The sequence below is a fragment of the Sphingobacteruim zhuxiongii genome (assembly GCF_009557615.1).
GTDB lineage: Bacteria > Bacteroidota > Bacteroidia > Sphingobacteriales > Sphingobacteriaceae > Sphingobacterium > Sphingobacterium zhuxiongii.
Map to the genome: position 1 here is coordinate 2,422,204 of NZ_CP045652.1, position 461,373 is coordinate 2,883,576.

Below are 461,373 nucleotides of genomic sequence, written 5' to 3' on the forward strand. Positions count from 1 at the left end.
TCCTTCCGGGATATCGATATTTATTAAATTTGAGCTTTATTCCTTCAGGCATTATTATTGGAACGCGCGTTTGGGCTAAAGGTAACCTGAGCTATTTAAATGGCGTGTACTACAACAGAAGCAATCCCGAGGAAACAGGATATGACTATAGCGCAACGGATTACTGGAATTATGCATCGCCAGAAATCCCACTTTTACCAGCCATGAATACCACACTATTGGCAGAGAGTCCAGCTATCGTTTTTCCGGTCAATGACCCTTGTACTAAAATTGCAGGGGGAAATTGGCGCATGCCGACACTTGCTGATTTCGAAGCATTAGGGGCTCCTGTTGTCGTCGATGCAAAAGGTGTCGAGGGTGGTGTCTTTACCGGGGTACAAGCAAATGGCGTTGGAAACACAACAAACGGAACCAAAGCAGAAGCCGGCTATTTATACTTTACCGGAAAAGATGAAGTTTCGAATACGACAATTAAGCTGAAGTTTTTCGCCGGCGGAGGCTTACGAGGTGTGGTAAGGAACAATATACCATTGAGCGAACCAGGGGTTTCTACCTTTAGAAACTTTGACGCCGTATATCATGCCATCGATAGCCAGAATCCAACGCCAGCAACGAATAGAGATGGTGTCCCTGCGGCGCTCCAAACCTATCTCTACGCTCCACCAATCTTCTTGGCATTAAACGAAAACAGCAGTAAACAGTTCAATTTCTTATCGCATCGCTTTGTACATACTGGCCCGGATCAATCTGAACAATGGGCTCGACGTGACAGCCGGTTTCCAATACGCTGCGTTAAAGATTTATAGCAGCAACGCAATCTGCTCCTTATAAAATATAACATTCTTTTAAGCGGGATGCTATCACCATAGCATCCCGCAAAAGTTAATAGCGACTTTCTTTTTGAGGGCATGTTCTATGCCCGGGTTAGCAAGTTAGGTTTCGCGGTCTTCTCAGGACCGCGCACCTACTATTTAAAGTTAACTTTTTTTATCAAAAAATTAATTCAATCCAGAGTGACACGCAAGACCTAGCGATTTACCCTACTCTACAGCCATCCTAAGAATTCTCAACTTGATTTTCCCTACATCCCCTGAGAATCCTTCAATTGCTCATATCGATAGCACCTTCTGAAAAATAGAAAAGAATAGAGGAATGCAAACAGCATTAGAAAGAAACTAAAATTATACAACACAAGGATTAATCCAATGAAATAACAGACTCCACAAACCTTTAAAACCATCAAAGGTTTGTTTCCAATATTAGAGATCAGGGTTCGGATTGCCAATATAAAAATCAAACTAGCAAGAATAAAAAACAGGCAGGAAACAATTGGGAGATTAATGCTCGAAAAGATGAATTCCGGAATCAGCAGTATACACAAGAAAGGTACTGCTGCCCAATAACGCTGACTAACAGATAAAGGAAAATTAAGCACGAATCTCATTTTAGATCGTTGAAACAAGAAATCTCGATAAACCAACATGGCATTGACCGAGGCAAGACTGAGCGCGAGGAAGCTAATAAACCGAGTATCAAATTCTTCCGGATTCAAATGACTCAACCTAAAAGCGACCAGCAAGAGCAGAATGCCAATCGATTTAACGATAAGAATAAGCCCAGAACTACCCCTACCTAAAGCAAGCAGATTTATAGTAAACATAGGCCAGTTCGGCCTTATCATCCAAGCTAATCGCGTACTGATGTTTTCATTAAGGCTATACCTAAATGCAAAACGATCAAATACTAGCATGCTTATTATAGCGATACTGATACTATATATTGCGACTAGCCAGCCTTTGAAATCGTGATATAAAATGCTGGCAACAAAAGCGGCGTAAATACTATAAAGGAGTATTGGCAGATTGATTACGAGAAAAACAATAGCCAATCGCTTCCATCGCTTCCCCTTCGTCAAGATAAAGAAGCTATGCTTTAGAAACTGATTTTTTGCCGTCCGCAGTTCTTCGCGCATAAAGTTTAGTGCAAATAAAGCGTATAGCGTTGCAAATACTACAAAACCTAGCATAAAGATCGGATCCATCGCTACCTGTATAGAGAGAAACAAACTCCAAAAGTCTCTGCTATTGAATAAGAATACTCCAGCGATTTGCATAAAAAAGAAATAACTGAAGATTAAGCAGAAGCATATGATAAAAAGTTTCGCATACTTTTTATAGAACGTCTTTCCAAACACAAGGGCTAAGGTCCTTAGCATGTACGAAGGTATTGCGAAAGGTCTACAATCTGTGTAGCAATTGGAAGTGAACCCAAATGAGCTGTTAAGGGGACCGTACATCCTGTTTTTTGAAATGTAACTAAGTGATCTTTTAGGCTATCCATAGCTTGCAAATCGAGCGTAATAAAGGGCTCGTCCAGCAGCAAGACTTTGGGTTTACCGATCATCGCTAATATGAGCGATAGCTTTTTAAGCATACCACTCGAATACTCCGCTATCCGCTGAAATTCAATATATGCTGACATTTGAAATTCATGTAACAGTGTTTCGATATTTATAGCCTGTTCCTTTTTTCTTTTTTGTAAAAATCGATAAGCTGTCGTCCGGTTAGAAAATCAGGATAGACAGGCTCTGTTGGTGCGTAGTTTACATAGCTTAGGTAGCGACGGGGATTTCGCTTCAATGAAACTTGATCGATTTCTATCTCTCCTTTGAAAGATGATAGTCCGGCAAGACATTTCAATAAGGTTGATTTACCAGCACCATTTTCCCCTCGTATCCAATAGACTTCAGGAAGGAATTCCAATGCTGGAATATCAAGAAAGGGACGCTTTGTATAGGACTTTTGGAAGTTGGAAATCTTCATCTTCAAGCAAACTTAATTCATTAGCTACAAACAAGGTAAAACATAAAATCTCTTGATTTATAATTTTAATATGTTTTAACTTTTACGGATAGTATGGCGCTAATTACGGCTAGCAAGAAATGAAATAATGAAAGGCTATTTTATCTTAGGTTTTTAGATTAGAATACCCAAAAATAAGAGCCCCACATTAATGTGAGGCTCCTTTAAACTTTAAATATATTTGAATATACAAGAGAGTTCTTCTTACGATGTTGGATTATTTATTGCTCTAATGCAACGAACATTCCTTCCTTCACTTTTGTTAGCATTCGGGTAGGTCACACTTCCCCAAGAAAAAATCCAAGCGATTTTCGACATAGAAGATTGAACTGATTTACCTTGTGATGCATTCTGCGAAGTAGAAGTCCAGTAGTGACATTGACCTGCTGCCAATGCTCCAAGAAATACTCCAGCAGGACTATCAGAAATACCGCCTGAAGTCGTTCGATATCCTCCGAAAGAGATATAAAGGCGATTATCGTCATATGCATTATTTGTAGGGTAACTAGCTGTTTTATTCCAATAAAATCCGTAATCAGCACCCACAAACAAGCCCATTCTCTCCTCTCTTCCGTCTGGCTGATTCATGGACTGCCAAGTTGGTAAATCCGGCATCTTCCATGTTCCTGCCGGGTAAAGCAACGCACATGCATCAACATTCGAGGCTGGACTCGTTGGAGTTTGCGACATAAAGTTCCAGAAATCTTGATCCTTAGTATCAACGTCAGTACCTCCAGGCATAGATTTTAATCTGTATTTATCTAATTTACTTGCATTGTAAATTAAATTCGTTCTTGCCCAATAAACCCCCTTTACTAACACCGGGGACTCAATTAATCTTAATGAAGCCACGTGCCTTGCTCCGATAGCAGGCGTTACAGCATTCGCTACGGTGTAAGATAAAGAAGTGAAAGTACGCTCACGGGCATCGTCTAATCTAATTTTTAATGGACTAAACTTAACCTTCAAGGTAGAAGCAGCGATTGCTGCCGTATTCAATGTAAAGAAATTAGCAACCTTAACAGCCGAACCCTCAGTTGTATTATCAACCTTCATAGCCGAACCCAATACAGAAGCAGTCACAGTGGTAACGTTTGAAAAATTACCGGTGCGAGCATCCAAATCTCCCATGGTCATTAAAGCATTACCCTGAGACGATGCATCTCCTAAAGAAACCGACGTTCCGTCATTAATCGTTGCAAACATTCCTCTCACGTTGACTTTCGCTTGGATATTTGCAGTTTTCCGTTTGAAAACAATACCCAGAAAATTTGAGCCTGCAACTGTAGTAATCGTCCCTGACGCATATAAAACATCCTTATTTGTAAGGCTAGCTTTCGCAACTTTTCCATACGCATCTATGTTAGGTACACCGGCGGTTTCATTTATAGAAAACGCGTACCATTTGTACGTCCATCCTTTGTAAACGTCGATGAGAGGATCCGTTCCCGTCGTTCCCACTTTATTATGAACTAAATTATTATTTTGATCATAAATCAAAATTCTGTATTTGACAGTGCTTGCCATTGGCGAGTTTGTCGCTTTGATACCTTGCGAGGTCGCGCTTGTATTGCTTGATGAAAGTTTTATATTTTCTAAGCCTCTCGCCGAGGAATTCTCTTCCAGACTTACTAAAGCATCGACAACCCCCGAAGTAGACATCACTTCCTTATTTGATAATGACGTCTTTGCGGATAACTGTGGCTTCGAAGAGCTGCTCATTTCCGTAATTTTGATTTCATCATCAATACCACTCACGTTTACTTTTAATACTGTTCCATCTTGCGGAGCATCCCCATCTTGCTTCGACTTTTCGCAACTCGTAGTAAGGAAAAAAAAGGAAGTCATAAACAATAGTTTTATGACATGTGATTCGAAATTCCCTAATAATATTTTCATTTTGGTCTGTTTAAATTTTTTAGATAATAATTGCTGGTATTAAAGGACATCAAAATCTTTACTCTGACTTCCATTGTCTGTCCAATCTTCAACCTCAGGAACAAATGGATCCGTAGATTTACCTGGCTTTAATGTTGCTGACCCCGCAGCAATACCATCCTCCATTGCCACGGTTTTACAACAAATTACCGGTGACACGTAACAGTTAATTCTTACTCTCATGTTTTAATAAAAATTTCTTTATACAAAAATATAGTGCATAGTCGCTCGAACTCGTCTCAGGAATTAAATCTAAATAATGTGAGTGCTCGTTAGTGTGTATGTGATGTTCAAGCAACTGGGACAAAATTAATCGCTATTTTGAAATATTAAAACTTTTTCAATTATCGCCAAATAGCTTGCTCAAGAGATATGCTTTCTATAACGTAAAGAAAAATCTACATAAAAGACGTTAAGAGATTTAATTTATCACATTAGAGGAAAACTTTCTTTAACAATTTAAAAATTAACGAATAGTTAGCTGTCTATTTGTAATCGATAATCTACATTGTGCGCAAAAAAATTAAGTCAAAGCGCTCAAATTTTCGTTTAATAACGATGTAAAATCATTCAATGAGATAAATTTATTAAAGAATACACTTGCATTGTGAAAGAAAATCACAGAATAAGGATATAGTATTTATTAAGTATAATAGAAGAATATTGACTAGTGACTTCGATAATATTAGCTAAAGCTCTTTATTATTGACGAAGCCAACCTTTGGCATGTTGGCTTCCACACACTATCCCTCGGATGCTAACCACCGACTGCACTTAGAAATAAGCAGATAAAGATTCAAATACAAAATCCAGTGCAAGAATTTTCAGAAATGGTATTTAGTGCGCGAGTGGAAAAGAATTCCCAATGCCATATTCGATGAATTTTAGATTTGCACTGAAATTAAATGTGTGAAAAATTTAGATAGGGCTAGTTCGGAAATTGAACAAGAGTCGTTATTCTAACGAGATTCTGAATAACAATTTGTAATTATTCTGCATCCAACGCTGTATTTAATACGTTGGGTTTCTTCCTATAGCAAACCAACAGAACTCCCCTTAATCTATTGCTCTTTGCCTTCATTAGAATATTTACGGCATTTTCTTTTGAATTGCAATCTACTATTGATAATTTTGCTATTGCATTAGTAGTGTGATGCAAAAAGTGTAAAAGCGTCTCGTTAGCCAATTAACGGGACGCTATTTTTTTGTCGTTAGATTTGAGTTTTCCAATTTACGGTTAAGTTGCTGTTCGTCTATAGAATAGAAAAAAGCCCCATATCGGGGCTCTTCATGTAATCAACCATATAAATTTCTTCGTCTCTACTAATTAATATTCGGCTGGTAAACGTAGGATCTATTTCTAACGCATCGAATATTAAAACCATATGTCTTTAAATTAGTCGCGGGATTTAGTATAGTCATTAAGCTTCCGCTATCGGAGCTATTTTGCACTCTAAAATAGTTTGCTGTGGTACTAGACGTTTCATTGGACGTCCAGTAATATAGGACGGCATCTCCAGTCGTCCCTGTATTATAGTTTGTTAATGATTCACTGCCAACATTACGATATCCTAGCATTAACATCGGTAGTCCGTTTGTATAATCATCATATGGAGGGAATGTCCCTGTTCCTAAGCGAATATCGATGTATCTCACGGGATCGCTAGATCTTGCATTTGATTTTCGAATAGCTGCCGTTGTACCGTTTGGAATATTGACAATCGTGTTAAACTCTGCCGTTGTTGGCATTCTCCACCGACCTGCTGGGTAAACTAATGTACATGGATCAACAACACCTGTTGCCTGTGCATTACCTGGCTTCGCTGCCTTCCAGTTAAAATACTCCCCACTATTGGTTGCACCGGCGGAAACACCTTTTTCATAAACGTTTGAATTGTAATGTCTAAAGCCATATACTTTTGTCGCATCATTATAGAAGAGATTATGATAGGCCCAATCAACAACACGTCCTAAGTTATTTACATTTCTAAAGGTCGTTAGGAAGTCGATAATAATCTTGTATCGTTTTCCGAGTTGTGGCGTAAAGGACTTGGTGAAATTAAAGTTTAAATTACTAGTGAATGTACGATTGGAACCACGATCTGTCGGAAAGGTCAAAGATGTCAGTGTTACACCGTAGGTGTAGATTGTCAGCAAAAAGTGGACAGCTAGTATTCTAATCTTAAGGAGGGTTTTAATTAAAAACATTAGATTTAATTATGGAAACTCCAAAGAAAAAGAGCGCTGAAAAGTTTGTCAAAGACATTCGAAAACACACCCGTAGAATTTTCACTTCAGAACAAAAGATTTTAATCGTGATGGAAGCTTTGCGTGCAGAAACTTCTGTAGCTGAACTTTGTCGCAAACATAATATTGTTCAATCTCAGTTTTATTCTTGGAACAAGGAATTTATGGAAGCTGGCAAAAAACGTCTTTCAGGCGATGTTACGCGAGAAGCAACCAGTGATGAAGTTTCCGATCTGAAGAAAGAAAATGCTCGACTGAAGGAAATAGTAGCAGATCTAGTGGTTCGCTATGATATTGTAAAAAAAAGTATAGAGATGCTGGACTAATCCATAAATACAGAAAATATATGCGATTATCAGCAGGCGAAAAATACGAAATCATACAAACAGTGACACGAAGTGAAATCGGAGTGAAACCAACTTTGGACAGCTTTGGGATTGCACGTAGCACCTTTTATAAATGGTATCAAAATTACCTTAAAAGTGGCTTTCCTGGTTTGGAAACAAACAAAAGAAGTTCTCGTAGACAATGGAATAGTATCCCCCAGGAGCAAAAGGATCTGGTTGTCGAGATTGCATTAAAGCACACCGAGTTATCTTCCAGAGAATTAGCCTATAAAATAACAGATGAACAAGGTGTTTTCATTTCTGAATCAAGCGTTTATAGAATATTAAAGCAAAGAGATTTAATCCCAGCACCCAATCATTTTCTTATTTCAGCAGCTAATGAGTTTAAGGATAAAACTGCATTTGTGCATCAAATGTGGCAAACTGACTTCACTTATTTCAAGATTATTGGTTGGGGATGGTACTATTTGAGTACAGTTTTGGATGATTTTAGTCGCTATATCATTCATTGGGAATTATGTGATTCCATGAAAGCCGAAGATGTGAAAAGAACGGTAGATACTGCGATTGCTAAAGCAAAATTGAAGTCAAAGGCAAAGCCGAAATTACTATCAGATAATGGCGCCTGTTACGTATCAAATGAATTGAAAACTTATCTTAAATGCGATCTGAAGATGAAGCAAGTACACGGAAGGCCAATGCATCCCCAAACACAAGGGAAAATCGAACGGTATCACCGAACGATGAAAAACGTTGTTAAACTTAATCATTTTTATCATCCAGAGCAACTTATCGAAACTTTAACAGAATTTGTAGACAATTATAATGAAAGACGTTATCATGAATCACTCAAAAACTTAACTCCAGCAGATGTCTATTTCGGTAGAACCGATCAAATTTTAAGAAAAAGACAACAAATTAAAATGAATTCTATTCAGAATAGAAGGCAATTATATAATCAACAAAAATTACTAAATTTATAACAACAATCTCTCCTTAACGAAATAGACCTAAGTGTCCAATTTACTTTGATGACGTACATGATTTACCCGATCCTTTAGAACCCCCATAAGCTATATCTGATACTATTGGATCATTCCATAGTACGCAGACTTCTTTTTGCTTGTCGTTTCCATTGGTATCAAAGGTTATTTGCATTACTTAATCACCATTCCCGTAATCTGTTCAATTTTAGCGCTTACATCATGTTCCTGCTTATCTGCCAAGCCTAAATCCCTAGATATGATGTTGGCATTGAAAGCCCCAACTGCAGCACCTTCAAACTTCTGTGAATAGATCGTTTCCCTCACACGTGTTATGACTTCGGAAAAATCTTTCTCCGATTCCGTTAAATTAGCTTCAAAATCACTGAAATATTTTGTGTTGCAATCTAGGTATAGACACAATCCGGTTAAGGTGTAAGGTCTTGATGTAGGTACTCTAATTATTGTCCCTGCCAATTCTCCTGACTTGACTGCTTCATTCTTTACCCATGGGTTTTCATCACACCATTGGAAGTATTCACAAGATGCATCCCATAGCATTTCAGGAGAAGTAAACAACTTATCCCTCCCATGTTTAGAACGTAACTTCCAGAATTGATTTCCCTTTGGTGCTGCCATGCTAAAATTTTGCTAAAAATAATAACAAAACTAAGCTAAAAATATTTAGCTACCAAACAAATGCTAAAAATCATAGCAAATCAGAATATTGAGTAATTATTATCTTTGTACAAACCGATAACAGATGAACCATAACATTATAACATCGATAAATGATTACTTAACATATATCGATAAAACTCAGAGCTTATTTATAGGAAATTTAAAATGGTACCGAGCTGAAAATCAAAGTTACTGTGAAACACTTTTAACTCCTGGCCTATTTAGGGAATACATTAAAGGTCCAAGTACTACGCAGCCATTTTACGTTAAAGAATTGAGTACAAGGAACCTTTTTCAATTAGAAGCATATTCCTATTTAAATAATGAGAATCTATTACAAAACGACCTAATGACTACATTCGTTATGCAACATTATGGAGCAGAAACTAGACTTTTAGATTGGTCTGACAATGCTTTGATTGCCTTATTTTTTGCAGTTGAAAATACAAGATCTGATAATGAAGCTATTATTTGGGTACTAGACCCTTTAAAATTAAATGCATCAAATATTAAAGAAATAAAAAACAAAGAAATGGATGAGCTTAAAATTTACACTTCATTAAAGAATACGGAAGAGGTAGATAATTACTTTAATATTCACTTATTAGAAGACAAAAAAATCGAAGTAAGATATCCAATCGCTATTAAGCCTCATTACTTAGATTCAAGGATGAAGAATCAAGGATCTTGTTTTACACTTTTTGGATATGATAAAAAAGGTTTAATAAACCACCCGCTTAATGATGCTTTTTTACAAAAATTAATAATTCCTAAAAATCATTTTCGAAAAATAAAGAGGGATTTATTTAAGCTAGGTATTTCTTACGACTCGATATATCCAGGCGTCGAAGGTATTTCAAAAAAAATAAATTACTCATTTGATGAATATTTTTGTTAAAACTTAAAATAAAAAGCCCCAACCAAATAAGGAAGGGGCTTGAAATGTTATGTAAGTTATTTACTCGTATGATATATTTTTCATCAACTCGTCTTTCAAAAATAAAAGATTCATAATAGGGAGCACAACAGGCTTTAACCCAGAAAGAGACGTTATACTATTTACATAAGCGCGCACATATGGAAATAATATCGCAGGCGCATTCACATAAAATAAAGCTGTTTCATTCTTTATTGATTCAGGATCATGTATACTAAAAAGTGCTACAGAATTCAATTTCATAGTGAAAGCCTCATTTTTATCCACTAAATCGATTACTAGATTCAATTGAAACTTTTTATTATTTTTTAAAAACCGACCAGCAGGAAAAATATTCATCTCAAAATCACCTTGTTTTTTAGGGCTCCTCTTAATTATTAGTTCCTCAAAAATTACTGAGTCCAAGCTGATTTTAGCCTTAGTGTCTTTTACTTTAATTTCAGTCATACCTATGCAGCTATCGCGTAATAATATTCAGAGATCAAATCCACAACTTTGCAGCCTCCATTAACCTCAATGTTTATATTAAGGTCACTTTCATAATTATTAAACGTTGTCCAATCAAATTCGCTGTATTCAGATCCAACTGCTTGATATAATAATTCCAAATACTTATTATGCTCTAAATTATCGGTAAATATTATAGATTCTTTATCGTATAAGTCTAAAATATCAAACAAGAAATCTGCTTGAAAATCTTCTAGGTCGTCGGGTTTATTAGACATATTTTCAAAAAACAGAATGTGAGATTCAGAGAGGATATTCTTATAATAAGATATTTTTAACTCGGTAAATCTATCAGTTATTTTGCAAAGATTTTCTTGTATGAATTTTTCGATTTTCATAATTTGAATATTGTAATTAAATCGTCTTTTATTTCTTGAGATTCGTTATAGGACAACCGCGCTAAATGAGCGTCTATCAACGTCTCACCGTAATCAGCTAAAACCCTATTATCTTTAAGTTCGTTTATACGGCTATTTAGCTTTAACACTTGCGGTTTTGGAATCGGGAGCTTTCTCATTAAGCCTATTGACTTATTTATAATCCATTTATGTGAAGAAGACTTGTCAAATGTCATGCCTCTATTTATTTCTTCTTCAGTCATTCCTAATTCCTCAGATATAATATGATAAAGAATTTGCAACACACTATAATACGAACAATGAATACTATTGCCGAAATGACTTGCTCTCAATAAGGTGTCCGCTGCCTCAATAGATTGTTGAGATTTTATATTCCACGCCATTCACTAAATAATATTCATTTTTTAAGTTATCTAACTTATGTAAAACATGAAACTTGTCAATTATCAAGAGAGCAATTATCCCCGTCATATTAAACAACTACATCAAACATATGAATAATTTAGCAGTTGATATAAAAATGGTGCTCCCATGAATAAAGGCTCATTAGATATAAATCAACCTTACACGCCAATTTAATAAGCTAAATGGTTAGTTCACTATCTTTATTATGCTCTTTTTAAAGCCTACAACGACTCGATCATAGCGTAGACATATCACCCTTCAATTAAGGGGGTGATATTCGATTGTAGGGCAAATTTAATCAAAATAACTTTTTTGTAATATACCTGTTGCAAATGCACTTTTTGTAACAACAATGCATTAAAATGCACAACTACTAAATATTCGTAATAAAATAACAATTAAAAATCCCTACACCTGTTCGATGTAAGGATTTCAATTAACCAATGGCTCTTCAGTCACAAGGTGAACTAACACTAACTATTGTATCGTATAGGATGCACTTCGCCCGGTTGTTGAAACTTTAATCGCAAATGGTTCATCATTTTTCGAAACCGAGATTATAATTCTAGGTGCTCCTGAAATATAGTTGCCGATATTGACATCGCAACGAAACCCAGCTTTTACCGGGCCATATGTTTGACTCCAGCTTCTTGTTTGATACCCGTTATTTTTATATAGCGATCCTGGCGTTGTGACAGTCCAATCGCTAAACCTACCGTAAGTTCCATTTCCACTAATTTGATAAAGTACATAATAGCTATCAATTCCTCCTTCGTCAATATCGTTATCGGTTTTTTCACAAGACGAAAGAGAGAGAAGCAATCCAAAGGACATCGCTAGAAATATAATTCGCATAGTTTTATTAGTTTGGTAAAACCAAGTTAATAATAATATCGTATTGCCAAAAACATCTATTCTCTTTTTGTCTACAAATCGTCGATTTAGCAAATTAAAAAATCCCCTACCGAGCGATAGAGGATTCTTACTAACCAATTATAAACCTAAATTATGAAAAGACAAATTAAATAAGGGAGATCCGCACCTATCCTGTTATCTCCCTTATATGGATATACTTAAATATGCGATAGGTCAAATTTACTAATATTTTTAGTAATTGCAAATTATCTTTTTCGTTTTGTCTCCTTAATTTTGATTATTTTATTGAAGTCGTACCGAATTACTGCACCAATTTGAATAAAAGGAATTTCTTTCCTATCTCTCCATTTTTGGAGAGTTCCATGCGTAACGCCAAATTTAGCGCACATTTCATCCCCATCAATTAAGACTGGCTCAGGTTCAACAAATTTTTCGAAACTATCTTTGACACCATCGTCAACCGCTTTTTTTATCATGTCTTGTAAATCAGATAGTTTAATCTGAACGAATATAACTTGTTCCATATTAATACTTATTGTTTATGACGTCAATTACTTGTGATTGCACTCTATCAATCTTGCTCCAATCTGGTGCTATATAGGTGTCTGTTATTCTATTTTCTTCGCTTACATGATTTAATGCTATTGCGACATCTTCTTTTGATATATTCAGATCGTTCCGAGCAATTGTCGCAAATGAGTGTCGTGCGTGAAGCATTGTTAATTCTTCGAGATTTAAGTCATTCATAAAAGAACGAAGGCCAACAGATAGAGTATTATTGAGTCGATCAATATTTTTGTACTTCATATCAATTCTTTGTATAATCTCTTTTGCAATTACTGGGATTTTAACGCTTATGAAAGCGTCATCTTCGCGCTTCCCTTCTGTCTTGCTTCTATTGTAACCTATCCTTTCTGGACATTCTTTTAAACGATCCCAGTTATTAAATATGTCAACCGCATTCATCCCGCACATGTAAAACGATAACATAAACATATCGCGAGCGAAACACCCTCTAACTGTTTTTGGAATGTGCTGTTTAATGGAAGCCATTTGTACTATTGTTAAATTCTTATGCTTCTTACGCTTCTTTGGCTGTATCTTATATGTAGAAAAGGGATTGTTCCTTATGACTATTTTACCTGTATCTTCGTCGTTAAATTCTCGTTTTGCTTCATTAAATAATGTTCTAAAAGCTGACATGTGATTGTTTAATCCCTTATCGTTTAAAAATGTCTCCTTTTTAATCACGCTTTGCCCCTGTTTCCGGGTGATTGTTTTTGGAAGACGTAAAAAGCCTTCATATTGCTTCAGGAATCTTGATGTTATCTTTGAGGTGTATAGTTGAGGGCCGTTGAAATCTGTTAACGCATTTACAACAGTGACGAATGGTTTCGCCGTTTTATCTCTACCTTGATTCTTCAATCTAGATATATGAAGCTTAGCAAATTCTATAAAATTCACTTCCTATTTATCACCGGTTAATTCCTTCAAAACATCATCGACGGAAAGCAATTCGATATCTTCAATTTCATCGATAGCTTTTCGATATTTCCTTAAGTCCGTTGCTAGAAAATCGACTATATAGTCTACGCTTATATCGTCTTCATTTATTACGTCGCGTTCTGTTACGAATCGCCGAGTCTTTATGTATCGAGAAACCCGTTTGTGAGTGAGACGATACACGACTCTCCAGGTGTCATTATTATACTTGTTTTTCTTTAAAATCTTAGGTGCAATCGTAGCCATTTATTACCAATTCATAAAACATTCATAAAACATTTACTTACAAACATACGTAAAAACTAAGCTTTTTAGTATTTTCCTAATATTTTTAGCTAGAGTCGTTACGCTGAAAACGCGATTTAAAGATAAAAGGGGCTATTTTATGCAAATAGACCCCTTTTTTATTTCGCGGAGAGAGAGGGATTCGAACCCTCGATACAGTCATCCCGTATACAGACTTTCCAGGTCTGCTCATTCGACCACTCTGACATCTCTCCTGAGATTGTGGCTGCAAATATATAATTTTTCGTAACTTCAGCAGCATTTTAATTCAAAATAATTCAAAGGCCGCACAACATATATGAAGCGTATTTTATCAATTGATGGAGGTGGTATACGGGGTATTATCCCGGGCATGTTAGTCGTCTCCTTAGAAGAACGTATCCAAAGAATAACGAAAAAACCTGAGGCTCATATTGCTGACTACTTTGAATTCTTCGCTGGCACCAGTACCGGCGGTATATTAGTCGCTCTCCTACTCTGTCCGGATCCAGAAAATAATAATCGTCCAAAATATACGGCCAAGCAAGCTGTCGATATCTATTTGCAACATGGAACTGGCATATTTACGACTAGTAGCTGGCGTCGCTTCCTTAATCAATTTGGATTATTGACCGAACTTTACGACGTCAATGTGCTGGAGAAAACCTTAAATGACTACTTCGGAGATTTAAAGCTCAGCCAACTCATTAAGCCCTGCCTGATGACCGCATACAACATCGAGCTGCGTAAGAACCATCTCTTTCGACAACAGAAGGCTATCTCACATGGACTATCACGCGACTTTCTTCTTAAGGATGTATGCCGAGCTACTACTGCTGCGCCAACCTATTTCGCGGTAGCACAAATATTTTCCCTTGCTGGAACACGTTATCCACTTCTTGATGGTGGCGTATTTGCTCATAACCCTAGTATATGTGCTCTGATTGAAGTTTTAAAAACTTTCCAAACCTTCGACATTAGCGACGTACATATCCTTTCTCTAGGAACAGGATTAGCGAAAAACGCCTACAACTACGACGACTTTAAAAAGAAAAAAGCAATATCCATCGGACCCGCCCTTGTTGATATTATGTCCAGTGGATCTTCCGAATCCAATGATTTCTTTCTACGACAATTATTCCGATCGGTACAGAAGTCAAGTAATTACATACGTTTAGAGCCTACAAATCTTTCCTCCATTGAACCTTCACTAGATGCGGCCTCAGCAACGAATATCCAGAAATTGGTGTCTTTAGCAGACAAATTAATTAGCGACAACGAAGATCTCTTGGAAGCACTTGCCAAAGATTTAGTAGCCGACAAGCTGAAAACAGAAGAAAAGCTAGAAAAAGAAGGCTATTCTGTTTGGAAATTTCTACGAGACAAACTATAATTCACTAAATTTATCGAACATTATTATTGTCTTATGAAATCTTATTTCCTACTCCCATTATTCTTAACTGGATTGACGCAGGTTGTTTATGCCCAACAGGATTATTATATCAATAATACACAAGACACTATTTACGGTAGTATTTCCAAGAATTTCATGACTAGCGCCCTTAGCTTTAAGATGGGCGACGATTCCAAGTCTGTTAGATTAAGGCCTGAAGACTTTACATATGCGAAAGATAGCGAAAAGGGAATCACCTTTATCTCCGCATTTGATGAGTACGACCGAAATAAAAGAAAGCGCAGTATTTTTGCGTCCACTTCAAGCGGCCCAATCTACATTATCGAAAAGTCTTCCGCAGCGTATATGTCATCAAATCCCTCTGGAGGATCTTTAGTTCCTATGGCTAAGTCTGCAGAATACTGGATACATAAGAAAGGTTCCGATGTTGTTCTATTCTTCAATTCAATGGGTCCTTTTGGATCAGCAAAGGACAACAGGATTTTGAAATTGAAAAACATGATCGATGATGAACCTGTAACACTAGCTTTGCTGGAAACCGATAAGAATAAAAAAATAACAGCAAAAGAGCTTTATGAGCTTGTCGAAGACTACAATATCCGCAAACAATAGCCTATTTTATTATTCCGATACCACTGCCATACTGGATTTGCAAGATTTTCACTATCTTTCAAATGTTGAATTGATCATAAAAAGAGAAGACACAACATGGCAAAAACGATTGCATTAATCGCACATGATGGTAAAAAGGCAGAAATGGTTGCCTTTGTAAAAGACCATCAAGAAGAACTATCCAAAGCCCATTTGGTAGCCACGGGAACGACAGGTTCCTATATCCAACAAACAGGTTTAGAAGTTGAGCTAAAGCTCAGCGGTCCCAAAGGTGGCGATGCGCAAATAGCAGCCATGGCAGCCGAGGGAAAAATAAACGGTATCATCTTCTTTCGAGACCCCTTAGGTAAACATCCACACGAACCCGATATACAGATGCTAATGCGCATTTGCGATCTCTGGAACGTGCCGTTAGCCACAAACCCAGCAACAGGATCATTAATTATTAAAGGATTATTAGAATAACAGCAAAATATGGCACAAGAAGTACAAGTTACTATAGAAGAAGAGAATTATACAACCAAAGTAGCCTATGGCGACCTATCCATTTTAGCCGATGAACCTTTAGACCTTGGCGGACAGAACAAGGGATTGACACCTACCCAACTCTTATTAGCATCTATTGGATCTTGCAAGGTGATTACCATGCGTATGTATGCCAATCGTAAAAATTGGGAAGTCAAAAAAATAAATATTCAGCTGAGTAGTGAGGTGGTAAATAGCGACTTACAACAAACAACCTATATCCGTTGTCATATCTCTTTCGAGGGAAATCTAGCTGAAGATCAAATCAAAAGATTATATATAATTGCCGATAAATGTCCCATCCACAAGATGTTGCACAATCCAATTGTTATAGAAAGTAATGTAATTGATACAACAAAATAGGCGGAAAATTGTTGAAGATTGTATATTTGCGCTCGAATTAAGAAGAACGTTATGCCATTAATTAGCGAACATACCTTTACCAGTCCATTTCAAAACTTCACCCGTGAAGAGTGGAAAAGGTTAAATGGTCAGCTGAGTAATATGCTTGCTGAAGAAGATTTAGGTGCATTACACGCCCTGAATGAACCATTGACCATGGAAGAGATTGAAGATATCTATGTACCTTTAGCTCATCTCCTCGATGTACACATCAATGGCTTTCGGGAACTTCACAGGCAGAGTAATGACTTCTTCCGACGCAATAACAGTCAACTCCCTTTTATTATCGGTATTGCAGGTTCCGTAGCCGTTGGAAAGAGCACTACAGCCAGAGTGCTTCGCAAAGTCCTATCCTTGCTGCCAAATAAACCAAAAGTAGAACTAGTAACAACCGATGGATTCCTATACCCGAATAAGGAATTGATTCGTCGCGACATCTTAAACAGAAAGGGGTTTCCAGAAAGCTATGACACCAAAGAATTATTACAATTCTTATCAGATGTAAAGTCTGGAAAATCATCCCTTACCGTGCCGATCTACTCCCATTTGGAGTATGATGTGCTTCCGCAAGATAAAATAACCATTGCGCAACCAGATATCTTAATTGTCGAGGGGATTAATGTCCTACAAGTGAATTCACGCAGAAATGGGGTCTTTGTATCGGATTTCTTCGATTATTCCATTTATGTGGATGCCGATGAAAAGAATATTGTCGATTGGTATATTGACCGATTCGAATCTTTACGTGCAACGGCCTTCCAAAACGAAAAATCTTATTTCCATCAATACGCAGATATGAGTGTAGAAGAGAGTACGGAAATGGCAACACGTATTTGGAACGAAATAAATAGACCTAACCTACATGAAAATATTCTCCCGACACGTTATCGCGCAGATCTTATCCTCAAAAAAGGATCACATCACTTTGTTAAACGCGTAAAAGTTAGGAAGATTTAAGGACGCTTCGCTCAAACTTAATCACTTCTTTCAAAATCTCATTCTCTAACTGCCGATGCATGCGGTTGCTATTGCTGACAGCATGAAGATCTAATTTATAGCGAACAAAATCCTTCCCTAATTCAATAACCTTCAATTGAAAGTCCTCAGGTTTATCACTTAAGTTCGGGTGGGTCGTTAAACTATCTTTCAATGCCTGCTCTAATTCTTCGATATGAAGTGATGCCAACAAAGGCAACTCAAAACGAACCGTAAACAAAGTAGACTGGTGTGCCGAGAGGTTCATAAAGGTCGCTGTAAAGACCAAGTTATTTGGAACCATAATAATATCATCTTCCTCATCTTGCAAAACCAAGTTCGCAAAAGTAATATCTACAATTCTACCCCGATGCTCCCCTACTTTAATCCGATCACCAACGGAAAGTTGCTCTGAAAACATCACGATTAAACCAGAAATCATGTTCGTAATATAATCGCGAAAAAGCACAGCTATTGCCATAGCAACAATGGTTAAGCCCGTAATAAAGTCTTTCGGATTGATTCCAAAGCTTACTAAAAGAGCAATTAAACCAAACACAACATTTAATACGGCGGTCAGGCGGTTAACACCCAATACGAAGTTTCCACGTACCGCACGATGTTTATGCCTTGCATTATATAGTACAATCACAATAAAACGAACGAAGGATAGGAAAATACTTGGAATTAGGAACGTATATAAACCCCGCATTACTTGCTTTATATCCGCTTCACGGGATAACTCTGCTTTGAAATAATAGTCAGCAGCGAGCAAACCAATAACGAACAATACTTTTAAGAAAAATACGTACGGAAACTTTGGTTTGTTGTCTTCAGCTTTTGCAATCATGCTGATGAAGATATTAAATTTTATGTATTGCACAAAAAACATTCCCGGATACGGCTCTATTTCTCTCAAAATCAGCTACAAAATAACAGAATCGAGGATTCCCGGGGAAGCCTCGAATAATTTAGTTTTCATAATTTCTTAAAAAACAATTAACTTAGCTTCGCCTATGTTGGCAGCAAATAGTTTATGATGGAAACAACATTTGATTTTGAAAAGCCTATCGCTGATTTACAAACTCAAATCGAAAAGGTAAAGCAAGTAGAAGAAAAAACCAAAGTAGATATGGGCGCGACTATCCGCGAACTGGAAGAAAAACTCGAACAAACTAAGCTTGAGGTATATAACAACATGACAGGCTGGCAAAAAGTCCAGATGTCAAGACATGCTGATCGTCCTCAAACTTTCGACTATATCGACCTTATCTGTGACGATTTTATTGAATTACATGGCGACCGTACGGTAAAAGATGACAAAGCAATCGTTGGTGGCTTTGCCTCTATCGGCGGGCAGCCCGTGATGGTAATCGGTCATCAGAAAGGTAAAAATACGAAAGAGCGTCAATTCCGTAACTTCGGTATGGCTAATCCTGAAGGCTATCGTAAAGCTTTACGCTTGATGAAAATGGCAGAGAAATTCAATAAACCTGTTGTTACATTAATCGACACCATGGGTGCTTATCCTGGACTAGAGGCGGAAGAACGCGGTCAAGGTGAAGCGATTGCTAGAAACCTTCTGGAAATGTCTGTGTTGAAAGTTCCTGTAATCTGTATTGTTATTGGTGAAGGTGCATCAGGTGGTGCGTTAGGTATTGGTATTGGCGATCGCGTATACATGCTTCAAAACACGTGGTACTCGGTTATCTCTCCAGAATCTTGTTCTTCGATCCTATGGAGAAGTTGGGATCACAAAGAACGTGCTGCAGAAGCGTTAAAATTAACCGCTGAAGACATGTTGGGTAATGGATTAATCGATGGTATTATTGCAGAGCCATTGGGTGGTGCTCATCAAGATCCGGAAACAACAGCAATCAATGTGAAAAATAGAATTCTAGAGGATTTAGCACTCTTAATTCCTAAAGATAAAGACGCACTCGTTGCAGAACGTATTGATAAGTTCAGCAAAATGGGCGTTGTTAACGAATAATAACAATAAACATAGAGAAAGCGTCTGAAAGGACGCTTTTTTTTATGATTTGAGTCTTGCGAGGATGCTTTACTAGATAAAAAGACACACTCGTCAGTTTCCTTTATAAGGAATCGGATCAACGAGCTTAAATACAAATTCCATTTTCTCCCCTTTCCGCTCGACTTCCAGTTTAATCAAGTCCCCATCTTTATGCTGAAGCTTAGACATCAGGTCTTTCAGTTTCATATTTTCGGTACGCTTGCCGTTAACACGAAGTAAAATATCATCCTTCTGTATCCCAACATGCTCAGCAGGAGAGTTTTTCCGTACCCCAGCAACAACATAGACCGGCAACAGCTTAAATTCGTATTTTAATACTTGCGACTCCCAGGCAGTCACAGCACCATTTGGATTATCCCGATCCCGACTCCCAATACTGGTCGCAACCTCACGCTGCGTCCAAACTAAACCGTCATGCTTTATCTCCATCCCACTCATATTGAACTCAAAGGGTTTGCCATAGTTCCGATTCGGACGCAGGAAGATCTCATCTGCCTGATAGTTCAGAATCACATGGAAATGTCTAAGAACCTGATTGCCGACAGAGCCAATCCGACCTTCCGCCAAACGCGCAGCATGTACAGCATTCGTATCTGGATAGGATACCACCGGTTGCTTTATATGAAAACCCGCCCAGTCGAATCCCGAAATCCGATTCCGAAAACCAAAGATTTCCCCATTAAAACCTCTACCTATAAACTCATACACACTAGGATCCTGCACTTTAAAGTCCTTCAATACAAAAGGAAAGATGAGCATACCATCCGAATTCCCCATATCAATTAACATCTTCGCATGCTCTAAACGATGATCAGCAAGACGAATATCCACTTCTGTATAAGGACGATCGCGCTCTAATACAATCGGCACACGTGTATATTTTCTGGTCAATTTCGTAGGGTAGTCGAACGGATCAAATAGCTCTATTTTGCACTTCACATAATCGATCTTCAGCATAAACTCCTGTATAAATCGAGCCCCCAGAATACCATTTACCGGCATCCCAATATGACTGGAGATATCTAACTCCTCCCCATCGATAACAAATACGTTGTGAGTAGAATCACGCAAGATAGCGCCAATTTCCAAATCATTAGCAACCGCCATAATGCCCTCTACCCCATCCTCAATACCTATACCCGAAAACTTCACCTTATGAACATTATCCAAAGGAACAGAATCGCGGGTACTCGCAAATAAAATCGTCTCCTTTACACCAGTATCCAATAGAAATGATAACGAAACCCCATTCAACTTGACTGGAATTATTATCAAATTACCAACCAACTCAAAATCAAAAGATCGCTTCTTCGAAAGAAAAGAAAAATCCGATTGCCCATGAGCCATAAAACTCATCAAGCACAACAAAAGAAGTGCAAGTATTTTCATATAGATAGGCTTATAATACGAATATACGATTTAGACATTAGATTTTAGATGTTAGACGTCTAACCAACTATATGTCGAGCAGTTTCTAATATCCAAAAAATACGTTAGCTAATATTTTCGTCAGGTTCAATTGTATTCGTCCTATTTATCTAAGCATAAATGCTTTATTTCACCTCTTTTAAATCTAATGATGAATCAATAGGAAGGCATATCGCAAACCCTAATTCAGTTAAGTATAAAATCCTTGACAACTGACTAGTCCTGAAAAATAGATACGGTTTTTCAGTGATTAAAAATACATAATTTTATGCAGTAGTAGCCGAGAGGTTTCTACTGCTTTTTGTTTTATAAGTTTTGTAATTCATATTTGATTTGAGATGCATTTGATTGGGAGTTAGCATATGATTAGACCAATGTGGTCTGTCATTGTTGTAGATATTGATTGCTTCCTCTACAATTTGCTTCATCAAAGTTAGCTCTAAATGATAGCTATCAATCATGAACTCTTGTTTCAGGATACCGTTTATACGTTCAGCAATGGCGTTTTCATAAGGATCAGAGTTTTCTGTCATACTGCACTTAATCTTGTATTTGTTTAGATAATATTGATACTCGTCTGAACAATATTGTATACCTCTGTCGGAATGATGGATTAATGATTCCTTTATTTTTCTTTGTTTTTGAGCCATTTTCAATGCTTTGACAACATGACTTGTACACATTGTGCTTGAGATTTCAAAGCCTACTATCTTCTTAGAATATACATCTGTAATCAAACTTAGATAACAAGGTTTTTCTCGTTTTCCGATGTAAGTAATGTCACTCACCCAAACTTGATTGGGACGATAAATATTCATTTCTTTAATAATATTAGGATATTTTCTAAATCGATGATGTGACATGGTCGTGGTGCGATAACTCCGTTTTGGAATAATTAATAAGTGATTGGCTCGTAAAATATCAAAAAACTTGTCTCTGCCAACTTTTAATACCTGTAGTTCTTGGACCATTAAATGATAGAGTTTCCGTGTACCAATTCTTGGCTGAACAGCGCGTAGTTCCTGGACTAAGCTCACAACTTTACTCGCTATATTTTGACTTCTTTTAGTTCGTTTGATTCTTCGATAATACACTTGCCTGCTTAACCCGAACAACCCACAAGTAAAACTTAGGCTTTCTTGTTTTTCTTGTCGGAAACGATCGATTGTGCGGGTTTGAAGTTTTTTCTTACGTCTATTTTATATTCTTGTTCGGCAATATCGATCATCATATCAAAGATAATCGCTTTGGAATCAGCAATGTAATTCTGTCGCTCAAGCTGCGCTTTCTGCTTCTCCAACAATTTGATTTTGGCTTCTAATTCTAAGATGCGTTGTTCTGGTGACTTTGCCATACTGGATGGTATTTGATTCTCCCAATCAAAGTTACCATATTTTTTCAACCAGTTACGAATTGTGCTATCTCCTTGGATACCATACTTTCTTTGTGCTTGTGTGCTTGTCAATTCTCCGGATTCAACTTCTCTGACAACATTCAGTTTGAAGCTTAAAGTGTAATCACGCTGCGTACGTTTTACATAATTGGATATTTCTTTCATAACGATTCTTTTTATGTATCGTTATTTCAGGACGAGACAAACATTAAATACAAAAAGAGGAACCCAGTTTCCGGTTCCTCTTTTTGTGATTTCAAATCGAATGTCTAACATCTAGAATCTAATGTCTAACATCTAATGTCTATTATCTAACATCTATTCACACTAGATCGCACTCAACACCCCTCTAAAATAGCCTACAGTCTCGGCGATTCCAGGTAATGGGTCTTTCATGTCTTTTTCGAATTCGATGCTACACGAGCCTTTGTATCCGATTTTCAGCAAGCCTTTTGTAAATGCTGGAATATCGATTACCCCTCTCCCAAGCTCGCATGTCTTTCCGTCCTTTGTTGCGGATGTAACGTTCTTAAGGTGCAGGTCAAAAATACGGTCTTTATAGCGCAGTAGATCTTTTAACGGATCTTGTCCGTCGCGCATATTGTGGCCCATATCGAAACACATACCTACATTTTTATCGAGCGCTTTGATATTATTCCAAATTACGGTTGCATTCGGATAGATTTTATCTTCCGGTCCATGGTTATGGATGGCATAGCGAATATTTGTTTCCTTACATTTCTGCGATACATAAGGTAGGTCTTTAATTTCTGGAATTCCGACTATTAAGTCGACACCTACACGTTTTGCATAGTCGAATGCTTTGTCGATATCGGCTGTTGTTTTCGTATAGATTGGACCTACAGCATATCCTTTAACATTCGCATCAGCCAATTTCTTGTGGAATGCCGCAATCTGCTCTGCCGAGCTGGTCAATGGTAAGTGAAAATCTTTAATACATAAGTAGCGAACTTCAATACGCTTCATCATCGCTAGCGATTGATCAAGATCAAAATGAACGAAGCTATACCCGGCCATACCAAGTTTCAAGCGATCTTGTTTATTGACAGTGGATTGTTTCTCAAAGGCGTTTGCAGTACTGCTTAATAAAGAAGGTGCAGCAATTAATGCCGTACCCGCCATAAATGTTTGTTGTAAAAACTGGCGTCTTGATGCTGATTTATCTCTCATCGAATTAGGTTTACGTTGTGTTAACTTAAATATAAGGATATAGCCTAGCAATCCCAAATTGGATCCGTCAATTCAGCTGTTTTTCGATAAAATTATTACAGAAGAAGGTCGTTGCTGAAGCCTAGCTTAGCCCTAGCTGAAGCATACCTCATTCGAAGAATGCCAAGATTAATGGGTTAAAAGAATAGTCAATAGTGATAGATCTCTAGCGGAAAAATGAATGAAGAAAAAAGTGAGGAAGAAAAAAAAGCTGTACCATCGTTTTATGGTACAGCTTTTTATTTATTGCTTATGATATTTCGCTTAGAAAGTATCGATAGCTTGATTTAATGTTGCAGAAGGACGCATTGCTTTTGCAGCTAATTCATCATTTGGATAGTAATATCCTTCGATGTTTTGTGCTTTGCCTTGTGCGCCGATTAATTCTTCGTTGATTTTCGCTTCGTTGCTTGATAAAGCAGCTGCTAAACCTGCGAAAGCATTTGCTAATTCAGCATCTTTTGTTTGTGCTGCCAAAGCTTCTGCCCAGTATAGTGCTAAATAGAAGTGAGAACCGCGGTTGTCAATCTGACCAACTTTACGAGCTGGAGATTTATCTGTCGCTAAGAATTTAGCATTTGCCTCATCTAATGCATCAGCCAATACTTGCGCTTTCGCATTGTTTTGTGTTTGTGCTAAGTGCTCCAAAGATGCTTGTAACGCTAAAAACTCACCTAATGAATCCCAACGTAAGTATCCTTCTTCTAAGAATTGTTCAACGTGCTTAGGTGCAGAACCACCAGCACCAGTTTCGAATAAACCACCACCGTTCATTAATGGAACGATAGATAACATTTTCGCTGATGTACCTAATTCTAAAATTGGGAATAAGTCAGTTAAATAATCGCGTAACACGTTTCCTGTTACAGAGATGGTATCTAAACCTTGACGAATACGCTCTACAGAGAATTTCGTAGCTTCAATTGGAGATAGGATACGAATATCTAATCCGTTTGTATCGTAGTTCGCTAAGTATGTATTTACTTTTTTGATGATCTCTCTATCGTGTGCACGGTTTTCATCTAACCAGAAAACGGCAGGAGTATCTGATAAACGAGCGCGATTTACGGCTAGTTTAACCCAGTCTTGAATAGGAGCATCTTTTGTTTGACACATACGGAAGATATCGCCTGCTTCAACAGCTTGCTCCATATATACATTACCAGCCGCATCAACAACACGGATTGTACCATTTGAAGCTGCTTGGAATGTTTTATCGTGTGATCCGTACTCTTCAGCTTTTTGAGCCATTAATCCTACGTTTGGTACTGAACCCATTGTTTTAGGATCATAAGCACCATTCACTTTACAATCTTCGATTACTGCTTCGTAGATACCAGCGTATGAACGATCTGGAATAATCGCTAAAGTGTCTTGCTCTGCGCCATTTTTATCCCACATTTTACCACCGATACGAATCATTGCTGGCATAGATGCATCAACGATTACATCAGAAGGTACGTGTAGGTTCGTGATTCCTTTGTCAGAATTCACCATCGCTAAATCAGGACCGTTCGCAATTGCTGCTTCGATTGCTGCTTTAACCTCTGCTTCTTTTGCATTGCCTGCAATTTTAGCATAAACCTCACCTAATCCGTTGTTCTTGTTGATTCCCAATTCAGCGAATAAATCACCATACTGTGCGAATACATCTTTGAAGTAAACTTCAACAATAGCACCGAAGATAATAGGGTCAGAAACTTTCATCATCGTCGCTTTCAAGTGTGCCGACAATAAGATGCCTGCTGCTTTTGCTTCTGCAATCGCATCCGCAACGAATGATTTTAATTTTGCAATATTTAATACCGATGAGTCAATAACTTCACCTGCTTTCAGGTTACCTAAGCCTTTTAATTCTTTTACAGAACCATCAGCTGCAACAAATTCAATTTTGTATTGTGAATCATTTGCTACAGTTACAGATTTCTCTGTGCTATAGAAATCACCGTCTTGCATTGACGTTACCGCCGTTTTGCTATCGGATGCCCATGCACCCATACGGTGCGGGTTAGCCTTTGCGTAGTTCTTAACTGCTTTAGGTGCACGACGATCAGAGTTACCTTCGCGTAATACCGGATTTACAGCCGATCCTAAAACCTTCGCATACGTTGCTTTGATCTTCTCTTCTTCCGCATTTGCTGGTGCATCTGGGTAGTTAGGGATTGCGTAACCTGCTTTTTGCAGCTCTGCAATCGCTCCTTTTATCTGCGGAATAGAAGCAGAAATATTTGGAAGCTTAATAATATTAGCTTCTGGTTGAGTAGCCAATTGACCTAGTTCTGCTAATGCATCGCTTGTCTTTTGATCTGCTGTTAAATAGTCATTGAAGTTTGCAAGGATACGTCCTGCTAATGAAATGTCTCTTAATTCGATTTCAATATTCGCTGGTTTTGCGAATGCTTGAACAATGGGTAGAAATGAATACGTTGCCAATAACGGCGCTTCATCTGTTTTTGTGTAAATGATTTTAGATGACATAATTTTCTATTGAAATGATATTGTTTTGCTTTAAAAAATGGAAAACAAGCTATAAAACAACCTGTTTTTTTAAAATTCGCCTAAAGATAACAAAATGAAAATAAAATAGACATAAATACGCAAATAATACCTGAACATTGAAAATCAATGACCGATTCTAATTATTCCACCTTATTTTTTGTTATTTTTCTTGGCTTTAGCGTTGAATTCCGTGTAGTATTTCGGGCCCTTCATACAGCTTTATTCCGTCTTTCGGAAAATCAATGCCAGCAACTATTAAAGCTTTCGCCAAATCCGCCGTTTGAATAGCGCGATACTTATGAAATAAGCCAACCTGATTGAAAAATTTGATAGCGCGAACAGCGACTTTCTCACCTAAACGATCAGTGTTGGGCCGGTCAATAATTCCAGGGCGCAAAATCGTCAAGCTTGGAAATTCAAGACTTCGAATAGCCTCTTCTAAGGCGCCTTTCATTCTTGGATAATAAAACTTCGCTTGGGGATCCGCTTGCATGGATGATAAGAGCACAAAGGTATGCACGCCTTTCGCTTTAGCGAGCGCCGCAAAACTTAGGGGATAATCATGGTCAATCTTCCATTGTGCCGATTGGCTGCCAGCATCTTTAATTGTCGTACCAAGTGTACTAAACGCAATATCGCCTTCAATATGCTCGCTAAAATCAGCAAGCCTATTGAAATCGACAATAATCTCTTCTAACTTTTCTTGTGGTTCGAAATAGGGCCTGCGCAGCAAAACTCGAACTTTTTTAACGTCGCTACGCGCAATTAACTGCTTGACAAGCTCTTTACCTGTCGCTCCTGAACCACCAATAACTATGGCTTTTATACCCATTATCAACTGCTAAAATAAGACGTCACGAATATTCACATCCCGATCGAAAGATGCTTTCGCAAATGGACATAGGGGCAATATCTTGACGTTATTTTCACGCGCATATTCAACTGCTTTCATTAATAAGACATGTCCAATTCCCTTTCCCTTTTCTTCGGGATCAACTTCCGTATGATCAATAATGATCTTTCCCGGTCCTGCAGCCGAATAGGTCATCTCTCCTATTGTCTTTCCTTCTTCAATGGCATAAAATCCTCCTTTATTGCCATTAACCTCATGTTTTACTAGCATAGGCCTATTTAATTATGTTTAATTGATTGAATTAATTTATCCTCTATGGCCGATTTGGCTCCTACCACTTCCGCAGACACATCATTGGGTACCGTCATTGACAACACATAATGCTTGATAATCCAGCTACCGTTCTGTAGTTCCAATACGGCAGATCCTCGACAGATCTTCATCTGTGTATCTAACAATTCATCAAGCCATGCGGTTTTACCGTCGGCTGAAAAAATAATATGTCGTTCCAAGGCTTTCATGTTCCAAGCCCTTCCTTTATCGAAATGCGGCTTCGCATATGCCATAAACGCGGCTTTATCCCACCGTTCCGTCGCATCCGTACCGATAAAAATAGACTGCTCATCCATCATGTCAAAATAGGCTTTAAAGTCCGCACGTGCAGCGGCTAAATGCCAATCATCCATCCGTTTGGATACTACATCTGCAGGACGCTGCGCAAATAAGGACATCGATGAAATAATAAAAATGGAGAGAAACAGTAATCTTTTCATAGGAAAAATTTGAACTAAATATACTGATTCCCTAAGAAAATATGCTAATTACAGCACTGAAATGACATTCAGAAAGCATTAAGCTTTACGGAAGTGCTTCATGTTTTTGGTTACATTAACGGAAGTCCATTCGATATGTTTCTTAAATTCCTCAGAACGTATCGGACAGTCCTCTACGGCACAGTAATGACAACACTCTGGCAAACAAGGATCTGCATGAATAAAGAACTCTGTCTTGGATTCCAAATTCGCATTTAGAATTTGGTCAAAATCAGAGATACTATCGTGCACTTGGCTAAGGTCGTAGTAATTTGGAAGTGTTAAGTGGCAATCGATATGAAGCTCTTGCCCATATCGTTGAACACGTAAGTTATGTACATCAATCCACTCCGTTTTTCGTTTGTCTTTTAAGATGGCTACCACTTCGTCAATTACTTCTTGATCCGACTCATCCATAAGACCTGAGATAGATTTACGCAGTAATTTATAACCATTATATAAGATAAAAAATCCTAAGACGATTGACAAAGCTAAATCAATCCAAGGAAGCTTGGTGAGCTTCATAATGAATAAACCAACGATTAATCCAATGGAGCTGTAAGCATCAATTTGCAAATGTTTTCCGTCAGCTTCGATGGTGAGTGAGCGTAAGGCACGACCACGTTTGATTAAGTAAAATCCAACGCCAAAGTTGATGAGTGATGTAATAAAGATAAGCAACATCCCCTCTTCGACGTTTGCAACGGGTTGGGGGAAGAAAATATTGTAAATCGCCTTGACTAAAATAACACTACCGGCGATAAATATTAAGGCACCTTCGACAAAGACCGAGAAGAATTCAACTTTCCCGTGCCCATATGGATGATTTAAATCTTTGGGTTGTGCAGCAAGGTAGATACTATAATAAGCGAATCCGGAAGCTGCGATATTGACGATGCTCTCTGCGGCGTCTGAAAAAATTGCATTCGATTCTGTAATAAAATATGCAACGAATTTTATTAGCATTAATACAATCCCTGTCACTAAGGACAGTAACACCAATCTCATTTGTCTAGACATTTCCTTTTCTAGTTGAAGGCACAAAATTAATGAAATTATCAGCGAATTAAATTATTTTTTTATTACTATTTTCTATTAAATTGATTAGCATAGCGTTCTGCGATTATCGTAACAACGAAGATCTGGAACGCATGAAAGACCATTAATGGTATAATATATAGTCCCATATTTGGGTTCCCCGCAAACAGAAATTTACTGAAAACTGACCCATGGGTTAAAGATTTCTTTGATCCACAAAATAAGGCGGTAATTTGATCTTCTCGATTGAATTTAAGCACATAACGTGTGATGACATAAACCAATGCATACACGATAAAGAATAAAAAGATAACACCTATAAATAACCAAATGAGATACATTGTCCCTACTTTATGGAATACATCGGATAGAAACGACTCCGCAAAACTGCTGTAAACAATGGATAAAATAACAGCTTTATCAAATTTCGCCAGCGGCTTACTATACTTTGTTGCCCATTTTCCAAGATATGGCTGTAACATCAACCCTAAAATCACGGGTATAATAATCTCCTTAATAAGCCCCCAATACACATCTCCTAATACGTTCACCTGCTCAAACTCCAAGAAAGCTTGCATTAGTAACGGCGTCACGACGACTCCAATTAATCCCGATATACTCGCATTGAAAATCGCAGCGGGTATGTTTCCTCGGGCAATTGATACCATCACCACAGAGGACGATACGGTTGATGGCAATGCGGCTAAAAAATAGAAGGATAACCAAAATTGCTCTTGAACAATCCCTTGAATAAAAGGTCTAAATGCTAAGATAATCAGTGGAAATAATGCAAAGGTAAATAGCTGAATCGAAACGTGGAGTTTCCAGTTTTTCAAGCCCTCTTTGATCTCTCCAAAGCTTAGTTTCAAGCCATAAAAGAAAAAAATAAGGGACACGCCTATCGTGCTTATCGTATCAAATAAATGACCGCCTTGCGCACTTACTAAATCAGGATAGATATACGCCAGAATTATCATGGCGATCAGGGCTAATATAAAACCATCAAACTTGAGCTTCATCTTACGAAGGATTGTTTGGCAAAATTAGGAATTTATTTCATGGGCTTGTTGCCTTGATTTATTTAAAAAATCTCATCTTTATAAAGATTTTATTACATATTTATCAGTTTAAGTGAAAGCTATATAATATATTTGCAATATCATGAGTACAGCATCATATTTATCAGAAAGGATAAACAATCTATCCGAATCAGCAACATTAAAGATGACCAAATTAGGTCGCGAACTGGCGGCAAAAGGCATCAATGTCATTAGTTTAAGTGTAGGCGAACCAGACTTCAATACTCCAGCACATGTTAAGGATGCTGCAAAGAAGGCTTTGGATGAGAACTATACACGTTACTCGCCAGTACCAGGCTACCCAGATTTGCGCCAAGCGATCGTTAATAAGTTGAAAAACGAAAACGGCTTAGATTATGATATTTCGCAAATCGTCGTTTCTACAGGCGCGAAACAATCATTGTCCAATGTGATCTTAACTTTGGTGAATCCAGGTGACGAGGTAATTATTCCAACACCATACTGGGTTTCTTATTCCGAGATGGTTACTTTGGCAGAAGGTAAATCGGTATTTATCGACACCGATATTGAATCTGATTTCAAAATTACGCCAGCGCAATTAGAAGCAGCGATTACGCCGAAATCTAAAGTATTCATGTTTTCTTCACCTTGTAATCCTACCGGCTCCGTTTATTCGAAAAATGAATTAGAAGCTTTAGCAAAGGTTTTTGAAAAACACCCTGATATCTTCATCATCTCTGATGAAATTTATGAGCATATTAACTTTGTGGATCAACATGAGTCAATCGCTCAATTCCCAGCAATTAAAGATAGAGTAATCATTATCAATGGTTTTTCGAAAGCATTCGCAATGACTGGATGGCGTTTAGGTTATATCGCCGCAAATAAAGAGATTGCAGCAGCGAACGATAAGTTGCAAGGTCAAACAACATCTGGAACTTGTTCAATCGCTCAGCGTGCAGGAATTGTTGCTTACGAGCAAGGATTAGCAAGTGTACTGGAGATGAAAGAAGCGTTTGCTCGTCGTCGTCAATTAGTATACGATTTGTTAAATGATATCCCTGGAGTAAAAACTAATCTTCCTCAAGGTGCCTTCTATTTCTTCCCTCAAATTAGCTCTTTCTTCGGAAAGAAAGATCCAGAAGGAAATGAAATCAAGAACTCCGCAGATTTAGCGCTATACTTATTGAACTTCGGACACGTTGCTACTGTAGGTGGTGATTCATTCGGAAACAATAATTATATCCGATTGTCATATGCTGCTTCCGACGAAAATTTGAAAGAAGCTTTAAGAAGAATTAAAGAAGCGCTAGGAAAATTAGCGTAATCATAATAATATAAAGAAATCGGCCACTTCAAGAAGTGGCCGATTTGCATATGTATTATTTCGAAGTTAGTCTATGTAATTTGAAATTGTCGACCATTTATTGGCTAGCCATTCAATTTCGAGCAATTATTTGTTTAAACGATAACGTAATACAAGATTTCTGCGAGCACACAGCCTAAAGCGATTCCTGTAGTGATAGAAACTATTACTTTAACCCAAATAGGTAGTCTTCCAATCGTAGCCCTCAATTTCGTTTTTCTTTAGTATTAAATTGCGCAACAAATATCTGCAGGCATTTTTTCTTTGACAAACTTGACCGTCGATAAAACTCCATTTGTAAACTTTCAACTACACCGCGAGCCTCTTTAAAAACGCTAAATAAAATATTAACAAATAATTAGCTTTTATAGAATCTATTATCTATTTTTGCATCTCCGTAAAATAACTCGGAGTATTGATAAACAAAATTATTTAAACAATGCAACAGTACGAATCTGTAATCATTCTTACCCCGTTGCTTTCAGAAGACGCTGCGAAAGAAGCTATTGCTAAATTCAAAAGTGTTTTAACAGAAGGCGGAGCCGAAATTATCGCTGAAGATAATTGGGGTTTGAGAAAATTAGCGTATCCAATCCAGAAAAAAACAACTGGATTCTATCACTTAACTGAATTCAAGGCTCCAGGTGATTTAATTAAAAAATTAGAGGTTGAATACAAACGTGATGAGCGCGTGATGCGTTTCTTAACAATCTCTCTAGATAAGCACGCAGTTGCTTACAACGAGAAAAAACGTAGCGGTGCATTCAACAAGAAAACTGAACCAAAAACTGAGGAGGTAGCAAACTAATGGCAAACGAGAATATCCAATACGTAACTGCCCCTAAAGTAGAGGACAACCGTAAAAAATACTGTCGTTTCAAGAAGAACGGTATTAAGTACATCGACTACAAAGACGCCAACTTCTTATTGAAGTTTGTAAATGATCAAGGTAAAATTTTACCTCGTCGTTTAACTGGTACATCATTGAAATTTCAACGTAAAGTAGCTCAAGCCGTGAAACGTGCGCGTATCATCGGATTATTGCCTTACGTAACTGATTCATTAAAATAAGGAGGATACGATAATGGAAGTTATATTAAAACAAGATGTTAAACACCTTGGAGAGAAAGACGATATCGTAGTAGTAAAACCAGGTTATGGTCGTAACTACTTAATCCCTCAAGGATTTGCAGCAATGGCTACGCCGTCTGCAAAGAAAGTGTTAGCTGAGAATATCAAACAAGCTCAGTTTAAACAAGAAAAAATTAAGAAAGATGCTACAGAATTAGCAGCTAAATTAGAAGCGGTAAAATTATCTATCGGTGCTAAAGCGGGTGAGTCTGGCAAAATCTTCGGTAAAGTGAATAGCATTCAAATCGCTGACGCTTTAAAAGCTCAAGGATTTGATGTTGATCGCCGTCGTATTACTTTCGAAACAGAGCCTAAAAATGTAGGTGAGTACATTGCTAACTTAAACTTACACAAAGAAGTTAAAGTTCAAGTACCTTTCGAAGTAGTTGCTGAGTAATCTTACTTTAAAACATAAAAAAGGGTTATTTCTTACGAAATAACCCTTTTTTATTATACCACATTTAGCATTCTAGCTAGAAAGCCCCCAACTAATTCCAATAAAAATTCCATCCCTCCTACAAGTAGCCCCTCTACACGAAAACAAAAATAAAAACCGAATATCAATAAGCATCTACACACAGTACATCGTCAGCTTTCAAGGTTAATCTTCTGTTAGGCGACTCACAGCCAGAGAAGGTCGTCATGTAAAGGGATCGTGGAATAAAGCGGAGCGCAGTGAGCATTTATGCCGCGAAAGCCCTTTATTTGACGAAACCTTCGGAGGCTATCTTTGCTGAAACAGACGATTATCCGCTAATACCGATAGTAAATATACAGTAGTGCACTAAGAAATAATATCACACATCCCTACCGAAAGCTGTTAAAAATACTAACTACTATATACTACCTACCAACTACTACCTACCAACTACTACCTACCAACTACTATATACTAACTACTAAATACTAAATACTAAATACTAAAAAAAAAACGCCCTAAGGCGTCTAATATCTAATATCTAATGTCTAATGTCTAAAATCTACTATCTAAATTAACGTAAATATATCCTGCACCCCTAAAAGTCTTCTTGCTGTAAATCCTTCAGCATACTTCACTTGGATTGAACGACCAAGTTCATGCGCACGTGCGCGTGTAGACGCCATAAAATCAGGATTTGAGATATAGGTTTGTGGTTCTGTATCATCCGCTTGTACGTTAAACTGAGTCGTATACGCAAGAACGGATCGCTCTTTAATATCCCAGTAATCTGTAATATCTACAAGAATATCAGGCCTTATGTATTTGTCTTGAATTAATTGCAACTGTAATCTCGGGCGAAAAGCTTCTTGATCTACGCCATCAACAGCGGTTTCAACACGACGCAAACCGGCAATAAAAATAGCATCATTGACGAGCTTGCTGGCTCTCCCATGATCGGGATGACGATCATCTAAAGCATTCGTGATAACAATCTCTGGTTGGTACTTACGAATCGCTTTCACGACTTCCAATTGGTTGCTCTCGTCATTTTGGAAGAAACCATCACGTAGTTTTAGATTTTCACGAACAGCAACTCCGAGTATTCGGGCAGCTTTTGCGGCTTCTTGAGCGCGCGTCTCAGCAGTCCCTCGGGTTCCTAATTCCCCTTGCGTCAAATCTATGATACCTACCATTTTACCCTCAGCAACATATTTGGCAATTACACCTCCAGCACCCAATTCTGCATCATCAGGATGCACCGTCATCACAAGTAAATCTAATTTCATGAGTTTCCGTTTCTATTGTGCGAAAGTACGAAATAATAATCCTATGCAGGGCTGCTTAGCAATTCTTCGATCTTCTGATGTACCTTTTTTGACATAGGGCTGGTAATTGAGTAGAAATGATCAACAACCTCTCCTTTTCTATTGATTAAATACTTATGAAAATTCCAGAATGGGGCGGTCCCTACAGTACCATTTGCGGACTCGTCAGACAAGTACCGGTATAATGGGTCGGTATATTCGCCAACGACATGAATACGCTTGAAGACAGGGAAAGACACCTGCTGGTTGATCCGGCAAAAAGTCTCTAATGTACGACCAGTTAACGGTTCTTGATTTCTAAAATCATTGGACGGAAATGCTAATATCTCAAAACCTAACTCGCGGTATTTCTTATACAGATTTTCAAGCGATTTGAATTGCTTCGTAAAAAAGCATTTGCTCGCGGTATTGACAATTAATAAAACCTTGCCTTCAAAGTCTTTGAGGGACTTCTTTTGGCCATTAAATTCCAATGCATTAAAATCATAAACGGTAGCTTTCATACTAAATTAGGTCTAAGGGTTACGAATGGGGCGAACACGTTCATATTCACGAATGATGTTCTCTATTTCAAAATCCTCTTGCGGATCATAGGTACTTTTTAAGTTATGCCCGAATAGCTTGGCCACACCTTGATAGACAAAGGCAGATACTCCCCCCTTCATGTCTTTCACTAAATCATAGCTGGTGTTGCCGGTTTGGCGTTCGATAAGCTTTATCAGGATTTTACCCTGTGAGACGGTCAGATTCTTCACTTCGGAGGTGATCTTCTCTTTAATTTCGCGCTCACATTCTTTGATTAATCGCTTCTCTTCTCTTCCAGAATTGGCAGTTGCTAAGTCACGATCTAATTGGTCATATCGCTTTTGGGCATAAATAGCATAAGGCAATACACGAATAACATTTCGCTTAAGTCGTAAATAACGTTGTCGTTCATCTTCACTTTTCCATTGACGAACAGCAGTAATCACGACTTCTTCAATAGGAAACCAGGGAACAACTTCTCCATTGTCCAAGGTTGTAGTAGCATAATGTTCAACCACCTCGGCCTTCCCTTCTCCATACTGCGGTTTCGTCAATGTCTGTGCATGACTTAACAGCGACGTCGTAAGGAGAAAAACGCCCAACAAAACCCACTTATTAATACTCCTAAGCATCCTCAATAAATTATTTCCTCTGGCTTAATATTAATTTTTTTCGTATATTTATACAATACAAGAAACATTTTTTCTGTATTATTTGCCCAATAAATTTAGCAAATTATATTTAATTATCATAGTGATTTAGAGGAGTTATATGCAAGAATATGTGATTGATATTGAGGCTGAAAATAAGGAAATCCGAAAAAGATACCGTGCGTTATTAAGAGCTTGCAAACCGACATTACAAAAAGGCGATAAACAACAGATCCGTAAAGCATTTGATTTGGCCCTAGAAAGCCATAAAGATATGCGTCGTAAATCTGGAGAACCCTATATTTACCACCCTATTGCTGTTGCACAAATTGCGGCCGAAGAGATCGGCTTGGGAACGACTTCTATTGTCTGCGCATTACTGCATGACGTTGTCGAAGATACCAGCGTTACTTTACAAGACATCGAAGAACAATTCGGTAAAAAAGTCGTGCGTATTATCGACGGTTTAACGAAGATATCGGGCATATTTGACCCCAATAGCTCTATGCAAGCGGAGAACTTCCGCAAGATGCTCCTCACTTTAGCCGATGATGTCCGTGTGATTTTAATTAAGCTAGCCGACCGTTTGCATAATATGCGAACTATGGAATTTATGGCTCGCCATAAGCAGCTTAAAATCGCGTCAGAAACTAGTTATTTATATGCACCCCTCGCCCATCGTTTAGGATTATATGCCATCAAATCGGAATTGGAAGACCTTTCCATGAAGTATACCGATCCTGATACTTATAAATTTATCGCGAAGAAATTAAATGAGAAAAAAGCCGAACGTGAGAAATTCATTGGCGACTTTATTGGGCCAATTAATGGAATATTAAAAGAAGAAGGTATCAATGCCTCTGTTTTCGGGAGACCGAAATCCATACACTCCATCTGGAATAAGATGCGTAAAAAGTCGATCCCTTTCGAAGAAGTTTACGACTTATTTGCTATCCGTATTATCATAGACACAGAAGCCGAAAAGGAAAAAACAGAGTGTTGGAAGGTGTACTCGATTGTTACAGATCTTTATCGTCCAAATCCTGATCGACTACGAGACTGGGTATCCTCGCCGAAAGCAAATGGCTACGAATCATTACATACAACTGTAATGGGCCCTAGAGGCCAATGGGTGGAAGTTCAAATTCGAACTAGACGCATGAATGAAATTGCAGAGAAAGGATTTGCAGCACACTGGAAATACAAAGAATCGAATTCTGATAATGGTCTAGATCAATGGATACAGAAAGTTCGTGATATCTTGAGTAATCCAGAATCCAATGCAATGGATTTTGTCGACGACTTTAAGATGAACCTCTTCTCTGACGAAATCTTCATCTTTACACCGAAGGGAACACTAGTGCAACTTCCAAACGGTGCAACCACACTCGACTTTGCTTTTGAAATCCACACCGATATCGGTGCTACCTGTATTGGTGCTAAGGTAAACCATAAGCTTGTGCCTTTAAGTCATGAACTGCAGAATGGTGATCAAGTAGAGATTATTACCTCGAGCAAGCAAACGCCAAAAGAAGATTGGCTAAACTTTGTAGTTACTGCAAAAGCAAAATCTAAGATTAAATCTTCACTGAAGGAAGAAAAACGACGCGTTGCTGAGGACGGAAAAGAGATTTTAGAGCGTAAATTAAAATCTCTTAAAATCACCTACAACACCGAAAATATCAATAAAATTGCGAACTACTTTAAGTTTCCAAGCTCGCAAGAGCTGTTCTATAATGTTGCAAAAGGAACAATAGACATTAAGAATCTAAGAGAGTTTGTTGCTGCAGAACGTTCTGAAGATGCCAACCAAAATCAATTCCAGGCACATATCAGTGGTCTTGTTGAAAAAATCAACAAGAAAGATGATACCATCCTCATTGGGGATGACTATCAGAAGGTGGACTATACGTTAGCTCCTTGTTGTAACCCAATCCCTGGTGATGATATTTTCGGATTCCTAACCGTTAATGATGGCATCAAGATCCATAGAACAAGCTGTCCGAATGCTTCAAAATTAATGGCAAACTACGGGTATCGTATTCTAAAAGCTAAATGGGCATCTTTACATAACAATGTCGCTTTCTTAACTGGCTTGAGAATTGTCGGTATTGATGATGTCGGTTTGGTGAATAAGATTACCACGGTTATCTCACAAGACTTCCATGTCAATATCCGCTCACTCTCTATATCGAGTAATGATGGTATATTCGAAGGCGATATTATGGTCTTTGTCAATGATGTAGGACAATTGGATAGTCTCTTCAAACACTTAAAACAAATCCCTGGCATCACAGGAGTTACTCGATATGAGTCAGAGAACTAAAGACTTACAGCGCTTTGACAATCGAGCTATATAATACCATTCTATTTTGGTAATTTTGAACCTTAAAACTTGCTGAATAATATGAAACAGGGCGAAAACTACGAAACTGTTAAAAAGATTTTCGAAGCTTACTTGGAAAACAAAAATCTTAGAAAGACTCCAGAGCGTTATGCTATATTGGAGGAAATATATTCACGCTCCGATCACTTCGACGTCGAGTCTTTATATATCCATATGAAGAACAAGAAATATCGTGTGAGTCGCGCGACCGTTTACAATACCTTAGAACTTCTCGTTTCCTGTGATTTGGTAACCAAGCATCAATTTGGCCGTAACATGGCGCAATTTGAAAAATCTTATGGCTACAAACAACATGATCACGTGATCTGTATCGAGTGTAATAAGGTTGTAGAATTCTGTGACCCTCGCGTTTATCAGATTCAAACGATGATCGGCGAATTGTTGAATTTCGAGATCAAACACCACTCCTTAAACCTATACGGTATCTGCGCAGATTGTCGTAAATCTAAAACTGCAAAAGACCCAGTAAAAGAAGAAGCAGTAATTTCAAATTAATTTAACATTCGACAAATTAATATATACCTTTGTTCGGAAAAAGGCAAATACATTCCCTTTTTCCGAACATTTTTTTTAAGTAATCAAACAATAATTTTAACATATAAATTTCAATAAATACTATGCAAGTTGATGTGCTTTTGGGTTTGCAGTGGGGTGATGAAGGAAAAGGAAAAATCGTAGATGTATTTTGTCCGAAATATGATTTGATCGCTCGTTTTCAAGGCGGTCCAAACGCTGGACATACCTTAGAATTCGATAACAAGAAATTCGTACTTAACACCATCCCTTCCGGAATCTTTAACGAAGATACCTTAAACCTAATCGGTAATGGCGTTGTTATCGACCCTATTATCCTGAAAAGAGAACTAGACAACCTTAAAGCTGCTGGATTCGATCCGGTAGGAAAAGGCAAATTGGTATTAGCTCGTAAAGCACACCTTATTTTACCTACTCACCAATTGTTAGACGCTGCTTCAGAAAGCAATATGGGTGCTGGTAAAATTGGCTCTACTTTAAAAGGTATTGGCCCAACTTACATGGACAAAACTGGTCGTAACGGATTACGCGTTGGTGATACTACCCTTTCCGACTTTAACGAACGTTACGAAAAGCTGAAACAAAAACACCTTTCTATGTTATCTCACTACGGTGAGATTCCTGATTTCGCTGAAAAAGAACAAGCTTTCTTAGCTGCGATTGAATTCTTGAAAACCATTCCTCACGTAGATTCTGAACACTTAGTAAACGAGTACTTAAAAGAAGGTAAACGTGTATTAGCAGAAGGTGCTCAAGGAACATTGTTAGATGTTGACTTCGGATCTTATCCATTCGTTACCTCTTCTAACACAACTACAGCAGGTGCTTGTACAGGATTAGGTATCGCCCCTAACAAGATTGGTGAAGTATTTGGTATTTTCAAAGCGTATGCGACTCGTGTAGGTGGAGGTCCATTCCCAACAGAATTAGATAATGAAACAGGTGAACAATTACGTCAATTAGGACATGAGTTCGGCGCTACTACAGGTCGTGCTCGTCGTACTGGATGGATTGATCTTCCTGCATTAAAATATGCAATCATGATCAACGGTGTAACTGAGTTGATTATGATGAAAGCAGACGTATTAGATACTTTTGAAAAGATCTACGTTTGTACGCACTATAACTACCAAGGTGAGCAGATAGATTATATGCCATATGAGATTATTACCAACAAACCAGAGCCTGTATTAAAGGAAATCGAAGGTTGGAATCAAGATCTTACAGGAATTCGTTCGAAAGATGAAATCCCTGCAGCATTACAAAACTACATTGATTACTTAGAGCAGGAATTAAATGTTCCAATCAAGTATTTATCTGTAGGTCCTGATCGTACGCAAACTATCGAATTATAAGACAGACATGGCCGAAGCCATTTTTGAAGTGAATACCGATTTGTTTTTGTCTAAGGCCCTACAGTGGTCGAAAGGCTTTGATCAAGTTTGCTTATTTCAATCTAATGGATTTAGCGATCAATATTCACAAGTAGACTGTCTATTGGCTGTTGCTGCGAAAGAGGTATTTACATCTACAGCAGGTCAATCAACATTCGAACGTTTAGAACAATTTAAATCCCGGTTTCCAGATACATGGATCCCGGGATTTCTTAGTTATGACCTAAAGAACGAACTGGAAGATCTACATACCCAATTCCCTAATCGGACAGGATTTCCAGACGCTTACTTCTTTGTTCCTCAATATATCCTGCGCTTCAAATCAGGCAGCGTACAGATCATAGCGGATTTCCCAAATGAGATTTATCAAGCAATCCAAAAGGAGGAAACCTTAGACCCTTCCTATCAAGTACGCGGGCAAGTGAGATCCAGGATGTCGAAAGATGACTATTTTCAGGCCTTTCATCATATTCTGGACCATATCAAGCGAGGTGATATCTATGAGGCGAATCTGTGTCAGGAATTCTATGCAGAATCCGCACATATCGATCAGCCGGAAAGCTTATTTCAGAAACTGAATGAGCTATCTCCTACCCCGTTTGCTTGTTTCTTTCGCGTCAATCAATCTTATATCTTGAGTGCGTCTCCGGAGCGTTTCCTAGCGAAGCGAGGAAATACCTTAATCTCTCAGCCAATCAAGGGTACTGCGCCACGTGGGAAGAATGAGGCTGAGGATATAGCTCTCAAGCAAAACTTAGCGAGCAACCCGAAAGAGATTGCAGAGAACGTCATGATAGTCGATTTAGTAAGAAATGATTTAACACGTAGTGCTATCCCCGGCACCGTGCAGGTTACAGAGAAGCTAGGGCTATATAGCTTTAAGCATGTTCATCAGTTGATTTCAACAATCTCCTGTGAAAAGAATCCCGAATTAACGGATGCGGAAGTCCTTGAAAATACGTTCCCTGCTGGATCAATGACTGGTGCTCCAAAAATATCAGCCATGCAGCTTTGCGACCTTTACGAAACCGCTCGTAGAGGTGTTTATTCTGGCGCCATTGGTTACTTCGCCCCAGAAGGAGATTTCGACTTTAACGTCGTTATTCGCACGATCATCTACCATGCTGAAAATCAATACCTATCCTTCCATACGGGTGGAGCGATCACAATCGATGCAGAAGCAGAAAAGGAATATGCCGAATGTTTAACGAAGGCATCTGCGATTCTTTCGGCATTAGGGCAATCTCTTTAAATAAATTAAACAGAAACTCAAGTTGTTGTGATTATTTCTTCAATAAACTATCAATATCATTAACATTTTTGTATTTTTGAAGTTAATTATAAGGCTGTGGTTTTCGCTAATAGATCACAGTAACTATGTTTATTTTGTTTTAAAAATTAATGGGACGTCATATCTTAAAAAGAGAACAAGCAATTACGTTTGTTAAGGAGACTTTTGCGACTAAACTCAAGCATGCATTAAACCTAATTCCAGTATCGTCACCTATTGTGGTATTGGATGGAACAGGCATCAATGATGATTTAAATGGCATTGAGCGACCAGTATCCTTTCCGATAAAATCACTACAAGACCAAAGAGCCGTTGTAGTACATTCTTTGGCGAAATGGAAAAGAATTCGTTTAAAAGAATTGGAATTAGAACCGGAAGAAGGAATTCTTACCGACATGCGCGCCTTGCGTCCCGATGAGGACTACTCCCCGATTCACTCTATCTATGTAGATCAATGGGATTGGGAAAAATGTATCCTTCCAAAAGATAGAAGCTTAGCCTATTTAAAACTAACGGTAGAGAAAATCTATCAGGTTATCTATGAAACTGAACAGGCTGTCGCTGCACAGTATCCACATATCGCTGCTGTATTACCTTCAGAGATTCACTTTGTATCGGCTGAGGAGCTCTTGCAAAAATACCCAAACAGTACGGGTAAGGAACGTGAGAATGCTATTGCTAAAGAATACGGTGCAGTTTTCATTTACGGAATTGGCGGTTCATTAACCAATGGCGAGCCACATGACGGGCGTGCAGCTGATTACGATGATTGGAGCACAGGAAATGAGCGTGGATATCATGGCTTAAATGGAGATATTCTCGTTTGGAATCCAATCCTAAATACTGCCTTTGAATTATCTTCAATGGGTATCCGCGTCGATAAGAAAGCTTTGTTAACGCAATTAGAGATCCGAAACAGTCTAGATCGTCAAAAATTAACGTTCCATCAAATGTTATTGAATGATCAACTTCCAGAATCAATTGGTGGTGGTATTGGTCAATCACGTATTTGCATGTTTATGTTGAAGCTTCAACACATCGGGGAAGTACAAGTAAGCATCTGGGATCAATTGAAAAAGACAGAACTACTCGATAAAGGTGTCGAACTTTTATAATAAAAGTTTAAAAAGACAAAAAATAATACTAATAATTTTAGTATATAAGATTATTAGTATTATTTTTGTTTTTAATGAAGAAACCACGCTACGCTATTGTCGATATTGAGACGACGGGAGGTTCCGCCTCGGCAAGTAGAATCACAGAAATTGCGATCTATATCTTTGATGGCAAGAAAGTAGTCGAAGAATATTCGAGCTTGGTGAATCCTCAACAAGCTATCCCCTTCCATATTCAGGCATTGACAGGAATCTCCGATGAGATGGTCGAAAATGCACCCGTATTTGAAGATATTGCCGAAGACATCTATCACCTTTTAGGAAGCTGCATCTTCGTAGCCCACAATGTACATTTTGATTATTCTTTCGTTCAAGCTGAGCTTAAATCGGCAGGATACGAATGGAAAGCACAAAGACTATGTACCGTGCGCTTATCACGCAAAATATTCAAAGGCTTACCAAGTTATAGCCTTGGTAAACTATGTCAAAGTTTAGGTATTATTATCGAAGATAGGCACCGCGCGGCTGGGGATGCCAAAGCAACTGTTACTTTATTTCAAAAACTATACGAAGCTGATAGCGATCATTTTATAAAAATGGTCGAACAGACGAATGCCAAAGAACAAAGGCTTCCTACAAATATACCGGGTGAAGTTTTTAATCGACTTCCACATAGCACCGGAATCTACCTATTTAAGAATAATCAAGGTAAGGTAATCTACGTTGGAAAAGCCGTCAACATTAAAAAAAGGGTCATCAGCCATTTCACGGGCAACAACCCCGGAGAGCGAAGACAGCATTTCATCAATGAGATAAGTGATATCGATTTTAAAGAATCTGGAACCGAACTTATGGCGTTCCTAATGGAATGCGATATGATCAAGAAGATTTGGCCAATTTACAATCGCGCGTTAAAAAAATATGATCCCAAATACGGCCTCATTAGCTATGAAGATCAAAATGGTTATCTGCGTCTATCTGTATGCCAAATAAGGAAGCATATCACACCCCTATACGCCTTCAATACGGTCCTTGAGTCCACACAATTCTTATTGCAATTGATTAACAGTTTCGCATTGGAACTACGATTATGCGCGTTCTTCAATAGCCAGAAGGGGGAAAAGGATGGCGCCGAGCCAAGCTTAAGCAAAGAACCAGTGGATGTAGCAAACTATAATGAAAAGGTCTTAGCGGCGATAGAAAGCCTTCAGAATAACAAGCGTAGCTTTGTTATTGTTGATCGTGGTCGACATGAAGAAGAGAAGAGTTACATCTATTTTAAAGAAAACAAGGTTTTTGCCTTAGGGTTTGTTCAAAATGACCTGGAAATCAATGATATTGAAGAAGTCGTTGTGAATGAAAGTTTAGTACACAGCAATTTCTACATGAACAATTTAGCAATTAACTACGCAAAAGAGCATCCGTCGCGCGTGCAACAATTAACAGGAATCCCTTTAGAAGAGGCTTAGCTGAACATACTCTACCTTATCGGAAGATTCACCTTGAAAGTTTGAAACCGTAACGCCGAGTAAACGAACGCGTTTCTCCTGCATGTCTACCTTAGCCAACAGCTCATAGGCATACTCTTGAATTTCTTCGAGCTTACTTAAGTAGTGTAAACCGGTTTTACTCCGAGTAATCTGCGTAAAATCAGCATATTTAATCTTTAGCGTAACCGTCTTACCAAACTTCTCCCCCCGTTCTAAGCGCGAAAAAACACGCTCCGCCAATCGCGTAATCTCAACCTTCATTAACTCCGGATCTGTTAAATCAGATTCAAATGTATCTTCGGAACCAACCGACTTGGATATTCGATTCGGACGAACCGGACGCTCATCCAATCCGCGCACCATGTTATAAAAAAACTTACCCGACTTACCAAAGTGCTGTTGAATTTCAATCTCATTAAATCGCTTCAAATCAGCACCAATATGAATCCCCATTTGATTCATTTTCTTCGCTGTAACCTTACCTACTCCGAAGAATTTATGAATCGGCAAAGCCTCCAAGAACTTTGTTACTTTTGATGGACCAATAAACGTGAGTCCATCCGGTTTCTGATAATCTGAGGCAATTTTCGCTACAAACTTATTCACCGAAACCCCGGCAGAAGCAGTCAATTGCAACTCCTCCTTTATCGCTAGTTTTATTTGCCGAGCAATTTCAATAGCCGAACCGATATCTAACTTATCCGCTGTTACATCCAAATATGCCTCATCCAGTGAAAGCGGCTCTATCAAATCTGTATAACGCTGAAAGATCGATCGAATATGATTGGAAACCTCCTTATAAACATCGAACCGTGGGCGGGTAAACAATAAATTGGGGCATAATTGCAATGCCATATGTGAAGACATCGCAGACTTTACGCCAAACTTACGCGCTTCATAACTCGCCGTTGCGACCACTCCTCGCCCACTGGGAGAGCCGCCAACGGCCAATGCCTTACCCCGAAACTCCGGAAAGTCTCGCTGTTCGACTGAAGCATAAAAAGCATCCATATCAATATGAATAATCTTGCGCATATACAAAAATAAGAAAAGCCTGTGTTAACCCAATATTTCCACAAATGCTTTACGCCAGAACCCAAAAAAATTACAATATATCTACCTATTCTTAAGCCGAAATATGTACCCATTTCAACTAAGCTCATTATTTTATTCTATCTTTGCCAAAACCTTATATGTAATTGTAAAATGAGTAAAGTAAAAGTTGGTTTAGTTCAAATGTCCTGTGTAAAGGATAAACAAGAGAATTTGAATAAAGCGATCGAAAAAGTTCGCGAAGCAGCAGCAAAAGGTGCCCAAATCGTTTGCTTGCAAGAGCTTTTTACCTCCTTATATTTCTGTGATGTAGAGGATTACGATAATTTTGACCTGGCCGAAGCAATCCCTGGCCCTTCAACCGATGCCCTATCTATTGTGGCAAAAGAGTTGGGCGTTGTTATTATCGCTTCCCTATTCGAAAAACGTGCTCAAGGACTATATCATAATACAACTGCAATACTAGATGCGGATGGATCTTATTTAGGTAAGTACCGTAAGATGCATATCCCTGATGATCCAGCATTCTACGAAAAATTCTACTTCACCCCAGGTGATTTAGGCTATAAAGTATTCCAAACGAAATTCGGAAAGATTGGTGTGTTAATTTGTTGGGATCAATGGTATCCAGAGGCAAGTCGTATCACCGCCCTTATGGGTGCTGAAATCATGTTCTACCCAACCGCTATTGGCTGGGCAACAGACCAAGACGAAGAAACCAATCAAGATCAATACAATGCATGGCAAACGATTCAACGTTCTCATGCAGTAGCTAATGGCGTTCCCGTGGTATCAGTAAACCGCGTCGGATTTGAGCAAGATGGTGCTATGAAGTTCTGGGGCGGAAGCTTCGTCGCAAACGCACAAGGTAAGCTGTTATACTTAGCATCCCATGATCAAGAGGAAGTTCAAGTTGTGGATTTAGACCTCAATCAAACAGATTATTTCCGCAAGCATTGGCCATTCCTACGCGATCGTCGTATTGAAACATATGCACCTATTACAAAACGATTTATAGACGAGGATTAAATCAAACGTTTAAGAAATACAAACTATGCTCTACACGAGCATAGTTTTTTTACGTCATCAAATTATGAGTTCAGAAAATACTTCCCCTTTATATAAAAAAGAAGATACACCCAAGGCGCAGGGCTTTTCATTTCCTGCAGAATGGGCATTACAAGAAGCACTTTGGCTAAGTTGGCCACATAAAGAAGAGTCTTGGCCTGGAAAGCTAGATACCATCTACGCACCGTATTCGCAATTCATTAAACTCGTTGCTGAAGAACAGAACGTACGTATCAATGTTGCCGACGAAGCAATGAAGGTATTTGCGCTAACACATATCGAAGCGGCCGGTGCTAATCTTGACAATATCAGCTTCCATTTTAATCCAACTAATGATGCTTGGTGCCGTGATCATGGCCCCGCATTTCTTTTAAACAAAGAAACAGGCGAAAAAGCAATCGTAGATTGGGGATACAATGCATGGGGTGGTAAATATCCGCCTTTTGATTTAGACGATGTCGTTCCTACACGAATCGCTAATGAATTCAAACTCAAACTATTTACACCTCCTATTGTGATGGAAGGTGGATCGGTAGAATTCAATGGTGCTGGAACAATTATGACAACAACAGCATGCTTGTTAAATGAAAATCGCAATCCACACTTGACCAAAGAGCAAATAGAAGGCTATTTATTAGACTACTACGGCCAGGAGCAAGTATTATGGTTAGGCGACGGAATTATTGGCGATGACACAGACGGTCATATCGATGATATTACGCGTTTTGTCAATGAAGATACTGTACTGACGGTCGTTGAAGAAGATTCAAACGACGAGAACTACCCTATTCTTCAAGAGAATCTAGAGAAATTAAAGGAAATGCGCCTTTTGGATGGTCGCCCATTAAATATTGTGGAGCTGCCGATGCCACGTCCTGTAGTCTATGAAGATCAACAATTACCAGCTTCCTATGCGAATTTCTACATCGCTAACAAGGTCGTAGTCGTTCCAATTTTCAACGATAAGAACGATCAAAAAGCGTTGTCAATCATTCAATCCGTATTCCCTGACCGCAAGGTGGTCGGCATTGACTCTGTCGATATTATATGGGGATTAGGAAGCTTTCACTGTTTAAGTCAACAAGAACCAAAAAGTTAATATATATACTTATCAATGAATACACTAACTAAATTCACCTTAACTATCATTGTAGCATTTTTCGCTTGCAACAACCTCTATGGTCAAGGACATCCGCAAGAGCGTGATGACCGCGCTACAATCCTAAACTTCAAGGGAATACAGTTTAAATCTAAAGATTCCTTATTCTACACTAACTTTCGATTCCGTATGCAAAACCGTTTAGGGTTTAGCAATACCATCGATGGTGAAGATAACGGAAAATTTGATGCCCGTATTCGTCGCTTAAGAATGCGTATGGATGGCTATATCTATACCCCTAAAATCTCCTATACCGTACAGTTGGCATTCACGCGCAGTGATCAAGATTTCGATGATACCGGAATCCCTAATATCGTCCGTGATGCCGTGATGTTCTATAACTTTTCTGACGATTTCTATGTATCCTTTGGTCAGAATAAGCTTCCCGGTAACCGTCAGCGTGTAAACTCTTCGGGATCATTGCAGTTTGCAGATCGTTCGTTGGTCAATGGGAATTTCACTTTAGACCGCGACTTTGGTATATCACTGAACTTGAGCAAGAAAATTGGCGATATGCCTTTCAACGCAAAAGCTGCTATCTCTACGGGTGAAGGACGCCCCGCAAGCGCAACGGATAAAGGTCTAGCTTATACAGGAAGAATTGAATTCTTGCCTTTAGGTAAGTTCACAAACGACAATGATTACTCAGAAGGCGATTTAGAACGCGAAGAAACGCCTAAATTATCAATTGGTGGTGGATATAGCTATAATGATAAAACGATTCGTGAAGGCGGACAATTAGGCCGCTATGTACAGAATCCGTTTACCCTAAAAACCTCATTCGCTGACGCTGTATTCAAGTATATGGGTTTTGCCTATGCTGCCGAATATATGCGTAGAGATGTGGACAATCCTTTAAATTTAACTGATGAAGTAGATCCAGAACAAACCTACGCTTATAAAGGATGGGGGGTGAATCAACAGACTTCTTATCTCTTAAATAAAGGATATGAAATTGCTGCGCGCTACACCTATGTGATGCCACACAATGATATTCGACCATATGAAGATCAAACAGAAATTATTGAACTTGGCTTAACAAAATACATGAAAGCGCATCGTTTAAAGTTCCAATTAAATGCAAATTATACGTTTAAAGATGGTTATCTTAACAATGCAAACAATAAAGCGGCTTGGGGAGGAATGTTCCAAGTCGAGTTAGGAATCTAAGGATTAAGCCTTTCAACAAAATATTAAAAGAACCCATGTGATGGGTTCTTTTTTTTTGTGCGTATAACACCCCTCAAGGAGCGAACAAAAAATAAACTTGGAAAAGCTTCAGGTCAGTAACATAACAGGTTTTAATTAAAGCCCTATCCTAGCCGTTCAGCGACGTCTATGCAAGGGCTTTGAAAGGGATATGAAAGGGAAGTGAAAGGGATCTAGAAAGAACTAGACACAAAAAAATACCTTATTTATTTTTATGCAAAATCGATGAAATTGCATCATCATTTAAAGATTCCGTATATTTAAAGGGTTAACAGAAAACATGAGATATTATATTATAGCAGGAGAAACCTCGGGCGATCTCCATGGTGCAAATTTGATAAAGGCATTAAAAAAAGAAGACCCTGAGGCTAGTTTTAATATTGTCGGTGGCGATCAAATGGCCGCTGCGGCGGGCGAACCCGTACTTATCCATACCTCGGAAATGGCCTTTATGGGCTTTATTGAGGTATTGAAAAACTTAAGCAGTATCGCTAGGAACCTCAAGAAAGTAAAAGAAGATATCCTGAAGCAACAACCAGACACTTTAATTTTAATTGATTTCCCAGGTTTCAATTTGAAAGTTGCTGCTTACGCTAAAAAATTGGGGATCAAGGTTTGTTACTATATTTCTCCAAAAATATGGGCTTGGAACCAAAAACGCGTTCATAAAATCAAAAGGTTGGTTGACCATATGTTTTGTATCCTTCCCTTTGAAGTCAAATTCTACAAGCAGTTTCATTACCCTGTAAATTATGTGGGTAACCCACTCTTGGATGCTATTGCCGCCTATCAATTCAATCCCAATTTCAAAGAGGACAATGGATTGGGGATTCGTCCGATTATCGCCTTATTACCGGGAAGCCGAAAAATGGAGATCCAAAACCTGCTACCGGTTATGGTTGAATTACACAATATGTTTCCGGCGCATCAATTGGTTATTGCAGGAGCTCCAAATTTCGATAAAACTTTTTATCAAGACTATATCGGCGATTATGATATTCCGGTTGTCTTCGATCAGACTTATGACTTGTTAAAAAATGCGGAAGCGGCCGTTGTTGCGAGTGGTACGGCAACATTAGAAACTGCCCTATTGCGTGTTCCACAAGTCGTGGTGTATCGTGCCAATCCAATTAGCGTTATGATTGCGCGAAAACTTATCAAAGTCCGTTTTATATCCTTGGTTAACTTAATCAATGACTATTTATCGGTTCGCGAACTGATTCAAGATGATTGCGACACCATGAGTATTGCATCAGAGGTGAAAGAGCTGATCTTAAATCCAACGCATCGCGCCAGTGTTATGGAAAACTATGATATATTGATCGAGAAAATGGGAACGCCTGGCGCTTCGGAGAAAACAGCAGCGCTCATCGTCAAATATATGAAGGGCGAGGAATAAACCTTCTCACGCTTTGATTGTCTAAAGAACAGGAGGTTATGATATGAAGTATTTATTATTGAGTTTAAGTATGTTGTTTTGCGGTTTAAGTTCTTATGCGCAATCGACAGAACATATTGGGAAATTGGAATTAGGCAAAAAGAAGACAAAAAACTTCGGGAGCCGCGATTCGTCCCTTGTGATTCGTATTGATACGCTCATTATGGGCGATAAATCAAAGTTGGAATTTTTCGGTAAGAAGGATGTTAAATTGGACATCGGTTATGCGGTGATTGGAAAGAATGTCGTGATTTCGGGTTCTGATGGCAAAAACAATGCAACAGACTTTGATATCAAGGCGAACATTCAGGAATTGGGTTCGCTATATGTCATTGCTCGCGGATGGGATGCTATGAATGGCACAAAAACTAATCCCAATGGAAATGGCGGTCAAGTAAACTTTCGCTATGCCAGTACGGGCGTGAAACCCCAATCAACGGATAAGAAAGGAAAAAACTATCTATTGATTGATGTGCAAGCAGGTGGTTTACGTGTTAATCCGACTTCCGATTTACAACGTGTATATTCACAGATTTCTATGTCAGGTCCTGGCTTACGCGGAGTCCCTCAAGGACAAGTTTATTCCGGTTCGCCTGGAAAGGAAGGAAAAGCAGAAATAACAGCCTATGATTAATCATAGGCTTTTTTTATGGCTAATAATTCCGTAAATTTAAGTCATGAAAATATTGGCTTACGCTGGCAGTAGCAGCAAGAATTCTATCAATAAGAAGTTCATCACTTCGGTATCCAAATATTACAAAGAAGCTGAAGATATTATTGAGGTGTTAGATTTAAACGACTTTGAAATGCCTTTGTTTTCAGTAGATTGTGAACACGATCAAGGGATTCCGGCGGCGGCACATGCATTTGCTGAGAAGATTGATTGGGCAGATTTAATATTAATTTCCCTGGCCGAACACAATGGCAACTACCCTACTGTCTACAAGAATATCTACGATTGGGTATCCCGTATCAAAGGAAGGAAACTATTTAACGGAACCGCTGTTTTCTTATTGTCAACGAGCAATGGGCAGAACGGCGCACAATCTGTTTTAAATATTGCGTTGAATCGTATGCCACGCGATGGCGCTGATATTCTAGAGAGTTTTTCACTACCCGAGTTTAGTCAGCATTTTCAGGAAGGATCCGGAATTATTACGCCTCTATATCGCAGTCAATTGGAGGCGAAAGTTCGTAAGACCAAGCGCATGATGGCGACCAAATTAGCAGAGAACAATAATTAAAAATTAAATATTATGGCAAAGAAAGTATTATTATTAGTTGGCGATTATGTGGAGGATTATGAAGCAATGGTTCCATTTCAAGCGATGGGTGCCATCGGTATTGAGGTTGATGCGATTGCTCCAGACCGAAAAAAAGGCGATGTTGTTCCGACAGCAGTTCACGATTTTACAGGCGATCAAACCTATAAAGAACTTCGCGGGCATAACTTCGCAATAAATAAAGATTTTGACGCTGTGAATCCGGAGGACTATGATGGTCTTTATATTGCCGGTGGTCGTTCTGCAGAATATATCCGATTGAACAAACGCGTTATTGAGATTACGAAGCATTTTTTCGAAAAAGATAAGCCTGTAGCAGCGATCTGCCATGGGATTCAAGTATTGACCACAGCTCAGGTATTAAAAGGCCGTACATTAACTGCATATGTTGCTGTAGGTCCAGATATTGAACTGGCTGGTGGTACATGGAAGAATATTCCTGCCGACCAAGCCGTAGTCGATGGCCAACTCGTAACTTCACCAGCTTGGCCTGGGCATCAAGCCATCTTAAAAGAGTTCTACAAATTATTAGGCATTCAAATTAGTTTATAATACATTCATGGCAGAGAAAAAGAATAGGAAGGTTTGGATTTTCGCGATCCCATTAATCGCTTTATTGGCATATTTTATTTGGGATTCGTATTCACAGCCTTCTATAAAGGATTTACCAGGAGATTTTGAGGAAGTAGCGTTTGTTCGTAACGAACAAAATAAAGGTGGGATAATCCGAGTTTATGCCGTAACCGTTGGGGATGCGATGAATGCACAATACGATAAGTGTGCTGACTTATTTCCGACGAATGATTATGGATCGGTAACCAAGGTGTTCTTTTTTGATAAAACAAAGCCCTTTCCAACGAAATTGGATATCGAGGAACCTCACTATGATCTCAAACAGTATGAGGCAATCAATATTCAAAAGCGTTACGGCTCGCAGAAGTGAATTAACAATTTGATTTCTTAGTATTAACAAATAATTAACCTAGCTCCGATAATTTCGGGCTATCATGAGAGAACTAGAAATGGCAAAGAAATTTATCCCTCGGGATATTAGTTGGTTGAGCTTTAATGCGCGGGTTTTACAGGAAGCTGCGGACGCGGAAGTCCCTTTAGAACAACGTATTAAGTTTCTAGGAATCTTTTCGAATAATTTAGATGAATTCTTTCGCGTTCGCGTTGCAGCATTAAAGCGCGCCGCGGAATTGAATACCAAAGAAGTATTGGGATCTTTTTATGAAGATCCCAATATTATTTTAGAACAGATAACCCATATTGTTATTAAGCAACAGAAAAAGTTTGATAAGATTTGGTTAGATGTTCAGAAAGAGATGGCCAAGCAGCGTGTTTTCATAAAAACTGCGGAGGAGCTCTCTGAAGAGCAATTGGAATTTGTGAAAGAGTACTTCGACCGCGAGGTCGAGAGTAGCATTATTCCGCTCATATTAGACGAGGTTCACCCTATGCCTTATTTAAGAGACAAGAGTTTGTACCTTGGGGTTGCCATGTTTAAAAAAGACTGGCAGTACCAAACGAAGTTCGCTATTATTGAACTTCCGTCAAGTCAACTGGGACGCTTCGTTATCCTACCTGCCCCTAAGAATCAGAAACATATTATCTTAATTGAAGATGTCGTTAAAGTAAACTCACCGTATATCTTCTCATACTTTGGTTTTGATGAGTTCCTAGCCAATACGTTTAAGATTACCAAAGATGCGGAGTTTGACTTAGACAATGATGTAAATACGACATTTGTCGAGAAGATTACTAAGGGGGTAAAAAACAGACGGAAGGGTAAGCCCACTCGCTTTGTGTATGATAAGGATATGAATCACATGTTATTGGAATTCTTAATTCGCAAATTGAATCTATCCAAGCGCGACAGTATTATTCCAGGACAGAAGATTCATAATTTCAAGCATTTCATGGATTTTCCGGACGTATTCAGGTCTTATAAAAAACCTTTTGAACGGAGTTCATTTGAGCACCCTGATATACGTGGTGTAGATCGTGTAACGGATATTATCTTGAAGAAAGATGTGCTCCTCTCCTTTCCTTACCATCAGTTTCGTCCGATGATCGACTTGCTTCGTGAAGCAGCCATGGACCCTCATGTGAAGACGATCAAGATTACCATCTATCGAATGGCGACCAATTCTAAGATTGCAAATGCTTTAGTGAATGCGGCTCGAAATGGTAAAGAGGTGACCGTCATGTTGGAACTTCGCGCACGATTCGATGAAGAGCATAACCTAGATTGGAAAGAGCGCTTTGAAATGGAAGGGGTCAAAGTATTAGTTGGAATTCCAAACAAGAAAGTACATGCGAAGCTTTGTATTATCAAAAAGCGTGTAGATAACAAAACGATCCAATACGGTTTTGTGAGTACAGGAAACATCAATGAGAAGACCGCTCGTGTGTACGGCGACCACTGCCTGATGACCAGTAACAAGAGCGTTATGGCGGACATCAATAAGGTTTTCAATGCATTACAGAAACCTAAACTCCCATTAGAAAACATCATTAAGAATTGTAAAAGCTTGCTGACTTGTCCATTGGATATGCGTCAACAGATTTTACATTTTATCGATAAGGAAATTATGGAGGCAAAGGCGGGTCGGAAAGCACATATCATCATAAAAATAAACTCCCTTAGTGATAAGGAATGTATCAAGAAATTGTATGATGCAGCAACTGTTGGAGTTAAAGTCGAGTTGATTGTTCGTGGTGTGTATTGTGCTATCAATCAGAAAAAATTCAAAGAGCCACTCTATGGAATTAGTATTGTTGACGAATACCTAGAACATGCTCGTGTATTTTATTTCTACGCGGCCAGCAAAGAGCTGACTTACATCTCCTCAGCCGACTTAATGACGCGTAACTTAGATTATCGTATAGAAGCCGCTGTGAAGATCAACAGCAAAAAGCTCAAAACGGAATTGCGAGATTTGTTACAAATACAGTTGAAAGACAATGTTAAAGCAAGGATCTTAAACAACTTGCAAAACAATGAGTATGTATCGAATAAAAAGCCTGCCTTCCGCTCACAGATCGAAATATTCAATTATTTATACGCGAAGACTGTACAGCAAAGCGAATAAATAATTTAAACAGCTTGATTGCTTTGCTAATATTTTTAGTATTTTAGGGAAATATTAGGAGGAATTATGGCTACTGAATTTATTCAAGGTCGTGGAGCGCAAGCCAATGTATCTAACATTTTTTTCAAACAACATTACAGCCGTGACATCGTTGAGGGTATAGATGAATGGGAAGAGGATAAACCGCAAACTCAGTTTACGATTGTCCATCCTAAGAGTTTTGTCAACAAGGTTGATAGTCCCGACGTGGGCATGGAGTATTCTGCAAATCCATATCAGGGATGTGAACATGGTTGTATTTATTGTTATGCTCGAAATTCACATCAATATTGGGGTTACAGTGCTGGATTAGACTTCGAAACGAAGATTATGGTTAAAGCAAATAGCGTCAAGCTTTTCCGTGAGTTTATTACCCGTAAATCTTGGACAGGAACCCCTATTTCACTTTCTGGAAATACCGATTGCTATCAACCTCTAGAACGCAAGTTTGAATTGACTCGTGGTATATTAAAGACCGCTAGTCAATATGGTCAACCGATTAGCATTATCACCAAGAATAGCCTGATACTCCGTGATGCAGACATTATCAGCGAAATGTCTAATCGAAATTTATGTATGGTGTTTATTTCGATCAACTCGTTGACTGAAGATACTCGTTTAAAGTTAGAACCACGTACCGTAACGGCCAAACAAAGACTACATGTGATTGAATCCCTCTCTAAACTCGGTGTACCTGTTGGCATCATGTGTGCTCCGGTGATTCCCGGATTAACGGATCATGAAATCCCTAAGGTCTTGAAGGCGGCAGCCAATGCGGGTGCTAAATGGGCTGGCTATACTACGGTACGATTAAATGGAGAAATAGGTCAAATATTCGAAGATTGGCTCCATAAAGCCTATCCGGATCGCGCAAACAAGATTTGGCACAGCATACAAAGCTGTCATCATGGAAAAGTCAATGATAGTGAATTTGGAAACCGCATGAAAGGTACGGGAAAGCAAGCCCAAATGATTAAAGATAGTTTCCGTATGCACTGCAAACGCAATAAATTAAATGTAGAAGACTTTGAATTCGACTGTTCGCATTTCTTAAAAAATGGCGACCAACAGCTAAAATTGTTCTAATTAATAAGCGTTAATAAATGTTAAAAAGAAATGTAACAAGTATGTTGCAGTCATAATGGCACCGTGTTTGGTTCATCTAGTACAGAAATTATTAGAAAACATAAATATTGTACTATGAAAAACACATTGAAATTATTAAGTCTTTTGTTCGTTGTCTTGTTTACAGTATCGGCTTGTTCTAAGGATGATGATCCGGTAGATAACGATTTGTTTACTGGTAATTACACCGGTGATGTTGGTTATGATAACTTCGGCGAAGATGGTAAAGACGTTACCTATGGAGCTGGTTCAGTACGTGTATATAAAATTGGTGATAAATATTCATTCGACTTTAAAAGTGATGCAGGGAATATCCCTTCATTAACAGGCATTGTGATGCAAAAAGGAGAAAACAACACAATATTCTTTAACTCCGAAGCGATTGGTAGTATCACCATTTCGGAAAGTACCTTAGAATTGTCTTATACCAATCTAGATACAAAAGAGTCGTTTAGAGCGAGCTGTGATCGCTAAATCACTTAACATAGATTATAGATGTTAGAACCCTAGTGGTTCAAACTTTAAATTTTGATATATGATGAAGATAGCCGTAGTAATTACTACGGCTATTTTTGTTGGTCCTTGTAAGACGTGATTTGCTTTTCTAAAGCATCAATCTTATGATTGAGCGACTTAATTAATTTGTACTGATCCTCCTGCGATTGAAATAGATCTTTCACCTGCTCTTCCAAGAGCATATCCATCTTTTGGTGTAGACTTCGAATCTCTAACTCCGCTTTGAGATTAACTAAATAATCATTCTCTGCACGCATTCTATCTTTCTCTTCCTGTCTATTTTGACTCATCATGATAATTGGCGCTTGCATGGCGGCAACGCAAGACAACACCAAATTCATTAAAATAAATGGGTAAGGATCAAATTGATCTTTCGTTGGCAATGTTGAATTGTATAAAATCCAGATGATTAGTACAACAGCAAAGAGAATGATAAACGTCCAACTCCCACCGAACCGAGCTACCTTGTCGGATATTCTCTGCCCTTGAGATAACACTTCCTTTGGCGGGTTCACCAATCGGTCGACCATTAGGGACTCTTCGTCCATCGTCTGCTTAACAATTTCATGGAGCTTAGCGATATTTTCGCTGTTCTGCTCCATAATGGCTTTGATATTCTTCTTCTCCATGGCTAAGGTTGTATTGAATGGATATTATACTTCATTGGTAGAACAATAAAATGTTGGTTTTGTCTGTTTCTGATAAAGGAAAATCTGAAAAGAAAATTAATAAGTACTAGTAAACTAATAAAAGTTAGTTGTTGATCAGCAATACAGCTTTAAATAGGTTGCTATTGCTGTTCAGAAATAAGTTATGCGTTGGATATTGTAATTTAAGTCGATCTTGAAAATGCTGAATGTAATCGTTCTCCGCTTGGCTACTTAGGTAGTGATTAACCCGATTACTAACTTCCAATTTTATTGATCCTCCAATCGCTGAAATCTTGATTTTAACCGGATGCTCCGACATACTGTTATAACCATTATGCAAGGCATTCTGAATTAAAGGTAGGAATACAAAGGGATGTACTTTACTGTCAGAATCTGCTATCTGAAAGTCGATTTTAACATGAACATCTTCTGAACTAAATATAGACCATAGCTTCAAGTAGGTTAAGACATTCTCTTGCTCATCAGCAATTTGAATAGTATCACCAATTGAATATTGCAAAGCACGCTCTTGCCAATTCAAAAAGCTCTCCGTAGCATCTTGATCGTTTCGCTTATGCTCAAAATAGAGTTTGGCTAATTTTGAATCCTGCTGACATTGCTTAAAGGAGAGCGCGGCAGCTAGTTCGATTCGTGCAGATTCAGCCTCTTGTGCTGTCTTACTTGCCTTGTTCCAGAACATTACTTTTCTTTGATGGTTCGACCCCACTTACCCCTCCAGATACCGCTAGTTTCATCGCATCAGTTCCCGACATATTCAACTTATGAACCTTATCAGCACTAATGATAGATACCTGACCAGCAACAGAGTAAGAGAATGGAAAGTAAACCACAACTTCACCTGGAAGACCTATACTTGACAAGTCTTTCTGTGTTAAGAAACCCACCTTCTTAAGCCCGAAGTTGTTAACCTCGACCAATACCGGCTCGTTAAATTTCTTTGCATCACCAACAAAAGCTTCCGTAAAATCCTTAATTGATGAGTATAAGGTATTGAACAAAGGAATTTTATTAATCGTCCGTGTCATCCAGCTCCGAATTGGTGCGGTCACTAAAGTGGTGAAGATTAAGCCTACCAATGCCAACAATAGGATAACGGAAAGGATACCAATACCGGGGATATACAAGGGATGCCCTGTTTCATCTTCTAGAAAATGTTCTGTAATATTCAGCGCACCGTCTAAGGTTGCAACTAACCAAATGATTACAAATACCGCTCCTGCAACAGGAACAACAACCAAAGTACCTTTGATTAAATAATAGAAGAATTTTTGAAAGAATTTACGCAACATGTTTATTCAAAATAATAGACTCTTTTCACTCGACTTGAGATATTTACCAATAATTCATAAGGAATTGTACCGATATCTTGAGAAGCTTGCATGATATCTGGAAAAACTTCCACAATATCTCCTTCTTTCACTTCGATATCTGTTACATCCAACATACACATATCCATACAGATCGTGCCAACTGTAGGAACAAGCTGGTTATTAATCTTCATTTTTCCTACACCGTATCCAAATTTACGATTATATCCGTCAGCATACCCAATTTTAACTGTAGCAATTCGACTATCTCTAGTCAAAATACCTTTTCGATCATATCCAACCGTCTCAGTCTTCGGTAATTCCTTCAACTGCGTGACTGTCGTTTGCAATGTACTCACTTTCTCTAATTGGCTACCGTCAGAATCCATATCGACACCATAGAGGCCAATTCCAAGGCGTACCATATCGAAATGTGCTTGCGGCCAGCGTACAATCGCTGACGTATTTGCTACATGTTTGATAAAAGAATAGCCGATACCCTGCTCTAGCTTGGCTACAGCGGTAGCATATGTATCAATTTGATATTGGGTATACTCATCTTGTTTCGAGTCGCCAGAAGCCACCAAATGCGTAAAACAAGACTGCACCCTAACTTCTTCCTGCTGATTCAATCGATCAATTAGTCCTTCAACCTCTGTCGGTAAAAACCCTAATCTATGCATGCCTGTATCTAACTTCACATGAATCTTGTAAGCCTTTCTATTATTATCTTTTAAGAAGTCAATAAATTGATTCAAGAAACGCATAGAATACACTTCCGGCTCTAGGTCATATTGCAATAAAGTTTGAAATGTATCGCTATCCGGACTTAAAACCATAATCGGCAGTGTAATCCCTCCCATCCTTAATTCTACGCCTTCATCAGCGAATGCAACCGTTAGATAATCAACTTTACTGAACTGTAAGAGATTGGCAACTTCAAAACTACCACTCCCATAAGAAAATGCCTTAACCATGGCCATCAACTTAACGTCATTGGGGATCATGGATCGATAATGCATCAAATTATGAGACAGCGCATTGAGATTGATCTCCAATACCGTTCCATGCGAACGCAAGGTCAGCCTCTGTACGATTTGTTCGAAAAGATATGTTCTTCCCCCCTTAATTAATACAGTCTCATCTTTGATTGCTAAAACATCCAAATTCGCCAGTAAATCATCTGTAGAGTGATACAAGGTGACATCTAAGCCATTTAAATCCGACAGCCATGGATATGCAGTACCTACCCATATCATACGACTAATTGAAGTGCGCGATAAGATGGCTCTCAGTTTTTCCTGCAGCTTCTCACTACTCGCCAATCCATCCATATCGGAGAGGATAAGCGTCTTTTTGCTATGTTGATTCTGCTGTGCAAGAAAATCTAGTGAAATCTGTAGGGAAGCTAAATCATTGGAATATGAATCATCGATTAAAGAACTATTGCCTATACCTTTTTTCAGCTGCAGACGCATTTCTAATTGTCTCAGCTGTTTTAATCGCTCGATAATTACAGCGGGCGCATAAGCCATATAGCTCATAAAAGTGAAACAGGTCAATATGTTTTCGATGGAAGCTTTATCTGTAAAAGGAATTTCGAAAGTATAAGAAACTTGATCAATTGATATTTGAAGCACACTGCTATTGCTAAGCAGTTCAACCCGCTCTAAGCATACATAATCACTTTGCTGATCGCCCCATTGGTATAATTCCATATGTTCTGGAATCATTCCTGGAGAGATATATTTCGAGGCTGCGATTAGGGCTTTCGACTCTCTAAATAGCTTAAGTTTCTCTTGAAGTTTTGCCGATTTGGATTCAAAGTTTTGAGCATGTGCTAGTCCGATATTGGTAAACACACCTATTTCCGGTTGAATCAGTGCCTGTAGTCGTTCCATTTCTCCGGGTTCGGAAATGCCGGCTTCAATTAATGCAATATCATAATGATTTGAGAGATTCCACAAAGACAAAGCGACACCTAATTGCGAATTATAACTCTTTGGACTCTGATAAACCTTCTTATCGATCGATAATAGTTGAAACAGCCATTCTTTAACTACAGACTTGCCATTACTCCCTGCAATTCCAACCAGTTGTCCCTGGAATGTTAATCGATGATAAACTGCCAGGCTTTGTAATGCCTGCAATACATCATCTACGAATAACACATTCACGTCAGAAACGGACTCCAAGAAAGTCACACTTCTAGAAACAACAAAACTTCGAACTCCCCGTTGGTAAGCATCATTTACAAAGTCATGACCATCACGGGCGGCAGTAAGCGCAAAAAATAAGCTTTGTTCAGGTTGGTTAACCTTTCTACTGTCGTATACTAGTTCTGTGATTTGTTGACTATAATTCGCTACCTCACAACTCTTTAACTCTAAAATATCGCGTATTAAATCAATAGTATACATCTGCATCTAAATATGAAACGAATTTCATCATTTTTTTTATAAGTTCATCATTTTTTGAACATTTGTATCATGGAATACGAATCGGAGAAAGGGAAGGTTTATACACCCTTGCAAGCTAAACGCAAGGCAGAGAGTTATTGTGCTTACCAAGAGCGTGCACAGCAAGAAGTTCGCGACAAACTTTATAGTTGGGGATTGCATTCCGCCGATGTGGAACAAGTGATATCTGAATTAATATCCGACAACTTCCTCAACGAAGAGAGATTTGCGAAAGCCTTCGTCTCCGGGAAATTTAGAATCAAGGCCTGGGGTAAAATAAAGATCATCCAGCACCTTAAAGCGAAAAGAGTATCCAAACCATTGATACAAATTGCGCTTCGTGAGATAGATTTAGATGAATATAAAGATAAATTAGAAGAATTGATCAAAAAAAAGATCGACAAACCAATATCCTCTCTAAATCTTAATGAAAAAGCGAAATTAATTCGATACTTACAATCAAAAGGCTATGAAAGTGATTTGATTTTCTCAAAATTCAAAGAATAATTTCAACAAAATAGAGTTTTTAAAAACAATTGTGACAATAAATAACAGGTAAAACAATATAAATAACAACATTTCATCCTATTTATTGAATATTTAATAACATATTAGCGTGTTTTATGAATTATTTGATTTATTTTTAAACAATTAATCAAATAAAATTCACTAAACCTCTAATTTTATGAGAAAATTCAACCAGATTAAACGAATTACAACAGTATTAGGCATTTCTCTTTATTCATTATCAGCTTTTTCACAAGAAAACAACACTACTTTTTCTTTAGGGCTTACATCAGATCAATTTTTTGGTGTTGCACCGAGTGTTTCTGTAGATTATCAGCTCAATGACAAGCTTGCTTTTACCGCATATGGTATTTTTTGGGGTACAGGCACAGCGGCAGCATGGGGAAACTGGACAGAATTTGGCGTTGGTATCAATTATGCACTGGCAGAAGGCGTAACAATCAATCCAAATCTAGGGTTCACATTCGGCAACTTGCTTTCCAAAGGAGCTGCTGACGGTCAAATGGGTGGTATTGCTGGTGATGGTATTGTCCCCAACGTATTTTTTAATGTCAACAAGCCGAAATTTGAGAGTGAAGTTTATGTTGGCTATTACGCCCCATTGCGCGATGAAGCCCCTGATGATGGATCCACACTGGCTTACTTACATTATTGGGCAAATGCAGGATATCGCGTAAGCTCTGTATTCTCTGTCGGCGGACATTTTGAACACCTACGCAGAACAAAAGACGATGTCAATGGGAAATTAGACTATTACCAATGGTTAGGTCCCTATGTACAGTTCTCCGTTCCAAAATTTAATAGCTTCCTACGATTAGCAGCAGGTCCTGAACTAAAGAATGGTCTTCAAAAAAAGGATAGTTTCTATAAATTATCTACCGGATTCTCCTTTTAGCAACTCTATGGACATATAATTCAAAACGATTTAGACGGAATCTGAGTCGCCACTCCTGCTTAGATTTCGTCTATTAAATGTTTTTTGAAATTTATTTCAACTGAAAAACAGCATTTTGAGAGTTTAAATGAAACTTTTTTCAAAAATAATTTTAGGAATTAATTTTTCTCTCTATATTTGCACCACGTTAAGCGAAAGTAGCTCAGTTGGTAGAGCACAACCTTGCCAAGGTTGGGGTCGCGAGTTCGAATCTCGTCTTTCGCTCAGTTGCCTAGGTGGTGGAACTGGTAGACACGCAGGACTTAAAATCCTGTTCCCGTTAAGGGAGTGCGGGTTCGATTCCCGCCCTAGGTACTTGGATAAAAAGCTCATCGAAAGATGAGCTTTTTTAGTATATGGTGTTTAGTAGTGAGTATGAAAACCTATACTGGACTTATTGATTTCTAGATTTAAGATAGATTAGAGGATCATACCGAAAGTTTGGGGGGTAAAGATTTTTAAGCATACAATTTCATCACTCTGTACAGGAAGAATGTTGTGTCCCTTACGCCACGGAAGACGCTTCTGAAAGCTTTGAGTTTTGCATTGAAGGATTCTGCGGAAGCATTGGTACTTCTATTGTCGAAGTAGTGTAGGATGTATTGATGATGCGCTGCAATGGATTTTGCCACGCTCTCAAAGGAAGCAATACCCGCATTCTCAACCTGATTGTTCCATAGGCCTAGTTTGGTAAATGCTACCTTTTTGTCCTTGCATTTGTTGAAGATGTCCCCTAAGGCAATTCCAAGATCATAAGCCTGTTTTAGCTTGGGGAACCGCAGGAATAATAATTCAGCACGATGTTTCTGGCTTTCCGACCATCGGCTTGGATGCTTGAACAATAGGTGTTGGATCTAGCCAACAGCTGTTTGAGCGTATCACCATTTGGCAACAATTCCGGTTCATACGGGATCCCTCGCTTTCGTGATTCCATTATTTTCTTGCTTTCTGCATCCAAGACTTCCCAACGATACTTGATACGGAGTTCCTGCACGGCATCGTAAGCTAACTTTTGGACATGGAACCGATCGACCACACGTCTGGCATTTCTGAAACATCTACGGATTGCCTTGGCCATGTTGGGAGCCATATCCATGGTCACCTCCTTTACCTTATTCCTCGAGCGCAAGGGTATTCGCTCGAGAACAGCCATGATATCCTCAGCCTTGGTACCCTTTATAGTTGCTAAAATCGTTCCTTTACGCCCTTTTGCCGATTTACTGCTAACAATGGTATATAATTCACCGTTGCTGAAGCTGGTCTCATCAATGCTCAGGTGTTCCGATATGTTTTCAGGGAACAATGTCCAGCTCTCGGCATGAGGCTTTTGGTCCCAATCATGGAAATCACTGAGGTGGTTCTTGTATTGATCCTGTAGTTGTTTGCCGTCCATCTGGAAGAACAGACCTACCAATTGGGCGCTTACAGGGTAGCTATCCAAATATCTTCTTTAAAAAAAGCCCGAATTCCGTAGTCATTCGAGCGCCCTCACGCACTAGGTTCCAATCTCTTGTGATGATATCTCCGGTATCCAGTACCGTCCATCGACGACGGCGGATATGTAGCGTAACTTTCTGGCCTCGAATGGGAAAGTCTGAAATTTCAGTAGAAGGCATAAAACCCTTTGACTCCAACTTGCTGTGCTCATAGCCTGTCGGAGCAATATTAAGTTCATCTAAATAAATATGGAGTTGATTGTCGACCTGATCGACTTCTAAAATCTGGAAGTATTCCAAAAGCCCTTCGGGCATCAATAAGGATAGTAATTTACGTTCGGCTTCTTGCAAGGGATATTTGTATTAAAGACGCTAAACTAAGAAATTTTTAACACTCCCCCCAAGAATTCAGCTTGATCCAGATTAGACGAGTTCTTACGGATCATGTACAAAAGTTGTGGAGGGGATAAAAAATAATTAGATATTTGTGCTTTGATATTTATACAGATGCACGAATCTTTCAACGCGTTAATGCCCTTAATTATTCCCGAAGGAGTTTCCGATTATTTTGAGATGACCCACTATTCCAAAGAAGAAAAAAGACTGGATATCTTTCTGGAGGAACTCAATACTACACCTGAAGAATATCAAGGCCAGAAGTTGATTTCCAAGGGGTTTTTCGAACCCGTTACCCTTCAAGATTTTCCTATCCGTGGCATGCAGGTCTATCTTCATGTCAAGCGCCGCAGGTGGCTCAACCAGGATACCGATAAAGTAGTCTACAGAAATTGGGAACTAGTAGCCAAAGGGACGCGCATCACACAGGATTTCGCAGCTTTTTTAAAAGGTATCAGCGGACAACCAGGCTCATAGCATTCAGACCATCAGTTCATTCTATGGGATATCAGCCAGTAAACTAAGGAGATACTACCGCAATAAACTGAGCGGTTTCCAGGATTGGGAGCATCGCGAAAATGCGCGAGATGGATTGATCTTCCCACAGAATGTCAGCGGCCATCTTTCTATTGACGAGACCTGCCTATCCCATGGCGAGCTCTATACCGTTGTCACCAATAAAGAAGCACGGGGCAAAAAAGGGACCATTGTAGCCATACTGAACGGGACAAAATCAGAGAACATTATCCCGATCCTTCAAAAGATCCCACAGAGATTACGAAATAAAGTTCAAGAGATAACGCTTGATTTAGCCGGTAATATGGGATTGATAGCCAAAAGATGCTTTCCCAATGCTGTTCAGGTAATAGACCGTTTCCATGTTCAGCAACTTGCTACCGAAGCGCTTCAGGAAATAAGGATAAAGCACCGCTGGCAGGCCATTGACGATGAAAATCAGGCAATTGACCAAGCACGAAAGAATAAGGAAACCTATTTTCCGGAAGTCCTATCCAACAGTGACACCATCAAACAGTTACTTGCAAGAAGCCGATACCTGCTTTATAAAAGTGAACATAAATGGACTTACGAGCAAAGAGAAAGGGCTGCTGTACTCTTTGAGCGATATCCTGATATTGAAAAGGCGTACAGGCTATCCCAAGAACTCTCTTGGATATTCAACACCACCATAGATAAGATCTACGCCTTTACAAGGTTGGCAAAATGGGCGGATAAAGTGGAACAGGCCGGCTTCAAGTCATTCAACACCGTCTCCAGAACCATAAATATCCATCACAAAAAAATATTGAACTACTTCGACAACAAGAGTACAAATGCTTCAGCAGAATCTTTCAATGCAAAGATAAAAGCTTTCAGAAGTCAGTTTAGAGGTGTAGGTGACATCAATTTCTTCCTGTTCAGATTGACCAAATTATTTGCGTAGTCCACAGGTTTTGAAACTGATCCGTTCTTACTCTCTTATTATTTATATCTCCTTTCGATAGAAAATATATTATTTACTGAGTGTTGACACCTATACAGACGTTATTGCTTATTAACGTTCAAGCTATTTTAAAATTAAGAAACCATTCCCATCATTTTTTTTACTGCAATTCATCCTGATAAAAAGCTGTGCTTTAACCTTTAAGTTTCCTAATGTTTTATATTCGCCAATCACTCTCCTATCCTAATCCACTTGAACTTCATCAATTGCACTTGTAAACTTCCTTGAGGTTAGCTAACTTACGCCAAAACCTAAAAAGAGTATGTTAAAGAAAGGATTTGGAATCAAGAATATTGCAGAAATGTTAGGGATTTCAGTCTCTACCGTTTCCCGAGCCTTACGCGATGCACATGATATCAATCCTGAGACCAAGGAGAAAGTTCTCAAGCTTGCCAAAGAACTAAATTTTAAGCCCAATAAGAATGCTGCCGCACTGGCTTCTGGAAGCACAAAGAATATTGGCGTTTTGATCCCATTTATCACCAACTATTATTTCGGAACGGTAATCTCAGGTATCCAGGAGGAAGCATACCGCTTAGGCTATAACATCATCCTATTCGTGACCAATGATGAAGTCGATAGAGAGAAACAATTAATCGATAATTTAGATACCGCGAGCTTAGATGGACTTCTGATTTCGCTATCCTCCAATTCGACTGATATCACTCACTTTGAAAACTTAATTCAAGCAGGTCTTCCACTGGTATTTTTTGATCGTGTACCAAACGAAATAAATGCTTCAAAAGTAATGCAGAGTGATTATGAAGGTGCCTTTCTCGCTACGAGTCATTTAATCAAGAAGGGCTATAAGCGCATTGCGCACCTAGCTGGCCCTGAAAGCTTGAAGTTTACCCAAGAACGCCTACGAGGCTACTTAAATGCTCTTAAACAAGCACAGTTGCCAGTTCAAAAGGAATATATTATACATTCTGGATTCTCTACGCAGCACGGCTTTGCAGATACCCAACAGTTAATCGCCTTACACGACCGCCCTGATGCGATCTTTGCAGCCAATGACCGGAAGGCTATCGGAGCAATACAAGCGCTTAAATCGGCTAACATCAATGTAGGTGTTGACTTCGGTGTAATCGGCTTTACCAACGACCCGATTTGTACCGTGATAGAACCCAACTTAACTACTGTTGAAGAACCAGCTTTTGAAATCGGTTTACAAAGTTGCCAATTATTGATTAAACATATCAAGAACAAAGAATTCGAACCCCGTTCAGTAGTAATTCCTTGTCGATTAATAAATAGGGATTCTGCATAAAAAAAAGCCACTCCCTAAAGAAGTGGCCTCGAACCTATTTTACTATTATATCAATTGATTGAACTTATTTCTCGTAAATAAAACAACCTTCTACCATCGTTTTCTGTATTTGAATATTTTCATCAAAAAGAATCAGATCTGCTTGCAGTCCTTTACTAATCGTACCAATCTGATGCTGTAATCCTAATATACGTGCCGGATTAACAGTCAGCATATGTACTGCATCTTTTAATTCTAAACCTGCAATATCGCGCATAGTACGAATCAAACGATCGGCAGTTGCTACACTACCCGCAAAAGATTTACGATCAGGGAGCTTTGCAACCCCATCTTCAACGACTACAGGAAGCCCATTTGCTCGTCCACCAAGAATACTTTCCGTCACATCTGTTCCAGCAGCACGCATCGCATCGGTAATTAAAATAATTTGATTCTTCGCTTTAACTTTGCTAATCAGCTTTAAGAAGGGTTCAGGAAGATGAGTTCCGTCTGCGATAATCTCTACATCGATATCATCAATCAACAAACAAGATTCAATTGCTCCAGCATAGCGATATGCATTGCGTCTCGTCATGCCTGACATCCCCGAATAAAGATGTGTCGCCAATTTATAACCTGCTTCTACCCCTTTCAATACCTCATCATAAACCGCATCGGTATGCGCTAATGCCAAAAGGATACCCTCTTCACATACACGTTGTCCAAAGGCTAATGCGCCTGGCAATTCAGGAGCAGCACTCCAACGCGCTATCAAATGTTTATACTTCGAAAGGATAGGCTCATACTCCGCAGGCTCCGGATTGCGGATATAACGTGGATCTTGTGCCCCACGTTGCTCCATCGCGAAATAAGGCCCCTCAAGATGCAGACCATAAAATTTAGCACCCTTTTCATTCTTATCCAAGGACTTCGCATAGACTTCAAAAGTCTCCAATAGAAGATCTTGCTCACTCGTCAGCGTTGTAGGAAGCATAGCTGTCGTGCCATAACGTGCGTGCGTCTCTGCGATATTTAAATACGCATCAACTTCATTATCCATGAAATCAGAACCACCACCACCATGAATATGAATATCGATAAAACCTGGCGAAAGATATAAGCCCTGCGCGTCCACGATTTGATGATTCGCATCGCCTTTAGGCCATTTATCCGAGTCTTGAACATTGACAATTCGTCCATTTTCAATACTGACATATCCGTTTTCAATAACGCGAAATGGCGTAATTATTTTTGCATTAATTATACTGATCATCCTTAGGTTAATTTTTTCCAAGATTTAAAACGATGCCCGATAAAGGCATAGAACACAATATACAAAAAACAAGGTACTAATACCCAATAAGCCGTTTTTACATCATGTGAATCGGCAACTAAACCATAAATCATTGGCAATACCGCATTTCCACAAAGACCCATAATCAATAAGGCAGACCCTTGTTTCGCGTATTTACCTAAACCGTCTAAGGCTAAAGGCCAAATACCCGCCCAAATCAAAGCATTCGGTACACCAATCATGGCTAGGAACCATATCGAAATATCTAAATGATGGCCTAACCAGTCAACCTGATAAGTTACCAAGCATACTAAAAGTGATAGTGTTAATCCTACAAGTGAGCAGATTTGCAACATACGCTTTTGAGAAATAAGCGCAGGAATTAATGTGATTCCAAGTAGGTATCCGCAAATAGTCGCCGTCAATACATAGGAAGGTAGTGCCTTTGCTTCAAGCAAAGAAAGCCCCATAGAACCCGCGTAATTGATGATCGTATCAATTGCAATTACTTGTGTCCCCACATGCAGAAAGATCGCGACAGCGCCTAAAACCAAGTTAGGGAATTGAAATACACCTGACTTACTCTCATTAGCCTTGTCATCCTCTTCACTTTCAATTTCCGGAAGCGGTGAGTATTTTACAAACAGTCCAATTAAGAACAACACGCTTGCAACAACAATATACGGCACAACAACACGAAGAATTAATTCATCGAGTGTCTGTGCACGTGTTACCTCATCCATCAAAGGGATCTGCTTAAACAGCTCATTATCCGAGGGGCGTAAAATCGCCCAAGAGAATGCAAGTGGCGCTAATATTCCAGCACCCTTATTACAAATCCCCATGATACTTATACGCTGGGCTGCTCGCTCTTTCTCACCAATCATGGTGATATATAAGTTCGCTACGGTTTGTAATACCGCCAATCCTGAACCTAATGTAAATAATCCTAAAAGGAAGATCAGGTAGGTTCTACCATAGGCAGCCGGTACAAATAACAAGGCTCCAACAGCCATAATCCAGAAACCAATCGTAATTCCCCGTTTATATCCCACACGTTTTAATAGATAAGACGACGGCAAAGACATGACCAAATAGGAAATATAGAAAGCAAAGGCAACTAAATAAGATTGAAAATTCGTCAACTCACAGGCGATCTTAAAATATGGGATTAAGATGGCATTGACCCAGGAAATAAACCCGAAGACAAAGAACATCGTCCCGATGATGCCTATGGAAATATAGGTACTACGTCTATCTAAAACTTGTGAATTCATAATTTAGGTTAAAGGTTGAAAATTATAGCAAAGAAGCGGATCCTTGATCTAAATAGCAATAACAATCTGCATGATTTTGCAAAATACTTGCTGGATAGATATTCGACACTTCTTTTGTTAGACAGTTTTTCACCGCAAGCGCTTTACGCTCATCTGGAACCGCACAGATTATCTTTTTAGACTTCATGATTTGCTTAATCGACATGGAGATCGCTTGTTTAGGCACATCGTCAATTGTATTAAACCAACCCTCACCCATTTGCTGTTGTCTACACGCCGCGTCTAAATCCACAACTATATAAGGATCTTCAATATCGTAATTTGCTGGTGGGTCATTAAATGCTAAGTGACCATTTTCGCCGATACCAACAAAAGCAACGTCAATTGGGTAATTTTTGATGATGTTACCTAGACGGTTACATTCTTCCTGAGCATCCCCTTCACCATTGATCAATACCACCTCATTCAAAACGCTAACCTTATCAACAAAGCGTTCTGTTAAGTATTTTCTAAAGCTAGCCTTATGCGTAATTGGCATCCCGATGTATTCATCCAAGTGAAACATACGAACTTTAGACCAGTCGATGTCTTTATCATGTATCAATGTTTCTAAGGTCTCAAACTGACTTTGACCTGTTGCTAAAATAATATTAGCTTCACCTTTTTCACGGATTACGGCCTTAATAAATTCCGCTCCTTTTGCTCCAGCTTGAGCCCCTAAAGTTTCCCGATCTGGGAAAATTTCTACATTCATATTCCTATGGTTTGTGTTTTATTATAGTTAATTACTTGTTTGCTTTTAATACTTTGGTTGTACCGCCGGTCTCCAAATGAATATTATGAACTTTATTCTTGTTCCAACGACCCATCGTGAAGTCAGGAACCGCAATTGGTTTTGAACCATTGGCAACAGACCATTCAGACAATGGACCAATAGCCGACCAAGATGCTGCATCGTAAACGTCCATATCTACCGGTAACCCATTACGTAAACAGTCTATCAGACGCCAATCCATGATAAAGTCCATACCACCGTGTCCGCCGACTTCTTTTGCCATCTCACCAATATGACTGATGATTTTTGGCGTGTTCTCCACTTCGATCTTCTTAAATTCATCCTCGTCTAAGAACTTCTCATGACCAATCGCTAGCTTCGCCGGAAGTGGATACTTCTGTGCGAAAGCTTTTGTGCCTGAAATCATATGAATTCTAGAGTAAGGTCTTGGTGTACTAACATCATGCTGTAGCATAATGGTACTACCATCATTGTTCTTAATTGTCGAAGTATTCATGTTACCACGGAATGGATATTTTAAGTACTTCTCAAATTCCTTATTCGTTTTTGCCAGCTCCTCTGCTTTTGGACGTAGGGAGAAGTCTTTGGAAGCCATTGAAGTCAAGAACTCCATCTTATTTCCTCTATTGATTTTCAATACTTGAGCAATAGGCCCTAATCCGTGCGTCGGATAAAGGTTACCGTTACGCTTTGCATTTTCTAATAAACGCCATTTGTGATAACGTGCTTCCTCATTAAATAAACTCTCCAGGATATCGTGGATATAAGCACCCTCACAGTGAACAATATCACCAAAGAAACCTTGACGTGCTAGGTTCAACGTTAGCATTTCAAAGAAGTCATAACAGCAGTTTTCAAGAATTACACAATGTTTCTTGGTACGCTCTGAAGTAGTCACTAATCGCCAACATTCGTCGATCGTTACTGCAGCAGGAATTTCAACCGCAACATGTTTTCCATGCTCCATAGCATAGATTGCCATCTCCGCGTGCATAGACCAGTGCGTAGCGATATACACAAAGTCGATATCATCTCTTCGACACATTTCTTTCCAAACTTCCTCATTACCACTGTAAATTTTCGCCTCATGACCTGCCGTCACAATACGTTTTTTTGCGGCTTGAGCTTTCTCATCGCGAACATCACATACGCCTTTAATGGAAACACCATCAATCATACTCAAACGGTATACTGCCGCCGAGCCACGATTTCCAACACCAATAAATCCAGTACGAACGGTTGATAAGGCTGGAGCCGCATAACCAGACATATTGAATACAGGCTTATGCGTTTGCTGTGTTTCTCTTAAAATCTGATGAAAATTGCTTTGCTCTTCCAATGGATTGGCAGAAACTTGATTAGAAAGTAGACCTAGACCGGCGAGTCCAGATAACTTAAGAAATGATCTTCTATCTGTTGACATAATATTTAGTATTAGGTTTTATGGATATTTAGCTAAAGAAACAGGAATTGTAGATGATATCCAAGGTTCTTTTATGCTAAACTACGGCACCGTTATCGGTGCATTCATGTTTTAATCATTACCTAGCCTATGAAAAAAGCTAGGTAATGATTGGTAGATTTTTCTCTTTATTGCTGTATTTAAACACTATACTCCGGCTTCCACACTTGTTCTTGTCGTGTTTCCATCGCAATATTTGCCATATGACTGGCGATAGCCACATCACGTGCCGTATAAACATCAGCAGCTGGCTTTTTCCCCGTACGTATACATTCGAAGAAATCAACCAATGCATAGTAGGTAGGATCTTTCTTCAATGGATCTAAATCTGAATAATCAACCTTCTCCCCTTCGCCATAATGCACAGCTTTTGTCGCTCCTGTGACGCCGTCGACTGTACCAATTTCCTTCTTCACATTCTCCGAAAAGATTAACGCATCTTCACGCTCCACGATTATAGAGCCCTTATCTCCCAGAATACGGATTCCATAGCCTTTATAACCATTGGAAAGAATCGACGATACACTAGACTTCACTCCATTTGGATATTCGTAGACGACCCGCACATTATCAAAGTTCTCACGCCCATCTTTCCAATAATCAACCCCGCCAATTCCTGTAACTCGTAATGGAGCCGCGCCAACCATCCAATTGACCACATCAATCGGATGACCACAAAGCTCAGTCATCAAGCCTCCGCTGGAAGCCTTATACATACGCCAATTCACAAATCGCTCATCCATACCCGCAGGAACAGGGAATCGCCAATCTGAATTCCGATGATATTGACACTCATAGTGCTGTACTTTACCGATCCAGCCTTTATCAATAATTTCTTTAATACGCTTGTACAAACCGAAGTAGCGATACTGATGGCCTACTTGAAAAACCAATCCTGATTTCTCAACTTGCTTAACCAGATCTATCGCTTGCGGGATATCATAGGAAATCGCTTTCTCCAAGTACACATGCTTGCCTTTTTGCAATGCTGCAACCGCCATAGGATGGTGTAAATAAAGTGGCGTCGCAATAATTACCGCATTGATCTTCTTGTCATTAATCAGCTCTTTATAGTTTTTGTAGACTTTACAAGCTGGAGGCACAAGTTTTTTCGCCAATGCAATATTATCATCGCGAAGATCACAAATAGCAGTTACTTCCGCATCTTTAACATCGCGAAGTAGACTCAGTAATCCTTTTCCGCGGCTCCCCACTCCAATAACACCGACGCGTAATGGTTTTGCCGATCCAGACAATTGGAATAAATCCAGGTTGCCCGGCAATACCGCGATACTGGATAAGGCTATCCCGCTATTCTCGATAAATTTCCTTCTTGATATCTGTTTGTCTTTCATAGTTTATAATCTTTTAATGCGAATGTTCCGAAAGCTAGAGGCGTCTTGATGATCGGTCAACAAGATATGTCCAGACTCTGCCTCTCCATAACGAGAGGTATACATCTCAAACTTTGTTCCCGCAACCAATGCTCTAAACTCTTCCGTGCCGCGCTCATAACTCAAAATCTTCTTCCCATTCAACCAGTGCTCGACATGCTTTCCTTGCACAACGATCCTTGCCTTATTCCATTGACCATAAGGATGCAATTGTTTGTTTTTATTTGGTGCATAAAGTAGATAAGCAGCACCTGTCTCGGTCTTAGGACTTATCCTTCCTTTCACAGCCTCATGATTCTCATCATCAATCATTTGGTATTCCGGACCATTCCATTCTACTTTACCGTCCTTCGTATGCAATGGACTCACCAAGTATTTGACCCCCGAGTTACTGTTCTTCGCTAATTTATACTCAATCTCTAAGATGAAATCGCCATAAACTTTCTTACTCATTATATCACCAGCTTTCTGTCCTGGGATCAAACGCAGCTCCCCCTTCACAGCCTTCCAGCCATGACTAGGAAATGCACCGCCTTTAACACTCGTCCAATGCTTTGAAGGATTATTCCCATCAAATAAGGATTCCCATTGCCCTTTACTTTGCGAAGCCACTTCTACCGCAGTAGGCAAACCCTTGTCCGGAGCGGGAGAAGCCAATAAATGAATACCTAATAAGATTGCACTGATAGTTTTCATATGATCTATTGTTAAGGAATGGTTTCAATTGGTGGAACATTGCGCTCAGCACCATCGTAACCTTTATTTTGATTAATAACACCTTTTGTATTCGCGGTAATAACTGTTGAAGGAATTGGCCAAAGTACATGGAATGGCGCAATCGCCGCCACATTACCTAGCATGGTCACCTTCTGATCGTAGGTCGGGTTCTTACGCTTCACACGATCATAGTAATAGTTCTTCTCGCTAAAATTCGCTAAAGTATAGCCTTGCAAATTCTTAGCTGCCATAATATACGAAATACGAACCATTTCTGAATGTCGAGGCTCCTCTGTAAACAACTCTCTAGCGCGCTCATCCATGATGAAATCAACCGTCACTTCAGACGAAGTCATCGGTAATGCTTTGGCACGAGCACGAACCTTATTGATATCCGCAGCTGCTAAATCCAACTGCCCCTTCCAATAATAAGCTTCGGCACGCAATAAATAGGTCTCCGCTAATCTAAATACATAGAAATCGCCATTTCCACCTTGCGGGGTCGCTGCTTTATTCTGCTCAGGAACATACAGTTTGTAATGCGGAATTGCATAGATGCTACGGAACGTATCCAATTTATCAGCGAAATAGGCAATATTAACAGGCTTTCCAAAATCTTTTGAACTAGGGTTATTGTATTTGTACTCATGATTATCTACCCAGTTTGCATCTGCCCTTCTTAAATCCGTTGTTGTTTTCCAAGTTGCTCCTTTGTATGACCAAACATCATACTGATAAAAACCAGTTAAGCGTACATTCGCATTTCCACGGCCTAATGAATCATACATAGGACCAGATGCCACCATTCCCGCTTTACCTTCACTATCTCTAACTGGCGCTTGAAACCATGAACAACCATAATATCGCATGGTGAACAATCCTAGAGAACGTGCATCTGCTGGTGCTTCAAAACGGTCAATTGTTGCTAAGATGGTCTCTTTATTATTTGCTAGGGAAACGTTCTCTGGTCTATGTAAATCCCACATAACATTTCTGTAGGTATTTGCCGCATCTTTACCAAAACGCTCTGTCATCAATGCATAAGGACCATTAATCACCGCAGTTGCTGCAGTAATAGCCTTATCGAATTCCAAGTTTGCTAAATAGACCTTGCTTAAAAGATGATTTGCCGCGCCTTTTGTCAATTCACCTGCGCCCGCTGATGCAGGTAGCCATTGTGCCGCGAATTCTAAGTCAACCTGAATCTTCTTTAAGATTGCGGCTCTACTATGTGATTGAAAATCCAATTTCGCACCTTCGATTTCCTCGGCAATAAATGGCACATCACCATAGCTATTCACTAAGCGATAGTACCAGTATGAACGATAGAATAATCCTTGCGCAAGCATTGCATTTTTCTCCTGCTCGGATTTAAACTCAACAGTTTGCACTCTTGAAATTAACACATTACAATTCTTTACGTTGGTAAACATGAAGTTGAACATCTTCAAGAAATTGTAATACACATCGTTATTTGGTGTTAACTTATAAAAGTCGAGTTGCGACCATGGAGATCCTAAATCAGATGCTGCAAAGTCCATAATCAGATTATGTAAGCCTTTGCCCATATTGTGGGTTTCTTGTTTCAAGTCGGTCTTCAGGGTCACCGCAAGCGATGCTAAACCTTGAGGGTCCTTATAAACATTCTCAGGCGTATAGAAGGAAAGTGGCTCAGGATCTAACCAAGATTTGCTACACGATAGCGTCACTAGCGTTAGAAAAAAGCCCGCGATTATTATATTAATTTTTTTCATGATAATTTCGTTTTTAGATTATAGTGAGAAATTAACACCTGCAGAGTAACTACGTGGCATTGGCATAGAATTCTGAGAATTATATGCTGTTTCTGGATCCCATCCTGGCCATTTATCAATCGTAAAGACGTTACGTGCTGCTAAGAAAACACGAAGGTTCTTAACTTTAATACGTTCCAAAGCAGATTCAGGTACGGTATACGAGAATGATAAATCTTGTAAACGTAGGAATGAAGCTGGTTTATAAGTGCGAATACCACCACCAAAAACAGTAGTCAACGCATTCAAACGTGGATAGTCGTTGTTTCGGTTTTCTGCAGTCCAATATGGAAGATCATAGGTGCTACGCTTATCATATGTATCTGTACCTCCTGCGCGTTGTGCTTCCATAAAATAACCTAAATGACCTAACTCTGCTCTTAGGAAGAACGTCACATTGAAGTTCTTTAAGAAATCAATAGAGTTTCTTAATCCCAGACGATGACGAGGACGCTCATAGCCAATGAACTGCTTATCCATTAATGCATCGTACTTGTAATTACCATCTAAATCGACAGCTTTGAAATCGCCCGGTTTCAAACCATACTTCGCCGCTTCTTCTGCTTCTTCAACTTGCCAAATACCTGTGATTTTATAATTCCAGATTTGATCAATTGCTTGACCTGGGAACCATTCGTTCGTATAATCTGGAAGTTCTTGGTATCCTGTAACACCACTAATTGTTGTTTCACCAAAATCACCAAATAGCTCTTCAATCTTATTTCTGTTAGCCGAATAAACGAGACCACTATTCCACTTAAAGTTCTCTCGATCGATGTTGACGGTGTTAACAGAAACTTCCCAACCTTTATTACTTAGTTTACCTAAGTTGGTCACCACACTCGTATAACCGGTAATTTCTGGAAGCTTTCTGTTCATTAATAAATCAACTGTCGTCATACTATATACATCGGCAGTCAAGTTTACTCTATTTTTGAACATCGCTAAATCAATACCCAAGTTGTACGACTCTGTCTGCTCCCATTTTAAATCATAATTAGACAGAGTATTGTTAAATACGCCGATTTGAGTTGAAACGCCATTATAGTAACGTGCTGATTCAACCGTTGCTAAAGCCGCATATTGTCCAATTGAACGGTTACCATTTCTACCCCAAGAAGCACGAATCTTTAGATCATCGATTTTATCTACGTTAAAAAAGGACTCATTGGAAAGTCTCCAAGCAAAAGCAAAAGCTGGGAATACTGCTCTAGGATTTTTCTTGCCAAATGCCGAATAGCCATCACGTCTTACCGAAGCTGTAAATAGGTATTTATCATTCAACGTATAGTTTAAACGAGCCATCGCAGCATCACCTGTAGCACGGGTATCGTTGGAACCTACCTTATGATCCGATCCATACTCAATACCATGGTAACCTAGCGATTGATTTGGACTGAAGGATTGATTACTTAATCTTGATTCCCAAGTATCTATTTTTTCTGCACTATAAAGTAAGGTTACATCAAATTGATGCATACCAAATTTCTTATTCCAGTGGACCAAATGATCAAGCATCCATTCAAAAGTCGACCCTTCTACACGTGTCGCATAGCCATCCTTGTAGGTCGAACCGCCTGTCAAAGTCGTCGAAGGATAGAAATTATAGAGTTTACTAAACTCATAGCGAGGTTGGAATGATGCTTTATAAGAGATGTTGTACGGCAACTTCACATTCATATAAATGGAAGAGAACAAGCTATTAATCTTGTTTTTCTGATCCTGGCCACCAAGTGTATTAATTAACGGCGTCGCAACAGCAAAGGTATTTGGATACCAAAGTAAGTTATTGTTATCATCGTACATACTACCGTATGGACTCATCAAAAACATCGAGTTAATACTCGGAATAATTTGTGTTTGATTTTTATCCGAAAACTGCGCATTGACACCTGCTGACAACCAATTAGTAATGGTAAAATCGGTATTAATTCGGCTACGAATGGTATTGAAGTCATCCCCAATCGAAATACCTTCATTATCTTGATAGCCCAAAGACCAATAGTATTTCACCTTATCGGCTCCGCCGGAAATATTTAAATCATAGTTTTGTTTTAAACCCTTTCTGAATACTTCATCAAGCCAATAAATCTCGTTACCTGCGACATAATTATCCACCTCAATATCGTAAAAGTTTAAGCGACTTAACCATTCCCGCGTATTATCCGCTTGTGGGTTATTACTTGCTGTTCTCCATTGATCAAGCGTTACCCCATCTGGTAAATTGCTTGGGTTGTTGTAATAGAAGGCAGGCTTTGTTGGGTTATAGCCACGCATTACATCGGTTCTAAACTGTATGTAGCCAGGGCCATCATACGTTTTAAATGGATGCATCAAACTCGCTACTCCGAAGTTAGCCTCTAGATTAATCCTTGGCGTTCCAGAAAGACCTTTTTTCGTTGTTACTTGGATAACTCCCGCTGCAGCACGAGCACCATAAACTGCTGTCGAGCTCGCGTCTTTCAAGATATCCATCGTCTCGATATCCGAAGGATTGATATCGGCGATACTACCGTTGAAGATAACTCCATCCAATACAATCATTGGGCTAGTGGAAGCATTTAAAGATTTTGGACCACGAATCTCCATGCTACTGGAGCCAGACGCACTCGTGCTTTGATTCGAAATAAAACCAGCAACCGTACCATTTAACATCTCTGTTAATTGCGTCGTTGGTTGATTTTTAAATTGATTGGCATCAACTCGAGTAATTGATCCGGTCAAATCACTTTTCTTTGCTGTACCATAACCAATCACGACTACTTCATCCAAGTCGGCTGTGGTACTTTGAAGTTTAATGATTAAATTGCTTTCAGATTGGCTGACCGTATACTCCTGGGTTGTGAAGTTCAGCATATTAAAGGATAGCTTATCCCCTTGCTTTACTTCAATCGTAAAATTACCCTGATCGTCAGTTGCGGTTTTCTTGCTTGTACCTTTGACGGAAATTGTCACACCAGCAAGTGGTTCATTACTTTCCGATGAGAGAACCTGTCCACGAATCGTCAAGGTTTGCGCCTGAACGAAGTTAAATTCGTGCACTGTCCGAATCGGAATTTTTGCATGCAGAATCGTAGGGCTGAGTGCTGCCGACACTGCTAAGAAAAACAAGTAGTCTTTTCTCATAATTCAGTTGTTTAAGTAGTGGTTATGGGGATCGATATAGCTACCGTGTCCGTACACAATGATACTTATAAACAATTTTTAATCCCGAAAATTGACATAATTTATTTCCGATAGCGTTTCCGATGATTTTTAGAATAAAAAATATAAAAATGAACTAACTTGGGATAAAACTGCCTTCTCCATGAAAAAAATATATACCAATTTTCTTTGCCGACTGTTCAGTCTAGTCCTACTTTATTTATTTTGTATTAACAACATGTTAAGTGCTCAAAACCAAGTCAATTGGGATGACAAATCCAGTGTAACATGGCCAAAAGAAACCCGACTAATTGAAATAAAGTCAACCAAAGATGCAACCGTACAGAAATCTTACCTTTATAGTAGCACACGTAAAACAAAAAGCCCTCTAATCATTAGTTTACATACCTGGGGTGGAAATTATGCGCAAAGAGATCCACTATTAAAATATTGCATAGCAGCGGATGTAAATTATTTACATCCCGATTTTCGCGGTCCGAATAACAAACCGGAAGCGGCAGGCAGCGAACTAGTCAGCCAGGATATCGACGATGCGATCCAGTGGGCACTTGACTCCCTCCAAGTGGATATGGATCAGATTCATGTGGTCGGTGTTAGTGGAGGCGGATTTGCGACGGCACTCAGCTATATGAAGAGTAAGCACCCAATTAAATCTTTTCATGCCTTTGTCGGCATCTACAATTTGGAGGACTGGTATTATGAATCGCTAGGACGTAAGAACGCATATGCAAAAGATATTATCGCGATTACTGGAGGCACAGCGAATCAACCGAATTTTGCAGAAGCAAAAAAGCGCTCAGTCCTATTGATGTCTACACCGACGAAACAAAGAAAGCAGGCAAGTCTACATTTATATGTTGGTTTGCATGACGGGTATACCGGTTCTGTTCCTATCTCCCACAGCTTAGAACTATATAATAAAGTCGTACTGGACTTTGATAAGCACGCAAATAAAGCACTTATTTCACTGGAGGATCGCTATACACTTTTGAAACGTCGAAGCAGCCCAAATTTTAGCATCATCTCCCAAGGATTTATGGGGAGAGACATCATCTATCAGAAACAGTATCAAGATAAAGTCAAGATTATCGTATTTGATGGTGGTCATGAAATGCCTGAGGCCAACCTCCTACCCTATATATTTTAAAGACTTTAGCGAGATTTTCTTTAAATTGCAATAACATTTATTAAACCACAAATCACTAAACCATGTACAAGAATTCAGGAATCAGATTTCTACTGTCCTTATTAACGCTTGTGGCCTTATGGAACTTTTCCTATGCCCAATCTAGAAGCAACCAGCTTATCCAAGTTATTGTAAGCCCAAACAAAGCTGACTGGACCTATGGAAGCAATGAAGAAATAAGTTTTACCGTATCTGTTGTAAAGCATCAAGTGCCCATTCAGGATGCCGAAGTTAGCTACAGCATTGGCTGGGAGAAAATGGATCCCTTGCAATCTGGCAACCTCAAAGTAAATGGTGCAGCGACCAAGGTTGGTAAGCCTTTAAAAGGCGACAAACCCGGTTTTATACGTTGTGAAGTAAAATACAAATACGATGGGCAAGAATACCGTGGGATTGCGACAGCGGCCATCAATCCTGAAAAAATTCAACCTACACAAACACTTCCCTCCGACTTTATGGACTTCTGGAACAAAGAGATCAGTGCTTTAAAAAATATTCCATTAGATCCGAAAATGACACTTTTGCCTGAGCTATCCACTGCTACCGTTGATGTATTTCATATCAACTTTCAAAACATCAATGGAAGCCGGATGTATGGGATTCTGTCAAAGCCTAAGAAAGCCGGAAAACACCCTGCGGTATTACAAGTTCCGGGTGCTGGTATTCGTCCCTATGCAGGAGCGGTCAGTGTTGCGGAGAAAGGAATAGTAACGCTTCAAATTGGAATACATGGCATTCCTGTACGTGAAGACGTCGAATTATATAACAATTTATCCGCCGGCGCATTACGCAGCTACCCTTTCTTCAATTTAGATGATAAAAATCAATACTACTATAAACGTGTATATTTAGGATGTATCCGTGCGGTCGACTTCCTTACACAATTGGACGATGTTGATCAGAACAACCTAATGGTATGGGGCGGAAGCCAAGGTGGTGCACTTTCGATTGTTGTAGCCGGATTAGACAAACGAATTAAACATTTGGTGGCGATTTATCCTGCCCTAAGTGATGTTACAGGCTATTTACACAACCGCGCTGGTGGCTGGCCACATATGTTTAACAAAGAAAATGCAGCCTTTATGGCGACCGATGCAAAGATCAAAAACTCCGCATATTACGACGTTGTGAACTTTGCAAAGCAAGTTAAGGTTCCTGGATTCTACACGTGGGGATACAACGATGAAACATGCCCTCCGACCTCTTATTACGCTGCATACAATGTAATCAATGCGCCGAAAGATCTTTACCTCGTTCAAGAAACAGGACATTGGACTTTCCAAGAACAACAAGACAAAATATTAGACTGGGTTTTAACGAAAGCTAAAGTCAAATAATTAAACAGCTTTCTTTGCCGTTTCATCTAGGCAAGAGAGATAAATGATTCACATACAGCCCTAGAAGAGCCCCAGGTACCGAACCGAAAGCTTTTCTAGGGCTGATCTTTTTTTTATAACCAATTCCCTCCCAAAAAAGCTTAGTTTGCCTAAGATTTTAACCCACTTGAAACTATTAATCTGCACTTTCATGGGCTAAGCTAAGTCAAAAGTAGGCTTGAGCTAGGCCTCAGCTCGTTGATTGATCTCCGACTCTAAGAAGTCAATTCCTACTCATAACTTATACGCTAAAAATTCAAGCGGTTCCGTTCTATACCTAGAAATCTGTATATTTAGAATCCTATTGGATGAATAAATAATGGAAGAGACAAAACAATTAGCACAGTTAACAGCAGAAGAGATACGCGTTTTAGGGTCCTTAATGGAGAAATCGAAAACGACGCCAGAATATTACCCGATGACTTTAAATGGATTACAGACAGCCTGTAATCAAAAGACTTCTAGAAAACCGGTTGTACAATACGATGAAAATACGGTTATTGCTGCTTTAGATAGCTTAAAGCGCAAAGGTTTGATTTCTACCGTTGTTGGCGGAGGTAGTCGAGTTACCAAGTACAAACATAACCTGGCGATACAATATCCGCTATTGCCGCAGGAAGTCGCTGTCCTCTGTTTATTGTTCCTTCGCGGCCCATTGACGGGTGGCGAAATCAACAGTAACTCGGGCAGGCTCTACGAGTTTGAATCTCTAGATGAGGTTCAAGAACTACTCAACAAATTGGCGGAAGATGAACCTGCCTATATACAACAATTAGCAAAGCGCCCGGGACAAAAAGAAGCACGCTATGTACATTTATTTAGTCCTTTTGACGAGTCCAGTTTTGAAGATAGCAGTGTGGCTAATGATTCACCTGCCGCTTCCAGTCGTATTGCTCAATTGGAAGAACGCGTAGAAAGTTTGGAAGAACAATTAAGTAAGCTTCAAGCAGCGTTTGATAAACTAATGGAAGAATTATCTTAAGATTCGCACATGAAAAAACTTCTCCTATCCGCATTTTTATCGGCAGGGATTTTTGCTGTTTCGGCACAGCATTTTAATAACCTAGTCAGCAATATCCAATCGAGCTTTCGAGGATTGGAAACCTATAAAGAAAATGTCGTTTGGGTAAGCGGCAGCAATGGCACCGTGGGGCGATCCATTGATGCCGGGAAGAGCTGGACTTGGGTAAATCCGAAGGGTTACGAGCAGTTTGATTTTCGAGATATAGAAGTATTCTCAGCGAAAGACGCCGTTATTGTTAGTGCGGGAAGTCCGGCAGTCGTGTTGCGTACAAAAGATGGAGGAAAATCATGGAAAGAGGTTTATCGTAATGAACGTGCAGAAATCTTCCTCGACGGCATGGACTTCCATGGGAAAACAGGATTTATCTTCGGTGATCCAATCGATGGTTCCTTCCAGTTATTGAAATCAAACGACAAAGGCAAAACCTGGACTGATGTGAGTAATCATATTTTCCTATTAGCGGAAGAAGGTGAAGCTGGATTTGCAGCAAGCGGTTCAGGCATTCAGGTTTTTCCAGATATTGTGTATATCGCCTCTGGCGGACGCTATAGTTCCTTTTATAAACGTAGTGAGAAAGAACATAGCCTAGATGTTTTGGATGTTCCTATTTGGTCCGGCGAAGCTTCTACGGGAATTTTTTCATTGGATTTCTGGGATAAGCAGACAGGGGTGCTTGTTGGCGGAAACTATACCGCCGATCAAGACAATCGAAATAACATTCTCTTAACGACGAATGCGGGAAAGTCTTGGGTAAAGCCACAGTCACCCGTTGGAGGTTATCGCTCGAGCGTTAAGTATATTTCGAAATCTGTCTTGCTTGCTACAGGTACCTCCGGTACGGATTTATCGACCGATGGCGGACAAAATTGGAAAACAATTTCTAAAGCTAGCTTTAATGTGATTTCTAAATCTAAATCAGGAAAGCATATTTACTTAGCCGGTAGCAACGGCAACGTGGAAAGCTTGAGTCTTACGGACATGTAGTGAGGAATTGAGGGGAATGTTAGCTAGATTTATACGGATGCTTCCATGGCCCTCTATACGCTCTCTTGAGCAATTGTGTAGCTTCGGGATCGTTTAAACAAATTTTACGCTTTGGATCATATTCCACTGGTCGGCCAAGCTTCATGGATATATTCGCAAGAATACAAGAAGCAGTAGATATGTGCCCTTGTTCAATATCCGCAACGGGCAGTTCATCGTTCTCAATAGCCTTCAATAAATTCTGCATATGCTTTCGAGTTGCGGGTGCAGCATTGATCTCGATGCGCGCCTCTTTTAAATCCTCCGGATAGGCTTCTTTTTCTAAGACCACGTCCTTTTTAATACGTTCACCTTTTAAGGGAATAAACTCATATTTCATAGTACTACCTTTTAAGGTTCCCTTATCTCCATAGAGAATAAACGCCCAAGGAAACTCGGGATCTGCAGCGGTTCCCCAAGTACGGTGTTGCCATACACAATTTAGGTGTTCATACTGAAAAACTGCGGTCTGCGTATCTGCTATATTCGACTTACCTTCCTTCTGCACATAGATACCGCCATAAGCATCAATCTTTGTCGGCCAACCGAGGTTCAACATCCAACGAACTGTATCAAACATATGCACACACATATCGCCAGTGATACCATTTCCATATTCCATGAAGGAGCGCCACCATCCTCCATGTGGAAGATGATCATAGGGACGCATCGGTGCTGGTCCCGTCCACATCTCGTAATCTAGAAAATCGGGAATAGGTTTTAAGTCGGGATTTTCATTGTTGCGCATATGGTAGTAGCAACACATCTCAACATGGGATATATTGCCCAGCAATCCTTTATCGACGATATTTTCCTTAGCGTCGATCATGTGCGGTGTACTCCTTCTTTGAGTACCAATTTGTACTTTTCGATTTAACTTTCGTGCTGTTGCCAACAGGGCCTCTCCTTCCATGACATCGACAGAAATCGGTTTTTGCAGATATACATGTGCGCCAGCCTCCATCGCGGCGATTGCTGTTAAAGCATGCCAATGGTCAGGTGTTCCGATTAAAATCAGGTCAAACTGATGAGCCGATAGCATTTTCCGATAATCCGCATAGGTTTTCGGAGTGTTCTTTGATTTTTGACGCTCCGCTATCAATTGTGCTGCCTCTTTTAAATGTCTTTTATCAACATCGCATACCGCAAGAACCTCAACATCTGCTACCTGTAAAAGTCTAAATAAATCGCTCTTTCCGTACCATCCAGCACCAATTAGGCCGACATTTTTTATACTCTTCGGCAGTTCTCCTTTTAAAAGTTGTGGCAGGGAGCTCAGCCCTAATAATGCGGTACTTCCAAGAATAAATTCGCGGCGGTTAAGACTCCAGTCGTTCATAGGAATAGGTTTATCGATTAGTCTAATATAATTAAAAATAACTACATTAGCGTGGAGTTTACCAAACCGAATTATGTTTATTAACAAGAATTTTGACTCTCGAGAGTTTGAAGTTCTATTCACTCGATGGAATAGAAAGGTCTATCACTATGCCTTATCCAAAACATCCAATAGTTATATTGCTGAAGAAACAGTACAACGTGTTTTTATTAAACTCTGGAATAACCTTAGCAAAAAAAACATAGACTGTGCGATTGAATCGCAGATATTCACGATTACGCGTACAGTATTATTAGATATTGTAAAAGAAGAGTATCGCCGCAAACAAGCAATTGATCAAATTCCAATGTTTATGGAAGATGCGCAAGTCTCCATGCCGATCGAAATCAAAGAAACGGAGTCTGCACTGCAACAGATTATTGGGAAAATGCCTCCGATGCGTAAATTGGTATTTCAACTCAGTCGATTTGAACAGTTAAACTATCAGGAAATTGCCGAAAAACTTAAAATATCGCCGCGTACAGTTGAAAATCATATCTCACTCGCTTTGAAAATGATTCGTAAATCATTTTCCAATTTCCTCTTTTTACTTCTAGCGCTACTAAGCTCCCTCTTTCTATAGTCTTCTTCATTTAATCCACCGAGCTGACCTTGCTAACGGTATTAATTTATCTATGTCCATATTTTGAATTATTTTTTCGATTCTATTAGGGGTATCGTTATTTCTCGTCGTAATAAGTATAATGATAAGCAGAGACCAGTTAGCAAGATACCTACAGGGTTCGTGTAGCCCCGAAGAAGCGGAAGAAATTAGACAATTTATTGAACAGCATTCCATTCAGGTCGAGGAATTACTATCGGCGGAGGATTGGGATAACACTGCTGATTTACCTTATGCGGAAGAAACTCAGTTAAAAGAACTTATCGAAGAACGCCTTATAAAGAAACGGCGGTCGATCTCCTGGACGCGTTTAGGGCAAGTAGCTGCAGCGATTCTAATTATTTGTGCTGTGTTCCTATACCAACAGCGTTCAGAACGAGCCCCAGTGCATGGCGGAGAACAGCAAAAGCGTATTGTAGAAAAGAAGCCAGCAGCAAAGGTTGGCAATTTATTCTTCATCAACTCCAGCAATGAAGACATGAATATCTATTGCAGCGACGGTTCTCGAATCAAATTATCCACGGGTTCGGAAGTTCGGTTTGCGGAGAATTTCACATCGCTATCGGAGCGTAGAATTGAACTAAAAGGAAAGGCGACATTCTTCGTCAAGAAGGATCGCTCGCGGCCATTTCGAGTATATTCCAATAAGATCGTGACAACAGCCTTAGGCACCGCCTTTATCGTGGAAGAAAAAATCGGAAAAACGACTCGAGTGGAGCTTATTGAAGGAAAGATCGACGTCAAAGAACGGGTTGTGAAGACCAAAATGCCTATTCATCGTCAGTTTGAGACAAGAGGTGAAATCCTTGTTGATCATGTTCATAAACGAATTCTATCAGAGGCTAAATTGACCCAAAATAGCAATGATCGAAATGGTTTTTATAGACAACAAAACAAACAGATTGTCATTAAAAATCTCCCAGTAATTGATATTTTAAACATATTGCAACATAATTTTAACATTAAATTAAAAAACGCGTCTTACCTTGCGGCGAATAGTTTTTTCAGTGGCACCTTTCGGGAGAAGCCGGACGCCTACAAGGATATCATCAAGGAAATCAACTATTTACATAAAACAAACATTGAAACATTAAACAATTAAGCGAACAAACAAACATCAATGAATTATGAGTAACTATCTACAAAAGAAAAAAGGAATGCTGACCGCATTCTTACTCAACTTTTCGCGTCCAAAGAGTAGTTGGCCATTGCATATGGCACTTTGCGGCGCATTAAGCATGGGGGTACAAGTGGCATCGGCACAAAGCAGCGCAAGCGTTAATGGTGTCGTTCGGGATGCCAATGGCAATCCATTACCTGGGGTAACGGTTGTTGTAGAAAATAGCGCGACTTCGTTTCGGCAATCTACTGTAACCAATGATGCTGGTAATTTCAGCTTCAATCAAATTCCGCAAGGACAAGGTTACAGCTTTCGTTTAAACTCCTTGGGTTTTGCGAGCAAAACATTGAGCAATTATAACATCAATGCGAACGATAAAGTTTCCCTATCTGTGACGTTAGAGTCAAATGCGGAGAACTTAGAAGAAGTCGTAGTAACGGCCTTAGGTATCAAGCGTGATAAGAAAGCGTTAGGTTACACGGTTGCGGAGTTAAAAGGCAATGAGCTGACGAACGGTAAAGAGGCAAACGTTGCTAATGCACTTTCGGGGAAAGTAGCAGGAGTTCAAGTGAGCCGTGCGGCGTCGGGAGCTGGCGGTTCTGCGAAAGTCGTTATTCGTGGTAACAACTCCTTAATAGGAAATAGTCAACCTCTATATGTTGTTGATGGGGTACCTATCGACAACCAAAATATGTCTGCACCTTCACAATGGGGTGGAACAGATTATGGAGACGGTATTGGAAATATCAACCCTGATGACATCGAGAGTATGTCGGTTTTAAAAGGTCCCAATGCGGCAGCCTTATATGGCCAACGTGGTAGCAATGGAGTAATCTTAATTACAACAAAATCAGGGAAAGCTGGAAAGACAAACTTCAGCTTCAATTCCGATTACTCGGTAGGGACAGGTCTTGTACTCCCAGACTTTCAAAATGAATATGGTCAGGGCTTAAATGGTAATTTCACGCATTTTAGAAAAGATGATGGCACAATTGTATCGATGGCACAAGCCTTAGCCAACAACTTCTCAGGTATGCCGAAGATGTCAGGAGGTCGCGATCGTACCACTCGCGCCAGCTGGGGTCCGCGCATGGAAGGCCAACAATATGAGGACATGTATGGCAATATCCTGAGCTTGAATCCTGCGTCTGACACGTATAGCAGCTTTTTTCAAACAGAGAAACAATGGGTTAACAACCTAAGTGTTGACGGTGGCAACGAGCGTGTTAACTATCGCTTCTCGTATGCAAACACCAATGTTGACGGCTATATTCCAAACAATACCTTAAACAGGAATAACTTTGGTTTACGCTCGCAAGCAAAGATTACGGAGAAACTACATATCGACGTCAAAGCAAACTATATTATCCAGGAAGCAGAGAACCGTCCGACTGTATCCGATGCTGCTGACAACCCTGCCTACCTGTTCATCAGTCAACCTAGAAGCTTGAGTAATAGCATTGCTTCCAACTATAAGTGGACAGCGGATGAAGTGAAAAAACAGTTAGGATTTTCTGGTGTATACGAAGGCTTAGAAAAAACATATGCGACCAACAGTTCGACTGCGAATCCATTCTGGACAGTCAACGAGAATCATAATGAGGATCGTCGTGATCGTTTGATTGGTATGTTGCGCCTATCTTATGACGTGATGCCATGGTTAAAGCTATCCGCAACAGGAGGAACGGACTTCTACACCGATCAACGCTTTAGATACCGTCCGATTAATACCTATCAAAGTTTAAATAAGAAAGGTGATATCCGTGAAGAGGTAATTCGTAGTCGTGAGGATAATTATGATTTCTTAGCGAGCTCTAATTTTGCTGCCAATAAGGATATTAATTTAAGTTTCAACTTAGGTGCGAGTCATCAAAGTCGTTATATGCGCTTAACGGGTAACTCTGGAAATCAATTTATTGTACCAAATTTATTTGTAATCAATAACACGACGACTAACTCTTACCTTTTCGATTTAGTTGAATCGCAAATCAACTCGGCATATTTCTCGGGTCAGTTTGCATTCCGCGATTATTGGTTTGTAGATTTCTCTGCACGTAATGACTGGTCTTCTACCCTTTCGAAAAAGAATAACTCTTTCTTCTATCCTTCGGTTAGTAGCAGTTTGGTATTGACGGATGCCTTCAATTGGAAATCATCGACAATGCCTTATGCTAAGATCCGTGGATCATGGGCACAGGCTGGTAGTTCTGGTAATCCATATCAGTTAACTGGTGCTTATAGCTTGAATCAGTATACACATGGTGGTATTCCAATGGCATCGTATACGGAGATTATCCCTGATCCAGACTTGAAAAACGAGTTGACGACTTCAATTGAGGCGGGTGCTGACTTTAGATTTTTATCAAGTCGTTTATCCCTATCATTTACGTACTATCAAGCACGTACAAAAAATCAAATCTTAGATGTGCCAATCTCTCCTTCTAGCTTATATGTGAAGAACAGAATCAATGCTGGTGAGATTTCTAACAAGGGTTTTGAGTTTGTGATCTCTGGTACGCCTGTTAAATCTGAGAATTTTGAGTGGACGAGTCAATTTAACTTCAATAGAAACCGTAACAAGGTTGAATCGCTATACCCTGGTGTAGAAACCTTCCTTCTTGCGACAGACCGAGGCATTAATGTGGTTGCGGAAGTTGGTAAGCCATTTGGACAATTGATCGGTACGCAATTCGCATGGGTAAAAGATGAAGCTGGGAATCGCTTAATTGACCCGAATACGGGATTGCCAATTCGTACGTCAGGACGTGTAGAAACTGATTTAGGAAATGCACAACCGGACTGGATTGGTGGATTTTCAAATACCTTACGCTACAAAGGCGTTAGTTTGTATGCATTAGTAGATATTCGCCAAGGCGGTATTATCTTTTCACAATCGAATCGTGAGCAAATCATCTATGGTACTTCTAAGAAAACATTAGAAGGCCGTGATGGAACTTATCTTGCTCAAGGTATGGTTGCTTCTCAAAATGGAAATGGCGAATGGGTAAGTACTGGTGTAGAAAACAGTAAACAAGTCAATGCGCAAGATTACTGGAATTTAGTCGCTAGTGACAAGGAAGTTATGGTATCTGAAGAGATGATCAACGACATGAGTTATATCGCAATGCGTGAAATTAGTTTATCCTATCAGTTGCCTAAATCTTTTATGCCACACAAGGCTGTTAAGAATTTAAAATTGGGAATCTATGGTAGAAACTTATTCTATTTCCAACGCAATACGGATGGATTCTCTCCAGAGTCGGCATCTTTCAACGTGCATAACTCATCGATCGGTATCGAATCAACATCTCTACCGATGATGCGTAATTTTGGAATTAATTTAACTATGGGCCTATAAACTGATCAATAAAATGAAAGCTTTAAAATATTTTACATACTTAGGTATAGGTGCCGTAATGTTATCGACAGCATCTTGTACGAAAGACTTTGAACGCATAAACACACCTCCGACTTCAGTAACTGAGGTTGATCCGGCCTTATTATTTGCCCGTGTGTTACGTGATGGTACGTTTCAAGAGTCTGGCGAGTTGCCAAACAATAAATTTGGATCTTGGGTTCAACATTGGGCTGGTGGCCCTGTCGTTCCTGTATCCCGTTATTTTGAAGGGCCAGAGAATCTCATTTGGTCGCAGCACTATCAATTATTTAGAAATATCTCTCAAATTCGGGAAGAGTTAGCGGGACTAGAAAATGATCCTTCAGGACGTAGCAAGCTTGCTATCGCTGAGATTTATGAGGTCTTCTTATACCAACGTTTAACAGATTTATTTGGCGATGTACCATTCTCTGAGGTAACAACCTCGAGTACGGCAATTAACAGAACGCCTAAATTTGATAAGCAAGAGGATATTTATCCGGCATTAATTCAAAAGCTAAATGCGGCATTAACTAAATTGACTACTGGCGATGCTAGCTATGGTACTTCGGATTTCTTTTATTCGGGTAATATCGATAAGTGGAAGAAGTTTGGAAACTCCTTAAAACTTAGATTGGGCATGCGCCTACGCTATGCTAATGCTAGTTTGGCACAGAAGACTGTTACGGAAGCTTTGAGCTCGAGCGACGGTCTATTGAGTAGCAACAGTGATAATGCAGCTGTGAAGACGTTTAATGATGCACAGGCAGAGAATCAAAATCCGATTCTCCGCCAACTGACAACTGGTAGTGCGGATTTAAGATATCTTGCGAATACCTTAGTTGATAAGTTAAAGGAGTATAATGATCCACGTCTACCCTTACTTGCGGAGCCTGTAACGATTAGTGGTTCTACAACCTATCAAGGTATTGGTGTCGCATTAACCGACAATCAATTATCGCAATTAATTCGTTCGAATTACTCTACGCCAAATAAGACTACATATTTCAGTCAGACCTTTGCCCCTATTCCTGTTTATGCTTTGACTTACGCTGATGTTTGTTTTTACAAAGCTGAAGCAGCCTTATTAGGCTGGGGATTAACGGCAGCTGACGCAGAGAGCAATCTCCTAAATGGTGTAAGAGCTGCAGTAGCGTTACCTCCATTTAACCTATCTTCACTTCCATCGAGCTACGAGCAAAATATCCTTTCTTTGACGGGATTGTCAGCGGATCAAAAGATGGAGATAATAGCAACTCAAAAATGGATTCAACTATTTGGACGCGACTTTGAAGCATTTGCAGAATGGAGACGTACAGGTTACCCACGATTAACAGCGGGTCCTAATCCAGGTTCTACTAATGGACAAATTCCACGTCGCGCAATCTATTCGAGTGAAGAGTCTGAGCTTAATCAGGCAAATTACGATGAAGCGGTTGGACGCATGAGCAACGGAGATTCCTTCCTTTCGAAAGTTTGGTGGGATAAGCGATAAATATAGAAGCGCCACGATCAAAAGATAGTGGCGCTTTTTTTTGATTTGATTTATTAAACAAAGTAGCTTATCTAACCAGATAAGTTTTCAAGGCCGCATTACTTTCTGTCGAATTCCAACGGATTTGATCAGCTTTTGCATCCGCATTTATATCTTCAAAGTAGAATATAGTTTTACTATCCATAGAACTTCCTCTTAGGGAATAAACGGGAGCTTCAAAGCTAGTTGCATTCGCCAAGTAGATCTTTGGTTCCCCTAAGTAATTTTTAGGATTCCAATATATTTTATCTGCCTTTCCATCGCCATTTATATCCGCGAAATAGAATTTTGCATTTTCCGAACCACTTGTTGCTCCTGTGTTCGAGTGCTCGGTTGACTCCGTAAATGTACCATCTCCATTAGACAAGAAAACCATTGGTTTTCCGTCATCTAGGTTTATATTCCAACGTATTAAATCTACTTTTCCGTCGCCATTAATATCGGCGAAATAATAATTTGTCTTCGCTGTTGAACTGCCTACATTGCTTGAACTTTTTGCTGTGCCGGAGAAATTACCGTCTGCCGTTGCTAGATAGACACGAATATTCCCCCCGTCATGAGTTGAGTTCCAATAGATTTTATCGGCTTTGCCATCCCCATTTAGGTCGGCGAAGTAAAATTTAGTAGATGTCGCTGCTGATGTACCCTCTGGGTTATCGATTGCTGTATTGGAGAAGTTACCATTTGCTGTCGCCAAGTAAACGCGTGTCTTTCCGGAGTGCTCTCCTTTATTCCAAACAATAAGATCTGATTTCTTATCGCCATTGACATCAGCGAAGTGGTAATAAGAATCTGTAGAGGTACTTGCAGAAGCATCATGCGTTACTGCTGCACTTTGAAAGCCTCCGTTTCCATTTGCTAAATAAACAGCAACCTTGCCCGCATTTGCAGTCGGATTCCAAACGACTTTATCTTTTTTGCCGTCGGCATTGATATCTGCGAAATAATACTGGGTTTTGGTATCATTTGATATCGGATCTGCTACGACATTTTCAGCGCCAAAGATAGCAGGGATATAACGAACGAATACCGGGAAATGATCCGAAGGCCACATAGTCTTGCCATCGACGGTATATTTATCTTTAACGACTTTAAATCCTTTAAATGCTAAATCGCGTGTACTCATGATATAGTCAAGCTTCTTTGTCGCGATACCTGTCCAATTGTGGAATGTAGGATCCGCCTGCGTATCCATTAACCCATCAATCATATCAAGATCTTCGATATTTTTCATTACTTGAATTTCTTCTGTTCCGGGAATGGCATTGAAGTCACCCATACAAATTACCGGACGGCCAGCATGATTGGCCTTGATGCAATCAAGTAAGATTTGAGCAAATTCCTTGCGGTACTGCACCGCATCTGCCGTATGATACCAATGCGAATTAATAATAAAATACTCTTTATTGCTTAAAACATCTTTCAGTATGACCCATTTTGCACTGGAGATGACTGTTCCCGCCACAAACTCTTTCAACAAATGCCCAGCATTTACCAAAGTGAATCTTGTCTTCTTGTAAAAAATAGATTTGGGCGAACCATTTGCGGCTCCAGTCTTATAAACTGCATATCCTGCCTGATCCAATGCCGCATTTACATATTCTTCGACGCTATTGTCAGCAAGCTCTTGCACCCCTAAAATATCCACCTGATTATCGTTCAACAAGGTGCTTAGCTTACTCATCCGTTGCAGTTGAGTAAAGGGATCAGCGTTCGTCGGGTTGCGCAAATTGAAGGACATCACGGTAAATGGCTGTTCGAGTAATAAGGGTTTCGGAATCACACCAATTGGTTCTTCGGGAGTGCTAGGCGTTTCAGAACCCTCTTCTTTTTTTGATACAGTGTTTTTTTCACAAGCTAATGTACAAAGTAAGACAGCGCTCGCTAGCACTTGACATAACCCCTTGGTCCCAAAGCCTTTTAATGGAGATTTTAGCATAAACTAGATTTATTTATTTTTGGTTAGCAAATAATATTTAAGTTTATTAAACATTACAACAACTAAAATAAAAATATAATTCAACAAAATAAATAGTTTTTATAAACTTTTTAAAGAATTTTAGAATTAAAGTGACTTCATTTAACAAAACAAATTGGAAAATATGACGTTAAGAAAATAACGACATCACATTTAATATTAGTGTTTATGACTTTACAGGAACGCCTTGCCTATTTGGACAAGCAATTTGATTTTATCGATCATCCTGGGGATTTCGATTTTAACTTATCTCCGGAACGGATTGCTTATCGAAATGAAGCATTACGGACGAAGAATCGTGATCTCTATACAGCGTATTTAGCAGATCACTTTCCAGATGAAATGGCCGCTGAATTACAGCGCTTCGATGAGACTGCGAGTAAACTACGTCAAGTTAGTCCAGAGGAGGCTGAGGATATCTTTCGTAGTAAAGGAATCAATTTGCTTCAATCGGATTTGAGTTATCACGAAGCGGATGCAATCTACAAGCTATTGAAAGTTGCTGATGAAGACTTAAGTTGGCATCTTGAGGGAAGTGCTACCGACTTGTTAAACAGCAAAGTGAGACCGTCGACAGTATTACAACAGAAGCGAAATATTTGGCTAATAGCTGATTAACTATCAATATAAGAAATTTATAACATATAAATTAATCATATTTTACTTGTTAAATAATAACAATAACTAAAATTAATTGCTTATATGGATAAAATAATATACTTTTACAGCATAATCAGTTGCATGCTGCACAATTGATTATGTTCCCATTTTTTATTAATGAATTATCATATGTATGAATCTCCAGGAAAAAGCAATCGATTACTCGACTGTTTAAGGAGACGCATTCATATTAACTAACACATGCAGATGACCGCTTTAATTGTCGCTCTCGGAATTATTCTTATTGTATTCGTACTTTACCAAGCAAAAATTATATGTTTCCATACGTGGACCAGTCGTATTGATAGCAAGGGACATTCCATCCGTTACTGTTCACGATGTGGTAGAAAGAAAGATAATTAAAACCCTATGAATTAAGTACAGCTTAGCATTCAAGAGTTCGCATCTATAAAAAAGGCCCTCTATATCTAGTGGGCCCTATTTTGTATTTAGCTGTATTTTCTAAATCTTATTGAATTCCTTTAAACCAATTTTGAAACATATCCCCAAGTACCGGAACTGCTGTTGTCTTTCCTCCAATTGCACCAATCAGGCCAATAATCCAGAAGATGAAAAGTAATGTGAACACGATATATAGTGCAATCCCTCCTACGGCAGGAATAAATCTTAGAAGTCCGGCCAAAATACCAACAATAAATAGTCCTAGATTCTGACGGATATGAAAGTTTACGAAAGGACTTTTTACATCTCTATTCTTGATAAATGCGATCAATAACCCAATCCAGGTTAAATAAGAAATAATTCCTAACGTTTTACCGTCTTGTAGGCTAGCGTTGTTGATGTTTAGCTCGTTTTTTTCCATGATTTCCTTAGTTTTTTTAGTGCTTTCAAAATTGTGATGTACATTCATCACCTTCTTGATAGTACAAACTTACGGCTAATCAGGCGGCTATCTTATCCCTGAAATCAGGGCTTTTTCGACTTATTCTACTTCCCCTCCAACAACAATCTTAATCATATCATCAAATCGAAGGTACTGTCCCGCAATTTGTTGTACATCCAACGGACTCATCTGTTGAATGATTTTAGTATAGTAATCATAGTAGTCCAACGTTAATCCGGAGAAGTAAACCGACTTAAACTTGTCGACATGCGAAAACACCGACTCTAAGCTTCCGAGCATACTTCCAAGCATGTAATTTCTTACGAGCTCCATCTCTTGATCAGATACCAATTCATCCTGTAATCTATTCATTTCCTTTTGGATCTCTACGAGCGTATCGTTGGTATACTCCACGCCAACTTCAGTCGCAATCGTTAAAAAACCCGCATGATTTAAGTTCGCAACAGCCGAACCTATGCTATAGGTATAGCCTTTCTCTTCGCGGATATTGCTCATCAGTCGAGAACCAAAGTATCCCCCAAATAAGGTATTGGTAAATTGCAAGGCTGGATAATCCACATGAGAACGTTGAATGCTGCGCTTTCCAAGCCGTATAGCAGACTGTAATGCTGCTGGCTTATCAATCTTACTATAACTTGGTAAAAGTGGTTCTAGAGCAGGAAAAGCTGTCGTATCAAGCAGCGCTTGATTAGTCCATTGTAGCTCGAAATATTCCTTAAATTTAGCGATAACTTCATTCGTAATATTCCCCGATAAAAATAGCGTCGCATTACTCGGTTGAATCTGCTTTTTATACAGATTTAATACCTGTTCACGGGTTAGCGATCCCAAGGATTCTTTCGTTAATGATATACCATATCGAGTGTCTGAGAACAGTTCATGATAAAAACGACGTCTAGCTAAGAAATCAGACTTCTCCATGGATATCTGCAAGTTCTGTTGGTTATTGCGTACGTATGTATTGAGTTCTTTTTCGGGAAAAATAGCATCAGTTAATACATCATGAACAATGGGTAACACAGAGTCGACATGCTTTCTCAACGTATAAAGCGTGAGCGCATTATGATCAAAACTATATTCAGGCACTAAATAAGCACCATAATAATCAATTTCTTCAGCGATTCTAGCACTGGATAAGTTCGATGTTCCTTCTTTCAGCAAGTTCCCTAATGCAACATTTGCAACAGGGTTTTCATTCCCTTCAAATACATTTCTAAAAACAAATTCTGCTTTTATTAACTCTTGTTCTGCGGCTGGAAAGACAAAGACTTTCAGTCCATTCGCAAAGACTAACTCTTCCGGCTTTTGTAAGGTTATCTCATCTATGGCATGCAATGTCGGTGCAATTTCACGATTAATCATATTAGGCCGACTTTTGAGCATGATAAAATAAGACAGAAGCGTTTTCTTTTCGAAAAATATCTCGAGCAACACGTTGAATATCGGCTGCCGTTATTTTGTTGTACTTCTGCACTTCACTATTGTAATTATTTGCGTCCCCAAGCAATTCATAGAAAGCTAGGTTCATTGCTTTATCTAAAATAGAGAGCTCCGAAAAAACGAGTGTAGACTCTATCTTATTCTTGACTTTGTTTAACTCGTAATCCGTAACCAACTCATCTTTAATACCATTCAATTCATTCCAAACGGCTAACTCTGCCACTTCAAGACTTACCCCTTCCGATGGCTTCCCTTCAACCAATAACAAATTCGAATCAATACTTCCTAGGATATAACAGTTGATCTCGGAAAACACATGCTTATCTTTGACTAAACTGCGATAAAGACGAGATGAACTTCCTCTAGATAAGATATCTGACAGCAAGTCTGCAGTCTGATAATCGTTATCCATTCGATCCACTGTATGGAAGGCCATGTAAAGACTATCTACAGGTACGTCACCAAATACATCCTCTTTCCTAGCCTCCTGCTGTAAAGGTTCTACAGGCAGATTGCGTACAGGTTTCTCTCCCGATGGAATATCGGCAAACCATTTTTCCACAAGCGCCTTCACATCAGCTGTGTTTACATCCCCAGTAACAACCATAATCGCGTTGTTAGGTAAGTAGTGCTTGGCAAAAAAGCTTTTTACATCTGCTAAAGTGGCTTCCTCAATATGCTTAATTTCCTTACCAATGGTTGCCCAACGATAGGGATGTTCTTTGTAAGCCATCGGACGAAGTTTTAGCCAAACATCGCCATAAGGCTGATTCAGATAGCGTTGTTTGAACTCTTCAATAACAACAGAACGTTGTACTTCTAGCCCTTGCTCGTTAAAAGCTAAACTTAGCATACGATCGCTTTCTAACCAGAAAGCCGTTTCTAAGTTTTTCGCAGGAAGCGTGATGTAATAATTTGTGATATCGTTAGACGTGAAAGCGTTATTCTCGCCGCCAACACGCTGTAGAGCCTGATCAAAACTAGGGATATGAACAGATCCGCTAAACATTAAATGCTCAAATAAATGCGCAAAGCCCGTTTTATCGGGCTGTTCGTCTCTTGCGCCTACGTCATATAAAATATTAACGCAAGCCATTGGACTATGTGGGTCTTCATGTACGAGTACACGCAAGCCATTATCTAAAATGAATCTCTCGAAAGATACCATGTAAATTGTTTTAAGTATTATTTTACCCAGGAAATATCTTTCTTCAACAAGGAAAGTGTTTTCTCTTCTAATGACCCGGTCTCTGGTTTAAAGTTATAGAACCAATTTGCCTGCTCTGGCAAGCTCATTAAAATAGATTCTATCCGACCATTGGTATCTAAGCCAAATTTTGTTCCCGCGTCATATACCAAGTTGAATTCTACATAACGACCTCGACGTAATAACTGCCAGTTTTTCTCGCGTTCTGTATAAGCTTGATGACGATGTCTATTGACTAATTCTGTATAAACTTTTGGAAATAAACGTCCTAATTCACATGAGAATGCAAAAATATCTTCCTCAGGAATACCGGCCTTCTCGGCGGTAAGCTTATCGTAGAAGATACCGCCAATACCGCGTGTCTCTTCTCTATGCTTGATGAAGAAATAGTTATCTGCCCAGGTTTTAAATTCAGAATAGAATTTCGGGCTGTAACGATCACAAACGGATTTTAGTGCCTCATGAAAGTATTGCGCATCCTTTTCATCAACATAGTGTGGTGTTAAGTCAATACCTCCACCAAACCATCGTATTTGGTCGTTCAGCTCGAAATAACGAATGTTCATATGAATAATAGGAACCCAAGGATTGTTTGGGTGAATTACAATCGACACTCCAGTCGCGAAGAACTGATCTTCTTCTACACCGAAAGCCTTTTTAATTGCTGGAGGCAATTCTCCATGCACAGCAGAAAAGTTAACTCCACCCTTTTCTAGAATATCCCCATGCTGAATAACGCGGGTTCTTCCGCCACCGCCACCATCTCTTTCCCAAATCTCTTCAACAAATACTGAAACACCGTCTAGCTGTTCTAAAGCTTCCGTGATTTCGTTTTGGATTACTTTATATTGTTCCGCTATTTGTTCTTTACTAATCATCTATGATAATTTATCTGCTAATTCTTTAACGGCCAGCACAGCTGACTTATTCTTATATAATATATCGTAAACGGTATTGCAAATAGGCATTTGCAAATGATGTCTATTGATAATCTCTTGTATACAATCGGACGCAAAGTATCCTTCTGCCACCATATTCATCTCTAACTGTGCGGACTTCACACTATAGCCTTTTCCTATCATTGTTCCGAACGTACGGTTGCGACTAAATTGTGAATATGCCGTCACTAATAAATCTCCCAAATAGCCAGAATTATTAATTTCTCGATCCTGTGGTTCAATGGCATCCACAAAATATTCCATCTCGCGAATAGCATTAGAAATTAATACTGCTTGAAAATTATCGCCGTAACCAATCCCATGGCAAATGCCTCCAGCTAAAGCATAAATATTTTTCAATACAGCACCATACTCAACGCCAATGGCATCATTCGATATTACGGTCTTGATATAATGCGTTTGGAAAAACTGCGCGACAAAGGCGGCATTCGCGGTATTCTTTGAAGCGAATGTGAGGTAAGATAATTTCTCTAAGGATACCTCCTCAGCATGACATGGGCCACCAACGACAATAATATCATCTGTTGAAACCGCATATTTATCGACTAAGTATTCACCGACAATTTCTTTCAAGGAAGGAATAATCCCTTTAATCGCCGAAACAATAATCTTTCCCTGCATATCTTCGAGAGTCAGCCCCTCTAAGGCGTCCTCCAAATAAGCCGCTGGGGTATTTAGAATTACAATATCAGATTGTTGAATAACCGCTTTTGCATCTATAAACAAGCTACTCTCAGCAAGTTTAATTTCCACGGCACTTAGATAGGAAGGATTATGTTGATAGGATTTTATATAATCGATGTCTTCTTGCTTACGAACCCACCAGTTAATTACTTTATCCTTGTGGTTATCGGTTAGCATCTTGATCATGGCGGTTGCCCAACTTCCACTACCAATTACACCAATTTTCGTCTTTTGTTCACTCATTTCCTCTAAATAAACTACAAAGATAGGCAATATATGCCTTTAGCACTAATGAAATACGAAATGTACAAGCTCGGGTTATCTAGTATTTCCCCGACTTTGCATTGATAATATGTGCCAAGTGATGATTACAATGCCAAGCATAAATACCAATATTCGTTCTCAAGTCAATAGACTCCCCTGTCTCCGGATGGATAAAACTACGATCTAGATCGGCATCACTTAAGCTTTCTAAAAGAAAACTCCAACGCACATGTATACCATCCATTATTTTCAAGGCGCTTTCAATTGGAAAATCTTTAGAATCGGCTAAGTTCGCCCATAGATCTTCGCGGTAAGGTGTAATCGTCGGAGTATCCTCCGTCAACGTTAATTTAAAACGGATAAAACTATGAATATGGCTATCTGCGCAGTGGTTAATAAGCTGTGTGATCGACCAGCCATTCGGTCTATACGATTTATTGAAGTCCTTCTTCGGCAAGGTAGCAATCTCATTTCGCAGGCGTTCTGGAAACTTCCGGATGCTTTCAATCCAAAGAGCAAGCGTTTTTTGATCAATGTGTGCGGGACGAATAAATTTACCGATGGGATAGCGTAGTTTATCAATTTCTATACTCATATGGACGAAGCGTTGCCAAACAAAGAAATTTCTGTAAGGCAAGTCAATTTATTAAATATTCACTAAATACACGAATGCTTCTTCAGGATTACTTGAATCTGTAGATGAATGTTAACGATGATATGTGAGTGAGAAAATACGCTTATTCATTAGGAAATTGACCAAAGAAAATGGACGTAAAAAGTCCCTCTTATACAATGAGATTTTGAATGTGCACTCTGGCTAAACTAACGAGCTAGACGCATTCCTAAATAGGCCATCGGAATATACGCCAGTAGTAAATCGACTAGTGTAAACCAAAGCGGTGAAGGCAACATAAAAATCATCGAAATACCACCAATTAAGAAGAAAAAACCGATAATCAAGGCGTACTTTAATTTTGGTCCAGCACATATTTTTGCTGCCACAAAGGCTCCGACAAGCGTCCCTAGAGCATGCGCAAGAAAAGGGAATAAGAAATGCTTGGGTTCGAACAAGTGTATTCCTGCTTTCAATCCCTCTTCAGTCATTACATCCACCCCATCCGGAGGTGCAATAATCGAAGAACTTATTTGTATAAGTCCGCCATTCACCAAACTTCCCGCAACAAGACCCAAAACAACTGCTAATATATTTCGAATAACCGGATTCATAATTTCAATACATAGGATGTGGAGTTAAAAATAAGGATTTCCAGTCAGCTTGTAATCGTCCGCTAGGAATAAAATCTCTTCTTTAACCAAAGGCTAGTTTTGACTAATAAAATCAATACGGGTACTTCAACTAAAGGGCCAATAACACCAACAAATGCTTGTTTTGAATGAATACCAAATACAGCTATGGATACGGCGATGGCCAACTCGAAATTATTGCCCGTCGCAGTAAATGCAATGGATGCATTTTTGTCGTAGTCGATATTCATGGGCTTAGCTACGAAGAAGCTTAGAAAGAACATAATAACAAAGTAGATGACAAGTGGTATTGCAATCTTAATAACATCCAATGGAAGTTCCAATATCTTCTCCCCTTTTAGGCTAAACATTAAGACGATAGTAAACAATAGCGCATATAGCGTTATCGGTGATATGGCAGGAATATATTTCCGATGATACCATTCCGTTCCTTTCGCTTTGATAAGCAAATAACGACTCACAAAACCAGCGATGAATGGAATGCCAAGATAGATAAAAACACTTTTCATGACTTCAGCCATCGAGACCTTGACGTTGAAATTGGCAATCCCCAATTTGCTGGGTAATACGTTAATGAATAACCAAACTAAAAAGCTATAACTTATGATTTGGAAGATACTATTTAATGCCACTAGGAGCGCTGTATATTCTCGATTTGCTTTTGCTAGATCGCTCCAAACTATAACCATAGCAATGCAACGTGCAAGTCCTATGAGAATTAATCCCGCCATATAATCCGGATCATCCCTAAGAAATAAAACCGCTAATCCAAACATGAGAGAAGTTCCTAATATCCAGTTTAGGAATAGCGAAATCCCAATCACCTTTTTGTCTTTGAACGCTTTTGGTAATATGGAGTAATCCACTTTGGCTAACGGTGGATACATCATTAAGATTAACCCTATTGCTAATGGTATATTTGTTGTTCCGACCGACAACTGATCTGTTAAACTGCTGATATTTGGGAATAGATAACCTAAACTGACACCCACGGCCATTGCCAAGAATATCCACAACGTTAAATATCGATCTAGAAATTTGAGTTTTACTTGCATCTTTTATTTTTTGATCATAGAAAAGACGTAGTACATTTCTTCTGCAATCTGCAAACTTCGTTCTTCATATATGTTGGATTGCGCTGCAGTCCCATCTGCGACTTTCGGATCTTCATAGGTAATCGGAATTCTCTTCTCCGCTCCTGCAATAAAAGGGCATCCATTATCGGCTTGCGAGCATGTGAGAATCGCTGCAAAATGGGACACTGGATTAAATGGGTTGTCGTATTTTTTTGAAAATGCAATTACCGGAGCTTCATTATCGTCATATTTTACAGCATAAATCGGATTGCTATTTTCTGCGATTTTGAAAATGTGAAAGCCTTGCGTTGCTAGGGTTTCGGCGACCTTTGGATATAAGGCCGTTTCTTCAGTGCCTCCAGAATAGCAGTTAACATTGGGGGTTTGAAAATAGGCGCTTGCCGCTTGCGCCCATATTTGGGACAGATGACTCCTCCTTGAATTATGGGTACAGATAAAGTTAAGATTGACAGGTTTGTTCATCATAACTTTATCCTGCACATAACAAATTAACGGCTCGAGGAGCTTTTGACGTTCAAGGCTAATCGTCTGAATTTTTGACAGCGCTTGAAATTGTTCTGTTAACTTTGTATACATCTCGATTTCTATTACTATCGACTAACAGCATCCAGACTCTGGTGTGCAACAACCTTTGTTCAATGATGACAATTGAATTTTCGGTTTTTCTGCCGGAATCCCACAAGCATCCGTTGCCAAACAGGCGGTTTGTTTATTCTTAAGAACAAAATGCTGACCGTCGAATTCCAAGTCATACTTTCCTATGGTTTCACTTTGGTATTCCACTTCTATTTCAGCGTCTTGCATACCAAGTTTCTCTTCCGACAACTGAATAATGTTTAATAATTTTCCTGGTTTTAAACGGTGTTCAAAGTCATTTGCGTTCCACAACTGAAAATTTACGACTTGCTCCGTCCTAATGGTTCCGCCGCAATCAATAAAGTGCTTGTTAATCACCCCTACCTCTGTCACGTGAAAATGCTCCGGCACAAACGTGCCATTCTCCAACTTAAACTCAACATTACTCAATGTTGGTAAGATTTCTTTAATTTTTGAAAGTTTCATTTGATGTTATATTTAACAATTATATATTGCGATATTACGATGATAGTTTGAAAAAAAATGCGTTTAACAGCATTTGTTTATCTTTAATTCCTGATTGAAGAAGGCATTGAAATCTTCTTGTATTATTTTCCACATCCGCTCATCAATACAATAACAAACCGATTTCCCCTCAATTGTTCCTTGAATAATACCTGAGCTTTTAAGCTCCTTTAAATGCTGTGAAATGGTGGCTTGCGCTAAGCCTAGCTCCTCAACTAGATCGTTGCATATGCAGGCGTTCTGACGTATAATATGTTGTAGGATGGCAACACGAGCAGGATGTCCTAATACTTTAAATAATGAAGCAAGCCTGTTTTGTTCTTCCGTAAATATTTCTGATTTAGTAAGTCCCATATGCGTTAATATTACATCGCAATATTACGATATTAATTTAAATGATTAAAATATTTTTTTGAAAAAGAGTGTTATGAGGAACTGTGAGTAGATAATGAACATACTAATCTTTCCGATCGACGAGTGACGCTATTTGATCTTACAGGAGCAACTGCTTTAGCAAGAATTCCAAAGCCTCTCCTTGAATGTTTTGTGCGATGATAACGCCAGTTTGATCTAACAAATAATTCTGCGGCAAGCCACTTATCTGGTATTGCTTATACAAAGGTGACCCATAACCTTTCAAGTCAGATAAGTGTGTCCATTCAGCAATTTGGTCTTCATGTATAGCTTTCAACCAGGACTGTCTTTCATCTTCTTTATTGAAAGAAATGGCTACAATTTTAAAGTTCTTATCTTTAAACTTCTCAGAAATTTCCCTATACTTTGGATTTTCTTGACGACAAGGAATACACCAAGAAGCCCAGAATTCAAGAAGTACGAATTTACCTCGAAAAGATGTCAAGGAATTTTCAACCCCGGCCGTATCTTTTAGAGTAAAGTCGGGCGCTATAGATCCAATAGCTAACCTTTTAAAACCTTCGATTTTTGTTGCTATACGGTCCTTTTGCTCTGGATCGAACATACGGTTGGGAATCTTGGCAAATATTTTATTTAAGGTTAATACATTGAACTGATCTATATGCTGTTCGATTAAATCTATTGTTAGTTTAGAGGGCGGACTAGTTTCGAGAAAACCTAAGTCAAATACTTTCAATTCTTTCTTTAAGTTATGAAGCACTTCATCACGCGCTACTGCGTCAGCATTCGACAATGTGTCATTTGTCCCTCTTCTAGAATACATCGAAATTTTATTTTGAGCTTCGGAACGTATTGAATCAGTGGCTAACCAATATTTTGTAAAAGTACTATTCAATTCATCATCTTCAATTCGAACCGTTGACAGCTCATTTCCCTTGACATGTATTTGAGGATTAGAAAGATAAAACTCTCGATATTTGGATATTGGAGGTGGATGTCCAGATTCAGTCTTGAGAGTATCGTAAGTTGCCAAAGCCGCTCTCTTTGCGTACTTGTTCGCAACTTGGAACCTGAACTTACCGTCACTTATTTCTGATGAATCGGCTTTAGCCCAGTCGATCAACAAGTAGATCTTTTTGAATCCACTTAAATCTTTGACATCACCCTCAATCGTATGTTGGAATTGTGCGAAACAAAAACATGGAACGAGCAAAAGAAACAAAGTTAACACTCTCATATATTGAAACTTGTATACTCTAATATACAATTTAACTTGTTTATTTTAAACCGCCTAGCAAGCCAATAATACTTTGAGTAAGAGTTTTCATCGCTTTTCGAATTGGGTTTCACTTCGATCATTGAGCAATTTTCAACTGGTACTAATTATTCAAAACCCTGTAGTATAATAGAATTGATCCGTTTTCAAATTGTCTCGTTTTCCATAGGTCAAGCTTTATTTCCCTTGAGAGTTTATCAAAGAATGTTTGTCCAGAAGCGGCAATCATGGGTATCATACAAAGCTGCAACTCATCAATTAATCCTAGATTCAGTAGTTGAATAATCAAACTTCGACTTCCGATAAGTATGTCTCCGTTGTTTTTCGATTTAAGCTCAAGCACTGTATCCGCTAATGATTTGTCCGCAATTTGGGCAGAATCCCAGCCCGTCGTCTTGTCTTTATTAGAGAACACTATTTTCGCAATCTTATCTATGGCTTGTGCAAAGGAATTCATGGTCGCTGCTTCTGCAGGAGATTGTAACAATCCTTGCCAGTATCTCATCAGTTTATAGGTCGTACTCCCCCATAGTATATAACTCGAATGATCCAAAAGATTGGTATAATAGTTATGAATCTCGGCGCTTGGCGTAGATACATTATGGTCTATGACTCCATCAAGCGTTAAATTGTATGCTGCGATTATCTTACCCATGGTCCTATGTATATTTTATTGAAAATTAGCGATTAATATGGGATAATGAGATTGCCTTATGACAAGAAATTGGGTAATTTTATTATCTTTAGGGAAATAAAATGACACTAACGATGCGTAAACTTTTGAGCTTTTTTCTACTACTTTTCAGTTGCACCTTACTTTACAGCCAAATAAACGTTGATTTAAAAGGCCTTTCAGGACAGAAAGTCGTCATCTGGAAATATGCACTTTCAAACCCAAATGATATTAAGAAAGATACCCTCTTAGTGGATAACGATCAATTTTCTTATCCCATCTCAGATACGCCTACAGCCTACGCTATCATTCCAAGTGCGGCAGTATATAATCGCGCTGGGGGTGGTTTTTATGTTGCTCAGTCGAAGTTCATTGAGCTGTTTAGTTTGCCAAATGAAACCATTTCTATTAAAGGAGAATTACATCCATTTTATACAGAATATGCTATCGATGGGAATGAACTCAGCAGTCAGTTTGCAAAGCTTCGCCTGGAATACTTAGATGCTAGCATTGCTGCTGTAAAGGCAGACCTTTCAATCGATTCTCTACAGGTTGCTAAAGCAGCTAAAGAGGAAATCAATTCCGTTTTCAAGCAAAGAAACGCTTATTTCACAAAAATCATGGAGGTTAAGGAGCACTATGTCCAGAATAATTTAGATAAGGAGCTTTCGGCATATTTATTATTGCGGTATCCTCTTGAATCATTTGCTTCAATTCATCAGAAGCTTGATCCCAAGATACGATCAGGAATTTTCAAACATAGCTTAGCGGATAAATACGCTAGCTACGAGAAACTTCAATCGGTAAACCAAGCAGAAAAGAATATTGTCAAGGGAAACATCGCCCCTAGCTTCGAGCTAACGGACATCGCAGGTAAAGCGTTCCATATTTCTAAATTCAAAGGAAAATACATCATCTTAGATTTTTGGGGTTCCTGGTGCGGCCCTTGTATTCAAGAGATACCCCAATTAAAATCCTTTTATGACAAGTATAAAAATGAAATCGTACTTGTTGGTATCGCCTGTAATGAGCGTGATGATGCATGGAAACGTATTGTCAATAAAGAGAACATGAATTGGCATCAATTGCTAAACTCTACTAATCAAGATGTTTCTGTATTATATGGGATTAAAGCTTTTCCGACCAAGGTTGTTATTGATAAAGATTATAAAATCCTTAAGACGTATGTTGGCTCCGGAGAAACTTTTTTCAATGAAATGGCGGCTTTATTGAATTAGCGTTTTTTTTCTTTCCGTTTATAAAGCGAACTGAATTTGTTCAGCCCCACAATCCCCAGATACAGCCATGAACGCCCTTCGGGTCGAACCCAGGCCCGCGCAAGGTTCGAGCCTTCACTATCGCGCAAAAAAAAGCCTTTCAAGGAATGAAAGACTTTTTTAAGCGGAGAGTGAGGGATTTGTTCAGCCCCACAATCCCCAGACACAGCCATGAACGCCCTTCGGGTCGAACCCCGGCCCGCGCAAGGTTCGAGCCTTCGCTATCGCGCAAAAAAAAAGCCTTTCAAGGAATGAAAGACTTTTTTTAAGCGGAGAGTGAGGGATTCGAACCCCCGGACCTGTGACAGTCAACAGTTTTCAAGACTGCCGCATTCGACCACTCTGCCAACTCTCCGCGACAAAAGTACAAATTCTGATCTGTTCTCCAAATAAAAAATGAAAATAATATCATTAAAAACGCGCTCAGGACGCTAATAACACTGATATTGAACTTGTTATTGCTCAAAAAAAAATTAATCTTTTTCGATTATTGGCTTTAAAAAAGTTTAGATTAAGTAAGAAAGCCTATCCTCGCTGTTTGGTCGTTTAAACCTATTTTTCTTATTTTCTGAACATCCTCAAATTATTTGATTGGATAGCAATCACTTATTGATAAAAGGATAAAAATTATTACAAAAATTTTGCATTTCACCCTCAAATAGCTACTTTTGCTTCACAAAATAAAAGCGCCAATAGCTCAGCTGGATAGAGCAACGGTTTTCTAAACCGTAGGTCTCAGGTTCGAACCCTGATTGGCGTACTTCTTATTTAAAGCCTCTCCTTAAACGGAGAGGCTTTTTTATTTTACTATATTTTCCCAAATTGGGAATCCCAATAAAGACTCTATTAATAAAATGCTTACCATATCAATTTAGTTGAAATGCAAATATTTAATTGCTTTTAAGCAAAATAGCGGGAAATAACCCGCTATTAAATGTTTTCGATGTAGTATGATGAAAAGAAATTATTAGAATCTAGACAGCAACATGTACTGATTTTATATCCTAATAACGTTATTTCTTACTCAACTTCAATCAAACGTTGAATATCTTCTCGAATATCATTAGGAAGCATCATATAGATCTCCTTCTTTACGATCAATGGCGAATAATCTGGATCGGAATGACTCGCGTCAATAGTGACTAACGTTTCAAATCCGCCATCTAACCATTTTCCTTCTTCCTCTAGATATATGCTATACTTATCATTTAACAAACGTAATCCCTGTAAAATACGTTCGTTGTCTAATGTTTGATTGTTTATCATATGTAAATGTTTTTCCACACTTATAAAACGTTCAAGAATCCAGAATTGATATACTTGCTTCGTAACAATTGCTCATCCCCTTTTGAATCTATTGAGAATCAACAAAATGACTAAAAATATAAATGTTGCAACTAGTCTATAGACTCATTTATAGTATGACATGAGGTATTACTGATCATTTGAAAACATATTTAATTGTATTAACTTATCATAAATAAAGAAAATAGTTAGTTTTGATAGACATTAACGAAACACATACAATTAAGAAAAAGTCCATTTATAGATCGGTATGAAAACATTAAAAAATGATCCCCCTGGTTGTAGCCAAAGTTTGCTTGCGATGCGTGATACACTTGAAGTGCTCGGTGGTAAATGGAAGTTATTGATTTTGCATTACCTCATCACCAGAGATCATCAGGTAAACACATTCAAGAAAATGCAACGAGAGATTTCAGGTATCTCCGCCAAGATGCTTACTAAAGAGTTGAAAGACCTCGAAGAAAATCACCTTGTACATCGAGAACAACAAAATACCAAACCTATAACGGTTCGTTATACGATCACAGATTACGGACGCTCTTCTGAACAATTAATTCAGCAGCTAGTGGATTGGGGCAAAATTCATAGAGCAAAACTGCTATCCGTTGATGAATAACAGATAAAAACTGTAGCCACTTTATGGAATTCATTGCCATGAAGCATAAAAATAGCCTTCTCAAGAACAGAGAGGGCTATTTTTATTTTTAATAGACCCTCGGTAAACTATCTCTGGCATTTTCACCGAATCCTTTCTTGCTTTTACCGAATAATCCCCCTTTTCGACCTAATCAGCATAGGTCTGCATCCCTTATCCCCCTACCTTTGAAGTATCAAATAAGAAATAACAAACAGAACAATTAAACATTATAACATATTAAAGACATGAAAAATCTAACTAAAACCTTCGCAATCGCAGCATTATTATTCGTTTCATCTGTAAACGTATTTGCAACAGAAATTAAAGACGACAAGAAAATTTTAAACAAAGCCGTAGCTGAAAACGTAGTCGATGAATACATCAACAGTACTGTAAAAGGTAATACCTTATTTATCGATGAGATCTTCGACAATGACTTCACACATAAAGTAAATGCTGGTAATAGACAACAAGCAGTTAAAAAATCAGCTTACCTTAAATTCTTAAAAGAGAATAAAGGAAGCGAGTACAACTGCGATGTTAACTATGAATTCGTAGAGAAGAATGCAAACTACAGCTTAGCGCGCGTAACGCTAGACTTCGGGAAATTTAAAAGAGTTGACTATGTATCCATGCATATGGATCAAGGACAATGGAAAATTGACGAGGTTAACTCCGTTTACCCTAGATAATTAAAAAAAGACCATAACAGAAAAGGCCAAGCATTATTGCTTGGCCTTTTTTAATTAATATCTATCTGTAGAAATGCAAGCTTGTATGGAGGTCCTTCATCTGCTAAGCTAGCCTGTCAAGGTCAAGTCCGAAGGAAAGAAACCGGCCTCCTACTCTCGGTAAACTACCTCTGGCATTTTCACCGAATCCTTTCTTGCTTTTACCGAATAATCCCCCTTTTCGACCTAATCAGCATAGGTCTTCATGCCATATCCCCCTACCTTTGAAGTATCAAATAAGAAATAACAAACAGAACAATTAAACATTATAACATATTAAAGACATGAAAAATCTAACTAAAACCTTCGCAATCGCAGCATTATTATTCGTTTCATCTGTAAACGTATTTGCAACAGAAATTAAAGACGACAAGAAAATTTTAAACAAAGCCGTAGCTGAAAACGTAGTCGATGAATACATCAACAGTACCGTAAAAGGTAATACCTTATTTATCGATGAGATCTTCGACAATGACTTCACACATAAAGTAAATGCTGGTAATAGACAACAAGCAGTTAAAAAAGCAGCTTACCTTAAATTCTTAAAAGAGAATAAAGGAAGCGAGTACAACTGCGATGTTAACTATGAATTCGTAGAGAAGAATGCAAACTACAGCTTAGCGCGCGTAACGCTAGACTTCGGGAAATTTAAAAGAGTTGACTATGTATCCATGCATATGGATCAAGGACAATGGAAAATTGACGAGGTTAACTCCGTTTACCCTAGATAATTAAAAAAAGACCATAACAGAAAAGGCCAAGCATTATTGCTTGGCCTTTTTTAATTAATATCTATCCCAAAAGAAAGGTGGCTCCACGCCTAACGCGCGAAGATAAACAAAGCCTTGCGCACGATGATGAATCTCGTTATCGACAAAATAAAGTAAATTCTGATAGACTGGAAATTCATATTCCCCAAAAAGATTAAAGGTTTCATGAAACTGCTCATCAGGAATGCGATTAAAAAGCTCGTTGATTTGAACAGTCTGCCTGTCCCATTCTGCAAGCAAATCTGCCTTAGTCTTCAAGTCAGGTAATTCATGTGAATAACCTTCTATTTTTTTATGTACGATACCATCAAGTCCCGGTGCTGCAATACTTAATAGCTCTTTTATTAAATCACCGAAAACGCGCATTCCACCAATAGAGAATGTAAAGATTTCATTTTCGGGAAAAGCCTCGATTGTCTTCCTTGTCAATGTACGATGTTCTTGCCAATGATTCAAAAACTCGTCTCTGCTGATAATTACATTTGTGCTCATAGTATATAGTATTGATTAATGATATACCAAAATTACAAGCATCGATGACAACCTTATGTCAACAGATTTTGGCGACTATAATATTCTTCCTATCGGATATAGTTTAAAACTATTTTCATAAAATGGACTTCGTTCATACAACCATTCCAATTGCTTCTGTGCGCTATCATTTAATTGTTTATCCTTTTGCTTTGCTGCAATAAAATCCTTCTTCAAGGCTTGATCCTTTTCTAGCATTTCGGATGCATAGTCCTCAAAAATATAAGCAGAGAAGTACTCCTTCTGCGAAAGAATCGCATCAAAGAAATTCCAATTAAAGAATGAATCGGAAGCTTGCGGCTCCAAAGTTTCAATCAAATAACGAACGGCAGTTTGATTGGTGGATACTAACCAATCACCCTCAAAATATGCTTGTTTCATTTTAATCGTTTCAACTTGAACGTCTGCGTGCGGATAATGTCCTTCATAGGGCTTATTTGAAGTCTTGTAATCAACGATACGATACATTTGAACATCCAATACTGTATCGCTCTTTAAGGGCGTCATTTCAACGCGATTTGCCCGCAACAACTGTACAACCTTATCATAAGCCTGCGGAATAATATAGGCCTTCGGCTTTTGGATTTTCAAAGTGGGTATATAACTGCTATAATACGGTATTGTCTTCGCATACGGTTTCGAGCGATCGTAATATAGTCGATTCTCCGCGGTAATTTTACTTGTTTTATGACCAGCTTCATAACCTAGGAAAGGAATCTGCTCGACTTTATTTGTATCAAGTGTCCATCCGATGGTAAAGGACTGTTGATGAAGAAGCTCCTGCTTGATCTCATTTCGCAGCTTTACAAGCTTCCCAGCCTCGACAATAGTATTTTCATACAACAGTTCCATCAATGCATAAGTTGAAGCTACGCGCTCCTTATAAGGCTTCCACATATGCGTTTCCGGCATATATCCAATACTATGGTGCAAAGCCGCATATCCTGTTGAATATCTGGGGCCATCGAGAAAGGAAACTAATCCAGTTTCGGGAGTCTCCCCTTTTGAGTCAACGTAGGGAATCATGGGAAAGCCGCGTTTTTCCATTTTCTGATAAAGCCGCTCTGTAAAGTTATGCTGCATATATTTACTCAGTTTCGGATGGAGTTTATCAGGATGCGTGGCAATTAGTGTCATAATATGTTGATAGTCGGCACCATTACTCGTATGGGTATCAAAGAAGACATCCGGATCCCAAGTGCTAAAGACCTCGTTAAAGAGCATCGCATTTCTAGTATCCGCTTTTATAAAATCGCGATTAAGATCATAATGTTGTCGACTTCCACGAAAACCATAAGCTTCAGGGCCATTTTGATTAGCGCGAGTTGTTCCTCGATTGAGCATGCCGGCAATATTATAAACTGGAATAATGCAAATGACGACATCGTCAGACAACTTATTGCCATTCAAAATATCTCTCACAAACATCATCGACGCGTCTATCCCCTCCGGCTCCCCTGGATGAATGCCATTATTCATAAATAGAACAGCCTTTCCTTTCGCTTTAATGCTATTGGGATCGAAATCACCATCCTTCGATAACACAATTAACTGCAGCGGCTTCCCTACGTCTGTCTTTCCAAGATCGATCAACTTTGCAGACTTCTGATCTTTCAAAAGCTCAGTATAAAAATGCTGAAGCTCGTCATAAGTTACTGTGCGATTACTATTTGGATCAGATTCAAAAGGAATCTGCTGCCCATATAAATTACTGAATACCATGATACTGCAAATGCTAATTAAACAAAATACTTTCTTCATTTCACTAATAAAAAACAGAGTGAGATAATTTATCTCCATCAAATCTACAGAAATAAGCACAAAAAAAGCCGCTCTAGAAGAGCGGCTTTAATATCTAAAATCTTTTAAAAAGATTATTCTTTAGAATTATTTAGCTTGGTTTGCACGAATAATATTCAATGCACCACCTGCTTTAAACCAACCAATTTGTTGTTCGTTATAAGTATGGTTTGCTATAATTTCTTCCGAAGTACCATCAGCATGGTGTAATACTAAAGTTAATGGTTTGTTTGGAGCGAACTCAGTTAAGCCATTGATATCGATAGTATCATCTTCTTTGATTTTATCGTAATCTTCCTTATTAGCGAACGTTAATCCCAACATACCTTGTTTCTTCAAGTTTGTTTCGTGAATACGAGCGAAAGATTTCACTAATACTGCACGAACACCTAAGTGACGTGGCTCCATTGCTGCGTGCTCACGTGAAGAGCCTTCACCGTAGTTTTCATCACCAACAACGATTGATCCAATGTTAGCCGCTTTATAAGCACGTTGTGTTGCAGGAACTGCACCGTAAGTACCTGTTAATTGGTTTTTAACATTATCAGTTTTATCGTTGAAGTAGTTAACTGCACCGATTAACATATTGTTAGAGATATTATCTAAGTGACCACGGTATTTCAACCAAGGACCAGCCATAGAAATATGGTCAGTAGTACATTTACCTTTAGCTTTGATTAATAATTTCAAACCTTTAAGATCTGTACCTTCCCATGCTGCAAATGGCTCTAACAATTGCAAACGATCAGAAGTAGGAGAAACATTTACATTCACTGATGAACCATCAGCTGCAGGTGCTTGGTATCCTGGATCATCAACCGCAAATCCTTTTTCTGGTAATTCATCACCAGTAGGAGGATCTAACTTCACTTGTTCACCGTTTTTATTTGTTAACGTATCTGTAAGCGGGTTGAAACCTAAATCACCAGAGATAGCGATTGCTGCTACCATTTCTGGAGAAGTTACAAATGCAAATGTATTCGGGTTACCGTCAGCGCGTTTTGCGAAGTTACGGTTGAACGAGTGTACGATTGTGTTTTTCTCTTGTTTGTCTGCACCTGCACGATCCCACATACCAATACATGGACCGCATGCATTTGTAAAGATCGTCGCATTTAAATCTTCGAAAGTTTTCAATAAACCATCGCGATCAGCAGTAAAACGTACTTGCTCAGAACCTGGGTTGATACCAAAGTCCGCTTTCGTTACTAATCCTTTTTCGATCGCTTGTTTAGCAATTGACGCCGCGCGAGAAAGATCTTCGTAAGAAGAGTTAGTACATGAACCGATTAATCCCCACTCTACTTTTGTAGGCCAGCCGTTTTTACCAGCTTCCTCACGCATACGAGAGATTGGAGTATATAAATCTGGAGTGAAAGGACCATTCAATGAAGGCTCTAACTCAGAAAGGTTAATTTCAATTAATTGATCGAAGTATTGCTCAGGGTTAGCATAAACTTCCGCATCAGCAGTTAAATGTTGTTTAATCACATTTGCTGCATCAGCAACTTCTTCACGACCTGTAGCACGTAAGTAACGCTCCATAGAAGCATCATATCCGAAAGTTGATGTAGTTGCACCAATTTCAGCACCCATGTTACAAATTGTTCCTTTACCCGTACAAGATAAAGATTCAGCACCTTCACCGAAGTATTCGACGATTGCACCAGTACCACCTTTTACAGTTAAGATACCTGCAACTTTCAAGATTACATCTTTAGGAGCTGCCCAGCCTGATAGTTTACCCGTTAATTTAATACCGATTAATTTAGGGAATTTAAGTTCCCAAGGTAATCCAGCCATTACATCACAAGCATCAGCACCACCAACACCAATAGCAACCATACCTAATCCACCTGCATTTACAGTGTGAGAGTCAGTACCGATCATCATACCACCTGGGAAAGCATAGTTTTCCAATACTACTTGGTGGATAATACCTGCTCCTGGTTTCCAGAAACCAATACCATATTTGTTAGACACAGAGCTTAAGAAGTTAAATACTTCAGAGCTTTCTTGCTTCGCACGGGTTAAATCTTGATCAGCACCATCACGAGCTTGAATTAAGTGGTCACAGTGAACTGTTGAAGGAACAGCAGCTTGTGGACGACCTGCTTGCATAAATTGCAATAATGCCATCTGTGCTGTAGCATCCTGCATCGCTACGCGATCTGGAGCGAAATCAACATAAGACTTACCTCTTTCGTAAGCTTCCGTAGCGTTACCATCCCAAAGGTGCGCGTACAAAATTTTCTCTGCTAATGTCAAAGGCTTATTCACGATTTGACGAGCAGCAGTAATGCGCTCATCGTATTGTGAGTAAACTTTTTTGATCATGTCTATATCAAAAGCCATGTATTATTTGTTTAAATATGATTTTACTTTTAACTAAATCTATTGGAATAAATAATCAATTACGCCAACAAGAACAAAAATACAAAAAAAACCAAGCTAAAGTTGTATTTGTGCCACTCGAGGCTAATTTGGAAATATTCTAAACAACAGCTAAACAAGCTGTATTGTAGGGTCTACCTCCTTCAATTCCTTCACCGTTTCGATCGGATTCTCCGAATTGAAAACAAAACTTCCTGCAACAAGCACATCAGCACCTGCAGCCAATAACTTACTCGCGTTTCCAAGACCTACTCCGCCGTCAATCTCAATCATAACATCCGTTCCTTCTTGAAGAGCTAAGGCACGTAATTCTTTAATCTTCGAATAGGTACGCTCGATAAATTTCTGTCCACCAAATCCCGGGTTTACTGACATTAAACAAACTAAATCAATGTCCTGAATCACATCCTTTAATAAAGAAACTGGCGTATGCGGATTCAAAGCAACACCGGCCTTACATCCTAATTCTTTAATTCCTGCTAACGTACGATGTAAATGTGTACATGCTTCATAGTGAACGGTAATAATTGCCGCGCCATTATCCTTACATGTTTTTAAATAGCGATCTGGATCGACGATCATTAAATGTACATCCAATGGTTTCTTTGCGTGTTTAGCAATCGCTTGCATGACAGGGAACCCAAAAGAAATATTCGGTACAAATACGCCATCCATTATATCGATATGGAACCAATCAGCTTCACTGTTGTTTACCATTTGAATATCATCATAAAGCTTCGCGAAGTCAGCTGCTAAGATAGATGGGGCGATTAAATGTTGTTTTGCAGACATGGGGTGTTTTTTTTTGCAAAGATAATAAGTAAAAATCGCTAATCAGAAACATCCGCTTACTTTTCAGAAATAAGAGTCATTTACTTGAAATTAATTACATTTGTTTGATCAGGAAGAATTTAAGAACGTGGCGAAACTAAAGATTAACTATCCGAAAGATAAATTACAGCAAAATTCCACCCTTTGGAAATACGGGATGGTAGTATTAACGATCATCTTGATCTGTATATTCCTACCAAAGCAACCCCGTTTTCAATATGAGTACGAAAAAGGCAAGCCTTGGAATCATGAAAACCTAACGTCTCCATACAATTTTGCGATTTTAAAAACGCCAGAAGAGCTAGCGCGTGATAAGCAGTATATTCTACGTACCGTTCAACCGATCTACAACCTGAACGACGTCGCTAGCAAGGAGCAAATCGATCAATTTAATACAGACTTAAACGAAAAGTGGCAATCCAGCCAGCTAGATTCCACCGGCACTGACATCACCAAATACAGAGAAGTAGGAACTGCTTTACTCAGTTATATTTATGAACGTGGCATTATTTCCTTAAATAATCGTTTTCAAATTAAAGGAAATGACTCGGTGAAAAACGATGCAACGGCAATGGAGTATAACTTTGTTTTAGTCCATGATAATGTCGCGCAACAAAAGAATACTGCAGACTGTTATACCATTGAATCGGCAAATAAATATTTAAAGGAAACTTTAGAAAAGAATAACCTCATCGAACATAAAGCTTGGTTTGCGGAAGTGCTGAAAAGTTACGTCACCATCAATTATGTTTTCAACGAAAGCCAAACGAATAAAGTAGAGCAAAATGCCCTAGCCAATATCTCGACGACTCGAGGAATGGTGCAAAAGGATGAGCTAATCGCTGAGCAAGGCAAAATCATCAACAATGAAAGTTACCAAAAGTTAGAGTCGCTACGAAAAGTATTTGAGGACGAATCCCGCATATCGGGTGAGCAAAACCTCGTTATGTTTGGTCACTTTCTGTTGATCTCTTTAGCGATGTCTCTCCTAATGGTATTTTTATACTATTTCCGAAGAGATATCTTTAATAACAACCGTCTACTTTTCATCATCTTTATTGTTATCCTGGTGATGCTTGGCGTACTCAGTTGGGCCATTAAAATGAAAATCCCAAGCCTCTACTATATTCCTTATTGTAGTGTGCCAATTATCTTCCGCCTACTCTTTGATACCCGGATCGCTTTAAATATTCACATTCTGATGGTTTTAGTAGCTGGACTCTTTGTGCCCAATAGCTTCGACTTTGTGTTTCTACAATTTACCTCCGGAATGGTGGCCATCTATAGCATCAAGACCCTTGTAAAAAGAGAGCAATTCCTGGTCTCTAGCGTTGTTATTTTAGCGACCTATATACTTGCCTATATTGGATTAGTATTGACGCGTAACGGGTCGTTCACGACTATCTACTGGCAAGATATCCTGCCTTTCGCAGTCAGTGTCGGACTTACCCTACTCGCCTATCCATTAATCTATGCGTTCGAGAAGTTATTCGGTATTGTATCTGACTTAACATTAATGGAACTAACCAATAGTAATTCTCGTCTACTACGTGAGTTATCGCTGAAAGCGCCAGGTACATTCCAACATTCGTTGCAAGTGGCTAATCTTGCCGAAGCAGCAATTTATAAAATTGGTGGCAATCCCCTTTTGGTTCGTGCTGGTGCTTTATACCATGATATCGGTAAAATGATCAACCCGCTCTACTTTATCGAAAACCAAAAAACGAATGACAATCCACACGAGGAACTGACCGCAGAACAAAGTGCGCAGATCATTATCTCCCACGTTCTGAAAGGCATTGAGATGGCGAGAAAACATCAAATGCCGGAAGTTGTAATCGACTTTATTCGCACCCACCATGGTACTACGAAAGTGGACTACTTTTATAATCTTGCCGTTAAAGATAACCCCGATAAAGTTATCGATGAATCCATCTTTAGATACCCAGGTCCAGTACCTTTCTCCAAAGAGACTGCGGTGCTTATGATGGCCGACTCGGTGGAAGCTTCTTCGCGGGCATTGAAAGAACCAACAGAAGAATCTATTAATACACTTGTCGATAAAATTATCGACCATAAGTTAATGCAGAGACAATTTGCTAACGCAGATATTACCATGCGGGATATCACAGAAGTATCTAAGATTTTTAAAGCAATGCTTAAGAGTATTTACCATGTTCGTATTGATTACGATCTAAGTAAGAAAAAAGATAATTAAAAAAATGGTTTGACATTCAGCAGGTTGCCATTCAGTAGCTGAAAAATTGTTAAAAATTAGCATTATCAGCTTTGTAGAGTGAAAATTTTGCTTTATGTTTGCACTGTCAAAACCCGGAGAGGTGCCTGAGTGGCCGAAAGGAACAGTTTGCTAAACTGTCGTACTGGAAACGGTACCGCGGGTTCGAATCCCGCCCTCTCCGCAAAGACTTTGAAAAGCTCAACATTAGTTGGGCTTTTTTTATTTTATGGCACTTTTTCTTCATTTCTTGTAAATTTCAACTAATTAAACGGCCTTTCGAGGAGTTTTGACAGACTTCTTTTTATCGACGTAATAGATAATTAAAAAGCTAAACCATCATTTTTTTTCTAAGTACTTTTTACCACGCAGTTCTTATAAAGATTACATATAGAAACAAATTCTTTATAACAAATATGAAACATACCAAACATCACGTAGGTTGCTGTATATAAACTATCTAATTACACACGATTCACTTAAAAGAAAATTACTTAGATTCGCTTATAATAATGTTAGCGGTAATTGCACAACAGTGCCCTATCAAATTAAGAGCAGATGAAAGAAATAACAAATAAATCAAAGATTGCTCAAAATATAAAAGTTCGATCAAATGATAGTCCTTTTCCTTCTGCTGAAATTCAGCAAAAACTGCTTCTACCTCGTAGATTGACTTCATATTTTATCGTGTTAATTGAGAGTGGATCTATCACTTACAAATTAGATCTACAAGAAATTACCCTTACTACGGGAGACTTGCTTTTTGCGATGCCCAATCAATATTTTATCCCTCCCACCAAAACAGAAAATCTAAAATATTTTAAAATACTATTTGATGAAAATACGTTGGCTTTGCTGCCACAACGCTTTTCATTTTTGATTAATCCATTAAATTCTCAAATCATCACGTTAGAAAATCATGCAAGGGAACGTGTAAGAAAAGTTATTGAAATTATAAATCAAATATTGTATACAGAGAGCCTCTCTACTGACTCAGAGATAATATTAGCCTATTTGAATTTATTACTTTCGGAACTAAACAATGCTTATTTTAAAAACGAAACAAATAACATTATAAACTCTAACTTTTCAAAGTTTGTTGAGTTTAAATTAATGGTAGAAACTCATCTTACGGAACAACCTTCTATCAATGCTATTGCCCAAAAAATGGCTTTAACAACCAATAGTCTTTATCGATTAGTAAAAGAGTATTCAGGTTCCTCTCCAAAGGATTTTTTAACAAATCGTTTGAAGATGGAAGCTCAATGGAAACTACGCAATTCTAAGCTTTCTGTCAAGGAATTAGCATATGCATTAGGATTCAATGATCCCGATTATTTTTCGAGACTTTTCAAAAAAAGCACAGGAAAAAGTGTAAGTGATTTTTTGCAACATCAAGATTTGTCAAGAGAATAAATTGATTTGTCCATCTAAAGTTTTTTTTAGTGCTCTAGCTTTGCTTCATTAATTTAAAATATAAAAAAATGAAGACAGCATTAGTAACAGGAGCAAATAAAAGTATTGGTTTTGAAGTAGCGAATCAACTTGCTCAAAAAGGGATTTATGTTTACCTCGGTAGTCGCAGTTTGGAAAACGGTGTAGACGCTGTAAATAAATTAAAAGCTGAAGGAATAAATAATGTAGAAGCCATTCAGCTTGATATAACAAACAATAAATCCATCCAAAATGCACGCTCAATAATCGGTAGGAAAACCCAATCATTAGACATTCTTGTTAACAATGCAGGAATATTCGGTGGATACCCACAATCTGCATTTGATGCTACCATAGAACAGTTCAAAGCAACATACGATGCTAATGTTTATGGAGTCGTGAGAGTTACGCAGGCCTTTATTGATTTATTGAAAAAATCTCCCGAGCCTCGCATTGTAAATGTAAGTTCCAGCCAAGGTTCAATAACTTTACACAGTGACCCAACATACAAATATTTCGACTTTAAAGGTGTTGTTTATCTGTCATCAAAAGCAGCTTTAAATATGTACACTGTTGTATTGGCTTACGAACTGAAGGATACTAACTTTAAAGTAAACGCTATTTGTCCGGGGTTTACAAAAACTGATTTTAATGGACATCGTGGAACTGGAACTGTTGAGGAAGCTGGAAAACGAATCGTAAAATACGCTCTGCTTGACAAAAATGGTCCAACAGGAAAATTTTTCAGTGAAGAAAACAATCCTGAAACTGGAGAAATCCCTTGGTAGTAACAACATCAATAAAAAACAAGTACCGCGATCATCATTCTGGCGAAATGGCGGTCTAAGGGAGAAATTGAACGATTCTCTTTTTTTGTCGCAACAGCCTTTAATATTTCCTTTTTTCATGAATTAAGAAAATAATAAAAGGCTGTTGATTACGTTAGTGCATAGGTAGCCTTACCCTTTTTCCAAACAATCAATAGTCCTAAAATAACACTCCAATAAACCAAAGTTCCAATCCATTTATAGGCATCAACACATCAAAACCATTTATTCCCCAATCAAAGAACAACATGCCAAAACCTACCCAAAACTTACGCTCACCTCAACTAACGTTGCTCCCCACTCCACTTCAACATTTCCCTATAAATTCCGTCAATTTTACTATTCCGATTTTTCCCATACAACCGATACAACTCTTTGTTAAAAATCTCGGACTTCGGAAATCCTTTTGCGACCATCTTACTATTAAGATGATCTTCAATATATCTTAAACTGTTTTTATCGGAATAGGTATCCGAGGCATAGAGTAAAAAGAGTCCCCAGGTCATATACTCATCATAAACCTTGATTGGACTTGGATAATGTGCTGTTGCTTTATTTGCAGCATTTACCCAGAAACTACGATTATCAAATATGGTATCGATGGTACTTTTATACTGATCACTCAGGGGGCCAACATAATTATGATCGATTTCCGTAAAAATCACACGCGTACTCATTGCGATATTTAACTCCTCGCTTAGCTCCTTATTTCGCTTAATCAAAGGCAGATACAGGAGCATCTCCTTAAAGTTATTGTTTTCAAAAGTCTGCGTAGCATGTATCCCACCGATTAATGGAGATGTAAGCACCCGATAACTATTGATCTTATAATCAAACTTGCGTTCCAACCAGGCCTTCTGTTTATCGATCTCACCGTATTTTTCATAATCCTGTTTAATCGTATCATAGAAAGGTTTATGCTGAGCATAAAATGTCCGAAAGTCAGATGACACCGCAAAGTCTTCCAATTCCTTTTTATAGGTAACAATTGGATCTTCTGAAATTTCAGTAGAACCTACCCCTCTTGCCGGAAATGTATAAATATTTGTTCTGACTAGTTCCTTGTCATCAAAGACAAAACCATTTGCATTGGAGGATAGAAAAATATAATAGATAATACTCTCATTCAATAAAGAGTCCGCTATTTTCACCGCGCGATGATCACGAAATCGACCAAATCGGTCAATAACCTCTTTGTAATACGCGCCGTTATGATTAATCATATTCGAGTCTTTCAGCCCAGCATCACTAACCGCCATGATAACATGAAGCATCTCCTGAACTTCCTCAATCTCAATTTTCACATGCCCATTATTCGCCTTGATATATGCTTCTGAGAAGTTTACAGAACCATCTTGTCCAAACAAAGGACTCAACAAAAAGCTCAGTAAACTGAGCAATAAAAATCTTCTCTTCATACTTTTCAATCGAATATATTAACCTTGATTACCAATCTTATTAAAAAACGCCATAAGTAAAGGAAAAACCAATAAATACACTAAAAACTTACGCGGCCACAATTCAGTATTGAAACCGTGTGCTATATATAACCCAATAAACATCAATACAGCCAGCAATAAAAAAAAGCGAAGGCAATCTCTAAAATATTTCTTCTTTTCAGTTTCAGAAAATTTAAACAGCTGTGTGAGCGAGCGTTTTTCCATAACGAAATATAGTAATATTTTGCTTATTTCTTAGAGTTATTTAACGGAAGAGCTCAATCAAATAATAGCAAAGAAAAGCATAAGCCCGTAAATAACTAACGATTAACTGTTCTTGATCTCAATTGCTAACAAGCGTGAATTTCAACTGGTCAAAAGAATACCTCGTTGCATCATGCAATTACGCATGTAGAGGAATATATTGATTGACCTGATCTTACGATAGCAGAATGGTCCTACCCTTCCGTAGATTATAATACTTGCTATTGACAATAGCGAAATCATGCCCATCCGCTTTGCATAATGACATGAAGCTAACTCGATAAACTTCCAACCTACATACAAACCCAATAAACAATGGTTTGGCTACTCTAAACCTAATCCCAAACGCCATTATCCGCCGTCAAGATCGTCGGGTTGCCAGCAGTCACGATAAGTGTATGCTCATGTTGAGCTAAGACACCTCCTTTATTACCAACCATCGTCCATCCATCCTCGAGTTCAACGGCATAAGTAGATGCTGTAGCGACAAACGTTTCAATAGCAACGACGGAATCCTTTTTAAATCGCCTTTGATCAAAGCGATTCTTAAAATTCAGCAACTCATCGGGCTGCTCATGTAGACTGCGACCAATACCATGCCCCCCGAGATTTTTAATCACCATATATCCCCTTTTCTTAGCCTCAGTTTCCATCAATTCTCCAACAGTAGCAATCTTCACCCCGCCCTTAATCGCTGCAATAGCGAGCTTGAGAATCTGCTTAGATGCATCAATCATACCCTGATGTTGATGAATATCCTCACCAACAACAAATGAACAACCATTGTCCGACCAAAATCCTGCGAGCTCTGCAGAAACATCAATATTAATCAAATCCCCTTCTTGTAGTATTTTTTGAGCAGAAGGAATCCCATGACAAAATTCATTATTCACGCTAATACAGCTGTTACCGGGGAAATTATAGGTAAGACGAGGAGCCGAATTTGCGCCAAACTTCCCGAGAAGCTGTGCGCCGTAATGGTCTATTTGCTTAGTCGACATCCCAACCTTCGTATAATTGATCATTTCCTTCAGTGTAATAGCAACAGCTTCACTGACGCGCTTCATTCCTTCAAGATCCTCTTTATTCGATATCTGCATAATGTATCTGATTTTCTAATTAATACGATCAGCAAAAATAGATTCCTTTCAATTTTTCAGAAAGTACAAATCGGACATTTACAAATCGGAAAAGCCATTTTCTTTAATACCTTTGTCCTTAAGTATGCCGATTAATTTTCTACATAGCATTAAATCTACTACATTTCAATGGCCTTCTATTGAATCACAGGGTACGCTATGTGCGAAAATCAACAAACAGCTAATATTTGACCTGCATTTCTTCCCCTGTCAAGAACTCGGAACTAGCCATGCCTTGTTTAACGATGGCGTTCCATCCATTATTCTAATGCCTCGAAAAACCGATCAGGTCAACTTGAGAAAAGGAAAAGAACTCATCAAGCTAAAATCCGCATGGATCTGCTGCGGAACCATAGAAAATACACATTGGCAAATTCCAAAGAATGTAGAAAACATCCTTGTTTTACGATTCCAGCCGGCAGATTTTTACAGCTTATTTAACATCAATCCTGCTGTATTCCTAACTAATCCAATCCGCAACTTGGAGGACCTGATGTCAGAAAAATGGGTCTCCATCTTCCAGGCAATCTACCAGCAAGAAATCGATTGGAAACAACTTAACGAACTAAATGAACGCTTAGTGGTTGAGAAATCTGAAAGTCGCTTTCCAGCGATCTTAAGTGCTGCCATTAAACATATTGAAAACCGTAAAGGAGCCGTTAATGTCGCGGATGTTCTTCAACATTTAGGTAGCGGAGTGAATTCTAAATGGCTCTATAGAAACTTTGTAAATTACATCGGCATTCCACCCAAGAAATATATTGCCTTGCAACGTTTTATTTATGGTTATCAGGAATACAAGAATAATAAAAATGCTGTTAATGCCGAACTAGCGAACCTTCAAGGCTACTATGACTACAACCATTTCCTTAAAGACTTTAAACGCTATATTGGAATCGCGCCGACACAGTATCATTTCGACTAGCACAAAAATCGATATCAGGACAAATTATCTGTCGAGAAAACTCCTTCCCCTTATTTCTTAAGCCGATTCGCCATTTCGATTGCCTCTACTTTCGTTCCACAAAAGTGAATTTGTTTACCCTGATTACTTTCGAAAATAAAATCACGTAAACTCTTACTCTGGTAGTTGGAAAAGTCACCGATGATGGAAACCGGCATTTGATACTGCGTAAATTTCTGAAGAATATCACCAGCAATTCTAGACTTTAAATCGAAAAAGACAGGAATAATATTCCGTTCATAAATAAACAGGCGATCAACTTCTTGAAAATACAAATCACCTAAGATTGCTAAAGCGTCTTCTGTTGAGCTTAACACAATATCGTCTGCAATTACCTCTGCTATTTTAAGCTTATTTACTTCGGAGAAATCAATAGTCATTCAGAAAAGGATTATTATATTTTAAATTATAAGTAAGGAAGGGGAAGCGATGAAAGTCGACCGAATCGAATGTTGTTCTTTCTAAGCAATAGCTAAACAATCATTGGAGATAGCGACTGACAAGATTACCGTTTTTTGACGACAAAGTTTATAATCAATCGTATCAGCAAATAACAGCCGTATACAAGTCCACCAAACACGGCTAATGTATAAAGCTTAAATACCGTATCAAAACTTGTCAGCGCGGCTAGTCCAACCGAAAAAACTGCAGCACCGACGAGGTATAAACTCAATTTTTTGCCCAACCAATAAGCCAAATAAAAGTAGGTGCCAATAGTCCCGACAATAGGCATAACGTATAAAGCGTTTGATTCCCTCAAGAAATCCGGATAATTCGGGATATAAAGCAACTTGTATAAGATCACGATAATAGCACCGTTTAATGCTAGTTTAAAGAACATCCACATCGCACGTGCGGAAGCTTTCTCGTCATACTCGTCATCGTAATAGCTCATAATATGTTTGGTTGAACGTTAGTGTTTACACCAAGCTTGAAAATATCTTCACCTGAAGTGTGCAATTGTTCGTGAAAATATCAATTTAAATCGATAAATCTTTAAAAACCAACACGAAACAAGAAGATTTAATGAATTATTATTTTAAGATCCTTGTAGCAAAACAAAGGCACAAAAAAAAAGCCTAAAATATTTTAGGCTTTTTAATTTTTTTTTTAAACGATTCACTCTAGAAGAAAGATACGCTAGTTTGAAGAACCTTACCTGAAGAAGCAGCACTTTCTTTTACCACTTTTCCGTCAACAATAATTTGCGCTTTCAACGTTGATGCATCAGTTGGACCAATACCATTTGCAGTAATCATTGGCGTCTTTGCAGTAATTCCTGCTTCACTTGTCCACTCTGCACCAAAATCACCGGTCTTTGAAACTGGCGTGTCGCCATCATAATAAACGATTGTACTAATGTTCACACCTGCAGATCCTATAATCTTGTACTGAACTTTTTTAGCGCCTTCACTAGGCGTACCGTCATCGTCTTTGCTACATGATGAAATCACGAACGTTAAAGATAATAGAGCTAGAATAAACAGTCTTAAGTTTTTCATATAGTTAGTATTTTAATTTGTTCTGTATTAACAAATATCAAGCCATTATCGCGAAATAGGTGTTATTTAAACCGAAAGAATAAGTCCTTTCTCCCTCTATCCCATCGATTCTTTTTCCGTATTTTCGAAAGATTAAACCTCAATATCCATTATGAAAAGCATCGCAAAAAACTCCGTTTTCATCGCCTGTAGCTTAGATGGCTATATCGCAGACAAGAATCATGGTATTGAATGGCTACTATCCTTACCAAACCCGACACAAGACGATATGGGATATAATGACTTTATTAAAGATATCGATGCTTTAGTAATGGGACGAAACACCTTTGAGATTGTTCATAGCTTCGAGGGCGAATGGCCTTATCCGAAACCGGTATTTGTAATCAGCAATAGCATGAAAGAGATTCCTGTAGAATTGCGAGAAAAAGTATTTCTAGTTCAAGGCGAAATAACGGAAATTTTGAAGACTCTACATAGCCAAGGATGTCATCGCCTGTATATTGATGGTGGTAAAACAATTCAAAGTTTTCTGAAAGAAGATTTAATCGACGATATGATTATTACAACGATCCCCTATCTATTAGGTGGCGGAATTCCACTATTTGGCGAACTCGACCAACAAATAAACTTTCAGTGCGTCGAAACAAAGTTAGAAATCAATAGTGTTGCTCAATGTCGATATATTCGCGTGAGGTAGGTTGAACGAGTTCATGTTGTTCCTTTTTAAAATTTACGGCAGCTCGTCCTCATTAAGAAAACATCCAAGTCTTTGGGAATCACAAATAAAAACAAAAAAGCTCATCGGATGATGAGCTTTTTTGTTTGCAGAGCCTCCTATCGGAATCGAACCAATGACCTACTGATTACAAGTCAGTTGCTCTACCAGCTGAGCTAAGGAGGCTTTTTTTTGCTGCTGCAAATATCTAAATTCCTTAAATATTTTGCAAGGTAAGTTTTCAAGTTTTTCCCACTATGAATTTAATTTCCTGAATTTCAATCAGTAAATTTGATACACACAGAAATAAACATGTTAAAATGACAGTGAAAAATAAAATAACATGACATTATTACATGTTATATCGCTTTAAAACCAATAGGCATTCATTTTGTTTAATCATTAGAAACAATAAAATAATCGAATAGACTATATATGAACTTTAATAATTACACCATCAAGGCTCAAGAAGCCATACAAAAAGCGTCGGAGATTGCTGTTGGAAATCAACAACAAGCGATTGAACCTGCGCATATATTAAAAGCATTACTCACCGTCGATGAAAATGTGGTTGGACATTTACTAAAGAAACTCAATGTCAATATCAATTACGTGACGACCGAGGTTGATAAGCAAATCGATGCCCTTCCGAAAGTAAGCGGCAGCAATGTTTATCTGAGTAATTCTTCAGCAGCCGTATTACAAAAAGCCCAAAGCTATTTAAAGGAATTCAACGATGAGTTCGTATCCATCGAGCACATCCTTTTAGCCTTATTGTCGGCAAACGACAAGGTATCGTCACTCTTGAAAGATCAGGGAGTTACGGAGAAGGATCTAAAACTGGCGATTAAAGAACTCCGCGGCAGTAGCCGAGTTACGGACCAAAATGCCGAAGCAACTTACAATGCCTTGGGCAAATATGCGAGAAACTTAAACGAGTTTGCCGAATCGGGAAAACTAGACCCTGTTATAGGTCGTGATGAAGAGATTCGACGCGTGATGCAAATTCTATCACGTCGTACCAAAAACAATCCTATTCTTGTCGGAGAACCTGGGGTTGGTAAAACAGCCATTGCTGAAGGTATCGCACACCGTATTATCAAAGGCGATGCGCCAGAGAACTTAAAAACAAAAACTGTATTCTCTTTGGATATGGGTTCCTTAATTGCGGGAGCAAAATACAAAGGTGAATTTGAAGAACGTTTGAAAGCAGTTGTAAAGGAAGTTTCCGATAGCGACGGCGAGATTATTCTATTCATCGACGAAATCCATACCCTAGTAGGTGCTGGAGGTGGTGAAGGCGCTATGGATGCGGCTAATATTTTAAAGCCAGCCTTAGCACGTGGTGAACTACGCGCCATTGGTGCAACAACCTTAAATGAGTATCAAAAATACTTCGAAAAGGATAAAGCATTGGAACGCCGTTTCCAAAAGGTCATGGTTGATGAACCAGATACACAGGATGCGATTTCAATCTTACGCGGGTTGAAAGAACGTTATGAAACGCACCATAAGGTTAGAATTTTAGATGAATCGATTATCGCAGCTGTAGAGTTATCACAACGCTATATTACGGATCGTTTTCTACCAGATAAAGCTATTGACTTGATCGATGAGGCTGCTTCGAAATTAAGATTAGAAATGGACTCCGTTCCAGAAGCTGTCGACGAATTAGAACGCCGCATCATGCAGTTAGAAATTGAACGAGAAGCGATTAAAAGGGAAAAAGATGAACGCAAAGTTTCCGAGTTATCGGAAACCATCGCGAATCTTTCCAATGAACGCGACTCCTTAAAAGCAGCATGGCAATCGGAGAAGACATTGGTTGATCAGGTTAACCAAGAGATTCAGAACATTGAAGATTATAAATTAGAGGCTGATCAAGCTGAGCGTGCCGGCGACTACGGAAAAGTTGCGGAATTACGTTACGGCAAGATCAAAGAGGCACAAGATAAGGTAGAAGGTTTAAAGAAAGAGCTTTCTGAAAAACAGCAAAGCAGCCGAATGCTAAAAGAGGAAGTGACATCGGAGGATATTGCCGACGTTGTTTCTCGCTGGACAGGAATTCCAGTGAATAAAATGATTCAGTCAGAACGCGAGAAACTGCTAAACCTTGAAGAGGAATTACATAAACGTGTTGCGGGTCAAGAAGAAGCAATTGAGGCGATTGCCGATGCTATTCGTCGTTCGCGTGCTGGTCTAAGCGATGCCAAACGCCCTATCGGTTCCTTTATTTTCTTAGGAACAACTGGGGTCGGAAAAACAGAATTAGCGAAAGCACTGGCAGAGTTCTTATTTGACGATGAACAGGCCTTAGTCCGTATCGATATGTCTGAATATCAAGAAAGGCATGCAGTTTCCAGATTAATTGGAGCGCCTCCAGGATATGTAGGTTATGATGAAGGCGGACAGTTAACAGAAGCCGTACGTCGTAGACCTTATTCGGTAGTCCTACTGGATGAGATTGAAAAAGCCCACCCAGATGTATTTAACATCTTGTTGCAGGTATTGGACGATGGTCACTTAACAGACAATAAAGGTCGTGTAGTTAACTTTAAAAACACGATCATTATCATGACTTCCAACACGGGATCACACATTATCCAAGAGAACTTCTCGAAGATGAACGATGATAACCGCGACGAAGTTGTCGGAAAAACAAAAGACGAGGTCTTTGAATTACTTCAAAAATCTATCCGACCGGAGTTCTTAAACCGTATTGACGAAGTGATTATGTTTACTCCGCTCAGCCGTAATGAAATTGGCGATATCGTACGTATGCAATTTGGAAGAGTCGAAAAGCAATTAGCAGAACAAAACATCTTCTTAACAGCAACCGACGATGCACTCGACTGGTTAGCGCAATTAGGATACGATCCAGTTTATGGTGCACGCCCATTGAAACGTGTTATTCAAAAACGCGTACTCAACGAGCTATCGAAGGAAATTCTTTCTGGCAAAGTGAGTAGAGACTCCATTATCCAACTGGATGTTTTTGATGGCAAGTTTGTCTTCATCAACAAAGACGCAGAAAATAAATAACGTCCTCCTTATAGGATTAAATAGAAAAGCTGTGCAGCCGAAAGGTTGCACAGCTTTTTTTTAATTCACATCTGATCTTATAAATACGAACAAAAAATATTCCGCCCGCCACTCGAAAGTATGAATCACCTATTGACCTCAGGCCTACTTCAGCCAAAGCTCCCCCATACCTCAACCCATTAATATCAGCAATAAACGCTTCATCTCCATTCCAGTCAAGGTAAATCTACGTGTTAATAAAATTTTAAACGCATGCAGATAAGCAATTCATCACCAACAACAGCTTCCAAAATCAAAACAAGCAAACGCTTAAGCAAAAAAAAGACCTCTATCGTTCTGATAGAGGTCTCCATAGCTTAATCTAAATATGTTCTAGGGATAGAAAACCCTCCCCTTCAAGCTTTCAGGAATCTTCCATTGCTCGCCCGCTGCGGCAAAAGTCTCACATTCTTCAATAAATTTCCCAACTCCGACCTGGTCAATATGACCAAATACACCGCCAGTTTGAATCGGATAGCCTAAACCATAGACCGAACCGATATCACCGTCAATTGGCTTCGCTAAAATTCCTTCCTCCAAACAACGAAAACTATCTAAAGCAACGACATTCAAGAGTCGATTTTTCAGCACTTCTGTACTTGGAATATCTTTACTAATCTCTACATCCGCATCCTGCGAATACTCCTTTTTACCACCATCACTTGGGTAATCATAAAAGCCCTTACCAGTACGTCTTCCAGAACGACCTTCAGCAATAAGTTTCTTTAAGTAGCGTAATGCACGCTGTTGCGAATCGTGCAACTTAGGTAATTGCTCATATACTTTGACCATCAAGTCTAGACTTATTTCATCAAGTACCGCGAGTGGACCGACGGCAAATCCTGCGATACGCGCAGCCCCTTCGATTTGTTCCAATGGAATCCCCTCTTGAATCATGGTAATCCCTTCAAGCAAATAATTGAAGAAAATTCGTGAGGTAAAAAAGGCCGGCCCGTCTTGAACAACAATCGGAATCTTCTTCAGCTTGGAAATAAAGTGTAATGCCTTCTCGATAGTTTCTTGACTGGTATGCTTTCCACGGATCACTTCCACCAAGGGCATACGGTCTACTGGAGAGAAGAAATGCAAACCAATAAAATTATCTGGACGCTGACTCGCGATTGCTAATTTTGATATGGGTAAAGAGGTCGTATTTGATGCAAAGATGCCATCAGCACTCAGTAATGAAGCACTTTCAGCAATTACTTGATTCTTCAAAGCAACATCTTCATAAACGGCTTCAATTATCAAATCAGCATCTTGCAGGTCGCTCAATTGATCGGTCGCATGGATTCTATTTAAGGTGGATTCCTTTTCCGTTAAATTAGATTTCCCTAGGCTGATTGATTTATCGAGCACCTTAGCGGAATAGGATTTCCCCTTTTCAGCACTCTCCAGTGAAACATCTTTTAATACAACTTGAAAACCTGCTTTTGCCGCTTCATAGGCAATCCCTGCGCCCATCATTCCAGCGCCGATTACACCTACTTTTTTAAACGGAAAGGCCGATGCATTGGCAGCCATCTGGGCGGCATCCGCAAGACCATGTTCTTGTAATCGAATCATCGCTTGGGGCTCCTTTCGAAGTAATGTTTTACTATAGGCCTCCGCCTCAATCTCATAAGCGTCCTCTAAATTCTCATTTAACGAATCTTGAAACACTTGAACAATTGCCAACTGACCTGGAAACGAACGATTTATTTTGGAGGACAAATTGACAAAATATTCTGATTCTGTATCTTTAATAGAAAGTTGCCTGTCTAAGTCGGGCTCCTGATGCGCCACTATCCAGGATTCGGCTAAGGAAATCGCTTCTGCCTCACTATTAAAGATTTGATCAGCAATACCTAAGCGCACAGCTTCTTCAGATTGGTATAATTTGCCGCTGGTTAATATGCTCAAGGCAGCTTCAGGACCCAAGCGTTGCCATATATTAATCGTACCACCAAAGCCGGGCATTAATCCAAACTTCGATTCTGGGAATCCTAACTTCACATGATCCTTCGCGATCAACAAGTAATTGGCAATACTCGCAAAAGCGAAGGCAGCGGAAGTACATGCCTGATGAACAATACAAACAATGGGTTTCTGAAATGCTTTGAGCCGGTTTATTCGTTTAGCAACATTACTTAATCGATCTTCAAAGACTTGCCATGCCTTTGCTTCCCGAAATAGGGTCTCATAATCTGTCGCTGTCGCCGCATCTTTAAATTCGAAAATAATGCCCTTTGTGTGTGCATCAGCAAGACGCTCGATCGCTTGCGGCAAAACCTCATCAAAGAAGTCTAAATCCACTATAATAGGTGATGTTGAATCGCTTAATATCTCAAACCTCCAGGTTCCAGATGTACCCTCCAGTATATTGATTCTCTTCATGTCTTTTTAAGATTAACGCTGATAATCCACTTGATCAATACACATCTTCGCTAATATCTCCTTCATGATCTCTGAAGTACCCCCAATAATAGTTCCAACTCGAACATCGCGATAGAGTCTAGCAATTTTATAATCTTCCGTAAATCCGTAACCTCCGAACATTTGCAAACACTCGTTCACGACACGAATAGCTAATTCACTGGTTTGAAGTTTAGCAATTGAGCATTCTTTAACAGAATAAACCCCTTGATTGTGCAGGTCGCAGCAGTGATAAACATAGGCGCGATTAACCTCGACGTCGGCTATCAATTGGATAATCCGATGGCGCAACACTTGAAAATCCTTTAATTTCTTTTGGAATGCTTGGCGCTCCTCCATATATTTTAAAGTATAGTCAATTGCCGATTGAGCCGTCGCCAGACTTTGAATCGAAGCAGTTAGCCTTTCCAGTTGTAAGCCATCCATCAAGTATTTAAAGCCCTCGCCTTCCTTACCCAACAAATTCTCTTTCGGCACGCGAACTTGATTAAAACCAAGTTCGGCAGTATCCGAAGCATGCCATCCCATTTTATTTAATTTATTAGCACTAACGCCTTCCGCATTTCGATCAATCAATAACAAGCTAATTCCCTTACTTCCGGCTTGAGGATCAGTTTTCACGGCAGTGATAAAGAAATCACCATAATAACCGTTTGTGATAAAGGTCTTTGAGCCATTCACGATATAATAGTCGCCATCGAGGACAGCGCTCGTTTGAATTTGCTGAACATCGGATCCTGCTCCAGGCTCGGTAATCGCAACAGCACTAACCATATCGCCTAGAATTACAGGTGCTAAGTATTTCTGCTTAAGGAATTCTGAACCGTATTTCAACAAGTAAGGTGCCGACATGTATTGGATAACCAGTGCTGATATGGTAAAACCGCCAGAATAACAATAGGAAAGCTCTTCACAGAAGATAAGCGAATAATAAAAATCTAGGTCAAGTCCATTAAGCTCCGCTGGAAAATTAAGACCGAGGTAGCCCATCTCCCCCATTTTCTTCCAAATCATTTTATCGATTTGTCCATCTTTTTCCCATTGATCGACGTTCGGAATTACTTCTTTCTGAATAAAAGAGCGGAGACTTTCGCGAAAGATGTGATGTTCTGCAGTTAATTCAAATGCATGCATAATTAATTATAATGGTTAAAGTGATTCGGGTGGAAATACAGCGATAAGCATTCAATGATTTACCCGAAACTGTACTAAAATAGCTCTAATTGATGGAAATATCCAAGCTCTTAAAAGTTAAATAATATTAATTTAACAAAACACACAAGAAGTAATTAGCAATAAATTCAATAATAACAAAATAAATAAGCAATTATTAACGAATTATCAACTATGTTTAGATACTATTACAAAGACATTAATATTTGGCTTAAATTTTGTACAAGAAGCCATGAAACAATTACCAATCATTAATTTGCGTATGATAAAACCTTTACATTATCTAATACTTCTTCTTGCCTTTTGTTTTCTTCAATCTTGTGAAAAGTTAGAATCTTCGCATGATACAGATACCGAAACTTTGTCCGACATCATGCTGGAGGGTACATATAGTATCGTAACTCCCCTATCCTTTTTTAATTTGGAGAATGGCTTCGAGTTACTCAACGATACGGATCTGGCACCTACGGTAAAGAAAATAAATGAGAATACTTATGATATTACCTGGAATCATTTACAAGTTCCAACACTCGCGAGCTATGAATTTAAATTAATTGGAAGCAATGAGAGTGGCGAACTGCAATATGTAGCAAGCAATAAGGCAGGCGACGAGGGAATTCTGATGTTCATTATTGATAAGAAAAAAAGCAATGCGCAACTTTCCATCAATTTAAAGTCTGGATTTACGAAATACGTCGGGAAAGCCGCATTGAAGAAATAATAAAAGGGCACCCTCATGAGGATGCCCTTTTCCATAAATAAAAAAGATAAGCCGATTAGGATTACCTGCTGGCTATTTGTTAAATGCGTTCAATCCCTTCGAAATAACGCGATTCAATCTCCTCCACTTTCTGTTCAAATACCTCCTCTGGGCAATTCATCAACTGTCGGATGGCGTTTATTTGATAAAAGCTCTTTTCATCTAAGATATTTAGAAATAGAAATAACTCTTTTAGGATTAATCGTTCTCGATCATCAGATCTTGAGGCTAGTATTTCCAACAGCGATAACTTAATTTCGCCAAGACTAAGGTTATAATGCGATAGTCCGCCGCCCAAGCTCCATAAGGCTTGATCTAGAATGTCCTTATATTGTATTTGTTCAAATAGATTAACTAAATAGGCTTGGTTTCTCGGAGAGAGCGCCTCAAGGTTTGTATGCCCCGAGTAACAATTTGAGAACAAGGCTTTAACCTTACCGTTTAAATCTTCTTCCACGAAAGATGTGTTTGGATTTTCCATATATTCTGTTTGATTTGTTTTCTATTGTATATCGGCAAAGCGAATAAGCATACCCCTGTTCAAGGATATCACTATGAATGCCGTCTTTATTTCATTCTAATGCACTATCAAAAAGAACTTTGCAAATGTTGAGGATGTTAGCTTTACGCGGATAGCACATCACTCATTGATATGGGAGGAAACAACTAATAATACTTCACTTATGACCCTAGGTATAAACCTGCGCAAATATAATATATTCAACACCAAATTTAATTACAAATTATTAATTTATTAACAAATTAAATATTTGTTAATATACAACATAATAAAAAATGCCACTTAATCGAAATTAAGTGGCAAAACTTATGTTTTCCCGAAGTAGTAATGTTAAAGGATTGTAAAGTAACGGTTATCGCAAATTCTACACCAAAAATTTGTAGGGGTAGCCAAAGTGCTTTTTATTTTTTTTAAAGGCTCCTTCCAATGCTATTTTAGTCAATTATATCTTGAATATTTTATTTTCAGAGATATCGTATATTTGAATATGAGTAACCTATTTATTGAAACAAATCGCCTAATTCTTCGGGAACTACAAGCCGATGACCGAGACGGGTTCTTCCTTATGGACTCCGACCCTGCGGTGCATCGTTACCTATATCAAACGCCTATCCAGACTATTGAGGAAGCGGATGAAGCGATACGTTTTATCCAATCACAATACCAACAATACGGAACAGGACGATTAGCGGTACTCGATCGAGAAACGAAGGCATTTCTAGGTTGGGCAGGAATCAAATTCATCGAGGGTCCAATGAATGGACAATCGAATTTCTACGAAATCGGCTATCGCTTTGCCCAGCGCTATTGGGGAAAAGGTTATGCAACCGAAGCGACAAAAGCTATTGTAGCATACGGTTTTCAGCAATTTCCAACAGATACTTTTTATGCAATTACGGACATTGAGAATGAAGGCTCTCGAAATGTATTGGAGAAGTCAGGCTTTCAATATCAAGGGAACTTTGATTACGACGGTTTACCCGTGACTTGGTATGTTTTATCAAAGGAAGATTGGGCTAAGCAACATAAATAATGTATGATTCAAATTGAAGCGTTTGAGGTTGAGGACTTTGACAGATTAATAGGCTGGGTTAATTCGGCCGAGCTGTTAACGCAGTTTGCTGGTAGTAAATTCACTTATCCACTCGACAGGAATCAATTACAGTCGTATATTTTAGAGCCAAATCGACATATATTTAAGGTACTCGATTCTAGTACAGATCAAGTGATTGGGCATGCAGAAATCTATGAATTATCGGATCAAGTGGCTTTAATTTGCCGAGTGCTTATTGGAGAATCGGCGCTTCGTGGTCAGGGCAAGGGAACGGAATTAATGAAAGAACTGCTCGCTTATGCTTATGATAAACTAGCCGTCCATACCATCGATCTCAATGTTTACGATTGGAACCTGGCAGCGATTAGCTGTTATCAAAAACTAGGGTTTGAATTTGTAAGCGATACGGAACAGTTGACGACGGTTAATGGAGATGTCTGGCGCTCTGTTCGTATGCGAATCCTACCTAAAAGTTAACAAACTAACGCACAGTTAAATAAGAGCATAAAATTCAATTAATTTAATAATTAGATAGATATTACTGTTAATTAATTTTGTAACTTTAAGAAAGTATCATTTGCGGATTTAATCTTCAATCATATGGCTGCTTTCAACGACAATTTCTCTAAACAGGCGTCTATATACGTCCAATTTCGCCCTTCCTATCCTCATGAGCTATTTGATTATTTACAAAGCTTGACCCCATCGCATGAACTCGCATGGGATTGTGGCACTGGAAACGGACAGTCGGCTATTCATTTAGCCGAATTCTATAAAAAGGTATTCGCAACTGACCCTAGCGAAGCACAGATCCAAAATGCTTTCTCGCATGATCAAGTGCTATATCGGGTTGAAAAAGCCGAAGAACCCTCCCTTACCAACAGCTCTGTCGACCTTATTACAGTTGCTCAAGCGATACATTGGTTCGATATTGAAAAGTTTTACGATTCTGCGCGCCGCGTGCTAAAGAAAGATGGTATTATTGCCGTTTGGGCCTATGGAATTCCAAAAGTAAACAAAGAGATCGACCTTATTACACAAGAGTTTCATGATCAAGTTGTCGGTCCTTTCTGGCAACCTCAAAATAAATTGATTGCCCAAGGTTATACGACTATCCCTTTCCCTTTTCGCGAGATTGAACCACCAGAGTTCTACATCCGTAAACGATTTAGGTTAGATGATTTATTAGGCCACCTGCGTTCCTGGTCTGCAACGCAAAAGTTTATTGATCAAGAGCAAATCGATCCTTTAGACGAACTAAAAGATCAGCTAAGCGCTTATTGGAAGGATCCTAATGAAATAAAAAACGTGTCTTGGAAAATTGCATTACGTGTTGGTAAGCTGACTAGCTAATTGCATTCGATTTCCTTCAATCATACACATTCTCATAATGAAAAAGGGGCAAAATAAATTTGCCCCTAAATCATCAAATTATTAAACAAATATTAGTCGCGTAGAAAAAACAAGCTATGGTCTTATCCTCTACGGACCATTTTACCAATCTTTCGTATAAATTTGACTTTCATCAATTAACAGCTCATCATCAAATAATATCCTCGCCAAATCCTGCAATGCAGGCTTTTGAAGCCAATCGAAATTATAGCGATGTGGATCAAGTGCAAAAATCATATGGGCACCATAGCCGCCTTTTCGTATATTTTCTAACTGTGAAGAATGAGGAATATATCCACGTGCATACTCTGCTGATGACATACCCCATCCTGATTTGGGTAATCCAGGGTAGTTATAAGAAAGATCATAACTGCCACCATAGTCATGCAATGCATAATCCACATATTGCCCTGCTTCCGCTTCAGCAATTCCATTTGATCCACCGAAATTGCCTGTACTCGAATAAACGTAAACCATCGTCAACTTATCCGGCATTGCTTTCTTTGTCTCATAAACCAAACGAGCAGCTGCACTACGAGAAGGATATACAAATCCTGGCGGCGGCGGATATTGATAAGCCGAATACTCGTCGTCAAAAAATACACCGTCTAATCCATAAGAATCAACAACGACTTTAATTTCCTGCGCAAACACTTTCGCTGCCTCATCGGATAAGTTTGCCACGCCCGAGCGATCGTGATTTCCTAAAATGCTTAAGATAACTTTCATGCCCTTTTCTTGCAAAGGCTTTAGATACTTTGCCCGATTGGCTAACAAATGCGTAACATTCGGATTGTGGGTTACTTTTACTTTCCCTGTTGCGCTATCGTAGTTGATATTAGACGAAAATAAAATAACCATATCGACGAGGTACTTATTGCTGTTTTTAAGCTTCAAGCTCAAGTTGTTTAATGGATTCGTATCATTAACTTCCATACAGCTTATAATCTTAATCCCCGTGCTTTTATTGGTATTTGGTACTTTCGACAGATCGTGAACAAATAGCAGTAGATCACTTGACTGCGATAATGCACCTCCCGCCTGAAGCGTACTGCTCAATGGAATGACGTAGGTTTCTTTGCCGTCAATTTCATTACTCGTCTTCACCGAGACCTTTACAGGATCAGAAGTCGTACCATTCGGCTTAACTTCAACCTGCCCATTTCCTGAAAGACTTACTAGAGCTTTTGGAAAGGCTTTGAAAGTCGTACCATTCTTGCTGTTATACGCATTTAAGGTTTCTTCATTATACTGAATAGTTCCCTTTACTCCTTGCGCGTTTGGCTTAGAAAGTTGAAGTACGACGTCGTAGGATCCCTCTGATTGAAATTCGATAGTCGAATTATTAACTTTCCCGTCGGTTCCCGCTAAGAATCCAATCGATTCGCCCTTAACTTCATACTTTGTTTCATCAATCTTCTTAACAGCGATAGGCTCTTCTTTACAAGACTGCAAGGCCATAATTCCTAGGACACTAAATAATCCCCAGGTTAACAGGCTATATTTCTTTATGATGTATTTCATGTTCATATATTTTAAAGTCCATTACTTTGCAGGAAGTGAAACTGCAGTCCATTTAACAGCTTTTTTAGCAGTTAGGTCATTGCCGTTCTCTGTATGGTCCTTGATGACACTGCCACTACCTTCATTACATTTCCAATAAGCTACCAATCCTGCAGCAGCTGGGCTTACTTCATAAGGATTATCTGCTATATCCTGAGCGCTTCGCTCAACATTCCATATACGACATTCTGCGATATCTCCTGCAAGAAAGCGGGAGTCTTCGTAAGAGCGTCCAATATAGAATCCATCGCGACCATTGATTCCAAAGCTCATCGACGGTAAGTTGGTATTACCTTCTGATTGCAACTTCCCATCCACGTAAACCTTGATCTTGCGATCTGCGCTATTGAAAACTACCGCAACATGAACCCATTTATTTGTTGGAAGCCATTTCGTTGCCGCATCAGCACCTGGCATATTTCCATAAGATGTTGCCACTTGGATTTGATTGGGCGGAAAGTTAGCATCGCCTAGTCGGATTAAGAACTGGCCTTCTATCCCCATAACCGAACTAATCATGCGGTCATAGTTTCGAACGCGAACAAGCGCTTCTAAAGTAAACTCCTTCAAATTATTAACTGCCGCAGGGTTTTTCCATTGATCTATGTGTAGGTAATTGTCTTCAATATCCGCTACAACATCAATCAATGCACCCCCTTTAATCACATAGAACACCGTTTTTTGACTTTCTAATATGGATAGACTACTACTCATCAGTGAAACCGGAAGAACAAATATCTTCTCGCGATCAAGGGTATTGATCTTTTCAAAGTTGATCGTAATTGGGGTAGATTCTACCGATCCTTGTTCAATTTGTACATTGCTATTAGAAATCTTGTAGTATTCCGCTGGAAGTGCTTCCACGTTCTCTTTGTAAATTTGGCTGTAGTTATCGAGCTGGGAAGGATCCGCTGCAATATTGATATTAACCGCAGCGCCTTCAGGATTTGCCATCCCTACTTTGATTTCAAATTGTGCAGTATTAACCGAAGGCTTATTGATTATACGCTCTAATTTCCCCGTTGATATATAAATCTTATTATCAAAGGTCTCATCGCTCTTACAGGAGCTAATTAGGGTCAATATGGCGACCATGAACCCTAAGGAATAAAAATGTATCTTCTTCATGGTTTCTTATTTAATTTTAACAGAAGGATTGGTAATTTGAATCGCTTCTCTATTGTATTGATAGCTCTTCAACACGTTGAAATAATCGTAGGCTAGATTTTTATAACCTACCCCTTGGATTTTTACGCCATTTTGAACCGACGCAGCCCAGCGAGCAGTCGCAATTGCTGATCTAGAACCATCGACGAAATATCCTAGCTTGGCCTCGTCTGCCTTATATGAGGTCATGCTGGCCAACACAATAAACTTATCTGTCGGCACATTGGAGACCATCGCCGAGCGTAAAGCATAATTTAAAGCTCCTGCATCTGCAACGTTATCAGTTGGCAATACGATATAGTCAACTGCTTTCAAAATTTCCTTCTGAATCAAGAACTCTGGATTTCCCTTATAGAACAAGGCCTTATCACTATTTTTATCAAGCCATGGCTTCACAAGACTGAAGAACAGATTCTCTTCGGCTTCCACCTGCAATCGCTCCTGCTCATTTAAATGTAAAAGCTCCTTCCCTTGATATGATACGATAATCCCCTGATAAGGTGTTTTATCCGTATCGCTGAAAATACCGCCGATACTATCTTTTACAAAAGTGTCAAAGACTAAGTTTGCATCTTCCTTCTTCAAAAAGGCTGTCTTAATGCTGTTAAAGTCTATCTCAAAAATTACTTTCGTCTGCTTCTTCTCCAACAAGTCCTTCATCTCCGCAAGCTCTCTATCAACTAATGCCGTTGGATATTCCAATACTAAATAATCAAGACTATCTGGGACTTTAGCGATATGATCTCCTTGACTAGCAGGGTTCTTTTTCGCGTTGTTAAACCAACCCATATTGATCTTATGTGGATTCTTTTTATACGCCCGTAGGTCTTCTAAATAGGCTGCGTAGAGTGCTGGATTTTGCTGTTCAACACTTGGATTAGAAATCTCCAAAGGTTCCGTCTCTGTCCAGTCTTTGCAAGCTATTAGCTGCGACACCATCACACCAAGTAACAGGATGATGCTGTAGTTCTGTATCTTACTTTTCATAACTTTCATAATTCAGCTGTTATTTTTTTACCCACCATAAGTCGGTACCCATATTATCTGCCCCTTTCAACAAGTTGGTTACCGCCTCATTCACATTCTTCCCATTTTCGGTATACTCTTCTTGTGGATACGGTAGGCGTCTGGCCTTTCGCTTACTATCAACACGACCAGCGCTGTTGTTCACCATTACTTCCATCAGCTTAGGAAAACCTGTTCGACGGTATTCTGACCATGCTTCAATTCCAAGTGGGAAATTCGCAATCCATTTTTGTGTTATAATACGTTCTAGTTTTTGTGAAGCACTTGCTGTTTCTTGCCATTTAATTGTGATAGCACTAGGTACCCCTGCATAAGAAAATGCGCCATTAGGATCAATATAAGCTGCTGGCTTATTGCTACTGTTTAGTAAGTAATCGTCCGCTCCAGTTACATTCCATTGTTCAAATGATAAACGTATGCCCTGATTGTATAAGGACTCTGCAGTCCCACCTGCCATATTCCATCCTTTTAGGGCGCCTTCGGCAGCTAGAAACGATACTTCAGCAGCATTGAACCAAAGCAGTTTATCCGTCTCCGTAACATTCATATTCGAATATTCCTTCGGTATATTCCCTGTTGGGATTTGAATTCCTGAGCGGAGTCCAACATAGCCGTTAGTTACCGAACCGCTAAACGCCGACATGGTAAAATATTTTGCTCTTCTTGGATCAGCATAGCCGTTCATATAAGAAGTAATATCCGCGGAAACACGCGAGTCACCGTTATTGTATTCATACATGATGATACGAAACGGATTTCTGTTAATAGGTTTTACAAAAGCGTTATCAGCATTCGAGCGTATCACACCAATTTCATGATTTATCGCTTCTTCCGCTTTCTGTTTTCCCTTTGCAGGATTGACATCGGAAATACGAATTGCCAAGCGTAGTTTTAATGAGTTAGCAAGTTTTATCCATTGGATCACATTTCCTCCGTAAACCATGTCGGCCTTACTCGAGAAGTTTTGTGTACGGCGCTCCGTAAGCACTTTGATAGCTTCATCTAATTGGCTAAACATAACGTCATATACTTGCTCTTGAGAATCATAGGGAGCCTCTAAAGCACCGTTCTCACCGACTTTAGAGTATGGGATTGGGCCGTAAATATCTGTCACACGAGAGGCTGCCATTGCCTTTACGATCTCAGCTACCGCATGTACAGATACATCTTGAGACACCTGCTTAATAGTTTTTGTCTGCACAAAGAGTTTCGGCAATATATCGTTAAACGGTACACGCGACCAGCCATTCTCCGGGTTGTAGGTCGCAAAGTTTTTCCCATTGAACCCATTGTTTGAATCAGCGAGATATCCGCCCATAGAGCCTCCTAATAAACACTCTATGAATTGATTGGCATTCACATCTAAAGGGATTACCCATGATTGTAAACCGATCATTGCCGAGGATAAGACATAAGCGTCTCGTTCTACTTCCTCAGGCGTTGCACCTGCAGGATCGGTATTGTATTCATCAAATTTTTTGGTGCAGGATTGAAAGGCTAACGTAGAGCACATAGCACCTAAAAATAATATCTTATGTAGTTTCATATATTTACAATTTTTATCAGAATTAGATTTATTCCATCGATCCTTTATCGTCGGAATCATCTTCAACTAAATACTAATACTTAAAACCTTAGGCGAACATTAAAACCTAGATTACGCGTACTCGGAGTCATAAAATAATCGATCCCCTGATAGTAGTTTCCTGTACTCGCTGTGTTTTCTGGATCAAATGGTGCTTTGTTGTAAATCATCCATAAATTCCGACCGACTAAGTTTAAACTTAAAGCTGCTTTGTCGCCAAAGAATGATTTAGGGAAGGTATAGCCTATAGTCGCTTCTTGAAGTCTCACGTTCGTCGCACTGTAAGTATAAAATTGTGGAATCCCCGAATTGATAGCGACTACATTATAGTAAGACTCTGCATCGATTCGATCAGTTTCATTCACCATAAAACCACCATTGTCACGTGCAATTGCAGATGCTTCAGACACTCCATAATAGTCTAGAAAAGCTTGCGTTGCCGAATATACTACACCACCAAATCGCGCTGCAACAGTAAAATCGGCCATCCAATTCTTGTATTGAAAGCTATTTCTCCATGCCATATTTGATTTCGGGAAAATACTACCTAAGTAGATATCGCCAACATTATTATTGCTAATTACTTTGCCATCAGCAGATACATAAACTTGACCGTTATCGTCTCTTAGTAAATCGGAAAGTGAATATAGGTCACCTAATGTACCGCCTTCTTTCAGGATAAACTTCGCTTGAGAAAGACCACCTACATCCAACCGGTTTTTATTGATGATAGCACCGGTTTCCGGATGTGCATAATCCCGAACAAGTTCTTTGATACTATTTCTATTTAGGGTGAAGGTATAATTGGAATTCCATTGGAACTCATCCCATTTCTTTTCATAACCTAAACCAATTTCAATACCCTTATTGACAACTTTACCCGTTTGTACATACAAGCGATTATAGCCTGATGACACCGACAGTTGTGGATTAAAGGTTTGATTAAAAGTTGTGGCATGATATACAGTCACATCAAGGTTAAATCCGTTTAAGAATTTTGCATTCAACCCTACTTCCGCAGAATTAGTTCTTTCTGGTTTTAATTCGCTTATAGGGTAATTAGAAAGTGCCTTGTATTGTTGAGTTGCCACATCCCATTCGTAAACTGGGTTAGCAATAAATTCAGGAAAAGGGCGCCCAACAGAAGCATAAGAAGCTCTCAGTTTTAGGTATTGAAACGCATTTGATAAATCGAATGCTTCAGATAAAACGGCACTCGCACCTATGGACGGATAGAAGAAAGAGGATTGAGTGGATTTTGATCCAGCTAATTGTGATGGCCAGTCATTACGACCTGTCGCCGTAACAAAGTAGGTGTTTTTATAGCCTATCTCGACACTAGCGAATAAAGATTGTGTTTCCTGACTGCGGTCAATCATCGGCGTTTTCTTTCTATCGTCGATCTGTGTAATATCGAATTTATTGGTTAAGCCATTTTCCATGATAGGACCACGAAGAGGAAGAGATCCTGTTTTTTCGTGAGATATTACTCCACCGACATTTGCCTGTAAAGTAAAATCATTGAATGTTTTATTGATGTTTGCCATCACATCCCCATAATATTGACTTGATGACTGTTCATCTAGTCCAAAGAATCCGTTTCTTGAACCTTCAGTAATGGTTGTATTGGTACTGGCGTATAGCTTCTCCGTAAAACGTCCTGCTGTATTATCGAGACGACCTCTCGCGGCCAAGCTTAACCAATCATTAATTTGGTAGCTAATATTCGCATTAATCATGTAGCGGTCTTTCTTTGTTTCTCGAAGATTTCGGTAGTTTATCCAATAAGGATTCTGTCCAACGACTTCATTGAGTCCCTGAGGCCAATATTGTTCATTAATTTTCCGCGATACATTATAGCGCTCGTACATCCTGATGGCATCCCAGTCATCTCCTCTTGGAAATAGATAAGCGGTAGTCAACGGATTGGAATAGATCCCTTGATTCGTCATATTCAAATCACGTTGTTTAATATAATTCAATCCGGCATCTAATGTCAATTTATCATTTAGAAATTTAGAGGTATTTCGGAAAGTAAAATTATAACGGTCATATTTGTTATTCGGAACAATTCCTGTCGCATTTACAGCACCTGCAGAAGCATAGGTTTGATTTTTCTCTGTACCGGTTGAAAATGATGCACCCTCAGAAGCGACTATCCCTGTTTTTAAATAATCACTAGAAGGAGAATAATGGTAGTTATTTGCATCGGTAAGAGGATCGCCCCAACTTTTATCATTTACACCGGATGCTAGTCCAGACCCTGTGCCATATCTATTTTGGAATGATGGCATGACGAAGGCATTGTTAAACTGTGTATTTTGCGTTAAGGTCAATGATGTATTACCGGCAACACCCTTTTTTGTATTGACTAAAATAGCACCATTTGCTGCGGCATTACCATATAAGGCAGCTGCAACAGCACCTGTTAATATGGACATCGACTCTATATCATCTGGATTTAAATCTGCAATACCCTCAGATGTTCCAGTAGATGCAAATTCGGAGCCCTCTGTAGATTTCTTATTGTACATCGGGATACCATCAATCACGTAGAGTACATTGTTATCTTGTTCAATGGTTTTGGAACCGCGCATGACTACTTTAGCAGCACCTCCCACTCCACCAGAGCTACTGTTGATTGTTGCGCCGACGATTTTTCCACTCAAGGAATTAATAAAGTTTGCATCGCGAACTTGGGTTAGATCATCCCCTTTTACTTGTTGTACATTGTAGCTCAACGCTTTTTGCGATCGCTTAATTCCTAGGGCTGTAACAACAACCTCATCAATTGCCGCATCGTCTTTCGTCATTCGGATTTGAATCGTAGCCGATAAATCTTCAATACGACGTTCCTGCGTACTGTAACCTACATATCGAATGGATAGGACGTCCCCTTATTTGACGTCGTTGATTGTAAATTGGCCTTCTTCATTAGTCTTAGTCCCCTTGCTAGTGCCTTTGACAAGTACAGTCGCACCGGAGAAAGGTTTACCATCATCATCTAACACTAAGCCCTTCACCGAAGTTTGCGCCGCTTTAGCTGACGTACTTGATGCCGTAGAAGATGCAGATGCTGGTAATGATGTAATCAGAATAGTCTTATCTTGTTGGTCATAGGATAAGTTTTGCCCTTTCAACAAGGCGCCAATGACTTTATGTAGGCTTGCATTCTTAAACTCCACTTGCAAAGAACGCTCACCATTAAGCATTTGGTTAGAGTAAAGTACACTATACCCAGTTTGTTTTTTGATTTCCTTGATGAGATCGTTCGCCTTTATCCGTTGCTTTCGCAATGTGATATTTCCCTGACCTGCAGCTGATATGGAAATCTGAAGCATAAGCATAGAAATGCCTACAGTTCGTATCATACTAAATGATTTAAACCACATAATTCTACTTTTAGTTTGTAATTGTTTGTATTCGTTTATAATGTCCTGGAGGACTATCTTGGTTATTTTTTATCGAATATTAATCTGCCTACCCGTTACATCAAATTTCACTTTCGACGTTAGTTTTAATAAATTCAATACATCATCGACTTTCGAATAACGGGAGATCTCTCCGTTAAACAAAATACCCTTCGCTTCTGTATTTGCAAATGTGTAATCAATATTGTACCATCTAGAAACGCGCTCCATAATCGATTCTAGGCTCTCATTTCTAAAGATAAACTTGTTGTTAATCCAATCTATATAATCCTCGACATCAACCTCTTTTACGAGTAACAGATGATTTCCGACTTGCGCTTGTTGACCGGGGCGTAATTTCTGCTTCTGATTTATCAATACCGAACCTTCTAATAAAGTTGTTTGGCTTTGTGTTGGCTGATAACTGTTCACATTGAAGACTGTACCGAGAACTTTAATTTCTTGATGTTGAGATTTCACAATAAAAGGACGCTTCGGATTTTTGGCAACTTTAAAATAGCCCTCTCCAGTAAGTTCCACGACCCTCTGATCTTGATGATGCATATTTACCGCGAATTTTAAGGATGATGCAGCATTTAAAGTTACTTGTGATCCATCTGGAAGGATTACTTCGTACTGACCACCACGTGGCGTCGAGATGCTATTAAATCCATTTCCTGCAGCTTGATCGGGATCGATTTGATAGCGCAGCAGACCGTCCGCTGTTTTCGTAATGGAAACACCTTGATCCTCCGTCCTATTGCTCGCCTTATCTGACAATGCAATTTGACGTCCATCACTTAACGTTAAAACTGCCTTATTTTCTCCTGGAAGGATTTCGTTAGATGGAACTTCAACGATTTGATTCGTTTCGCTTGGCCGCTGCGAAAACATATAGTATCCTAAACTACAACAGATGAGTATAGCTGCTGCAGCAACCCAACGCTTATAAGAACGCTTGAGCGGAACAATCGATGAGGCACGTCCTGTGTTCAACTCAATTTGTTGCCACATTCTGATTTTAGCATCTTCGTTGAGCTCTTGTTTATCTTGAATTGACTGCTGATCAAACCACAGCTCAAGCATTTGCCGCTCTTCAAGAGTACAGGTACCTTTTTCGAATTTATCGAGTAATTGTTGTAGTTTATCTTTGGTCATAATCGATTATTATACTGGCTAATCATATACATGTTGCACAAGTATTGCTTAGGGGGTATAAAAAAAAATCAATTATTTTTTTTCGAATAGAATTGCTGCTAGAAGAAGGCCTTCAAGAGTTCTAGGACCCAGTTTATAGCGAAAAACTTTTAATACATTTTGCACTTGCTTACGCACTGTTGCCTCTGATATTTCAAGCTTTTGCGCAATTTCCTTGTAAGTAAGGAAGTCATTTCTGCTCATTCGAAAGATCTCTTGCGCTCGGGGAGGCATTTTACTGAGTTCTTTGTCAAGGAAACTTTGCAGTTCTTTTTCTTGAATAGTACCGAGAATTGGATCAAAAAATGGCGTAACAAAGTTGATGATATTCTCCATATACTGATCTTGGTACTTTTTCTTTCGAAGCTGATAAAGCGATTGCTTTCGAACGGCCATATAAAGCCAAGCTCCTAAATTATCAATCGCCAAGTCTTCTCGGCGAATCCACAAGGAAGAAAATACCTCTTGAATCACATCTTCCCGATCTATCGCATCGAGTTGAATTTTTTGAGAATAAGAATGAAGTTTATCAATAAAGCGGTTGTAAATCTCTGTGAATGCCGCATAGTCTCCCGATTGAATTCCTAATAGCAATTCATGCTCCGTCCAACTAGAATATTTCGCAGGGATATTCTTCATCATTAAGTTCAATTGGGAAATCTATATAGATTTAATCAAAGATATAGATATTTTTATTTAAATGTAAAGGGATTAATATAAGATCGTTCCTCAACATGTTTTATATGATCTCAGGATTGCGTCCATATTGCTTCCTAGTTGTTATTGCTTAGCGATGCATAATCAACATGAACAACGTGCCCCTGTCGCTTATAGACTGAAAAAAAAGTAGGTAGAACGATGTTCATTTGTTGTTAAATATGTACTGTGTTTGAACATCAATCCTATGCGCGATGAGGATACGTATTTTTTCTTGCTGTCGAATATTGACGACAGAAAACAGGTCAATTATGATATATTTTAACTGAATAAAACAGTCCAAATACCACTTCAAAAAGCTTAAAAAGTCCTCATAATTAACATGAAGACCTTTCTTTGAAGTGAAAACTAATTCAATAAATGGTAAAATTTATTTTACAAAACTATTTAAATACTAGACTGTTAATTATGGAAAGTGGGCTAGTGACAATGTGTAGTATTTCCATAAAAGTTAGTAAGATGTCCCTTAGGGGACATCTTTTTTTATGCACTGAGGATTTTTTCATAGGCTTTTCTTGCCGCACCACGAAAGAATACTTCACCACAATATTGGTAGCCGAGTTTATCAAAGACACGTAGCATGCCTACATTATCAAAGTTGGTATCAACGCGAATACTGTGGTATCCAGATTCGACACATATGGGCTCAACAGCATGCATAATCCAAGTGGCAATTCCCTTCGTATAAGGCTCCTGATTAACTGCAAGTCGATGAATACAGGCATAGGGTTGATCACTTATCCAATTGCCTTCAATCTCCTCATACGCGGGTTCGATAGCAAATATTAATGCAACATATGCGAGAATACGATCTTCTTGATCTAAACAGATGTAGCCATAACCATTGGAAATATCATTCGCAATAACGGATGGGTTAGGGTATCCATCCTGCCATTGACTACTACCTTCTTCCTTGCGCTTCTGAATTGCTTGTTGAATGATGGTCCAGATACCGTCGAGGTCTTTGATTTCTGCTTTTCTTAATTTTCGTACGTCTGTCATTCCAGTAGATTGCATGTCTTTCTTTTTGCGTAAAAATAGAATAGAACAAATGTAATAAACAGAATACTTAAAAGGAAAAATCCCCGATTCACATCGAGGATTTATCTTGTAGGGTTAACCGAACCCTACGGAACCAATTGAATTAATAAAAACGAATAAAATCTTATTGATAATCCTTTGGATACTTCCCTTTTTCATAGGTTCCGAAGCCAAACATATGGGCTTCGAAATGACCAACAGGACTTACATTATAGTCTTCTTTAATCGCATTTTCGAGTCCAACTAAGGAATACGCTGCATTCACCACTAAGCGTCTTAAATCGGCGCTTTTTAAATCAATTGATGAACCCATTGTGGTCGCAAACACTTGTCCTTGCTTACCACCTGGCAGTTGATAGCTCTTTGTCCATGCAACAGGCATAATCGTCTTATGCCAATTTACAGGACTCTCCGCTGTCATGCCAGCAGTTGGCTGTCCAAATACTAAAACTTTAGCAGTTGCTAAATTATTTCGGATACCATAAACATCTGAGGGTACCCAAATATCTTTAACACCCAGTAAAATCGGATTCTTCCCTTCTACTTCTAAGCCATTGATCAATCCTCGGGTTCCCTCTTTTCCATGATCGCCATGGTGATTTACCCAAGTCTCTCCAAGTACCAATCCGCCAAAGCCTCCCTTCCATTCAGCACTTTTTTCACTGAAACCATAATGCTTGTATGGGCTTTTAGAGTCTTTATTAAAATTAAATGCATGGGTTGCCGTACGCAATCCGATCACCGGTTTTCCAGACTTCAAATACAAATCAATATGCTTCATTTGCGCATCCGGCAACTCTCTAAATCGCGTTGCAATGATCAATAGGTCGGCATCCTTTAAATTCTCTAAGCCCGGAATATTGTTCTGATGTTCTGGATTAATCTGCTTGGTCTTTGGATCAATAGCAAATAATACGAATGTTTCAAAACCATGATGAGTGGTTAAAATCTTCGCAAGCATAGGCATGCTTTCTTCGGATCTATATTCCTCATCACCTGAAACAAGCACAACTTTCTTGCCTTTAGCAGTCCCTGCATTGGGTTTAAAATGTAGCAAATCTTTCTGTTGAGCGCATGCGGCATTAATCCCGATTGCCAGGATAAGCAACAGAAATGCAGTCATTTTTTTAGTCAAGGAACTCAAATTTAAGAGCTGTTTGTGCGTTCGTATCATATGTATATTGTCAATCGTCTTTGTTTAATTAATATTAATTTATGCTGTTTCTACGGGTGAGTCCTCAGGATGTACTTCCGGCTTATATGTTCTTTTTTGCCAGATATAGAAAAACAAGAATACAACAATTAGAATCGCTGGAAATATTGCCAATTTCGCTAATGTCGCTTGTCCTACCGCTAAATCTATATTCTCTACCGTTTGACCTGTAGCTACTACTGTTTCTTTAGATTTATCGATCCAACGTCCAATAATAGGTTGAAAAATTGAAGTCGAGAACATACCTACCCCACCGATGATTGACATGCCTAGGGCACCACTCAATGGCACACGTTGAGCTGTTGTTGCAATCATTGTCGGCCAGAAATAGCAAACACCAACGGCGAAGAAAATAGCAGCAACATAAGCCATTCCTCCAGTTACTACAGAGAATAAGTAAACACCTATGGTTGCAAATACTGCAGAGAATAAAAGGACACCTGTTTGTCCCAATACTTTAATTACAGAACCCGCGAAGAATCGGCCAACAGCCATTACGCCGGTTACTAAGGCTAATATTAACATTGGGCTAGCACCGCTATCCGCCATAATAATCCCTACCCATTGTTGAGGTCCAAATTCTGAGATCGCCGTTAATGCCATACAACAGAATAAGAAGATAAAGATTGGCGAAAACATCGCTTTGAAGTTATTGGAAATTGATGCTGCCGCTTCTTGTTTTGCTTCTGGAAATGCTTTACCCCAAAAGATTATGGCATAAAGAATCGTTGGAACCATAATAATCCACATCTGTGTTTGCCAAGATGCACCGAAATCTGTCATGAATTTAGAGATTAAACTACCCAAAACAATTCCTCCTGGGAACCACATATGGAAGCGATTTAACATTTTATCCATTCGTTTACCGGAATACAAATCTGCAATCAGTGGATTACATGCTGCTTCCGTACATCCATTACCGAAGCCAATAAATAATGTAGAAACTAACAAGGAGGTGTAGCCTGTTGCAAAAATCGTCAGGATAATCCCCAGTGTATGTGAAACAAAAGCAATGCGCATAATATTCGCTGGTCCTATTTTATAATAGAATAACCCGCCCAATATCATGGAGATTGGGAAGCCTAGAAACCACATGGAGTTGATAAACCCCAGTTGTTCGGCACTTAAATTAAAACTTGCTCCGAGTTGCGGAAGAATTCCCGCACGGATGGAAAAAGTGAGGCCTGTTGTAATTAGGGCTAAACAGCTCCCAAGAAACAAAGCATTACTGTTAACTTGCTTACTCATAATGTTGGTTTATATTAGTTAAGAAAACAGCGAGGTAAGGATAGCACGAGTCTACCCCTACTCGCCAATTTTTAAGCTTTCGCTAGCATCGATTTAATAAAGGTATAACCTTCTTCGGCAATTTCCCAAGGATCTGAATATTCTCTCCATACATTAATTGCGTTGGCGAAGTCCGGATCGGCACGGGAGAATGACTCGATAGTATACCAACCTTCATAATTAGCCGCTTTTAAAGCCGTAAACACCTCCTGCCAATGAACTAATCCTTTTCCAGGTGTTCCTCGGTCATTTTCGCTGATGTGTACATGTGCTAAGTATGGACGAATACGATCGATCGGTTGCTTGATGCTTTTCTCTTCAATATTAGCATGATGAGTATCATACATGGCTCTCACATGCGAGTGATTTGTCAACTCTACTAACTTTGCCAACTGCTCCATGGTGTTGGCTAAGTACGTTTCAAAGCGATTTACCGCTTCTAAAGCGAGAACAATATCGGCTTGCTTAGCATATTCGCCTGCCTGTTGTAATACTTCGGCGCTCCATTGATATTCTTCTTCGGTAGGTGCTGCTCTCGAAAAGGATCCGTGAGCCGAATGAAAAGGACCACAGATTACTTTGGATCCCAAATCATGTGCACGATCAATAGCCCATTTTATTTTATCAAGACCTCGTTGTCTAATAACGGATTCTGAAGCGATTGGATTGTCGTCTGCACCGAGAACAAAAACGCCAGTTGTTTCCAAATTCAATTCGCGAGCATAATTCCCCAGGGCTTTATATTCAGTCTCATCTGGTGAGCCTATCAATAGCTCAATTCCATCGTATCCTATCGATTTCAATCGATCTAGCAATGGAAAAACAGCTGATGAAACACCAGCAGACCATGGCAATAAGTTAAATCCAATTTTGTTCATTCTCTTCCTTTTCGTTTTTATAGGTTCTAAAAAATAGCGAGGGAATTTGGTTAGCATTCCTTCCTGCTATGACGCAGATCGACAGTTAATCCTCCCCATCAGGGGGAGGCTGGGAGAAACTGTCTTGGTATAATATATGAAACTAAATAGCTATTTTAAAATCTTCAGGTCATAAAAAAATTGATGTTCAAGGGGGCGATGTTAAAGCCTATATAAAAACATTCCCCCTATTCCATCATTCATTTATTCTAACCCAAATTAATTTTTTTCTAAAGGATGTATTTTCATCAATTCTTCTGGTGAATAAAATCCTTTTTTATCCTTGACTGCTTCGCGAATGGCTTTGACCTTAGCCGTTGAAATTGCACCCGCGCTATTGCCAAATGTATTGCGGACATAAGTCAACACATCGGCTATTTCTTGATCATTTAACATCGCACCGAACGGAGTCATTGGAACTTGACCTGGGTATTTCTTCCCATTTACTTCAATAGGTCCTAATAATCCATGTAATGTTAACTTGATTAATCGATCTTCATTACCTGTCACCCAAATACTTTGATTTAATGGAGGGAAACCAGAGGTCTCTAATCCTTTACCATTCGGCTGATGACAAGTGATACAATAGCCTTCTTTTGCATAGATCACTGCACCGCGTTTGAACTGCTCTAAATCTTTTCCTTTTAAGCTTGTTCTTAAACTTCCTCCCTCTGCTCTTTGCTTCACTGATTTATTGTTTAAATGCGCGAAAGAGGTTTTGTAAGCTGGTTTATTCCATTTGTCCAATTTCGTCGTATCGATTGCATTTATCAGATCTAATCCTGTTGACGGATTTAACCAAGACACTGCCGCGATTACTTCTAATTTCACGCGACCATTTTCATCTTTGGCTGCTTTAGCAAATAGCTCCTTATAGTTTTTAATCTTATCGGTGTTATAACGTAAGGCATGTACTGCTGCCGCACGTGCATGATAATCTGTAGAGTTCAATAGCTTTTCAAGCAATCCTGCATCGATCTTATTCGCTCCCCATGTTACCCACAACGCTTCGGTCAAGTTATGAAGGTATTTAGGATCCTTAGTATCCAGTTTTTCTGCCCATGCTAGTGTTTTCTTTACCACTTCAGCATCATCGCGTAGACGTAGCTCAGAACGTGTTCTGTATCTAGAGCGATATTCTGGTAATTTTAAATTTTCTAATAATTCATCGATACTTGCACCATCAATTTTCGCTGGTTTCACCAATGGTCTAGATGGGTATGTAACACGGTAAATACGTCCATGAACATGATCGCGAAGTGGATCACGGGCATTGTGTTGCATATGACCAATTAGAATATTATGCCAGTCAACAACGTAAAGGGAACCATCAGGTGCAAATTCAGAATCTACAGGACGGAAGTTCTTATCGTCTGACCAAAATAAATCTTGTCTATGTTGTGATTTAAATCCGGTTCCATCATCTGTTAAGGTATGCTGTTTCGCGCCTAAGAAACCAATCGTATTGTTAATAAGATAATCTCCTTGTACATCATCCGGGAAATGGCGTGATGAAACGATTTCAAGTCCTGAAGTTGGGCGTACACGATGTAGGCTATCCACCAAAGTAAACGACTTATCATTGGCTTCGCCATAACGAGGTTTCATACTACCAGGAAGCATCCAACGTACATCAGGACCTGAAGTCTCTGAATAGATCATTTGTCCCCAGTCGTCGGTTGCAATACCCCATGGGTTAGGAATCGAAACCTGAGCAACACGCTCTAAACGCTTATTTTGTGGCGAATAACGGAAGAATCCTCCATTTGTAGCGCGCACCGGACCATAGGAAGTTTCGACATTGGTATGTAAGAAAACACCCTCGGCCATATAGATTGCTCCCGATGGATCCATCGTGTAAACGCTATGTGCATGATGCGTATCATGATCATCAAACCCGCTTAATATCACTTCTTTTTTATCGGCCTTACCATCTCCATCCGTATCTTTCAACAACACCATGTTTTTACCTTGAGAAACATAAACGCCCTCTTTCGTAAATTCAAAGCCAATTGGTAAATGCAATTTATCTGCAAATACAGTTTGCTTATCGGCTTTTCCGTCGCCGTTTGTATCTTCAAGGATGATAATTTTATCATTCGGTTTGCCATCTCCAGCCTTCCAGTGTGGATAGCTTGGCATAGTAGCCACCCATAATCTACCTTTCTCATCAAATGATATCTGTACTGGATTTGCCAAGTCTGGGAACTGTTCCTCTGAAGCAAATAGATCAATTTTATAGCCCGGAGCAACGTGGAATTTCGACAATGCTTCATCACCGTAAAGGTATCTCGCATCCCCTTTTTCTCCTGCCACATAATTAGTAACTACTTCAGGTAATTTGAGCGTGTTCTTATCCATTGCGGCTAAATCCACTTTCTCGCCTTTCGCTGCTTTCCAAATTGCAGTATCACGTATCTCCCCCATTTGGCGAAGCTTTTTGATTTCAAAAGGATAGTTATCTGGACCGAAAGGATTAAAACGACGACCATAAGCATGTACTCCGTTAGGGATTTTGAAATCTTGATTCCAAATCCAATCTTTTTCTAATACGGCTTCTTTTATTTGTTCCTTATGTGATGAAGGCGTGCCTTCTCCTTTTCCGAAAATACCCGTAACTAAATAGTCCGCGAATTTCGCATAAGCATCTTGCGTTAACTGCGATCCGTCAATCGTCAAAGGCTCAGAAGCGCTAGCATACCATTTTTTCGTTACGGAATAAACATCCAAGAAAGGGACATTCTTTTCTTTCGCAATACTAGCCATTGCATCTGCATATAGCTTGATATTGGCATTTGTTTCTTCCCCATCGGGAAGATCATATTTATCGGATAAATCTTCAAAAGCAATTGGCGACACCAATACAAGGGTTGTACCTTTTCCACCATTATAGTTCTGTTTTCTTGAATGATCAATGAATGCAGCTATTTCCCCTTTGAAGTTTTCCAAGCCCTCAGCTCCTTTAAAGGACTCATTATAGCCAAAAAATCCAATAATAACATCGGGTTTCAAAGTCGTTAACCATGCATCTTCAGTTGGAAAATGCCCTTCACTACCCGTGTTGATATCATATTCAGGGTTGAATGCCTCAGCACCGTCGAACGCCCAAGGCGAATTTCTCGATGGATGTGGGCGGAAACCGGCGGTATTGCCTGGATTACTGATATTGCGTATGTAAAGCATACTGTCCGGAAAACGCGTATGGAGTTCCGTATCGAAATCCCCGTATTCCATCATTCTAGAACCTAAGTTATTTCCAATCAAAACAACACGCGATCCTTTATGAATCTTTACCGGCTCCATTGATGGCTTATCCGAACAAGCATACAGGAGCATTAACACAAAAAAAACTAGAAAGGAACTTCTGAAATTCATAATATATATAGATTGTACAAGGTTTATACCCTGAGGCAATATGCCACATAGATTCAGGTTATAATCAAATATAAAGTTCCATATGGTAAATGGTATCCTGTACTATCCTGATAGGATGTTTTTTTTTATTTCGGGAGCAATAAAGGAGTTTAGGAGCGCCTAAGCCCAATTTTTCAAGTTCTCGCGCAAGTTTAAAGATTCTATAAAAGGAGATTTTAGACTGATATTGAATGCACTATAAACGAAAATGCCTTGATATCAATAAAGAATCAAGGCATTTAAACATATGAACTAGAGAAAAATGCAAGCTATGCTCCGATGGCCGTTGAAATAGAATTTGAACTGATGAATGCCACCCGATGACCAAGCTCTAATAGTTTGGTCTGAATTTCATCTTCAACGCGCCCGATTGATTTGATACGCATGATAAACTGCTTATCATCCAAATCAAATGAATGTAATTGAATATGTGGTATACTTATTTCTAAGGTCTTGATCAGTTCTTCACGAGCTAACATTGTCTTTAATGGTGCTCTGAACGTTAGTATATAGTTATCCATAATGTTTCCTGGTATGGTTGTAAAATCTGCTTATTCCTGTCCAACTCTGACACTGGAATGATTAACCAAATTTAGAAAAGCTTTCAATTAAAACAAGTATATAATTGTTTTATTATTGTCATGATTTCATTTACTCAAATTGCTGAATAGACTGCTAATCTCCAGTAAAGGCTATTTATTAAAATATTTCATTAATATTATTTTAACAAAGTCATAAAACTTTAAGGAATATCTATCTTTGTATTCTTGCTTTAAACAAGTAAATAATTGGGTAATGAAAAAGAAGAGTAGTTCAGAACAATTACTGATGTTACTGAAAATGCGCTGCGAACTGGATGCTGCGTCAGTAGCGTCGGCATTATCGATGACAAAAGAAGGTGCGCGACAACACCTCCTAAAACTGGAGGAAGAAGGTTTAGTGAAAAAGGAATGCAAGAGTGTTGGCGTTGGTCGCCCCTTTAGTTTTTATTCCCTAACCTCGGCAGGATTAGCAAAATTTCCGGACACGCATGCTGATGTGACCGTACAATTACTTGATTCTGTTCGTAATATTTTAGGCGAAAATGCGCTTGAGCTACTAATCAGTGATCGAGAAAAGCAGACCTACTCTCGCTATCAAAAAGCGCTAGAAAGTGCATCGACAGTCGAAGAGAAGTTGGAAAGACTAAGTCAAATTAGAACGGAAGAAGGATATATTGCCGAATGGTCTAAAGAGAGTAACAACTATTTCTTTATTGAGAATCATTGCCCAATCTGTGCTGCCGCAACCGCATGTCAGCGTTTCTGTCGAGCAGAGCTTCAGAACTTTCAACGTTTATTCGGGGAACAATACCTTGTCGAAAGGACACAACATATACTCGCAGACGAACATCGCTGTGTTTACCGCATCGCTAAGCAAAGCAATTCTTAGCGGTTCTTTTTAGCGCAAATCACGCGACCTTCGATACAATTCCTCGACTAATTTAGAAGAACGATAGCTAAATTCTGCGCCAAAGCTATTAATTACTAAACCCTTAATGAGATTGTCTTTCGAGGAGATCGCAAATAAGATGCTCTCATCTGCAGGATCCGTCATGCCTTCAAAGCGATAGATTCCGTCTATTACAAATTCTTCAGACGACAACTCCATTGCATTTTGTGCACAATACAAACATTCGCCATCCTCTCGAATTAGGAAGTCTTCAGTATAACCAATAGTCTGCAAATCGTTCACCGCTTCACTTAGTGTATCATAGGATCTATTATGCTGTAATGCCATAATTTATATTTTATATCTTGCAATTAAATATAAGAATTTTTACAATGGATCGTTTCATTTCGAAAACCTTTCCGTTTTAAAATGGTATTATAAACGTCGTTTTTATACATTATCCAATTTGGATAACTTTACTACATAAAATTTAAATGGAAATCACACTCTATATTTTAGGTTCACTTATTCTTATCTGCTCTCTCCTCCCCTTAATCCGACATGATTATTGGACATTTCGTGTTTTTGAGTATCCGCGAATTCAAAAATTGGCGATTGCCATTCTTTGGTTGCTACTTTACATGCTATTTGTTGTTTCTGCGAGTCTTTGGCTAAACCTTATGGCAGTGGCCATTGGAATAACAGCGATATGTTTACTTATTCAAATCATTCCTTTCACTCCCTTAGCTAAAAAGCAAGTATTCGGAACAAAGGAAACTGACAAGTCAAATAGCTTATCGATATTGATTTCCAATGTATTCGAAGACAACGACGATTATCAAGGATGTGTTGATGTGGTAAAAAAGAGCAATGCTGATCTAGTGCTTTTGTTAGAAACAAATCATCGTTGGGAAAAAGAAACTGCTGTTCTTGATCAAGATTATCCACATCAGATTAAAGTACCTATCGACAACACCTACGGTATGTTAATGTTTTCGAAACTACCATTTCGAGATAGTGAGGTCAAATATCTTGTCGAGGAGGAGATTCCTTCGATTCACACCAAGATCGAACTCCCCAGTGGACAGCTAGTCCAAGTATTTGCGGTTCATCCTACGCCGCCGGTTCCAAATGAGAACCCCCGATCTACAGAAAGAGACAAAGAGCTACTGTTGGTTGCTGATCAAGCGAAAAACTGTAAACTTCCAGTCGTTGTCATTGGGGATCTAAACGATGTCGCTTGGAGTTATACAACCGAATTATTCCTTAAGATGAGTGAGCTTCTTGACCCACGTCGTGGTCGTGGCTTTTTCAACACCTTTCATGCAAAATATCCATTGATGCAATTCCCTTTGGATCACGCCTTTATCTCGGCTCACTTCAAGTTAATTTCATTGAGGAAAATGAATAATTTTAATTCGGATCATTATCCTATTTTTGTACATCTGCAATATGCATCTCAAAACGAAAGTATCCAAGAGGACAATCAATTAGAGGCAAGCCAAGCAGATAAGGAAATCGCCGCTGAGAAAAAAACGGCCGATACGTCAGATTAGCTAACAACATGAACACAGATAACAATTACAAAGAAATTAATAAGACACTATGGAATGAGAAAGTAGCGTCGCACCTGTCTTCCGACTTCTATGATATGGAAAGTTTTCTTGCAGGAAACAGTTCTCTAAATCCAGTCGAATTGGAACTTTTAGGTCATGTTGAAGGCAAAAAGATATTGCATCTTCAATGTCATTTTGGACAAGACACGCTATCCTTAGCGCGCTTAGGCGCCGAAGCAACGGGATTAGATTTATCAGACAAAACAATCCTGGCTGCAGAGGAGCTTGCTCAGAAACTCAATTTGGACGCTAAGTTTATCTGTTCCGATGTATATAATACGCCTGAGACCCTAAATACTCAATTCGACATTGTATTCACGAGCTATGGAACGATCGGTTGGCTTCCGGATCTTGATGCCTGGGCAGCGGTCATCAAGCGTGTGTTAAAACCTGGTGGTAAATTGGTATTCGTTGAATTTCATCCAGTGGTCTGGATGTTTAATTATAATTTCGAAAAAGTAGGCTACAATTATTTCAACGACGGACCTGTAGAGGAAATGACGGAAGGTACATACGCTGATCGAGAAGCTGAAATCAGCAATAATAGTGTTTCATGGAATCATTCCTTAGGTGAAGTTTTTACAGCATTGTTAAACCAAGGATTTCATATCAATTCCTTTCAGGAATATGATTACTCGCCGTATAACTGCTTTTTAAATACCGAAGAGTTCGAGCCCAAGAAGTTTAGAATTAAACATTTAGGAAATAATATACCAATGCTGTACGCATTATCGGCTACAAAAGCATAAAATACCCCGTAATCAGGGATAAAGCATACGTAATTTACTGCGTACCTTTATCCCTAGGTTAGACGTCATAAACATGAAAAACAAATCCATTCCAGTAATAAATAAGTATCTTTTCCTTTGCTTCTCATTTTTATTTATTTTGAGTTTACAGCAAGTGCATGCGCAGGAAGAAGCTGCTGCCTATGAGGTCATTGAAGATTTCAATCTATGGCAAACGCACAAGGATAAAGAAGCGACGATATTTGCTAACATGGCTTATATACGTCAGAAGCCGTCCACTAAAAGTAGTCTTATCGACTCGATTCCGGTAGGAACGGCCATTAGATTCTTAGAAGATGAAGGACTGAATAGAACAGAGATTCGCGGCATGAATCTGCCTTGGTATAAAATTTCATATGAAATTAATAAAGAGAAAAGAAGCGGATATATCTGGTTAGGACTAGTTGCTTTAGATTGCAAGAAAGACCCTAAATCGGGCAATAGTTTCTTATACGGCATCTCCTGGACCAATAATGAGCAGTCCTATGATTGGATCGAAGCGAAAGTGATCGACAAGAACAATCAATTAATTCAAAAGCATGGCTTTGCACACTATATGGGAGAACAATCCTTCGCTCATTCGGAATTTACAGAAGACAAAAGGCTAAAAGACACCAAAGCAATTTACAGCATTATATTCGCTGGAGAGGCTTGTGGTATACCTACCGTAATTTATGGCTATGCATGGGATGGTACAAATCTGCACAGCCTGCCCAAAGTGTCCTCGGTATCAGATGCTGGGATCTACTATTATAGCGAAGAGTTAGATTTCCCTAAGCAAACTAAACAGGGAAACCAACTCATCGTTAAAAAGATTGAAGAAGGAGAAGTGATTGACGACAGCAAAGACGAGTTAGAATACAAAGTCAAAAAGTCGGAAGAGCACTATTCCTGGGATGGTAAAACTTACCAAAAGGTGAATTAATCTATTGCTCCGCGATTTTTAAAATCGCGTCATATACATCATTTAAATCCTCCTCGGATATACAGTAAGGTGGAACGATATACACTGTATTTCCTAGCGGACGCATTAGGATCCGTTCCGCTAGGAATTTTTTATACAGTTGTTCTTGCATATTGTTGAAATAAGAAGTCCCTCCTACCCGCCAATCCATTGCTAGTATAGTTCCACACTGCCGAACCTCTTCTATGATCGGTACGGTCCTCACTTTCTCTGCAAAGGCTGTATGCTGCCCTACAATCCGCTGTATAGCCTCCAAAGTCTCCACTTGAAGGAGTAAATCCAAACTAGCTAAAGACGCCGCACAAGCTATAGGACTCGCTGTGAACGAATGGCCATGAAAAAAGGCCTTCATCTTTTCGTCAGCATAAAAAGCCTGATAAATTTCTTCTCGACACGTTGTAACTCCCAAAGGCATCGTACCTCCGGTTAATCCCTTGGAGAAGCACATGACATCAGGCTGCTCGCTAAGTTGATCTGCAGCAAATAAGGTTCCTGTTCTTCCAAAGCCCACAAATACTTCATCCTGAATCAGTATAACACCTCGATTTCTACAATGACGCATGAGCTGCGATAAAGCATCCACAGTATGCATCAACATCCCGCCTGCACCTTGCACCAAGGGCTCATAGATAAAGCATGCTAGCTCACTTGCATGTTGATCAATTAAGGTATACAATTCTTCGAGATTAGATGAATTCGGCGTATCGATAAAGATGACTTCAAATAATAAGTCTTGGAATGGGGCCGTCCATACTCCTCGCTCACTGACTGACATCGCACCGAACGTATCGCCATGATAACCATCTTTAAATGCGAGTATCTTGTTTTTTTTCTTCCCGCTTTGATGCGCAAATTGGATACACATCTTTAATGCGACTTCAACGGCTGTAGACCCGTTATCCGAATAAAACACTTTCGTCTGATTTGCAGGCAACAACTCCAGTAGACGTTCCGATAGTGTGATAGCAGGTTGGTGCGTAAATCCAGCGAAGATAACTTGCTCTAAGCATTGCAATTGTTCGTATACTTTATCAGCGATATAGGGATGGGCATGGCCATGTAAAGTAACCCACCAAGATGAAACAGCATCGATATATCGATTTCCTTCTGCATCGAACAGATAGGATCCTTTTCCCGAAAGAATTGGGATATGCGTTGTTGTTTTCATTTGGCTATAAGGATGCCAATTAACCTGTCTATCGCGCGCTATTAGCTCATTGAACATGATGTATTCACCTCCTTTTTCATTGGCTTTAAACCTAAATTTTTCAACATCGTCATATCCTCATCGACACCTGGGTTCGGCGTCACCAATAAGGTTTGTCGCTCGCCCGTGAAGATGGAGTTGGCCCCCGCCATAAAGCACCAGGCCTGTTCTTCTTCGCTCATTTCAATTCTTCCAGCACTTAGACGAACCATCGAAGAAGGCAATACTATTCGAGCGGTAGCAATCATGCGAACCATTTCCCAAGTATCAATTTTCGGCAAATGTTCTAACGGCGTGCCAGCTACTCTAGCTAATGCGTTGATAGGAACAGATTCCGGATGTTTTTCCATATTTGCTAAGGTCATCAGCATAGAAATACGATCAGTTGGTTTCTCTCCCAGTCCGATGATACCGCCCGAACATACTGTAATGCCAGCTTTCCGGACATTCTTAATGGTCTCGATTCGATTATCAAACTTCCGTGTTGAGATGATTTCATCATAAAACTCTTCAGAGGTATCCAAATTATGGTTGTACGCATATAGTCCTGCTTCTTGAAGTCGAAGGGCTTGACTTTCTGTGAGCATCCCTAATGTGCAACACACTTCTAATCCGAGTTCGTTTACCCCTTTTACCATATCGATTATGCGGTCAAAATCTCGATTATCACGCACCTCTCTCCAAGCGGCAGCCATACAAAAGCGCGAAGAACCATTATCTTTTGCTTTCTGTGCATGTGCCAATACTGTTTCCGTCGGTAATAATGCCTGTACTTGAATATCAGTGTGATATCGAGCAGCTTGACCACAATACGAGCAGTCCTCAGGACAACCACCGGTCTTAACAGATAAAAGTGTGGAGATTTGTATTTCATCGGCTTTATGCCAGGCTCGATGGACAGTAGCGGCCTCATAAACAAGCTGCATTAAGGGTTTATTATATATAGCCAACAGTTCTTCTTTCGTCCAATCGTGACGTAGGTTATTATTATTTTTCATGCTTATTTAAAGGATAAACTAAATGCTCATTAAACTTCTTTATTTTGCCAAGGATTGACTAGACATTCAACTCCAGCTGGTAAATGCTTACGTATGATAGAGGATGTCGCCTCAGAAAACTCACCGTTAAATACCACAGAATCTACAGGAATTCCTTTTGACACTAGCGCTTCAATCGAGAGCATCGTATGATTGATGCATCCCAAATAATCTTGCAAAACCAATACAACAGAAAGATTTAAGTAAACAATGAGATCAATTATGAAATCCTCATCATTTATAGGTACATATAAACCTCCCGCCCCCTCCACAATAAGACTCCGATCGGTATCGGGTAAACTAAAATCCGACAACTGTATAGTCAGGCTATCCAGTGCTGCCGATGCATGTGGGGAAAGCGGCGCAGTCAATTTGTATCGTTCTGGAAATATCTTGACCTGTTGATCGACAAGCTCTGCAACTTGCATACTGTCGCTTGGTTGTAAATCGCCAGATTGAATGGGCTTCCAATAATCAGCATTCCATAACTTAACCAACATGGCTGCGACATGTGTCTTCCCAATGCCTGTCCCAATGCCCGTTACGAAAACTTTCTTTATCATAGGTATTCTTTTATTATGGTTGTCAATCGATCTATTTCATCAAAGCTATTGTGTGTATGTAAGCATATCCGAAGCCTTCCAGTGTTCACTGGAACCGTTGGCGGCATCACAGGATAGACCGATAATCCCGCCCTCTCGAGTTCTTCAGCTGTACTCTTCAACTTATTTAATTCAGGAATGATAACGGGCTGTATAGCAGAGAACAATACTTTTCTATCGGTTCTTTTTAAATGAGAATTAAAATACATGATGCGCTGCTGAAGCTGCTCTCGCAATGTGGGATTCTTGTCAATAAATTGATAAGCCGCCTGTATACTAAGCGCCATCAAGTCTGAATTCCCAGTGCTATAAATGATTGGTGAAGCGAAGTTGACCAAATAATCATTTAGCTCTTGAGAAGCTAAAACGGCAGCCCCATGAAAGCCCATTGCTTTTCCAAAGGTGATAACCGTCGCGAACACCCGACTCATTAGCCCTTGCTCATAAACCAATCCATTACCATAAACGCCGACTGCATGTGCTTCGTCAACGATCAAATTTGCACCATAAGCTTCTGTCAGATCAATTAAGTCTGCTAAAGGGGCGTAATCGCCATCCATGGAATAGATAGACTCTACAAGCACCCAAATCTGCCCTCTAGCCTTTTTTAGCAGGCTCTCAAGATGATTTAAATCCTGATGTCGAAACTTCCACTTTGTGGCGGCACTCATTTGACAGCCATCATGAACAGAGCGATGAATCAATTCATCCACAAGAATCGTATCGCCACGGAGTGCTAACGAAGAGACAAGCGATAGGTTAGCAATATATCCTGAGGACATAAGTAAGGCGCTCTCGACTCCATAACGTTGCGCTAGAAAAGTTTCGACCTCTTCTTGGGTTCTCGTATTTCCGCTAATCAATCTGGATCCCGTTGCTCCCTTCAGAGCGCTTGGATACTTGAGCACAATACTCATTAAATCTCCCTGAAACAATGGATTTCGTGCCAAGCCGAGATAATCATTGGATGAGAAGTCCACGCAGTCCCTTTGCATCTTTAGCGTGCGGACTGTGCTATCTTCTATTCGATTAACCAACTTAGCCTGCCAGCTCCCTAACATGCTCGTATGCCTTCTCTACCTCTAATGCAATTGCTGCAAACCAATGGTCAAACAATTGCTTTTCTAATAATAAGATTACAGCCGCGTGCTGCTCCCATTGCTTATCGAACTCCTGCAGCGCTTTAATCATCTCCTCTAAATGCCCCTCTTCTTCTAGGATAATCGACTTCACCATCGCTTTCGATTGCCGTTGTGTGAGAACCTCTTGATAAATCGGATATAGTTCGTCAGCACGCACCTCGATAGCGTATGTAACAAACAAATACGCTGCATACTTCAAGGCTTTCGTGTCCAATGTAAAATGCTCCTTCAAATAGCGACAGGCTTGAATATCGAGGGAATGCAAGTAAAACATGGTTTGATTTGCCGCCAAGAGGTTTTTTGGGATATAATCAGGACATGCATATAGATCAAGTTTAGCGATCTGCTTTTTCAAGTAATAAGCATGACGATGTTCTTCAGCAGCATGCTTCAATTGCATAATATTCGTTGTAAAGCGATCTTCACTTGCCGAGATCTTCCGCGCACCAGCATTCTCCATAAAGGAAAGGGTATTTAACCATTTCCCATGCAGGCTATCGTTTTTAACGATCCGATCTAGAATAGTTCTCATATTTCTCCATTTGCTGTAAAAGTACTACCTTGCCGGCACGTTAAACCCTACCAGTTTTAATATTATGAGTAGTCCGGAAAGTATTCCATATCGTAGTTTTATCCAATTTGATCGCGATCTTAATCAACCAGTATACTTACAGATAGCCCAGCAGTTCATCAATGCTATCGCACGTGGTCATTTACGCTCCGGAACGAAACTACTGGGTACTCGACAATTAGCGGAACTATTGGACGTACATCGAAATACGATTAGCGCCGTTTATGAAGAGTTGTTTTCGCAAGGCTGGGTAGAAATTATCGCCAATCGCGGTACATTTATTTCCTCAGAGCTGCCCACATTACTTCCGAGCAATGAAATGGAAAATCAGTATCCGAAAGCGGCTGGCTACCCCTTCAAAAAATCCTTTCTGCTAGATAATCCATTTGAGAAGATTGAATACGACCTTAGTTTTAACGATGGTACTCCCGATATCCGACTAACACAAATTGAAGACCTCTCGAGGATCTATGCTGCAAACTTAAAGCGCAAAGGCAATCGTAAAAAAATGGGCTACTATAATCAAGATGGTAGTGAATATTTTAAAGAGCAACTCACCCATCATCTTCAACTTACCCGTGGGCTAGCGATATCAAAAGAAAATCTTTTGATTACGAGAAGCATGGAAATGAGTTTATTTATCATCGCCGAGATTATCCTTGAACCTGATGATATTGTAGTCGTGGCAGATATAGGTTATTTTTCTTCTAACATGATTTTTCAAAAAGCAGGCAACCGTGTCTGTACAATCCCTGTCGATCAAGATGGAATAGATACAACTGCCCTGAAGCAACTGTGTGAGTCAGAGAAGATACGTATGGTATACGTCACAGCACAGCAACACTACCCAACAACCGTTTCTTTATCAGCTCAGCGCAGATTGGAACTTACTCAGCTGGCTAATCAATACGGCTTCATCATTGTTGAGGATGATTATGATTACGACTTTCATTATGAAAAGCAACCTATATTACCCCTTGCGAGCAACGATCAAAATGGTATGGTCATCTATGTGGGTTCATTTGGAAAATCACTTGCTCCAGGTTTCCGAACAGGCTTTATCGTCGCTCCAGAGAATATTATGCAAGAAATGCGAAAGCATCTTGGGATTATTGACAGGCAAGGTGATATCCTCATGGAACAAGCATTAGGCGAACTTATCGAAGAAGGTGTAATCGACCGACAGCTAAAGAAATCAATTAAAGTCTATAAGGAACGTCGTGACTATCTAGGAAAACTATTGACTGCAGAACTGAGAGATTGGGTAGAGTTCAACCTACCGAAAGGAGGACTTGCGATATGGTTAAACTGGAAGAAACCCATCAATCTCTATGAGCTAGCAAAGCGCTGCGAGCAAAGGCACTTATTTCTTCCGAAAACCTTACTGTATCAAACACATCATATACGAGGAACACGATTAGGCTTTGGTAATTTAGATTCTCAGGAAATGAGTCAGGCAATCGGCATCCTAAAAGAAGTTCTTAGTGAAATGGAGAATTAGTTTTCCATTTTCATACGAATCGAAGGCGCAATAGATGGTCGTTGAAAGTGAATATACATTCGTTTGTATTTGATTATCTCTCTAGAATCTGAAAGATTCGTCATCTTGATATCCTTAAATATCACTTCAGCAGCTTTGCGTTCCATCCGAATAGCAAAATCTAGAAATTCTTTAAACAATGCTCTTCGCTGTTGTGTGCTAAACTCGCTTTGTTCGCATAACCAAAGAATGATGTCATCATCAAAGTGAAGTGTTGTACGATGTGATTTGCTATGAAGGAAATATACAATGGGATCAGGCCCATTATTGGTAAACAAACCGAAACCAATCTGTCCATCGTGGTTATTAAAAATATAAGCATAGAAATGGATGGTACCAATCATTGCAGAATCCACCAATATATTCTTCGAAATCATACAAACTTCTTTAAGCTAATAATCTAATTCACATTGGCGTAGATGCCATACCCAAATATAATGAATTTCAACAAATATTAGTTAATAAATTAAATAGCCCGTAAGCCCTAATGATCAAAATTTAATAAATTATTCCCCTAAATATAGAATTTTACCATAAAATATAATTTTATCTCAATACAACAAACTGTATCCAGCATGTTACAGCGTAAAGAATACAGCAAGCATCTTACTATCAATATAATAACAATAAAACAATCTAAAATTAACAACAATAGAAATTCAATCAGCACTTCAGCCACTGTAGTTTTTAATTACAGCCTCACTATCGATTCATCTATAAATTCTTGATTGAATTCCCCTACATTTCCTCTCCACTGCAACTTAAATAAAAAATATCTTCTTAGAAATGAGCTTATTTGCATAAAAACGCATATTTTTAGTAGAATATATTTGGAGGATATAGAGATTAATTCTACTTTTGTATCACAAAATCACGGTAGGTATAGCTCAGTTGGTTAGAGCACTAGATTGTGGTTCTAGGGGTCGTGGGTTCGAGCCCCATTACTTACCCGAAAAGCTTCTCTGAAAAGAGAAGCTTTTTACGTTTATAGAGACCTTTCACTGACATGCTGTCCGCAAGCAAAAAACGGATCATACCGAAAGTTTGGGGGGTAAAGATTTTTAAGCATACAATTTCATCACTCTGTACAGGAAGAATGTTGTGTCCCTTACGCCACGGAAGACGCTTCTGAAGCTTTGAGTTTTGCATTGAAGGATTCTGCGGAAGCATTGGTACTTCTATTGTCGAAGTAGTGTAGGATGTATTGATGATGCGCTGCAATGGATTTTGCCACGCTCTCAAAGGAAGCAATACCCGCATTCTCAACCTGATTGTGCCATAGGCCTAGCTTGGTAAATGCTACCTTTTTGTCCTTGCATTTGTTGAAGATGTCCCCTAAGGCAATTCCAAGATCATAAGCCTGTTTTAGCTTGGGGAACCGCAGGAATAATAATTCAGCACGATGTTTCTGGCTTTCCGACCATCGGCTTGGATGCTTGAACAATAGGTGTCTGGATCTAGCCAACAGCTGTTTGAGCGTATCACCATTTGGCAACAATTCCGGTTCATACGGGATCCCTCGCTTTCGTGATTCCATTATTTTCTTGCTTTCTGCATCCAAGACTTCCCAACGATACTTGATACGGAGTTCCTGCACGGCATCGTAAGCTAACTTTTGGACATGGAACCGATCGACCACACGTCTGGCATTTCTGAAACATCTACGGATTGCCTTGGCCATGTTGGGAGCCATATCCATGGTCACCTCCTTTACCTTATTCCTCGAGCGCAAGGGTATTCGCTCGAGAACAGCCATGATATCCTCAGCCTTGGTACCCTTTATAGTTGCTAAAATCGTTCCTTTACGCCCTTTTGCCGATTTACTGCTAACAATGGTATATAATTCACCGTTGCTGAAGCTGGTCTCATCAATGCTCAGGTGTTCCGATATGTTTTCAGGGAACAATGTCCAGCTCTCGGCATGAGGCTTTTGGTCCCAATCATGGAAATCACTGAGGTGGTTCTTGTATTGATCCTGTAGTTGTTTGCCGTCCATCTGGAAGAACAGACCTACCAATTGGGCGCTTACAGGGTAGCTATCCAAATATCTTCTTTAAAAAAAGCCCGAATTCCGTAGTCATTCGAGCGCCCTCACGCACTAGGTTCCAATCTCTTGTGATGATATCTCCGGTATCCAGTACCGTCCATCGACGACGGCGGATATGTAGCGTAACTTTCTGGCCTCGAATGGGAAAGTCTGAAATTTCAGTAGAAGGCATAAAACCCTTTGACTCCAACTTGCTGTGCTCATAGCCTGTCGGAGCAATATTAAGTTCATCTAAATAAATATGGAGTTGATTGTCGACCTGATCAACTTCTAAAATCTGGAAGTATTCCAAAAGCCCTTCGGGCATCAATAAGGATAGTAATTTACGTTCGGCTTCTTGCAAGGGATATTTGTATTAAAGACGCTAAACTAAGAAATTTTTAACACTCCCCCCAAGAATTCAGCTTGATCCCAAAAAACCTTGGGAGAATAACACAACTCTTCCAATCGGCATAAATTGTAATTCAAAAAAAACACCCTAGGCAGTTTGAATGAATGTAGATTAAAAATAGCAACCCTATTATGTCTACTGTCTTCCAAATTAAATCAAATTATCAAAAGTCATAATCCATTCTTTATCTCAAAGCCAGTAACTCAATTTGAGATCGCTATAGAATTTTGTACTTCAGTTTAGAATTAAGATATTGTATCGGAAACGCCATGAGTAACGAAATAACGATAGTTAATATCCATTTATAAACAGTCGACTGAATTCCGTAAATCGTCAGAAGATTTATAATAAATAAGTGAGTAAAATAAATCGACGAAGAAATAAAGGAGATCAACTTCCCATACGATGAATCTATTTTTATTTCTTTTACAGCCATAAACAATAACGGCGTTATTAATATTAAAGAGAATTGAATGTCAAAGATTGGATTAGGATAGCGATATGAAAACTGAGCGTTCAATAAAATCTCAATGAGAAACAAGAAAACCACAAATAGAAATGCAACCTTAGAGATCTTAAAACCATGCTTTTTTATAGAATAGCCTATAATTAAAAGCGGAAGACAAACGAATGCAAAATTCCGATAGGACAGTACAATAAACCTGAAAAATGTGTCAACCTTTTCATTAAAACTATAAACAGCTGAGTATTCGATTACACATCCTACGAAAAACAATGCAAAAGCAGTCGGAAGAGGCTTAAACCACTTCTTGTCTTTCAAATAGTACAAAACTATACCCGCAAGCAACATATGAACAATATACCACAGGTGCGCGTAGCCATTTAAAACGAATATCAGCTTTATCAATACTTTTGGTTCCACATTCCAAAACGGAAAATACACAAGAGTCCAAAAAACAAAAAGAATAATCAATCGAGAACACCATTGCATAAGTCTCTCTTTGTTGTTAATGGAATCAAAATAAAATCCCGAAATTAAAATAAAGGAAGGCACAGCTATTCTGAAGATCCCTTGGTCGAAAATGAAAGCGAGCTTTCCGTCTACATCCGAAAACAAGCTACAGTGTATTCCGACAACGAAAAGCGACAAAAACAACTTGTAATAATCAAGAGATGCAATTCTTTCCATTAATTCAGATTAAAAATTTCACAAAAATAATTGGTTATTTTAAAAAAAGCCATCGATTCGGAGAGAAAAAATATAGAGTTGCCAAATATCTACTACAATTAGGAATATTGGGCAACTAAATTTTTCTCTTATAATCGAAATCTTAGACAAAACCGCTTGAAATAGGGAAAGGCAAAAAAAGTAGAAAAACCGTTAAGTACTGCAAAAGGGCAGACTTATCATAACACTAATACCGCGATTCAAAAATTATTTACTAAAATCCAACTCTGAATCTATCATTATCAAATACATTTGCAAATGTCTGTTTTTCGTGCTTTTCAAGCTAAACTTAAAGTCTTCCATTAGCTTTTTGTCAATCTTAGATAACTCTTGAACAGTTAACATAGTATTGCGAGGCAACGCATAGAACATATAATGGATTGCTCCTGTTGATTTAACCACAAACAGAATTGATAATTTTTCCTTTCGGAGATTAAGATTGTCTACTTTCTCTTTTGACAAAACACCTACAACCAATTGCTTCCACGCGTCTTTATTTATCGCGAAGACATCGACATCAAAGGTCCTCAAGCCGTCTATTATCTCTTTATTTTCTGGAAAAACGGGCTTATTCTATAATTCAATAAAAAAGCGTATACTATCGAAGCTTAAAGAAACTTTATGAATCGAGCCGATTATTCAATGCTCTCCTGCTGACATACTCTGTCCAAAACTTGTCTGCATAAAGACTACACCGAGAATAATTACAAAATATTTTTTCATAAATATTTCGTTTTAAAGCATTAATAATCGACAGAGCCTAGCGTGTGTTAAAATACTCATTAACATGATGCATTTACATGCAAAATGTTGCAAAAAAAACTAAATAAAATGTACTGTCGCAGATTGCACAAATCTTACGTTTAGATAAAAAACCAATTTAACTATGAAAAAAGCAACAACCATTGTACTGTGCAGCTTATTATGGCTCTTCGCCAGCTGTTCAAAAGACAAAAATGACGAGTACTGGCAAAAAAAAGCGGATGATAAATATCAAGAGATTGAAAACTTAGTTTACAGTGTCTCATGTGAAAATATCGATGATTTTGAAATTATGTCATACAATAGCACTTACTTCCCTGTTCATAAAAACATAAAGTCCCGTTTCGAAAATCTTATCGAAGAGCACAGATACTATCGCACTAAATGGTTTGATATAGAACCTCAAATCAATTTTAGTTTAAACGTCTGGGTAATAAACCCTCCTGTCGAGCTTATTTGTCACCAAGGACGTCCAAAATTACGGTATGCACAAGATCTGACTCTAGAAGAAACCAATAAATTTATTTTATCGAATTATAAGAAACTTAAGGAATTTTATAACGACGTACCTTGTACAGATCCGAAAGATTGGCAGGCGATAATCGTTAGTAAAGATTGTCGTTGTGAATTCGTAACTGCACATAAAACCATTAGAGTCTCGGAGTTCTACGAACTTCTAAATGTTCAGAAGGTGCTTGATTGGCAATGGCGAGTCCTTAGTGAAGTGAAATGTGATGAACCTTGCACAATAAAACTCGGACCAATAATTTGCAAGGATGGTAAACCTTACGTGCAATAAGATTTGAAATCGAAAAGCAAACTACCGTGAAGTTTGTTTATGAAACTTTAGGTCTGTATTAATATCAGATTTTAATACCACTACCCATACCGGAAGTTGCTTCATTTGGATCAAGCTGAATTCTTGGGGCGAGTGTTAAAAATTTCTTAGTTTAGCGTCTTTAATACAAATATCCCTTGCAAGAAGCCGAACGTAAATTACTATCCTTATTGATGCCCGAAGGGCTTTTGGAATACTTCCAGATTTTAGAAGTCGATCAGGTCGACAATCAACTCCATATTTACTTAGATGAACTTAATATTGCTCCGACAGGCTATGAGCACAGCAAGTTGGAGTCAAAGGGTTTTATGCCTTCTACTGAAATTTCAGACTTTCCCATTCGAGGCCAGAAAGTTACGCTACATATCCGCCGTCGTCGATGGACGGTACTGGATACCGGAGATATCATCACAAGAGATTGGAACCTAGTGCGTGAGGGCGCTCGAATGACTACGGAATTCGGGCTTTTTTTAAAGAAGATATTTGGATAGCTACCCTGTAAGCGCCCAATTGGTAGGTCTGTTCTTCCAGATGGACGGCAAACAACTACAGGATCAATACAAGAACCACCTCAGTGATTTCCATGATTGGGACCAAAAGCCTCATGCCGAGAGCTGGACATTGTTCCCTGAAAACATATCGGAACACCTGAGCATTGATGAGACCAGCTTCAGCAACGGTGAATTATATACCATTGTTAGCAGTAAATCGGCAAAAGGGCGTAAAGGAACGATTTTAGCAACTATAAAGGGTACCAAGGCTGAGGATATCATGGCTGTTCTCGAGCGAATACCCTTGCGCTCGAGGAATAAGGTAAAGGAGGTGACCATGGATATGGCTCCCAACATGGCCAAGGCAATCCGTAGATGTTTCAGAAATGCCAGACGTGTGGTCGATCGGTTCCATGTCCAAAAGTTAGCTTACGATGCCGTGCAGGAACTCCGTATCAAGTATCGTTGGGAAGTCTTGGATGCAGAAAGCAAGAAAATAATGGAATCACGAAAGCGAGGGATCCCGTATGAACCGGAATTGTTGCCAAATGGTGATACGCTCAAACAGCTGTTGGCTAGATCCAGACACCTATTGTTCAAGTATCCAAGCCGATGGTCGGAAAGCCAGAAACATCGTGCTGAATTATTATTCCTGCGGTTCCCCAAGCTAAAACAGGCTTATGATCTTGGAATTGCCTTAGGGGACATCTTCAACAAATGCAAGGACAAAAAGGTAGCATTTACCAAGCTAGGCCTATGGCACAATCAGGTTGAGAATGCGGGTATTGCTTCCTTTGAGAGCGTGGCAAAATCCATTGCAGCGCATCATCAATACATCCTACACTACTTCGACAATAGAAGTACCAATGCTTCCGCAGAATCCTTCAATGCAAAACTCAAAGCTTCAGAAGCGTCTTCCGTGGCGTAAGGGACACAACATTCTTCCTGTACAGAGTGATGAAATTGTATGCTTAAAAATCTTTACCCCCCAAACTTTCGGTATGATCCTATGATCCCTTCATTTCGGATCAGCATCAAAACCTGTGGATTAAGCAAATAATTTGGTCAATCTGAACAGGAAGAAATTGATATCACCTACTCCCCTAAACTGACTTCTGAAAGCTTTTATCTTTGCATTGAAAGACTCTGCGGATGCATTAGTACTTCTGTTGTCGAAGTAGTTCAATATTTTTTTGTGATGGATATTTATGGTTCTGGAGACGGTATTGAATGACCTGAAGCCAGCTTGTTCAACTTTATCCGCCCATTTAGCTAGTCTGGTAAAGGCATAGATCTTATCAATTGTTGTGTTGAAGATCCAAGAGAGTTCCTGAGCTAGCCTATAGGCCTTTTCAACATCCGGATATCGTTCAAATAGTACAGCAGCCCTTTCTCTTTGTTCTAAAGTCCATTTATGTTCACTCTTATAAAGCAGGTACCGGCTTCTTGCCAGCATTTGTTTTACGGTATCTCCATTGGGTAATAGTTCTGGCAGATAGGTTTCTTTCACTTTCCTAGCCGCTTCAATAGCTTGGTTTTCCTCCTCTATTGCCTGCCAGCGGTGCTTTATCCTTATTTCTTGAAGCGCTTCAGTGGCTAATTGCTGGACATGGAAACGGTCTATTACCTGAACAGCATTGGGAAAGCATCTTTTGGCTATCAGTCCCATATTACCAGCTAGATCAAGTGTTATCTCCTGAACTTTATTGCGTAATTGATGTGGAATCTTTTGAAGGATGGGGATAATGTTCTCTGATTTTGTGCCGCTTAGTATAGCGACAATAGTCCCCTTTTTACCATGTGCTTCTTTGTTGGTAACAACGGTATAGAGCTCCCCATGGGATAGGCAGGTCTCGTCAATGGAAAGATGGCCGCTGATATTTTGGGGGAAGATCAATCCATCCCTTGCATTTTCGCGATGCTCCCAATCCTGGAAACCGCTTAGTTTATTGCGGTAATATCTCCTTAATTTACTGGCTGATATTCCATAAAATGAACTGATGGTCTGGATGCTATGTGCTTGGCTGTCCGCTGATCCCTTTTAAAAAAGCCGCGAAATCCTGTGTGATCCGCGTTCCTTTAGCTACTAATTCCCAATTCCTGTAAACCACTTGATCAGTATCCTGGTTAAGCCATCTGCGTCGTTTGACATGAAGATAGACCTGCTGTCCGCGAATAGGAAAATCTTGCAGGGTTACAGGTTCATAAAAGCCTTTTGAAACTAGTTTATTGTGTTCAAATTCCTCTGGGATAATATTCATCTCTTCTAGAAAAATATCTAAGCGACCCTCGCCTTGGGAATAGTGGGTCATCTCAAAATAATCGGAAACTCCTTCAGGAATGATAAGGGGCATTAAAGCTTTAAATGAATCGTGCATCTCTCTAAAAGTTCAAAGCACAAATATCTATTTATTTTTTATCCCCTCCACAACTTTTGTACTTGATCCTTCATTTCTCCAAAAAACGACAACTTTAATCAAAAAAAAGCGAACATCTTACGATATTCGCTTTTTTTAGTACCCAGGGCCGGGATCGAACCGGCACGAATTGCTTCATTGGTGTTTGAGACCAACGCGTCTACCAATTCCGCCACCTGGGCATATTCCGTTTTGGAATGATGCAAATATAGGGCTTCTCCTCAATTCTGCAAAACTTTATTTATCACAAGTCCTAAACTAACTGATTTTGAACTTATTTATTTTCAAAACGTCATCCATAAGATCAAAAACAAGCATCTAAACATGACTATTAGCTACATATTAATGCTATCATATGCCCAATGAAGCAGTGCCTGTCGTTGTTTCTTTCGGCATTGCAGATCTCCAAAATTGCAATTTCCTTTTACTTGAGCGACATGCCTAGACATAGCCTTCCAGCGCTTTATTTGCCGAGCATCGTCTTCAGAACGTCGCCCAATATAATAACGGCAGTACCACTGAAACCAACCGCGCGGGTCTTGCGGATGAATCCAACCTTTTGCTTGCCAAACAGACAAGGGTTGCGATGCATGTACACCAAAAAAATTAAGACCTGCGTCTCCCCTTGCCTCTTCTCCATGATATAACTTGGCCGACTCAAACCAAGAACTTGGAAATTCATCGCGGCAATCGCCCAAATAGCGCCCACCAAATACACCTAGTTCAAGCATTTCTTGTGGACTCAATGCGGGTTGAAACTCCAGGTCAAAATCCTCTCCAATTGCAGCAACCAGTTCATACGAATAGTTTTGTTGCATCGAGTCGTTAACCCGAATTAGTTTAGCATCCATGGAGATAAAGATAGCGATAATTCGCTAGCGAAGCGGATTGAGACTAATCTCATCCACTTGCTTACCTTGTTGATCAACCACTTTAAATACCGCTTTTTGAGGAGTAATCTCCGCCTTTACGAGATTCACATTAGAATTCACGAGAATTGGGAAATTAACCCCTGCAGTAGGCATTTGTTTAACATGCTTATGCAAGTGTCCACTAATCATAATCTGCGCACCAGCCTTGTTTAAAATCGGCACAAATTGACGCTCAATATCAATCATACCATGCCAACCGCCCATAGGAGGCATATGACAAATCACAATCTTGTAGCGTGCGTTTTTGTATGCAGGACTTTCAACGGCTTTGGCCAACCATTCTGCCTGTTGCACACGATAGAAATCCATATCAACAATACCACTATATTCTATATCTGTATCCGGCTTATCTTCACCACCATCCAGCACAATAAAACAGGCCTCCCCTTGTGTAAACATATAGTACAATTCGCCAGAGCTCGTAGGAAAATATTGCGGATAAGCTACAGCGAATGGGCCACGCGTCTCATGATTTCCTCTGGAATAATACATAGGCTTTTCGCTTGCAAACAACTTAATTGCCGTATCCATAAATCCATTGAACATCTGATCTTCACTAATTAACGCATCAACCATATCGCCGTTGAATACCACGAAGTCCGTTTTTGCCATATCTGCCTGTCCAATCAAATTCGTTAAGACATCATTCTTCCCATGAATATCATTCAATATTGCAAACGACACTTTATCGGAAGGTTTTGGAGTCGTAAAGGTCAATGCCTCCTTGGAATACACATCCGTTGCAACAAAATTACCATACTGCACACGTGTTCCTTGATGCTTTAAAACCTCTTGATTGTAGACACGATAGCGGTATTTGGTACCGGGCTTCAAATCCTTAAGATCAACCTGATGCACTGTACCGACGGTTTTATAGCCATATTTCGCAGCATATAACTTCGGACGTTCCTTCGCATAGAAGTGACTTTGATCGTCTGGTGCAATTTCCACCCAAGCAACAGCAGGTTTATTGGTTACCCAAACTATAGACAACGAACTATCTGTCAATGCCTGAATATAAGGCTGATGACTAATCGTAATCTTATCCTGAGAAAATACATTTAAAGAAAATATCGTAAGAAATAGAGCAATGAATAAGGTTTTTGATTTCATTTTTAATAAATAGGTTTTTATTATGTTTAATATTGAGTTATATCCCTAACACGAGCAAAGCAAAAATGTAGAGCTTCCTGTATATCAGGGCGCTACATTTTTCTATAAATCTACTACAATAATTCAAATCAACCATCCTGTACTATATCCGAAAGCTGTAGTTTCCCGTTATTCTTGAGAAGCCGACACGAAATTAACGCTTCCACTATCACATTTATATAAATCAACTATGCTAGCAGGCTTTTTCTTGCGCTAGCTTTTATGAAATCTACTAATTTTATAAAAAGCTGTAGAAGATGCGAATAACACTTATAACCCTACTAATCCTAACATTTATGTCCTGTGCACCCGAAAAAACAGCGAATGCAGATGCCCTCGTCCTCCTCAACAAATTGGGGATGATTGAACAATTTGATGCAGCGATCGAAAAATTCACACCTGAGAACCTGGCAAGCCAGCTGCTGCCATCACAAACGACAGCTTTTGAAGCTTATAAAGAAAAATATTTCGCAAGCTCAACTGAAGATTTCTTGGTTAGCGAGCTAATGAAAGTTTGGAGCCCAGAAGAAATTCAACAAGCGGCATCACTAAAAGCGGAAGATCTAGACGATAAATTTGAAGACAAGATTAGAGAAACTGATAAATACATAGAAAAACGTTACGACGACATTTACTTGGCAGGGCATGCCCTCCTGTCGGGAATTGAAGTCATCGCCAGCCCAAATCAATCAACGCCATTCTCCTATCTCAAAGTAAATAGGCCAAATGGCTTTTATCCTGTTGAAGCTTATGACTTTCATATGTTGCAAAGAATGCACATTGCAGAAGACCCCATCATCGATGGATCCGAATTAAAAAACACAACAATATACGACTATAACACAGGAGATTATGGATTATCAATTCCAGAAACAGATAAATTAGATAATCTTTTTCAATTACACTTTGCTGATAGCCCCAAAACACCCATCATCCTTATTCTCGCAAATCGAATTATGACCGTATGGGATCGAATACCTACTCCCAACCAAGGCCAAATCATCCTCTATACAACCTAGAAAAAAGAGGAATTGCAAAGCTTTATTAAGACGATAAAATAATGAACAACATACTTGATAAAATCGAAATTATCTCAGCATTAATCGAATAACAATTTTAGATAGAAATAAAATATTAATGGACTTGAATAGACTTGTTGGATGCAAGTATTTTGAATAAAAGTGGGATTTAAAGAAGAGAAAATTAAATAGTTAAGTAATGAATACAACAGGAATTGGCTTACTGATATTACGCTTGTTTATAGGAATCCGTGTTATTTACGGTATAATAGACAATGTATTCAGTATGAAACACATGAAAGAATTCGCTTCCTTTCTGTCGCAATTCGGTTTTCCGATACCTATCGCCGCAGCTTTCCTGTCTGTATATACGCAATTAATTGCAGCAACGCTCATACTAATAGGTTGGAAAACTAAATATGCAGCCGGAATATTAGCATTCCACTTCCTGATTGCACTCGGCATGGTACACCTTCAAAACAACGATAGCGTCGAAGCGATGACACCTGCCCTTGCAATCTTTTGTATATCGCTCGCCCTCTGCTTTATGGGAGCGTGTAAGTATGCATTAGACCCTTTAAAAAACAGCAAAAATGAACTCCTATGATTGATATAAACATCCCCTACAGCGGTAAGAAACAAAAAAACATGGCTTATATTTTTTTAGGCTTAGGCATTGCAGGAATTCTCTTTGCTTATTAGGCTTACTTTATCAAAACAGAAGGAATTCTCTTTGGGCGCGTGACGTCAGTATTTATTACGCTCTTAGGGATTGGCGCCTTTCTAAAATTATCAATCGCACCGAAAAAAGCAACAGACATCGCTATCGCTATCAATAGACAGGGAATTACAGGCAATACAACGCCTATAGCGCGCGCTGCTGGCTTGATTGAGTGGAAAGACATCGTTGACTATCAAATTGAACAGGGGCGCTTATTAGTCGTTCTAGTCGATCCTCAAAAGTATGCCGATCGGATGAAAAACTTCTTCGTTCGGGACACTTTCATGAAAGGTCAAAAAGGTATAATTACCATCTCATTCGCAGAAACAGACAGCACATACGAGGAAATTGCAAAATATATGATCCATTATGTTGATCATAACTCAAAGGTAATTTAACAAAAAGCCCAAAAAGCATCATCTTAATGATACCGTCGGGTACTGAATATAAAAAGAAGGTGTCTAAAAAGGCACCTTCTTCTGTTTTATAGCTTTTGCGATTCCATTACTGTTTTCATTTTTGAGTTTTAAGCAGTAAGTCTATATTTTGTGGTTTTAACGCTCCTGACTCCAATTTTTATCGTATATAGTGTTTTATCGCTATAACCATTTCGAAACAAGACATCGTTTGCCCACTTTTTTGCCCATTTTCTGAGGTTATGAGCAATGGCCATCAAACCGAACTCTACAGCGACTTTCTCCAGTCCTTTCATCGTGAACCGGGTAAACTTGTTGTTGCTTTTCATCTGACCGAAAACAGCTTCCACTTCTATGGGTCGCTTGCTTCGATGGTACATTCCCTCTTCTGATAGCAGTCTTTTTCGGGCTTTAGCCTTGAGCTGATCAAGCCTGTGGTTCACTTCAATAATACGATTGCCTTTTGCTTTATGGCACCCACTGCGCATTGGGCAGCCTTCGCATCGCTGAGCCTGATAACAGCTTACCCGGGCAGTATATCCATTGGTACTAACTCTGGTTGCATGACCGATATAGCTGAGCTTCTGTCCGGCCGGACATACATAATAGTCATCTTGCTGGTTGTAATACAGATTCTGTACCGAGAAAGGATCCTGTTTATGCTTGCGCTTCTGTTCCACATGAAAGTAATTGTACTTGACAAAGGCAGTTATGCCCTGTTTTTCCATCAATTCATAGTTCTGTTCACTACCATAACCGGCGTCTGCTACAAGCTGTTCGCTTTGTTTTCCGTAATGGGACTCAAAGCCTTCCAAATGTTCCGGCAGGGTTGTGGTGTCGGCAGTTGTTTGATGGATGCTGTAATGGGTGATGAACTGATCTTCGGTGCTGATTTGGGTATTATAGGCTGGCTTAAGCTGGCCATTCTTCATGTGGTCCTCTTTCATCCGCATAAACACAGCATCGGTATCGGTCTTGCTATAACTATTGCGATCTCCCAGTACTTCCAGTTGCTCTTCATATTTCTCTAGTCGAGGCAAATAGTCCTCTTCAAGTTTCTTAAGCTGCTTATCAGTAGATTTATTGGCTCCTTTGAACTTGGCATTGATCGCTTCGATCTTTTCCTTCAACCGACTGCTATCAATGGCCTTGCTAACTTCTTGATGCCCTAATGAAGATTGGTCTTGGGCGATCTGAGCCTCGATTTCCGAAAGAACCGAAGCAATGTTTGCTTCTAGCTTTACCTTATTCTTCTCGACCGATTTCTTCCAAACGAACGTATAACGACCAGCGACCGACTCGATCTTGGTGCCATCAACATATTGAACTTTCAGGCTAACATACTCCATATCATGCAGCATACGAACGATACTTGCAAACAGCTCTTGTATCTGTCCTTTAAGACGCTTTCCTCTGAAATAATTGATCGTACGATAATCAGGTGTGCTATTGCCCGAAAGCCACATGAAATGGATATTCTCTTGTAAGGCGCGCTCAATTTTTCGGCAAGAATAGATATTGCTTAAATAGGCGTAGAACAGCACCTTAATGAGCATTCTAGGGTGAAAACTAGTGGTGCCTCCGCCTTTATACTGACGGATAATATGATCTAGATCCAACTGATCAACAACCTGACTCACCAACCGAACCGGATGGTTCATTGGAATACGATCTAAAATATTCTCAGGAAATAGACTCGGACTATTGGATGGAAGCGCTTTGAATTGTATGTTTGCCATATTGTTTTTTTGGGTGCACCTTAAGATACAAAATCTTAAGGACAAAAAAACAGAAAAACCCCGCCATTTTTTAATGACGGGGTTCTTTCTTTAAGAGACCTTTTTAGACAGCCCCTTTTTATTGAGTTTATTTTATAACTACTTCTTCTTTGGCTTGCTGCTCATTACAAACTGTAATTCGCCTCCGCTCATCAACTGCTCATGTGTAATTTTGAAATCTTTAATCTCTTGTCCATTCCAACTCACATTACTTACATAAACGTTCTTCTCGCCTTGATTTTTAGCAAAAATCTTCAATTCTTTACCATTTTCTAAAGCAATGCTTGCCGATTTTACCAAAGGGCTCCCAATCCAATAGTGCGCATCACCGGGCGCCACAGGATAAAACCCTAGGGAAGTAAAGAGATACCAAGCAGACATTTGACCGCAATCGTCATTTCCACCTAGACCATCTGCCCCATTATTGTATTGATGACGAATAATCTGACGAACCTTCTCTTGAGTTTTCCATGGACTTTTCGTGATATTGTACAAGTAGGCTACGTGATGCGAAGGTTCATTTCCATGCACATAGTTGCCGATAATTCCCTCACGAGTAATATCCTCTGTTTTTTCAAAGTATTTATCCGGCAAATGCATGCTGAACAAGGAATCTAAATAGCCTTCAAAACGCTTCTCTCCACCCATTACATCTTTTAAGCCATTTGGATCATGCGGTACATACAAAGAGTAATTCCAAGAATTCCCTTCAATAAAACCTTGCCCATGTGTATCTAACACATCGAATTCTGCTCTAAACTTACCCGATTTATCCTTCGGACGCATAAATCCTATCTGCTCATCATAAACGTTCCTCCAATAGTTCGCACGTTTATCAAACTCCGCAGCGATATCAATATGTCCTAATTTTTTAGCGATTTGAGCAATACACCAATCATCATAGGCATATTCTAAGGTATTGGAAACCGATGAAGTCGAAACCTCATCAGGTACATAACCCAAATCAATATACTCACCAATACCTTCATATCGACGCGCATTTGCCGTAGATATACAAGCTTTTAGCGCTGCCTCAGCATCCCCTTTGTACACCCCTTTTAATATGGCATCCGCAACTACCGAAACCGAATGATAACCAGACATACACCAGTTATCGTTGGCATAATGAGACCAAATTGGCAACATGCCTAATAAAGACTGATCATAATGTGCCATCATCGATGAAACGATATCCGAATTACGAGACGGATTAATAAGATTTAGCCAAGGATGGAACGCTCTAAAGGTATCCCAAAGCGAAAAGGATGTATAATTAACAAAACCATCGGCCTTATGAATCTCTTGATCTAACCCTTTATATTCCCCATTGGTATCCATGTATTCCGTCGGCATTAAGTTCGCATGATAAATTGAAGTATAGAAATTCACCAAATCGGACTCATTCAACATATCGACCTTAATTTTTCCTAATTCTTTTTCCCAGGCATCTTTACCTTGCGCTACAACCTGATCAAAATCCCAGTTTGGCACCTCTACATCCATATTGGCAAGCGCATTCCGCATGCTTACTGGACTCAAAGCAACTTTCATCATTACCTGCTCTGAAGATTCGGTATCAAAATCCAAATGTAGCTTCACATTGTGTGAGGCTAAATCTGGGAAGTTATCGCGTTGATTAAATTTTCTCCAAAAACCTTTATAAGGTGTTTCTTTATCATAATACTTCGCCCCGTAGTTCTTAAAAGGCTTCGATGTTTTAATAGCAAAGTATACGGTACGTGTTCTCGCCCAGCCGTTCGTTTGACGATATCCCGTAATGGTCGAATCATTCAGCACACGGACGACAGTCCACACATTTTTTTCATCGTAATTATAAATTCCAGAAGTCAAATCCAATATGATGTGTGAATCCTCAGATTTTGGGAATGTATAACGATGCATCCCTACTCTTGTGCTCGTTGTCAGCTCAGCGAGAATATTATGCTTATCTAGTTTTACTTTATAATAATTAGGTTCTGCCACTTCGTTATCATGGCTAAAAGGCGAGCGATAACCATCTTGTGGGCGATCCGCCGTTCCAGGGTTCAACTGCACTTTACCCTGCGTTGGCATCACTAAGATATCACCCAAATCCGAGTGTCCTGTTCCGCTGAAATGCGTATGACTAAAACCTACAATCGTCTTATCCTTATACTGATAACCTGCGCAATATTCATAAACCGTTCCAGTGTATTTACCATTAAAAGCATATGGGATCGTATCTGTATCAGGACTTAATTGCACAGCTCCGAAAGGCACCGTAGCGCCAGGGAATGTATGCCCCATTTTAGCCGTACCAATTAGCGGATTTACATAGTCAGTCAACTTTTTTTGTTGCGCAAATCCTAAACTAGGAAGTACTGCTAACAATAAAAATTTTCCAATTCGAGTATAGTTCTTATTCATTCAAATGTTTTATAGGGATGATTTATAATCTAATGATTCTTAAAATTACGTATTTATTAAACGTTTTAGCAAGATAAACTCCAATAATATCAAGAAGATTTGGGAAATCCATCTTGTTCTATCCTGCTTTTTTGCCAATACTAAGGATAAAGATTGTCGATATTATACAGGCAGAGCCTAACCAATCCATTAAGCCAAAAGGAACTTGCAACCAGATAACTGCCATGAACGCAGCAGATAAAGGTTCTGCGGACCCTAACAAACTCGCCGTCTGTCCGCCTACTATTTTCACTGCCGATAGATACGCAAAACAAGGTATCAGCGTACCAAAGATGACGATGAAAGAAGCATATGAAATTGCTTGAGAATCCCATTGTCCCTCAATTTTCCAGGGCGCATGTACAAAACTGAACAAAATACCGCCGATGAGCATCGCCCAACCGACAATAATATGCGCCGGATATTTTCTTAGCAATTTCGTAGGCTGTAAGGAGTAAATCGCTACAGCGACTGCCGATGCCAAACCTAGCGTAAGGCCAAGCGGAGAAATCGAAAGATTATCGAAGTTTGCATGTGTGACAAGCAGAAATGTTCCGATGACAGCAATAAACAATGCAATGAGCTCCTTTAAGCTGGGAACTTTTAACGCTTTAAGAGATAAATAGATAGCGATAATTACCGCTCCTAGAAATTGAAGAATGGTAGCTGTCGCAGCATTGGAATATTTAATCGCAGCAAAATAGGTGTATTGAATGGTTACCATACCAGCAATACTGAATATGATTAGCTGAATAAGGTCGGACCGATTTTTCCATATACTAAAAAGCGATTGGCGTTTATCAAACGATGAGATCAACAAAAGCAGGCTTCCAGCGACCAGCAAGCGCACGGTAATCATCCACTCGACATTGACGCCCCGTTCATGAAACAAGAACTGTCCGAAAGTACCCGATACCCCCCACAGGGTAGCGCCTATGATGGCCAATAAAATTCCCAACCAGGGCTTAGTATTCGCTGCCCCTTGCCCTTCTGTTGGAACTGAACTTGAAGAAGGTTCCGTAATCATCTTCTATTGTATAGTCTTTTAGTTCTAGTTTAGTCAGTAGCCATTCTAATTACCAGGAACGGAAACAGCGTATTAGCATTCCTTTTAGATTGGCATTGATAAATATCAGGTAATCCTCGCTAGTAACCTGATTAGTATACGCTCTTGGAAATCTTATTTAGTAAGCTCTTCGCTTGATTTAGATCCGCATTCCAATGATCTGTTCGCTCGACACTCTTGAATTTCTCAATGGCCTTATTTAGTTCGGAAAGCTCATTTGAATGCGCTTTTCTATTTAAAGCCTTTGATACAATTCGTACTTTTTCAAAATCCTGAATTCCTTCCAGCATCCGCTCGTATCGTATCGAACTACGTCCTTTTGGATAAACGATATAGGTATCCCCCGCTGGCCAAGTACGGAATCTAGAATCTTGCAGCGGATTCTCTACCCAAGAATTAAAAGCCCAACGCAACATGCCATCAAAACCAGTCGCTTGCGCATACCAACCTAAATATGTCGATTCCGCAGGGTCAGAAAACGTAAATTGATTTGGAAAACCATCCGAGCAACAAATATAGAACGTCGTATTTAATCCTCTTTGTTTTCGATCTTTTAAATCCTGTTGAGAAAAAGGATGCTGTGCCGATATGCTGATATCATCACTATCGGGATAACGTTGATAAGTCTTTTGGTTATCAGCATAAGATACGCCTAATTTTGGTGACACCTTCTTTAGAAGCGCCAATGCGGCATCCATTTGCTCGCGTTCACGCTCATCCATCGCGATATTTGTAATCTCTAACCAGCCCTTAGACTCTAAATGCTTAACGAAATCCGTTAAGAAAGGTGTCCAGAGTTCTTCAAAAATTGCTGTCCCCGGCTTAGCAACAACATTTACTAATTTGCCAGTAGCCTCATCAGTATAATGGATTTCATTGTTCCAAGGCACAATGGAATAACAGTTCAGCATATCCTTAACCCCTAATCCCATCATAAATTCAACCCAACGGTCAAAAACTTGATAATTATAATGCCAAGCACCATTCTTTTGTTTGGTCCAGCTAATCATATCTGCATAAGGATCATAAGTCTGAACGTTCCATGGATCTTTATTGATGGTCGCTGTAATAACCTTCTGCCCTGCATCGGCTAATCGTTGCATTACCGGCTTGAGCGCCTCAAAATGTGCATCAGACCACATCTCCAATCCTTCAACCCGCGCTACAGCAGAGGGATGTTGCCATTGATCCAAATGAAAACTCCATTCGCTTGCCGGCGGCAAAACTTGGTCAATCACTTCGACTTTCAAGCTACTTTCCCATGTCTTTTGCGCGTCTGCTTTGACTTTCACCTTAGCCGTATAATTTCCTTTAGCTGCTTCTCGAGGAATATTTACAGTGATCCAAACGGGGCGCGCAGTCTTTGCATCGATGTCCATAGATTTCAGATCATCGAGCATATCAGGAGACAACGATGCGGCAAAGTCTTCAGGTTTACGATGTCCACAGCCAGCAGCGAATTCATCAGTCATCACATACCGAACAAAACGTGCTTCAGCAATATTCGCAGGCAACACCGGTCCTTTATCCGATCTAAAGTCTGAAATTTCTATTTGAATATTCTTCAACGGAGTAGAAGACCAAAGTAAGATCTGTGCAGAAACACGCTCTCCTCTCCAGCCTTCAATCTGTTCTTGCTGCTTAATCGTAAGTGATGGAGCAACAGATTTTGGATACCGACGATCAATCGATCCAAAAGAAGCATGCAGACCTGGCTTTACGCGAGACCAATCGGAATTTACATCCTTCGTCGGATCCGCCAATTCAGTAAATTGAGCAGCTAAAGCCGGCTTTTGTTGTGCAGAAAGCGGATTTAAAGAAAAAACAAAAGGCAGAGCGGCAAGGATAATGGATAAAGGGAATTTTGGTCTCATAAAGCGTTAGATTTAATGCAATTTAACCTTTTGTTTGGTATTTTTAGATATAAATCAGCGACTTTTCGCGGTTTCAGACAAGAAAAATTAGGATAAGCTCGTTTCTTTCAGAATAATGTAGATACCAATGATTAAGATTAAGTAACCAAATGCGATTTTCAAAAACTTATTGGATACGCGCTCCGCAAGATAGAATCCGATGAAAATACCCATTAAAGTCGAGCCGGTATAACTCAACAATAAATTCCAATCAAACGAAGCAAACTTTTCGCTATCGCCAATTAGTCCAAAACAAGAATTGATGGTGATAATAATAAGTGAAGTTGCGACTGCCCGACGCATCGGCAAATGGTAAAAATTGACAAGGGCCGGAATAATTAAAAACCCTCCACCAGCGCCAACAAGACCAGTAACCAAACCAACTAAGGCTCCTTGCGCAATAATCAGACTAATCGGAACATGTGGGCGTTCAATTTTTGGAAGATCCTGCTTTTTCAAGCTAAAAATCATACTGAGTGAAGATGCAATCATAACTACCGAAAACAACAACATCAGTGCGGTCCGCTGCTCGATTGCATAATCCCCAATATGAATCACATCGGGAACCAGCGGCAGAATATAAGACCGCGTAAAAAACACAACAATCAAAGAAGGTAAACCGAAAGTTAATATTTTACTTAAATCAACTTCTTTACGAATTAGTCCACGCAAACCACCAACAAATGAAGTCACTCCAATTGCAAACAACGAGTAAGTCGTGGCTATTACAGGATGTACAGACATCACATATACCAAGATTGGAACGGTCAATATGGTCCCTCCACTCCCTAGCATACCTAAAGTGACTCCAACAAGTACTGCCAATATACAGCCAATAATTAACATCAATGATTCGCTTTACTTAATTCAAATATTTGAAATTAAAAGTAGGAGAAAATAAGCAAAGAAAAAACCAAGTAAGATGATAGGAATACAAGGAATTTTGAATGAGAGAGACTAATGGAATTGACTTTAATCTCCTAGTCATCATCTATTTCATTGAAACATTTCTAGACATTCCTTCTACCTCCTTCGCAGCTCAACCCATTAAGTTGGAACCATCTTCCTGAGATGTCTAAACAATCGTTGGAAAATTCGGAATACGAATCACTGCCAAAAAAAAAAGATTGGGCAGATCTAGAGAAAATCTACCCAATCTATTGACTAACAAATTATAAAGAATGAATGTTTACTTCTAATTTACGGTATCTATACGTGCTGTATCAACCGTTGTGGAATCCAATTTCAAGACGCTTTTATCAGGTTCATTAATATTATACCTCGACACATCATCCTTCTCAACAGGTGAAGGTGTGGTTTCCTCTCCTTCTTTGGGATTATTGGAATTACATGCTGCGAACAACATGCTCGAAAGCAAGAAGGTGAAACCGTATTTATTAAAATTTTTCATGCTTTTTCTTCCTTTTGTATACTTTCTAAACAAGTACAACCTAGAAAAGTTTTATTTTTTCGAAATTAAGTCCCAGATAAGTAGCTGAAAACTTTATAATTATATCAATTTAATTAAAGTTCATTTCATAAAAAATCCTGTTTCCCGAGCCGGGAAACAGGCATAATTTAGGATATATTGGAAGGGAATACTATAATTTTTCGCCGTGCTGAGAAAGATCTAATCCGACCTCTTCTTCAGCTTCTGTAACGCGTAATGGACTAATCATATTGGTTACTTTTAATAATATAAATGCCATCACTAACGTAAATACCGTTGCACCGATTAAACCAATAACATGTGCGGTAAATAAAGAGGTTTCTCCGTAGAATAAACCATTGGACTCAATTGCTGGATTGATTTGCTTGCTCGCAAAGACTCCCGTTAACAACATCCCTACCATACCGCCAACACCGTGACTCGGGAATACATCTAAAGTATCGTCGATCTTCGAGCGTGTTCTCCAGTCGATTACAAAACGACTTACAACCGCTGTTACCGCCCCAATTACTAAGGAGTGGCCAAAAGACACAAATCCAGCTGCTGGTGTTATCGCGACCAATCCTACTACTGCCCCGATACAAATGCCCATTGCGGATGGTTTAATGCCGCGTGCGGCATCTAGAAAAATGTAGGTCAATGCTGCAGCGCCTGAAGCTGTCGATGTCGTAATTAATGCGGTTGCTGCGAGCTCTGATGCAGCAAATGCTGATCCGGCATTAAAGCCAATCCACCCAAACCATAGCATACCGGTTCCTAATAAGACATAGGTAATTCGCGCTGGCGTATGCTCATGATAATTCTTACCCTGACGAAGAAAGATTGCGGAAGCAAGTGCGGTTAGTCCTGCCGACATGTGAACAACCGTTCCACCAGCAAAGTCTAACACGCCCATCTTCATTAAGATGCCATCTGGATGCCAGGTCGCATGCGCCAATGGTGCATAGATAAAGATGAAGAATAGACAAATAAATAGTACAAACGAGGTAAACTTGATTCGCTCGGCGAACGCTCCCGTAATTAGGGCTGGTGCTATAATCGCAAACTTAAGTTGATATATTGCGAACAATGCAAATGGTATGGAAGAGGCCCCTGCCCATGGTTTCTCTTCCAGTACACCATTGAACATAAAATACGATGTTGGATTTCCGATGATTCCACCAATGGATTCACCAAACACTAAACTAAAACCGAAGACTACCCAAACGACAGCAATAACTGCCATACAGATAAAACTTTGAAGCATGGTTGAAATAACATTCTTTTTTTTCACCATTCCACCATAAAAGTAAGCCAATCCCGGCGTCATAATCAAAACTAGAGCCGTAGAAGTTAACATCCAGGCGATATCAGCGTAATTATACTCGAATTCATTATTAATTGCTGGTGCTTTCGAGAAAAACAACGAAATTAACACTACAAATCCCATTAAAACAATAGGTAAATACGATTTTTTGCCTGATAGTGTCATATATTTTACAATTATTACATCAAAAATAGAATTTTTATATCGTTTTCAAAATATTTTTATGATTTTTTTGAGAATTTTAAGGATTATTTTTGATACAAATAGAAATTCCATCAATTTTTAAATCAAATAAAACAAACCCTCACCCGTATACGGCTGACTTTTTATCCTATTTCACGAATGAAACTATTAAAAAAAACAATACACTCGTTTTTTTTATTATTAAATAGCAAATAGGCTTAAAAAATGAAGTAATTTGGCAATTAAGAAGAAATAATCTCGATGGAAGAGCTATTTAAGATCTATAAAGTTGACAATAAAGAAGCATTACGCATTCAAAATGAAAAGAACGACCCTCATAATCATAATTTTGAGGAGCTGGTTATTGGCATAGCTGGAAGTATCGAGCATTTTATTGATTTTGATGCAGAAACATATGACGCTCCTTTTGTTAGCTTCGTCAGTAAAGGGAAGATACATCGCGTAGTTCCTCTGTTGAAGGATGGCCTCTGCGATTTTTGGGTCCTTCGCTTTAAAAGTGAATTTATCCCAGAAACCACATTCAATCTCTACGCTTATTATCATAAGAGCGCAACACTAGCTTTCGAGAGCGGTCGTTGTTTTAATCGAATCAATCAGATTTGCGAGATGATAGACGAAGAGATGAAACAAGAAAAGCCCGAACTATCCATCGTCCGTGAGCTATTGCAGAGTCTATTTAGTATGATTGAAGCGGAGCGCAAGAAACAGCATGCTGATAACAATCTGCTCTATCGGAATCAAGATACGACCTTTAAGAACTTTTTATCGATTCTAGAGGAGAATTTCCGTCGTGCAGAAGGGGTAAATTACTATGCAGAGAAGTTATTTATGAGCTCTAGAAATTTAAACGCTATTACCCAAAGCATACTCCAGCAATCAGTATCTGAGATTATTGAAACTAGGAAATTAATTGAGGCTAAAAATCTGTTGTTAACAACTGATAAAAGCATCTCGGAAATTGGATTTGAAATCGGTTATACGGATAAAGCATATTTCGCTAGTGTGTTTAAAAAGAAGTCCGGACAAACCGCTTCGGAGTTCAGAGATGAAATGCGCAAACTTATTTCCTAATTCCAATACTTTTTCTCCAAATTTTCATACCTATCCCCTGCATTCTATACCGATATTTGTTTAATCAATTGCAAAGGACATTTACAATGGAAGATATGAATAGAAAACAATTTTTAGCTGCTGCGGCAACCTTGCCATTGGCAGGCGCCGCAATGAAGTTAAAATCTCTAAATAAATTCATCGATGGATTGGATTCGAGTTCCACCATGCCTGTTTTATTCTTAGGTCATGGTAGCCCGATGAATGCAATCGAGGAAAACGAATTCGTACAGGGTTTTCGTCACGTTAGTACGGAGATTGAAAAGCCGAGGGCTATTCTAGTGATTTCAGCGCATTGGGAGACACGCGGAACCTTCGTAACGGCAATGGAGAATCCTTCTACTATTCATGATTTTGGAGGTTTCCCGCAAGCATTGTTCGATGTACAATATCCAGCACCGGGATCTCCCGACTTGGCAGAAGCTGTTCAACAAACAATAAAGAGTAAAGAGATTCATTTAGACGATAAATGGGGATTAGATCACGGTAGCTGGTCTGTCGTAAAGCATATGTACCCAAATGCAGACGTGCCTATTATTCAAATGAGTATTGACTATAATATGGCTCCAGCACAACACTACGCATTAGCGAGAGAATTGGCAGGATTGAGAAAAAAAGGTGTTTTAATTATTGGTAGCGGAAATAACGTTCATAATTTACGCATGGTCTCTTGGCAACATCTGAATACTGTCGGGTATGCATTTGATTGGGCGAAGGAAGCAAATGAAACGATGAAAGGATATATCCTTGATCGCAACCACCAACCTTTAATCGACTTTCACAAACAAGGTCGCGCTTTCGAATTGGCAATTCCTACACCTGAGCATTACCTCCCAATGATCTATGCTTTAGCATTGCAAGAGAAAAACGAGGAAATACAGATTTTCAATGATGCCGCTGTAGCCGGAGCACTGACGATGACCTCATTAAAAATCGGATAATAATAGAAAGGCTGTCATTTTAGACGGCCTTTTTCTTTTACAAAAGGGCTTCCCACGCTTTTAACCTCTATTTTTCGGTATTTCACCGAAAGACAATTTCACCGAGAATTTTCACCGAATTAATCCTGCGATTAACCGAATATTTTATTAGCTACGCCTATTCCCTATGGCGCCGCCTTGCCTATTGATATACCTTTGAATCAAACAATTAACAATAACTATCACTAATTTAAATGTATAACATTATGAAAACTTTAATCACTTTAATCGCAACGGCAGTATTCACATTCTTAACTTCCACTTTATCAGCTGCAAACATGCCTGATCCACTAAAATTCGCTAAAGTGGAAACCATCATCGATCATTACATCAATGCTACGGTAAAAGGTGACACGGAATTACTAAACTACCTGTTCACTGAAGATTTTACACAAACTACGCCTAACAAACAAAACAAAGAAAAGCACAATAGAAAAGAAGTAATCAATCATTTAAAAACACTAAAGAATGTAGAATTCTCTTGTGATACTGATGTCGAGTTTATTGAAAAGAATGACGATTGTAGCATCGTAAAGATCACTAAATCATTCGCTAACTTTCAACGAATTGACTACGTAACGATGTGTAATACGGAAGAGGGTTGGAAAATCAACAAAGTCTTAGTTGCTTATCCTGCTCGATAAGAACAATCCAGAGAGATTAAGCATGTCCGCTTAAAAAAAAGGTATCACCGCATGATACCTTTTTTTTATTTTACTGATATACAAGACATCCACTTGTATTCCAAAAGCTTTGACTGTCTCCCTCTTTTGGTCCTTGAGGAATATGTACTCGAATGGTATGCTCCCCCGCGGAGAGATCTCCAAGATCTATAAAAACAGGATTCGTAATCGTTCCGGGGCACCAATTGGAGCGACTTAAGTCTGAGGATGATAAACCATTTTCAAAGTTGCCGCTAACGGGATTATACAATCGATAACTGCCACAATCGAGGCGCCAAGGCGTAAACTTCATTTTTAGCTCTGTATCCAAATAGATACTATTTGCCTTAGGCACAAACTCATCACCGTTACCCCATCCCCCATGACCTGTTGTTATATATCGCAACTTCACATTCTTTAAATCTTGATCTAATTTAAATTTAACTTCCAATCCTTGTTCATAAGCATACATCGTTGGATAACCCTGTCCTCCCATCTCCATGATGTTCGTCGTATTGAACAAGGGCATTACTTTCGCGTTTTGCGCATAATTAGAAGCGCCAGGATGGATTGTAAGCGTTAAACTAATCTTATGTCCACCTTTATCATAGTTTCCGATATAAGTGCCTATATAAACGTCCTTACCTACGATGGTCTGCATAAACTCGGAGATATCTTGACGGTAACTAACACTATCTTGCCAAGTTTTCCCCTTTAGCTGCAATCGATCATTAAAATGGGAAACTCCAAATGGCGTAAAGAATCGCATTAACTCCAAGACTGGAGAAAATCCTTCCGTACGAACCATTCCCGGATATTGCACCCCTTTCTCTTCCGTGTACATCGGAAGTGTAGCCATACCGTTCTTCATTCCATCAAGAAAACTCTGCTTTTGATCTTCTGCAATTAAGAATACAGAACCGGTCCTATCATATGCATCGCCATTAGATTTCTCAATCAATTCGATAAAAGCCTGACTATCTTCGCTAACCGCTGGAATCTTGACCTTCTTCAAGATCACCGTTCCTTCTGCAAAACGTAAAATTGAGTCTGACTTAATCCCTGGTTGGAAGCAAATTTGTTCATTGCTGAAGATTGGAACCTGTATGAATTTACTTTTCCATAAGGCATCCTTATAACTTAAATCATCTAATAAGCTGGATTGTTCGGGTTGAACAAAAGCTTTCGGCCAGCTTTTTAGCTTCTCGATAGAAGCAACACGGATCCCTGAATTTCCATTTCTACGGTATTCTAAAACCAAACCCAATTCCTGTCCGATTAAATTTGGAGAGGCATGCAAACCTAAATCATTAGTATACCAAATATCTATTGCATTCGAATTAATCGAAGTACGTGCTAATTTTGTTGGATGCTTCAAAAGCTTCTTTGCACCCGTATCTTGTTGCACAAAACTTAATGTCTTGAAAATATTAGGATCTAAACTTGAAATTGAACGGTCTGCAGATAGTTGTGAGGTTCTATAGCCCTTCTTCTCTTGGATATCTACGAATATTTGTTCTGTAGGATAACGTAGCTGTCCTGACAATACGCTTTCTTTGGTTATAAGGTATTTGTCCTTATTCACGAACATTACAATCGGATCCTGCTTCAACATAGCTCCATCCCGAAAAGCATGGTAGGTAATTTTGTATGTTTCTTGTGCCTGAAGCTGTCCGAAGAAGCAAGCTAAAAAGATTGAAAGGACGAATCTATTTAACATAAGTTTTTTTATAATATCTCTATTATTGTGTTATTTTCCATTGGATGTGCTGTACAGATCAAACAACGGCCATTTTCCACCTCTCGGTCAGTCAATACTTCGTTGTAATCCATGCGTACAGATCCCTGCGTTACTTGTGAAATACATGTACTGCACATCCCCGATTTACAGGAATAAGGTAACTTCAGTTTATGTGCTAGACCTACATCCAAAACACTTCGATCATAAGGTACCGTCAGCAAATGATCTTCTCCTTTAAATCGGATGACGATATCATAGCTAGTCATATCAACTGGTTCTTCGTCTTTTTCATCCTCATCTTCTTCCTCTTCTGGAAAATGGAAAGTTTCACGTTTAATATGATCATCAGGAATCCCCATCCCTAATAGCGTAAATCGACACAAATCCATGTAGAAAAGTGGGCCACAGGTATAAAATAAATCTTCGGCTCCCCCACTGTTATACTTTTTAACAAGTTCTAAAATATAATCTCTATTTAATCGAGCCTTCAGCAAGTTCTTCGTATTCGACCATATCCATTCTATATGCAAACGATCTGGATAATTCGCCTGCCATTCTAATAGTTCGTCGTAAAAAATGGTTTTCTCCTTAGAGCTGTTACTATAAACTAATACAATCTTACTATTTGCTTCAGTAACCAATACAGTCTTTAGAATTGAATATAAGGGGGTGATGCCGACACCAGCACCAAAAAGAAAGATAGTGCGCTGTTTGTCTTCATTAGGTTCATATACGAAAAGTCCCTGTGGTTCCATCACTTCGATGATATCCCCAACTTGCATTTGATGATGCAATAACCTTGAAATCTCACCATTATCAACGCGTTTCACCGTAATTTCATACGGTTCATTGACATCAGGTGAACTGCTAAAAGAATAAGAACGACGAACCTCTCGCTCTCCAAATGTAAAGGATAAGGTTAAAAATTGTCCCGCCTTATATTTAGGAAAATCATTAGACAGATCCTCAAATCGGATAGAAATATTAGAATTTGGATGCGGAATGATCTCTGAAATCTTAAAATTATACATGTTTCAAATATAGGAATTTGATAGAATAGTAAGATATAGCAAAGTAGATATAAGCCTACGCTAGATTACTAAACAAAATTGGGATATCGCGTTCCTCTAGCCCGTTACGCTAACTGCACAACAAAAAAGGTCACAGTTGCCTGTGACCTATATATTTTATAATAACTTAAGCTAATTACAACTTACGTTTGATTTCTACTTGCTCGAATGCTTCAACGATATCTTTCTCTTGCATATCGTTAAATTTATCAATACTTAAACCACATTCGTAACCTTGAGAAACTTCTTTCACATCATCTTTGAAACGTTTCAATGAAGCAAGGCGTCCTGTGTGGATAACAACTCCGTCACGAATAACTCGGATATCATTGTTTCTATTGATTTTACCATCAAGAACCATACATCCCGCAATTGTACCAACTTTAGAAATCTTAAATACCTCACGAATTTCAACCTCAGCAACAATCTTCTCTTCTAATTTCGGAGCTAACATACCTTCCATCGCTGATCTGATCTCTTCGATCGCATCATAGATAATAGAGTACAAACGAATATCGATTTGCTCATTCTCTGCAAGCTTGCGCGCACCTTGAGTAGGTCTAACTTGGAAACCGATGATAATCGCATCAGATGCTGAAGCTAACAATACATCAGATTCAGAGATCGCACCCACTGATTTGTGGATAATATTCACTTGAATCTCATCTGTAGAAAGTTTCAATAATGAGTCAGATAATGCCTCGATAGAACCATCCACATCACCTTTAACGATGATATTAAGCTCTTTGAAGTTACCAATCGCTAAACGACGACCAATTTCATCAAGCGTAATATGTTTAGTAGCACGCATTCCTTGCTCACGTTGCAATTGAAGACGTTTATTCGCAACTTGACGCGCTTCAGATTCACTTTCTAATACATAAAGTTTATCACCCGCAGTTGGTGCACCCGACATACCTAAGATCTGTACCGGTACAGATGGTCCTGCTTCCTTAACACGTTCTCCTCTTTCATTTGTTAAAGCTTTCACTTTACCAGAGTAAGAACCCGCAAGAATTGGATCTCCAACTCGTAACGTACCACCTTGAACAAGTACTGTAGTTACAATACCGCGTCCTTTATCTAATGCAGCTTCAATTACAGAACCAACGGCACGTTTTTTAGGATCAGCAGTTAATTCTAATAATTCAGCTTCTAATAAAACTTTCTCTAATAGTAATTCTACATTTTCACCAGTCTTCGCTGAAATCTCTTGAGATTGATATTTACCACCCCAATCCTCAACTAAGATATTCATTGCCGATAATTGCTCACGAATACGATCAGGGTTTGCACCTGCCTTATCTACTTTCGTAAATGCAAATACTATTGGTGAACCCGCAGCCATCGCATGGTTGATTGCTTCTTTTGTTTGAGGCATCACCGCGTCATCCGCCGCAATAACAATGATTACAATATCCGTTACTTTAGCACCACGAGCACGCATCGCTGTAAAGGCCTCGTGACCCGGAGTATCTAAGAACGTAATACGACGTCCATCATCCAATTTCACAGCATAAGCACCAATGTGCTGAGTAATACCACCCGCTTCACCTTTGGTTACATTAGCTTTACGGATATAATCTAATAATGAAGTTTTACCGTGGTCAACGTGACCCATCACTGTTACGATTGGTGCACGAGGAACTAAATTTGCCGCTGTATCTGGCTCTTCTAATTCAGCAACTTCTTCATCTTCTGGTTTAATAAACTCAATTTGGTAACCGAATTCATCAGCTACGATAGCTAATGTTTCTGCATCTAAACGTTGGTTAATCGATACAAACATACCTAAGCTCATACAAGTTGCAATAACTTGTGTAACTGGAACGTCCATTAAATTTGCCAACTCATTCGCTGTTACGAATTCTGTAACACGCAAAACTTTAGACATCAATTCTTGTTCTAATGCCGCTTCTTCAGCTGATGTTGCTATATCATCACGCTTTTGACGACGAAGCTTCGCACGTTGAGCAAATTTACCTGATTTACCAGCACCGCTCAATCTCGCTAATGTAGCTTTGATTTGATCTTGGATTTCCTTTTCTGTAGGCTCTTCTTTAACTACATCAGGTTTTCTACGATCTTGGTGACGGTTGTTATTCCCACCTCTATTACCACTATGTGGATTCGGGCCTCTGTTACCAGGACGATTATCGCCAGCTGGTCTCGGACGGTTTCCATCAGGTCTATTTTGGTTAGGATGCTGTCCTTGGCCAGTTGTTTGGTTTTGATTATTTCTATCAGCACCATCTTGTTGTCCTACAGGTCCGTTTCCTTTATTCGTACGCTTACGCTTACGTTTATTGTCATTATTGTTTCCTGCATTCGCGGAGGAAGAAGCCACCGGCTTATGCGGTTTAGAAACTGGCAATTGAATTTTACCCACTACTTTCGGACCACTTAATGTTTCCGAACGAGCGCGAATAACCTCATCTTGAGGTTGCTCTTTTACTGGCTGCTGAGCAGGTTGTTGCTTTACAGGTTCTGGCTTTTTCTCTACCACTGGTTGTTGTTTAACTTCTTTTACGGGAGCTTCTACCTTAGGTTGTTCAACCACTTTTATTGGCTCCTTTTTTTCTTCTATTTTTGGCTGTTCTACTACGGGTTTAGCAACAGGTTCCTCTACTTTCTTCACAGGCTCTACAACCTCTTTCTTCTCTTCTACGACCTCTGGCTTCGGCTTCTCTCTTACTTCAACTTTCGGCTCCTCTTTAGGAGCTGGCTTCGCACCTCGCTTCAAACTATCCAAATCAATCTTTCCAACAACCTTTAAAGCAGAATGATGCTCGTCGGCAGTTTTTTCCTCCGCAATCTCTGCGGCTGGAGCTGCCGTCGTATTCTTAATTAAAATCTCTTTTACCTCGCTATTTTCTTCGCGCTGCTCAGCAGGCTCGTCAGATGTAGAGCCTTGCGTAGCAGTTGGACCTTCTTCACGGCGAATCTTACCAATAACAATTTGTTTAGCTTCATCTTTGACATTCTTGTCGCCCTGAAATTCCTTCAAAAGAACCCCGTATTGATCAGCACTTAATTTAGTGTTAGGTTTTGAATCTACATCAAATCCTTTTTTCACTAAAAAGTCAACTGCCGTACCAATCCCAATGTTGAGCTCTTTTGCCGCTTTAAGCAAGTTTATACTTTTACCTTCTGACATCTACTAACTATAAAATGAGTTTCTTTTACAAAAATATGTTTTTTTACACGTATTTAACAATTTTTTACAAATTGTTAAGCAAGCAAAGCTTGGGCTGAACTTTATTCAAATTCAGCCTGTAGGATCCTTACGATTTCACGAATCGTATCTTCCTCTAAATCTGTACGACGAATCAATTCGTCCTCAGTAAGTGATAACACCGATTTCGCTGTGTCTAAACCAACGCGTTTGAATTCGTCGATGATCCAGCTTTCGATTTCGTCTGCGAATTCTTCGATATCCACATCCTCCTCTTCTTCTCCGGTCTCACGGTATACGTCGATTTCGTACCCAGTTAATTTACCTGCTAATTTAATATTATGACCACCACGACCAATCGCTAACGATACTTGGTCTGGTTTTAAGTACACTGCAGCCGTCTTGTTCTCATCATCTAATTTGATAGAAGAGATACGTGCTGGACTTAGTGCACGTGTGATATACAATGAATTGTTTGTTGTGAAGTTGATAACGTCGATATTCTCATTACGTAATTCACGAACGATACCATGAATACGAGAACCTTTCATACCCACACAAGCACCTACTGGATCAATACGGTCATCGTATGATTCAACCGCTACTTTAGCACGCTCACCTGGTTCACGAACGATTTTCTTGATCGTAATTAATCCGTCAAAAATCTCAGGAACTTCTAGTTCGAACAAACGTTGTAAGAATTCAGGAGCAGTACGAGAGATAATAATTTTAGGATTACTATTCATCATATCCACTTTATGAACTACCGCACGAATGCTATCGCCTTTCTTGAAATAATCCGCAGGGATTTGCTCTGTTTTAGGAAGAATCAATTCGTTATTATCTTCATCTAATACAAGAATCTCTTTCTTCCAAATCTGATAAACCTCACCAACTACTAATTCCCCTTCACGGTCTTTATATTTTTTGAAGACTTCGTCTTTCTCTAATTCTAAGATTTTAGAAACTAAAGTTTGACGCGCTGCTAATATTGCACGACGTCCGAAACTCTCTAAGGTAATTTGCTCGATATAATCATCGCCTACTTCTAAATCCGCATCGAACTTATGAGCCTCTTCCAATTCGATTTCTAAATCGTCATCTTCTGAGAAACCATTTTCCATAACGACACGCGTACGCCAGATCTCTAAGTCACCATTATCAGGGTTTACAATAACGTCTACGTTCTCGTCTGTTCCAAAGCGCTTCCGAATCATGCTACGGAAAACCTCTTCTAACACCGTAATAACTGTAGGACGGTCAATGTTTTTAAAGTCCTTAAACTCCTGAAAAGAGTCTATCAAGTTAATATTACTACTCATTTCTATTTAAATGAAATTAACACCTTTGTTTCTTTTATTTGATTGTAGGGAATTTCTACCTCAACGGATTGAGCTTTCTTTCCTTTTTCTTTTACTATTTCTTCTAGGTTGAAAGAAGTCTCGCCTGCATCAAGTAATTTCCCTTCACGCTTCGCACCATCCAACATCAACACTTTCACATTTCTTCCAATATTCTTTTGATACTGTCTGCTCAATAATAATGGTGTATCGATACCGGGAGAAGAAACCTCTAAACGATAAGCCTTATCGATTACATTTTCTTCTTCTAAATGGAAACCAACATGTCTGCTAACTTGCACACAATCTTCAATTGCAATTCCATTATCACCATCTAGAAGAATCTCTAACACGCCACTTTTCAAAAAACGGATACTTACAATAAATAGATCTTCTCTATCAGCGATTTTCTCTAGAACTAGTTCTTTTACGCGCTCTTCAACCTGCATAATTTAATAAATGAATTAAAAAAGGGGGCATACCATGCCCCCTTCCTTTCAGATAGTACAAAGGTATAATTATTTTTTCAAAAACGCAAAACAATAATGTTAAACAGCATTTGAATTAATTTTTATCGACAACAGCGTTAATCGTTTTCTGCATCTGCGCCATCATTGACGACAAGCCTTCTAACGTAGGCTCGGGACTAGGCTCAGGCAATTCGGTACTAATAAAAGCTTTCGCTTTCCAAATTTCAATTATATCTCCAGCTTCAACCCAATATGGCTCGTAGGATTTATTATCTGACACCAATTTCAATCCTTTATCCTCTTTATATTTCTGTCCAATACGCTTATAAACAATACCATCATTGGAAGACACAACCACATAAGTCTGTCCGGTCTTGATGTCGTGCCAATTTTCCACATATTCCGCAATGATTAACGATCCGGAAGGTAATGGCAACATAGAATCTCCTTTAATCTCAAAAGCACGATAGGTACCTTGATTAAACATAGGCAATGAAAACTTCGGTAACTCCTTAACATATTCAGGATCCCCATAACCATTTAAGTACCCAGCACTCGCTTTAACAGGCACCAATTCGATATTCTCACGATCATCTGAATCAACAGTAACACTTAATACACGTAGGTTCGACGCATTACTTTTAGGATTCGGTTTCCATTTATCATCAATAACATCGTTTGCTAATTCATCCATAGACAACTCATAAAACTCTGCTATTTTTCTTAGCAACTCATATTTAGGCTCTGCCCTATCCTCTTCATACGCTCCGACAGAGGCACGCTTAATTTCCATTAAATCAGCAAATTGTTGCTGTGTAACCCCTTTCTTCTTTCTAAGATACTTTAGATTTGATGCGATGTTGGACATATAAATATTTTTAAAATAAATTTTTGAAATACTAATATTATTAGTAATATTGTGCCAATAAAATTAGTAAAACATATTTAAATAACCAAATATTTTAGCTAAAACAAGAGAATAAGATGAAAGCACACCATTTATACATCAGTACAGACGCCAACAGAAAATTTCTTCAACTAGGAATTAGCAACGACATGATCTTATTGCAACAACATATGCAGGATTCAACGAATAGTGGCCTGTTTTCAACTTCTGTATTAAATAGAATAGTATATCTAGAAAGTTTCTCGACAGCTCTAGAAGCCGAGAAAAGATACCAAGAGCTTTGTGGATTGGGTCGCATGGTGCGCGAACGGTTAATCCGCAAAAACAACCCCAACTGGTTAAGTCTAAGCCTGCCGTTGCCTGGACTTAACCCTAATAAAAAAGCCGCTGTTTTCGCTTAACGCTAAACAACGGCCTTAACAACCTTACCCACACTAAATCTATTTCTTAACAATCATAACTTTGACTACCAGCCCGGTGCAAAGTTTAATCCAAACGTTCCGAATTTAGAACGCGTCGGATTGTTTAATTGAATAGCATAGTAAGGCTCTAATATCATTGCTCCAAATAAGTTCACACGAAGCGATACACCAGCACTAAAAACAGGCATACGAACATTCTCATCATAGATCTCATAGGGTTGACCATTAACTGTCTGAGTGATCTTATCGGCATCTGTTTTCGTCCATTTAATCACACTGCCATTCTTCCAAGCAAGACCTCCGTCGATAAAGAAGTTTAGATCTGAGAACAACATCCCCGACGGCAGTACTGCAAGTTTCTCTGGCCCCGTGAAAGGCAAACGCAACTCTAAATTCCCAACAACCATCTTCGATCCCGAAAGATCATTAAAGGTCACTGTACTATTAGGGCCAAAACTATTGTTTTCAAAACCTCTTACTAAATAAGGATAACCAATATAAATATTATACAACTGATCGGCACCATCACCTACACGCATATAGGAATAAACACGAGCGGCCAATGTGAACGGCTTCATGCGATGATACTTTCTCAAATCAATATTGATTGCCGTGAAATTAAAAGTCCCGAAATATTGCTCCGCACCTAAACGATAACGATAACCTTGTAGTGGTGCCGCAATACCAAATACCGCATTATCACCAACAAATCCTGCATTAACTTGATACAAGTTAAACGGATCTAAACGAGCACCTAACAATTGACTCGCTTCATCAGTTGGCACACGCTCTTTATTCGCATAGTACGATTCATAACCTTGATAATAGCGATCTACACGATATGAGTTATATGAAGCTGCTGCTCCAGTTTCAAAACGATGATGCTTGTTAAATGGATATGCTACAAAGGCATCCGCTTGCGTTTGAAAAGAACGAATCAAGTATTGATCCAACACTAACTCCTCACGACCAAGCCCGATATCACGTTGATCATACTGATAAAATCCAAAACGATATGGAATATGCGACAAAGATCCACCCCAATTCCAACGCGAACGTTGATTGATATAGGCAACCTGTCCACCAAAATCATAAATTTCACCATTAATATTTAGCGCGGCAAAAATCTGATTGTAGCCTAGAATATCCGAAAACATCCCTTGTACACCCGAGGAGATACCAGCTCCATAACGAGAACCTACTGACATCCCGACACCACTGTTCGCCAAGTAATCAAGTTTAAACTTCGGCTGATATGCTATATTATTAATTTGTGAGTCCGAAATTCTCGAATATGCGTTAAAGTTTTGCAAATTGGTATTAACCACATTCACACCACGACTCTGCATTGGCGGCAACATCGCAGCCTCAAAATCGACGGAACCAGCGCTAACAGGTTGCGCTTCAAACTCCGTAGCTTTCGCTTTATATACACTGTAGGCGTTATTCTTAAAATAAGAATACACAATTTCATCATTCGCAGAGATACTCATCGCCGGAGAATATTCTGTAATCCCTGAAATCCCCGTAAAGAAATCAGTCATTCTTGCCACCTGATTAGATTCAAATGTATAGCGATACATATTTCGATAACCATCGCTATTCGACAAGAAATAGATGTCTTTTCCGTCTGCTGAAAAATGAGGGTTTAAATTATTCGCTCCTGGGAACACCTCTAAATTGGTAATCTTTTTTGTCGCGACTTCCACAAACGCTAAATTCATTGGAATATCCACAGTACGCGAATCCGAATTTAGGGCAACGCGATCCGTACTGAAAACAATATAGCGACCATCGCGCGAGAAGCTCGGCTGAAAATCTGAGAACTTATCGTTCATCAATTGGTTTACTACTTTTGTTTGCAGGTTATAGACATATATATCAGAGTGACCATTTGCTAAACCTGAGAAAGCAACATGCTCGCCATCTGGAGACCAGGTAATATTCGTAAACTCCGATATCTCACCCATCGCCTCCACCGACAATGTTTTTCCGGTTTCCACATCGACAACCATCAATTTATTCTTCCCTTCGCTGAATACCGAAAACGCGAATTTCTTACTATCTGGTGAGAAGGTACCGGCTGACTCTAAGAAACTAAACTCATCGATATCCTTATTGGTAAGCCGACTTCCGAGCTTTCGAATAATCTTACCACTTTCCGCATCAGCCAAAAACAGATCGATACTAAACAAATCAAGCTCAGATAAAAAGGCAACATATTTTCCATTCGGAGAAATCGCAGGCGAAACATTCATCCGCCCAGCATTCTTTGTTGTTAGTAGAGGTTGTCCAATCGGACGTGAAGTCGTATCCTTTCCGGAGTTTTTATAAGAATTCTCCATACTGTTTTTCCACAAGGTCGACATTGTCTGTGCATCATAACCAAACACGCGACGAATCCCTTGTTCATAACCATACTTCGCAGTCTCTATAAATAAAGGCATAATAACCGTATCTCCATAAGTGGAGCCCACATAGGACCAAAACGCCTGTCCAAATCGATAAGGAAAATACCGATTCATCTGTTCTGTCATTTGACCCAATGAAGGAAGATCATTACGCGCATAAGCATCTCGCATCCACATCGAGGTAAAAGCATCTTTCTTACCAATTGAGAAGTACTCTGCCATACCTTCCACCATCCAAAGTGGAATATTAGCCACATTTTCCAATCGCGTAGAATCTCCACCTTCGATCAATACACGATACTGAAAGGCATGGACCATCTCGTGACCCAATACATGTCGCGTCTGCTGATTAATCTGCATAATAGGCATGACAACACGTTGCTTGAACGCTTCCGTCACACCACCTGTCCCCACACTAATCTCCCCATTAATCGCCGTCGTTTGTTGAAATTCCGGATGATTATTATAGAAGATAATCGGGTTCTTTCTGAAAAATGTATCTTGAAAAACCTGTTGATGCAATTCATACCACACTTCACTCTCCTTGGCCAACCAATTCATCATAGAATCATTCTTCAAGTAGTAGTATAGGTTAAAGTGAGGTGTTTCATACACCTTGAAATCCAATTTCTTATAACGCATTTTGTTTTGCCCGAAATATTGCGCATTTGCCAACTGAGGTAGGAAACCTAAGGTTAGCAAAAAACCAATGGCACAAACAAAAAGCCTAGATAAGCGAATCTGGTTAAATTTCATAAAGTTAGAATTAGCACTATAAAAGTAAATATTTCAGCTAGTATTTTCTAATTACTCCTGTCCTTCTTCTTGTCCCTCTATTTCTCTTAAAATCTCTGGTAAGGTCAATGCAGGAACTTCAGCATCTCCCTCCGCGGAATCCGAACTTGTGGTATCACGCGTAGAGCGAACACGAGGTCCCGGACAATTGTATGTTTTTTTAATCTCAACCGTTGGATCAGGAAACTTCCCTGTCGTCACCCCTAATTCAGGGTGTTTGTACAACTCTTCCATATACACCGCAAAAATCGGAAGCGCTGTCTTCGAGCCCTCTCCCGTTGCGGAACTATTAAAATGAATACTCTGTTCATCACAACCAACCCAAACGCCCGTTACTAGATCCTTGGTAACACCCATGTACCAACCATCAACATAATCGGACGAAGTACCGGTTTTTCCACCAATCTGATTGTCATTTTCAAATAAATCCCACTCCCATAGCGCCTGTGAAGTACCACCAGATTCCTCAATCGTCCCACGAAGCATATAACCCATCAACCAAGCATTCTCCGGACTGATTACTTGCTTTTGCTCGGATTTAAACTCTGCTAAAACCTTACCATCCTTATCTTCAATACGCTTCACTAACAGCGGCTCCGTTTTCTTCCCAGCATTCATAAACGTGCTGTAAGCGCGAACCATCTCGAATACAGAAACTTCATTAGACCCCAAACCTACCGAAGGGACAGATTCTAACTTACTCTCAATACCACATGTATGCGCCATTTTAACCACATTATCCCATCCCACATCTTGCGTAACTTGAGCAGTAACTGAATTTAAAGAACGAGCTAAAGCATGTCTTAGCGACAGCTCACTATAAGAAAAATTCCAATCCGCATTTTTAGGCTCCCAAACCTCATTTTCTCCCTTATTATTTACAAACTCAATCTTAACCGGTTTGTCCGTATATTTATCACAAGGTGTTTTTCCCGCCTCTAAAGCAGTCACATAAGCAAAAGGCTTAAAGGTTGATCCAGGTTGACGTTTCGATTGATTAACATGATCAAACTTATAAAAATCATGGTTTATACCTCCTACCCAAACTTTAATCTCCCCGGAATAAGGGTTCATCGACATCATACCGGTATTCAGCATCGCAATGTAATGTTTCAAAGAATCCATCGTAGAATATTCTACTTTCTCCATCCCATCCCAAGTAAACACTTCCATTTCCTTCTTCTTGTTCAACTCCTCGAACACCTTGGTATCGTCTTTATACTTCTCTTTTAAATAAGCAAAAACCGGAAGCTTCTTCGCCTGATCTTCCAAGAAATTTGGAATAACATTACCTTCTTTATCGCGCCATGGCTCTTGACCAGACCAAACATTGTTTAAACGACGTTGTAGATCACGCATTTTTTCAGAAACTGCGGTCTCCGCAATTTTTTGCATCCGCGAGTCAATCGTCGTGTAAATTTTTAGTCCAGATGTGTATATATCAATTTCATTTTCAGTCGCCCATTTCTCTAACCACTTTTCAACGGCAGTACGTAAATAGGAATCATTAGAACTACGAACTTCTTTATTGTTTAAATTTAAGCCAAGGGAATCCTTCGACAGCGACTTTACTTCCTCGGCTTTCAAATATCCTTCCTTCTGCATCTGTCCTAAAACTACATTTCTACGGGTCAGCGCATTTTTAGGATTACGAATCGGGTTATAAAGCGTTGTTCCTTTCAGCATCCCAACCAAGACAGCCGCTTCGTTAACCGTAATCTCAGACGGTAATTTATCAAAATAACGTACAGAAGCCGATTTAATCCCGTAGGCATTATTGCTAAAGGAAACCGTATTCAAGTACATCGTAATAATCTCTTGCTTACTATATTTATTTTCCAGCTTAAAAGCCGTCATCCACTCCTTGTATTTCGTCACCAAAAGTCCTAATCCCGGTACTTTACCCAGTGAACCCTGCGAATCTTGATAGCGGGTACGGTATAGATTCTTTGCTAATTGCTGGGTAATCGTACTTGCACCACGATCGCTACCTCCAAAAGTTGACAACAAACCACCAAACAAGCCGATTACATCTACACCATTATGTTTGTAAAAACGAACATCTTCTGTAGCAATCAATGCGTTTATGATATTAGGAGAAATACTATCGAAAGGAACGGGATCACGATCTTGCTTGTAATAACGACCGATCAAAACGGAGTCAGCAGTATACAGCTCTGAGGAAATATTTAAGCTGGGCAACAAAATCTCTTTCTTGGTAGGCGATGCACCAAACAAGCCCAGAAAGTTGATTTGTACTGCACAAGTGAATAAAATAACAAAATAGATAGCTATCAGTGCAATACGCAAGAATTTGTTTTTGACCCGTCTAAACATGAGGTAAATATGAGCAAAACTTTGGAAAAAACTGTATTAAAACGCTTAAAAATGTACTTAGGTCTAAAAATTAACGAATTTTAACAATTCGCTTTTGGAAGCACTTTTCTCCTTGTGTATGAAGTCTTCAGGCCGCAAAAATTATACCTAAATTGAAATTTGCTAAGGAATATATTGATCTTCATTAAATAATATTCGCTATTTTTACGATGATTTATAATCGGGGACATGTTAAGACAAACACTACAGCAGAAATTACTACAAAAATTATCGCCTCAGCAGATCCAATTTATCAAGCTTCTTCAAGTGCCTACAGTATCATTAGATGCACGCATTAAAGAAGAGCTCGAAGAAAACCCTGCATTAGAAGACGGCAGTTTAGCTAATATGAACGATCCTGTTGAGGAATACCCTGACAAGGATCCCGATGACGATTTCAACTCCGATGAAAACACCTACGAAGACGAGTTCAGCGTAGATGAATATATTCAAGAAGACGACTATAAAGACTATGGATCAGGCTATGATTCAGATGATGACGATAACAAAAAGGAAATGCCTATTGCTATCCAAGATTCATTCTTTGAAAATCTTCAAAATCAACTTGACCTACTTGCCCTTTCCAATAAAGACTATTTAATAGGACAACAAATAATCGGTAGTCTAGACGACGATGGTTATCTTCGACGCCCTATCCCCTCACTAATCGATGATTTAGCCTTCTCTCAAAATATTATTGTAGAAGAGAAAGACGTCGAAGAGATGCTTAAGGTTATCCAAGAATTCGACCCCGCAGGTATTGGTGCGCGGAGCCTGCAAGAATGCTTAGCGATACAGCTTCGCAAAAAAGATCAGGAAAACTCCACGATTCAAAAGGCAATGCAAGTTGTCGAAAACTACTTGGATGAGTTTACCAAAAAGCACTACGATAAAATTGAAAAACAACTGGGCGTTAATTCGGAAGAATTGAAGGATATTGTCAATGAAATATTGAAACTAAATCCTAAGCCTGGAGATTCTGGCGCTGTTGCTGGAAAACAACTGCATATTATTCCCGATTTTCATATTAGTAACAACGACGGCGTACTCCATTTAACCTTAAATGGTAGAAATGCACCCGAACTTCGCGTATCTCGCTCCTACCAAGAAATGTTTGAGCACTATGAAAAAGCAGAGAAAAACGACAAAAAAATGCGTGAGGCTGTACAATTTGTAAAACAGAAATTAGACTCCGCAAAGTGGTTTATCGATGCCATCAAACAAAGACAACAGACTTTGTTGAAAACGATGAACGCCATTATGGAATACCAATACGAGTATTTCTTAACTGGTGACGACCGTATGCTTAAGCCTATGATTCTAAAAGACATAGCTGACCGTATTGAAATGGATATATCAACTGTTTCCCGTGTCGCAAACTCCAAATATGTACAAACAGAGTTCGGTACTTTTCTTTTAAAATCGTTCTTCTCCGAAGCTATTCAAACTGAATCAGGCGAAGAAGTATCAAACAAAGAAGTCAAGAAAATTCTTGAAGAATGTATCGCGAACGAAGACAAAAGAAAACCTCTTGCCGACGAAAAATTAACCGATATTCTAAAAGAAAAAGGATATTCAATCGCTAGACGTACCGTAGCAAAATACCGCGAAGCAATGAATATACCGGTAGCAAGGTTGAGAAAAGAACTGTAGAGAATTTAGTAGGTAGTATTTAGTAGTTAGTAGTTAGAGCTTTGAAAGACGTTCTAAAGCCTATTAGGTTGACGATTACGAGAGTAGACTACCAGATTCTGATGGTATATTGGTATATACTAATGTTTTTTACTTATTCTTTTCAAGCACCTAAGTCTAATTTTATCTCCAAAATTTATCTACTTCTTAGCATAAATTTACTTGTCTAATTTTTATTTCCATCAAACACATCCCCTATTGCAATCACTTTCATTTTTTTTAACACGCTTATTCATAATGTTTTAACATAAAAACAGAATTGATCTCAGCAAAAAAATGAAATAAAATTTGGAAATAAAAAATAAAATCTACTAACTTTGTAGAGTATTCAGAATTGCGATAGCAATACCAACCGAGTGAAGACACCGCGGTGGTAAAACAATACGGGTATTATGCCAAAATAAACGCGATACGCCTTTATTTCACCCTTTCTGAATGCAATTATGGTTCAACATTTTAAATCTTAATTGTATGTCAAACACAAAATCATTACAACAACATTTAGCCGAGCAGTTTCATCACTACTCTACACAAGAACTTGTCGTTCTAAACAATGACATTGTCGAATCGTATTGGGGACAAAGTAAATCTGCTTTCCGATCAGCTTTATTATCCGCACTATCTAGACGCGGGATAGACCTCTCCGCAATTATTTCCAAAGAAGACGGGATTACCCTTATTCAGCGAGTTGCTGTAAAATTGGAGGAAAATAGGTTAATTGTGGTCTAGATGTTAGACATTAGATTTTAGACATTAGATGTTAGATATAAGACGTTAAATATTAGAGTCCAGGTTGAAAAATTTGAAAAATGCTATAACTATTCGGCCAACATCATGGTTGTCGCAATTCTGCTTTATCGCTGGATTCTCAAAACTTTAAAGTCTAATATCTAAAATCTAATGTCTTATCTAATATCTAATGTCTAATATCTAACACTTCACTCCCCTTCACTCAAAGCGTATAAAGCGAAGGTTCCTAACCAATGGGAACCCATATAGTCATCTTTAGCAGATATATTGCCAATGGAATACGCGATATGTTTCTCTGCGAGGAGACGTAATTGTTGGAGTTCGGGAACCTGTTTTGCAATTCCATAAAAGCATGCTGCACGGCTGTAATTTAAACCATCGAGATGTATAAGCTTTCCATCCGTTCTATCTTTCACAGCTGCAGGCTCCAGCTTGAAGTTTTTATCGAATAAAACAGGCATAAAGGTTTCTAACCAAGCATTATACTCTTGCTTGTCCATGAGTTTACTCATTAAGAATGCCTCCTCCAAGCAAGGGGATAAGAAATCATTACCACTAGGTTCATAGGCAAGATTACAATTTATATCCTGCTTAAAATATCGAAGGCCATGCTCTTTAATTGCCGCTTCGAAGGACTTATCCCCCACTGTTCTCGCATAATCGAGCGAAAGTGAAAGACCAAATGCTGTGTTATCATGCTGTCCTGTCCGAATAGGATAAAGCTGCTTAGGAAGATATACTTTAAAACGAGTCACAAGAAGATCTACCAAAGGCTGTAATGCAGCTTGCCAACGCTTTGCATCGGGATCATTCCATGTGTACAATTCTTCTTGCAATTTAAATAACCATGCCCATCCATAAGTTCGCTCGAAGGCTAAATTATGTTCATTCTCGAAAAAAGCCTTTTCAATCGCAACATTTTCCGGAGTGATATGTGTATTTAAAACTTGACGGACTTCCCCATTTGCATCAAGCTCAGGAAATTGCTTCATTAACTTGACGATAGACCAATAACCATGCATTGAAGAATGCCAATCGTAGCAACCATAGAACACAGGACGTAAGGCCTTGGGTGTTTTTAGATCGGCAGCGGACCCAATCGTTTGCCCCAATTTGTTTGGATATTCAACCTGTAAACAGTGTGTTGGTAACGCAAAAATATCCTTGGCTAAAGTAGCGGTAAGGTGAGTTTGTTCGGTCTCAATTTCCTCTTTCTGTTCGCTTTTCGGTTGACATGAAATAAACAATCCAGTCAACAAGAGTGACCCTATAAGTGATTTAAGCATCCGTTTTTAATTTGGCTTTATATTTGAGTTATCAGCAGTAAATTTATAATAATTATAACAAAATAAACCAAAAGATGAATATTACAGATTTAATTTCCGGCGGTGTTGGATCACAAGCCATCAATAGCATTTCAGAAAAATTAGGCGTAGACAAGGATAAAGCTCAATATGTTGTTGCTGCTGCCGTTCCATTGATGATGTCTGCATTGAATTACAACGCGAGCAAAAGCCCTGAGCAAGCGAGTGGCATCCAAAATGCGATCGACAGCAAACATAATGGTAGTATTTTCGACAATCTTGGCGCTTTGTTTAATCAAGGTCCTACCGAAGATGAGGATAAAATCGTAAACCATATGTTTGGTAGAAATACAGACAACGTTAAAGAAACATTATCCGCAAAAACAGGTCTTGACGTCAAAAAAATTGCCGGTATCTTGGCTTTGGTAGCTCCTTTAGTAATGGGATACTTAGGTAAGAAAAAACAAGAAGGTGCTGGACAATCAGAATCCTCAGGCGGAATTGGCGATTTAATTGGTAGTGTCCTTGGTGGTGCTGGCGGCGCAGCTTCGGCTGGCGGTTTAGGTGGCATCTTAGGGAACATCCTCGGCGGATCAAACGACAATGCAGCGCAACCTAGCGCAGGTGGCGGCTTAGGAGACCTTGTAGGCGATTTCTTCAATCAAGATAAAGACAAAGAGTCTAAGGGCGGTATCTTAGACGCTCTAACAGGCATGTTTGGTAAATAAAATTAAGAAGCAATATTTCAAAATAGAAGCCGTAGTGTATGCTACGGCTTTTTTATTTAGTCCCCCTTCGTATATTTGAGTCAATGAAAGAGAAAATAAGCTTCAAAAACGATTATTCAGAAGGTGCACACCCAAGAATCTTAGAGCTATTGGCGCAAACCAATCTGCAACAAGAGCCCGGTTACGGTTATGACAGTCTTAGCGAACAAGCAAAGGCGGCTATTCTTCGATTTTTAAACGATCAGGAAACACCCATCTACTTTGTGGCTGGCGGAACCCAAGCCAATCTTCTTGTGATTAGCCATCTCTTAAAACCGTATGAATCGATCATTGCGGCAGAAAGTGGACACATCCATGTGCATGAAACTGGCGCGATCGAAGCAACAGGACATAAGATAAACACAGTACCACAAAGCAATGGTAAACTAACGCCTGACAATATTCTGAAGGTTATTTCACTCCATACCGATGAGCATATGGTGAAACCTGCTATGCTCTATATATCGCAAACCACAGAACTAGGAAGCATTTATAGCAAAGAAGAGCTACAAGAACTTTCAGACCTCTGCAAGGAGCATAATTTGAAACTATTTATTGATGGCGCGCGAATGGCTGCTGCATTGAGTAGCGACCAACATCAATTGAGATTAAACGATATCGCGCAATATGCGGACGTGTTCTATATCGGCGTAACCAAAAACGCAGGCTTACTCGGAGAAGCTATTGTATTTCCAAACGCCCAACTTGCCGAAGGATTCTCCTATTCATTAAAGCAAAAAGGCGCATTAATGGCTAAAGGAAGAATCTTAGGAGCACAATTTCTAGCCTTATTTGAAGATGACTTATACTTTGAATTAGGGAAACATGCAAATCAACAAGCTATGCGCATCGCAACAGCGCTAGAAGATGCTGGATTCCGCTTTGCGCTACAACCAGAAAGTAACCAACTATTCCCTATCCTACCACATCAAGTTATCGAAAGACTTTTGGAGGACTTTGAGTTCTATGTTTGGGAGAAACTAGACGCCGGTGAATCTATCGTCCGGATCGTCACCTCTTGGGCGACCAATCCAACTGATGTGGATCGCTTTATCGCTAAGATCAACGGACTAAAGACTAAACAGGTAAGTCAAGGATAGCAATCTATTTATATTTTAGTACCTTCAACCCTATTGATAGACGGAAAAAAGCTGATATGCCTACAGAATATGTAATTTTAGTTGACGAACAAGACAAGCCCTTGGGGGAAATGGAAAAGCAAGAAGCCCATTTGCAAAATAGAAAGCATCGTGCATTTTCCGTTTTTTTGCAGGATGCCGACGGAAAAATCATTCTACAAAAACGAGCAGCCGTTAAATATCATAGTCCCAACCTCTGGACTAATGCCTGTTGTGGACACCCACGCCCAAATGAAAGTACGATTGATGCGGCAAAACGCAGAACTTACGAAGAGCTAGGCATCGAAGTCGATATTCGCGAAATATTCACCCTATCCTATGAAGAAAAACTCGCAAATGGACTTTGGGAAAACGAATTTGATCATGTGTTTTTAGGTTCCTATACCCAGCCTATTACAAATTTCAATCTTGATGAAGTCAGCGACATTCGATCCGAATCAATCGAATCAATCGCGAAGGATGTCCAAACGAATCCCGAAGAATACACCTTCTGGTTTCAAAAAATCCTACCCAAATTAATCAGCTATCTTTAAGATTTTTAACTTCCAGCTATCTCAAAACAATGGTGACATCTCAAAATAAACCTAAACAAGCAATCAATACTTCAAAATAATATATCGACTTCGATAAATAATACCATATCATATTTTATAATCGTTATTTTATTTCTACTTTTGCAGACGTAAATTAATACCATTATAACATATTGAGGACTTCACTATTTTCGAAAATGTCGTCGTTTTTTAGGACTGAGTCGAGTCTAGACGCGTTACGAAACATATTAACCATTCTTATTCCAAGTTTAACGATATTCATCTTCTGGGATGGACATATTGCTATAGCCTTTGCTGTGGGCGTCTTATTGGCTTCGCTAACGGACTTACCCGGCAACAAATCAGATAAGTTTACTACCGCCATTTATTGTATTCCAATCTTTTTTATTACGGCACTCGCAACTTCCCTTCCACTTCACTTCGAATCCTGGACCATTGTCTTGTTACTCGGGATATTTGGCTTTGTGTATACCATTATTGCACTATTAGGATTTCGCATTAATGTAATTGGAAATCTAGGACTTATAGTCGCCAGCTTTACTATTGGATTACGACCAAGCGACCCATTTGAATTTAGTTTATCGCTGACGATGGGTGCGATATTTTTCTTTATGGTCTGTTTAGCGCAGGTTTATTTATTCCCACACCGATCATTACGCTATGCTGTGGAAGGTGGGATAAGCAATATGGCAAAGTTAATCCGTCTGAAAATCGATTGTTACGATGAAGATGTTCCGCTAAACAAATCATACAAACAGCTCAGCGCATTACATAGTCGAGTAAGCGACCAGTTAGAATCAGTAAGATCCATCCTATTACGCGACAAGCGTTTGTTGGATGATGGAAATGCATATAGTAAACGCTGGTTAGGAAAACTCTACCAATTAGTTGATCTATACGAACTCTTGATGGCTGTTGATAACGATTATGAGTCGATTAGACAGACGTTAACCGGTGGGAAGACACTGGCTACCATCAGACGTTCCCTAGCGATTCTTGCCTTTGAAACGTCAAGACTGATGCATTCTACCCGCGACAAGACTTTCCGAACCATTGGAACAGAAGAACTAAACAGACTTTTCGCGCAATTAGATGCTGATCGTATGCATGCTAACGAAGAAAAAGCCGCTTTAATATATTCAATCAGCAAGCAACTCACTCAATTGTCGGATATCTTGCAGAATATCCACATTAGCAAAATTGCAACCGACGACTCGTGGATTGAGTCTAAGAACTTCAAAGACTTTGTTGCTCCTCGGAGCAGCTTTCAAACCATCATCAAGAATCTGAATTTCAAATCGCCGATTTTCTCCTATGCCTTAAGGATGTCCGTACTATTAATTGCTGCTGGCTTAATTGGCTTCTTATTACCTGAATATCGTTACGCCTCCTGGATTCTTTTAACCATTATCTTGGTGGCTCGACCTAGTTATAATGTCACCCAAAAAAGAAACTATCAGCGTATTGTCGGCTCATTAATTGGTATTGGCGTTAGCTTACTGTTGTTAGTATTTATCGAAAACACTTATATACTTTTTGCGATTGCAGCACTCTGCTTATATCTCTTTTTGCTATTCAATAAACCCAACTATTTGGTTTGCGTTATCTTTATTACGGTGACCATTCTTTTAGGACAGAAGCTACATGAAGGAGAATTACATGATATTTTAGGAAGCCGATTTGCTTTTACCCTTTTAGGGTCGATATTAGCGGTATTAGGTTGTCTTGCGATTCCGATTAACCATTATCGAAGCGTAGAACAAACAACCGCATCCTTGTTTAAACATTTCCGAGAGTATATTTCGAAAATTCAAGAAAGTTATGATGCACAGAATCTAAATCATTATGATCTACGATTACTTCGAAAATTCGCCCAAGCCTCCCTTGCGCAAAGCTATGACTCGCTAGAACAATTTGCGAAAGAGCCTTTACGGGGAAAAGTATTTAAAGCAGATATTCAACATCTACAAACACTCGCCTACCGCATTAATGCCTTGCTGGTTGGCCTTTCGGTCAACATTACTAAACTTGGCCTCACGTGGGATTATGAAGCAATGAAGGCAAAATTAATGCATGTGGAGGAATTGATTGAAGAATCTGAACAACTAGCTGCTAAACTCGCACAAAGGAAGCGAAATAGAGAGCGCGCCAAGATTCGCTTTCAGACTTCGAAATAAGCGCATTCTGAACTTCTTCGCATAGGGCAAGTAAACTTTGCATAGTATTTGAGCTATTGTTTCATTCAAAGGAGCACGCTATGGAAATTAATCAACACATCTCAAGAGCAATTTCGGAAGTTTTCGATCAGGTTTTGAAACAACTTCAAGATCTCGATGAACACAGGTTGAATCAACAGCCAGCCGATGGCGGATGGAGTATTGGCCAAACAGTTGAACATATTCTTCGTAGCTCTTCAGGCATACCTGATCAAAAAGTTCAAGTATTTAATCGGGCTTATGATGAACAAGTCCCAGCACTAAAGCAACTTTTCCTTGATTTAAACTCCAAGTATCAATCCGACAGCTTCTTCCTACCGAAACAGGAACACTATGAAATTAACGATTTAAAAAACAGAATTATAGCAAATAAAACTAAACTAATTGTTGATATAAAAGATAAGGACTTAACCTTGCTTTGTATGGATCGAGAGTTTCCCCAGCTAGGTTATCTGACAAGATTCGAGTGGCTGATGGGCATTTGTACGCATACACAAAGACATGTGTATCAAATCGAGCGCATTAGAAAAGAGGTTGTTGCTTAATGGCAACAACCTCTTTTTTATTATTCTTATAGATCTAAAACTTGACCTCGCTGCTTCAATACGTTTTGTAAATCAGCATACTTAACCTGTTGAACAGGTATATTATTTTTTATAGCAAGAATTGCCGCTGCCGCAGCACTCTGTCCTAGGATCATAAAAACAGGTTCCATGCGGATTGACCCAAATGCAATATGACTACTGGAAAGACAGACCGGAACTAGAAGATTCTGACATTCTGCTTCCTTAGGCACTAAAGCACCGTAAGCTATTTTATAAGGCTTCTTAGGATGAACACCGATATCTCCTTCATTTTGTACAAATCCATCAGCTTTGACATAACGCTGTACATTATGTGAATCTAATGTATAAGACCCCATGCCGACAGAATTATCAACTGCGCGATCGCTAAAGGTATCATGCTCTGTCATCACATAATGCCCGACCATTCTTCTTGCTTCACGTACATAAAGTTGATGTGGCCAGTTTCCATTATCTTTAAATTCATCTTTTGCCAAACCCCATTTAGCAAATTCCTGTTGAACGTCTTTCGGAATTGCGGGATCATTCGCCATGAAATAAAGTAATCCCTGTTGATACTCTTCATGCGCTTTGATAATTTCCTGGCGGCGCTGATAACTTGCCTCCGGATAATCATAGTTCATTCCAATAAAATCCGTGCTAAAAGGACCGTGATTGTTTGTATCTGTTTTCTTGTTCGGAATGGGATCGAACTTTTCATAGGTTTCTCTCCAGCCAGATGCATACACTCGTGCTAATAGCTCATAATTCTTCGGATTATAGTTCTTTGGCTTTTTGAAAGGAACCCGATTGGCATCATGATCGGTCAAACACATACGGAAACAATAAGCTTGTAGGCGCTTATCCCCTTCGCCATAAACCCCTGGATCTTCGCCAGATACACCAAACAGTAAGCCCGAACTTTTATCTCCCGGAATAACATACGGAGAAATATCTGACTTAAACCAATGACCATGATGTAGTACACCGACTTGAATACCGTTCCACTTCTCCCCGTAAACGCTGTTTGCCTCTCTTCCCACATGATAAGAAACACCAGCAAGCGCCATCAGATCGCCTTCATAAGTCGCGTCAATAAACATTTTTCCACGAAAGGTTTTCCCTGATAGGGTTTTAATAGATTGAATACGATTACCATCCATTACAATTCCCCCCTGATCACGATTAAGATATTCTTCACGTAGAACTTGTATCTTCTTATCTTTCACCCAGTTTTCAAATACTTTCTCAGCAGCATGCGGTTCAAAAATCCACATGGTCCGATTGGTACCGTCAACTGCCGGGGTACCTTGCCCCTGATTTCCGTACTCACTTTTTTTCTGCCAATTCCAAGACTTCTCTTGATCATAATGCATATAGATTTGATGATAGAACTCTCGAGCTAATCCACCAATCACAGCTTTATTTCCGGTATCTGTGAAACCTAATCCGCCACTCGATAGTCCCCCAAGATGCTTATCAGGTGAAACGACAATTACAGAAATCCCGGAATTGACCGCTTCTACCGCTGCAGTAATAGCGGCGGAAGTACCGCCGTAGATAATCAAGTCAGCCGTGTACTCCTTCTTCGGGACCGAAAGCCCTAGAGAAATAAAGCCAATCAGACTGCATAGTAATAAATTGATTTTTCTCATAACTTAGATTTGATCAGTTTGGGGCACAAATAAGATAGCATTCGCTGCCACAACACCTTGTGCACCCTTATTTGTAATCTCTACATAAGGATTACTCTTCCCTTGGTAGAAGGTAAATTCGCCTACCTCCACCCAAGTACTACTTGTCTGTCCTTTTATTTCAACTTTCGAGTAATCTAATACTTTATTTTCGACAGACTTTCCATTGAAGATCGCTAGGTTATGTTTTGAGGCGCTCTCCGCCTTTTTTGGGAAATAAGTATAAACCTTATACTTCCCGGCTTTGAGTGGCTTAGACGCCGTGAAACGCGCCGTAGAAGCTGTGTTTCCTGTAGATTCCTTAAACGACATTCCAAATCCTCTACCCTTACCATCTGCCCAATCGCCCTGTAGTGTTACTTGTTTTGTATTGGATACGTGGATTAGCTCATCGGAAGCACGTTTGTCGGCTTTCGGATTTGACGCTAACACTTGTTTAATATCCGCAATCTTAACATCCTGAACCGGTAAGTTTTTGTCGATAGCAATACCTGCTGCAACGGCTGCCGATTGCGCTAAGACCATAAATACAGGTTCCATCCGAATGGAACCAAAGGCGATATGGCTTGAGGACAGACAGACTGGCACTAGGAGATTGTCTGCTTCTGCACGTTTGGGTGTGATAGAACGATAAGATATTGGAAAAGGTAAGAATCCACCGACTTCGACATTCCCTTCATTTTTAACGACTCCGTCTACCACTAATCGATCGCAATTATGCGAATCCATAGTGTATGCCGCGTAGCCAATATCGTCTTGAACGATTTCCTTCGCTTGGCAATGATTCTGCGTCATAACGACTTCCCCAACCATGCGTCGAGCTTCCCGAATATAGAGTTGAGGTGTCCAATGATTGTTCTGTACAAACTCATCTTTTGGATAACCCCAATTTTGGATGTCGTCTCGAATCTGCTGAGGTACAGCAGGATCATTACCTACGAAATACAATAAACCTTTGGTATAATCTTCATGTGCCTTGATAATTTCTCTTCTACGCTTCCAATCAGCTTCAGGATAATCCCAGTTCATGCCGATCATATCCGTAGAAAATCCATTTCTATTGTTAATATCTGTTTTCCCGTTCGGCATCAAACTCCAGATGAATACATCCTGAATACTTTTCCAAGGTTGCAGTTCTTTCTGGCGCTTTAAAAGCTCATAACGTTTTGCGTCATAGTTGTCTGGTTTGGTAATTGGAATTCGATTTTCAGGAACGTTCGTCAGGGTAATCCGATAGTTATAGGCTTGTACTTTCTTATCTCCAGTTCCTCTAGGGAGTAGTTTTTCATTCGAAATTCCCCATAACAATCCGCTTGAAGGATCGCCTTTCACTTGATATGGATCAACGCCATTCGGGAATTGATGTCCTTCTAAGAGTTGAACGCCGTTAATTGTTTCTCCGTATAGGCTATTGTCTTCACGACCTACATGGTAGGAAACTCCTGAAGCTGCTAATAGATCGCCCTCGTAGGTACAATCCATAAAGACTTTCGCCGTTACAGAACTCTTACCTTCAGTAGAAGACAGTTCAATATCCGTGATGCTATTTCCTTTTTTGTTCACCTTCACTAGAGGATGATTCAACAGCAATTGAACATTTGTTTTTCCGAGGTAGTCTCTGAATATTTGTTCTGCAACTTTTGGTTCGAAAATCCATTGCTCAAATGTACCATAGTGTTTTCCAATCTTTCTATAGAAGTCCAGTGCAAGGCCAGTAACGACAAATTTATTTCCAATATCTGTCATTCCTAGACCACCAGAGCTCAAGCCTCCAATGTGATTAACGGGGTCTACAATAACGACCTTCTTCCCGGCCTTTGCAGCGGTATAAGCCGCCACAACGCCCGCAGACGTCGCTCCATAAATACATAGATCGACTTCTACTTTCTTCTGCCCGAAAGCGACAGAAACACTTAAACAACAGAATATAAATACTTTAAATACTTTCTTCATGATAATTTATTAAGGTTTAGCGAATTAATAGCCTGGATTTTGTTCTAATTTCTGATTCGTTTCCATTTCAATATTTGGGATCGGCCATAAGTAATCACGATCCTTATTAAACTTGCGGATTTCAATAACGCGCATTTGGGATTTATTACTCACAAGACTGTAGTCTACCAACCCATCGTTATCAATTTTAGGGGCATTACTGATGATACCTTTTGGAATACGCCCCATAAAGGAACCGTTTATTAACTTCTCTGCTAATCCCCAGCGTCTTAGATCAACCATACGGAATCCTTCATTGGCAAGCTCGTATAAGCGTTCTTTACGGACGATTGCTCTCAACTCTCCTTGTGATTTACCAGATGGAATGGCCGGCATTTCAACAGATGGGCGCTGACGAACCTGATTGATAGCATCGTATACCGTTGCATCGATTTGATTAGCTTCGATCTTTGCCTCGGCATAATTCAATAACACTTCCGCATAGCGCGCTTGCGTAATGTTTAATTCCGACTGCATAGTGAAATCTTTGTCTTTAAAGTCTACATATTTTTTCCATAGGTATCCCGAGAATGTCGCATAAGCATTTAATGCATCTTGGTTATCGATACGTTTAGGAATGGAGCCGCTATAGCTGTAATCCCAACATTTGATACTATCCTTATGCGTTTCGAATTGAAATCCAAAAAACGTAGACCCCGGAAGAGCTACAGTGAAACCTAAGCGAGGATCTCTATTCTCAAATGGCTTTTGGGGATCGTATAGTGGTGATTTATCAATCTCTAAACCATCTTTACATAGGTAAGAATCAATTAATGCTTGAGAAGGTATTTTATTAGATGTTCCTTGTGCATTCCTTGAATTAAAATTACGTGCTGCGCTGTGTGTCTTGGTATTCTGTAAACGTAAATATTGAAACGCGAAGATAATCTCGTTGGATTTTTCACCAGCGTATTGAAATAATTCTTCGAAGTTGCTGTGTAGGCTGTAGGTCTTCGAATCCATTACTTCCTTAGCAGAAGCGATTGTTTCCGCCCAACGTTTGTCATTTAAAGCAGCGCGTGCACGAATTGCTAGTGCGGCACCTTTGGTTGCACGTCCGACATCTACCCCGCCATAACTCACGGGTAGATCGGCAGCAGCTGTTGTCAACTCAGACAGTATAAAATCAACCACATCTTTCTTAGGACTTCTTGGCACTTGCGCCTCTGACAGAGTCAAGCCTTTGTTCATAAGAGGGACAGCGCCGAAAAAGTCCACGAGCATTTGGTAGGTGAATGCACGAATAAAGCGTGCTTCAGCAGCATAGCGTTTTAACTTTGCAGCGTCCACTTGCCCATCTAGCTTACTCATATTGTCTAACACAAAGTTGCACTTACCAATCGTCTTGTAAGAGTTGGTCCATACGTTGAGGATATAAGCGTTATTACTATCGAAATCGCCACGACCAATCGATTGAAGTGGAGAGGTATTTCTGTCCCAACTAATATCAGATGCGCAGTCGAGGGTTAGATTTTGTGGTACATCATCGGTTGGATGATAGGTCATTGATGCGTAAAGGCCATTGACCACTAACATCAATTCATCCTCATTGTTAAAATAGTTTTCATCCGAAGGCCCCGAAAGTGGCTTTCTATCTAAATAATCATCGCATGAATTAAACAGGCATAACCCACCTGCAATCAATGCTATATATAAAAGTCTAAATTTAAATTTCATGGTCTTTCAGCTTAAAATGTGATATCTAATCCAAATGTATACACCTTTACTTGTGGGTAGAAAAATCCCGTACCCACAGGGGCTTCTACATCATAACCATCCCAGAACTTGTCAAAGGAGAATAAATTGGAGCCGTTCACAAACAATCGTAAACGATTAATTCCTATTCTGTCCATTGTTGTAGTTGGTAGCGTATAGCCCAACTGTACGTTCTTCACACGCAGGTAAGAAGCATTCTTCATCCAAAATTGTGATGACTGCGAATTATTGTTCTGTCCAAAAGCTAAACGAGGGTATTTTGCATTCGGATTATCAGGTGTCCATCGGTCTTTATTGTCTTCACGTATCGTACCTCCGATTGCCCCTGTCGTGGTGAATGGCTGTATACCTGCTCCGTGCAAATAACCATCAGCTTTTCCGACACCTTGTAATAAGAATCCAAAATCTATGCCCTTATACATCATATTTGCATTTAACGAATAGGTCATTCGAGGCACCGTACTACCAATAATTAACTTGTCCGCCTCATTGATTAAACCGTCGGCATTTTGATCCTTATATTTCAAGTCACCAGGTGCTAATGTTCCGAATTGCTTTGCATGGTTATCTATCTCTTCCTGTGTTTGGAAATAACCTTCTACCTCATAACCTAGTATAGAACTGATTGCATAGCCCTCACGATGAACTAACAGTCCTGTGTTTGAAATGCCACGCAGATCTAATATCTTGTTCTTAACGTCAGACAGGTTAAAGGTTAAGTCGTAACGAAATTCTCTGTTTCGATCACTTCGGTAATTTAATGCGACTTCCCATCCTCTATTTTCAACAATACCGGCATTTTGATTCGGTGCATTTAAACCCATTGTTAGAGGAATATCTAATTTCAAGAGGATATCACTTGTCTTGCGATGGAAATAATCGGCTGTCAAACTGAAGTTCTTAAAGAGTGTTAAATCAATACCAATATTTTGTTCTTCAGTAGATTCCCAAGTGATACCAGGGTTTGACATATTGTTCAAGGCTGCGGTATTAACAATGGCATTTCCCATATTAAAAGACCCTAAATCTAGTGCAGAAACTGCAGGATATGGGCCAATGTTCTGATTGCCTAGTTTACCCCAAGATGCTCTTAACTTACCTTCATTTAACCATGACTTCGATTCTTCCATAAAGGGTTCCTCAGAGAAACGCCATCCTGCGGACGCTGATGGAAAGAATCCGTATCGGTTTCCTTTCAAGAAACGTGAAGATCCATCGTATCGAGCATTTAGTTCTAATAAGTAACGATCCTTGAAATTATAGTTGATCCGACTGAAGAAGGATTGTAATGCCCATTCTTCGGCAGTTCCCTCTGCAGATTGATTTAATGCAGACCCAGTATTCAATACGGGGTAATCTGGTAGTATGTAAGTATCTCGGAACCCCCTTAACATATCTTCATGAAAATCTTCACGGGATGCCCCTAATAACCAGCTTAGGTGATGATCGGCAAATGACTTGTTGAAGGTCAGCGTTGCCCGCATGTTATTAAACAATTGCTGAGTATGTCTTTCAGTCAATGCTGAGCGTTGCGGCACGGCAAAACTCTTGCTTCCATCGGGGTGATACGATTGCACCTTCTCCCGGAAATTTTTATTGAGCGTTGTCGCGTATTTTGGAGCATAGTTTGCTTCGGCGGTCAACCAAGAAAAAGGTTTGAAAATTAAACTGGCATTTACTGCTCCCCATGGCCCTTTTTCTGTTGCAATCCCGCCATCAGCAGCCGCAGAAACAGGGTTATTACCGTTCCAGCCTAATCCCCAGGTTCCATTGGAGTTCCGAAAGGTTTGATTTGCAGGGAGACTGTTCATCCATTGGAACAGATCATCAATACTTTGAGCAGGCGATGTAATTACGGGGTTTACATATTGCAGATCGATCTTTGCTGCTAATTTCTCGGTGATTTCAATATCTAGATTATTCCGTAAAGTATAGCGTTTGAAACCGCTATTTAGCATTAAGCCTTTTTGATCATAATAACCGAACGATGCCAATGTTCTGACTTTATTAGATCCTGCATTTAACGTCACAAAATGACTTTGTTGGAATCCAGAACCTAAAAGCGATTCTTTCTGCCAATCGGTATTCGGATATTGGTCTGAACTTCCGTCGCCTTGCGCACGGTAGGCATCTAATATTGCTGCCGGATATAAAGGAGAACTACCAACATTGGTGTATGCTTCATTGGTTAAAAGCATGTGATCTAACGCGTTCACAAGCTTTGGCATATTCGTCGGGCTCTGCCATCCGAAATAATTGTTGTAAGATAACGTAACGCGGTCTCCTGTCCCTCTCTTTGTAGTTACGAGAATAACGCCATTTGCAGCTCTAGAACCATAGATTGAAGACGATGCCGCATCTTTTAAGATGGAAATTGACTCAATTAAATTTGGATCAATATTATTCACGGATCCTTCTACCCCATCAATAAGAACTAAAGGATTCGCATCACTTAGGGTTCCAATACCGCGTATACGAATGGTTGCTGCATCAGAGCCCGGCTTGCCCGAACGTTGAGTAACGGTTACCCCTGGCGCCATCCCCTGTAGGGCGGCCGATGTCTGTCCGACAGGGCGTGTTTGTATATCTTTGCCGGAAACAGCAGAAACGGCTCCAGTTAGATTAACCTTCTTTTGAACACCGTAGCCTACAACTACCACCTCGTCCAAATCGTTTACTGAAGGAATTAACGCGATACTAAATTCATTGGTTTGTCCAATTGGCTTTTCAATGGACTCATATCCTATCAAAGAAAAAACTAAACTCCCTTGTACATTGCCAATAACGAGTTCAAAATTTCCTTCTACATTCGTTATTGTGCCATTATTGGTGCCTTTTTCTGTGACTGAAACTCCAACTAACGGTTGGCCTTTCTCATCTGCAACACGACCTTTAATTGTACGTTGCAGGCGATCGAGTCTTTTTGCCTCCAATCGCTCTTCCCGTGTTGTTGGCGCCGGCTTCGCATGCTTGGCGTTGATAAAAATGGTTTTATCGTCTATTACATACGATAAAGGTTGATCTTCGAGGATCAGCTCTAAGAAACTTTTTAAGGATAGATTCTTCGCATCTAAGTTGAGTGGTTTAGTTCGCTTAACGACATTGTTATCGTATAATACCAAGAAATCACTTCGTTTTTCGATATAGTTGAAAAGGTTTTCCAATCTAACCGAGTTGGCTTTATAGGATAAGGTCTGCGAAAATGTCTCTGCACGCAGTTGAAAACAACATAGTAAGGCAAAAATATAACATGCTTTGATAGACATAAGTATAAGCCTGTGAGTTGACACATGGGGAATAGGAAGCCAGGACCAGTTGGTTTTGGCCTTTCCTAAATTATTTTTCATAATATTGTAATAAGTAAGATTTATGATTCTGTTAGTAAATGCAATAGATCATAATGAAAGCGCTGGGGAGGTGGTAACGACACTTCCCTTTTGCTTTATACTATCATGGTGGTGTACTGTTTCTTATCATAGTTATAATTTGGTTTTTATATAAATTGATTGTTTACTTAATTATAAGCTTCCGATTTGCTTGAATCTCCGCTTTCACGCCAGTGTTCTGGTTTAGAAAATCTAGAAAAGTAGACAGCTTCACTCCTCGGCTCATTTTACCTGCAAGCTCAATTTTCGGAATCGCTCCCTCGTATTGAATATCCAGATCATACCATCGACCAATAATGCGCATGCATTCGTCAAAACTTAATCCACTGAGATTTAATACGCCATCTTTCCAGGAAGACGCGAGATTAGCATCGACGTTAAAAGTCTCGATCTGTTTATTCTTCTGATTCAGTATTGCCTGCTGGTTTGGCTTCAAAATTTGATTATTGACATTTAATGAACCAGAAACAAGGGTAGTCTTGGCAAAGGGTTCATCCTCGTAGGCATTCACATTGAAGGAGGTTCCTAGAACTTTAATATCTTGTCGTTTAGAATGGATAATGAAGGGTAAGTCCTTATTCTTCTTTACTTCAAAATATGCTTCTCCTGTCAGTTGAACATTCCTATTTTTTATATTGAAGTCAGAAGCTACAATTAATCGGCTTGCAGCATTCATCCAAACTTTCGTCCCATCGCTCAGTACCATTTGGTATTGGCCTGCACGCGGTGTAATTAGTTGGATTTCTTGCGCATGTAGCTTTGTTGGATCAGAGCCATCTAGGTAAGTAAACGCAGAGTCAGAAAGTACCACACCTGACTTCTCCCCGTCCAATACAATTTCCTTTCCGTCAATAAGCATTACCGCGGCATCTCGTCCGGGAGAGACATCGATTTTCTTCATAACGACCTCTTCTACCATAGGATCCTCATTCTTCCAATAGAATTGATAGGATATGATTCCAAAGACGAAAACAATACTCGCCGCTACGGAAATCCAACGTCCCCAATTTATTTTCTTTATGCTTTGAACAGGTGTTTCCTGTTTTTCTGAATTTTCGGCTATTGTTTGCTGAATTGAGCGCTGCAGGAGTGCAACTCTTTCATTGATAAAGCTGTCCATCTCGTTTAGATTATCATCCTGCGTTGTTGGTTGAGAAAAAAGATTCGTCAACTCCTCTTCCGGCAAACCAGATAAAAGTCTAAAAAACTCCTCATAGTCCTTCAGTTCTAGATTATTTTGCAAATAAAGATGCAAAAGCTCTTCAAATCTTGAATTAAATGTATTCAATGAAAATATGTTTATAATGGTCACAGACCTACTGGCCTTTATACTATATACAAGCGAACCTTAGAAACACACTATCAGAAAAATGATTTATTTTTAAAATTGAATGAAAATGGCGATTAAAACACCGACGAGATACTCTTCTGTGTAATTTTTAACGATAAAATTTCGAATGTCATGGACTGCATTTACCAATTGATTGCTCACCGTAGAAACAGAAATCCCTAGCATATCAGCGACTTCTTTGTAACTCTTTCCCTCTACTTTACAAAACAATAAGATTTCACGACGCTTGGGGCTCAGTGTCGCAATGGCACGATCAATTATCTCTAATTTCTCCTTATTGATTAGTTTCTCTTCAGAGTGAAGATAATAGGAAATGGAACTTGCCCATATCTCAGATTGCAAGACCTTATCTCGATTGATTTTTTTGATAAGGTTGATGGCTAAATTGCTCGCAATCGTGTATATAAAAGTCTTAAATCCGCGATCAGGCTCAATCTCTTCGCGTAAATTCCAGACTTTAACAAATACCTCTTGTAACACTTCTTCCACTAACTCGGGACTTTTTAGAAACTTCAGTAAATGAGCATACAGTTGCGGGGAATAATACATATAGAGACTATTGAAGGCCGGCATACTTCCCGCTTTCAGCTCTCCTAAGAGTAATTTAACGTCAATTACAGCAGCATTACTCATTATATTGCTCAAGTTAAATTAAAGTTCTATGTGTGTATTATTTTCTAGAATTGGCTAGGGCTAGATTGTTGAACCTCATTACAACAATTACTAATCTCGGTCAAATTAGTACTAATTTCTAATAATTCCAATTAAGGGGATTTAAATCTAGAGGATATAGACATATCCAAATAGGTTTTAGGATATTCAAACGTTGCTTTTTCGTCGGAATGGAAACTTAGCGTCGTCGAGCGAAGATCTCAATCATTAATAAAAAGAGCTATACCCTTCGGTATGGCTTATTATGCTTAGTTCTTACAATGTTTATGTGCGTCAAAGTTGGGTTACCACCATTCAGCGATTGGCAGCTCGTAGAATGTCAAGTCAATTGCCGGCTGCCAAGGTGCCATTGCAAATGACCAACTCTCAGGAATATTGTCCGACCTTCGACTTATGGATTGATCTCCCCATTGATACTCTACTTTGTATTCGCGATCATTATATCTTATTGTACCAAATAAACAAGGCGTCGACCCTCCTGAAACACCATTGGTATACATGATTGCTTTTCTAAATACAACTTGCTGACCTGCGGGAATTTTTGCAATATAAGTGACGTCAGGCTTTGGTATTTTCAATCTTCCCTGGAGATTAGTAAAGTTATGTTGATACTGATCTGTCATAATATTTGGAAAGTCATCATTTGTTGAAAGTTCTTCGTCGAATAGCTCTACATCACGTAAAAGTGTCTGAGGCTTATTCAAAATGGCTTGAAACGGCTCTTCCTTTTGTAAACTGGTGGACTTTGTTTTAACGGTCATGTAAAGTAAAAAGCAGAACAAGGATATTCCTCCGAAAATTTCAAGGAGTGCAATTTTCAATACTCGAGCACCTGTTATTTCCTTCCGCTGTTTCATCATTTATTTTTTATCGGTAAAATGAAACTGCATAAGACCATCATTTGATTTTAAACGGATATTATAGCTCACCTGTTCATCAATCTTCATCTCTGTCCCCTCCTCTTCAAAATCTGTAGAGTTCATCGTTGTCGGATCCTGATGATGTGTTTTCATTTCTTTACTCATAGCAACTTTCAGATTACCATTTGTATTTTCAAGTATCTTAAACCATCCGAAGCCACCTTTTATTGCCACACGTTCACCCTCTTTATATTGTTCAAATCGCCCAAAGTAAACATCATTAGCCTCAATGGGCAGTTCTAATGGCCGAGGGGCAATTGCTTCTTGATTTACTGGCTTTAAGAACGAATCGTAAGTTAAATAAGCAAAAAAGCCGACAAAGAACAAGAGCATCACATACCCGAAAAAGTTAACCTTAAAGCGATAAGCTGCCGCAGGAACTTTAGCCTCTTTCTCGCGTGCAAAGGCTTGCATTTCATTTGTCCAATATTTCTTAGCGATTCTTTTATTCGTTAAGGTATCAATGTAAAACGCTGCTGTATCTTTCGATCCAGCGGAGAAAAATGCTGTATTGGTATAGGTTCGCATGAAAGCTAAAACCATCGGGTTACCTGGGTTTACAGGGTTGTTAAATTGTTCTGCTGAGAATGCCGCCTCTTCGTGATGTTGAATTGAAAAAAACATAGATTAATATTTAAATACTATTCATTGACCCATCCATTGGATCAAGTTTATCTAATTCAAATTTAAGGAGCATGAATTAGCAAAACTAACACAGCACTGACGGAATTATATAATTGTGATAGTCACACAAAAACATTAAAGCACTATTTACCAAAAACTTATACAGATTCGCCTTTTAAATAATCTAGAAACTGTGAAGGCGTAACACCGGTACTCTTCTTGAACGCTTTGCTAAATATACTATGTGAAGAAAACCCAGACACTTCTGCTAAATAGCTGATTTTATACTGCTCAAACTTAGGTTCATTCTTAATGCGTTCAATGATATAGCGAATGCGGAGACCATTGATATAATCATTGAAATTCATTTCTTTATACGTATTGATAATTTTAGACAGCGTAATGGTATTCGTTCCTAAATAACTAGCAAGGTATGACAAGCTCATTCGGCTATCTACAAAAAGGTCACCATGTTCAAATTGGACTAACTTATCCAATAGCTTATGGGTCTTATCATCTATTTCATCCTTGATAACAACATTGGATTCCTCAGCTTGTGGTCTTCCCTTTTTCATCGGCACAACTACAGCCTCTTCGCCCTCCTCGAGCTTATCCATATATTCCTTGATCTTAGCCTTACTTTTCTTATTCTCCGCTAATTGATAGAAAGTAAACAACAATAAACCAACGATTAATACACTGACTCCCACCAAACTATAGCGAAGGACATAGTTGGTATTACTCTTATCTTTAATATCTTCCTCAAGTTTATGAACCTCTAAATTATTGATGAAGGAGTTGACGAAGTTCGACTTCCGATTATCATTTAAAGCAGCATCTTGTTCTATAAAGAGCTTGGAATATTCCATCGCTTTATCCGTTGCCCCTAGCTCTTTACTTGATAGGTAGGCATATCGCAGTGCTTCCATTTCAAAATCTATGTAATCTGCAACAGCGATCTTCGAATGAATTGCAATCTCCGATTGCTTTAATGCCTCATGGAAATCTCCGTATTGATAGTTCGCAATCGCTAGAAATACGCGTGCTTTATATTGAAATTCTTTATAATTATGCGTGTCTCCGAGTCTTATCACCTCTTGGAGATAGGGAATTGCTAATTTGAACTCCTTTGTAAAAAGATAATACTGTCCGAATGCTAATTTAAGCATAACAGTCCCCGTATAAACATCATTTGGAAAGTTCTTCTCTATTATTTCTTTTGAAACTTTAAGGTATTTCTCCGCTTCCGCGAAATTCTCTTGCATGGTGTAACCATTGGCCATGTAGATAGAAAGTATCGCACGCGCCATCTTCACATAATTCAAATCACTTGCTTCGAGCACGTCTTTCTTTGCAGACATGAATGCAAGCAAATCAGTATAGTTCTTTAAGTTTTGTTCCGTGAATAACTCGAATTTTCCGCTTAAGTAGTAGAAGTAGCTGTATTCGACATTCGCTAGAATTTTCTCCACTCCTTCAGGTAGTTTAGCAATTAATGGCTGCGCATTTTCAAATACTTTTTGACTCTGTTTGTATTTCTTTTTTCGGTTATAAGCCTCAGCGATAGATAGCTGAGCAAGCATCTGATTCTCGGTATCATTGTTTTTTTTAGCTAAAGAGTCCAGCCGAGTATAGTATAGAATTGATGAATCCAGTTTACCTTCTGTAATCAATAGCCTTCCAATCTCTTGATAGAGCATTTTAAATTCATCGACTGATAGCTTTCGTTTCTCTAGGTATTCCAAATAAAAGGTACGGTGCGTATGGAATGCTTTATCGAAAAGTTGTTCGTTGGAGTATTTTGCTAATGTATCGACCGTAGTACCTGATGGCTGCGCAGTCGCTCGAAGCAAATAAGCATAATAGTATATATATAAAGCAATAGCATCTAATTCTCATGCACCGGGAATAAATTAAAGGTAAAAGGCCTCTTTAATGGAAATTACAAAAACTATAGCCAATATAGTGCCATGATTAGTCATCTGATCGCTGAATCATCTTATTAAAAACATGTGTTCTAACATGTAAACCTCAATATTATAAGGTTTTAAAATCCGGGCATCCATTTAGATCAATTGGCATGAGCAATTACTGAAGTGATCATCAGCACGATCGAATAAAGACTCTCGATCATCTTCCATCGCATCGTAAAATCTAACAGCCTACACAACAAGAAGCTACATCCATCGTTTTATAGAAAACACCCAAGAGATCACGTTAGCTTATTTTAATGCGCATGAATAATTTTTTCATACTCACAGGCGGTCCAGGAGTCGGTAAGACAACCTTACTACGGTCCTTAGAAAAGGAAGGCTTTTCTATTGTTGAAGAGGTTGCTCGACGTATTATTCAAGAGGAAGTTCAAAAACGAGGTGATGCACTACCTTGGGCAGATAAAACCAAGTATGCCGAACGCATGCTTAGGGGATCGATTGAAAGCTATGCACATCAACAGGTGACCTCTCCACATAATATTACATTCTTTGATCGCGGAATACCGGATACGTTGGCTTACGCTCAAATGGAAGGTTTAATACTTTCCCCTGAGCTGTTTGAGCAAAGTAATGAATATCGATACAATCCTATCGTCTTTATCCTCCCCCGATGGGAAGAGATTTATCAAATCGATCAGGAGCGAAAGCAATCTTGGGAAGAGGCGTTGAAAACGTATCATGAAATTCAAGACACCTATCTTGCACATCATTATCAGCTTATCGAGATTCCTAAAGCTAGCGTTGAAGATCGACGCGACTTTGTTATGAGAACGATTGTTGCAACGATGCGATTGAAGAATAATGCTTAGCGTTCAACGATCTTAAAACGCGAAAAGAATTCTTATGAAGTCGCGCTACAATTAGCGCCAAACGAAAACAATTATATTTTGCTATGTGTTAAATTTAACTATATTTATATGATGATACATGTAGCCTGTGCCCTGATAGAGAAAGATAATCAAGTTTTGATTTGCCAACGTTCAACGGAGATGAAATTACCCCTTAAATGGGAATTCCCTGGCGGCAAGCAAGAAGAAGATGAATCCTTGGAAGAATGTTTAGTTCGTGAAGTCGATGAAGAATTAAGTTTACAAATAAATATTCATCGCCCCCTAACGAAGGTGGAATACCATTACCCCGACTTTTCACTAACGCTATATCCCTACTTATGTAGTATTAAATCCGGAGAGCTATCGAAAAATGAGCATGAACAAGCAATATGGGTTGATCAAGTTGATTTATGGAAGTATGACTGGGCAAATGCCGATCTACCCATCATCGAAGAATATATTCGAATCGTAAGACAAACAATATAAAAAAACTGAAGCCCTTAAAAGGCACCTTCTTCTGTTTTATAGCTTTTGCGATTCCATTACTGTTTTCATTTTTGAGTTTTAAGCAGTAAGTCTATATTTTGTGGTTTTAACGCTCCTGACTCCAATTTTTATCGTATATAGTGTTTTATCGCTATAACCATTTCGAAACAAGACATCGTTTGCCCACTTTTTTGCCCATTTTCTGAGGTTATGAGCAATGGCCATCAAACCGAACTCTACAGCGACTTTCTCCAGTCCTTTCATCGTGAACCGGGTAAACTTGTTGTTGCTTTTCATCTGACCGAAAACAGCTTCCACTTCTATGGGTCGCTTGCTTCGATGGTACATTCCCTCTTCTGATAGCAGTCTTTTTCGGGCTTTAGCCTTGAGCTGATCAAGCCTGTGGTTCACTTCAATAATACGATTGCCTTTTGCTTTATGGCACCCACTGCGCATTGGGCAGCCTTCGCATCGCTGAGCCTGATAACAGCTTACCCGGGCAGTATATCCATTGGTACTAACTCTGGTTGCATGACCGATATAGCTGAGCTTCTGTCCGGCCGGACATACATAATAGTCATCTTGCTGGTTGTAATACAGATTCTGTACCGAGAAAGGATCCTGTTTATGCTTGCGCTTCTGTTCCACATGAAAGTAATTGTACTTGACAAAGGCAGTTATGCCCTGTTTTTCCATCAATTCATAGTTCTGTTCACTACCATAACCGGCGTCTGCTACAAGCTGTTCGCTTTGTTTTCCGTAATGGGACTCAAAGCCTTCCAAATGTTCCGGCAGGGTTGTGGTGTCGGCAGTTGTTTGATGGATGCTGTAATGGGTGATGAACTGATCTTCGGTGCTGATTTGGGTATTATAGGCTGGCTTAAGCTGGCCATTCTTCATGTGGTCCTCTTTCATTCGCATAAACACAGCATCGGTATCGGTCTTGCTATAACTATTGCGATCTCCCAGTACTTCCAGTTGCTCTTCATATTTCTCTAGTCGAGGCAAATAGTCCTCTTCAAGTTTCTTAAGCTGCTTATCAGTAGATTTATTGGCTCCTTTGAACTTGGCATTGATCGCTTCGATCTTTTCCTTCAACCGACTGCTATCAATGGCCTTGCTAACTTCTTGATGCCCTAATGAAGATTGGTCTTGGGCGATCTGAGCCTCGATTTCCGAAAGAACCGAAGCAATGTTTGCTTCTAGCTTTACCTTATTCTTCTCGACCGATTTCTTCCAAACGAACGTATAACGACCAGCGACCGACTCGATCTTGGTACCATCAACATATTGAACTTTCAGGCTAACATACTCCATATCATGCAGCATACGAACGATACTTGCAAACAGCTCTTGTATCTGTCCTTTAAGACGCTTTCCTCTGAAATAATTGATCGTACGATAATCAGGTGTGCTATTGCCCGAAAGCCACATGAAATGGATATTCTCTTGTAAGGCGCGCTCAATTTTTCGGCAAGAATAGATATTGCTTAAATAGGCGTAGAACAGCACCTTAATGAGCATTCTAGGGTGAAAACTAGTGGTGCCTCCGCCTTTATACTGACGGATAATATGATCTAGATCCAACTGATCAACAACCTGACTCACCAACCGAACCGGATGGTTCATTGGAATACGATCTAAAATATTCTCAGGAAATAGACTCGGACTATTGGATGGAAGCGCTTTGAATTGTATGTTTGCCATATTGTTTTTTTGGGTGCACCTTAAGATACAAAATCTTAAGGACAAAAAAACAGAAAAACCCCGCCATTTTTTAATGACGGGGTTCTTTCTTTAAGAGACCTTTTTAGACAGCCCCTTTTTTTATAGATATTAGATGTTAGATGTTAGATGTTAGACATTAGAACTAGATTGGCGAAAACATGCTGACCTATCAAATTGAAGCAATTTATATCCTTACAATGCTTGCACTAAAATGATAGACAAGAGTCTAAAATCTAATGTCTAATATCTAACTACTAACTAGACAACTAGATTGGCGAAAACATGCTGACCTATCAAATTGAAGCAATTTATAACCTAACAATGCTAGCATAAATGATCGCCAAGAGTCTAAAATCTTAAATCTAATGTCTATTATCTAACTACAAACTAGACAACTACATCGGCAAAAAGATAATGACCTATCAAATTGATCCAATTATTAATCTAACAGCGCTAGCGTTTTAATCATCGCCAAGAGTCTAAAATCTAATGTCTAAAATCTAATATCTTATATCTAATCCCTAATACCTAATCCCTAAACTCTAGTTTCCAAAAGCCTTTTCAAAGCTATCTCATAGCCTCTAGAGGAAATCTCGGTCTTCTTCTGCGGATCTGCATCATAAATTGCGCTTAGCGCCTTATAAATAATTTCTGACACATCGGAAAACAGGGCATCATCACTAATCTCAATATTAGGTTGCATGAGGTATGCAAATACTCTCGCCATTCCACAATTCGCAATAAAGTCAGGAATTACCGCAACATGTTGGTCTGCATATTCCATCACAGGTCCATAGAATATCTCTTTATCGGCGAAAGGAACGTTCGCTCCTGAAGCAATTAATTCGAGTCCATGTTGCACTAAAGTATTCACCTGATCCTTAGACACCAATCTAGAAGCCGCTGCGGGAATAAAGATATGAGCGCCCAAATTCCAGATACGATTATTAATCTCATCAAAAGGAATGAGATGTTCAGCTGTTAGTGCATTTCCCTTTCGCGAAAGGAATAGATCTGCGATTTCCTTTTCCGAAAACCCCTGTTCATTTATCAAGCCTCCAACTCGGTCAATAATTCCAACGATTTTAACCCCTAACTTGCTGAGGTAAAAAGCTGCTGCTGCTGCAACATTACCCCAACCTTGGATAATCGCCGTCTTCTCCCCTATATCACCTGCAAACAAACTGTAGAAATGCTTTACAGACTCCGCAACGCCATAACCTGTAATCATATCAGCGACTTTATACTTGCGCTTTAATTCAGGACTGTAATTGGCATCCTCGAGCACTTTCGACACACCATACCGTAGCTGTCCAATTTGATGGATACGACCATTCTCCCGCACGTCAAAATGACCACTCAACACACCTTCCTGGGGATGCCATAAGCCATATTGCTCTGTTAGCGGAATAACGTCAGTAATCTCATCGATATTTAAGTCGCCACCGGTTCCATAATAGTTCTTCAATAATGGGGTTACCACCTTAAACCAGCGATCCAATACTTCTTTCTTACGAGGATCTGTTGGATCAAAATTAATCCCTGACTTTGCGCCCCCAATAGCAGGTCCTGAAACAGTAAATTTCACCTCCATTGTTTTTGCAAGAGATTCTACCTCATTGCGGTCAAGCCCTAGACGCATACGCGTTCCTCCTCCCGCAGCACCACCGCGAAGAGAATTTATAACAACCCAGCCTTCAGCACTCGTCTCTGGATCTTTCCACTCAAACACAATCTCAGGACGCTTCTCTTCGAAAGCTTTCAATAATTCTTTCATGCTATTTCAACAAATATTATAGGTTTCCTCTTTTTTCTTGTTCACGTTCAATAGCTTCAAATAAGGCTTTGAAGTTGCCAGCACCAAAACTCTGTGCACCCTTACGTTGAATGATTTCATAAAATAAAGTCGGACGATCTTCAACAGGCTTGGTGAAAATTTGTAATAAATAACCCTCTTCATCACGATCGACCAAAATCCCTAAATCCTGAATAATCTTAATTTCCTCGTCTATTTCACCAATTCGTTCTGGCAACATTTCGTAGTATGTTTCTGGAGGTGCTCCTAGAAACTCAACGCCGCGAGCTTTCAATGCCTTCACTGTGCTGACAATATCATTTGTTGCAAGTGCAGCATGCTGTACACCTTCGCCCTCATAAAACTCCAAATACTCCTCGATTTGCGACTTCTTCTTGCCCTCCGCAGGCTCATTAATAGGAAACTTCACATAGCCATTTCCATTGCTCATCACCTTACTCATAAGGGCTGAGTACTCCGTATTAATTTGCTTATCATCGAAGGATAGGATGTTAACAAAACCCATCACTTCCTCATACCATTTGACCGTTTCATTCATCCGTTCCCAACCTACATTACCAACGCAATGATCAATATAAAGCAAGCCGGTGGCCTCTGGATTATATTCTGACTCCCAGGCTTGATAACCCGGCATAAAGACTCCTTGATAGTTCTTGCGCTCAACGAACATATGTACCGTCTCACCATAGGTGTAAATACCTGCAGTTCGAACCTCACCAAAAGCATCTTGCTTAATCTCTAATTCTTGATAAACTTTAGCCCCACGACTTACTGTTTCATTAAAAGATTTCTCAGCGTCGTCAACCCAAAGGGCTAGGATTTTCACGCCATCACCATGTTTCTTTACGTGTTCTGCGATGGGATGATCCGAATTTAAAGCCGTTGTTAAAACTAGACGTACCTTATTTTGTCGAACCACATAAGAGGCGCGATCACGAACTCCAGTTTCTGGGCCAGCATAGGCTTCCGATTGAAATCCAAATGCTGTTTTGTAATAATGTGCGGCTTGTTTTGCATTGCCGACATAGAATTCAACATAATCTGTTCCGTTGATAGGAAGAAAATCCTGCGCTAAAGCAATCTTTTCTGCAAATGTCTGTGCCATAATAATAGTTTATATAAGTGTCGTATGTGTTTAACTTAACCAGGAGATGTAATAATCAGGATCCTCAATCTCCAAAGCTTCTTTGGTAAGCTTCAGCGGTCTAAAAGGATCAATCATCACAGCCAACTCGTCTGTCTTTGTTTGCCCAATACTCTTTTCTACAGTACCAGGATGAGGCCCATGCGGGATACCCCCTGGATGTAATGTAATCTGTCCCCTTTCGACCGATTTGCGACTCATAAAATCACCATCAACGTAATAAAGTACTTCGTCGGAATCTACATTGCTGTGGTTATAAGGTGCTGGAATAGAGTCTGGGTGGTAGTCATACAATCGAGGGCAAAAGCTACATAGAACGAAGGAATTCGTCTCGAATGTCTGATGAACGGGTGGTGGCTGATGCAGCTTACCTGTTATTGGCATAAAATCATGAATTGAAAATGCCCATGGGTAATGGTATCCATCCCAGCCTATAAAATCAAAAGGGTGGCTTCCATAAACGTAAGGATATATTAATCCTTGCTTTTTGATTCTTACTTCAAAATCCCCAAACTCATCATAGGTTTTAAGATTTTGAGGACGCTTTATATCGCGTTCATAATATGGAGCATGCTCCGCAAGCTGACCAAATTCGTTTCTGTACCGCTTTGGCGTACGGATGGGTTCAAAGGACTCTACGATAAATAATCTATTGCTAGAATTATCGAAGTGCAATTGATAGATTACGCCGCGAGGAATAACAAGGTAATCTCCATATTGAAAAGGAATTTCCCCATAGCCAGTTTTCAAAACACCCGAACCCTCATGTATAAAGATCACTTCATCAGCTTGGCTATTTTTGTAGAAATAGTCGTCCATGGAATTAGTAGGTGCTGCCAAGGAAATGTGCAAGTCATCGTTGACTAATACAGGCACGCGGCTTTCTAGATAATCAGCTTTTGGTTTTACTTGAAATCCTTTAAGGCTGGTATGTTTTAGATGTTTATCTCGAGCGATTGTTGGCGACACATCATAAGGCTCACGTATCTGTTTAACTAAGGTCGGTGGATGACAATGGTATACCAGTGCATAGGTACTGGAGAATCCATGTGTTGAGACCAATTCTTCCGCATAGAGCTCTCCATTAGGCTTTCTGAATACGGTATGTCGCTTCGGGGGAACTTGCCCCAATTGATGATAAAGTGGCATAATTAAAAAGTTTTATGAATTGATTATTCTTCTGATTACAAACAGTAACAGATTTGATTTCTCTTGGAACGAAAGGAAGATAACTTAGTATTGGTCGAAAACCACATCTGCAATTAACGCCTTAGTGAAAGGCATCATCCCTTTTGGAGGAAAGACTATTATTGCTTTACTGATGTTCATAAATGGTTATTGTACTTACTCAAATATACAGCATTTTATTTTATATTTACATCGTCAAACAGAATAAATCTTTTATTTAACAAGTCATTTTCAAATACTTAAGAAATAAAGGAACCAATTGTAAATTTTAAACTATCGACAATATTCCGTTATGAAAATCATAACATATCGAGTAAAAAATCAAGACTCTTTAGGTCTTATCCATGAAGATTCTATCATCTCTGTAAAAGACATCGATGAAAATCTGCCACAGCAGATGGAAGCCTTGCTTCAATCCGGTCCTGAAGGGCTCGCAAATCTGCAGCTCGCTTTCCAGAAACATATCGAACAAAAAGATTGGGCTATAAATAGCCTTTGCTTTGACGACGTTGAAATTCTTGCTCCAGTTCCGAAGCCCAACTCATTTCGGGATGCTTATGCCTTCCGGCAGCATGTAGAAACCTCCCGTGCCAATCGCGGATTAGCCATGATTCCTGAATTTGATGAATTCCCTGTTTTCTATTTCTCGAATCATCATGCAATCAACGGCCCCGGGGCTGTATACGGAATGGACGAACATTTTGATAAAATGGATTTTGAATTGGAAGTCGCTGTTGTTATCAACAAAGCAGGAAGAAATATTAAAGCCGCGGATGCTGACGATTATATCGCCGGGTATATGATTATGAATGATCTAAGTGCGAGACGACTGCAAATGGACGAGATGAAGTTAAACTTAGGACCTGCCAAAGGCAAAGACTTTGCGACAGCAATAGGCCCCTATTTAGTTACAAAAGACGAGCTCGCGGCCTATCTTGTCACAACTCGAGAAGGACATGTCGGAGAAACCTACGACTTACAGATGACGTGCTCTGTAAATGACATTCAAGTTTCCAATGGCAGCTTAGCAAGCATGCATTGGACCTTTGCTGAAATTATAGAACGTATTTCCTACGGCGTAAACATATACCCTGGAGACCTCATTGGGTCAGGTACTGTAGGTACAGGATGCTTCTTGGAACTCAATGGAACCGGTAAACGTCAAGATCCCAATTATCGTGAGCAGTGGCTGCAGCCAGGCGACCAAGTATGCATGGAAGTAACCGCATTAGGAACTTTAACAAACACCCTACGCTTAGAGAAATATTAGATAAGAAAAGAAACTTAGCAAGCTATGCAAAACTTTGATACGAAAACATTCGAACCGGGAGTCCACGGACCTATTTTTGACAATCTAATCAAATACGCGGTAGCACCTCGTCCAATCTGCTTCGCCAGTACAGTCGATGCGCAAGGACAAGTTAACTTAAGTCCATTCAGCTATTTCAATTATATGTCGCAGAATCCGCCCATCTGTGTATTCTCCCCATTGCGAAGAGTACGTGATGGTTCTATTAAGCATACTTTAGAAAACATCGAAGAGGTTCCGGAGGTAGTGATTAACATCGTTAATTTTGATATGGTACAGCAGCAATCGCTCGCGAGTACAGAATATGCAAAGGGAGTAAACGAATTTGAAAAATCAGGTCTAAGTCCTATTCCTTCGGTTCAAGTGAAGCCGCCTCGCGTTGCGGAGTCTCCAATTCAATTGGAATGTAGGGTTCGACAAATTATCCCTCTTTCAGAAGATGGCGGAGCAGGTAACCTCGTGATTGCAGAGGTTCTGTGTATGCATGTAAAGAGTCATCTATTAGATGAAGATGATCAAGTCAATCAGGCAGAGTTAGATTTAGTCGCTCGTTTAGGAGGCAACTGGTATTGCCGAGTAACGGAAGAGAATCTTTTTGAAGTACCCAAGCCTTTACGTAAACTAGGAATTGGTGTAGATAAACTTCCTGAGCACATTCGTCTATCAAATGTATTGACGGGCAATCAATTGGGATTATTAGCAAATATCGAGCAGCTCCCAACCGAAACCGAATTAGCGGAAAACGATTCCCACGTACAACAACTCTTGGAGATGTGGAAGAATGACCAGACGCAATTAACAAATGAGCTGCATCGATATGCAGCCCAACTTCTCGATCAAGGTGAAACCGATTTCGCTTGGCAGGTATTATTACTCGCCTAACGTCAAGCTAATATGCTTATCCTTGGCCAAACGAATACCATCCTGAATTAACTTATCTAATTCAGGATGTCTTTTCCCAAACGCCGCTAAAACTTGCTCCGCCTCCTCTGCTACAGAAGTATCGTTTCGATCTAAAGCGATCTCCAATATTTCTAAAGCGGCAAGCCAATTATCCAGATAATTCGTATCCAGGACATGTAAATGTTTGTCCAACCTTACCAACTCGCCGACTTCCTCTCGTATGATCCGAAGTTCTTGATAAACTTGCTGTAATGCAATCACACGGTCAGAATAATGTACGGCCGTAAGCACCGTATTTTCAACTTCTTCAATTTCCTCATATGCATCTTTATCTGCTGCACCAGCATAGACGGAGATGATCTCTTCTCCAATTGCCATGTCGTAGGTGCCCCAGCTAGGTTGAAAATAAACAGTTCCTGCTTCATCCTGTACCGTACAATCCTCCAAGGCAATTAGCAGCAATTTGCCATTTCGATAAGTGAACGATTTCACCAATCCGGAAACACGCAATCCAGATTCAAAATATAAATCCGCAGGAGTTGAAAGGCGGATTCCATAATCTGCTAATTCACGTTCAGTCAAATTTTCTAAACTCTTGCCTAAACCTTTCAAAGCTCCAACTGGGGAACTAAAGCCATCTTGATGATAAGTCTTTCCGTGCCGTTCCAATTCTTTACCCTCAAAAGCTAAAGCAGTCGGACCTTGAGTTTTAACACCGCTGAATTTCTCCCCTTTAGAAAAATCAACAAATACGCCAGAAACTTCTAATCCCGAACTATAAACAACAGTGCAGACCGTACGACTGTCAATTGCTTTGTCTACACTTTCCTTACCTCCCACCCGAAAAGCCATTTGATTCGCAAACTCATCTAGAACAGCATAAACCTGATGGAAATTCGAAGTAACAAACAACTGTGGCTGCGGCTTAGTAATATCATAACTATAGTTAATCGCTTCTAGTGTGTACGGTAATTTAGTTACTTCTGCACGCATGCAATTCGCACTCTCGCCAATAGAAGAAAGTAACCCTGCTCCATATATTTTAGGGATTTCTAAACTACCGATTAGCCCGTACTCTACGGTCCACCAGTGTAACCTACTTAATAAGGCCATCTCAGATGGTTCCCCCATATCACTAGAAATCGCTTCAAACTTCTTTTCTGCTGCTGTAATTTCCGCTTCGGTAGCCCCTTCCTTTTCTTTTACTATCGATAACTCGCGGATAGCTTCGTATAATTCCATGTCCTTACCCGAACTCAACGCTTTGGTGCCTACGGAACCAAAGTATTGTAGATAATCGGCATATTCAGGTTCCCCAATAATTGGAGCATGTCCTGAAGATTCATGTATAATATCTGGCGCTGGTGTATAGGATATATGTTCGATGTTTCGAATATCAGCAGCAATAACAAGAACACGATGTGCTTGAAACTCCATAAAAGCAGAAGGCGGAATAAAGCCATCGACCGTCACAGCGCCCCAACCAATTTGTCGCAACGCATTATTCATTTCCTGTAAATTCGGAACTTTCTCGATGCTGAGCCCAGCTTTTGTTAAGCCAGGGATATAAGGATAATAAGCAATATCACGGAGATAAGCATAATTCTGACGCATCACATAGCGCCACACCGCTTGATCAATCGCTGTATAACGAGAATAGTCCTGCGGAACAATGTATCTTATCAGATGCTTAGGCAGTTGAGCAACCACCGGGTTATCATAATGATTCATTTATAATTGTTTTAGCAAACATAATTATTTTAACATTTAATTACAACGAATATTAATTGGTAGAGCCGATAATTTTTTAAAAATTGCCTAGAGCACGATTAGAGTGAGATAAGTTTAGTAATTTAACAATTTGATAAAATACAACCCATTATAAACCAACATTTTTTTATTTTTGCAAACTTCTTCTTTTTGTCGATGTTTAATGGAGGAAGAAGTCCGTCTGTAAAGCGACGGGTTAATTTGAATTGAAATGGATGAAAACCTTAGACTATTTGATCTAGCCTTTAGGCAGATTGAGCTCTTTCCAAACCTTGATATTTTCTCGCATAAAAAAGATGGCGAGTGGAAGCCCATCAAAACCGAGCAATTTTTAACGGAGGTTAATGCCCTCTCCAAAGGACTTATCGAATTAGGGGTAAAACCTAACGAAAAAGTAGGTCTTATTGCCGATAGCAGTGTCGAATGGCATATCGTAGATTTTGCTATACAACAAATCGGCGCCGTAACGGTGGCAATCTATCCCAATATAACCGACGCTGATTATCAGTTTATCTTCAACGATGCTGAAATCAAACTATGTATCGTCAGCACCAAATCCTTATATAATCGAATTTTATCATTCAAAGACTCCATTTATACATTGAAGTATGTATTCGCTATGGAGAAGCATGAGGATGTCAGAAATTGGGATGAGCTTAAAGTGTTAGGGAATAAGATCCCTGATGCGCAGCTGGAGACGCTTCGTAACGCCGTTAAAGCTGAAGATTTAGCGACCTTAATTTACACGTCAGGAACGACAGGAAAACCAAAAGGCGTTATGCTTACGCATAACAATATTATTTCGAATGTATTGGCCGCGCGTGAAATCACACCTTGCCAAGCATATCATCGCTCATTGACATTCTTACCTCCATGTCATGCTTATGAGCGTATGGTTATCTATACTTATCTTTATATTGGTATTACAACCCATATCGCAGAATCCCTAGATAAAATCGGACAAAATATTAAAGAGGTACAACCTCATATTATGACGGCTGTTCCGCGTATTTTGGAGAAAGTATATGAGAAGATTATGAAAGCGGGACTTGAGCTCAATGGCATGAAACGCAATATCTTCGATTGGGCTGTTAAAGTTGCTGAGGACTATGATCCTGATCCTAAAAAACGAAGTTTCACTTACAATATAAAGCTCAAACTCGCTAAAAAACTAGTCTTAGACAAGTGGTATGAAGCATTAGGTGGGCATTTGATGACTGTTGCTTCAGGCAGTGCGTCTTTACAGGCAAAATTAGCACGAGTCTTGTTAGCGGCAGGTATTCCATTATTTGAAGGCTATGGTATGACTGAAGCCTCTCCTTTGATTTCCGTAAACCATTATATTAAGGGAACGCGCGTAGGAACGGTTGGTCTTGCTGTGAAGTACGTGGATATCAAATTGGCTGAGGATGGAGAAATCCTCGTTAAAGGTCCAAATGTCATGCAGGGCTATTACAAGAATAATGAAGAAACCAGTAAAACCATTATCGACGGTTGGTTACACACCGGGGATATAGGTACTTGGGAAGAAGGACAATTCTTAAAAATTATCGACCGCAAGAAAGAGATGTTTAAGATCTCAGGTGGAAAGTACGTTATCCCTCAACCTATCGAGAAAAAACTGCTCGAGTCGAATTATATCGAGCAAGCAATGGTTATCGGCGATGGGCAGAAGTTTGCTTCGGCGTATATCGTACCGAACTATGCGCATCTTGTTGACTGGAGTAAATCCGAAGCACCTGAATTACGCGATCTTCCGAAAGACCAATTCTTGAAACAAGACAAGGTTGTTCGAAAGATTAACAAGGAAGTTCAATTGGCCAATCAGCATTTTGGAAATTGGGAGCAGATTAAACGTCCCATTATCTTGCTCAATGAATTTACAATTGAGGATGGTGAATTAACACCAACCTTAAAGATGAAACGAAAGGTAATTCTAGAAAAATACAAGAAGGAATTCGAAGATTTATACCACACCGCTGACTAATCTCAACGATATATCATCAATAAAAGCCCTAATTTACTATTAAGGCTTTTTTATTTCCTTCCAATTATTTCTTATCTTACATCAAGAATCACCAAGATAAATTTCCCGATTTTGTCGAACTATTAATAAGAAAAGGAATACATCATGAAAGAACAATTTGAACCCATTCCAGTCGTTAAGAACGAAGAACAAGGTCGATTTGAATTAAATGTAGATGGACATATCGCATTTATCGACTACAAAGAAACCAACAGCAACGTTGCATTGGTTCATACTGAAGCGCCATCGGAACTCGCAGGCACAGGTGCAGCCGCTGCATTAGTTGAAAAGACTTTGGTATATATTGAAGAAGCTGGTAAGAAAGTATTGCCATATTGTCCGTACGTTTATGCATTTATCAAAAAACATCCCGAATGGAAGCGCTTAGTAGCTCCTCATTTTCCGGGCTATGATCAACTCTAGTTTATTTATCTTTGTCGATCCGTCGAAAAGAAAAATAAGCGAAAACAAAACTTATGTCAACAAACGAACATCTATCTAGAAAATCGTTTATAAAAAATGCCGCGTTAGGAATTGCAGGTGTAGGAGCCTCTCCCCTTATCGGTGGATTTACGAGCCCTGAGCAAGTACAGAAGAAAACAAAGGAAATGAAGCTACTAAAAAACGTCAGACTAGAAACTGGTTTCGAATATGATGGCGATGAAGTTATTGCGACAAAAACTGATTTATTCTGTGTAGAGCTGGCAGATGGGAAGATAAAATCTGTTCAGAAAAACAACCCCAAAGCGGATGCATTTGACGCCAAAGGCATGCTGATGCTCCCTGCTTTTAAGGACAAGCACATCCACTTGGACAAGACCTTCTATGGCGGTCCTTGGAAAATTGTTAAACGTCGTCCTGGTGGATTAAAAGGGATGATTGCACTGGAACAAGAAGTTCTTCCAGAAATGTTGAAGACTTCGACCTTTCGTGCTGAAAAACTAATCGAGCTGCTACAATCCAAAGGTACCAACTTTGCAAGAAGCCATGTCAATATCGAACCAACGTCTAAACTGCAGTCTTTAAAAAATCTGCAGGTCGCATTGGAGAATAAAAAAGCAGGTTTTGATGCAGAATTAGTAGCCTTCCCACAACATGGTCTTTATTATACTGACACCGTTCCTCTATTAAAAGAAGCCGCGAAAATGGATATTGATTTTATCGGCGGATTAGATCCTTTTACAATCGATGGATCAATCGAAAAGCCTATTGATTTCACTGTTCAACTTGCTTTAGACCATCAAAAAGGGATTGACATACATTTACATGAATCAGGGCAATCCGGTGTAGATACCATTGAATACCTGATTAAGAAAGTCTTAGAAAATCCGAGCCTAAAAGGCAAAACTTACCTCAGTCACTGTTTCGCTTTATCGGCGATTCCTGCCAGCAAACAAGAAGAACTCGCAGAGAAACTCGCCGCAGCAGAAGTTGGAATTGTCTCAACCATTCCTTTCGGTGGTCGCGTAATGCCTATCCCTACTTTATTAAAACATGGAGTCCATGTCGCAACGGGAATTGATAGTGTAATCGATCATTGGGGCATTTATGGTACAGGCTCTGTCTTAGACAAAGCCAGCTTAATGGCACAACTTTACGGCTTCGGTAATGAATTTATGTTGTCACGAAGCTTACGCTTAGCCACAGACAATGTATCACCACTGGACGATAAAGGAAACCAACAATGGCCAAAGTCTAACGACAAAGCGGACTTTGTATTGGTCCATAGCAGTTGTTCCGCAGAGGCAGTTGCACGAGTTCCCGAAATTGAACACCTCATACATGCAGGTAAGCTAGTTTACTAACAATATTCAACTGAATATCATAAAGCTTGTTATTTACGACAAATAAGTCTTAAATAACAAGCTTTTCTTTTATCTTTGAAAAAAGGTTAATAAAAAGAATAAATTATGTTCTCAAAAGCTGCTGAGCATGGAATCAAAGCAATTATCTACATTGCCACCCAGTCGATGGAGGGTAAGCGCGTAAAAATTGGCGAAGTATCTGAACATACGGCGACACCTGAAGCGTTTACTGCAAAAGTCTTAGGCACTTTAACGAAGTATAAAATTTTGCAGTCCATCAAAGGGCCATATGGAGGTTTTCAAATGTCAGAGCGCCAAATTGAAGACGTTAAAGTAGCCGATATCGTCAAGGCACTGGATGGGGACCAAATTTTTACAGGTTGTGCTTTAGGCTTATCCGCTTGCAATCACTTAAACCCCTGCCCTATGCATGAACGTTTTGTCGCAATCCGCAGCGAGTTAAAGAGCATGATGGAGAGTACCACAATTCATGATTTAGCAACAGGGCTAATTGCTGGAGAATCTGTACTCATGCGTACTGAACAATAAGATTTTAAACGTCATCCATAGCAACCCTCATAATTAAGATCAAGGCGATGAAAAAAGATATTCAAACGATAGAAGACATCAAAATGTTGGTCGATACATTCTACGATCGGATTCGAGAGAATGAATTGTTGGGCAATATATTCAATCACATCATTCAAGATCGATGGCCCGAGCATTTAGAAAAGATGTACCGCTTTTGGCAAACCGTTCTCTTCGATGAGCACACCTATTTTGGAAGCCCTTTCCCTCCGCATATGCATATGCCCATTGAGAAGCTTCATTTTGACACTTGGATTGCCCTATTTAGCAAAACAGTTGATGAGCTTTTTGAAGGCGAAAAAGCCGAGCGCGCGAAATGGCAAGGCGGACGAATGGCTGAGATGTTTCAACATAAAATTGCATACTATCGTCAGCAAGGTGGAAAACCACTCGCCTAGTCTAAAACATCCCACCAGTTTTTTTTGTTTATTCTCCAAAAAGAATGATGCTTAAAATCCAGATCAAAAGAATCTATGATGAATATGCTGAGAGCGATGGCTATCGCATCTTAGTCGATCGCTTATGGCCGCGCGGTATCGCTAAAGACAAGGCAAAAATTGATGAATGGAATAAGACGCTCCCCCCTTCCACAGAATTGCGTAAAGCATTTAACCATCAACCTGAATTATTTGAGCAATTTAAGGAGGCCTATGTAAAGGAATTGGCAACACATATAGATGATATCATGCGTGTTGCAAAGATCGCAGAGACGCGAACTGTAACTCTCTTATATGGAAGAAAAGATCCCCAGGTCAATCATGCTATCGTATTGAAAGAGTTTATCCTCTCCAAAGCTTAGCCGATTAACCTGAAGACAATAATCCTATTTACGAACCCAAGTATTAAAAAACGCTAGGACTTTCTCTTGGTCATAACTCTTATCCTTCTCTAAATTCCCACTTTCTCGAACGTTTAGTACCTTTCCATTTGGATCCAAGACGATAAAGAATGGAAACCCTAAGGCAGGACCTTTAGGTGCATATTTTTCAAAGAATGCTTTATTTTCATTCTCTTTTGAATAGTTCGCGTGATAATACAAGAAATTATCATTTACAACTTTCGCTACTGCTTCATTTTCATGGATATATTGGTTAAACTTTAAACACCAAAAACACCAATTGCCGCCCGCTTGAACGATAATGTTTTTATTCTCCTTTTGTGATTGCGTAATCAACTTATCTAAGTCCGCTTGTGGATCCGCTTCGGGATGATAAGGCTTCTCTATCGGTGCCGTTTCCTTTGGCTTTTCTGTCTGCGCATGAGCATTTACGGAGATTAATCCTAATCCCAAGATTATGGCGCTGTAAAACAATGGTAAAATCTTCCCTTTCATTACAATTCAATTTTAAATTATAAACCTAAATTAGCGATTCTTGTGTATTTTTATGCCAATTTAATGTCAAGCTTTCTTTCAATATGAACTACGCTCATTGGCTAATCTACCACTCTTACTACCGTTGGCTTGTCATTTTCGCACTCCTCATCCAGTTTATTTGGGTTTATATCCAAAAACGTAACAATCGTATTTTTGTACGGAAGGACATACAAGTACTTGTATTTTTCTGTCTGATCTATAATATACAGCTTTTGCTTGGCTGGATGCTCTACCTCAGTAGTCCGCTCAGTATGTCCTTTTGGGCCGATCTGCCGGCGAGCTTGAAGAATAGACAAGTCCGATTCTTTGGACTCGAACATATGAGTATGATGACGGTGGGTATTATCTGGATGAATGTACTGACGCTAATAGTTCGCAAGAAGATCGGCACCCCAGCATTCACTTATCTTTGGAAACGCTATCTCTGGATTTACTTAATCATTCTAACGTCCGTTCCTTGGTCCTTTTCGCCGCTGACCAGCCGACCGAATTTTAGGTAACAGCTTTTGAGCTGAGGCCTAGCTGAACCCTACTTTAAGCCTAGCTTAACCCTTAATTCCTGCCTAAAAGCGCTTCATCTTCGAATCAAGTGGCCTTGATTATCATTGAAGATCGCATTCAATAAAAAACACAGATGCCCGCATTGCGGGCATCATGTTAATTATCTTACCCCCAATGTTTGAGGTTAAGATAGAGGAAGTGTATCGATTACGATACTGTGAAGATTCTTCTAGTTATATGTCTCTATAAAACGTAATAATTTAATTTAAATTATCTCCATCCTCCGCCTAACGCGCGATAAAGATCTACATAGGATTCTAAGTGCTCCTGGCGTAGCTCGACCAGGGCTAAATCAGAATTCAAAGCATTCCCTTGTGCAGTGATAACCTCTAAATAGGTTGCATATCCACTACGGAATAACAAATTCGCATTTCTAACTGCTTTTGATGAATTTTCAACCCGAAGTCTCGCTAAATCCAACTGCTCACGCAATTTGTCAACCGTGATAACTGCGTCAGATACTTCTGAAACGGCTTCCACCACAGATTGTTGAAGTGCTAATTCAGACTTCTCGCGTTCGATTTTTGCAATCTCCCATTTTGTCTTTAAGGTTTTGCTTTTGAAAATTGGCGCTGTTAGTTCACCAGTAATCCCTCCCAATAATGCTCCGGGAATCGAGAACCAGTTTTTCGGAAGCATAGCATTTACCCCCAAGCTCCCTCCTAGCGTAAGCGCAGGATAACGCATCGCCTGCTGAATATTAGAATTGGCATTGGCAGCGATCAATTCAAACTCCGCCGATCGGATGTCTGGACGATTACGGATAATCTCTAATGGCGATCCCAATGAAATATCTTTATTTTCAGCGAACAAATGCTCGAAGCTAGTTCCTCGCTTAATTGATTCTGGCATTTGCCCGGTAAGGACGCGTAATGCATTCTCCTGAATAATAATTTCGCGCTCTAGTTTCGGAACTAAGGAAGCCGCAATCAATCGCTGCGATTCCGTTTGTTGAATCGCTAGGGAGGTAATCTCGCCCGCTTCATATTGCAGCTTTATCATTTGAAGGGTGCTATCGTTTAACTGCACATTGCGCTTAGCCACTTCAATCTTTGCGTCAAGCATGAGCAAATTAAAATATCCCTTTGCTACATTACTTACAATCTGCGTTTGAATAGCATTCTTTGCTTCACGGGTATTTAAATACTCCGCCAACAATTGGTCTTTGGAGTTTGCAATCTTTCCCCATATATCGATCTCCCAGTTAAAGCCGAGTTCGGTTCCGTACTGAGATAAATAAGTGAACATATTCTCTGGCGCTTTCGTTCCATGACGCTCATACCAGCGTGCTGATGGTGAAGAACCAAATTCTTTGGAACGCCATTGCTTATTGGCTCCAGCGATAACCATGTCCACTTGTGGCAAATAGTCTAATTTATTACGACGAAGTTCCTTATTTGCAATTTCAATATTCAGCAATGCCGTCTTCATATCGAAGTTATTGTTCAATGCCGAATCAATCAAATCTTTCAACGTGGGATCATGGAAAAATTGTTTCCATGTCGTCTTGCTAATACTCGTTGTATCGCCAAAATAAGCAAGGGTATCTCCTCTATAACTTTCCGGTAAATTGAGCTCCGGTTGTGTATACTTCTGCCCTACTTTACAACTCTGTATAAACAGTATGGCAAGAAACAAACCGACAATACTCAGTCTTGTTATGCATTTCTTCTTCATTATTCTTCCTCTGTTTTAATTTTACTTCTAACTAGCTCATCCATGGTTTTGAAAACCACGAACAACACAGGTATGATAAAAATCCCGAATGTAACTCCAAATAACATCCCTCCTGCGGCACTAAAACTGATGGAATGGTTTCCTATCGCTGAAGGCCCGACAGACCACATTAAAGGAACCAAACCAGCAACGAACGCTAGTGACGTCATTAAGATCGGACGCAAACGTAATTTCGCACCATTGATAGCTGCGTCGACAATACTCATTCCTTTTTGCCGTTCTTGAACAGCAAACTCCACAATAAGGATGGCATTTTTCGCCAATAAACCAATCAGCATAATTAAACCGACCTGCACGTAAATATTATTCTGTAAGCCAACCAAAGCAATCGTTCCATATACTCCTATTAAACCAACGGGTACAGAAAGTAAGACCGCCCATGGCAATATATAACTCTCGTATTGAGCCGCCAATAAGAAATAGACGAACAGTATACTTAAGGCGAAGATTAGAATCGTCTGTGATCCAGATTGACTTTCTTCAAAACTCATACCTGTCCATTCATAGCCAAAGTTTCCGGGCAGCTTTTCCTCAGCGTGACGCTGAATAGCTTCCATTGCATCTCCAGTACTATAGCCTGGTGCTGGTTCTGCATTGACCGTAATGGCGTTATATAAATTATAGCGAGTTATGGTTTCGGGTCCTACTATTTTTTCCAATGTCAAGATCGTACTAATCGGCACCATCTTTCCTTGATCATTTCTGACAAAAATTGAATTAAAAGATTCTGGATCTTTACGGAAATCAAAATCTGATTGTACATAAACACGATACTGGCGGCCAAATCGACTAAAGTCAGACGCTTGCACCCGCGCAAAGTAAGAACGTATTGTTGACATCAAACTATTGATACTCACGCCCAGCGCTTTCGCTTTAACCACATCAATATTAACTTCATATTGCGGGAAGTTTGATTTGAATGAGGTATATGCACTACCTACTTCTGGTAGCTCATTTAATTCATTGATAAATGTATCTGCAATGACATTAAAGTCGCGAATATCTCCTCCTAATCGATCTTGCAAGACCAACTCTATTCCGGCAAAGTCTCCAAATCCTTGTACCGTTGGACGTGGGAATACTGTAAATTTAGCTTCATGTAATTGCGCCAAATCTTGACGAATGGTATCCATGAAGGCGACAATATTTTTTATTTTCTTACGATCGGCATGCGGTACCAGATTGATATATCCGGCAGCAAAGGCAGGACTTGAACTCGCGTCGAGCGCATTGTACCCAGAAACGGTAGTCATCCCTGCGATATCTTCATGCTTCTTCAAAATACTATCAGCTTTTTTTAACACTTCCGTTGTACGCGCTAATGAAGCGCCTGGAGGCATGGCTAAGTTGTAGGTAATAAATCCGTCATCTTCCGTAGGAATAAACGCTTTAGGGGACTTATACATAGCAAATACACCAATCGCGGTAATCAAAGCTAATCCTGCCCAAGCGACATTCTTCTTTTTGATCAGGTATTTCACCCCGATAATGTACTTGTTGGTAAAATTATCAAAGGCCGTATTGAACGCTTTAAAGAATCGACCTTTATACTTTTCAAATTTATTCTTATCCTTTTCTTCTTCCAATTCATCATGTGCAGGTTTCAATAATAAGGCACATAGCGCTGGACTTAAGGTTAAGGCATTCAATGCAGAAATTAGAATCGCTGTTGCTAAGGTATAGGCAAACTGTCTATAGAATATCCCTGCGGGACCTTCCATAAAACCAACTGGTAAGAACACCGCTGCCATCACCATTGTAATGGAAAGAATTGCAGAGGTAATCTCCGACATGGTCGACAAGGTTGCAGCTTTCGCTTTTAAGCCCGTATGATGCATCTTTTGATGTATGGCCTCGACGACGACAATGGCGTCATCGACCACAATACCAATAGCGAGTACTAAGGCGAACATCGTTAATACATTCAATGAGAAGCCGAATAGCTGCAGAAAGAAGAATGTACCAACTAAAGAGACCGGAATTGCAATCGCTGGAATCAGCGTTGAACGGAAGTCCTGCAAGAAAATAAAAACAATAATAAATACGAGGATAAATGCCTCGAATAAGGTATGTTTTACTTGCGATATGGACTCATCAATTTGATCGCGTACGGAATATGTTATTTCATAGTGAATCCCTTTCGGAAAGGTTTTTGCCTGCTCCTCCAATACTTTACGCACTTCGACATCAATATCGTGCGCATTGGAACCACTTGTCTGCGTTAAATTCAGGGTTAAGCCTGGGTGTCCATCCACCTTATTATCAGAACTTAGATTCGTTGCTCCGAATTCTACACGTGCAACGTCTTTCAGATAAAGTACAGATCCATCTTTATTCGTTTTTATGACGACATTTTGAAACTGCTCAGGTTCGGTAAAACGTCCTTTATGTTTGATGACGGTTTCAAAAGCCTCTTCCGAAGTTTCCCCGAATTTACCCGGCGCTATCTCGAAGTTTTGATCTTTAATTGCATCTGTAACATCTTTTGGAACGAGATTATATAAGGCTAATTTCTCAGGATTTAACCACAATCGCATGGCATAATCACGCGCACCAAGACGGGATACCTGCGCAACACCATCAACACGCAGTAAAGGGCGCATGAGGTTAATCTGTGCATAGGCTTGTAAGAATGTTTCGTCGTAGATACTATCTTGATGATCGGAGAATAAGTTAATGGTCATGATGACCCCACTCTGTCTCGGCATGGTAGTAATTCCGGCTTCATTAACTTCCGCTGGAATGGAGCTGATCGCCTTGGAAATACGGGTTTGCACATTGACAGAAGCAATATCTGGATTTGTTCCTGTTTTAAAGTATACGGTAACCGTTCCTGATCCGGAGTTGGATGCTGTCGAACGGATATAGGTCATGTTCTCGACGCCATTAATTGCCTCTTCAATCGGCAAGAGCACACTTTTCGCAACGGTCTCAGCCGTTGCTCCCGGATAACCTAGCGACACGACAACCGAGGGAGGCGCAATCTCGGGGAAACGCGTTACTGGCAGTAACTTCATTCCCACCAATCCGAGAATAACTAATATGATAGATACAACCGTAGCGAGGACGGGTCGATTTACGAATGTCTTAAGCATATAAAATATTTAGATAGATTGACTAGGCCCCCTCCCAGGCGGGAGGCAGCGTTAGCTTAAATTCATGAGAATTTCTATTTGTTTTGTTCAATAGGAATCACTGGCGAGCCATCTGTCAGTTTATCAAAACCACTTAACAGTACGCGATCACCTTCTTGTAATCCTTCTGAAACAATATAGTTTGCTTTACTCTTACCGGCAACTTTGATGTTACGGCGTTGAGCAGTATTATTTTTATCAACCACAAAGACAAAAGTCTTGTCTTGTAATTCGCTAGTAGCGACTTGTGGAATCTGAATAACCTGATCTTTAACTTCGGAAATCTTTAGCGTACCAGTACTACCTGAGCGTAAGATATTATCCGAATTGGCAAAGGATGCGCGTAAAGATATAGCGCCTGTCATACGGTCAACTTGACCATTCACTGCATCCACAGTACCTTTAAATTTATAGTCTTCACCATCCGCAAGGACGAGCGTAACGTCAGGGAAGGTTAGCTTTTTCTGCTTATCGTATTTTCTTCCTTCGATGCTATCTTTTTTGGCTTGCGCCTTGGAGAAGTATAAGAAATCAGACTCGTTCATAGCGAAATAAACATAGACTTCCTGCACGTCTGACAAATAAGTCAAAGGTTCCTTATCGCCTTTGGAAACAAGGTTTCCGACACGTTTAGGAATACGGCCAATATAACCGCTTACAGGTGCCGTCACAACGGTAAAGTCTTTCGACAATTGTGCCGATCGAACTTCCGCATTTGCTTGATCTAAGGTTGCTTTTGCCACTTGATAATCGGCTTGTGCAGAAGATAAACGAACTTCCGAAATAACTTCATTATCCACTAAGGGTTTCAAACGATCGACTTCTAATTGTGCATTTTTTAGTTTAGCGCGTGCAACCTGCTGGGAGGCTACAGAGTTATTTAAGTCTTCCTGATAGAATGCGGGATCGATCTTAAATAATTTCTGCCCTTTTTGTACAAAGGCACCCTCATCTACATAGATTTCTTGCAATAGACCTTCCACTTGCGGACGGACATCTACATTCACTTTACCCTCTATCGTACCTAAGTAATCTTTAATCGTTACTGCGTTATCACGTGTAACGGTGTAAACTGGTAGTGCTAATGCTTTGTTGCTTTCTTTCTCTTTTGATTTGCTCTCTGAACAGCTAGATAAAATACTGATGGAGCCGAACAATACGAATGTTGCTTTTAAAAATGATAAATTGAGTTTCTTCACAGTAATTATATGTTTTTATTCTTCCTTCGTAATATTTTTATTACACTTCCTCTTATTAACGTACTATTTAACAATTATTGTACCGTTTAACATTTGTTAACATTTTATTTTATAGTTAATTATAAACTACGGATAGAATCGATAGATGTTAAAACACTGGTTTCCAATGCATCTACGTGTAAGTACATTTAATATGATAAAAAGTTCTTGGGAGGATCCTTTTTATTCAAAAAATGCCTTTTTTGGATTAGAAATGAAGAAATTATTCCCTTACTGATTGGGGAACTAGACAATAAGGAACAACAAGATTGGTTCGGAAGGTTATTTTAAATACATGCCTTGTCGCACCAATAGCCCTCTGTATTTATTAAATACAGACGACTTGGAAACAAAGCCTAGGTATTGGTCATCTTTATTGACAACGGGTAGTATCCATACGTCGTCGCGATTCATCTTGGTCATAACGACTTCCATATTCTCCGTTTCCAAAATGATATCATTCGGCTTTTGGGCAAGCACCGCGAAGTTCTTATCCTTTCCTTCCTGCTCATCGAGCAGAATCGAGAATAAGCGTTCGCTATAGATAATACCTAATAGCTTACCGTCATCATCGACAATTGGAAAGATGTTCCGTTTCGAATGTATAATATCAGATTGTCGGTCGATAGGTCTTTCATCAGGCTTCAATACCACGAAGTTAGTTTCCATAACGTATCGAAGTTTCATCATGCTTAACACCGTTCGATCTTTATCTTCATAAGAAAGTAAATCGCCCGACTCTGCCAATACTTTTGTATAAATCGAATGCTTCATCGCCGCTCGATTGATAAAATACGATATGGAGGCCACAAGCATTAATGGAACCATCAAGGTATATCCCCCTGTAATTTCGGCAATTAAGAATATCCCCGTCAATGGCGCATGCATTACTCCCGCTAAGGCACCAGCCATACCTGCCATTACGAAGTTGGGCACATTTAATTGTACAATTCCCAATTGGTTCATACCAAACGCAAAAGCAAATCCTATTAGACCGCCCATGACAAGACTAGGCCCGAATACACCGCCGTTTCCTCCCCCATTGATCGTAAATAGAGACGCAATAGATTTGGCAAATAGCGTTAATACCGTGTAGCAGAGGACAACCCAACCAATATCTTTATAATCTGAGAATAAACTATTCTTTACGATTGCATCAAATCGGCCGTCGAGGATTTGTTGAATAGTTATATATCCTTCGCCATAGAGTGCCGGAAATATAAAGATCAATACTCCAAGCGATATTCCGCTTATCCAAACCTTGTTATAAGGGTTTTTAATCGCGGCAAACCAATTCTTCACCCATTGGGATATCTTGGAGAAATAAACCGTGTATATGCCTACCAAAACTGCTAACAGCAAGTAGAAAAATAAGGCTTCTACTTCCCATCCCATCGTCGTCGTATGGAAAAGAGGTTCGCTATAAAGAAGTTTTGAAATGACTGAAGCTAATGCTGCTGAGATTAATAAAGGGATAAAAGCGGGAATGGAGAACTCAGGTAGCAAAATCTCAATCGCGAAGATCATTCCAGCAACTGGGCTATTAAACGCCCCAGAGATACCTGCCGCAGCACCACAAGCCAATAACATGGTTATCTCTTTATAACTCAATCCAAAGAAACGTCCTATATTAGAGCCGATCGCAGATCCAGAATAGGCAATTGGTGCTTCAAGTCCGGACGAGCCTCCGAATCCGACGGTAAGCGCACTGGTTACGATTTGCGAATAGATGTTATGAAATTCGATACGGCTAGATTTCCGAGAGATGGAATATATGATTGGCGTAATTCCATGTTCAAGTTTCTTACCTCGAAGAAATTTACGAACAAACAATACACTCAAGAATATACCAATGAGCGGGAACACGAGGTAAACGGAATACTTATAATGCCAATCAACATCGTCTTGTAACGCGGAAGCTATGAAATGAGTCATTCCCTTTAAGAGTGCTGCTGCCAATCCACCGACAATACCAACAACAAAAGCTAAGATTACCAAGAAGTTCCGGTTAGAGATCTTCTTCATCCGCCATTTATTAATATACTCCAGTTTTCTTAGCAATCGCTCTCTCATATTATATGCAAATATAGGAACACTTTGCTAGTTACCTAAATGGATTCATGGCTCCGGAAAACATTTTGTATTTTTGAGACGAAACAAATTCAATGATTATGATGAATATTTTAAAGGCGGGCGTATTATTTTCCGCGCTTGCACTGGGTACATTCAACTTCTCGGCAACAATTCCTGATGAAGGAATGTTTCCGCTGAGTGAACTGAGCCGTGCAGGATTAAAAAAAGCAGGATTAAAAATTAGTGAGAAGGACATTTACAATCCTGGTCAAATAGGTTTAGTTGATGCCCTTGTCCAAGTTAGTGGATGTACAGGTTCATTTGTTTCTAGAACCGGATTAATCATTACAAACCATCACTGTGCTTTCTCAGCTGTTCAATTAGCTTCCACTCCAGAGCACAATTATTTGCAGAATGGATTTGTCGCTAATTCGCATGAACAAGAAATACAAGCAAAAGGTTTAACAATTCGTATCACAGACTCTTACGAAGATGTATCAAAAGAAGTACTCGAAGCGGTTGCTCAAGTTAGCGATCCGATTCAACGTATTGATATTATAAACAAAAAGCGCATAGAACTAGCGAAAGCTGCCGAGTCAGCCGATCCTACAATAAAAGCAGAAGTTTCGGAAATGTTTATTGGAAAGAGCTATGTGTTATTCAAATATAAGACGATCGAAGATGTTCGTTTAGTTTATATTCCACGTCGAGATATCGGAGAATTTGGCGGTGAAACGGATAACTGGGTATGGCCTCGTCATACTGGAGATTTCTCTTTCCTACGTGCCTATGTAGGTCCCGATGGGAAGTCAGCAAAATATGCGAAAGAAAATGTACCTTTTACGCCGAAAAAACATTTAAAGATCAATCCTAAAGGTGTTAATGAGAACGACTTTGTATTTATCTTAGGCTATCCTGGAAGAACATTTCGTCATCGCCCTGCTCAGTACATTGAATACCAGCAGAAATTCTTATTACCGTATACCTCAGAATTATATGATTTTCAAAATCAACAAATGCTTCTTGCAGGAAAAGACGATAAATCGACTGAATTAGCATTAGCGACACGTATCAAACGTAATGCAAATGTGATGAAAAACTATCGTGGAAAATTAAAAGGTCTCCGCAATATTGATCTCATCAACAGCAAAGAAATTGAAGACAAAGCTTTAGCGGATTTCATTCAAAGTAAACCTCAATTAAAGCAAAAGTACGGTAGCTTAATGGCCGATATCGAGAAGCATTATGCCGTTGTATTTGGAGATGCGGAGAAAGAACTATGGTACAATAACATTTATTCCGGAATTCGCATGCTTCAAGTTTCGAGTTTGGTAAACTCATTCAAAGAAGCTTTAGGAAAAGAGCTGTCTACAGCAAAACGAGAGCAGCTTTTTAAGATTAATATCGATCAATTTAAGAAACAATTACTTCCACTCTATGAGGGTTATAATGTTTCGGTCGATAAAACTATTGGTGGGCATATGCTCGAGCAAGCTTTCCAACTTCAGGGTGCGAACCGTATTTCCGCTGTCGCGAGCAAACAGTTCAAATCACAACAAGATGCCTCGAACTTTATACAATCAGCGATTGATAAATCAGCGATGAACAACGTTGATAAATTCGTAAACGATGTATTGAAAAATGCGAGCACTTTGATGTCCTACAATGACGATTTATTAACGTTTCAAGATGAGCTTTATAAGGAAACAGAGCCTTTCCGTGAGGAACAAAAACGTCGTGAGGGTAATCTAAATAAACTCATGGCTGACTATGTTGCAGTTAAAGAGCAATTCCAATCGAAGAACTTTATTCCTGATGCTAATTCTACGCTTCGCTTAACTTTTGGAAATATCAAGGGATATAGTCCAGTGGATGCGACTTATATGGAACCCTTTACAACGGTTCGCGGATTAATTGAAAAAGGCAATTCAGGTGCACCTGAATTCGCTTATCCACAAGCTATTAAACAAAACTGGTTAGATAAAAACTTCGGTAGTTACTTCAAAAAGGAAATTAATGATGTGCCTGTAAACATATTATACAATATGGATACTACAGGTGGTAATTCAGGTTCTCCAATTATGAATGCGCATGGAGAACTAATCGGTGTCAATTTTGACCGCGCTTATGATGCAACTATCAATGACTTCGCTTGGAATGAAAGCTACAGCCGCTCCATCGGCGTAGATATTCGCTATGTTTTGTGGATCGCGGATAAAGTCGATAATGCACAGTTTATTTTGAGAGAACTTGCGATTTAGAAGGGAGTAGATAGTAGTGAGTATTTAGTAATGAGTATCGAGTATTGGGATGTAAAACATCTATTTAGATTTAGCTTCGATACATACTTAAAAAGACCTATGACGTTTAATTGTCATAGGTCTTTTCTCTGATTACAAGATACTGAAATGCTAATAGTCGTCTACTTCTTTGTTCTACTAAAATTCTAATATATTGCGCCTATACGTCTACCTACTAATTACTAAATACTAAACACTTTCTAATATCTACTATTTGGTAATATTTTTAGAAAAAGGCAGATACATCGGTAGTGCTGCAGAGCCGTACCAATTATAAATTTTAAAGTTAAGCAAGTTATTTTTTATAGCGGGGTCAGTTTTTAGCAAGGTTTCTAAATCGGCTTGGCTTGCTACATTTTGGAAGATAAACAGACCGCGGAAACTATCATCATTTTTACCGAAGGGACCTGCAACAATTAGTTTATCTTCTTCAACTAATCGGTTGATATTGGCCATATGACCTTGAAAGCTTGTATTTATAAACTCTTTATCCTTCGTCTGATTTGTCCCCGTCGTTAGAACCACAAAGAAAAATGATTTCATTCCTCGTTCATCAGCACCTAATTTCTTAGCTAGAGCTTCATCATAATTACTATTTTCGGGAATATGTGCCGTATTCGGATTTGGGTTACTTTGGCGAATCATTTTATAACTGATTTCTTTTTCTCCCGCTCCAATGCTAACGCGGATGCTGTCGGCACTTATTTTTTGGTAAAGGATTTTCTTTGGGAAATCATGTTCTGGATTAAGGAATAGCATGTAGTTTTCACCAACAGATCCTTGAAATGCAATAGTTTTCCCTTGATTCTGACCAATTACACTTGCTTCAAGTTTAAGTTTCTGGTCATCAACTTTCAGATCTAGGTATTCCATCATGGTCATTCCCGTCTTGTCCGAAAGAGAATACGAAAAACCTTTTAAATGGGACTCATTCAATATGTCCCATCGTTCGAACTGACTCTTTCCTTCGACCTTCCAAGTTCCTGAGAAGAATGAGGATACCTTTTCTTGCGCCTGCGTTACTTGCAATGCAAGAAATGTAATGAAGCTGATTGCGTATTTCATCATATAAAAATCTAGAGCAAACATAAATAAAAGCCTCAATAACTTAAAAGCCCTTTTTTCTGTCTGCCCTAGAAACTACAATTAAACTAAGCTTGTCTCCACATCTGCGTATTCGTGGATATATTTTTCAACCATGTCGACCATTTTCTCACTGCCGATAATCAATGGTGTTCTTTGGTGTAATTCTTTCGGATCGATATCAAGGATCGGCATGCGCCCCGTTGTTGCTTTTCCACCAGCTTGCTCGGCGATAAATGCTAAGGGATTGCATTCATACATCAAGCGGAGTTTTCCTTTAGGATATTGCACTGTTGCAGGGTATAGAAAAATCCCTCCTTGAATCATATTCCTGTGGAAATCGGCTACTAATGACCCTATGTAACGAGACGAAAAGGGTCTATTGGTTGTTGGATCGATTTCTTTACAGTATTGTAAATAATGCTTAATTGCGGAAGAGAACTGGTTATAATTGCTCTCATTGACCGAGTATACATGTCCGTCTTTAGGTATCGTCAAGGCCGGATGAGATAGGCAAAATTCCCCGATTGAAGGATCGAGTGTAAATCCATCCACGCCTCTTCCGGTCGTATACACCAACACGGTTGAAGAACCATAGATAACATATCCCGCTGCTACTTGCTGACGCCCTGATTGTGCGAAATCCTCCTTATCGAGTTCCCCTTCTACGGTTTTACGTTTATAAATCGAAAAGATTGTACCGACGGAGACATTGGAATCAATGTTTGAAGAGCCATCCAATGGATCGAAATAAACCATGTATTTCCCGAGACGGTAATGTTTACCTTTGGTCAAATCGATACCGTCTTCATGCTCTTCGGAAGCGAGGTAACAGCATTCGCCGCCACGTTTAAGCGCATCCATAAAATGATTATCAGCAAAAACATCGAGTTTTTGTTGTTCCTCACCCTGGACGTTGCAATTACCATGTTTCCCGAGAATATCGGCTAATCCCGCCTTGTTGACTTCGCGATGAACAATCTTGGCAGCAAGAGAGATGGCCTGCAATAAGCGCGTAAATTCACCTTTTGCAGTCGGAAATTGAGCTTGTTGCTCAATAATAAATTGTTCTAATGTTTGTATACTCATTATTCTATCCGCTTTTAGCGATTAAGCTTCTAATTTGACATACTGTGCATAATTTTCTTCGAACATGCCGTTTAACTTTTCAGCCATTTCGACATAGCCTTCCTGGTTTGCCCAAACACGTTTTGGATTCAAGAGATCAGCGGGAACCCCCGGACATTCTCTAGGCATTTGAAGATTAAAGGTTGGATGCAATTCGAAGCCTGCTTCGCCAATTACATTTTCCATGGCACTGCGAATCAGCTGACGGGTATAAGCCAATTGGATTCTACGTCCAACTCCGTATGGCCCTGCGACCCAGCCTGTGTTCACTAGCCAAACTTGAATATCTTTATGGTTTTCCAATCGTTGTTTTAACATTTCGGCGTAACGCATCGGGTGTAGAGGAAGAAATGCTGCCCCAAAGCAAGCCGAGAATGTTGCTGTTGGAGTCTTTACGCCCATCTCTGTCCCAGCAACCTTCGCTGTATAACCATTGATAAAATAGAACATAGCCTGCTCTGCTGTCAACTTCGAAATTGGAGGTAATACTCCAAAAGCATCTGCGCTTAAGAAAAAGATATGTTTAGGCGCATTGCAGCAATTCTTATTACTAATATTCTCTATAAACTCCAGTGGATACGAAACCCTTAAATTCTCTGTAATGCTAATATCATTGTAATCAATCTCTCGCGTTCCAGGCTTAAATTTGGCATTTTCAATTAATGCACCGAACTTGATCGCATTGAAGATTTGTGGCTCATGTTGTTTTGTTAATCCAATTCCTTTTGCATAACAACCACCTTCGAAGTTGAAAATTTCATTCTCTGCCCAGCCATGTTCATCATCGCCAATTAGAAAACGTCCTTCGTCAGATGAAAGCGTCGTTTTCCCAGTACCTGATAGACCAAAGAACAATGCGGTATCATTATTTTTGCCCACGTTCGCAGAGCAGTGCATAGTCAATACATTGTGCTTTAACGGCAAAAGATAATTCAACGCACTAAATACGCCTTTCTTAATTTCACCAGTATATGCTGTACCAATAATCAAAATAACTTGACGGGTTAAGTCGACAGCGACACAATGTGCCGTTGGTAAGTCGAGCTCTTCATAATCTGCTATCTGTAATTCCGATGCCACCAACACTGTCCAATCGATACGTGCTTGTTTCTCGATATCGGTTTCAATAAACATATTGTCTACAAAATGGCTTTGAATGGGTGTTTCGCAAACCACGAGAACCTGTTGCGCATACGCTTTATGATTGCAGGCTTGTACAGAACGGATGTAAAGTGGAATTTCGGAAAGATAATTTGAAACACGGTTTTGGAGCTCATCAAATAGGGCGACAGTCATCCCTTTATTTACTTTACCCCAGTTTACTTGGTCTAAAGTAAATTCGTCCTTAACGATAAAACGGGACTCTGGTGAGCGCCCCGTAAATTTCCCTGTAGCGAAACTTAATGCACCACTATCGGTAAGAGATCCTTGATTTTGTTTGACAGCATGTTCAACGAGTTCTGGTACTGGCAGTTGAACATAGATGGGCTCTTTGGGTCGAATGCCTAGAGCTTCCAATTGAATACTGATTACGTTTGTCATTATATAGGCTTTATTTTGCGACAAATCTAGATATATTTTTAGCAAGGAAAAAAGAAAATTTAGCATATTGTAGGAAATACACAATTTCAATTACCTGTATATCAATTGTTTAAAATTTAAAAAAATATCAACTCGTTTTAGCTAAAAAATAGAATTATCCTTTAGCAGGATGTCTATTTTTGATTTCGAACAATATAGGTCTATACAAACGGATAAAATACGTGTAGCTATGCAGTTACAGTGCTGTTTCCATGTTGTAACATGTAATTTTTTACAAGAATTATCATAAATACGTCAAATCGATAAAATCGCTCTTTCATATTCGAATAATAAAGCTGTTATTTGCATAACTTTTTGAACAAACTAATACAAAAGTCAGAAAGTAAGAACTATGAAATCATCAATACAAGGTTTTCTGTTTTTTATAATTACACTACTCAGTATATCAACTGCTTGGGCGCAGGAAACTATTACTGTAAAGGGTAGAGTTATGAATGCAGAGACCTACGAAGCGATCCCCTATGCCTCTATCAGCATAATTGGAACAACGAAAGAATCTGGAACTTCGTCGACAGCGAATGGTACATTTACGTTGGCTGTTCCGAGTAAACTCAATAAATTACGTATTAGTTCTGTAGGGTTCGACAGCGAAGAATTTGTTATTACAACCGATAATGCTGGTAATGCTAAGGTATTTCTTTTTCCATCAAACAAAATCGAAGCGGTTGTTATTAAACGTCCACGCCGGGGGAAATACTCTAATAAAAATAATCCAGCGGTAGAATTAATCCGCCAAGTTGTAGCTCATCGGGATCAGAACCGTTTAACTGGGCAGTCCTTTGCTGAGTTTAATCAATATGAGAAAATTAGCTTAGGCCTGAGTAACCTGGATAATAAATTCAAGAATAAAAAAGTCTTTAAGAAATATCAGTTTTTGTTTCAAGACGACGATACAACAAGTGTAAATGGAAAATATGTTCTTCCGGCTTATATGGAAGAAAAATTCTCGAAGGTCTACTATAGAAAAGATCCGAATGCCAAAAAACAATACGTGATGGCAGAGAAAAAAGCGGAATTTGATCCTAAGTTTGTTGATAACGATGGTTTGAGTAAATATTTCAATAGACTTTATGATGAAGTTGAAATCTATGATAATAATATTGAGATTTTAACGAATCAATTTTTAAGTCCTATTGCGAATAGTGCTCCCACTTTTTACCGCTTCTATATCACGGATACGATTAAGACTACACAACCTAATTTAGTGGAGCTTAGTTTCTTCCCTCGGAATAAAAATGATTTATTATTTACTGGAAAGCTATATATCACATTAGATGGGAATTATGCAGTTCAGCGTGCTGCAATGACAGTAGCTGATGATATCAACTTAAATTTTGTACGCGATTTAGATATCGAGTTAGCTTTTAACAAAGATCATAACAACAAGTTTTACTTAAGCAAATCAAGTTTAGGAATTGATTTTGCGATTACTGGCAAAGGAAAGGGTATAAAAGGGAAACGTGTTGTCCTCATTAACGACTATCAACAAGGCTTAAAGCGCTCGGATAGCACCTATTTAGTTCCTGACATTTACCTTGTCAAGAAAGTGGAAGAAATTGCAAATGAACCAGAAAGCTATTGGGCTTCGATACGTCCAGAGCCTTTGAGTAAATCGGAAAACTTAATCTATCATAATATCGATAGTTTACAGCAAATGCCTTCCTTCCGTACGTTTATGGACATTAGTGCCTTAGTTTTATCGGGATATAAACAAGCTGGCCCGGTGGAAATTGGTCCAGTCAATACGTTCTATTCCTATAACCCAGTAGAGGGTTTCAGATTGCGTGTTGGAGGTCGTACAACTGATCGATTGAGTAAACGCTTTTATCTAGAAGGCTATACGGCCTATGGTTTTGATGATCAAAAATGGAAATATTTTATGGCTGGAACTTATTCGTTAAACAATAAGTCGATCTATAATTTCCCACAACACTATATTCGTGTATCAGCATCTTATGACACTAAAATTCCAGGTCAGAAGTTAGAGTTTATTCAAGAAGATAATGTTTTGTTATCGTTTAAACGCGGAGAGAACCAAAGCTACCTTTACAATGAAGAGTATCGCGTAGATTACAAGGTTGAGTTTAGCAATAACTTCTCCGTAAACGCAGGTCTTGGTCGTTGGAAACAAACACCGGCAGGGGTATTATCTTATCGACTACCGCAGGCTGATGGGGGTTTTGAGAATTTGGCAAACCTTCAGTCGACTGAATTCAATGTCGGTCTTCGATATGCACCAAAAGAGGAATATTATCAAGGTAAATTATACCGTACCCCTCTTTTTAATAAATACCCAGTCATTACAATGAATTACACAGCGGGTATTAAAGGTTTGCTGGGTGGAGACTATAACTATCATTCCTTGTCAGCGAATATATTTAAACGCTTCTACTTATCTCAACTTGGATATGCAGATGTGACTCTCGATGGAGCCTATACATTTGGTAGCAATATTCCATATCCGTTATTGAATATTCATCGCGCAAACCAAACATACGCATACCAATTGCAATCATACAACTTGATGAACTTTATGGAGTTTGTGTCTGATCACCATGCGGGAATCAATGTGCAATACTACATGAACGGTTTTATCTTCAATAAGATCCCATTGTTGAAAAAACTAAAACTTCGCGAAGTATTTAGTTTCAAAGGTGTCTATGGCGGATTAAGAGATGCTAACAATCCTTCTCTAAACAATTCGGTATTTGCATGGCAGACGAATGGCAAAGGTGAACAATCTAGCTTCACTTTCGGAAGCGAACCATACATGGAAGCTAGTGCCGGTATATCAAATATCTTTAAAATCTTACGTGTCGATTTGGTAAAACGTCTGAACTATTTGGATAACCCTGATGCTCCAGAATGGGGAATTCGAGCGAGAATAAAATTTGACTTTTAACGTATTTTTCGATCAACATAATATGTAACTCGAAAAACTCAGTAAACAATAGATTGAAACATTAAAATTAAGTTTGGCATTTTTCGGAATGTCAGACTTTTTTTTATATTCTATAGATTAGAAAGTCATGCCTTTTTATTGCTGATTAGATCATTCTTAGCATGTTCCTAGACAAAAATTACGCAACGGATTGATTCGCTTCAATATTGATACTTAATCGTTTTTAACGAATAAAAATTCAAAAAAGTTTGCATTCGAATGTCTGATGCATTACATTTGTTTTATTAATAATATGAAGATCACTCGCACATACCATTACAGTATCCATCATCGCCATTGTGGCGATAGATATTAGTATTGGCTCTACGTGAGACAACATTCCCCCCGGATCGTATTTTATTATTAATTCTTTACTTACAAAAACCGACATTTTGAAAAATCTGAAAATTGCTATCCAGAAATCGGGTAGATTAAATGAAAAATCTGTACAACTCCTAAAAAACTGCGGACTAGACTTCGAAAACTATAAAAGTTCCTTAATCACGACTGTTTCTAATTTTAACTTGGAAATCTTATTCCTTCGCGATGATGATATTCCTGGATATGTGGAGCAAGGCATTGCGGATTTGGGTATCGTCGGCGAGAATGTCATCGATGAAACACAATCGAAAGTACAATATTTACAGCGTTTAGGATTTGGGAAGTGCACGCTAAAATTAGCAATTGCAAAAGACTCCCCAATCGAACGTCTAGAAGACCTAAATGGCAAATCAATCGCAACCTCCTACCCTAACATCCTTCAACAATTTCTTAACGATTATAAAATTCAAGCAGACATTCAAGAGATTTCTGGCTCTGTTGAAATTGCACCAGGTTTAGGCTTGAGTGATGCGATTTGTGATATCGTTTCAACTGGCGGAACTTTAAAGAGTAATGGATTAAAACCATTTGCTGATGTTCGTTCTTCGGAGGCTATTCTAATCGCTAGAGATGGCATTGAAGAGAATCCGATTATTTGCGAGCTCCTACAACGCGTTCAATCCGTATTACGTGCAAAAGAGACTAAGTATGTGGTATTAAATGTCGAAAAGAATAACTTGGATCAAATTACTGATTTATTGCATGGTGTAAAGAGTCCGACAGTCGTTCCATTGGCTGAAGAAGGCTGGGTTGCTGTACACACAGTAATCTCAGAGGATGATTTCTGGGAAAAAATCAATAAGTTGAAAGCTGCCGGAGCTCAAGGTATCGTCGTGATGCCAATTGAAAAAATTATCTTGTAAAATGCTAAAAACATATTTATATCAAGATCTGGATCAGGCAAAGATTCAAGAACTGATTAATAGAAATACCGACCCGAACAATTCGATTCAAGATACTGTCTTGGGAATTGTGGAGGAAGTCAAAACACATGGCGACGCTGCTTTAAAGAATTACGCTGCCAAGTTTGACAAAGTTGAATTGGATAAACTATTTCTTGATGCTTCCGATATTGAAGAATTAGCAATGGGAATATCCCGTGATCAAATGCGAGCTTTGGAAATTGCCTTCCAAAATATTCATAAATTTCACTCCTACCAGACTAAACGTGAGCGTACAGTAGAGACAATGCCAGGCGTTACTTGCTGGCGCGAATTACGACCAATTGAAAAAGTAGGGTTATATATCCCTGGAGGATCAGCTGTTTTACCGAGTACATTATTGATGTTAGGTATTCCGGCGAGAATTGCGGGTTGTCGAGAAATTGTTGTCTGCTCACCTCCTCAAAACAATGGGAAAATAAATGGATTTGTTGCCTATTGCTTAAAGCTATTACGTATTGAACGCGTCTATCTTGTTGGTGGTGCACAAGCTGTAGCAGCTATGGCATTCGGTACCGAAAGTATTCCGAAAGTGAATAAGATCTTTGGTCCGGGAAATCAATTCGTTACCAAAGCAAAAAGCTTAATTCAAGGAATTACCGATGTGGCAATTGATATGCCCGCCGGACCTTCAGAAGTGCTTGTTATCGCCGATGAATCCGCGAATCCTGCATTTGTTGCTGCAGATTTATTAGCGCAAGCTGAGCATGGAGCTGATAGTCAAGCTGTTTTGACGACTACTTCAGCAAGTATTGCTGAGAAAGTCAACAAAGAGCTGATTAGTCAATTAGCTATTTTACCGCGTAAAGAATTAGCCGCTAAAGCTATAGAAAACTCTTACGTAGTGATTTGCGATGATTTGCAAACTTGCATGAGTTTCTCCAATGCTTATGCACCTGAGCATCTTATCATCGAATCTGATCAATGGAAATCTTTAGTGAATAAAGTAGTCAATGCTGGCTCTGTATTTTTAGGCCATTTAACACCAGAAAGCGCAGGAGATTATGCTTCTGGAACCAATCATACACTTCCTACATCAGGTTACGCACGATCCTATTCCGGGGTATCGGTGGATTCTTTTGTCAAAAAGATTACATTCCAACACATCACTGAGCAAGGTCTTGATCAAATCGGATCAACGGTAGAAATACTAGCCGAATTGGAAGGACTACAAGCACATAAGAATGCGGTAAGCATTCGTAAAAAAGCTTAATAAAAAAAGGAGTCGCAGATCACTACGACTCCTTTCTATATTTCTTAGACCTTATTTTTTCTTCTTTTTAGCACTCTTCTTATCGTCGCCAACAATCTTACTATAGATTTCTGATATTGCCTTTTTCAGCTTTACGAAAGACTTTGCCTTTTTCTTATCTTGCTTTTTAGGTTTCGCTTCCTTAGCCTTCTTATCCGATTTCTTAGAGTCGTTCTTTTTACTCTTAGCCTTATTCTCTTTTTTAGCTTTGTCCGACTTCTTGTCTTTAGATTTTTTATCATCTTTCGAAGACTTCGCAACTTTATCTGCTTTCTTCTCGTCTTTCTTGACTTTGACCTCTTTAACTGGTAGGGCCTCTTTGTAAGATGCTTCTTTCTCTAACTTAGCCGCCTGCGTTGCCGTTACTTTCTCCACGGTCTTCGTCTCTACCGGCTTTGTCGTAGCTATAGTAGCTTTTGCAGGCGTTTTTCCAACTGCTTTCACTGCACCTACTTTTTTAGCAGGATCTGCCTTTGCCTCCGGGCTTTTTGCACCCAAGCCTTCACCTTGTCCTTTCGTCGCTGTTGTCACTTTTGAAGCTCCTGCTGCTGCAACTGCCTTCGTTGAGGCAGATACTTTAGCTGATGGAGAAGTTGCCGCCTGCGGCTTCTTTGCTGCCGTTTTTGGTGCAGCAGTTTTAGCTGGCGCTGTTGGCTTTACCGTGGTTGTATTTGAACTTGCACTTGCCGGTTTCGCAGCTGTAGTAGACGCTGGCTTTGCAGCTGGTTTTGCAGCTATTGTAGTTTTTGCTTTCGCGGCTCCAGTCACTGGTTTTGAAGCTGTCGTTGTCGCTTTTGCTGTTATAGGTTTTGCACTTGCTGAAGATACTGGTTTTGCTGCTACTGGTTTAGTCGCAGCTGTTGTAGCTTTCGTTGCAGCAGGCTTCTTTGCTGTACTTACAGTTTTAGTTGCTGGCTTAGCAGCCGCATTTGTTTCTTTCTTATCATCAACAATGGGAGTTGACGAATTATTAGCATTTGTTGGTTCTGCCATATTCTTTGATTATTAGCGTTTCTGTAATCTAATGATGTATTCTTAATAGTTTTTCTCGGTCCCTCTGAATTAAGTAATCCCTAATCTCAGATTCTTCCAGAAGGTTATTAATATGACTATCCTTCTGACAACTACCTCCTTAAAAACCATAATATACCAAAAATGTTTGCAATAAGTTAAGCATTTAAACTTTTTATAGTTTCAGAGGTCAATAAGAATCATTACATTTGCATCCTATACATAATGGGGTCGACCGGAATTGACAGGGTAGCGATGGTTATGTAAGCATGCAGTGCATTGTTAGTCTAGCACTTAAATCTGAACTTTCAACTTTATAACTGGCGAAGAAAACTACGCCTTAGCTGCTTAAGTTAGACTTAACATAGCTATTTGTCCCGTTAGATCCTGTTCTTTGGTTTAACATCCGGGGCATCGAACAATAGAACTGGTCCTTGCGATGTTGCTAAGTAAGGACGAGAAACAGCAACTACGGAGAACGGTATAGGTACGCGACTCACCTTCCCTCTCCCGACAATTAAAGAGAAGCTAAGCATGTAGAAAGCGTAGATCATACTATGTTTGGACGAGGGTTCGAATCCCTCCGGCTCCACAAGTGATTGTGCTAAAGAGGTAATTATCAACTAATTACCTCTTTTTTTATTTTATATGGTCACGATTTTGGTCACGACTATTGTTATCTTTTGTTTAGTCGAAAGACAAACCCAAGATTCAACCCGCTAAAATTATTAAATGATGCTTGAGCCTTAACCCCTCTTGAAATATTGACAGCAACCCATGCGCCCAGCAAAGTGCTGTTTTCATATTCATTCGACTTTGACGCATATTCTTTTTTAACGCCTACGTTCGCTCCAACTGATAGTACGGTAAGTTTGTAACCAGGCTTAACATACAAGCCGTACTCATTACCCCCTCCATCGAACGAATATACCCCCCAACACCAGCAATAATTCTACGTAAGTAGTCGTTGGACCCTTTGAAAATACTTATTTCATACTCTGCCGATACTGGAGTTCCTTTTGACAACCCAATATGCAAACCAACTCCGTGATCAAGATACGTTTGCGATTTAGCACTGAGGTATGTAAAAGCTGATATACACAAAGGAACATCCGAAGATTTTAAGAGTGTTCTAGGTTTCGATTTGTCAAGACATAAGATAAATACCAGAAAAGACCAGATCTATAGAAACTGTGTACACCCTGAAACGGGCAAACATGTACTTGATTGCGCATTAGGAACAATGAAAAAATTTGAACAAATAGGACTCTTCGCTTCATGACCATCCAAGAAAAAGCAGATATGATAATAGCCTATCTCCAGGAGAATAGGTTATCAAATGAGCAGATGCTGGAAGTACTCTCCATAGCAAGGAAGAAACTCGAAGCCATCAAAGCCGAGGAGCAATTAAACAAACCGAATAAGCAAGCCAAACTTTTCACAATATGACCCCACTAATATACGCAGGGCTAGACAGGCCATTTAGAATGGCCTTCACCAACAGGTACCAAGACCCTATAGTCTACACTGTATACGAACTGATGAACGTCACACAGGAAGAAATAGCAAGCAAATCAAGACTTCGAAAGCTATCAGTTGCTAGGTGTCTCATCTCCTATTTTCTAAGACGTGATACTTCAATGTCATTGCTCGAGATTGGCGAGGTTTTCGGCGGTCGCGATCACAGCACAGTAATCTATCAGATTAATCAGTACAAAGACTTGTACACTACTGATAAGCATTTCAGAAGCTTAGCGGATAAGATACAATCTAGGTTAGCGAACTATGACCAAAAACGGTCAAAATCCCGAATATGACAGGTATAAGTCATAACATATATGGTTGAACAACTAAAAAAGAGGAATGAAAGAACTAAAAGTCAAAACATCTCGCTGTGAGTTCCTCTTGCTTGACGGCAAGGACAACATTACAGAGCGATTAGCTGAATTGCTTAAGGAATAGGAGCATTATGCGGTCGAAAAATGGAGGTTAAATGGAGTTAAAATGAAAGGGAGGGGACCGGCTATATAAGATTATACGTTTAAAATGAGTTACAAAAGTATATTTGACGTTAATTTGGTATGCTTATTTTTATAAATATTTGAGGCATAGAATTTTCATCTATAGCAAGCACATCAATTAATTTCAAAGATTTAATCATATTTGCGGTGGCCTTCTTGTAATGTTTGAAATGAGGTGTATTTAAATGCGCCTGGTAAGCATTTTCGTCAGCATATATCTCTAGTATTCTTATTTGATTAGGATTATCTTTAAAAAACATGGGTAGATTGAAATAACTCCAGGCTCTAATCGTACAGACGCTTCGGATTCATATTTAAGTATGGCTTTGTATTCATCAATAAAACCTGCCTCTATTTCAATTTCCGCAATTCTGACAATCATCTTTTCTGCGGTAAAACTGCTCTGCTTTTGCTGGGTCCGTCCTCACGACATACAAAGAATAACAAACGGTAGAATTATAAATACTATTCTTTTACCTCTCATTAATTTACATTTGGATTTTATACAAACTTACATAAAATGTCATATGTATTAAGGTAACTTCCCAACTTTCTACAAGCCTAACCACCCCTTTAGACTTAGTTAATAATATGATAAATGAAATCTCCAACGTTTTTACCAAAATGATATTCGAGAATTAAATATTTCGTTTCTTAGGTATCCTAGATTGATCATATATAATCAAATAAAGAAGACATCCTAGTATGTTAAGAATCACCAAAACTAAAATCCACAAGAATTTCTGGTACATGAGCAGCTTGTCATTCATTACAACTTTAAAAATTGTATAGACGATTATCGCTATAAATACAATAATTGAGTAAATAAATAAGATGTTCGAGATAATAGAAACGGTTACCACTGGCTAATTTTTAATAATACTACACAAATTTAGGTTTAAAATTATAAATGGGAATACTTTACCTTAGATATAAAATAAGTCAACTACCGCCGACAAGCCACCGCGAAAGCGATTGAAAGGGCTGTGGAAATTTATTATGCTAAGTAGTATATTTGCACGCACTAACTTTCATTTTAATGGATAAGATTTCAGATAAGGGTTATTACATTTTAAATGTTTATAATAAATTAAAAGAAAAAGACCCTAAATGGGAGCAAATAGAAGTATTGCTAGCAGTTTTAGAGGATATGATTAAAAAATGGGAGGCTGAACAATGTTTCACAAAAGAATGCTCGGATCTATGCGTAGAAATTGTAAACAAATTCCGTAACGCTATATTACAAAGGGATCAAACAATTTCCATAGATATGTCTCATATTTATAGTTTCGAAAAATTTATGTCAGTTAAATAAGATCCAAGCCTAACCACCCAGTTAGGCTTTTTCGTTTACATTACTTAACTTTAAGTATGTGCTACCATACATCACACCCCGACGAAAAAGCATTACGCAAAGAATTTAAATCTCTAGGCGTGCAATATAAGCGAGATGAAATTTTCCATGTATCAGGATTTTCACGACCATTTCTTCCTGTGACGCTAAATAGCTCCCCTAAAGTTATCCGTGAGGCTCGATGGAAGCTTATACCTTTTTGGGTAAAGACCGAAACAGACGCTGCTAAATATGCCAATACTCTGAATGCAGAAAGTGAAAGCATATTCGAAAAGGCTAGCTATAAGAACTATATCACTAAGAATCGAGGGCTGTTATACGTCAATGGATTTTATGAACCTCATAAAGTGAAGGGTGTGAAGGAAACGGAAAATTACTATATCTACCAACCTGATAAGAAAATCTTTACTCTCGGTGTAGTTTATTCGGATTTTACAGACCAAGATACAGGCGAAACCTATCCTACCTTTTCTATTATCACCACTCCAGCAAATCCATTACTGGAAGAAATCCACAACGAAAAGAAAAGAATGCCTTTAATTATTGGAGAGAAAGACAGTGACGCATGGTTATTTGCTGAAGGTAAAGACGAAATACAAAACCTTATGCAACCCTTCAATGGTGAACTAGGCTCTCACCAAGTTTACCGCGTTACTGGAGCGCGCGGCGAAGATACCAACCATCCTGATATACAGAAAGCTATTTGATTTTAACGTTTTCACTCTTGACAATTTACTAATATTTTTAGTAAACTTGCAAGAATGAAACCATTGGAGATCCATTGTCGAAATAGAGTGATGTATGCGAAGATATCGGTGCGCGACCGTGGGTCTGGCCGACGCGATTATGTGTTGACCGGAAAGGATGGAATTTCGCTGTATGTATTTACCAAAGAGAAAGGCCATTGGAAATGTACATTAGGATATCTTGACGAGGATATCAAAGAAGCCGTTGTCAACGCGCTGATTATCCGATTCGATAAAACAATCTGTGACATATTCTATTACAAAGGCGAACGCAAATTGGTTGAAGTGCGCGAGAAACAGGGCAATCTATGGCATATTTATGTTAACCTCCATTATGTAGCGACGATTTCCTACGATAAATTTACCAAGAGATTCGAATACAACCTAGAAGATGAAACCGGAGTCGTCACTGACGATCACATCCGGAAGTATATTGGGAAGATTGGAACAGGCGAGATCTCCTGGTATAAAGTGGATAGATAATAAAAAAGCCCCTGAGTTAGGGGCTAATTGATGTTAATCATGACCTTCTGTCTTTACTATTTTATTGTAAATGCCCAGAAGTAAAAAAGGCGCTGCCCATTGGCCAATAAATAGTGCGTCCTTATCGACCTTCCCCCTACTACATTTTAGAGCGGCGGATACGCCCATCGCCAACAATGCGGCGCCCAAGAATACTACAGATGGAATTTTTGCAGTTTGACTCTCAATAGTCTTACTTACTCTGTCTTCGTTTGCTGTGTCTAGTGCTATGTTCTAAAAATTTAGTGTGTTATATACATTAGAACACACTGAATAAGAATGAGTTTTAAAAAAAATGAATTAAAGCTAAACAGATTGCAAACATTTCATTATTCCGTTTGTCGTATAATTGATTCCAAACATTGCAAAACATTGATGCTCGTAACAAATAATGTTTTTAGCTCCGCGAACGTGGAGCTTTTTTTGTGTACGTTATTTAATCGAATCGCCGGAAGGGTATAGAATACGAAAAGCCCCTTTTTCCCTACAAAGGGGCTTTTCTTTGTTTTTCACACACACACTTCCTGACTTAAGTGCTCTCCTATATGTCAACGTTAGATATGCTTGATTATTATACTTGTAAAAAAATTTTCGTTTGAAAAAGAAAACCCCGTAGGTGGGGTAATTTAAACCTGATTGAGGTATATCTTTAGCTCAAATGTAACACCTGCGCACTCCGTGTCGAATTCATCACGAATATTTAAATAGAATTCAAGCTTAATTTTTTCTTGCTGGAAGCCAATATGGTTGATACTTCCTTTTGGTAGACTTCCCCGTTTTTCAGACCAATTAAAAATGTTAAATTAGTTTGTTAAACATTATGAAGAAGAGCAAATTTTCAGAGCATCAGATTGTCAGTATTCTAAAGGAATATGAATCCGGTAAATCGACACGCGACATTTGTCGGGAACATGGTATTACATCATCCACTTTCTATCAATGGAAGCAAAAGTATGGCGGTATGGATGCCCAGCATTTGAAAGAGTTGAAAGCATTACAAGAAGAAAATAGCCGTTTAAAGCGAATGTTTGCTGATTTGAGCTTGGATCATCGTATTTTAAAAGACATCATTGAAAAAAAGCTTTAAAGCTCTGTGAACGTAAAGAGCTGATTGAAGGTGTAATTGAAGCGGAAGGGATCAGTATCCATAGAGCCTGCAAAATTGTTTGCATGAGTCGTAGTATGTACTACTATGCTCATAAAAAAGATGACCAGATCATTATTGATAAACTGATGGATCTCTCAACGAAATATCCTACACGAGGATTTGAAACTTACTTTGGTAAGATCCGAATGGAGGGTCTTCTATGGAATCGAAAAAGAGTGCTTCGTGTATATCGTAATATTAATTTAAAGCTTAGAGTGAAGCGAAAACGACGCCTACCAGCTAGAATCAAAGAACGATTATTTGTTCCAGGTTCCATTAATGACACCTGGTCGATCGATTTCATGAGCGATTCTCTAGCTAATGGGAGAAGGTTTAGAGTTATCAATATTATTGATGATTATAATCGAGAAGCCTTACTTAACGAAGCATATTATTCTATTCCTGCAACAAGGTTGGTGCAAAAAATACAAGAATTACTGTTACACAGAGCAAAACCAAAGCGTATCAGAACGGATAATGGACCAGAATTTATAGCGAAAGTTTTCAAAGATTTTTGTAGCGATCATGGAATAGAAATACAATATATCCAACCTGGCAAGCCTGCTCAAAATGCTTATATTGAGCGCTTCAATCGTACATTCAGAGAAGATGTGTTAGACGCTTATTTATTTGAATCAATCAGCCACGTAAATGCACTGGCCTATGAATGGCAGATTGATTACAATAGTAATCATCCTCACAAAGCTTTAAATGGATTAAGCCCATGGTTATACGCTGAAGAACAATTGGTTTCTTAATACGGGTTTTTATATTTATTCACTGTTTGAAAAAGGGTAAGGCTACAACCCTACAGCTTCCTAAACTATTAAATCGACCAAGACTCTCCCGTTTGAAATATGCGTTTGGTAAACGAGAAACGATCAAATATAACGATCAACATTTTTAGGGATACCAGCTATGTGAACATAGTAACCAAATGCAATTAATTTTTGTACGTCGGAATTAATTATACATATTAACGCCAGCTCCATCAAAAACGTTTATGTTTGGCTCTTGATGGATTACTAATATTTTTAGTAAATTTGCGTAATGGGACCGCTAATAGTTTATTACAAAAACAAAGTTCTTACTATAGCAATCAAGAGCCTCAAGCAGGGCTTTGGACTTGATATCTACATGCTTACTGGAAAGGATCGGCGCACCTTCTACCTATTCCAAAAAGTTGGCAATAAATGGACACACACGTCCGGTGAACTCCCCTCAATTCTTATTGAAGCCATGATTGATGCGCTAATTTTAAGATATAATTTTGGCGTGGTTAAGGTATTTTGGTTTAGAGGTCAGCGACAGATCGTTGAGGTTTACCATCCTAACGGAGGTGGCGGTTGGGTGATTAAGATCAACTATTACTACATGGGATCAATAACCTACAATCCTGACGGAAATCGTTTCCGATGGTACATTCTCAACTCTAGCTGGCTTAAGGAAAAACATATGCTATATTTTATCGAGTTGATCAAGAAAGGGAAAATCGAGTCGCCCCAAGCGTATAGAATAGCAAAAAGCCTCCACGAATAGGAAATATTGCAATTAGTGAAAAAACTTTCATGTGGGATAATGCCTAAAAATTTAAATAGAATTGAAGCTTAGCTTTTTCTTGCTCAAAGCCAATATAGTTGAAACTTCCTGTTTCGTAATATGCAGATGCTCTGAAATTTCATATTGTTTAAATCCTTCCAGATGCATCGCAAATATCTCATACTCTTTTTCAGATAAGCTATTAACTGCACGCAACAATTCCTCCGCCTGACATGTTGAAAGTTTGTCCAATTCAAACTTCCTTTCTAGTATTTTAAACAATAATTTCTCCTTGTCTCAAGAGCATTTTACCCTTGCTAGTTATTAAGTATTTACACGTGGCTGTACTACTAGAGTGGGTTATTAGACCATCTTCTACCATTACCGAGATACAAATATCAAAGCCAGGGTATAATTCTATTTTTTCTAGACATTGTTCGTTGAAAATCTTGTCTAGCAAAGTCTTTTTTAGAGAAAGTGTGTGCAATCGAAAGGCGAGTTAGTGAGTGGGAAAACGATAACACCAATGCTTCACATTCGAATTGGAATGGTTAATTTAATTGGTTTAACAAATCGAAGATAGCAAATTTATAGCGTGAAATTATCGAAAACTGCCGACAAACTATTAATTTACGACAGTTGTAGTTTTTCATCTACAATCGTAAACAATGTTGCGCTAAAAAATAATGTTAACTCTTACGTGTAAGATATAGTTTTGTCGCCCTTTTTACGCCTAACGATTTTCATATCATTGAGCGATGTTTACGCCATGCGTTCTGGTTTCGATTTATTTTGACCGATAGTCTTACCGTCGCATTACAACGTTCTAGCTTGTGATTGCTAAAAACACAACGCATTTTGCATGCTTAGCGTAAACTTGATTACCAAAACATCAGACTTTTCTTTAGGTAAACTCGTGCTGCGCATTCGACACGTTCGGTATAGTTGCAACACTACCGCTACGGCAATCACTCCAATTAAACATTATTGCATGCATAGTCATAAGAATTGCTGGTGTTGACGAGTTGATACGAAGAGCACAAGCTACATCTTAGTCGTTGACAACAAAATGCGAAATAGAATCGTATGAACAGCATCGAATTCTATTTCTTCAAAAACGCTATAATATATAAATTAAACTGCCAAGATGAAACTACATTTGAAGAATGGTTATTCCGTTTAGGATGGCCTGAAAAAACGATTTTACGCACTAATTTCTCATTTAACCGCTTTAAGATTAGAATAACTTTTTAACCTTGTTTTCAAAATTTTACGCGCAGAGAAGATTCTAGTTTTGACCGTACCTTCCGGGATACCATAGTACGCTGCTATCTCTTTGTATTTATAACCTTCAAAATACATTAAAAATGGGTCTAAAAAGATGGGGTCGATCCCCTCAAATGCTTTCGACAAATCTTGTCCCAGAAAGTAATCGTCCGCCCTATTCTTCACTGAGGAATACGACAATTGTGAGTCCTGGTGACATTCATCGGTACTATCCACAAGTTTCATCTCCAACGTCCTCCTACGACAATCGTTAATGTGGATATTGCGCATAATAGTGTAAACCCAACCAATAAAATTGGTGCCGAATGTGAAGCGAGATGGATCCGCCCTAAAGACTTTCAATGCGGTCTCTTGCAATAAATCCTCCGCAGAATATACATTTTTAGTAAATCTCAATGCGTGGGAAAAAAACTTTTCCCGATTTCTGAGAAAATCATATTCAAATTTATTGTTCATGTAACCGTTGCTTGTGTGATCAGTGTGCCTATACTGGAAAACATCAATATTCGATATATGTTTTAAATAGCAAATCAAATAAATCTTTTTCGATCGAAATTGACTCATAAAATAGCCCCTGCGAACAGCTTAATACTACAAAACCGTCCCATCGGTCTTGATGTTTTTGTTGTAAAATTCTAATAAGAGATATGGTGCCACTCGTTGTGCAATAAACAATGATTCATGGTTATATCTCGATTTCTACATTTTAAAACGTCGGAAACGCAAATTGTTACGAATGCAGCTACTAGATTATTACTGAAGGGATTTTTGCTCTTTGAAACTCAATGGTTGGGATAGCTCGAGCGTCATCTGACGATTAGAATGTAATGATATTAAGTTAAAATGTTAATTCATCCGCCTACCAATTTAAGCCACGAGGAGTTTAAGTTGTTTTCAACAAACATAAGAAACTAAAAAAAGCGGCTCCAAATTCGGAGCCACTAGAGTAAATCAATTTTAAATATTAATGCCTGTATTGTTAAAACATTTACACGTCCAAATAGTTTTTATTGATTTGGAACTAGTTGTAAAAAGCGATTATAAATTCCATTTTCAGAATGCGAACGATGAGAAAAATTTCGATAAGGTGCGCAGTTTACATGAGTAAACTGCAATTTTAGAGGACTCAAAAAATGAATTTCGGTATTGACACAAATTTCGATTAATAGTAAATTTGAGTGGACGACCCATTATTTATTAAATATCCCCTGTTGAATGCTATTTCGTCAGGGGGTATCTTAAATTGATATTCAGTTTCTAGCTTTCCTATAATGACTTTCTTAACAATTTCCCTGACGATTACAAAACATTGTTGGAGGGATTTTAACGACGAAAGCCCCGATTAGGGGGCTTTAGAAAATTAACACTTAAACTACGAATTGTTTTTAGCACCTTAAAATTAATAAGTTGAACCAAACAAATAGTCAATTTATTGTCAAATAAGGAGACTAAGCATTTTAGATAGAATTTCTCGGAGTATACTAACAGTAGACAAAAAAAGCGATTATAACTTTACATTATAATCGCGATCTCATTAATAACAAATGGAGTATGGTTATGCTATACGTACGTTCGTTGCGTTAAGACCTTTTTGGCCTCTTTCAACATTGTAGGTAACGTGGTCATTTTCTCTGATATCGTCTCTTAATCCTGTACTGTGTACAAATAAATCATCTCCACCATCATTTGGTGTAATAAATCCAAATCCTTTTGTGTTGTTAAAGAATTTAACTTTTCCTTCTTGCATTGTGTTGTGTATTAAATAAAATATCTTGTTAGTGAGCAAACGCTCATATTTCGGGACAATTGAGTCCAAATAATCATTTATAAAATCAAAAGTTGAGGATAAGAGAAGGTTGCTATGACATGTCACAAAACATTTCTCGTCAAACATCATCTAGATGAAAACAAATTAGCAACTGAAAATGCGGAAACTAAAAAAGATGAGTGAACTGATCGGTTTCAGAAAGCGTCGGCAGGGCCTGATTATAACACAAAGATAATAAAATTTAATTAAAAACAAAATTATTTTTATTTCGACATAGCTTTTATCACTTTTATATGCGATTGGAAAGCAGCATAGAATGTGGGATATTCATTATATTTCACATTATATTCTAGGCAAGTCGCTTTAACAATTTCGTTAATTTTCGGATAGTGAATGTGACTGACCTTTGGAAACAAATGGTGCTCAACTTGAAAATTCAATCCCCCAAGCAACCAAGTTAACACCCGGCTATCGGTAGCAAAATTCGCCGTAGATTGCAATTGATGTATCATCCATTGTGCCTCAACACGTTCGTCAACCAGGGTTTTAAACTCAGTTTCGTCAACGACATGCGCTAGTTGAAATACGGTGGCCAAACAAATTCCGCAGACGATACTAGTTAAACATAAGCCTACAAGGGTTGGAATCCAGCCAACAAAGATGATGGGGATCACGACGAACAACGTGAAGTGAATAATTTTGCTAATCCAAAAAATTATTCTTTCATTGATTGGAAAGTTAAATTTTTCTGATGATATGCTCAACCTCTGTCTAAAATATTTTTCATAATCTTGATAAAAGATCCACGCCAAATATGAAATCGAATAAAGAAATATAAAATACAGATGTTGATATCTGTGATGTTCTTTTAGCGGTTGGTCATGGTGAATTCTCATGAATTTTATCTCAATATCGTGATCCTCACCATCGATATTGGTGTATGTATGGTGCGCTATATTATGCTTCAACTTCCACAAAAAGATATTCCCGCCTAGCAAATTTAAAGAATAGGAAAGGATCGTATTTATTGCCTTATTCTCTGAAAACGAATTATGTCCAGCATCATGCATAATATTGAATCCAATAGCGGCTAAATTAACCCCCAATAGAAGGCATAACACAACACTGACTATCCAATGTGGCTGAACGAATATAAGAATTGAATAGATTAGGAATAAAGAAGAAAGAAGGATGATTGCTTTTACTATTAATAGCCGATTACCTGTTTTATTGATCGATTCTTCTTGGAAATAATGGTTGACTTTTTGTTTCAATGATTTCGAAAACAATGCATTGACATTGTTAAACTTTACTACGGTACTCATGTTTTACTATACTACTTTTATGCGTTAAGCGATTCACAATTAAATGAATGGCTTTAATGTTACTAATTTAAAAAATTGTTCTCGGATATAAAAATCGGTACATAACATTTAGAGTTAATATCTCCTAACATGTCACTATATTAAATACTAAGCAGGTGCAGCTAAAAGATATATCAATCCAGTGTGTGATGAAAAGGTATGTTTGCCCTTAATTTATTACACGACTTTACGCGTGAGTAAAAATTCATAGCGCTGCTTTTATCGTTAACTTTCAATGCTATGCCCTTCTAACCTAAGTGTCAGACTTCGATTTAGGGTGATTTTTTTGCTTGATGAGGATACAAAGATGCTGGAAAATACGAACCAATCGAGCAGCAATATCCAGAACGTGATCGTGCCAATAATCCCTGAGATTGGCTTGGATACGATGGCCTATCAGAATCGATTCTAAGTTTTACAAAGTTTTATGTAAATAATTCCAACGAATTTGCATACCAACTGTTCAATACATAGACTGAATGATCTTTTTACGAATAGCGTATTCATGTTTCACAACGGAGCGAAACAAATAGCTTGCGCAAAAGATGATATTTGCTCTAACTGCCTAAGGCAGATAGAGCACACCCGCTAGGCATGACGGTGGCAAGTGAGAACCCTACTTTTTCACAACACGAGTTCTTGGCGTTGGATCAAGTATTTAAAGAATAGCGGTCATGGATTTATCGCAGCGATCCTAGAAGTTCACCGTAGGCAAAAGAAATTCGACGACTAAGGTTTATACGCAAGTGATAAGGCGTCCTTCGATCTATGAAACCTTTTGCGCTTTCCTCTGAACTTTCTCGACAGTTAATTAGAACAACAGCGGAAGCACAAACAGTAAAATTCTTACTTGTTTTCAAAAATATGATGCAGACAAAACGAACAATTATTATTTCAAATAGATTACCAATCCGAATAGAAAGACAACATGGCGAATTACATGTAATCCCTAGCGAAGGCGGATTAGCAACTGGCTTAGGATCAATCTACCAAGACGAAGGTAATGTATGGATAGGTTGGCCGGGCTTTGTCCCAGAGAACGAACAAGAAAAAGAAAGCGTTACGGCGCAACTCGCCTCTTTAAATCTTATTCCCGTATTTCTTACGGCCAGTGAATTGGAAGGGTATTATGAGGGCTTTTCCAACGAGGTGCTTTGGCCAATATGCCATTACCACCCCTCCTACACGGTCTACGACCCCGCTAATTGGGAAATCTATCAGTCGGTGAATGAAAAATTTGCCCAGAAGGTGAAAGACCAAGATTTACTGGACAGCGATGATGTGTGGATTCATGATTACCAACTCATGTTATTACCTAAACTAATTAGAGCCCACAACATCAACTTAGCCATTGGCTATTTTCAACATATACCTTTCCCACCTGATGAGCTATTTCGAGCCATACCTTGGCGTGACGAGTTGCTAGAAGGGCTTTTAGGAGCCGACTTGATTGCTTTTCACACCTACCATGACACACAGCATTTCTTAAATGCCTGCAGTCATATTCTTGGTATTGCTATTCAAAACAATAGCTTACGGAAAGCGGGGCGCAGTATATATGTGGAAGTTTTTCCAATGGGAATTGACTACGAGAAATTTAGCGGGCTTGCGCAGTCGGCCGCCGTTCAGCAGCGTGCAGACGAGATTCGCACATTTTATAACCACAGGAAATTTATTTTAAGCATCGATAGACTAGATTACAGCAAAGGTATTTTAGAACGCTTAAAAGCGTTCGAGAGTCTTTTGCAACACTATCCTGAATTATACAGTCAGGTCGTACTCTACATGCTCGTCGTGCCATCCCGTGACACTGTACCTAAGTATAGCGAACTACGCGATGAGATAAACAGGGTTGTTGGACACATAAACGCCGTGTATGGCACCAATGAATGGACACCCATATCTTATTTTTATAATACGTACTGCGTCGAGGAGTTGTCTGCCCTTTATGTCGCAGCGGATATTTGTCTGGTCACCTCGCTACGCGACGGAATGAATCTAGTCTGTAAAGAATTCATAGCAAGCAAAGAAAACAACGATGGTGTACTCATTTTGAGCGAGATGGCGGGTGCAAGTCGAGAGCTGATTGGTCCGATACTGGTCAATCCTAATGCGATTGAGCAAATTCGTGAGGCCATACGCACAGCGATCGTCATGCCGGTGGAGGAACAACGAAAGCGCTTAAATGACAGCTTGGAGATCGTCAAAAAATTCAATGTTCGCCATTGGGTTCATATTTTCTTCAAACGATTAAAAGAGATTAAAGCCTTGCAAAAGCAAGAATTAGCAAGACGCATCAGCCCAGCCATTATACAGGACATGCTCAGCCAACATGATGCTTCAAAACGTAACCTATTCTTACTGGACTATGACGGTACGCTCATGGGATTCAATAAAGATGCCGACGCTGTAACACCCACCAATAACTTGTATGAGACGTTGGAAGACCTACAATCCAACCCGAACAATCAAGTGGTCATCATTAGTGGGCGTCCGCAGGACACCTTAGCGAATTGGTTTGCCGATAAAGACTATTTCCTCGTTGCAGAGCACGGTGCATGGAGCAATTATCCCTATCACCAATGGCATAGCAAAAATCACATTTCGACGCGTTGGAAATATCCGATTAAACAAATCATGTCCGATTTTGCCAATCGCACTGCAGGTGCCTTTGTCGAAGAAAAGAACTATTCGCTTGCCTGGCATTACCGAAAGGTACAGCATGGATTGGGAAACCTGCGTTCCCAAGAACTCGTCGATAACCTACGCTATTTATTGCCGCATTACGGTTTACAACTGCTAATGGGGAACAAGGTAATTGAAGTAAAAAACAGCGAACTGAATAAGGGCAAAGCGGCTATGGAGATTGTCCATGATTTTCAGCCAGACTTCATATTCGCCATTGGTGATGACGCCACGGATGAAGACATGTTTTTGGAGCTTCCAGCAAACGCACTTACGGTGAAGGTGGGAAGCAGAAAATCTGCCGCACGATATTATATCGAAACACAGGAAGAAGTATTAAACCTAATCAAAAACTTTACGAACACATCTAAGCACTCGCAAAATGAATTCCAACATATCGAGAAAAACTAGCAAAATACCCCATACAAAACATACTTACAACAGTGGTATTATTGGAAACTGTGCTTACATCGCACATGTCAATATCGATACCAATATCAGCTGGCTTTGTTGGCCGACCTTCCAAGATTCGTTTGTCTTTGGAGGTCTTTTAGACGACTCCTACGGCGGTGAATATTCGATACGACCTATAGGTGATATTTTCTCCGCCAAGCAAACTTATCTGGAGAACACGAACGTTCTGTGTACAACCATTGAATGCAAAGAAGGGTCCTATCGGGTAACAGATTTCGCGCCACGATTTGAACAATATGAGCGCTATTTTAAACCCTTGATCATGATTCGCAAAATTGAACCTATTCAGGGACGTCCACGGATAAAAGCAACATGCGAACCGGTATACCAATATGGCAAAACGAAACTGAACAAGCATCGCGGAAGCAATCATATTCAATTTGAGAACGGAGACGTCAGCTTACGCTTAGCAACTGATATTCCAATTAGTCATTTCTTTGATGAAACAGCGCATGTACTAAGCAAACCGGTTTATTTAGTGTTAACGTTCGGCAGCCCCTTCGAAGCCCCAATAGAGCGTACCTGTGAAGAATTCCTAAGTCGAACAATTGCCTATTGGCAAAAGTGGGTAAAGAACGCGTCGATTCCTTCGTTCTATCAGAAAGAAGTCATTCGTTCTGCTTTAGCCTTAAAGCTCCACCAATATGAAGATACCGGTGCCATTATTGCCGCCAGTACCACCAGTTTGCCGGAATTTCCTGGTTCAGGACGTAATTGGGACTACCGTTTTTGTTGGTTACGCGACAGCTTCTACGTGCTTACCGCCTTGAGCCATATTGGTCATTTTGAAGAAATGGAAAAATACGCCTCCTTTATCGCCAATATTACGCAGACCGACAGCGGAAGGCTTCAGCCACTTTATGGTATTTTAGGGAAATCAGACTTAGTCGAAAGCCAGGTAGACCATCTTCATGGTTATTTAGGGAATACTCCCATTCGCATCGGCAACCAGGCCCATGAGCACATTCAGAACGACGTTTACGGACAAGCTTTGATCGCTTTGCTCCCCCTATTTACCGACCAACGATTTATGTATCAAAATAAAGGAATCTCTAAAGAGTGGACGAATTACATTTTGACGAAAATTGAAGCGACGATCGATGAAAAGGATGCGGGAATTTGGGAATTTAGAAATTTCCAGCAACGACACTGTTATTCCAATTTATTTCAATGGGCAGGCGCAACAGCTGCAATAAAAATAGCTAGACAAAACGGTTTTGAAGAAATGGAGCAAAAAGCGCTTTTACTGCAAAAGAAAGCTTCCGCCTATATAGAATCTTGTTATGACCAAGGCAGAGGCGTTTATACAAACTCCACTGAATCAACACATTTGGATGCCTCCACCCTACAGCTTATCCTGATGGGGTACTTAGATCCAGCATCCGAACGTGCCCGCCAACATTTGAGTCAGCTAGAAAGCGAGCTCAAGGGCCGACAGGGGTTATTTTATCGTTATTTGCACAAAGATGATTTCGGAAAGCCAAAGTCTACATTTTTGGTCTGCGCATTTTGGTATGTTGAAGCATTAGCCTGTGTGGGAAGGCTGGAGGAAGCTCAGGAGGTGTTCCAACAGTTGATGTCTTTCGGCAATCATTTGATGCTATTCAGTGAGGATGTCAATGAAGAAGATGGAAGCCAATGGGGAAATTTCCCTCAAGCATACAGTCATGTGGGTTTGATGAATGCCGCCTATCGTATCGCGATTAAATTAGACCAGCCAACCTTTTTTGAGAATGCAGGGATGCACGCTTATACCAAAGAATAAACGGGGTTTCAATCACACAAAATAATTAGGCCGGCGGAGCAAGTTTTATTTTTACGGGGCATGTGGATGATCGGCCGCCTTTCGAATGTACAGCGGAAAGGCTTATGAGCTGCCTTTCACTAGCTCACGAATGCTATTTCGCATGAACTTTCTTCTTACCTCATAAGGTGTATAGCCCTCTGAATAAAGGCAAAATTCGATAGACTTCGAACATATGCGTGATTGTTGGAGCTATTCTTTATTAATCGGACGCATAAAATTTTACTTCATCTTGGGTTTCTAGATGTCGATAACTTAGCGATAGATGATTTTCTAATCCATGTAATTTTTCAAATGATGGATTAGCCTCAAAGATTGTTTGAAGCTCTTCCAGTCGATACAACACCTCTTCACTAGTACAGCACTCGAAGTAGACCGTTTCTTCAAACTTGCTACTATTCTTTTTCTGTACACTTTTAATAATTTTTAGCTTTTCTATAACATCCAGTTCCATAATTGTGAGATAAACCATTCAACCTTACTTAGTTTGAGCGCGGCATCAACGAAGTGCCACTAGCCCTGTCAAAGTTTCGCATCCCATGTATTCCTTTCGGCATCAACGTCCTATGCATTTAGAAATGTAGTAGAACTTATGTATGGGTTCTATCTGTCTTTGTTTCCACCCCGCGTATGAGCGGATGCTAAGCTTGAAAAATCTTAGATTCAACGTACAGAGCTTTCATAAATCCGCTCATTCATAACGCCTCAGCATACTATGCCAACCTTTAGATTGACCGCGAGAAATAGATGTTTTTAGCATCTATATCTACCTGAACACATACCGCACAGAGATAGTTCAGCGAAATTGTACGAATATGAATTAAATCACTTTGAGCCTGGAATAATACCTGTTTAAGTGCAACGAATCTAGCGAAATACGACAGCCTTCCACAAGCTATAATTCTCAATAGCGATTGCGTCTATACGAACATTAGGTACTAGGATCTAAATGCCTTGCATTGGGTATCAAGAACTTGCTCTTGTTCTGCCCTTTTCTCCTAACCCATCAAAAGAGATGCTTGATATAAAATAAACATCACAATCTACCCCGTTTCCTCTCTGATAACATTTTGTTGTCTTGAATTTTGCTTTTTTACTTTGTTCGTTTTTCTTGATTTTCGTTAAATTTATAAACGAAGTAAACTCAAAATTCATCTTTTAGGTACATGTCACAATTTCAATCGTTAAAAATGTTGATCGATGTTTTGCAGCATTCCCCATTAGCGACTGCTATTTACGACAGCAGCGACCTGAACATCGCTTTCGCTAATGATGCGATGCTTCGGATGTGGTGCAGCGATTCATCCATTATTGGAACTAGCTTCAGCGAGGCTTTTCCTAATTTCAAAGAGGAAGGATTTTCAAGTATTCTAGAGAATGTGTGGCGAACAGGGATTAGTTACCAAGCGACCGCCACGCCTGCGGATATACTAGATGGAGATATTAAGCATAAGCGGTTTTTCGACTTTGAGTATAAAGCCCTCGTTAACGACCGCGAGGAAACCTTCGCGATTTTACATACATCCGTTGATGTTACCTCAAAAAACAAAGCCTTGCAATTGCTAAAAAAACAAGAGCAGCATTTATCCATCAATAGCGATCTGGAGGAAATTACACACAGTTTAGCACATGATGCTAAAAATCCGATTGCTATCGCTAGACTCGGAATTGATTCGCTGCGGCGCAATATTTCCGAGGTGGAAGATAGTAAGGATAAATGGTATGAAATCATCGATCAGGCGATGGTTAGTTTAAATAATATTATCGATAAGACCGTTCAGCTGAGCGAAGCACGGGTGTACTCACCGAATAAAAGCATGGTTTTCATCGCCGACAAGATGAAGTTCTGGTGTGACGAGGCCATCCTTCTCTATGCTGCAAATCGTACTAGAATAGATTTAGGGGTTTTGCTTCCCGTCCTAGGTGATCCTGGAGGTATTTTCCAAATCTTTAGCAACGTCATTGGAAATGCAATAAAATACTCTTCAACGATGCAGGAGCCAATTATCCAAATCTATTCCGAGGAAACGAGTAAGGGTGTGGTGTATTACATCAAAGATAATGGCATAGGAATTCCAGAAAAGGAGATTACCAAAATTTATGATAGGCTACAACGAGGTTCCAACTCAACCAGCCATAGCGGGCGTGGAATAGGGTTATTTATCGTGAAGCGCGTGATTGAGCGATTGGATGGGCAGATTAATATCTCCAGCAAAATCAACATGGGAACGGAAGTACGTTTGTTTTTTCCTAATAATTCCGAAATTTCTTCGAACGATTGTTAGCGCAAGCTGTTCTTTCCATACATCAAAACGATACTTTATGGAAACGACAAAAGAAGGAAATAGCAAAGATTTGTACCCTAGCCCCCCATTTAAAAAACAGGCACAATCCCCTCCTGGCCTAACCGACAAGATGGTTCCTCGTCCAGACCATGGAGAGCTGACATATCAAGGGTCGAGCCTGCTTGAAGGCAAGGTGGTGATCATCACTGGTGCGGATTCTGGAATCGGAAAAGCAGTAGCCATCGCGATGGCGCGCGAGGGTGCGGATATCGTAATATGTTATAAAGACAGTATCGAAGATCAAGATGCTGAAGATACCGCCGACTATGTAAGAAAGGCTGGTAGAAAAGCGATTCTTTATAAAGGCGATATTCGCGATGAGCAAGTTTGCAAGGACATTATAGAGACGACAGTAGCAAAGTTTAAGAAATTTGATATTCTAGTCAACAATGCCGCCTACCAAATGTCTTACAAAAACCTACAAGAGATTAGCGCCGACGAGTGGAACATGACTTTTGAAATTAACTTAAGTGCGATGTTTTATTTAGTCAAGCATGGTCAACAGCATATGCGCGAAGGCGGTAGCGTGATTAACACCACTTCGGTCAACGCCTATGATCCCAACCCGACTTTGATACCCTATGCCGCTAGCAAAGCAGCGATACAAAATTTCACCGCCAATCTAGCGCAAAAGTTTCTGAACGAAGGCAATGGCATCCGTGTTAATGCAGTGGCTCCTGGGCCAGTATGGACGCCATTAATTCCGAGCACCATTCCTGATCATGAACATTTTGGCGACAATACGCCTTTAGGTAGACCTGCCCAACCTGCTGAATTAGCTGCCGTCTATGTGTTTTTAGCATCCAACGCGGCATCCTATATTGCGGGCGCCACCATTCCTGTTACTGGCGGACGTATTACGATTTAACCTGATCCAACAGCGAAGCGAGCATCTCTAAAGAGCAATTGAGGGTTTTGATATAAGTATCAGCAGCATGCGCACTTGGCAAGGCATAAGATCGGGCGAGATAAGCATCCTTAACCGCAACAGCGATAAAGACGTCGCCTACTTTAGCGCTAGGATGTTTATCTGTCCCTTCATAGGCGAGTCCGGTAACAGCGATGCGTACCTCAGCAGGAAGAACTTGCTTTAATCCCTGCAGAAGTGCTAGGCTTACTTCGATGGATTCGGCGGTATAGGTCGACAGCAGCTCCTCAGGCACCAGGAGAAGCGAGGTTTTTACGGATTCCTCAAAACAGACGATTCCGCCTAGAAGATAATTACCTGAGTCTATTTGCAAACTCCACACACTTGTTATAAAGCCCGAGGTCATACTCTCGGCAAAGGACAAGTGCCAGCCTCTTCTGCTGATCTCGTCGCCGAGGCGATTTAAAAGTTTATGATTTATCGCAGTCATGAATGGATATCTTTTTTGTTTTTTTTCTAGTGAACAGTTTACGGTAAAAATAGTTAGTGGTATTCTGTTTTGGGAAGACAGAACCATCGGGGAATTTAATTGTTAGAATAACAAAAGCATTTATTATGAGAGCAATTTGGACAGGAGCAATAGGTTTCGGATTAGTCAATATTCCGATTAAAATTTACAGTGCAACGCAATCGAGCAGCTTGGACCTCGATATGTTAGACCGAAAAGATCATTCGAACATCAAATATAAACGTGTGAATGAAAAAACAGGAAAAGAGGTTCCATGGGACAACATTGTTAAAGGATACCTACTTAAAGATAAATACGTTGTGTTGGAAGATGCCGATTTTGAGGACGCTATGCCCGAAAAAAATAAGATGATTAATTTGCAGACCTTTGTCCAAGGGAAGGAAGTAGACAGCATTTATTTCGATACTCCCTATTACTTGGAACCTCAAAAGTCAGGAGAGAAGGCATATCAATTATTGCGTAAAGCATTGCAAAAATCAAAGACCGTCGGTTTGGGAACCTTTGTTATGCGCAATGTTGAAAATTTAGTGATTGTAAGACCTTATGAAGATGTTTTACTCCTTAATACTTTGCGTTTTCAGGAGGAAATCCAACCGCTATCCGCGATAAAAGATACCGCCAACATATCTATAAAGAAGCAAGAAATGGATATGGCCTTGCAATTAATTAAGGCAAACAGTAAACCCTTCGATATAGCCGCATACAAAAACGAACACAGCGAAGCACTTTTGAAAATTATTAAGCAGAAAAGCAAGGGCAAGCGTGCTACGATCCGTAAAATCAATGTAGAAAACACCAAAGCTTCCGATTTATTGGAAAAGCTAAAGGCCAGTTTAGCCTAAAATTTTGTTATAGCTCTTTTAATGTCAACTCTGGTCTTAAAAATCGCTTCCCAGGGGTCTGCCTTCGTACGAAGGCGCTCGACAAGCGAATCGATTGTGAAGTTAGTGATTTGGATATCCTCATTGAGTTCCTCCCAAAAAATAGGTGTGCTAACACTAGCGCCTGGCTTAGGACGCACAGAATAAGGCGCTGCGATCGTTTGTCCTTGTCTATTCTGAAGAAAATCCAGATAGATCAGTCCCTGCCGTTGTTTGACTGCACGTTCCAGGCTTGTAGTTTCAGGATGTTGGTCGTGAACCATCTGGGCAAGGAATTGTATAAAGTTCCGCACTAAACTATAGTCGTATTGTTCATTTACATGGAGGTAAATGTGAAAGCCTGAGGATCCGGAAGTTTTTATGAATCCAGGGATCTCCGCCTTATCCAAAAGCTTTTTACAAGTCTTTGCGACTGCTTTCAGTTCTTGGAAATCCATCCCATTCGGATCCAAGTCCAATACCCCGAATTTTGGCATCTGCGGTTTCTTGAAGGTGGAAAGCCAGGAATTTATTTCAATGGAGCCCAAATTGGCAATATACAGTAAACTCGCCAAATCATTGCATATCAAGTAGTCGATCGTTTCCTTATTCGATGCCGTTTCCATAGGAACAGTTTTCATCCAGGAGGGCAACTGTTTAGGCTCTACGTCTTTTTGAAAGAAACTCTTCCCTTTAATCCCGTCGGGAAATCTGTTCATAGCGATAGGCTTATCTTTCAGATACGGCAACAGATAGTTGCCCATTTGTTCGTAATAAGCTAACATGTCCCCTTTGCGGAGGCCCTCATGAGGCCAATAAATTTTATCTTGATTGGTTAACGTTACTTTTTTTCTACCCAATTGAACCACACGACTTTGTTCCATCTCATTAACGGCAACTATCTCCATGCTAGCATCCTCAGCTGCCTTATCAGCACGTAAACCCTTAAATACTGGATGTCGTAAATGCTTGTCGCCCGTCCATTCGGCAAAGTATACTTCGCAAACCAGCTCGGGTTCCACCCAACTCACTTGGCTCTCCTTGGCAACTTTCACCGCATGATCAAAAGGTTTTGTTTTCCTTCGATGCGGCGCTAAGATTTCGAGAATTTCCTTTCGTTCACGCTCTTTAAATCCCGAACCACAGTTGCCTATATAAATGAGTTTCCCCTGCACATAGGCGCCCAATACGAGAGCGCCAAAACCCGATTGCTGGCCCTGCGCCTCCGTGAAACCGCAAATGACGGCCTGTTGACTGTTTCGCAGTTTATATTTCAACCAAGCACTGCTTCGCTGCCCCTCGAGGTATTGTGGAATTGCAACTTAAAAGTGGAGACTTTTTATGCCACTAATAAACTAGTTGATTTATAAAATTTTTCCATTTCATTTGGTGTTTTATTACCTAATCCAGAATGGATTCTTTTTTGATGGTAAAATCCTTCGATGTATCTAAAGATTTCTAATCTCGCAGCTTCCCTGTTTGCAAATTTTCTGTGATAAACTAATTCACATTTTAGTGTTTTGAAGAAGCTTTCCGCGACTGCGTTATCCCAACAATTACCTTTCCTGCTCATACTTTGGATAATTTCATTTTTTCCTAATAAAGACTTAAACTCGTTGCATGCATATTGAGCACCTCTATCTGAGTGGAAAATCAGACCCTGTTTTACATTCCTTTGTGCAATAGCCATTTTAAGTGCTTTTAAAGTTGTATGCTCTGCCGTCATGTCATTACTGAACGACCAACCTATGATTTTTCTATCGGCAAGGTCGATAACAGTAGTAAGATACAGCCATCCTGATCCAGTCTTGATGTAGGTAATATCACCAACCCATTTTTGCGATAGGCCATCTGTAAAGAAATTTCTTCCAAGGAGATTCTCAGCAAGTTGAAAACTGTGTTTGGAATCTGTCGTTATCTTAAATTTCTTCCGAATCTTGCTTCTTAGATTCAATTTTCTCATCAATCTGGCGACATAAGAACGTGATATTTTATGATTTTTCTTATTCAGTTCTAAAGTAATTCGAGGACTGCCGTATATTTGGTCACTGTCCTGATGTTCTTGTTTTACCAGTATAGATAATTCCTCTGTTCTCTTATCTCTGTTGCTTTTTGGTCTAGAAATCCATTTGTAAAACGAACTACTGCTTGTATTTATAATCTTGCACATCTTTTCAACTGCGAATAGGTTCATATGCGATTTTATGAACTCATATTTTCTCAGTCGCCCTTGGAAAAGATGGCTACCGCCTTTTTTAAGATTACGTTTTCTAATTCTGCTTCCTTTAAACGCTTTTTTAACTCCCTAATCTCTTGCTCCTCTGGAGTTAATTTATCATTCTTTGGTAATAGTGTACCTCCATTATATCTAGGATCTACACGCCATTTACTTAATCTACTTGCATCTAGATCCAACTCTTTTGCTGCTTCCAAAACCGAGCCCTTTAGAGAGGACAACTCTACTGCCATTTTTTTAAATGACTCATCAAATATTCTTGCCATGTCTTAACAAATTTAATTCTATTTTATTTTAAATCTGTCTCCACTTAAAGGTAGCAACTCCATTGACTATCTGCCCGCTTAGCTATAATACCCTCCCACTGATGTGCTGCTGCTTCTTCGATACCTCCTCCATTAGTCAGATCGACTGGCTTAACGTGGAAAATGTGCTTTAACTTCGCTCTTCTCAACAGGAGTTCGAGTAGTTCCTTCCTCTCGATTAAAGTATAAGTTCGTAGGTTTATCTCATCAAGTTCCAGGATGTCGAATATATAATACCGCAGTTGCAAAGCCTTTGCAATAGGTTCTCCGGCTTGCAAGCCCTGAAAATGCTCTTTCCCATGCTGATCCGCTAGCACGATTTCGCCATCGAGTATACTGGAATTGCAACTTAAAAGTGGAGACTTTTTATGCCACTAATAAACTAGTTGATTTATAAAATTTTTCCATTTCATTTGGTGTTTTATTACCTAATCCAGAATGGATTCTTTTTTGATGGTAAAATCCTTCGATGTATCTAAAGATTTCTAATCTCGCAGCTTCCCTGTTTGCAAATTTTCTGTGATAAACTAATTCACATTTTAGTGTTTTGAAGAAGCTTTCCGCGACTGCGTTATCCCAACAATTACCTTTCCTGCTCATACTTTGGATAATTTCATTTTTTCCTAAGAAAGACTTAAACTCGTTGCATGCATATTGAGCACCTCTATCTGAGTGGAAAATCAGACCCTGTTTTACATTCCTTTGTGCAATAGCCATTTTAAGTGCTTTTAAAGTTGTATGCTCTGCCGTCATGTCATTACTGAACGACCAACCTATGATTTTTCTATCGGCAAGGTCGATAACAGTAGTAAGATACAGCCATCCTGATCCAGTCTTGATGTAGGTAATATCACCAACCCATTTTTGCGATAGGCCATCTGTAAAGAAATTTCTTCCAAGGAGATTCTCAGCAAGTTGAAAACTGTGTTTGGAATCTGTCGTTATCTTAAATTTCTTCCGAATCTTGCTTCTTAGATTCAATTTTCTCATCAATCTGGCGACATAAGAACGTGATATTTTATGATTTTTCTTATTCAGTTCTAAAGTAATTCGAGGACTGCCGTATATTTGGTCACTGTCCTGATGTGCTTGTTTTACCAGTATAGATAATTCCTCTGTTCTCTTATCTCTGTTGCTTTTTGGTCTAGAAATCCATTTGTAAAACGAACTACTGCTTGTATTTATAATCTTGCACATCTTTTCAACTGCGAATAGGTTCATATGCGATTTTATGAACTCATATTTTCTCAGTCGCCCTTGGAAAAGATGGCTACCGCCTTTTTTAAGATTACGTTTTCTAATTCTGCTTCCTTTAAACGCTTTTTTAACTCCCTAATCTCTTGCTCCTCTGGAGTTAATTTATCATTCTTTGGTAATAGTGTACCTCCATTATATCTAGGATCTACACGCCATTTACTTAATCTACTTGCATCTAGATCCAACTCTTTTGCTGCTTCCAAAACCGAGCCCTTTAGAGAGGACAACTCTACTGCCATTTTTTTAAATGACTCATCAAATATTCTTGCCATGTCTTAACAAATTTAATTCTATTTTATTTTAAATCTGTCTCCACTTAAAGGTAGCAACTCCATACAACGGCGCGAAAGCCTTTTCAACTCTTGAATCAACGATGGAAACTTTTGATCAAGTCGATTTCCGTTGCGCGAAACCAAGCTGGGACGACCAACTCCACAAATAGCTATAGCCCGGAATCCATCGTATTTTTTTTCATAGAGCCAGTCATCTCCGTCGGGAAGTTCCTTGCTGAGTTTGGCGAGCATGGGTTCGACTTTTACCGTTGATACTTCAATAGGAGACTCCCTTTTTTTAAACCTTTTTCCTTGTTCGACGACTTCTTTCTCGACGAGCTGCTCAATATCGTAGGGCTGATAGGTCGCAAAATCATCGGAATGTTTAATTAGCAACCATTGATCTTCTGCCGCTTGTCTCATCTTAACCAAAGCAAATTCGCCTTTCAATTGATTCCCGTTCAGGCGAAATTTGATACTACCCTCCTTGAGACTCTTGAGAAATCCCTTCTCAGTTTTATCTGCAACAAATTCATAGTATCCAGAGTCAAAAATGGAGACCGTTCCAGCGCCATAATTCCCTCTGGGAATGGTACCTTCAAAATGCGCATATTCTAGTGGGTGATCTTCGACGCGGACGGCCAGTCGTTTGTCGATTGGGTTCATCGAGGGCCCTTTGGGAATGGCCCAACTTTTTAAGACGCCATCTAATTCCAGCCGGAAATCATAATGCAGCCGGCTCGCATGATGCCGCTGTACCACGAAACGCAGACCTTGTTTGCGGGACTTTTTTGAGGTTCCGCGCGGCTCATTGGTTTTTTCGAAATCACGTTTCTGCTGATAAGGTTGTAGACTTGCCATACTTACTTGTAGAACAAGACGATGAACTAAATGTTTGCGAATCGCCTCCTTTTTGCCTAACGAATAAGCCCCATTAACACAGCAAACTTGATTAAAGCAGGCGTGTTTTTAGCCTTCGTCTTTTCAATTAAATTTTGGCGGTGCCCCTCTACCGTTCGCTTACTTATGAACAGCATTTTTGCAATTTCTTGATTCGTATAGCCCTCCCCCAATAGATTCAACACTTCCTGCTCTCTTTCTGAGAGATCGAAATCGACGGGATTACTAACAATAGGCTGAACATTATTTTTAACAATCGCTTTTTCAACAAAGCTCATGGATAATTCTTCACATAGATAACGTCCACCATTGCTCACGTGTTTAATACAGAAAATCATTTCCTCGGCACCAACGTTCTTAATCAAGTAACCTTTGGCACCCGATTCAAACGCCCGCGTTACGTATTGTTCGCAATCTAACATTGTTAATACAATTACTTTGATTTGCGGATATCGCTCTGCTAATTCTTGGATAAGCTGCATTCCGTCCATCTCCAGCATTCCGATGTCCGTTAGCACAATATCCGTTTCTACTCCCGAATCTAATAAGTCTAAAACCTGTTTTCCGTTATTCACATCAGCAATCACTTGAAATGTTTGCTGTGTATCGAGCAACAGCTTAATTCCATTTCTTACCACCAAATGATCTTCTGCCAATAGTATCTTCACCTTTTCCATCATTGAGCTATTTAATTTCTAAAGTTATCTGCATTATTGAACTGTTTCCAAATTTTCCGTTAGGCATGCCATTCAAGGCCACATGCTTAATAACCTATCCTTTCATGCTTTGCCAATACCTATGTTTTCATCGGACAGTTGAACGTCCATTATAGTTCAGAAAAATTTCATTCTTCCATTAATTGCTTCCTTGAACCAAAAATTTTACGCGGCGTTTACCGAATAAAAATCTTAAGCAGAAAATTAGTAGACATCATTCAACGTACCATGCTTTCTAAAAATAGGACTTGATAATCGTAAACCTGTCAGGCAGCTCTGTTTTATTTAGCAATGGGGATCTATTCAGCAATGATAACGCTTAAAAATACAGATAATTCTCCGTTAGGAGCGTCAAACCAAGCCCCAAATGGCACAAATAGGTATGAGAAAATCGACTAACAGGTATTTAACGCATTCACAAAATTACACCAATTCAAGAAGGTTATACTAACACGAAAACAAGTGTATTAGATTTATAAACCAAGTAAAAATTTAGAGTCGAAGTAAAAGTAGTTGAGCAAAAAAGCATCTAATTTTCTTTGCATTTGCTTAGACTTTCACAACCGTGTTTCATACGTACAACAGGTATTAATACGTGTTTTGACAAATCAGCACAAACAACACAAAACATCCTTATAATCAACGCGTTATATAGGTACAATATTTTAACGCATTAATCGACTCTACATGAAAACGAATCTAAACACGACCATCCTTGAAAGTTCACCAGTTCTTATGCGACTTGCGAATAATTTCACAAACGATCCTGTTGAGAAGGACGATTTAGTACAAGAGACATTCATTCGATCGTTAAATTCTTTAGAGAAATTTACTAAGCATCCCAAATTGATTTCCTGGCTGTATGTCATTATGAAGAACATTTATTTAAATAAGTACCGTCGCGAAATTGTTAGAAGAAGTGCTGAGAAGGAAATTTCATATACACAATCTTTCAATAGTAGGATAGGTAATAAAGCGGAGTCTCTGTTTGTTTTAAAGGATGTGCAGGATGCTTTAAAATTACTGTCCGGAGAGAACTATCAAATTATTTCAATGTATTTAGAGGGTTTTAAATATTATGAAATAGCCGAACATATGAATATGAAAGAAGGCACCATTAAAACGCGGATACACAGCATTCGCAAGTTCTTGAAAAAAAAACTGCAGGTGTATGCCCTTTAACTTGCTTGCCTGTCTAACTTGACAATAGGGGCTCCTTTTTACTTGAACGGGCAGCCCCTAAAAGAAGAAGCATTATTTCCGGTAACAAATTGAAGAATTAAATATTTCATTAAATCCTAGCAACCAAATGCAGAGACATTATGCTCGACCGGTACAATTTCATTTTCATCCTTAACCATTAGCATTATTTTTTTTTTGTAGTCTGGTTATATCCTATGCAAAATGCAATGAGGATAGGCAAAACCGATTTTCCTTACCTAAATTAAGCACATTGGATTGCTGGTCTGTTGCAATCGGCAAGATGTCCGGTTGTTAAACAACCGCAATGTTAAACCACACTCGGAACTCGTGGTTTTGAACTTTCACGGGAGCAACGCGATAGAGGGAAAGCTAATGGATAAGGAGAAGCAAAATAGGACCCGAATTATTGGAATTCGTGTAACCATTGAAGAATTTCAACAATTAGAAAACAGTAGGAAACGATCGACAAGTAGAAAGTTGAGTGAGTATCTTCGATCCCTTCTGCTGCGTAAACCCATTGTTAAATATTACCGTAATCAGTCAATCGACGAGAGCATGACCCTACTTATTCAGCTGCGAAATGAGCTGAATGCCATTGGCGTCAACTTGAATCAAGCGGTAAAGAAACTATACCTCTTCCCGCAGCAGACAGATCTGCAAGCTTGGATACGCAATCAACAACTGCAAAACAGGATAATCGCCGATAAAATACAGGAAATAAAGCTCGTCATTAAAAAAATGGGGGAAGTATGGTTGCAGTCATAAAAACCGGAAGCTCCATTCGACGGATATTTCTGTACAATGAAAACAAAGTTATGAGGGGCGTAGCAGAATGCCTTGCTGCGATAAACTACCCGATGGATGCGCAGGAGATGACCGCCGCCATGCGCCTGAATCGGTTATTGCAGCAAACGGCATTAAACAGCAAGGTTACCCGAAATAGCGTTCATATTTCCTTAAACTTTGATCCCTCGGACAAAGATTTATCCCCAGAGAGGTTAGTCGAGATCGCGAAGGTTTATATGGCTGGCATTGGCTTCGCAGCGCAGCCGTTCCTGATTTACCAACACCATGATGCCGCTCACCCTCATATTCACCTGCTGAGTACCGAGGTACGTTCCGATGGCAGTCGCATCGACATGCACAACATCGGCCGTCATCAATCCGAAAAGATCCGTCAATTCATCGAGCTAAATTTTCACTTGATAAAAGCGGAAGACAGCAAGCTAAAGACGACACATCGGCCAAAATCAATCGATGTTACTAAGGTGCATTACGGCACTAGCCAGACCAAAGCATCCATTCAGAATGTGTTGGAGGCGGTGTTGGATACTTATAATTTCAGCAGTCTATTTCAGTTGAATGCCATTCTTCGTCAGTATCATATCCTAGCGGACCGTGGAAGTGAAAACTCCAGATCTTACCGGCATCAGGGTTTAAGCTTTCGCTTGCTAGATGATCAGGGCATACCCGTAGGGGTACCCATCAAGGCTAGTTCGTTTTATAACAACCCTACTTTAGTCAATTTAAAGCGTCGGTTTAAACGCAATGAAGCTTCGAGAAAACAGCTTAAAATAAAAAGTATCCATGCCATAAGCCAAGTGATGCAGGGCAATATACGATCGCTAGCGGGTTTGAATAGCAAGCTGCTGCAGCAAGGTATACAGTTGCTCATTCGCCAGAATACCAACGGCGATATTTATGGGTTGACTTATATAGATCATAAGAATCGTTGCGTTTTTAACGGCAGTGAGCTCGGGAAATCTTACAGCGCCAAGGCCATTTTAGCGAAATTTATGCTGCACACAGAGCAACCCCTGCGCTTCAAGCAATTGCCCCACAGGAACGAAAAACTAGTCCAACCCACACTTCGACCTTCAGAGGTGAACGCATTTGACAGGAATTATCAGCTGTTATTAGGAAGTGTGACGGATATGCTCAACGATTTATGGTATTCCAGCTTACCCAATGAATACTTGCCCAATCCATGGAGGGCACCAAAGAAAAAGCGAAAGAAATCATTACGCCAATAATTAAAAGGCTCCGATAAGTTCGGATCGAACCCATATATGACAACCTTAACACTTTCATCATGGCTTTACAAACTGGAGAAAATGAACAAGCACTTCGTAAAATCATTGACTTAACGCGATGGATTGCAATAGCGTCACTCCTCCTCCATTTCTATGAGATTGGATATGCCGTTTTTAAGCAAGCGAAATGGCAGCACGATTTTCTCGATCGCATCCTGTTGAACATTCGCGCAACGGGTCTATTTAATCGATCCTTGACAGCCAAACTACTCGCGCTAGCATTTCTATTGATCTCCTTGCTAGGCGCCAGGGGACGAAAGAGCGAAAAATTAAGCCTACGCAAGGCCATATGGACGATGTCAGTAGGTTTAGGGGGCTATTTCTTAAGTGAGCTTAGCTGGTTAGCAGCGGCGAGTTTCGCCACTCGGTTTTATGCTTATGTTCTCATCACCTCGATCGGCATGTTGACATTTTTAGCAGGCGCAACCTGGATTTCAAAAATCATATATTCCTCCATCAATCAGCAAGATATATTCAATCATCAAAACGAGACGTTTCCCCAACAAGAGGACTACTTAACAAATGAATATTCCATTAACCTTCCTGCGACCTATCGCTTGAAAAATAAGTGGCGTAAGAGCTGGATTAATATTATCAATCCGTTTCGAGGGATATTAGTACAGGGAACACCCGGATCCGGGAAATCATACTTTATCATTCGACACATCATCTCTCAGCAAATTCAGAAAGGCTTTAGCATGTTCATTTATGATTTCAAATTCGATGACCTCAGCACGATAGCCTACAATCATCACCTCCAATATAAGCGCACTCATGGGGGTGCAATCACGTTTTACAGCATCAACTTCGACGATTTGTCGCGATCACATCGATGTAACCCGCTCGATCCTGTCACGATGATAGATATCACCGATGCGGCAGAAAGTGCTCGAACCATATTGTTGGGTCTAAATCGCGAATGGATTAAGCGCCAAGGGGATTTCTTTGTCGAATCGCCCATTAATTTTTTAACAGCTATTATTTGGTATTTACGCTGTTATCGCGAGGGCGAGTTCTGCACACTCCCCCATGTGATTGAGCTGTTACAGCTAGACTACGATACGCTATTCTCCATTCTACGCGTGGAAAATGAAATTGACGTGCTTATTAACCCTTTTATAACCGCCTACTTAAATGATGCTATGGAGCAGCTGGAGGGACAGATCGCTCGACAAAAATTGCTTTGGAGAGGATTTCTTCGCCCCAACTTTATTATGTGTTATCGGGAAACGATTTTACCCTAGATATTAACAATCCCAAGGAGCCCAAAATCGTCACCATGGGCAACAATCCACAAAAGATCCATATTTTCGGCGCAGTGTTATCCCTATATATCAATAGGCTCGTCAAATCGGTAAATCAGAAAGGACTAATGAAGTCGAGCCTCATATTTGATGAGTTTCCTACGATATACCTCAACAACATTGATAGTTTGATCGCTACAGCCAGAGATAACCTGGTATCAACCTGCATCGCTGTTCAAGATCTCAGCCAGCTTCGCAAAGACTACGGTCGTGAACTTTCTGACGTCATCATGAACATTTCCGGAAACTTAATTGCTGGTCAGGTGAATGGCGACACAGCAAGGCAATTGGCAGAGCGATTTGGAAAAATTATGCAGGACCGAGAGAGCTATTCTTTAAACAGTAGCGAGACCTCCATTAGCCGCTCTAAGCAATTGGAAAATGCCATCCCTGCCTCTAAAATTTCTTCCTTGAGCTCAGGGGATTTCGTCGGGATGGTCGCCGATAATCCAACAGATCGAATAGACCTCAAGATATTTCATGCTTCTGTTCGCCTTCAGCATGAGGAAATAAAGGAAGAAATTAGTAGCTACGAAAAGTTGCCTATTGTTCGGCAGATTACTCCAGGCCAAGTAAACTCAAATTATCTTCAAATAAAAAAAGACATTCAGGAACTCGCATTCCAGGAGATACAACGTATATCCAACACGCCCACACTCTCTTATTTAATAGTAAGAAAGCGCCACTAACTGAGCTGTTACATTTTATAGGGTTGGGCAGGCCGCTTGATGGTCCCTAAGCAGCAAATGTTTATAAGGGTTGGTTTGCATCGCCTCAAATTTTCACAGCTCATCAATAATGACTATGGTGCAACGCTAGGTATACCTTAATATCTACTCAAGGCATACATACCTCGAAACGGTCGTTCCTTTCACTCATTCGGGGTGAAAGTTCAAAAAATGCCGTCTGATGGCAGACGGCATTAGAATAAAAAACATATACACTCCTATTCTGCTTTAGAATTAAGATTTGTATCGGCGAGTGCCGTTAAGTTCTCATCGCAGGCTTTTTCCTCTTTAAGTGTCTGAAGGAGGAATTTTAAGGCCTCTTTATGGCTTAGCACTTTTGCAAAAGCGGCTAAAGTGCCATAGGTAGCGATCTCGTAGTGTTCCACTTTTTGCGAAGCAGCAATAATGCCTGCATCACGAACAGCACCAATTGCAGTTTCTTCCATGATACCCTCACCTTCTTCCAAAAGTCCTGCCATAGCATCGCATTTCACCGCTTCTGCCTTTACGCCGATGGATTTAAATACATCGTCGAGGCGGGAAACGTGTTCTTTGGTCTCCTTCAAATGCGAAGCGAGGGCAGTTTTCAATGCTTTCGAGCTGGCATTTTTCTCCATCTTCGGCAAAGCCTTAACCAACTCTTTCTCCGCCCAATAGATATCTTTTAATCCATCTTCGAACAAATCCTGTAAGTCCTTTGCGGCATCAGCTTTTGCTTTCACTTTCGTTTCTTTGTTTGCTGCGCTTCCGCTAGTTTCTTTTTTTGTAGTTGCCATATCGTTTTTACATTAGTTGATTTATTGAAGAACAGTTGGTCTAGTCATTTAGTTCGCATTTCTGCTGATTTTTTTATTGTTTCGATGATCTTCAAACAATCAATTGTTAAACATGTTATACTTAGCGCACATTAACTCGAAACACATGATACATCAGTTGAACCCTACCATTCTAGTTGATACGCCATTAGGCAAGGGGCACGCAGTTTTTATTATTGACTATGGGATGCATCAAAATTCCTGCTGGATTGTTGCTTTAGAGGAAAATGGAGTGATAAAGCATTTTGACAGTAATGATGTCATTGTCTGCAGAAATTTCACTTATCATATTAACAATTGCGGTAACAGTTTTCAAAAAAATCAATGAATTCGAATTGATCCGCTGTAGATTTCAACGCATTGGAATTCGAAACAAAAATTGGAGACTAATAAGGCATGATTAACCATTCTATAAATACGTTTAAATATCAGCAGTTATGACAAAGAGAGCGTTGAGGTAAACAGTTAATTAAATAGATCGGCGAACGCGATTGGCGCCTTTAGAAGTTTTTATAAACGGAAAGGAAACCTACGCTATCCTGAAAATTGATAGCACAAAACGTCGTTCGGTAGTTGGATTTTCCAAAACGTATATCAAGGAGACACGGATATACGGTTGATTCAAACAATGTTGAGATGACGTTTAGGCATTTAGCTTGATAGTAGAAAGCTCCACATCGATCCAAGTCAATAAGTCTCCTAACACCAATACGTCTTCATCCTCTTCAAGATCATCCAAATATGCCCAAATATTACCTTCTACTTTCTTCGGTCTTCCATTGTCGAGTACATGATAACCCTCACGGATCAATTTTTCCAAGAAAATTTTTTTCATATTCAATAAACCCCTTTGGAAACGAATAGTTTGCTCGAGATATGGAATAGCCAGTAATTTAATATACGAATCCGCAGCAAAGTATCCACTGATAGTAAACAATCTAATCACATGATTTAGCATATAGGTTGTCGTAGCTATTTAGTGAATCCGCTCGATTAATCACCCCGAGTGTGGTTTGAGAATTATCGAAATACGCTAGGAATGAGAAATTAACTCGCCGGAGCACGATTGGCTAATAACTAGCTGAATCACAAGCGTTGATTATAGGGGGATTTAGAGCTCTTGCCTAGTTATTATCTTTCATAGATTGAATGTTCAATGGTACAAGATATGGTAAATTATTGTTTAGTATTTTTTCAACGTGAAGGTTAAAAAACTTTAATTATGGTTTACCGTTAGCATAAATTATGCGGGTAAAATGGATCTATTTCAATGATCATTGTATCGTCAAGCAGAAAAACATTATAAATGTACGTTACATTCGCTGTCTCATGAAAAACAAATAGAGTATTTTTATGCGATTCGTACGTTCGTTTCATTAATTCTTTCTTGCCCAGCTACGACATTTTAAGTGATATGGACTTTTACTTTAATATCGTCTTCGACTCCTGATCTACGCACAAATAAACCTGCTACACCATCATTTAATCCAATAATTCCAAATCTCTTTGTGTGGTTACCGAATTGAAATTTTCGCTATTGGATTGTACGTTTTAAATAAAATATTTTGTCATCGAGCAAATGCTCTTAGGTTTGAACAATGCTGTTCCAACATTCATTTTCAAAATCAAAAGCTGAAGATAGGAGGAAAATTGCCTGACACACTACAGAACGCATCTTGTCAAACATCCGGAAAAAGAAAAAAATAGCAGTTGAAAATGCAGAAACTAGAAGAGATGGATGAACTGATCGGTTTCAGAAAGCGTCAGCAGGGCTTGATTATTTTACATAAGGTAATAGAATATCAAAATTCTATTTTTTTCGAAATCGCTTTCTCAGCAAGTTAGTAAGCAGTATAGAAGCTGGGATCTTCATAATTTTTTAAGTTATGTCTCAGGACATTTTGCTTAAAAATTCAGTGTTTTTATTCCAAGAGCTGATTTGCTGCAACCGATGCTGCACTACTTGGACATTCAATCCCAACAATACCCAAATTAAGAGGCGACGCTGTGTCCAAATGACGAATAATAATTTCGGCTCTCTCCCCTCTTCAACTAAGTTGTCGCTTCATACTTGACTGATGTGGAGGAACCTAATGCCTTCCTCGGTAATACCGAATTCCACGCCAAAAGGCTCAACGCGCACAATCAGGCCATCCCGCTCTAATGCGCTTAAACATTCGTCAAATCCAGGAAATGATTCGATGCTACCGAGCAATTTTCGATCGTGGATTATTTGAAGAATAACCGCTTTTAATGATAGATTTTTCATAATGCACTTTTTATAAAAGTTAACAAACAATGGAATTTTAACAATCGATCTAAACGGAGTATTAGGTGTTTCGTACTAGAAAAAATAGATTGGAGTATATTAAAGATAGTCTTTTATTTCAAAGTTTGAAAGATTAATCGATCGGCCAACATATTGTAGATGATTAATGAGCTTCAATTAAGTTAAGCGATATTGAATTAATTATTTTATAATTAGGCAAACAGATGTTCGACTTCATTGTTATTTAGCTGACATTATTACAACCCATGATTGAAGCTCGTAATTTCAATTCGTTATAGCCCCTAAAATTGGGGCTATTTAATTTTCTCCCGTACCACTTATTATTAAAGTACCTTCAAATTGATTCTTTGTGTTAACTGATAGCACAATATTTTTCGATCTGGCAAACGGCTCTCTATTTTTTCATAAAAATAATTTATCCAACACTGAGGGGGATTTCTTCACTTCCTTTGTTAATATTAGGTGCTTCAGCACTTTCCATAAATAATTGACTACAAGACATTAAACTACTTTTTTTTATTCCAATATAATATTGATAATTTTGCTGATGCATTAGTAGTATGATGCAAAAGTGTAAAAGCGTCTCGTTAGCCTATTAATGGGGCGCTAATTTTGTTCTGTTGCATGCTACTGTTATAATTCACGGGTACACGTTGCCTCAAGAAAGAAAAAATGCCCCATATAGGGGCTGGCAATGTTAACTATCATATTAAATATCTTCGATTCGACTAATTGATATTAGGCTGGTATACATAGGATCGATTTCTTACGCATCGAATATTCAAACCATCGGTTTTAACTCTATTGAGATTATTGGACACACTCATCGTTGAACCCGATGAAGAATTATTCGTAATTCTAAAATAATTTGCGTTATTAGTAACAGATGCCTGATTGGATGTCCAGTAGTAAAGATATGATGGATTGCCGTTTCTTGTATTATATTCCGCAATCGTTTCACTTCCAGCACGTCGGTACCCAAGCATCAACATGGGTAAGCCGTTGGTATCGTTATCATACGGAGGAAAACCTCCAATCCCTAAGCGCGTATCAATATAGCGAACAGGGTCGGCCGATCTTGCATTCGACTTTCTGATGTCTTGCGTTGTACCGTTTGGAATCTTGTCTATAGTATTAAACTCAGCAGTTGTTGGCATTCTCCATCGACCTGCGGGATAAACTAAAGTACATGGATCGACCACGCCTGTATTCTGTCCATTTCCAGGCTTTGCTGCTTTCCAGTTGAAATACTCTCCACTATTGGAACCACCCGCTGAAACACCTTTCTCATAGACGTTTGAATTGTAATGTCTAAAGCCATATACTTTTGTCGCGTCGTTATAAAACAGATTATGATAGGCCCAATCCACATCACCTCCGGTATTATTCACATTTCTAAAGGTCGTTAAAAAATCGATTATAATTTTGTATCGTTTTCCGAGTTGCGGCGTAAAGGACTTGGTGAAATTAAAATTTAATTTACTACTGAATGTCCGAGCGATTCCACGATCAGTTGGAAAAGTCAGAGATGATAAAGATACGCCGTAAGAATTTATTGCTTGCGAAGGATTAATGGTATAGAAGGTTTGCGTTCGAATGGTGTCATTTTTTGATGAAACCGTTGATGCGGTATTCACAACACTCGTATTGGTTACACTTCCGTAACTTGTGTAAAGACCTTGCTTCAGGTCAAAGTTTCCCGCCACATAAATCGGTAGGTTTGCTATGCCCACTAATGCAGATATTTTATCGAACATGCCGCGACCACTAAAGACTACGTCGATAATAGCTGTCTGTCTTTTGAATAAAATATTGACTTTGTTATTGTCGTTAACGGTATTTGAAGTTGTTATTTCTCCAGAAGCATAGAGCAAGCCACTGACATTCGTATTGGCTAGATTGAAATTTGCTTGCGTAGGATTCGCTGGAATAGCAGGAAAGATATCAGCGTTAGTATCATATGAGTAAGCTTTCCATTTGTATTTTGCGTTTCTATTTGCCCCTGCATACGACGGAGTCGTTACCCCAACAGTTCCATCCATTGCTGTGATAAATTTATCATCCTTGTCAAATAAAAGAACTCGATATTTTCTATTATTCTGCATCGTTGTTTTTGCAGATGATGCTCCTATACTTGCTTTAGCCTCGTTGCTAGATGAACTAGCTGCCGTAGATGAGTTTTCCTCGTAGATGGATGCTACAACCTCAAAAGGCTGATCTTTTAATTCATATACTTCCTGCTGCAATAGCTTCAAAGAAGGTTTGTTACCAGTGGATGTAGATTTTATGGTTGATCGCCCTGCTCCACTGCTTGCGGACAACTCTGATTCAACTGCATCTACAGCAAAAGATATCCCTTGTGCCCCTTGTTCAACCGGTTTCTGTTCAACATCTTTCGAGCAGCCTACAAGCTGAAAACTAGCATAGATAAGTGCCGCAAGAAGGATAACCTGAAAAGACTTGTCATTCATAGATATGATATATTAGTGATGTGTGTGTTAAAAACGCACAAAACTAGAATATTGACTAACCAAAACGGAAAACACCTGGCCAAAAATTTCTCAATGTAGTTGCATAGCTACCTATTTAAGTATTCGCACTTAATTCCTGAAAATTCATGGCATGAGTGCTTACTTTTGCAGCCGCATTACACAATCACTAAGTATTAGTATGAACAAATTATTTTATAATTCCCCTAAAATAAATAGTCAGGAAGTCGAACTGGAAAGCAGCATAGCGGCCGGATCAACGAAGGTTTCTTTTGGTGGAGACAACCCAACCTATCAGCCCGAGATCGAAGATTGGCAAGATCAAACCGAGCGATCTAGCGGTGGATTTACCCTGTAAACTGTACATTGCGCAAGCCCATCCGGTTGCTCATTTCCGAAAAAAAATTAGTACCAAAACGTCTGGGGTGAATCCAAAATTCTCGTCAGCGATGCTGAATTTGTTTAAATTTATGGAGCTTGCTCCCGATGATTTTCATCAAGAGCTGCTTATAAAACGAGGGCATGTTAACCATCACTCATAAGCAGCTTCTCAAAAACGCACAACAATAAACAAGGATATTTCGGAAGAATCAAACGCTGACGAACATTATCGATTTCTCAACATATCAAGCACATCATCCTAGCGTACACAACGAATATTATATTGACGATAATTCAAATTATCTGCAACCGTTGAGGTATAACCGTTATTCGTGCCAAAGTCATGTCGAAAGTAGATGGCGACTTCCCCATTCGTTTTCGATGTTTTGCTAGAGGTCCACAGGTATAGGTAGTTGGGCATTTCCAGTGCCGAAAGCGACGAGTTATACTTTCCATCGAACTTTAATTTCAAGAAATTCGTATTAGATTTATTTTTATATTTCACGTATCGGGTCGACGCATCACCAATCACGTCATATCCCAGCTCCTCAGTCGTATTCGCTTGATTCGCTAAATTCCCAAAATCGGCATCCGTAGGTAGGCGCCAGACGCCTTCTGGCTTCACTAATTTACAGGGATCATCTCCTGTACTTAACCAGTTGCTTCTCCGCTGGTTGGGAAGTAAACTCATCCAGTACCAATAATCCGAAGCAGCATAATTTTGCGTGAATTTGTCCGGATATTCCAGCAAGCCATAACTATTGAGATTCCTAAAATAATTATAACTGCAATCTTCCCGAAATTTATAACTGGCCGACGACCCATCATAGTAAAGATTCGCTTTGGACCAGGTGACACCTGCAATTGTAAATCCTCCTTCCAAAAAGTTGATAGTAGCCAATGATGTTCGGCCAATAGCAGGCGAATAACCGCAAAAATCTACCGTCTTGCTTGTCGAATTATTGATGAGTTGGCGCGAACCACCCGACTCATACTTAACGGTTAGTTCAGTCAAGTTAATGGTAAAGGCTGCATGGCTTGTATTTGGGAAAGCATGATAATATGCAACTTGCAGGCGCCCTTTCGTTTGATCTTTATCCTTCGTGAAACTCAAGGGAAGCTGCTGCAACTCCAGCCTATTTTGAGCTGCACCCATCGTTCCACGCTTTAGATCGAAGCTACCAGTTTGCACAACATAGCTTGACGCAAATTTGGCCGTCACAGAAACAATATCCGCATTTAAACCGCGGACGTCTAAGTCAATTTGCACCTTTGCAAGTTCATGTTTAAAAACAAGGTCTAAGGCCTGTTCCCCAGCGACGGCAGTAAAGTTACCCGAGGTATAGAGCAGTGGCTGATCGAACCGACTGTTTACGCTGGGGTTATTCATATCCAAGACCGTCGGAAGTACTTCAGGAGAATTGAAAGAATAGGCATACCAGCGGTAATGTACCCCCTGACTTAATGAGATTGTCGTCGACACCCCCGACACCAAATCAACCGCCTGATCAAAACGCTCCGAATTGTTCACCACGCGGTAAAGCAACATGCGGTAGGCAACGCCATTTTCTAACTTAATTAAGGACGAATAAGTTTTAATAATTTCACTCTTTTTTTCTCCAAGACTACCTTGCAGTTGCTTAGCGCTTCCCAAAGCCTCCCGTTCACTTGCCACACTTAACAGCTCCGAGTGAGCAGCAACCAGCGATTGGGACAAGCCTCGATTAACAAGACTTGGATTACTGACTTCACTTGCGCGCAGCGCACCGCCAGAAAAAACGACCGCTGTAGACTCGTAAACGTTTGATTCCATTCGTAGAATCGATAGTTCTGTCTGCTGATTATCCAGCGCATCTTGTTTCGAAGTACAGGAAAATAACATCAGCGGTACGGCCAAAAATAGGATTAAAAAGTTTCGTAGGTTTATAGTTTCCATGTTCAATAGCTTAAATCAATACCACATTTAAAAATCTAGGTTCTTCTTCACCTCTTCAACCTCCATTTCAATTACATCTGGTTGTAAGGCAGATTCCTTAGCAGGGATGATTTTTGGAGAGCTCGCAGCAAGGCAAGTTTCAAGTTCCACGACATTAATATCAATCAGAGGGGTCGAATAAGGACGCTTTTTCTTTTTCATAGCGTATTAATAATTATATTTTAGTAGATGGACATTCGTCCGTTTATATACACGTTGTAGATGGCTCCAAATAATCCTGTACACGCTCCCCTGTTTCAGGCGAATACTTCTTCAACCCATTTGGCTTTTCAATGAGCATAATGATCGAACAATATTACCAGCACTTCGCTAGCGGAAAAATGATAGGAATCACAAAAACAAATCAATTATTTAATTACAACAAACAAACTGTCCTATAGGGATATTTTTAAGAAATTTAGTGCTTTTATTTTCTAATAAATTTATTTATTGTCAACTGAACACTACAGGATTTCCCTCAATAAACTAACCAGCCTTAGTGTGTTACCAAGCGATTGTTGCAAAAATTTAGAAAAACAAGATCTTCAAGAAAAAAAGGACAGCGAAGACAACTCGACACCTAATTCTACGTGACAACAAAAATCACGGAATTAGCCCTGAAATAATTCTATGCCTGCCAGATCGATGGCGCGTCGACCAAGCCCCAATGCGAGGATCTGCAAAGTTGCCAAAAAGATCTAGGCAGCTATGCCTACTATAGCATTGACGAGCTTCAGATTAACGACGTCGATAGCTTATACATTGTGAACGAAGGTGAAAAATTAATCATCAAACCGCAGCTATCCTCTACTATGCAAAACAAAATTGATCCTTCAGATTACACTTTTGAATGGTTCATTGGTATTGAAAGCGGTACGCAGGGCATTGCCCCACGATTTTTTTCGAACACCATCAACTTAGACACCGTATTAGACCTCAGCTTGGGCGAAATTGAAATGTACCTTCGAGTGACAGATAAAAAAAGTGGAATATTTGCACTAAAGACATTTAAGCTTGCAATGACAAACCAGGGGTACGAAGGTTGGTTAGTGCTAAACGATGACGATGGCAACGCACGTATAGACATGGTCAATGTGTATAAGGGAAATAATCGGGTTTATACCGACATCATTAACGAAATGGGAGGAAACTTCGCCATCAATGGTCGTCCCATAGCGATAGTTACAGCAAGAACAAACGATGTTTATGAAGGATTCTTGAATTATGTCCTCACTAATGAAGGTGGATATGCCTTCAATTATGATAATTTCAATAGTGAAGCAACTTACGACTTCAAAAACACGCTCCCAAACACCTCATTTAACGATTTTTCCGACAGCAGACTGGAAGCTGCAGGTCCAATGTTTGAAGTCCTTCACACCAATGGATCGGTTTTCCTAAAACCTTACGCCTACGAATTTCGCCCCGCGATCAATCGAGTCAACGAACAAACCTTTCGAGCCTCACCATTTGTCGCAGCATCCGACAAGTCCTATCAACCCATATGCATCCTCTTTAATCAGGACAACAATGCTTTTTATCGATATCCTGGAACAGGAATCAACTGCTTCCCCTTACTCTTTCCGGAAATAGATACGAATCAGAAAAAACTTCTTTACATGACCTATACAAAGTACAACGGAGGTGAAGTATTCGCTGTACTACAAGACTCGATAACGCAGAAAGTATTTCTGGCGCGCATGTTATTAAGCGGGCAGTTCCTATCCTTCGATGAAATTACCGGAGAATCGATTACAAAGGCAGAGAATTTTGCCGTTAGTCCCACATTTGGCTATTTATTTTACAGCGTAAAAGGTCGATTGTATGAGTTCGATTTCTCCAATAAAAAGACGTATAAAATGCTCGACTTATCAGATAAACAAATAACGATGTTAAAGTTTCCGAAGCTACATTTAACGGGACTTAAAGATCAGTATATGCAAATGCAGTACGATTTGGCACTAGCCTCTCATGATGTAAAAGTCCCAAGAAAAAGCGGCGAATTTTCTGTTTATACGGTACCAAGTATTAATAGGCCAATTCAATTACAATCAAGCTTTCGCGGTTTCGAAAAAGTCGTTGATGTTGCCTACAAAGAGCGATTCTAAGCAACAAGTATTCAGAAAGTGAAACAGGGCTTATTTCCTGTTCAATACACAAATGAGCCCATTCAACTTAAGTCGACTTCGAGTTAAACAACAATCAACTTTTGTATATTTTCTCCATGATAATTTTAAAAATTTAACTTGGTCGTGAAAAAATTGCTGGATAGCTCTATGTACTCCCAGGGAGAAAGGTCCTAACAAAAATAGCACATAAAAACATCATTAAACGCTATGAGCATTAATAGCAGAGATAACACTTGCAAAAAACCTGCGTGCTTACTTAATCCTTGGAGTAAATGAGATGAAGGTACTGTTCGATCGATAAATTCAGAATTTGCCATCCAAAATATAACAGGTACCTATATTAAGTCGCCATAAAAACCGCTCAAACAAAGGTATCTATGAAGAATTAAATATATTAAAAAACTACGTCAAAAATCACTTTAAAACTGCGTTAAAAAGCACTTCGTAAGCGACAAGGATCAATCCTTTTATTAATGATATAAATTAATTAAATAATCCACTAGACCTTTAGCGCCAGCTAACGTTCTATCCAAAAAAAGCGGCTTCATGAAGGAAATGCCAAGTTTTACACAGATATTAACGAAATAGAACGACGGAACGACGATTAATGTGTTGACCGAGAAAAATTATTGGATTGAAATCAGTTATACAACCAATAAATATTGGGGTTCCAAACTTGACGCATCAACAACTGACCCAAAAACAGCAGCTTGCAAGCACCTTCCTCTAGTACGAAAGACAGTCGAAAATTGAAACGATGAGTAGCCGTCGCAGTATTAGTTTGATAATCAGTGTTGTCGCAATTCAATTTTTGCAATCTCAAAAAAAATGGTAGTTGTATAGAAGCTGAAAAATTCTAAAATATTGATTTCGATTCCGAAAAAAATCTCTTAATTTATGTTCACGGAGAAATTATCTTGAAAAATTTACGGCGTCAAACGCTCGAAAAACACCTCGATAAATTTATAAAATAATTTTAATAGGCGTCATGGATGGATGCATATGAGGATTTTCTATTAGAATATAACTCCGAAAAAGTACCTCTGAACATCGGTTAAACTAATAAATAAAACCTAACCATAATGTTTGTCGAGGCAACTTTTTCCCTGAACCTAAACAATTCCATACGATAAAAACAAATGATTGAGCAAATTCTGTTTAAATATTTATTCCTTACAATTACGATCAAACAAAATCCGTAATAAGATTATTTTATATACGGATAAAACGCTATTGATAAGCAAAAATTAATAAGACATATGCACAACATCTTCATCATTGTTTACATATAAACTAAAAATCTTTAAATTTAGTTTATATATATACTATAAAATTTATATATTTGTTCAACAATAATCTAGAATGAACTATCAACTTATTAAAGATGTACTTGAACTTGTTGAAGAGTTCGAAGTAAGTACAGATTCTTCTCCCCATGCTGATATTGAAAGTTTTAAACAATGGCTGGTGAAGAATACCCATTACAACTCAGTGGATGCAGATCCCAATTGGGAGGGGAAAGTAAATGGAAGAAGTAAAGAGAGTATCATAAGTACGCTAATTGTACATATGAATAGATTCGGCAAGAATTATTCGAAGGCGGCAATTCTTGGATCAGAATTTACTTCACAAGAGGATTTTATTTATTTGATAAACCTAAGAGCATTTGGAAAAATGACGAAGATGGAACTGATCAAGAAAAATGTTCATGAAAAACCCATCGGTATATTGATTATCAATAGGCTAATGCTTAAAGGTTGGATAATTCAAGAGAAAAATGATTCTGATAAAAGAAGCAAAATTATCAGTATTACGAATGAAGGAATTGAGGCATTGGAAAATCAAATGATTAAGATTCGTCAAGCTACAAATATCGTTAGTGGCGATTTATCCGAAAAAGAGAAAACTGAGCTAATCAGGTTATTGAGTAAATTAAATGATTTCCATCTTCCTATTTACGAAAAAAATATCGATTCAAGTCAACTACTAGAAGTCGGATTAAGTAGCAGCCTAAAAAAATAATATAAATAAACTATGCCATTACGTCAACTTCGATTCGAAAAGAAAAATATGCATGTAACTTACAACCTCAATAAATTATGAGAAAAAAAATAGCCATTATAGGTTCTGGATTTTCTGGTTTATCAGCTGCTGCTTACGCAGCGAAATTTGGATGTGAGGTTCATGTTTTTGAGCAACACAGTCAACCTGGAGGTAGAGCAAGGCAGTTTTCAACGAATCAAGGTTACGTTTTCGACATGGGACCAAGTTGGTATTGGATGCCGGATATCATAGAAAGCTTCTTTACAGATTTTGAATTTAAAGCTGCCGATTTTTATCGTTTAGAATCGTTAGACCCGCAATTCGAAATGATTTTTTCAGATGATAAAATCAATATTCCAAAAGATTTTGATGACTTGAAATCATTATTTGAAGAAATAGAAAGCGGTGCCGGATTGCACTTGGAAAAATTCATGACTTCCGCAAAGTTTAAATACGAAGTCGGCATGAAAGAATTTGTAAATAAACCGTCTTATAGCTGGCTAGAATTTGCTTCTTACAAAATTGCAAAAAGCTCTCTTAAATTGGATTTGCTGTCCAATTTTAAAGACTACGTCGGCAAGTATTTTAAAAACGATAAACTGCGCACGTTGATGGAGTTTCCTGTTATATTCTTGGGGGCTTCACCTGACAAGATACCAGCTTTATATAGCTTAATGAATTATGGAGGCTATGGCTTAGGCACACATTATCCTATGGGTGGTTTTTATCAAGTTGTTTTAGCCATGAAGAAAGTTGCAGAGATACAAGGTGCAGTTTTTCATTTCAATCATACGGTTGAGAAAATAAACGTGCAAAAAGACAAGGTGACCTCCCTCATGATCAACGGAGAGTTACATGATTTTGATGCCGTAGTTGCCTCTTCCGACTATCATCATTCAGAATCGCTTTTGCCAGAAGAATTTCGAAATTATAATGAAGAATATTGGAAATCTCGAACATTTGCTCCCTCCTGTCTGATTTATTATTTGGGGATTAGCGAACAAATAACAAAACTAAAGCACCATACTCTATTTTTCGAAAATGATTTAGATGAGCATATCAGATCAATTTATAAAGAAAAGAAATGGCCTGAAAAACCCCTATTTTATGCATGTTGCCCATCTAAAAGCGATCCAAGTGTTGCTCCAAAAGGTAAAGAGAATTTGTTCCTATTAATGCCTTTAGCGATAAACATCAACGATGATGAAGCTACCAGAGAACGATACTTAAAGGACATGTTGAATCGGTTAGAGCGACATACCGGAGTAAGTGATTTAATCTCAAAAATCGAATATAAAAAAAGCTATTGTGTTAAGGATTTTATGGCAGATTATAATGCGTATGGTGGCAACGCCTACGGATTAGCCAATACGCTCAAACAAACAGCGGTTTTGAAACCTAAAATCAAAAATAAAAAGCTCAACAATTTATTTTACACGGGGCAATTAACTGTCCCTGGTCCTGGCGTACCCCCAGCGATTATTTCCGGAAGAATAGTTGCTAACGAAATTATAAAACTAAATCTCAAAACTATATGAAACAATTATTTGATGAACTTTCTTACTCCGTAAGCGAAATAATTACGAAAAAATATAGTACAAGTTTTTCTTTAGGAATCTTAGCGCTAAAACCTAGTATAAGACCAGCTATTTATGCTATTTATGGATATGTTCGTTTAGCAGATGAAATTGTCGACAGCTTCCATGGATACGACAAAGAAAAACTTTTAAAAAGGCTAAGGATAGAGACTGAAAATGCAATAAATGAACGAATATCTATCAATCCTATCTTGAATTCCTTTCAAGAAATTGTAAATCGATATGAAATAGATAAGAAATTGATTGAACAATTTTTACATAGCATGGAAATGGATTTAAAGAACATTGATTACAGCACTGAATTGTTCAAAGAATATATTTTTGGCTCCGCGGAAGTCGTTGGTTTGATGTGCTTACAAGTATTTACTGAAGGAAATAAAGAGAAATATGAAGAACTTAAACCATATGCAATGAAGCTAGGTTCTGCATTTCAAAAGATCAATTTTTTAAGAGATTTAAAGGATGACTATCATATTTTAGGAAGAACCTATTTCCCGAATATTGACATGAAAGTATTTGATAATCAAGTAAAACATCAAATTGAAAGAGAAACCGAAGAGGAATTCAAAGAAGCCTTAGTTGGGATTAAAAAGCTTCCCAATTCCGCGATGTTTGGTGTCTATTTAGCTTATAAATACTATTTATCGCTATTACATAAAATAAAAAGAAAGTCCTCAAAGGAAATTCTCAACAATCGAATACAGGTACCCAATTCAATAAAAGCCTATGTTGCCTTTAAAAGTTATGTAAGATATAAAACAGCTAATCTATAATCATGACCTGGAATACTTTAATTGTAGTCGCTTGCATATTTTTAAATTTGAATGCCAGTTTAACGAGTTTAGATTCGATAAGAAGCAACTTTAAAAAAGTCGTTGAAGATAAGGATCTATGTAAGAAAATGATTGATAAGCTGAGTGAAAACTATGTAAATCTTCCGATTCGACAAGCCTATTTAGGTGGATATCAAACTATTTGGGCAAATCATACTTTTAGTCCTATAAGTAAACTAAAAACCTTTAAAACCGGGAAGAAAAACATAGAACTTGCGATTGAAAAAGCGCCCAGTAATGCAGAAATAAGATTTATCAGACTTTCTATTCAAAAGAATACACCTGCATTTTTGGGCTACCAAACTAATATCAAAGAGGATTCAGATTTTATTAAGAAAAACAAACATCAGATTACCTCAATGACGCTGTTAAAAGATATAGAAGCAATTTTAAATCGATAATTTAAAAGATATGAATCTATTAATTACATTATCAGTATTTATTTTAATGGAGGGTGCGACTTGGCTGATCCATAAATATATTATGCATGGATTCTTATGGGTACTACACAAAGATCACCATGATCACAGTAATAAAACTGCTCTTGAAAAGAACGATTACTTCTTTATCATTTTTGCTATACCAACCATATTATTGATGTATTTTGGATCTCTTAGAGATTACAACTACTTATTTTTTATTGGCTTAGGAATCATGCTCTACGGAATGGCCTATTTTTTTGTTCACGACCTATTCATACATCAGCGCTTAAAGTGTTTCTCGCGCACAAATAACCCTTATTTTCTTGCCCTTCGTCGCGCTCATAAACAACATCATAAATACTTAACTAAGGAAGATGGTGAATGTTTTGGCTTTCTCTATGTACCGCTCAAATATTTTAAATTCTATTTCATCAATCAGAAAAAATGATCGCTTACACCTACATACTTGTATTATTTTTTACGGTTATCATCTGTTTCTTAGCGTCCTTCGATAAGAGAATCAGATTCAATGAATACTTTCGTCCATTTATTCTAGCTGCACTAATTACAGCGGTGCCATTTATTGCTTGGGACATTTGGTTTACAAGTAAAGGAGTTTGGTGGTTTAATAAGACTTATACTCTTGGTTTTCAAGTCGCAGAATTACCAATTGAAGAATGGTTATTTTTTATCTGTATTCCTTTTTCCTGCGTATTCACATACTTCTGTATAGACAAATTCTTCAAATTAGACTGGCTATCGGGATTCAACAATTTAATTGCATTCATTACAGTAATTACTTGTTCATTAGCCGCTCTATTGCACTATGATAAAATTTACACTTTAGTAACAGCACTTGTAACCCTATTTAGTATTATCTATCTTCATTTTGTAGTACGTGTAATTTGGATAGCTAAAGCCTCCCTAGTTTATAGCATTCTAATGTTAGGTTTTTTCCCTGTAAATGGCATACTGACAGGAACGGCATTAAACGCTCCGATCGTAAATTATAATCCTGGAGATTTTCTCGGCATACGCATAGGTACTATTCCAATTGAAGATGCAGTTTATGGGTACGCGCAATTTATACTAGTACTCTACTTTTTCATGATATTTAAGTTAAAACAGGAGAAAAAGTCAACGGCACTTTCTAAATAATCTGTGCTTCCATAACAATGTATAGACGACATATTTATGCTTCGCTTTACTTATAATAGTTTTTATAATCCAACTCCAATACTGAAACTTTAGTTTCTTTCAACATGCAATTCAGTGATAGTTTTATGTACGATAGCCAAGCAAAATGTACTTGGTTAAATATTCTGTTAATTATCTGGTCTTTTGAATACGAAATTGCTACAACAAGAGCTATCCTGCTAAATATTTTCCTGGAATCATTCACTGGTATTTACTAAAGAGCAATTAGCTTCGAGGCATGCATTCTCTACTCATTTATTGATTAAAAAAAAAGATCAGAGATCTCAATCTGTTCGTGAAGAAATTATAATCATGTTTATCATAGAAACTAATCCTATTTGTCAGTTGTCTGCAAGCACTAGCTAAAAAATTTTCGTTGAAATACGCGGTGAAGCATGCTACCTCGTTCATTTCTAATAGGATATTCGATATAAGTTTCAATACCGATCAACAATAAAATGATAAATTAAGTAAATGAATTTTTAGGTCATCGATTCAATTAGTTCACTTAACAGTTCCTTTAAGTTTATCGTCGCGTAAGTAGATTCCTGATCAGAATATGCGTATGGTAATATTAACTCTCCATTGTGGATGATCTGGCCACATGAGTAAACAACATTCGGTACGTATCCATTACGTTCTTCTTCATTTGCCCAGAGCAAAGGTCTTTTTAATTTGCCAATAACGTGTGTTGGATTGTCCAAGTCGAGCAACATTGCGCCAATCGCATACTCACGCATAGGTCCAACAGAATGTGTAATAACCAACCATCCTTCAGAAGTCTCTATAGGTGATCCGCAATTACCTACTTGAATAAATTCCCAAGGAAACTCTGGTTCAGCAATTAAGGTAATATCTGAATGCCAATCCGTGACAGATTTAGAAAAAACGATATAACTATTTTCTCCATCAACACGACAAAGCATCGCATAGCTGCCGTTAATCTTCCTAGGGAACAATGCGGCACCTTTGTTTACTATTTTGCCATTTAGCGGCTGCACTTTGAAATGAACAAAATCCTTAGTCGATAAGAGTTTAGGCAAAACGGAATGTCCATCATACGCCGTGTACGTCGCGTAGTATGTCACAGTTCCTTTTTCAGAAACGAAGCGCACAAAACGAGCATCTTCAATTCCATTCTTTTCAGTGTCGCTTATAGGAAAAATAACCCGCTCAGAGATTAAAGTGTCATGTGAATACGCAATCTCGTAATGAGATGAAGCAAGCCAAAGCATTTGTTGCATTAAAATATTTGCCTCGTGATTTAGATCTTCTTCAGCCTTAATCTCCCTTACAAATCGTTGGAGCTCATCATAAGTAAAACTATTTGTTAATTTAACATCAACGATTTTATAAAAGTAGTCATCAGCCTGTTGTAATTCTCGCAGTTTATTCAAAAAATCGTCTTTCTTATATATGTGGTTCTTGATTTGCTTAGGCTTATCCAACAATGTCCCTACGGCGTCAATATGAATGTCGTTATGATTATCGATAAGTGCTGAGCAAAAAACAATAGATGAGAGATGGCCTTCTCCAACTGCACGAAAACTCAAAATAATCCTCTTCTCCCCTTCTAAAGTTTGCGATTGGTCAGGAGAAATTACAATTGAAGGGTTAAAATAGGCTGCGGCTTCGATAGAATATTCCATGGTGAAAAATGAACCTATCAGCATGCGATCGTCTTCTGAAAGCTGCTGCACTTGAATATTTAACACCTTCAATGCCGATTCAGCCACTAAAAAATTACGTTCTAAAATATTCAAGATGCTCCGATGCCGACCAGCGTAGTTTCGTAGTATTTGCGTAATCAAACCCACCTTTTGAGCGGAACTCATCTTCAAAACGCGCTGAACGATCTTAATCGTGCGCTCTTGAGACAGGACAAACTTTCGCGCCAAGACACGATCTAACTTCGGTTTAAAGAATATATTTTTACGATTTACAACAATCCCCATGTCTAATGTCTTAGGAAAACAACTTAACAACAGATATCTTCGACTGATGTTTGACACTTTCTAAATACTTTCCCGCAAGGGAGAACAATTTAGCCCTTTCAGTTGTTATAATAGCGAGTCGCACCGACATTTCACTAATAGATCAATCGAATGAAAATATTAATTATCAGCAGCTACTTGCCGCGAAAATGTGGTATCGCCACCTTTAGTCATGATTTATACAAGTCTTTGGCCGCTCAAGGTGTAGATGTTAGTATTTTAGCAGTTTCGAATGGTACGGAAAAGAGTTTTCCAAAAGAAGTCAAATATAAGTTTTTATTTGATCTTCCGAGTGAATACTTACGAGCGGCAGAATGGATTGCTACTCAGAATTATGATTGTTGTATATTACAACACGAGTTTGGGTTATTCGCTGGAGAAGCGGGCAAATATATTCTCGATCTACTCAGAAAAATTCAAATTCCCGTGATTTCTAATCTACATACCGTATTGGAGAACCCTAGTGCTTCTGAACGTGAAGTAATTGAAAATTGCTCAAAATTATCTACTCTTATCACTGTAATGACAACACGTGCCGTTAATGTCTTGTTGCAAAACTACGGTATTCCCAAAGCGAAAGTTCGACACATTCCGCACGGCGTTCCGGACTTCCAAATAAGTGCAGAAGATGCTAGAGAAGTGCTGGGCCTCGAAGGCAAAATTGTAATGCTGTCCTTTGGCCTACTTGGAAGAAGTAAAGGTTATGAAGTGGCTATCGACGCAGTGTCTCAGATAAAAGAAGAAAATTTCATATATATCATATTGGGTACAACACATCCAAATGTATATCTGCAAGAGGGTGATTCCTATAAACAAGAATTAATACAACGTGCTGCAAGTCACAAGCTAACTGGCAAAGTGCGCTTCGTAGACAAATTTGCCAGTGATACTTTGTTGCAAACTTACTTAAAGGCATGTGATATTTACGTAACTCCTTACCCAGATGCGAATCAAATGAGCAGTGGAACACTTTCCTTTGCCTTAGGTGCAGGTGCGGCCGTCATTTCAACCCCTTATGCTTATGCTAAAGATTTGCTAGCGCAAGGACGCGGATGCTTCTTTGATTTCAATGATTCCGATGGTCTTGCCTACTGTATAAAAAGCTTAATTAACAACTCATTGCTGATGAATAGCTACCGTAACAAGGCATTAGTTTACGGCAAAAAGATGTCATGGTCCAATGTGGGAAAACAGCAATTGATGCTAGTTAAAGAAGTTGTCGCAGGAACAAATTCGCTGTCTCAAATGCCTCGCAAAAATCGAATCAGAAAAACTATAGTACTAGCAAACGTTCAAAATAGGAGTCGAATTGGAAGTTAATGGACAAGGAGCCAACGATCGAAAGCTCGAAAGACAAATTGAAAAATTTATAAAAGAAGAAAAGTTTGATCTAACTTATATTCATCGCCTAAGTAATGGTATTGGAATATTTCAACACGCGATTTATCAGATTCCCAATTATCATCACGGTTATTGTTTAGACGATGTGAGTCGAGCGTTATATCTCTTAGCATTGTCTAACAGATCATGGGACAAATTGTTAGAGGAATCGTTATTTCGTACCTATTTATCGTTCATTCAATATGCACAAACCGAGGAGGGAATTTTTCGAAATTTTATGAATTTTGAAAATCAATTTCTAGATGAAACGGCATCAGATGATTCTATCGCCCGCTGTATTTGGAGTTTGGGCTTTGTCCTATCCCAACCAAGCTGGTCATCTTATCATCCCATTATCTGTGATTTATTCAATCGCGGTATGCCTACTATAAAATCGTTCAAGTCGGTACGTGCCGTCGCATATAGCCTAATGGGATTAGTACACGCCCTAGAATTTAGCCCAGGCGATGAGCAATATCATCGAATCGCATTCCAGTTTGCAACATTTCTCGCTGATGAATTCCAAACTAATTCCACTGCGACATGGCCTTGGTACGAAAACATAATCACGTATGATAATTCAATTATTCCATTGAGCCTACTGCGCGCTTCTCAATATTTCAATTCTTCAGCGTGGGCCAGCATCGCATATGAATCTATTTTGTTTTTGGAAGCGAGCACATTCCCAGCCAACCACTTTTCTGGTATTGGCAACGCGGGATGGTATATAAAAAATGAGCGCCCGAATCGCAATGGTCAACAAGCGATTGAAATCCCAAGCACCATCATGTTATATTTACAACTATACCATGAAAACGAAGAATCTAATTACTTAAATCGCGCGAGACAAGCTTTTCTATGGTATTTAGGAGAAAATGATCAAAAACAATCACTCTTTAACGCAGAAGAAAAATCTTGTTACGATGGTCTAGAAAGCTACGGCGTAAATAAAAACCAAGGCGCTGAAAGTAATATTGCATTTTGGACGTCGTATAAACTTATACAGCAGTTTCATAATCCTTTTTGACGCTGCTAGAATTGATTCGGCTCTTGGAAAAGAAACTTTTGTACGCAATTATAAATTTGATATGTGCGACCTAAGCCTCGAAGTACAAAATATATTTCATTGCTATTTTAAAAAATTAAAAATCTTAGCAACATCTATGAAACCAATTTTAATTATGTTGTTTATTGAAAAAGACTGAAGCATGCTAAAAACAGATAATTTGAAGGATAAATGACTTATAATTAAACGAATATCACTCCAGCAAGCAACACTCTAACTCACCTGGCATCTAAAAGGTTTGCATCAACACACAATTAAAAATTAGTTATCAACAAATGAAAATATTTTGAACAAAGCGCACACGATTAACAACCTATTCAACTAGTAATACAATAGCTTCTCTGTTAAAACTGTAAAATATTCAGAAGAAAAATCAGAATATATTTATTGCTATATTTTTTCGAAATCAATTTACCTCCTACATAGATAAACTAACGGATCTTTACCAGAAGTGACGATACTAATGTGTCACGCTTTTTATTAAAATTAATTAAAATACATTTAAGTCAAAACACCAGAAACATGAATGAGCAAATTTCAAAGCGTTGGTAACATCGAAAATCGATATGAATAATCAACTTTTATAGTTAGTCGCATCCATCAGTTGTGAATTAATTTACTTGAGATACCTCCGTTCACTGCACAATTCTTTAATGCAATTAAATTTTCAACCCATCCAAGAAAAACAAAATAGATTTTAAGATTTCATTCCTACCCTCATTACCTCCACATAAAGACTTGTAATTCAATACTTTACAAGATTCACACCCAAAACTACACCAAGTTTTGGGTGTTTTTGTATTAATACGGTTCAAAATTTAATTGATCAGTTCATTTAATAATATTCCTTAATCATATTATGATGTAACTTACACTGAACTAATTGGTTAAGCAATTATATTCTAGACACCCTCACCTAACACATTTGAATTACCTTCTTTCAATAATTGGTACATATCAAACGGAGATAAAACTCTTTCAATTAATTAAGAATAGTTTTATTCATTTAAATAATGAAAGTGTAAATAAGCTCAATTCAATAAAAGTATATCATCTTTTTAGTACAGATCAAAAATTAATTGAAATATAAGTATCGAATCACATAATTTCCAACAGAAAATGCATTAACCATTTAGTTAATAATATGAGAGGGTAGACTTCCCCGTTTTGGTAGACTTCCCCGTTTTTCAGACCAATTAAAAATGTTAAATTAGTTTGTTAAACATTATGAAGAAGAGCAAATTTTCAGAGCATCAGATTGTCAGTATTCTAAAGGAATATGAATCCGGTAAATCGACACGCGACATTTGTCGGGAACATGGTATTACATCATCCACTTTCTATCAATGGAAGCAAAAGTATGGCGGTATGGATGCCCAGCATTTGAAAGAGTTGAAAGCATTACAAGAAGAAAATAGCCGTTTAAAGCGAATGTTTGCTGATTTGAGCTTGGATCATCGTATTTTAAAAGACATCATTGAAAAAAAGCTTTAAAGCTCTGTGAACGTAAAGAGCTGATTGAAGGTGTAATTGAAGCGGAAGGGATCAGTATCCATAGAGCCTGCAAAATTGTTTGCATGAGTCGTAGTATGTACTACTATGCTCATAAAAAAGATGACCAGATCATTATTGATAAACTGATGGATCTCTCAACGAAATATCCTACACGAGGATTTGAAACTTACTTTGGTAAGATCCGAATGGAGGGTCTTCTATGGAATCGAAAAAGAGTGCTTCGTGTATATCGTAATATTAATTTAAAGCTTAGAGTGAAGCGAAAACGACGCCTACCAGCTAGAATCAAAGAACGATTATTTGTTCCAGGTTCCATTAATGACACCTGGTCGATCGATTTCATGAGCGATTCTCTAGCTAATGGGAGAAGGTTTAGAGTTATCAATATTATTGATGATTATAATCGAGAAGCCTTACTTAACGAAGCATATTATTCTATTCCTGCAACAAGGCTGGTGCAAAAAATACAAGAATTACTGTTACACAGAGCAAAACCAAAGCGTATCAGAACAGATAATGGACCAGAATTTATAGCTAAAGTTTTCAAAGATTTTTGTAGCGATCATGGAATAGAAATACAATATATCCAACCTGGCAAGCCTGCTCAAAATGCTTATATTGAGCGCTTCAATCGTACATTCAGAGAAGATGTGTTAGACGCTTATTTATTTGAATCAATCAGCCACGTAAATGCACTGGCCTATGAATGGCAGATTGATTACAATAGTAATCATCCTCACAAAGCTTTAAATGGATTAAGCCCATGGTTATACGCTGAAGAACAATTGGTTTCTTAATACGCGTTTTTATATTTATTCACTGTTTGAAAAAGGGTAAGGCTACACGACCTATAAACGCAAAAACCAAACGTTCTAATTTTTAAAACCAAACGTACAAAAAAAATAGCACATATAGAAATGTGCTATTTTTAACTTAGCATCACATAAGATTCGTATAGAGATAATACAACATATCTGTTTAGGTCGAATTATAATTCATTGGACCGTTGATTGTCTTCAAATTAGCTCCTAGGAATTGATTCGAACCGTTGCTTCTAGTCTGGAGTCAGTCACACAACTCAACAACACTAGATTTATTCGAATTGATATAAACATGATTATCTAATATGCGCAGTACGTCTAAATAATCTTTTATTTTCCAATAGCCTTTGGAATTGTAGGAGCTACTATCAGTAGATAGGGAGGACGATTTGCCGTAAAAATCTTTGCAATCTTTATATTGCTCACAGAGCAGCTTATAATATAGGGTCAAACATACTAGTCCTTTCGGATGTCAATCTGTGCTATAATCATTTTGCTTTACTAATTTCTAAAATGTCGCTTTAGAAAGCAATTCGAAAAAGTCTTTTACTATATTTCCAATTTTATTCAACAAATTGGTGGTGTTGGGTTTATTCTCATGCCTTGATTTGTAATTTTCAAAGTCGTTATGAATTATCTTTGTATTTGGCTTTAAATAACTCACAGTATATGACATTAATCACGCCACCAAAGAAATTGATATAAATTGGGTCATCTGTATAATCGACTAATATTTGCTTTAGAACCTTTATAAATCGACGCTTTTGTTCTAGAAATGGTAAAGGCGCTTGTAAATATAAAGCGATCTCGTTCGGAAGAAAACAAGTAGGGAGTCAATCGGAAACTATTGCGTTTAGAGCATTTCAGACTGTTTTTTAAGATATTCTATAGAACAATTATAGATTTGATCATAGAACCTAGATCACTGAGGGAAAGTATCATAAGAAATTTATAGTAAATTATACTTTCTTCTCGTTTTGTTTTAACTACCTTCGGTTGGTACATCAATCACAAAACACTGATTACTATCTATTTAACAATATTTCTAATTTGATTCCTGGAAATATTTTTTTCATCTGGTTCTAAAACTTATACACCTTATCTCCTTAAGAAAGAAATATACATAAGCAATTATTTATTCCACATTCAGTATAGATCTAAATCAAACATTCCAATCCCATCCCTCCTACCTTTTCACCTAATTTTTCATTGATTGACTTCCCTCTTCTCAAACAAATGTAAATAACTAAAGTATTTAAATATCCGGTTTGAAATCCATTAAATTTTGGGTAATATCGCAGATAAGTATCAACCCATAACCTTACCTCAAATGGAATTAAAAGAAATTAAGGAGTACCTAAGCAATTGGGCGAATCTTTTAAATAAGAAAGATGGCATCAAAAATCTTATTGATGTATTAGGAAAATTTAATCATTTCGATTTCTCGATTGATAAACAACTTCAGCAAGAAGCTGAATATGTTCATGTTTATCCAGGGATTTCCGCGGATCATAAAGACATCAAGTTTTTTGTGATTTTGGATCTTTTTGATAAAGCTGGTTTTAAAGACAACATCAATAGCCATTTACATATTTGCAGTCCGATGTCACTGTCGAATCAGGATCAATTAGGGGAATCTATTGAAGATAAGAAAGCAAGAAAGCGCATTAAAAGATGGCAGAAGAATCCTAAAAGATACCTCATTCGAAAATCCGCGTTAAAACACAATCTAGTTAGGTGTTTCAATGTTCCGGTGAATGATCTTATTACTGAAAATAACAGAGCATATTTCGCCATTAAAAAGGCAAAAGACAATAAGCAGGTTGATTATGAACTCGATTTAATCCTTAAGAATCTATCTACTGATCAGCTGGAGGAGTCAACGGAAAGCTATGATACAGTACGTCTAGTGCCTCCCTATCCACCAAGCATGGAAAATTATTTCCTGTTAGACAACTAAGGATACTTAATGATTGGAATTTTAGATGGTATGACCTGGCTAGTGCCCATAATATTAATTTTGGGCATTACAGGAATTATTCGTTATAAAAAACTGGAATTACCTTATCAAAAACTCATTTTTTTATACTTGCTGTTGGCCTTAGCTGCCGATTTAGGAAGTAGGTTCTGGTCCTCTATATTCAAGGAAAACCTTGGTTTCATTACCGGATTCGCTATGATAGAAATCATTCTATTTAGCTTTATCTACTATATTATTTTATTACCAAATTACAAGTGGATTGGTTTAAGCCTTTCTGGACTATTGGTTGTGTACATGTTGTATGACTTACTTTTTGATTTCCAAAGTCATTTCAACCTATTCCAAACCTACACTCGAAGCTTTGGCTCCGCTTTTATCTGCTTAAGTGGTATTCTGTACGCTTTAGATATTATCAAGAAGGGCCGTCCAAATTCATTACCTTTAAGATTAAATGCCATTTTTATCTTCTACTTTGGCCTAGCCTTCATCATGTATTTACCGATCAATTTTATTATCAATGCACCTAGCGAAATCAGCATTATCTTATGGAGTTTCTTTTTAATTTTAGTCATTACCTATTACGGATTACTGATCCAGCACCTGTGGCGTTATGGGAAAAGCAAGAAACCTTAGCCCTCTGGTTTATCGCAATTATCATTTTTGTTGGCCTACTATTATCGGTTTCTTTATTTGTTATTTACAAGGGAATCCAAAGCAAATTTCAACAAAAACTCCGCGATCAGCGGATAAAACACGAACATGAAGTAGACCTTCGCGAGGCTACCTTATTTAACCAGGAAAAAGAACGTAAGCGCTTTGCTCAAGATCTCCATGATGCCATTATTGGAAAGCTCACCATTTTGAGAATATCCATTCCGCTAGGGATCAGCCAAGAACAGATGGACAGTTATTTGCAAGATTGCATAGATAGTTCCAGGCAATTGTCCCATGATTTGTATCCTCCCTTATTAAATGAAACTGAATTGACGGATCAATTATGTAGTCAGATAAATCGCTATAAATTACAGTTCAACATAGCGTTGACCCATGATAAAAGATGCGCTGAAGATTTCCATAGCGCGGTTAAATTACATATTCTACGTATTGTTCAAGAACTTTGCACAAATACGATAAAACATGCTCACGCTACGCAAATAGACTTCCATTTAAGACTAACGAGTAATGGTCTATGTATAAAATACAGCGACAATGGATTAGGAATGAAAGATAATAGTATCAAAGGTATTGGGCTTAAAAGCATACATGATCGCATCCTTCAAATCGGAGGGTTATTGAAAATAAGGAATGTTAACAAAGGATTTAGCTGTTTAATTGTACTCAAAAAATGAAAGACTTAATATGTGTTGGATTAGTTGATGATGATTTTTTAATTGTTGACTTATTAAAAAGATTTTTGGAGCAACAGGATAATATCCAAGTAGATTTTGCAGTTATTTCAGCTCAAAACGCTATTGAGCTTTTGGAGCAATGCAAACAAGTACCCGATCTTTTATTGATCGATCTAAAAATGGAAGGCATGGATGGGATTGCTTTTTGTCAATATTTAAAGGAGCATTTTCCTAGCATCGCTACCATTATTGTATCCTCCCATTATCAGGATCATTTCCTAGGATACATGATGAAATTGGGTGCTGCCGCTTTTGTTGCGAAGGGCTTATCTCCGACCTTGCTCCTACGAGTTATCGAAGAAGTTCACCGAAATGGATTTTATTTACTCCCTGAGCAAGTGCAATTACTTCGTGAGCAGCTTCCAAGTTCTCTGCCTGCACCCAGCTTAAACCCAGAGAATCTATCACAAAGAGAAATAGAGGTGCTGAAACTTATTGCGGAACAAAAAACAGCTAAAGAAATCGCAGAAACCTTATTTATAACCGCACGTACTGTGGAAGGCCATAAAAACAATCTTTTCGTAAAAACTGGAACAAAAAATATTGCCGGTTTAGTCTTATACGCCATCCAAAAAAAGATCATCGACCCGAATGAAATCTTTCTGAATAACCCTTTAGGTAATAATACCTAATTATGCAAAACAGGTAATTCCTTCCTAAAAAGCTGCTCCACATTTGATGAACTTTGGTTATGAAATCTCATTTCTAATCAAACAAAATCATGAGCGAGACACAATCAAACCTATCGAACAAAAACTACGGCTATCATATGGTCGTATCGACTACCGGCATTGCATTGGATGCGAGAATGAAGGAATGGTTAGCCAATCTTCATCTGAAACCTTTTACACAGGCATTCTTAAGCACCACGGAACGCCAGCAACCCATTCTAACAGATTTTGATAAACTACAAGAAAAATTAAAATTTAATCCTTTTGAACTCCCTACAGATATTCCGATAACTGATGAAAGAATCAAAAGACTTCAGGATCAGAACTTCAAGTTTGCTTTTCAAATCGAATTGGGATTACCCGATTTCCCTATATCTAATATTCCCCCAGTCATTGAATTAAATCAAGAAGGAACCAACGTTACCTATAATATGATTTGCAAGTCGTTTCATGTTATTGCCTTAGAACAAAATGACAAAGGGGAACTTCAATGGATTTCCCTATCCCAAAGCCAGCAGTACAATTTATGGGTATTTCAATTCAAAGTAAATTTAGATTTAAGGTCAGCTTCGATTGATAGTCATTTTGATGATCTGCCAGAAAAAACAAAAGCGGCAATTAAAAACTATGGCAAAGATTTATTCAGTATACAACAGCTATTTTTAGACCTAAATGTTGCCCATTTAAGCCAGGAACCTAAAATTGACGGCTTAGACCCGAATTCTATGGCCTACCGTTACCTAAAAGAAATCTTCATTAAATGCTACATTAATGAGCTCGCTAGTAATGGTGGCATCATGCTGGGTTTTGCCGCACTTGGACAGAAATCGCCTAGGATATCAGAATCATTTGTACCAACAGATCTAAATTTTGTTGTCTCGGCCCATAAAGATAGAAACGGTAATCCTAGTAATCTGTACAAAGCGTATACGCTAAATTACCTATTGATGAGCAAAGGTAGTTTAATGCCTTATGGAAGACCTTTCTCATGGAACTGGGTCGAACAAGAGAAAATTGGACAATATGCAGGGGTAGTTTCCATCAATAAGGAAGTCTTTAGAGATTACTTAAATCAGGTTTTTTCATCCAGCTTACCTAACATTCTTAAAACCCCTGACGTTTCCTTTAAGGCATATTGTCTAAGTGTTGAATTTGGCTATGGCATTAAACCAAATTACTCCCCCTATTCTTATCAGTTACACGACTATAAACCTGATCAGATATTGACATTTAATTACCAATCTAATGATTCTGCCAAAGACTATAAATTTTGTGGGTATATCATTTGGGGTAACATTAAATGTGAATACAATGTAAACTCCGACGTGTTTCTGATTGGAAATACGATTCGATTAGAAACAATCATTACGGTATATCTGAATATCGGTATTGAGGGCGGAAGTGTGAAGGGTAACTTTTGCAAAACGAAGGTTGTGACAAATTATCAGATTGCTGTAGACAGCTATGGCCAAATCAGCTGCGATTGGGGGGATGGCCCGAGAATTACGGATGAATCTGATAAAATTGAAATTGGCTTTTACACCAAATTGATAACTGCAGGTCAGATTACGAAAACGGTAAATGAAGTAAAACAAGACGTTAAAAATTATGTGAATCGGTATATCCAAAACGATTCTTCACAAATATTAAAACTACTTAACGGAGGTAGTGCTTGGGTTTTTCCAGGCAGCAACACCTTTAGCTTTTTGAACGCCAAGTTCTCTGACAACCAAGATCTGGTCGCTAATGTCATCTACACCTCCACAGCGCTTAAGCCAGAACAAATCAAAACTATCTTATCCGCCGTACGAAAAGACCCATCACTTCTGTATTCCCCGACACCGGAATTTATTTTATCGCTGGAAGGAAAATAACACAATAATCAATTTTTAAAAGACATAATCATGGCAAGAAAGATAACCTACTCAACGGAAATGCTTTACAATTTCCGTCAATTAAGCCAAGTGGCACCCCAAAAAAAAGTACAAACTTTAGAAACTCATGATGGCAGATCCCTACTTTTCTCCATTGGTGAAGATGGTGGATTCTACATGACCGAGCAAGTAAACGGTGTTGCTGCAGGATGGAAACAAAGCAATATCGCTAATACGATTTCCAACCAATTTGCGAATCAAGAATATAGTATAAAGGATTTTTTTGCTGCTCAAAATCTACAGAATGATCAGTTAAGCTTGGCTATCGTAGTACAATTTAATGGAAAGGACCAGCTTTTTGTTTCCAATGGCAGCACGTTGACGGGTCTAACTCAATTACACCACGGCCCAACTTGGACGCCTTTAGCTTTTGATGATCCCAGTCACCTGCATATCCAACCCAATATTGAAAATCTATATGTTGCTGAGGCCAAGGATGGGCAATACCTTGTTGCAGACATCTCGCAAGAGGAATTTACGCCCTCATCCCCTTTTATTAAACGATATTACATAGAGCAAAACCCGAAAGAAGGTGCACATTGGAAGGCAATGGTTATTGGAGGAGACCTAGAACCTGGAGCGATCAGTAATTTAGGCCGTCGAAAAGGCGAATTAGTAGAAGGGATATTTACTTTAGGAACGATTCACGGTAAAACCGAGCTGCTTTACAGCCCGCTATACAATCCATTTAATCCAGAGGCTCCCCCGACAATTACACGCTTAACTGTCCCTAAAGGGGCAATTGCAATTACAGTCGTACAAAACGAACAGCATGAATCATCCTTATTTGTTGCCGCTGAGGGGTCCTTATATTATTTTAGTCCTGATAACCTGAAAGAGGGCGCCGAAGGCGAATTAATACTTAACAACGAGTTATTTCAGGGTGTAAAGAATTTAATAGGGTATTTCTCAGAAAACAAATATGTAGTATGGGGATTAAATCGAGCGAAAGAATTGTTTTATACTCAGGCAAGCGTTGATCAATCTTTAAACAGCAATTCTTGGTCTACCCCCATTCCAATTTATCATAACATCAATCACATTGCTCCATATGTTACGCAGAAGGATGCAAGTAAAGCCTTTTTTTACACGGAGGATGATAAATTCTACAAACATGCTCAATCGCCCATTACTGGTCTATGGGATTCTCAACAAGTATATGTTGAGGCCGCTATTCAAGAAAAAGCAAAGCAATTCTACAGTTATAGCACCCTTGTTCAACTCTTAGACGATGAAAAAACAATAAATCAAGAATCTAAGCTGTCAATTAAAGCGAGTACAAATTGTGTTGTATATATCAATGGCTCCTACTATGAACTCTCCGAAAATGCGATCTCGGTTTCTAGCAATAGCAAAGGGATACTACGGATTGTGCAACAAATAGATGATGTTTCTGGAGCGCAGCTGTATATCGACGATCATGCTGGCAATACGGTTTTAATTAACCCGATGGACAAACCATTTCAAAAAATAGCCTTGTTGAATACTGAACAAGAGTTGAGAAATGCCACAATAAAAAATATAGATGGTAGCTCGGAAGCCTTAATTGCTGCTGAGATTTCTTCCGATGATTTAAAGATTTTGGCAAGCACCAACAGCCTCTTAGCGGAAGCTTACAAAACGATGAGCGATGAGCATTATATTATGCAGCGACTCAATAGTAAAATTAGATCCAACGATTTGCTACTGAACTATGGTAATACAATGTATTTGGAGGGATATGGTCAGACTATACTCTGCGAACTTGGGGATATCTTTAACTGGTTAAAATCAGGTATCAATTATATTATTGACGTCGTTAAAGATACGATAGCAGGCGTTTGGCGCTTAGTTATCCGTATCTCGGGTAAAGTATACCAAGGTGTGTTAGACTGTATAGAGAAAGTCACCGCAGCATTGCAATGGATTTATGAGGTAGTAAAAACCGGTGTAACAAAACTTTTAAAGTTCTTACAATACCTATTTGCTGTCAAGGATATTAAGGTTACAAAAGCTATTTTCAAGCATTTAAGCAAATTATTTTTAGTAGAACAGGTTGATCAAATAAAACAAGTAAAGGTCTCCTTTGATTCGCAGATGCGTGAATTTATTAGTCGTATTAAGGACTGGGGTGGAATTGCAGATTGGTCAGCACTAGGCGATGCGGCACATGCTAAGATGGACAATAATGCCAAGGCAAATCTAGAAGTATCTGCGCCAGGCGATTTATTACTATCGCATTTTGAGGAACATATACAGAACGTCAAAATCGTATCCTTCCAAGATTTAAAAACGCCAATTGAAGCACAGGGTCTCATGGATATATTATTTGAAGCACTTAAGAGAGAAGGGCAAGTATTAGACCAGGGACTTTTAGAGATTCAGGAGTTAATCCATGATTATGCAAATTTAACGCTGGCGGAAGTCTTAAAAAGAATCTTAAGTATTTTAGGGTCAACCGTACTTGAATCAACCCAGGTAATTATCGATGCACTGTTTGATTTATTAATTTACTTTATGAATTTCGCAATTGATGCACTTGACACTGAAATCCATATCCCTGTAGTGAGTGACATTCTCAACTATTTTAATATCCCTGATGCATCAATTCTAGACATTTTGGGATGGATTACAGCAATTCCGACGACAATACTTTATAAAACAATTAATCAACAAGCTCCTTTTAGCGATGATCAAGACACACAGAGAATCCTCAAAGCAAGTACATTTAAGGAGGTAGAAGCCCTTTTTAGAAACACGCAACAAGTTAGTAGTTTATTGTTTAGCCCTAAGCAAACACCGTTACAAGCTGTTCATATCACAGGGAATCAAGAACAGGTTTACTTCGTTAATCCAGCAGCGCTATACACTTCGAACTTACCTAGTGCAACATTAAGTCCAAGATTTGTGGGTAATATATTTATATGTGGAAAGATATCTTGCGGCATATTAGGTGTCCTAAAAGCTATAACCGGAGCTGGAGAGGCATTTTTTCTCTCTACATGTAATCCATTCTCCCTGATTTACGGTGGTATTTCGACCCTACATTCCGGAATTGGTGTTGTAACCAACATTTTAGCTCCGCAAAACCCACTTAAACAGCCGATTATGAAAGTAATTAGCTATACCGCCTCGGGTTTAGATATCTTAAATACCATAATTTTCTTGGATAAATTTCAAGCTTTTTTCGCAGCGCCTGCAAATATTATGAAAAGCTTAATCTCTCAAGATGGTAGAGGAACCAAATCCATCATTAGTGCAATCTTGTGTATTCCTGCGCTTGCGGTATCATGCTATCATTTCTATGAAATATCCAAGATTCCAGCAAGCAAGTCTAGAAGTAATGCTATCATTGAAGAAACATCCTGCTTAACGGATTATATAGCGAAAGTTGCCTATGCAGTTGCCGTAAATACACAGGAACCATTAACAAAAACCGTTGCTATTGCGTCATTTTCAACTTCGACAGTAGTTACTTCGGGATTACATATTGCAGAATCCATTATTGGGTATGATCATAGCTAAGTAGAAGTTAGTTGTATGGATTAAATAACATCAATCGAGTATAGTTTAGTATTAAGCCCGATTTATAATATCAATTTGAAATTGATATTAGCCCTACGCATCGATGCTAAACAAAAAAGAAGCTGTCCAATTAGACAGCTTCTTTTTTGTTTTATTCTTGAGTGATATCGATAGTGTTCGATATTAATCTACTTCGATTTTAAAGATTTGACGCGAATATTTCTAAACTTCACGACTGTACCGTGGCCCAGAAATGCAATATGTCCAGATTTATTTAATACTGCAGGCATATAACTGTCAGCAGACTTGCCTTTCAACGCTTCCGTCAGCTTTGTTCTTAAAATAACTTCGCCATTAACTTTCACGGTAATTTCATCTCCATTTGCGATCACTTCTTCGGTATTCCACTCGCCTGGTTTTTTTAAAAACCCACGCTTTGCTGGCGCTATGCCGTATACAGATCCATGATATTGATACGCTTTTAGATCTTTATACTGCGGATCCTCATTGTCTAAGATTTGTAGCTCCATTCCTGAATACCCTTTATCATTAGAAACAATATCGTGTCGAATACCCAGTCCATTATTAGCACCTGGTGTTAATAAAAACTCAAAACGTAATATAAAATTATCAAAGGTTTGCTTAGTATACAGATTACCACCCATTTCTTGAGTAGGTTTCATCACAATACATTGATCCTCCAATACGTATTCTTTTGTATTACCTTGCCATGCATCGAGGTTTTTCCCATCGAATAAATAAGTAAAACCTTTTTCTAATGGCTTTTGAGCGAATGCTTCCCCACCTAGTATAATGAGCATGCAAAGCGTCAATATTTTAAACTTAATTGCTTTCATCTTTTTAGCTGTTATATTATTTGTTTTTTCATTTGACTTTCAAAACTCATCAATGCCGCAGATGAAGCATAAACACCAAACTCTACAGGTGCGACGCTCTCACTTTTATCACGGATTGCATGAAAGAAATTTTGAAAATGTAAAAAATGCGCATCTGGATATTCCGGATTTGCAGAGAATTGAACTTCGTAATCGGAGATTTTCCTCATCGCACCAAAGCCTGGAAGCTGAGCTAATCGTTCTTCCAATCCTTCCGTGTTTACTGTACCATGCGTTTTTATAGTTACAGTATCCCAAGTCACGCGCATAGTGCCTTTTAGCCCAATCATCGAAAAATCTGTACTTCCCCATTGCTTAGATACTCCATCTAAAACGTTGGCTCCTAGCGAAACCTTAAAGTGGCTTTTCTCATCCGGCATTGTATAGTCGAATAGTGAATAAATCAAGTCTGGCGTATCTCGACTGCCATCGTTGTAATATAATATATCACCGTCCGAATACACTTTCTTTGGCTGCTTACAGCCCGTAATGTAGTGGATGCTCGCTAAAACATGGACGAATAGATCGCCTGCAAGGCCAGTTCCATAGTCACTCCAATTTCGCCATGCAAAGAAACGCTGTGGCGTAAATGCTTGCTTGGGAGCCTCACCAATAAACTGATCCCACCAAAGATTTGTTGGAGTGGCTTCTGCAGGCGCTTGAAAGCTATTCAACATTCCTGGCGCAGAGGAAAACCGCGCATCCACAAAATTCAACGGCCCAATAATACCGCTTTCCAGCAGTACCTTGGCAAGTTGAATTCCCACTGAAGAAACTCCTTGTGTACCCATCTGAAAAATCTTTCCACTTTGTTTCTGTGCCTTTATTAGGGCTTTTGCTTCTGAGCGCTTATGTATAATTGGCTTTTCACAATACACGTGCTTACCACTGTTTAAAGCATCGACAGCAATTCGTTGATGCCAATGGTCTGGCGTCGCTATAATCACAGCGTCTATCGTTGGATCGGCAAGAATATTTTTATAGTTGCTTTCCAATTTTAGATGCTCCCCCCATTCTTTCTTCGCTGCGGCTAATCGTGGCTTATAAATATCACAAACTGCTATTAATTCTGCTTGAGGCACACGAAGTGCAGTATTACAATCTGCAGAACCCATCCCTCCTTTTCCAATGAGTGCAAATCGAATCTTTTTTTCTGGGGCTTTTGTAAAGCTAAACAGCGTTGGGCTCAGTGTCAAAGATGCCCCGCATACACTGAGGTTATTAATAAAAGATCGTCTATTCATAGTAGTTAAATGGTATAAGTACAATGTTATCAGTCGGGTGTATTTTGCTTTGAGAAACCTGCTCTATTTTTAGCGGCAACAAGTATTTTCCATACTTATTGGCAAGCTTACTTTTCAAAATTTGAAACGTATAATTCCCATAATTTACACCTTGAATAATCTCCCCGGTAGTTTGCAGTGAAACAGCATCTGTTGGTAGCATCACGTAATTCGAACTATGGGTAGCATTGTATTCGGCAATCAAACTTGAACTGTTGGCGGGAATACCTAAGGTATATTGAACAGCTCCGTTCGCGGGATAATTGATTTCAATTTTATTGATAAAATGTAGTATATCTTGTGATTTCGATGTAATGTCATTATTCTCTGTTCTGAAGCCTGGATTACTGAAATAGATATATGGTTCTATAATCGTCGGCAGCACTAAGGTTTGCATTTTTGCGGAATCCCGTTCTCCAGGGTTTAGATTGGTGACCTCACAAGGAATCACAAAAGTAACACCTGGTTCATTCGCTAAGGCTGCACGATATTTCACTACATCGATTATAAATTCAAATACAGCTTCTCGCGAATCAGTAGGTATATTAAGCTCGCCCGCCTGTAGTGTATACACAGAAGTTGGAAGCGCTTTATAATCGGTTAGATTAGCTGTATTGTAAGCCGATAAGACATTGGGGCTAACGTCAAGGCGCACCTTTCTCTCCGTCTGTCCTACACCGGATTTCACGACAATCACTTTCGCAGTCGCTTGATCAAAATTGTAAACCTGTGTTTCGTTCAAACCAGACTTCAGTAAGTAGACACGATCGTCTACCATATTATTTAGCAAGGTATCCTCGCAGGCATAAAAATGTGCAAACGTGATCAGGCTACATAGTATTAGTAAATACTGCTTTAATTTGTTTCTCATAATTACTCGATTTAGCTTACCAACCATAATTTTGCGTCAGATTACTCATTTCACTCAACTGATCTTGATGAATTGGGAAAAAGTAGTGTTTCAGTTGAAACAAGCGCTTGCCAGGGAATATCGCATTGGTTCTTGTCCAAGAACCTTCGAAGCTAGTAGACGCTAGATTTCTAGTAAAAAATGACTCATTCAATTCCTTTTCTGCAATCATCCAAGTTCTCACATCATGATATCGGTGATTTTCAAATGCCAACTCCACCATACGTTCTTTACGCAAGAGCTCGCGCAATAAATCTTTGTTACCCTTAACCTCTGGATAGGCTTCTTCAAGATTATTTAAGCCTGAACGTTTACGAATCAGATTCACATATTTAAGTGCTTCGGCTTCATTGCGATTTGGTTTCTCATTGCAAGCTTCTGCATAGTTCAAGTAGATTTCGCCCAGTCTGAAGTAAGACCACGAAAACTGTCCCCATTTTCCTTCCTCGATGTCGTTCGTCGGATCACTCATGCGACGCCATAAATAGCCAGTTTTTACGCAGTCCCCAGTTTGGGTATAAGAAGAGGTTCCTCCCGTAAAAAAAGTGACTAACTTCCGTCCTTGGAAAGTATTGATCCAATACATCCCGTTTGCCAAAACGGAAGCGTAGAAACGTGCATCTCGTCCCACAATGGAATTATGTGCTTTAATAGGTGCATAGTTATCGATCGGATGTGTAAAATTCTCTGTAAAGCCGGTCTCAGAATAACCCGACCTCGCGTCGACGATAGGCGCGCCATTCGTTTGATACCCCGTAACAGGAAAACGACCTGTCTCTGCCATAGGATAACTGTCTACAAGTTTTAATGATGGTGAAAATCCTCCATAACCTTCTTTCACTACACGTGGAGGAGCTGACCTGACATTGTAAGCATAACCTGAATTAATCCAACGTCCCCAAATAATTTCTGAATTCCATTCTTCAAAAAAGACGCCTGAGTATGATTTTATTGCCTTTCGCATCGGGTCAGTCTCTGTTTTGTCTTCGTACAAGGCGTACTGATTTAAATCGATTACGTCTTTTGCAGCTTGTGCAGCAAGCTCCCATTTATTTGGATCAGCCACTTGTGGAAACAAATTCTCACCATCTTTATTCTTTAGCCCTGTTAAGAATTTAGCACCATTGAATAACGGTCTAGCCATATACAAAAGCAATTCGCCCTTCGCTGCCATGGCGGCTCCTTTGGTCAGGCGTCCCATCCAAGCTTGATCAGTAATGCGTGTAGGTAGCACGGCAATAGCCTTCTCATATTCAGAAAGGATGAATTCAACATTATAGGAAAGTGTATGTCGATCGATCTCTTCGGATTTAATTTTCACATCAGAATCTTGATCACCCCAAATGTATACTGGTCCATATCGACGCAACAGACAAAAATAAAAGTAGGCGCGTAAAAAGCGTGCTTCTGCTTTCATCGCATCCTTGGTCCCCTGACCGAGTTCGACGTTCTTATCAACGTTATTCATAAAGATCGTAGCCTGATTGATACCTCGATAATTATGTGCCCATACTTGATAGTCCGATGTTGTCGTTCCCCAGGATCCGCTATTGATATTAATCCATGGAACCCAAGCAAGCCAAGAGAAAAGAGCTTCGTCACTCAATGGAACCATCCCTCCTTCTCCAGAGACCATATCACTCTCGTCGGGAAGATAACCATACACTTGCGCTAGATAAGCTTCTGTCGTCTGTCGCTTGTTAAAGACCTCATCCATCGTCATTTGATTCTGAAGTTCTACTTCCAAATATTTATCACAGGAACCTAGCGCCAGTAGTGATAGAAGTAATATTGTTGTATAAATAAATCTTTTCATGTCCTAATCCTTATAAAATCACGTTCAAACCAAAATTGAAAACTCGCATCTGTGGATAGATTCCTCCATAAGAAGTATCGAGCTCCGGATCCCAAAGCTTAAACTTGCTGAAAGTAAATACATTTTGCCCTTGAATATATAGGCGTAAAGAGGAAAGCTTAATAGGTTCTATCCAGCTTTTTGGAAAGTTATATCCGAACTCTAAATTTTTCAAGCGTAGAAAACTCATGTCGCGTTGCCAGAATGTTGAGGATTGCGTATTGTTCCGATTCTCCACCATTGACAACCTCGGATACTCAGCATTTCGATCGGGGTTTCGTGCAGACCAACGCTTGTCGGCTACATCCGAATAGATCTGTCCATACACCAATATATTTCCACTCGAACCATAAAGAGGGCCTCCGCCGATTACTCGTGTCACATTATTCACTCCATGGAAGAATGCCGAAAGATCAAAACCTTTATAGCCGACACTCGCACCAAAACCATAGTTAATTTCTGGAATATGCGTATCGCCAATTGCGACCACATCATAAGAATCGATGATACCATCTCCATTAATATCTTGATACTTAATATCCCCTGGTTTTACAGTGGAGAACTTTTGTTCTGGACTATTCGCTATTTCATCATAGGATTCGAATAATCCCAATGAAATTAGTCCGCGTTGCTGATACAATCGTTGCCCTACTTCAGATTGGTAATCCCAGATAGGAGTCGGTTTATCGTCATATAACTTCTTATTTCTGTTATACGTGAAATTTCCACGGACACGCATTGTCACATTCTCTGTATTATGCATAAATTCTAACGATCCATCAACACCTTGATTTTGCATCTCACCCAGATTTACATATTGCTTCACATTCACACCAACCACCGATGGAACATTCTCTTGTAGTATGTAAATACCATCACGTTTTTCGAAAAAATAATCTGCTATCACGGTAAGCTTATTCCAGATACCGAGTTCAAATCCGATATTCTTCTTAATAGCGCTTTCCCAAGATACATTAGGATTTCCGGGATGTCCAGTAGCAATTCCGCCAACCCATTGCTGCCCTGTACTACCAAAATGATAGCCTCCAGTCCATGCCATTTCTGAATTATAGGCGAAGCGTCGATCCCCTCCAATCTGATCATTTCCAATTTCTCCCATCGACCCACGTAGCTTTAACATATTGACTGCAGGTAGAGCTTCTTTGAAAAATGATTCCTCAGAAATCATATAGCCCAATGCTAAAGAAGGGAAGAATCCAAATCGCTTTCCTGGAGCGAAGTTTTCTGAGCCATTGTAGCCAAAGTTTCCTTCAATAAAATATTTGTTCGCGTAACTATAGGTAACCCTTGATGCGACCCCCATGTTCCGATAAGGGAATGCCGCGATATAATCCCCTGGAAAATTATTCGTGCGCTGACGCATGCTGAATAGAAACAAACCACCCACACGATGTTTATCCGCAAACACATTATCGTACATTAGAGATGATTCAAAATTGATAGCACGCTCACCTCTATTTGAACGAGCCAAGCTTAGGTAGTCCGAACCATCGGCATTCTTCTTGAGAATTAAATTACCATCCGCATCTCTTCCCGTAGCATAGTAAGTAGCTGGGTTCTTTCGTTTATCCAATGTTGCTCCATTAAAAGCATCCCAAGAGAATTTTGCGTTTGCTTTCAAACCTGGCGTTATTAGATTACTGAAGTCTTGTGTAATATTTAACAGGGATTGTGCATTATTCCAAAAGTCTTGTGTAAAACCACGGCTATTCAATGCATAGTATGGGTTTTGACCAACTAAAGGTTGTGCATGAGTCCCATCAGAATATACGGTAGGAATAGCAATAGGCGTGGTATGTAATACCATTTCATACATGGTACCCATATCGACTCCTAAGCGATTTTTCGTTTCATATTGATTCGATAGATTTAATCCCAAATCAGTCGATGGGCTTAACTTAATATCGACATTTGATCGAAAGTTCACTTTGTCATAATTGACAGAAGGATCATAGTTTGGACTTTTCTCAGGCTTAAAAATCCCATTTTCAACAATGTACGATCCAGAAACATAGTATTTGATCTTATCACCTCCACCGGTTACATTGACGTTCAGACGATCAGTCGTTGTATTCTCTTTGAAGATCTCCTTCATCCAATCGACATTCGGATACAGGTCAGTATCGACATTATTTACATAAAGATCTTTCAGTTCTTGTGGGAAAGCATAGCGATTGGCCCCTTCAAAATTAATGTCGTTGTAATAGTCAATCCATTGAGAAGCGTTTGCTAATTTTGGTAGACTAGTCGGACTCAATACACCACGTTCAAAACGCGCATTGATGACGGGTTTGTCAAGCGTACGACCGCGTTTGGTCGTAACAAGGACAATGCCATTCGCTCCTCGAACGCCATACACTGCTGTTGCCGTCGCGTCTTTTAGAATTGAAAAAGACTCGACATCTTCGGGATCTACCAAATCCAATTGACGCTCAATACCGTCCACTAATATTAACGGACTATTATTAGCGCCAAAGCTCCCAACCCCACGAATCCAAAACGCAGCCCCTGAACCTGGTTCACCTGAACGTTGAACCGATACAACGCCAGCCATTTGCCCAGCTAAGCTACTCGAAATCTTCGCTACAGGAACTTTTAAATCCTGCGTTTTCACCGTGGTAATCGCGCCAATGATACTTGCTTTACGCTGCGTACCATAGGCAACAACCACCGCCTCTTCAAGCGCCGAAACATCAGACTCTAACTGTACATTCAAGTTATTGCTTTGGCTCAACTCAACTTCCTTCGGCTTATACCCGACAAGCGAGAAGACCAATGAGATAGTATTGTTTGGAACAGCTAATATGTAACGCCCTTGACTATTCGTCGTCGTCCCTGTGGAAGTGCCTTTGACGAGCACACTCACTCCTTCCAATATCGCACCTTCGGCGTTGGTGACTAGCCCCGATAAAGTGCGTTGTTGACTTTGACTCTCCGAGGTGCGATTATTCCGAACGAGCAGATTAGGTACAGCTGCCGAAGGACGAATCAATACAGTATTTTTATCAATTTCATAACTTAGATTCTGATCCTTTAAGATCACATCCAAGACGTCCCTAAGGTCCTTATTTAACATATTGAGCGAAACGCGCTTACCTTTGCGGATGCTCTTATTGTTATACAAAAAGTCGTAACCAGACTGCTTTTGCACTTCGTCCAGAATATTCATCAATGTTTCATTCTTAACATTGATAGAAACTTTCTGACCATAACTAGTAGCATATACATGTACCATGGTTACGACTAAGATTATCATTATTATCTTCATCCTAATTAAGATTTTAATCAAGATTCCTTGCCTAAAAAGACATAATTCTTCAATCGTTTTATACATTTGTAAAGTTTGGTGTAATTGGTTAATCGATAAAATTGGTCAATAGATGCACTAAACATCATCGGGAGTGTTCGCAGCACTTCCGATTCGTTTTTCATAGCTAATATATTTACATAACAAGGACCCTCCCATCCTGTATTTTAAATTTATAAGTTGAAATTTTTTCTATTTGTATGAGTAGCTCTTTTAAACTCTTAGTACGCTTGATCATACCAGAGAACTCCTCGTCAGAGTGACGAGCATAATCTACCTTTCCGATATCATACCATTCGGAAATCTTCGCAATGACCACCTCAATTTGATCATCATCAAAACGAAAATATCCCTCTTTCCACGCTAGTATGGATTTTAAATCCGCTTGTTGGATTGCGATGCCTGAAGAATGATCTGTGCTAATCGATCGAAAACCTGGCTTCAAGGTACGTTTTGTATCACCAGCTTGTACTTCGACACTACCTTCAACCAAGGTGGTCTCAACACGGCTGCTTTCTTTCTTACTCTGAATGTTAAATTGAGTTCCTAAAACTTTGATTTGAGTCTTATTCGCATGAACAATAAATGGTCGTTGCTTATTTGGGGAAACATCTAAAAATGCCTCGCCTGCAATAGCTATTTCGCGTTGATTTGCAGCGAAGGAAGCGGGATAAGTAACCGACGCACCCGAGTTAAGCCAAACACGCGTACCGTCTTCTAATTCCAATTGTAATGAGCTACCCTTTGGGGAGATAAACGTTCGAGATTCTGAAACAGCCGAAGGAACCTTCGATAATTTAAACAAGCGATTCCCATTCTCATCTTTTGTAATATACAGCCCCTCTTCCTTCAGGCTATCGCCAGTGGATTGTTCAATTTGGAACGTTTTCCCGTCGGTTCGCTGAATAGTTGGCAAGGCTTCATCTTGAAGCTTGATGTCATTCTTGGAAATAACTTGCAGGCTTCGGACAGACGATTCTTGTCGTGCGTAAAATAGATAAAAACCTAGAAATAAAACGATAGCTGCAGCAGTGCCAGCGAGCCATTTCAAAGAAAATTTGGTCAATAACGATTCACGCTCTTTTTTATTTTCTATTTGGTCAAGAATTGTGGTCAGAATAGCTTCTTTCTCGTAAGCTTCCGATTGTGCTTTTCTCAACTGAATCTCTTCCAAGTGGCTCTCCACCAAGAAATCAAATTCCGCTTCATCGCAATCGTCAAGTAATGTCAAGAATTCTTCCAGTTCCGTTTTTGAAAGATGACTCGACATATAACGATCAAAAAGACTTATCAATCTTTGATTGCTCATAATTTAGTATATCGTTAAATTGGTTGAAGGACTTTGTTCCCCTTCTCTATAAACAATACACCGTAAAAAAATAGAAGGACTAGTGAGTTTAAAAAAAATAGAATTATTTTTCCAAAAGATACATAATGAATAATAAGTGCAGTGCGTCTTTGCTTAGCGAAGAATTCCGTAGAGTCTTGAGCGCCTGAACGATATGATTCTTCACCGTATTGGGTGAGATTTGCAGCTCTTCGGCGATCTCTTTATACGACATGCCCTCCACTTTGCTCATTATGATAGCTCGCTCTTGTTGCAAGGGTAATTCTGAGAAACACGCTTTAATGTTGGCAGCAAGCTCTTTATTTAAGAATGGTTGATCGGCAGATTCCGAATGGTGTTGAACATAGGTTAACAGACGTTCAAAGGCCTCTTCTGACCTACGAATGCTGCGTAATTTATTCAGCGAAGCACGCTTTGTTAACGTGTAGAGAAAAGGCCAAATTGGCTTATTGACATCCAACTCATCACGTACATTCCAAAGACGCAGATAGACTTCTTGCACTAAATCCTCGCTCCACCCCGAATCCTTTAAAAGCATAAACGCTAACTGATATACTTGATCCGTATAAATTGCGTAAATATGTGCAAGCGCATAAGCATCCCCATTCTTGAGGTCAATAATCGTTTGAATATCAACTTTTGCGTGATTCATAATAAAAGTTCAGGTTCAATAGATAGCTTTGCTACGAGCATCCTACTGTTGGACGATGTCCAGTACAATGGTAACAAAAATAAATTTAATTTCTTGATCCTCACAAAAGTCTTTGAATTCTTTAGTTATAAACTCTAGACAATTATATGTTCAAATACCCCTCCTTTTACTCGATGAAGTAATTTCTCCTTTATTATTATACTCCTTGAGATTATTGACAATTTGATAATGCAAAAAACTACCACTTTTCATCATGACCAACAAACTCACCAAACACACTAAACTCCTGAAAAAAAAGCTGTTTTACTCAAGACACCAAGTCTTCCATCAATGAACATTACCTTAATTCAATATCATCATATTTTGTAGTTTTAGCATTTGCAGAATCTGAAAACTTCTTTCCGAACATATAAATAACCGATAAGTTTAGATTTGAAAAATTTCGATTTTGATAGGTAGATTGCGTAAAGTTTGGAGTCATTAAATGAATTTCTCTCTTTGCATTGACTTTAAATAAATCAACGTAGGAACACCTTACATTTATTTTATCTTTCAAAATATTTGTAGACATTAATAAACTAGTAAAAGGACGTTCTTTTGTCATTGAATATAGGTCATACCTTCTCGAATTATAGTCAAACAACAGGTTTGTTGTTATCTTTTTAAATACTTTTGCTGAAAAATTCACAGTTCCAATAAATCCATATCCAGAATTAAACGTAGGATTATTCCCATTTTTATCCAAAGAGCTATAGTTAGCGCCTATACTAGTATATAAATTCATTCCCTTCCTAATAAACATGTCGTGCCCTACCATTATTCCGACGCGTTGAACATCACCAATGTTATCTTTTGTATAAATCAATATATCTTGTATATTTTCAATATTTTGAAACACCGCGTTTCTATTAAAAGAATAATAAATATTGGTTGAAAAATAGTTTTTCTTATATGGACTTGAGTACGATAGATTTAATGTATTTAATGATGATTGTTTTAGATTTACATTGCCTCGTAAAACTGTAGTTGGATCTATTACGATAATATTTTCATTTAAATCCATTGGATTCGGTCTGTTAATCTTTCTTGTGTAAGCAAACGAAACTCTATTTGTCTTTCCTGGTTTATATGAAATATTGAAAGAAGGTAAAAAACTGACGTAAGTATTAATTTTATTGTTAACATCGTTATTAGATATATCTAAAAATAAAGACGGTGAAATATCTATTTTTTCGTTTAATCTGATATTCCAATCAGAATATAAGCCATAATTCCTTTGTTTATAATTATCACTATCAACAATCAGATATTCTCTATTCACGTATTTAAGCCCAAAATCGTGTTGAGTTTTAATAAAGAAGTTTGGTTTATGATTGTAGTTCGCTTCTATTGATATATCGGATAAGCCTGAATTGATAGAATTTGATAATAATTGATTGTTTTCAATTTTATAGAAATCATTCTTCCTATATAAATTATATTTAGCCTTTAACGATAAAATGGCATTATTCATTTTTTTATCATATACAAGATCTGTACTGAAAATCCAATATTTATCAATTGAATGGTTAGCAAATTGAACATCATTAATATTTCCGGTCGTTTCGCCTAATAACTTATAGAGGTAGTAATTTGATTTTAAAAAAATGAAACTTGTTGTATCAACGTCATACTTGATATTAATATCTGCGTTTAATTGCTTTATTTCTGTTTCTCGATAGTTATTTTGGCGGTATGGTACATTTAACGTATTTCTAAAAATGTCAATATTTGTTTCCTGATCGTAGTTATAATAATTAAGTTCTGTCTTAATCAGCCATTTCTCTCTTTTAAAAGAAAAGGAAGGATCAATTCCAGTCCGCTTCAAAAGGAGACCTTTAGTAAAACCTACTCTTCCTTTATAAAAAGAATGTTTTCTCGGTTTAGTTATAACGTTGATTATAGCAAAATTGCCTTCTGCATTAAACCGAGCGGTTGAATTGTTTATAATTTCTATCCTATCGATATCAGATATATCAATACTTTTCAGTTGAATATTGCTGGTTTCAATGCCATCAACATATAGCTTTACTAATTGACTTCCGTCTAGTTTCAGACCTATTCCGTCTGCAAAAATTACACCTGGCCCTTTATTCATAGCAATATCTGCTGTCGTATTTTTAATAAAATCATCTTGGTTAAATCGGAAAATTCTTTTATTCAAATCCAAGATTGAATTGTTCTTATTTATTGAAATTTCAACTGTATCAATTGTCTTTTTCTCTAAGTGAATGACAATGGGCTTTAGTAAATCTATCGACTTAAATTGCTTTTGATACGCCACAGCTCCCACATGACTCACATGTATTTTAAAGTCCTCAATATCAACAAACTTTTTACTTTGAAAATAACCAACTCTATCACTCAGATAAGAGCCCAATAATGAATCTGATTTATTAAATACTCTAATAGAAGCATATTCTACCGTATTATTATCGAAATAAACTTTACCTTTTATTGTTTGGGCATTTAACGATGAACAAAAGATTAATGGAATAATAAAAAATAGAGTGTGTTTCATTTAATATATGCTTTATAAAACTGATGCAGTTAACAAAACCCAAAAGAGTATTTTTTTATAAAAAGTACTTTTAGAATTGCTGTCATGAAAAACAAACCTATATTAAAACTTCATTGAGTATATATTCATATATAAATTCTACCCTTTTGGGTAGTTCTATTAAAAATATTGGTTGAGCTAACTTCATGAATATATAATCTGTCCCCGATCAACAAAACTCAAGCTCAATGAAACGAGAAAATTCGTGCTGATCGAACAGTACATTGAAAAACAAAAAACAGTCTTTGTCAGATTTTTCGAAGAGCAAATACGATGAATCCAATAAATCCAACAGAGAGATATTTGGACGTTTCTTGCTGTACCCTAAGCAACTTATTATAACTAAAAAAAAGTAATCGGGGATGGATAGCTAGGGGCACAACCCAATCAAGGGGGGTAATCATTTCTAGTCGATGTATTAGTGCTGAAGATGTGTAAAACGCTTCAGATCAACTTGTCAACGTCTTTCTAAATAAAGAAAAAGGTTTATTAATCTATGAGGAAATATAGATCCGATGAGAGTTATGAGGAGCCGGAGGCTCGAGTATTCGAACCACTTAAAATTGTTATTGAACAATAATGTCAATAAGGTAGTCAGCACTTATTTGAGATATTTTTATCAAGGACACAACATTGCCTTTTCATCTAAATATCCTTCAAGTATTTCAACACCGCGCTCTTCTTACTCTCTGATACCGGGATTTTGGTGTTATTTTCAAGAACAAGATAACCCTCCATATAATAGATTTTTGCATAGTCCATATTGACAAGGTAAGATTGATGGCAACGGATAAAATTTCTATCTAATAAAAACGATTCATATTCTTTGAGAATCTTAGAAGTCATGTGTTTTGAACCATCTTCCAAATAGAAATTTGTGTATCCTTTATCTCCCTCACAGTAAAGTACTTGATCTACCTGAACAATTTGCATCATGGATTGATTCTTAAGCACTATTTTATCGGGACGAGCATCCATTCTTTGCTGCCCCAAAAGAACCTCAATTTGGGCAGCCTTCACTTTATATTCTTCCTTCTTCATCAGTGCTTTCTGCAGGGCCTCTTTCAATTCTTCTATATCAATCGGTTTTAAAAGATAGGACAATGCGCCTACATTTAGAGCTTGAATAGCGTATTGACTAAACGCCGTCATAAAGATAATATGATAGTCTTCATATGCTAAAGTCTCAAACAATCGGAAACTGATGCTATCTTTCAACTGTATATCACAAAGCAAAACATCAGGCTTTAAAGCCGGAATTTCAACTTTTGCTTGTTCAACGCTATCTGAACAACCAAGTACCTCGACAAAAGGAATTTTTGCGAGTAGGCCTTTCAAATAATTTAAGACATTAATTTCATCCTCAAGAATGTATAGTGTCATGTATGATAGGTATTAATAGTTCAACTTCAAATCCAACGGATATTACATTCTTTCGAATGTAGGCTTCTTTATCAGGAAATAAGGCTTTGAGTCGCTTTTCTGTAATTTCAAAAGATAGCGATTTCTTATTCTTGGCATTCCCCGTTTTCGGTTGTTCCCCCTGTCCATTGTCAGTAATTAAGATGCGTAAAGAATCCCCTGATGTCGTAAATTTAACAAGAAGAAATCCCTTTCGGCTCAAACCCTGAAAGCCATGAATAATCGCATTTTCTACAAAGGGTTGGATTAACATCAGAGGGACTTGAATATTATTTACCGAATCCGTATCAACTTCTAGCGCATAGTCAAAACTGTCACCAAAACGCATCTTTTGCAGATTCAGGTAATCGCGAATCAGTCCAATCTCACGATCAAGCGGTACCCACTCCTCCTGATCGTAGTCCAAGATATTCCGCAGAAGGCGAGAAAATTTCAATAAATATTCGTTCGCTTCCTCGTTACGACCTTCCAATATAACACCTTGTAAATTACTGATGGTGTTATGTATGAAATGCGGATTCAATTTCAGTTGTAATGCGCGTTGCTCTAGTTTCAACATATCATTTTCCACCGCCAATTTCTCCGACTCAATTTGAAGCTTCTCCGTTTTTTCCTTAATTAATCCACGCTTATATCGAAAATACATGGCGGTGAGAATCAATAGTACGAAACAAAAAAACACAAATATGAGCCATTTTTGCTGAACTATAATCTGAGACTTTAGTGAGTCGGTAATTTGAAGGTTCTTAATCTTCAAGTCTCTGTTTTCAGATTTATATCGATTCTCTATCGCAGAGATATTTTCTAATTGATTTCTTTTTGTTTTTTCAAGATTGTAATGCTGACTAATCCCCTGCAATTCGAGCGCTTTTTTATACTCTCCTTTGGCTTCGTAGGATAATGCTAAGGTGGAGTAAAAACTGTAAAAAAGACTTGAATCACTCGCTGTTTTCACTTTCTCAATCCCTTCATTTGCGATGTCAATTGCACGATCATAACTCTTTTCACGTTGGTAAGCCACCGCCAAATTACGGTAGTACATCGGTATTTCTGGAGCAATCTCAATACATTTATTCAAGTAAAAAATAGCACTATCGCTTTGTCCCTTCGTGCCTTGATACAATGCTTCTTTCTCGTAGATTCTTGCTATTTCAGACTTGTTCGTATCACTTTGTAGAAGCTTCTTCATCGCCTGCAAATGTTCTCTCATCTGATCGAGCTTCTGCCCTTTCATCATATGTAAAAACATTATTTCATGAAAAGTAAACTGAATGCGATCCATCGAGCGATTTGGATGTTCCTTATACCACAACTGTATATAGTGAATCGACTTCTCAGAATCTGCATTATTGAAATATATTCGGGCTAATGCCTCATAATACAAATAACTGAATCGATTCTTCTCCGCTCCATCTTGATTGACCTTTTTCAAAATTTGTTGAAGTATTTCCAACTCTGGTGTGCCGTTCAATGGTACTTGGTAATTCAGCAGATAAAAATCAAGATATTCACGAAGTTCAGTACTTCGGCCTTGTGTATCAATCGTACTTAGTTCGGAGATCGACCTATAGTCTTTGAATATTTTACTATTCAAGATTGCATGATAGTTTTGTCTTTCGACTGGATCAAGCTTGGCGTATATCGAATCCAACTGAAAGGAAAGCAATTGCTTTTTTTCCAAAACCATTGTATCGATCGATATGGCAAAGTCCAAAAAGAGTGAGTCTTTCTGCGATATTCCAGCAACTCGCTTTTTCTCATCTGAAAAATATTTACAGGATGATTGCAGTACGCAAAAGGAAATTAAGAAGTAGATAAATATTCGCATAAAAAATTAAAAACTATAATGCGCTCCCAACATAATTTGACGTGGCAATAATTTATATTCCATGGACGCTTGATAGCTATCACTTAGGAAGACATTTTTATAGTGCTTTACGTTTAAAAGGTTTTTCGCGGTAAGCTCTAAACTTAATCGAGGCTGTTTGAATTCGTAATAGACGCTAAAATCGGAAAATAAATAGTTATTACGTTCCTTATTTTCAGGAATGTCTAGAAAATAAAGTTCGTTCTTCAATGCGGTCCTGAGTTTCGGAGATATTTTTAAACTAAAGTTCACAAAGCCTTGCCCTTGCGTCATCTCATTCTTGTTGCCATTATCCATAACATTATACGTTCTATTCCAACCCATATGCATGTTAAACCAGCTCTTCCAAACGCTTCGATATTCTACAGCAATATTGTTTTTCGTATTTCTGATATGTTTAATTCCTTCCCCCTCGACGCTCATTTCATATTTTGACTTATTGTAATCGTATATCAACTTCACATTCCCACTGAGTATGTCTATGTAGTAGTTAAATTCAATTTGATGAAATTGTGTTGCTTTATTTTTAAACTGCCGCAATTGACTAAGGCTAAATTGAGGATGAATATTCAGATGGTTGCTTAAGTAGTCAAACATCAAGATATATCCATTTGCAAAATTGATAAACAAGCGATCACTCATTTTGCCATAGATATAATTCATATTAGCCGCTATTGAACTTTGTTTTCCAATATCATCTAAGCCCTTCATAAAATTACGAGATCCCATATGATTGTAATTGGGGAGATAGTCTAAGATCGCGTTATTTATAAATTGCTGGTAAATAAGCGCTCCTTGGAGTTCTCCTTTTCTATGGATGCTATATCTTCCTTTCAACGCAGGCGAAACAAAAAAATGACTACTTCCTTTCCTTTCCGATTCAATAGATTCAATTCTTCGTAGGTAAGTATGACCAAAGCTGATACTAGGTGTCCATTCTAGTTTTTGAGTACGACTACTATATTCAAACATTAATTTGCTCGTATTTTCCATCGTTGTAAGATCATTTGAAAAATCATCGACCTGCTGTATCGAATTCAAGCTGTCTATTAATTGATATGCTGAACGAAACTTCTTCTTACTATTCTCATTCTTTAAGGTCACGGAAAGCACACGTTCATTAGAAAGTCGATGTAGATACTGCGATGATAACCCGTAAAAAGCAAGATTATTATCGACCTGTTGGAAAATCTTTGCAGTTTCATTGGTATTGAAAAGCTCCTGCAATTGAAAATTCTCCATAGAATAATCGATTGGAGAGCTTTGATATTTCACTTTGAAAGCCGTCAACCATGCTTTCCGATCATCAATTTTTCTAGTGTAAAGCAAATTCTGATTTAGATTCCAGCCATCTTTATACATTAGTTCGTTAAAACTTCTTTCGTTCAGCATCAAATCGCCAAGCTCATCTTTATTGCTTTGGGAGATGCTTCCAGAATAGGTTAAGTTTTCACGCTCATTTAGATCATATTGTAACTCCAGCCGTGCAAATAGATTGATGCTTTTATTCTTTTGATGGATACTTTCTGAATTTTCGAATTGTATATCTTGCAAATTCACGTTGGTTATGGACGACTGTTCGTATAGGTTTTCTTTGATATTAGCAAAACCCATCCATTTTGCTTTCAAATTCTTTTTAAGTCGAAATGTTCCATGAAGAGCAGTCAGCTTGTCATTATTGAAATTGGATCTACTGGATGAAAATTGAGGTATTTTCAACTCCGTTTCTAATAGGGATGGCGTGTTGATATCTTTCCCTAGTTGGCCCGGCAAATCGTCTTCTTGTGTTAGAATTATATCATCGACATACCGAAGTGTTTCAGCGCCTTTATTGTTCATCGCGCCAATAAAATAGTATTTTGATTTCTTTCCAAAATTCATCAAGTTGACGTTCGCGTCGTAGTACTTCGATGGCAATACACTGCCGGCTCCAAATAGACTACCATGCCACCGTCGCTTAACGTCATCTTTCAGTTTCAAGTTAATGGCAATTCGATCAGAGCGTTCAATGCCTTTCAATAATTTATTGTTTGCGTGGCGTTGTAAGATCTGGATTTTATCTACCGCTTGTAAGGTTAAACTTTGTGTCAATAATTTATAACCTTTACCAAACATGTCATCCCCATCAAGCATGACACGTTCGACCACCTGATTACCTATTTTGATAAGCCCAGTCCTATCGATTTGAATTCCGGGTATCTTCTTTAACAAATCCTCGATATGGCGCTCATCGCCCTGTGCAAATTGCTGTGGATCCAATTCTACGGTATCTCTAGAAAGTTTCTTGAACATTTTGGGTTTCACAAAGACTTCACTAAGCTGCACAACTTTTGGTTGAAGTTCGATATCCAAATTGTTTAACAATTCACCCTCCTTAAAAAAGATGGTTTTTGATTCAACTTGCATACCTGAGAATTGAAGCCCCCTAATTGCTGTGCTAATCTTATTAAATTGAAATAGCCCCAGTCGATCGGTAAATACGAATTGCTTACGAATCGTACTGTCACTAAACAAGAGATCGACCCGTACGGATACGGCAGGACCGTCCATAACGTTAATGCGACCACGCACAACATCTTGTCCAAACACAGAATCGGACAACAATAAGATAAATAAGAATAATAACGGTTTATACACTAGAACTAAAATCCAAACGTGTTAATTCGTAGTTTTCTCCCATTCATAAACTTGTTCGACAGTCCCCCTAATTTTCTTAGAATCTTTTGGGGTTTCAATCTCTACGCCTTCGGGAAGTTTGCTATGCATGATTTTAATTTGTTGCGCTACTTTTTCTTCCTCACGAACAACAAATTTCTCTAAGGAAATCTTAGGAAGACTCCCTATATACTCCTCATTCACCGGCACCTCGCCCACATAAGGGTATTTTACTTCTTTTAAAAGCCAATAGTTTGGGAATACACCCTCGTTATAAACCATGACAATTAAACCCGGCAAACCAGTGAATTTATTAGGCCCCGCGGGAATAGGAATCTGTTCCGTATAGTATGCGATTAATTTTGTCCCTCGATAATCTGCTGTTGCACGTTTACATTGATAATCTCCAAATTTCTCCTCCTTTGAATCTTCTAAATTCCATGAAATACCCGGAAATGTGGTATCCTCAACGAGATAGTTTTGATTCTCATAACCACGGGTTTCATGCATTTCTAGCTTTCCAACTTCATGCCATACTAATCCGCAGTAAACGGTGCTATTATCTAATACAACAGTCATTGATGCTGTATTAAAATCCTCTTCTAACTCACTCTCCGACTCCACTTTCACACGAATGGAATCACGAATTGACATATTTTTACCATCTTCAAAATAGACATGCTCCATATAGGTAGCCGATGGTGACAAAATATTTTCATATCGCGCGTGTAGTTTTTGAGCTGTACAATAATTGCCCATTATCAAAAAGAAAATCAGCAATAAATTAAATTTATTCATCATAAAAGCGTGATTCGTATTGTAAAGTATAAAGGGATCCACTCTAATTTTGATTAAAGTGAATCCCATCTAAAAAAATTAATACCTTTCGATCAATTATTTAGTAGGTCCTGCCATGTAGTACCCTTCCATACGGTACATATTACGGATAGATTCAAAAAATGTATCACATCCGCCATTACCGTACAAAACGAATGTTTCAGAACTTACGATGGCTCCTCTACTATTTCTTACAGTCACTGTCATGCTACATTTAACACCTTTATCTGTTTTTACAACACTTGTTTTTTCAGACGATACTGTTGAATTCGATAAAGTTTTTGGAGCGTCAGACTTCGCCATAGCTGCAGTGAAAAGCCCAAGACTTGCAACTGCGGTAAATAGGATTTTTTTCATGATTTATTAATATTAATGATCTAAGGTTGTCGAAGGACGCGTGCTATACCCCTGTAGTCTGTAATGCTCGCGCATTGCACCGAAAAATTTACTACAGTCAGATCCCTCTACGTAGCCAATGCTAGTTTCTTGTCTTACGAAACGACCGATATTGTCGGTGAATTCCAAAGTGTAGACACATTTTGCGAACTTCTTTCCGTTAACAACTACATCTTTTTTCTCAACCAGATTGATTGACACTGTCTTAGCATCTTTCTCCGCAGTTTTTGGAGCGACGTCTTTTGCGTACAGTCCAGACGTCAAAACCATTGACGCCAGAAGACTAAATAAAACTCTTTTCATATAAATTATCGATTAATGTTATATTCAAAAGTATCTCCGCTTGCCGTTTCACGCAATACAGACTTAATATTCTAGGAAATCAAAGTAATATTCTCGGGAATTGAAGCAATATGCCTTTGTAGATGTTACAACATGTAATTTCTTCCGTCAATTGATTCTATAAATTCTTGATATTGGAGTAATCGGGATTTAGGTAAACTCAAGAAAAAGACAATGCGTTTTTTTTAGAATCCGTTTCCTCCTATTACATTTCATTAAATAAAAGCACATCGAAAAATTGCTTCAGCTCTTTGCTAATGATAGATTTTTGCAACAAGTTAGATTATGGAATTATCTACAAATATTCATCATTAGATAAAGCCATATTCCTTATGAGATTTACTTTCATTATCTATTTACTATTTGCGATGGGTTTGAGTATTTCAACCTCTGCAACCGAACAAGTACCCGATCGATTAATTATTAAAGGCGACACCTTACGGTTACATGCGCTTCCTTTAGAAGTATGGGAAGAATTCAAAAAGTTGAAAGAACCCTTATTTCCCGATTCACTAAACAGTTTTTCTACCGGATGCTGGAGAGGATACATCGCTTATTGGGAAGTTATTGATGATCGATTGTATTTAAACAGTATTTACAATGAAGAAAAAACGGCAAAGGTAGACATCAAAAGTTTGTTTAGGAATCAACTTGTCGACGGACGAATACCGGCGGATTGGTTTTCGGACACCGTTACAGCATATAAAGGAAAACTAATCTCTTATATGCATGCGGGATTCTCATCCATATTTGAACATGAATATGAATACACCTTTGAAAATGGTCGATTGAAGAATATAGAATATTTCGACAATTCGATGTCTAAGAATATACCGTTTGTAATGGGTGAATTAAATGTCCGAGCTGAAACTGATGCCCTAATCGATTGGAACGCTCTCCCTCCGATCGAGGAATCAATTTATGTGTTTCTTCAAGTAAGAGGTAATGAACTCGGATATGTTGATAGCATTGTACATATGAATGGCAAATTTGAAGTTTTTAATCAAGAGGCAATAAGGGTTACACGGTTGCTGAAGCGAATCCCGGTGATTTATAGCCGTGGTAAAATGCAGCCTCCTGAAATATGCTCACTATACATCGTTTTCACTCGAGAAAAGCAAGAGAAATTTCGGAAATAAAGAAGCCGATTCATTAATCGTCATAATAAAAAGACCAGCGCGCTAGTTGTGAATATATCTTAGTTTGCGAGATTGTTGAGGTGTCTTACGACTTAAATAAACCCTTTATCTTTGCAATACGCAACTAGCTGCTCATTTTTCGTAAATGCTAAAATATCGCGCATCATATTTAAGCGCTTTTCAACACTGCTCAAACCTGAGGGTTTTATGTTTTTTTGTTTAAGGTGATTTGGTATCTCCTTTTGCAAAACACCTTCTGATAATAGTTTTACAATCTGAATATCTACTATTGAGAACTCAAAGGTATTGCTTTGTTTTAGGGATTGTTTAACATCGAAGGATATATAACTATTCCCCTGGTAAATAGCTGTGAACGCATCCCTTAGATGTTGAGCATCTCTCCGCGCTTTTCTAACATATCCATCAATACCATATTCATTAAACAAGCGATCAATAATAGCTGGTCGATCTTCTCCAGAGAAAACAATGATTTTCAGGCTTGGTTGAATAACCTTGACAGCCTGAATCAGTTCAATTCCATTCCCAATTCTTTGCTTGTTATGATCTTCTTCAAAAGACAAATCAGTAATTAACAAATCAAATGGTTCGCCATCTTGCAAAGCACGACTTATCCATGCTAACGCATCGTCACAGTAAAAGACATACTTTGCTATCTCCACTCCTAAATCACTGATGGTTCGCTTGACAGAAACATTAGTGATCTCATGATCCTCTGCTATTAATACTTTTCTAAACATATGGTGCCTTGTTTTGAGGAAGCGGAAGTATAATTTCTATTTTTAATCCTTTCCCATCTTCAGAACCAAAATTAAATTTACCGTTCAACCTTTCCATACGGGTTCCCGTATTCCGCAAGCCATTCCCCTCTTTTTTTATTGATGACAAGCCAACACCATTATCTTGATAAAAAATATTCAAATAATTATCAGTCTCTTCAAATCTGAATATCACTTCATCAGCCAGACTATGTTTACGCATGTTAACCAATAACTCTTGAAAGATAATAAGAAGATCATCCTTCGCCTTTTTGGGAACACGATTCCAGATGTGAGGGTCATTACCAACAATAATTATACGCACTTTTTCATTTGAAAATGAACCTAGTAAGGTAGAAACATCTGAAACAAAAGTAGACAATGACATATCCTTCGATGGTTCATAAGAAATATCTCTTGATTTCTCGTACATGACCTCCAGTTTGTCCAATAGGTCTTGTTTATCGTAATCATCTTTATACTCCAATTCAGTCATCACACGATAAATACCGTTAGCTACAACATCATGAACTTTCTTAGACGTCGTCAATTGAATTTCCTTTACCTTGTTCTCCAATTCCATCGTCATTCTTTGTTTCCGCTTTCTGGCCCACAAGATGTAATAAATTAACCCGGATAAAACACCCCCAAACACGATGACCATTAGTATTCTTTCTTCCGAAATACGGAGGTCTCTATCAAGTACATCTTTTTGAAGCTTTAAATTATGAATCTTATTTTTCTCGGATTCATACCGAATTAAAGCATATTGATTTCGAGCTTTTAAACGAGCTGAACGAACGCTATCATCCAGATGTTTATAGACTTGAAAATAATATTTTGACGAATCAGCATCGCTTACCTTGATCAACTTTTCCGCAGCATTAATACGATCGGCGCTTACATCGATTTTATTGGCTGAGGCAAAAGATTTCAAAGCATACATTTTTGCTGAATCTGCATTTCTGCCATAGTGATAGTCAAATAAATGAGCATAGCTGGAATTTAAACCATAATTATCAGAAGACTTAAGCCTTATATTTAACGCTTTATGTAGATCAGGTAGAGGATTATATTTGTTGTCTATACGCCAGCGAGTATTCGCATAATTGGATAGAATACGAGCATAATCGTTGTCATTCTTATGCTCGACATCTAAATTCTTTTTATGTATTAAATACGCGCCCTTAAAGTTGTTTGCGGCAAACAGCGTAACCGCTTTTTTTGGAAGTACACGATCGGACAAAAATTGCGGAAGTCTGCGTTGAAGGTAAATCTACTATTAAAACCGTTAAAGAAAGCCCTTTTAACGTAGTTGTTTTGGATGCGAAGAAATTTCACAATAGCCCCATGGAGCTTAGTGATGTCCTCGACAGAGCATCAGGTGTCAAAATCAGACAAAGCGGAGGACTGGGTTCTCATGCTTCAATTAACTTGAATGGGTTTTCTGGGCGACATGTTAAAGTATTTATCGATGAAGTTCCCATGCAAGGTATGGGCTCTGCTTTTCAAATTAACAATATCCCCGTCAATCTTGCCGAGCGCATTGAAATCTATAAAGGCGTCGTACCGATAGAGTTAGGATCAGATGCCTTAGGCGGTGCGATTAACATTATCAGTAACAAGCACAAAAAATCATACGCCGATCTCTCCTATTCTTTAGGGTCATTCAATACACATCGCTCGTACCTCAACCTAGGATATGTAGATAAAAAAGGATTCACGTTTCAAATTAATGCGTTCCAGAACTATTCGGATAACAACTATTCTGTCTTTACGCAGATTCGCGAGATGGAGACAAGCAAGATGTCGGAGGAAAACCATTGGACAAAAGCATTTCATAATAAATACCACAATGAGACGGCGATATTCAAAGCGGGCTTTGTCAATACGAAATGGACCGATCAACTGTTACTTGGTCTGACTTTAGGTCAAGAATTTGCAGAGATTCAAAATGCCAACATCATGAAAATAGTTTATGGCGAGAAATCCAGGAATTCTACGACACTCATGCCATCCATAACTTATAGCAAAAAGGACTTTTTGACGAGTCGCCTAGATTTCACACTAAACGGTAACTATAATCGAAACTTCAATCAAAATATAGACACCGCATCTAGAGAATACAATTGGTATGGCGAGTTTTCACAGAGACGAACAGTTGGAGAAGCGGTAAATACTTTAGCGGAGTTTAACAACAATAATGCAAATGCTAGCCTCAACTTAATTTACAAGATAAACGACAAACATAGTATCTCCATAAACGATAATTGGTCCACCTACGAACGCAAGAATGCAGATCAAAAACAGGTAAAAGATGAATTCAGCATTCCCGATGCTAAATCTAGTAACTACAAGAATGTCGCTGGCCTTTCCTATCGTTATCAAATCAAGCGCAAATGGGTAAGCGCGTTATTTGCCAAACATTTTATTCAAAGCACGACAGGTATGGTAAATGTTGGCGAAAGCATTTCTTTCCCGACGTATAAAATAAAAACTACTAAAGCCGATGCCTTCGGATATGGGTTCGTAAGCACCTATTTCCACAAAGACTTTCAATATAAAGTATCAATCGAAAAAGCCCTCCGCTTGCCTTCGGCAACAGAGCTCTTGGGAGATGCTGTATTGGAACGATCAAATGCGTCTTTACGACCAGAAAATAGTCGAAATATTAATGTCGGCATCTCTTATCAAAAAGACCTGAATGAAGACCATGCGATATTTATTGACGCCAGTGGACTTTATCGAGACGTTAAGGATTTTATCCAACGTCAGATTGTTCAGCGTACCGGAGAAGCCCATAGCGTAAACCATGGTAAAGTGCAAAACATAGGAGCAAATTTTGAAGGACGATACTACTATAAGAATTACTTCAACATTGGCGGAACAGTCACTTACCAAAGCTTAGTAAACAAAGAACGATACGATCGATACGAGTCTTCACAATTGTCGCAAACCTACAACGATCGAATGCCAAATCAGCCTTATTTCTTTGCAAATGGAGAAGCTGAAGTAAAGTTTCCGCATTTAGGTGGAAAGTCAAATCTGCTCAGCATCGGATATCATTTACATTATACGCATTCATTCTTTTTACGCTGGCCAAGTATGGGCGAGCGAGGAGACAAAAGTACCATTGATAAGACCATAACACATGATCTCATGGCAACTTATGCAATGAAATCCGGAAGATATAATATCAGCATTGAAGGTCGAAACATTTCAGACCGCCGTGTCTACGATAACTTCAGCTTACAAAAACCTGGACGAAGCTTTAACGTTAAACTCCGCTATTTCTTTATGTAATTCATTTATACTCAATCATAATTTATATGTACCAAAATCAAACTACAAAACGCCCAAATTACAAACTCTTATTGGCAGCTTGTATTTTCGCTGCTTCCGCCAGCACGATCAGCTGTGACGACGACAAAAAAGTCCCGCTACCGGAAAGAAAATCAGATAAAGTCGAATTCTTTATCGCTGCGGAGCAGGGTGAGGCAAGTTACCTTGTTTCTGTACCGGACGTCAGCAAGGGAACGACCAGCATCAATGGAAAAGGACTCGAAACGGATACCTATACGACATGGATTTTCCCGACAGCAAAAGTCGGTATTGGCTTAAAATATCAAAAAGGTGATCCAGGATTAGGTATAGGCGTTGCATTAGGTCCAGACGGTAAAATTGTAAAAAGTGGAAGTGAATTTCAAATTAAATCACGCTTTACAACCTATGGTCCTTTTCAACAACAAGTACTCACGATTGTCGGCGGAGTTGCTGTCAACGATGACCTAAAGAATACGTATTCGACTTTCAACTTTATAGATCCCGCAAAAGGCAACGCAGTCACTACCATTAAAAAAACACGACTAATTTGACTGGGAACGGTGAATATGCTACGCTTTCAGGTGTTGTACAATTCGGATCAAATGAATTCTTGACTGCCTTAGTTCCATCGGTATTGAAATCTGCTACTGGAACAGGTGGAGCCTCGACTGGACCGACAAATTACCCTGATTCCGTTTGGATCGCCTCCTACGATAAAGACTTAAATGTTAAACATATCTATAAAGATGACCGTATCGGCTATGCATCCGGTAGATTTAGATCGCAATATTATTCTACAATTGCCCAAGATGGTAGAAATAATGTTTATGTATTCTCTCCTGCCAATGATAAAAACTCAACTAGACCAGCAGGTGTAATTCGGATCAACGCGGGACAGAAATCATTCGATAAAAACTATTACTGGAACCTTGAGACTGCAGTATCGAGTGCGGGTGTTGCTGATTCGAAAATCAAATTCCAAAAGGCCTATCATATTTCAGGTGATTTGTTTGCGATGGAATATGTACGTCCTGGAACACAGCAGCCTAAAGGCCCAGCAATGGCAAATGCAATTGCTATAGTCAATGTCGTGAACAAAACTTTCCGCTGGGTAGAAGGACTCCCTGACTTCAATAACAATCCAGATTTCGGGCTTCCATTCGCCGAGGGTGGCAAACTGTATATACCAGTGACGGAAGTAAACAAAAATCCAGCGATATACATTATTGATTCTACAACAGGAAGAGCTGTAAAAGGACTAGAAGTCGAAGCCAGCTCAATTACCGCTATCGGAAAATTAAGTACCTAAAATTTCCAAAACGCGCATAAAAATAAGCGCAGGATATACCCCTGCGCTTAAAAAATCAAATCGTTCAAAACTTACTTACGACTATTAGTAATCGCTTCAAACTTCAATAATTCATGCGGTGTATAGCCGTGGTGCTTTCTAAAAACTTTTATACAATGAGAAACACTACGATACCCCAAACGAATGGAAAGTTCATTGACATTGTAATTATTCCCAAGTAAACTTCTTGCTACCTCCATTCTATTTCGCACAATGAAAGCGTAGATCGAGGTACCAAAATATTGTTTGAAATCTCGCTTCAAATTCTTCTCATTATACTTAAAATGTGCCGCCAGTTCCTGTGCATTCGGTGGATTTTCCAAATTCATCTCGAGGTATGCTTTAACCTTTAATAGGGTTTCCCGAAAGGGCGCTTCTATTTGATTGCCGTTCGCATAATTTCGACTTTGATGCACTAAGAAAAGAAGTTCTTTCAACTTTAGAACGACATATATATAGGTATTTATTGAAAATCGCTTTGTCCCATGGAATATTTCTTCAAAGATCTTCAACATATGAAGATCTATCGCATAAGATTCATTAGGACGATTTTCAACGAGTCCAGACAGGATATACTGATGGAAATTGTCATTCATTATCCAGGATTCACCCGCCGTTATACTTAAGTAAAAAGAGCGTGACATCTTCAATAAAAGGTAATTCAGCTCTTCCGCAGGCTCAATAATCATTTGTCCCGACGCTCCTTGATTATGTAAATAATTATGTAGAAGCGTACCGACGTCATGTTTATAGTTTTGTCCACCTGCCCCATTTTGTACACTAGTTGAACCATGTAGGTAAAAAAGGAAGCGCACATGTTCACCAGAGGCGTCGAATTCTTCGGAAAGCATTTGTGTTGTCTTTGCCCTAAATTCCTCGATAAAGAAACCCGCGGAAAAAAGCTTCTTTATTTGAATCGAGACTAGGTCAGTGCGATGGATCTCTAAATCTTCTCGATGAACTATCGCTTCATGAGAAAATTGGTCGGCTATTTCAAGATCATATGTGATGGTATCAAGCTGCGGAATAATAGAATAAAGGCGCATTTAAGCAATTGGGTAATCAAATAAATAATAGACAAAAGTAAATAATTTAGAATTAATCTAATTAAAGTACTTAAAAATTATTAGATTTGCTCCCAGAGTTTAAACTCGAATAATTACTTAAATTAATAAGCGTAGACAGATAAAGAAAACTCAAAATGAAAAAAATATTATTACCTGCCTTCCTATTTCTGGGCTTTTTTGCAAATGCTCAACAAAGTACTCTTTTAAACCAAGATTTCTGGAAAGCTAAACCAGACCTCAATACTGTGAAAGCAGAAATTGACAAAGGAAATAGCCCTTCAAAAGCTAACGCTGGTTCATGGGATCCTGTATCGATCGCTATTGTTAATGGTGCATCGACTGATGTTTTAAAATACATGATTGAACTCGAAGGTAATAGCATAGATAAAAAGACACATCATAGCAGAAGCTATTTACATTGGGCTGTTGGCACTGGTAATTCAGAATTGGTCGACTACCTAATTGCTAAAGGTTCAGATGTTAAATATCAAGATAGTCACGGGTCATCAATTGCTGGCTCTGCAGCAAGTTCTGGGAATACCAACTTTGCAATATACGAGTCCTTATTTAAAGCGGGAGTAGATCCTAAACAAACTTATGAAGATGGCGCAAACATCTTATTGCTTGCAATAGCAAATGATAATGATTTAAAAATCGCAGAATATTTAACCGGAAAAGGACTTTCTATCAAAGATAAAGACGCTAATGGAAGTACCGCTGCGGATTATGCAATGCGTTTCGGCAACAAAGCCCTTGTTGAGAAACTGATCGCCAAAGGCATAAAACCGACTAATAATGCTCTATTCTTTGCAGCAATGGGATCTAGACAAAAGTCTAACGGTTTAGATATTTATAAATACTTGGTAGAAGATTTAAAACTAAATCCAAAAGCGACGAATAAAGATGGCGCAACAATCTTAAACTCTTTAGTACGTCGCCCAGATTTAACCTTAATCAATTACTTTTTAGATAAAGGTGTGGATGCTAATCTAGCGGATGTTGAAGGCAACACTCCGCTAATGGGCGCTGCTTCAGGTCGTGAGCTAGCAGCTGTTGAGTTATTGATTTCGAAAACGAAGGACATCAATGCTAAAAACGAAAAAGGTGAATCAGCATTAACTAAAGCAGTTTCTTCTGGTAGTCCAGAAATCGTACAAATTCTTTTGAAAAACAAAGCAGATATTAACGTCTTAGATAAAGACGGAAATAATCTAGCGTTCTATTGGTTTAACTCGTTCCGTCCAGGCCCTCCGTCTGGCGCACAAAAACAAGATCCATTTGCAGAAAAGTTGCAAATCTTGAAGACTGCAGGATTAGATCCAACTAAAGCTCAAACTGATGGAAGTACGCTTTATCATCTTGCTATTAGCAAAGAGAATATGGACTTGCTAAATAAGGCAGCTGAACTAGGCGTAAATATCAACGCACAAGACAAAGACGGTATGACCGCTTTACATAAGGCAGCATTAATCGCAAAAGACGATACTTTCATTAAGAAGTTAGTTTCTCTTGGTGCGAAAAAAGACCTAAAAACTGAATTTGATGAAACAGCATTAGATTTGGCTAAAGAAAACGATTTCTTAAAAGAAAACAGCGAATCTTTAGGCCTTCTTAAATAATTGAAAATGAATAAACTATATAAATTACTTGTTGTATTATTTATCGTATTGTTAGGTAGCAATAGCTCGTTTGCACAGTCGAGCAAATACAAATGCATGTTGCAAATGAACAGCTATCAAGGAGAGGCAGCCTACGTGGTAATTTCATTAATCGATGCAAAAGGTACTTACGAGAAAACGCTTGCTGTACTTGGTCCAGATAAGCAATGGTACAATACATTGAAGGAATGGTATAAGTTTCAAACAAAATCAAAGGAGAAGTTAAGCGCGATCACAAGTGCATCGATTGGCGGTGGTGATCGAGCAATTAAAACCATCAGTATCGATGATAGCAAGTTAAACAAAGGCTATAAGTTACGTTTTGAAACGGCAGTTGAGGAGCAAAAATATCATACAAAAGATATAGAAATCCCTTTGACGACGCAAGCGATTACTGAGCGTGCTGCAGGAACTGGTTATTTACGTTTTGTTAAACTTAGTAAAGTACAATAATTTATCCGTATGGTATTATCACTGTGGCGATATGCACATCTTGCCCTAGCGATTATTTCTTCAATTTTTTTAATCATTTTATCGCTAACAGGTGTTGTCCTTTCGATAAATGCCATATATGAAAAAACTCCTGATCTCAAAGTCGAGAATTTCGACCAGGTAAACCTCGCGCAAGTTATCCCTAAACTGCAAGAGGTTTACCCGGAGATCATATCCTTAAGCGTTGACCATCGTGGATTTGTTAGTATTGACGCCATCAACGATGAAGGTGAAAATGTTAAAGGGTTTATTGATCCTAATTCGGGGCAAAAGCTCACAGAAATTACACAGCAAAGTTCATTTATCCAATGGACAACTGCTCTACACCGTTCCTTATTCTTAAAAGAAACTGGCCGCTGGATTGTTGCGATTGTCTCCTTTCTATTGATCTTAATAAGTATTAGTGGAATAGCGTTAATTCTAAAAAGACAAAAGGGAATTCGTCATTTCTTCGATAAAATACAGAAGGATTTCTTCGCACAATACTTCCATGTCGTTACGGGCCGATGGATGCTTATTCCTATCCTATTAATCGCCTTTACTGGAACATTCTTGTTTTTACTACGCCTTTCAGCATTTCAAGGAGAAGAGCAAGAAGTGGACGTAAAATTAAGCGAGACAACTGATGAAAATAGTATTCCAGTAGCGGATTTCCCGGTGTTCAAAACGACGCTTCTTAAAGATGTCGAACAGATCGATTTTCCATTTATTCCAGATGATCCGGAGGAATTTTTCATCGTAAAGTTGAAGGATCAATCGATTAGCGTTAATCAAATCAATGGAAGCCTTGCTGCGCAAACTATGTTTGCCAAACAAAAGGGTTGGGAAAGGTGGAATTTAGATATGCATACCGGTAGAACAAATATGTTATGGGCATTGATCTTAGGCATTGCTTCGATCAACATCCTTGCCTTTATTTACACCGGTTTTGTTATCACCATCAAACGTGCAAAAACGAAGATAAAGAACAAATTTAAAGCCGAACAAGGACGTATTATTATCCTCTATGGATCAGAGAATGGAAGTACACTATTCTACGCAAATAAAGTACATCAGCAATTATTAGCCGCTGGGGAAAAATCATACTTAACTAGTATGAATCAATACGAATTATTTCCACAGGCAACACAGCTTTTAGTTTTCACGTCAACTTACGGATTAGGTGATCCGCCATCTAATGGGACAAAATTCTCCCATTTACTAAATCAATTTCCTCAGCAACAACATATCGATTATAGCGTTATTGGGTTTGGATCGACAGCTTATCCAGACTTTTGCGCCTTTGCAATGCAAGTTGATGAAAGTTTAGCAAAACAACAGTGGGCTTCGCAATACCTACCAATTCATTTGGTTAATGATCGTTCAATGGATGATTTCTTAAACTGGGTAAACGCTTACAGTGAAAAATCATTGCTCCCAGTTGCTACCGTAGCATCAGTGTATGCTGAAAAACAAAAGAAACTACAGAAATGGACTGTTGTCGAAAAAACAACAGTTACTGATGACAATAGCACTTTTAGAGTAACGCTAAAACCGCTCTCACGCGTAAGTTTTAATTCGGGCGACCTCTTGGCTATTTACCCCGCAAATGATCAAAGAGAACGTCTCTATTCTATTGGAAAAAACAACGGGTTGCTTCAACTTATTGTCAAAAAACATGAGTTTGGATTAGGATCCTGCTTTCTACATAATCTACAAGCTAACGAAGTCCTTAAAGCTCGACTAATGCCGAATAGAGCATTCAATCTACCGAAAAAAGCTAAAGAAGTCGCTATGATTTTCAATGGAACTGGTATTGCACCATTTTTAGGTATGATTGATGAAAATACGAGACAAGCAAAAATTCATCTTTATGGAGGGTTCCGAACAGAAAATTGCTGGATTAAAGAATACCAAGATTTTGCTCAACGCAAGATTCAACAGAATAGATTATCTGATTATCATTTTGCTTATTCTCGACATACGCCTGGGCAATATGTGATGGATTTAATCGCTCGAGATGCGACTGTATTCGCCGCGCTTTTGAAGAACGACGGTATCATTATGATATGTGGATCTCTAGTGATGTTAAGAGATGTAGAAAAAGCCTTAGACCAAATCGTACAAGAGTTGAACGATAAGCCACTAGCTTTTTACCACGAACGAAAACAAATCCTCCACGACTGCTATTAATCTATAGCTTATGAAGAGTTTTCTATCCAGTATAGCCTTACTCCTTTTCTTCGTCAACTTGAGCTCAGCACAGGTGCAAATCCGACGTAGCATGACATTAATGGGTTCTGTTTTTGAGATTACCCTTGTCGACAAGGATTCTAGCACGGCCAATCTTCATATCGATCAGGCTGTTGCGGAAATAGAACGCATTGAAAATTTAATTTCCGAATGGCGTCCAAATACACAGATTTCAAGAGTTAACCAAAACGCAGGTATCAAAGCCATTCAAGTTGATTCTGAAGTATACGACCTCTGTAAAAGAGCACTATATTTCTCTCAGATCAGTAATGGCGCATTCGACATCAGTATTGCTGCGCTCGACAAGATTTGGCGCTTTGACGGCAGTATGGAAGCGATGCCTAGTGAAGCACAAATACAACAGTCTGTCGCGCATGTGGGATACCAACACATTATACTAGACAGTACAAATAGCAGTATTTACTTAGCGAAGGCGGGTATGAAAATTGGGTTTGGCTCTATCGGAAAGGGATATGCAGCTGACAAGGCAAGAGAGGTCATGAAGAATCTAAATATCACAGCGGGTATGATCAATGCTTCTGGCGATATTGCTTCCTGGGGCGAGCAGTTGAATGGGGAACCTTGGACAATCGGTGTACTAAATCCTTTCAAAGCTCATAAAATGATTAAAGTACTGAAGTTTAAAGAGCATGCTGTTGCAACCTCTGGTAGTTATGAAAAGTATGTTGAGTTTAACGATGTTCGTTATTCGCACATCATTGATCCAAAAACTGGCTATCCATCCACAGGATTAGTAAGCGCAACAGTTTATGGGCCATCGGCAGAATTTGCGAATGGTCTTTCAACTTCTGTTATGGTTCTAGGTGCGAAAAAAGGAATAAAGCTTGCCAAGCAATTTCCTCAATATAGATTTATTCTGATTGGCGATAATAAAAAGATATACCGCTAGGGAATCACTTCAGCTTTTCAAGATTTCAAACAGCCGAATTTGCCGTTAAATAAAAAAAACACTGAGATCATTTCCTTACGGCTTTTGATCCCAGTGTAATTCAAACAATATATTAAAAACGATTTATTTAACGCTATTGACTAATCAACATCCCACCATAAACGAACAGATGCTTTATCTGTTCCGCCCAAATAGCTAACTCCTTCTTTAACACCTTGCGCGTTAGCGGTATACTCAGCTTCTGGATAAGTTAGGCGTTTGATGAACGTTCCTACCGGAAGATCGGCATTTTCTGAAGTGATCAAGTTGTACATATCTGGATAACCTGTACGTCTAAATTCTGCCCACGCTTCCCATCCATCAGGAAAGATTGCCAACCATTTTTGCGTACCAATCTGCTTACGTTGCATTGATTCACTTGTAGCCCATTTGATCGGGGTACTGGATACAGCGGCCGACTTATAGTAATCTCCGGGCGCCGTAGGCAAATTCTCAGAGTTCGTGTATGCGCTAACTTGAGCCGCATCAACTACACCCCATTGATTTAAACTTTGCTTAATTCCATCCTCATACAACGCTTGTGCGGTTCCGCCCATAGACCAACCATTTAATGCACCTTCAGCACGCAGAAAATACGCTTCGGCTGAACTAAGAACATGTTGTCTGTTCGTAAAATTCTGTGTAGCGACACCGTTCGCATTATAAGTAATCCAATAAGGTCCAACGTTTGACTGCAAGGTATTGGCATTGACAGAGACATTATTTACCATCACGTTTATATCCGTCGCTGGCATGCCATTCCTTCTAGAACTGAATTCCTTCGTTGTAAAATTCTTTTGGAAGAATATACTCAAACGAGGATCTTGATAGCCTTGCAGATAAGATTTCATTGTTGAGCTCATTGACGTCGCATACCATCCAGAAATACTTGCCATTCCGTTAAAGTCATTGCCCAACAAAGACTTTAACAAGCTCGCATTCTCGGTGTTGGCTGTCAACACTCCCGAGGCATATGCCTCCTCACCCATTTTTTTCGCTAAGCTTGGATCAATCTTCGATACGCGAAGTGCCAAACGGAGCTTTAAGGTATTGGCAAATTTGATCCAAAGGCCAACATTACCGCCATATAAGTTATCTTGACCGCCGAATAAACTCGTCGATGTGTTCAATTTCTTCAACGCATCAACAGATTTAGTCAAACGAACAAAGAAGTCTGCATAGATATCAGACATTTTATCGTATTTAACACCGTTGCTACCATCGGATTCTAGTGCTTCAGAATAAGGTATGGGACCCATGACATCCGTTAAGCGACCAAAATTATACACCCAAATTACATTCGCTAACGCATATTCTCCAGAGTTTGGATCAGCAGAATCTAAAATCGACTTCAACTGTGCTCCAACATGTACATAAGAAACGAGATACATTCGGCGAGCATACTCCGAATTGAGCATATAACGCTCTGTAGAAACGCTCTTCGCATAATATTGTGCGTAGATATCGGCAAAATAGTTTTGCGTCGTCTCATAGTAAGAAGCATTTACAAAAACAGAAGCCAATGCCTTGTTGAACAGATAAGGAAACTCAGCATTGCTGACATCGGTAATCGCATTTGGATCCCTATTATCTTCAACAAAGTCTTTGGTACAACTCGCGCTAAAGACTAATGGCAATGCTACGGCTAGGAATTTATATTTATGAATAAACTTTTTCATATCGTTTTTTTAAATAGAGAACTTAAAAAGATAGTTTAACACCCATACTGATTGTTCGGCTTAAAGGTAAAGCTGCTGCTTCAACCCCTTGGAAATTTCCTGCGCCGATAGATGCTTCAGGATCTACAGGGTTTTTAATCTTCCCAAGCCCTGGAATATCTTGGATTGACTTTCCTTTGTATAAAAACAAGACGTTGTTAACGGATGCATTAAATTGCGCAGAACGTACAAATGGCAATAGCTTGCTAGGCAACGTGTAGGAAACACCTAGATTACGGATACGGAAGTTCGTCATATCGAAAGTAAAGAACTGCGTATACGGGTAGATTCCGCCAGCACCAACTGTAGTCCAGAATCCTTCTGAAGTTATCGCTTTTGTATTTGCGTTTCCTGCTTCATCGACAGCGTCAATTACCCAACCCCCATCGCGATGTGCATTGGTAAACTCAGCAACACCGTAATCAGCCATTAATGCCGCTGATCCGGATACCATCTCTCCACCAATACGACCATCAATATTAATATTGAAGCCCCAGTTTTTGTATTTGAATGTGTTGTTCCATCCTAAAGTTGCCGATGGATTATAGTTACCTACTTTCTTTCCTGTTTCAACTACCGGCATACCTAATGCGTTCACGATATATTTTCCAGAGTTTGGATCTGTTTTCCATTTTGCGCCGTATAAATCACCATATCCACCTCCTTTAGAAATAACTACTGTGGCGTAAGCAATACTCGAGCTTATGTTTACAGAAGAAATTTGATCGGTCAACTCATTGATGCGGCTGATATTTCTAGCAAAATTTAAAGATGATTCCCAAACAAAATTATCGTTGCGAACTGGTTTCCCTTGAATTTGCAATTCAAACCCTTCATTCTCGACATCCCCAGCATTGATGTATTGTGAATCAAAACCTGTAGAGGTTGTTGCTGCCAAATAGATCAACTGATTAATAGAGTTACTCTTATAATAAGTACCATTAATACCTAAACGATTGCCAAACATTTGAACGTCGAAACCAGCTTCATAAGATGTTGTCTTTTCTGGTTTCAAATCTTTAATGCTTTTCGTTGGATTACGCGTTATAAAACCTTTACCTGAACCGGCAGCATAAGTATATGTTTGATTTAATAAATTCGGTTCGGCATCATTACCAACCATCGTATAAGATCCGCGAACTTTTGCCAAATTAATCCATTCAGGAAGATTCATCCAGTTATTCATCACGAATGAAAGACCTACTGAAGGATAGAAATAGCTGTGTGGAGCAGGAAGCGTCGATGACCAGTCATTTCTAGCAGTCACATCTAAATACAAACTTTCCCACATCCCGACGTTGATACTTCCAAAAATAGAATTCAAATGACGTTTGTAAGCCGAGAAGCCTTGGAATGTTGGTGTTGCTGCAAATGCTAAAGAGAAGTTATTTGGAACTGTTAATCCGTTCGCCATATCCGTTCCTGTATTGTACTCACGAGTAAAAAAACTAGATCCTACAACATAGTTCAATTCAAATTGATCGTCAACAAACTTCGTTCCTCCTGTCAATAATAAATCTAAGTTTCTATTGCTGTACTCAGAACGTGTAAGGTAATATTGCCCTCCAGGTAAAACATTTCCGTTGGATTTTGTACTGTTGTAGAATGAACCGTCTGTTTTTTCATTATAACGGTCAAAGCTCATACGAGTCATAAAGTTCAACCATGGTGTGAATTGATAGGAAATAGAACCCATCCCCATTATTCTATCTCTTTTCTCGTTTACCGAATTCCGATAAATACTCCAATATGGGTTATCATTATTCACGTTGGTACTCCAAAACTTACTTTCTGGCAATCCTGTCGAAGGATTGATAGTCTCGAAATCATTTAACTCTTCATCATCCATATCACGAGGCATCGTCAACACCTGCGCCATTAATCCGTTGGCCGACATGCGTTGCTTGTTATGAATGTTTTGATTGATATAGCTTAATTTCAAATCGGTTTTTAAACCCTTAACTAATTCTGTATTAATTCTTAAATCGACATTATTACGTCCTAGATAGTTTTCCGGAATCACACCCCCGATACGATTATTCCCTACAGAGAAATAGGAAGTTACTTTTTCACCGCCGCCTGATACACTAACGGAATTGTTAGTGGTATATGCTGTGCGAAAGAAATTCTTTACATTATCGGTATAAGTAGTACCTTTTTCACCCCAGCTATCCACTGCATTTGTGCCTAGCTTTCCGCCGTTTCCACGTCCATACGTGTTTTGTAGTTCAGGTAAATAGGAAACGTTTTCAAAGCTATGATTACTGTTCAAATCCAGCTTCCAACGACCCGCAGTACCTTGTTTTGTTGTGATAATAATAGCACCATTCACAGCGCGGCTACCATACAATGCAGCTGCCGAAGGTCCTTTCAAAACGTTAATGCTTTCAATGTCTTCAGGATTGATATTAGCCCCACCATCACTGCTCGAATACACGTTAGAAAACGGTGCTGCCGATTGTTGAACGGAGGTATTATCAAAAACAATCCCATCGACAACCATCAACGCGTTGTTATTACCTGTGATGGATTTATTACCACGTAAAACAATACGTGCTGAAGAACCAGGTCCACCTGACGTTGTCGAAACGACAGCGCCGGCAACTTTCCCTGTCAATGCACTTACAAAGTTTCCGCTGTTATCTTTGATACCGTTAATTGATTCTGCAGATACTTGCTGTGTCGCATAACTTAACTTCTTAGTCTCTCGTTTGATCCCTAAAGCCGTTACGACAACCTCTTCAATCTGATCCTCCGAGCGTTCCATCGCAATGACAACATTGCTCTGACTGTTCAATATGTAAACTTGCTTATTGTAGCCGAGTAAACTCAGCTCTAGTTTTGCACCTAGTTTCGATGCAATTCGAAATGTACCGTCGGCACTTGACTTAACAACCACCTGATTATCTCGGATAGTAACATCCGACAAGGCAGTGCCGTCATTTTTATCGATGACCTTTCCTGTGATCTCTTGAGCCATCGCCCGGAGTTGGACGAGGACGACTAAACAGAGCGACATACATAGCACTTTAATACTTTTGTACTCTTTTTTCATACGCATAATTTTGGTTTTTATTAGGTATTTCAATCGTTTTACGATTAATCAAAGGAGCGATTAAATAAAAGGATATACAAGCACAAGCTCGTTAAATCACCGAGAGCGTTGTCGATAATAATTGTAATTCGCACATCTTCTACGATTTAGAGCGTGTAAAAAAACTGCTCTTCTATCACTGCTGACCCCTCAAAAACCAATTAAAAATGACAAATATCAATGAAATCATAGGCTACGATAGCGCGTATAAAATAATTCATTCCGCCGCTAAAGGGTCAATTATAATACTAATTGGTCGGTAGACTCCCACATTAATGGAGAAATCCTAAAACTATGTATTTCGGAAATTGTTCTTATAGAAACGAAATTCTTATGAACTACAAAACCTATATCAAAATAGCTATCGGATCAGCCTTACTGATTGCACCTTTCATTATCAATGCATGTAAAACAGTGAAGGTGCCTCCAGGCGTCAGTGTTGTTGACAACTTTGAGATAAAGTCTTACGCGGGTAAATGGTATGAAATAGCACGCTTTGATTTCAAGCATGAAAAGGATTTAAACCAAGTAACGGCAGAATATTCTCTAAATGACGATGGCTCAATCAAAGTATTAAACAAAGGCTTTGACACAAAAAAGAACGAATGGAAAGAATCAGAAGGTAAAGCGAACTTCATCGGTGACCAAAATAAAGGCGCCTTGAAAGTATCGTTCTTTGGACCTTTTTATTCGGGTTATAATGTCGTTTCAATGGATCCAGCATATGAAAACGTTTTGGTATTCGGGGAAAGCACCGATTACATTTGGTTTCTATCGAGAAACAAATCTATGCCGGAGAAGGTCAAAGAGAAATTTATTCGAATCGCAATTGAGGCTGGATACGATATGAGTCGATTAGTATGGACTGAACAAAAGTAAATTGAAATATCAACAGCATAAAGAAACATTAATCTATAACGAAAATATTATGAGCACGGAAAATTTGACTAATCAAGAGGCCATCGAAAAATTAAGAAAGATGGTCGATAAGATCGATATCGGCATGCTTTGTTCTTTCAAGAAAGATGAAAAGCGACCACACGCAGTTCCTATGAGTCGTCAAGAGGTGGACGAAGAAGGCAATATTTGGTATTTATTCTCCAAAGCCAGCGAGACCTTTGAAAACTTGCAAAAAGACCAACAAGTTACATTAATCTATTCGCAGCCGAAGGATTACGAATTTATAACGATCAATGGAAATGCAGAAATATCGCGAGATGAAGCGCGCATAGAAAAGTATTGGAATAAAATGATGGAAGGCTGGTTTGAAAAAGGTAAAGAAGATCCGAATATTCAAGTCTTAAAAATCGTTCCTAGTGACGCTTACTATTGGGATTCTGAATCAAATAAACTTGTTACGCTGATGAAAGTAGCGGCAAATGCAATTACTGGAAATAACTTCGAAGTCGGAAGAGACGGGAAGCTCAGCCTCTAAGTTTAAGTAAGTTTTATACAAATCACACTTATTTTTACTAATATTTTTAGTATTTTTGTGCTAATCAATTTTATATAAATGATTACAGCAGAGGAAAAACTAGCAATATTAGCAGACGCAGCGAAGTATGACGTTAGTTGTAGTTCGAGTGGCGGCAAGCGAAAAAATGAAGGAGGTATTGGTGATTCGTCTAGATCAGGAATCTGTCATACCTATACAGAAGACGGTCGCTGTGTATCCTTATTAAAGATTTTACTCACCAACTATTGTATCTATGACTGCGCGTTTTGTGTTAGTCGTCGTAGCAATGATATACAGCGTGCTGCATTCTCGGTCAATGAAGTGGTGGAGCTGACTATGAACTTCTACCGACGTAATTATATCGAAGGTTTATTCTTGAGTTCGGGCATATTTAAATCAGCCGACTTTACAATGGAGCGTTTGATGCGAATTGTAAAAAAATTGAGAACAGAAGAACGCTTCTTTGGCTATATTCATTTAAAAACTATTCCCGGGGCAAGTGAAGAGTTGATCAAAGAGGCGGGCTTATATGTTGATCGAATGAGTATCAACTTGGAAATCCCTACCGAAGAGGGTTTAAAACAACTGGCTCCTGAAAAGGATCATGATTCCGTTCGCAAGCCCCTTCAATTTGTGGATAGTCAAAAAATAATGCTCGCTGAGGAGAAGAAATTAATTAAACATGTGCCGAGCTTTGTTCCTGCTGGGCAAAGTACGCAAATGGTTGTTGGTGCTACTTCGGAGACAGACTACGACATCATGAAGATTTCTAAAGAGTTTTACGATTCCTATAATCTCAAGCGTGTATACTATTCGGGGTATATTCCCATTAACAATAGCCACAATAGTCTCCCCCAGATAGGCTCCGCTCCCCCTCTATTACGTGAAAACAGGTTGTATCAAACAGATTGGTTATTGCGCTTTTATAAATTCGATTTGAATGAATTACTCAATCCTGAACATCAACATTTAGACCTGGACGTCGACCCCAAATTAAGTTGGGCTTTACGCAATCCCCATTTTTTTCCTATCGATATTAATTCGGCCAGTTATTCGATGATTCTAAGGGTACCAGGGATTGGAAGAGGTTCGGCTTTAAAAATTGTACAAGCAAGGAAATTTGGAAAGCTTCACGAGCACCAATTAAAAAAAATTGGAATTGCATTCAATAGGGCAAAGTTCTTCATTCGCTACGCAGATTCGATTAGAAATTGGGGAGATTTGCAAATGGATGCCGTGAGAAGAACAATATTAAACAACGGTTCAAGTAAGTATCAAGCTATCTTGCCCTCAGCACAATTGTCCTTATTTGCATGATCTATTATCTATTTGACGGCAGCTATTATGGGTATCTAACGGCTTTTTTTCAGCTATTCAAAGATAAAAACTTCGATGCAGAGCCGTCTACGCTAGAAAAGATGAACTCAAATCTATTTGCACAGCAAATAACAGTTGATTCAGATGCCGAAAAAGCAAAACGTATCATAACAGGGCTCGAACTGCATATAGGGACTGCTTCCACTTACGATTTTTACAAGAATTTTCTCTCAGAAGATCCAATCGCCTGGCGCGTGGGATTTAAATTAATGCTCTTCATATTCAAAGACAACAAGATTGTCTTGAAGAATTATGCCCATCCCGATAGTTTGTATTTTTCTCAAACGGTAAAAAAAATGGGAAGAGAAAGCCATCGTATGAAAGCATTTATCCGATTTAGTAAATCAGAGGACGAGCTGTATTCTGCAGTTATTGAACCCGATTTCAATGTTTTACCCCTGATTATCTCCTTCTTTAAGCGACGCTTTACGGATCAACGGTGGCTTATTTATGATTTAAAAAGGGATTACGGTTATTTATACGATTTAAATCAGGTGCAGGAAGTTACTATGGCAAAAAGCAACTCGACACACTCTGAATTAGCGCTTAGTATCCAACTTGACAAACAGGAACTGCACTATCAAAAACTATGGAAAGCCTATTTTAGGGCTACCAATATTGTTGCTCGCAAAAACATGAAACTTCATTTACAACATGTGCCTAAACGATACTGGAAATATTTAGTGGAAAAACAAGGTTAACAGGTTTTATTGAATGAGTTTCTTCACCTCCTCTAAATCGTCGATATCTGCTACCGTTTTATCTTGACGCCAACGTAAGATTCTAGGAAAGCGTAAAGCGATACCGGATTTATGTCGACTACTCCATCCAATCCCCTCGAATGCTATTTCAAAGACTAACTCTGGCTTTACAGTACGAACAGGACCGAATTTCTCTATCGCATTCTTGTTAACAAAACGAGTCACTTCTTGGATCTCTTTATCAGTAAGGCCAGAATATGCCTTTGCGATGCTCACCAAGTTATCCCCATCTCTAACAGCAAACGTATAGTCGGTATAGTATCCACTGCGCCTACCGCTACCTTTCTGCGCGTAAATCAATACAGCATCGATTGTTAAGGGATCAACTTTCCATTTCCACCAATCCCCCCGTTTTCGACCAGCATGATAGATAGAGTCTTTATGTTTGAGCATCAATCCCTCACTGTTATTCAAACGAGAAGAGGCTCTTCGTACTGCCAACTCTTCCAAACTGGTAAAATCTATGCTCGCAGATAGCTGAAGATTCGTATCCGGATGTCGATGAAAGAGCGCTTCTAACTCACTACGTCGAATATGCAATGGTTTACTCCGACAATCTTCGCCTTCTATTTCCAAAAGATCATATAAAATCATTGTCACTGGGATCTCTTTTTTTAATTTATCGCTTATTTTCTTTCGATTCAGGCGCTTCTGTAGGAATGTAAAATTAAGAACCTCATGGTCGCGAAATGCTAATATTTCGCCATCAAGCACAAAATCACCGTGCCAATTTTTGATTTCCTCGACTAATTCTGGAAATTGCTCGCTGACCAATTCTTCCCCTCGAGACCAGATAAAAACTTCATTGGATCTCTTGATTATCTGACCACGGATTCCATCCCATTTGAATTCTGCCTGCCATTCTATTGGACGTTCAATTTGCTTATCGAGGTTTTCGATTGGATACGCTAAACAAAAAGGATAAGGTTTAGACAAATGGGTATCTACATATTCCCCATTAATCAATTTATCGAATTCAATTTCTTCTATTCGCCACTCGCCCATAATACTATGCGCTACTGCAGCGGGCTCTAATTGGCTATGTTGAGCTATTGCGTTGATTAGGCTTTTCGCTGAGACACCGATTCGAAAGCTCCCGCCGAGCAGTTTATTGAAAATAAATCGCTCCTGATGGGGAAGATTATTCCATGCGTTGATAACGAGAGTTTTCTTTTCCTCTTCCGTTTTTCCCGAAAGATTAATGATTTGATCCATCCATTCGGAGAGGGAGAAATCAATATAGCCTTCTGGATTAGGTAATAATAGCGAGATTGTTTCCGCAAGATCCCCCACTGCGGAATAAGATTCTAAAAATAGCCAATCCGGGATATCAACCAATTGCTTCACCCATTCACGCATTAACGTTGTACTCACCTGACGCTTAGGTCGCTTTCCAGTGAATAAACTGAGAAACCACAATTTATCACTGTTATCAGCAATATCTAAAAACTGAAGGATTGCCTCCATTTTCAATGTGGTTTTATTGCTACTGTCTAAGCTACTGATCAACTGTGCAAATGCCTTCATGCTGTCTCGTCCTCCTTCATCAATGCTTCTTCCTTCTCAACGCCGAAATCTGTTTTTATTTCTTCGGAAAGAATTCCATGCTCATTAAGAAATTTGCTAAATACAGCTGTCTGTCCATGCGTCACATAAACTTTCTCAGCACCTGTCCCGCGCGTAACCTCAATCAAATCATTCCAGTCCGCATGATCACTGACTGCGAAACCAGCGTCGGCACTCCGCCAGCGACGTGCTCCTCGAACAGCCATCCAACCAGAACATATCGCATAAGCCATATTGGGAATACGTTTAATAATATTCGTCCCAACCAATGAAGGCGGTAAAATAACAACAGCTTGATTGATTGCTTTTAAGTCTTCTCTCAAATCGACCGAACGATATGTTGGCAATTGAATACCAACACTTTCATAGGCTTGGTTTAAACGATTGATCGAACCATGTACGAAGATGTCCGCAATTCCCTCCACAGCTTTCATAATACGCTGCGCCTTACCTAACGAGTAGCCAATGAATACTGAAGTTTTTCCGTAGGACTGATTGCGGAGAATCCAATCTTGCATCTGCTTATTCAATTGTTCGACAGGCTCCCATTGATATATGGGCAAACCGAAAGTACTCTCGGTAATGAACTCATGACATCGGACGAGCTCAAACGGAGTACTCATTCCGTCGTTCTGAAGTTTATAATCTCCTGACACAACGACTACCTTTCCCTTATATTCTATTCTTATTTGTGCAGAACCAATAATATGCCCTGCAGGATGAAATGAAACAGTAACTCCATTAATGTTTAAAGGTTCGTTATAATCAAGATCTTGTACCTGTATCCCTTCGCCAAGTCGAATTCGCAAGATCGGGGTTGTATATCGCTGGCAGAGATAACTCTTCATCCCCATCCGTGCATGATCTGCATGCCCATGAGTAATAAGGGCCTTATCAACCGGCAACCAAGGATCTATATAGAATTTCCCAGGTTTACAATATATACCCTGAGGTCGAAATTCGAGGATTTGCATACCAAAACAACCCCTAACTATGCTATTTGTTTTCCGGTATTACTGCAGAAAAGCTGCTAGAGAACCTCTCAGATGTTTATCAACCAAAGTGCACACTTAACAATTTTTAAATAAAAAAAGGCGGCTGGTGAGGGTAAAAAGATCGCGCTTATTGCCCTTAAAACCATAAAAACAAGTACCTTTGCCATATCTACTGAAGTATCTACTTATGAAATCAACACTAATAGGGCTTGTTAGCCTATTCTTGCTATGTGCCTTAAATTCAACGAAGTTATATGCACAAGATGGGACGCTTAGTTCAGATGAGCTATTTCTTCGTGCACGCACAGAAGCATTCGATCATAAAGACTATCCAGCTGCCGTTCAGTTAGCAAAGAAAGCACTTCAAAAAAGCCCCGATTATACCGATATTCAAGTTTTCTTAGGCAGGTTATATACCTGGATGGATCATCCGGACTCTGCTAGAGTCGTCTTCAAAACACTGGAACAGAAAAAATCCGACAATGAGGATTTCCACCTTGCCTATGCATCGATGGAATATTGGGAAGATCAAAACGAAGAATCGCTAAGAATCTTAAATCAAGGACTGGCTTCACATCCCAAATCAAAGGACTTAGGATTGCTGAAAGCTAAAGTGTTGAACGCTTCAAATAAATATGCTGAGGCAAATCAACAATTAAATGTACTTCTTGAAGACGACCCTAAAAATACAGAAGCGCGCGAACTAGCAAATTCTATTCGCGAACAGGTCGCTGGGAATGAGATTGGTTTAACCTACAACTGGATGCATTTTGACAAGCAATTTGCGGATGATTGGCATATAATGAGTGTCAGTTACAAGCGTCGTACTCCTATTGGCTCAGTAATTTTTAAAACGAACTTCGCGAATAAGTTCGGTAGCAATGGTACCCAATTTGAATTGGAAGCTTACCCTCGACTTTCTAAAACGTTCTATATGTATCTAGGAACGGGCTATTCAAACAGCTCTGGTCTGTTTCCAAAATTCAGAACAGGCGCTTCGCTTTATGCCAACCTTCCGGCAAGTTTTGAAGCTGAAATTGGATATCGACAACTGAAATTCTCTGAAAATGTATGGATGTATACTGCTTCGGTTGGTAAGTACTACAAGAATTTATGGTTTAACTTACGTACCTACTTAACTCCTGGAGAAGATAATATCTCTCATTCTTACGCAGGAACTGTTCGCTATTATACCAAAGGTGCCGATGATTACTTTGGACTAATCGTAGGGACAGGCATTAGCCCTGAAGAGAATCGCGAGAACCTACTTATTGGCAATACTTATAAATTGAAAACATTTAAATCAGGTCTAGAATATAATCTTTCTGTCAAAGAGAAAAACCTATTTTCTATTTCTGGAACGTATTACAATGTAGAATATCAACCGGAGGTCAAAGACAATCAAATTGATATTACAGTAGGTTACAGACGACGATTCTAATTATCGCTTATTTAAGAAACTGCTGATAGGTACTGTCGGGCACCAGCTTATTTGACTTGATAAAACCTCTATTTAAGTCGCGGAAGGCATCAAAGCGCGTTTTCGTTGCTTGATCGGCATCGGCGGAACCCATTGGCTCCTCGACCAGTTTATCGTTCAATCTGAAGCTTCTATTATCGTTGATGTGAACATTGCCGTAAACGAAATCGATTAATTGCGATTTACTCTGCATCATCGGGATACCCATGCTTTTCTTGCTAGCGCCAATATCCAAGCCTTGCCCAATCCATGTAACCGTTTTTGGCGTCTTTAGCTGATAGTTCTCACGATAGTATGCAAGGATCGATGGCGCAATATCAAAATGACTCACCGTGTGTTGGAATTTACGATGTGATTTCAACAGTGGAGAATAAATAATTAATGGAACGTGAAAGCGATCAATTTTTGTCTCTAGTGGAATCTCAGGCATTGCATGATCACCTGTAATAATAAATATCGTGTTTTTGAAATCTTCGAGCTCTTTATACCTAGTAAAGAAAGTCTTCAATGCATCATCGACGTTGATCACGGAAACAAGTTGTTTCTTATTTTCCATTGCTAATGCCTCTTTGGTCTTTGTTAACTTCAATTTAGCTAATTGAGCACCAAACATGCTTTCGAACTTTCTATCATCATTTATTAAGAACGGATTATGCGTGGAAAGCGTTAAAGCGATGTGAAAATACGGTTTCGCTTGATTTGTTGAAATAGCAATCAACTGATCAAACACGGCCTGATCCTCATATCCCCAGCTCTCGCCAGAATTACCGCTAGGTAGCTTTTTATATCCCGCCGGGAAACTAGATTCATCAATCAAACGATCAACAGCATTGGCATTCAAATATTTTGACATATAGTCAAAACCAGCATCTCCGCCATAAACAAACCCCGTTTTAAAATTATTTAAAGAAAAGACATTCAACAAATTAAAATGATCTGGGTACTCTTTTTGTTCAAGAAAACCAGAACTCCCGAATGGTAGGGATCCTAAAATCGTAGGAAGTACAGAGAAAGTTCTTCCTGAAGAACTTAGATTGTTTTCCCAAACTAAAGAACTATCTTTCAGCTGGCTTAAAAATGGTGTAAAGTCACCAATATATCCGTTCGAACTGCTATAAGCATTTCCTAAACCTTCAATAAGAATTAATACTAAGTTTGGTATCTGATCAGACTTTTGAAAGTATGAACCTAAGGCGTCCTTACTTTGCTCCGCCCTTAAGAAAGGATATTCTGCACTTATTGCACCGTAAACCGATTCTGGAGGGCTTGGAAACAATTCATCTTGAATATTTTCAGAAACTAAACTTGCGTTGCTCGCTAAAAAATACCCCAACTTACTTCGTTCAGCAGTTTGCATGAAATCATCTTTGCTTGCGCCAATGATCGATCCAAAGAAGAAAAGATAAACAGCAGCGAGTATTCCTACACCGAGGATACTATAGGCGAGCCTATTGCTACCTTTAATCTTATTGGAAAAAAATTGTATAATGAAAATGAGTCCCAAAACTCCAATGACGATCATCGAAATATTGAGGAGGTTTAGCACATTGCTACTACGTAGAATACTAATAAGCTCTTCCGTGCTGTAGAAGAATAAATCTGCTCCCAGGAGATTCTTCGATTCGATAAAATAAAATGCCAGGACAAGTTGTGCAATTAGTGCTATAGCTGCCATTATCCGAATAAACCATTTCGCGAGGGTTTCATTAAAGAAAGATACGATGCTATATAGTACCAACAGAGGCAGTACAAAGACAGCCGATGTCAACAAATTATTCGCCAACAAGAAAACAAATGATGTCGCAGATTTGAATTGCTGAACGCTTTGCCCATAAATTAACCATTCGGCAGCCGAAGTGAGTAAGACTAGTAATAAAAACACAAAAGCGACAGGACTAAATTGCTCCATTAGCCAATTGATATATCGCACCGCCTTCTCTTTAAAAGTCTCATCTTTAGCTTGCGAGAAACCTTGTCTAGTCATTTCCCCCCAACCGTTCTTCTTCCTAAAATAATCGACCATACCAGCTACTCCAGCACGAACAATCAAGGGATGGAAATAAAAAGGCTCTATCGCTGCAGTCAAAATTAGGAGGGTCAAATCTTTACGTTTTGAATAAACTTGATGACTCACTAGATCTACGCATACCGCATAAACGGAATATAGAATACTTGAAAAGACGACGAGCGCGAATAAAGAAAAGAAAAAAGACCAATTAATAATTCCAAAGAGCACAAATAGAATAAATATTATATAGCCCATAAACTCAACGAAAGGCCCCAGAAATTCGAAGAAAAACCAATATGGTAGACTAACCATACCTAGTTTACCATATTTCGGGTTAAACATAAGTTTGCGATGTGTCCACAGCGTCTCCATGGTACCACGCATCCAACGATTTCTTTGCTTTTTCAAGACTTCCTTATCTTCAGGAACCTCAGTCCAACAGAGTGGGTCTGGGATATTGATCACTTGATGGGGTAAGCCCTGCTCAATCATATAGCGTCGCATGCGCACAACAAGCTCCATATCCTCCCCAACCGTACTATGGTCATAACCCCCACATTCTAGCACAATCTCCTTGTCAAAGGCTCCAAAAGCACCTGAAATCAAAATTAATCCACTCGCTCTTGACCAAGCCATCCTACCCAACAAAAAAGCACGTATGTACTCTAAAGCTTGACTCCTTCCTAAGAGAGACTTTGGTAAATTGACTTTTACAACCTTACCATTCTCAATCTGACAGTTATTGGCTAAGCGAATAACTCCGCCACAAGCAATCAGACGCTTATCTTCCTGCTCCATAAAAGGCTTAGCAAGTTTTAGTATAGCTTCCTGATCAATTATACAGTCGACATCGATACATACGATGTAATCACTCTTGGAAATATTAATCCCTACGTTTAGGGCATCCGCCTTACCCCCGTTTTGTTTATCAACAACGATTAACTTCTTGAAAGCTGGATTTTTACTCTTATATACCTGAATTATTTCTTTAGTCTTCAGATTACCGTGTACAACAAAAGATACTTTCTCCAACTGATAGGCTTCCACCAGTCGGTCAATCGAATCGTCTTTAGAACCATCATTCACAATGATAATCTCAAGCTTATTATAATAGATCGACAATAAAGAACGAACGTTCTCAACAATGGTTTTCCCCTCGTTGTAAGCTGGAGCTATTAAACTAAAACTGGGCGCGACAGGATTGGTTGCGATTAATGCATAATCTGTATAAATATTGCCGTATTTATAGCGAACCACAGCACCATAAGAATAGATTGCTATCCAGGTATATACACTAAATATCCCCATGGAGTACATGAGGAATAACCAGATAATAATTTCGTATATAATCTTAGTAACTTCGTTCATTATCTATTATCCAAAACATGTGTTATGATCTTCCAATTCTTATCCTGATCATTGTATGTTAATTTCAAATTAATCAAATAGTTAAGCTCGCCTAAAGAAACTAATGAATTAGCAATACTTTCCTTACCTTTTGCAGTTGGGTGATTTGTAAATTCAAGTTTCAAGAAGTCAATTTGATCCTTAGCTCTCGTATATCCTAAACCCTTGATAATCTCCCATTGCTGTGGCATGCCAAGACTAGGGTACTGAGCCACCAAGCAATCAGCTGTATCGTAGACGTCGAGCACAAACATTGTACGAATCGATTCCAGTGAAACGGCATTATCAGCATGTGACAATAGAGGTATCAACTTCTTATGTAACTCCAAGACTTTAAACTTTTGTATAAGTCTTAATGCAAATACTACCACAGAAGGATTCTCACTATTCAACCAAGTAATTAAACGCGGATTAGCGTCTTTTGGCAAGATGTTGATGAAAGTAAGAATACGCAATTGCTGCCAATCGGAAAGAACCGTTTTGATTTGATCTAAAAAAGCCAATCCATCGAATCCCTCAAAATACACGATAGCATACTGAGCTTCCTGCCGAATACGAATATGCTTATCTTTTATTTTAGTTTTAATCTCTGGCAAGGCTGCCGCAACCTTCATAATTTTCAACACTTGAATCCCTCGTGCAATTAGATAAGGTCTCCTACTTCTTAGCAGCGTGTAGGCTTCTTGGTCCAATTTATACGTATAAAATACTTGTTGTAAAACATCCGCAGCAATGCCTTTAAACTTCCGTTCGGACTCTACAAGTCGATTTAAGAAATAGCGACGAAATGCACGATACCTCAAGTATTGCTCAATATCAGAATCGACATCAATCTGGTCTGCTGTACCTTCTATAATAACTCGACTCAGATACTCTTCAATCTTTTCTTTCCATACTTGTCTATTTTCGACAATTCGGTATTCTCGAAAACTGAAGATTAAAAGTGCGATAATAAACAAAAAGACTAGGATCAAGATCGCCAAGATTCCAATCATCAGTTCATGAAGGGTAAGCACGGGTTCCATCAAAATACTAATGTCTGTTGACCAATTTATTAATTCGTAAGACTAATTCGTTTGGACTAAATGGCTTGATCATATAGTCAGAAGCCCCCAATTCGAACGCTTCGACAACAATCTCTTCTTGTCCCATGCTCGAGAGCATGATAATAGGAATCGGACGCTCCAACTGCTTTACAACAGCTAGAATTTCGATTCCAGAAGCAAAGGGCATCATGATATCACTGATAATCAAATGTATCTCCTTTGTTTTAATCAACTCAATGGCTTCCTGCCCGTTTCTAGTTAAAATTACCTCGAATCCCTCTTTTTTGAGCTTATGCTCAACTGTTTTAAGAATTAATTCATCGTCTTCAGCTAATAACACAACCATGATTTACGCTTTTATCTTTATTAATAGTTTCTGTAATAATTCGATTTCTACAATAATCTTATTGATATCATCAAATGGCAGATTGCCATCAACGAATTTTCTCTCCAAATCTGTGGCATACTCATTTAACAAAATAAGCCCTGCGGTACTTGAGGTCCCCCGAAGTTTATGTAGAAGCTTCTTTACCTGAGGAACATCGACTTCCAACTTCGCTAGTGCTAAACGCTCCTTTTGAAGTTCTAACTCGGTCAAAACGATACCTACGAATTCTTGTTTAAAATCGGCGTCATTGTCCGTCGACTCATCCATGATTCGCTCATCAAAATGACGCTCTATCTGAACATCTTTCACTAAATCCGAGTCCAGTGACTGCATAGCCTTAGTTACCAGCGCCTTGAACTCTCCAGCCTTAATCGGCTTCGTTAAGAAATCAGACATACCAACTTCTAAGCACTTCTCTTTTTCTCCAATCACATTTCCTGCAGTGATACCGATTATCGGCACGTGCTCATAGCCCGCCAAAGTCCGGATCTTTTGTGTCGCCTCAATCCCATCCATTAATGGCATTTGAATATCCATTAAAATCAAGTCGAATTTGCCGTTTTCGCAAGCCTCAACCGCCAATACTCCATTTTCTACACTGCTTGTTTCACAATGTGGTAAAACCCCTTCGACAAGACGAAGGTTCAAAGCCATGTTGACCGGATTATCATCCGCTACCAAAACAGAGAATGCTGTATCTAAGGACTTCAGATGAATATCCTCATCAGACACGATTGTGGGCACGTTATTCGGATTTCGCCTTAAAATGCGATAAAGTTCCTCTGAAATAATTGGCTTGGTAATGCAATATGAATTATGCTCTTGACGAAATTGCATCATATATTCCTGATCCTCCGAAGAACAGTGCGATACTAACAATGGAACCGATTCTTCCTGTTGAATCAAGAACTCTTTAATCTTTACAATAGTTTCTAATCCATTGAGGATAGGCATACGATAATCCATTAAAATTGCGTCGAAACGAGCCCCATCGAGATAAAGCTGAATTGCTTCAAAACCATTTCCAACAGAAGTTGTTTTTACGCCTTTATAGGCCAACATATGCTCCAGAATAACTCTGTTGTTTGAGTTATCATCGACGATAAGGACATTCTCGACCGATAAGTCGTCATTTTCAACTTCCATATACTCATATGGAACTTCAATATCAAAATAGAATGTAGACCCCTCACCGACCTTACTTACGAGCGAAAGCTCACTACCCATATAACGCAGAATATTGTTTGAAATCGTTAACCCAAGTCCAGTACCACCAAAACGCTTGCTCACCGAACTGTCCTCTTGCATAAAGGCGTCGAAGATACGTTGTTGCTTCTCTTCAGGAATACCGATCCCTGTATCCCTAACTGAAAAACGAAGATTAACTTTATCTTCTTCAATATTGGTGCGTATTACTTGAAGTTCAATCTCTCCAGTTTCTGTGAATTTCACCGCATTGGATAAGAGATTGATTAAAACCTGTTTTATTCGCGAGTCATCAATGTGTATATAGTCTGGAAGGCCTTGTTCAATATTTAAGAGTAACTCGATGCCTTTGTTTTGTGCTTGATATAAGATGACATGAATGACCTGGTTCACCAGTTCATACGGATTGTATTGATCAGCATAAAACTCTAACTTACCCGATTCAATTTTCGAAAAGTCGAGGATATCGTTGATAATGGCCAAGAGATTATTTCCAGATTCATTAACGTAGCGCAGATATTGCTTTTGCAAATCATTTAATGGTGTTTTCAATAGTAAATCCGAAAAACCAATAACACCATTGAGTGGAGTTCGAATTTCATGACTCATATTGGCGAGAAACTCTGATTTTGCTTTACTACCAATATCAGCAAGTTTCTTTGCATTTTTCAACTCTTCATTTTGAGCGACCTGATCAGAAATATTCTGCGAAAATATAATGATACCGCCGATCACGCCATCATGTAATCTCCACGGACGTACTTCCCAATTATAATGTTGAACACCTTCGACTTCGTCTCTAGTAACTAACTCATCTGTATTTTTATACGATATTCCTTCTAAAGCTTTTCTATAGATCTCTTTTCGGTTTTCGGGAATATTAGGAAAGACATCATAAAGGTTTCTACGAACTTCATGATTGCTAACAAAATTAAACTCTTCCTTCCATTGCTTACTGATCGTCAGATAATCTAGATTTTGATCAAACATAGCAACCGATGCAGGCACATAATCGACGAATGTTTGCAACATCGCTTCTTTACGTTCTAACTCAATAAAGGTCCCCTTGGCTTGATCGATGTCTTGAATAATTCCGAAAACACGTGTACAAGTACCATCAATGAATTCAGGAACGCCTTTAATACGAATCCATAAGGATTCGCCACTTTGCTTTATTAAAGTCGTTTCCAGATCATAACTCTCCCCTAATTCTACCGCACGATTAAACAATTTGTTGAGCTTTTCGCCATCTTTCTGATCAAAGAACGTAAATGCATTTTCCAAGGTTGGAACGAAATCCAATGATACTCCATGAATATCTCTTGTCGGTCCAGACCAATAGATCTTATTCTTCGCCAAATCGACTTCCCAACCTCCAACTTGAGCGACCTGACTACTCTGTTCTAAAATTTGCTTGGTATGTTGAAGATCCTCTTCCAATTTAATCCGATCGGTCATATCCAATGCAGAACTAACCACATAAGCGTTTCCATCAAGATCGGTTTCCAAGCTGTTATTATATAGCCAGTAAATCCATTCTCCATTCTTATGTTTGAGAATCATCATACCGCGATCTTCCCCCTTTTGTTTAATGCGCTCCAAATAAGGCTTAAACAAAGTCTTCTTATCGTTCGGTAACATATCAACGAGATTTAATTTTTCAACCTCTTCTGCCGAATAGCCCAAAACTTTCCTACCCATTTCATTGACACGGAGAATCCTACCGTCTAAGTCATGCATGCTCATTAAGCCTAAACCATTCTCAAAAAAGTTCCTAAACTTACGCTCAGATACTAGGAGCTTGATTTTTTCCGCATTTTCTTTACTTATATCCCTTCCGAAAGCAAAAACCTCCTTGTTGTTGGGATTATATTTGAAATTCCAATTGATAAACGCTTCGTCTAAATGCGTTTCTGTCTGCGTCTGAATCTGTGTGGCTTTTCCTGTTGAAATAGCCGATCTAATCGCATCGGCAAGTGATTCTTTTGCTTGTAATATTTCGATGAAAGATTGGCCAACAGCTTCACGTGTGGAGAAGTTCATCAGTTCTGCAAATGCAGGATTCACTTCCTTAATCAGAAAATTATCATCCAATACGCAAATCATATTCTGCGTAACAGATAGTATATCCTTGAAATAGCCCGCCTGCGCAACTTTACGCTTCGCTAATAAAACAGATACTACTGCTTCAGCAAGTTTAGACAAAGACTCTAACTGGTCTTCGTTGATACGCTTTACTTCATAATCGATTACACATAGCGTCCCTAATGCGAGACCTCTATGATCTAGTAAGGGTACCCCTGCATAAAAGCGAATCTCACCAGCACGAATTAATGGATTATCAGTTGTACGAGGATCAAGGTAGGTATCTTCAATCATGAGCGGTTTATCGCTCAACATAGTATATTGACAAACGGTATTTTTCCGTTCAACGGTGTCTAATTCGAGACCAAAACAACTTTGAATACGTTGAGTTTCTTCTTCCATTATAGCAATAATAGAGGAAGCACAGCCAGTGAGCTGACATGCAAGTTCGGCAAAAACATCGAGCTCTGGCATCTTGCCAAGCCCCATCAAGCCAAAAGAATAGAGCATATCTATACGCTCAGACTCGTTGATTGGAGTACACTGAGGATTCATTTGTGTTCTATAGGTAGTAATAAATGTCTCGCAAGATAGCTATATCTTGCCGGACAACTTAGTTTTTTCAGGTAAAACAGACAAACTTGCCGAATAGTTTTAAAATTCTCTTATCGACAGCAAAAACTTACCTAATGTTACAATCTCATCAAATTGAACCGATAGCAATACCTACTAAATAAAACTCATCCTTTGTAGAATAATAATAAATTACTGATTAAGTATAATCAGCGTGATGAAGTATTCAATCATACGTTCAACATGTAAGAACTTAGTCTACTATCTTTTTTGCTTTAATGGCTTCTAATGATATGTAATTCTTACTATCATCAACCCTAAAAATTCGATTGGAATTGCGTTTGCATAAGTAAAAGATGCGCTTTTTAAGTTTCTCAAGACAATATATCATTACGCATAACCTAAATGACATTATGAATAGGTAGAAGTATTTTCACTACCGGTAATTTTGCTATGAATTAGATTTAATACAAATAGCATACACAATGAATTATTCTTACATCAAAAGGCTATCTACGGCCAGCCTATGTTGTCTACTTCTTTTTAGCGCATGCGAGAAAGAGGAAAAGCCTATAGTCCCTGATCTCCCGGTACAAGAGGAAAAAGTCGTCCTTAATCTCCTTGCAGACTATAAAACAAGACCTTTCTTCAAGTTCAGTACTGGCGAAGTCGTTAGCAAACCAACAGGTGACAATTGGGACATCCGGTTTGATAACGCCCAATTGAAAATCAATGGCGGTAACATGTCCAATCCGGTTCGTTCAGGAAACGGCAAAGGAATTATCATCCATACGGCCTATCAAAACGTCAAAGAAATCCCAAATCTAAGCGAATTAAAACAAGACAATGGTCGAGAGGATTATGCGCTTGGTTATCGTAGCGGGGGCACAACCTGGTATTTTTTAGACGACAACAATTTCTACATCATCTATCCCGAGAAAACATTGTTTATCCAAACTGCCGACGGAAAAGGCTTTGTCAAACTACAAATCTTTAGTTTCTACAGAGACATGCCGAGTATGAAAGGAGAAACCTATGATTCAATGAGCTCTCGGATGGATTACTTCAGTTTCCGCTATCAATACATAGAAAAAGGACAGCGATTTCATTAATCGAATATTAACAAACCAAGCATATGAAATTCAAAAAAACAAAGGGCGTCCTATTTGGACTGTGCCTCACGAGCCTAGTTATTGGCTGTCGTAAAGAGCTTTCTCCCTTTGGTTCTTACGATAAGCAAGTGCCAATGCAAGCTGAATACAAAGAAACGATTATTGTATACTTCAAAGATAAAAACAACAGCAGCTTCAGCTTACAAGAGCCTGCCAAATTTTTAACCGAAAAGGCGATTGCACGCCGTAAAGCACAAGCCATTAAGATTGACTCCACAGATTTACCAGTAAACGATAAATATATCCAAGAGGTCCTGAAAGTGAGCAAAGGGAAACTTTTAAATCGCTCAAAATGGCTTAATTATGTGACCATACACTTACCGGAGCAGCATGAAGATCTAAAAACTATTCAATCTTTAGCATTTGTTAAATCGGTCAAACAAATTGGTGTACATATACCCTATCAAGAGCCAGTAGTCCCACCGATAAAAAAGGAAAACAATATCGTTCCGAAGGGATCCATAAAAATGCTTGACACGCTGAAAGTGAATGCTGTCAATTATGGAAAAACGTATCGTCTTCTAGAGCGATATCAAGCACAGGAATTACACGCGAATAAATTCTATGGCAATGGTAAAACAATTGCCATCCTGAGTGAGGGCTTTGGTTATATCGCAGAAAAACCAGAAATAGCACATCTTATTGCCGAGAACCGCATCATCGATCAATTCGATTTACTCTATAATCGCGATGATATCAGCACCACAACAACCAATGGGAATAATATGCTCGCTATGTTCGCTGCGATTGATCCCAAGAACTTTGTAGGTCTGGCACCAAAAGCCGAATATATCTTAACCAGAACGGATCGAGGAGGAACGCAGGAGCCCTTTTTTGAAACCAGTTGGGTTGCATCTGTCGAACGCGCTGATAGCCTTGGTGTAGATATTATTAGTTCTTCTTGTATGTTCGGAGTAAAGTTTGATCAACCTCAGTTCGATATTACCGAGGAACATAGTGATGGTCGATCCATTAGCAGCCAAGTTGCCGATTTAGCCTTTACAAAAGGAATCCTTACGGTTCAAATGTTTCCGCAACGCTCCGCGGGAATAACCTTTGTTATACCTCCTGAGGATGCCAAAAACATCTTAACAGTTGGGAATGCCAATAGAAATAATGAACCACTATGGTCAATATTGGATAAGCCTACAGCAGATGGCAGAATTAAACCAGAATTCGCCGTAATCGCACAAGAGATCCCTATAATTTATGGCTGGGGAGATTCCTATAATACGGCGTATAGTCCACCCATCCTTGCCGGACTAGTTGCTTGTCTTTGGGAAGCGTTCCCTAACAAAACAAGCGCTGAAATCAAAGACTTACTGATTCGTAGTGCAAGCCAAGGATCAAAACCAGACAACAAATTAGGATACGGTGTACCAAATTTCAAAAAAGCTTATGAAAACGCGAAATAAACAATATAAACTTCTGGCGTTTGTAAAATCAAACGTACAACAGATCGCCTACTTAACCTTCATCTTGCTACAATTAGGCATGGTTTCTTGCCAGAAAGAAAGCGAAGCTGAATACCAAACCGTTAAGAAAAAGCAAACCGTAATAGACTACGTTTTAGATCTCGAAAACCTGTACATGATAAAATACAGATTTGAATATAACAATCAATATCAAGTTACACGTATTTATCGTGGTGAGCGACAAGCAAATGCCAGTCAATTACAACTGATTGCAGTTGCGCATTATGATCAGGCAAATCAAAGTAATCTACCTGATTCTTTGAGCACCTATAATACGCGAGGGTATAAAGTTAGAGTCATCCAAGCGAAAGATTTTAATTCCATTGCTAAACCGATTCCGAATCAGATTTACGACTGGCCAACACGTGAGAACAAATTGCTCACGGTGCCGGGGGGTGAATTAGCATTCGCTATTGCTGGTAAAAAAATAGGATGGTCAGGAGCTGGACATATGGGATCAGGGAATACCATAGATATAATGGACCATCTTAAACTATTGAATCGAAGCAACCTAAAAGACTCTATTCAGCTCGCCGTCACTAGTAAAACCGATGGCACAAAGCGTATGTTTGACGACTTCCATATCCTTTACAACAATCTGGGCTTTCCGATTGACATGTCCATGTACGACCGCCTAAACGCCGGTTTTGAACAATTAAAAATTAATTACAGAGAAGAGTAATCATGAGCAATAAAATATATTCAGGCTTAGCGGTAGCTGTATTTGCATTAAGCCTATTTAGTTCTTGCAATAAGCAAATCACTTTCAAACAGGAAGATCGTCTGCAAATTGCAGAAAATTTCAGACTGCAGGAAGTGCGATCAAAAAATGGTGAACTGTATGAAAAATACAGTTACGATGATCAAAAGCGATTGAAACAAGTCGTCTACAATGGTAACGATCTATTTAATCTTCAATACGCGAATGGAACTGCAAAGCTGACAAAGTTTAATAATTACGAGGTTATCTATGATCAACAGGACCGACTAATTGAAGTAAAAGGACCAGAATTGAGCAATACGGTATTAAACTACCTCCCAAATCAAATACAAATTATACAAACGACACGTACCGTCGTCCCTGGTCCAAAGCCAACACAAATTGACACATTGAATTTGCTTTTAAATACCAAAGGAGAAGTATTGCAAGCGAACTTATTACCCAAAAAAATTGGTTATGAATTTCGCTATGATCAATACGCAAGTCCTTATATACACAATGAAAAACAGCTGTTGCCTATTTTATTGATTTATCCGCTTGCACAGGTTTTCAAAGAGATATCGAGTTTACATACGGGTAAAAATCTGATGAGAATTTATCAAAATGCTAGCAATATCAGCAATAGTGTGGAGAAACCAATGGTTGAGGATATTACCTATCGATACGATCATCTCCGTTATGATATCCCAACTTCAAGTAGCAATCACGGACTGAATAAGTCAGAAAGGCATTTCTTATACAGCGAATAACACCATCATGAGAACAAAAAAACATATTACTATTATTCCCTTATTTCTGGTTTTACTGATTCAGACGGTCTGGGCACAAGAAAACATACATGGAAGGGTCACGAACGAGAACGCCGACCCATTAAGCCAGGTACAGATTCTGAGCGAAAGTAATCAGGTTCTGGGAATTAGCAACAATAAAGGTTGGTTTCAAATTACGGTTCGACAGATACCATGTAGTTTAATCTTCAAGAAGGCAGGCTTCGAGAAGAAAAAAATTTGGCTAGAGAAGAAAGAGACGGTACGAATCGAGCTCGCAAAATCGTCAGAAAAAATCTTCGAAGTCTATGTCCTGGCCCATCAAAACTATGATAATGTCTACGAAACAAATATGATCGAAGGCTCGGAATTAGTCAATTCTTTCGAGGCGAACCCCATCAATAGCTTACGCGGTCGTGTACCCGGCTTACAGATGAATGCGACTGCTGGGGGTGTTACATCCGGCAGCGGCATGGTTATCCGTGGCATGAAGTCACTAGTAGGTGGCAACCAGCCTTTATTTATCTTAGACGGGATGCCTATAGAAAACGAAACTTCAGGGGCCAATCAGTATGGAGGACAAGACTGGGGAAATACATTGAAAGAACTTAATGTCTATGACATCGAGAATATTCAAGTGTTAAAAAGTGCGGCAGCCGCTCAGAAGTACGGATCTAGAGGGATGAATGGCGTAATTGAGATTAATACCAAAGGCAACAAAATGAAACCTGGGTTATCTATTGATGCTAACATTGGTGGGAGCTACGGGCAGGTATATGGAATGCCGTCCTTACTTAGCCAGAACGACATCCAACAAATCAATGATCCACGTTTAGCCTGGCTATCGACTGCAAGCGACAATTATTACGACTCCTTTGAGCAGTCGAATGCACAAATTGGTCAAATTGCGATTAATTATTTTAAAGGGAAAAACAAATTGCGCTTATGCTACGGTGCGGATTACAATAAGGGGACTTACAAGCGAAACACGCTCGATAAGCACAATTTGATGTTTAAGGGTTTTCAAACTTGGACGAATAAATTTCAAACAGAAATCGGTGCGATATACAATCAAAGTATTTCGAGAAATGCGCCTAGTATTGGTGCTCAAAAATTTGCATCACTGGGAAGAACTTTTATTGAATATCCCATCGATTTTGCTGCTGCCAGCACGAACGATCCTTTGGAAAGTGAAACTGCCTGGTATTTATATGGACAGCAAGCCAAAAAAACAGCTGAAAGCATTCGTTTATTTGCGAAAGGAAACTGGAATATCTTACCCGAACTAGATTTCAAAATTTCCGCAAATTATGCTGACTACGGGATTCGTACACGTGAAAACGCTAGTGGCTATTTTGAACGTATGCTGGGTAATGAAAGCTTCTATCATCAAGAAAGGGCTTATAATAATAGCGCCAAGGAATATAGCATTGATTGGATGGCGAAAGCAGAGCTCGATTACCATAGAAGTTTTGCTAATCAACAGTTCCAAGCGACCTTAGGCTATGACTACTGGCAAACAGAAGGCGGCATTAAGGGATTTTCATACCTCCCAACATCGTCCAACCCATATCGACTCAAAATTGGCGCCGAGCGCGAAGTCATTGAACAATTCCTAAATACAAATGCCTACCAACTGGCGTCTCAGTTTAGTGTGAAGCACGCGAACAGTAAGCATATTCATGGTGCGCATCTGATGCTAAACTATCAATACGGTCAAAATCTGTTTATTAATGCTGGAACACGATTAGACCATGTCAATACCTTAAGTAACTTAGATAAGTTAGGCAAAATCACCCAAATTTATCCCTCCATTGGATTCGCATACCTTTATACTTCGACCCTAAGAAATTGGTTAAATCTCCCAGAGAAAGCATTGGACTTTGCGAAGATTAGAGCAAACTACGGTCATAGTGGTAATGTAACTGGTCTATTCCACTACCAATCTGCAGTAACTGACGATTTGGAACTTCCCTACCCTGGACTAAAAACAGTATACAAACCATACTATACCAATTCAGGATCTTGGGGTCTCAGAAATTACCAAACTGGATTCTCTTATGAATACGCGAAAGAAGTAGAACTTGGAACCGATTTTAGCTGGTTCACAAATAGACTAGCTTTACACTTAACATGGTATAATCGTACGATCGACAACTACTTATACGATATCGTGAGCCCATTGGAGAAATTCAATCAGCCCCTTCGTGATGTACATGCGAAAGTTCGAAACCGAGGTTGGGAGCTACAGCTAACCGCTGTACCATTTAGAACTAATAGCTTCCAATGGACCAGTAGCATTAACTTTGTCGCAAATCGCAATAAATTCCTGGAGATAAATAGCTCTTCTATTAATAGCTTAACCCAATTAGGCAGCCAAGACGACGTTAGTCTCGTTGGAAGTGTCAATGGTAATTTCGGGACTTTATTATCCGGCTATGCTGCCAAAACAAATAGCCAAGGACAATACTTATTAAACTCACATATGGAATATGTTCCTTCGGGTACCGCGAAAGAGATTGGTAACAGTACAGCCAAATGGATTGCTGGATTTGAGAATAAATTTACCTTTAAGAACCTACAGGTTGGCGCATTATTCGATTTCAAAGTCGGCGGCGATATTTATTCTGGAACACATGCCCTACTATATCAGCGAGCAGTTTTATCAGATACCCGATTTGGGCGTTCAGAATCGTTCGGCGGAATAGAACGAAAAATGCCTGTACAACAAATCGATCCAGAAACAGGAAAACAACAAACAATTTATAAATCCAGTTTTGACGGTATTATCCCAACCGGAGTATTCGATGAACATATTCGTTTGTACGGAAAAGACGTCTCCGGTCTTAGTTTTCAAGCAGCTCAAGAACTGATTGGAAAGGATAATAATGGAGAATATCTTTTGCAACCCCTTGCTGCCAGTGAGTATTATGCAGGCTTCCACGAACGTGCAGGTGTACGTGAGCGTTCGATCTTTGAAAATAGTTATATCGCCATTCGAGAGATCAATATTGGATATGCTGTACCAAATACATTGGCAAAACGATGGTTCCGCGCAGAATCGGCACAGATAGGAATTGTAGGTAGAAATTTAGGGTATCTCTATAAGAGCCTTCCTTACAATTTAAATCCAGATGGATCTTACAACAATAGAAATGGTGGATCCTTTGAGTACGCCGCAATGCTACCCGTAAGAACTTATGGAATGTTTATGAAATTTTCATTCTAAAGCATTTAATTATAAGGAGCAGCCTATGTATTACTTCTTGACATATCCTAGCTTGTTCACAAAGGATTGTTGAGAATTAACGCAAGGGGCTGCTCCATATAAAACAGCAATACGACAGCAAATTAAAACTACAAGACTACTCTTCTAAAAAAAGTTAAACCATGAATACTTATAACAAACTCATATTCCTCACTCTATTGATCAGTGCATATTTTGCAGTTGTTCGAAAAATGAAGAGACGAAGCCAACTCCAAAGGAACTAAAGGATATTTATATCCGCGATCTAAATAATGGTGAGGTTACATCTGGTCAACCAACCGGGATTGCCAGTCCTATCTATTTTAACTTAGAGAGTCAACAAACCGTATCCGCAGGGAGCAATTGGGATATCGCATTTGGTGGCATCGCAAACACAGTAATTAGTAGCAACAGTAAGGCTGGTACCTGGATGAAAGTAATGACTGCAGATTACGCGACTATTCAGCAAAAACCGTCGATAACATACGATGAAAGCGAAAGTGGAAATATTGCAAGCTACGACAATGGATGGTATATGTTTGATGTGCAAACACATGTCGTGGAACCCATTCGAGGAAAAACATTTTTCCTACAAACATCAAAAGGAAAGCATTACAAATTAAAAATGATAAGCATCTATAAGGGCGCTCCTGAGTATCCCACATCGATGGACAAGACGACCTTTCTGACTTTTCAATATAGTGCATTCGACTAAGCTGGCGGGCAATACTATTGCTTAATTCTTAAGTTCTATGGGCGGCACGCCATAATATCGCTTAAAGGCATTGGTAAAGTTGTTTTGATGGCTGTAGCCCGTCAATGCCGCCACTTCATAAATTGGCAAACGCTCGTCTAACAAATATGATTTTGCCTTTTTCATTCGAACCTGCATCAGGTAATTGTTAATGGTAATGGAGTAGTATCGGCGAAAATCTTTCCGCAATTTACTCTCACTCGTGAGCAGCTCCGAGGCTAGTTCTCTTTGAGTTGGGGGATTTGCAATCCTGTTCTCGAGGATTATTCGAGCCTGCTCTAGCCTTAAGATATCCTCATTAGAAAATGAAAGACCGGAATCACTTCGAAATTCCAAATACTGTTCAAATTGATACATCAATAAAGCTAAAATACAAGACTCTAAATGTAAACGACGAATCTCCCCTATTTTCTTCGACTCGACTAACTCAACAATCGTTTGTTGCATTTCGAATGTTGCAGTACAGTCTTTCTGCATATAGGAGGTTTGATGCCCTAGATTGAGTTGTTCAATAAACTCTTGAAGCAATAGTGAATCGCGCTTGACAAGACTTAAGAAATATTCCTTGGATAAAACGGCAATAAAGAAATGATAATCTATTCCGTGTTGAATTTCGAGCGTGGAATTAAATGAAGGGATAAATCGAATGTTGTGCCTACTCACCTCGCGGGGATTGACCTTGCTACAAGGACCGTAAAATATAAATTGGCTCATCACCGCATCACCTTCTATTTCCGTTTGGAAATGCACAGGCTTTGAAAAATTCATCTTCGCCTGTAGAATAAACATACCAGATGTTGCTAACTGGAAATTTTCCATATGAACATGATCATTATCAATCGCTGTTCTACATTCAACCACCGGATTCTCTGGAATATAAATATCAAGCACCTCCTGCTCGAATAAACACTTATCCAATTCTAAAATCTTACTCCTAACAATCATTTCGCACGAATCAACACAATTTCTTAATACCTAATAAAATTCGCTAAAAAGATAATGAATGTTATTTATAATCATTCTAAATAATAAGTGTTTTAACAAAGAAATAATATTGAGAACAGGAATCGGTGTTTATCTATCATACATATAAGATGTTCAATTTCCACAGTTTAAGCTACAGCTTAAGCCTAGCTCAAGCGTACTTTAAGCATACCTTAACCCATGAATTGTGGTTTTGATCGAATAAGCTACGAACATGCTCTAAGCCAAAGTCGAGCCTTCGTGAAGATTTTTATATGAACATTAAATCAAAGCTTCCTAAGCTCGCACAACGACAGGAATCGCTGTGGATTCGAATGCAAGATTGGAGCTGGTGTATTCCGAACGTGGGAGTTCGACGAGCGTTTTCACATCGTTTAACGCAAGTTGTAAATAATAGGTGCCTTTGTATTCTTTTTGAACAAGAAAATCGATCATTTGCAGAATATCGTCCTTCTTGAGTAATTCAGAATGTACAGTCGTTCGCACTTCGAAAGGGATATCGGCAGATTGCAGAATTGCGAAGGACGTCTCAAACGAAGCAAAAGTTGACACACCTGTTACTTCCTGAAAATTTGGCGCTAAAGTTTTGAAGTCTAAGGCAACATAGTCAACGAGACCTTCATTTATTAGCATTTGCAAGTTTTTTGGACTCGCCCCATTGGTATCGATCTTCACGAGATACCCCAAATCTTTGGCTATCCTAGCTAAGGTGAGTAGATCTCGATGTATACTACATTCGCCGCCACTCATAACGACCGCTTGCAATAGTCCACGACGAGCTTGCAGAAAGCGTTCGGCTTCCGCAATAGCGATTTTCCCTTTGCCAAAAACAATATCAGGATTATAACAATACTGACAACGCATATTGCAGCCCACAAACCAAAAGATGCAGGCTGCTTTGTTTGGATAATCTAGTAAACTAAAGGCTGTGATATCAAACAGCGGCTTTACCATGTTGTTCACAGAATAAAGTACGCTCCTTGTGCTCGCCTTGTTTACCAATGTTAAAGCTTTCTACGGGGCGATGATATCCCATAACCCGCGTATACACTAAACATTTACTACGTTCTTGCTGATGTTGCTGCAACACCTGCGTTCTGTCATCATTCATAGTTTTCATGTGAAATATTTAATTTATGTTTATTAATGATCTCTTCGTCACATTGAGGGCAATACTCATGCTGTCCGTTGAGGTATCCATGTTTCGGACAAATACTAAATACTGGAGTTACTGTGATATAAGGTAATTTGAAATTAGTCAATACCGTTTTCACAAATTCCTTACAGGCTTCTGACGTACTTATCCTTTCGCGCATATACAAGTGGAGCACTGTACCGCCAGTATATTTACATTGTAGCTCATCCTGCAATAATAGGGCTTCAAATGGATCTTCCGTTTGGTCTGCCGGAAGTTGAGAACTATTGGTGTAATATATTTGAGGGTGCTGTCCTGCTTGTAGGATATCCTCGAAACGTTTCTTATCTTCTTTAGCAAATCTGTAAGTCGTCCCTTCAGCAGGTGTTGCTTCCAAATTATAAAGATTACCAGTCTCTTCCTGGTACTCGCGAAGTCTGTCGCGAATATAATCTAAGACTTGACTAGCAAAGTCCTTCCCCCAAGTTGTGACGATATTTTCTTGATCTTCAGTATAGTTACGAATCATTTCATTCATTCCATTGACACCAATCGTTGAGAAATGATTCCTGAAATGTGGTAAATACCGTTTAGTGTATGGATATAGTCCATTGTCGTACATCTCTTGTACGAACTTTCGTTTCTTTTCCAAGGTGGATTTTGCGATTTCCATTAACTCATCAATACGTTTATATAATTGTTCCGGTTTTCCCCGATACAAATAACCTAAACGCGCCATGTTGATCGTTACGACACCAATACTTCCCGTCATTTCTGCACTACCAAATAAACCATTTCCTCTTTTCAATAATTCTCGAAGGTCTAATTGCAATCGACAACACATACTGCGCACAGCATTAGGTTTATAAGCTTCTGGATTTTCAACGCGTTCACCAGCATCATTCAGGATATATTGACTGCCAATAAAATTTTGGAAGTAAGAAGATCCTATTTTTGCGGTATTTTCAAAAAGGATATCCACGTTTTCACCAGTCCAATCAAAATCCTCCGTGATATTCACTGTCGGTATCGGAAAAGTGAAGGGCTGACCATTGGCGTCGCCTTCGGTCATCACCTCGTAATAGGCCTTATTTATCATATTCATTTCCTTTTGGAAATGCTTATAGGTTAAATCTTCCAATTGTTTTACGCCGCGTTCAACGGCTAAATTCTGCAATTCCTCATTATTGAAATCTCTAAAAAGATGAAGTCCTGCTTTTGTCGGAATCTGGTCTTGTAAATCTTGGGGCACAATCCAGTCTAACGTTATATTGGTAAAAGGCGACTGTCCCCATCTTGCCGGAACGTTTAGATTATAAACAAAACTTCGGATTGCTTTTTTAACATCCAACTGGCTTAATCGATCTTTAAACACATAGGGTGCTAAGTAGGTATCAAAAGAACTAAATGCTTGAGCGCCGGCCCACTCACTTTGGAGTATCCCCAGGAAATTCGCCATCTGACCTAAAGCTTCTCGAAAATGCGATGGCGGGCGGCTATCTACCCGACCACGTACGCCATTAAATCCTTCATCTAGTAAAACACGTAGACTCCAACCGGCACAGTAACCCGTTAAACAATCTAGATCGTGTATATGAATATCAGCATTCCGGTGCGCATGTCCTTCCACCCGGTTATAGACTTTGTCTAGCCAATAATTTGCAATAATCTTCCCCGCGGTATTGTTTACTAGTCCCGCATTCGAAAAAGAATTATTCGCATTCGCCTGAATACGCCAGTCGTTCTGGTAAATGTACTCCTCGACGGCATGGCTACTATCGACATAGGTACTGGAATCAACAAAGCGATCTATATGCTCACGTTGTAGTTTTCGCGTATGTCGAAAGAGCATAAAGGAACGCATCACTTGAAAATAGCCGCCCACATACAGTTTCTTTTCAATGGTATCCTGTATATCTTCGACATCAACCAAGTTAGATGGGTTTATTTCGCCAAGTACCGTTTCCATGATGGATTCGTCATATGGAATGGATACACTTTGGAATGCCTTTTTAATAGCATCTTCGATTTTGAAGGATTGGAATTTCTCTAATGAGCCGTCTCGTTTAATCACATCTTTCATATCACAAAATTGGGTTTAATAGCATGTATGATAAGGTATTATCTAAAGCTAAGCAGTAGTGTCGAGTTTTAAAATGACATAAAACACAAAACGAATTATTTTCGAAATAATGCTTAAAAAGAAAGGTTAATCTGTGCGACAAAGTTCCTTCCTGGTCTTGCAATCTTCATGATATCTTGATGTCTATAGTAATGACGATCAAAGATATTTTCAATTCGAATATTACTGGTTAGTCGTTGCTTTCTCAGTTGGAATGTTTTCCGGAGTCCTGCGTTTAATAGCGTTGCGGATGGTGTTTTTGTGTCTCCGTAAATTGTTGTACTCACTTTATTTTGTTCTGCATAATAAGCGAAGTCAACTTGAGCTGCCCAGCCTTTATGCTGCCATAGTAGGCTGTTGTTGTTTGTAAATGGAGCAATCAATGGCAAGGCATTGTTTTGATTATCCTTTCCTTCCGTATAAGCAAAGGTGCTGATCCACTCTAATTGTTCAAGCGGTTTTAATCGTATTGCAAATTCAGCACCTATAAGATTTGCAGAAGGGAGATTTGCATATTGTTTTACGCCGGACGCACCAATGGTCATCGCCTGGAATTGATTACTTATTGCTCCAGCAATATAGTCTTTGAAGAAGTAATTATAAGCTGTAGCTTCTAATCTCAACCATGCTAATTGATAACTCGTCCCCAAGGAGGCTTGAAGCGATTTTTCCGATGCTAGATCTACATTTCCTAAGTAATCGTAGTTATCGAGTCGATTGAATAAATAAAAGCCATAATATTCTTGCAGACTGGCGCTCCGTGTTGCAAAACCTACTTTTGCCATCCAATGCCATTGTGCGCTGGGATGAAAATGTCCCATGACGCTGATATTTGAAAGGTGATTTCCGCGATCTAGGTTTCCTTCCTTCATACCCGATAGTTGAGTTCTTCCTTCGGCGCTATACAGACTCGATTGCGCGAAACTATAATTTCCTAGAAGGTCAAGTCCCCATTTTTCTGAAATTGCAAGCTTGTCCGAAAGATCGATGCTGAAATTGCTACGTTGCGCATCAGGAATAGTATACATAAACATTGGACTCCCCTGCTTTGGATACATGATCATATTTGCTGTTAAGCGATTGACATATCCACTAACACGAGCTTGCCAAGCATGTATACCACTCTGTACAGCGGTTTCGCTATAAAACCCAGCAGTCCAAGACAACCCAGGCATATCCATATGCATAGCGACCGATTCTGCGGGACGCTTCGTATCGTCCATAGCATGATCGATATGATTAAAATAAATTTTAGATTTTATTTGAGTCGCCGTTTTGCCTAGTTTATAGAGATGACTTATCGATGCGATATTTGCATTCGCATAGGCAACGTCCATGGTAAGCGCAGGATACCCTATGTTTTGTCCATAATCGGCAAGATACTGTGCCGACAGTTCGTTTCTATCGTTTATTTTATATCGAAATCCGATTGATCCATTCCATTTTTGAAATTGAGAGTGTTGAATTTTTTCCAAATTTGCAGCACGATATTCTTGTGCTTTTCTAAATATTCCGTTCACTAAAATTCCAAAACGATCCGTGCTATACTGCAGGGACGCTAAGGTTTGAATCGCTTCAGCATTGGTTTCAAAACCTGTACCGAGCATTCCAGATATTTTGGGTTGAGGCGTCAGTTCCGGTGTCGATAGCTTAAAATTTATCCCCCCCGCTATCCCCGCTCCATAATTCTGGAAAGAGGGCTCCAAATTGACATTGATCTGTTGCAGGTTGCTAGGCTCAATATACGAACTGATGGGATCCATGCGGTCAGTACATGCGCCGAAAATAGTCATTCCATCAATGCTCAGACTGATTTGCGCAGCATTTAAACTTCGTATGGTAGGTTCCCAAGCGTAGGCCCCTCTTCGAATCATTTGTATTCCAGATATTCTATCTAAAAGCTGATCGATATTGGCTTGCTTCGATGCTCTTTGTTCACGTTCAAGTTGTTTATTTATCCCAACTTGACTGGTCACAAGGACTTCTTCAATATGAACATGTTTCAATGTATCTTGAACAGCATGATGCTGACTAAAAACATTTAAACTTATTACGCATGCTCCTATTGCAATGAAATATCGTACCGCTTTCATGAGCTTTTTGATTAGAATACAACCATCTCCGCTTTTAGCCTATAAGCGAATCATTAGAATAATATGTCGAGAAAGACATCTTTGGCTAGTTCAGTATTTCCTTCTTTCAAGTTGAAGAACAAACGCCAGTCGCCAGTCATCGTGAAATTCACTTTCCCTTTATAGCGACCATTCCCCAAGCCTACCGGTGCCTCATTATTAGGAGAGCCATGGTTCATCGAAGTCATTTGCGGATTAAAATCAAATGTTAACCCATTTTGTTCCGGAAATGAAAACATAGTTTCGCGAAGAAATACCATGACTTCAAGCTCGTTCATTCCAGTTTTAGGAGCTGTTGGTTGTACCAAAGCAAGCACATAACGTTTGCCATTGGATGCGGTTACCGTTTTTACTGGCACATTTCCGGTTGCCGCCGCTTTAACCACTACAGGTACACTAACTTCCTCTCCATTGACTTGAAACTTCAAAGCCCAAGAACCAGACTCTCCCGAGGACATTGTAAAGACTACATAGGCCTCAAATGATTTTGTTGTTGCAGTATATTTTAGCACACTTGATGGTGCGCCATGGGTCATCGTACCCATATCCATAATTGGTGAAAAACTTAGATTCCCTGAACTCTGCAATTGACCGTTTTTCTTAAACTGAATATAGACCTTTTGGTATCCAATACTCAGCTCCTTATCTCCAAGAATGCTGATCTCTCCTTTATCGCTCAAAGTAGCTTTTGCAATCAGGATTTTATTATTTTCAGGTTCAATAACTGCATCATCTTTAGAACAAGAACCTAGCAATATTATACTTAAACTTAGGATCAGTAAATAGCTTAACTTTTTCATCACTTTTCACTTTAATGTTTTTTATAAATCTTTTTTCTTAAAATATCTTAGGGATAGCCATAATGGAATAATACACCATAGTAACATGATAAATAATGTGATTCCCATACCTAATATTGTTCCGAAGAAATCCCTAAATATCGCTCCCGTATAGCCCATCATCGCTGATAGATCAAGTTCCAACAAGATTAATATTCTGCTGATATCGATCGGATTCAACATGGATAATGCGACCATTAGGTTCTCAATTGGATAGTCTGAGAATTGGAATAACATAAACAAGACTAAGGCATCGAACAGTAATCCGAAATACAACCATAGTAAAATAGCGAGTCCAATTCCTTTAGACTTATCACGAATTAATACGGAGGTCCACATAGCGATCGACACAAAGATTAGGCATAATAAGAGTCCGCAACCAATTAAGGTTATTCCGGAAATTGTAAATGCATAGATGAAGGTCGGAATACCAACACCAACAAAAAATGATAAGCATAAGGCTCCGGCTAATCCGACAAATATGCTCAGCCAAATATGTGATCGTTTCAAGGGTTGACTGACGAGTAAATTGATAAACTCTGCACTATTGTATAAGTATATACTCGTAAAAACAATGCTGACTAATGGAACGACAAACAACACAATATTCAATAAGCTCACTAAGCCTTTTTCGTAATTATCCTCCATGCTGTATACACTAACGGAAAGACCAAGCAATAGTAGCGTATAGAACAGAATAGTCTTATTTCTCAAGAGGTCAACAAAAACGTATCGTATAATTTTATTCATGAACAGCTCCTTCGTTAGGTTGGTTTGGCAATGACATTACATGCGCTATCGCTTTAGATAGTTTTTGCGTTCCTGTATCTTCTTTCAGCTGTTGTAATGTTTTATGGAAGATTAACTTACCATCTTGTAGATAGACAATTTGAGAAACCATATCATCCAAATCGCTGAGTACATGTGAACTAATAATGATTAGTTTGTTTTTTTCTTTTTCTCGCTGAATTTTATCTTTCAAAATCTCCGTTGAGAGTGGATCCAGTCCTGCCGTTGGTTCATCCAGAATTAGGGCTTTTGGTGAGAACATAAAGGCTAAACAAGCACTTACTTTCTGTCTTGTTCCTCCGGATAGCGTACCCATACGTTTACTGAGCAATGCTGGTAGATTAAACGCATGATATAGCTCTAAATCCAATTTATTCTCTGGCATTTTGCGGATATCTTTCATCATATCCAATACCTGAGCGATGGTCATATTTTCGGGATATTGCCCTATTTGTGGCATATAACCAATCTCATTTCGATAAATCCATTTTTGCTCGATGCTCTGCCCATCAAATAAAATTTGACCAGCACTTGGAACCACCATACCTAATATTGTTTTGATCAGGGTAGTCTTCCCACTTCCATTTGGACCAATTAACGCTATGCATTCACCGCCCTCCAACGTTACGTTGATATCATTTAATGCTTTGAGCTTCCCAAATTCCTTGCTGATATGTTGAATATTAATCATACTTTCATCGATTTCATTCGAGGCTTTTCATCTTTAAGTCCCTCGGGGGTTAAACTAGGTAGTAATTTTTCGGTGCGATCAAAAAGGGCAACCATAAAGCTTCTGAAGAGTAGCATTGCTGATGGGTAACGCTCGACCAACATAGAGAACAGACTTACCGGACGAAAAGGGATATCTCCTATTCCATCGTTGTCGAGGTCATATCCTTCGTACTTATCCCAGTAATTTTGTTCGAAATAGTTAAGCGATAAGGATCCGTTGGTCGCAACATCGAAGGTATTCTGCAAGAAATTATTATCCTTAAATCTATTATCCATACAGCTTGCTTGCACCTTAATAGCCCAGCCGTTGTCCTTGAAATTATTTTTTTCTAAATGAATCCGATTGGATCCTTCCATAAAAATACCAGTTGTATTTCTATCAAACTGATTATTGATGATTTGGCTATCGGATATATCTTTTAGGAGTAAGCCATAAGCAGCATCTCCCCAATTTTCTTCAAATTTATTATTCTCCATATGTACATTTTTGGTATACATAACGGCTACTCCTGCTCCATTGGAACGGAATGTATTTTCTACGTAACTATTGTCATGGGAAAACATGAAATGTAGACCGTAGCGTAAGTTATTTTGTGATAAATTCTTAAGTGCGTGGGTATGTGTTACAAATTCCAGGTATATACCATCTCGGTGTCCGACAATCTCATTCCCCACTATCGTCAAACTATCCGACTTCCAAGCATGTATTCCATTCCCAATAAGTTGTTCCGCCTTTCCATAGGCGCGGATTTTATTTCCTCGTATTTCTAAACGTCTACAGTTTTGTGAGTAAACCCCAAAGAAATTATCGTCCAGTATATTATCTAGGACTTTGACGTCATAGGTATTGTAGATCTTAATACCAGCAATATCATCCAAGGAAGAATGTCCAGACCCTTTTACAGTAAATCCTTGGATTACGACAGCATGTGATTTAATAGAAAGTGGTTCAAATTTCTTCTGCCCATCTAGTGTCGGATTACCTTCTCCTAAAAGCGTTAAAGGTTTATCGATAATTATATTACCTTCTCTATATACGCCTGCATGTACTAATACAGTATCACCAGCTTTTGCTGCTGCAATTCCGGCTTTAATGGTCTTTGCATGCTTACCTGGGCCTATTTCAATGGTAGCGGCCTGAGCACATCCCGCTACCATAAAATAAACAAACATGGTACTAAATATATTTAAGGTTAACTTTTTCATCGTTTACAAATGATTACCACAAATCTTCCCACTTCATGTTCGTTCCACCTACTGTTGCTTTGGTTTTTTCTAAGTCCTCGACAGAACTGAAGGCCGCGATATCGCCGCGCATTGGACTTTTCAGTTTTTCACTTTTTAAATAGAACATTTTCTCTGCCGGCATCAATTTATTGCTGATGTAATCTGGTAAGAAAAATGCCGCAACATCTTCCTTTTTTACCCTACTTTCTTTAACGAAAGCAACCATACATTGAACATCGTCAAAATTATAAGCTCTACCTTTTTTTGTTAGCAGCTGCGTACCGAATCGTGGATCGCTAACGGTCATCTTACAATAGGCACATTGATCTACTCCATATTTAATTGGCTTTGGACCATTGTTTCCCTGACAGGCTTGAAATCCAATCATTAGTAGCATCAGGCTACACAGGCTTAGCCATACTATTTTAGCGCTTTTCATCATTTACTAATTTTGTGTTTTTTGATTTCCTCCACTCTTGCATACTGCAATAGGCAACAATAACACCCACAAGGACAAATATCCATCCGCCTACATCAGGTATGGAATAGGCCCCAAAGTTGAGCAGCTGTTTATAACCAATCAAAGGAGGTTGATACGACATTCCAGGAACCTTTATAGGTGCATTAGGATCCAAGTTATGTCCGTAGTTGTATTCCCAGATATAGAAATCAACCATTGCTACTACTCCGAAAAGTAAGAAAGCAAAGAATAATATATACAGCGCTTTTTTACTATTAAGTGCTGCGACTAACAGGAAGCCTGCTGCGAAGAGAGCAATTAAATATGGGAGCACCGTAAACTCGATGAAGTCGTCTGCATGCAGCGTTTTCATACCGATATAATGGTTCAATCCGTTAATAATTTCTACCTCTCCAGCAAGCTTGTTGCTGTAAATTTGCAGTTCTAAACCTTCTGGGTATTGAGCTGCGTCCAGCTCAATACGCCAAATAGGTAGGAAGATGACTGCTACTAAAGCCACTCCACAAAGCCCAATGAGAAAGCGGTGCAAAGGTGACATCTTGTAGTTAGTTTTCATCTCTTTGTATTTTAGTTTGCACTATCAGCCGGTAGATTAGTACCTAAGCTATAAGTTAAAGGCACGTTACTTCCTTTTTTAGATATTCGGATATATCCCTGCATTTCTTGGTGTAATGCACTACAGAAATCTGTACAATAGAATGGGAAGACTCCAATACGATCTGGTACCCATTTCAGTGTTTGTGTTTCTCCTGGCATCACTAAGAGTTCTCCGTTTCTAGCTCCTTTTACAGCAAATCCATGCGGCATATCCCAGTCTTGTTCAATATTCGTTACGTGGAAGTAAACTTCATCTCCCAACTGAATGCCTTCGATATTATCTGGCGCAAAGTGTGAGCGGATTGCAGTCAAATAAACGTGAACTTGATTTCCTTTACGTTCTACACGTGCTTCCTTCTCACCTTTCGCAGCGTACGGATTTGTGTTTTCTTCAATCTTGAAGATTTTCAGGGAGCGTTCTTTGATCTTATCGGCACGCATTGCTTGCGCATGGTGCGGCTCTCCAATTGTCGGGAAGTCTAGGATCAGTTGCATTTTATCGCCAGAGATATCAAATAATTGGGCACTTTGCGATAGCTCAGGTCCAGTCGGTAAATAACGATCTTTCGTAATTTTGTTATAAGCCACTACATACTTAGCATCTGGGTTTTTAGTATCTCCACCTGGGATCATTAAGTGACCAGTTGAGTAATAAGTAGGCACACGGTCAATTACTTTTAAGTCTTTGATATTCCATTTTACTAATTCCGATGACACGAAGAATGAAGTAATTGCGTTTCCTTTACCGTCGAACTCTGTGTGTAAAGGTCCTAAACCTGGTTTTTCAACTTCTCCATATAATGCGGCCTCATATTTAATAATCGGAATACCACCGAATTTTCCTTCAAACTGCTTTCCAGCGATTGCTTTTTGCATTTTGTCGAATGAGAATACTGGGATTAATGCTGCCAATTTACCTGATCCAACAATGTATTCTCCGGTTGGATCCACGTCTACTCCGTGTGGAGATTTCGGACATGGGATATAGTAACATAGTCCTTCTAATTCTTCCGCATTTAATACAATCGTTTCTGTTTTAAACTCTGTTTTTGCCGAATGTGACTTCTCATCGTACGTGTTATGCGCATATTTCAAGTTTGAAACTTTCTTGCCTTTTCCAGCTTTCAAATACTCTTCTGCTTTTTTCCAGTTTACAGCAAGGATAAAATCCTTGTCGTTTTTAGATGCATTCACCTCCAATAAAGTATTGGCTTGCTCGGTATTGTAAGTTGAGAAGAAGAACCAGCCATGGGAAACACCTTTACCTGCACGACTCAAGTCATAATTGACACCTGGGGTTTCAATTTGGAATGCCAAGTCCATGTTACCATTGTCCTTATTCACACTGACAAAACTTAGTGTACCACGGAAATTCTTTTTATAAGAGTTGATTGGCACATCTCCATCTTGGTGATCAGTTGGCACAGAAAAACGTGTTCCGGCAACAACGTACTCGGTATTCTCTGTGATAAATGGTGAAGAGTGATTACCTCCACTATTTGGCAATTCCAAGATCTCCGCTGTACGGAAAGTAGTTAAGTCGACACGCGCAATACGCGGGGTGTTATTCGCATTGACGAATACCCATCGACCATCATAATTACCGTCTGTTTTTGAGATCTGCACGTGGTGCAAGTCATCCCATGGCACATTTCCATGTGATGTTTCTAACATTGGTTTGGTTTCCTCACTAAATCCCCATCCTTTTTCCGGATCCAAAGAGAACACCGGAATTACACGTAACAATCTTCCCGAAGGTAATCCGTAGACTGCTAACTGTCCACTGAAACCTCCCGATACGAAGTTGTAAAACTCATCGTATTTACCTGGCGCTACGTAAGCCTTCTCTGCAGCATTACCACTTACGGCTTCGCTAGCACCTTTTGGCTTACAGGCTTGGAAAGTTGACATCAGCGTCGCCGCTGCCAACCCTGCTAATACATACTTTTTAAATTCCATTATATTATGAATTTGGGGTTAATAAAATGTACTATTGTTTATTTTACGCCATCATTTTGACGCATGTACTCGAATACTTGACGTGCTTCTTCATCGGATATGTTTTGATTCGGCATACGAACCAAACACAACTCCAATTGTGCTTGTAAGGCAGGGTCTTTGTCTAACATCGCATCGGGATTGGTCACGAAGTTCATCACCCATTCTGGTTTACGACGTTCTGTTACGCCTTTCCACCCTGGACCAACTAATTTCTCATCAGTTAGCTTGTGGCATGACGCACATTTTACATCTGCAACAAGTTTTCCCTTTGCTGCCAAATCTTTGTCGAGTGCTGTCCCGATTTGAACATCCTTGAATTTTCCTTCGCCGCGATGTTCATCATAGGAACCCGCATCAGTGCTTGCTGGACTGCTCGCTTCCGAGGAAGCGCTTTCCGCATTTTTGCTCTCTGTGTTGTTTGATGAACACGCATACATAAACAGCGCGATCAAACAGAATACCATTAGTTTTTTCATAGTTTGTCAGTTTTCCAATCTCTTTCGAGACTATGTATTATTGTTATGACAAAACTACTTTGAAGGCTTGTAGTGATTTTATGCGTTCAATCATATTCGCATTTCTAAAGCGTAAAAATCAATTGTAAATATTTGACTATCAATACATTAATGGCCATTATGATACTGATCACATATTAGCATGATGAAAGTCAGTCGATTTATTTAGACTAGTCAATAATTTTATTGCCGAAACGATTAATTACTTACTTCTAGACAATGATTCCAATCGAATTACTTTTGGACAAAGGGGCAGTCACGAAACAAGTTGATTCTGGTCAAATAATATATTATGAGAATAGTGCTTGTAATTACTATTATCAGATTATTTCTGGTCGTGTACGGCTCAGTAATTTTATGATTGATGGCCGAGAAGTACTACATAAAGTGGTTTGTGCGAACGATGGTTTTGGTGAGGTTGCTATTTTCGATGAAGGTTTACATGGAATCACTGCTGTTGCGGATTGCCAGACAACGCTCATAAAGATCAGTAAAGATTCGTTTAGAGAAATTCTAAAAGAGTATCATAGTTTCTACCAATACTTCGCTCAGAAAATAGCGAAAGATCTTCATTTTAAGCAGTTTCTGACGAGCCTTGTTTGCAACTTTGGACCAGAAGAAATTTTAAGTAAGCTGATTCATAAGTTAAATGAGAATACGAATCTGATTTGTCATGAATGTCATCGTTTGATGTTGACTCGCCAACAATTAGCCAATATGACGGGTCTTCGAGTAGAAACGATCATCCGTACGATGAAACAAATGGAAAAGAAAGATAAGCTACAAATTGTTAAAGGTAAAGTCTATATACCGGCAGATGGCATAGGGTAACTAATTAAGACCTTTACTTTCAGAAAAACTTCCCTGCATAAAACATTTATTAGATTGAAACGAAAGAAAGTCAGCGCGACATTATAGAAGCGCTGACTACACACTAACACATGATAGACTAAGGGGTTTGTCTATCCCCATATTATTGGGATTTTGCAACGAATTGCGAGAAGTATATTGTACCATTCAATGCTCAAACATCTTGAATTTGCTAATGCTTATTGCTAGTTAGCAGACTCACGTTTTGATGAGCTTATCATTGTGTCAGGAAATTCAAGCGCAGCACTTAGCTGCGCTAAATTTCCAGAAAGCACATGCAACAGTATTATGATTTATCTATACCGTTGTAATGTGAAGTTGCCACCAACAAGGCAAATATGTTTCCGAAGATTACTGAATTATATGCTTGATAAGTTGCTGCAGCTTTCGGATAATCCATTGATCCAAATGCGGCAGCATTCCCATAGGCCGTATGTGGCACAGGGAAGTCGCTTCCATCGGTCGTCGTCGCAAATGGTTCAAGAAGATATCCAGGATACTGACCATTGCGTAGCTCTGAGGAGAGGAAACCCGTATCCCCTACAAAGAAGAGGTGCTTGGTTTTATGGCGGAACATGCTCATTCCTGTCTGTGGTGCATAATTTCTCGATGTATTCGAATATTCAATTACTTGTCCAGGAGGAATGTCTTTAACATATAACGTTGCGGAAAAATCCTGCCCCCATGTCTTCCCTCGAACATCACCAAAGCGCCAATTCAAAACATCGGCATCCTCGTTCGTCATCGTATAAATTGCACCGCCACTATCGTAATTCGCTGTAGAAACCGTATTTCCGAAAATAGATTTCATAAAATTATCAACGTAGACATTGGTGTTTTCGATCATCAAGAATACAACTCCACCCCTTCTGATATACTCTGCAAGCGCATTGTAATCATCAGTAGCGAACCCAGTAAACATACCCGCAATAATGATATCCGGATAATTTGCCGGATTAGCCAATCGGTTTTTCAACGCATTTGTGGCCGCTAAGATAGTTTCACTTTGAAATCCTTCAATACGTAAATAGTTACTTTTGGGACCAAAATTACTTGGATTCTGAAGAAATCCCCCTGATGCTCTCAATGGGTTCGAGGCGGCATAACTAAAGTGGGAGTTTCCTTCTACATGCAATACTGTCTTAAGCGGGAATACTTTCCACATCTCTAACATACCTTTCAAGATCTTACCTTTGGAAGAGCCTGCAAACGCTCCGAACTCTACGAGTCCAGCAGATGGGAACTTCGTTGTCAATACTTCTACGTCATCGTTTATTAAGCGAATAGACAAGTCCGTAAATTGAACTTTGTAGCTCGTCAAATTAATTGCTGATGTATAACATTTTGCTATTTGTATACGATTCGAAGTAGAATCTAACTTCTCAAATTTTAGATTGCCAACATTTTCAACCGTCATCTGCTGATCGAACTCACCAGTAAGAATATTAAAATTACCAGTCATAATGCAATCGCCAGAAAACTCAGCGGCTAAAGATTCGATTCCGCCAAAAAGACCACGCGTATCTACTTCGACCTGTAACTGTGCAAGTTGATGCTTGAAATTAATAGATATTGGTGTCGTACCGACAGTGCTTGCATTTACAATACCACTCGCATACAACAAAGGTAAATTCGTTTTAGAAACGATTGTTGGATTTGCCAAATCTGGCGCGGGAATCACATCTTCCGTATTGTAAGAATATGCAAACCACTTATAATCTTGGCCTTTATAAACATCGATTTCAAGTAGCGTCCCTGCGGTCGCAATTTCCGAACTTTCTATTTTATTATTACTCGTATTCACCAATATGATACGATACTTTGTGCCCGTTTGCATCTGTGTAACGGCAGCACGAAGACCATTTGAACTCGATACTGTTCTAGATTTTATAACCGAAGGCGTAATGATACTCGTTTCTTCACTTAGGTCTTTAACAGATGAAACGATATCTAAAGTAAAATCACTTACTTCAACGGATTCTACGTTTTTGTTATCTATAGCATTCAAGGCAATGCCACGTGCGCTCGCTGCTCCGGATGCAAACGTTGAAGAGTTTGGGTCATCTTGAGCCATGATACCAGCCACACTGATAACTAGTTTGCCTGGCTCCCCACTGACTACTGCCTTATCTTTTGCGCATGAACTTAATAAGGAGGAACTCAAGAGTAGGGAAATGAAAAAATAAAACATCCTCGATGTTTCATTAATAGTTAGTGTATATATATATGCCATTATATTAATCTTGGAAATCCCATTCCTTATGTATAACTTCTTCTGTTTCGTCTGTAATCCAGGGATTACTACCAACAGTATCTCCGCCTGGGCTGACCATTGCAGAACTTGCTGCAATACTACTTTCAAACTCTATGATATCGACTGCTAAGCGCGGAGGAATGTATTGCTTTCGTCTCTTTTTTTGTTCACTCATTTTTCTTTGTTATTGTTAAAAATTTTTCACAGGTTAACCGAGGACAAAAATCTTTAATTAAAAATATTAGCGAGCAAAACAATATACTACACCCATACTATGAGTGCATACAACACAGATACTACATCAAAACAACAATAATAACAACCTGATTTAAAGCGTATTATAATACACTAGATCATCATTGAGCAATAAAACTGAAAAATTAAGACTTTCTTTTTTAAGGAATAATTGAGATAATTTCAAGACTTTTTAAGAGATGCTTTCAATCCAGAGATAGAGATCTTCGTGCGATGAGAGATGAAAGGATTTTCTTAATCTATTTTTCTTGGTTTGAACACTTCGAACTGCTAAATGTGTATAAGTTGCTATGTCTTTTGTAGTGAAGCCAAGCTTTAGTAAAGCACAGAGCTTGAACTCCTCACTCGTCATTTCTGGGTTTATTTCAAAGAGCTTAGAATAGACTTCTGGGAAAACTTCTTTAAAGAGCGGAATAAATAAAGCACTATTTTCCATAGCTAGATTAATTAGTTTCTCCAGTTGTGCAGTGGTCGATGTATGTTTCAACTTATTGTTCAACTGTTCTATAATCTTTTCACTTCGCTCCTTTTGACTAAAAAGCCGCGTGATTTCCTTATTCTTAGAAACTAATAAATAGGCATTGAAGCCTATGAAACATATGATTTGTATAAATGTATGTATTCGCGTTGTCTTCGACGTTTTAGAAGATTCTCGAAATTCATTATTCAGCACTTGAACTTCTCGAATCTGTGTTAAATAGAAAAAGAAAAATATAATGGCAATCAGAACCAGCGCATATAAATAATTCGTCCTTTCATTGAAAATGAAAATTATGGCCAATAAAATTGCGAAATAGTAGAATGAGATTCCACTTTCGAGCCCTCCTCTTTAGGAGAATACTAGCACTAAAGTTGAGCAGATAAGTAAAACGAGAAATACGAACAAATCATTAAAATGAACCTTCGTAAAAAAGAATAATAAGAGAAGCGTAGTTCCTAGTATCAATAAGAACAAGGCCGAGAGATGATAGCCTGAAAACAGGTCCCTTAGGGCATCGATAAATAAGAAGCTTGATATGAGAAAGGCATATTGATTTGACACCCTGGCTTTGATTCGCTCGAGTCCTATTAAATCGTCAGAAAGGTGACGATTCGATATAAAATTCCAATACCGCGAAATGTCCATATATCTACTTTCAAAAATGAAAATCAAGCTTGATTAAGGAGCGATACAAGAAACCACAAGGTTCCAATATAGATTTATTATTGTTACTAAGCTTGACATTAATTGTATATCTGTATTCCCCACAGTTACTTGAAAATATAAGATATCAACGCACAATAATATAAAATGCTAATTGAAATATGAAATTAAAAGAAAAGAATTTTGTTCTAAAAACAATATATGTAGCAACAGTCTAGTAAGCGAACAAAATAGGTGATTAGTGTCTTAGAAACCGTTCTTCACTTCGGTCCATCGAAGCAGATTCTCGTCTTTGCAAATCATCATCTCGATCGTTAGTAGCCTCCTATTTCAGTTTTAGGTAGTTGATGAGTTCTTTAGCGGCCGCTCTACCCGCTCTATTTGCGCCAATAGTAGATGAGGACGGTCCATATCCAGTAAGATGAATACGAGGATCAGCAGCAACTTGAGTAACCAACTCTCCAGTCATGACAATACCTCCCTTGTCGTTCATCAAATGTAGTCCCGCTAAATGATCTAGAGAATGACGGAAGCCGGTATTCCAAAAGATCACATCAGCATCCATTTCTGTTCCATCTTCCCACCTCACTCCATTTTCTGTTATCTCTTGAAACATTGGTTTGCGATCGAGCGTGCCATTGTTAAGCATATCCTCAATAGCTGGCGTTATCGGCAAGCCTGTTACAGAAACTACCGACTTTGGAGGTAATCCCTCGCGGACACGATCTTCCACCATCGCAACTGCCTCACGCCCATGTTCCGGTGAAAACTCATAATGTCGAAAATCTGGAGGTATTCGGGTTACCCAGGTGGTCTCGGTAACTTTAGAGATTTCTCCAAGCAACTGGACTGCAGAAATTCCACCGCCGACAATAATAACATGCTTACCAATAAACTCTGATGCATTTTTATATTCTCCGGTGTGCAATTGCCTTCCTTTAAACTTCTCCCAACCCGGATATTTGGGACAGTTAGGTGTTTTCCAGGTTCCGGTCGCATTGATTATTCCTCTAGCATTAAATTGAACCCCGTTTGTTCGTATCAAAAACCGTCCATTACGATCAATTACTTCTGTAACCTCAATGGGCCGAATTACAGGAAGTTCAAAAGTCTTCTCATATAAAGCATAGTATTTGGGGATGGCAATATTTGCCTGCAATTCCTTATCATTTGTATTGACCGCTTCTGCAAATCCCAATCCTGGGAGATCATTTATACCGTTCACATTGCTAAGTGTTAATGAATCCCATCTATGCTGCCAAGCACCCCCTGGACCAAACTCGTCATCTAATACAACAAACCCTTTGCCTGGCTTAATTCCTTCTCGCTTTAAATGATAAGCCGCAGATAAACCGGCCTGCCCGGCACCAATAACAACAATATCAACTTTATAAAATAACTCCGGAACGACAGCACTTGATTTAGGTATCTCCTGTTTTGAACGAAGGTTCTCTGTAGCCATAAAAGGTGAATTATACGATTAATCTCTTAAAATACGAACAACGACAAAATACGAAATCATTAATTCAAGACCTAATTCCCAGATCTTTCAATTTTAAAATGACTTTCGGCAAACTTATTAACGACTTGATCTTTGAGCATCGACGAAAAAGAAAAAGCCCCTGAATTAGAAACTCAGGGACTTCATTAAATTGAGGATTTTATTAACTTATATTAGTTTCCTAGTTTGAAATTAACGCCAATTGCTGTAGTTAAGATCCCTTCGTAGTTACGACCACCAATTTCTCTATCGAATCCATCACCTAAAAGGTTTCCACGAATATCAATATTGAAATCTAACTTGTCATTCATACGGATCGTTTGCAAGAATCCTAAATGCGGAGAGAATCTAGTTACACTCGGTTCTTTGAAAGAAGAAGCAACTCCAACTCCTGCGTAAGGAATCATCGTATAAATACGATTCGCGTCAAAACCTGAAATATCATTTGACCAGTTGAACATCACATCAGCACGTAGGTTGAAGTAAGTAAAACGTTGCTCTCTAAGGCTTTGAGATGCATCATACATCTTACCATTAGAAAGACTTTCTGTTTGTGTTAGTCCTTTCATACCGCCACCAGAAAGCGCAATTCTTCCTCCAAACGCCTCGTTAAACCACTTTCCGCCATAAATCTCAGCAGCAGGGCCTATGCGTTTTCCAAAATCATATTGCTTATCGTGATCTCCAAAGAAGACATTCCCACCTACGTTCGCTCCGAAAAACCATGAGGTATTCGAACCTCCAAATTGGAAGCGTGATTTAGGCAACTTGTCTCCAAATGGATTCTTAGCTGATGCTGTAGAAATCAATCCAAAGATGGAAAGAAGACAAAGTAAAAAAGTATTTTTCATCGGTAGTAAATTAATATTGATTTGATATATTATTATTTTTTATTTCTATTATTATTTCTGATATCTAGCCTCGTAGAATAATGGAGCATCTTCTTTGATTTTCAAGTACATTTCCATATCCGAATAATTACGAGGGACTGTAAAAATTAGATTAGCGTAATTGGTTTTTACAGTAATTTGTAATGGATCAGGAATTGAAGTCGCATTATCGGCATTGGTAATATCATATCCATAACGAACAACACCTCCTGAGCGTGCTGTTAATTCAACAACATCGTCGACAAACTTTACTTTCGAAAAGTATGCTTTGCTAACATCTTCACGTACATGTGTTCCAGATTCATTTGATGCTGCATAAGTTGGTGTCCAAACAGTGTTTTTTAATTCTGAAGCAACTGTTTGTTTGACGTCAAGTGGATTGACAACCGAATCATCATTGCAACTCATCAAACTGATACAGAATCCAATCACAAGTAATTTTTTTAACATAGTAGTTTCTATAAATTGTGATAAACTTTTAGAAGATGTATCATTGTACATACCTCTTTATAAATTAATTAAAGTTGATTTAGTTATTAAACAAATAAGAGATTGCTCCCCCATCGTTGTAAAATCTTACGCCAAAATAAGCAGATTTGATCCACTTGCCAAAAAAACGATATTATCTATAGAATTTTCTTAATTTATATTTTTTTTAAATTCAAAAACACAAAATCATCATAAAAATAAATATCAATAACATATAACGTACATTTTGACACGATAGATTTTTATCTTTAATCAAAGTGACAATTTAACATAGTACACTTTCAAGGTTTTAATTTTCTTTTGTAAAAGTATAGCCACAATTCATTGTCATTTCTTTGAAAATTTCTGATTTTTAGATCAATGAGCTATCTCAGAAGGCGATTTTGGAAAGCGAAAAATCAAATTAATTAAGATAATAATCTAGCTACTTTAGTTAACTCAAAAAAAAAGAGGTAAAGTATCTAGCTACTTTACCTCTTCTGGAACTGCATAAAATTATGCCCCAAATATATCTTTAGTTTTGCCTCTTCTTAAGAAACAAAGCTCATCCAATCTGCATTTTCTTCGTAGTCAACAACTGGATTCGCATGGTTTTTACTTAAAAATTGACCGTTTAACATCGTTAAATCCATTAACATATGCTGACGTGTAATCTCCACTAATTCTGCATTAAATCCTTCCATTTCAAGCACAAATTGGAAACAGATAATACGTGCGAACATTCTTCCCAAAGTCACTAAATCCCGCTGATTCAAACCGCCGTCCAAATTAAAATCGATTTGTGATTTAAAGTAGTCAAATGCAATGTTAGTACGCGAGTATGATTTAAAGAAAGCTAACAGACTCGTCTCTTTAGCTTTTTTCATCAACTTCAAAATGCCCTCTGCAATCTGCGAGTATAACATTTCATTCGATCCTTCGAAAATTTGGAAAGGACGACTATCAACCACTGCCCGTCCAGCCAAATGATTTAATCGGTAGCCATTTGCACCAGCTAATTGTAAACTAATTTGCGCTGACTCTTGCATTAAGTCTGTTACCAATGCTTTTAACGAGTTCGCTTCAATACTCATCGTCGCCAAGTCGTGTTCAATACCGCTACTCTTAACACTAAAAGCACACATGCCAGAATTGATGGTAAATGCAGCTTGAAGTCTCGCCAATTGATATTTTACAGAATCGATATTAATCAAAGGTGATCCGCTAACAATTCTTTGCTGACAGTGTTGCAATGACTCATCTAACAGACGCTTAATAAAGCCAAGTCCCATACCTGGAAACTGAAGCCTGCTACGGTGTAGCATATCGAGCATCAATTTAATTCCGGTACTTTCAGGCGTTAACTTCTGTTCTGCGGGAACTTCGATATCAATCACATTGACTCCATATGGAATTGCATATAATCCTAGGTTATCATAACGTTCAACCATTGGAATGTGCTGATCAGCTTTGCTATTATCCGTAACGAAGAAGTCTATATCCCTCGAAAGGTCACCATTCTCAGCTTGCTTTCTCGCGGTAACCAACCAAAAGTCAGCAGCACCACTTAATCCCTGCCAGTGTTTTTCACCTTTAACTTTGTATGTATCTGCAAGCTGTTGGTAACTTGTCTTCATATTTAAAGCATCGCTTCCGTATGCTTTCTCAGTGATCATTAAACCACCCATTGCATTATTTTCTAGAAATTGCTTGAAGATACGATCCTGAACTGGAAAGTTACTGTATTTTGCCAATGGCTCTAGAAATAGGGCAATATTGATTCCAAACATCAGCGATAAGGCTAATGATTCGTATGATGCAGCCGAAAGTACGCCAAGGCACTCTTTCACATGTACGCCACGACCACCGTGAATTTCTGGTATAGCTACCGACAATGGCTTTTTCTCCATAATCTTCGCTAAGAAATCTGCAGGCAAGTCACGGTTTAAGCTAAGTGCATTAAAATCGTATTCCTCTCTAAAAAGTTGCTTTAAATGTGCTCTAAATGAACTGATATAGCTACTGTAATCTAGTTGACTAATAGTGTTAGACATTTTTGTTTCAATTTTACATTAAACAATTATTGTATTTGCCTATAAAGGGCATCTTCGACTACTAGGTTTATTTTTCAATAGATATCATATGTCGAAATATACAATATTTGACTTTTGTAAAAATAAAAAGAATGAGATAGAGGAACTATGGAATTTTGGATAATAAATAGGACAAATCGTGCATAGCCACTTTTTTAACTAGCTACCAGTTCGTCTATATTCTGACGGGGAAATCCCTACGATTTTCTTAAAAATACGCGTAAAATAAGAAGGATCGTCAAATTCCAACTCGTAGGCTATATTGGCAATTGTCTTATTTGTTTCCAGAAGCAAAAGTTGGCTATGAATTATAGCAACCTCAAGGATTAACTGCTTTGAAGACTTCTTAAAAACACCAGTCACACAACGATTTAAGTAGTTCACAGAAACAGCAAGTTTATCGGCATAAAACTGCACCGATTTCTGCTCACTAAAATGCAAATGGACTAGCTGTTTGAAAGCAATTGCAATCTCGTCGCGACGACCTAACGTTTCATTGACAGCAGACAACTTTATGATCTTGAGTAATGCCGTCTTAAAAATACTTTCGTAATACTCTTTATAAGGACTTTTACTGTATATCTCCTTATGCAATAAACCTAGCAATCCATCTAAATCATCACTATCATCATCGGACAAATTCAATAAAGGAGAAATTGTAAAAATATTCAGTATTTCTGTTTCTCGAAATAGAGAGGTCATCGCCTGCTCTTTGATTAAGATACAATGTCCTTTTGCAAGTTTATCAACGGAATGAATTGCGGAGATTGTTCCGTAGTTACAAATCACCACTGCCGGCGCTTCCACTTTAAAAGTCGTCGATTCTATTTGATGTGTAAAATATCCTTCTGTAATATGAATTAATAGGTTATATCCGAAAAATATCGGCGGAATTGGGATCTTCAAATAAGGCGCAATATCGACTAAATCATAGATCTTAATTGGTGTCTGAATATAGGTAAGATGTTTAAGTCCATCCTCCATAAACTTAGCCACAAATTCATCTGCATTAATTTTGTTTTTATCCATCGATCGCTAACCTTCTTTTTTAAACGCAAATATCGAGATTGTTTCCAATTTCAACACATATTTCATTCCGCTTCTATCAGTTCAACAGGCAGTAGAACCGTTTTAAAGTCGACCTCCTTCCCTCTTGACTCGATTTGTTCGATTAAGAGTTCTGCTGCCTTTTTCCCCATTTCGAATGCCGACTGCCGAACGGCAGTAATTTTTGGAGAGAATATATCGACTAGGTTCGAATTTGTAAATCCGACAATTTCGATTGGCTTCTTCGCAAGTTTAGGATATTTCCTTAATGCTTGTAAATAACCCGTCGTTAACTTGTCTCCAGATAAAAAAATACCATCATAATCTAGTTCTGCAAAACGCGATATCGCTAGATCAATTTCAGATTGTTTTAGACCGCCATACTCACAATACTGCACTAAGTTTTCATCAAATTCTAAGTGTTGAGCTATTAAACCCAATTTAAATCCTTCCAAACGCTCTTGACTATTGGACAATTTCTTTGATGAGCTCAACATTGCAATACGTTTGCATCCCTTTTTTACTAGAAATTGAACACTTTCGTAAGCAGCACGTTTATTATCAGTAATCACCTGATGACTCTTTACTTGTTTTGGAATCCGATCAAAAAATACGATCGGCATACCTCTCTCCATCAAACTCTCCAAATAACTGTTATCAGAACTTTCCGATGACATTGCCATTAATAATCCATCAGTTGAACGAGAGTAAAAATGTTCTACATGAAAGCGTTCACGCTCTGCGGACTCATTAGTTTGAGAAATGACAACTTGATAGTTCTTGTGGTAGGCAACTGACTCAATACCATCGATAACCTGCGAGAAAAAGTTATTCGCAATCTCGCTCACAACAATCCCGATGCTATAACTCTTCCGTTCCTTCAACCCTCGAGCCAAAGGATTTGCTCGATAATTGACTTTCGTCGCATACTCCAGCACTAAACGTTTTGTCTCTTCACTGATCTCATGACTGTCTCGTAATGCACGAGAAACAGTAGATGGCGATAAATTCAAAACCTTAGCAATATCTTTCAGGGTGTATTGGTCTTGGCTCATGTCGATAAATTTAGAGAAATATATCGATAATTATACAGTACAAAATAAAGGAAAAAAACAAAGGATTGTCTTTTCGGACAATCCTTGTCTGGCGCCTTCCATCTATAAAAAGGGCCATTGTTGCTAATATAAACCAATATGTAAATAGATGATTAAAATATAAACTTGGTACTCAAGAAGTTTGAAGTTCCATCTTCTACGATTTTATTGATTAAAGCTTTATTCTCTGAAGTGTCTTTCGTTGTTACTAAAGAGCGGATCGAGAACGAGCGAAGCGCATCAAATACCGACAATGTTCCTTCTGCGCTGTCCTTTCTACCCGTAAAAGGGAAAATATCTGGACCACGCTGACATTGTGCATTAATATTTACTCGACTTACTTGATTTACTAATGGATCTATTAATGAGCTAATCACTTCCGTTTTGTTACTGAAAATGCTGACTTGTTGTCCATGCGCGGAACCAATTATATATTCAATAGGTTCTTCTAAATCATCAAACGGAACGACTGGAATAACTGGGCCAAATTGTTCTTCTCGATAAAGCTTCATCTTCGCATTCACCGGATAAACGATTGCCGGATAGAAGAATGACTCCTTTGTTTCACCGGCATTCGGATTAATCAATTTAGCGCCGTGAGCAATTGCATCATCCAAACATTCTTTCAGATAAGCAGGTTTTTGAGGTTCAGGAAGTGGCGTTAATACAACACCCTGCTCCCAAGGCATTCCATACTTCAACTTACTAACTTCCTCGCTTAATTTATACAAGAACGTTGTTGCTACGCTACGATGAACGTAAATAATTTTTAAGGCAGTACAACGTTGTCCATTAAATGATAGCGAACCCAATACTGTTTCTTTTACAGCTAGATCTAAATCCGCGTCTTTACTAATAATAGCGGCATTCTTCGCATCCAATCCTAGTATGGCACGCAGTCGGTTTACCTTTGGATGTAACTTCTTGAGTTCATTGGCAACACGGCTAGACCCAATTAAAGTCAATACATTGATTTGTCCCGATTGCATTAATTGCGGAACGATGGTGTTTCCACGTCCGTAAATTGTATTCACAACACCTTTAGGAAAACAACTTTGAAAAGCTTCCAATAACGGATAGTGTAAAAGAGTCCCGTGTTTAGGTGGTTTGAACAACATGGTGTTCCCCATGATCAATGCTGGAATTAAGGTAGTAAAGGTCTCGTTTAACGGATAGTTGAACGGCCCCATACAAAGTACCACACCCAGCGGTGAGCGTCTAATCTGTGCAATAATCCCTTGCTCAATTTGAAAGCGAGAATTGTCTCGATCTAAATCTTTCAGTGCGTCAATGGTCGCGTAAATATAATCAACAGTACGATCAAACTCTTTTTGCGAATCAGCAAATGATTTACCGATTTCCCACATGATGAGCTTCACAACGATATCGCGTTTAGCAATCATTTTCTGTGTAAATTGTTCTACGCAAGCGATTCGATCCGCAACGCTCATCGTAGGCCAAATACCACGCCCATTATCATAGGCTTTCACTGCAGCATCTAAAGCCTCCATCGATTCCTTTTCCGTACATACCGGATAGCTACCAATTCGTTTTCGAACTAATCCATCTTTGGTCTTGACACAAATTGGCGAGAACACTTCACTGCTTTTGCCTGTCCAAGGATGCATTGCCCCATTACTTAAAAACTCGCGTTGATGAATCTCTTCATCTAAGGTAAACTCGGCAGGAATGTCTTCCTCCCGATAAAATAAATTCTCTAAATCGAATTCCATTTTAATAGGTTTAGGTTGATTGTATTTATGTTATTGTTTTAAAAATTGAAATATTCTTTTGCGTTATGATAACAGATATCGGAAACTAATTTCCCAACCCAAGGCAAATCGTTAGGTAGCTCGCCGTTCTCAATATCTTCCGCGAAGATATTACATAGTAATCGACGGAAATATTCATGTCTCGGAAAGGATAAGAAACTTCTAGAATCGGTCAACATACCGACCATACAACTCAGAAGTCCCATGTTCGAAAGCGCATTGATCTGTTTGGTCATACCGTCCTTCTGATCTAAGAACCACCATGCTGATCCGAATTGCATCTTCCCACGCACCGAACCATCATTGAAATTCCCAATCATCGTCGCGAAAAGCTCATTATCTGCAGGATTAAGATTGTAGATTATTGTTTTCGCCAATTGATCATTCGAATCCAACTTGTTGAAAAACGCCGACAGCGCCTTTCCTTGCACGAAATCACCAATAGAATCCCATCCGGTATCCGGACCATTCTGTTTCAACATCCGTGCATTATTATTACGCAAGGCTCCTAAATGGAATTGTTGAACCCAACCTTTCTCATGATCCCATTGCGCAAAATACACTAACATCGCAGATTTAAATTTCAAAACCTCCTCGGTAGTCAAGTGCAAACGCTGGCGTATTTTTAAGAAGATATTACTAACCTCGGATTCCGTATAATCAGAGACATAAATTTGCTCTAATCCATGATCAGATATTGTCCCGCCATGTTTAGCAAAATAATCGTGTCTACTTTTTATCGCATCTAAGTAACCTTTAAAGTCACTGATGTTACTATCCGCAACTGATTCTAGCTTATCAATATAGGCATTCAAACTATTTACATCATCCGCCTGCATAGCCTTGTCTGGGCGAAAAGCCGGTAGCATTCGAAAGCTTTGATTTTTTTTAGCGAAGGCTTGATGATATTCTAAATTGTCCAATGGATCATCGGTCGTACAAACGACTTCCACATTCATCTTATTCAGCAATCCATGCACCGAACGGCTGGCATCTTTCAATTGTTCGGTAGTCTGATCAAAAATTCGATCCGCAGAATCCGCGTTCAACTGTTCAGTAATTCCAAAATAACGCTGTAACTCTAAATGTGTCCAATGATATAAGGGATTGCGCATCGTATAAGGAACAGTCTCCGCCCATTTTTTAAATTTTTCACGATCGGAAGCATCACCTGTGATGTATTGCTCGGAAATTCCATGTGTACGCATTGCTCGCCACTTATAGTGATCACCATAAAGCCAAACTTGACTTAAGTTTTCAAATTTCGTATTGTTTGCAATCTGCTCAGGAATTAAGTGATTGTGATAATCAATAATCGGCAAAGAACTTGCGTAATCATGGTAAAGCTTCTTTGCTGTCTCACTCAGCAGCAGGAAATCTTGATCTAAAAATGCTTTCATACTTTTTTCGCTTATAAACTAACACCACGTTTCCATGGAATAAAATCATCTTGATTTAATTGAACTGCTTTCGGTATAATAACACCACTCGCTGCCTGAATACAATATTCCAATATTTCCTCACCCATTTGTTCAATGGTCTTCTCCCCTTCAATCACTGGTCCGGTATTGATATCAATAATATCAGGCATTCGTTTAGCTAAGGCAGTATTTGAAGAAACTTTTATAACTGGACATACAGCATTTCCTGTAGGCGTTCCCAGTCCCGTTGTAAATAAAATCAAAGTAGCCCCCGATGCCGCCTTTCCTGTCGTTGCTTCAACATCATTCCCTGGTGTACAGACTAAACTTAAACCTGGTTTATTTGCAGGTTCCGTATAATCCAATACATCGACGATCGGTGCAGTTCCACCTTTTTTCACGGCTCCCATACTCTTGATCGCATCAGTGATGAGTCCATCGCGAATGTTACCAGGAGATGGATTCATATGGAATCCAGAACCTACTCGCTCTGCCGACTGGCTATAAGCTTGCATCAGGGTAATAAACTTCTTCGCAGCTTCTTCGTCAATTGTTCGATCAATCAAGTTCTGCTCCGCTCCGCATAATTCAGGAAACTCGGCAAGAAGTACTTTCCCTCCTAATGCCACTAATAAATCGGCTGCATAGCCAACTGCTGGATTTGCAGAGATACCGCTAAAACCGTCAGAACCGCCACATTTTACGCCCAACACCAGCTTATCTAAGCTAACCTCCTCCCGCTCAAATTGATTAATGTCCACCAAGCCTTGAAAAGTTTTAGCAATCGCAAGTCTAACCATTTGTTCTTCGGTATAGCCTTCTTGATGTTCAAAACTGAATAGAGGCTTGTTGAAACTTGGATTTCGAGTCTTAATCTCGTCAATAAGTTCATTCAGTTGCAAATTTTGGCAACCAAGACTTAAAATCGTTATTCCCGCAACGTTGGGGTGATCCGCATACGCCGCCAAGAGCTTTCCTAAGATAACTGCGTCCTGTCTGGTACCACCACATCCACCTTGATGCGTTAGGAACTTAATGCCATCGACATTTGGAAATAATCGATGTGTATCAGGTTTCGCTTGAGCAATCGCATCAAAAGAAGAATTCGTCAAGGTCTCCCCTGCAATAAAAGCTTCTTTTAATGCCTGTGTATAATTTCTAAAAGGAGCACTAACCGAATAACCTAATTCGGCATGCATCACTTCTTTAATTAGATCCAAATTCCTGTTCTCGCAGAAAACGGTTGGAATAAACAACCAGTAGTTAGCCGTTCCAACGCGACCATCCGAACGAACATACCCTCTAAAAGTTCGATCTTTAAACTGATCAACGTTAGGAGCTTGCCATTGATAGTCAAAGTGGCGAAAAGCATAACCATCTGTTGCATGTTTCGTGTTCTCCGTACTCATTCGTTCTCCCGAGGCTACATCATACTGAGTCTTTCCAACCAATACGCCATACATCAATATGGATTCGCCAACGGCCATGTCCCGCATAAAAAACTTATGCTTTGCCGGAATATCCTCTTTTAATAAAAATTCTTCCCCTTGAAATATAATCGATTCACCTTTCGCTAAATCCTGTAACGCGACCAACACATTATCTTGTGGGTCCAATTGTATAATTCTTTGTTGCATGTCTTTACTTTTCCTCAAAAGCTTTTAAAAATCCTTTTTGCACAATTGCTTGCTTGTCTTTCTGCACTTGCTCCGCAAATCCAGGAATCTCCATTAAACTACTTCCCCATAGCTCTTTATCCTCCAATAGCTTCACTAAGCCCTCATGCCCTTGCTGATTATATTCGTATAACTTAGCCGCTTGATCATCTTGAAGAACAATACTTGAGCCGTATGCATTTTGTATAAACTGTCCATCTAATTCATGACTACGCATAAATAAAACATAGGCGGCAAAGCCTAAAGTCATACTTGATAATGGACAATTGGACAATATTTTACTCTTTATTAAAAGAGGCACATTGCGCATGCGCATCTTACTTGTATAATTCAACGATATACTCTCCCAGCGATGCGCAAGAAATGGATTTGCAAAACGGTCAATAACCTGACTTGCGAATTCCTTCAACTCTGACTTTTCCAATTCTGGATCGTCCATACAGGAAATAATCTCATCCATTAAACTGGACACAAACCGATTGAAGGATGTATTTTCCATTGCCTCTTTCACTGTTGCAAATCCTGCAATAATCGCGGCAGCACAACTAAACGTGTGTGTACCATTTAGCAGTCTTAATTTTATCTCCTTAAATTTCTTGATTGATGGAACTAAATGCACGGACTTATTAGATCTCGCAAAACTTAATCTATCTAATGTTCGTTGATTTTTTGCGCTAATTGCCCATAGGTAATAAGGCTCGGCCATGATCATTAAAGGATCTTCATATCCCAATCGGGCTTCAGCCACGACCTGTTGACTAGCATTTAATTTCCCAGGAACAATTCGATCAACTAGCGTATCACAAAAATCGTTGGCCATCACTAACCATTGGATAAATGCTTCAGGCAATTCAGAACGCTCCGCAACTTCCAAGACGAACTTCTTCAACATTGACCCATTATTGTCGATCAATTCAGTTGGCAGTATCACCATCCCTTTGTTAGGCGCTCCATCAAAATATTGGTATCTATGGAACAGAAATGCACAAACTTTCCCTGGAAATGATGTGGGTGGATTCTCATCAACAGAATCAGGACTGGATACGATCCCAACTTCCGTTGTATTAGAAATTAACACTTCTAATTCTGGGTTTTCCGCAGACTTCAAGATTTTTTGCCATTGAGTAGCTGCTGCACAAACTCTCGATATACTATTGATTAAAACATATTCATCTTTAATCGTGCCCGCTTCAACGCCATTGACGGCGAGTGTGTACAAATTATCCTGTTTTGCAAAAGAGTCAACCGCTCCTGATCCAGTCGACTGAACAACAAGAATACGTCCTCTAAAATCACCCTGCTGATTTGCCAAATGAACAATATAATCCGGCAGACCACGTAGCAGTACACCGGTTCCAAATTGTATCACCTTTTCCGGAAAATTAAAACTTTCGGCGGAAGGAAGACTTATGCCGTCAACCTTCAACGAACCAATATTGTCCTTATTTAGTAACATAAAATTATTCCCTAATATTCTTAAATTCTATTTTCTTTGTTCATAATTGGTTTCACAAACAATACTTTTTGGTCATAAAAAACAACTTAGATCTATCTTTTAACCCTCGTTAAATCTATCAAAGCGCTCAGATATTATAGAGCCCTTAACCCAAAAGTCGCCTGTCGATAATCCGATTATTTCAGTATTATTTACAGGTGGTTTATGTCCTTTATCGGGTTCAATTTCTTAATAATAACTAGCGAAAACTAGAGAAATACACGCAAACGATGCCGACATCGATTGCGTAACATAGCATGGAATGAAGATTTTATTCTGGATTTCAAATTATGTTCCTATTTCGACTCGATTTATCGAATAATATGCTCCTAACGAGTCAAAAAAACTCATTTATTCAAAAATGCTTAAAAAGTTTATTGACAGAGATGTCGTGAAAGTCTATTTAAAAAGAATTCAGTTGAAGGTTCAAAATAAGGTCAACAAATGGGGTTCTCTACGCTAAAGCCTTTGAGAAAGAAGTGCAATTTCGGAGATGCTCCTATGAAGTATGTAAAATACCATACAAGCAAAACAAGGTAAATACTATTTAGGGGATAAAAAAAGGAAGAGCAAAGGTCTGCGATTCCTTTGCTCTGGAATTGTTAATAGTAAAATAACCATAATCCATCTCTAAGGTAGACATAAATATTAGGATTCGGTAGGAATTGAGACTGTCTACGCAGCATCCTCACTTGCAACCAAAGAATGTAATCCCTGAAATAACTTATTTGATCATCATTCTTAGCGAACAATCTAGTATTTCAACGATTCCAAAGAACGTTGTTGGCTGAAATCAATTAACAGTAAAGGGGATAGAAACTGTAATAGTTAGGCACATTGTAACAGAATAATAATTGCAAACGTGTACATCGTTGAACTCTTTGTCAAATTCTTCTCAAAAGAGCATTTGTATGAACGAATATAGAATATAATAAATAACTTTGTAGTCAACGAGCTACAAATCATCCCTGTAGTCCTACCATTGATTAACACTTTTATTTATGAAAACCTTGCAACATTATTTCATGCGTTTTTCTTTATTCTTAAACCGGATCGCTTTGACGGGCGTTACGGAAGAGGCAAGCTATTTATTACGCAAAGAGATAAAAATGGTGAATGTTATTGCGCTTTCATCGGCGAGTGTATCCTTTATCTATGGAGCGGTCAATATCATGAGACTGCCCATTATAAGCGTAATCAATTTTGTATGCGTTGCTTTGATATTGTACGCGTTTAAGCTCAACAAGCAACAGCGATATCAAGCAGCCAAGAGTTGGATGTTGGTTGTATTTATGTGTTTTTTGGTACTCGTTAACCTTCTTGCACCGAACATTGCAGAGTATTATTTGATCATTGTGCTTACGATTGGACAGCTTATTTTTAAGAATAAAACAACGAAAATTAGCATCCTGATCCTTGTGGCTCTAGCTGTACTTATTCCAAAGTTTTTTCCCTATGATTTATCCTTTATTCCTGAAGTAGCGAAAGAACGACTGCTGATTAATTCAGCTTTAGGCCTTTTGTTCTTATCGGCGTTAGTTATCTATCATCAAACTATCCAAGATAAATACCAAGAATACATCAATGAACAAAGTCTCAAAATCGTAGAACTAAATAACGATCTAAAGCATCTACTTGCTGTAATTGCCCACGACATTCATTCCCCTTTGCAAACAACATCGACGATGGTTCAACTTATCACTGAAGAGAAGTTGGATGCTCAAAGTAAAGAAGAAACCTTACGGCTGATCAACAAGCAGCTGAAAACACTGCGCTCGAACCTGGACAACCTATTGGACTGGAGCCGAATTAACGTAGGGGGAATAGAAACCCAAAAAGCCCATATCTTACTTCGCGAGATTATGAATGATGCGATAGAATCTTTTGCAGCTCGAACGAGCGAAAAAAACATCAGCATGACCAGTCAAATCGATTCGACTACAGGTATTGACGCTGACCCAGTACAAATCAGTGTTATTTTTCGAAATCTATTAGATAATGCAATAAAGTTCAGTAATCCTGGAAGTAGTATCGATGTGTCTGCAAAAACCGAACGCGATCACATAGAAATTAGAGTCAGTGATCAAGGCAAAGGAATGAACGATGAACAGATAAACCATCTCTTTGAAGGCACACGAGAACCAGCCTACGGAACCTTGGGTGAAAAAGGAACTGGCCTCGGACTTCTACTTGTTCAGAAGCTTGTAACGGCTAACAGTGGCCAAATAAAAGTGGAAAGCAAAGAAGAACAGGGAACCTTGTTTCGAATACAATTTCCAAAACCGCAGTTCGTTTAATCGCTACTTTAATTTAACACGAAGTAATCGATCACTTGCTGTCATGTACAAATAATGATCGGCACCAAATGCAATGTTGGCTGTTCGGATACCCGAGCGAATCCTCCCAATAGCGTGACCATGCTTATTGATTACGACAACGCCGTCACCTGCTGCTGCATATACATTTCCTTTTGGATCTACTTTAATTCCATCCGCACGAAGCTTCTCTGAAGGAAAGCTTTTCCCAAAATCGAAGAAAACCGCTCCATCTCCAACAATATTCGCGTTTTCAAGCTCATAAACCATTAGATAAGGCTTTGCATCGTCACTTAGTGCAATATATAACTTCTTACCATCAGGAGACAAAGCAATCCCATTTGGTCTATCCAAATTACTTATAACCTGACTAACACTTTGATCTTTTTTATTGAAACGATAAACGCCATTCTGCTGTATCTCTCGATTTACCGTATCTGTCAAACGAGCAGGCAATCCATAAGGCGGATCTGTGAAAAAATAATACCCTTGCGGGTGTTCGCAAAGATCATTTGGTGAATTAAAACGCTTACCCTCCCAATTGGAAACAACAGCACTCTTTGCTTTACTTGTTAGATCTATCTGAGTAATCCTCCGATTTCCATGGTCACAAGCGATCAAAGTTCCTTCGGCATTGATCAATAGGCCATTGGTCCCGGGTTCATCGCTATACCAAGTTTCACCTTCATAACCGGAGGGCTTTAAAAACGGCCTTAATCCATTCTTTTTGTCCCATTGGAAAATAGTATTCAATCGAGGATCGCTAAATAACAAATATTGCCCCTTCTTGTTCCAAACTGGCCCTTCCGCCCACACCATTCCTTCACCTAAGTTTTCAATTTGAACATCCGTATGGATAATCTTGTTCATGCTCGGATTCAGTATTTCGATTTTCGTTTGTTGTCCAGAAGAATGCAGACTCGAAAATAATAAGAGTGAAGAAAATAAGATTGCTTTCATAAAAGGTTTAGTTCGATTGATCAATCAAAATAGGCATTTTTATCGAGAAGGAAAAACACAATGCACCTAGACGACGTTTCGTACGCAAAATACGGCGCCCGCCTGTGGGGTCTTTTGAAGCTGTGATTCGCTTAAAACAATCCTTGCTGTGGTAATAAATAGATCGTTCATGTTTATTCCCCCGAAAGCACAGGAAGTTACTTGCTTCGCTGGCACATGTATTTCTTGAACGACTATCTTTTGATGTATATCGATTTGAACCACTTTGCCTGCTCCCCAAACAGCAACCCATAGATTTCCATTCGCATCAACGCACATTCCATCAGGCAGACCTTCCTCTTCCGGGAAAGTATAAAGAACTTTCTTATTTGATATCTTACCACTTGCTAAATCGAAATCATATTCAACGACATTATAGGCAAGACTATCAATAAAATAGAATCGATCATTATCTTTGTTCCATCCTAATCCATTGGAACAGGTTACTTCACTAATTTTCGTTTCTACTCTACCGTCTTCGTTTAACATATAAAGCTTGCCCGCCCCCTTTTCGCCATTGACCTCATCCATACTTCCCGCCCAAAAACGACCATATGCATCAAGCTTCCCATCATTAAATCGATTATTTGGCTTATCATATTCCGGATCAACAATGGGAATAAACGTACAACGTTCAAAATCTAACGCAACAAATCCTTGATTACTCGCCGCAATATATTGGCCTAACTTATTTTTTGCCAGTGCAGTGATCTTTAACGAAAATTGATAGCAGGTATGCTCGTCGTTTGAGGCATTCCAAATATGAACCTTTCCTAGTGCTATATCTAACCAAATTAATCTATTGTTTTCTGCTTCCCAAATTGGTCCTTCGCCAAGTTCACAAGAAGAGTCGATTAGTAATTCGGGGGTTAAGATTTTATTTTTCACCAATAAGTATTTTTAGAACTTCCACTATCTACCCCTTACTTAAGCAAATTTGATGTAAAAGAACAAGACAATTACAGTAATTATTCCCCACCAAAGCGTTGGATTTCTAAACCCCCTTTGTAAATATCTATCCTCATCTGACAGTCTTAAGCTACTGCGATTCCATATCAATCCGACAAGTTCTTTTTCTTCTTTTTTCTTTGTGACAAGACTCACTAAAACTGAGGACACCATACAAACCCAGAATACAATTCCAGTTCGATTAAAAAAAGATAATTCTGGATAAGCGAACTCCAGTGCAACTGATAATGGAATTGTTAATAAACCAGCGAACACAGCAGCTGTATGAGTCGTCCCCTTCCACAATATTCCCAACAAAAACATCGTTGCTATTCCAGGAGTAAAATATCCATAGGCGCTCATCAAATAAATGAATATGGGCTTTTCAGAATACAATGCTATTAGACCGGAGCAAATAATCCCTAATACCACAATAACAACACCAGATATCTTACCAAAATTCACTGATTCCCGCTCGGTTGCATTCTTATTCATAAAAGGAATATAAATATCAATAGTCAGAATTGTAGTACATGAATTTATTGCTCCAGAAAGATGAGACATCACTGCAGCGATTAAACCCGCCATCACTAGACCAACGAGTCCTGTTGGTAATAAATTTTCAACTAAGAGCGAAAAGAGAAGATCTGGTTTATCTAAATCCGGAAATAATTTAACCGCAACCAATGCTGGAAATACTATCAGCAAAGGAATTATAAATTTAAGATAATCGCCAAAGATAATACCCATTCTTGCGTGCCATTCATTCTTCGCTGCCAACGTTCTTTGAACGATAAATTGATTAGTAGCATTGTAGAAAATACTTATGCAAAGCAACCCTCCAAGGTACATCGTCCACGGAAAGTCTGGATCATCCGCTGGCATAATTAGCTTCCAATCCTTAGTTGTTTCCAACACTGCAGAAAAACCTCCTGCTGCATCGATAGTCGTATATGAAAGTGCAATCATTCCGATAATCAATACTGCTAATTGAACCATTTCAGTCCATATAACGGCTTTCAACCCTCCCAAAATAGTGTAAATACCGGTCGTTACGGCAAGTATCAATACGCAAGTCCAAATAGGAATACCTAACATGGCTTGCATTGTCAATGCACCTAAATACAGAACTGCGGCAATTTCAACGAAAATATATGTCAAAAGCACCAGAACCGCATAAATTGTTTTTGCACCTGTCCCGAATCGCCTCTGCAAAAACTCTGGCATAGTATAAAATCCATTTCGGAGGTAGAAAGGAAGAAAAATCCATAGCAGTGCATTGAATCCAATCAAGATTGCGCCCCACTCGACAACCATGGCAACGAAGCCACGATCGTATGCAACCCCCATAACACCAACGAGTTGATGGCTACTGATATTTGCGGCAATAATGCTACCACCAACCATCCACCATGGTAACTTATCGCCAGCTAAGAAATAATCCCGCTTGGATTGGCTTGTTTTTCTTGAGGAATAGATACCCAGGCCAACAATTAATAAAATGTAGATTAAAAATATAGCAAAATCGATATACGTAAAGTTAGGACTCATATTTTTTTATTCGTTATTATTCAAGTTAACTATAGCCCGAACTACTCCGGATTCCAATTTTTCCAAGGAACCAGCTTCGAATGGTGTCTGCCAAACAGAGTATGCATCACTTTGATATAACTCTTTTGTTGGTAAGTATCCGATATATCCGTTTACAATATTAATGACCACCACAGGTGTGGGGAAAAATGCGTCTCTTATCTGCTTTTGAAAATGAACATAAGCCTCTGTACACTGGCCAACGATAATAGTTTCGCCAACTTTCCAAATCCACACGGGAAGTTCGAAACTATCGTTATCTCCTAAAATTCTCCTTAATCCAATTTTTCGCCAAAGGCGCTCCTTTTCAACTGAATCGGAGGATTTAGTCCAAAGAGATTGAAGTTCAAGCTCTGAAGGTAAATCTCGAACAGGAAGTTTTACATAAATTATCTGTGGAATTAAAGTTGTTGAAATAGCAACGTCTGTCAAGCCCCAGATCGCTAAAGATGCGCCAGATTCCACGCTTCCTTGAAACGCTAGCGACTTACTTACATCAATGAATTGGTAAATTGTAGACAAGACTGAATACCCCAATTGCCTACCATAATTATCAGCGACATCTACATCACCGACATACTGTATAGCCGGGGCTTGATCTCCTGAAGCTCCCTGTAGAAACATAAGATCCACTCCCACACTATCCTTGATAACTTCCCGCATAGCCCCAATATAATCTGGTGAAATTAGGTGGTTGTCCCAAGCTAGCGTTGTTGGATGACATGCATAATTAACGATCAAGAATTTGACGCGACTTTCCATATCAGTGACGCGTCCAACAAGCAGCGTATTATCTCCTGTAATTTCTGGGTTAAATCCTGTCAAATATCGATTTTCCTCTCCGCAATAGAAATCACGGTTTGTAGCTAAGTCGCAGCTTCCATATCGCCAATCTAATCGTCCACTAAAAGATGTATCTAGAGCAGTTTGTATAGCGGCAATACTTGCTTCCAATAGAAAATCTAAATACGGTTTTATTAATTCCCCACCTTTTTTTTGCGAGTCAGCTAATGATAGACTTGGACCAGAATGGGTATGCGAGAGACAAAACATGAGGTTCGGCAATTCGATATTGAAATGCTTCCTTACACCTGTTCTGATGTAAGCCTCTTCGTCTGGTGTTTTCCACCAACCGAGGTCAGCTGAAATAATAATCGTTGGAGCTGAATGCTCGTTTTCTTGCAACGTTAAACAATTAAGTTCTAAAGGTCGGTGAACGCCCTCACTATACTGAGAATCACCTGCACCCCAATTGCGAGTGTAAATACCGACTTTCGGTGTGATAATCTTTGTAGAGACTCCGATTATGCCTTCAAAAGCATTAGATATAGTTCCTTGTGCTGCTTTGCTTTTCATATTGTAGAGATGAAGCTTGCGTTAAATATTCACGCAATTTCTATCATAATTTAAAATCAGTTCGCTCCAAATATATTGAGGCCCTTAAACATGAATAAGATTTGGTCTACAACTAGGAAACTCGCGAAATTATCCTCGTTGTTATTAAAAATTGGTTCAAAACAGTCAAAAAATTCAACGATATTTTTAACACATCATAATTAACCAGTCTATTCGGTAAAAACAAATATATATAAAATGTATACAAAAACATGTCATTTTTGTAAATAAAAAAGAAAAGAATTTTGAGAACAAAAAAAGCCTAGCAATCGATTCGCTAAGCTTCAAAACAAGTAAAAGTCCCCCTATCCCAAATCCAAGGACTCCAATTCCCCGCGATGCAAATGCGATCTTAAAATCCCCATTGCCTTTTCGAAATCTTTATCTTTTATCGCGCTTAGAATTTCGCGATGTTCTCTATCTGTTTTTTCGTAGTCGTCCATTTGAGAGGCTCTACCTAACTTAAAATGAAAAAGTGGAATATTACTCGACTTATAAATAAGTGTTAGCTTATCATTATCAGCAATATCAAACAAACATTCATGAAACTTTACGTCGGCTTCACAAGCGCCACCATAATATCCGCTAGAAACCATTAAGCTAAAATCTTCACAAATCTTTTCCAACTCCAGGATTTGCTGTTCATTAATCTTCTGACAAGCAAGCTGCAGGGCCCCCAACTCTAAAACCTCACGTAGTTCTCTGATTTGCTTGAGGTCTTCCATGCTCATCGACTTCACGAAATATCCAGATTTCTCACCTTTCACTAATAAACCCTCACCCAGTAAGCGAATCAATGCTTCGCGTATAGCTACACGGCTTACTTCCATCTTCTTTGCCCAAGCATCTTCTTTCAAGCGACTTCCGGGAACCAATTGGTTTGATAATATTTTGCCTCGAATTTCTAGGTAAACTTTTTCTGCTAGTGAATCTTCTTTCATAACGAACTAAATCCTATATACAAATGTATACAATTTCTTAAAATACTCGCATACTTCTGCATCATATCAATTAGGAGTCGTAGATAATTGCTTACTTCCCCTAAAACTGAAGGCAAAGTGCTCAAAAATAAAGGCGGACTTTATTTCTAAAGACCGCCTTTACACGATTAAAACTACTCGTCATCCTTTTGTTTATTCTCGCTTTTCTTCTCTTTTTTATTATGCGTGATATCTTCGCCTTTGAATTCATTTTCTTCATGCTCTCGGCTATCTAGCTTATCCTTATTCTGAAACTGCTTTGCCTGAGTCGCATGATTTACTGGATTGTTTGATCTCCCTTGGTTATTTTGTGTTCCCATCTTCTTTTTCTTTTTCGTTCAACCATTGATGTCAATTCTTAAACAAGCCAAATGAGAAAAATGTTTTAATTTGATAACATCTTGACAGCAAGGATGTGTTTACACAGACCACGCTTACCCTGATGATTCGTAAACCAATCACATGTACAACGACTTTGTTCGCCTTGCAGAATAACCGTATGTTTAACATCGGAACCTGCTACCCTAGCTTCAATATAACCCTCCGTATCCTTTAGAATCTCCACGCCCTGCGTAGCAACAAGTTTCTTAGCATTCTTTAGTCGAGGATTTAAAGCCAAAATACGCTCCATTTTAAACGGTAGTCGACGATAATAGTGCTGCGAATTATGTAGGTCGTAACCTAACAGTCCAACTGAAGAAAGTGAGGCCGTTAAACTGTCCATTGTGCTAAAATCTACGTCATGCTCGATAGAAAGTAAAGTAGGATCGAACATCTCATTTGAATTCAATAGCGAATTAACGCCCAGTACCCACTCATCCGGTACATCTTGAACCATATTCTCCAACACATTACCTTCACCTGAAAAGCCACGAAAACTATCTGGCGATAGAGATAATGTCATGCGCATGGTTTTGAAATCAGCAACGAAGGAGCTACTCTCGCCATCCAACTCTTGGTATACCGTTAAATTATCAATGTATGGAAGAATTCCTTCTAACAGCCGAAGCCTTTGAATCCCGCCAATACGCACCGCCCCTTGACTTGCAACAGGCGTTAAGACAAATCGATTAGCACGCTGGCTCAGGTAAAATGTACCTTTCGTCGCTCCCTTTGGAATACTTTGAAAGAGTTGAACTACCTGTACTTTATTGAGATTAAAGCGTTGCTCCATACCAGCAAGATATAATTGAACAGAGGTCAAACCTTTTATCCAACGTTCCGGTAAGCGCACTTTCTTCTCTACAATTTTTCCTTTACTTGTGCTTATCGAAACCTCCTTACTTCCCACGCCTAAAATCATTTTCTCAGTCTTCTTCACTGCATTTAAGGCGTTTAACATCGGCTCATTGAAATCTACATTCGTTGTTCCACTGGCAAGAAACTCTCCGTCAATTGCATCCTCTAATAAATCTAATCGCGCGTAAACGCCATTGCAGGATGAAAATCCCTCAAAACGAATTTGATCAGTCCCTGCCGAAACAATCGGATCGCGTAAGCTTGGAGGGATAGGTCCAAAACTTGAACGAACGACCTTTGATAGTGTCATCAAACATTTGGCACTCGTTAGCGGATCTGTCAAATTACCCCAAAAAAAACAGGGCACATTATTTATCTCCGTTAGTTCGGCTTGATGTGAAAGAACAAGCTGCTGAATTCCTGATTTTTGGGTCAAAACGGAATTACCAGAATAGGAAATTGCAATATCTGTAGTCGCCATAGGTTTATTTTAATATTTTCTTAAGCAAAGGTTGAAGTGATTTATAGGCTTCAAATTGCTGTATTGATTGTCTTAAATTTTCATTTAATCTTTGTCCACTTTTCTGCTGTAAATCGTAGAATAGCTCAATTACTTTCTTAAAGTTCGTTGGCATTTTATCCTTCAGCACAAGTCCCTGAAGCAGCAGACTTAACAATTGTAAAATAGCATCATTATGCTTCGCTGAGACATCTTTGCTTTGTTCCAAAACCTCAACAAATCGACCGATAGGTCCAAAATCTCCATTCATTAATAATATCAGATGTTTTGATAGAAGATCCAGGGGCAATCTATTCTGTTCAACGGTTTGAAGAAAAACTTCCACGCAAGTTGCGCGAATGATTTTATCTCCATTAAATAGCGCGGTAGCCAAATATAAGGCGGAAGGATCGCGGAAAATATAAAATGGATAGAACATCTGTTCCAGAAGCCCTTTTGTTTGCTTTGTATTCCAAACGGCCATTCTATTAAACGATAAGGCATATAAATAGGCTAAACCATCAGGATTTTGCGGCACTAAACTATAGGCATAGCGAACATCATTCGTGCTCAGTGAATATCCTAAATTATTGTTCCTACCACGATTGAAAATATCCAATGCAAAAAGGAAGGTTTTCGGGTAGTCTTGGAAAGCTGGCAATTCCACATCTAATTCGTTCCCAATCAATACTTCTTCTTGTTTCTTCGTCTGGTAATTATATTGGCTACTATAGACTTCTTTTAATTTCAATTTCGGATCCAAGGGTTTCACAGCGTACACAGCAGAACCAAACACCGTATCTTCGAATGCTGGAAATTCATCCAAGGGATGATTGCTTCTCGCTATAGTTGCATAAACGCCAAGGGCTGCATCTTCCTTATTGTCTTTTCCTACAATCAGCTTGGATAACCATCCTTTCTTTTTAATCGGTATTTCCTTTATCAATCCGAAGGCATAGCTCAATGCGCTAGCGATAAAATCGTCTTTTATCAACTCAATTTTCTTCTCCAAGCCATTGACTCCCTCCCTAACGGTCCGACTTAACGCAATGGAAAAATCGATTAAATTGACTTCAACCGCAGCATCTTGATAAGCTAAAATACGATCGACTAATATATCCGGAGCAATCCAAAAAGGCTTATGGCTAGGTAAACTGAGCGCAACAAGTTGAATCCCATCTTTCCATCTTCTTTGCCATAGCTCCATTAAAGGATTAAGTAAACTTATTAAATGAGATACATTCGCATATTTATTATCATTGAAATATATTTTCGACGGATTATAGTAATGCTCAATAAAGATTGCCGAAAATATTTGACACCAACAGGTATCCGAATAGGTATTTTTTAATTTATTAATATATGGCTCGAGTTGTTTTTTGTAGTCCGACGGAAAATTCGGAAGCTGAAGCGTCCAAGCATTCATTAGAATCTCCATGTCCAATGGATCCTCGCTATGAATAACCTGCCCAACTTGGAACAAGATATCATTCCAATCAATGGGTAATACAACCTCCTCATTCAATTTGGTAGATTCTTCAGGAGCATAAGCATAACTGCTCGAATCTCCACCAGCTAAAGTTGCGAGCAAATCATCCTCGGTATAATAAGTGTCCGTCGTAGACAATGTTATATTCAAATCTTTGCTAATTGCCCCCAGCATCTGTGCACTGTAGAGGTTTAGCTTATCTGATAACTCGTCCGAGTAATTAGCTTGATGTTTCAGGATAAATTTGGCAGCGCGTTCTTGTAGCTGTAAATCTGAAATCATAAATGTGTCGGCAATGAGCAAACTTGCCTGATCTTTAAAGTCAGGATACTCTTTCAGCAATTTATCAATTTGAATAATCAAAGCCTTGATGCCTCCTTTCATATCCGAACGCATAAATACCGGTGGCAGCCAATTAAAGAACTCCTCCCTATCGAAATCTGGATGTCCAATAATGGGCTTAAACAAGTTGATCGCAAAGTTTACAGGCCCCGTATCCTCACTATGTAATAATGGAAAAATTTGATGTTGAGCCTTGATAATCGAATCCTCATCTAATTCAATTTGTAAGATCAAATTTCGAAAAAATGACTTCGTCTGATTATTCCAGTTTTTAGTTTGAATCTCTAAAGAACCATTAACCAGAAACTCCTTATCAATCTTTCCTCGAGATAAGAGCTTAGCAAAAAGGATGTGCCACAGTAGATCATTCGTTTTCTTTGAATAGTCGTAGGAATGGTAAATGTTGTTAATATTCGAGTCGTAATCAAATAGTAAAGGGACATCCCTTGTTATTGCCAATTCGTCTGTAAGGAAGTTTTCAATTAAAGCATCCTTTGCATCTTCTCGCTTTCTGGATGTAAAATTAACAAGCGCGTTCGCATAAATCTCTGGGTTATGCTGCAGTAAGCCTCTATCTTCCCAGAAACGCAAATTACCATAGTCTAGAAACAGCCATTCATTTTTTTGAAATTGCTGTTGCAAATAGTCGCTCAACCAATCCGGCTTCGCCCAATCCACAATATCAAAAACTAAGGGATCTTTGGGTGTGTCAATCAGTTCAACAAACTCCGTCCAGGTGCTCGCGTCAGATAAACTGAAAGTACCTAGCGCTAATAACTTGATCACTCGAATCTGCATCGTGGTACCGCGAAAACCCCAAGAATAGGTGTTGTGCATCTTGTAGGCAGGTTCATTTTTCAGGTCTACATAGGTCATGTAGAATCGCTTCGCGGAACGAATCTCCTTTTTTATCAATTCCAAATTCCCCTTTGCATAGGATTGCAGGAAAGGTAAAACATTGGCTTGCTTACCACTGATGATTAACTCCTTGAGAGCGGCAATTACTTCCTCTTTTTCTTGAGCGGATGCCGATTTTCTCGGCAATGCACCTTCTTTCGCAGGTTGCTTCGCTACGTTGACAGTTCCATCTTCTGAATAACCTTTCTTGGTTTTTTCATTGATCAATTTCTCTGCATCTTTTAAGCAAGCGTCTTCACTGTCAAATGATTTTGTCTTTGATTGCCCGTCGGTACCATTTCGACCATAGGTAACCGTATGACTAGAGCCTGATGTCTGTATTTCCCAAAATTTATCGGAGGTCCCGTCTATATACTTAAGATGTTTAAACATAGATGAATTACGCTTATAATAGTTTCTTAAAATAAAGATTAAATCTTTTAAAGACAAGTTTAAGAGAAGATTTAATAGAAGTTTAACAACAAGATATTTCCAATCGGTAGCAATTAATCGAACAATGATGGGACTCATGTTGTTCAGATCCCTTTCACTTCCCTTTCAACTCCTATTCAAATCCTAATCTTAACCGATCCACAAGGGAAATAAAAGAGTTTAATAAAGACTTGACAATTCTTTAAACCTGACTTAAGCTTCGATCATTAACTTTAATGAAAATAATTTAAATCAACAATAAAATGGCAACCACAAAAAACGGAGTACATGGATTGGTTTCTGGGAAACTCGGGAATGTAATCTACTACGAGCGCAATGGCATTGGATATGTACGTTCGGTCCCTTCGAAACGTATCGAACGTAAGCAGTCTGAAATCGCTCAACTCACACGCTCAAAATTTAAACTGGTACAACAACACGTTATTAATATGCTGCAGTTCATCAAATTTGGTTTTCAGTATGGTACAGGTAATGGAACAGCTTACAATCGTGCAATGTCATATAATTTGCGGAATGCGGTGAAGAGTAATGATAATGGGATTGCGATGGACTGGAATTCGCTCTCTTTCAGCCGAGATATGCCCGACCCGTTAAAACAGGTTTCTTTTAGTTTAGACCGAAGAAAGAAGCTTTTGACGATTCGCTGGCAAATCGATGAAGACGCCTTAGTGCGTATCGAAGGATATGATATGCGTACGTATATTATGATTATCCCGAGCGATTTAGAAAATTGGAATGTACAAGGGTTAAGCGCTGGAAATTCAATTATGGATGGTTATCAACAGATTAGTATCCTGACTTACGATCATAAAATCACTCAGCATCTATATATTGCATTTGCATCCGTCAACTTACCTATTCGTAGTACGAACAGTCGATATGTTGGTGCAGTGGAGATGTAGCATGCGTAGGATTCATCAGTGAATCGTCATAAATAGATTAATAGTTTCGCTTGTTCGTTATAATCTCTCTAAATTAAGCATTTACAATACGCAAATAAACGACGCGTAAGCTTAACGGAACGACCATGACGAAACACTATTACCCCCTGCATTTACATATTGTTAATCAAAATGAGCAGCATGTTGGCGAGCAGGTATACCTAGCCGGGACTTTTAATAACTGGTCGGAGGAGCACCTTTTGCTCGGCACAATTCCCGAGAAAGGAAAAAGGTTAGACTTTATCCTTCCTGAACTGAGAGCTGCGGAGCATGAGTTTAAATTATCGCGCGGTAATTTCAAAACCTTGTTTGCAACGCCTTCAGGACAGCTAGCGCAGACAGTTTGGCTCAATCATTCCAAAGAATCAAACTTAGAAATAACGATTGAGGCATGGCGTGATGATTTTCCTGCGAGCACGGCGGGTAAACAGGTTACGATATTGGATGAACACTTTTACTTTCCGAGTCTAAATGTGCATCGAAAAATCATGATTTACCTGCCAAAGGGATATAGGCAATCAGAACAACGATATCCGGTTCTTTATATGCACGACGGTCAACATTTATTCGATGAAGCAACTTCAGTTGGGCGTTCCGGGCCTGTGGAATGGCAAGTTGATAAGACGATTGATAAATCAGCCCATGAAGCAATCGTTGTCGCGATTTACCATGCTGCAAATTACGAGCTCCGTGCACAAGAATATATGCTGTCGGCGACTGAAGAGATTAAAAACCCTAAAGGCTTACTCTATTTAGAGGATATCGTTCAGGAACTTAAACCATTTATTGATGATCAATACCGAACTTATCCAGACGCAGCAAATACGGCAATTGCGGGGAGTTCCATTGGCGGATTAATTAGCATTTATGCAGGTTTACTATATCCCGATGTATTTGGTACTATAGGCTCATTCTCTCCCTCTATCTGGATGGACGAAGAGGCGCTTTACTTAAAGACTCTAAACAAGTTGTTGAAATATGCAACGGAATATAGTAATCAGACCTTATACTTTTACGTTGGTGGGAAAGAAAAGCGATTTGACAATAAAACAAGTGAAAATGATATGAAGAAAGAACTGGAGAAATACATTGACTTCCTTGCCAAGAATTATAAAGGATCAATTGAGCTGGATATCAATGAGCATGGAAAACATGGCGCTGCATATTGGCAACTAGCCTTTCCTAGATTCTTTGAACATTGGAACCTTAATATGGGGAAAAATATTTAACTGCATTACTACTATTTATTTAGATTAATTATAAATAACTGTTATCTTTGCAGAGAAAATGATTATAAGGGCGAAGATAAAGGAGCATAATGAATGGTTGTTTTGGGAGGAACTCTCAGAAGAAAGTAGTTCTAATCGAGATTTATCTGAGAAAAACATTACGATCAGTAAGTTCCCTATTCAAATTAGCTCCTACCAAATATTAAGTAAAGGTATTTTTATCATTCAAGCGGAAATGACTTTTAGTGAAGCTGGGAGCATTCAAGCAGAGATTGATAGTGAAGCAATTGTCAGTCAATTTATCATCGGCGTAAACCAACACAACAAGCCAACTTTCAGCAAGCATAATATTCGGTACTTGCCCAACATGAATGAAGAGCATGTTGTCCCTGAAAACCAGCGATGCTTGTATATTCTATTGGTCATGACCCCGAACTTCTATCATAACTTAGTTACCATCTACAATCCGCTGCAAGATCAATTTAAGCAGCGTATGACCCAACGGAATGCAGTTTCTATTTTTAATGAGGATTTACCGGCGACGATTGAAATGCTACATACCATCGAAGAACTCGGGAAAATAAAAGACAAAAAAGAGCTAAAACAGATCTTTACGAATGCGAAGGTATTAGAACTTATCATGTATCAATTTGAACAGTTTGGATTAGCTGTTGAGAAAGATATTGAAGAAATCAGGACCGAAGATATTCTAAAGTTAGAAGATGCAAAGAAGATCCTGACTCAACAATTTGTAGATCCACCGACGCAGCGTCAATTGTCGAAAATCGTACTCTTAAATGAGTTTAAGTTACGCAATGGTTTCAAACGATATTTTGGGACTACCATTTATAACTTCATCACCCGCCTGCGCATGGAGGAAGCTAAGCGACTAATCTTAGATGAAGAAAAAAACATGTATGAAATTGCTACCCAAGTAGGTTTCAAACATCAGGCAAGCTTTACGCATGCGTTCAAAAAATATTACGGTATCCTGCCTAGCGACATCTATCGATCAGGACAGGCTAGCCATTAATACAGTATTAAAATGCTGCAAATCGTATTCCATCGGAATCGCTTGAATTTCAGTTCTCAAATTTTTCGGATTAATATGAACTAAACTATCGATACCAAAAATAGTATAGATATGCTGTTGCTTAAAGACTTCGTTTGGACTACCATACCACCATACCCTGCCCGCTTTCATCATCACAACTCGATCACTATATTGCGCGACCATGTTTAAATCGTGTAATACGGCAATCACTGTAAATCCAGCGCTACAGAATGCTTTTGCTATCGCCAGTGTTTGATGTTGATATTGAATATCCATACTCGAAATCGGCTCATCTAAGAGCAATATTCCTTCTTCTACGTCCCATAATTGAGCAAGAACACGCGCTAAATGTACACGTTGTTGTTCTCCTCCTGATAACTCGCGGATAGAGCGTGCTCGAATATGATTCAGGTTACAGATGTTGATGCATTCCTCAAGAATCTTTTTATCGAGGGCAAGCGTCTGTTTCATGTATCTTCCCATAGAAATAACCTCTTCCACAGTAAATGGGATATCCATTAAATTATTCTGATGAAGATACGCTCGGAACGTCGACATTTCCTTCATACTTAGCGCAGTAATATCCTTGCTTTGGATCAGAATCTTCCCACTATTTCCCTTTAGTTCTCCCGCCATTAACTTGAGTAGCGTACTTTTGCCAGCACCGTTTGCTCCGATAATACTGATAAACTCCCCTTTGTCAATAAAAAGATGGAGATCCTTGATAATGGTTCTGTTCTTTACTGCATAATTTAGCCCTTGGATTCGAATCATGATTTATAACTTTCTTTTTTCTTTTAATAATATTCCTAGAAAAACCGGTGCGCCAATTAATGCAGTGATGACACCGATTGGTAATTCTAGTGGTTGAATGACCGTCCGTGCAATTAAGTCTGCTAGGTTTAATACAATTGCCCCGCCGAGGAGAGACGCAGGAAGTAAAAAGCGATTGTCAACTGTTCCGATCAATCGAAGCGTATGTGGAACTAGCAAGCCTACAAAAGCGATGATACCAGCAAAAGCAACAGAAGCGCCGACGGCTAATGTGGAGCAAACAATAATCAATACTTTTAATCGCTTTGTATTTAGTCCCATCATCTCCGCTTGGGACTCCCCTAGTGCAAATAAATTCAACGATTTACCAAAAAACAAAAGAGGTGTGACAGCGATGATGCTGAAAATCGCGAGGATATTTACTGATTCCCAAGTCGCCCCTGCCATACTTCCTAAAGACCAAAAAGTAATATTCCGTAACTGCTGTTCCGTTGCCATGTAACTCATCAAACCGGTGGCTGCACCTGCGAGCGCATTGATCGCAATACCAGCGAGGATCATTGTCGCGATATTCGATTTCCCGTCGACCATCGAAATACGATAGACTATTAAAACCGCTATCGAAGCGCCTATAAATGCCGCAATGGAAATTAAATACAGATTAAAGGCGTTGCCTAGGAACGCGATTAAACTAGCTTCAAATACAATCGTTAGTGCAGCGAAGAAAGAAGCGCCAGCTGATATGCCAACAAGACCAGGTTCAGCAAGTGGATTTCTAAATATCCCTTGTATCGCTGTTCCTGTAATTCCTAATATCGCACCAATGAGGGTGCAGAAAATGATTCGTGGAATACGAATCTCTAATAAGATATTCTTCAGCAGCTCGTCTTCTTCTTTCAAGTTGGAGAATCCCAATGATTTGTATAATAGCATAAAGACTTCTTGAAATGGGATTTTCATGGTGCCAGCTCCTAATGAAAAGACGATCAAACAAAGCAGAGATATCCCCAATACGACATAAATAATACTATACCTCATCCTAAAGTACTAGTTGTTGTAGTTTGGAAATAGCTTCCGGAAGACGAAGGCTATAGTTGTTTAATAAACTCGCATCCATAGATACGATTCTTTTGTTTTTGCCTGCCTTGGTAAGCTTCACTCCTGGCATATTTGCGATACTTTCTGAGCCGCCTAAACTAGAAAGTCCGAAATTAAACATCAAAATGACATCGGGATTTGCTGCGACTAACGCTTCCGTATTATACGTTTTATAACCCGTAAATCCTTTCATTGCATTCTTAAAACCGGCATTTTTAATAACCGCATCAACGGCAGTCTGTTGCCCTGCAACACTCATATGACCGGCACCGCGCGCATAAATAAACAATACTTTCTGCGTAGAATTCTTCGACTTATTCATTAAAGCAGTTAGCTCTTTGCCAAGACTTTGTGCAAGTTGCTGTCCTTTTTCCACTTGATTTACAGATTTAGCAATGTTGAGGATAAAGTTTTGAAGTCCTGTTTTCGAGAAATCTTGTGTGATCAGCGCAAATGGTATTTTAAGTTTCTGAAGTTGAACTTGTACATCCGCCGCTAACTCCCCTTCAAGGGCAAGAACTAAATCCGGTCGAAACGAACTAAGGGATTCAATCGTGACACTTCGATTCTTACTAACTTTCGGCAATTCAGCAATGTACGCGGGATAATCGCTCGTTAAATCAACTGCTACAATTTGCTTCCCCATACCTAATCCATCGAGTACTTCGGTAATCGATCCACTTAGCGAAATAATACGTTTTGGATTGCTTGCTTTAACGGAGATGCTGACAGAAATCAAAGTCAAAATGATCAGAATTGATCGTGATAATGGATAAATTTTCATTGCGTGTTGTGCTAATATTGAACACAAATAGAACACTTATTTAAAATAATTCCAAATAAGCGAACACAACAAAAGATTCGAAAATCACAATACAACAAGGATACAACATTTTTAATAAAACACTAAATATCAATAACATAAGACACTTGTTTTATAACAAGCTTTCAGCTGAAAAATCTGTATACCACAAAAAAACATACATATGCAACAAAACAAGCTACGTTTTGAATAAACTATTTGTCGCGAATATTGAGGAATATTGCACTATTATTTAGAATTAATACAAATAGATTGCAACTCAAACATATATACCGTATCATGTTTTTAGCCGTCCTTATCCATAGCAGCTTCACCCCGATCTTTGCTCAACAAAAAGCGAGATTCAAGGGCTATGTTATTGATAGTTTAGGGCAACCAATAAGTAACGGCTCTTTACGCTTTCAACCGGATCAAATCCAAGCATCGACAAACGAAAAAGGCTATTTCGAAACCGACCTTCATTATACGGGTCAATACCGATATACAATTACAGCTTTAGGCTATCAGCAAGATACTGGCTCCATAAATTTAACAACGCGTAGACAGCCTATCCGTTTCATGCTCTCGAACGCTGAGCAGCAAATTGCAGAAATTACCGTCGTTGGACAGGTATTGAAAAGACCCACTCTGATTGACCCTCGAAATTCTGCCATGCCTGTCACGATCATCGATCGTCGAACTCTGGACCTCCTTGGAAGTCGTCGATTAGATGAAGTGCTACGTGAACAAACAGGAATGGCCATTGTCAATAATACAGCCGGCGGGAGTCGTTCTGTGGGTGTACAGATGCAAGGGCTTTCTAGTCAGTATATCATGATCTTAATCGATGGGCAACCATTACTCGGGAGACAATCTGGAAATTTAGACCTATCGCGAATTCAAGTTTCTAACATTGAACGGATTGAAATTATAAAAGGAGCATCATCTTGCTTGTACGGAAATGACGCCCTAGGTGGAGCAATCAATATCATTACTCGCTTTGGAAGTACCTCTCCACAACTGCATTTACAAGCAAACTATGCAAGCTTCCATACGATAGACATGACTGCTGAAGCGGAGCGTAATTTCAACAAGAACAAGGGCTATTTACTTTTTTCAAGCAATTATTATAGAACCAATGGATTTAATAACAATAAGCGATATATGGAAGCAGGAACTACGGTTCCTCCATACACTAATTTCGCTGTGCAAGGGAAAATACGACATCAATTAAAAGATGAATCTGAGCTATTAAGCCTTAGCCTACGCGCAAATAATAGACACTCTGAAATGACCAGAAAATATGCTTCAGATTACGAAATTATAGATCAGCAAGATGAGACAGATTTAAATGCTTCATTATCTTTTGATAAACGTTGGTCTAGTCAGTGGAAAAGTCTTACGAACTATTATTTTTCTCATTATCAATCAGATATTGCAGTAGACAATCAAGAGGCTTCAACATCACTTTCAAGTGATCGATTTCGGCAAGCCATTCATAAGATCGAGCAACAAGCGGCATATCACAGATCGGGTTTCAATCTGACTTTGGGTGCAATGGTTCAACTAGAAAAAATGAACGTGGAAGCTAACTTGAATCAGCGGCAGCAATTGACCAGCAGTGTGTATGGGCAAGGAAACTATAATTGGGGAGCACATGTACTTCTTACAGCAGGAATACGATTTGATCATACGGTAAATTTTGGATCGCAGTTAAGTCCTAGTCTAGGAACGACCATTAAACTTTTAGATAATCTCAAATGGAAAACGGGCATTGCAACTGGCTTTAAAGCTCCTGACTTCCGGACTCGATATCAGGTATTCTACAATCCTTCAGCAAATTATTATGTGCTTGGCAATGAGGTTTTACGTGAAACCGTTGAACGAATGGATGCCGCTGGCGAACTATCTGAGATTCGTACGGCAGTGCTCAAACAATTAGATCAGTCTCTAAATGCTGAAAAGAACACCTCTTTAAATACAGGTTTTCATTATACCCCCTTCAAGAACAGCCAGATTGAACTGAATGTATTCTATCACCGATTGCGCAATCAAATCAACAGTATTCAGGTTGCGACAGGTCAGCGTAATATGGCAGTCTACTCGTTTCAGAATCTCCCAAGTGCAGTAAATAAGGGAATTGAAGCCAATTGGCAAGCGGAAATATTTACCGGACTACAGTTATCCGGAGGTTACCAATATTTAATCGCGAAAGATCTATCGGTACAAGACAGCATTCGGGCAAATGTATGGCCATACAGTCAGAATATACATGATCCCAAAACAGGAAACGCTTATAAGCCATCCGCTAAAGATTATTGGGGATTGGAAAACCGATCGAGACATCAATTTAATCTGGGAGTAATCTACCGCTATGAACCTTGGAATCTAAGTTTCAATCTGCGTGCTATTTTTCGAGGAAAATACCCATTCATGGATTTAAATGGAAATCGCTTCATCGACAAATATGACAGCTATGTGGATAGCCATATCATTTACTACGCCGGAATCGAAAAGAAATTCAATAGTAGGCCATTAAGCATTCGTGTGAATATGGATAATATGACAAATTATATCAATTACATGATTCCTGGACAAATGGGACGAATGACAAGTATCGGTCTATCCTACCGTATTATTAAAAACTAAAGAACATGAAAAATATCAACTATCTAAAAATAATAGTCCCAGTCCTGTTGCTGACGTTTACAGCCTGCAGCAAGTCGAATGAGGGACCAACTGTCGACTTGGAAGATGGGGTAAGCGTGCTCATCAGCAATCTGGCCGGAGATGTCGATGCTTCTGTAGGAAGCACAGGACCAGGCAAAGAGAAACGTGACTTTCACACCTTTTTATTCCGCTTCGCCGATAAGAAACAAACCTGGCTTAAGAATGCTCAGGATTCAGCTAGTCATTTATCCAAAACAGAGTGGGATTTAGCATTTAGTAACTACTATAATAGTAGCATTTATATCAACAATGGGAGTCAGCAGAATGTTCCATTTTCAGGAAATGCTTCTAAGCATAAAATGCTCTTAATAGAGAAAGATTACGATTCCGTTGATACCGCTCCCTCGGATTCAGAATTCGACAAAAGCACGCTATACAATATCGGAATGGTAACTAGCGAGGATTCTAAGGGTTGGTATAACTATAACATGACCTCTCATCTGGTTCAAGTGATTCCTAACAGAACCTACGTGCTAAAACTCAATAACGGCAAATATGGGAAACTGCAATTCATTAGCGTTTACAAAAACAATCCGCCAGTAGTAACCGACTTAAACTGGCCTGCCCCCTACTTCACCTTCCGATATTTCATTCAGGAAGACGGCAGTAAAAATCTTAGAACAAAATAAATACTTAAATAGAATAATTATGTTGAGCGAAAGAATCAAAACAGCAACTAAAGACGGTCACCAAGAATTGGAAAAACAAGTGGTATACCGTATAAAAGCAATAGAAAACAACAAAGACTATGTTGAGTTATTAAAATATTTCTTTGCTTATTTCGAGACCCTAGAGCAACAAATTGCCTCCTTTATACCAGATGCCCTGCAAGATTACTTCAGCGTTCGCCGAAGTGCTAAAGATATTGCTAAGGATATTGAGGTCTTGGGTTCATCAGTCGCAGATTTACCACAAGCTTTTCTGCCTGCAATTGAAAACAAAAATCAAGCTATTGGAGCATTGTATGTTTTAGAAGGGTCTATTATGGGAGGTCCATTTATTGTAAAAATGTTCGAGAAAGTGGGTATTGAATCAGGTTTCAATTTCTTCCAAGGCTATGGGGATCAGTCGGCAGAGAAATGGCTCGAGTTTACCAAAATCATAAACCAAGAGGTTAATCAGGAAGCTGACATTGAAGAAGCCATCGCGAGTGCGAAAAACACGTTTGAACAATTTGCAAATACTTTCACAAATACTATTAACGCATAACTAACATGATGAAATCCTTTAAATCTACATTCCTTTTATTCGCAGTTACTGGACTGGCTTGGACTACAATTAGCTCCTGCTCAGACGACAAAGAAGTTGCTACTCCAAAACTCTCAGACAGCAATGCTAAGACTGAACTTGCGAAGATTACAATTCCTCCGAGCAAGAAGGTCTTCTTTGATTTTAAAACCAATAGCCTTCAAGACAGCGCAAAAAGCATGGTAAACTTATCGGGGATGTACGGTTCAAATCTCAAGAATTCGCGTTCAGATGTGTACGCTATGGGCTATTTTGATAAAGAAAATACATCTATTGAAAAACTTACCTTACAGGATGTTTTATCTCAAAAACTAACGTCTACTGACGCTTTTACTATCGACGCTTCAAGTGCTGGTGCCCCGGCAACAGGACCTACATGGATTATTTATGACTTCAAAAATAATCATGCAGTCTATCCTACTGCAAATCGATACATCGTCATGTATAAAGGCACTGCGCTAAATGATGAAGCCGATGAGCTTTATGTTATCAATGCAGCTTCGGTTACCGCCGCACAAGGCACCGCTAACTACGAAATCAATGTAAAAAAATTCGTAAAATAGTATAGCTGGCTCGTTTAGCTGAAAAGGACTGTTAAATAAAACAGTCCTTTTTTTATGTATCCGATCAAAAAAAATCTATAATCAGGTTTACCTGAAAATTGAAAGGTTCAATCTAAGCTATTTTCTAACTATTCTAGGCGAGATCGTATATGTGTCTTGCGCAAAATTTAGCTTGTTACCATGGTCGAATATTTAACCGTTCACGAGCATGAATATGGATACTTACTAAATAATCGATATCAATTTAATGCTCAATAACTCCAATTTTACGCCTAAATTTCGTACATTCATTTCTTCTAACCAGAGCCAAAAAACACAACGATGAAAGTCTTTATCAACAAAATTATCCCAGAAATAGGCATGCAATTACTAGCACGTCCTGACATCGACTTAATCATGCCTGAGAATCCTGAGATCAGCTATGATGAATGGATAAGTTATTGCCAACAATGCGATGCTATCTTGAATATTGGGGCATATAAGATTGATGCTAAATTCTTTGATTTATGTCCATCGGTAAAAGCTGTATCGCTGTTCTCTGTCGGATACGATCAAGTAGATTTAGCAGAGGCTACTCGAAGAGGAATCCCTGTTTCCAATACTCCCGATGTATTAAGCAGAGCAACGTCTGACATTGCTTTTCTACTAATGCTGATGGTTTCTAGATTAGCATCCTTTCATACGAATCAAGTACGTTTGGGCGTCCGGTTTAAGTACTTTAATCCGGTTGCGAACCTAGGACAGGAACTATATGGTAAAACACTAGGTATATTCGGCTTGGGAAGAATAGGCATTGAAATGGCATTGAAATGCCAAGCAGCATACCAGATGAAAATCATCTACCATAATAGAAATAGACATCCAGAGTTAGAAGAAAGCATAAATGCGACTTATGTTTCATTTGAGGAACTTTTAGCTCAATCTGACGTACTTTCCATTCATGCGAATTACGCGCCAGAATATCGTGGAAAATTTGATGCATCAGTCTTTCAGCAGATGAAATCGAATGCTATCCTAGTAAATACAGCTCGAGGAGGATTTATTAATGAGGATGATCTCTACAAAGCGCTAAAAACCGAACAAATATGGGGAGCAGGTTTGGATGTATCTGATCCTGAACCTATGTTACCGGACAATCCTTTACTCGATCTAGAAAGGGTCTGTGTATTACCACATATTGGTTCCGCTACATTTGAAGCAAGGTCTGGAATGGCAAAAACAGCCGCCGAGAACATCATTGCTTTTGTGGAAGGAAAACCTTTGCTTACTTGTTTAAACCCTGAAGTCTACACAAATTCCTAATGATGAATATCTTAATAGCCCCTAATAGTTTTAAGGGGAGCCTTACTGCTGAAGAAGTTGCTGACGCGATTGCTGAAGGTCTCAATCAGAGTAAAATCAAGGCTAATTTGGTAAAGTTCCCTATTGCTGATGGCGGCGATCACACCTCGTTCTTAATGACCAAACATCTAAACGGCAGCATGCATACGCTGCTAGTTAAAGGTGCCTATCTTCAAAATACAGAAGCACATTACGGTCTACTAGTTGATAGAAAAACTGCCATAATAGAGGTTGCAGAAACATCTGGATTTAAATCTATTATTGGTGAATTGCGAAGTCCTATGCATTCAAGCACCTATGGTTTGGGCGAACTTATTCTCCATAATATTGAAAAGGGTGTGCGTTCATTTATCATCTGCCTAGGAGGATCAGCAACAGTCGACGGGGGATTAGGTATGTTGCAAGCACTCGGATTAGAATGTCTCGATAAATCAGGTAAGGTTTTGCAAGCAGGGCCTTCAAATTTCGTAGACGTCGCGAGCCTTGACTTAAGTAATCTAAATAAGACAATAGCTGGTATAGACTTCACGATCCTTTGCGACGTAGAAAATAGACTATTGGGTCCAGAAGGTGCTGCCGCAGTATTTGGCCCGCAGAAGGGAGCTTCAGAAACGGATGTGATTGCATTAGAGGAATTCCTATCTCAATTTGAGTACTTAACGAAAAAACATACTGGAAAATCATTGAATAAAGTAATTGGAGGCGGTGCAGCGGGAGGTCTAGGTGCTGCTTTCAAGGTCTTTATGCATGCTGACATGCAGAAAGGGGCAGCTTATTTCTGTAAACTTACCCAGATTGAATCCCAAATTCAACAAGCTGATTGGGTTATCACTGGAGAAGGAAGTATTGACTCGCAATCTTTGGAAGGTAAAGCACCGGTAGTCTTAGCAGAATTAGCAAGAAAAGCAAACAAACCAATTATTGGACTTGCAGGTAATATTCCTAGAACTATAGATTCACAATTACAAGATTATTTCACAGCATTATTCGCCATTGGAAACAGACCTGAAGAATTACCGAAAGCAATAAAACATACGACAGTAAATCTTCAACGAACAGCCAAGCAAATCGGGATGTTGTTAAATGTTTTAAAATAAAAAATCGGCTGCTAAGTGTAAAATTGCAGCCGACTAAACATCACATGATTGAAACAAAAACGATCTTTAATGATTAGAAATAACCATATTGCTTTACGTCGCCATAGTTTAGCGCGACTTCCAAACGCTTGACAACAAATATCCCGCCTTTAGATAAAATACTGACTTCATTATCCCCTTTTATTAGGGCATTCTTTGGAATTTCAAATACATATACTTCTTCTCCATCCTGCAGACCTTTGATACGGTCGTATTTAACCGCAACGCTGCTCTCTAAAGGATTAACTGATTTCCCGTTAATCTTCACCTCCATTCTAGCTTTCTTATCCGCACGGAGAAATAGAAGCTGTGATTGAATACTTTGAGAATTCACTTGATCAGCGACAAAGATTCCAACTTTGCTCAACTTTCCATTACCGCATGCCATCGGAAGATCCGCAACCTGAAGGACACCATAAGCATTGGTTACCCCGTCTGATGCGCAATAGATCTTATTACGCTTACTCAACAAAGCAGGGTCTCCTAGGTCTGTTAACAGTCTTTGTGAACGTGTTCTGCAAACCAATCCACTCTCATTTACTGCCTTGGCGTAATCTACCTTTGCATCATTTTCAAAATAGAAATTGAACAAGTACAATCCGTCAGCACCTTGCCCTAGAATATGGGAAGCCATACCGCGATACATACCTTCGGAGAAAAACTCCCGAGGTTGATAGCCGCCATCATCAATTGAACCATAGACTGGAATGGTTTTACTAAATCCTTTAAATAAATCTCTTTTAAATTTAGCAATTGGTGTCGCTGTCTCACCTCGCCAATGTGCACCAATAGATATAAAATCTATTAATCCTTGCTTATGCCATTCGCGTACATCTAATCCTTTTTCTAAGCTACCATCAACAGTGATTGGAACGCGTACGGAAAGTAAAATTTTCTTTTTTCTTACAGTCGCTACTGAATCAACCATATGCTTGACCGATTTAACAAATGATGTTACCAACGGCGCCTTCGCTGATCCTTCACCGGTCTTAAACAGCACAATAAACCGCATAAAATCCAGATCATAACCATCTATTTGCGGATATTTTTCTAGTTGCTCACGGATTAAATTCAACTTATGATTTCGTACTTCTTCATAGGTGAAATCAAGCGCTTGCGCACTGTTCATACCTTGTGAAGGGTCTCCCGTATAATATTGGGGATTGTTATACCAAAAATCAGGATAGGAAACTCGGCATTTAGACGCTGTATCTGCAAAATGCAGATCGTTTACACGGAAAGTAATGAATGCTTCCATTCCTCTTTCCTTTGCACGCGTAAGCGAAGCATCAATGATGTCAGTACCTTCTTTTTCTAAGCTTAGAAAGTTAGCGTAATAATGTTTAAAAGCATCACGCTCCGATGTACTTTTATCGCATGATAAAGTACCATTTCTATCATCTCCGAAAGTGCGCTCATATTTTGAACGGTAGTATACGAAGTCACTACCTGTACACATCATATACGTGGTTACGACCTTACTATCCGCTACAATATCTACATAGCGATTAATATCTTTTCGGGACAAATTACCTTTGCGATTGAACCACATATTGGCAAGCGCATCAGTTCCATCATTGTTGTGAATTATACGAAAACCCTTGGCTTTTTGCTGATCTTTGGGCTCTGAAGAAGAACTTAATCCTAATAAGAGAAGAACAGCAAAAAAGCATTTAATAAGGGTCTTGTGGTTTAGGTTGATAGTCATTATTAAATTTCGTTGAGAAGGTTGATCTCAAAAGCTCTAAAGCTTATGATACAATATTAATTATTTACTATCAGGTAACCGTCCTGTGCTTACCGCTTATTTTTGTGCATTAACGAGCTTCTGATTCGGCTTTATGAACAGTAAGGATACAGCCGATAGAATAATCATACCAGATGCAAATTGAAAAATTGTATGTAGGTCAATGTTAGAGTCACGTAGTGCGCCACCAAAATAGAGGCCTAATCCACCGACCAAAGTTCCACAAAAGTTCAGTATGCCATAACCGGTCGCTCTATACTTCTCTTCGACAACCATACTTAAAATCGGCATAGTGTTCGTGTCAACAAACGACTTACAGAAGGAATACAGAATAAAGCACAGAATCGAAATTGAAAGTATATAGGAATAGTTTGCCATAAATATGGCTGGGGCGGCAATGCACAAGCCGATGAAAGGCATATAAATCCGCGCCTTAGAATTTTTCTTACTCCAGATATCCGTTACCATACCACCGAATAGCACCCCAAATATGGCTGCTGTGAATACATAGCCCGTTGAATAAACACCAGCCTGCGTTTGAGTCAAACTAAATTTTTCTTGAAAATAAGTTGGGAGCCAGCCTACAATTAACCAGCCTACAATAGAGATAAATCCAAAGAAGGCCACGATAAATAAAAACGATCGATTGCTTATAAGGACTTTCAAGGAATCAACAAATCTGACTTTAGGTACTGTATTTGAATCCGCTGTAATTGCTGCTTTCGGCACATCTTTGATTAAGAAAATCATCGCAAGAGCATAACACATTCCGAATATTCCAAAAATTGTAAAAGCATAGTTCCAAGTGTGATTTTCTGCTAGCCAGCCGCCAACAAACCCCAAGCTTTGCCCTAACATAATACCGGCCATATGAACACCCGTTGCTAAGGATCTTGTAGGCCCTTTATGGTAGTCCATAATCAAAGCCAATGCCGCTGGAATATAGCAGGCTTCACTGATGCCCATCAATGCTCGGGTAATCAGCAATTCGTTAAATGTTGATGCATAGGAAGTCATCCAGGTCACCAAAGACCAGACAAACAAGCTAAATAGAATAACACGGCTTCTGCTATAGCGATCGGCTAAATAACCGGCAAAGGGACTAAAGAAACCATAAACCCAAAGGAAAACAGCAGTCAATAATCCAAACTCTGCATCGCTCATTGGAATAGAGTCGACAATGGAAGTACGCATGGTGGTAATCATCGTACGATCTATATAATTCAACATGGCAATGATGAATAAAAGGCCGACGATTAGCCAGGAACGGAATTTACTAGGTGGACCTTTGGTCACAAAAGAGAAGCTCATAATTTAAGTTTAAGTTGGTTGTGTGTTGGAATAATCTTTACATTTCAGATAGTACTTCGTTAACGGCTATTATAGCTTGATCGATATCGGCTTCGGTGTGAACAGCACTGATGTACCACAGACCGCGACCAATTACGCGAATCCCGTGATCTTGAAGTGTAGAGATAAACTTCCCTAGTTTTGCTTTGTCGCTCTGCAAGGTATCTCTGTAGTCAACTAGTTCATCTAAATCGGTAAAAAGCGTAACGAACATCGGACCTAAGCCAAATACCTTTAGATTTTGATTATATGTTGCCGCTGCTTCTTCAATACCTTTCATCAGTTTCTTACCCAAATAAAACATACGCTCGTAAGGCTGTTCTTCTTCCAGAACAGTGATTGTCGCTAAGGAAGCTGCAATAGTCGGATTGCTTGAATTCATCGTGCCAGCGTGAATTACTTGCGAATTAGAAATACAGTCCATCCATGATGTTTTCCCTACGATGGCGCTGATTGGATAACCGCTACCCATTGCTTTTGCAAAAATTGACAAATCAGGAGTTACCTGATAGTGAGTTTGTGCTCCACCTAGTCCAAGTCTGAAACCAGTAATAACTTCGTCCAAAATAAATGCGATACTATACTCATCACATAAAGACCGAATTCCTTCTAAGAAGCCAGCTTTAGGAGCAATACAGCCATTATTACACATCACCGGTTCAGTGATAATAGCGGCTATTTCATGATGATGCTTTTTCACAGTTTCTTTCAAAAGTTCCAGATCGTTCCATGGCAGAATGATAAACTCATCACGACTCTCTGGCGAAACGCCTTGCGACCATACATGTGCTGTCGGCTCAGCTCGATCGCCAAGTGCTTCCACACTCGGTGTTGAAATTCCCCAAGCGACATTATCTAACCATCCATGATAATGACCTTCAAAACGCAAGAATTTGTTCTTTCCTGTTTTAGCTCTTGCTACGCGGAAAGCAGTTTGAACGGCCTCAGAGCCATCAAGACAAAATCGGATGAGCTCCGCTGAAGGGATTAGCTCACATATTTTTTCTGCCAACAGGACCTCTTGAATATGTTGCCCAGCATAAAGCTGCCCTTTATCCGAATAAGCATTCACTGCTTCCAGTACACGTGGATGCGAATGCCCGAGAATCAGGGGGCCTTGACTCAATGTAAAATCTAAGTACTCATTACCATCGACATCGATCAATCTACTCCCCTTGCCTTCTTTATAGAATATAGCATGAGGATGATTATATTTTCTGAACTCTGACGACACGCCGCCCGCTAACACTTTGGAAGCGCGGTCAAGTAGCTTTTTAGATTCAGTGAAATTATTCATGTTATTTAATTGATTTAAGTTTATTTAATTGGATTGATAGTATGCTGTTGGTGCGCACGCCGGGGCCAACTTCCCCAGAAATAAGGTAATATTGATCAGCATGTTGTACCGCCGGTAATGTCAACCGGATTTGTTTCTTATCTAAGTTCCCTAATACTGACCAACTGTTGGTTTTAATGTCATAAGCAAGCACATCAGGAAGAAAGCCTGGATGGGTAACCGGATCTGCATGTTGAGCAGTTTGATGATCTAAGCCGCCAAAAAGAACTATTTGATTTCTTTTCTTAATCACTGCAGCACTTAATGGTCCAGCAGCCATTCCTTGTGGCAGATCAGCAAGTCGCTCCCATGTTCCGGAGGTAATTCCGTCATTTGTTTTACTTAGTGTTAAACGATAAGCATCTTGCAAAATATTCCTTTTGATCTTACCATCAGCTTCTGGAACCAGTTCGATACCGGTAAAAAGATAGAACTGACCATTGATCTTGGCACTCACAGCATTAATACGTTTAGCAGCTGGCAGTGTAGGTAAAGCCGACCAGACTTGATTTTTCAAATCGAATAATAACACCTGATCCGTAGGCATACTATTCAGTTTATCAGATCCAGCAGCGAAAACCACCTGCTCTCCTATCCGCTCTGCACACATATTTACGAGCGCAATAGGCATATCTTCCCAATGTTCAATATGCCATGTTTTATCCTTTTTATGAAGATAATAGACCGCTTTAGACGGTACATTATCTTGCTCTGAGCCCCCGAAAACAACAAGGCCATCTTGGTAAGATATAGCCACTCCATAAGCTAAAGCTTTAGGTAGTTTTAACGATAATTTCTCCCAACTTTTATGGGGCAACGAGTACACAAATATATCATCGTGCCAAGCCTTGTTTCCGCCTTCCCAAGGCATCTTATCTAAGAAGTTCGCTCCTCCAGCCGCTATAAGCTCGTCCCCTACCATCCCGGCATACATGCCAGCAAAGCCTAAAGGATCGGGTATCGGACTTATTTCTTCCGTAGAAGAAGGCAATAAAGTTTGTGACTGACTTTCCTCAGTATGTAAAAGCATCGTAAATACTATCATTAGTGTTATAATTTTTTTCATAGGCTTGTTCATTTTACCAACTTGTCCAGCCACCGTCGACCAGTAAGTTGTGACCGGTAATGAAAGAAGATGCATCAGAAGCTAAGAAGACAATTGGTCCGGCAATATCATCATCGTCAGCAAAACGCCCCAGTGGTGTTAAACGCTTGTAGTTATCAACAAATTCGTTCTCTCCAAATGAAGACGTAACCCCAGGGCCATAACCGCCAGGACTTAAGCAATTACAACGTATTCCAAACCGTCCGTAATAATTAGCGATCCATTTAGTAAATCCAACCATCGCCCACTTATCATACGTATAGTTGATAGGACTGGTCATTCCGGTATCTCCATAGACTGGAAAGTTTGGACCGACGGTACCTTGGATCGAGCCAATATTGATGATATTTCCAGTTTTCCGTTCTTGCATGCCTGCTACGACAGCTTGCGTCAATAACATAAGCCCTGTACTATTTATAGTTTGCGATTGCTCCCATTCTTCCTTGGTCATATCGGCAAGATTCTTAAATCCCTCCCTAGTAACCGCATTGTTGACCAAAACATCAATTCTTCCAAATGATAATTGAACTTCATTGACTAACTGGGTAATCGATTCTTGATTTGAAAGGTCAAGTTGGAAGGCAGCCGCTTTATATCCTGCTGCATTCAACTCATCAGCATAATCTTGACATGCTTTTAGATTTCTTGAAGCAATAAGAACTGTCGCGCCAGCATGCGCTAGTGCCAGTGACATCGGTTTACCAAACAAACCTGTACCTCCTGTGATTAGGACAACTTTTCCGTTTAGGAAGAATCTTTTCATCGTTATATTTTCCATAGTCGTGGGGTTAATAGGTCTTCAGGTATTTGTAAAAACAAAGGCATTATCTTATCAAATATTGCTTTAGGTATTTTGGGGCCGTCCAACAAGGCAATGTTTTCAAGTAGTTGTTCTTCTTTATCAGGTCCAATCAGCACACTACTCACGCCTTCCAGGTCCCTGATGTAGGAGAAGCACATCTGGCTTACAGACATATGAGCTTTATCCGCCAAATCTTTAAGTTGCCTCAAATATGGAGTTGCCAACTGTAAACTCCCCGTTAATTTTTCAGGGTCTTGCATCAACAGTCCTTTCAGATAGATACTTCGCACGAAGATGATTTTCTTACGCTTGATAAGATCTTGCCAAAATGATGTCGATGTTAAACGATGATCTAAAATGTTAATTGGAATTTGAAAAGCCTGATATATATCATTGTCCAAGAAGTGTTTAATCTCAAGTGGATGATCAACAGACACACCAGCAGTTTCAATTAAACCCTTACCTTTCAAATGCTCAAAAACACGTGGCAAAACTTCTTTCACAGCGGAGATATCAAATGATGAGACCATGTGAAAAAGACAGATGGGTAGTTTCTTAAGCTTTAACTCGTTTAGCGATTCTTCAACACTTTGAATTGATTCTGCCAAGGCCTTTTCAAAATCAAAACAAGCTTCATTAGTCCATTTAAACTTTGATATAATAGTCGCATCTTCTAGCTGACCAGTCTCGATTACATGACCTAGTAAGGATTCAGCAGTACCATACTCTCGAGCAGTATCAAAAGAGGAAATCCCCATTCGACGAGCTTGCACGATTAGTCCTTCTGCAGAGCTTTCAGAATTTGCGTTTTCCTGATCAAAGACGACATAGGGTAATCCTAACGCAACTGTTCCTAGGCTCAGTTTGGATATGTTCAAATCGCTAACAGCTGATCCTCGCTCACGTTGAATAATTCGAACCTTTCCTGGTCCTGGCTCACCTTCGCCGCCTGTCAATACGATAGTTTCAGGACTAACGCAGATATTACTACACAAGGTAATCTGGCTATCAAAGCTCTCTAATTGTCCTGTATTAAGGTGGTAACGGTGATATTGTCCCATTCCATAATGTGCAATCCAAAGCCAAGTATTGTTCTCTAAAAATAGACCATCCGGTAAATTCTTCGTCTCATCCAATGAAGGATGCGTTGGAAGCTCCAATAAGGTACTAACCGGATGGTCAGGTTGGTTAAGGTTGACTTTAATTATTCTATTTTTAAAACTCTCTGCTACATAAAGGCAGTTTACTTTTTCATCGTAAACAATGCCGTTTGGATAATCCAAATTACGCGCAATAAGTTGTGCTTGACCATGCTTGGGAATGAATACAATGGCCCCGGTTTTTCTAACCGAATCTGTAAAATATACACCCTGCTCACCTACCCAAAGATCGTTAGGACATTCAACCTGATATCCCTCAACGAGGCCTTGAAAATAAGTTTCTAAATGATTGCCCTCGGCATCAAAACGTTCAACACTACCGGCTAAACTATTACATACGTAGTGTGTACGATCAGCCGCTATAAACTGTCCATTCGGGCTTGTACAAGTTCCCCATTCTGTAAAGCGACCGTCTCCTTGATACTTAAGAATTTTCTTCCCCAACAAGTTCGTCACGAAGAGTTCTCCACTTGCATTGAATAATGGACCTTCGGTATAGAAATCGCTAGAGATCAACACATCTTTCCTATCCATCATATTTAACATTAAGTGCTTCGAAAGGCAACATCGGACGTCGTCTATACTTGTATTGATATTGCGTCGCATCCGCATTGCTTTCGCCTGGTGTCTGAATCTTTAAATAAACTGGGCAGATTGGACGATAGGCAGCAATCGGCGCATTTACGCCCTTTGCAACAATCCAATTCAATTTGCTAAGATCAAGGTTCAAAATCTCAATTTGCTGACTACTAAAAGGTGGAACGCGGAGACTGGTAAACAGAATATAATTGCATAATTCCGTTTTAACCAAGACAATCCTGCCCATATCGTAAGAAGTCTGTCCTCCATGCCTTGGCGTCAATTCAGAAAACGATCCATCCCGAACTTCTAAGATCTGAACCTTATAGTTTTGAATGCTATCTCCAGCAGTTTGATCGTCCAATATGATTTCTGTCCAACTTTCGATATCGAGATCTTTTAGTTCTTGTACTTTTTGGGGATCATAGATAACGATAATTCCATGAGTACTTCGATTGGCCTCTAGTGCTTTTAACAAATAGGAACTATTTCCCAAAGCACCAGCACCAACATTGTCTCCCATATCTAAAAGCAAGACCGGTTTTGCGTACGAATCCTCATTGTCGATTACCTCTTGAATGTGGAGGCGTTTGCCCGTAAATTGAGGGTAATAACTTTCAAAAACAGCCAATGCTTGTTGCTTCAAAGCAGTTGTATCAAACTGATTCTCCGACACGAGGATGAGCGAAGTTCCCATTTCCTCGACATCAGCATATGGAAAACCTAAGATAATGCTATGGGAAAGTATGGGAAGATTCCTGGTTAAATCAGCAATCTTTTTATACATCGAAAGACAGGGTTCTACACTGGTTTCCTGTTGCTCTAAGCTGAGAGAAGCAGGAAGCATTAGCAGTTCTTGTTTGATCGATAAGTCGTCTAAAACGACCCCTTTCATCAATCTGGCAATCTTTTGTCCGATCTCTCGTTGATCGAGATGGGGGTTTGTTGTATAGGATATCATTGCATCTGTTGCAGCAATCATCTTATTGCTTACATTGGCGTGTGGATCTAAACTCGCCATCATTGGAACATTAGCGCCAACAATCGCACGAAGCGCTGTCATCCAGTAACCATCAACATCGCGAATCTCCTCAGCGGCTGCTGCTCCATGAGCAACACAATAGATTCCATCGAGCGGCAAAGCAGATTGGACCGCATCACATAACTCATTCGCTAAACCTAATGCCACCTCTTTCTTTATCGTGCCAGAGGGAATTGCATCTGCCACAAATAGCGGTACAACTTCTATTTCCTCGGCTTGTATTTCTTGAAGAAAACCTGCA

At 39.0% G+C, this 461,373-nt stretch carries 389 protein-coding genes, 9 tRNA genes, 1 other RNA gene, 2 pseudogenes and 1 riboswitch (2 of these 402 cut by a window edge); of the genes and pseudogenes, 166 read left to right on the top strand and 235 right to left on the bottom strand.

What is annotated here, in order from left to right; genetic code table 11:
• Window positions 1-806 carry the final stretch of a hypothetical protein gene (locus tag GFH32_RS10305; RefSeq protein WP_160366899.1) on the top strand. It extends 910 nt beyond the left edge of the window, so only the last 806 of its 1,716 coding nucleotides appear in the window; the start codon falls outside the window, past its left edge; the stop codon is at window positions 804-806.
• A 275-nt stretch (window positions 807-1,081) separates the two neighbouring features.
• On the opposite strand, the gene GFH32_RS10310 is transcribed toward GFH32_RS10305, so the two are convergent.
• The 6 genes from GFH32_RS10310 to GFH32_RS10335 all read right to left on the bottom strand — a co-directional run bounded on the left by GFH32_RS10310 (window position 1,082) and on the right by GFH32_RS10335 (window position 6,956).
• Window positions 1,082-2,215 (bottom strand): hypothetical protein, encoded by a 1,134-nt coding sequence (locus tag GFH32_RS10310; RefSeq protein ID WP_160366898.1) that lies wholly within the window; start codon window positions 2,213-2,215, stop codon window positions 1,082-1,084.
• Window positions 2,209-2,514, bottom strand: coding sequence for an ATP-binding cassette domain-containing protein (locus GFH32_RS18510; RefSeq protein WP_409994062.1), 306 nt, complete (start codon window positions 2,512-2,514; stop codon window positions 2,209-2,211). The genes GFH32_RS10310 and GFH32_RS18510 overlap by 7 nt, the downstream gene beginning before the upstream one ends.
• Window positions 2,511-2,822 (bottom strand): ABC transporter ATP-binding protein, encoded by a 312-nt coding sequence (locus GFH32_RS18515; protein ID WP_153511538.1) that lies wholly within the window; start codon window positions 2,820-2,822, stop codon window positions 2,511-2,513. The genes GFH32_RS18510 and GFH32_RS18515 overlap by 4 nt, the downstream gene beginning before the upstream one ends.
• Window positions 2,823-3,065: 243 nt before the next feature.
• Window positions 3,066-4,760, bottom strand: coding sequence for a hypothetical protein (locus GFH32_RS10325; RefSeq protein ID WP_153511539.1), 1,695 nt, complete (start codon window positions 4,758-4,760; stop codon window positions 3,066-3,068).
• 39 nt (window positions 4,761-4,799) lie between these two features.
• Entirely contained in the window at window positions 4,800-4,982 is a 183-nt protein-coding gene (locus GFH32_RS10330) for a hypothetical protein (RefSeq protein WP_153511540.1), read from the bottom strand.
• 1,140 nt (window positions 4,983-6,122) lie between these two features.
• Window positions 6,123-6,956, bottom strand: a complete 834-nt coding sequence (locus GFH32_RS10335) for an FISUMP domain-containing protein (RefSeq protein ID WP_160366897.1) — start codon at window positions 6,954-6,956, stop codon at window positions 6,123-6,125.
• A gap of 62 nt (window positions 6,957-7,018) precedes the next feature.
• Here GFH32_RS10335 and GFH32_RS10340 point away from each other — a divergent pair.
• Window positions 7,019-8,376, top strand: a protein-coding gene (locus GFH32_RS10340; RefSeq protein WP_228384108.1) for an IS3 family transposase whose coding sequence is annotated in 2 segments (ribosomal slippage) — window positions 7,019-7,354 and window positions 7,357-8,376 — 1,356 coding nt in all. Because the reading frame shifts where the segments join, the coding sequence is not laid out codon by codon here.
• A gap of 174 nt (window positions 8,377-8,550) precedes the next feature.
• Here the strand turns inward: GFH32_RS10340 and GFH32_RS10345 are convergent.
• The gene (locus tag GFH32_RS10345; protein ID WP_153511542.1) at window positions 8,551-9,015 is read right to left on the bottom strand and encodes a DNA-packaging protein; all 465 of its coding nucleotides are present in this window, start codon (window positions 9,013-9,015) and stop codon (window positions 8,551-8,553) included.
• Window positions 9,016-9,139: 124 nt separating this feature from the next.
• On the opposite strand from GFH32_RS10345, the gene GFH32_RS10350 reads away from it, so the two are divergent.
• Entirely contained in the window at window positions 9,140-9,955 is an 816-nt protein-coding gene (locus GFH32_RS10350; protein WP_153511543.1) for an FRG domain-containing protein, read from the top strand.
• Between the two features lie 60 nt (window positions 9,956-10,015).
• Here GFH32_RS10350 and GFH32_RS10355 read toward each other — a convergent pair whose 3' ends face one another.
• The 8 genes from GFH32_RS10355 to GFH32_RS10390 form a co-directional block, all read right to left on the bottom strand.
• Window positions 10,016-10,441 (bottom strand): protein-export chaperone SecB, encoded by a 426-nt coding sequence (locus GFH32_RS10355; RefSeq protein ID WP_153511544.1) that lies wholly within the window; start codon window positions 10,439-10,441, stop codon window positions 10,016-10,018.
• 2 nt (window positions 10,442-10,443) lie between these two features.
• Window positions 10,444-10,839 (bottom strand): hypothetical protein, encoded by a 396-nt coding sequence (locus GFH32_RS10360; RefSeq protein WP_153511545.1) that lies wholly within the window; start codon window positions 10,837-10,839, stop codon window positions 10,444-10,446.
• Window positions 10,836-11,243 (bottom strand): hypothetical protein, encoded by a 408-nt coding sequence (locus GFH32_RS10365; RefSeq protein ID WP_153511546.1) that lies wholly within the window; start codon window positions 11,241-11,243, stop codon window positions 10,836-10,838. The genes GFH32_RS10360 and GFH32_RS10365 overlap by 4 nt, the downstream gene beginning before the upstream one ends.
• A 499-nt stretch (window positions 11,244-11,742) precedes the next feature.
• The gene (locus GFH32_RS10370) at window positions 11,743-12,120 is read right to left on the bottom strand and encodes a hypothetical protein (RefSeq protein WP_153511547.1); all 378 of its coding nucleotides are present in this window, start codon (window positions 12,118-12,120) and stop codon (window positions 11,743-11,745) included.
• Between the two features lie 266 nt (window positions 12,121-12,386).
• The gene (locus tag GFH32_RS10375; protein ID WP_153511548.1) at window positions 12,387-12,665 is read right to left on the bottom strand and encodes a helix-turn-helix domain-containing protein; all 279 of its coding nucleotides are present in this window, start codon (window positions 12,663-12,665) and stop codon (window positions 12,387-12,389) included.
• 1 nt (window position 12,666) lies between these two features.
• A complete protein-coding gene (locus GFH32_RS10380) occupies window positions 12,667-13,605 on the bottom strand; it encodes a phage integrase SAM-like domain-containing protein (protein ID WP_153511549.1) in 939 nt (312 codons plus the stop codon).
• A 3-nt stretch (window positions 13,606-13,608) separates the two neighbouring features.
• Entirely contained in the window at window positions 13,609-13,890 is a 282-nt protein-coding gene (locus tag GFH32_RS10385) for a hypothetical protein (protein ID WP_153511550.1), read from the bottom strand.
• 166 nt (window positions 13,891-14,056) lie between these two features.
• A tRNA-Ser gene (locus GFH32_RS10390) sits at window positions 14,057-14,144 on the bottom strand.
• A gap of 83 nt (window positions 14,145-14,227) precedes the next feature.
• Here GFH32_RS10390 and GFH32_RS10395 point away from each other — a divergent pair.
• The 5 genes from GFH32_RS10395 (at window position 14,228) to coaA (ending at window position 17,818) form a co-directional block, all read left to right on the top strand.
• Window positions 14,228-15,301, top strand: a complete 1,074-nt coding sequence (locus GFH32_RS10395; protein ID WP_153511551.1) for a patatin-like phospholipase family protein — start codon at window positions 14,228-14,230, stop codon at window positions 15,299-15,301.
• 33 nt (window positions 15,302-15,334) lie between these two features.
• Window positions 15,335-15,934: a hypothetical protein gene (locus GFH32_RS10400; RefSeq protein WP_153511552.1), complete on the top strand. Its 600-nt coding sequence runs from the start codon at window positions 15,335-15,337 to the stop codon at window positions 15,932-15,934.
• Between the two features lie 96 nt (window positions 15,935-16,030).
• Window positions 16,031-16,399 (top strand): methylglyoxal synthase, encoded by a 369-nt coding sequence (locus GFH32_RS10405; protein ID WP_153511553.1) that lies wholly within the window; start codon window positions 16,031-16,033, stop codon window positions 16,397-16,399.
• A gap of 9 nt (window positions 16,400-16,408) precedes the next feature.
• On the top strand, window positions 16,409-16,822 hold the full coding sequence (locus GFH32_RS10410) for an OsmC family protein (RefSeq protein WP_153511554.1): 414 nt from the start codon (window positions 16,409-16,411) through the stop codon (window positions 16,820-16,822).
• Between the two features lie 51 nt (window positions 16,823-16,873).
• Window positions 16,874-17,818, top strand: coding sequence for a type I pantothenate kinase (coaA, locus tag GFH32_RS10415; RefSeq protein WP_153511555.1), 945 nt, complete (start codon window positions 16,874-16,876; stop codon window positions 17,816-17,818).
• Here the strand turns inward: coaA and GFH32_RS10420 are convergent.
• Complete coding sequence (locus GFH32_RS10420; protein WP_153511556.1) at window positions 17,805-18,686, bottom strand: mechanosensitive ion channel family protein; 882 nt, start codon at window positions 18,684-18,686, stop codon at window positions 17,805-17,807. The genes coaA and GFH32_RS10420 overlap by 14 nt on opposite strands.
• A gap of 189 nt (window positions 18,687-18,875) precedes the next feature.
• Here GFH32_RS10420 and GFH32_RS10425 point away from each other — a divergent pair, with 189 nt between their 5' ends.
• Entirely contained in the window at window positions 18,876-19,829 is a 954-nt protein-coding gene (locus tag GFH32_RS10425) for an acetyl-CoA carboxylase carboxyltransferase subunit alpha (RefSeq protein ID WP_153513053.1), read from the top strand.
• 93 nt (window positions 19,830-19,922) lie between these two features.
• Here GFH32_RS10425 and GFH32_RS10430 read toward each other — a convergent pair whose 3' ends face one another.
• From GFH32_RS10430 to GFH32_RS10470, 10 genes are all read right to left on the bottom strand, one after another.
• Window positions 19,923-21,260 (bottom strand): PDZ domain-containing protein, encoded by a 1,338-nt coding sequence (locus GFH32_RS10430; protein WP_153511557.1) that lies wholly within the window; start codon window positions 21,258-21,260, stop codon window positions 19,923-19,925.
• Window positions 21,261-21,565: 305 nt separating this feature from the next.
• A complete protein-coding gene (locus tag GFH32_RS10435; protein WP_262884779.1) occupies window positions 21,566-22,393 on the bottom strand; it encodes an IS3 family transposase in 828 nt (275 codons plus the stop codon).
• Between the two features lie 35 nt (window positions 22,394-22,428).
• A complete protein-coding gene (locus GFH32_RS18400) occupies window positions 22,429-22,857 on the bottom strand; it encodes a helix-turn-helix domain-containing protein (RefSeq protein WP_228384109.1) in 429 nt (142 codons plus the stop codon).
• A 162-nt stretch (window positions 22,858-23,019) separates the two neighbouring features.
• Window positions 23,020-23,883, bottom strand: coding sequence for a sugar phosphate isomerase/epimerase family protein (locus tag GFH32_RS10440; protein WP_228384110.1), 864 nt, complete (start codon window positions 23,881-23,883; stop codon window positions 23,020-23,022).
• Window positions 23,884-24,186: 303 nt separating this feature from the next.
• Window positions 24,187-26,400 (bottom strand): NADP-dependent isocitrate dehydrogenase, encoded by a 2,214-nt coding sequence (locus tag GFH32_RS10445; RefSeq protein WP_153511558.1) that lies wholly within the window; start codon window positions 26,398-26,400, stop codon window positions 24,187-24,189.
• A gap of 196 nt (window positions 26,401-26,596) precedes the next feature.
• Window positions 26,597-27,253, bottom strand: a complete 657-nt coding sequence (locus tag GFH32_RS10450; RefSeq protein ID WP_202111298.1) for an NAD(P)H-binding protein — start codon at window positions 27,251-27,253, stop codon at window positions 26,597-26,599.
• Between the two features lie 9 nt (window positions 27,254-27,262).
• Complete coding sequence (locus GFH32_RS10455) at window positions 27,263-27,544, bottom strand: GNAT family N-acetyltransferase (protein WP_153511559.1); 282 nt, start codon at window positions 27,542-27,544, stop codon at window positions 27,263-27,265.
• An 8-nt stretch (window positions 27,545-27,552) separates the two neighbouring features.
• Complete coding sequence (locus GFH32_RS10460; protein WP_153511560.1) at window positions 27,553-28,047, bottom strand: nuclear transport factor 2 family protein; 495 nt, start codon at window positions 28,045-28,047, stop codon at window positions 27,553-27,555.
• Between the two features lie 78 nt (window positions 28,048-28,125).
• Window positions 28,126-29,106 (bottom strand): cation diffusion facilitator family transporter, encoded by a 981-nt coding sequence (locus GFH32_RS10465; RefSeq protein WP_153511561.1) that lies wholly within the window; start codon window positions 29,104-29,106, stop codon window positions 28,126-28,128.
• A gap of 65 nt (window positions 29,107-29,171) precedes the next feature.
• On the bottom strand, window positions 29,172-30,143 hold the full coding sequence (locus tag GFH32_RS10470) for a bile acid:sodium symporter family protein (protein WP_153511562.1): 972 nt from the start codon (window positions 30,141-30,143) through the stop codon (window positions 29,172-29,174).
• A 142-nt stretch (window positions 30,144-30,285) separates the two neighbouring features.
• Between GFH32_RS10470 and GFH32_RS10475 the strand changes: the two genes are divergently transcribed.
• The 4 genes from GFH32_RS10475 (at window position 30,286) to rplI (ending at window position 33,058) form a co-directional block, all read left to right on the top strand.
• A complete protein-coding gene (locus GFH32_RS10475) occupies window positions 30,286-31,491 on the top strand; it encodes a pyridoxal phosphate-dependent aminotransferase (RefSeq protein WP_228384111.1) in 1,206 nt (401 codons plus the stop codon).
• 478 nt (window positions 31,492-31,969) lie between these two features.
• The gene (gene rpsF, locus GFH32_RS10480; RefSeq protein WP_153511563.1) at window positions 31,970-32,338 is read left to right on the top strand and encodes a 30S ribosomal protein S6; all 369 of its coding nucleotides are present in this window, start codon (window positions 31,970-31,972) and stop codon (window positions 32,336-32,338) included.
• Window positions 32,338-32,601, top strand: a complete 264-nt coding sequence (gene rpsR, locus GFH32_RS10485; RefSeq protein ID WP_103906215.1) for a 30S ribosomal protein S18 — start codon at window positions 32,338-32,340, stop codon at window positions 32,599-32,601. Before rpsF ends, rpsR begins: the two co-directional genes overlap by 1 nt.
• A gap of 13 nt (window positions 32,602-32,614) precedes the next feature.
• A complete protein-coding gene (rplI, locus tag GFH32_RS10490; protein ID WP_153511564.1) occupies window positions 32,615-33,058 on the top strand; it encodes a 50S ribosomal protein L9 in 444 nt (147 codons plus the stop codon).
• A gap of 590 nt (window positions 33,059-33,648) precedes the next feature.
• On the opposite strand, the gene bshB1 is transcribed toward rplI, so the two are convergent.
• The 3 genes from bshB1 to GFH32_RS10505 are packed head-to-tail and all read right to left on the bottom strand — an operon-like array spanning window position 33,649 to window position 35,564.
• Window positions 33,649-34,368 (bottom strand): bacillithiol biosynthesis deacetylase BshB1, encoded by a 720-nt coding sequence (bshB1, locus tag GFH32_RS10495; RefSeq protein WP_153511565.1) that lies wholly within the window; start codon window positions 34,366-34,368, stop codon window positions 33,649-33,651.
• A 41-nt stretch (window positions 34,369-34,409) separates the two neighbouring features.
• Window positions 34,410-34,910: a glutathione peroxidase gene (locus tag GFH32_RS10500; protein ID WP_153511566.1), complete on the bottom strand. Its 501-nt coding sequence runs from the start codon at window positions 34,908-34,910 to the stop codon at window positions 34,410-34,412.
• A gap of 12 nt (window positions 34,911-34,922) precedes the next feature.
• Window positions 34,923-35,564: a DUF4294 domain-containing protein gene (locus GFH32_RS10505; RefSeq protein WP_153511567.1), complete on the bottom strand. Its 642-nt coding sequence runs from the start codon at window positions 35,562-35,564 to the stop codon at window positions 34,923-34,925.
• A 139-nt stretch (window positions 35,565-35,703) separates the two neighbouring features.
• Here GFH32_RS10505 and GFH32_RS10510 point away from each other — a divergent pair, with 139 nt between their 5' ends.
• From GFH32_RS10510 to GFH32_RS10535, 6 genes are all read left to right on the top strand, one after another.
• Window positions 35,704-37,908: a RelA/SpoT family protein gene (locus GFH32_RS10510; RefSeq protein WP_153511568.1), complete on the top strand. Its 2,205-nt coding sequence runs from the start codon at window positions 35,704-35,706 to the stop codon at window positions 37,906-37,908.
• A gap of 81 nt (window positions 37,909-37,989) precedes the next feature.
• The gene (locus GFH32_RS10515; protein WP_153511569.1) at window positions 37,990-38,484 is read left to right on the top strand and encodes a Fur family transcriptional regulator; all 495 of its coding nucleotides are present in this window, start codon (window positions 37,990-37,992) and stop codon (window positions 38,482-38,484) included.
• A gap of 122 nt (window positions 38,485-38,606) precedes the next feature.
• Window positions 38,607-39,878 carry an adenylosuccinate synthase gene (locus GFH32_RS10520; RefSeq protein ID WP_153511570.1) on the top strand — a complete coding sequence of 424 codons (1,272 nt, stop codon included), beginning with the start codon at window positions 38,607-38,609 and terminating at the stop codon, window positions 39,876-39,878.
• 7 nt (window positions 39,879-39,885) lie between these two features.
• Window positions 39,886-41,169 (top strand): anthranilate synthase component I family protein, encoded by a 1,284-nt coding sequence (locus tag GFH32_RS10525; protein ID WP_153511571.1) that lies wholly within the window; start codon window positions 39,886-39,888, stop codon window positions 41,167-41,169.
• A 149-nt stretch (window positions 41,170-41,318) separates the two neighbouring features.
• Window positions 41,319-42,323, top strand: a complete 1,005-nt coding sequence (asnA, locus tag GFH32_RS10530; RefSeq protein WP_153511572.1) for an aspartate--ammonia ligase — start codon at window positions 41,319-41,321, stop codon at window positions 42,321-42,323.
• A gap of 74 nt (window positions 42,324-42,397) precedes the next feature.
• Window positions 42,398-43,792 (top strand): exonuclease domain-containing protein, encoded by a 1,395-nt coding sequence (locus GFH32_RS10535; RefSeq protein WP_153511573.1) that lies wholly within the window; start codon window positions 42,398-42,400, stop codon window positions 43,790-43,792.
• On the opposite strand, the gene dinB is transcribed toward GFH32_RS10535, so the two are convergent.
• Window positions 43,778-44,848, bottom strand: coding sequence for a DNA polymerase IV (gene dinB / locus GFH32_RS10540; RefSeq protein WP_153511574.1), 1,071 nt, complete (start codon window positions 44,846-44,848; stop codon window positions 43,778-43,780). The two genes, GFH32_RS10535 and dinB, sit on opposite strands and share 15 nt — an antisense overlap.
• Before the next feature lie 171 nt (window positions 44,849-45,019).
• Between dinB and GFH32_RS10545 the strand changes: the two genes are divergently transcribed.
• The 11 genes from GFH32_RS10545 (at window position 45,020) to GFH32_RS10595 (ending at window position 55,759) form a co-directional block, all read left to right on the top strand.
• Window positions 45,020-45,895: a carbon-nitrogen hydrolase gene (locus tag GFH32_RS10545; protein WP_153511575.1), complete on the top strand. Its 876-nt coding sequence runs from the start codon at window positions 45,020-45,022 to the stop codon at window positions 45,893-45,895.
• Between the two features lie 64 nt (window positions 45,896-45,959).
• Window positions 45,960-47,033: an agmatine deiminase family protein gene (locus tag GFH32_RS10550; RefSeq protein WP_153511576.1), complete on the top strand. Its 1,074-nt coding sequence runs from the start codon at window positions 45,960-45,962 to the stop codon at window positions 47,031-47,033.
• Window positions 47,034-47,048: 15 nt separating this feature from the next.
• Window positions 47,049-48,263, top strand: a complete 1,215-nt coding sequence (locus tag GFH32_RS10555) for a porin (protein WP_153511577.1) — start codon at window positions 47,049-47,051, stop codon at window positions 48,261-48,263.
• 319 nt (window positions 48,264-48,582) lie between these two features.
• Entirely contained in the window at window positions 48,583-49,701 is a 1,119-nt protein-coding gene (gene lpxB, locus GFH32_RS10560; protein WP_153511578.1) for a lipid-A-disaccharide synthase, read from the top strand.
• 43 nt (window positions 49,702-49,744) lie between these two features.
• A complete protein-coding gene (locus GFH32_RS10565) occupies window positions 49,745-50,374 on the top strand; it encodes a hypothetical protein (protein ID WP_153511579.1) in 630 nt (209 codons plus the stop codon).
• A 43-nt stretch (window positions 50,375-50,417) separates the two neighbouring features.
• The gene (locus tag GFH32_RS10570; RefSeq protein WP_153511580.1) at window positions 50,418-50,984 is read left to right on the top strand and encodes an NADPH-dependent FMN reductase; all 567 of its coding nucleotides are present in this window, start codon (window positions 50,418-50,420) and stop codon (window positions 50,982-50,984) included.
• Window positions 50,985-50,996: 12 nt separating this feature from the next.
• A complete protein-coding gene (locus GFH32_RS10575) occupies window positions 50,997-51,575 on the top strand; it encodes a DJ-1/PfpI family protein (protein ID WP_153511581.1) in 579 nt (192 codons plus the stop codon).
• Between the two features lie 7 nt (window positions 51,576-51,582).
• Complete coding sequence (locus GFH32_RS10580; RefSeq protein WP_153511582.1) at window positions 51,583-51,966, top strand: hypothetical protein; 384 nt, start codon at window positions 51,583-51,585, stop codon at window positions 51,964-51,966.
• A gap of 64 nt (window positions 51,967-52,030) precedes the next feature.
• Window positions 52,031-54,121, top strand: a complete 2,091-nt coding sequence (gene ppk1, locus GFH32_RS10585) for a polyphosphate kinase 1 (protein ID WP_202111299.1) — start codon at window positions 52,031-52,033, stop codon at window positions 54,119-54,121.
• 66 nt (window positions 54,122-54,187) lie between these two features.
• On the top strand, window positions 54,188-55,246 hold the full coding sequence (locus GFH32_RS10590; protein ID WP_153511583.1) for a PA0069 family radical SAM protein: 1,059 nt from the start codon (window positions 54,188-54,190) through the stop codon (window positions 55,244-55,246).
• A gap of 114 nt (window positions 55,247-55,360) precedes the next feature.
• Window positions 55,361-55,759 (top strand): hypothetical protein, encoded by a 399-nt coding sequence (locus GFH32_RS10595; RefSeq protein WP_153511584.1) that lies wholly within the window; start codon window positions 55,361-55,363, stop codon window positions 55,757-55,759.
• 92 nt (window positions 55,760-55,851) lie between these two features.
• Here GFH32_RS10595 and GFH32_RS10600 read toward each other — a convergent pair whose 3' ends face one another.
• The 4 genes from GFH32_RS10600 to GFH32_RS10615 all read right to left on the bottom strand — a co-directional run bounded on the left by GFH32_RS10600 (window position 55,852) and on the right by GFH32_RS10615 (window position 60,199).
• Complete coding sequence (locus tag GFH32_RS10600; RefSeq protein ID WP_153511585.1) at window positions 55,852-56,430, bottom strand: DUF1003 domain-containing protein; 579 nt, start codon at window positions 56,428-56,430, stop codon at window positions 55,852-55,854.
• 124 nt (window positions 56,431-56,554) lie between these two features.
• Window positions 56,555-57,151, bottom strand: coding sequence for a hypothetical protein (locus GFH32_RS10605; protein WP_153511586.1), 597 nt, complete (start codon window positions 57,149-57,151; stop codon window positions 56,555-56,557).
• Window positions 57,129-57,761 (bottom strand): DUF502 domain-containing protein, encoded by a 633-nt coding sequence (locus GFH32_RS10610; protein WP_153511587.1) that lies wholly within the window; start codon window positions 57,759-57,761, stop codon window positions 57,129-57,131. The genes GFH32_RS10605 and GFH32_RS10610 overlap by 23 nt, the downstream gene beginning before the upstream one ends.
• Before the next feature lie 2 nt (window positions 57,762-57,763).
• Window positions 57,764-60,199, bottom strand: coding sequence for a bifunctional UDP-N-acetylmuramoyl-tripeptide:D-alanyl-D-alanine ligase/alanine racemase (locus GFH32_RS10615; protein WP_153513058.1), 2,436 nt, complete (start codon window positions 60,197-60,199; stop codon window positions 57,764-57,766).
• Between the two features lie 69 nt (window positions 60,200-60,268).
• Between GFH32_RS10615 and GFH32_RS10620 the strand changes: the two genes are divergently transcribed.
• The 4 genes from GFH32_RS10620 (at window position 60,269) to GFH32_RS10635 (ending at window position 62,015) form a co-directional block, all read left to right on the top strand.
• Window positions 60,269-60,745 carry a regulatory protein RecX gene (locus GFH32_RS10620; protein WP_153511588.1) on the top strand — a complete coding sequence of 159 codons (477 nt, stop codon included), beginning with the start codon at window positions 60,269-60,271 and terminating at the stop codon, window positions 60,743-60,745.
• Window positions 60,746-60,923: 178 nt separating this feature from the next.
• Window positions 60,924-61,661, top strand: coding sequence for a DUF6733 family protein (locus GFH32_RS10625; protein WP_153511589.1), 738 nt, complete (start codon window positions 60,924-60,926; stop codon window positions 61,659-61,661).
• A gap of 191 nt (window positions 61,662-61,852) precedes the next feature.
• Window positions 61,853-61,925: transfer RNA gene (locus tag GFH32_RS10630), tRNA-Gly, on the top strand.
• Between the two features lie 5 nt (window positions 61,926-61,930).
• A tRNA-Leu gene (locus GFH32_RS10635) sits at window positions 61,931-62,015 on the top strand.
• A gap of 143 nt (window positions 62,016-62,158) precedes the next feature.
• Here GFH32_RS10635 and GFH32_RS18520 read toward each other — a convergent pair.
• Genes GFH32_RS18520 through GFH32_RS10645 form a run of 3 tightly spaced genes read right to left on the bottom strand, consistent with a single transcriptional unit; the run spans window position 62,159 to window position 63,487 of the window.
• Window positions 62,159-62,542, bottom strand: coding sequence for a transposase (locus GFH32_RS18520; protein ID WP_262884780.1), 384 nt, complete (start codon window positions 62,540-62,542; stop codon window positions 62,159-62,161).
• Window positions 62,464-63,093: an ISAon1 family transposase gene (locus GFH32_RS10640; protein WP_262884781.1), complete on the bottom strand. Its 630-nt coding sequence runs from the start codon at window positions 63,091-63,093 to the stop codon at window positions 62,464-62,466. Before GFH32_RS10640 ends, GFH32_RS18520 begins: the two co-directional genes overlap by 79 nt.
• A 40-nt stretch (window positions 63,094-63,133) precedes the next feature.
• On the bottom strand, window positions 63,134-63,487 hold the full coding sequence (locus tag GFH32_RS10645; RefSeq protein ID WP_153509180.1) for an ISAon1 family transposase N-terminal region protein: 354 nt from the start codon (window positions 63,485-63,487) through the stop codon (window positions 63,134-63,136).
• Window positions 63,488-63,643: 156 nt separating this feature from the next.
• On the opposite strand from GFH32_RS10645, the gene GFH32_RS10650 reads away from it, so the two are divergent.
• The 3 genes from GFH32_RS10650 to GFH32_RS10660 all read left to right on the top strand — a co-directional run bounded on the left by GFH32_RS10650 (window position 63,644) and on the right by GFH32_RS10660 (window position 66,303).
• Window positions 63,644-64,009: an ISAon1 family transposase N-terminal region protein gene (locus GFH32_RS10650; RefSeq protein ID WP_153511590.1), complete on the top strand. Its 366-nt coding sequence runs from the start codon at window positions 63,644-63,646 to the stop codon at window positions 64,007-64,009.
• Between the two features lie 28 nt (window positions 64,010-64,037).
• Window positions 64,038-64,973, top strand: a complete 936-nt coding sequence (locus tag GFH32_RS10655) for an ISAon1 family transposase (protein ID WP_458296197.1) — start codon at window positions 64,038-64,040, stop codon at window positions 64,971-64,973.
• Between the two features lie 322 nt (window positions 64,974-65,295).
• The gene (locus GFH32_RS10660; protein ID WP_153511592.1) at window positions 65,296-66,303 is read left to right on the top strand and encodes a LacI family DNA-binding transcriptional regulator; all 1,008 of its coding nucleotides are present in this window, start codon (window positions 65,296-65,298) and stop codon (window positions 66,301-66,303) included.
• Window positions 66,304-66,367: 64 nt separating this feature from the next.
• On the opposite strand, the gene nagA is transcribed toward GFH32_RS10660, so the two are convergent.
• From nagA to GFH32_RS10700, 8 genes are all read right to left on the bottom strand, one after another.
• Complete coding sequence (nagA, locus tag GFH32_RS10665) at window positions 66,368-67,555, bottom strand: N-acetylglucosamine-6-phosphate deacetylase (RefSeq protein ID WP_153511593.1); 1,188 nt, start codon at window positions 67,553-67,555, stop codon at window positions 66,368-66,370.
• 2 nt (window positions 67,556-67,557) lie between these two features.
• Window positions 67,558-68,853 (bottom strand): sugar MFS transporter, encoded by a 1,296-nt coding sequence (locus tag GFH32_RS10670; protein ID WP_153511594.1) that lies wholly within the window; start codon window positions 68,851-68,853, stop codon window positions 67,558-67,560.
• A gap of 22 nt (window positions 68,854-68,875) precedes the next feature.
• On the bottom strand, window positions 68,876-69,607 hold the full coding sequence (locus tag GFH32_RS10675; protein ID WP_153511595.1) for a glucosamine-6-phosphate deaminase: 732 nt from the start codon (window positions 69,605-69,607) through the stop codon (window positions 68,876-68,878).
• Between the two features lie 31 nt (window positions 69,608-69,638).
• The gene (locus GFH32_RS10680; protein ID WP_153511596.1) at window positions 69,639-71,072 is read right to left on the bottom strand and encodes a Gfo/Idh/MocA family protein; all 1,434 of its coding nucleotides are present in this window, start codon (window positions 71,070-71,072) and stop codon (window positions 69,639-69,641) included.
• 179 nt (window positions 71,073-71,251) lie between these two features.
• The gene (locus GFH32_RS10685) at window positions 71,252-72,466 is read right to left on the bottom strand and encodes a Gfo/Idh/MocA family protein (protein ID WP_153511597.1); all 1,215 of its coding nucleotides are present in this window, start codon (window positions 72,464-72,466) and stop codon (window positions 71,252-71,254) included.
• Window positions 72,467-72,469: 3 nt separating this feature from the next.
• Window positions 72,470-73,201: a 3-keto-disaccharide hydrolase gene (locus tag GFH32_RS10690; RefSeq protein WP_153511598.1), complete on the bottom strand. Its 732-nt coding sequence runs from the start codon at window positions 73,199-73,201 to the stop codon at window positions 72,470-72,472.
• A gap of 11 nt (window positions 73,202-73,212) precedes the next feature.
• Window positions 73,213-74,976 carry a RagB/SusD family nutrient uptake outer membrane protein gene (locus tag GFH32_RS10695; RefSeq protein ID WP_153511599.1) on the bottom strand — a complete coding sequence of 588 codons (1,764 nt, stop codon included), beginning with the start codon at window positions 74,974-74,976 and terminating at the stop codon, window positions 73,213-73,215.
• Window positions 74,977-74,994: 18 nt separating this feature from the next.
• Window positions 74,995-78,141 (bottom strand): SusC/RagA family TonB-linked outer membrane protein, encoded by a 3,147-nt coding sequence (locus GFH32_RS10700; RefSeq protein WP_153511600.1) that lies wholly within the window; start codon window positions 78,139-78,141, stop codon window positions 74,995-74,997.
• A gap of 181 nt (window positions 78,142-78,322) precedes the next feature.
• On the opposite strand from GFH32_RS10700, the gene GFH32_RS10705 reads away from it, so the two are divergent.
• From GFH32_RS10705 to GFH32_RS10720, 4 genes are all read left to right on the top strand, one after another.
• Window positions 78,323-79,327, top strand: coding sequence for an alpha/beta hydrolase family protein (locus GFH32_RS10705; protein ID WP_153511601.1), 1,005 nt, complete (start codon window positions 78,323-78,325; stop codon window positions 79,325-79,327).
• Between the two features lie 62 nt (window positions 79,328-79,389).
• Complete coding sequence (locus GFH32_RS10710; RefSeq protein WP_153511602.1) at window positions 79,390-80,703, top strand: acetylxylan esterase; 1,314 nt, start codon at window positions 79,390-79,392, stop codon at window positions 80,701-80,703.
• 358 nt (window positions 80,704-81,061) lie between these two features.
• Window positions 81,062-81,724 carry a YceH family protein gene (locus GFH32_RS10715; RefSeq protein WP_153511603.1) on the top strand — a complete coding sequence of 221 codons (663 nt, stop codon included), beginning with the start codon at window positions 81,062-81,064 and terminating at the stop codon, window positions 81,722-81,724.
• A 9-nt stretch (window positions 81,725-81,733) separates the two neighbouring features.
• Window positions 81,734-82,750: a WD40/YVTN/BNR-like repeat-containing protein gene (locus tag GFH32_RS10720; protein ID WP_153511604.1), complete on the top strand. Its 1,017-nt coding sequence runs from the start codon at window positions 81,734-81,736 to the stop codon at window positions 82,748-82,750.
• Between the two features lie 19 nt (window positions 82,751-82,769).
• Here the strand turns inward: GFH32_RS10720 and GFH32_RS10725 are convergent, their stop codons facing one another.
• Window positions 82,770-84,128 carry a Gfo/Idh/MocA family protein gene (locus tag GFH32_RS10725; protein WP_153511605.1) on the bottom strand — a complete coding sequence of 453 codons (1,359 nt, stop codon included), beginning with the start codon at window positions 84,126-84,128 and terminating at the stop codon, window positions 82,770-82,772.
• A 73-nt stretch (window positions 84,129-84,201) separates the two neighbouring features.
• On the opposite strand from GFH32_RS10725, the gene GFH32_RS10730 reads away from it, so the two are divergent.
• From GFH32_RS10730 to GFH32_RS10745, 4 genes are all read left to right on the top strand, one after another.
• Entirely contained in the window at window positions 84,202-84,750 is a 549-nt protein-coding gene (locus tag GFH32_RS10730; RefSeq protein WP_153511606.1) for a sigma-70 family RNA polymerase sigma factor, read from the top strand.
• A 121-nt stretch (window positions 84,751-84,871) separates the two neighbouring features.
• Window positions 84,872-85,891: a FecR family protein gene (locus tag GFH32_RS10735; protein ID WP_153511607.1), complete on the top strand. Its 1,020-nt coding sequence runs from the start codon at window positions 84,872-84,874 to the stop codon at window positions 85,889-85,891.
• A 25-nt stretch (window positions 85,892-85,916) separates the two neighbouring features.
• Window positions 85,917-89,267, top strand: a complete 3,351-nt coding sequence (locus GFH32_RS10740; protein WP_153511608.1) for a SusC/RagA family TonB-linked outer membrane protein — start codon at window positions 85,917-85,919, stop codon at window positions 89,265-89,267.
• Window positions 89,268-89,280: 13 nt separating this feature from the next.
• On the top strand, window positions 89,281-90,780 hold the full coding sequence (locus GFH32_RS10745) for a SusD/RagB family nutrient-binding outer membrane lipoprotein (protein ID WP_153511609.1): 1,500 nt from the start codon (window positions 89,281-89,283) through the stop codon (window positions 90,778-90,780).
• 67 nt (window positions 90,781-90,847) lie between these two features.
• On the opposite strand, the gene GFH32_RS10750 is transcribed toward GFH32_RS10745, so the two are convergent.
• Window positions 90,848-92,758, bottom strand: a complete 1,911-nt coding sequence (locus tag GFH32_RS10750) for an FG-GAP-like repeat-containing protein (protein ID WP_153511610.1) — start codon at window positions 92,756-92,758, stop codon at window positions 90,848-90,850.
• A 207-nt stretch (window positions 92,759-92,965) separates the two neighbouring features.
• Between GFH32_RS10750 and GFH32_RS10755 the strand changes: the two genes are divergently transcribed.
• Window positions 92,966-93,415, top strand: a complete 450-nt coding sequence (locus tag GFH32_RS10755; RefSeq protein ID WP_153511611.1) for a hypothetical protein — start codon at window positions 92,966-92,968, stop codon at window positions 93,413-93,415.
• A gap of 511 nt (window positions 93,416-93,926) precedes the next feature.
• Here GFH32_RS10755 and GFH32_RS10760 read toward each other — a convergent pair.
• From GFH32_RS10760 to GFH32_RS10820, 13 genes are all read right to left on the bottom strand, one after another.
• Window positions 93,927-94,280 carry a hypothetical protein gene (locus tag GFH32_RS10760; RefSeq protein ID WP_153511612.1) on the bottom strand — a complete coding sequence of 118 codons (354 nt, stop codon included), beginning with the start codon at window positions 94,278-94,280 and terminating at the stop codon, window positions 93,927-93,929.
• 120 nt (window positions 94,281-94,400) lie between these two features.
• Complete coding sequence (locus tag GFH32_RS10765; RefSeq protein WP_153511613.1) at window positions 94,401-95,684, bottom strand: M16 family metallopeptidase; 1,284 nt, start codon at window positions 95,682-95,684, stop codon at window positions 94,401-94,403.
• Window position 95,685: 1 nt separating this feature from the next.
• On the bottom strand, window positions 95,686-96,930 hold the full coding sequence (locus GFH32_RS10770; protein WP_153511614.1) for a M16 family metallopeptidase: 1,245 nt from the start codon (window positions 96,928-96,930) through the stop codon (window positions 95,686-95,688).
• A 17-nt stretch (window positions 96,931-96,947) separates the two neighbouring features.
• The gene (gene hemF, locus GFH32_RS10775; protein ID WP_153511615.1) at window positions 96,948-97,847 is read right to left on the bottom strand and encodes an oxygen-dependent coproporphyrinogen oxidase; all 900 of its coding nucleotides are present in this window, start codon (window positions 97,845-97,847) and stop codon (window positions 96,948-96,950) included.
• The gene (locus GFH32_RS10780) at window positions 97,848-98,855 is read right to left on the bottom strand and encodes an NAD(P)H-dependent glycerol-3-phosphate dehydrogenase (RefSeq protein WP_153511616.1); all 1,008 of its coding nucleotides are present in this window, start codon (window positions 98,853-98,855) and stop codon (window positions 97,848-97,850) included. It abuts the gene before it with no gap.
• 79 nt (window positions 98,856-98,934) lie between these two features.
• Window positions 98,935-99,471, bottom strand: coding sequence for a YfiT family bacillithiol transferase (locus GFH32_RS10785; protein ID WP_153511617.1), 537 nt, complete (start codon window positions 99,469-99,471; stop codon window positions 98,935-98,937).
• A 227-nt stretch (window positions 99,472-99,698) separates the two neighbouring features.
• On the bottom strand, window positions 99,699-100,103 hold the full coding sequence (locus GFH32_RS10790) for a hypothetical protein (protein ID WP_153511618.1): 405 nt from the start codon (window positions 100,101-100,103) through the stop codon (window positions 99,699-99,701).
• A gap of 62 nt (window positions 100,104-100,165) precedes the next feature.
• Window positions 100,166-101,197, bottom strand: coding sequence for an ACR3 family arsenite efflux transporter (gene arsB / locus GFH32_RS10795; protein WP_153511619.1), 1,032 nt, complete (start codon window positions 101,195-101,197; stop codon window positions 100,166-100,168).
• A 3-nt stretch (window positions 101,198-101,200) separates the two neighbouring features.
• Window positions 101,201-101,815, bottom strand: coding sequence for an arsenate-mycothiol transferase ArsC (locus GFH32_RS10800; protein ID WP_153511620.1), 615 nt, complete (start codon window positions 101,813-101,815; stop codon window positions 101,201-101,203).
• A 21-nt stretch (window positions 101,816-101,836) separates the two neighbouring features.
• The gene (locus GFH32_RS10805) at window positions 101,837-102,301 is read right to left on the bottom strand and encodes a DUF6428 family protein (protein WP_153511621.1); all 465 of its coding nucleotides are present in this window, start codon (window positions 102,299-102,301) and stop codon (window positions 101,837-101,839) included.
• Between the two features lie 63 nt (window positions 102,302-102,364).
• Window positions 102,365-102,694, bottom strand: coding sequence for an ArsR/SmtB family transcription factor (locus GFH32_RS10810; protein WP_153511622.1), 330 nt, complete (start codon window positions 102,692-102,694; stop codon window positions 102,365-102,367).
• A 139-nt stretch (window positions 102,695-102,833) separates the two neighbouring features.
• A complete protein-coding gene (locus GFH32_RS10815) occupies window positions 102,834-103,952 on the bottom strand; it encodes a TlpA disulfide reductase family protein (RefSeq protein ID WP_153511623.1) in 1,119 nt (372 codons plus the stop codon).
• A 142-nt stretch (window positions 103,953-104,094) separates the two neighbouring features.
• On the bottom strand, window positions 104,095-104,646 hold the full coding sequence (locus GFH32_RS10820) for a dihydrofolate reductase family protein (protein WP_153511624.1): 552 nt from the start codon (window positions 104,644-104,646) through the stop codon (window positions 104,095-104,097).
• Between the two features lie 113 nt (window positions 104,647-104,759).
• Here GFH32_RS10820 and GFH32_RS10825 point away from each other — a divergent pair, with 113 nt between their 5' ends.
• Window positions 104,760-105,902, top strand: coding sequence for a TlpA family protein disulfide reductase (locus tag GFH32_RS10825; RefSeq protein ID WP_160366877.1), 1,143 nt, complete (start codon window positions 104,760-104,762; stop codon window positions 105,900-105,902).
• A 309-nt stretch (window positions 105,903-106,211) separates the two neighbouring features.
• Here GFH32_RS10825 and GFH32_RS10830 read toward each other — a convergent pair.
• Window positions 106,212-106,296, bottom strand: a tRNA-Ser gene (locus GFH32_RS10830).
• A 331-nt stretch (window positions 106,297-106,627) separates the two neighbouring features.
• On the opposite strand from GFH32_RS10830, the gene GFH32_RS10835 reads away from it, so the two are divergent.
• Window positions 106,628-106,701, top strand: a tRNA-Arg gene (locus tag GFH32_RS10835).
• A 260-nt stretch (window positions 106,702-106,961) separates the two neighbouring features.
• On the opposite strand, the gene GFH32_RS10840 is transcribed toward GFH32_RS10835, so the two are convergent.
• A complete protein-coding gene (locus tag GFH32_RS10840; protein ID WP_153511626.1) occupies window positions 106,962-107,207 on the bottom strand; it encodes a hypothetical protein in 246 nt (81 codons plus the stop codon).
• Window positions 107,208-107,547: 340 nt separating this feature from the next.
• On the opposite strand from GFH32_RS10840, the gene GFH32_RS10845 reads away from it, so the two are divergent.
• From GFH32_RS10845 to GFH32_RS10855, 3 genes are all read left to right on the top strand, one after another.
• Entirely contained in the window at window positions 107,548-107,862 is a 315-nt protein-coding gene (locus GFH32_RS10845) for a winged helix-turn-helix transcriptional regulator (RefSeq protein WP_228384113.1), read from the top strand.
• Between the two features lie 266 nt (window positions 107,863-108,128).
• Complete coding sequence (locus GFH32_RS10850; protein ID WP_153511628.1) at window positions 108,129-108,575, top strand: nuclear transport factor 2 family protein; 447 nt, start codon at window positions 108,129-108,131, stop codon at window positions 108,573-108,575.
• A gap of 323 nt (window positions 108,576-108,898) precedes the next feature.
• A complete protein-coding gene (locus GFH32_RS10855) occupies window positions 108,899-109,345 on the top strand; it encodes a nuclear transport factor 2 family protein (protein WP_153511629.1) in 447 nt (148 codons plus the stop codon).
• Window positions 109,346-109,399: 54 nt separating this feature from the next.
• On the opposite strand, the gene GFH32_RS10860 is transcribed toward GFH32_RS10855, so the two are convergent.
• From GFH32_RS10860 to rpe, 4 genes are all read right to left on the bottom strand, one after another.
• Complete coding sequence (locus tag GFH32_RS10860) at window positions 109,400-109,876, bottom strand: DinB family protein (RefSeq protein ID WP_153511630.1); 477 nt, start codon at window positions 109,874-109,876, stop codon at window positions 109,400-109,402.
• 75 nt (window positions 109,877-109,951) lie between these two features.
• Window positions 109,952-111,676 carry a M14 family zinc carboxypeptidase gene (locus GFH32_RS10865; protein ID WP_153511631.1) on the bottom strand — a complete coding sequence of 575 codons (1,725 nt, stop codon included), beginning with the start codon at window positions 111,674-111,676 and terminating at the stop codon, window positions 109,952-109,954.
• Window positions 111,677-111,802: 126 nt separating this feature from the next.
• On the bottom strand, window positions 111,803-114,070 hold the full coding sequence (locus GFH32_RS10870) for an aconitate hydratase (RefSeq protein WP_153511632.1): 2,268 nt from the start codon (window positions 114,068-114,070) through the stop codon (window positions 111,803-111,805).
• Between the two features lie 150 nt (window positions 114,071-114,220).
• The gene (gene rpe, locus GFH32_RS10875) at window positions 114,221-114,901 is read right to left on the bottom strand and encodes a ribulose-phosphate 3-epimerase (RefSeq protein WP_153511633.1); all 681 of its coding nucleotides are present in this window, start codon (window positions 114,899-114,901) and stop codon (window positions 114,221-114,223) included.
• Window positions 114,902-115,028: 127 nt separating this feature from the next.
• Here rpe and GFH32_RS10880 point away from each other — a divergent pair, with 127 nt between their 5' ends.
• The 4 genes from GFH32_RS10880 to GFH32_RS10895 all read left to right on the top strand — a co-directional run bounded on the left by GFH32_RS10880 (window position 115,029) and on the right by GFH32_RS10895 (window position 119,398).
• Window positions 115,029-117,158 (top strand): HD family phosphohydrolase, encoded by a 2,130-nt coding sequence (locus tag GFH32_RS10880; protein WP_153511634.1) that lies wholly within the window; start codon window positions 115,029-115,031, stop codon window positions 117,156-117,158.
• A gap of 115 nt (window positions 117,159-117,273) precedes the next feature.
• A tRNA-Ser gene (locus tag GFH32_RS10885) sits at window positions 117,274-117,360 on the top strand.
• Between the two features lie 374 nt (window positions 117,361-117,734).
• Complete coding sequence (locus GFH32_RS10890) at window positions 117,735-118,592, top strand: helix-turn-helix domain-containing protein (RefSeq protein WP_153511635.1); 858 nt, start codon at window positions 117,735-117,737, stop codon at window positions 118,590-118,592.
• Between the two features lie 68 nt (window positions 118,593-118,660).
• Window positions 118,661-119,398, top strand: a complete 738-nt coding sequence (locus tag GFH32_RS10895) for an SDR family oxidoreductase (protein WP_153511636.1) — start codon at window positions 118,661-118,663, stop codon at window positions 119,396-119,398.
• Between the two features lie 323 nt (window positions 119,399-119,721).
• On the opposite strand, the gene GFH32_RS10900 is transcribed toward GFH32_RS10895, so the two are convergent.
• Window positions 119,722-120,855, bottom strand: a complete 1,134-nt coding sequence (locus GFH32_RS10900) for a DUF4932 domain-containing protein (RefSeq protein WP_153511637.1) — start codon at window positions 120,853-120,855, stop codon at window positions 119,722-119,724.
• Between the two features lie 620 nt (window positions 120,856-121,475).
• Window positions 121,476-122,240 (bottom strand): type I methionyl aminopeptidase, encoded by a 765-nt coding sequence (map, locus tag GFH32_RS10905; RefSeq protein ID WP_153511638.1) that lies wholly within the window; start codon window positions 122,238-122,240, stop codon window positions 121,476-121,478.
• A gap of 124 nt (window positions 122,241-122,364) precedes the next feature.
• Between map and GFH32_RS10910 the strand changes: the two genes are divergently transcribed.
• Window positions 122,365-123,204 carry a helix-turn-helix domain-containing protein gene (locus GFH32_RS10910; RefSeq protein ID WP_153511639.1) on the top strand — a complete coding sequence of 280 codons (840 nt, stop codon included), beginning with the start codon at window positions 122,365-122,367 and terminating at the stop codon, window positions 123,202-123,204.
• Window positions 123,205-123,254: 50 nt separating this feature from the next.
• On the opposite strand, the gene GFH32_RS10915 is transcribed toward GFH32_RS10910, so the two are convergent.
• From GFH32_RS10915 to GFH32_RS10925, 3 genes are all read right to left on the bottom strand, one after another.
• Window positions 123,255-123,623 carry a DUF4180 domain-containing protein gene (locus GFH32_RS10915; protein ID WP_153511640.1) on the bottom strand — a complete coding sequence of 123 codons (369 nt, stop codon included), beginning with the start codon at window positions 123,621-123,623 and terminating at the stop codon, window positions 123,255-123,257.
• Window positions 123,624-123,748: 125 nt separating this feature from the next.
• On the bottom strand, window positions 123,749-124,138 hold the full coding sequence (locus GFH32_RS10920) for a hypothetical protein (RefSeq protein WP_153511641.1): 390 nt from the start codon (window positions 124,136-124,138) through the stop codon (window positions 123,749-123,751).
• A gap of 229 nt (window positions 124,139-124,367) precedes the next feature.
• A complete protein-coding gene (locus GFH32_RS10925) occupies window positions 124,368-124,745 on the bottom strand; it encodes an MmpS family transport accessory protein (protein ID WP_153511642.1) in 378 nt (125 codons plus the stop codon).
• A gap of 151 nt (window positions 124,746-124,896) precedes the next feature.
• On the opposite strand from GFH32_RS10925, the gene GFH32_RS10930 reads away from it, so the two are divergent.
• The gene (locus tag GFH32_RS10930) at window positions 124,897-125,442 is read left to right on the top strand and encodes a dihydrofolate reductase family protein (protein WP_153511643.1); all 546 of its coding nucleotides are present in this window, start codon (window positions 124,897-124,899) and stop codon (window positions 125,440-125,442) included.
• Between the two features lie 131 nt (window positions 125,443-125,573).
• Here GFH32_RS10930 and GFH32_RS10935 read toward each other — a convergent pair.
• Window positions 125,574-125,646: transfer RNA gene (locus GFH32_RS10935), tRNA-Thr, on the bottom strand.
• A 249-nt stretch (window positions 125,647-125,895) separates the two neighbouring features.
• Here GFH32_RS10935 and clpB point away from each other — a divergent pair.
• The gene (clpB, locus tag GFH32_RS10940; RefSeq protein WP_153511644.1) at window positions 125,896-128,502 is read left to right on the top strand and encodes an ATP-dependent chaperone ClpB; all 2,607 of its coding nucleotides are present in this window, start codon (window positions 125,896-125,898) and stop codon (window positions 128,500-128,502) included.
• Window positions 128,503-128,874: 372 nt separating this feature from the next.
• Here clpB and GFH32_RS10945 read toward each other — a convergent pair whose 3' ends face one another.
• Together GFH32_RS10945 and GFH32_RS10950 are read right to left on the bottom strand one after the other, a co-directional pair.
• On the bottom strand, window positions 128,875-130,917 hold the full coding sequence (locus tag GFH32_RS10945; protein WP_153511645.1) for a 3-hydroxyacyl-CoA dehydrogenase NAD-binding domain-containing protein: 2,043 nt from the start codon (window positions 130,915-130,917) through the stop codon (window positions 128,875-128,877).
• Between the two features lie 12 nt (window positions 130,918-130,929).
• Window positions 130,930-132,090 carry an acyl-CoA dehydrogenase family protein gene (locus tag GFH32_RS10950; RefSeq protein WP_153511646.1) on the bottom strand — a complete coding sequence of 387 codons (1,161 nt, stop codon included), beginning with the start codon at window positions 132,088-132,090 and terminating at the stop codon, window positions 130,930-130,932.
• 271 nt (window positions 132,091-132,361) lie between these two features.
• Between GFH32_RS10950 and GFH32_RS10955 the strand changes: the two genes are divergently transcribed.
• Entirely contained in the window at window positions 132,362-132,850 is a 489-nt protein-coding gene (locus tag GFH32_RS10955; protein ID WP_153511647.1) for a hypothetical protein, read from the top strand.
• A 79-nt stretch (window positions 132,851-132,929) separates the two neighbouring features.
• Here the strand turns inward: GFH32_RS10955 and GFH32_RS10960 are convergent, their stop codons facing one another.
• Window positions 132,930-133,370, bottom strand: coding sequence for a hypothetical protein (locus tag GFH32_RS10960; protein WP_153511648.1), 441 nt, complete (start codon window positions 133,368-133,370; stop codon window positions 132,930-132,932).
• A 526-nt stretch (window positions 133,371-133,896) separates the two neighbouring features.
• Here GFH32_RS10960 and GFH32_RS10965 point away from each other — a divergent pair.
• The 3 genes from GFH32_RS10965 (at window position 133,897) to GFH32_RS10975 (ending at window position 135,816) form a co-directional block, all read left to right on the top strand.
• Window positions 133,897-134,442: a GNAT family N-acetyltransferase gene (locus GFH32_RS10965; RefSeq protein WP_153511649.1), complete on the top strand. Its 546-nt coding sequence runs from the start codon at window positions 133,897-133,899 to the stop codon at window positions 134,440-134,442.
• A gap of 3 nt (window positions 134,443-134,445) precedes the next feature.
• Window positions 134,446-134,940, top strand: coding sequence for a GNAT family N-acetyltransferase (locus GFH32_RS10970; protein ID WP_153511650.1), 495 nt, complete (start codon window positions 134,446-134,448; stop codon window positions 134,938-134,940).
• A 123-nt stretch (window positions 134,941-135,063) separates the two neighbouring features.
• On the top strand, window positions 135,064-135,816 hold the full coding sequence (locus tag GFH32_RS10975) for a class I SAM-dependent methyltransferase (RefSeq protein WP_153511651.1): 753 nt from the start codon (window positions 135,064-135,066) through the stop codon (window positions 135,814-135,816).
• A 141-nt stretch (window positions 135,817-135,957) separates the two neighbouring features.
• Here the strand turns inward: GFH32_RS10975 and GFH32_RS10980 are convergent, their stop codons facing one another.
• The 14 genes from GFH32_RS10980 to GFH32_RS11040 form a co-directional block, all read right to left on the bottom strand.
• Window positions 135,958-137,379 carry a BT_3987 domain-containing protein gene (locus GFH32_RS10980; RefSeq protein WP_202111275.1) on the bottom strand — a complete coding sequence of 474 codons (1,422 nt, stop codon included), beginning with the start codon at window positions 137,377-137,379 and terminating at the stop codon, window positions 135,958-135,960.
• Window positions 137,380-137,400: 21 nt separating this feature from the next.
• Window positions 137,401-138,546 (bottom strand): DUF1735 and LamG domain-containing protein, encoded by a 1,146-nt coding sequence (locus GFH32_RS10985; protein WP_153511652.1) that lies wholly within the window; start codon window positions 138,544-138,546, stop codon window positions 137,401-137,403.
• Between the two features lie 6 nt (window positions 138,547-138,552).
• Entirely contained in the window at window positions 138,553-139,572 is a 1,020-nt protein-coding gene (locus GFH32_RS10990; protein WP_160366878.1) for a glycoside hydrolase family 18, read from the bottom strand.
• A 19-nt stretch (window positions 139,573-139,591) separates the two neighbouring features.
• The gene (locus GFH32_RS10995) at window positions 139,592-141,157 is read right to left on the bottom strand and encodes a RagB/SusD family nutrient uptake outer membrane protein (protein ID WP_153511654.1); all 1,566 of its coding nucleotides are present in this window, start codon (window positions 141,155-141,157) and stop codon (window positions 139,592-139,594) included.
• An 80-nt stretch (window positions 141,158-141,237) separates the two neighbouring features.
• Complete coding sequence (locus GFH32_RS11000) at window positions 141,238-144,078, bottom strand: SusC/RagA family TonB-linked outer membrane protein (protein WP_228384262.1); 2,841 nt, start codon at window positions 144,076-144,078, stop codon at window positions 141,238-141,240.
• 15 nt (window positions 144,079-144,093) lie between these two features.
• On the bottom strand, window positions 144,094-144,567 hold the full coding sequence (locus GFH32_RS18405; protein ID WP_202111276.1) for an STN domain-containing protein: 474 nt from the start codon (window positions 144,565-144,567) through the stop codon (window positions 144,094-144,096).
• A gap of 90 nt (window positions 144,568-144,657) precedes the next feature.
• On the bottom strand, window positions 144,658-145,764 hold the full coding sequence (locus GFH32_RS11005; protein WP_153511655.1) for a FecR family protein: 1,107 nt from the start codon (window positions 145,762-145,764) through the stop codon (window positions 144,658-144,660).
• Window positions 145,765-145,836: 72 nt separating this feature from the next.
• Entirely contained in the window at window positions 145,837-146,445 is a 609-nt protein-coding gene (locus tag GFH32_RS11010; RefSeq protein ID WP_153511656.1) for a sigma-70 family RNA polymerase sigma factor, read from the bottom strand.
• A 558-nt stretch (window positions 146,446-147,003) separates the two neighbouring features.
• A complete protein-coding gene (locus GFH32_RS11015) occupies window positions 147,004-147,537 on the bottom strand; it encodes a GNAT family N-acetyltransferase (protein ID WP_228384114.1) in 534 nt (177 codons plus the stop codon).
• A gap of 148 nt (window positions 147,538-147,685) precedes the next feature.
• On the bottom strand, window positions 147,686-148,684 hold the full coding sequence (locus GFH32_RS11020) for a ThuA domain-containing protein (protein ID WP_153511657.1): 999 nt from the start codon (window positions 148,682-148,684) through the stop codon (window positions 147,686-147,688).
• 90 nt (window positions 148,685-148,774) lie between these two features.
• Entirely contained in the window at window positions 148,775-150,022 is a 1,248-nt protein-coding gene (locus GFH32_RS11025; protein ID WP_153511658.1) for an MFS transporter, read from the bottom strand.
• 71 nt (window positions 150,023-150,093) lie between these two features.
• A complete protein-coding gene (locus GFH32_RS11030) occupies window positions 150,094-150,939 on the bottom strand; it encodes a sugar phosphate isomerase/epimerase family protein (RefSeq protein WP_153511659.1) in 846 nt (281 codons plus the stop codon).
• Between the two features lie 258 nt (window positions 150,940-151,197).
• A complete protein-coding gene (locus GFH32_RS11035; protein ID WP_153511660.1) occupies window positions 151,198-154,353 on the bottom strand; it encodes a PVC-type heme-binding CxxCH protein in 3,156 nt (1,051 codons plus the stop codon).
• A gap of 308 nt (window positions 154,354-154,661) precedes the next feature.
• Complete coding sequence (locus tag GFH32_RS11040) at window positions 154,662-154,913, bottom strand: hypothetical protein (RefSeq protein ID WP_153511661.1); 252 nt, start codon at window positions 154,911-154,913, stop codon at window positions 154,662-154,664.
• 274 nt (window positions 154,914-155,187) lie between these two features.
• On the opposite strand from GFH32_RS11040, the gene GFH32_RS11045 reads away from it, so the two are divergent.
• Complete coding sequence (locus tag GFH32_RS11045) at window positions 155,188-155,823, top strand: helix-turn-helix transcriptional regulator (RefSeq protein ID WP_153511662.1); 636 nt, start codon at window positions 155,188-155,190, stop codon at window positions 155,821-155,823.
• 9 nt (window positions 155,824-155,832) lie between these two features.
• Here the strand turns inward: GFH32_RS11045 and GFH32_RS11050 are convergent, their stop codons facing one another.
• Window positions 155,833-156,171, bottom strand: a complete 339-nt coding sequence (locus tag GFH32_RS11050; RefSeq protein WP_153511663.1) for a phosphoribosylpyrophosphate synthetase — start codon at window positions 156,169-156,171, stop codon at window positions 155,833-155,835.
• Window positions 156,172-156,317: 146 nt separating this feature from the next.
• On the opposite strand from GFH32_RS11050, the gene GFH32_RS11055 reads away from it, so the two are divergent.
• The 3 genes from GFH32_RS11055 to GFH32_RS11065 all read left to right on the top strand — a co-directional run bounded on the left by GFH32_RS11055 (window position 156,318) and on the right by GFH32_RS11065 (window position 159,152).
• Window positions 156,318-157,379 (top strand): endonuclease/exonuclease/phosphatase family protein, encoded by a 1,062-nt coding sequence (locus GFH32_RS11055; RefSeq protein ID WP_153511664.1) that lies wholly within the window; start codon window positions 156,318-156,320, stop codon window positions 157,377-157,379.
• An 8-nt stretch (window positions 157,380-157,387) separates the two neighbouring features.
• Window positions 157,388-158,188 (top strand): class I SAM-dependent methyltransferase, encoded by an 801-nt coding sequence (locus GFH32_RS11060; protein WP_153511665.1) that lies wholly within the window; start codon window positions 157,388-157,390, stop codon window positions 158,186-158,188.
• 73 nt (window positions 158,189-158,261) lie between these two features.
• On the top strand, window positions 158,262-159,152 hold the full coding sequence (locus GFH32_RS11065; RefSeq protein ID WP_153511666.1) for an SH3 domain-containing protein: 891 nt from the start codon (window positions 158,262-158,264) through the stop codon (window positions 159,150-159,152).
• 1 nt (window position 159,153) lies between these two features.
• Here the strand turns inward: GFH32_RS11065 and bioA are convergent, their stop codons facing one another.
• The 5 genes from bioA to GFH32_RS11090 are packed head-to-tail and all read right to left on the bottom strand — an operon-like array spanning window position 159,154 to window position 163,711.
• Entirely contained in the window at window positions 159,154-160,416 is a 1,263-nt protein-coding gene (gene bioA, locus GFH32_RS11070) for an adenosylmethionine--8-amino-7-oxononanoate transaminase (RefSeq protein ID WP_153511667.1), read from the bottom strand.
• Window positions 160,401-161,396 (bottom strand): biotin synthase BioB, encoded by a 996-nt coding sequence (gene bioB / locus GFH32_RS11075; RefSeq protein ID WP_153511668.1) that lies wholly within the window; start codon window positions 161,394-161,396, stop codon window positions 160,401-160,403. Before bioB ends, bioA begins: the two co-directional genes overlap by 16 nt.
• A gap of 29 nt (window positions 161,397-161,425) precedes the next feature.
• The gene (gene bioD / locus GFH32_RS11080; RefSeq protein WP_153511669.1) at window positions 161,426-161,998 is read right to left on the bottom strand and encodes a dethiobiotin synthase; all 573 of its coding nucleotides are present in this window, start codon (window positions 161,996-161,998) and stop codon (window positions 161,426-161,428) included.
• Window positions 161,995-163,098: an aminotransferase class I/II-fold pyridoxal phosphate-dependent enzyme gene (locus GFH32_RS11085; protein ID WP_153511670.1), complete on the bottom strand. Its 1,104-nt coding sequence runs from the start codon at window positions 163,096-163,098 to the stop codon at window positions 161,995-161,997. Before GFH32_RS11085 ends, bioD begins: the two co-directional genes overlap by 4 nt.
• Window positions 163,076-163,711 (bottom strand): hypothetical protein, encoded by a 636-nt coding sequence (locus GFH32_RS11090; protein ID WP_153511671.1) that lies wholly within the window; start codon window positions 163,709-163,711, stop codon window positions 163,076-163,078. Before GFH32_RS11090 ends, GFH32_RS11085 begins: the two co-directional genes overlap by 23 nt.
• Before the next feature lie 64 nt (window positions 163,712-163,775).
• Between GFH32_RS11090 and GFH32_RS11095 the strand changes: the two genes are divergently transcribed.
• On the top strand, window positions 163,776-165,251 hold the full coding sequence (locus tag GFH32_RS11095) for an aminotransferase-like domain-containing protein (RefSeq protein ID WP_153511672.1): 1,476 nt from the start codon (window positions 163,776-163,778) through the stop codon (window positions 165,249-165,251).
• On the opposite strand, the gene GFH32_RS11100 is transcribed toward GFH32_RS11095, so the two are convergent.
• On the bottom strand, window positions 165,248-165,667 hold the full coding sequence (locus GFH32_RS11100; RefSeq protein WP_153511673.1) for a hypothetical protein: 420 nt from the start codon (window positions 165,665-165,667) through the stop codon (window positions 165,248-165,250). The two genes, GFH32_RS11095 and GFH32_RS11100, sit on opposite strands and share 4 nt — an antisense overlap.
• Before the next feature lie 499 nt (window positions 165,668-166,166).
• Here GFH32_RS11100 and GFH32_RS11105 point away from each other — a divergent pair.
• A tRNA-His gene (locus GFH32_RS11105) sits at window positions 166,167-166,240 on the top strand.
• Between the two features lie 158 nt (window positions 166,241-166,398).
• On the opposite strand, the gene GFH32_RS11110 is transcribed toward GFH32_RS11105, so the two are convergent.
• From GFH32_RS11110 to GFH32_RS18655, 3 genes are all read right to left on the bottom strand, one after another.
• On the bottom strand, window positions 166,399-167,286 hold the full coding sequence (locus GFH32_RS11110; RefSeq protein ID WP_228384115.1) for an ISAon1 family transposase: 888 nt from the start codon (window positions 167,284-167,286) through the stop codon (window positions 166,399-166,401).
• A 40-nt stretch (window positions 167,287-167,326) separates the two neighbouring features.
• The gene (locus GFH32_RS11115) at window positions 167,327-167,680 is read right to left on the bottom strand and encodes an ISAon1 family transposase N-terminal region protein (RefSeq protein ID WP_153509180.1); all 354 of its coding nucleotides are present in this window, start codon (window positions 167,678-167,680) and stop codon (window positions 167,327-167,329) included.
• 265 nt (window positions 167,681-167,945) lie between these two features.
• The gene (locus GFH32_RS18655; RefSeq protein WP_153511674.1) at window positions 167,946-168,878 is read right to left on the bottom strand and encodes an acyltransferase family protein; all 933 of its coding nucleotides are present in this window, start codon (window positions 168,876-168,878) and stop codon (window positions 167,946-167,948) included.
• A 925-nt stretch (window positions 168,879-169,803) separates the two neighbouring features.
• On the opposite strand from GFH32_RS18655, the gene GFH32_RS11125 reads away from it, so the two are divergent.
• From GFH32_RS11125 to GFH32_RS11135, 3 genes are all read left to right on the top strand, one after another.
• Entirely contained in the window at window positions 169,804-170,478 is a 675-nt protein-coding gene (locus tag GFH32_RS11125; RefSeq protein ID WP_153511675.1) for a hypothetical protein, read from the top strand.
• A gap of 176 nt (window positions 170,479-170,654) precedes the next feature.
• Window positions 170,655-171,008, top strand: a complete 354-nt coding sequence (locus GFH32_RS11130) for an ISAon1 family transposase N-terminal region protein (protein WP_153509180.1) — start codon at window positions 170,655-170,657, stop codon at window positions 171,006-171,008.
• A 40-nt stretch (window positions 171,009-171,048) separates the two neighbouring features.
• Complete coding sequence (locus GFH32_RS11135; protein WP_228384116.1) at window positions 171,049-171,936, top strand: ISAon1 family transposase; 888 nt, start codon at window positions 171,049-171,051, stop codon at window positions 171,934-171,936.
• Between the two features lie 120 nt (window positions 171,937-172,056).
• Here the strand turns inward: GFH32_RS11135 and GFH32_RS11140 are convergent, their stop codons facing one another.
• The 5 genes from GFH32_RS11140 to GFH32_RS11160 form a co-directional block, all read right to left on the bottom strand.
• The gene (locus GFH32_RS11140; RefSeq protein WP_458296203.1) at window positions 172,057-173,019 is read right to left on the bottom strand and encodes an ISAon1 family transposase; all 963 of its coding nucleotides are present in this window, start codon (window positions 173,017-173,019) and stop codon (window positions 172,057-172,059) included.
• A 1-nt stretch (window position 173,020) separates the two neighbouring features.
• Complete coding sequence (locus GFH32_RS11145) at window positions 173,021-173,386, bottom strand: ISAon1 family transposase N-terminal region protein (protein ID WP_153511677.1); 366 nt, start codon at window positions 173,384-173,386, stop codon at window positions 173,021-173,023.
• Window positions 173,387-173,525: 139 nt separating this feature from the next.
• Window positions 173,526-173,607, bottom strand: a tRNA-Leu gene (locus GFH32_RS11150).
• Window positions 173,608-173,760: 153 nt separating this feature from the next.
• A complete protein-coding gene (locus tag GFH32_RS11155) occupies window positions 173,761-174,276 on the bottom strand; it encodes a hypothetical protein (RefSeq protein WP_153511678.1) in 516 nt (171 codons plus the stop codon).
• A 24-nt stretch (window positions 174,277-174,300) separates the two neighbouring features.
• Window positions 174,301-175,470 carry a purple acid phosphatase family protein gene (locus tag GFH32_RS11160; RefSeq protein ID WP_153511679.1) on the bottom strand — a complete coding sequence of 390 codons (1,170 nt, stop codon included), beginning with the start codon at window positions 175,468-175,470 and terminating at the stop codon, window positions 174,301-174,303.
• 296 nt (window positions 175,471-175,766) lie between these two features.
• Between GFH32_RS11160 and GFH32_RS11165 the strand changes: the two genes are divergently transcribed.
• The 3 genes from GFH32_RS11165 to GFH32_RS11175 all read left to right on the top strand — a co-directional run bounded on the left by GFH32_RS11165 (window position 175,767) and on the right by GFH32_RS11175 (window position 177,647).
• Window positions 175,767-176,528, top strand: coding sequence for a hypothetical protein (locus tag GFH32_RS11165; protein WP_160366937.1), 762 nt, complete (start codon window positions 175,767-175,769; stop codon window positions 176,526-176,528).
• Window positions 176,529-176,727: 199 nt separating this feature from the next.
• The gene (locus GFH32_RS11170; RefSeq protein ID WP_153511681.1) at window positions 176,728-177,135 is read left to right on the top strand and encodes a DoxX family protein; all 408 of its coding nucleotides are present in this window, start codon (window positions 176,728-176,730) and stop codon (window positions 177,133-177,135) included.
• 134 nt (window positions 177,136-177,269) lie between these two features.
• Window positions 177,270-177,647: a hypothetical protein gene (locus GFH32_RS11175; protein WP_153511682.1), complete on the top strand. Its 378-nt coding sequence runs from the start codon at window positions 177,270-177,272 to the stop codon at window positions 177,645-177,647.
• 236 nt (window positions 177,648-177,883) lie between these two features.
• Here GFH32_RS11175 and GFH32_RS11180 read toward each other — a convergent pair.
• The 7 genes and pseudogenes from GFH32_RS11180 to GFH32_RS11210 form a co-directional block, all read right to left on the bottom strand.
• Window positions 177,884-179,404, bottom strand: a pseudogene (locus GFH32_RS11180) (IS1182 family transposase); the annotation flags it as partial.
• 138 nt (window positions 179,405-179,542) lie between these two features.
• Window positions 179,543-181,849, bottom strand: coding sequence for a GH92 family glycosyl hydrolase (locus GFH32_RS11185; protein WP_153511683.1), 2,307 nt, complete (start codon window positions 181,847-181,849; stop codon window positions 179,543-179,545).
• Window positions 181,850-181,967: 118 nt separating this feature from the next.
• Window positions 181,968-182,915: an EamA family transporter gene (locus GFH32_RS11190; protein ID WP_153511684.1), complete on the bottom strand. Its 948-nt coding sequence runs from the start codon at window positions 182,913-182,915 to the stop codon at window positions 181,968-181,970.
• Between the two features lie 131 nt (window positions 182,916-183,046).
• Window positions 183,047-184,828: a DUF4091 domain-containing protein gene (locus GFH32_RS11195; protein WP_153511685.1), complete on the bottom strand. Its 1,782-nt coding sequence runs from the start codon at window positions 184,826-184,828 to the stop codon at window positions 183,047-183,049.
• An 87-nt stretch (window positions 184,829-184,915) separates the two neighbouring features.
• Complete coding sequence (locus tag GFH32_RS11200) at window positions 184,916-185,713, bottom strand: sulfite exporter TauE/SafE family protein (protein ID WP_153511686.1); 798 nt, start codon at window positions 185,711-185,713, stop codon at window positions 184,916-184,918.
• Between the two features lie 349 nt (window positions 185,714-186,062).
• A complete protein-coding gene (locus tag GFH32_RS11205) occupies window positions 186,063-186,278 on the bottom strand; it encodes a hypothetical protein (RefSeq protein WP_153511687.1) in 216 nt (71 codons plus the stop codon).
• A 190-nt stretch (window positions 186,279-186,468) separates the two neighbouring features.
• Window positions 186,469-187,788 carry an ammonium transporter gene (locus GFH32_RS11210; RefSeq protein ID WP_153511688.1) on the bottom strand — a complete coding sequence of 440 codons (1,320 nt, stop codon included), beginning with the start codon at window positions 187,786-187,788 and terminating at the stop codon, window positions 186,469-186,471.
• Window positions 187,789-188,067: 279 nt separating this feature from the next.
• On the opposite strand from GFH32_RS11210, the gene GFH32_RS11215 reads away from it, so the two are divergent.
• From GFH32_RS11215 to GFH32_RS11225, 3 genes are all read left to right on the top strand, one after another.
• Window positions 188,068-188,898 carry an AraC family transcriptional regulator gene (locus GFH32_RS11215; RefSeq protein ID WP_153511689.1) on the top strand — a complete coding sequence of 277 codons (831 nt, stop codon included), beginning with the start codon at window positions 188,068-188,070 and terminating at the stop codon, window positions 188,896-188,898.
• 95 nt (window positions 188,899-188,993) lie between these two features.
• Window positions 188,994-189,878, top strand: coding sequence for a 4,5-DOPA-extradiol-dioxygenase (gene ygiD, locus GFH32_RS11220; RefSeq protein ID WP_153511690.1), 885 nt, complete (start codon window positions 188,994-188,996; stop codon window positions 189,876-189,878).
• A 245-nt stretch (window positions 189,879-190,123) separates the two neighbouring features.
• Window positions 190,124-190,561, top strand: coding sequence for a nuclear transport factor 2 family protein (locus GFH32_RS11225; protein ID WP_160366907.1), 438 nt, complete (start codon window positions 190,124-190,126; stop codon window positions 190,559-190,561).
• A gap of 70 nt (window positions 190,562-190,631) precedes the next feature.
• Here GFH32_RS11225 and GFH32_RS11230 read toward each other — a convergent pair whose 3' ends face one another.
• The 6 genes from GFH32_RS11230 to GFH32_RS11255 all read right to left on the bottom strand — a co-directional run bounded on the left by GFH32_RS11230 (window position 190,632) and on the right by GFH32_RS11255 (window position 199,243).
• On the bottom strand, window positions 190,632-192,299 hold the full coding sequence (locus GFH32_RS11230) for a PNGase F N-terminal domain-containing protein (protein WP_153511692.1): 1,668 nt from the start codon (window positions 192,297-192,299) through the stop codon (window positions 190,632-190,634).
• 8 nt (window positions 192,300-192,307) lie between these two features.
• Window positions 192,308-193,351 carry a ferredoxin--NADP reductase gene (locus GFH32_RS11235; protein ID WP_153511693.1) on the bottom strand — a complete coding sequence of 348 codons (1,044 nt, stop codon included), beginning with the start codon at window positions 193,349-193,351 and terminating at the stop codon, window positions 192,308-192,310.
• 175 nt (window positions 193,352-193,526) lie between these two features.
• On the bottom strand, window positions 193,527-196,547 hold the full coding sequence (gene infB / locus GFH32_RS11240; protein ID WP_153511694.1) for a translation initiation factor IF-2: 3,021 nt from the start codon (window positions 196,545-196,547) through the stop codon (window positions 193,527-193,529).
• 101 nt (window positions 196,548-196,648) lie between these two features.
• Window positions 196,649-197,887 carry a transcription termination factor NusA gene (nusA, locus tag GFH32_RS11245; RefSeq protein ID WP_153511695.1) on the bottom strand — a complete coding sequence of 413 codons (1,239 nt, stop codon included), beginning with the start codon at window positions 197,885-197,887 and terminating at the stop codon, window positions 196,649-196,651.
• Window positions 197,888-197,889: 2 nt separating this feature from the next.
• Window positions 197,890-198,354, bottom strand: coding sequence for a ribosome assembly cofactor RimP (gene rimP / locus GFH32_RS11250; RefSeq protein WP_153511696.1), 465 nt, complete (start codon window positions 198,352-198,354; stop codon window positions 197,890-197,892).
• Window positions 198,355-198,469: 115 nt separating this feature from the next.
• Complete coding sequence (locus tag GFH32_RS11255) at window positions 198,470-199,243, bottom strand: XRE family transcriptional regulator (RefSeq protein WP_153511697.1); 774 nt, start codon at window positions 199,241-199,243, stop codon at window positions 198,470-198,472.
• Window positions 199,244-199,359: 116 nt separating this feature from the next.
• Here GFH32_RS11255 and GFH32_RS11260 point away from each other — a divergent pair, with 116 nt between their 5' ends.
• Window positions 199,360-199,683, top strand: coding sequence for a GIY-YIG nuclease family protein (locus tag GFH32_RS11260; RefSeq protein WP_153511698.1), 324 nt, complete (start codon window positions 199,360-199,362; stop codon window positions 199,681-199,683).
• 65 nt (window positions 199,684-199,748) lie between these two features.
• Here the strand turns inward: GFH32_RS11260 and GFH32_RS11265 are convergent, their stop codons facing one another.
• Together GFH32_RS11265 and GFH32_RS11270 are read right to left on the bottom strand one after the other, a co-directional pair.
• A complete protein-coding gene (locus GFH32_RS11265) occupies window positions 199,749-202,871 on the bottom strand; it encodes a PD40 domain-containing protein (RefSeq protein WP_153511699.1) in 3,123 nt (1,040 codons plus the stop codon).
• Between the two features lie 51 nt (window positions 202,872-202,922).
• Window positions 202,923-205,247, bottom strand: a complete 2,325-nt coding sequence (locus GFH32_RS11270; protein WP_153511700.1) for a transglycosylase domain-containing protein — start codon at window positions 205,245-205,247, stop codon at window positions 202,923-202,925.
• A 228-nt stretch (window positions 205,248-205,475) separates the two neighbouring features.
• Between GFH32_RS11270 and rpoN the strand changes: the two genes are divergently transcribed.
• A complete protein-coding gene (gene rpoN / locus GFH32_RS11275; protein WP_153511701.1) occupies window positions 205,476-206,939 on the top strand; it encodes an RNA polymerase factor sigma-54 in 1,464 nt (487 codons plus the stop codon).
• A 358-nt stretch (window positions 206,940-207,297) separates the two neighbouring features.
• Window positions 207,298-207,392: riboswitch (SAM-I-IV-variant riboswitch) on the top strand.
• A gap of 57 nt (window positions 207,393-207,449) precedes the next feature.
• Window positions 207,450-207,707 (top strand): 5-oxoprolinase, encoded by a 258-nt coding sequence (locus GFH32_RS11280; RefSeq protein WP_153511702.1) that lies wholly within the window; start codon window positions 207,450-207,452, stop codon window positions 207,705-207,707.
• A 209-nt stretch (window positions 207,708-207,916) separates the two neighbouring features.
• Here the strand turns inward: GFH32_RS11280 and GFH32_RS11285 are convergent, their stop codons facing one another.
• Window positions 207,917-209,014: a DUF2891 domain-containing protein gene (locus GFH32_RS11285; protein ID WP_153511703.1), complete on the bottom strand. Its 1,098-nt coding sequence runs from the start codon at window positions 209,012-209,014 to the stop codon at window positions 207,917-207,919.
• Window positions 209,015-209,088: 74 nt separating this feature from the next.
• Between GFH32_RS11285 and GFH32_RS11290 the strand changes: the two genes are divergently transcribed.
• From GFH32_RS11290 to GFH32_RS11310, 5 genes are all read left to right on the top strand, one after another.
• The gene (locus GFH32_RS11290) at window positions 209,089-209,760 is read left to right on the top strand and encodes a DUF937 domain-containing protein (RefSeq protein WP_153511704.1); all 672 of its coding nucleotides are present in this window, start codon (window positions 209,089-209,091) and stop codon (window positions 209,758-209,760) included.
• A gap of 83 nt (window positions 209,761-209,843) precedes the next feature.
• Window positions 209,844-210,899, top strand: coding sequence for a threonine aldolase family protein (locus GFH32_RS11295; RefSeq protein ID WP_153511705.1), 1,056 nt, complete (start codon window positions 209,844-209,846; stop codon window positions 210,897-210,899).
• A 56-nt stretch (window positions 210,900-210,955) separates the two neighbouring features.
• Window positions 210,956-211,471: an isopentenyl-diphosphate Delta-isomerase gene (idi, locus tag GFH32_RS11300; protein ID WP_153511706.1), complete on the top strand. Its 516-nt coding sequence runs from the start codon at window positions 210,956-210,958 to the stop codon at window positions 211,469-211,471.
• A gap of 197 nt (window positions 211,472-211,668) precedes the next feature.
• On the top strand, window positions 211,669-213,669 hold the full coding sequence (locus tag GFH32_RS11305) for an FUSC family protein (RefSeq protein WP_153511707.1): 2,001 nt from the start codon (window positions 211,669-211,671) through the stop codon (window positions 213,667-213,669).
• Between the two features lie 80 nt (window positions 213,670-213,749).
• Window positions 213,750-214,253 (top strand): DinB family protein, encoded by a 504-nt coding sequence (locus GFH32_RS11310; RefSeq protein WP_153511708.1) that lies wholly within the window; start codon window positions 213,750-213,752, stop codon window positions 214,251-214,253.
• A 26-nt stretch (window positions 214,254-214,279) separates the two neighbouring features.
• On the opposite strand, the gene GFH32_RS11315 is transcribed toward GFH32_RS11310, so the two are convergent.
• From GFH32_RS11315 to GFH32_RS11355, 9 genes are all read right to left on the bottom strand, one after another.
• Window positions 214,280-215,926 carry an FAD-dependent oxidoreductase gene (locus GFH32_RS11315; protein WP_153511709.1) on the bottom strand — a complete coding sequence of 549 codons (1,647 nt, stop codon included), beginning with the start codon at window positions 215,924-215,926 and terminating at the stop codon, window positions 214,280-214,282.
• Window positions 215,927-215,929: 3 nt separating this feature from the next.
• Complete coding sequence (locus GFH32_RS11320; protein ID WP_153511710.1) at window positions 215,930-217,918, bottom strand: FAD-dependent oxidoreductase; 1,989 nt, start codon at window positions 217,916-217,918, stop codon at window positions 215,930-215,932.
• A gap of 24 nt (window positions 217,919-217,942) precedes the next feature.
• On the bottom strand, window positions 217,943-219,634 hold the full coding sequence (locus tag GFH32_RS11325; protein ID WP_153511711.1) for a RagB/SusD family nutrient uptake outer membrane protein: 1,692 nt from the start codon (window positions 219,632-219,634) through the stop codon (window positions 217,943-217,945).
• 11 nt (window positions 219,635-219,645) lie between these two features.
• Entirely contained in the window at window positions 219,646-222,939 is a 3,294-nt protein-coding gene (locus GFH32_RS11330; protein WP_160366906.1) for a TonB-dependent receptor, read from the bottom strand.
• Window positions 222,940-223,183: 244 nt separating this feature from the next.
• The gene (locus GFH32_RS11335; RefSeq protein WP_160366905.1) at window positions 223,184-224,302 is read right to left on the bottom strand and encodes a FecR family protein; all 1,119 of its coding nucleotides are present in this window, start codon (window positions 224,300-224,302) and stop codon (window positions 223,184-223,186) included.
• Between the two features lie 138 nt (window positions 224,303-224,440).
• Window positions 224,441-225,055 carry an RNA polymerase sigma factor gene (locus GFH32_RS11340; protein ID WP_160366904.1) on the bottom strand — a complete coding sequence of 205 codons (615 nt, stop codon included), beginning with the start codon at window positions 225,053-225,055 and terminating at the stop codon, window positions 224,441-224,443.
• A 311-nt stretch (window positions 225,056-225,366) separates the two neighbouring features.
• On the bottom strand, window positions 225,367-225,942 hold the full coding sequence (locus tag GFH32_RS11345; RefSeq protein WP_160366903.1) for a hypothetical protein: 576 nt from the start codon (window positions 225,940-225,942) through the stop codon (window positions 225,367-225,369).
• The gene (locus GFH32_RS11350; protein WP_153511716.1) at window positions 225,943-226,626 is read right to left on the bottom strand and encodes a hypothetical protein; all 684 of its coding nucleotides are present in this window, start codon (window positions 226,624-226,626) and stop codon (window positions 225,943-225,945) included.
• Between the two features lie 158 nt (window positions 226,627-226,784).
• A complete protein-coding gene (locus tag GFH32_RS11355; RefSeq protein ID WP_153511717.1) occupies window positions 226,785-228,479 on the bottom strand; it encodes a helix-turn-helix domain-containing protein in 1,695 nt (564 codons plus the stop codon).
• A 383-nt stretch (window positions 228,480-228,862) separates the two neighbouring features.
• Between GFH32_RS11355 and GFH32_RS11360 the strand changes: the two genes are divergently transcribed.
• Window positions 228,863-229,429, top strand: a complete 567-nt coding sequence (locus GFH32_RS11360; protein WP_153511718.1) for an AAA family ATPase — start codon at window positions 228,863-228,865, stop codon at window positions 229,427-229,429.
• Window positions 229,430-229,537: 108 nt separating this feature from the next.
• Entirely contained in the window at window positions 229,538-229,936 is a 399-nt protein-coding gene (locus tag GFH32_RS11365) for a (deoxy)nucleoside triphosphate pyrophosphohydrolase (RefSeq protein ID WP_228384118.1), read from the top strand.
• A 186-nt stretch (window positions 229,937-230,122) separates the two neighbouring features.
• Here GFH32_RS11365 and GFH32_RS11370 read toward each other — a convergent pair.
• From GFH32_RS11370 to GFH32_RS11385, 4 genes and pseudogenes are all read right to left on the bottom strand, one after another.
• A pseudogene (locus GFH32_RS11370) lies at window positions 230,123-231,643 on the bottom strand (IS1182 family transposase); the annotation flags it as partial.
• A gap of 556 nt (window positions 231,644-232,199) precedes the next feature.
• Window positions 232,200-233,441, bottom strand: a complete 1,242-nt coding sequence (locus GFH32_RS11375; protein ID WP_153511719.1) for a Glu/Leu/Phe/Val dehydrogenase dimerization domain-containing protein — start codon at window positions 233,439-233,441, stop codon at window positions 232,200-232,202.
• A 16-nt stretch (window positions 233,442-233,457) separates the two neighbouring features.
• On the bottom strand, window positions 233,458-234,585 hold the full coding sequence (gene hppD, locus GFH32_RS11380; RefSeq protein WP_153511720.1) for a 4-hydroxyphenylpyruvate dioxygenase: 1,128 nt from the start codon (window positions 234,583-234,585) through the stop codon (window positions 233,458-233,460).
• Between the two features lie 30 nt (window positions 234,586-234,615).
• Window positions 234,616-235,773 carry a homogentisate 1,2-dioxygenase gene (locus GFH32_RS11385; protein ID WP_153511721.1) on the bottom strand — a complete coding sequence of 386 codons (1,158 nt, stop codon included), beginning with the start codon at window positions 235,771-235,773 and terminating at the stop codon, window positions 234,616-234,618.
• 331 nt (window positions 235,774-236,104) lie between these two features.
• Here GFH32_RS11385 and GFH32_RS11390 point away from each other — a divergent pair, with 331 nt between their 5' ends.
• A complete protein-coding gene (locus tag GFH32_RS11390) occupies window positions 236,105-237,082 on the top strand; it encodes a fumarylacetoacetate hydrolase family protein (protein ID WP_153511722.1) in 978 nt (325 codons plus the stop codon).
• 24 nt (window positions 237,083-237,106) lie between these two features.
• Window positions 237,107-238,003, top strand: a complete 897-nt coding sequence (locus tag GFH32_RS11395; RefSeq protein ID WP_153511723.1) for a flavin reductase family protein — start codon at window positions 237,107-237,109, stop codon at window positions 238,001-238,003.
• Here GFH32_RS11395 and GFH32_RS11400 read toward each other — a convergent pair.
• On the bottom strand, window positions 237,992-239,755 hold the full coding sequence (locus tag GFH32_RS11400; protein ID WP_153511724.1) for an aromatic amino acid hydroxylase: 1,764 nt from the start codon (window positions 239,753-239,755) through the stop codon (window positions 237,992-237,994). The genes GFH32_RS11395 and GFH32_RS11400 overlap by 12 nt on opposite strands.
• A gap of 250 nt (window positions 239,756-240,005) precedes the next feature.
• Between GFH32_RS11400 and GFH32_RS11405 the strand changes: the two genes are divergently transcribed.
• The 6 genes from GFH32_RS11405 (at window position 240,006) to GFH32_RS11430 (ending at window position 245,012) form a co-directional block, all read left to right on the top strand.
• Window positions 240,006-241,781: an AMP-dependent synthetase/ligase gene (locus tag GFH32_RS11405; protein WP_153511725.1), complete on the top strand. Its 1,776-nt coding sequence runs from the start codon at window positions 240,006-240,008 to the stop codon at window positions 241,779-241,781.
• Between the two features lie 144 nt (window positions 241,782-241,925).
• Window positions 241,926-242,243, top strand: a complete 318-nt coding sequence (locus GFH32_RS11410) for a GNAT family N-acetyltransferase (RefSeq protein WP_153511726.1) — start codon at window positions 241,926-241,928, stop codon at window positions 242,241-242,243.
• 53 nt (window positions 242,244-242,296) lie between these two features.
• The gene (locus GFH32_RS11415; RefSeq protein WP_153511727.1) at window positions 242,297-243,625 is read left to right on the top strand and encodes an amidohydrolase; all 1,329 of its coding nucleotides are present in this window, start codon (window positions 242,297-242,299) and stop codon (window positions 243,623-243,625) included.
• A 105-nt stretch (window positions 243,626-243,730) separates the two neighbouring features.
• Window positions 243,731-244,174, top strand: coding sequence for an RrF2 family transcriptional regulator (locus GFH32_RS11420; RefSeq protein WP_153511728.1), 444 nt, complete (start codon window positions 243,731-243,733; stop codon window positions 244,172-244,174).
• Between the two features lie 47 nt (window positions 244,175-244,221).
• A complete protein-coding gene (locus tag GFH32_RS11425; protein WP_153511729.1) occupies window positions 244,222-244,611 on the top strand; it encodes a group III truncated hemoglobin in 390 nt (129 codons plus the stop codon).
• Between the two features lie 44 nt (window positions 244,612-244,655).
• On the top strand, window positions 244,656-245,012 hold the full coding sequence (locus tag GFH32_RS11430) for a DUF488 domain-containing protein (RefSeq protein WP_228384119.1): 357 nt from the start codon (window positions 244,656-244,658) through the stop codon (window positions 245,010-245,012).
• A 24-nt stretch (window positions 245,013-245,036) separates the two neighbouring features.
• On the opposite strand, the gene GFH32_RS11435 is transcribed toward GFH32_RS11430, so the two are convergent.
• Window positions 245,037-245,546 carry a thioredoxin family protein gene (locus GFH32_RS11435; protein WP_153511730.1) on the bottom strand — a complete coding sequence of 170 codons (510 nt, stop codon included), beginning with the start codon at window positions 245,544-245,546 and terminating at the stop codon, window positions 245,037-245,039.
• Window positions 245,547-245,629: 83 nt separating this feature from the next.
• Between GFH32_RS11435 and GFH32_RS11440 the strand changes: the two genes are divergently transcribed.
• Window positions 245,630-246,088 (top strand): hypothetical protein, encoded by a 459-nt coding sequence (locus tag GFH32_RS11440; RefSeq protein ID WP_153511731.1) that lies wholly within the window; start codon window positions 245,630-245,632, stop codon window positions 246,086-246,088.
• Between the two features lie 271 nt (window positions 246,089-246,359).
• Here GFH32_RS11440 and GFH32_RS11445 read toward each other — a convergent pair whose 3' ends face one another.
• The 4 genes from GFH32_RS11445 to GFH32_RS11460 form a co-directional block, all read right to left on the bottom strand.
• Entirely contained in the window at window positions 246,360-247,826 is a 1,467-nt protein-coding gene (locus tag GFH32_RS11445; protein ID WP_153511732.1) for an efflux transporter outer membrane subunit, read from the bottom strand.
• Window positions 247,826-250,981 carry an efflux RND transporter permease subunit gene (locus GFH32_RS11450; protein WP_153511733.1) on the bottom strand — a complete coding sequence of 1,052 codons (3,156 nt, stop codon included), beginning with the start codon at window positions 250,979-250,981 and terminating at the stop codon, window positions 247,826-247,828. Before GFH32_RS11450 ends, GFH32_RS11445 begins: the two co-directional genes overlap by 1 nt.
• Window positions 250,982-251,055: 74 nt before the next feature.
• The gene (locus GFH32_RS11455) at window positions 251,056-252,219 is read right to left on the bottom strand and encodes an efflux RND transporter periplasmic adaptor subunit (RefSeq protein WP_228384120.1); all 1,164 of its coding nucleotides are present in this window, start codon (window positions 252,217-252,219) and stop codon (window positions 251,056-251,058) included.
• A 321-nt stretch (window positions 252,220-252,540) separates the two neighbouring features.
• The gene (locus GFH32_RS11460; protein WP_153511735.1) at window positions 252,541-254,331 is read right to left on the bottom strand and encodes a chloride channel protein; all 1,791 of its coding nucleotides are present in this window, start codon (window positions 254,329-254,331) and stop codon (window positions 252,541-252,543) included.
• 101 nt (window positions 254,332-254,432) lie between these two features.
• Between GFH32_RS11460 and GFH32_RS11465 the strand changes: the two genes are divergently transcribed.
• Window positions 254,433-256,592, top strand: coding sequence for a S46 family peptidase (locus GFH32_RS11465; protein WP_153513063.1), 2,160 nt, complete (start codon window positions 254,433-254,435; stop codon window positions 256,590-256,592).
• Between the two features lie 249 nt (window positions 256,593-256,841).
• On the opposite strand, the gene GFH32_RS18410 is transcribed toward GFH32_RS11465, so the two are convergent.
• The 3 genes from GFH32_RS18410 to pckA form a co-directional block, all read right to left on the bottom strand.
• Window positions 256,842-257,699, bottom strand: a complete 858-nt coding sequence (locus GFH32_RS18410) for a YciI family protein (protein WP_202111296.1) — start codon at window positions 257,697-257,699, stop codon at window positions 256,842-256,844.
• A gap of 78 nt (window positions 257,700-257,777) precedes the next feature.
• Window positions 257,778-258,806: a class 1 fructose-bisphosphatase gene (fbp, locus tag GFH32_RS11475; protein ID WP_153511736.1), complete on the bottom strand. Its 1,029-nt coding sequence runs from the start codon at window positions 258,804-258,806 to the stop codon at window positions 257,778-257,780.
• 18 nt (window positions 258,807-258,824) lie between these two features.
• Window positions 258,825-260,384 carry a phosphoenolpyruvate carboxykinase (ATP) gene (pckA, locus tag GFH32_RS11480; protein WP_153511737.1) on the bottom strand — a complete coding sequence of 520 codons (1,560 nt, stop codon included), beginning with the start codon at window positions 260,382-260,384 and terminating at the stop codon, window positions 258,825-258,827.
• A 391-nt stretch (window positions 260,385-260,775) separates the two neighbouring features.
• Between pckA and GFH32_RS11485 the strand changes: the two genes are divergently transcribed.
• From GFH32_RS11485 to hisD, 3 genes are all read left to right on the top strand, one after another.
• Window positions 260,776-263,346 (top strand): DUF5686 and carboxypeptidase-like regulatory domain-containing protein, encoded by a 2,571-nt coding sequence (locus tag GFH32_RS11485; RefSeq protein ID WP_153511738.1) that lies wholly within the window; start codon window positions 260,776-260,778, stop codon window positions 263,344-263,346.
• 431 nt (window positions 263,347-263,777) lie between these two features.
• Window positions 263,778-264,629, top strand: a complete 852-nt coding sequence (hisG, locus tag GFH32_RS11490) for an ATP phosphoribosyltransferase (protein WP_153511739.1) — start codon at window positions 263,778-263,780, stop codon at window positions 264,627-264,629.
• 1 nt (window position 264,630) lies between these two features.
• A complete protein-coding gene (gene hisD / locus GFH32_RS11495; protein WP_153511740.1) occupies window positions 264,631-265,920 on the top strand; it encodes a histidinol dehydrogenase in 1,290 nt (429 codons plus the stop codon).
• Window positions 265,921-265,971: 51 nt separating this feature from the next.
• Here the strand turns inward: hisD and GFH32_RS11500 are convergent, their stop codons facing one another.
• A complete protein-coding gene (locus GFH32_RS11500) occupies window positions 265,972-266,952 on the bottom strand; it encodes a hypothetical protein (protein WP_153511741.1) in 981 nt (326 codons plus the stop codon).
• A 245-nt stretch (window positions 266,953-267,197) separates the two neighbouring features.
• Here GFH32_RS11500 and ssrA point away from each other — a divergent pair.
• Window positions 267,198-267,565, top strand: a transfer-messenger RNA (tmRNA) gene (gene ssrA / locus GFH32_RS11505).
• 245 nt (window positions 267,566-267,810) lie between these two features.
• Here the strand turns inward: ssrA and GFH32_RS11510 are convergent.
• Window positions 267,811-268,074: a hypothetical protein gene (locus GFH32_RS11510; protein WP_153511742.1), complete on the bottom strand. Its 264-nt coding sequence runs from the start codon at window positions 268,072-268,074 to the stop codon at window positions 267,811-267,813.
• 383 nt (window positions 268,075-268,457) lie between these two features.
• Between GFH32_RS11510 and GFH32_RS11515 the strand changes: the two genes are divergently transcribed.
• On the top strand, window positions 268,458-268,787 hold the full coding sequence (locus GFH32_RS11515) for a helix-turn-helix domain-containing protein (RefSeq protein ID WP_228384263.1): 330 nt from the start codon (window positions 268,458-268,460) through the stop codon (window positions 268,785-268,787).
• Between the two features lie 254 nt (window positions 268,788-269,041).
• Here the strand turns inward: GFH32_RS11515 and GFH32_RS18415 are convergent, their stop codons facing one another.
• On the bottom strand, window positions 269,042-269,251 hold the full coding sequence (locus GFH32_RS18415; protein WP_228384122.1) for a putative quinol monooxygenase: 210 nt from the start codon (window positions 269,249-269,251) through the stop codon (window positions 269,042-269,044).
• A 779-nt stretch (window positions 269,252-270,030) separates the two neighbouring features.
• On the opposite strand from GFH32_RS18415, the gene GFH32_RS11530 reads away from it, so the two are divergent.
• From GFH32_RS11530 to GFH32_RS11555, 6 genes are all read left to right on the top strand, one after another.
• Window positions 270,031-270,306 carry a hypothetical protein gene (locus tag GFH32_RS11530; RefSeq protein WP_153511745.1) on the top strand — a complete coding sequence of 92 codons (276 nt, stop codon included), beginning with the start codon at window positions 270,031-270,033 and terminating at the stop codon, window positions 270,304-270,306.
• A gap of 56 nt (window positions 270,307-270,362) precedes the next feature.
• The gene (locus GFH32_RS11535; protein ID WP_153511746.1) at window positions 270,363-271,052 is read left to right on the top strand and encodes an SOS response-associated peptidase; all 690 of its coding nucleotides are present in this window, start codon (window positions 270,363-270,365) and stop codon (window positions 271,050-271,052) included.
• Window positions 271,053-271,106: 54 nt separating this feature from the next.
• On the top strand, window positions 271,107-271,574 hold the full coding sequence (locus tag GFH32_RS11540) for a hypothetical protein (RefSeq protein ID WP_153511747.1): 468 nt from the start codon (window positions 271,107-271,109) through the stop codon (window positions 271,572-271,574).
• An 859-nt stretch (window positions 271,575-272,433) separates the two neighbouring features.
• A complete protein-coding gene (locus GFH32_RS18420) occupies window positions 272,434-272,700 on the top strand; it encodes a transposase (RefSeq protein WP_228384123.1) in 267 nt (88 codons plus the stop codon).
• A 20-nt stretch (window positions 272,701-272,720) separates the two neighbouring features.
• A complete protein-coding gene (locus GFH32_RS11550) occupies window positions 272,721-273,518 on the top strand; it encodes an IS3 family transposase (protein ID WP_317162879.1) in 798 nt (265 codons plus the stop codon).
• 292 nt (window positions 273,519-273,810) lie between these two features.
• A complete protein-coding gene (locus tag GFH32_RS11555) occupies window positions 273,811-274,299 on the top strand; it encodes a hypothetical protein (RefSeq protein ID WP_153511750.1) in 489 nt (162 codons plus the stop codon).
• 51 nt (window positions 274,300-274,350) lie between these two features.
• Here the strand turns inward: GFH32_RS11555 and GFH32_RS18660 are convergent, their stop codons facing one another.
• The 4 genes from GFH32_RS18660 to GFH32_RS11575 all read right to left on the bottom strand — a co-directional run bounded on the left by GFH32_RS18660 (window position 274,351) and on the right by GFH32_RS11575 (window position 278,679).
• Window positions 274,351-274,581, bottom strand: a complete 231-nt coding sequence (locus GFH32_RS18660; protein WP_153511751.1) for a sigma factor-like helix-turn-helix DNA-binding protein — start codon at window positions 274,579-274,581, stop codon at window positions 274,351-274,353.
• A 936-nt stretch (window positions 274,582-275,517) separates the two neighbouring features.
• Window positions 275,518-276,042, bottom strand: a complete 525-nt coding sequence (locus GFH32_RS11565; protein ID WP_160366940.1) for an RNA polymerase sigma factor — start codon at window positions 276,040-276,042, stop codon at window positions 275,518-275,520.
• A 1,099-nt stretch (window positions 276,043-277,141) separates the two neighbouring features.
• Window positions 277,142-277,333 (bottom strand): cold-shock protein, encoded by a 192-nt coding sequence (locus GFH32_RS11570; protein ID WP_153509233.1) that lies wholly within the window; start codon window positions 277,331-277,333, stop codon window positions 277,142-277,144.
• 284 nt (window positions 277,334-277,617) lie between these two features.
• On the bottom strand, window positions 277,618-278,679 hold the full coding sequence (locus GFH32_RS11575; protein ID WP_153509234.1) for a fatty acid desaturase family protein: 1,062 nt from the start codon (window positions 278,677-278,679) through the stop codon (window positions 277,618-277,620).
• A 903-nt stretch (window positions 278,680-279,582) separates the two neighbouring features.
• On the opposite strand from GFH32_RS11575, the gene GFH32_RS11580 reads away from it, so the two are divergent.
• Entirely contained in the window at window positions 279,583-281,814 is a 2,232-nt protein-coding gene (locus GFH32_RS11580) for a bifunctional alpha,alpha-trehalose-phosphate synthase (UDP-forming)/trehalose-phosphatase (RefSeq protein ID WP_153513065.1), read from the top strand.
• Complete coding sequence (locus tag GFH32_RS11585; RefSeq protein ID WP_194285636.1) at window positions 281,786-283,642, top strand: glycoside hydrolase family 15 protein; 1,857 nt, start codon at window positions 281,786-281,788, stop codon at window positions 283,640-283,642. Before GFH32_RS11580 ends, GFH32_RS11585 begins: the two co-directional genes overlap by 29 nt.
• 241 nt (window positions 283,643-283,883) lie before the next feature.
• Here GFH32_RS11585 and GFH32_RS11590 read toward each other — a convergent pair whose 3' ends face one another.
• Window positions 283,884-284,153: a hypothetical protein gene (locus GFH32_RS11590; protein ID WP_153511753.1), complete on the bottom strand. Its 270-nt coding sequence runs from the start codon at window positions 284,151-284,153 to the stop codon at window positions 283,884-283,886.
• Window positions 284,154-284,847: 694 nt separating this feature from the next.
• Here GFH32_RS11590 and GFH32_RS11595 point away from each other — a divergent pair.
• Both GFH32_RS11595 and GFH32_RS11600 read left to right on the top strand, forming a co-directional pair.
• Window positions 284,848-285,966 carry a sensor histidine kinase gene (locus GFH32_RS11595; RefSeq protein WP_153511754.1) on the top strand — a complete coding sequence of 373 codons (1,119 nt, stop codon included), beginning with the start codon at window positions 284,848-284,850 and terminating at the stop codon, window positions 285,964-285,966.
• Window positions 285,967-286,003: 37 nt separating this feature from the next.
• Window positions 286,004-286,894: an SDR family oxidoreductase gene (locus GFH32_RS11600; protein ID WP_153511755.1), complete on the top strand. Its 891-nt coding sequence runs from the start codon at window positions 286,004-286,006 to the stop codon at window positions 286,892-286,894.
• Here GFH32_RS11600 and GFH32_RS11605 read toward each other — a convergent pair.
• The gene (locus GFH32_RS11605; RefSeq protein ID WP_153511756.1) at window positions 286,884-287,471 is read right to left on the bottom strand and encodes a CinA family protein; all 588 of its coding nucleotides are present in this window, start codon (window positions 287,469-287,471) and stop codon (window positions 286,884-286,886) included. The genes GFH32_RS11600 and GFH32_RS11605 overlap by 11 nt on opposite strands.
• A 38-nt stretch (window positions 287,472-287,509) precedes the next feature.
• Between GFH32_RS11605 and ku the strand changes: the two genes are divergently transcribed.
• Window positions 287,510-288,265 (top strand): non-homologous end joining protein Ku, encoded by a 756-nt coding sequence (ku, locus tag GFH32_RS11610; RefSeq protein WP_153511757.1) that lies wholly within the window; start codon window positions 287,510-287,512, stop codon window positions 288,263-288,265.
• On the opposite strand, the gene ligD is transcribed toward ku, so the two are convergent.
• The 8 genes from ligD to GFH32_RS11650 are packed head-to-tail and all read right to left on the bottom strand — an operon-like array spanning window position 288,262 to window position 293,933.
• Window positions 288,262-289,599, bottom strand: a complete 1,338-nt coding sequence (ligD, locus tag GFH32_RS11615; RefSeq protein WP_153511758.1) for a DNA ligase D — start codon at window positions 289,597-289,599, stop codon at window positions 288,262-288,264. The genes ku and ligD overlap by 4 nt on opposite strands.
• Window positions 289,600-289,622: 23 nt before the next feature.
• Window positions 289,623-290,558: an IS3 family transposase gene (locus GFH32_RS11620; protein ID WP_153511759.1), complete on the bottom strand. Its 936-nt coding sequence runs from the start codon at window positions 290,556-290,558 to the stop codon at window positions 289,623-289,625.
• Window positions 290,504-290,785 carry a transposase gene (locus GFH32_RS11625; RefSeq protein WP_153509217.1) on the bottom strand — a complete coding sequence of 94 codons (282 nt, stop codon included), beginning with the start codon at window positions 290,783-290,785 and terminating at the stop codon, window positions 290,504-290,506. The genes GFH32_RS11620 and GFH32_RS11625 overlap by 55 nt, the downstream gene beginning before the upstream one ends.
• Before the next feature lie 44 nt (window positions 290,786-290,829).
• Window positions 290,830-291,159 (bottom strand): ATP-dependent DNA ligase, encoded by a 330-nt coding sequence (locus GFH32_RS11630; RefSeq protein ID WP_153511760.1) that lies wholly within the window; start codon window positions 291,157-291,159, stop codon window positions 290,830-290,832.
• A 31-nt stretch (window positions 291,160-291,190) separates the two neighbouring features.
• On the bottom strand, window positions 291,191-292,126 hold the full coding sequence (locus tag GFH32_RS11635; RefSeq protein WP_153509216.1) for an IS3 family transposase: 936 nt from the start codon (window positions 292,124-292,126) through the stop codon (window positions 291,191-291,193).
• Complete coding sequence (locus GFH32_RS11640; protein WP_153509217.1) at window positions 292,072-292,353, bottom strand: transposase; 282 nt, start codon at window positions 292,351-292,353, stop codon at window positions 292,072-292,074. Before GFH32_RS11640 ends, GFH32_RS11635 begins: the two co-directional genes overlap by 55 nt.
• Before the next feature lie 18 nt (window positions 292,354-292,371).
• Window positions 292,372-293,214, bottom strand: coding sequence for a DNA polymerase ligase N-terminal domain-containing protein (locus GFH32_RS11645; RefSeq protein WP_153511761.1), 843 nt, complete (start codon window positions 293,212-293,214; stop codon window positions 292,372-292,374).
• A 56-nt stretch (window positions 293,215-293,270) separates the two neighbouring features.
• Window positions 293,271-293,933 carry a response regulator gene (locus GFH32_RS11650; protein WP_228384124.1) on the bottom strand — a complete coding sequence of 221 codons (663 nt, stop codon included), beginning with the start codon at window positions 293,931-293,933 and terminating at the stop codon, window positions 293,271-293,273.
• A 723-nt stretch (window positions 293,934-294,656) separates the two neighbouring features.
• On the opposite strand from GFH32_RS11650, the gene GFH32_RS11655 reads away from it, so the two are divergent.
• From GFH32_RS11655 to GFH32_RS18570, 5 genes are all read left to right on the top strand, one after another.
• Window positions 294,657-295,151, top strand: a complete 495-nt coding sequence (locus GFH32_RS11655) for an RNA polymerase sigma factor (RefSeq protein WP_153511762.1) — start codon at window positions 294,657-294,659, stop codon at window positions 295,149-295,151.
• Window positions 295,152-295,544: 393 nt separating this feature from the next.
• Entirely contained in the window at window positions 295,545-295,937 is a 393-nt protein-coding gene (locus GFH32_RS11660) for a plasmid mobilization protein (protein WP_153511763.1), read from the top strand.
• Window positions 295,922-297,205 carry a relaxase/mobilization nuclease domain-containing protein gene (locus GFH32_RS11665; RefSeq protein ID WP_153511764.1) on the top strand — a complete coding sequence of 428 codons (1,284 nt, stop codon included), beginning with the start codon at window positions 295,922-295,924 and terminating at the stop codon, window positions 297,203-297,205. The genes GFH32_RS11660 and GFH32_RS11665 overlap by 16 nt, the downstream gene beginning before the upstream one ends.
• 59 nt (window positions 297,206-297,264) lie before the next feature.
• Window positions 297,265-298,509: a YWFCY domain-containing protein gene (locus GFH32_RS18565; RefSeq protein WP_317162859.1), complete on the top strand. Its 1,245-nt coding sequence runs from the start codon at window positions 297,265-297,267 to the stop codon at window positions 298,507-298,509.
• Window positions 298,482-299,258 carry a TraM recognition domain-containing protein gene (locus GFH32_RS18570; RefSeq protein WP_317162860.1) on the top strand — a complete coding sequence of 259 codons (777 nt, stop codon included), beginning with the start codon at window positions 298,482-298,484 and terminating at the stop codon, window positions 299,256-299,258. The genes GFH32_RS18565 and GFH32_RS18570 overlap by 28 nt, the downstream gene beginning before the upstream one ends.
• A 257-nt stretch (window positions 299,259-299,515) precedes the next feature.
• Here GFH32_RS18570 and GFH32_RS11675 read toward each other — a convergent pair whose 3' ends face one another.
• From GFH32_RS11675 to GFH32_RS11690, 4 genes are all read right to left on the bottom strand, one after another.
• Window positions 299,516-300,073, bottom strand: coding sequence for a ferritin-like domain-containing protein (locus GFH32_RS11675; protein ID WP_153511765.1), 558 nt, complete (start codon window positions 300,071-300,073; stop codon window positions 299,516-299,518).
• A gap of 682 nt (window positions 300,074-300,755) precedes the next feature.
• Window positions 300,756-300,947: a hypothetical protein gene (locus GFH32_RS11680; RefSeq protein WP_153511766.1), complete on the bottom strand. Its 192-nt coding sequence runs from the start codon at window positions 300,945-300,947 to the stop codon at window positions 300,756-300,758.
• Between the two features lie 1,230 nt (window positions 300,948-302,177).
• Window positions 302,178-302,381, bottom strand: a complete 204-nt coding sequence (locus GFH32_RS11685) for a hypothetical protein (RefSeq protein WP_153511767.1) — start codon at window positions 302,379-302,381, stop codon at window positions 302,178-302,180.
• A gap of 749 nt (window positions 302,382-303,130) precedes the next feature.
• Complete coding sequence (locus GFH32_RS11690) at window positions 303,131-304,873, bottom strand: FISUMP domain-containing protein (RefSeq protein ID WP_153511768.1); 1,743 nt, start codon at window positions 304,871-304,873, stop codon at window positions 303,131-303,133.
• Between the two features lie 199 nt (window positions 304,874-305,072).
• Between GFH32_RS11690 and GFH32_RS11695 the strand changes: the two genes are divergently transcribed.
• Window positions 305,073-305,249, top strand: coding sequence for a hypothetical protein (locus GFH32_RS11695; protein ID WP_153511769.1), 177 nt, complete (start codon window positions 305,073-305,075; stop codon window positions 305,247-305,249).
• 282 nt (window positions 305,250-305,531) lie between these two features.
• Here GFH32_RS11695 and GFH32_RS11700 read toward each other — a convergent pair whose 3' ends face one another.
• Complete coding sequence (locus tag GFH32_RS11700) at window positions 305,532-307,208, bottom strand: fibrobacter succinogenes major paralogous domain-containing protein (RefSeq protein ID WP_153511770.1); 1,677 nt, start codon at window positions 307,206-307,208, stop codon at window positions 305,532-305,534.
• Between the two features lie 27 nt (window positions 307,209-307,235).
• Window positions 307,236-307,409 carry a hypothetical protein gene (locus GFH32_RS11705; RefSeq protein WP_153511771.1) on the bottom strand — a complete coding sequence of 58 codons (174 nt, stop codon included), beginning with the start codon at window positions 307,407-307,409 and terminating at the stop codon, window positions 307,236-307,238.
• Between the two features lie 515 nt (window positions 307,410-307,924).
• Here GFH32_RS11705 and GFH32_RS11710 point away from each other — a divergent pair.
• From GFH32_RS11710 to GFH32_RS11740, 7 genes are all read left to right on the top strand, one after another.
• Window positions 307,925-309,355, top strand: coding sequence for a PKD-like family lipoprotein (locus tag GFH32_RS11710; protein ID WP_202111302.1), 1,431 nt, complete (start codon window positions 307,925-307,927; stop codon window positions 309,353-309,355).
• Window positions 309,356-310,738: 1,383 nt separating this feature from the next.
• The gene (locus GFH32_RS11715; protein ID WP_153511773.1) at window positions 310,739-311,398 is read left to right on the top strand and encodes a MarR family winged helix-turn-helix transcriptional regulator; all 660 of its coding nucleotides are present in this window, start codon (window positions 310,739-310,741) and stop codon (window positions 311,396-311,398) included.
• A 77-nt stretch (window positions 311,399-311,475) separates the two neighbouring features.
• A complete protein-coding gene (locus GFH32_RS11720) occupies window positions 311,476-312,957 on the top strand; it encodes a phytoene desaturase family protein (RefSeq protein WP_153511774.1) in 1,482 nt (493 codons plus the stop codon).
• A complete protein-coding gene (locus GFH32_RS11725) occupies window positions 312,954-313,790 on the top strand; it encodes a phytoene/squalene synthase family protein (protein WP_153511775.1) in 837 nt (278 codons plus the stop codon). Before GFH32_RS11720 ends, GFH32_RS11725 begins: the two co-directional genes overlap by 4 nt.
• 2 nt (window positions 313,791-313,792) lie before the next feature.
• A complete protein-coding gene (locus GFH32_RS11730) occupies window positions 313,793-314,251 on the top strand; it encodes a hypothetical protein (protein ID WP_153511776.1) in 459 nt (152 codons plus the stop codon).
• Between the two features lie 10 nt (window positions 314,252-314,261).
• Entirely contained in the window at window positions 314,262-314,720 is a 459-nt protein-coding gene (locus GFH32_RS11735) for a sterol desaturase family protein (protein WP_153511777.1), read from the top strand.
• Window positions 314,717-315,430 (top strand): lycopene cyclase domain-containing protein, encoded by a 714-nt coding sequence (locus GFH32_RS11740; RefSeq protein WP_153511778.1) that lies wholly within the window; start codon window positions 314,717-314,719, stop codon window positions 315,428-315,430. The genes GFH32_RS11735 and GFH32_RS11740 overlap by 4 nt, the downstream gene beginning before the upstream one ends.
• Window positions 315,431-315,951: 521 nt before the next feature.
• Here the strand turns inward: GFH32_RS11740 and GFH32_RS11745 are convergent.
• Complete coding sequence (locus tag GFH32_RS11745; RefSeq protein ID WP_153511779.1) at window positions 315,952-317,424, bottom strand: glycoside hydrolase family 130 protein; 1,473 nt, start codon at window positions 317,422-317,424, stop codon at window positions 315,952-315,954.
• A gap of 177 nt (window positions 317,425-317,601) precedes the next feature.
• Here GFH32_RS11745 and GFH32_RS11750 point away from each other — a divergent pair, with 177 nt between their 5' ends.
• From GFH32_RS11750 to GFH32_RS11790, 10 genes are all read left to right on the top strand, one after another.
• On the top strand, window positions 317,602-318,783 hold the full coding sequence (locus GFH32_RS11750; protein ID WP_160366914.1) for a glycosyltransferase: 1,182 nt from the start codon (window positions 317,602-317,604) through the stop codon (window positions 318,781-318,783).
• Window positions 318,773-319,870 (top strand): hypothetical protein, encoded by a 1,098-nt coding sequence (locus GFH32_RS11755; protein ID WP_153511781.1) that lies wholly within the window; start codon window positions 318,773-318,775, stop codon window positions 319,868-319,870. The genes GFH32_RS11750 and GFH32_RS11755 overlap by 11 nt, the downstream gene beginning before the upstream one ends.
• A gap of 1,266 nt (window positions 319,871-321,136) precedes the next feature.
• Complete coding sequence (locus GFH32_RS18425) at window positions 321,137-321,403, top strand: transposase (protein ID WP_228384123.1); 267 nt, start codon at window positions 321,137-321,139, stop codon at window positions 321,401-321,403.
• A gap of 20 nt (window positions 321,404-321,423) precedes the next feature.
• Window positions 321,424-322,221 (top strand): IS3 family transposase, encoded by a 798-nt coding sequence (locus GFH32_RS11760; RefSeq protein WP_317162879.1) that lies wholly within the window; start codon window positions 321,424-321,426, stop codon window positions 322,219-322,221.
• A 1,354-nt stretch (window positions 322,222-323,575) separates the two neighbouring features.
• Window positions 323,576-324,205 carry a hypothetical protein gene (locus GFH32_RS11765; RefSeq protein ID WP_194285638.1) on the top strand — a complete coding sequence of 210 codons (630 nt, stop codon included), beginning with the start codon at window positions 323,576-323,578 and terminating at the stop codon, window positions 324,203-324,205.
• A 9-nt stretch (window positions 324,206-324,214) separates the two neighbouring features.
• Window positions 324,215-324,859 carry a hypothetical protein gene (locus GFH32_RS11770; RefSeq protein ID WP_153511783.1) on the top strand — a complete coding sequence of 215 codons (645 nt, stop codon included), beginning with the start codon at window positions 324,215-324,217 and terminating at the stop codon, window positions 324,857-324,859.
• A complete protein-coding gene (locus GFH32_RS11775) occupies window positions 324,829-325,575 on the top strand; it encodes a sensor histidine kinase (protein WP_160366798.1) in 747 nt (248 codons plus the stop codon). The genes GFH32_RS11770 and GFH32_RS11775 overlap by 31 nt, the downstream gene beginning before the upstream one ends.
• On the top strand, window positions 325,572-326,267 hold the full coding sequence (locus GFH32_RS11780; RefSeq protein ID WP_153511785.1) for a response regulator transcription factor: 696 nt from the start codon (window positions 325,572-325,574) through the stop codon (window positions 326,265-326,267). The genes GFH32_RS11775 and GFH32_RS11780 overlap by 4 nt, the downstream gene beginning before the upstream one ends.
• Window positions 326,268-326,356: 89 nt before the next feature.
• Window positions 326,357-328,180, top strand: a complete 1,824-nt coding sequence (locus tag GFH32_RS11785; protein WP_153511786.1) for a hypothetical protein — start codon at window positions 326,357-326,359, stop codon at window positions 328,178-328,180.
• 30 nt (window positions 328,181-328,210) lie between these two features.
• Complete coding sequence (locus GFH32_RS11790) at window positions 328,211-331,744, top strand: hypothetical protein (RefSeq protein WP_153511787.1); 3,534 nt, start codon at window positions 328,211-328,213, stop codon at window positions 331,742-331,744.
• Window positions 331,745-331,932: 188 nt separating this feature from the next.
• Here the strand turns inward: GFH32_RS11790 and GFH32_RS11795 are convergent, their stop codons facing one another.
• The 14 genes from GFH32_RS11795 to GFH32_RS11860 all read right to left on the bottom strand — a co-directional run bounded on the left by GFH32_RS11795 (window position 331,933) and on the right by GFH32_RS11860 (window position 352,095).
• Window positions 331,933-332,601, bottom strand: a complete 669-nt coding sequence (locus tag GFH32_RS11795) for a 3-keto-disaccharide hydrolase (RefSeq protein WP_153511788.1) — start codon at window positions 332,599-332,601, stop codon at window positions 331,933-331,935.
• 11 nt (window positions 332,602-332,612) lie between these two features.
• Window positions 332,613-333,884, bottom strand: coding sequence for a Gfo/Idh/MocA family protein (locus tag GFH32_RS11800; protein ID WP_153511789.1), 1,272 nt, complete (start codon window positions 333,882-333,884; stop codon window positions 332,613-332,615).
• Entirely contained in the window at window positions 333,877-334,794 is a 918-nt protein-coding gene (locus tag GFH32_RS11805) for a DUF1735 domain-containing protein (protein ID WP_160366799.1), read from the bottom strand. Before GFH32_RS11805 ends, GFH32_RS11800 begins: the two co-directional genes overlap by 8 nt.
• A 16-nt stretch (window positions 334,795-334,810) precedes the next feature.
• Complete coding sequence (locus tag GFH32_RS11810; protein ID WP_153511791.1) at window positions 334,811-336,649, bottom strand: RagB/SusD family nutrient uptake outer membrane protein; 1,839 nt, start codon at window positions 336,647-336,649, stop codon at window positions 334,811-334,813.
• Window positions 336,650-336,659: 10 nt separating this feature from the next.
• A complete protein-coding gene (locus GFH32_RS11815; RefSeq protein WP_202111197.1) occupies window positions 336,660-339,977 on the bottom strand; it encodes a TonB-dependent receptor in 3,318 nt (1,105 codons plus the stop codon).
• A gap of 175 nt (window positions 339,978-340,152) precedes the next feature.
• Window positions 340,153-341,325 carry a FecR family protein gene (locus GFH32_RS11820; RefSeq protein WP_153511792.1) on the bottom strand — a complete coding sequence of 391 codons (1,173 nt, stop codon included), beginning with the start codon at window positions 341,323-341,325 and terminating at the stop codon, window positions 340,153-340,155.
• 103 nt (window positions 341,326-341,428) lie between these two features.
• Window positions 341,429-342,016, bottom strand: coding sequence for an RNA polymerase sigma factor (locus GFH32_RS11825; RefSeq protein ID WP_153511793.1), 588 nt, complete (start codon window positions 342,014-342,016; stop codon window positions 341,429-341,431).
• Between the two features lie 337 nt (window positions 342,017-342,353).
• Complete coding sequence (locus tag GFH32_RS11830; protein WP_153511794.1) at window positions 342,354-344,576, bottom strand: outer membrane beta-barrel protein; 2,223 nt, start codon at window positions 344,574-344,576, stop codon at window positions 342,354-342,356.
• Between the two features lie 684 nt (window positions 344,577-345,260).
• Window positions 345,261-345,998, bottom strand: a complete 738-nt coding sequence (locus tag GFH32_RS11835; RefSeq protein WP_153511795.1) for a LytR/AlgR family response regulator transcription factor — start codon at window positions 345,996-345,998, stop codon at window positions 345,261-345,263.
• Complete coding sequence (locus tag GFH32_RS11840; protein ID WP_153511796.1) at window positions 345,979-347,865, bottom strand: tetratricopeptide repeat-containing sensor histidine kinase; 1,887 nt, start codon at window positions 347,863-347,865, stop codon at window positions 345,979-345,981. The genes GFH32_RS11835 and GFH32_RS11840 overlap by 20 nt, the downstream gene beginning before the upstream one ends.
• A 6-nt stretch (window positions 347,866-347,871) precedes the next feature.
• Complete coding sequence (locus GFH32_RS11845; protein ID WP_153511797.1) at window positions 347,872-350,541, bottom strand: TonB-dependent receptor; 2,670 nt, start codon at window positions 350,539-350,541, stop codon at window positions 347,872-347,874.
• Between the two features lie 21 nt (window positions 350,542-350,562).
• Window positions 350,563-351,360: a GLPGLI family protein gene (locus GFH32_RS11850; RefSeq protein ID WP_160366800.1), complete on the bottom strand. Its 798-nt coding sequence runs from the start codon at window positions 351,358-351,360 to the stop codon at window positions 350,563-350,565.
• Window positions 351,361-351,453: 93 nt separating this feature from the next.
• Complete coding sequence (locus GFH32_RS11855) at window positions 351,454-351,753, bottom strand: hypothetical protein (protein ID WP_153511799.1); 300 nt, start codon at window positions 351,751-351,753, stop codon at window positions 351,454-351,456.
• 12 nt (window positions 351,754-351,765) lie between these two features.
• Complete coding sequence (locus tag GFH32_RS11860) at window positions 351,766-352,095, bottom strand: hypothetical protein (protein WP_153511800.1); 330 nt, start codon at window positions 352,093-352,095, stop codon at window positions 351,766-351,768.
• Between the two features lie 371 nt (window positions 352,096-352,466).
• On the opposite strand from GFH32_RS11860, the gene GFH32_RS11865 reads away from it, so the two are divergent.
• Window positions 352,467-353,273, top strand: coding sequence for a hypothetical protein (locus GFH32_RS11865; protein ID WP_153511801.1), 807 nt, complete (start codon window positions 352,467-352,469; stop codon window positions 353,271-353,273).
• Between the two features lie 92 nt (window positions 353,274-353,365).
• Here the strand turns inward: GFH32_RS11865 and GFH32_RS11870 are convergent, their stop codons facing one another.
• Window positions 353,366-354,031, bottom strand: a complete 666-nt coding sequence (locus tag GFH32_RS11870) for a response regulator (protein ID WP_153511802.1) — start codon at window positions 354,029-354,031, stop codon at window positions 353,366-353,368.
• Window positions 354,024-355,295, bottom strand: a complete 1,272-nt coding sequence (locus GFH32_RS11875) for a sensor histidine kinase (RefSeq protein ID WP_153511803.1) — start codon at window positions 355,293-355,295, stop codon at window positions 354,024-354,026. The genes GFH32_RS11870 and GFH32_RS11875 overlap by 8 nt, the downstream gene beginning before the upstream one ends.
• Between GFH32_RS11875 and GFH32_RS11880 the strand changes: the two genes are divergently transcribed.
• Genes GFH32_RS11880 through GFH32_RS11890 form a run of 3 tightly spaced genes read left to right on the top strand, consistent with a single transcriptional unit; the run spans window position 355,274 to window position 358,682 of the window.
• Window positions 355,274-357,352 carry a TonB-dependent receptor plug domain-containing protein gene (locus tag GFH32_RS11880; RefSeq protein WP_153511804.1) on the top strand — a complete coding sequence of 693 codons (2,079 nt, stop codon included), beginning with the start codon at window positions 355,274-355,276 and terminating at the stop codon, window positions 357,350-357,352. The two genes, GFH32_RS11875 and GFH32_RS11880, sit on opposite strands and share 22 nt — an antisense overlap.
• Before the next feature lie 26 nt (window positions 357,353-357,378).
• Entirely contained in the window at window positions 357,379-357,924 is a 546-nt protein-coding gene (locus tag GFH32_RS11885) for a DUF4374 domain-containing protein (RefSeq protein ID WP_153511805.1), read from the top strand.
• Complete coding sequence (locus GFH32_RS11890) at window positions 357,921-358,682, top strand: DUF4374 domain-containing protein (RefSeq protein ID WP_153511806.1); 762 nt, start codon at window positions 357,921-357,923, stop codon at window positions 358,680-358,682. The genes GFH32_RS11885 and GFH32_RS11890 overlap by 4 nt, the downstream gene beginning before the upstream one ends.
• A 71-nt stretch (window positions 358,683-358,753) precedes the next feature.
• On the opposite strand, the gene GFH32_RS11895 is transcribed toward GFH32_RS11890, so the two are convergent.
• A complete protein-coding gene (locus GFH32_RS11895) occupies window positions 358,754-359,767 on the bottom strand; it encodes a helix-turn-helix transcriptional regulator (RefSeq protein WP_153511807.1) in 1,014 nt (337 codons plus the stop codon).
• Window positions 359,768-359,922: 155 nt separating this feature from the next.
• Here GFH32_RS11895 and GFH32_RS11900 point away from each other — a divergent pair, with 155 nt between their 5' ends.
• From GFH32_RS11900 to GFH32_RS11915, 4 genes are read left to right on the top strand one after another with little or no spacing between them, the layout of a single operon-like run.
• Window positions 359,923-361,407, top strand: coding sequence for an ankyrin repeat domain-containing protein (locus tag GFH32_RS11900; RefSeq protein ID WP_153511808.1), 1,485 nt, complete (start codon window positions 359,923-359,925; stop codon window positions 361,405-361,407).
• Window positions 361,408-361,413: 6 nt separating this feature from the next.
• Window positions 361,414-361,899 carry a DUF2271 domain-containing protein gene (locus GFH32_RS11905; RefSeq protein ID WP_153511809.1) on the top strand — a complete coding sequence of 162 codons (486 nt, stop codon included), beginning with the start codon at window positions 361,414-361,416 and terminating at the stop codon, window positions 361,897-361,899.
• A 9-nt stretch (window positions 361,900-361,908) separates the two neighbouring features.
• Window positions 361,909-364,110, top strand: a complete 2,202-nt coding sequence (locus GFH32_RS11910; RefSeq protein ID WP_153511810.1) for a PepSY domain-containing protein — start codon at window positions 361,909-361,911, stop codon at window positions 364,108-364,110.
• Between the two features lie 10 nt (window positions 364,111-364,120).
• Window positions 364,121-365,080, top strand: coding sequence for an FAD:protein FMN transferase (locus GFH32_RS11915; protein WP_153511811.1), 960 nt, complete (start codon window positions 364,121-364,123; stop codon window positions 365,078-365,080).
• 140 nt (window positions 365,081-365,220) lie between these two features.
• Here GFH32_RS11915 and GFH32_RS11920 read toward each other — a convergent pair whose 3' ends face one another.
• Both GFH32_RS11920 and GFH32_RS11925 read right to left on the bottom strand, forming a co-directional pair.
• A complete protein-coding gene (locus GFH32_RS11920) occupies window positions 365,221-366,798 on the bottom strand; it encodes a SusD/RagB family nutrient-binding outer membrane lipoprotein (RefSeq protein ID WP_153511812.1) in 1,578 nt (525 codons plus the stop codon).
• A 22-nt stretch (window positions 366,799-366,820) separates the two neighbouring features.
• Window positions 366,821-369,892: a SusC/RagA family TonB-linked outer membrane protein gene (locus GFH32_RS11925; RefSeq protein WP_160366801.1), complete on the bottom strand. Its 3,072-nt coding sequence runs from the start codon at window positions 369,890-369,892 to the stop codon at window positions 366,821-366,823.
• 372 nt (window positions 369,893-370,264) lie between these two features.
• On the opposite strand from GFH32_RS11925, the gene GFH32_RS11930 reads away from it, so the two are divergent.
• The 4 genes from GFH32_RS11930 to GFH32_RS11945 all read left to right on the top strand — a co-directional run bounded on the left by GFH32_RS11930 (window position 370,265) and on the right by GFH32_RS11945 (window position 373,465).
• Window positions 370,265-370,810 (top strand): lipocalin family protein, encoded by a 546-nt coding sequence (locus GFH32_RS11930; protein WP_153511814.1) that lies wholly within the window; start codon window positions 370,265-370,267, stop codon window positions 370,808-370,810.
• Window positions 370,811-370,859: 49 nt separating this feature from the next.
• On the top strand, window positions 370,860-371,366 hold the full coding sequence (locus tag GFH32_RS11935) for a pyridoxamine 5'-phosphate oxidase family protein (protein ID WP_153511815.1): 507 nt from the start codon (window positions 370,860-370,862) through the stop codon (window positions 371,364-371,366).
• Between the two features lie 78 nt (window positions 371,367-371,444).
• Entirely contained in the window at window positions 371,445-372,704 is a 1,260-nt protein-coding gene (locus tag GFH32_RS11940; RefSeq protein WP_153511816.1) for a putative DNA modification/repair radical SAM protein, read from the top strand.
• The gene (locus tag GFH32_RS11945) at window positions 372,701-373,465 is read left to right on the top strand and encodes a TIGR03915 family putative DNA repair protein (RefSeq protein WP_153511817.1); all 765 of its coding nucleotides are present in this window, start codon (window positions 372,701-372,703) and stop codon (window positions 373,463-373,465) included. Before GFH32_RS11940 ends, GFH32_RS11945 begins: the two co-directional genes overlap by 4 nt.
• Window positions 373,466-373,471: 6 nt before the next feature.
• Here GFH32_RS11945 and GFH32_RS11950 read toward each other — a convergent pair whose 3' ends face one another.
• Window positions 373,472-375,052, bottom strand: a complete 1,581-nt coding sequence (locus tag GFH32_RS11950) for an ATP-dependent DNA ligase (RefSeq protein ID WP_153511818.1) — start codon at window positions 375,050-375,052, stop codon at window positions 373,472-373,474.
• Window positions 375,049-376,065, bottom strand: coding sequence for a ligase-associated DNA damage response exonuclease (locus GFH32_RS11955; protein ID WP_153511819.1), 1,017 nt, complete (start codon window positions 376,063-376,065; stop codon window positions 375,049-375,051). Before GFH32_RS11955 ends, GFH32_RS11950 begins: the two co-directional genes overlap by 4 nt.
• 208 nt (window positions 376,066-376,273) lie before the next feature.
• On the opposite strand from GFH32_RS11955, the gene GFH32_RS11960 reads away from it, so the two are divergent.
• The gene (locus tag GFH32_RS11960; RefSeq protein ID WP_153511820.1) at window positions 376,274-377,527 is read left to right on the top strand and encodes a YaiO family outer membrane beta-barrel protein; all 1,254 of its coding nucleotides are present in this window, start codon (window positions 376,274-376,276) and stop codon (window positions 377,525-377,527) included.
• Window positions 377,528-377,534: 7 nt separating this feature from the next.
• Here GFH32_RS11960 and GFH32_RS11965 read toward each other — a convergent pair whose 3' ends face one another.
• The 4 genes from GFH32_RS11965 to GFH32_RS11980 are packed head-to-tail and all read right to left on the bottom strand — an operon-like array spanning window position 377,535 to window position 386,261.
• The gene (locus GFH32_RS11965) at window positions 377,535-380,942 is read right to left on the bottom strand and encodes a sulfatase-like hydrolase/transferase (protein ID WP_153511821.1); all 3,408 of its coding nucleotides are present in this window, start codon (window positions 380,940-380,942) and stop codon (window positions 377,535-377,537) included.
• Window positions 380,942-382,009 (bottom strand): HEAT repeat domain-containing protein, encoded by a 1,068-nt coding sequence (locus GFH32_RS11970; RefSeq protein WP_153511822.1) that lies wholly within the window; start codon window positions 382,007-382,009, stop codon window positions 380,942-380,944. The genes GFH32_RS11965 and GFH32_RS11970 overlap by 1 nt, the downstream gene beginning before the upstream one ends.
• Before the next feature lie 4 nt (window positions 382,010-382,013).
• The gene (locus tag GFH32_RS11975) at window positions 382,014-382,373 is read right to left on the bottom strand and encodes a response regulator transcription factor (RefSeq protein WP_153511823.1); all 360 of its coding nucleotides are present in this window, start codon (window positions 382,371-382,373) and stop codon (window positions 382,014-382,016) included.
• Window positions 382,374-382,376: 3 nt separating this feature from the next.
• The gene (locus tag GFH32_RS11980) at window positions 382,377-386,261 is read right to left on the bottom strand and encodes a response regulator (RefSeq protein WP_153511824.1); all 3,885 of its coding nucleotides are present in this window, start codon (window positions 386,259-386,261) and stop codon (window positions 382,377-382,379) included.
• A gap of 503 nt (window positions 386,262-386,764) precedes the next feature.
• On the opposite strand from GFH32_RS11980, the gene GFH32_RS11985 reads away from it, so the two are divergent.
• The 6 genes from GFH32_RS11985 to GFH32_RS12010 all read left to right on the top strand — a co-directional run bounded on the left by GFH32_RS11985 (window position 386,765) and on the right by GFH32_RS12010 (window position 394,376).
• On the top strand, window positions 386,765-387,391 hold the full coding sequence (locus tag GFH32_RS11985; RefSeq protein WP_153511825.1) for an HmuY family protein: 627 nt from the start codon (window positions 386,765-386,767) through the stop codon (window positions 387,389-387,391).
• A gap of 23 nt (window positions 387,392-387,414) precedes the next feature.
• Window positions 387,415-388,866: a S8 family serine peptidase gene (locus GFH32_RS11990; RefSeq protein ID WP_153511826.1), complete on the top strand. Its 1,452-nt coding sequence runs from the start codon at window positions 387,415-387,417 to the stop codon at window positions 388,864-388,866.
• Entirely contained in the window at window positions 388,850-389,608 is a 759-nt protein-coding gene (locus GFH32_RS11995; protein ID WP_153511827.1) for a hypothetical protein, read from the top strand. The genes GFH32_RS11990 and GFH32_RS11995 overlap by 17 nt, the downstream gene beginning before the upstream one ends.
• A gap of 2 nt (window positions 389,609-389,610) precedes the next feature.
• Window positions 389,611-390,396, top strand: a complete 786-nt coding sequence (locus GFH32_RS12000) for a hypothetical protein (RefSeq protein WP_153511828.1) — start codon at window positions 389,611-389,613, stop codon at window positions 390,394-390,396.
• Between the two features lie 7 nt (window positions 390,397-390,403).
• Window positions 390,404-393,643, top strand: a complete 3,240-nt coding sequence (locus GFH32_RS12005) for a TonB-dependent receptor plug domain-containing protein (protein WP_153511829.1) — start codon at window positions 390,404-390,406, stop codon at window positions 393,641-393,643.
• Window positions 393,644-394,091: 448 nt separating this feature from the next.
• Window positions 394,092-394,376: a hypothetical protein gene (locus tag GFH32_RS12010; protein WP_160366803.1), complete on the top strand. Its 285-nt coding sequence runs from the start codon at window positions 394,092-394,094 to the stop codon at window positions 394,374-394,376.
• A gap of 21 nt (window positions 394,377-394,397) precedes the next feature.
• Here GFH32_RS12010 and GFH32_RS12015 read toward each other — a convergent pair whose 3' ends face one another.
• From GFH32_RS12015 to GFH32_RS12075, 13 genes are all read right to left on the bottom strand, one after another.
• A complete protein-coding gene (locus tag GFH32_RS12015; protein ID WP_153511831.1) occupies window positions 394,398-395,360 on the bottom strand; it encodes a helix-turn-helix transcriptional regulator in 963 nt (320 codons plus the stop codon).
• A gap of 315 nt (window positions 395,361-395,675) precedes the next feature.
• Window positions 395,676-396,353: an anaerobic ribonucleoside-triphosphate reductase activating protein gene (locus GFH32_RS12020; protein WP_153511832.1), complete on the bottom strand. Its 678-nt coding sequence runs from the start codon at window positions 396,351-396,353 to the stop codon at window positions 395,676-395,678.
• Window positions 396,334-396,519, bottom strand: a complete 186-nt coding sequence (gene nrdD / locus GFH32_RS18525; RefSeq protein WP_194285639.1) for an anaerobic ribonucleoside-triphosphate reductase — start codon at window positions 396,517-396,519, stop codon at window positions 396,334-396,336. The genes GFH32_RS12020 and nrdD overlap by 20 nt, the downstream gene beginning before the upstream one ends.
• Complete coding sequence (locus tag GFH32_RS12030; RefSeq protein WP_153511833.1) at window positions 396,503-398,617, bottom strand: ribonucleoside triphosphate reductase; 2,115 nt, start codon at window positions 398,615-398,617, stop codon at window positions 396,503-396,505. The genes nrdD and GFH32_RS12030 overlap by 17 nt, the downstream gene beginning before the upstream one ends.
• 113 nt (window positions 398,618-398,730) lie before the next feature.
• Complete coding sequence (locus tag GFH32_RS12035; protein ID WP_153511834.1) at window positions 398,731-400,749, bottom strand: TonB-dependent receptor; 2,019 nt, start codon at window positions 400,747-400,749, stop codon at window positions 398,731-398,733.
• A gap of 53 nt (window positions 400,750-400,802) precedes the next feature.
• A complete protein-coding gene (locus GFH32_RS12040; RefSeq protein ID WP_153511835.1) occupies window positions 400,803-401,588 on the bottom strand; it encodes a FixH family protein in 786 nt (261 codons plus the stop codon).
• Between the two features lie 21 nt (window positions 401,589-401,609).
• Window positions 401,610-402,377, bottom strand: coding sequence for an ABC transporter permease subunit (locus GFH32_RS12045; RefSeq protein WP_153511836.1), 768 nt, complete (start codon window positions 402,375-402,377; stop codon window positions 401,610-401,612).
• Window positions 402,370-403,107, bottom strand: a complete 738-nt coding sequence (locus tag GFH32_RS12050; protein WP_153511837.1) for an ABC transporter ATP-binding protein — start codon at window positions 403,105-403,107, stop codon at window positions 402,370-402,372. The genes GFH32_RS12045 and GFH32_RS12050 overlap by 8 nt, the downstream gene beginning before the upstream one ends.
• Window positions 403,104-404,354, bottom strand: a complete 1,251-nt coding sequence (locus GFH32_RS12055; RefSeq protein ID WP_153511838.1) for a nitrous oxide reductase family maturation protein NosD — start codon at window positions 404,352-404,354, stop codon at window positions 403,104-403,106. The genes GFH32_RS12050 and GFH32_RS12055 overlap by 4 nt, the downstream gene beginning before the upstream one ends.
• Before the next feature lie 13 nt (window positions 404,355-404,367).
• Entirely contained in the window at window positions 404,368-404,817 is a 450-nt protein-coding gene (locus GFH32_RS12060; protein ID WP_153511839.1) for a nitrous oxide reductase accessory protein NosL, read from the bottom strand.
• Complete coding sequence (locus GFH32_RS12065) at window positions 404,801-405,412, bottom strand: hypothetical protein (protein ID WP_153511840.1); 612 nt, start codon at window positions 405,410-405,412, stop codon at window positions 404,801-404,803. The genes GFH32_RS12060 and GFH32_RS12065 overlap by 17 nt, the downstream gene beginning before the upstream one ends.
• Before the next feature lie 11 nt (window positions 405,413-405,423).
• Window positions 405,424-407,412, bottom strand: coding sequence for a Sec-dependent nitrous-oxide reductase (gene nosZ, locus GFH32_RS12070; protein WP_153511841.1), 1,989 nt, complete (start codon window positions 407,410-407,412; stop codon window positions 405,424-405,426).
• A 38-nt stretch (window positions 407,413-407,450) separates the two neighbouring features.
• Window positions 407,451-407,930, bottom strand: a complete 480-nt coding sequence (locus tag GFH32_RS12075; protein WP_153511842.1) for a c-type cytochrome — start codon at window positions 407,928-407,930, stop codon at window positions 407,451-407,453.
• A gap of 258 nt (window positions 407,931-408,188) precedes the next feature.
• Here GFH32_RS12075 and GFH32_RS12080 point away from each other — a divergent pair, with 258 nt between their 5' ends.
• Window positions 408,189-408,800, top strand: a complete 612-nt coding sequence (locus GFH32_RS12080) for a Crp/Fnr family transcriptional regulator (RefSeq protein ID WP_153511843.1) — start codon at window positions 408,189-408,191, stop codon at window positions 408,798-408,800.
• Between the two features lie 325 nt (window positions 408,801-409,125).
• On the opposite strand, the gene GFH32_RS12085 is transcribed toward GFH32_RS12080, so the two are convergent.
• The 13 genes from GFH32_RS12085 to GFH32_RS12145 all read right to left on the bottom strand — a co-directional run bounded on the left by GFH32_RS12085 (window position 409,126) and on the right by GFH32_RS12145 (window position 425,910).
• Window positions 409,126-411,072, bottom strand: coding sequence for a hypothetical protein (locus GFH32_RS12085; protein ID WP_153511844.1), 1,947 nt, complete (start codon window positions 411,070-411,072; stop codon window positions 409,126-409,128).
• Window positions 411,073-411,076: 4 nt separating this feature from the next.
• Window positions 411,077-411,268, bottom strand: a complete 192-nt coding sequence (locus tag GFH32_RS12090; RefSeq protein ID WP_153511845.1) for a hypothetical protein — start codon at window positions 411,266-411,268, stop codon at window positions 411,077-411,079.
• A gap of 252 nt (window positions 411,269-411,520) precedes the next feature.
• On the bottom strand, window positions 411,521-412,129 hold the full coding sequence (locus tag GFH32_RS18250) for a helix-turn-helix transcriptional regulator (protein WP_160366806.1): 609 nt from the start codon (window positions 412,127-412,129) through the stop codon (window positions 411,521-411,523).
• Between the two features lie 688 nt (window positions 412,130-412,817).
• Entirely contained in the window at window positions 412,818-413,954 is a 1,137-nt protein-coding gene (locus GFH32_RS12100; protein WP_153511847.1) for an NAD(P)-binding domain-containing protein, read from the bottom strand.
• A gap of 212 nt (window positions 413,955-414,166) precedes the next feature.
• On the bottom strand, window positions 414,167-414,844 hold the full coding sequence (locus GFH32_RS12105) for a hypothetical protein (protein ID WP_153511848.1): 678 nt from the start codon (window positions 414,842-414,844) through the stop codon (window positions 414,167-414,169).
• 51 nt (window positions 414,845-414,895) lie between these two features.
• Window positions 414,896-415,333: a hypothetical protein gene (locus tag GFH32_RS12110; RefSeq protein ID WP_153511849.1), complete on the bottom strand. Its 438-nt coding sequence runs from the start codon at window positions 415,331-415,333 to the stop codon at window positions 414,896-414,898.
• A 569-nt stretch (window positions 415,334-415,902) separates the two neighbouring features.
• On the bottom strand, window positions 415,903-417,405 hold the full coding sequence (locus tag GFH32_RS12115; protein WP_153511850.1) for an acyl-CoA dehydrogenase family protein: 1,503 nt from the start codon (window positions 417,403-417,405) through the stop codon (window positions 415,903-415,905).
• 198 nt (window positions 417,406-417,603) lie between these two features.
• A complete protein-coding gene (locus GFH32_RS12120; RefSeq protein WP_153511851.1) occupies window positions 417,604-418,473 on the bottom strand; it encodes a helix-turn-helix domain-containing protein in 870 nt (289 codons plus the stop codon).
• Window positions 418,474-418,535: 62 nt separating this feature from the next.
• Complete coding sequence (locus GFH32_RS12125) at window positions 418,536-419,546, bottom strand: LacI family DNA-binding transcriptional regulator (protein WP_153511852.1); 1,011 nt, start codon at window positions 419,544-419,546, stop codon at window positions 418,536-418,538.
• Window positions 419,547-419,698: 152 nt separating this feature from the next.
• Window positions 419,699-421,318 carry an NADP-dependent glyceraldehyde-3-phosphate dehydrogenase gene (locus GFH32_RS12130; RefSeq protein ID WP_153511853.1) on the bottom strand — a complete coding sequence of 540 codons (1,620 nt, stop codon included), beginning with the start codon at window positions 421,316-421,318 and terminating at the stop codon, window positions 419,699-419,701.
• Between the two features lie 38 nt (window positions 421,319-421,356).
• Entirely contained in the window at window positions 421,357-422,757 is a 1,401-nt protein-coding gene (gene uxaC, locus GFH32_RS12135) for a glucuronate isomerase (RefSeq protein WP_153511854.1), read from the bottom strand.
• Between the two features lie 11 nt (window positions 422,758-422,768).
• On the bottom strand, window positions 422,769-424,415 hold the full coding sequence (locus tag GFH32_RS12140; protein ID WP_153511855.1) for a UxaA family hydrolase: 1,647 nt from the start codon (window positions 424,413-424,415) through the stop codon (window positions 422,769-422,771).
• A gap of 4 nt (window positions 424,416-424,419) precedes the next feature.
• The gene (locus tag GFH32_RS12145; protein WP_153511856.1) at window positions 424,420-425,910 is read right to left on the bottom strand and encodes a tagaturonate reductase; all 1,491 of its coding nucleotides are present in this window, start codon (window positions 425,908-425,910) and stop codon (window positions 424,420-424,422) included.
• A gap of 1,040 nt (window positions 425,911-426,950) precedes the next feature.
• Between GFH32_RS12145 and GFH32_RS12150 the strand changes: the two genes are divergently transcribed.
• Window positions 426,951-428,246 carry a sensor histidine kinase gene (locus GFH32_RS12150; RefSeq protein ID WP_153511857.1) on the top strand — a complete coding sequence of 432 codons (1,296 nt, stop codon included), beginning with the start codon at window positions 426,951-426,953 and terminating at the stop codon, window positions 428,244-428,246.
• Window positions 428,247-428,249: 3 nt separating this feature from the next.
• On the opposite strand, the gene GFH32_RS12155 is transcribed toward GFH32_RS12150, so the two are convergent.
• From GFH32_RS12155 to GFH32_RS12190, 8 genes are all read right to left on the bottom strand, one after another.
• Window positions 428,250-429,224 (bottom strand): SMP-30/gluconolactonase/LRE family protein, encoded by a 975-nt coding sequence (locus GFH32_RS12155; protein WP_153511858.1) that lies wholly within the window; start codon window positions 429,222-429,224, stop codon window positions 428,250-428,252.
• Window positions 429,225-429,290: 66 nt separating this feature from the next.
• Complete coding sequence (locus GFH32_RS12160) at window positions 429,291-430,151, bottom strand: SMP-30/gluconolactonase/LRE family protein (RefSeq protein WP_160366807.1); 861 nt, start codon at window positions 430,149-430,151, stop codon at window positions 429,291-429,293.
• Window positions 430,152-430,190: 39 nt separating this feature from the next.
• A complete protein-coding gene (locus tag GFH32_RS12165; protein WP_153511860.1) occupies window positions 430,191-431,762 on the bottom strand; it encodes an SLC5 family protein in 1,572 nt (523 codons plus the stop codon).
• 6 nt (window positions 431,763-431,768) lie between these two features.
• Window positions 431,769-433,157, bottom strand: coding sequence for a hypothetical protein (locus tag GFH32_RS12170; RefSeq protein WP_153511861.1), 1,389 nt, complete (start codon window positions 433,155-433,157; stop codon window positions 431,769-431,771).
• A 344-nt stretch (window positions 433,158-433,501) separates the two neighbouring features.
• Window positions 433,502-434,137, bottom strand: a complete 636-nt coding sequence (locus GFH32_RS12175; protein ID WP_153511862.1) for a GntR family transcriptional regulator — start codon at window positions 434,135-434,137, stop codon at window positions 433,502-433,504.
• Between the two features lie 173 nt (window positions 434,138-434,310).
• On the bottom strand, window positions 434,311-434,496 hold the full coding sequence (locus tag GFH32_RS12180) for a hypothetical protein (RefSeq protein ID WP_153511863.1): 186 nt from the start codon (window positions 434,494-434,496) through the stop codon (window positions 434,311-434,313).
• A 65-nt stretch (window positions 434,497-434,561) separates the two neighbouring features.
• Window positions 434,562-435,896, bottom strand: coding sequence for an SWIM zinc finger family protein (locus GFH32_RS12185; RefSeq protein ID WP_153511864.1), 1,335 nt, complete (start codon window positions 435,894-435,896; stop codon window positions 434,562-434,564).
• 4 nt (window positions 435,897-435,900) lie between these two features.
• A complete protein-coding gene (locus GFH32_RS12190; RefSeq protein ID WP_153511865.1) occupies window positions 435,901-439,173 on the bottom strand; it encodes a DUF6493 family protein in 3,273 nt (1,090 codons plus the stop codon).
• Between the two features lie 164 nt (window positions 439,174-439,337).
• Between GFH32_RS12190 and GFH32_RS12195 the strand changes: the two genes are divergently transcribed.
• From GFH32_RS12195 to GFH32_RS12205, 3 genes are all read left to right on the top strand, one after another.
• Window positions 439,338-439,997 carry a DUF6266 family protein gene (locus GFH32_RS12195; RefSeq protein WP_153511866.1) on the top strand — a complete coding sequence of 220 codons (660 nt, stop codon included), beginning with the start codon at window positions 439,338-439,340 and terminating at the stop codon, window positions 439,995-439,997.
• 125 nt (window positions 439,998-440,122) lie between these two features.
• The gene (locus GFH32_RS12200; protein ID WP_153511867.1) at window positions 440,123-441,265 is read left to right on the top strand and encodes an alpha/beta hydrolase-fold protein; all 1,143 of its coding nucleotides are present in this window, start codon (window positions 440,123-440,125) and stop codon (window positions 441,263-441,265) included.
• 58 nt (window positions 441,266-441,323) lie between these two features.
• Window positions 441,324-442,298, top strand: a complete 975-nt coding sequence (locus tag GFH32_RS12205) for a helix-turn-helix transcriptional regulator (protein WP_153511868.1) — start codon at window positions 441,324-441,326, stop codon at window positions 442,296-442,298.
• On the opposite strand, the gene GFH32_RS12210 is transcribed toward GFH32_RS12205, so the two are convergent.
• Genes GFH32_RS12210 through GFH32_RS12220 form a run of 3 tightly spaced genes read right to left on the bottom strand, consistent with a single transcriptional unit; the run spans window position 442,278 to window position 444,975 of the window.
• Window positions 442,278-443,093 (bottom strand): heme ABC transporter ATP-binding protein, encoded by an 816-nt coding sequence (locus tag GFH32_RS12210; RefSeq protein WP_153511869.1) that lies wholly within the window; start codon window positions 443,091-443,093, stop codon window positions 442,278-442,280. The two genes, GFH32_RS12205 and GFH32_RS12210, sit on opposite strands and share 21 nt — an antisense overlap.
• Before the next feature lie 3 nt (window positions 443,094-443,096).
• Window positions 443,097-444,131: a FecCD family ABC transporter permease gene (locus GFH32_RS12215; RefSeq protein ID WP_153511870.1), complete on the bottom strand. Its 1,035-nt coding sequence runs from the start codon at window positions 444,129-444,131 to the stop codon at window positions 443,097-443,099.
• 1 nt (window position 444,132) lies between these two features.
• A complete protein-coding gene (locus GFH32_RS12220; RefSeq protein WP_153511871.1) occupies window positions 444,133-444,975 on the bottom strand; it encodes a heme/hemin ABC transporter substrate-binding protein in 843 nt (280 codons plus the stop codon).
• Between the two features lie 318 nt (window positions 444,976-445,293).
• Here GFH32_RS12220 and GFH32_RS12225 point away from each other — a divergent pair, with 318 nt between their 5' ends.
• The 6 genes from GFH32_RS12225 to GFH32_RS12250 all read left to right on the top strand — a co-directional run bounded on the left by GFH32_RS12225 (window position 445,294) and on the right by GFH32_RS12250 (window position 451,972).
• A complete protein-coding gene (locus GFH32_RS12225) occupies window positions 445,294-447,642 on the top strand; it encodes a TonB-dependent receptor (RefSeq protein WP_153511872.1) in 2,349 nt (782 codons plus the stop codon).
• Window positions 447,643-447,647: 5 nt separating this feature from the next.
• Window positions 447,648-448,352 carry an HmuY family protein gene (locus tag GFH32_RS12230; protein ID WP_153511873.1) on the top strand — a complete coding sequence of 235 codons (705 nt, stop codon included), beginning with the start codon at window positions 447,648-447,650 and terminating at the stop codon, window positions 448,350-448,352.
• Window positions 448,353-448,371: 19 nt separating this feature from the next.
• A complete protein-coding gene (locus GFH32_RS12235; protein ID WP_153511874.1) occupies window positions 448,372-448,932 on the top strand; it encodes a biliverdin-producing heme oxygenase in 561 nt (186 codons plus the stop codon).
• A gap of 5 nt (window positions 448,933-448,937) precedes the next feature.
• Entirely contained in the window at window positions 448,938-449,534 is a 597-nt protein-coding gene (locus GFH32_RS12240) for a hypothetical protein (protein WP_153511875.1), read from the top strand.
• A gap of 321 nt (window positions 449,535-449,855) precedes the next feature.
• A complete protein-coding gene (locus GFH32_RS12245) occupies window positions 449,856-450,836 on the top strand; it encodes a 2-hydroxyacid dehydrogenase (RefSeq protein ID WP_153511876.1) in 981 nt (326 codons plus the stop codon).
• Window positions 450,836-451,972 carry a glycerate kinase family protein gene (locus tag GFH32_RS12250; protein ID WP_153511877.1) on the top strand — a complete coding sequence of 379 codons (1,137 nt, stop codon included), beginning with the start codon at window positions 450,836-450,838 and terminating at the stop codon, window positions 451,970-451,972. Before GFH32_RS12245 ends, GFH32_RS12250 begins: the two co-directional genes overlap by 1 nt.
• Window positions 451,973-452,045: 73 nt before the next feature.
• Here the strand turns inward: GFH32_RS12250 and GFH32_RS12255 are convergent, their stop codons facing one another.
• From GFH32_RS12255 to GFH32_RS12285, 7 genes are all read right to left on the bottom strand, one after another.
• On the bottom strand, window positions 452,046-453,719 hold the full coding sequence (locus GFH32_RS12255) for a glycoside hydrolase family 10 protein (protein WP_153511878.1): 1,674 nt from the start codon (window positions 453,717-453,719) through the stop codon (window positions 452,046-452,048).
• 96 nt (window positions 453,720-453,815) lie between these two features.
• Window positions 453,816-455,069, bottom strand: coding sequence for an MFS transporter (locus tag GFH32_RS12260; protein ID WP_153511879.1), 1,254 nt, complete (start codon window positions 455,067-455,069; stop codon window positions 453,816-453,818).
• Window positions 455,070-455,106: 37 nt separating this feature from the next.
• Window positions 455,107-456,405, bottom strand: a complete 1,299-nt coding sequence (locus GFH32_RS12265) for an aspartate aminotransferase family protein (RefSeq protein WP_153511880.1) — start codon at window positions 456,403-456,405, stop codon at window positions 455,107-455,109.
• A gap of 1 nt (window position 456,406) precedes the next feature.
• Complete coding sequence (locus GFH32_RS12270; RefSeq protein WP_160366808.1) at window positions 456,407-457,510, bottom strand: Kelch repeat-containing protein; 1,104 nt, start codon at window positions 457,508-457,510, stop codon at window positions 456,407-456,409.
• Between the two features lie 13 nt (window positions 457,511-457,523).
• Window positions 457,524-458,312 carry an SDR family NAD(P)-dependent oxidoreductase gene (locus tag GFH32_RS12275; protein WP_153513070.1) on the bottom strand — a complete coding sequence of 263 codons (789 nt, stop codon included), beginning with the start codon at window positions 458,310-458,312 and terminating at the stop codon, window positions 457,524-457,526.
• Between the two features lie 2 nt (window positions 458,313-458,314).
• Window positions 458,315-460,048 carry an aldo/keto reductase gene (locus tag GFH32_RS12280; protein ID WP_160366809.1) on the bottom strand — a complete coding sequence of 578 codons (1,734 nt, stop codon included), beginning with the start codon at window positions 460,046-460,048 and terminating at the stop codon, window positions 458,315-458,317.
• Window positions 460,038-461,373: the 3' portion of a M81 family metallopeptidase gene (locus tag GFH32_RS12285; protein ID WP_153511883.1), read on the bottom strand. Its footprint extends 146 nt past the window's final position; 1,336 of the gene's 1,482 nt are visible here — the last part of the coding sequence; its start codon lies off the right edge, out of view — the gene reads right to left on this strand; it ends in the stop codon at window positions 460,038-460,040. Before GFH32_RS12285 ends, GFH32_RS12280 begins: the two co-directional genes overlap by 11 nt.

Coding starts and splice junctions, on each gene's coding strand:
- GFH32_RS12270 (WP_160366808.1), bottom strand. CDS start 457,510: ATGAAAAAAATTATAACACTAATGATAGTATTTACGATGCTTTTACAT.
- GFH32_RS10355 (WP_153511544.1), bottom strand. CDS start 10,441: ATGACTGAAATTAAAGTAAAAGACACTAAGGCTAAAATCAGCTTGGAC.
- GFH32_RS11125 (WP_153511675.1), top strand. CDS start 169,804: ATGAAAAAAGCAACAACCATTGTACTGTGCAGCTTATTATGGCTCTTC.
- GFH32_RS12000 (WP_153511828.1), top strand. CDS start 389,611: ATGAGCAATAAAATATATTCAGGCTTAGCGGTAGCTGTATTTGCATTA.
- GFH32_RS12015 (WP_153511831.1), bottom strand. CDS start 395,360: ATGATTGTTAGGAGTAAGATTTTAGAATTGGATAAGTGTTTATTCGAG.
- GFH32_RS10410 (WP_153511554.1), top strand. CDS start 16,409: ATGGCACAAGAAGTACAAGTTACTATAGAAGAAGAGAATTATACAACC.
- GFH32_RS11990 (WP_153511826.1), top strand. CDS start 387,415: ATGAAATTCAAAAAAACAAAGGGCGTCCTATTTGGACTGTGCCTCACG.
- GFH32_RS11305 (WP_153511707.1), top strand. CDS start 211,669: ATGTCGTCGTTTTTTAGGACTGAGTCGAGTCTAGACGCGTTACGAAAC.
- GFH32_RS11640 (WP_153509217.1), bottom strand. CDS start 292,353: ATGGCAAGAATATTTGATGAGTCATTTAAAAAAATGGCAGTAGAGTTG.
- GFH32_RS11975 (WP_153511823.1), bottom strand. CDS start 382,373: ATGGTTGTGTTATTAGCTGAAGACGATGAATTAATTCTTAAAACAGTT.
- GFH32_RS11085 (WP_153511670.1), bottom strand. CDS start 163,098: ATGTTAGGGAGCTGGCAGGCTAAGTTGGTTAATCGAATAGAAGATAGC.
- GFH32_RS10920 (WP_153511641.1), bottom strand. CDS start 124,138: ATGAGCTATTACGATGACGAGTATGACGAGAAAGCTTCCGCACGTGCG.
- GFH32_RS10730 (WP_153511606.1), top strand. CDS start 84,202: ATGTTTATTAACAAGAATTTTGACTCTCGAGAGTTTGAAGTTCTATTC.
- GFH32_RS12040 (WP_153511835.1), bottom strand. CDS start 401,588: ATGAAAAAGTTAAGCTATTTACTGATCCTAAGTTTAAGTATAATATTG.
- GFH32_RS11485 (WP_153511738.1), top strand. CDS start 260,776: ATGAAATCATCAATACAAGGTTTTCTGTTTTTTATAATTACACTACTC.
- rpoN (WP_153511701.1), top strand. CDS start 205,476: ATGTTAAGACAAACACTACAGCAGAAATTACTACAAAAATTATCGCCT.
- GFH32_RS11780 (WP_153511785.1), top strand. CDS start 325,572: ATGAAAGACTTAATATGTGTTGGATTAGTTGATGATGATTTTTTAATT.
- GFH32_RS12120 (WP_153511851.1), bottom strand. CDS start 418,473: ATGGATAAAAACAAAATTAATGCAGATGAATTTGTGGCTAAGTTTATG.
- GFH32_RS10570 (WP_153511580.1), top strand. CDS start 50,418: ATGAAAATATTGGCTTACGCTGGCAGTAGCAGCAAGAATTCTATCAAT.
- GFH32_RS11725 (WP_153511775.1), top strand. CDS start 312,954: ATGAAACAATTATTTGATGAACTTTCTTACTCCGTAAGCGAAATAATT.
- GFH32_RS11160 (WP_153511679.1), bottom strand. CDS start 175,470: ATGAAATCAAAAACCTTATTCATTGCTCTATTTCTTACGATATTTTCT.
- GFH32_RS10400 (WP_153511552.1), top strand. CDS start 15,335: ATGAAATCTTATTTCCTACTCCCATTATTCTTAACTGGATTGACGCAG.
- GFH32_RS11185 (WP_153511683.1), bottom strand. CDS start 181,849: ATGAATAAGAACTATACTCGAATTGGAAAATTTTTATTGTTAGCAGTA.
- GFH32_RS12050 (WP_153511837.1), bottom strand. CDS start 403,107: ATGATTAATATTCAACATATCAGCAAGGAATTTGGGAAGCTCAAAGCA.
- bshB1 (WP_153511565.1), bottom strand. CDS start 34,368: ATGAAATTAGATTTACTTGTGATGACGGTGCATCCTGATGATGCAGAA.
- GFH32_RS11835 (WP_153511795.1), bottom strand. CDS start 345,998: ATGACACTATACATTCTTGAGGATGAAATTAATGTCTTAAATTATTTG.
- GFH32_RS11705 (WP_153511771.1), bottom strand. CDS start 307,409: ATGAAAAAGAAAAAGCGTCCTTATTCGACCCCTCTGATTGATATTAAT.
- map (WP_153511638.1), bottom strand. CDS start 122,240: ATGCAGATATCGAATAAAGAGGATCTTGAAGGAATGAAGCGCGTCAGT.
- GFH32_RS11980 (WP_153511824.1), bottom strand. CDS start 386,261: ATGAATCCTCAGTGTACTCCAATCAACGAGTCTGAGCGTATAGATATG.
- ku (WP_153511757.1), top strand. CDS start 287,510: ATGAGAGCAATTTGGACAGGAGCAATAGGTTTCGGATTAGTCAATATT.
- bioA (WP_153511667.1), bottom strand. CDS start 160,416: ATGTTCAATGAGCTAATAGCGCGCGATAGACAGGTTAATTGGCATCCT.
- GFH32_RS11055 (WP_153511664.1), top strand. CDS start 156,318: ATGGAAATCACACTCTATATTTTAGGTTCACTTATTCTTATCTGCTCT.
- GFH32_RS10565 (WP_153511579.1), top strand. CDS start 49,745: ATGAAGTATTTATTATTGAGTTTAAGTATGTTGTTTTGCGGTTTAAGT.
- GFH32_RS10815 (WP_153511623.1), bottom strand. CDS start 103,952: ATGAGAGTGTTAACTTTGTTTCTTTTGCTCGTTCCATGTTTTTGTTTC.
- GFH32_RS11325 (WP_153511711.1), bottom strand. CDS start 219,634: ATGAAATTTAAATTTAGACTTTTATATATAGCATTGATTGCAGGTGGG.
- rpsR (WP_103906215.1), top strand. CDS start 32,338: ATGGCAAACGAGAATATCCAATACGTAACTGCCCCTAAAGTAGAGGAC.
- GFH32_RS18410 (WP_202111296.1), bottom strand. CDS start 257,699: ATGATGAAATACGCAATCAGCTTCATTACATTTCTTGCATTGCAAGTA.
- GFH32_RS10510 (WP_153511568.1), top strand. CDS start 35,704: ATGCAAGAATATGTGATTGATATTGAGGCTGAAAATAAGGAAATCCGA.
- GFH32_RS11415 (WP_153511727.1), top strand. CDS start 242,297: ATGTCAACAAACGAACATCTATCTAGAAAATCGTTTATAAAAAATGCC.
- GFH32_RS11260 (WP_153511698.1), top strand. CDS start 199,360: ATGAAAGCACACCATTTATACATCAGTACAGACGCCAACAGAAAATTT.
- GFH32_RS11450 (WP_153511733.1), bottom strand. CDS start 250,981: ATGCTTAAGACATTCGTAAATCGACCCGTCCTCGCTACGGTTGTATCT.
- GFH32_RS11585 (WP_194285636.1), top strand. CDS start 281,786: ATGAATTCCAACATATCGAGAAAAACTAGCAAAATACCCCATACAAAA.
- GFH32_RS11155 (WP_153511678.1), bottom strand. CDS start 174,276: ATGGATGCTAAACTAATTCGGGTTAACGACTCGATGCAACAAAACTAT.
- GFH32_RS11815 (WP_202111197.1), bottom strand. CDS start 339,977: ATGAAGATAATAATGATAATCTTAGTCGTAACCATGGTACATGTATAT.
- GFH32_RS10710 (WP_153511602.1), top strand. CDS start 79,390: ATGTACAAGAATTCAGGAATCAGATTTCTACTGTCCTTATTAACGCTT.
- GFH32_RS18425 (WP_228384123.1), top strand. CDS start 321,137: ATGAAGAAGAGCAAATTTTCAGAGCATCAGATTGTCAGTATTCTAAAG.
- bioB (WP_153511668.1), bottom strand. CDS start 161,396: ATGAAAAATAATAATAACCTACGTCACGATTGGACGAAAGAAGAACTG.
- GFH32_RS11855 (WP_153511799.1), bottom strand. CDS start 351,753: ATGAAAAAAATCCTATTTACCGCAGTTGCAAGTCTTGGGCTTTTCACT.
- GFH32_RS11095 (WP_153511672.1), top strand. CDS start 163,776: ATGAGTAGTCCGGAAAGTATTCCATATCGTAGTTTTATCCAATTTGAT.
- GFH32_RS11655 (WP_153511762.1), top strand. CDS start 294,657: ATGAAAACGAATCTAAACACGACCATCCTTGAAAGTTCACCAGTTCTT.
- GFH32_RS10950 (WP_153511646.1), bottom strand. CDS start 132,090: ATGCATGCATTTGAATTAACTGCAGAACATCACATCTTTCGCGAAAGT.
- hisD (WP_153511740.1), top strand. CDS start 264,631: ATGCTAAAAACATATTTATATCAAGATCTGGATCAGGCAAAGATTCAA.
- GFH32_RS11950 (WP_153511818.1), bottom strand. CDS start 375,052: ATGAAGGCATTTGCACAGTTGATCAGTAGCTTAGACAGTAGCAATAAA.
- GFH32_RS11565 (WP_160366940.1), bottom strand. CDS start 276,042: ATGAACAATAAATTTGAATATGATTTTCTCAGAAATCGGGAAAAGTTT.
- GFH32_RS10555 (WP_153511577.1), top strand. CDS start 47,049: ATGAATACACTAACTAAATTCACCTTAACTATCATTGTAGCATTTTTC.
- GFH32_RS11050 (WP_153511663.1), bottom strand. CDS start 156,171: ATGGCATTACAGCATAATAGATCCTATGATACACTAAGTGAAGCGGTG.
- GFH32_RS12215 (WP_153511870.1), bottom strand. CDS start 444,131: ATGAGGTATAGTATTATTTATGTCGTATTGGGGATATCTCTGCTTTGT.
- GFH32_RS12090 (WP_153511845.1), bottom strand. CDS start 411,268: ATGAGTGAACAAAAAAAGAGACGAAAGCAATACATTCCTCCGCGCTTA.
- GFH32_RS11730 (WP_153511776.1), top strand. CDS start 313,793: ATGACCTGGAATACTTTAATTGTAGTCGCTTGCATATTTTTAAATTTG.
- GFH32_RS10690 (WP_153511598.1), bottom strand. CDS start 73,201: ATGAAAACTATCAGTGCAATCTTATTAGGTATTCATTTATTGGCTTCT.
- GFH32_RS11910 (WP_153511810.1), top strand. CDS start 361,909: ATGGTATTATCACTGTGGCGATATGCACATCTTGCCCTAGCGATTATT.
- GFH32_RS11690 (WP_153511768.1), bottom strand. CDS start 304,873: ATGAATGACAAGTCTTTTCAGGTTATCCTTCTTGCGGCACTTATCTAT.
- GFH32_RS18565 (WP_317162859.1), top strand. CDS start 297,265: ATGGCTTTACAAACTGGAGAAAATGAACAAGCACTTCGTAAAATCATT.
- arsB (WP_153511619.1), bottom strand. CDS start 101,197: ATGCAAGTAAAACTCAAATTTCTAGATCGATATTTAACGTTGTGGATA.
- GFH32_RS10515 (WP_153511569.1), top strand. CDS start 37,990: ATGAAACAGGGCGAAAACTACGAAACTGTTAAAAAGATTTTCGAAGCT.
- GFH32_RS10955 (WP_153511647.1), top strand. CDS start 132,362: ATGAAACAATTACCAATCATTAATTTGCGTATGATAAAACCTTTACAT.
- GFH32_RS12195 (WP_153511866.1), top strand. CDS start 439,338: ATGGCAACCACAAAAAACGGAGTACATGGATTGGTTTCTGGGAAACTC.
- GFH32_RS11265 (WP_153511699.1), bottom strand. CDS start 202,871: ATGAAATTTAACCAGATTCGCTTATCTAGGCTTTTTGTTTGTGCCATT.
- GFH32_RS11015 (WP_228384114.1), bottom strand. CDS start 147,537: ATGCAATCTACTGGAATGACAGACGTACGAAAATTAAGAAAAGCAGAA.
- GFH32_RS12060 (WP_153511839.1), bottom strand. CDS start 404,817: ATGATGAAAAGCGCTAAAATAGTATGGCTAAGCCTGTGTAGCCTGATG.
- GFH32_RS10440 (WP_228384110.1), bottom strand. CDS start 23,883: ATGAGAGATAAATCAGCATCAAGACGCCAGTTTTTACAACAAACATTT.
- GFH32_RS12055 (WP_153511838.1), bottom strand. CDS start 404,354: ATGAAAAAGTTAACCTTAAATATATTTAGTACCATGTTTGTTTATTTT.
- GFH32_RS11200 (WP_153511686.1), bottom strand. CDS start 185,713: ATGTTAATTATTGGCTGTATATTGGCAGTACTTGTTGGAGTCACTTTA.
- GFH32_RS10325 (WP_153511539.1), bottom strand. CDS start 4,760: ATGAAAATATTATTAGGGAATTTCGAATCACATGTCATAAAACTATTG.
- GFH32_RS10470 (WP_153511562.1), bottom strand. CDS start 30,143: ATGAAGCTCAAGTTTGATGGTTTTATATTAGCCCTGATCGCCATGATA.
- GFH32_RS10770 (WP_153511614.1), bottom strand. CDS start 96,930: ATGGTATCTTTCGAGAGATTCATTTTAGATAATGGCTTGCGTGTACTC.
- GFH32_RS11745 (WP_153511779.1), bottom strand. CDS start 317,424: ATGGGGATTGTTGTAAATCGTAAAAATATATTCTTTAAACCGAAGTTA.
- GFH32_RS11740 (WP_153511778.1), top strand. CDS start 314,717: ATGATCGCTTACACCTACATACTTGTATTATTTTTTACGGTTATCATC.
- GFH32_RS10580 (WP_153511582.1), top strand. CDS start 51,583: ATGGCAGAGAAAAAGAATAGGAAGGTTTGGATTTTCGCGATCCCATTA.
- GFH32_RS11795 (WP_153511788.1), bottom strand. CDS start 332,601: ATGAAAGCAATTAAGTTTAAAATATTGACGCTTTGCATGCTCATTATA.
- GFH32_RS11865 (WP_153511801.1), top strand. CDS start 352,467: ATGAGATTTACTTTCATTATCTATTTACTATTTGCGATGGGTTTGAGT.
- GFH32_RS12275 (WP_153513070.1), bottom strand. CDS start 458,312: ATGAAAAGATTCTTCCTAAACGGAAAAGTTGTCCTAATCACAGGAGGT.
- GFH32_RS11405 (WP_153511725.1), top strand. CDS start 240,006: ATGGATGAAAACCTTAGACTATTTGATCTAGCCTTTAGGCAGATTGAG.
- GFH32_RS11290 (WP_153511704.1), top strand. CDS start 209,089: ATGAATATTACAGATTTAATTTCCGGCGGTGTTGGATCACAAGCCATC.
- GFH32_RS10465 (WP_153511561.1), bottom strand. CDS start 29,106: ATGTCTAGACAAATGAGATTGGTGTTACTGTCCTTAGTGACAGGGATT.
- GFH32_RS11580 (WP_153513065.1), top strand. CDS start 279,583: ATGATGCAGACAAAACGAACAATTATTATTTCAAATAGATTACCAATC.
- GFH32_RS18515 (WP_153511538.1), bottom strand. CDS start 2,822: ATGAAGATTTCCAACTTCCAAAAGTCCTATACAAAGCGTCCCTTTCTT.
- GFH32_RS12150 (WP_153511857.1), top strand. CDS start 426,951: ATGAAAACCTTGCAACATTATTTCATGCGTTTTTCTTTATTCTTAAAC.
- GFH32_RS10825 (WP_160366877.1), top strand. CDS start 104,760: ATGCGTAAACTTTTGAGCTTTTTTCTACTACTTTTCAGTTGCACCTTA.
- GFH32_RS10725 (WP_153511605.1), bottom strand. CDS start 84,128: ATGAACGACTGGAGTCTTAACCGCCGCGAATTTATTCTTGGAAGTACC.
- GFH32_RS12100 (WP_153511847.1), bottom strand. CDS start 413,954: ATGGCTACAGAGAACCTTCGTTCAAAACAGGAGATACCTAAATCAAGT.
- GFH32_RS12240 (WP_153511875.1), top strand. CDS start 448,938: ATGATGAAATCCTTTAAATCTACATTCCTTTTATTCGCAGTTACTGGA.
- GFH32_RS10595 (WP_153511584.1), top strand. CDS start 55,361: ATGAAAAACACATTGAAATTATTAAGTCTTTTGTTCGTTGTCTTGTTT.
- GFH32_RS11575 (WP_153509234.1), bottom strand. CDS start 278,679: ATGAGTACCGTAGTAAAGTTTAACAATGTCAATGCATTGTTTTCGAAA.
- clpB (WP_153511644.1), top strand. CDS start 125,896: ATGAACTTTAATAATTACACCATCAAGGCTCAAGAAGCCATACAAAAA.
- GFH32_RS10805 (WP_153511621.1), bottom strand. CDS start 102,301: ATGAAACTTTCAAAAATTAAAGAAATCTTACCAACATTGAGTAATGTT.
- GFH32_RS11700 (WP_153511770.1), bottom strand. CDS start 307,208: ATGGAAACTATAAACCTACGAAACTTTTTAATCCTATTTTTGGCCGTA.
- GFH32_RS11960 (WP_153511820.1), top strand. CDS start 376,274: ATGAAATCAACACTAATAGGGCTTGTTAGCCTATTCTTGCTATGTGCC.
- uxaC (WP_153511854.1), bottom strand. CDS start 422,757: ATGAAAGCATTTTTAGATCAAGATTTCCTGCTGCTGAGTGAGACAGCA.
- GFH32_RS11955 (WP_153511819.1), bottom strand. CDS start 376,065: ATGCAAATCCTCGAATTTCGACCTCAGGGTATATATTGTAAACCTGGG.
- GFH32_RS18405 (WP_202111276.1), bottom strand. CDS start 144,567: ATGATACGAACTGTAGGCATTTCTATGCTTATGCTTCAGATTTCCATA.
- GFH32_RS11390 (WP_153511722.1), top strand. CDS start 236,105: ATGAAAATCATAACATATCGAGTAAAAAATCAAGACTCTTTAGGTCTT.
- GFH32_RS10370 (WP_153511547.1), bottom strand. CDS start 12,120: ATGCGAATTATATTTCTAGCGATGTCCTTTGGATTGCTTCTCTCTCTT.
- GFH32_RS10475 (WP_228384111.1), top strand. CDS start 30,286: ATGAGTACAGCATCATATTTATCAGAAAGGATAAACAATCTATCCGAA.
- GFH32_RS11065 (WP_153511666.1), top strand. CDS start 158,262: ATGAAAAACAAATCCATTCCAGTAATAAATAAGTATCTTTTCCTTTGC.
- GFH32_RS18655 (WP_153511674.1), bottom strand. CDS start 168,878: ATGGAAAGAATTGCATCTCTTGATTATTACAAGTTGTTTTTGTCGCTT.
- GFH32_RS10865 (WP_153511631.1), bottom strand. CDS start 111,676: ATGAAGAAAGTATTTTGTTTAATTAGCATTTGCAGTATCATGGTATTC.
- GFH32_RS11660 (WP_153511763.1), top strand. CDS start 295,545: ATGGATAAGGAGAAGCAAAATAGGACCCGAATTATTGGAATTCGTGTA.
- GFH32_RS11905 (WP_153511809.1), top strand. CDS start 361,414: ATGAATAAACTATATAAATTACTTGTTGTATTATTTATCGTATTGTTA.
- GFH32_RS11285 (WP_153511703.1), bottom strand. CDS start 209,014: ATGCTTAAATCACTTATAGGGTCACTCTTGTTGACTGGATTGTTTATT.
- GFH32_RS10310 (WP_160366898.1), bottom strand. CDS start 2,215: ATGCTAAGGACCTTAGCCCTTGTGTTTGGAAAGACGTTCTATAAAAAG.
- GFH32_RS10430 (WP_153511557.1), bottom strand. CDS start 21,260: ATGAAAATACTTGCACTTCTTTTGTTGTGCTTGATGAGTTTTATGGCT.
- GFH32_RS11500 (WP_153511741.1), bottom strand. CDS start 266,952: ATGGCAGAACCAACAAATGCTAATAATTCGTCAACTCCCATTGTTGAT.
- hppD (WP_153511720.1), bottom strand. CDS start 234,585: ATGGCACAGACATTTGCAGAAAAGATTGCTTTAGCGCAGGATTTTCTT.
- GFH32_RS11625 (WP_153509217.1), bottom strand. CDS start 290,785: ATGGCAAGAATATTTGATGAGTCATTTAAAAAAATGGCAGTAGAGTTG.
- GFH32_RS11570 (WP_153509233.1), bottom strand. CDS start 277,333: ATGCAAGAAGGAAAAGTTAAATTCTTTAACAACACAAAAGGATTTGGA.
- hemF (WP_153511615.1), bottom strand. CDS start 97,847: ATGATTAGTAAAGAACAAATAGCGGAACAATATAAAGTAATCCAAAAC.
- rplI (WP_153511564.1), top strand. CDS start 32,615: ATGGAAGTTATATTAAAACAAGATGTTAAACACCTTGGAGAGAAAGAC.
- GFH32_RS18420 (WP_228384123.1), top strand. CDS start 272,434: ATGAAGAAGAGCAAATTTTCAGAGCATCAGATTGTCAGTATTCTAAAG.
- GFH32_RS11930 (WP_153511814.1), top strand. CDS start 370,265: ATGAACTACAAAACCTATATCAAAATAGCTATCGGATCAGCCTTACTG.
- GFH32_RS11530 (WP_153511745.1), top strand. CDS start 270,031: ATGGATAAGATTTCAGATAAGGGTTATTACATTTTAAATGTTTATAAT.
- GFH32_RS11465 (WP_153513063.1), top strand. CDS start 254,433: ATGAATATTTTAAAGGCGGGCGTATTATTTTCCGCGCTTGCACTGGGT.
- GFH32_RS11645 (WP_153511761.1), bottom strand. CDS start 293,214: ATGGCAAGTCTACAACCTTATCAGCAGAAACGTGATTTCGAAAAAACC.
- GFH32_RS10915 (WP_153511640.1), bottom strand. CDS start 123,623: ATGACTATTGATTTCTCCGAAGTAAATAAGCTTAAAATAGCAGAGGTA.
- GFH32_RS12075 (WP_153511842.1), bottom strand. CDS start 407,930: ATGAAAAAACTAATGGTATTCTGTTTGATCGCGCTGTTTATGTATGCG.
- GFH32_RS12105 (WP_153511848.1), bottom strand. CDS start 414,844: ATGAAAAATACTTTTTTACTTTGTCTTCTTTCCATCTTTGGATTGATT.
- GFH32_RS12220 (WP_153511871.1), bottom strand. CDS start 444,975: ATGAAAATTTATCCATTATCACGATCAATTCTGATCATTTTGACTTTG.
- GFH32_RS12085 (WP_153511844.1), bottom strand. CDS start 411,072: ATGGCATATATATATACACTAACTATTAATGAAACATCGAGGATGTTT.
- GFH32_RS11020 (WP_153511657.1), bottom strand. CDS start 148,684: ATGACTGCATTTCTGTTGCTTATCCTGGCAATCGGGATTAATGCCGCA.
- GFH32_RS10845 (WP_228384113.1), top strand. CDS start 107,548: ATGCGTGATACACTTGAAGTGCTCGGTGGTAAATGGAAGTTATTGATT.
- GFH32_RS11310 (WP_153511708.1), top strand. CDS start 213,750: ATGGAAATTAATCAACACATCTCAAGAGCAATTTCGGAAGTTTTCGAT.
- GFH32_RS10385 (WP_153511550.1), bottom strand. CDS start 13,890: ATGGCTACGATTGCACCTAAGATTTTAAAGAAAAACAAGTATAATAAT.
- GFH32_RS12200 (WP_153511867.1), top strand. CDS start 440,123: ATGACGAAACACTATTACCCCCTGCATTTACATATTGTTAATCAAAAT.
- GFH32_RS11985 (WP_153511825.1), top strand. CDS start 386,765: ATGAATTATTCTTACATCAAAAGGCTATCTACGGCCAGCCTATGTTGT.
- GFH32_RS10760 (WP_153511612.1), bottom strand. CDS start 94,280: ATGGAAAAAAACGAGCTAAACATCAACAACGCTAGCCTACAAGACGGT.
- GFH32_RS11145 (WP_153511677.1), bottom strand. CDS start 173,386: ATGCACGATTCATTTAAAGCTTTAATGCCCCTTATCATTCCTGAAGGA.
- GFH32_RS12175 (WP_153511862.1), bottom strand. CDS start 434,137: ATGAAAGAAGATTCACTAGCAGAAAAAGTTTACCTAGAAATTCGAGGC.
- GFH32_RS11170 (WP_153511681.1), top strand. CDS start 176,728: ATGAATACAACAGGAATTGGCTTACTGATATTACGCTTGTTTATAGGA.
- GFH32_RS12080 (WP_153511843.1), top strand. CDS start 408,189: ATGATTCCAATCGAATTACTTTTGGACAAAGGGGCAGTCACGAAACAA.
- GFH32_RS10650 (WP_153511590.1), top strand. CDS start 63,644: ATGCACGAATCTTTCAACGCGTTAATGCCCTTAATTATTCCCGAAGGA.
- GFH32_RS11920 (WP_153511812.1), bottom strand. CDS start 366,798: ATGAAAAAGTTTATTCATAAATATAAATTCCTAGCCGTAGCATTGCCA.
- GFH32_RS11345 (WP_160366903.1), bottom strand. CDS start 225,942: ATGATGAAACAGCGGAAGGAAATAACAGGTGCTCGAGTATTGAAAATT.
- GFH32_RS11010 (WP_153511656.1), bottom strand. CDS start 146,445: ATGATGAAGAATATCCCTGCGAAATATTCTAGTTGGACGGAGCATGAA.
- GFH32_RS11045 (WP_153511662.1), top strand. CDS start 155,188: ATGAAAAAGAAGAGTAGTTCAGAACAATTACTGATGTTACTGAAAATG.
- GFH32_RS11895 (WP_153511807.1), bottom strand. CDS start 359,767: ATGCGCCTTTATTCTATTATTCCGCAGCTTGATACCATCACATATGAT.
- ppk1 (WP_202111299.1), top strand. CDS start 52,031: ATGAGAGAACTAGAAATGGCAAAGAAATTTATCCCTCGGGATATTAGT.
- GFH32_RS11805 (WP_160366799.1), bottom strand. CDS start 334,794: ATGAGAAACAAATTAAAGCAGTATTTACTAATACTATGTAGCCTGATC.
- GFH32_RS11445 (WP_153511732.1), bottom strand. CDS start 247,826: ATGAAGAAGAAATGCATAACAAGACTGAGTATTGTCGGTTTGTTTCTT.
- GFH32_RS10740 (WP_153511608.1), top strand. CDS start 85,917: ATGAGTAACTATCTACAAAAGAAAAAAGGAATGCTGACCGCATTCTTA.
- GFH32_RS10550 (WP_153511576.1), top strand. CDS start 45,960: ATGAGTTCAGAAAATACTTCCCCTTTATATAAAAAAGAAGATACACCC.
- GFH32_RS11555 (WP_153511750.1), top strand. CDS start 273,811: ATGGGACCGCTAATAGTTTATTACAAAAACAAAGTTCTTACTATAGCA.
- GFH32_RS10765 (WP_153511613.1), bottom strand. CDS start 95,684: ATGATTAATCGTGAAATTGCACCGACATTGCATGCCATAGATGAGATA.
- GFH32_RS10980 (WP_202111275.1), bottom strand. CDS start 137,379: ATGAAATACATCATAAAGAAATATAGCCTGTTAACCTGGGGATTATTT.
- GFH32_RS11765 (WP_194285638.1), top strand. CDS start 323,576: ATGGAATTAAAAGAAATTAAGGAGTACCTAAGCAATTGGGCGAATCTT.
- GFH32_RS10855 (WP_153511629.1), top strand. CDS start 108,899: ATGAAAAATCTAACTAAAACCTTCGCAATCGCAGCATTATTATTCGTT.
- GFH32_RS12185 (WP_153511864.1), bottom strand. CDS start 435,896: ATGGCGACTACAGATATTGCAATTTCCTATTCTGGTAATTCCGTTTTG.
- GFH32_RS10375 (WP_153511548.1), bottom strand. CDS start 12,665: ATGGAACAAGTTATATTCGTTCAGATTAAACTATCTGATTTACAAGAC.
- GFH32_RS12235 (WP_153511874.1), top strand. CDS start 448,372: ATGTTGAGCGAAAGAATCAAAACAGCAACTAAAGACGGTCACCAAGAA.
- GFH32_RS11025 (WP_153511658.1), bottom strand. CDS start 150,022: ATGAGTAAGCAAGTTAACAGTAATGCTTTGTTTCTTGGGAGCTGTTTA.
- GFH32_RS11385 (WP_153511721.1), bottom strand. CDS start 235,773: ATGCCACTTTATCATCAATTGGGGCAAGTTCCCCCGAAGCGACATACC.
- GFH32_RS12065 (WP_153511840.1), bottom strand. CDS start 405,412: ATGAAAACTAACTACAAGATGTCACCTTTGCACCGCTTTCTCATTGGG.
- GFH32_RS18400 (WP_228384109.1), bottom strand. CDS start 22,857: ATGAAAGAAATATCCAATTATGTAAAACGTACGCAGCGTGATTACACT.
- GFH32_RS12140 (WP_153511855.1), bottom strand. CDS start 424,415: ATGCAACAAAGAATTATACAATTGGACCCACAAGATAATGTGTTGGTC.
- GFH32_RS10620 (WP_153511588.1), top strand. CDS start 60,269: ATGGAATACGAATCGGAGAAAGGGAAGGTTTATACACCCTTGCAAGCT.
- GFH32_RS10975 (WP_153511651.1), top strand. CDS start 135,064: ATGGCTGCTTTCAACGACAATTTCTCTAAACAGGCGTCTATATACGTC.
- GFH32_RS11605 (WP_153511756.1), bottom strand. CDS start 287,471: ATGGTTCTGTCTTCCCAAAACAGAATACCACTAACTATTTTTACCGTA.
- GFH32_RS10590 (WP_153511583.1), top strand. CDS start 54,188: ATGGCTACTGAATTTATTCAAGGTCGTGGAGCGCAAGCCAATGTATCT.
- GFH32_RS11100 (WP_153511673.1), bottom strand. CDS start 165,667: ATGATTTCGAAGAATATATTGGTGGATTCTGCAATGATTGGTACCATC.
- GFH32_RS11060 (WP_153511665.1), top strand. CDS start 157,388: ATGAACACAGATAACAATTACAAAGAAATTAATAAGACACTATGGAAT.
- GFH32_RS10840 (WP_153511626.1), bottom strand. CDS start 107,207: ATGATAAACAATCAAACATTAGACAACGAACGTATTTTACAGGGATTA.
- GFH32_RS10800 (WP_153511620.1), bottom strand. CDS start 101,815: ATGTATACAAAGTTAACAGAACAATTTCAAGCGCTGTCAAAAATTCAG.
- GFH32_RS11945 (WP_153511817.1), top strand. CDS start 372,701: ATGATCTATTATCTATTTGACGGCAGCTATTATGGGTATCTAACGGCT.
- GFH32_RS11790 (WP_153511787.1), top strand. CDS start 328,211: ATGGCAAGAAAGATAACCTACTCAACGGAAATGCTTTACAATTTCCGT.
- GFH32_RS12180 (WP_153511863.1), bottom strand. CDS start 434,496: ATGGGAACACAAAATAACCAAGGGAGATCAAACAATCCAGTAAATCAT.
- GFH32_RS11965 (WP_153511821.1), bottom strand. CDS start 380,942: ATGAACGAAGTTACTAAGATTATATACGAAATTATTATCTGGTTATTC.
- GFH32_RS12265 (WP_153511880.1), bottom strand. CDS start 456,405: ATGAATAATTTCACTGAATCTAAAAAGCTACTTGACCGCGCTTCCAAA.
- GFH32_RS10870 (WP_153511632.1), bottom strand. CDS start 114,070: ATGGCTTTTGATATAGACATGATCAAAAAAGTTTACTCACAATACGAT.
- GFH32_RS11830 (WP_153511794.1), bottom strand. CDS start 344,576: ATGAAACACACTCTATTTTTTATTATTCCATTAATCTTTTGTTCATCG.
- GFH32_RS11915 (WP_153511811.1), top strand. CDS start 364,121: ATGAAGAGTTTTCTATCCAGTATAGCCTTACTCCTTTTCTTCGTCAAC.
- GFH32_RS10890 (WP_153511635.1), top strand. CDS start 117,735: ATGAAAGAAATAACAAATAAATCAAAGATTGCTCAAAATATAAAAGTT.
- GFH32_RS10705 (WP_153511601.1), top strand. CDS start 78,323: ATGAAAAAAATATATACCAATTTTCTTTGCCGACTGTTCAGTCTAGTC.
- GFH32_RS12210 (WP_153511869.1), bottom strand. CDS start 443,093: ATGATTCGAATCCAAGGGCTAAATTATGCAGTAAAGAACAGAACCATT.
- GFH32_RS11675 (WP_153511765.1), bottom strand. CDS start 300,073: ATGGCAACTACAAAAAAAGAAACTAGCGGAAGCGCAGCAAACAAAGAA.
- GFH32_RS10520 (WP_153511570.1), top strand. CDS start 38,607: ATGCAAGTTGATGTGCTTTTGGGTTTGCAGTGGGGTGATGAAGGAAAA.
- GFH32_RS10750 (WP_153511610.1), bottom strand. CDS start 92,758: ATGCTAAAATCTCCATTAAAAGGCTTTGGGACCAAGGGGTTATGTCAA.
- GFH32_RS10625 (WP_153511589.1), top strand. CDS start 60,924: ATGAGAAAATTCAACCAGATTAAACGAATTACAACAGTATTAGGCATT.
- GFH32_RS11320 (WP_153511710.1), bottom strand. CDS start 217,918: ATGAAGAAAGTATTTAAAGTATTTATATTCTGTTGTTTAAGTGTTTCT.
- GFH32_RS12010 (WP_160366803.1), top strand. CDS start 394,092: ATGAAAGTAATGACTGCAGATTACGCGACTATTCAGCAAAAACCGTCG.
- GFH32_RS12255 (WP_153511878.1), bottom strand. CDS start 453,719: ATGACTATCAACCTAAACCACAAGACCCTTATTAAATGCTTTTTTGCT.
- GFH32_RS11035 (WP_153511660.1), bottom strand. CDS start 154,353: ATGAATTTCAGAAGTTCCTTTCTAGTTTTTTTTGTGTTAATGCTCCTG.
- rpsF (WP_153511563.1), top strand. CDS start 31,970: ATGCAACAGTACGAATCTGTAATCATTCTTACCCCGTTGCTTTCAGAA.
- asnA (WP_153511572.1), top strand. CDS start 41,319: ATGGGACGTCATATCTTAAAAAGAGAACAAGCAATTACGTTTGTTAAG.
- GFH32_RS11365 (WP_228384118.1), top strand. CDS start 229,538: ATGATGATACATGTAGCCTGTGCCCTGATAGAGAAAGATAATCAAGTT.
- GFH32_RS10405 (WP_153511553.1), top strand. CDS start 16,031: ATGGCAAAAACGATTGCATTAATCGCACATGATGGTAAAAAGGCAGAA.
- GFH32_RS11820 (WP_153511792.1), bottom strand. CDS start 341,325: ATGAGCAATCAAAGATTGATAAGTCTTTTTGATCGTTATATGTCGAGT.
- GFH32_RS10970 (WP_153511650.1), top strand. CDS start 134,446: ATGATTCAAATTGAAGCGTTTGAGGTTGAGGACTTTGACAGATTAATA.
- GFH32_RS11540 (WP_153511747.1), top strand. CDS start 271,107: ATGAAACCATTGGAGATCCATTGTCGAAATAGAGTGATGTATGCGAAG.
- GFH32_RS11925 (WP_160366801.1), bottom strand. CDS start 369,892: ATGAAAAAAGAGTACAAAAGTATTAAAGTGCTATGTATGTCGCTCTGT.
- GFH32_RS10605 (WP_153511586.1), bottom strand. CDS start 57,151: ATGTTCTGGAACAAGGCAAGTAAGACAGCACAAGAGGCTGAATCTGCA.
- GFH32_RS12225 (WP_153511872.1), top strand. CDS start 445,294: ATGTTTTTAGCCGTCCTTATCCATAGCAGCTTCACCCCGATCTTTGCT.
- GFH32_RS12165 (WP_153511860.1), bottom strand. CDS start 431,762: ATGAGTCCTAACTTTACGTATATCGATTTTGCTATATTTTTAATCTAC.
- GFH32_RS11135 (WP_228384116.1), top strand. CDS start 171,049: ATGGACGGCAAACAACTACAGGATCAATACAAGAACCACCTCAGTGAT.
- nrdD (WP_194285639.1), bottom strand. CDS start 396,519: ATGAAAACTATGAATGATGACAGAACGCAGGTGTTGCAGCAACATCAG.
- GFH32_RS11190 (WP_153511684.1), bottom strand. CDS start 182,915: ATGATTACGGAACCTTCTTCAAGTTCAGTTCCAACAGAAGGGCAAGGG.
- nagA (WP_153511593.1), bottom strand. CDS start 67,555: ATGATCAGTATAATTAATGCAAAAATAATTACGCCATTTCGCGTTATT.
- GFH32_RS10745 (WP_153511609.1), top strand. CDS start 89,281: ATGAAAGCTTTAAAATATTTTACATACTTAGGTATAGGTGCCGTAATG.
- GFH32_RS11400 (WP_153511724.1), bottom strand. CDS start 239,755: ATGAATCATTATGATAACCCGGTGGTTGCTCAACTGCCTAAGCATCTG.
- pckA (WP_153511737.1), bottom strand. CDS start 260,384: ATGACAAACGTAATCAGTATTCAATTGGAAGCTCTAGGCATTCGACCC.
- GFH32_RS11460 (WP_153511735.1), bottom strand. CDS start 254,331: ATGAGAGAGCGATTGCTAAGAAAACTGGAGTATATTAATAAATGGCGG.
- GFH32_RS12020 (WP_153511832.1), bottom strand. CDS start 396,353: ATGGTAAAGCCGCTGTTTGATATCACAGCCTTTAGTTTACTAGATTAT.
- GFH32_RS11535 (WP_153511746.1), top strand. CDS start 270,363: ATGTGCTACCATACATCACACCCCGACGAAAAAGCATTACGCAAAGAA.
- GFH32_RS11900 (WP_153511808.1), top strand. CDS start 359,923: ATGAAAAAAATATTATTACCTGCCTTCCTATTTCTGGGCTTTTTTGCA.
- idi (WP_153511706.1), top strand. CDS start 210,956: ATGCCTACAGAATATGTAATTTTAGTTGACGAACAAGACAAGCCCTTG.
- GFH32_RS12005 (WP_153511829.1), top strand. CDS start 390,404: ATGAGAACAAAAAAACATATTACTATTATTCCCTTATTTCTGGTTTTA.
- GFH32_RS10780 (WP_153511616.1), bottom strand. CDS start 98,855: ATGAGTGAACAAAAGACGAAAATTGGTGTAATTGGTAGTGGAAGTTGG.
- GFH32_RS10995 (WP_153511654.1), bottom strand. CDS start 141,157: ATGAAACTACATAAGATATTATTTTTAGGTGCTATGTGCTCTACGTTA.
- GFH32_RS11195 (WP_153511685.1), bottom strand. CDS start 184,828: ATGAGACCAAAATTCCCTTTATCCATTATCCTTGCCGCTCTGCCTTTT.
- GFH32_RS11840 (WP_153511796.1), bottom strand. CDS start 347,865: ATGCGAATATTTATCTACTTCTTAATTTCCTTTTGCGTACTGCAATCA.
- GFH32_RS12280 (WP_160366809.1), bottom strand. CDS start 460,048: ATGATGGATAGGAAAGATGTGTTGATCTCTAGCGATTTCTATACCGAA.
- GFH32_RS10505 (WP_153511567.1), bottom strand. CDS start 35,564: ATGCTTAGGAGTATTAATAAGTGGGTTTTGTTGGGCGTTTTTCTCCTT.
- GFH32_RS10790 (WP_153511618.1), bottom strand. CDS start 100,103: ATGAATCCGGTTATTCGAAATATATTAGCAGTTGTTTTGGGTCTTGTT.
- GFH32_RS10675 (WP_153511595.1), bottom strand. CDS start 69,607: ATGAATGTAGAAATTTTCCCAGATCGGGAAACTTTAGGGGCTCAAGCT.
- GFH32_RS11515 (WP_228384263.1), top strand. CDS start 268,458: ATGGCCTTCACCAACAGGTACCAAGACCCTATAGTCTACACTGTATAC.
- GFH32_RS11350 (WP_153511716.1), bottom strand. CDS start 226,626: ATGTTTTTTTCAATTCAACATCACGAAGAGGCGGCATTCTCAGCAGAA.
- GFH32_RS10680 (WP_153511596.1), bottom strand. CDS start 71,072: ATGTCAACAGATAGAAGATCATTTCTTAAGTTATCTGGACTCGCCGGT.
- GFH32_RS10460 (WP_153511560.1), bottom strand. CDS start 28,047: ATGAAAAGATTACTGTTTCTCTCCATTTTTATTATTTCATCGATGTCC.
- GFH32_RS12230 (WP_153511873.1), top strand. CDS start 447,648: ATGAAAAATATCAACTATCTAAAAATAATAGTCCCAGTCCTGTTGCTG.
- GFH32_RS10345 (WP_153511542.1), bottom strand. CDS start 9,015: ATGGCAGCACCAAAGGGAAATCAATTCTGGAAGTTACGTTCTAAACAT.
- GFH32_RS11680 (WP_153511766.1), bottom strand. CDS start 300,947: ATGAAAAAAATTTTCTTGGAAAAATTGATCCGTGAGGGTTATCATGTA.
- GFH32_RS11940 (WP_153511816.1), top strand. CDS start 371,445: ATGATTACAGCAGAGGAAAAACTAGCAATATTAGCAGACGCAGCGAAG.
- GFH32_RS11735 (WP_153511777.1), top strand. CDS start 314,262: ATGAATCTATTAATTACATTATCAGTATTTATTTTAATGGAGGGTGCG.
- GFH32_RS12250 (WP_153511877.1), top strand. CDS start 450,836: ATGATGAATATCTTAATAGCCCCTAATAGTTTTAAGGGGAGCCTTACT.
- ygiD (WP_153511690.1), top strand. CDS start 188,994: ATGAATAGAAAACAATTTTTAGCTGCTGCGGCAACCTTGCCATTGGCA.
- GFH32_RS10715 (WP_153511603.1), top strand. CDS start 81,062: ATGGAAGAGACAAAACAATTAGCACAGTTAACAGCAGAAGAGATACGC.
- GFH32_RS10420 (WP_153511556.1), bottom strand. CDS start 18,686: ATGATTGCAAAAGCTGAAGACAACAAACCAAAGTTTCCGTACGTATTT.
- rimP (WP_153511696.1), bottom strand. CDS start 198,354: ATGCAGGTTGAAGAGCGCGTAAAAGAACTAGTTCTAGAGAAAATCGCT.
- GFH32_RS12145 (WP_153511856.1), bottom strand. CDS start 425,910: ATGTTACTAAATAAGGACAATATTGGTTCGTTGAAGGTTGACGGCATA.
- GFH32_RS11165 (WP_160366937.1), top strand. CDS start 175,767: ATGCGAATAACACTTATAACCCTACTAATCCTAACATTTATGTCCTGT.
- GFH32_RS10910 (WP_153511639.1), top strand. CDS start 122,365: ATGCCGATTAATTTTCTACATAGCATTAAATCTACTACATTTCAATGG.
- GFH32_RS11110 (WP_228384115.1), bottom strand. CDS start 167,286: ATGGACGGCAAACAACTACAGGATCAATACAAGAACCACCTCAGTGAT.
- GFH32_RS10685 (WP_153511597.1), bottom strand. CDS start 72,466: ATGAAAGACAAACAGATATCAAGAAGGAAATTTATCGAGAATAGCGGG.
- GFH32_RS10525 (WP_153511571.1), top strand. CDS start 39,886: ATGGCCGAAGCCATTTTTGAAGTGAATACCGATTTGTTTTTGTCTAAG.
- GFH32_RS11420 (WP_153511728.1), top strand. CDS start 243,731: ATGTTCTCAAAAGCTGCTGAGCATGGAATCAAAGCAATTATCTACATT.
- GFH32_RS12190 (WP_153511865.1), bottom strand. CDS start 439,173: ATGAGTCCCATCATTGTTCGATTAATTGCTACCGATTGGAAATATCTT.
- GFH32_RS10930 (WP_153511643.1), top strand. CDS start 124,897: ATGAAAAGCATCGCAAAAAACTCCGTTTTCATCGCCTGTAGCTTAGAT.
- GFH32_RS10330 (WP_153511540.1), bottom strand. CDS start 4,982: ATGAGAGTAAGAATTAACTGTTACGTGTCACCGGTAATTTGTTGTAAA.
- GFH32_RS10500 (WP_153511566.1), bottom strand. CDS start 34,910: ATGAAAGCTACCGTTTATGATTTTAATGCATTGGAATTTAATGGCCAA.
- GFH32_RS10455 (WP_153511559.1), bottom strand. CDS start 27,544: ATGCTAGTAAAACATGAGGTTAATGGCAATAAAGGAGGATTTTATGCC.
- GFH32_RS11685 (WP_153511767.1), bottom strand. CDS start 302,381: ATGAAAAATCTATCATTAAAAGCGGTTATTCTTCAAATAATCCACGAT.
- GFH32_RS10640 (WP_262884781.1), bottom strand. CDS start 63,093: ATGGACGGCAAACAACTACAGGATCAATACAAGAACCACCTCAGTGAT.
- GFH32_RS11650 (WP_228384124.1), bottom strand. CDS start 293,933: ATGATGGAAAAGGTGAAGATACTATTGGCAGAAGATCATTTGGTGGTA.
- GFH32_RS11885 (WP_153511805.1), top strand. CDS start 357,379: ATGTACCAAAATCAAACTACAAAACGCCCAAATTACAAACTCTTATTG.
- GFH32_RS11395 (WP_153511723.1), top strand. CDS start 237,107: ATGCAAAACTTTGATACGAAAACATTCGAACCGGGAGTCCACGGACCT.
- GFH32_RS11360 (WP_153511718.1), top strand. CDS start 228,863: ATGAATAATTTTTTCATACTCACAGGCGGTCCAGGAGTCGGTAAGACA.
- GFH32_RS11665 (WP_153511764.1), top strand. CDS start 295,922: ATGGTTGCAGTCATAAAAACCGGAAGCTCCATTCGACGGATATTTCTG.
- GFH32_RS10810 (WP_153511622.1), bottom strand. CDS start 102,694: ATGGGACTTACTAAATCAGAAATATTTACGGAAGAACAAAACAGGCTT.
- GFH32_RS12125 (WP_153511852.1), bottom strand. CDS start 419,546: ATGAGCCAAGACCAATACACCCTGAAAGATATTGCTAAGGTTTTGAAT.
- GFH32_RS11210 (WP_153511688.1), bottom strand. CDS start 187,788: ATGACACTATCAGGCAAAAAATCGTATTTACCTATTGTTTTAATGGGA.
- nosZ (WP_153511841.1), bottom strand. CDS start 407,412: ATGGAATTTAAAAAGTATGTATTAGCAGGGTTGGCAGCGGCGACGCTG.
- GFH32_RS10735 (WP_153511607.1), top strand. CDS start 84,872: ATGATAAGCAGAGACCAGTTAGCAAGATACCTACAGGGTTCGTGTAGC.
- lpxB (WP_153511578.1), top strand. CDS start 48,583: ATGAGATATTATATTATAGCAGGAGAAACCTCGGGCGATCTCCATGGT.
- GFH32_RS11715 (WP_153511773.1), top strand. CDS start 310,739: ATGAACTATCAACTTATTAAAGATGTACTTGAACTTGTTGAAGAGTTC.
- GFH32_RS11435 (WP_153511730.1), bottom strand. CDS start 245,546: ATGAAAGGGAAGATTTTACCATTGTTTTACAGCGCCATAATCTTGGGA.
- GFH32_RS11295 (WP_153511705.1), top strand. CDS start 209,844: ATGAAAGAGAAAATAAGCTTCAAAAACGATTATTCAGAAGGTGCACAC.
- GFH32_RS11425 (WP_153511729.1), top strand. CDS start 244,222: ATGAAAAAAGATATTCAAACGATAGAAGACATCAAAATGTTGGTCGAT.
- GFH32_RS10700 (WP_153511600.1), bottom strand. CDS start 78,141: ATGAGAAAAGACTACTTGTTTTTCTTAGCAGTGTCGGCAGCACTCAGC.
- GFH32_RS10860 (WP_153511630.1), bottom strand. CDS start 109,876: ATGAGCACAAATGTAATTATCAGCAGAGACGAGTTTTTGAATCATTGG.
- GFH32_RS12130 (WP_153511853.1), bottom strand. CDS start 421,318: ATGGAATTCGATTTAGAGAATTTATTTTATCGGGAGGAAGACATTCCT.
- GFH32_RS10395 (WP_153511551.1), top strand. CDS start 14,228: ATGAAGCGTATTTTATCAATTGATGGAGGTGGTATACGGGGTATTATC.
- GFH32_RS10895 (WP_153511636.1), top strand. CDS start 118,661: ATGAAGACAGCATTAGTAACAGGAGCAAATAAAAGTATTGGTTTTGAA.
- coaA (WP_153511555.1), top strand. CDS start 16,874: ATGCCATTAATTAGCGAACATACCTTTACCAGTCCATTTCAAAACTTC.
- dinB (WP_153511574.1), bottom strand. CDS start 44,848: ATGCGCAAGATTATTCATATTGATATGGATGCTTTTTATGCTTCAGTC.
- GFH32_RS12115 (WP_153511850.1), bottom strand. CDS start 417,405: ATGTCTAACACTATTAGTCAACTAGATTACAGTAGCTATATCAGTTCA.
- GFH32_RS10945 (WP_153511645.1), bottom strand. CDS start 130,917: ATGAAGAGAATCAATATACTGGAGGGTACATCTGGAACCTGGAGGTTT.
- GFH32_RS10615 (WP_153513058.1), bottom strand. CDS start 60,199: ATGTATACTATTGATTTAATACGCGATATTTTAGAGTTAAAGAGTTGT.
- GFH32_RS12205 (WP_153511868.1), top strand. CDS start 441,324: ATGATTATAAGGGCGAAGATAAAGGAGCATAATGAATGGTTGTTTTGG.
- GFH32_RS10960 (WP_153511648.1), bottom strand. CDS start 133,370: ATGGAAAATCCAAACACATCTTTCGTGGAAGAAGATTTAAACGGTAAG.
- GFH32_RS11255 (WP_153511697.1), bottom strand. CDS start 199,243: ATGTCCAACATCGCATCAAATCTAAAGTATCTTAGAAAGAAGAAAGGG.
- GFH32_RS18415 (WP_228384122.1), bottom strand. CDS start 269,251: ATGTTTTTTAAAGATAATCCTAATCAAATAAGAATACTAGAGATATAT.
- GFH32_RS11270 (WP_153511700.1), bottom strand. CDS start 205,247: ATGTTTAGACGGGTCAAAAACAAATTCTTGCGTATTGCACTGATAGCT.
- GFH32_RS10535 (WP_153511573.1), top strand. CDS start 42,398: ATGAAGAAACCACGCTACGCTATTGTCGATATTGAGACGACGGGAGGT.
- GFH32_RS11595 (WP_153511754.1), top strand. CDS start 284,848: ATGTCACAATTTCAATCGTTAAAAATGTTGATCGATGTTTTGCAGCAT.
- GFH32_RS10965 (WP_153511649.1), top strand. CDS start 133,897: ATGAGTAACCTATTTATTGAAACAAATCGCCTAATTCTTCGGGAACTA.
- GFH32_RS11695 (WP_153511769.1), top strand. CDS start 305,073: ATGAACAAATTATTTTATAATTCCCCTAAAATAAATAGTCAGGAAGTC.
- GFH32_RS10785 (WP_153511617.1), bottom strand. CDS start 99,471: ATGAGTATAGAAATTGATAAACTACGCTATCCCATCGGTAAATTTATT.
- GFH32_RS10695 (WP_153511599.1), bottom strand. CDS start 74,976: ATGAAAAAAATTAATATAATAATCGCGGGCTTTTTTCTAACGCTAGTG.
- bioD (WP_153511669.1), bottom strand. CDS start 161,998: ATGATAAAGAAAGTTTTCGTAACGGGCATTGGGACAGGCATTGGGAAG.
- GFH32_RS10925 (WP_153511642.1), bottom strand. CDS start 124,745: ATGAAAAACTTAAGACTGTTTATTCTAGCTCTATTATCTTTAACGTTC.
- GFH32_RS11850 (WP_160366800.1), bottom strand. CDS start 351,360: ATGATGAATAAATTTAATTTATTGCTGATTTTCTTTTTGATAATGGGC.
- GFH32_RS11825 (WP_153511793.1), bottom strand. CDS start 342,016: ATGAATCACGCAAAAGTTGATATTCAAACGATTATTGACCTCAAGAAT.
- GFH32_RS11860 (WP_153511800.1), bottom strand. CDS start 352,095: ATGAAAAGAGTTTTATTTAGTCTTCTGGCGTCAATGGTTTTGACGTCT.
- GFH32_RS11935 (WP_153511815.1), top strand. CDS start 370,860: ATGAGCACGGAAAATTTGACTAATCAAGAGGCCATCGAAAAATTAAGA.
- GFH32_RS10820 (WP_153511624.1), bottom strand. CDS start 104,646: ATGGGTAAGATAATCGCAGCATACAATTTAACGCTTGATGGAGTCATA.
- GFH32_RS12110 (WP_153511849.1), bottom strand. CDS start 415,333: ATGTTAAAAAAATTACTTGTGATTGGATTCTGTATCAGTTTGATGAGT.
- GFH32_RS12035 (WP_153511834.1), bottom strand. CDS start 400,749: ATGAAAGCGGTACGATATTTCATTGCAATAGGAGCATGCGTAATAAGT.
- GFH32_RS10755 (WP_153511611.1), top strand. CDS start 92,966: ATGACTTTACAGGAACGCCTTGCCTATTTGGACAAGCAATTTGATTTT.
- GFH32_RS10425 (WP_153513053.1), top strand. CDS start 18,876: ATGGAAACAACATTTGATTTTGAAAAGCCTATCGCTGATTTACAAACT.
- GFH32_RS11375 (WP_153511719.1), bottom strand. CDS start 233,441: ATGAAAGAATTATTGAAAGCTTTCGAAGAGAAGCGTCCTGAGATTGTG.
- infB (WP_153511694.1), bottom strand. CDS start 196,547: ATGTCAGAAGGTAAAAGTATAAACTTGCTTAAAGCGGCAAAAGAGCTC.
- GFH32_RS10360 (WP_153511545.1), bottom strand. CDS start 10,839: ATGAAAATCGAAAAATTCATACAAGAAAATCTTTGCAAAATAACTGAT.
- GFH32_RS11995 (WP_153511827.1), top strand. CDS start 388,850: ATGAAAACGCGAAATAAACAATATAAACTTCTGGCGTTTGTAAAATCA.
- GFH32_RS10990 (WP_160366878.1), bottom strand. CDS start 139,572: ATGAAAAGTAAGATACAGAACTACAGCATCATCCTGTTACTTGGTGTG.
- GFH32_RS11230 (WP_153511692.1), bottom strand. CDS start 192,299: ATGTTAAATAGATTCGTCCTTTCAATCTTTTTAGCTTGCTTCTTCGGA.
- GFH32_RS11315 (WP_153511709.1), bottom strand. CDS start 215,926: ATGAGAAAAATCAATTTATTACTATGCAGTCTGATTGGCTTTATTTCT.
- GFH32_RS10445 (WP_153511558.1), bottom strand. CDS start 26,400: ATGTCATCTAAAATCATTTACACAAAAACAGATGAAGCGCCGTTATTG.
- GFH32_RS10350 (WP_153511543.1), top strand. CDS start 9,140: ATGAACCATAACATTATAACATCGATAAATGATTACTTAACATATATC.
- GFH32_RS10900 (WP_153511637.1), bottom strand. CDS start 120,855: ATGAAGAGAAGATTTTTATTGCTCAGTTTACTGAGCTTTTTGTTGAGT.
- GFH32_RS10450 (WP_202111298.1), bottom strand. CDS start 27,253: ATGGGTATAAAAGCCATAGTTATTGGTGGTTCAGGAGCGACAGGTAAA.
- GFH32_RS11005 (WP_153511655.1), bottom strand. CDS start 145,764: ATGACCAAAGATAAACTACAACAATTACTCGATAAATTCGAAAAAGGT.
- GFH32_RS11440 (WP_153511731.1), top strand. CDS start 245,630: ATGAACTACGCTCATTGGCTAATCTACCACTCTTACTACCGTTGGCTT.
- GFH32_RS11030 (WP_153511659.1), bottom strand. CDS start 150,939: ATGAACAAAATTGGATTTAACTTATTGCCATGGTCTGCTGGTGTTTCA.
- GFH32_RS11785 (WP_153511786.1), top strand. CDS start 326,357: ATGAGCGAGACACAATCAAACCTATCGAACAAAAACTACGGCTATCAT.
- GFH32_RS11770 (WP_153511783.1), top strand. CDS start 324,215: ATGATTGGAATTTTAGATGGTATGACCTGGCTAGTGCCCATAATATTA.
- GFH32_RS11590 (WP_153511753.1), bottom strand. CDS start 284,153: ATGGTTTATCTCACAATTATGGAACTGGATGTTATAGAAAAGCTAAAA.
- GFH32_RS11600 (WP_153511755.1), top strand. CDS start 286,004: ATGGAAACGACAAAAGAAGGAAATAGCAAAGATTTGTACCCTAGCCCC.
- GFH32_RS12045 (WP_153511836.1), bottom strand. CDS start 402,377: ATGAATAAAATTATACGATACGTTTTTGTTGACCTCTTGAGAAATAAG.
- GFH32_RS11280 (WP_153511702.1), top strand. CDS start 207,450: ATGTCAAACACAAAATCATTACAACAACATTTAGCCGAGCAGTTTCAT.
- GFH32_RS11225 (WP_160366907.1), top strand. CDS start 190,124: ATGAAAACTTTAATCACTTTAATCGCAACGGCAGTATTCACATTCTTA.
- GFH32_RS12155 (WP_153511858.1), bottom strand. CDS start 429,224: ATGAAAGCAATCTTATTTTCTTCACTCTTATTATTTTCGAGTCTGCAT.
- GFH32_RS10610 (WP_153511587.1), bottom strand. CDS start 57,761: ATGTTGCGTAAATTCTTTCAAAAATTCTTCTATTATTTAATCAAAGGT.
- GFH32_RS10575 (WP_153511581.1), top strand. CDS start 50,997: ATGGCAAAGAAAGTATTATTATTAGTTGGCGATTATGTGGAGGATTAT.
- GFH32_RS10545 (WP_153511575.1), top strand. CDS start 45,020: ATGAGTAAAGTAAAAGTTGGTTTAGTTCAAATGTCCTGTGTAAAGGAT.
- GFH32_RS10670 (WP_153511594.1), bottom strand. CDS start 68,853: ATGAATTCACAAGTTTTAGATAGACGTAGTACCTATATTTCCATAGGC.
- GFH32_RS11430 (WP_228384119.1), top strand. CDS start 244,656: ATGATGCTTAAAATCCAGATCAAAAGAATCTATGATGAATATGCTGAG.
- GFH32_RS12245 (WP_153511876.1), top strand. CDS start 449,856: ATGAAAGTCTTTATCAACAAAATTATCCCAGAAATAGGCATGCAATTA.
- GFH32_RS11810 (WP_153511791.1), bottom strand. CDS start 336,649: ATGAAAAGATTTATTTATACAACAATATTACTTCTATCACTACTGGCG.
- GFH32_RS12170 (WP_153511861.1), bottom strand. CDS start 433,157: ATGAAAAGCAAAGCAGCACAAGGAACTATATCTAATGCTTTTGAAGGC.
- GFH32_RS11870 (WP_153511802.1), bottom strand. CDS start 354,031: ATGTTTAGAAAAGTATTAATAGCAGAGGATCATGAGATCACTAATGTT.
- GFH32_RS10365 (WP_153511546.1), bottom strand. CDS start 11,243: ATGGCGTGGAATATAAAATCTCAACAATCTATTGAGGCAGCGGACACC.
- GFH32_RS11215 (WP_153511689.1), top strand. CDS start 188,068: ATGGAAGAGCTATTTAAGATCTATAAAGTTGACAATAAAGAAGCATTA.
- GFH32_RS10850 (WP_153511628.1), top strand. CDS start 108,129: ATGAAAAATCTAACTAAAACCTTCGCAATCGCAGCATTATTATTCGTT.
- GFH32_RS10985 (WP_153511652.1), bottom strand. CDS start 138,546: ATGAAGAAGATACATTTTTATTCCTTAGGGTTCATGGTCGCCATATTG.
- GFH32_RS11410 (WP_153511726.1), top strand. CDS start 241,926: ATGAAAGAACAATTTGAACCCATTCCAGTCGTTAAGAACGAAGAACAA.
- GFH32_RS12030 (WP_153511833.1), bottom strand. CDS start 398,617: ATGAAAGATGTGATTAAACGAGACGGCTCATTAGAGAAATTCCAATCC.
- GFH32_RS11235 (WP_153511693.1), bottom strand. CDS start 193,351: ATGTATAATTTTAAGATTTCAGAGATCATTCCGCATCCAAATTCTAAT.
- GFH32_RS10720 (WP_153511604.1), top strand. CDS start 81,734: ATGAAAAAACTTCTCCTATCCGCATTTTTATCGGCAGGGATTTTTGCT.
- GFH32_RS10600 (WP_153511585.1), bottom strand. CDS start 56,430: ATGGAGAAGAAGAATATCAAAGCCATTATGGAGCAGAACAGCGAAAAT.
- GFH32_RS10660 (WP_153511592.1), top strand. CDS start 65,296: ATGTTAAAGAAAGGATTTGGAATCAAGAATATTGCAGAAATGTTAGGG.
- GFH32_RS12260 (WP_153511879.1), bottom strand. CDS start 455,069: ATGAGCTTCTCTTTTGTGACCAAAGGTCCACCTAGTAAATTCCGTTCC.
- GFH32_RS11040 (WP_153511661.1), bottom strand. CDS start 154,913: ATGGATAACTATATACTAACGTTCAGAGCACCATTAAAGACAATGTTA.
- GFH32_RS11205 (WP_153511687.1), bottom strand. CDS start 186,278: ATGAAAAATTTTAATAAATACGGTTTCACCTTCTTGCTTTCGAGCATG.
- GFH32_RS11800 (WP_153511789.1), bottom strand. CDS start 333,884: ATGAATAGACGATCTTTTATTAATAACCTCAGTGTATGCGGGGCATCT.
- GFH32_RS11090 (WP_153511671.1), bottom strand. CDS start 163,711: ATGAGAACTATTCTAGATCGGATCGTTAAAAACGATAGCCTGCATGGG.
- GFH32_RS11720 (WP_153511774.1), top strand. CDS start 311,476: ATGAGAAAAAAAATAGCCATTATAGGTTCTGGATTTTCTGGTTTATCA.
- rpe (WP_153511633.1), bottom strand. CDS start 114,901: ATGTCTGCAAAACAACATTTAATCGCCCCATCTATCTTAGCAGCTGAC.
- GFH32_RS11330 (WP_160366906.1), bottom strand. CDS start 222,939: ATGTCTATCAAAGCATGTTATATTTTTGCCTTACTATGTTGTTTTCAA.
- nusA (WP_153511695.1), bottom strand. CDS start 197,887: ATGAGTAGTAATATTAACTTGATAGACTCTTTTCAGGAGTTTAAGGAC.